The sequence below is a fragment of the Methylophaga nitratireducenticrescens genome, assembly GCF_000260985.4.
GTDB lineage: Bacteria > Pseudomonadota > Gammaproteobacteria > Nitrosococcales > Methylophagaceae > Methylophaga > Methylophaga nitratireducenticrescens.
The window spans coordinates 692,060-1,153,432 of sequence record NC_017857.3 but is presented as its reverse complement, the minus strand read 5'-3'; the positions used below and the strand labels follow the sequence as shown (position 1 = coordinate 1,153,432).

Annotated in this window: 450 protein-coding genes, 4 tRNA genes, 1 other RNA gene, 2 pseudogenes and 2 riboswitches (2 of these 459 only partly in view); of the genes and pseudogenes, 171 read left to right on the top strand and 286 right to left on the bottom strand. The window is 44.5% G+C overall.

The features are described from left to right. The 11 genes from lpxD to rpsB form a co-directional block, all read right to left on the bottom strand. Window positions 1-611: the 5' portion of a UDP-3-O-(3-hydroxymyristoyl)glucosamine N-acyltransferase gene (lpxD, locus tag Q7A_RS05550; protein WP_151903896.1), read on the bottom strand. Its footprint begins 406 nt before the window's first position; the window shows 611 of its 1,017 coding nt (coding positions 1-611); the start codon lies at window positions 609-611; its stop codon lies beyond the left edge, outside the window. A 10-nt stretch (window positions 612-621) separates the two neighbouring features. After that, the gene (locus Q7A_RS05545) at window positions 622-1,122 is read right to left on the bottom strand and encodes an OmpH family outer membrane protein (RefSeq protein ID WP_014706349.1); all 501 of its coding nucleotides are present in this window, start codon (window positions 1,120-1,122) and stop codon (window positions 622-624) included. 20 nt (window positions 1,123-1,142) lie between these two features. Beyond that, window positions 1,143-3,419, bottom strand: a complete 2,277-nt coding sequence (bamA, locus tag Q7A_RS05540; RefSeq protein WP_014706348.1) for an outer membrane protein assembly factor BamA — start codon at window positions 3,417-3,419, stop codon at window positions 1,143-1,145. A gap of 56 nt (window positions 3,420-3,475) precedes the next feature. Then, a complete protein-coding gene (rseP, locus tag Q7A_RS05535) occupies window positions 3,476-4,813 on the bottom strand; it encodes an RIP metalloprotease RseP (protein WP_014706347.1) in 1,338 nt (445 codons plus the stop codon). Beyond that, on the bottom strand, window positions 4,801-5,991 hold the full coding sequence (gene ispC / locus Q7A_RS05530) for a 1-deoxy-D-xylulose-5-phosphate reductoisomerase (RefSeq protein WP_014706346.1): 1,191 nt from the start codon (window positions 5,989-5,991) through the stop codon (window positions 4,801-4,803). Before ispC ends, rseP begins: the two co-directional genes overlap by 13 nt. Continuing rightward, entirely contained in the window at window positions 5,991-6,815 is an 825-nt protein-coding gene (locus Q7A_RS05525) for a phosphatidate cytidylyltransferase (RefSeq protein ID WP_014706345.1), read from the bottom strand. Before Q7A_RS05525 ends, ispC begins: the two co-directional genes overlap by 1 nt. Window position 6,816: 1 nt before the next feature. Further along, the gene (locus Q7A_RS05520) at window positions 6,817-7,551 is read right to left on the bottom strand and encodes an isoprenyl transferase (protein ID WP_041354412.1); all 735 of its coding nucleotides are present in this window, start codon (window positions 7,549-7,551) and stop codon (window positions 6,817-6,819) included. Between the two features lie 23 nt (window positions 7,552-7,574). After that, the gene (frr, locus tag Q7A_RS05515) at window positions 7,575-8,132 is read right to left on the bottom strand and encodes a ribosome recycling factor (RefSeq protein ID WP_014706343.1); all 558 of its coding nucleotides are present in this window, start codon (window positions 8,130-8,132) and stop codon (window positions 7,575-7,577) included. Window positions 8,133-8,140: 8 nt separating this feature from the next. Then, window positions 8,141-8,866, bottom strand: coding sequence for a UMP kinase (pyrH, locus tag Q7A_RS05510; protein WP_014706342.1), 726 nt, complete (start codon window positions 8,864-8,866; stop codon window positions 8,141-8,143). 2 nt (window positions 8,867-8,868) lie between these two features. Beyond that, window positions 8,869-9,750 carry a translation elongation factor Ts gene (gene tsf / locus Q7A_RS05505; RefSeq protein WP_014706341.1) on the bottom strand — a complete coding sequence of 294 codons (882 nt, stop codon included), beginning with the start codon at window positions 9,748-9,750 and terminating at the stop codon, window positions 8,869-8,871. Between the two features lie 104 nt (window positions 9,751-9,854). Then, the gene (rpsB, locus tag Q7A_RS05500; protein WP_014706340.1) at window positions 9,855-10,607 is read right to left on the bottom strand and encodes a 30S ribosomal protein S2; all 753 of its coding nucleotides are present in this window, start codon (window positions 10,605-10,607) and stop codon (window positions 9,855-9,857) included. 261 nt (window positions 10,608-10,868) lie between these two features. Here rpsB and map point away from each other — a divergent pair, with 261 nt between their 5' ends. Together map and glnD are read left to right on the top strand one after the other, a co-directional pair. Next, window positions 10,869-11,636, top strand: a complete 768-nt coding sequence (gene map / locus Q7A_RS05495; protein WP_014706339.1) for a type I methionyl aminopeptidase — start codon at window positions 10,869-10,871, stop codon at window positions 11,634-11,636. A 12-nt stretch (window positions 11,637-11,648) separates the two neighbouring features. Next, window positions 11,649-14,249, top strand: coding sequence for a [protein-PII] uridylyltransferase (gene glnD, locus Q7A_RS05490; RefSeq protein WP_014706338.1), 2,601 nt, complete (start codon window positions 11,649-11,651; stop codon window positions 14,247-14,249). 28 nt (window positions 14,250-14,277) lie between these two features. Here the strand turns inward: glnD and Q7A_RS05485 are convergent, their stop codons facing one another. Next, a complete protein-coding gene (locus tag Q7A_RS05485) occupies window positions 14,278-14,961 on the bottom strand; it encodes a hypothetical protein (RefSeq protein WP_014706337.1) in 684 nt (227 codons plus the stop codon). 1,060 nt (window positions 14,962-16,021) lie between these two features. On the opposite strand from Q7A_RS05485, the gene Q7A_RS05480 reads away from it, so the two are divergent. After that, complete coding sequence (locus Q7A_RS05480; RefSeq protein ID WP_014706336.1) at window positions 16,022-16,453, top strand: hypothetical protein; 432 nt, start codon at window positions 16,022-16,024, stop codon at window positions 16,451-16,453. Window positions 16,454-16,650: 197 nt separating this feature from the next. On the opposite strand, the gene Q7A_RS15375 is transcribed toward Q7A_RS05480, so the two are convergent. Together Q7A_RS15375 and Q7A_RS15370 are read right to left on the bottom strand one after the other, a co-directional pair. Continuing rightward, window positions 16,651-16,884, bottom strand: a complete 234-nt coding sequence (locus Q7A_RS15375) for a TetR family transcriptional regulator C-terminal domain-containing protein (protein ID WP_052501227.1) — start codon at window positions 16,882-16,884, stop codon at window positions 16,651-16,653. After that, complete coding sequence (locus Q7A_RS15370; RefSeq protein ID WP_052501226.1) at window positions 16,881-17,114, bottom strand: hypothetical protein; 234 nt, start codon at window positions 17,112-17,114, stop codon at window positions 16,881-16,883. The genes Q7A_RS15375 and Q7A_RS15370 overlap by 4 nt, the downstream gene beginning before the upstream one ends. A 455-nt stretch (window positions 17,115-17,569) precedes the next feature. Between Q7A_RS15370 and Q7A_RS15175 the strand changes: the two genes are divergently transcribed. The 4 genes from Q7A_RS15175 to tnpC (Q7A_RS05460) all read left to right on the top strand — a co-directional run bounded on the left by Q7A_RS15175 (window position 17,570) and on the right by tnpC (Q7A_RS05460) (window position 20,085). Beyond that, the gene (locus tag Q7A_RS15175; RefSeq protein WP_169712023.1) at window positions 17,570-17,722 is read left to right on the top strand and encodes a hypothetical protein; all 153 of its coding nucleotides are present in this window, start codon (window positions 17,570-17,572) and stop codon (window positions 17,720-17,722) included. Between the two features lie 79 nt (window positions 17,723-17,801). Then, complete coding sequence (gene tnpA, locus Q7A_RS05470; RefSeq protein WP_014706335.1) at window positions 17,802-18,161, top strand: IS66-like element accessory protein TnpA; 360 nt, start codon at window positions 17,802-17,804, stop codon at window positions 18,159-18,161. Beyond that, window positions 18,158-18,502 carry an IS66 family insertion sequence element accessory protein TnpB gene (tnpB, locus tag Q7A_RS05465; protein WP_014705938.1) on the top strand — a complete coding sequence of 115 codons (345 nt, stop codon included), beginning with the start codon at window positions 18,158-18,160 and terminating at the stop codon, window positions 18,500-18,502. Before tnpA (Q7A_RS05470) ends, tnpB (Q7A_RS05465) begins: the two co-directional genes overlap by 4 nt. A 50-nt stretch (window positions 18,503-18,552) precedes the next feature. After that, window positions 18,553-20,085, top strand: a complete 1,533-nt coding sequence (tnpC, locus tag Q7A_RS05460; protein ID WP_014706334.1) for an IS66 family transposase — start codon at window positions 18,553-18,555, stop codon at window positions 20,083-20,085. Window positions 20,086-20,401: 316 nt separating this feature from the next. On the opposite strand, the gene Q7A_RS05455 is transcribed toward tnpC (Q7A_RS05460), so the two are convergent. From Q7A_RS05455 to cysC, 7 genes are all read right to left on the bottom strand, one after another. Then, entirely contained in the window at window positions 20,402-20,731 is a 330-nt protein-coding gene (locus Q7A_RS05455; RefSeq protein ID WP_041354411.1) for a hypothetical protein, read from the bottom strand. A 36-nt stretch (window positions 20,732-20,767) separates the two neighbouring features. Further along, a complete protein-coding gene (locus tag Q7A_RS05450) occupies window positions 20,768-21,115 on the bottom strand; it encodes a hypothetical protein (protein WP_014706333.1) in 348 nt (115 codons plus the stop codon). 57 nt (window positions 21,116-21,172) lie between these two features. Then, complete coding sequence (locus Q7A_RS05445; protein WP_014706332.1) at window positions 21,173-22,261, bottom strand: AAA family ATPase; 1,089 nt, start codon at window positions 22,259-22,261, stop codon at window positions 21,173-21,175. Between the two features lie 59 nt (window positions 22,262-22,320). Next, on the bottom strand, window positions 22,321-22,830 hold the full coding sequence (locus tag Q7A_RS05440; RefSeq protein ID WP_014706331.1) for an LAGLIDADG family homing endonuclease: 510 nt from the start codon (window positions 22,828-22,830) through the stop codon (window positions 22,321-22,323). Window positions 22,831-23,340: 510 nt separating this feature from the next. Beyond that, window positions 23,341-23,607 (bottom strand): ComEA family DNA-binding protein, encoded by a 267-nt coding sequence (locus Q7A_RS05430; RefSeq protein WP_014706330.1) that lies wholly within the window; start codon window positions 23,605-23,607, stop codon window positions 23,341-23,343. A 126-nt stretch (window positions 23,608-23,733) separates the two neighbouring features. Beyond that, window positions 23,734-24,693, bottom strand: coding sequence for a DHH family phosphoesterase (locus tag Q7A_RS05425; protein WP_014706329.1), 960 nt, complete (start codon window positions 24,691-24,693; stop codon window positions 23,734-23,736). Window positions 24,694-24,699: 6 nt separating this feature from the next. After that, window positions 24,700-25,302: an adenylyl-sulfate kinase gene (gene cysC / locus Q7A_RS05420; RefSeq protein ID WP_014706328.1), complete on the bottom strand. Its 603-nt coding sequence runs from the start codon at window positions 25,300-25,302 to the stop codon at window positions 24,700-24,702. Window positions 25,303-25,619: 317 nt separating this feature from the next. Here cysC and Q7A_RS05415 point away from each other — a divergent pair, with 317 nt between their 5' ends. Then, window positions 25,620-27,113 (top strand): tetratricopeptide repeat protein, encoded by a 1,494-nt coding sequence (locus tag Q7A_RS05415; RefSeq protein ID WP_084227444.1) that lies wholly within the window; start codon window positions 25,620-25,622, stop codon window positions 27,111-27,113. Next, window positions 27,110-27,820, top strand: a complete 711-nt coding sequence (locus Q7A_RS05410) for an ABC transporter ATP-binding protein (protein WP_014706325.1) — start codon at window positions 27,110-27,112, stop codon at window positions 27,818-27,820. Before Q7A_RS05415 ends, Q7A_RS05410 begins: the two co-directional genes overlap by 4 nt. Before the next feature lie 23 nt (window positions 27,821-27,843). Here the strand turns inward: Q7A_RS05410 and Q7A_RS05405 are convergent, their stop codons facing one another. The 35 genes from Q7A_RS05405 to Q7A_RS05235 all read right to left on the bottom strand — a co-directional run bounded on the left by Q7A_RS05405 (window position 27,844) and on the right by Q7A_RS05235 (window position 62,470). Continuing rightward, window positions 27,844-28,974 (bottom strand): glycosyltransferase family 4 protein, encoded by a 1,131-nt coding sequence (locus Q7A_RS05405; RefSeq protein WP_089418508.1) that lies wholly within the window; start codon window positions 28,972-28,974, stop codon window positions 27,844-27,846. 2 nt (window positions 28,975-28,976) lie between these two features. Next, a complete protein-coding gene (locus Q7A_RS05400) occupies window positions 28,977-30,110 on the bottom strand; it encodes a glycosyltransferase family 4 protein (RefSeq protein ID WP_014706323.1) in 1,134 nt (377 codons plus the stop codon). A gap of 7 nt (window positions 30,111-30,117) precedes the next feature. Beyond that, a complete protein-coding gene (locus tag Q7A_RS05395) occupies window positions 30,118-30,960 on the bottom strand; it encodes an NAD-dependent epimerase/dehydratase family protein (RefSeq protein WP_014706322.1) in 843 nt (280 codons plus the stop codon). 133 nt (window positions 30,961-31,093) lie between these two features. Then, window positions 31,094-32,131, bottom strand: a complete 1,038-nt coding sequence (gene gmd / locus Q7A_RS05390; protein WP_041354408.1) for a GDP-mannose 4,6-dehydratase — start codon at window positions 32,129-32,131, stop codon at window positions 31,094-31,096. A 27-nt stretch (window positions 32,132-32,158) separates the two neighbouring features. Then, window positions 32,159-33,298 carry an FkbM family methyltransferase gene (locus tag Q7A_RS05385; RefSeq protein ID WP_089418507.1) on the bottom strand — a complete coding sequence of 380 codons (1,140 nt, stop codon included), beginning with the start codon at window positions 33,296-33,298 and terminating at the stop codon, window positions 32,159-32,161. Window positions 33,299-33,306: 8 nt separating this feature from the next. Next, the gene (locus Q7A_RS05380; RefSeq protein ID WP_014706319.1) at window positions 33,307-34,452 is read right to left on the bottom strand and encodes a glycosyltransferase family 4 protein; all 1,146 of its coding nucleotides are present in this window, start codon (window positions 34,450-34,452) and stop codon (window positions 33,307-33,309) included. Beyond that, window positions 34,449-35,114: an HAD family hydrolase gene (locus Q7A_RS05375; RefSeq protein WP_014706318.1), complete on the bottom strand. Its 666-nt coding sequence runs from the start codon at window positions 35,112-35,114 to the stop codon at window positions 34,449-34,451. Before Q7A_RS05375 ends, Q7A_RS05380 begins: the two co-directional genes overlap by 4 nt. Further along, a complete protein-coding gene (locus tag Q7A_RS05370; RefSeq protein WP_014706317.1) occupies window positions 35,111-35,848 on the bottom strand; it encodes a 3-deoxy-manno-octulosonate cytidylyltransferase in 738 nt (245 codons plus the stop codon). Before Q7A_RS05370 ends, Q7A_RS05375 begins: the two co-directional genes overlap by 4 nt. Beyond that, a complete protein-coding gene (locus tag Q7A_RS05365; RefSeq protein ID WP_041354407.1) occupies window positions 35,835-36,284 on the bottom strand; it encodes a hypothetical protein in 450 nt (149 codons plus the stop codon). The genes Q7A_RS05370 and Q7A_RS05365 overlap by 14 nt, the downstream gene beginning before the upstream one ends. A gap of 14 nt (window positions 36,285-36,298) precedes the next feature. Further along, a complete protein-coding gene (locus Q7A_RS05360) occupies window positions 36,299-37,441 on the bottom strand; it encodes a beta/alpha barrel domain-containing protein (protein WP_089418506.1) in 1,143 nt (380 codons plus the stop codon). Continuing rightward, the gene (locus Q7A_RS05355) at window positions 37,438-38,934 is read right to left on the bottom strand and encodes a hypothetical protein (protein ID WP_014706315.1); all 1,497 of its coding nucleotides are present in this window, start codon (window positions 38,932-38,934) and stop codon (window positions 37,438-37,440) included. Before Q7A_RS05355 ends, Q7A_RS05360 begins: the two co-directional genes overlap by 4 nt. Before the next feature lie 208 nt (window positions 38,935-39,142). Next, window positions 39,143-40,174 (bottom strand): mannose-1-phosphate guanylyltransferase, encoded by a 1,032-nt coding sequence (locus tag Q7A_RS05350; protein ID WP_041354934.1) that lies wholly within the window; start codon window positions 40,172-40,174, stop codon window positions 39,143-39,145. A 268-nt stretch (window positions 40,175-40,442) separates the two neighbouring features. After that, on the bottom strand, window positions 40,443-41,003 hold the full coding sequence (locus Q7A_RS05345; protein ID WP_014706313.1) for a sugar transferase: 561 nt from the start codon (window positions 41,001-41,003) through the stop codon (window positions 40,443-40,445). A 12-nt stretch (window positions 41,004-41,015) separates the two neighbouring features. Beyond that, entirely contained in the window at window positions 41,016-41,990 is a 975-nt protein-coding gene (locus Q7A_RS05340; RefSeq protein ID WP_014706312.1) for a UDP-glucose 4-epimerase family protein, read from the bottom strand. Beyond that, window positions 41,990-43,441 (bottom strand): phosphohexomutase domain-containing protein, encoded by a 1,452-nt coding sequence (locus Q7A_RS05335; protein WP_014706311.1) that lies wholly within the window; start codon window positions 43,439-43,441, stop codon window positions 41,990-41,992. The genes Q7A_RS05340 and Q7A_RS05335 overlap by 1 nt, the downstream gene beginning before the upstream one ends. A gap of 173 nt (window positions 43,442-43,614) precedes the next feature. After that, window positions 43,615-44,364, bottom strand: a complete 750-nt coding sequence (locus tag Q7A_RS05330) for a glycosyltransferase family 2 protein (RefSeq protein WP_014706310.1) — start codon at window positions 44,362-44,364, stop codon at window positions 43,615-43,617. Window positions 44,365-44,420: 56 nt separating this feature from the next. Further along, the gene (locus Q7A_RS05325) at window positions 44,421-45,332 is read right to left on the bottom strand and encodes a glycosyltransferase family 2 protein (RefSeq protein WP_014706309.1); all 912 of its coding nucleotides are present in this window, start codon (window positions 45,330-45,332) and stop codon (window positions 44,421-44,423) included. 8 nt (window positions 45,333-45,340) lie between these two features. Continuing rightward, complete coding sequence (locus tag Q7A_RS05320; RefSeq protein WP_089418505.1) at window positions 45,341-46,042, bottom strand: hypothetical protein; 702 nt, start codon at window positions 46,040-46,042, stop codon at window positions 45,341-45,343. A gap of 5 nt (window positions 46,043-46,047) precedes the next feature. Further along, window positions 46,048-46,983: a glycosyltransferase gene (locus Q7A_RS05315; protein WP_014706308.1), complete on the bottom strand. Its 936-nt coding sequence runs from the start codon at window positions 46,981-46,983 to the stop codon at window positions 46,048-46,050. 1 nt (window position 46,984) lies between these two features. Beyond that, window positions 46,985-48,523, bottom strand: coding sequence for a lipopolysaccharide biosynthesis protein (locus Q7A_RS05310; protein WP_014706307.1), 1,539 nt, complete (start codon window positions 48,521-48,523; stop codon window positions 46,985-46,987). Then, on the bottom strand, window positions 48,489-49,112 hold the full coding sequence (locus tag Q7A_RS05305) for a sulfotransferase (protein ID WP_151903895.1): 624 nt from the start codon (window positions 49,110-49,112) through the stop codon (window positions 48,489-48,491). The genes Q7A_RS05310 and Q7A_RS05305 overlap by 35 nt, the downstream gene beginning before the upstream one ends. Window positions 49,113-49,179: 67 nt before the next feature. After that, on the bottom strand, window positions 49,180-50,196 hold the full coding sequence (locus Q7A_RS05300) for a hypothetical protein (RefSeq protein ID WP_014706305.1): 1,017 nt from the start codon (window positions 50,194-50,196) through the stop codon (window positions 49,180-49,182). 6 nt (window positions 50,197-50,202) lie between these two features. Continuing rightward, window positions 50,203-51,174 (bottom strand): NAD-dependent epimerase/dehydratase family protein, encoded by a 972-nt coding sequence (locus Q7A_RS05295; RefSeq protein ID WP_014706304.1) that lies wholly within the window; start codon window positions 51,172-51,174, stop codon window positions 50,203-50,205. A gap of 4 nt (window positions 51,175-51,178) precedes the next feature. Beyond that, a complete protein-coding gene (locus Q7A_RS05290; RefSeq protein WP_041354402.1) occupies window positions 51,179-51,880 on the bottom strand; it encodes a WbqC family protein in 702 nt (233 codons plus the stop codon). Continuing rightward, on the bottom strand, window positions 51,880-53,052 hold the full coding sequence (locus Q7A_RS05285) for a DegT/DnrJ/EryC1/StrS family aminotransferase (RefSeq protein ID WP_014706302.1): 1,173 nt from the start codon (window positions 53,050-53,052) through the stop codon (window positions 51,880-51,882). The genes Q7A_RS05290 and Q7A_RS05285 overlap by 1 nt, the downstream gene beginning before the upstream one ends. 101 nt (window positions 53,053-53,153) lie before the next feature. Then, complete coding sequence (locus tag Q7A_RS05280; protein WP_014706301.1) at window positions 53,154-53,492, bottom strand: MarR family EPS-associated transcriptional regulator; 339 nt, start codon at window positions 53,490-53,492, stop codon at window positions 53,154-53,156. A gap of 83 nt (window positions 53,493-53,575) precedes the next feature. Then, on the bottom strand, window positions 53,576-55,474 hold the full coding sequence (gene glmS, locus Q7A_RS05275; RefSeq protein ID WP_014706300.1) for a glutamine--fructose-6-phosphate transaminase (isomerizing): 1,899 nt from the start codon (window positions 55,472-55,474) through the stop codon (window positions 53,576-53,578). Window positions 55,475-55,588: 114 nt separating this feature from the next. Then, window positions 55,589-56,767, bottom strand: a complete 1,179-nt coding sequence (locus tag Q7A_RS05270; RefSeq protein ID WP_014706299.1) for a nucleotide sugar dehydrogenase — start codon at window positions 56,765-56,767, stop codon at window positions 55,589-55,591. 9 nt (window positions 56,768-56,776) lie between these two features. Then, on the bottom strand, window positions 56,777-58,735 hold the full coding sequence (locus Q7A_RS05265; protein WP_014706298.1) for a polysaccharide biosynthesis protein: 1,959 nt from the start codon (window positions 58,733-58,735) through the stop codon (window positions 56,777-56,779). Window positions 58,736-58,783: 48 nt separating this feature from the next. Beyond that, a complete protein-coding gene (rfbD, locus tag Q7A_RS05260) occupies window positions 58,784-59,656 on the bottom strand; it encodes a dTDP-4-dehydrorhamnose reductase (RefSeq protein WP_014706297.1) in 873 nt (290 codons plus the stop codon). Further along, entirely contained in the window at window positions 59,657-60,202 is a 546-nt protein-coding gene (gene rfbC / locus Q7A_RS05255) for a dTDP-4-dehydrorhamnose 3,5-epimerase (RefSeq protein ID WP_014706296.1), read from the bottom strand. Continuing rightward, complete coding sequence (gene rfbA / locus Q7A_RS05250) at window positions 60,202-61,083, bottom strand: glucose-1-phosphate thymidylyltransferase RfbA (RefSeq protein WP_014706295.1); 882 nt, start codon at window positions 61,081-61,083, stop codon at window positions 60,202-60,204. Before rfbA ends, rfbC begins: the two co-directional genes overlap by 1 nt. Further along, window positions 61,080-62,150 carry a dTDP-glucose 4,6-dehydratase gene (gene rfbB / locus Q7A_RS05245; RefSeq protein ID WP_041354930.1) on the bottom strand — a complete coding sequence of 357 codons (1,071 nt, stop codon included), beginning with the start codon at window positions 62,148-62,150 and terminating at the stop codon, window positions 61,080-61,082. Before rfbB ends, rfbA begins: the two co-directional genes overlap by 4 nt. Before the next feature lie 127 nt (window positions 62,151-62,277). After that, window positions 62,278-62,354 (bottom strand) — tRNA-Arg (locus tag Q7A_RS05240). A 39-nt stretch (window positions 62,355-62,393) separates the two neighbouring features. Then, window positions 62,394-62,470 (bottom strand) — tRNA-Pro (locus Q7A_RS05235). A 457-nt stretch (window positions 62,471-62,927) separates the two neighbouring features. On the opposite strand from Q7A_RS05235, the gene Q7A_RS05230 reads away from it, so the two are divergent. The 9 genes from Q7A_RS05230 to folD all read left to right on the top strand — a co-directional run bounded on the left by Q7A_RS05230 (window position 62,928) and on the right by folD (window position 70,769). After that, complete coding sequence (locus tag Q7A_RS05230) at window positions 62,928-63,416, top strand: Na+/H+ antiporter subunit E (RefSeq protein WP_089418504.1); 489 nt, start codon at window positions 62,928-62,930, stop codon at window positions 63,414-63,416. Next, the gene (locus tag Q7A_RS05225; protein ID WP_014706292.1) at window positions 63,413-63,667 is read left to right on the top strand and encodes a monovalent cation/H+ antiporter complex subunit F; all 255 of its coding nucleotides are present in this window, start codon (window positions 63,413-63,415) and stop codon (window positions 63,665-63,667) included. Before Q7A_RS05230 ends, Q7A_RS05225 begins: the two co-directional genes overlap by 4 nt. Beyond that, complete coding sequence (locus Q7A_RS05220; protein WP_238595953.1) at window positions 63,657-63,956, top strand: cation:proton antiporter; 300 nt, start codon at window positions 63,657-63,659, stop codon at window positions 63,954-63,956. Before Q7A_RS05225 ends, Q7A_RS05220 begins: the two co-directional genes overlap by 11 nt. After that, the gene (locus Q7A_RS05215; protein ID WP_014706290.1) at window positions 63,946-64,845 is read left to right on the top strand and encodes an MnhB domain-containing protein; all 900 of its coding nucleotides are present in this window, start codon (window positions 63,946-63,948) and stop codon (window positions 64,843-64,845) included. Before Q7A_RS05220 ends, Q7A_RS05215 begins: the two co-directional genes overlap by 11 nt. Beyond that, window positions 64,845-65,129, top strand: coding sequence for an NADH-quinone oxidoreductase subunit K (locus Q7A_RS05210; RefSeq protein ID WP_014706289.1), 285 nt, complete (start codon window positions 64,845-64,847; stop codon window positions 65,127-65,129). Before Q7A_RS05215 ends, Q7A_RS05210 begins: the two co-directional genes overlap by 1 nt. Next, window positions 65,126-66,547, top strand: a complete 1,422-nt coding sequence (locus tag Q7A_RS05205; RefSeq protein WP_014706288.1) for a complex I subunit 5 family protein — start codon at window positions 65,126-65,128, stop codon at window positions 66,545-66,547. Before Q7A_RS05210 ends, Q7A_RS05205 begins: the two co-directional genes overlap by 4 nt. Continuing rightward, on the top strand, window positions 66,547-68,064 hold the full coding sequence (locus tag Q7A_RS05200) for a complex I subunit 5 family protein (protein WP_014706287.1): 1,518 nt from the start codon (window positions 66,547-66,549) through the stop codon (window positions 68,062-68,064). The genes Q7A_RS05205 and Q7A_RS05200 overlap by 1 nt, the downstream gene beginning before the upstream one ends. Further along, window positions 68,061-69,707, top strand: a complete 1,647-nt coding sequence (locus tag Q7A_RS05195; protein ID WP_014706286.1) for a complex I subunit 5 family protein — start codon at window positions 68,061-68,063, stop codon at window positions 69,705-69,707. The genes Q7A_RS05200 and Q7A_RS05195 overlap by 4 nt, the downstream gene beginning before the upstream one ends. A 207-nt stretch (window positions 69,708-69,914) precedes the next feature. Beyond that, window positions 69,915-70,769, top strand: coding sequence for a bifunctional methylenetetrahydrofolate dehydrogenase/methenyltetrahydrofolate cyclohydrolase FolD (folD, locus tag Q7A_RS05190; protein ID WP_014706285.1), 855 nt, complete (start codon window positions 69,915-69,917; stop codon window positions 70,767-70,769). A gap of 45 nt (window positions 70,770-70,814) precedes the next feature. On the opposite strand, the gene Q7A_RS05185 is transcribed toward folD, so the two are convergent. The 4 genes from Q7A_RS05185 to Q7A_RS05170 all read right to left on the bottom strand — a co-directional run bounded on the left by Q7A_RS05185 (window position 70,815) and on the right by Q7A_RS05170 (window position 77,616). Then, window positions 70,815-73,196 (bottom strand): phosphoketolase family protein, encoded by a 2,382-nt coding sequence (locus Q7A_RS05185; RefSeq protein WP_014706284.1) that lies wholly within the window; start codon window positions 73,194-73,196, stop codon window positions 70,815-70,817. Between the two features lie 13 nt (window positions 73,197-73,209). Beyond that, complete coding sequence (locus Q7A_RS05180; protein ID WP_014706283.1) at window positions 73,210-74,406, bottom strand: acetate/propionate family kinase; 1,197 nt, start codon at window positions 74,404-74,406, stop codon at window positions 73,210-73,212. Window positions 74,407-74,562: 156 nt separating this feature from the next. Next, window positions 74,563-75,945, bottom strand: coding sequence for a cysteine--tRNA ligase (cysS, locus tag Q7A_RS05175; protein ID WP_041354400.1), 1,383 nt, complete (start codon window positions 75,943-75,945; stop codon window positions 74,563-74,565). 3 nt (window positions 75,946-75,948) lie between these two features. Next, entirely contained in the window at window positions 75,949-77,616 is a 1,668-nt protein-coding gene (locus Q7A_RS05170) for a glutamine--tRNA ligase/YqeY domain fusion protein (RefSeq protein ID WP_014706281.1), read from the bottom strand. Window positions 77,617-77,781: 165 nt separating this feature from the next. On the opposite strand from Q7A_RS05170, the gene Q7A_RS05165 reads away from it, so the two are divergent. Further along, the gene (locus Q7A_RS05165; RefSeq protein ID WP_014706280.1) at window positions 77,782-78,363 is read left to right on the top strand and encodes a peptidylprolyl isomerase; all 582 of its coding nucleotides are present in this window, start codon (window positions 77,782-77,784) and stop codon (window positions 78,361-78,363) included. A 17-nt stretch (window positions 78,364-78,380) separates the two neighbouring features. Then, window positions 78,381-79,133, top strand: coding sequence for a UDP-2,3-diacylglucosamine diphosphatase (locus Q7A_RS05160; protein WP_014706279.1), 753 nt, complete (start codon window positions 78,381-78,383; stop codon window positions 79,131-79,133). Here Q7A_RS05160 and Q7A_RS05155 read toward each other — a convergent pair. The 8 genes from Q7A_RS05155 to ffh form a co-directional block, all read right to left on the bottom strand. After that, window positions 79,130-79,849 carry a thioredoxin fold domain-containing protein gene (locus tag Q7A_RS05155; protein WP_014706278.1) on the bottom strand — a complete coding sequence of 240 codons (720 nt, stop codon included), beginning with the start codon at window positions 79,847-79,849 and terminating at the stop codon, window positions 79,130-79,132. The genes Q7A_RS05160 and Q7A_RS05155 overlap by 4 nt on opposite strands. A gap of 12 nt (window positions 79,850-79,861) precedes the next feature. Further along, the gene (locus Q7A_RS05150; RefSeq protein WP_014706277.1) at window positions 79,862-80,347 is read right to left on the bottom strand and encodes a YajQ family cyclic di-GMP-binding protein; all 486 of its coding nucleotides are present in this window, start codon (window positions 80,345-80,347) and stop codon (window positions 79,862-79,864) included. A gap of 68 nt (window positions 80,348-80,415) precedes the next feature. Continuing rightward, complete coding sequence (xerD, locus tag Q7A_RS05145) at window positions 80,416-81,321, bottom strand: site-specific tyrosine recombinase XerD (RefSeq protein WP_014706276.1); 906 nt, start codon at window positions 81,319-81,321, stop codon at window positions 80,416-80,418. Window positions 81,322-81,436: 115 nt separating this feature from the next. Further along, entirely contained in the window at window positions 81,437-81,781 is a 345-nt protein-coding gene (gene rplS, locus Q7A_RS05140) for a 50S ribosomal protein L19 (RefSeq protein ID WP_014706275.1), read from the bottom strand. 13 nt (window positions 81,782-81,794) lie between these two features. Next, window positions 81,795-82,538, bottom strand: a complete 744-nt coding sequence (gene trmD / locus Q7A_RS05135; protein ID WP_014706274.1) for a tRNA (guanosine(37)-N1)-methyltransferase TrmD — start codon at window positions 82,536-82,538, stop codon at window positions 81,795-81,797. Between the two features lie 9 nt (window positions 82,539-82,547). Then, complete coding sequence (gene rimM / locus Q7A_RS05130; RefSeq protein ID WP_014706273.1) at window positions 82,548-83,069, bottom strand: ribosome maturation factor RimM; 522 nt, start codon at window positions 83,067-83,069, stop codon at window positions 82,548-82,550. Between the two features lie 21 nt (window positions 83,070-83,090). Continuing rightward, window positions 83,091-83,339 (bottom strand): 30S ribosomal protein S16, encoded by a 249-nt coding sequence (rpsP, locus tag Q7A_RS05125; RefSeq protein ID WP_041354399.1) that lies wholly within the window; start codon window positions 83,337-83,339, stop codon window positions 83,091-83,093. Window positions 83,340-83,425: 86 nt separating this feature from the next. Beyond that, window positions 83,426-84,796: a signal recognition particle protein gene (gene ffh / locus Q7A_RS05120; protein ID WP_014706271.1), complete on the bottom strand. Its 1,371-nt coding sequence runs from the start codon at window positions 84,794-84,796 to the stop codon at window positions 83,426-83,428. A 210-nt stretch (window positions 84,797-85,006) separates the two neighbouring features. Here ffh and Q7A_RS05115 point away from each other — a divergent pair, with 210 nt between their 5' ends. The 9 genes from Q7A_RS05115 (at window position 85,007) to Q7A_RS05075 (ending at window position 95,148) form a co-directional block, all read left to right on the top strand. Then, the gene (locus tag Q7A_RS05115; protein ID WP_014706270.1) at window positions 85,007-85,804 is read left to right on the top strand and encodes a cytochrome C assembly family protein; all 798 of its coding nucleotides are present in this window, start codon (window positions 85,007-85,009) and stop codon (window positions 85,802-85,804) included. A 4-nt stretch (window positions 85,805-85,808) separates the two neighbouring features. Then, complete coding sequence (locus tag Q7A_RS05110) at window positions 85,809-87,092, top strand: HlyC/CorC family transporter (RefSeq protein WP_014706269.1); 1,284 nt, start codon at window positions 85,809-85,811, stop codon at window positions 87,090-87,092. A 1-nt stretch (window position 87,093) separates the two neighbouring features. Next, complete coding sequence (locus tag Q7A_RS05105) at window positions 87,094-89,025, top strand: hypothetical protein (protein WP_014706268.1); 1,932 nt, start codon at window positions 87,094-87,096, stop codon at window positions 89,023-89,025. A gap of 59 nt (window positions 89,026-89,084) precedes the next feature. Continuing rightward, on the top strand, window positions 89,085-91,550 hold the full coding sequence (locus Q7A_RS05100; RefSeq protein WP_014706267.1) for an AsmA family protein: 2,466 nt from the start codon (window positions 89,085-89,087) through the stop codon (window positions 91,548-91,550). Between the two features lie 52 nt (window positions 91,551-91,602). After that, window positions 91,603-92,652: an A/G-specific adenine glycosylase gene (gene mutY / locus Q7A_RS05095; protein WP_202971554.1), complete on the top strand. Its 1,050-nt coding sequence runs from the start codon at window positions 91,603-91,605 to the stop codon at window positions 92,650-92,652. Further along, entirely contained in the window at window positions 92,649-92,915 is a 267-nt protein-coding gene (locus Q7A_RS05090) for an oxidative damage protection protein (protein WP_014706265.1), read from the top strand. Before mutY ends, Q7A_RS05090 begins: the two co-directional genes overlap by 4 nt. A 295-nt stretch (window positions 92,916-93,210) precedes the next feature. Beyond that, window positions 93,211-93,420 (top strand): cold-shock protein, encoded by a 210-nt coding sequence (locus Q7A_RS05085; RefSeq protein ID WP_014706264.1) that lies wholly within the window; start codon window positions 93,211-93,213, stop codon window positions 93,418-93,420. 144 nt (window positions 93,421-93,564) lie between these two features. Beyond that, window positions 93,565-94,320, top strand: coding sequence for a DUF4197 domain-containing protein (locus Q7A_RS05080; protein WP_014706263.1), 756 nt, complete (start codon window positions 93,565-93,567; stop codon window positions 94,318-94,320). Window positions 94,321-94,383: 63 nt separating this feature from the next. Next, window positions 94,384-95,148, top strand: a complete 765-nt coding sequence (locus tag Q7A_RS05075) for a hypothetical protein (protein WP_014706262.1) — start codon at window positions 94,384-94,386, stop codon at window positions 95,146-95,148. A gap of 73 nt (window positions 95,149-95,221) precedes the next feature. Here Q7A_RS05075 and uup read toward each other — a convergent pair whose 3' ends face one another. The 3 genes from uup to ung form a co-directional block, all read right to left on the bottom strand. Further along, a complete protein-coding gene (uup, locus tag Q7A_RS05070; protein ID WP_014706261.1) occupies window positions 95,222-97,114 on the bottom strand; it encodes an ATP-binding cassette ATPase Uup in 1,893 nt (630 codons plus the stop codon). A gap of 3 nt (window positions 97,115-97,117) precedes the next feature. After that, complete coding sequence (locus tag Q7A_RS05065) at window positions 97,118-99,013, bottom strand: ATP-binding cassette domain-containing protein (RefSeq protein ID WP_014706260.1); 1,896 nt, start codon at window positions 99,011-99,013, stop codon at window positions 97,118-97,120. A gap of 77 nt (window positions 99,014-99,090) precedes the next feature. After that, entirely contained in the window at window positions 99,091-99,774 is a 684-nt protein-coding gene (gene ung / locus Q7A_RS05060) for a uracil-DNA glycosylase (RefSeq protein WP_014706259.1), read from the bottom strand. A 399-nt stretch (window positions 99,775-100,173) separates the two neighbouring features. Here ung and Q7A_RS05055 point away from each other — a divergent pair, with 399 nt between their 5' ends. The 6 genes from Q7A_RS05055 to Q7A_RS05030 all read left to right on the top strand — a co-directional run bounded on the left by Q7A_RS05055 (window position 100,174) and on the right by Q7A_RS05030 (window position 107,819). Beyond that, entirely contained in the window at window positions 100,174-101,223 is a 1,050-nt protein-coding gene (locus Q7A_RS05055) for a response regulator (protein ID WP_014706258.1), read from the top strand. Next, window positions 101,192-104,722: a transporter substrate-binding domain-containing protein gene (locus Q7A_RS05050; protein WP_044326378.1), complete on the top strand. Its 3,531-nt coding sequence runs from the start codon at window positions 101,192-101,194 to the stop codon at window positions 104,720-104,722. Before Q7A_RS05055 ends, Q7A_RS05050 begins: the two co-directional genes overlap by 32 nt. 107 nt (window positions 104,723-104,829) lie before the next feature. Continuing rightward, on the top strand, window positions 104,830-105,234 hold the full coding sequence (msrB, locus tag Q7A_RS05045) for a peptide-methionine (R)-S-oxide reductase MsrB (RefSeq protein WP_014706256.1): 405 nt from the start codon (window positions 104,830-104,832) through the stop codon (window positions 105,232-105,234). After that, window positions 105,221-105,490, top strand: coding sequence for a GIY-YIG nuclease family protein (locus Q7A_RS05040; RefSeq protein ID WP_014706255.1), 270 nt, complete (start codon window positions 105,221-105,223; stop codon window positions 105,488-105,490). The genes msrB and Q7A_RS05040 overlap by 14 nt, the downstream gene beginning before the upstream one ends. A 54-nt stretch (window positions 105,491-105,544) precedes the next feature. After that, window positions 105,545-107,143 carry an ABC-F family ATPase gene (locus Q7A_RS05035; protein ID WP_014706254.1) on the top strand — a complete coding sequence of 533 codons (1,599 nt, stop codon included), beginning with the start codon at window positions 105,545-105,547 and terminating at the stop codon, window positions 107,141-107,143. A gap of 112 nt (window positions 107,144-107,255) precedes the next feature. Then, a complete protein-coding gene (locus tag Q7A_RS05030) occupies window positions 107,256-107,819 on the top strand; it encodes a BPSL1445 family SYLF domain-containing lipoprotein (RefSeq protein ID WP_014706253.1) in 564 nt (187 codons plus the stop codon). A 12-nt stretch (window positions 107,820-107,831) separates the two neighbouring features. Here Q7A_RS05030 and Q7A_RS05025 read toward each other — a convergent pair whose 3' ends face one another. Both Q7A_RS05025 and Q7A_RS05020 read right to left on the bottom strand, forming a co-directional pair. Then, a complete protein-coding gene (locus Q7A_RS05025; protein ID WP_014706252.1) occupies window positions 107,832-108,041 on the bottom strand; it encodes a dodecin in 210 nt (69 codons plus the stop codon). A 12-nt stretch (window positions 108,042-108,053) separates the two neighbouring features. Then, on the bottom strand, window positions 108,054-108,872 hold the full coding sequence (locus Q7A_RS05020; protein WP_014706251.1) for a formate/nitrite transporter family protein: 819 nt from the start codon (window positions 108,870-108,872) through the stop codon (window positions 108,054-108,056). A gap of 184 nt (window positions 108,873-109,056) precedes the next feature. Between Q7A_RS05020 and Q7A_RS05015 the strand changes: the two genes are divergently transcribed. The 5 genes from Q7A_RS05015 to Q7A_RS04995 all read left to right on the top strand — a co-directional run bounded on the left by Q7A_RS05015 (window position 109,057) and on the right by Q7A_RS04995 (window position 114,068). Next, window positions 109,057-110,865: a DEAD/DEAH box helicase gene (locus Q7A_RS05015; protein WP_014706250.1), complete on the top strand. Its 1,809-nt coding sequence runs from the start codon at window positions 109,057-109,059 to the stop codon at window positions 110,863-110,865. 75 nt (window positions 110,866-110,940) lie between these two features. Beyond that, window positions 110,941-112,170 carry a nucleoside recognition domain-containing protein gene (locus Q7A_RS05010; protein ID WP_014706249.1) on the top strand — a complete coding sequence of 410 codons (1,230 nt, stop codon included), beginning with the start codon at window positions 110,941-110,943 and terminating at the stop codon, window positions 112,168-112,170. 161 nt (window positions 112,171-112,331) lie between these two features. Next, the gene (locus tag Q7A_RS05005; protein ID WP_014706248.1) at window positions 112,332-112,973 is read left to right on the top strand and encodes a 2OG-Fe(II) oxygenase; all 642 of its coding nucleotides are present in this window, start codon (window positions 112,332-112,334) and stop codon (window positions 112,971-112,973) included. Next, entirely contained in the window at window positions 112,970-113,533 is a 564-nt protein-coding gene (def, locus tag Q7A_RS05000; protein ID WP_014706247.1) for a peptide deformylase, read from the top strand. The genes Q7A_RS05005 and def overlap by 4 nt, the downstream gene beginning before the upstream one ends. Beyond that, window positions 113,517-114,068 carry a pyridoxamine 5'-phosphate oxidase family protein gene (locus tag Q7A_RS04995; protein WP_014706246.1) on the top strand — a complete coding sequence of 184 codons (552 nt, stop codon included), beginning with the start codon at window positions 113,517-113,519 and terminating at the stop codon, window positions 114,066-114,068. The genes def and Q7A_RS04995 overlap by 17 nt, the downstream gene beginning before the upstream one ends. A gap of 2 nt (window positions 114,069-114,070) precedes the next feature. Here the strand turns inward: Q7A_RS04995 and Q7A_RS04990 are convergent, their stop codons facing one another. The 4 genes from Q7A_RS04990 to Q7A_RS04975 form a co-directional block, all read right to left on the bottom strand. Further along, window positions 114,071-115,123: a DUF3549 family protein gene (locus tag Q7A_RS04990; RefSeq protein WP_041354396.1), complete on the bottom strand. Its 1,053-nt coding sequence runs from the start codon at window positions 115,121-115,123 to the stop codon at window positions 114,071-114,073. A 13-nt stretch (window positions 115,124-115,136) separates the two neighbouring features. Next, entirely contained in the window at window positions 115,137-116,363 is a 1,227-nt protein-coding gene (gene argJ / locus Q7A_RS04985; protein WP_014706244.1) for a bifunctional glutamate N-acetyltransferase/amino-acid acetyltransferase ArgJ, read from the bottom strand. Beyond that, a complete protein-coding gene (gene secA / locus Q7A_RS04980; RefSeq protein ID WP_014706243.1) occupies window positions 116,363-119,068 on the bottom strand; it encodes a preprotein translocase subunit SecA in 2,706 nt (901 codons plus the stop codon). The genes argJ and secA overlap by 1 nt, the downstream gene beginning before the upstream one ends. Before the next feature lie 136 nt (window positions 119,069-119,204). Beyond that, entirely contained in the window at window positions 119,205-120,002 is a 798-nt protein-coding gene (locus tag Q7A_RS04975; protein WP_014706242.1) for a M23 family metallopeptidase, read from the bottom strand. 148 nt (window positions 120,003-120,150) lie between these two features. On the opposite strand from Q7A_RS04975, the gene Q7A_RS04970 reads away from it, so the two are divergent. Continuing rightward, on the top strand, window positions 120,151-120,603 hold the full coding sequence (locus Q7A_RS04970) for a DUF721 domain-containing protein (protein WP_014706241.1): 453 nt from the start codon (window positions 120,151-120,153) through the stop codon (window positions 120,601-120,603). Here Q7A_RS04970 and lpxC read toward each other — a convergent pair. The 25 genes from lpxC to rsmI all read right to left on the bottom strand — a co-directional run bounded on the left by lpxC (window position 120,600) and on the right by rsmI (window position 148,963). Then, window positions 120,600-121,517: a UDP-3-O-acyl-N-acetylglucosamine deacetylase gene (gene lpxC, locus Q7A_RS04965; RefSeq protein ID WP_014706240.1), complete on the bottom strand. Its 918-nt coding sequence runs from the start codon at window positions 121,515-121,517 to the stop codon at window positions 120,600-120,602. The two genes, Q7A_RS04970 and lpxC, sit on opposite strands and share 4 nt — an antisense overlap. 72 nt (window positions 121,518-121,589) lie before the next feature. Further along, window positions 121,590-122,750, bottom strand: coding sequence for a cell division protein FtsZ (gene ftsZ, locus Q7A_RS04960; protein WP_014706239.1), 1,161 nt, complete (start codon window positions 122,748-122,750; stop codon window positions 121,590-121,592). A 36-nt stretch (window positions 122,751-122,786) separates the two neighbouring features. Beyond that, window positions 122,787-124,037 (bottom strand): cell division protein FtsA, encoded by a 1,251-nt coding sequence (gene ftsA, locus Q7A_RS04955; RefSeq protein ID WP_014706238.1) that lies wholly within the window; start codon window positions 124,035-124,037, stop codon window positions 122,787-122,789. Continuing rightward, window positions 124,037-124,822: a cell division protein FtsQ/DivIB gene (locus tag Q7A_RS04950; RefSeq protein ID WP_014706237.1), complete on the bottom strand. Its 786-nt coding sequence runs from the start codon at window positions 124,820-124,822 to the stop codon at window positions 124,037-124,039. Before Q7A_RS04950 ends, ftsA begins: the two co-directional genes overlap by 1 nt. Further along, window positions 124,822-125,760, bottom strand: coding sequence for a D-alanine--D-alanine ligase (locus Q7A_RS04945; RefSeq protein WP_014706236.1), 939 nt, complete (start codon window positions 125,758-125,760; stop codon window positions 124,822-124,824). Before Q7A_RS04945 ends, Q7A_RS04950 begins: the two co-directional genes overlap by 1 nt. Further along, on the bottom strand, window positions 125,757-126,647 hold the full coding sequence (murB, locus tag Q7A_RS04940) for a UDP-N-acetylmuramate dehydrogenase (protein WP_014706235.1): 891 nt from the start codon (window positions 126,645-126,647) through the stop codon (window positions 125,757-125,759). Before murB ends, Q7A_RS04945 begins: the two co-directional genes overlap by 4 nt. Beyond that, window positions 126,647-128,065 carry a UDP-N-acetylmuramate--L-alanine ligase gene (gene murC, locus Q7A_RS04935; protein WP_014706234.1) on the bottom strand — a complete coding sequence of 473 codons (1,419 nt, stop codon included), beginning with the start codon at window positions 128,063-128,065 and terminating at the stop codon, window positions 126,647-126,649. Before murC ends, murB begins: the two co-directional genes overlap by 1 nt. Further along, on the bottom strand, window positions 128,058-129,137 hold the full coding sequence (gene murG / locus Q7A_RS04930) for an undecaprenyldiphospho-muramoylpentapeptide beta-N-acetylglucosaminyltransferase (protein ID WP_014706233.1): 1,080 nt from the start codon (window positions 129,135-129,137) through the stop codon (window positions 128,058-128,060). The genes murC and murG overlap by 8 nt, the downstream gene beginning before the upstream one ends. Continuing rightward, complete coding sequence (ftsW, locus tag Q7A_RS04925) at window positions 129,134-130,273, bottom strand: putative lipid II flippase FtsW (protein ID WP_014706232.1); 1,140 nt, start codon at window positions 130,271-130,273, stop codon at window positions 129,134-129,136. Before ftsW ends, murG begins: the two co-directional genes overlap by 4 nt. After that, window positions 130,270-131,625 (bottom strand): UDP-N-acetylmuramoyl-L-alanine--D-glutamate ligase, encoded by a 1,356-nt coding sequence (gene murD, locus Q7A_RS04920; RefSeq protein ID WP_014706231.1) that lies wholly within the window; start codon window positions 131,623-131,625, stop codon window positions 130,270-130,272. The genes ftsW and murD overlap by 4 nt, the downstream gene beginning before the upstream one ends. Further along, window positions 131,622-132,704, bottom strand: coding sequence for a phospho-N-acetylmuramoyl-pentapeptide-transferase (mraY, locus tag Q7A_RS04915; RefSeq protein WP_014706230.1), 1,083 nt, complete (start codon window positions 132,702-132,704; stop codon window positions 131,622-131,624). The genes murD and mraY overlap by 4 nt, the downstream gene beginning before the upstream one ends. Continuing rightward, window positions 132,704-134,056, bottom strand: a complete 1,353-nt coding sequence (locus Q7A_RS04910; protein ID WP_014706229.1) for a UDP-N-acetylmuramoyl-tripeptide--D-alanyl-D-alanine ligase — start codon at window positions 134,054-134,056, stop codon at window positions 132,704-132,706. Before Q7A_RS04910 ends, mraY begins: the two co-directional genes overlap by 1 nt. Then, on the bottom strand, window positions 134,053-135,573 hold the full coding sequence (locus tag Q7A_RS04905) for a UDP-N-acetylmuramoyl-L-alanyl-D-glutamate--2,6-diaminopimelate ligase (protein WP_014706228.1): 1,521 nt from the start codon (window positions 135,571-135,573) through the stop codon (window positions 134,053-134,055). Before Q7A_RS04905 ends, Q7A_RS04910 begins: the two co-directional genes overlap by 4 nt. Continuing rightward, entirely contained in the window at window positions 135,570-137,279 is a 1,710-nt protein-coding gene (locus tag Q7A_RS04900; RefSeq protein WP_014706227.1) for a peptidoglycan D,D-transpeptidase FtsI family protein, read from the bottom strand. The genes Q7A_RS04905 and Q7A_RS04900 overlap by 4 nt, the downstream gene beginning before the upstream one ends. Then, entirely contained in the window at window positions 137,276-137,569 is a 294-nt protein-coding gene (gene ftsL / locus Q7A_RS04895) for a cell division protein FtsL (RefSeq protein WP_014706226.1), read from the bottom strand. Before ftsL ends, Q7A_RS04900 begins: the two co-directional genes overlap by 4 nt. Further along, a complete protein-coding gene (rsmH, locus tag Q7A_RS04890) occupies window positions 137,566-138,504 on the bottom strand; it encodes a 16S rRNA (cytosine(1402)-N(4))-methyltransferase RsmH (protein WP_014706225.1) in 939 nt (312 codons plus the stop codon). Before rsmH ends, ftsL begins: the two co-directional genes overlap by 4 nt. 9 nt (window positions 138,505-138,513) lie before the next feature. Continuing rightward, complete coding sequence (mraZ, locus tag Q7A_RS04885; RefSeq protein WP_014706224.1) at window positions 138,514-138,966, bottom strand: division/cell wall cluster transcriptional repressor MraZ; 453 nt, start codon at window positions 138,964-138,966, stop codon at window positions 138,514-138,516. Between the two features lie 307 nt (window positions 138,967-139,273). After that, window positions 139,274-140,575 carry an ISL3 family transposase gene (locus Q7A_RS04880; RefSeq protein ID WP_014706223.1) on the bottom strand — a complete coding sequence of 434 codons (1,302 nt, stop codon included), beginning with the start codon at window positions 140,573-140,575 and terminating at the stop codon, window positions 139,274-139,276. A gap of 48 nt (window positions 140,576-140,623) precedes the next feature. Further along, the gene (locus tag Q7A_RS04875; RefSeq protein WP_014706222.1) at window positions 140,624-141,508 is read right to left on the bottom strand and encodes an IS982 family transposase; all 885 of its coding nucleotides are present in this window, start codon (window positions 141,506-141,508) and stop codon (window positions 140,624-140,626) included. A gap of 217 nt (window positions 141,509-141,725) precedes the next feature. Next, entirely contained in the window at window positions 141,726-142,205 is a 480-nt protein-coding gene (locus Q7A_RS04870) for a cytochrome c (protein WP_014706221.1), read from the bottom strand. Between the two features lie 48 nt (window positions 142,206-142,253). Then, window positions 142,254-145,358: an efflux RND transporter permease subunit gene (locus tag Q7A_RS04865; protein WP_014706220.1), complete on the bottom strand. Its 3,105-nt coding sequence runs from the start codon at window positions 145,356-145,358 to the stop codon at window positions 142,254-142,256. Next, a complete protein-coding gene (locus Q7A_RS04860; RefSeq protein WP_014706219.1) occupies window positions 145,355-146,695 on the bottom strand; it encodes an efflux RND transporter periplasmic adaptor subunit in 1,341 nt (446 codons plus the stop codon). Before Q7A_RS04860 ends, Q7A_RS04865 begins: the two co-directional genes overlap by 4 nt. After that, window positions 146,692-147,309, bottom strand: a complete 618-nt coding sequence (locus Q7A_RS04855) for a TetR/AcrR family transcriptional regulator (protein WP_014706218.1) — start codon at window positions 147,307-147,309, stop codon at window positions 146,692-146,694. The genes Q7A_RS04860 and Q7A_RS04855 overlap by 4 nt, the downstream gene beginning before the upstream one ends. 432 nt (window positions 147,310-147,741) lie before the next feature. Continuing rightward, an RNA gene (gene rnpB, locus Q7A_RS04850) (RNase P RNA component class A) lies at window positions 147,742-148,093 on the bottom strand. A gap of 24 nt (window positions 148,094-148,117) precedes the next feature. Beyond that, window positions 148,118-148,963 carry a 16S rRNA (cytidine(1402)-2'-O)-methyltransferase gene (gene rsmI, locus Q7A_RS04845; RefSeq protein ID WP_014706217.1) on the bottom strand — a complete coding sequence of 282 codons (846 nt, stop codon included), beginning with the start codon at window positions 148,961-148,963 and terminating at the stop codon, window positions 148,118-148,120. A 92-nt stretch (window positions 148,964-149,055) separates the two neighbouring features. On the opposite strand from rsmI, the gene Q7A_RS04840 reads away from it, so the two are divergent. The 3 genes from Q7A_RS04840 to dolP are packed head-to-tail and all read left to right on the top strand — an operon-like array spanning window position 149,056 to window position 151,894. Further along, a complete protein-coding gene (locus Q7A_RS04840; RefSeq protein WP_014706216.1) occupies window positions 149,056-150,921 on the top strand; it encodes a penicillin-binding protein activator in 1,866 nt (621 codons plus the stop codon). A 5-nt stretch (window positions 150,922-150,926) separates the two neighbouring features. Next, complete coding sequence (locus Q7A_RS04835) at window positions 150,927-151,283, top strand: YraN family protein (RefSeq protein WP_014706215.1); 357 nt, start codon at window positions 150,927-150,929, stop codon at window positions 151,281-151,283. Between the two features lie 38 nt (window positions 151,284-151,321). Beyond that, complete coding sequence (dolP, locus tag Q7A_RS04830) at window positions 151,322-151,894, top strand: division/outer membrane stress-associated lipid-binding lipoprotein (protein WP_014706214.1); 573 nt, start codon at window positions 151,322-151,324, stop codon at window positions 151,892-151,894. Between the two features lie 37 nt (window positions 151,895-151,931). On the opposite strand, the gene hemJ is transcribed toward dolP, so the two are convergent. Continuing rightward, window positions 151,932-152,357, bottom strand: a complete 426-nt coding sequence (gene hemJ, locus Q7A_RS04825; protein ID WP_014706213.1) for a protoporphyrinogen oxidase HemJ — start codon at window positions 152,355-152,357, stop codon at window positions 151,932-151,934. A gap of 62 nt (window positions 152,358-152,419) precedes the next feature. Here hemJ and Q7A_RS04820 point away from each other — a divergent pair, with 62 nt between their 5' ends. After that, entirely contained in the window at window positions 152,420-152,797 is a 378-nt protein-coding gene (locus tag Q7A_RS04820) for a PilZ domain-containing protein (RefSeq protein ID WP_014706212.1), read from the top strand. 10 nt (window positions 152,798-152,807) lie between these two features. Here Q7A_RS04820 and radA read toward each other — a convergent pair whose 3' ends face one another. The 9 genes from radA to Q7A_RS04775 all read right to left on the bottom strand — a co-directional run bounded on the left by radA (window position 152,808) and on the right by Q7A_RS04775 (window position 160,469). Beyond that, entirely contained in the window at window positions 152,808-154,196 is a 1,389-nt protein-coding gene (gene radA / locus Q7A_RS04815; RefSeq protein ID WP_014706211.1) for a DNA repair protein RadA, read from the bottom strand. Next, window positions 154,189-155,277 carry an alanine racemase gene (gene alr, locus Q7A_RS04810; RefSeq protein WP_014706210.1) on the bottom strand — a complete coding sequence of 363 codons (1,089 nt, stop codon included), beginning with the start codon at window positions 155,275-155,277 and terminating at the stop codon, window positions 154,189-154,191. Before alr ends, radA begins: the two co-directional genes overlap by 8 nt. After that, complete coding sequence (gene dnaB, locus Q7A_RS04805; protein ID WP_014706209.1) at window positions 155,274-156,686, bottom strand: replicative DNA helicase; 1,413 nt, start codon at window positions 156,684-156,686, stop codon at window positions 155,274-155,276. Before dnaB ends, alr begins: the two co-directional genes overlap by 4 nt. A 105-nt stretch (window positions 156,687-156,791) precedes the next feature. Next, window positions 156,792-157,337, bottom strand: coding sequence for a 50S ribosomal protein L9 (rplI, locus tag Q7A_RS04800; RefSeq protein ID WP_014706208.1), 546 nt, complete (start codon window positions 157,335-157,337; stop codon window positions 156,792-156,794). A gap of 48 nt (window positions 157,338-157,385) precedes the next feature. After that, on the bottom strand, window positions 157,386-158,294 hold the full coding sequence (locus Q7A_RS04795; protein ID WP_014706207.1) for a YybS family protein: 909 nt from the start codon (window positions 158,292-158,294) through the stop codon (window positions 157,386-157,388). 37 nt (window positions 158,295-158,331) lie between these two features. Further along, a complete protein-coding gene (gene rpsR, locus Q7A_RS04790) occupies window positions 158,332-158,559 on the bottom strand; it encodes a 30S ribosomal protein S18 (protein ID WP_014706206.1) in 228 nt (75 codons plus the stop codon). Between the two features lie 15 nt (window positions 158,560-158,574). Continuing rightward, a complete protein-coding gene (gene rpsF / locus Q7A_RS04785; protein WP_014706205.1) occupies window positions 158,575-158,919 on the bottom strand; it encodes a 30S ribosomal protein S6 in 345 nt (114 codons plus the stop codon). Between the two features lie 103 nt (window positions 158,920-159,022). Further along, on the bottom strand, window positions 159,023-159,751 hold the full coding sequence (gene rlmB / locus Q7A_RS04780; protein WP_014706204.1) for a 23S rRNA (guanosine(2251)-2'-O)-methyltransferase RlmB: 729 nt from the start codon (window positions 159,749-159,751) through the stop codon (window positions 159,023-159,025). Window positions 159,752-159,788: 37 nt separating this feature from the next. Next, window positions 159,789-160,469, bottom strand: coding sequence for an OmpA family protein (locus tag Q7A_RS04775; protein ID WP_014706203.1), 681 nt, complete (start codon window positions 160,467-160,469; stop codon window positions 159,789-159,791). A 95-nt stretch (window positions 160,470-160,564) separates the two neighbouring features. On the opposite strand from Q7A_RS04775, the gene moaB reads away from it, so the two are divergent. Genes moaB through Q7A_RS04750 form a run of 5 tightly spaced genes read left to right on the top strand, consistent with a single transcriptional unit; the run spans window position 160,565 to window position 164,397 of the window. Then, complete coding sequence (gene moaB, locus Q7A_RS04770; RefSeq protein WP_014706202.1) at window positions 160,565-161,080, top strand: molybdenum cofactor biosynthesis protein B; 516 nt, start codon at window positions 160,565-160,567, stop codon at window positions 161,078-161,080. Beyond that, on the top strand, window positions 161,077-161,328 hold the full coding sequence (locus Q7A_RS04765; protein WP_014706201.1) for a glutaredoxin family protein: 252 nt from the start codon (window positions 161,077-161,079) through the stop codon (window positions 161,326-161,328). The genes moaB and Q7A_RS04765 overlap by 4 nt, the downstream gene beginning before the upstream one ends. 53 nt (window positions 161,329-161,381) lie before the next feature. After that, window positions 161,382-162,272 (top strand): alpha/beta fold hydrolase, encoded by an 891-nt coding sequence (locus Q7A_RS04760; protein ID WP_014706200.1) that lies wholly within the window; start codon window positions 161,382-161,384, stop codon window positions 162,270-162,272. 36 nt (window positions 162,273-162,308) lie between these two features. After that, on the top strand, window positions 162,309-163,457 hold the full coding sequence (gene rnd / locus Q7A_RS04755) for a ribonuclease D (RefSeq protein ID WP_014706199.1): 1,149 nt from the start codon (window positions 162,309-162,311) through the stop codon (window positions 163,455-163,457). Window positions 163,458-163,461: 4 nt separating this feature from the next. After that, on the top strand, window positions 163,462-164,397 hold the full coding sequence (locus Q7A_RS04750) for a carbohydrate kinase family protein (RefSeq protein WP_014706198.1): 936 nt from the start codon (window positions 163,462-163,464) through the stop codon (window positions 164,395-164,397). 41 nt (window positions 164,398-164,438) lie between these two features. Here Q7A_RS04750 and Q7A_RS04745 read toward each other — a convergent pair whose 3' ends face one another. From Q7A_RS04745 to Q7A_RS04715, 7 genes are all read right to left on the bottom strand, one after another. Then, window positions 164,439-164,927, bottom strand: coding sequence for a phosphatidylglycerophosphatase A family protein (locus tag Q7A_RS04745; protein ID WP_014706197.1), 489 nt, complete (start codon window positions 164,925-164,927; stop codon window positions 164,439-164,441). After that, window positions 164,911-165,885 carry a thiamine-phosphate kinase gene (thiL, locus tag Q7A_RS04740; protein WP_014706196.1) on the bottom strand — a complete coding sequence of 325 codons (975 nt, stop codon included), beginning with the start codon at window positions 165,883-165,885 and terminating at the stop codon, window positions 164,911-164,913. Before thiL ends, Q7A_RS04745 begins: the two co-directional genes overlap by 17 nt. Window positions 165,886-165,932: 47 nt before the next feature. After that, window positions 165,933-166,394 (bottom strand): transcription antitermination factor NusB, encoded by a 462-nt coding sequence (nusB, locus tag Q7A_RS04735; protein WP_014706195.1) that lies wholly within the window; start codon window positions 166,392-166,394, stop codon window positions 165,933-165,935. Then, entirely contained in the window at window positions 166,395-166,877 is a 483-nt protein-coding gene (gene ribH, locus Q7A_RS04730) for a 6,7-dimethyl-8-ribityllumazine synthase (protein ID WP_014706194.1), read from the bottom strand. Between the two features lie 69 nt (window positions 166,878-166,946). Then, window positions 166,947-167,822 carry a symmetrical bis(5'-nucleosyl)-tetraphosphatase gene (locus tag Q7A_RS04725; RefSeq protein ID WP_014706193.1) on the bottom strand — a complete coding sequence of 292 codons (876 nt, stop codon included), beginning with the start codon at window positions 167,820-167,822 and terminating at the stop codon, window positions 166,947-166,949. 12 nt (window positions 167,823-167,834) lie between these two features. Next, window positions 167,835-168,317: a DUF934 domain-containing protein gene (locus Q7A_RS04720; protein WP_014706192.1), complete on the bottom strand. Its 483-nt coding sequence runs from the start codon at window positions 168,315-168,317 to the stop codon at window positions 167,835-167,837. Next, entirely contained in the window at window positions 168,301-169,959 is a 1,659-nt protein-coding gene (locus Q7A_RS04715) for a nitrite/sulfite reductase (RefSeq protein WP_014706191.1), read from the bottom strand. Before Q7A_RS04715 ends, Q7A_RS04720 begins: the two co-directional genes overlap by 17 nt. Window positions 169,960-170,703: 744 nt before the next feature. Here Q7A_RS04715 and Q7A_RS04710 point away from each other — a divergent pair. Together Q7A_RS04710 and Q7A_RS04705 are read left to right on the top strand one after the other, a co-directional pair. Then, the gene (locus tag Q7A_RS04710) at window positions 170,704-171,147 is read left to right on the top strand and encodes a DUF3465 domain-containing protein (protein ID WP_014706189.1); all 444 of its coding nucleotides are present in this window, start codon (window positions 170,704-170,706) and stop codon (window positions 171,145-171,147) included. A 4-nt stretch (window positions 171,148-171,151) separates the two neighbouring features. After that, window positions 171,152-171,706 (top strand): DNA-deoxyinosine glycosylase, encoded by a 555-nt coding sequence (locus Q7A_RS04705; RefSeq protein WP_014706188.1) that lies wholly within the window; start codon window positions 171,152-171,154, stop codon window positions 171,704-171,706. On the opposite strand, the gene Q7A_RS04700 is transcribed toward Q7A_RS04705, so the two are convergent. From Q7A_RS04700 to Q7A_RS04680, 5 genes are all read right to left on the bottom strand, one after another. Then, complete coding sequence (locus tag Q7A_RS04700; protein WP_014706187.1) at window positions 171,686-172,456, bottom strand: EAL domain-containing protein; 771 nt, start codon at window positions 172,454-172,456, stop codon at window positions 171,686-171,688. The two genes, Q7A_RS04705 and Q7A_RS04700, sit on opposite strands and share 21 nt — an antisense overlap. 276 nt (window positions 172,457-172,732) lie before the next feature. After that, a complete protein-coding gene (gene cysN / locus Q7A_RS04695; protein WP_014706185.1) occupies window positions 172,733-174,163 on the bottom strand; it encodes a sulfate adenylyltransferase subunit CysN in 1,431 nt (476 codons plus the stop codon). A gap of 114 nt (window positions 174,164-174,277) precedes the next feature. Then, a complete protein-coding gene (cysD, locus tag Q7A_RS04690; RefSeq protein WP_014706184.1) occupies window positions 174,278-175,180 on the bottom strand; it encodes a sulfate adenylyltransferase subunit CysD in 903 nt (300 codons plus the stop codon). A gap of 12 nt (window positions 175,181-175,192) precedes the next feature. After that, entirely contained in the window at window positions 175,193-175,891 is a 699-nt protein-coding gene (locus Q7A_RS04685) for a phosphoadenylyl-sulfate reductase (protein WP_014706183.1), read from the bottom strand. Window positions 175,892-175,921: 30 nt separating this feature from the next. Next, entirely contained in the window at window positions 175,922-176,722 is an 801-nt protein-coding gene (locus Q7A_RS04680; protein WP_014706182.1) for a sulfite exporter TauE/SafE family protein, read from the bottom strand. 253 nt (window positions 176,723-176,975) lie between these two features. Here Q7A_RS04680 and Q7A_RS04675 point away from each other — a divergent pair, with 253 nt between their 5' ends. The 6 genes from Q7A_RS04675 to pnuC all read left to right on the top strand — a co-directional run bounded on the left by Q7A_RS04675 (window position 176,976) and on the right by pnuC (window position 182,232). Next, window positions 176,976-177,326: a hypothetical protein gene (locus Q7A_RS04675; RefSeq protein ID WP_014706181.1), complete on the top strand. Its 351-nt coding sequence runs from the start codon at window positions 176,976-176,978 to the stop codon at window positions 177,324-177,326. An 81-nt stretch (window positions 177,327-177,407) separates the two neighbouring features. After that, the gene (gene cysB, locus Q7A_RS04670) at window positions 177,408-178,328 is read left to right on the top strand and encodes an HTH-type transcriptional regulator CysB (RefSeq protein ID WP_014706180.1); all 921 of its coding nucleotides are present in this window, start codon (window positions 177,408-177,410) and stop codon (window positions 178,326-178,328) included. An 87-nt stretch (window positions 178,329-178,415) separates the two neighbouring features. Beyond that, window positions 178,416-178,985 (top strand): SRPBCC family protein, encoded by a 570-nt coding sequence (locus Q7A_RS04665; protein ID WP_014706179.1) that lies wholly within the window; start codon window positions 178,416-178,418, stop codon window positions 178,983-178,985. A 111-nt stretch (window positions 178,986-179,096) separates the two neighbouring features. Beyond that, window positions 179,097-179,202, top strand: a riboswitch (TPP riboswitch). A 61-nt stretch (window positions 179,203-179,263) separates the two neighbouring features. Then, window positions 179,264-181,330, top strand: coding sequence for a TonB-dependent receptor (locus Q7A_RS04660; protein WP_014706178.1), 2,067 nt, complete (start codon window positions 179,264-179,266; stop codon window positions 181,328-181,330). A gap of 21 nt (window positions 181,331-181,351) precedes the next feature. Continuing rightward, window positions 181,352-181,609, top strand: coding sequence for a YkoF family thiamine/hydroxymethylpyrimidine-binding protein (locus tag Q7A_RS04655; RefSeq protein ID WP_014706177.1), 258 nt, complete (start codon window positions 181,352-181,354; stop codon window positions 181,607-181,609). Next, window positions 181,609-182,232, top strand: a complete 624-nt coding sequence (gene pnuC / locus Q7A_RS04650; RefSeq protein WP_014706176.1) for a nicotinamide riboside transporter PnuC — start codon at window positions 181,609-181,611, stop codon at window positions 182,230-182,232. The genes Q7A_RS04655 and pnuC overlap by 1 nt, the downstream gene beginning before the upstream one ends. Here the strand turns inward: pnuC and Q7A_RS04645 are convergent. The 3 genes from Q7A_RS04645 to mtnA are packed head-to-tail and all read right to left on the bottom strand — an operon-like array spanning window position 182,229 to window position 184,853. Continuing rightward, entirely contained in the window at window positions 182,229-183,122 is an 894-nt protein-coding gene (locus Q7A_RS04645; protein WP_014706175.1) for a phosphotransferase, read from the bottom strand. The genes pnuC and Q7A_RS04645 overlap by 4 nt on opposite strands. After that, complete coding sequence (locus Q7A_RS04640) at window positions 183,116-183,790, bottom strand: SDR family oxidoreductase (RefSeq protein WP_014706174.1); 675 nt, start codon at window positions 183,788-183,790, stop codon at window positions 183,116-183,118. The genes Q7A_RS04645 and Q7A_RS04640 overlap by 7 nt, the downstream gene beginning before the upstream one ends. Window positions 183,791-183,800: 10 nt before the next feature. Further along, window positions 183,801-184,853, bottom strand: coding sequence for an S-methyl-5-thioribose-1-phosphate isomerase (gene mtnA, locus Q7A_RS04635; RefSeq protein ID WP_014706173.1), 1,053 nt, complete (start codon window positions 184,851-184,853; stop codon window positions 183,801-183,803). 37 nt (window positions 184,854-184,890) lie between these two features. Between mtnA and Q7A_RS04630 the strand changes: the two genes are divergently transcribed. The 6 genes from Q7A_RS04630 to Q7A_RS15170 all read left to right on the top strand — a co-directional run bounded on the left by Q7A_RS04630 (window position 184,891) and on the right by Q7A_RS15170 (window position 190,107). Then, window positions 184,891-186,210, top strand: a complete 1,320-nt coding sequence (locus Q7A_RS04630; RefSeq protein WP_014706172.1) for a TRZ/ATZ family hydrolase — start codon at window positions 184,891-184,893, stop codon at window positions 186,208-186,210. Continuing rightward, window positions 186,207-186,908 (top strand): bifunctional 2-polyprenyl-6-hydroxyphenol methylase/3-demethylubiquinol 3-O-methyltransferase UbiG, encoded by a 702-nt coding sequence (gene ubiG / locus Q7A_RS04625; RefSeq protein ID WP_014706171.1) that lies wholly within the window; start codon window positions 186,207-186,209, stop codon window positions 186,906-186,908. The genes Q7A_RS04630 and ubiG overlap by 4 nt, the downstream gene beginning before the upstream one ends. Beyond that, a complete protein-coding gene (locus tag Q7A_RS04620) occupies window positions 186,908-187,567 on the top strand; it encodes an HAD family hydrolase (protein ID WP_014706170.1) in 660 nt (219 codons plus the stop codon). The genes ubiG and Q7A_RS04620 overlap by 1 nt, the downstream gene beginning before the upstream one ends. Then, window positions 187,558-188,844, top strand: a complete 1,287-nt coding sequence (gene rmuC / locus Q7A_RS04615; RefSeq protein ID WP_014706169.1) for a DNA recombination protein RmuC — start codon at window positions 187,558-187,560, stop codon at window positions 188,842-188,844. Before Q7A_RS04620 ends, rmuC begins: the two co-directional genes overlap by 10 nt. Next, window positions 188,834-189,748 (top strand): squalene synthase HpnC, encoded by a 915-nt coding sequence (gene hpnC / locus Q7A_RS04610; RefSeq protein ID WP_014706168.1) that lies wholly within the window; start codon window positions 188,834-188,836, stop codon window positions 189,746-189,748. Before rmuC ends, hpnC begins: the two co-directional genes overlap by 11 nt. A gap of 197 nt (window positions 189,749-189,945) precedes the next feature. Further along, window positions 189,946-190,107, top strand: coding sequence for a hypothetical protein (locus tag Q7A_RS15170; protein ID WP_169697688.1), 162 nt, complete (start codon window positions 189,946-189,948; stop codon window positions 190,105-190,107). 163 nt (window positions 190,108-190,270) lie between these two features. Here the strand turns inward: Q7A_RS15170 and Q7A_RS04605 are convergent, their stop codons facing one another. Further along, on the bottom strand, window positions 190,271-190,684 hold the full coding sequence (locus tag Q7A_RS04605) for a universal stress protein (RefSeq protein WP_014706166.1): 414 nt from the start codon (window positions 190,682-190,684) through the stop codon (window positions 190,271-190,273). Between the two features lie 539 nt (window positions 190,685-191,223). Here Q7A_RS04605 and Q7A_RS04600 point away from each other — a divergent pair. Both Q7A_RS04600 and Q7A_RS04595 read left to right on the top strand, forming a co-directional pair. Further along, window positions 191,224-192,504 carry a coiled-coil domain-containing protein gene (locus Q7A_RS04600; protein WP_014706165.1) on the top strand — a complete coding sequence of 427 codons (1,281 nt, stop codon included), beginning with the start codon at window positions 191,224-191,226 and terminating at the stop codon, window positions 192,502-192,504. Between the two features lie 97 nt (window positions 192,505-192,601). Further along, entirely contained in the window at window positions 192,602-194,254 is a 1,653-nt protein-coding gene (locus Q7A_RS04595; protein ID WP_014706164.1) for a BCCT family transporter, read from the top strand. 10 nt (window positions 194,255-194,264) lie between these two features. Here Q7A_RS04595 and Q7A_RS04590 read toward each other — a convergent pair whose 3' ends face one another. Both Q7A_RS04590 and Q7A_RS04585 read right to left on the bottom strand, forming a co-directional pair. Continuing rightward, a complete protein-coding gene (locus tag Q7A_RS04590; RefSeq protein ID WP_014706163.1) occupies window positions 194,265-194,987 on the bottom strand; it encodes a 3'-5' exonuclease in 723 nt (240 codons plus the stop codon). Between the two features lie 3 nt (window positions 194,988-194,990). Beyond that, on the bottom strand, window positions 194,991-196,886 hold the full coding sequence (locus Q7A_RS04585) for a DUF294 nucleotidyltransferase-like domain-containing protein (protein WP_014706162.1): 1,896 nt from the start codon (window positions 196,884-196,886) through the stop codon (window positions 194,991-194,993). 720 nt (window positions 196,887-197,606) lie between these two features. Here Q7A_RS04585 and Q7A_RS04580 point away from each other — a divergent pair. Continuing rightward, window positions 197,607-198,584: an endonuclease/exonuclease/phosphatase family protein gene (locus tag Q7A_RS04580; RefSeq protein ID WP_104934415.1), complete on the top strand. Its 978-nt coding sequence runs from the start codon at window positions 197,607-197,609 to the stop codon at window positions 198,582-198,584. Window positions 198,585-198,870: 286 nt separating this feature from the next. Here Q7A_RS04580 and Q7A_RS04575 read toward each other — a convergent pair whose 3' ends face one another. Continuing rightward, entirely contained in the window at window positions 198,871-199,743 is an 873-nt protein-coding gene (locus Q7A_RS04575) for a PA4780 family RIO1-like protein kinase (RefSeq protein WP_014706159.1), read from the bottom strand. 374 nt (window positions 199,744-200,117) lie between these two features. Here Q7A_RS04575 and Q7A_RS04570 point away from each other — a divergent pair, with 374 nt between their 5' ends. After that, window positions 200,118-200,873, top strand: a complete 756-nt coding sequence (locus Q7A_RS04570; RefSeq protein WP_014706158.1) for a protein-L-isoaspartate(D-aspartate) O-methyltransferase — start codon at window positions 200,118-200,120, stop codon at window positions 200,871-200,873. Next, window positions 200,873-203,317: a spermine/spermidine synthase domain-containing protein gene (locus Q7A_RS04565; RefSeq protein WP_041354383.1), complete on the top strand. Its 2,445-nt coding sequence runs from the start codon at window positions 200,873-200,875 to the stop codon at window positions 203,315-203,317. The genes Q7A_RS04570 and Q7A_RS04565 overlap by 1 nt, the downstream gene beginning before the upstream one ends. Window positions 203,318-203,359: 42 nt before the next feature. Here Q7A_RS04565 and Q7A_RS04560 read toward each other — a convergent pair whose 3' ends face one another. After that, entirely contained in the window at window positions 203,360-203,701 is a 342-nt protein-coding gene (locus tag Q7A_RS04560) for a hypothetical protein (protein WP_014706156.1), read from the bottom strand. An 84-nt stretch (window positions 203,702-203,785) separates the two neighbouring features. Here Q7A_RS04560 and Q7A_RS04555 point away from each other — a divergent pair, with 84 nt between their 5' ends. Then, complete coding sequence (locus tag Q7A_RS04555) at window positions 203,786-204,142, top strand: DUF3144 domain-containing protein (protein WP_331231975.1); 357 nt, start codon at window positions 203,786-203,788, stop codon at window positions 204,140-204,142. A gap of 328 nt (window positions 204,143-204,470) precedes the next feature. On the opposite strand, the gene Q7A_RS04545 is transcribed toward Q7A_RS04555, so the two are convergent. The 7 genes from Q7A_RS04545 to Q7A_RS04515 form a co-directional block, all read right to left on the bottom strand. Then, window positions 204,471-204,752, bottom strand: coding sequence for a type II toxin-antitoxin system RelE/ParE family toxin (locus Q7A_RS04545; protein WP_041354379.1), 282 nt, complete (start codon window positions 204,750-204,752; stop codon window positions 204,471-204,473). Beyond that, entirely contained in the window at window positions 204,749-205,021 is a 273-nt protein-coding gene (locus Q7A_RS04540; RefSeq protein ID WP_014706152.1) for a CopG family ribbon-helix-helix protein, read from the bottom strand. The genes Q7A_RS04545 and Q7A_RS04540 overlap by 4 nt, the downstream gene beginning before the upstream one ends. A gap of 116 nt (window positions 205,022-205,137) precedes the next feature. Next, window positions 205,138-205,782 carry a class I SAM-dependent methyltransferase gene (locus Q7A_RS04535; RefSeq protein WP_014706151.1) on the bottom strand — a complete coding sequence of 215 codons (645 nt, stop codon included), beginning with the start codon at window positions 205,780-205,782 and terminating at the stop codon, window positions 205,138-205,140. 26 nt (window positions 205,783-205,808) lie between these two features. Then, window positions 205,809-206,360, bottom strand: a complete 552-nt coding sequence (locus tag Q7A_RS04530) for a hypothetical protein (RefSeq protein WP_014706150.1) — start codon at window positions 206,358-206,360, stop codon at window positions 205,809-205,811. A 99-nt stretch (window positions 206,361-206,459) separates the two neighbouring features. After that, a complete protein-coding gene (locus Q7A_RS04525) occupies window positions 206,460-206,861 on the bottom strand; it encodes a GFA family protein (protein WP_041354377.1) in 402 nt (133 codons plus the stop codon). A 117-nt stretch (window positions 206,862-206,978) separates the two neighbouring features. Continuing rightward, a protein-coding gene (locus tag Q7A_RS04520; protein WP_089418560.1) for an IS5 family transposase occupies window positions 206,979-207,760 on the bottom strand; the annotation gives its coding sequence in 2 pieces (ribosomal slippage) (window positions 206,979-207,370 and window positions 207,370-207,760; 783 coding nt in all). 229 nt (window positions 207,761-207,989) lie between these two features. Then, on the bottom strand, window positions 207,990-208,865 hold the full coding sequence (locus tag Q7A_RS04515) for a helix-turn-helix domain-containing protein (protein WP_014706146.1): 876 nt from the start codon (window positions 208,863-208,865) through the stop codon (window positions 207,990-207,992). A gap of 166 nt (window positions 208,866-209,031) precedes the next feature. Between Q7A_RS04515 and Q7A_RS04510 the strand changes: the two genes are divergently transcribed. Continuing rightward, window positions 209,032-211,104, top strand: a complete 2,073-nt coding sequence (locus tag Q7A_RS04510) for a TonB-dependent receptor (protein WP_014706145.1) — start codon at window positions 209,032-209,034, stop codon at window positions 211,102-211,104. Further along, complete coding sequence (locus Q7A_RS04505; protein ID WP_014706144.1) at window positions 211,104-212,234, top strand: PepSY-associated TM helix domain-containing protein; 1,131 nt, start codon at window positions 211,104-211,106, stop codon at window positions 212,232-212,234. The genes Q7A_RS04510 and Q7A_RS04505 overlap by 1 nt, the downstream gene beginning before the upstream one ends. A 241-nt stretch (window positions 212,235-212,475) precedes the next feature. On the opposite strand, the gene Q7A_RS04500 is transcribed toward Q7A_RS04505, so the two are convergent. Continuing rightward, window positions 212,476-214,323, bottom strand: coding sequence for a lytic transglycosylase domain-containing protein (locus Q7A_RS04500; RefSeq protein ID WP_014706143.1), 1,848 nt, complete (start codon window positions 214,321-214,323; stop codon window positions 212,476-212,478). Between the two features lie 407 nt (window positions 214,324-214,730). Between Q7A_RS04500 and Q7A_RS04495 the strand changes: the two genes are divergently transcribed. Continuing rightward, window positions 214,731-214,982, top strand: coding sequence for a type II toxin-antitoxin system Phd/YefM family antitoxin (locus Q7A_RS04495; protein ID WP_014706142.1), 252 nt, complete (start codon window positions 214,731-214,733; stop codon window positions 214,980-214,982). Then, window positions 214,979-215,233: a Txe/YoeB family addiction module toxin gene (locus Q7A_RS04490; RefSeq protein ID WP_014706141.1), complete on the top strand. Its 255-nt coding sequence runs from the start codon at window positions 214,979-214,981 to the stop codon at window positions 215,231-215,233. The genes Q7A_RS04495 and Q7A_RS04490 overlap by 4 nt, the downstream gene beginning before the upstream one ends. Before the next feature lie 61 nt (window positions 215,234-215,294). Here the strand turns inward: Q7A_RS04490 and Q7A_RS04485 are convergent, their stop codons facing one another. Then, on the bottom strand, window positions 215,295-215,633 hold the full coding sequence (locus Q7A_RS04485; RefSeq protein ID WP_014706140.1) for a thioredoxin family protein: 339 nt from the start codon (window positions 215,631-215,633) through the stop codon (window positions 215,295-215,297). Window positions 215,634-216,035: 402 nt separating this feature from the next. Between Q7A_RS04485 and Q7A_RS04480 the strand changes: the two genes are divergently transcribed. Next, window positions 216,036-216,881, top strand: coding sequence for a DNA ligase (locus tag Q7A_RS04480; RefSeq protein WP_014706139.1), 846 nt, complete (start codon window positions 216,036-216,038; stop codon window positions 216,879-216,881). Between the two features lie 41 nt (window positions 216,882-216,922). On the opposite strand, the gene nadS is transcribed toward Q7A_RS04480, so the two are convergent. From nadS to Q7A_RS04415, 14 genes are all read right to left on the bottom strand, one after another. After that, a complete protein-coding gene (gene nadS, locus Q7A_RS04475) occupies window positions 216,923-217,213 on the bottom strand; it encodes a NadS family protein (RefSeq protein WP_202971553.1) in 291 nt (96 codons plus the stop codon). Beyond that, window positions 217,203-217,427 carry a type II toxin-antitoxin system RelE/ParE family toxin gene (locus tag Q7A_RS04470; protein ID WP_202971552.1) on the bottom strand — a complete coding sequence of 75 codons (225 nt, stop codon included), beginning with the start codon at window positions 217,425-217,427 and terminating at the stop codon, window positions 217,203-217,205. The genes nadS and Q7A_RS04470 overlap by 11 nt, the downstream gene beginning before the upstream one ends. Before the next feature lie 222 nt (window positions 217,428-217,649). Continuing rightward, the gene (locus Q7A_RS04465; RefSeq protein ID WP_014706136.1) at window positions 217,650-217,988 is read right to left on the bottom strand and encodes a thioredoxin family protein; all 339 of its coding nucleotides are present in this window, start codon (window positions 217,986-217,988) and stop codon (window positions 217,650-217,652) included. A gap of 64 nt (window positions 217,989-218,052) precedes the next feature. Then, complete coding sequence (locus Q7A_RS04460; RefSeq protein WP_041354375.1) at window positions 218,053-218,268, bottom strand: TIGR02450 family Trp-rich protein; 216 nt, start codon at window positions 218,266-218,268, stop codon at window positions 218,053-218,055. A gap of 36 nt (window positions 218,269-218,304) precedes the next feature. Then, window positions 218,305-218,571 (bottom strand): type II toxin-antitoxin system RelE family toxin, encoded by a 267-nt coding sequence (locus Q7A_RS04455; RefSeq protein WP_041354373.1) that lies wholly within the window; start codon window positions 218,569-218,571, stop codon window positions 218,305-218,307. After that, entirely contained in the window at window positions 218,558-218,791 is a 234-nt protein-coding gene (locus tag Q7A_RS04450) for a hypothetical protein (protein WP_014706135.1), read from the bottom strand. The genes Q7A_RS04455 and Q7A_RS04450 overlap by 14 nt, the downstream gene beginning before the upstream one ends. A gap of 140 nt (window positions 218,792-218,931) precedes the next feature. Then, the gene (locus Q7A_RS04445; RefSeq protein WP_014706134.1) at window positions 218,932-219,843 is read right to left on the bottom strand and encodes a restriction endonuclease; all 912 of its coding nucleotides are present in this window, start codon (window positions 219,841-219,843) and stop codon (window positions 218,932-218,934) included. Between the two features lie 122 nt (window positions 219,844-219,965). Further along, on the bottom strand, window positions 219,966-220,118 hold the full coding sequence (locus tag Q7A_RS15165) for a hypothetical protein (RefSeq protein WP_014706133.1): 153 nt from the start codon (window positions 220,116-220,118) through the stop codon (window positions 219,966-219,968). Window positions 220,119-220,350: 232 nt separating this feature from the next. Then, entirely contained in the window at window positions 220,351-221,103 is a 753-nt protein-coding gene (locus Q7A_RS04440) for a hypothetical protein (protein ID WP_014706132.1), read from the bottom strand. Window positions 221,104-221,292: 189 nt separating this feature from the next. Further along, a complete protein-coding gene (locus tag Q7A_RS04435; protein WP_041354369.1) occupies window positions 221,293-221,598 on the bottom strand; it encodes a hypothetical protein in 306 nt (101 codons plus the stop codon). Between the two features lie 596 nt (window positions 221,599-222,194). After that, window positions 222,195-222,767 carry a hypothetical protein gene (locus tag Q7A_RS04430; RefSeq protein ID WP_014706131.1) on the bottom strand — a complete coding sequence of 191 codons (573 nt, stop codon included), beginning with the start codon at window positions 222,765-222,767 and terminating at the stop codon, window positions 222,195-222,197. A gap of 110 nt (window positions 222,768-222,877) precedes the next feature. Further along, the gene (locus tag Q7A_RS04425; RefSeq protein ID WP_014706130.1) at window positions 222,878-223,423 is read right to left on the bottom strand and encodes a hypothetical protein; all 546 of its coding nucleotides are present in this window, start codon (window positions 223,421-223,423) and stop codon (window positions 222,878-222,880) included. A 93-nt stretch (window positions 223,424-223,516) separates the two neighbouring features. Beyond that, entirely contained in the window at window positions 223,517-224,467 is a 951-nt protein-coding gene (locus Q7A_RS04420; protein ID WP_014706129.1) for a DUF5655 domain-containing protein, read from the bottom strand. A 38-nt stretch (window positions 224,468-224,505) separates the two neighbouring features. Continuing rightward, window positions 224,506-224,955 (bottom strand): hypothetical protein, encoded by a 450-nt coding sequence (locus tag Q7A_RS04415; RefSeq protein WP_041354367.1) that lies wholly within the window; start codon window positions 224,953-224,955, stop codon window positions 224,506-224,508. Window positions 224,956-225,210: 255 nt separating this feature from the next. Here Q7A_RS04415 and Q7A_RS04405 point away from each other — a divergent pair, with 255 nt between their 5' ends. Continuing rightward, window positions 225,211-226,176 carry an integron integrase gene (locus Q7A_RS04405; RefSeq protein ID WP_014706128.1) on the top strand — a complete coding sequence of 322 codons (966 nt, stop codon included), beginning with the start codon at window positions 225,211-225,213 and terminating at the stop codon, window positions 226,174-226,176. Window positions 226,177-226,185: 9 nt separating this feature from the next. Here the strand turns inward: Q7A_RS04405 and lysS are convergent, their stop codons facing one another. The 19 genes from lysS to parE form a co-directional block, all read right to left on the bottom strand. Then, window positions 226,186-227,685, bottom strand: coding sequence for a lysine--tRNA ligase (lysS, locus tag Q7A_RS04400; protein ID WP_014706127.1), 1,500 nt, complete (start codon window positions 227,683-227,685; stop codon window positions 226,186-226,188). An 11-nt stretch (window positions 227,686-227,696) separates the two neighbouring features. Beyond that, window positions 227,697-228,774 (bottom strand): peptide chain release factor 2 gene (prfB, locus tag Q7A_RS04395; RefSeq protein WP_202971551.1). Its coding sequence is split into 2 segments (ribosomal slippage): window positions 227,697-228,719 and window positions 228,721-228,774, totalling 1,077 coding nucleotides; the frame shifts between segments, so codons are not numbered across the junction. 87 nt (window positions 228,775-228,861) lie between these two features. Next, window positions 228,862-229,692, bottom strand: coding sequence for a peptidoglycan DD-metalloendopeptidase family protein (locus tag Q7A_RS04390; protein ID WP_041354363.1), 831 nt, complete (start codon window positions 229,690-229,692; stop codon window positions 228,862-228,864). 2 nt (window positions 229,693-229,694) lie between these two features. After that, entirely contained in the window at window positions 229,695-230,270 is a 576-nt protein-coding gene (locus Q7A_RS04385; protein WP_014706123.1) for a YqaA family protein, read from the bottom strand. After that, window positions 230,267-230,929 (bottom strand): protein-L-isoaspartate(D-aspartate) O-methyltransferase, encoded by a 663-nt coding sequence (locus Q7A_RS04380; RefSeq protein WP_014706122.1) that lies wholly within the window; start codon window positions 230,927-230,929, stop codon window positions 230,267-230,269. The genes Q7A_RS04385 and Q7A_RS04380 overlap by 4 nt, the downstream gene beginning before the upstream one ends. After that, window positions 230,926-231,678 (bottom strand): 5'/3'-nucleotidase SurE, encoded by a 753-nt coding sequence (gene surE, locus Q7A_RS04375; protein ID WP_041354362.1) that lies wholly within the window; start codon window positions 231,676-231,678, stop codon window positions 230,926-230,928. Before surE ends, Q7A_RS04380 begins: the two co-directional genes overlap by 4 nt. A gap of 163 nt (window positions 231,679-231,841) precedes the next feature. Next, the gene (gene fdhF, locus Q7A_RS04370) at window positions 231,842-234,643 is read right to left on the bottom strand and encodes a formate dehydrogenase subunit alpha (RefSeq protein WP_014706120.1); all 2,802 of its coding nucleotides are present in this window, start codon (window positions 234,641-234,643) and stop codon (window positions 231,842-231,844) included. Beyond that, window positions 234,643-236,340, bottom strand: coding sequence for an NAD(P)H-dependent oxidoreductase subunit E (locus Q7A_RS04365; RefSeq protein WP_014706119.1), 1,698 nt, complete (start codon window positions 236,338-236,340; stop codon window positions 234,643-234,645). The genes fdhF (Q7A_RS04370) and Q7A_RS04365 overlap by 1 nt, the downstream gene beginning before the upstream one ends. Window positions 236,341-236,663: 323 nt before the next feature. Then, entirely contained in the window at window positions 236,664-237,671 is a 1,008-nt protein-coding gene (locus tag Q7A_RS04360; RefSeq protein ID WP_014706118.1) for a formate dehydrogenase subunit gamma, read from the bottom strand. 10 nt (window positions 237,672-237,681) lie between these two features. Next, a complete protein-coding gene (locus Q7A_RS04355) occupies window positions 237,682-237,861 on the bottom strand; it encodes a hypothetical protein (RefSeq protein ID WP_014706117.1) in 180 nt (59 codons plus the stop codon). A gap of 2 nt (window positions 237,862-237,863) precedes the next feature. Then, window positions 237,864-238,448 (bottom strand): formate dehydrogenase FDH3 subunit beta, encoded by a 585-nt coding sequence (gene fdh3B, locus Q7A_RS04350; protein WP_014706116.1) that lies wholly within the window; start codon window positions 238,446-238,448, stop codon window positions 237,864-237,866. Between the two features lie 16 nt (window positions 238,449-238,464). Beyond that, entirely contained in the window at window positions 238,465-241,338 is a 2,874-nt protein-coding gene (locus Q7A_RS04345) for a formate dehydrogenase subunit alpha (RefSeq protein WP_014706115.1), read from the bottom strand. Between the two features lie 12 nt (window positions 241,339-241,350). After that, window positions 241,351-241,560 carry a hypothetical protein gene (locus Q7A_RS04340; RefSeq protein WP_089418502.1) on the bottom strand — a complete coding sequence of 70 codons (210 nt, stop codon included), beginning with the start codon at window positions 241,558-241,560 and terminating at the stop codon, window positions 241,351-241,353. 132 nt (window positions 241,561-241,692) lie between these two features. Further along, complete coding sequence (locus Q7A_RS04335) at window positions 241,693-242,268, bottom strand: TorD/DmsD family molecular chaperone (RefSeq protein ID WP_014706114.1); 576 nt, start codon at window positions 242,266-242,268, stop codon at window positions 241,693-241,695. A 5-nt stretch (window positions 242,269-242,273) separates the two neighbouring features. Further along, on the bottom strand, window positions 242,274-243,809 hold the full coding sequence (locus tag Q7A_RS04330) for a 4Fe-4S binding protein (protein ID WP_238595981.1): 1,536 nt from the start codon (window positions 243,807-243,809) through the stop codon (window positions 242,274-242,276). A 1-nt stretch (window position 243,810) separates the two neighbouring features. After that, window positions 243,811-244,275: a DUF3306 domain-containing protein gene (locus Q7A_RS04325; RefSeq protein ID WP_084227442.1), complete on the bottom strand. Its 465-nt coding sequence runs from the start codon at window positions 244,273-244,275 to the stop codon at window positions 243,811-243,813. Next, a complete protein-coding gene (locus tag Q7A_RS04320; RefSeq protein ID WP_014706111.1) occupies window positions 244,272-244,733 on the bottom strand; it encodes a DUF3305 domain-containing protein in 462 nt (153 codons plus the stop codon). The genes Q7A_RS04325 and Q7A_RS04320 overlap by 4 nt, the downstream gene beginning before the upstream one ends. A gap of 53 nt (window positions 244,734-244,786) precedes the next feature. Next, complete coding sequence (gene parC / locus Q7A_RS04315; protein ID WP_014706110.1) at window positions 244,787-247,027, bottom strand: DNA topoisomerase IV subunit A; 2,241 nt, start codon at window positions 247,025-247,027, stop codon at window positions 244,787-244,789. A 14-nt stretch (window positions 247,028-247,041) separates the two neighbouring features. Then, window positions 247,042-248,940 carry a DNA topoisomerase IV subunit B gene (gene parE, locus Q7A_RS04310; RefSeq protein ID WP_014706109.1) on the bottom strand — a complete coding sequence of 633 codons (1,899 nt, stop codon included), beginning with the start codon at window positions 248,938-248,940 and terminating at the stop codon, window positions 247,042-247,044. Window positions 248,941-249,248: 308 nt separating this feature from the next. Here parE and Q7A_RS04305 point away from each other — a divergent pair, with 308 nt between their 5' ends. Continuing rightward, window positions 249,249-249,821 (top strand): Tll0287-like domain-containing protein, encoded by a 573-nt coding sequence (locus Q7A_RS04305; protein ID WP_014706108.1) that lies wholly within the window; start codon window positions 249,249-249,251, stop codon window positions 249,819-249,821. On the opposite strand, the gene Q7A_RS04300 is transcribed toward Q7A_RS04305, so the two are convergent. From Q7A_RS04300 to Q7A_RS04245, 12 genes are all read right to left on the bottom strand, one after another. Next, a complete protein-coding gene (locus Q7A_RS04300) occupies window positions 249,818-250,021 on the bottom strand; it encodes a winged helix-turn-helix domain-containing protein (RefSeq protein ID WP_014706107.1) in 204 nt (67 codons plus the stop codon). The genes Q7A_RS04305 and Q7A_RS04300 overlap by 4 nt on opposite strands. 91 nt (window positions 250,022-250,112) lie before the next feature. Next, entirely contained in the window at window positions 250,113-251,285 is a 1,173-nt protein-coding gene (locus Q7A_RS04295; RefSeq protein ID WP_014706106.1) for a MalY/PatB family protein, read from the bottom strand. Further along, window positions 251,272-253,419 (bottom strand): 5-histidylcysteine sulfoxide synthase, encoded by a 2,148-nt coding sequence (gene ovoA / locus Q7A_RS04290; RefSeq protein WP_014706105.1) that lies wholly within the window; start codon window positions 253,417-253,419, stop codon window positions 251,272-251,274. Before ovoA ends, Q7A_RS04295 begins: the two co-directional genes overlap by 14 nt. 343 nt (window positions 253,420-253,762) lie before the next feature. After that, window positions 253,763-254,329 (bottom strand): class II aldolase/adducin family protein, encoded by a 567-nt coding sequence (locus tag Q7A_RS04285; RefSeq protein WP_014706104.1) that lies wholly within the window; start codon window positions 254,327-254,329, stop codon window positions 253,763-253,765. After that, window positions 254,322-255,545: a tetratricopeptide repeat protein gene (locus Q7A_RS04280; protein ID WP_014706103.1), complete on the bottom strand. Its 1,224-nt coding sequence runs from the start codon at window positions 255,543-255,545 to the stop codon at window positions 254,322-254,324. The genes Q7A_RS04285 and Q7A_RS04280 overlap by 8 nt, the downstream gene beginning before the upstream one ends. A gap of 2 nt (window positions 255,546-255,547) precedes the next feature. Continuing rightward, window positions 255,548-256,255, bottom strand: coding sequence for an energy transducer TonB (locus Q7A_RS04275; RefSeq protein WP_238595950.1), 708 nt, complete (start codon window positions 256,253-256,255; stop codon window positions 255,548-255,550). Next, window positions 256,227-256,634, bottom strand: a complete 408-nt coding sequence (locus tag Q7A_RS04270) for an ExbD/TolR family protein (protein WP_014706101.1) — start codon at window positions 256,632-256,634, stop codon at window positions 256,227-256,229. Before Q7A_RS04270 ends, Q7A_RS04275 begins: the two co-directional genes overlap by 29 nt. A gap of 8 nt (window positions 256,635-256,642) precedes the next feature. Next, a complete protein-coding gene (locus Q7A_RS04265; protein ID WP_041354359.1) occupies window positions 256,643-257,155 on the bottom strand; it encodes a MotA/TolQ/ExbB proton channel family protein in 513 nt (170 codons plus the stop codon). Next, entirely contained in the window at window positions 257,148-258,509 is a 1,362-nt protein-coding gene (locus Q7A_RS04260; RefSeq protein ID WP_014706099.1) for a MotA/TolQ/ExbB proton channel family protein, read from the bottom strand. Before Q7A_RS04260 ends, Q7A_RS04265 begins: the two co-directional genes overlap by 8 nt. Further along, the gene (locus tag Q7A_RS04255) at window positions 258,506-259,273 is read right to left on the bottom strand and encodes a DUF3450 domain-containing protein (RefSeq protein WP_014706098.1); all 768 of its coding nucleotides are present in this window, start codon (window positions 259,271-259,273) and stop codon (window positions 258,506-258,508) included. Before Q7A_RS04255 ends, Q7A_RS04260 begins: the two co-directional genes overlap by 4 nt. Before the next feature lie 333 nt (window positions 259,274-259,606). After that, entirely contained in the window at window positions 259,607-260,242 is a 636-nt protein-coding gene (locus Q7A_RS04250; RefSeq protein ID WP_014706097.1) for a response regulator, read from the bottom strand. Beyond that, window positions 260,239-261,576 carry a LapD/MoxY N-terminal periplasmic domain-containing protein gene (locus Q7A_RS04245; protein WP_014706096.1) on the bottom strand — a complete coding sequence of 446 codons (1,338 nt, stop codon included), beginning with the start codon at window positions 261,574-261,576 and terminating at the stop codon, window positions 260,239-260,241. Before Q7A_RS04245 ends, Q7A_RS04250 begins: the two co-directional genes overlap by 4 nt. Window positions 261,577-261,722: 146 nt before the next feature. Between Q7A_RS04245 and hemL the strand changes: the two genes are divergently transcribed. The 4 genes from hemL to Q7A_RS04225 all read left to right on the top strand — a co-directional run bounded on the left by hemL (window position 261,723) and on the right by Q7A_RS04225 (window position 266,576). Continuing rightward, window positions 261,723-263,009, top strand: a complete 1,287-nt coding sequence (gene hemL, locus Q7A_RS04240) for a glutamate-1-semialdehyde 2,1-aminomutase (protein ID WP_014706095.1) — start codon at window positions 261,723-261,725, stop codon at window positions 263,007-263,009. After that, window positions 263,010-264,452, top strand: a complete 1,443-nt coding sequence (gene sbcB / locus Q7A_RS04235; protein ID WP_014706094.1) for an exodeoxyribonuclease I — start codon at window positions 263,010-263,012, stop codon at window positions 264,450-264,452. It abuts the gene before it with no gap. Window positions 264,453-264,488: 36 nt separating this feature from the next. Then, the gene (locus tag Q7A_RS04230) at window positions 264,489-266,000 is read left to right on the top strand and encodes a B12-binding domain-containing radical SAM protein (protein ID WP_014706093.1); all 1,512 of its coding nucleotides are present in this window, start codon (window positions 264,489-264,491) and stop codon (window positions 265,998-266,000) included. Window positions 266,001-266,375: 375 nt separating this feature from the next. Next, window positions 266,376-266,576 (top strand): DUF1289 domain-containing protein, encoded by a 201-nt coding sequence (locus tag Q7A_RS04225; RefSeq protein ID WP_014706092.1) that lies wholly within the window; start codon window positions 266,376-266,378, stop codon window positions 266,574-266,576. Here the strand turns inward: Q7A_RS04225 and Q7A_RS04220 are convergent. The 19 genes from Q7A_RS04220 to Q7A_RS04130 all read right to left on the bottom strand — a co-directional run bounded on the left by Q7A_RS04220 (window position 266,573) and on the right by Q7A_RS04130 (window position 283,721). Further along, entirely contained in the window at window positions 266,573-267,124 is a 552-nt protein-coding gene (locus Q7A_RS04220) for a hydrolase (RefSeq protein WP_014706091.1), read from the bottom strand. The two genes, Q7A_RS04225 and Q7A_RS04220, sit on opposite strands and share 4 nt — an antisense overlap. Before the next feature lie 21 nt (window positions 267,125-267,145). Beyond that, window positions 267,146-268,462 (bottom strand): TolC family outer membrane protein, encoded by a 1,317-nt coding sequence (locus Q7A_RS04215; protein ID WP_014706090.1) that lies wholly within the window; start codon window positions 268,460-268,462, stop codon window positions 267,146-267,148. Between the two features lie 9 nt (window positions 268,463-268,471). Continuing rightward, entirely contained in the window at window positions 268,472-268,798 is a 327-nt protein-coding gene (locus tag Q7A_RS04210) for a rhodanese-like domain-containing protein (RefSeq protein WP_014706089.1), read from the bottom strand. Between the two features lie 15 nt (window positions 268,799-268,813). Next, complete coding sequence (locus Q7A_RS04205) at window positions 268,814-269,473, bottom strand: protein-L-isoaspartate O-methyltransferase family protein (RefSeq protein ID WP_238595949.1); 660 nt, start codon at window positions 269,471-269,473, stop codon at window positions 268,814-268,816. 185 nt (window positions 269,474-269,658) lie between these two features. Next, on the bottom strand, window positions 269,659-270,444 hold the full coding sequence (locus Q7A_RS04200; protein WP_014706087.1) for an ABC transporter permease: 786 nt from the start codon (window positions 270,442-270,444) through the stop codon (window positions 269,659-269,661). Further along, on the bottom strand, window positions 270,441-271,373 hold the full coding sequence (locus Q7A_RS04195; protein WP_014706086.1) for an ABC transporter ATP-binding protein: 933 nt from the start codon (window positions 271,371-271,373) through the stop codon (window positions 270,441-270,443). The genes Q7A_RS04200 and Q7A_RS04195 overlap by 4 nt, the downstream gene beginning before the upstream one ends. Beyond that, window positions 271,363-272,556 carry a pyrroloquinoline quinone biosynthesis protein PqqE gene (gene pqqE, locus Q7A_RS04190; RefSeq protein WP_014706085.1) on the bottom strand — a complete coding sequence of 398 codons (1,194 nt, stop codon included), beginning with the start codon at window positions 272,554-272,556 and terminating at the stop codon, window positions 271,363-271,365. Before pqqE ends, Q7A_RS04195 begins: the two co-directional genes overlap by 11 nt. Continuing rightward, on the bottom strand, window positions 272,528-272,812 hold the full coding sequence (gene pqqD, locus Q7A_RS04185) for a pyrroloquinoline quinone biosynthesis peptide chaperone PqqD (protein WP_014706084.1): 285 nt from the start codon (window positions 272,810-272,812) through the stop codon (window positions 272,528-272,530). The genes pqqE and pqqD overlap by 29 nt, the downstream gene beginning before the upstream one ends. Continuing rightward, on the bottom strand, window positions 272,809-273,537 hold the full coding sequence (gene pqqC, locus Q7A_RS04180; RefSeq protein WP_014706083.1) for a pyrroloquinoline-quinone synthase PqqC: 729 nt from the start codon (window positions 273,535-273,537) through the stop codon (window positions 272,809-272,811). Before pqqC ends, pqqD begins: the two co-directional genes overlap by 4 nt. A 22-nt stretch (window positions 273,538-273,559) precedes the next feature. Further along, the gene (pqqB, locus tag Q7A_RS04175) at window positions 273,560-274,474 is read right to left on the bottom strand and encodes a pyrroloquinoline quinone biosynthesis protein PqqB (RefSeq protein ID WP_014706082.1); all 915 of its coding nucleotides are present in this window, start codon (window positions 274,472-274,474) and stop codon (window positions 273,560-273,562) included. A gap of 138 nt (window positions 274,475-274,612) precedes the next feature. After that, complete coding sequence (gene pqqA / locus Q7A_RS04170) at window positions 274,613-274,684, bottom strand: pyrroloquinoline quinone precursor peptide PqqA (protein ID WP_081443609.1); 72 nt, start codon at window positions 274,682-274,684, stop codon at window positions 274,613-274,615. Window positions 274,685-274,972: 288 nt separating this feature from the next. Further along, window positions 274,973-276,751, bottom strand: coding sequence for a methanol/ethanol family PQQ-dependent dehydrogenase (locus Q7A_RS04165; RefSeq protein ID WP_014706081.1), 1,779 nt, complete (start codon window positions 276,749-276,751; stop codon window positions 274,973-274,975). A gap of 187 nt (window positions 276,752-276,938) precedes the next feature. Further along, window positions 276,939-277,583 carry a response regulator gene (locus tag Q7A_RS04160; protein ID WP_014706080.1) on the bottom strand — a complete coding sequence of 215 codons (645 nt, stop codon included), beginning with the start codon at window positions 277,581-277,583 and terminating at the stop codon, window positions 276,939-276,941. After that, window positions 277,573-278,934, bottom strand: a complete 1,362-nt coding sequence (locus tag Q7A_RS04155) for an ATP-binding protein (RefSeq protein WP_048480977.1) — start codon at window positions 278,932-278,934, stop codon at window positions 277,573-277,575. The genes Q7A_RS04160 and Q7A_RS04155 overlap by 11 nt, the downstream gene beginning before the upstream one ends. Window positions 278,935-279,124: 190 nt before the next feature. Beyond that, the gene (locus tag Q7A_RS04150; RefSeq protein ID WP_014706078.1) at window positions 279,125-279,769 is read right to left on the bottom strand and encodes a response regulator; all 645 of its coding nucleotides are present in this window, start codon (window positions 279,767-279,769) and stop codon (window positions 279,125-279,127) included. Then, the gene (locus Q7A_RS04145; RefSeq protein ID WP_014706077.1) at window positions 279,759-281,474 is read right to left on the bottom strand and encodes a histidine kinase; all 1,716 of its coding nucleotides are present in this window, start codon (window positions 281,472-281,474) and stop codon (window positions 279,759-279,761) included. Before Q7A_RS04145 ends, Q7A_RS04150 begins: the two co-directional genes overlap by 11 nt. Further along, window positions 281,471-281,788 (bottom strand): thiosulfate oxidation carrier complex protein SoxZ, encoded by a 318-nt coding sequence (gene soxZ / locus Q7A_RS04140; RefSeq protein ID WP_014706076.1) that lies wholly within the window; start codon window positions 281,786-281,788, stop codon window positions 281,471-281,473. The genes Q7A_RS04145 and soxZ overlap by 4 nt, the downstream gene beginning before the upstream one ends. Further along, a complete protein-coding gene (locus tag Q7A_RS04135; RefSeq protein WP_014706075.1) occupies window positions 281,788-282,276 on the bottom strand; it encodes a thiosulfate oxidation carrier protein SoxY in 489 nt (162 codons plus the stop codon). Before Q7A_RS04135 ends, soxZ begins: the two co-directional genes overlap by 1 nt. Next, entirely contained in the window at window positions 282,273-283,721 is a 1,449-nt protein-coding gene (locus tag Q7A_RS04130) for a beta-barrel assembly-enhancing protease (protein WP_041354354.1), read from the bottom strand. Before Q7A_RS04130 ends, Q7A_RS04135 begins: the two co-directional genes overlap by 4 nt. 96 nt (window positions 283,722-283,817) lie before the next feature. Here Q7A_RS04130 and Q7A_RS04125 point away from each other — a divergent pair, with 96 nt between their 5' ends. The 13 genes from Q7A_RS04125 (at window position 283,818) to Q7A_RS04065 (ending at window position 298,269) form a co-directional block, all read left to right on the top strand. Next, window positions 283,818-284,051 carry a sulfurtransferase TusA family protein gene (locus Q7A_RS04125; RefSeq protein ID WP_014706073.1) on the top strand — a complete coding sequence of 78 codons (234 nt, stop codon included), beginning with the start codon at window positions 283,818-283,820 and terminating at the stop codon, window positions 284,049-284,051. A gap of 4 nt (window positions 284,052-284,055) precedes the next feature. After that, window positions 284,056-284,520: a sulfur carrier protein DsrE2 gene (gene dsrE2 / locus Q7A_RS04120; RefSeq protein ID WP_014706072.1), complete on the top strand. Its 465-nt coding sequence runs from the start codon at window positions 284,056-284,058 to the stop codon at window positions 284,518-284,520. Window positions 284,521-284,554: 34 nt separating this feature from the next. Next, window positions 284,555-285,178, top strand: coding sequence for a DUF502 domain-containing protein (locus Q7A_RS04115; protein ID WP_014706071.1), 624 nt, complete (start codon window positions 284,555-284,557; stop codon window positions 285,176-285,178). A 699-nt stretch (window positions 285,179-285,877) separates the two neighbouring features. After that, entirely contained in the window at window positions 285,878-287,800 is a 1,923-nt protein-coding gene (locus Q7A_RS04110; RefSeq protein ID WP_014706070.1) for a TonB-dependent receptor plug domain-containing protein, read from the top strand. A gap of 54 nt (window positions 287,801-287,854) precedes the next feature. Beyond that, window positions 287,855-291,742: a cobaltochelatase subunit CobN gene (gene cobN, locus Q7A_RS04105; protein ID WP_014706069.1), complete on the top strand. Its 3,888-nt coding sequence runs from the start codon at window positions 287,855-287,857 to the stop codon at window positions 291,740-291,742. 1 nt (window position 291,743) lies between these two features. Then, complete coding sequence (locus Q7A_RS04100) at window positions 291,744-292,262, top strand: MotA/TolQ/ExbB proton channel family protein (protein ID WP_014706068.1); 519 nt, start codon at window positions 291,744-291,746, stop codon at window positions 292,260-292,262. After that, window positions 292,259-292,582, top strand: a complete 324-nt coding sequence (locus Q7A_RS04095; RefSeq protein ID WP_014706067.1) for a DUF2149 domain-containing protein — start codon at window positions 292,259-292,261, stop codon at window positions 292,580-292,582. Before Q7A_RS04100 ends, Q7A_RS04095 begins: the two co-directional genes overlap by 4 nt. A gap of 705 nt (window positions 292,583-293,287) precedes the next feature. Continuing rightward, the gene (locus Q7A_RS04090) at window positions 293,288-293,563 is read left to right on the top strand and encodes a type II toxin-antitoxin system TacA family antitoxin (protein WP_041354352.1); all 276 of its coding nucleotides are present in this window, start codon (window positions 293,288-293,290) and stop codon (window positions 293,561-293,563) included. After that, on the top strand, window positions 293,554-294,045 hold the full coding sequence (locus Q7A_RS04085; RefSeq protein ID WP_014706064.1) for a GNAT family N-acetyltransferase: 492 nt from the start codon (window positions 293,554-293,556) through the stop codon (window positions 294,043-294,045). Before Q7A_RS04090 ends, Q7A_RS04085 begins: the two co-directional genes overlap by 10 nt. A 111-nt stretch (window positions 294,046-294,156) precedes the next feature. Continuing rightward, window positions 294,157-295,041, top strand: coding sequence for a competence protein CoiA family protein (locus Q7A_RS04080; protein WP_014706063.1), 885 nt, complete (start codon window positions 294,157-294,159; stop codon window positions 295,039-295,041). Between the two features lie 210 nt (window positions 295,042-295,251). After that, a complete protein-coding gene (gene istA / locus Q7A_RS04075; protein WP_041354483.1) occupies window positions 295,252-296,787 on the top strand; it encodes an IS21 family transposase in 1,536 nt (511 codons plus the stop codon). A gap of 11 nt (window positions 296,788-296,798) precedes the next feature. Next, window positions 296,799-297,545, top strand: coding sequence for an IS21-like element helper ATPase IstB (gene istB, locus Q7A_RS04070; protein WP_014706061.1), 747 nt, complete (start codon window positions 296,799-296,801; stop codon window positions 297,543-297,545). A gap of 94 nt (window positions 297,546-297,639) precedes the next feature. Then, window positions 297,640-298,269, top strand: coding sequence for a hypothetical protein (locus Q7A_RS04065; protein WP_014706060.1), 630 nt, complete (start codon window positions 297,640-297,642; stop codon window positions 298,267-298,269). Window positions 298,270-298,395: 126 nt separating this feature from the next. On the opposite strand, the gene Q7A_RS04060 is transcribed toward Q7A_RS04065, so the two are convergent. Next, on the bottom strand, window positions 298,396-298,767 hold the full coding sequence (locus tag Q7A_RS04060; protein WP_041354349.1) for a hypothetical protein: 372 nt from the start codon (window positions 298,765-298,767) through the stop codon (window positions 298,396-298,398). A 122-nt stretch (window positions 298,768-298,889) separates the two neighbouring features. On the opposite strand from Q7A_RS04060, the gene Q7A_RS04055 reads away from it, so the two are divergent. Then, window positions 298,890-299,618 carry a PP2C family protein-serine/threonine phosphatase gene (locus Q7A_RS04055; RefSeq protein WP_014706059.1) on the top strand — a complete coding sequence of 243 codons (729 nt, stop codon included), beginning with the start codon at window positions 298,890-298,892 and terminating at the stop codon, window positions 299,616-299,618. 10 nt (window positions 299,619-299,628) lie between these two features. On the opposite strand, the gene Q7A_RS04050 is transcribed toward Q7A_RS04055, so the two are convergent. The 4 genes from Q7A_RS04050 to Q7A_RS15710 are packed head-to-tail and all read right to left on the bottom strand — an operon-like array spanning window position 299,629 to window position 302,853. Beyond that, entirely contained in the window at window positions 299,629-300,819 is a 1,191-nt protein-coding gene (locus Q7A_RS04050) for a hypothetical protein (protein WP_041354347.1), read from the bottom strand. Between the two features lie 2 nt (window positions 300,820-300,821). Further along, the gene (locus Q7A_RS04045; RefSeq protein ID WP_014706057.1) at window positions 300,822-301,679 is read right to left on the bottom strand and encodes a serine/threonine protein kinase; all 858 of its coding nucleotides are present in this window, start codon (window positions 301,677-301,679) and stop codon (window positions 300,822-300,824) included. Beyond that, complete coding sequence (locus Q7A_RS04040; protein WP_169697683.1) at window positions 301,663-302,400, bottom strand: helix-turn-helix transcriptional regulator; 738 nt, start codon at window positions 302,398-302,400, stop codon at window positions 301,663-301,665. Before Q7A_RS04040 ends, Q7A_RS04045 begins: the two co-directional genes overlap by 17 nt. A 48-nt stretch (window positions 302,401-302,448) precedes the next feature. After that, window positions 302,449-302,853, bottom strand: coding sequence for a site-specific integrase (locus Q7A_RS15710; protein WP_084227439.1), 405 nt, complete (start codon window positions 302,851-302,853; stop codon window positions 302,449-302,451). Between the two features lie 36 nt (window positions 302,854-302,889). Between Q7A_RS15710 and Q7A_RS04030 the strand changes: the two genes are divergently transcribed. Continuing rightward, window positions 302,890-303,774 (top strand): IS982 family transposase, encoded by an 885-nt coding sequence (locus Q7A_RS04030; RefSeq protein ID WP_014706222.1) that lies wholly within the window; start codon window positions 302,890-302,892, stop codon window positions 303,772-303,774. 770 nt (window positions 303,775-304,544) lie between these two features. Here Q7A_RS04030 and Q7A_RS04020 read toward each other — a convergent pair. Both Q7A_RS04020 and Q7A_RS04015 read right to left on the bottom strand, forming a co-directional pair. Beyond that, window positions 304,545-304,621 (bottom strand) — tRNA-Arg (locus Q7A_RS04020). Window positions 304,622-304,820: 199 nt separating this feature from the next. Continuing rightward, complete coding sequence (locus Q7A_RS04015) at window positions 304,821-305,828, bottom strand: fatty acid desaturase (protein WP_014706055.1); 1,008 nt, start codon at window positions 305,826-305,828, stop codon at window positions 304,821-304,823. 401 nt (window positions 305,829-306,229) lie between these two features. On the opposite strand from Q7A_RS04015, the gene ilvD reads away from it, so the two are divergent. After that, window positions 306,230-307,903, top strand: a complete 1,674-nt coding sequence (gene ilvD / locus Q7A_RS04010) for a dihydroxy-acid dehydratase (RefSeq protein ID WP_014706054.1) — start codon at window positions 306,230-306,232, stop codon at window positions 307,901-307,903. 105 nt (window positions 307,904-308,008) lie between these two features. Here ilvD and Q7A_RS04005 read toward each other — a convergent pair whose 3' ends face one another. Then, window positions 308,009-308,554, bottom strand: a complete 546-nt coding sequence (locus tag Q7A_RS04005; protein WP_041354345.1) for a hypothetical protein — start codon at window positions 308,552-308,554, stop codon at window positions 308,009-308,011. 18 nt (window positions 308,555-308,572) lie between these two features. Next, a riboswitch (cyclic di-GMP riboswitch) is annotated at window positions 308,573-308,650 on the bottom strand. A gap of 228 nt (window positions 308,651-308,878) precedes the next feature. Here Q7A_RS04005 and pqqA (Q7A_RS15620) point away from each other — a divergent pair. Together pqqA (Q7A_RS15620) and Q7A_RS03995 are read left to right on the top strand one after the other, a co-directional pair. Continuing rightward, the gene (pqqA, locus tag Q7A_RS15620; RefSeq protein WP_081443609.1) at window positions 308,879-308,950 is read left to right on the top strand and encodes a pyrroloquinoline quinone precursor peptide PqqA; all 72 of its coding nucleotides are present in this window, start codon (window positions 308,879-308,881) and stop codon (window positions 308,948-308,950) included. A gap of 188 nt (window positions 308,951-309,138) precedes the next feature. Continuing rightward, a complete protein-coding gene (locus Q7A_RS03995) occupies window positions 309,139-309,357 on the top strand; it encodes a PH domain-containing protein (protein ID WP_014706052.1) in 219 nt (72 codons plus the stop codon). A 50-nt stretch (window positions 309,358-309,407) separates the two neighbouring features. Here the strand turns inward: Q7A_RS03995 and Q7A_RS03990 are convergent, their stop codons facing one another. Continuing rightward, window positions 309,408-309,776 (bottom strand): sirohydrochlorin chelatase, encoded by a 369-nt coding sequence (locus Q7A_RS03990; protein WP_014706051.1) that lies wholly within the window; start codon window positions 309,774-309,776, stop codon window positions 309,408-309,410. A 317-nt stretch (window positions 309,777-310,093) separates the two neighbouring features. On the opposite strand from Q7A_RS03990, the gene Q7A_RS03985 reads away from it, so the two are divergent. Together Q7A_RS03985 and Q7A_RS03980 are read left to right on the top strand one after the other, a co-directional pair. Further along, window positions 310,094-311,209, top strand: coding sequence for an HD domain-containing phosphohydrolase (locus Q7A_RS03985; protein ID WP_014706050.1), 1,116 nt, complete (start codon window positions 310,094-310,096; stop codon window positions 311,207-311,209). Continuing rightward, a complete protein-coding gene (locus tag Q7A_RS03980) occupies window positions 311,199-313,775 on the top strand; it encodes an ATP-binding protein (protein WP_014706049.1) in 2,577 nt (858 codons plus the stop codon). The genes Q7A_RS03985 and Q7A_RS03980 overlap by 11 nt, the downstream gene beginning before the upstream one ends. 205 nt (window positions 313,776-313,980) lie before the next feature. Here the strand turns inward: Q7A_RS03980 and Q7A_RS03975 are convergent, their stop codons facing one another. From Q7A_RS03975 to Q7A_RS03965, 3 genes are all read right to left on the bottom strand, one after another. Beyond that, window positions 313,981-314,871 carry a crotonase/enoyl-CoA hydratase family protein gene (locus tag Q7A_RS03975; RefSeq protein ID WP_238595948.1) on the bottom strand — a complete coding sequence of 297 codons (891 nt, stop codon included), beginning with the start codon at window positions 314,869-314,871 and terminating at the stop codon, window positions 313,981-313,983. A gap of 105 nt (window positions 314,872-314,976) precedes the next feature. Next, window positions 314,977-315,966 carry a histone deacetylase family protein gene (locus Q7A_RS03970; RefSeq protein WP_014706047.1) on the bottom strand — a complete coding sequence of 330 codons (990 nt, stop codon included), beginning with the start codon at window positions 315,964-315,966 and terminating at the stop codon, window positions 314,977-314,979. Between the two features lie 178 nt (window positions 315,967-316,144). Beyond that, a complete protein-coding gene (locus tag Q7A_RS03965; RefSeq protein ID WP_014706046.1) occupies window positions 316,145-317,089 on the bottom strand; it encodes a YbgA family protein in 945 nt (314 codons plus the stop codon). Window positions 317,090-317,200: 111 nt separating this feature from the next. On the opposite strand from Q7A_RS03965, the gene Q7A_RS03960 reads away from it, so the two are divergent. Both Q7A_RS03960 and hemH read left to right on the top strand, forming a co-directional pair. Further along, on the top strand, window positions 317,201-318,115 hold the full coding sequence (locus Q7A_RS03960) for a TIGR01777 family oxidoreductase (RefSeq protein WP_014706045.1): 915 nt from the start codon (window positions 317,201-317,203) through the stop codon (window positions 318,113-318,115). An 8-nt stretch (window positions 318,116-318,123) separates the two neighbouring features. After that, window positions 318,124-319,137, top strand: a complete 1,014-nt coding sequence (hemH, locus tag Q7A_RS03955; protein ID WP_014706044.1) for a ferrochelatase — start codon at window positions 318,124-318,126, stop codon at window positions 319,135-319,137. Between the two features lie 30 nt (window positions 319,138-319,167). Here the strand turns inward: hemH and Q7A_RS03950 are convergent, their stop codons facing one another. The 3 genes from Q7A_RS03950 to flgA all read right to left on the bottom strand — a co-directional run bounded on the left by Q7A_RS03950 (window position 319,168) and on the right by flgA (window position 320,777). Next, window positions 319,168-319,656: a flagella synthesis protein FlgN gene (locus tag Q7A_RS03950; protein ID WP_014706043.1), complete on the bottom strand. Its 489-nt coding sequence runs from the start codon at window positions 319,654-319,656 to the stop codon at window positions 319,168-319,170. Window positions 319,657-319,671: 15 nt separating this feature from the next. Next, window positions 319,672-319,986, bottom strand: coding sequence for a flagellar biosynthesis anti-sigma factor FlgM (gene flgM / locus Q7A_RS03945; protein ID WP_014706042.1), 315 nt, complete (start codon window positions 319,984-319,986; stop codon window positions 319,672-319,674). Window positions 319,987-320,072: 86 nt separating this feature from the next. Continuing rightward, the gene (flgA, locus tag Q7A_RS03940; RefSeq protein WP_014706041.1) at window positions 320,073-320,777 is read right to left on the bottom strand and encodes a flagellar basal body P-ring formation chaperone FlgA; all 705 of its coding nucleotides are present in this window, start codon (window positions 320,775-320,777) and stop codon (window positions 320,073-320,075) included. A gap of 127 nt (window positions 320,778-320,904) precedes the next feature. On the opposite strand from flgA, the gene Q7A_RS03935 reads away from it, so the two are divergent. Then, on the top strand, window positions 320,905-321,858 hold the full coding sequence (locus tag Q7A_RS03935) for a chemotaxis protein CheV (protein ID WP_014706040.1): 954 nt from the start codon (window positions 320,905-320,907) through the stop codon (window positions 321,856-321,858). Window positions 321,859-321,919: 61 nt separating this feature from the next. Here Q7A_RS03935 and Q7A_RS03930 read toward each other — a convergent pair whose 3' ends face one another. The 4 genes from Q7A_RS03930 to Q7A_RS03915 are packed head-to-tail and all read right to left on the bottom strand — an operon-like array spanning window position 321,920 to window position 326,706. Continuing rightward, window positions 321,920-323,032: a DUF4340 domain-containing protein gene (locus Q7A_RS03930; RefSeq protein WP_014706039.1), complete on the bottom strand. Its 1,113-nt coding sequence runs from the start codon at window positions 323,030-323,032 to the stop codon at window positions 321,920-321,922. A 54-nt stretch (window positions 323,033-323,086) separates the two neighbouring features. Next, window positions 323,087-325,000, bottom strand: a complete 1,914-nt coding sequence (locus tag Q7A_RS03925; protein WP_014706038.1) for a Gldg family protein — start codon at window positions 324,998-325,000, stop codon at window positions 323,087-323,089. A gap of 15 nt (window positions 325,001-325,015) precedes the next feature. Beyond that, entirely contained in the window at window positions 325,016-325,756 is a 741-nt protein-coding gene (locus Q7A_RS03920; RefSeq protein WP_014706037.1) for an ABC transporter permease subunit, read from the bottom strand. Next, window positions 325,756-326,706: an ABC transporter ATP-binding protein gene (locus Q7A_RS03915; protein WP_014706036.1), complete on the bottom strand. Its 951-nt coding sequence runs from the start codon at window positions 326,704-326,706 to the stop codon at window positions 325,756-325,758. Before Q7A_RS03915 ends, Q7A_RS03920 begins: the two co-directional genes overlap by 1 nt. 263 nt (window positions 326,707-326,969) lie before the next feature. On the opposite strand from Q7A_RS03915, the gene Q7A_RS03910 reads away from it, so the two are divergent. Both Q7A_RS03910 and Q7A_RS03905 read left to right on the top strand, forming a co-directional pair. Then, entirely contained in the window at window positions 326,970-328,034 is a 1,065-nt protein-coding gene (locus tag Q7A_RS03910) for a DUF2333 family protein (protein WP_014706035.1), read from the top strand. 120 nt (window positions 328,035-328,154) lie between these two features. Then, window positions 328,155-328,961 carry a substrate-binding domain-containing protein gene (locus Q7A_RS03905; RefSeq protein WP_014706034.1) on the top strand — a complete coding sequence of 269 codons (807 nt, stop codon included), beginning with the start codon at window positions 328,155-328,157 and terminating at the stop codon, window positions 328,959-328,961. A gap of 83 nt (window positions 328,962-329,044) precedes the next feature. On the opposite strand, the gene Q7A_RS03900 is transcribed toward Q7A_RS03905, so the two are convergent. From Q7A_RS03900 to moaC, 3 genes are all read right to left on the bottom strand, one after another. Continuing rightward, the gene (locus Q7A_RS03900; RefSeq protein WP_014706033.1) at window positions 329,045-330,379 is read right to left on the bottom strand and encodes an OprO/OprP family phosphate-selective porin; all 1,335 of its coding nucleotides are present in this window, start codon (window positions 330,377-330,379) and stop codon (window positions 329,045-329,047) included. Between the two features lie 296 nt (window positions 330,380-330,675). Continuing rightward, window positions 330,676-332,001: an OprO/OprP family phosphate-selective porin gene (locus tag Q7A_RS03895; RefSeq protein WP_014706032.1), complete on the bottom strand. Its 1,326-nt coding sequence runs from the start codon at window positions 331,999-332,001 to the stop codon at window positions 330,676-330,678. A gap of 143 nt (window positions 332,002-332,144) precedes the next feature. Beyond that, window positions 332,145-332,624 carry a cyclic pyranopterin monophosphate synthase MoaC gene (moaC, locus tag Q7A_RS03890; protein ID WP_014706031.1) on the bottom strand — a complete coding sequence of 160 codons (480 nt, stop codon included), beginning with the start codon at window positions 332,622-332,624 and terminating at the stop codon, window positions 332,145-332,147. 45 nt (window positions 332,625-332,669) lie between these two features. Here moaC and Q7A_RS03885 point away from each other — a divergent pair, with 45 nt between their 5' ends. The 10 genes from Q7A_RS03885 (at window position 332,670) to Q7A_RS03840 (ending at window position 342,926) form a co-directional block, all read left to right on the top strand. Beyond that, complete coding sequence (locus tag Q7A_RS03885) at window positions 332,670-332,897, top strand: MoaD/ThiS family protein (RefSeq protein WP_014706030.1); 228 nt, start codon at window positions 332,670-332,672, stop codon at window positions 332,895-332,897. Between the two features lie 2 nt (window positions 332,898-332,899). Continuing rightward, a complete protein-coding gene (locus tag Q7A_RS03880; RefSeq protein ID WP_014706029.1) occupies window positions 332,900-333,334 on the top strand; it encodes a molybdenum cofactor biosynthesis protein MoaE in 435 nt (144 codons plus the stop codon). Window positions 333,335-333,390: 56 nt separating this feature from the next. Further along, window positions 333,391-334,479, top strand: coding sequence for a substrate-binding domain-containing protein (locus Q7A_RS03875; RefSeq protein ID WP_014706028.1), 1,089 nt, complete (start codon window positions 333,391-333,393; stop codon window positions 334,477-334,479). Window positions 334,480-334,674: 195 nt separating this feature from the next. Continuing rightward, window positions 334,675-335,166 carry a formate dehydrogenase subunit gamma gene (locus Q7A_RS03870; RefSeq protein WP_014706027.1) on the top strand — a complete coding sequence of 164 codons (492 nt, stop codon included), beginning with the start codon at window positions 334,675-334,677 and terminating at the stop codon, window positions 335,164-335,166. After that, the gene (locus tag Q7A_RS03865; protein ID WP_014706026.1) at window positions 335,166-336,713 is read left to right on the top strand and encodes a formate dehydrogenase beta subunit; all 1,548 of its coding nucleotides are present in this window, start codon (window positions 335,166-335,168) and stop codon (window positions 336,711-336,713) included. The genes Q7A_RS03870 and Q7A_RS03865 overlap by 1 nt, the downstream gene beginning before the upstream one ends. Window positions 336,714-336,716: 3 nt before the next feature. Next, a complete protein-coding gene (gene fdhF / locus Q7A_RS03860; RefSeq protein WP_014706025.1) occupies window positions 336,717-339,596 on the top strand; it encodes a formate dehydrogenase subunit alpha in 2,880 nt (959 codons plus the stop codon). After that, window positions 339,593-340,417, top strand: coding sequence for a formate dehydrogenase accessory sulfurtransferase FdhD (fdhD, locus tag Q7A_RS03855; protein WP_014706024.1), 825 nt, complete (start codon window positions 339,593-339,595; stop codon window positions 340,415-340,417). The genes fdhF (Q7A_RS03860) and fdhD overlap by 4 nt, the downstream gene beginning before the upstream one ends. A gap of 11 nt (window positions 340,418-340,428) precedes the next feature. Next, window positions 340,429-340,677 (top strand): formate dehydrogenase subunit delta, encoded by a 249-nt coding sequence (locus Q7A_RS03850; RefSeq protein WP_041354342.1) that lies wholly within the window; start codon window positions 340,429-340,431, stop codon window positions 340,675-340,677. A gap of 68 nt (window positions 340,678-340,745) precedes the next feature. Beyond that, a complete protein-coding gene (locus tag Q7A_RS03845) occupies window positions 340,746-342,494 on the top strand; it encodes an OFA family MFS transporter (protein ID WP_014706022.1) in 1,749 nt (582 codons plus the stop codon). Between the two features lie 60 nt (window positions 342,495-342,554). Next, window positions 342,555-342,926: an MAPEG family protein gene (locus Q7A_RS03840; protein WP_041354340.1), complete on the top strand. Its 372-nt coding sequence runs from the start codon at window positions 342,555-342,557 to the stop codon at window positions 342,924-342,926. Here Q7A_RS03840 and ubiD read toward each other — a convergent pair. Next, complete coding sequence (gene ubiD / locus Q7A_RS03835; RefSeq protein WP_014706020.1) at window positions 342,915-344,399, bottom strand: 4-hydroxy-3-polyprenylbenzoate decarboxylase; 1,485 nt, start codon at window positions 344,397-344,399, stop codon at window positions 342,915-342,917. The two genes, Q7A_RS03840 and ubiD, sit on opposite strands and share 12 nt — an antisense overlap. Before the next feature lie 261 nt (window positions 344,400-344,660). Between ubiD and Q7A_RS03830 the strand changes: the two genes are divergently transcribed. The 5 genes from Q7A_RS03830 to Q7A_RS03805 all read left to right on the top strand — a co-directional run bounded on the left by Q7A_RS03830 (window position 344,661) and on the right by Q7A_RS03805 (window position 347,485). Continuing rightward, window positions 344,661-344,885 carry a hypothetical protein gene (locus tag Q7A_RS03830; RefSeq protein ID WP_041354338.1) on the top strand — a complete coding sequence of 75 codons (225 nt, stop codon included), beginning with the start codon at window positions 344,661-344,663 and terminating at the stop codon, window positions 344,883-344,885. 636 nt (window positions 344,886-345,521) lie between these two features. Beyond that, complete coding sequence (locus tag Q7A_RS03825) at window positions 345,522-345,776, top strand: type II toxin-antitoxin system Phd/YefM family antitoxin (protein WP_014706018.1); 255 nt, start codon at window positions 345,522-345,524, stop codon at window positions 345,774-345,776. After that, window positions 345,769-346,032, top strand: a complete 264-nt coding sequence (locus Q7A_RS03820) for a Txe/YoeB family addiction module toxin (RefSeq protein WP_014706017.1) — start codon at window positions 345,769-345,771, stop codon at window positions 346,030-346,032. The genes Q7A_RS03825 and Q7A_RS03820 overlap by 8 nt, the downstream gene beginning before the upstream one ends. A 510-nt stretch (window positions 346,033-346,542) precedes the next feature. Further along, entirely contained in the window at window positions 346,543-346,809 is a 267-nt protein-coding gene (locus Q7A_RS03810; protein ID WP_014706016.1) for a DksA/TraR family C4-type zinc finger protein, read from the top strand. A gap of 259 nt (window positions 346,810-347,068) precedes the next feature. Beyond that, window positions 347,069-347,485, top strand: a complete 417-nt coding sequence (locus tag Q7A_RS03805; protein WP_014706014.1) for a hypothetical protein — start codon at window positions 347,069-347,071, stop codon at window positions 347,483-347,485. Between the two features lie 88 nt (window positions 347,486-347,573). On the opposite strand, the gene prlC is transcribed toward Q7A_RS03805, so the two are convergent. Further along, window positions 347,574-349,613: an oligopeptidase A gene (prlC, locus tag Q7A_RS03800; RefSeq protein ID WP_041354334.1), complete on the bottom strand. Its 2,040-nt coding sequence runs from the start codon at window positions 349,611-349,613 to the stop codon at window positions 347,574-347,576. A 139-nt stretch (window positions 349,614-349,752) separates the two neighbouring features. Here prlC and Q7A_RS03795 point away from each other — a divergent pair, with 139 nt between their 5' ends. From Q7A_RS03795 to Q7A_RS03750, 10 genes are all read left to right on the top strand, one after another. After that, entirely contained in the window at window positions 349,753-350,547 is a 795-nt protein-coding gene (locus tag Q7A_RS03795) for a UDP-2,3-diacylglucosamine diphosphatase (RefSeq protein WP_014706012.1), read from the top strand. Then, complete coding sequence (locus tag Q7A_RS03790; protein ID WP_014706011.1) at window positions 350,547-351,593, top strand: glycosyltransferase family 4 protein; 1,047 nt, start codon at window positions 350,547-350,549, stop codon at window positions 351,591-351,593. Before Q7A_RS03795 ends, Q7A_RS03790 begins: the two co-directional genes overlap by 1 nt. 128 nt (window positions 351,594-351,721) lie before the next feature. Beyond that, on the top strand, window positions 351,722-352,450 hold the full coding sequence (locus Q7A_RS03785) for an MlaA family lipoprotein (protein WP_014706010.1): 729 nt from the start codon (window positions 351,722-351,724) through the stop codon (window positions 352,448-352,450). A 95-nt stretch (window positions 352,451-352,545) separates the two neighbouring features. Further along, window positions 352,546-353,532 carry a calcium/sodium antiporter gene (locus Q7A_RS03780; RefSeq protein ID WP_014706009.1) on the top strand — a complete coding sequence of 329 codons (987 nt, stop codon included), beginning with the start codon at window positions 352,546-352,548 and terminating at the stop codon, window positions 353,530-353,532. Continuing rightward, window positions 353,529-354,506, top strand: coding sequence for a KpsF/GutQ family sugar-phosphate isomerase (locus tag Q7A_RS03775; RefSeq protein WP_014706008.1), 978 nt, complete (start codon window positions 353,529-353,531; stop codon window positions 354,504-354,506). The genes Q7A_RS03780 and Q7A_RS03775 overlap by 4 nt, the downstream gene beginning before the upstream one ends. A 15-nt stretch (window positions 354,507-354,521) precedes the next feature. After that, window positions 354,522-355,043 carry a 3-deoxy-manno-octulosonate-8-phosphatase KdsC gene (kdsC, locus tag Q7A_RS03770; protein WP_014706007.1) on the top strand — a complete coding sequence of 174 codons (522 nt, stop codon included), beginning with the start codon at window positions 354,522-354,524 and terminating at the stop codon, window positions 355,041-355,043. Continuing rightward, window positions 355,027-355,596 carry an LPS export ABC transporter periplasmic protein LptC gene (lptC, locus tag Q7A_RS03765; protein ID WP_041354332.1) on the top strand — a complete coding sequence of 190 codons (570 nt, stop codon included), beginning with the start codon at window positions 355,027-355,029 and terminating at the stop codon, window positions 355,594-355,596. Before kdsC ends, lptC begins: the two co-directional genes overlap by 17 nt. Then, window positions 355,577-356,386, top strand: coding sequence for a lipopolysaccharide transport periplasmic protein LptA (gene lptA, locus Q7A_RS03760; RefSeq protein WP_014706005.1), 810 nt, complete (start codon window positions 355,577-355,579; stop codon window positions 356,384-356,386). The genes lptC and lptA overlap by 20 nt, the downstream gene beginning before the upstream one ends. A gap of 13 nt (window positions 356,387-356,399) precedes the next feature. Continuing rightward, window positions 356,400-357,125: an LPS export ABC transporter ATP-binding protein gene (gene lptB, locus Q7A_RS03755; RefSeq protein WP_014706004.1), complete on the top strand. Its 726-nt coding sequence runs from the start codon at window positions 356,400-356,402 to the stop codon at window positions 357,123-357,125. 394 nt (window positions 357,126-357,519) lie between these two features. Then, the gene (locus Q7A_RS03750) at window positions 357,520-360,204 is read left to right on the top strand and encodes an ABC transporter substrate-binding protein (protein ID WP_041354330.1); all 2,685 of its coding nucleotides are present in this window, start codon (window positions 357,520-357,522) and stop codon (window positions 360,202-360,204) included. On the opposite strand, the gene Q7A_RS03745 is transcribed toward Q7A_RS03750, so the two are convergent. Both Q7A_RS03745 and xseA read right to left on the bottom strand, forming a co-directional pair. Beyond that, window positions 360,186-361,022 (bottom strand): peptidoglycan DD-metalloendopeptidase family protein, encoded by an 837-nt coding sequence (locus Q7A_RS03745; protein WP_014706002.1) that lies wholly within the window; start codon window positions 361,020-361,022, stop codon window positions 360,186-360,188. The two genes, Q7A_RS03750 and Q7A_RS03745, sit on opposite strands and share 19 nt — an antisense overlap. Further along, entirely contained in the window at window positions 361,019-362,521 is a 1,503-nt protein-coding gene (gene xseA, locus Q7A_RS03740) for an exodeoxyribonuclease VII large subunit (RefSeq protein ID WP_014706001.1), read from the bottom strand. Before xseA ends, Q7A_RS03745 begins: the two co-directional genes overlap by 4 nt. Before the next feature lie 62 nt (window positions 362,522-362,583). Between xseA and guaB the strand changes: the two genes are divergently transcribed. The 4 genes from guaB to Q7A_RS03715 all read left to right on the top strand — a co-directional run bounded on the left by guaB (window position 362,584) and on the right by Q7A_RS03715 (window position 367,561). Continuing rightward, window positions 362,584-364,047 (top strand): IMP dehydrogenase, encoded by a 1,464-nt coding sequence (gene guaB / locus Q7A_RS03735; RefSeq protein WP_014706000.1) that lies wholly within the window; start codon window positions 362,584-362,586, stop codon window positions 364,045-364,047. Window positions 364,048-364,107: 60 nt separating this feature from the next. Next, a complete protein-coding gene (guaA, locus tag Q7A_RS03730; RefSeq protein ID WP_014705999.1) occupies window positions 364,108-365,685 on the top strand; it encodes a glutamine-hydrolyzing GMP synthase in 1,578 nt (525 codons plus the stop codon). Between the two features lie 611 nt (window positions 365,686-366,296). Further along, window positions 366,297-366,935 (top strand): hypothetical protein, encoded by a 639-nt coding sequence (locus Q7A_RS03720; protein WP_014705998.1) that lies wholly within the window; start codon window positions 366,297-366,299, stop codon window positions 366,933-366,935. 11 nt (window positions 366,936-366,946) lie between these two features. Next, window positions 366,947-367,561, top strand: a complete 615-nt coding sequence (locus Q7A_RS03715) for a hypothetical protein (RefSeq protein WP_041354328.1) — start codon at window positions 366,947-366,949, stop codon at window positions 367,559-367,561. A gap of 494 nt (window positions 367,562-368,055) precedes the next feature. Here Q7A_RS03715 and Q7A_RS03710 read toward each other — a convergent pair whose 3' ends face one another. Next, window positions 368,056-368,814, bottom strand: a complete 759-nt coding sequence (locus tag Q7A_RS03710; protein ID WP_014705994.1) for a hypothetical protein — start codon at window positions 368,812-368,814, stop codon at window positions 368,056-368,058. Window positions 368,815-369,200: 386 nt separating this feature from the next. Here Q7A_RS03710 and Q7A_RS03705 point away from each other — a divergent pair, with 386 nt between their 5' ends. The 6 genes from Q7A_RS03705 (at window position 369,201) to Q7A_RS03680 (ending at window position 374,001) form a co-directional block, all read left to right on the top strand. After that, window positions 369,201-370,166 (top strand): hypothetical protein, encoded by a 966-nt coding sequence (locus tag Q7A_RS03705; protein WP_014705993.1) that lies wholly within the window; start codon window positions 369,201-369,203, stop codon window positions 370,164-370,166. A 27-nt stretch (window positions 370,167-370,193) separates the two neighbouring features. Beyond that, window positions 370,194-371,063, top strand: a complete 870-nt coding sequence (locus tag Q7A_RS03700; protein WP_014705992.1) for an HD domain-containing protein — start codon at window positions 370,194-370,196, stop codon at window positions 371,061-371,063. Between the two features lie 67 nt (window positions 371,064-371,130). Further along, complete coding sequence (locus Q7A_RS03695; RefSeq protein ID WP_014705991.1) at window positions 371,131-371,916, top strand: hypothetical protein; 786 nt, start codon at window positions 371,131-371,133, stop codon at window positions 371,914-371,916. A 359-nt stretch (window positions 371,917-372,275) separates the two neighbouring features. Continuing rightward, the gene (locus Q7A_RS03690) at window positions 372,276-372,551 is read left to right on the top strand and encodes an acylphosphatase (RefSeq protein WP_041354326.1); all 276 of its coding nucleotides are present in this window, start codon (window positions 372,276-372,278) and stop codon (window positions 372,549-372,551) included. Window positions 372,552-372,577: 26 nt separating this feature from the next. After that, window positions 372,578-373,009: a DUF6524 family protein gene (locus Q7A_RS03685; RefSeq protein WP_014705989.1), complete on the top strand. Its 432-nt coding sequence runs from the start codon at window positions 372,578-372,580 to the stop codon at window positions 373,007-373,009. A gap of 125 nt (window positions 373,010-373,134) precedes the next feature. Then, entirely contained in the window at window positions 373,135-374,001 is an 867-nt protein-coding gene (locus Q7A_RS03680) for an SdiA-regulated domain-containing protein (RefSeq protein WP_014705988.1), read from the top strand. A gap of 59 nt (window positions 374,002-374,060) precedes the next feature. On the opposite strand, the gene gnd is transcribed toward Q7A_RS03680, so the two are convergent. The 9 genes from gnd to Q7A_RS15615 form a co-directional block, all read right to left on the bottom strand. Next, complete coding sequence (gene gnd / locus Q7A_RS03675; protein ID WP_014705987.1) at window positions 374,061-375,527, bottom strand: decarboxylating NADP(+)-dependent phosphogluconate dehydrogenase; 1,467 nt, start codon at window positions 375,525-375,527, stop codon at window positions 374,061-374,063. Beyond that, window positions 375,524-376,480 (bottom strand): hypothetical protein, encoded by a 957-nt coding sequence (locus Q7A_RS03670; protein WP_014705986.1) that lies wholly within the window; start codon window positions 376,478-376,480, stop codon window positions 375,524-375,526. The genes gnd and Q7A_RS03670 overlap by 4 nt, the downstream gene beginning before the upstream one ends. A gap of 46 nt (window positions 376,481-376,526) precedes the next feature. Next, window positions 376,527-377,234: a hypothetical protein gene (locus Q7A_RS03665; protein ID WP_014705985.1), complete on the bottom strand. Its 708-nt coding sequence runs from the start codon at window positions 377,232-377,234 to the stop codon at window positions 376,527-376,529. Window positions 377,235-377,406: 172 nt separating this feature from the next. Next, window positions 377,407-377,625 carry a hypothetical protein gene (locus tag Q7A_RS03660; RefSeq protein WP_014705984.1) on the bottom strand — a complete coding sequence of 73 codons (219 nt, stop codon included), beginning with the start codon at window positions 377,623-377,625 and terminating at the stop codon, window positions 377,407-377,409. A 30-nt stretch (window positions 377,626-377,655) separates the two neighbouring features. Beyond that, window positions 377,656-377,922 (bottom strand): hypothetical protein, encoded by a 267-nt coding sequence (locus Q7A_RS03655; protein WP_014705983.1) that lies wholly within the window; start codon window positions 377,920-377,922, stop codon window positions 377,656-377,658. Window positions 377,923-377,924: 2 nt separating this feature from the next. Next, window positions 377,925-378,110 carry a hypothetical protein gene (locus Q7A_RS03650; protein WP_014705982.1) on the bottom strand — a complete coding sequence of 62 codons (186 nt, stop codon included), beginning with the start codon at window positions 378,108-378,110 and terminating at the stop codon, window positions 377,925-377,927. Window positions 378,111-378,218: 108 nt separating this feature from the next. Further along, window positions 378,219-378,734: a Slp family lipoprotein gene (locus tag Q7A_RS03645; protein ID WP_014705981.1), complete on the bottom strand. Its 516-nt coding sequence runs from the start codon at window positions 378,732-378,734 to the stop codon at window positions 378,219-378,221. Between the two features lie 83 nt (window positions 378,735-378,817). Continuing rightward, window positions 378,818-379,726, bottom strand: a complete 909-nt coding sequence (gene ylqF / locus Q7A_RS03640; protein ID WP_014705980.1) for a ribosome biogenesis GTPase YlqF — start codon at window positions 379,724-379,726, stop codon at window positions 378,818-378,820. A gap of 51 nt (window positions 379,727-379,777) precedes the next feature. After that, window positions 379,778-379,900 carry a hypothetical protein gene (locus Q7A_RS15615; RefSeq protein WP_014705979.1) on the bottom strand — a complete coding sequence of 41 codons (123 nt, stop codon included), beginning with the start codon at window positions 379,898-379,900 and terminating at the stop codon, window positions 379,778-379,780. Between the two features lie 341 nt (window positions 379,901-380,241). Between Q7A_RS15615 and Q7A_RS03635 the strand changes: the two genes are divergently transcribed. From Q7A_RS03635 to Q7A_RS03625, 3 genes are read left to right on the top strand one after another with little or no spacing between them, the layout of a single operon-like run. Further along, entirely contained in the window at window positions 380,242-380,631 is a 390-nt protein-coding gene (locus Q7A_RS03635; protein WP_014705978.1) for a YbaN family protein, read from the top strand. Further along, on the top strand, window positions 380,621-381,286 hold the full coding sequence (locus Q7A_RS03630; RefSeq protein WP_014705977.1) for a nitroreductase: 666 nt from the start codon (window positions 380,621-380,623) through the stop codon (window positions 381,284-381,286). The genes Q7A_RS03635 and Q7A_RS03630 overlap by 11 nt, the downstream gene beginning before the upstream one ends. Window positions 381,287-381,301: 15 nt before the next feature. Further along, window positions 381,302-381,649 (top strand): HopJ type III effector protein, encoded by a 348-nt coding sequence (locus Q7A_RS03625; RefSeq protein WP_014705976.1) that lies wholly within the window; start codon window positions 381,302-381,304, stop codon window positions 381,647-381,649. Between the two features lie 61 nt (window positions 381,650-381,710). Here the strand turns inward: Q7A_RS03625 and Q7A_RS03620 are convergent, their stop codons facing one another. After that, the gene (locus Q7A_RS03620) at window positions 381,711-385,568 is read right to left on the bottom strand and encodes a DUF3683 domain-containing protein (protein ID WP_041354323.1); all 3,858 of its coding nucleotides are present in this window, start codon (window positions 385,566-385,568) and stop codon (window positions 381,711-381,713) included. Between the two features lie 123 nt (window positions 385,569-385,691). On the opposite strand from Q7A_RS03620, the gene Q7A_RS03615 reads away from it, so the two are divergent. The 4 genes from Q7A_RS03615 to Q7A_RS03600 all read left to right on the top strand — a co-directional run bounded on the left by Q7A_RS03615 (window position 385,692) and on the right by Q7A_RS03600 (window position 388,020). After that, window positions 385,692-386,489 (top strand): undecaprenyl-diphosphate phosphatase, encoded by a 798-nt coding sequence (locus Q7A_RS03615; RefSeq protein WP_014705974.1) that lies wholly within the window; start codon window positions 385,692-385,694, stop codon window positions 386,487-386,489. Between the two features lie 86 nt (window positions 386,490-386,575). Beyond that, window positions 386,576-387,004: a 50S ribosomal protein L13 gene (gene rplM, locus Q7A_RS03610; protein ID WP_014705973.1), complete on the top strand. Its 429-nt coding sequence runs from the start codon at window positions 386,576-386,578 to the stop codon at window positions 387,002-387,004. Between the two features lie 12 nt (window positions 387,005-387,016). After that, window positions 387,017-387,406: a 30S ribosomal protein S9 gene (gene rpsI / locus Q7A_RS03605; protein WP_014705972.1), complete on the top strand. Its 390-nt coding sequence runs from the start codon at window positions 387,017-387,019 to the stop codon at window positions 387,404-387,406. Between the two features lie 125 nt (window positions 387,407-387,531). After that, the gene (locus Q7A_RS03600; protein ID WP_014705971.1) at window positions 387,532-388,020 is read left to right on the top strand and encodes an acyloxyacyl hydrolase; all 489 of its coding nucleotides are present in this window, start codon (window positions 387,532-387,534) and stop codon (window positions 388,018-388,020) included. Here Q7A_RS03600 and lpxL read toward each other — a convergent pair. After that, a complete protein-coding gene (lpxL, locus tag Q7A_RS03595; protein ID WP_238595946.1) occupies window positions 388,017-388,871 on the bottom strand; it encodes an LpxL/LpxP family Kdo(2)-lipid IV(A) lauroyl/palmitoleoyl acyltransferase in 855 nt (284 codons plus the stop codon). The two genes, Q7A_RS03600 and lpxL, sit on opposite strands and share 4 nt — an antisense overlap. Before the next feature lie 150 nt (window positions 388,872-389,021). On the opposite strand from lpxL, the gene waaA reads away from it, so the two are divergent. The 3 genes from waaA (at window position 389,022) to mltF (ending at window position 392,232) form a co-directional block, all read left to right on the top strand. Then, window positions 389,022-390,296: a lipid IV(A) 3-deoxy-D-manno-octulosonic acid transferase gene (waaA, locus tag Q7A_RS03590; RefSeq protein WP_014705969.1), complete on the top strand. Its 1,275-nt coding sequence runs from the start codon at window positions 389,022-389,024 to the stop codon at window positions 390,294-390,296. Beyond that, entirely contained in the window at window positions 390,283-390,732 is a 450-nt protein-coding gene (tadA, locus tag Q7A_RS03585; RefSeq protein WP_014705968.1) for a tRNA adenosine(34) deaminase TadA, read from the top strand. Before waaA ends, tadA begins: the two co-directional genes overlap by 14 nt. 78 nt (window positions 390,733-390,810) lie before the next feature. Beyond that, complete coding sequence (mltF, locus tag Q7A_RS03580) at window positions 390,811-392,232, top strand: membrane-bound lytic murein transglycosylase MltF (RefSeq protein WP_014705967.1); 1,422 nt, start codon at window positions 390,811-390,813, stop codon at window positions 392,230-392,232. Between the two features lie 52 nt (window positions 392,233-392,284). On the opposite strand, the gene Q7A_RS03575 is transcribed toward mltF, so the two are convergent. From Q7A_RS03575 to Q7A_RS03560, 4 genes are all read right to left on the bottom strand, one after another. Beyond that, entirely contained in the window at window positions 392,285-392,926 is a 642-nt protein-coding gene (locus tag Q7A_RS03575; protein ID WP_014705966.1) for a thiol:disulfide interchange protein DsbA/DsbL, read from the bottom strand. A gap of 21 nt (window positions 392,927-392,947) precedes the next feature. Next, window positions 392,948-394,096 carry a c-type cytochrome biogenesis protein CcsB gene (gene ccsB / locus Q7A_RS03570; RefSeq protein ID WP_014705965.1) on the bottom strand — a complete coding sequence of 383 codons (1,149 nt, stop codon included), beginning with the start codon at window positions 394,094-394,096 and terminating at the stop codon, window positions 392,948-392,950. A 40-nt stretch (window positions 394,097-394,136) separates the two neighbouring features. Beyond that, a complete protein-coding gene (locus Q7A_RS03565) occupies window positions 394,137-396,143 on the bottom strand; it encodes a cytochrome c biogenesis protein ResB (RefSeq protein WP_014705964.1) in 2,007 nt (668 codons plus the stop codon). A gap of 75 nt (window positions 396,144-396,218) precedes the next feature. Next, the gene (locus Q7A_RS03560; RefSeq protein WP_014705963.1) at window positions 396,219-396,827 is read right to left on the bottom strand and encodes a c-type cytochrome; all 609 of its coding nucleotides are present in this window, start codon (window positions 396,825-396,827) and stop codon (window positions 396,219-396,221) included. An 85-nt stretch (window positions 396,828-396,912) separates the two neighbouring features. Here Q7A_RS03560 and yihA point away from each other — a divergent pair, with 85 nt between their 5' ends. The 3 genes from yihA to Q7A_RS03545 all read left to right on the top strand — a co-directional run bounded on the left by yihA (window position 396,913) and on the right by Q7A_RS03545 (window position 400,544). Next, window positions 396,913-397,527, top strand: a complete 615-nt coding sequence (gene yihA / locus Q7A_RS03555) for a ribosome biogenesis GTP-binding protein YihA/YsxC (RefSeq protein WP_014705962.1) — start codon at window positions 396,913-396,915, stop codon at window positions 397,525-397,527. Between the two features lie 206 nt (window positions 397,528-397,733). Continuing rightward, entirely contained in the window at window positions 397,734-400,241 is a 2,508-nt protein-coding gene (locus tag Q7A_RS03550; RefSeq protein ID WP_014705961.1) for a glycogen/starch/alpha-glucan phosphorylase, read from the top strand. Between the two features lie 226 nt (window positions 400,242-400,467). Further along, window positions 400,468-400,544, top strand: a tRNA-Arg gene (locus tag Q7A_RS03545). 304 nt (window positions 400,545-400,848) lie between these two features. Here the strand turns inward: Q7A_RS03545 and Q7A_RS03540 are convergent. Genes Q7A_RS03540 through Q7A_RS03510 form a run of 7 tightly spaced genes read right to left on the bottom strand, consistent with a single transcriptional unit; the run spans window position 400,849 to window position 410,802 of the window. Further along, window positions 400,849-402,591, bottom strand: a complete 1,743-nt coding sequence (locus Q7A_RS03540; RefSeq protein WP_014705960.1) for an ATP-binding protein — start codon at window positions 402,589-402,591, stop codon at window positions 400,849-400,851. 1 nt (window position 402,592) lies between these two features. Then, a complete protein-coding gene (locus Q7A_RS03535; RefSeq protein ID WP_014705959.1) occupies window positions 402,593-403,735 on the bottom strand; it encodes an SIR2 family protein in 1,143 nt (380 codons plus the stop codon). A 9-nt stretch (window positions 403,736-403,744) separates the two neighbouring features. Further along, window positions 403,745-404,989, bottom strand: coding sequence for a restriction endonuclease subunit S (locus Q7A_RS03530; protein WP_014705958.1), 1,245 nt, complete (start codon window positions 404,987-404,989; stop codon window positions 403,745-403,747). A gap of 2 nt (window positions 404,990-404,991) precedes the next feature. Then, window positions 404,992-406,470 carry a class I SAM-dependent DNA methyltransferase gene (locus Q7A_RS03525; RefSeq protein WP_014705957.1) on the bottom strand — a complete coding sequence of 493 codons (1,479 nt, stop codon included), beginning with the start codon at window positions 406,468-406,470 and terminating at the stop codon, window positions 404,992-404,994. A gap of 2 nt (window positions 406,471-406,472) precedes the next feature. Continuing rightward, window positions 406,473-408,227 carry an AAA family ATPase gene (locus Q7A_RS03520; RefSeq protein WP_014705956.1) on the bottom strand — a complete coding sequence of 585 codons (1,755 nt, stop codon included), beginning with the start codon at window positions 408,225-408,227 and terminating at the stop codon, window positions 406,473-406,475. A gap of 3 nt (window positions 408,228-408,230) precedes the next feature. Further along, entirely contained in the window at window positions 408,231-410,546 is a 2,316-nt protein-coding gene (gene hsdR, locus Q7A_RS03515; RefSeq protein ID WP_014705955.1) for an EcoAI/FtnUII family type I restriction enzme subunit R, read from the bottom strand. Between the two features lie 49 nt (window positions 410,547-410,595). After that, entirely contained in the window at window positions 410,596-410,802 is a 207-nt protein-coding gene (locus tag Q7A_RS03510; protein ID WP_084227437.1) for a helix-turn-helix domain-containing protein, read from the bottom strand. A 241-nt stretch (window positions 410,803-411,043) separates the two neighbouring features. On the opposite strand from Q7A_RS03510, the gene Q7A_RS03500 reads away from it, so the two are divergent. From Q7A_RS03500 to Q7A_RS03490, 3 genes are all read left to right on the top strand, one after another. Further along, window positions 411,044-412,330 (top strand): Arm DNA-binding domain-containing protein, encoded by a 1,287-nt coding sequence (locus Q7A_RS03500; protein ID WP_202971550.1) that lies wholly within the window; start codon window positions 411,044-411,046, stop codon window positions 412,328-412,330. A gap of 11 nt (window positions 412,331-412,341) precedes the next feature. Further along, entirely contained in the window at window positions 412,342-412,629 is a 288-nt protein-coding gene (locus Q7A_RS03495; RefSeq protein WP_014705953.1) for a hypothetical protein, read from the top strand. A 361-nt stretch (window positions 412,630-412,990) separates the two neighbouring features. Then, complete coding sequence (locus tag Q7A_RS03490; protein ID WP_169712022.1) at window positions 412,991-413,713, top strand: hypothetical protein; 723 nt, start codon at window positions 412,991-412,993, stop codon at window positions 413,711-413,713. Here the strand turns inward: Q7A_RS03490 and Q7A_RS03485 are convergent. From Q7A_RS03485 to Q7A_RS03440, 11 genes are all read right to left on the bottom strand, one after another. Continuing rightward, on the bottom strand, window positions 413,710-418,989 hold the full coding sequence (locus Q7A_RS03485; protein WP_014705951.1) for a site-specific integrase: 5,280 nt from the start codon (window positions 418,987-418,989) through the stop codon (window positions 413,710-413,712). The two genes, Q7A_RS03490 and Q7A_RS03485, sit on opposite strands and share 4 nt — an antisense overlap. A gap of 495 nt (window positions 418,990-419,484) precedes the next feature. Beyond that, window positions 419,485-419,913 (bottom strand): DUF6527 family protein, encoded by a 429-nt coding sequence (locus Q7A_RS15120; protein ID WP_052501225.1) that lies wholly within the window; start codon window positions 419,911-419,913, stop codon window positions 419,485-419,487. Next, the gene (locus tag Q7A_RS03480) at window positions 419,900-421,348 is read right to left on the bottom strand and encodes a HesA/MoeB/ThiF family protein (RefSeq protein ID WP_014705950.1); all 1,449 of its coding nucleotides are present in this window, start codon (window positions 421,346-421,348) and stop codon (window positions 419,900-419,902) included. The genes Q7A_RS15120 and Q7A_RS03480 overlap by 14 nt, the downstream gene beginning before the upstream one ends. Next, window positions 421,345-421,749: an E2/UBC family protein gene (locus Q7A_RS03475; protein WP_041354319.1), complete on the bottom strand. Its 405-nt coding sequence runs from the start codon at window positions 421,747-421,749 to the stop codon at window positions 421,345-421,347. The genes Q7A_RS03480 and Q7A_RS03475 overlap by 4 nt, the downstream gene beginning before the upstream one ends. Before the next feature lie 2 nt (window positions 421,750-421,751). After that, window positions 421,752-422,000 carry a multiubiquitin domain-containing protein gene (locus Q7A_RS03470; protein ID WP_014705949.1) on the bottom strand — a complete coding sequence of 83 codons (249 nt, stop codon included), beginning with the start codon at window positions 421,998-422,000 and terminating at the stop codon, window positions 421,752-421,754. Window positions 422,001-422,312: 312 nt separating this feature from the next. Beyond that, window positions 422,313-422,861: a MarR family transcriptional regulator gene (locus Q7A_RS03465; RefSeq protein ID WP_041354316.1), complete on the bottom strand. Its 549-nt coding sequence runs from the start codon at window positions 422,859-422,861 to the stop codon at window positions 422,313-422,315. A gap of 22 nt (window positions 422,862-422,883) precedes the next feature. Next, entirely contained in the window at window positions 422,884-423,990 is a 1,107-nt protein-coding gene (locus Q7A_RS03460; RefSeq protein ID WP_014705947.1) for an ATP-binding protein, read from the bottom strand. 366 nt (window positions 423,991-424,356) lie between these two features. Then, the gene (locus Q7A_RS03455) at window positions 424,357-424,974 is read right to left on the bottom strand and encodes a condensin complex protein MksE (RefSeq protein WP_014705946.1); all 618 of its coding nucleotides are present in this window, start codon (window positions 424,972-424,974) and stop codon (window positions 424,357-424,359) included. Beyond that, window positions 424,967-426,373 carry a hypothetical protein gene (locus tag Q7A_RS03450; protein WP_014705945.1) on the bottom strand — a complete coding sequence of 469 codons (1,407 nt, stop codon included), beginning with the start codon at window positions 426,371-426,373 and terminating at the stop codon, window positions 424,967-424,969. The genes Q7A_RS03455 and Q7A_RS03450 overlap by 8 nt, the downstream gene beginning before the upstream one ends. Beyond that, window positions 426,366-429,290, bottom strand: a complete 2,925-nt coding sequence (locus Q7A_RS03445) for a coiled-coil domain-containing protein (RefSeq protein ID WP_014705944.1) — start codon at window positions 429,288-429,290, stop codon at window positions 426,366-426,368. Before Q7A_RS03445 ends, Q7A_RS03450 begins: the two co-directional genes overlap by 8 nt. Beyond that, window positions 429,271-430,080, bottom strand: coding sequence for a hypothetical protein (locus Q7A_RS03440; RefSeq protein WP_014705943.1), 810 nt, complete (start codon window positions 430,078-430,080; stop codon window positions 429,271-429,273). The genes Q7A_RS03445 and Q7A_RS03440 overlap by 20 nt, the downstream gene beginning before the upstream one ends. 613 nt (window positions 430,081-430,693) lie before the next feature. Here Q7A_RS03440 and Q7A_RS03435 point away from each other — a divergent pair. Next, window positions 430,694-430,888 (top strand): MbcA/ParS/Xre antitoxin family protein, encoded by a 195-nt coding sequence (locus tag Q7A_RS03435; protein WP_041354314.1) that lies wholly within the window; start codon window positions 430,694-430,696, stop codon window positions 430,886-430,888. Window positions 430,889-430,918: 30 nt separating this feature from the next. On the opposite strand, the gene Q7A_RS03430 is transcribed toward Q7A_RS03435, so the two are convergent. Then, window positions 430,919-432,226, bottom strand: a complete 1,308-nt coding sequence (locus tag Q7A_RS03430; RefSeq protein ID WP_048480976.1) for a hypothetical protein — start codon at window positions 432,224-432,226, stop codon at window positions 430,919-430,921. Between the two features lie 259 nt (window positions 432,227-432,485). Here Q7A_RS03430 and Q7A_RS03425 point away from each other — a divergent pair, with 259 nt between their 5' ends. Both Q7A_RS03425 and Q7A_RS03420 read left to right on the top strand, forming a co-directional pair. Next, entirely contained in the window at window positions 432,486-432,737 is a 252-nt protein-coding gene (locus tag Q7A_RS03425) for a helix-turn-helix domain-containing protein (protein WP_014705941.1), read from the top strand. A gap of 1 nt (window position 432,738) precedes the next feature. Further along, window positions 432,739-433,776 carry a type II toxin-antitoxin system HipA family toxin gene (locus tag Q7A_RS03420; RefSeq protein ID WP_014705940.1) on the top strand — a complete coding sequence of 346 codons (1,038 nt, stop codon included), beginning with the start codon at window positions 432,739-432,741 and terminating at the stop codon, window positions 433,774-433,776. 11 nt (window positions 433,777-433,787) lie between these two features. On the opposite strand, the gene tnpC (Q7A_RS03415) is transcribed toward Q7A_RS03420, so the two are convergent. From tnpC (Q7A_RS03415) to tnpA (Q7A_RS03405), 3 genes are read right to left on the bottom strand one after another with little or no spacing between them, the layout of a single operon-like run. Beyond that, window positions 433,788-435,320, bottom strand: coding sequence for an IS66 family transposase (tnpC, locus tag Q7A_RS03415; RefSeq protein WP_014705939.1), 1,533 nt, complete (start codon window positions 435,318-435,320; stop codon window positions 433,788-433,790). 50 nt (window positions 435,321-435,370) lie between these two features. Next, the gene (tnpB, locus tag Q7A_RS03410) at window positions 435,371-435,715 is read right to left on the bottom strand and encodes an IS66 family insertion sequence element accessory protein TnpB (protein ID WP_014705938.1); all 345 of its coding nucleotides are present in this window, start codon (window positions 435,713-435,715) and stop codon (window positions 435,371-435,373) included. Further along, complete coding sequence (gene tnpA / locus Q7A_RS03405) at window positions 435,712-436,071, bottom strand: IS66-like element accessory protein TnpA (protein WP_014705937.1); 360 nt, start codon at window positions 436,069-436,071, stop codon at window positions 435,712-435,714. Before tnpA (Q7A_RS03405) ends, tnpB (Q7A_RS03410) begins: the two co-directional genes overlap by 4 nt. Between tnpA (Q7A_RS03405) and Q7A_RS03400 the strand changes: the two genes are divergently transcribed. Next, a complete protein-coding gene (locus Q7A_RS03400) occupies window positions 436,060-436,446 on the top strand; it encodes a hypothetical protein (protein WP_174672464.1) in 387 nt (128 codons plus the stop codon). The genes tnpA (Q7A_RS03405) and Q7A_RS03400 overlap by 12 nt on opposite strands. Window positions 436,447-436,948: 502 nt before the next feature. On the opposite strand, the gene Q7A_RS03390 is transcribed toward Q7A_RS03400, so the two are convergent. Continuing rightward, on the bottom strand, window positions 436,949-437,572 hold the full coding sequence (locus Q7A_RS03390) for a hypothetical protein (RefSeq protein ID WP_041354312.1): 624 nt from the start codon (window positions 437,570-437,572) through the stop codon (window positions 436,949-436,951). Between the two features lie 679 nt (window positions 437,573-438,251). Here Q7A_RS03390 and Q7A_RS03380 point away from each other — a divergent pair. From Q7A_RS03380 to Q7A_RS03365, 4 genes are all read left to right on the top strand, one after another. Further along, the gene (locus Q7A_RS03380) at window positions 438,252-438,536 is read left to right on the top strand and encodes a hypothetical protein (protein WP_041354310.1); all 285 of its coding nucleotides are present in this window, start codon (window positions 438,252-438,254) and stop codon (window positions 438,534-438,536) included. A 22-nt stretch (window positions 438,537-438,558) separates the two neighbouring features. Then, the gene (locus Q7A_RS03375; RefSeq protein WP_089418499.1) at window positions 438,559-438,921 is read left to right on the top strand and encodes a TA system antitoxin ParD family protein; all 363 of its coding nucleotides are present in this window, start codon (window positions 438,559-438,561) and stop codon (window positions 438,919-438,921) included. Window positions 438,922-439,030: 109 nt separating this feature from the next. Continuing rightward, window positions 439,031-439,243, top strand: a complete 213-nt coding sequence (locus tag Q7A_RS03370) for a hypothetical protein (RefSeq protein ID WP_014705932.1) — start codon at window positions 439,031-439,033, stop codon at window positions 439,241-439,243. Window positions 439,244-439,523: 280 nt separating this feature from the next. Next, window positions 439,524-440,324, top strand: coding sequence for an undecaprenyl-diphosphate phosphatase (locus tag Q7A_RS03365; RefSeq protein ID WP_041354307.1), 801 nt, complete (start codon window positions 439,524-439,526; stop codon window positions 440,322-440,324). A 68-nt stretch (window positions 440,325-440,392) separates the two neighbouring features. Here Q7A_RS03365 and Q7A_RS03360 read toward each other — a convergent pair whose 3' ends face one another. From Q7A_RS03360 to Q7A_RS03345, 4 genes are read right to left on the bottom strand one after another with little or no spacing between them, the layout of a single operon-like run. Continuing rightward, entirely contained in the window at window positions 440,393-442,366 is a 1,974-nt protein-coding gene (locus tag Q7A_RS03360) for an LTA synthase family protein (RefSeq protein ID WP_238595943.1), read from the bottom strand. 21 nt (window positions 442,367-442,387) lie between these two features. Beyond that, window positions 442,388-442,765 carry a diacylglycerol kinase gene (locus Q7A_RS03355; protein ID WP_041354303.1) on the bottom strand — a complete coding sequence of 126 codons (378 nt, stop codon included), beginning with the start codon at window positions 442,763-442,765 and terminating at the stop codon, window positions 442,388-442,390. A 5-nt stretch (window positions 442,766-442,770) separates the two neighbouring features. Further along, entirely contained in the window at window positions 442,771-444,048 is a 1,278-nt protein-coding gene (locus tag Q7A_RS03350; protein ID WP_014705928.1) for an ATP-binding protein, read from the bottom strand. After that, window positions 444,045-444,752, bottom strand: a complete 708-nt coding sequence (locus tag Q7A_RS03345; protein ID WP_014705927.1) for a response regulator transcription factor — start codon at window positions 444,750-444,752, stop codon at window positions 444,045-444,047. The genes Q7A_RS03350 and Q7A_RS03345 overlap by 4 nt, the downstream gene beginning before the upstream one ends. 430 nt (window positions 444,753-445,182) lie before the next feature. Between Q7A_RS03345 and Q7A_RS03340 the strand changes: the two genes are divergently transcribed. Next, entirely contained in the window at window positions 445,183-447,405 is a 2,223-nt protein-coding gene (locus tag Q7A_RS03340) for a glycosyltransferase (RefSeq protein WP_014705926.1), read from the top strand. 17 nt (window positions 447,406-447,422) lie between these two features. On the opposite strand, the gene Q7A_RS03335 is transcribed toward Q7A_RS03340, so the two are convergent. The 5 genes and pseudogenes from Q7A_RS03335 to Q7A_RS15115 form a co-directional block, all read right to left on the bottom strand. After that, window positions 447,423-448,100 (bottom strand): TVP38/TMEM64 family protein, encoded by a 678-nt coding sequence (locus Q7A_RS03335; RefSeq protein WP_014705925.1) that lies wholly within the window; start codon window positions 448,098-448,100, stop codon window positions 447,423-447,425. Between the two features lie 163 nt (window positions 448,101-448,263). Further along, window positions 448,264-449,307, bottom strand: a pseudogene (locus Q7A_RS03330) (IS3 family transposase). Window positions 449,308-449,713: 406 nt separating this feature from the next. Next, the gene (locus Q7A_RS03325) at window positions 449,714-450,067 is read right to left on the bottom strand and encodes a hypothetical protein (RefSeq protein ID WP_014705922.1); all 354 of its coding nucleotides are present in this window, start codon (window positions 450,065-450,067) and stop codon (window positions 449,714-449,716) included. 547 nt (window positions 450,068-450,614) lie between these two features. Continuing rightward, window positions 450,615-451,004, bottom strand: coding sequence for a hypothetical protein (locus tag Q7A_RS03315; RefSeq protein ID WP_041354298.1), 390 nt, complete (start codon window positions 451,002-451,004; stop codon window positions 450,615-450,617). Between the two features lies 1 nt (window position 451,005). Beyond that, window positions 451,006-451,164: pseudogene (locus tag Q7A_RS15115) on the bottom strand (IS982 family transposase); the annotation flags it as partial. Between the two features lie 244 nt (window positions 451,165-451,408). Here Q7A_RS15115 and Q7A_RS03310 point away from each other — a divergent pair. Then, complete coding sequence (locus Q7A_RS03310) at window positions 451,409-451,660, top strand: helix-turn-helix domain-containing protein (protein WP_014705919.1); 252 nt, start codon at window positions 451,409-451,411, stop codon at window positions 451,658-451,660. 1 nt (window position 451,661) lies between these two features. Then, on the top strand, window positions 451,662-452,975 hold the full coding sequence (locus Q7A_RS03305) for a type II toxin-antitoxin system HipA family toxin (protein WP_014705918.1): 1,314 nt from the start codon (window positions 451,662-451,664) through the stop codon (window positions 452,973-452,975). Window positions 452,976-453,153: 178 nt separating this feature from the next. On the opposite strand, the gene Q7A_RS03300 is transcribed toward Q7A_RS03305, so the two are convergent. The 7 genes from Q7A_RS03300 to Q7A_RS03270 all read right to left on the bottom strand — a co-directional run bounded on the left by Q7A_RS03300 (window position 453,154) and on the right by Q7A_RS03270 (window position 459,652). Continuing rightward, window positions 453,154-454,380, bottom strand: coding sequence for a sigma-54 interaction domain-containing protein (locus tag Q7A_RS03300; protein WP_014705917.1), 1,227 nt, complete (start codon window positions 454,378-454,380; stop codon window positions 453,154-453,156). Between the two features lie 220 nt (window positions 454,381-454,600). Next, the gene (locus Q7A_RS03295) at window positions 454,601-455,062 is read right to left on the bottom strand and encodes a hypothetical protein (protein WP_014705916.1); all 462 of its coding nucleotides are present in this window, start codon (window positions 455,060-455,062) and stop codon (window positions 454,601-454,603) included. Between the two features lie 7 nt (window positions 455,063-455,069). Beyond that, on the bottom strand, window positions 455,070-455,630 hold the full coding sequence (locus tag Q7A_RS03290; RefSeq protein WP_202971549.1) for a BON domain-containing protein: 561 nt from the start codon (window positions 455,628-455,630) through the stop codon (window positions 455,070-455,072). A 215-nt stretch (window positions 455,631-455,845) separates the two neighbouring features. Next, complete coding sequence (locus Q7A_RS03285) at window positions 455,846-456,037, bottom strand: CsbD family protein (RefSeq protein ID WP_014705914.1); 192 nt, start codon at window positions 456,035-456,037, stop codon at window positions 455,846-455,848. A gap of 401 nt (window positions 456,038-456,438) precedes the next feature. Further along, entirely contained in the window at window positions 456,439-457,290 is an 852-nt protein-coding gene (locus tag Q7A_RS03280) for an OmpA family protein (protein WP_014705913.1), read from the bottom strand. Between the two features lie 172 nt (window positions 457,291-457,462). After that, a complete protein-coding gene (locus tag Q7A_RS03275; protein WP_014705912.1) occupies window positions 457,463-458,605 on the bottom strand; it encodes a PilT/PilU family type 4a pilus ATPase in 1,143 nt (380 codons plus the stop codon). 9 nt (window positions 458,606-458,614) lie between these two features. Further along, complete coding sequence (locus Q7A_RS03270) at window positions 458,615-459,652, bottom strand: type IV pilus twitching motility protein PilT (RefSeq protein WP_014705911.1); 1,038 nt, start codon at window positions 459,650-459,652, stop codon at window positions 458,615-458,617. A 91-nt stretch (window positions 459,653-459,743) separates the two neighbouring features. Between Q7A_RS03270 and Q7A_RS03265 the strand changes: the two genes are divergently transcribed. The 3 genes in view from Q7A_RS03265 to Q7A_RS03255 are tightly spaced (at most 48 nt apart) and all read left to right on the top strand, a layout consistent with a single transcriptional unit that may run on beyond the window. Next, window positions 459,744-460,442, top strand: coding sequence for a YggS family pyridoxal phosphate-dependent enzyme (locus Q7A_RS03265; RefSeq protein ID WP_014705910.1), 699 nt, complete (start codon window positions 459,744-459,746; stop codon window positions 460,440-460,442). Window positions 460,443-460,490: 48 nt separating this feature from the next. Next, window positions 460,491-461,324, top strand: a complete 834-nt coding sequence (proC, locus tag Q7A_RS03260; protein ID WP_014705909.1) for a pyrroline-5-carboxylate reductase — start codon at window positions 460,491-460,493, stop codon at window positions 461,322-461,324. Beyond that, window positions 461,317-461,373: the 5' portion of a YggT family protein gene (locus tag Q7A_RS03255; RefSeq protein WP_014705908.1), read on the top strand. Its footprint extends 519 nt past the window's final position; 57 of the gene's 576 nt are visible here — the first part of the coding sequence; the start codon lies at window positions 461,317-461,319; its stop codon lies beyond the right edge, outside the window. Before proC ends, Q7A_RS03255 begins: the two co-directional genes overlap by 8 nt.

Genomic DNA, 461,373 nt, shown 5'->3' with positions numbered 1-461,373 from the left:
TTACCGATGATTACCGAACCCACCTGTGGAATCTTCAGCCAGCGACCATTTTCATTTGCGATTCCAAATCCATCTGCCCCAATAACAGCACCAGGATGAATTTGAACCCGTTCACCGATTTGTACTTTTCGGCATAAAGTGACGTTAGACATCAATCTGCTATCAGCAGCAATGTAAACATCATTTTCGATAATACTGCCAGCACCAATATCAACATTGTCACCGATATGAACATTGTTACCAATAAAAACCTGTGCAGAAATCCGTGCTGAATCAGCTATTTGACAGTTTTCACCAACGACTACACTCGGATGAATACCCAAGGAAGATTGTTGTTCAGGATATAACAATGCAGCAGCTTTTGCATAAGCGACATAAGGATCGTCGATAACCAACGCATTTGTCTGAACTTCAGCTAAATCAGCTGGCGACACGATCACACAGCCTGCTGAAGTAGAGTTAAGGTACTGACGGTATTTGGTATTTGCTAAAAAACTGATGTCAGTATCCGTTGCATTTTGCAGGGTACCGACACCCGTTATAACTTTTTCTGCATTACCAACCAGTTTTGCACCAATCTCAGATGCAATTTTTGCTAAAGTCCACACCACATCCAGATTCTTATTTCGCTTTAAGTTTTTCCAGCACTTTAGAGGTTAAATCTGCCTTCTCACTGGCAAAGATTACACCTTGATAAAGCACCAAATCATAAGATTCTTTTTTGGCAAGTTCGACGATCGTTTCAGCAATCTCTTCTTCTAATTTGCGTAATTCTTCATTACGGCGAATGGACAAATCTTCACTGTATTCGTCCTGCAAACGCTTCAGTTCGCGTTGATCATTAATGATCTTGCGTTCCTGAACCTGGCGCTCTTCGGTACTTAAGATAGCAGCATCACGGTTTAATTTATCCTGAGCGGCACGTAATTCTTTATGTTTGCTCTCAAGTGATTTACTACGAGTTGAAAATTCTTTTTCCAACCGAGCTAAAGCACGTTCTTTTTGCGGTGACTGATCTAAAACCACACTGGCATTAACCACACCGATTTTCATTTCTTCAGCAAATGCTGGACTGACCATTAAACAAGCCAATATAAGGCCAACAATCTTGATGTTTTTCACTCTTAACTCCGATAGTTAAATTAAAATGTCGATCCTAATGAAAACTGGAACACTTCCGTTTCATCATCCGGTTGATCACGCAAAGGAGCAGCAATACTAAACGACATTGCGCCAAATGGTGAAATCCAGATTGCTGATAAACCGGTTGAATACCGTAGTAAATCTGCTTCAAAACTTTGATCGACATCGTATACGTTACCCACATCCACGAAGGTGCTCAAGCGGAAAGAGCGTAACGTTTTTTTCATAAAGGGTAGTGGGAATATAACTTCTGCACCACCGGTAACCATCAGGTTACCACCCAAAGGCTGATCAGCTTCCCTGACACCCAGTGTATTCGCTCTAAAACCTCTTACGCTACGAATACCACCGGCATAAAAATTCTGGAAAAAAGGAAATTCATTACTCTCGCCATAAGCCTTACCGTAGCCAAGGTCGGTTCTTAAAGCAAAAGTGAACGTATCATTTAATGGTGTATACCAGTTATTTCGGTAACGCAGTTTGTAATACTGCAAATCACCGATAGGCGTGGCAACCTCAGCAGAAAGGCTTTGAGATAATCCTCGTGTTGGCAGAATTGCATTATCACGAGTGTCACTGGACCAGCCCAGCGTAACAGGAAATGCATGGAACGAATCACCTTCAGTTTCGATAAAATCATCATAGCGGGTAATATCATTATTGCTAGGCACATCCAGCTGGGTATTCTCATACCCGAATGACAAATTAACCCGGTTGTTTTCCGAAATTGGTATACCAAAATTAATATCGCCACCGAATACGTCCGTGGTGTAGTTGGCAATATTTGCTTCAAAAGCGTCTGTTTCACGGTAGAACAGGTTAAAGCCCTGACTGATACCATCTACTGTCGCAAATGGATTGGTATAACCAAAGCTGTAAACAGTATTAACCCGACTGTTGTTAAAACCGAAACGAATATGTTTGCCACTTCCCATAAAATTCTTTTGGGTCACATTGGCATTAAAGATAATACCGTCAGACTGCGAATAACCAATACCCGCTGACAAACTGCCTGATGCCATTTCCGTTACATTGAAATCCAGATCGACCTGATCAGATGTGCCTGCAACAGGCAGGGTTTCCACGTTAACATCTTCAAAATATCCCAAACGTGAGATTCGTTCTCTAGACCGTTCAACATCACCAGTAGAAATCCACGCAGATTCCTGTTGGCGCATTTCCTGACGCAAAACTTCATCACGGGTTTTACTGTTACCTGAAATATTGATGCGACGAACATAAGCCCTGCGGCCGGGATCAACAAAGAAAGTCAGATTAACTTCGCGTGTTTCACGATCAATCTCCGGAACTGCGTTGACGTTGGCAAAGGCATAACCATCATTACCCAGCCGATCGGTCAGTCTTTCAGAACTTGAGGTAATCGCTTTTCTGGAAAACACTGAGTTTTTGCGGATGGTCACCAAATCGAATAACTCTTCTTCCGGCACAATCAGATTGCCCGCCAGTCTTACTTCATTGATTTTATAACGTTCACCTTCAGCAATATTCACTGTGATGAACATTTGTTTTTTATCATCCGAAATCGTCACCTGGGTTGATTCCACGGTGAAATCCACATAACCCCGATCCAGATAGAATGAACGCAAGGACTCGAGATCGGCTGATAATTTTTGACGTGAATATTGATTGTCTTTGGTCAAAGCGGATAACCAACCACCGGTCGTCGACTCCAATTCATCGAGCAGTTCGTCATCATCATACGAATTATTACCAACAATATTGATTTCCCCAATAGTCGCGACCACACCTTCGGCCATATTAATGCGTACTGCGACACGATTACGCGACAATGGAGTCACTTCAGAGGTAATATTCACACCGTATTTACCACGACTGAAATACTGGCGTTGTAATTCCAGTTCGACCCGTTCAAGCATCGCCTGTTCAAATACCTGTCCTTCAGCAAATCCAATCTGACGTAATGATTTCAACAGTTCATCACTGTCCAGATCTTTGTTGCCAATAAATTCAATGCTGGAAATTGCAGGACGTTCACTGACTGTAATGACTAACACGCCTTCTTCGCGTTCAACCTGTACATCATTAAAGTATTTTGACTTAAACAATGAGCGAATAATGCCTCTTACATCATTTTCGGTCAGTTCATCACCAACTTTAACGGGTAAATAGTTGAAAACGGTGCCTGCCGATATTCTTTGCAATCCCTCCACTCGAATATCTTTAATAATAAATTCCTCAGCCCAAGCTGCAGAGGATAACAAGATAAGCGTCAATGCTGTGATGATTTGTTTCATTGTTGTTTTACAGTCAGTCAGCCGAAGAAATCGTAAGTGTACCTGCAATGTTTCGATTAGCCAATGAGTCGGGCTATGTCATTTGTAAAAGCGAATACCATTAGCAGAAGAATCAGGAATAATCCTATTTTTTGTCCCTGGATTTGTACCGATTCTGGCAAAGGCTTGCCACGAACCCATTCAAAAAAGTACATCAGCAAATGGCCACCATCAAGTACCGGGACTGGAAGTAAATTCAGAATCCCTAAACTGATGCTGATCATTGCCAGAAAACTGATAAAAGCAATAAAGCCCTGCTGCGCAGAATCCCCGGCAAACTGGGCAATAGCAATAGGACCGCCAAGATTGTCACTGGAAACCGTACCCACCAGCATGCCCCATAAACCACTTAAGGTGGTGACACTGAACTGCCAGGTTTGGCTGAACGCCTGGGGAATCGCCGCCAATGGACCATAGCGTAATTCTGATCTTAATTCTGCGGGGATTTCATATCCTTCGGTGTTGACTGCCGCACCTATCCGACCGACATTGTTTTCATCTGCGGCGGGTGTAATATCGAGCTGTTGAACTTGTCCATCACGAAGAATTTCAATACTCATCTCTTCATCAGCACTGCTTTGAATTAAAGCGACCCAAGCCTGCCAACTGGATAATTGTTTTCCATTAGCTGAAATTAATTCATCGCCCGTTTGTAAGCCTGCCCTTTCCGCCGGGCTGTCAGCGACAATTTCACCCAGAATCGGGGGCATATCGGGTTGTACGGTTTTGATACCAATCTTACTAAACAGTGAACCTGCATCGTCCAGCCCAAGTTTAGGCAATGTTAGTTGTTTGGTGGTTTCAATATCAGTACTGCGAGTTGTCAGGGTGACGGTTTCACCGGACTGCGCGAACTTCAACCATTGCTGAAACAAGCTGTTGACTGTCGGGGTTGCTTTGCCATTGACGGCTATAATTTCTTCACCAGGCATGAGCTGCGCCATCGCAGCGGGGGAGTCAGCTGTTACATCATCAATGATCGGCTTTAAACCGGGCACACCGATAACCATAATTACCCAATAGGCAAATACGGCAAATAACAGGTTTGCGATAGGTCCGGCAGAGACAATTGCAACGCGATTTCGTAACGGTTGGCGATTAAAGGCCTGATCAAGTTCTGCTTCTGCTACTGGTGCTTCCCGTTCATCCAGCATTTTGACATAGCCACCTAAGGGTAATGCGGCGATGACAAATTCAGTACCGTTTTTGAGTTGTTTTGACCAGAGTTTTTGTCCAAAGCCGACTGAAAAACGCAATACTTTCACACCGCATTTTCTTGCCACCCAGTAATGTCCAAATTCATGGATGACCACCAGCAAGCTAAGGGCGATAATAAAAAAGATTAATGATTGCATAAAACCTTAGTCTGCTTTTGGGCAGCCTCTCTGGCAAGCTTATCGGCAGACAAAATCTGTTCCAACGAATCAGCGGGGGTAGCTGGTACGCTTTCCAGCACGTTAGCGATGATACGGGCAATATCAGTAAATTTAATTTGCTTTTGAAGGAAAGCTTCTACCGCCACTTCATTTGCCGCGTTAAGAATGGCAGTGCTGGTACCACCGATATTCAATGCCTGATAGGCCAACGCCAGACAGGGGAATCGTCCAAAATCCGCAGCAGCAAAATCAAGCCTCCCTGCTTTCACCAAATCCAAAGGCTCGACGCCTGAATCAATCCGTTCTGGCCAAGCCAGGGTATTGGCAATCGGTGTGCGCATATCGGGATTACCCATTTGCGCCAATACTGACCCGTCCAGATAATCTACCATGGAGTGAATAATACTTTGCCGATGCAGGACAACTTCAATCTTGTCACTTGGCATACCAAACAACCAATGCGCTTCGATGACTTCCAGACCTTTGTTCATCATGGTGGCCGAATCCACAGATATTTTCTGTCCCATCGACCAGTTTGGATGCGCTATCGCCTGTTCGGGTGTTACAGCTTCCAGATCAGCAATATCCCAATCACGAAATGGACCACCTGAAGCCGTCAAAATAATGCGGCGAATTCCTTTATTTTCAAACTGATATTGTTGGGTTTCACCCACCGGCATACATTGCCATATAGCATTGTGCTCGCTATCTACAGGAAGCAGAACAGCATTATTTGCCTGTACTTCTCGCATCAGTAATGCACCACTCATGACCAAGGCTTCTTTGTTTGCCAGCAGGATTCTTTTACCTGCTTTAGCTGCTGCCAGGGTAGGCAGTAATCCAGCAGCGCCCACTATTGCGGCGACCACAATATCCGTTTGTTCAGTGCTGGAAATCCTCTCCAGAGCCTGCATGCCGCTTTGTACTTCAATCATTAAACCAGCTGCGTCAAGTTTGGTTTTTAGTTTTTCAGCAGATTGCGGGCACAACATCACCGCCATTGCAGGATGAAATTGCAGGCACTGTTCAAATAAACCCTCTACTGATTTATTGGCCGCCAGCGCAAAGACTCGGTACTTTTCAGGATGACGCTGCAAAACATCCAGTGTACTGATACCAATGGAACCGGTTGATCCCAGAATAGTAACGTGTTGCATCAAAACTGCCCCGTCAGCCATATCAAAGCGGCAAAGAATGGAACAGCCGCCAGCAGACTATCCACTCGATCCAGCATTCCGCCATGTCCCGGCAGTAAGTTTCCACTATCTTTTATCTGGTAGCTGCGTTTGAACAGACTTTCAAATAAATCACCGCTAACCGAAACCAGTCCGGTTAAGACACTGATAAGCACCCATAAAAACAATGATAAAAACTGAGAAATACCCAGGAAATAGGCAACTGTACTCCACAACGCGACTAAAACCATCCCACCGATAAGCCCTTCAACAGTCTTATTGGGACTGATTGCTTTAGCGAGAGCATGTTTACCCCAGCGCTTACCTGCAAAATAACCACCCGTGTCTGCCAGCCATACACTGATTAATACATATAGAACCAACCATGGACCGTTGCCGGCAATACCATGTAGCCAGACAGCGCTATAAACAAATAACAATGTCACCAGCATGCTGAGCAAATAGGTTATTAATTTAGTATGAACAATGTGAGCGAGATAATTGGGTAAAGATTGATGGGCAAATAACACAATGATGAAACTGATCAGCAACCAAAAGACCAGACCACTTAACAGCATATAATTTATCCCTGCCATCGCCAGTAGTGCCAACAGAGTGGCAATGAACGTCAAACTGGCAAGCACTTTGGACACCGGTTGAATTTGCGCCATGGAAAGCCACTCCCACATGGCGATCAGCGCAACCACAGTAAGCAACCCAATCATTCCGACAGTCGGCAACAGCAGAATGGCCATCACCACTAAGGGGATCAACAAGGCAGCAGTTAATAAACGCTGTTTAAGCATGTTATTGCCCGGTAAGTTGTTCAGAAGTACGACCAAATCGTCGTTCACGACGGGAAAACGAATCAATCGCAAGATCCAGATCCTGAGCGTTAAACTCAGGCCACAGTTTGTCGGTAAAATAGAGTTCGGTATAGGCCAGCTGCCACATCAGGAAGTTACTGATGCGCTGTTCCCCACCCGTACGAATAAACAAATCCGGCTCAGGTAAATCTGCAGTGACCAGATGACTGGCAATAACACATTCATCAACCTGTTCGGGTTGCAACTCACCGGATTTAATTTTAACTGCGATCTTGCGGACGGATTGGCTAATATCCCACCGTCCACCATAATTGGCCGCAATGTTGAGGATCAAACCATTATTTTCAGCCGTTAGAGCGGTAGCATTCCGAATTTTTTGCTGCAATGCATCAGAAAATCGGCTCAAATCGCCAATAATATTGAGACGGATATTATTTTTATGTAGACGTTTAACCTGGTTATCCAATGCATGACTGAATAATTCCATCAATAAATCGACTTCTTTGCCGGGTCGACGCCAGTTTTCACTACTGAAGGCAAACAGACTGAGCACATCCACTCCACTTGCTACACAGTGTTTGACAATGCCTTCTACCGCTCTGACTCCGGCACGGTGCCCCATAAACCTGGGTTGAAACCGTTGTTTTGCCCAGCGTCCATTGCCATCCATAATGATAGCAATGTGTCTGGGAATGGAGCGATTGGAAGACGTCATCAGTTTGGCTAAACCATAATGGCTTAGACCGCCATCAAATCGGATTCTTTTTCAGCCAGTACGTCATCAATCTGTTTGATAGTGCTATCGGTTAACTTTTGAATAGCCTCTTCAGCACCACGTTGCTCATCTTCAGAAATAGCTTTTTCTTTCAACAAGTCTTTCAGGCTGCCGTTTGCATCACGTCGAATATTACGTACCGCAATACGCGCATTTTCAGCTTCAGACTTAGCCACTTTGACCAAATCCTTACGACGTTCTTCAGTTAACGGTGGGATTGGAATACGAATGGTCATGCCAGCGCTGTTTGGGTTCACCCCCAAATCAGATGTCATGATCGCTTTTTCAATCACCGCCACCATGTTTTTTTCCCATGGCGCAACTGTGATCGTTCTTGAATCCTCAATGCCGACACTGGCTACCTGACTTAAGGGAACGTCGGAGCCATAATATGGTACTGAGACATGATCTAATAAACTGGTATGTGCACGCCCTGCACGGATTTTCGCCAGTGCAGTACTCAGAGCGGCAACGCTTTTCTGCATCCGGTCTGCTGCATCTTTTTGAATATCATTAATCATGATTTGTCCTATTTCACCAATGTTCCAACATTTTTACCGTAAAGAATATCTGTCAGATTACCGTATTTATGCACATCGAATACCCGTAATGGCATTTTCTGTTCCTGACACATCACCACTGCTGTAGTGTCCATTACACCGAGTCGATTATTGATCACTTCATCATACGATAACGTGTCATAACGGACGGCATCTGGATTTTTACGCGGGTCTGCGTCATAGACGCCATCAACCTGAGTAGCTTTCAGCATCAGTTCGGCACCAATTTCAACAGCACGTAAACTGGCCGCTGAATCGGTCGTAAAAAATGGATTCCCCGTGCCGGCAGCAAAAATGACTACACGACCTTTTTCCAAATGCCGAATAGCACGACGACGTAAATAATCTTCGCAAACTTCATGAATACGGATGGCAGACATGACACGACAGAATGTTCCATTACGTTCCAGGGCATCCTGCAGTGCCAGTGCATTTAATACTGTCGCTAACATACCCATATGATCGGCGCTAACTCTATCCATACCACTGGCAGCTAAGCCTGCACCGCGGAAAATATTGCCACCACCGATTACAATACCGAGCTGAACCCCTTGGGCATTCAACTCGGTTATTTCTTGGGCAAATCGGGAAATCACTTCAGGTTGAATGCCATACTCAGCATTCCCCATTAAAGCCTCACCACTCAGTTTGAGTAAGACGCGCTTATAAACTGGCTGACTTCCCGATTCTGTCATATTTAGTTTCCCCGTGCCTGGGCCATAACTTCTTCTGCAAAGTTATCGACTTTCTTTTCGATACCTTCACCGACTTCAAAACAGGCAAAACCTTCAACCGTTGCACCAGCTTGTTTAACCAGTTTTTCAACAGTGACATCAGGGTCTTTAACAAATGCTTGTCCGAGCAGGCTGATTTCGTTAACAAACTTGCTCATGCGGCCTTCAATCATTTTTTCAACAATTGCTTCCGGCTTGCCGCTTTCGCGCGCTTGAGTTGCCACGATATCGCGTTCTTTCTGTAACAAATCTTCTGACAGTTCATTAGCTGATACGGCTTGAGGACGGCTGGCAGCAACATGCATTGCCAAATCTCTGGCCAGTTCTTCATTACCACCGTTCAATTGAACCAGAGTACCGATACGATCACCGTGACGGTAAGCACCAATTACACCGTTATCTGTATTCATCAAGGTAAAGCGACGGATTTGGATATTTTCACCAATCTTCGCAACCAATGACTGACGAACGGTATCAACACTTTCACCATTGCTTAAGGTCAGTTGTAATAATGTTTCCAGATCAGCTGGTTGAGCTTCCAGCACTTTGTGGGAAACCGCATTAACAAAGTTGGTAAAATCATCTGCCTTGGCAACAAAGTCGGTTTCAGAATTTACTTCCAACATAACCGCTTGTTTGTTATCGGCACTGGTTTCAATTGCGATAATACCTTCAGCAGCGATGCGGTCAGATTTTTTATCGGCTTTGGCCAGACCAGATTTACGCATCGCTTCAACGGCAGCATCAATATCGCCGTTCGATTCAACCAATGCTTTTTTACATTCCATCATGCCGGAGCCGGTACGCTCACGCAGTTCTTTTACTAAAGCTGCAGTTATAGCCATTTTTTGTAACCCTTAAAATCAATTTTTGTGAACGGCCTGTTTTCAGACCACACATACAACACAGGCCCGCTTTACAGCGAGCCTGCTTAAGTCATTATCAGAGCTTATTCAGCTGCTGCTGGAGCATTGTCTTGCGCAACTTCAACAAACTCTTCTTCGGCATTACCCGTGGTGACCGATGCACGACCTTCCAGAACGGTATCAGCGATGTTTGCTGTGTAAAGACGGATGGCGCGCATTGAATCGTCGTTACCTGGGATGACATAGTCCACACCATCAGGATTACTGTTGGTATCGACAACAGCAATGACAGGAATACCCAGTTTGTTTGCTTCCTGAATCGCGATGCGCTCATGATCAACATCGATAACAAATAAAGCATCGGGCAAGTTACCCATTTTTCTGATACCGCCGATACTTTTTTCCAGTTTTTCCTGTTCACGTGACAGGTTCAGAACTTCTTTCTTTTTCAACCCTTCTGTTTTACCCGATTCAATCATCGCCTGAATGGCTTCAAGACGTTTGATTGATTGGCGAACAGTTTGGTAGTTTGTCAGCATGCCGCCTAACCAGCGACGGTTGACATAAGGCATACCACAACGTTCAGCATCTTCACGGATAGCATCCTGTGCAGCACGTTTGGTGCCGACGAACAGAATACGACCTTTTTTGGAAGCCAGTTTGCTGACGTAGTTTAATGCATCGTTGAACATCGGCAGACTGTGCTCAAGGTTAACGATATGAATATTGTTACGCTTACCAAAGATGAAAGGACCCATTTTTGGGTTCCAGTAACGTGTTTGGTGACCGAAGTGAACGCCTGCTTCAAGCATTTGGCGCATTGTAATTTTAGCCATGATTATACCTATATATATGGGGTTAAACCTCCACGTACCCCAGCTATCGACTGATCTGAATTCCAGACAGCACCCCGAAAACTGTGTCGGCACGTGTGTGATTTTGCCTTTGCTAAGGCGCGCATATTATTCCACAGTTACTCACTAAAACAAAGCACATACCATCGATACACTGGATTAAGTCTGTTTGCTGGCAGTTCACTGGGTTTTGCGGCAAACTATGCGTTCTCTTTTTATTGTTAACAGCAATCAGGATCTGGCATGGGTGTGACCATCAAAACAGCGGAAGAAATCGAAAAAATGCGTGTGGCAGGCAAACTCGCCGCAGACGTTTTGACTATGATCGAACCACATGTGGTTGCGGGAGTCACCACGGACGAATTAAATACGATTTGTCATGATTATATCGTTAATGAACAACAAGCCATCCCTGCCCCATTAAATTATCATGGCTTTCCAAAGTCTATCTGCACATCCGTCAACCATGTCATCTGTCATGGTATCCCCAGTAATAAAAAGCTCAAAGACGGTGATATTATCAATATTGATGTCACTGTTATCAAAGATGGCTATCACGGTGATACCAGCAAAATGTTTCATATCGGTAAAACGTCGATTCTGGCACAACGACTGTCTCGAGTAGCCCGGGAATGCATGCTGATAGGGATAGATATGGTCAAACCCGGCATCAAGCTGGGTGATATTGGTCATGCCATACAGCAGCATGCCGAAAACGAGCACTTTTCCGTTGTCAGAGAATATTGTGGACATGGCATCGGGCAGGTATTTCACGAAGAACCCCAGGTTCTGCATTACGGCATGCCGGATACCGGGATGACATTACAAACCGGCATGACGTTTACCATTGAACCGATGATCAATGCCGGTAAACGACAGGTACGTCAGCTCCCCGATGGCTGGACCGTAGTCACCAAAGATCGTTCTTTATCTGCACAATGGGAACATACTATTCTGGTGACCGATAATGGTCATGAAATTTTAACCCTTCGGGATGAAGAACGCTCATAGGAGCAATCAACCATGGTAATTGCGGCACAATCTGTCTGGGAGTTCGGCCAGGCGGATAATGCAACGGGCTGTCGTGATATTCTCGCCAAAGCCTCACAACATCTGAAAAAATGTTTTTTTGAAGATCAGGCAGATATTGACTGGCTGGTGCATCAGCAAGCACATTTTGTGGATGAGGTACTGCAGCTGCTATGGCAAAAACATCTGGCAACAGAAGCAACGTTAAGCCTGATTGCTGTCGGAGGTTATGGACGAGGTGAATTACATCCCCACTCGGATATTGATTTACTCGTATTACTGAATGACTCGATAGCTGAAACACCACCTCCCGCTCTATCAACTTTTCTGACCCAATTATGGGATATTGGTCTTGAAATTGGTCACAGCGTTCGCACGATTAGCGAATGTCGCCAATTAGCCGAAGACGACATCACTATAGCAACTAACCTGTTGGAAGCTCGTTTTTTATTCGGCAACCAAGCCCTATTTGAACAATTGCAACAACTGACGGTTTCTACCAAAACCTGGGACAACCAGCTTTTCTATGAACGGAAAAAACAGGAACAAATCCAGCGTCATCATAAATATAACGATACTGGAAATAATCTTGAGCCCAATCTAAAAGAATCCCCCGGGGGTCTTCGCGATATACACGTTATCACTTGGGTAGCACAGCAACATTTTGATGTCCGAAATTTGCAGGGCCTTAAATCCAAAGGTTTTCTGGCAGAAAGCGAGTTCGAGATCCTGCAACAGTCCAGGCGATTTTTATGGCGAGTCAGATTTGTTCTACATCATCTGGCGGGCCGTAAACAAGAAAAGATGATGATTGATCATCAACGTGAACTGGCAAAACAGTTGGGTTACGTAGAAACCGACAGCCGCATGGCCGTTGAACACTTCATGAAAGATTATTATCGGACAGTACGTGCTGTGAGTCAGATGAATGCCTTGCTGTTACAACTGTTTGAAGAAAATATTATTCTGGCGGATGAACCGCGTGATATTGAGCCGATTAATCGCCGCTTTCAATCACATAACGGTTATCTGGAAACCATCAACTCGGGTATTTTTGCCTATTATCCTTATGCCTTGCTGGAAGTGTTTTTAATCCTGCAACAACATCCACATATCAAAGGCATACGCGCCTCCACCATACGTCAAATCCACGCTCACCTACATTTAATTGATAGCCGTTTTCGTGCAGACATCAAAAATCGCAGCCTGTTTATGGAAATCATACGACAGCAAAAAGGCATCACCCATGAATTCCGTCGAATGAATCAACTCGGTGTATTAGGTGCCTACCTGCCTGAGTTTGGGCGTATTGTCGGCCAAATGCAGCATGACTTATTTCATGCATACACCGTGGATGAACATACCCTGTTTCTGTTAAGAAATTTAAGACGCTTTTCCTGTCCCGAATTTAATGATGAATTTCCGTTATGTTCAGAAGTCTTCTATCAACTGCCAAAACCTGAATTACTCTACATTGCCGGTATATATCATGATATTGCCAAAGGTCGTGGTGGTGATCACAGTGTGTTGGGCGTTCTGGACGCAGAGCAATTTTGTACCCGACACAATCTGAGTGATTATGACACCAGCATGGTGACCTTCCTGGTTCGGCATCATTTGGCGATGTCGTCTACAGCCCAAAAGAAAGATCTGGAAGATCCGGAAGTCATTCAGGATTTTGCAGCATTGGTGGGCAGTGTGAACAGATTAAATTATCTGTATCTACTGACGGTGGCAGACATTCGGGCAACCAATAATAACCTTTGGAATGGCTGGCGCGATTCACTGCTCAAACAGCTCTATCACAATACACATCAATGGCTAGAACATACTGAAGCTCAGGCAAAAAGCACTCAGGAAAAAAGCCATAAAAAGTATCAGCTCGCTTTAGAAAAACTCACTAAGATGGGATGGCCACCGCAAGACATTACGACTTTATGGCACACCTACGATCTCGATTATTTTCTTCGGCATTCTGTCGAGGAAATCGTCTGGCAAACCAATGGTAGATTGGAAAACCCAGAACAAGAACCGTTGATTTTAGTCCGGCCTCACAGTGATAGACACACTCTGGAATTATTTATTTACGCACAGAATAGACAGGCCTTATTCGCAGCCATGACGGCCAGTCTGGAACAACTGCAACTGAATATTCTTGACGCCAAGATCAATATCAATGGTGATGACAGCGCATTGAATACGTTTATCATTAATGGCGCACAACAGCGATATGAAGACATTATCAATGCTGTGAGTAAACAGTTGGCTAACGAAGAACTGATCTCTGGATATAAACCTCAATTAATTCCCAGAACAACCAAACTTTTCAAAACAGAACCCGTCATAAAATTCACAACTAATATTCAACAAAACCATACCGTGATGGAATTATACACTCATGATCGCCCAGGCTTATTGTCTGCAGTAGCACAAGTTTTCCTGTCTCATCAGATACAAGTTATTAATGCCAAAATGGTCACTCTGGGCGATCAGGTTGAAGATGTCTTTTTTATTACTAATTTACACGATCAATCATTAAATGATAGCGAGCAAAGTAATCTATTAACTGATCTCAAAGAACAACTGTTACTTTAATCACAACATAAAACACAATCTATCTAAACTAATCCTCATCGGGATAATAGTAGTCATTATCATTGAACTTCCAACTCTCTACATTGAAAGCTGAGGCTTTTAATAATTTAAACCCTAACGACTCTTTCTTACGCTTTACCACAGCATCGTTCGGAAAACGTTTCAATAATTTGTCAAGTCTATCGATCTCTTCTTGAATTATTTGTTGGTATCTTGCCCGAATATAGGTCTGTACATTTAATTGATGATTACTTCCATCATGGAAAATGGTAATCCTGGGCTGCCAAGTATATTGAGCATATTTGTTAATACACTCTGCTTTATTAACTAAACTGACCTTCATCTCACAAACCGCATGATAAAGACGGGAATGAAAAAAAATGTGATTTCCTTTTCTGTGATAAAGATTAGGTTCTAACGTATATGTATCTATAAAAGCAGCAATAGAACGGTTTTCATGAGGCACTAATGTTTCTGGCAAATCCTCAGTATTTTTGAATCCACTCCAGCTTTGGGGTAAATAAGACAAATCCCATATTCCATCTTCATATATTTCTTCCGGCATATGGAATTCATCACATCCATCAATTAATGGTGAGACTCTATATTCATGTTTGAAAACTTCTTTATCGGGAATAATTTCATTTACAAGACCAATAAATAAACCATTTGCATAAAAAAATGCATTTCCTGCTGTGTCTAAACTTGTCATAAGCTTCTCCTGGTTAAAAAAACTTAGATTAGCTTATGAAAAATAGATTGCAAGAATATTTTTAATTAACATTTTTTGCATTTATAAGTTTATTTTATTATCACTGTCAATAATGAAAATTTAACACCATAAATCGACATTTTATTGACGATATAAATTGTAAATTTGTAAACGCTAAAGCGACATAATATTTTGTCGCATTAACGTAAGTAGTCTTTTAATATTTAAATAATTAGCATTTACTTATATAGCAGTCTTTAAACAGTTAACGCTTGTAAGTGACTTTTGTGAGTGCAATATGAATAAATGTGTGTTTTTGATTAAATTTTACTCTGAAATTTATTTATTTAAGAGCATGTACTGAAGTGTTTTTGGTAATTTTTGCGCAAAATTTAATTCACAATATTTTAGTAGAGGCTCAAAATCAGAATCGATATGTTTTAGGGGTGTTCGGATAAGGTGCTTCCGTGTAACTCGCCTCATGAAAATAGCGATCTGTATTAAGTGTATGACTCTCTCATCTCATTTAACACATAGCTTACAATTAACTGATTAAAATTCCCGAATGTCCCCCATATAGGGACCAACAAATTAGGTCAAATAATATGCTAAGCGACGTTATGACTTAATGTTCCAGTGATCGTGCAAGCGACATAATATTTTGTCGCATTAACGTAAGTAGTACTTACCTTTGATCACTAAAGAGGTTTTCAAAACTCATGACATGAGACACCATATTTCTGTAGGTAGCTTTTTTAATTTAAAAACTGAGAATTCATTGATGTAGTGTTAATTTGAAGAACACTAATTTGGAGAGCGCTCTGCTTTAATAGCAACTTTTTTGATACGTAAGTCGAGCTTGCTGCGAAGGTAAATTACACGCCCACCTCATCCCAGAAGAATTCCTACCCAACATTACGCTTTGAAGGAAGTAAGAGGGATTACCAACGTTCTTAAGCGAAATTCTTCCGCCATCAGTCAGAATTTGATTATCAACCGCAGCAGACGTGGTTATTATAGTAGTTTACGATAAATCATGAAATCAAATAGGGGATACACCATGAAAAACAAACTCATTACTGTCTTAATCACCTCATGTTTAATGAGTGGTGTGGTTCTGGCAGGCGATAATGCACATAGTAATCATAATAAGGCGATGACTAGTGAACTTAGTCTTAATAATGGTGACCGATGGGAAATGGATGACCATACACGAAAGATGGCATCAAAGATGGAAGAAACCTTTTTGGGCGCTGATCATTCAACCCTCGCCAGCTTGAATGCAGTGGGTGCCCAGCTGGAGGCACAACTCGACGTGCTGATTGAAGGTTGTACTATGGAAGGCAAAGCCCATGAGCAGCTTCATATTTTTCTAACGGACTACATTCCAACTGTTCATAATCTTGCCAAAGCAGAAGATCATGAGACCGCAAAAAACTCTGCTATCAAGATAAAAGGAGAGCTTGAAGCATATAAGAAACATTTCAAATAAGTAACCGTATCAAGGTCTGGGGCCCTAACGCTAGTGGTTAGAGCTTTTAAAGTCCCATGATTAAGCGCTGTTAACTATAAGAGTATGTTCTATTTTTATTTCAATGATTTCATTCATTAAATTCCTGAACAATGCAAGCAGTGGAATGATAACGGCCAAGAGCGTCAAAGTATAATGGTGTAAAGGTAAGTTTTACATTACGAATTTTCTATGCCACAACGATAAATTTTGAATACTCGTGGCGCATCATGACGGATACCTTCCATGTCGCCGGCCAGTAGCGATTGCATGACTAAGCCTTGAATGGTGCCAATGAACAGCGTAACCGTAGCTTGGTTATCTAGGGTGGAGGACAATTCGCCGCTTTTCTTGGCCTTGTCGATAAGTCGATGTAAACGCTCTCTATAATGCTTAATTAAGGTCTGTATCATGCGCTTGGCTGGCGTTGATTCGACACGCTGAAGTTCACCATCATCATTTTGGGGACTCCGGGATGATCGGCCACAAACGCGATATGGCGCATGAATAGCGCCTCCATGGCTGCCAAAGGTGATTCAATTCCCAGTGCAGCTTGGTCGATCCGTGTTAGCAGACGCTCTGCTACCCACTCTATGACGGACAAGCGTGCCAAAGTATGACCTTGTGAAGGTAGTTTCTCCATTACGAATTTATCCAAAACAGACACATTACTTCAGGGGAGCTCATCAAGTCATGAATACCTACACAATAGATAAGGTCACTTGGCGGTTCGCACCGGAAAAGCTGGCCTCCTGATCCGATCAGCAACCATGCTATCATCAGTATACTAGCGGAACTCTAGGTCGATAAGTATACGGATGGTTCGCTGCTGGCCACTGTTTCGTGTTAGATGCTGTGTCGTAAGCGTTTCGGCAAGCACAAAAGCTGTGGCAGTATCCCAAATTGACTCTCGATTGAATGACGCATTGCGATCGACGAATTAAAGTAGCCGGCTCGGTTATTGGGAAGCGGATACCATCATCGGGCAATACAACAAAAAGCCATCGTCAGTTTGGACGAAAGGAAATTGTGTCAACAACACTTGGAAACTGCCCCCCTAAGGTCGAGCGTAAAAATGCTACAGCATTGAGCCGAATCATGACCACGCTACTCTGGGAGTACGTCATCATCTCCGACAACGACAACGACAACGACAACGACAACGACAACGACAACGACAACGAGTCTGCCCGTCACGGGATAATTGCAAAGCCTTTACGTGCTAACTTCTATGACGTTCATCCCTCGTAAGCGTCCACTGAGCACACCCTACCGGAATTGAACGACACTTGTTTAGATCCCCATTTAAATTTAGATGGGGATCTAACACATGAATTATCATGCGAAGTTACCAAGGCGACGTTACACCAATGAGCAGAAGTTAAACATCGTCAAAGCTGCATTATCGGGTGAATATTCCAAAGCCGCGATAGCGCGGGCACACGATATTAATGCCAATCAACTGGCGCGCTGGATAAAGGAATATCGAGACGGTGCCGCCTGGACGGCTCAGACGACGCGACTATTACCGGTCAGTGTTACATCAACCGAGTTTGCTGTTGAGCCTGGCGTTCAGAGTGATGATTGGCTAAACGGTGAGATAGAGGTTTTATTGAGCACCGGCCATACGCTCAGGCTTAACGATCCATCCCGGACATTGTTGTCACATCTTGTGCAGATGTTGACATGAATATTCCGGGTGGTGCGCGAATATGGCTGGTAGCCGGCCATACCGATATGCGAAAAGGCTTTGATGGTCTGGCATCCTTGGTGCAGGTTCAGCTCAAACAAAACCCGTTTTCAGGTCAGGTGTTTATCTTTCGGGGCCGCCGGGGTGACCGGGTCAAAGTGCTGTGGTGGGATGGACAGGGCTTGTCATTGTATTACAAGCGACTGGAACAGGGCCGGTTTATCTGGCCATCGGCAAACGCCGGGAAAATCCACCTCACTTATGCCCAGTTATCGATGCTGCTCGAAGGTATTGACTGGCGCGCACCAAAGCGCACATCAAGGCCCAAGATAATTGCCTGAAAGTGAGTAAAAATGGGGCTTTACGCTGTATTTTGCGGTATAATAACCGTATGAATTTTCAGTCAAAACCGCTGCCCGATGACCCCACTGCATTGAAACAAATGCTGGTTGATTTGCAGGTGCAGCTTGAGACTGAAAAACGCCTGAACCAGACCCTGAGGTTGCGTTTACAAGCACTGCTTCGTCAGCGTTTTGGTCGCTCCTCTGAAAAGCAGCAAGACACGACCCAGCTGGATTTATTGATTGAGGACACGGAAACCGCCATTGCGGCGATAGAACTGCCGGCAACAGAGAAACCGGCTACTCAGGAAGTGCCACGGGCCCGTAAGCCGTTGCCCGCCCATTTGCCCCGCACGGTTCAACAACAGGTACCTGCCAGTTGTGATTGCCCTGATTGTGGCAAGGCGATGAAGGCGGCCGGTGAAGAGGTGTCCGAGCTGCTGGATGTGATGCCCGCCCAATACCGGGTGATTAAAATCGTTCGTCCCAAATACAGTTGCAAGTCTTGCGAGCGTATTGTGCAAGCCCCAGCCCGGGAACGGGTCATTGATAAAGGCATGGCAAGTTCTGCCTTAATCGCCCAGGTCATTGTCGATAAATACGCGGACCACCTGCCATTGTATCGCCAGGCTGAGCGGTTCAAGCGCGAAGGCATTGATCTTGACCGTTCAACGCTCGCAGGTTGGGTGGGCCGGGCCGGTGCTTTACTTAAGCCATTGGTAGGCGCTATCCGAGAGCATGTGATGGCAGGTCATAAACTGCATGCAGATGACACCACGGCGCCGACCTTGAAACCGGGCAATGGCAAAACCCTGACTGGCCGTTATTGGAATTATGTGCGTGATGACCGGCCATTTTCAGGTAAAGCGCCACCGGCGGTGTGGTTCCAGTACAGCACGTCACGCAAAGGTCAGGAACCGTTACAACACCTCAAAGGCTTTAAGGGTGTGATACAGGCTGATGCCTATGCAGGCTATAACCTTGCGGTGCAACGCGGTATCACCCGCGCCGGCTGCTTGGCACATGTGCGGCGCAAGTTTTATGAAATAGCCGAAGCCACCGACAGTCCCGTGGCCAGGGAAGCCATTAAGCGGATAGAAGCCTTGTATCGTATTGAACGCAGCATTAACGGCAGGCCACCGGATGAGCGACTGCAAATCCGGCAACAACAGGCTGCGCCATTAATGGCTGACTTTAAAGCGTGGCTTGATTCAAGGCTGCGGGAATGTGCCAAAGGCTCAGGCCTTGGCAAGGCGATTAATTATGCCCGCAAGCAATGGGAGAGCCTGGTGCTGTACCTTGAAGATGGTTGTGTTGAAATCGACAACAATGCCGCTGAGCGGGCTATCCGGCCGCTGGCGCTCGGTCGTAAAAACCATCTGTTTGCTGGCTCTGAAGAGGGTGGGCATTATGGGGCTGCGTTATACAGTATCCTCGGGACGGCCAAGCTTAACGGCATTGATCCCAAAGCCTACCTCACCGCTGTGCTCAAACGCATCAACAACACGCCCATCAACCAGGTCGAGCAATTGCTGCCCTGGAATATTGACCTTAGCCAACCAGCTGTGAGCGAAGCTGTCTAGGGTGTAACGGGTCAACGCTTACCATACCTCTGCGTCAGTGAGCGGTACCAATGAGAATACCAATGGCCTAATCCGTATTACTTCCCCAAAAGCATGGACTTCAACTTCAACACTATTACACGACAGGCTCCCTACCAGTAGTGGAACGGTTGAACTACCGTTCCAGAAAATGGCATGAATAACAGAAATCTGCTCAGGTTATTCTTCGAGTCAGGCGTTGTACTTCAAATTTGAACTCGCGAGATTCAAAATTGGCGAAGCGGTGAGTTTTTGATAACGTTTATACGTAGGCATCTTTTGGATTGCTCTTTGATGTTTAAGAGTTTTGTTTAAATTCATATCTAAACCTACAGGGCAATAAACCAAACTTTAACTTAACCATCATTCTAATTAAATTTTTTGGATCGCTGGGTAACCCAAGACAATGATATTGTCTGCCTGAACGTGTAACACCTTGGCCTGTGATTTCATCAAACAGCTGAATAGCGGTGCTTTGTCGAAAAGAATAATTTAGAAGAATATCAGCAGTAATATCGTGCTTTTGTATATTATCTCGCTCTGGTCGATGCTGTAACCCAACAAAAATAGCTTGGTTATCTGGTAACTCCAATATGTTCCAGTGAAAAAGTGTAATTTTATTATCCATACATAATATCCCTATCCGTTACCAATTTAAGTGCAACTATTCTGATGATGTATCAACAGGATATTTAAAACGAACAATACCGGATGCTTTTTTGGAGAAAAGCTCTCGTTGAATATGCTCTTTTCCGAACAATTCATCTAAAACGTACATTCCATCTATACAAGGATGGCCTGGAGGACCAATTAAGGTATAAACAGAACCTGATTGCGTTTTACCGAAACAGTTTGTATCGTCATACTCAACTATTGGCGTACTAAAACGGCCTAGTTGATCTTTCAAGCTATAGCCAATAAAAAATTCCCCTGTTTCTCCTGAAGGTAAATTTAAACAAATGATATTCCAATCGACCAGTTGAATATCTGCACGAGGTAAACCAAATAACATTACTTTCTCCTTGTAAATTAATTAATGGCAACGACATTTTTATAATGTAGGTGCCATTTAGATTTCTGCCAGAAACCCCATGCCTTTTGATTTTGGTTTAGTGGAAGAAATCAACACATCTTTGGGGAGAATCACAACAGGCCGCACTTTTGCTTTTGAACGTCGAACTGCATTCGCCATAGCATTTTCAAGTTGGATCCTGGCAATACGTGGTGGTAGCTTTGAAAGTTTCTCAATGACTTTAGTATCGAGTTCAACTGAAAAATGTTTTCCCCACGGGTTTAGCAAAAGCTCTTTGTAAATAGAAGAGATTATGGTTTTTGATTGTTCTGATGTTGGATTAGAGATGGGGATTTCCAGCATCCGAGATCGTATGGGCTGTGGGATACGCTCAGGATAATTGGCTGACGCGATCCATATCACCGAGCTGAGATCAAAAGGAATTTCCAGATACTCATCAACAAACCGCTTAGCCGTATGCTTTTCTAATAAGCTATACATTGGCCCCATAGGATCATGTCGAGAATCAACAGACGCTTTGTCGAGCTCATCAAGCATGATGATGGGATTCGCATAACGACTATTTCTCATGCTGTTACTAACAAAACCCGGTTTGCTTTCACTCCATGAGCTAGCTCCTCCGGCAACCACAAAGCTAGATGAAACCGTAGAGAAATCTAACGAAAAGAAATCTGTGCCGAGTACTGCCGCCAACTCTGAAATAAATCGAGTCTTTCCTACTCCAGGAGGACCTGAAAGTAACAGGGGAGGTATAGAAAACAACTTTGGTGCTTCCAGGCTTCCCAGCCATAATGCGTTTTTACACAGATTGATAACGTCACTGAAATTACCAAATTTTTTGCCCAATTTATCAAGATCATCGATTATTTCATTTTCAAAAGATGCAATCGGTTTATGATTTGGCTCTTCTAATAAATCCCGAAGAATTTTTTTGCGTTTACCGCTAACTTCCTTGTCATACTCACGTGTGACTACTGATTTGTCATAAATGATGTGATGATTTTTTGGTATCACAGCGACTCTTTCACGTTTTGCAGAATACGTTTCTTCCTCAAGCAAGTTCGAAGAATGTGTTTCATTTAATTCTGCTTTTTCGATGAAATTTTCAAAAGTGGATTTAGCCATGACTTTTCTCTTTAAAATGATTGCATGCCCCAACCGCCCGGCAGGGGCATGTGAATAATTCATTTCAAGCGTGATATTTTCTGTGCCCACTTTTCACGAATTTTGTATATTTCCGGTGGCCATCCTTTCGCCCCTGGACGCTTGCCCATGAGACCTTCCTCCCACATGGCAAAGACGGCATCCGCCTCATGACTTTTTCGCTTCAAGAATGGACGGACTTTACGAATGGCATTTAGTGCATGCTGACTATCAAAGACCAACGCATAACTTTGGCGATTCATTTTTTCGGTTCTGACACCCTTTGTGATTGCTCCAGATTCGCCAATTACGTTTTTTAAATGTTCAAGCACTTCGAGATTGTTTTGTGTGATTGCTACTTTCAAACGATGTGTAATCGTGTCATAGCCTTTGCGTGTTTGACGTGCAATTCCAATCCATCCTTCACCATCAATGAAGCCAGCGGCCCAAGCAAGATCGGTCATTTGCTGGATTGAAACATCATTTAAGAAGGGGGCTGTACGTTCAAAACTTAGTAATGCGCCTAATTCTGATTTTTGTAAGAGTGACATAAATTGATCCCAAGTAGTTTACAATGTATACCTATGGTAGCAAAAAAAACTGCCCGATAGGCAGGTAACATTTGAAACTAATGGTATACGATGTATACTTTTTTGTCAAGCACTCTGTAATTAACTTTATATTTTATGCAAAACAATTCTAATAATCCATCGGGGATGGATCGCGCTGTCGGTTTATTTGCATCACGCTCCCAACTAATCCATGTTTGACGTTCTACACGTACTGATTCAGCAGCTTCAGCTTGGGTTAGACCAAGATCTTTGCGTAATTTTTTTAACTGGGGTGGTTCAATGGGCATGTATTTCAAGCTGAAATTAATAAATAAAGAATTATACTCATACTGGGATGAATGTCATTTTGAATAGCAATTTTCAGGGAGACAAAATTCAATTGCTGTAAGGAGATTTTTACATTGTTGCTGACAAAGTGAATTACAATCCACAAGGAGTATAAAAAAGGTGAGGTTGTCAGCCTCACCTTTTCATTAAAGATACGTCAGCCTAGTCAGAGACAGTTACATTCTCTGCAATCTTGGCTACTTTTTTCTCACCGATCCCTTTGATATTTACCAAATCTTCAACTTGTGTGAATGCACCGTTCTGTTCACGATATTGAACAATAGCATTGGCAGTAGAGGGCCCCACGCCATTGAGCAGCTGCAATTCATCTGCTGACGCGGTGTTGATATTTATTTTATCAGCAGCTAACGCAGAAAATGATACGAGTGAAAAAGCCAGTAATAACGAAATGATCCATTTTTTTAACATCTTTCCATACTCCTTGTTTTTAATTAAATTCAGCTCTCCAGAGCTGCAGTCAAAGAGTAAGATAATTTACTGCTTTAGTTCCAGTGAAGCAGTAGGCAATTGAGAAATAGATCACGTAAATTATCGTTAAGCATAGTGTTTTTCCATTGCTTCAATCAGTTTATACAATTGTTGCATTGGTAGGGCATTAATACCTGCGGCGGCTTTACGTCCTCCCCCGGTGGGAAATTGACCGGCAATTTCATCTGCGCCGCTACGATTGGAATTCGGGGCACGCAGACTCACCAGATAATGATCAGCATCTTTTACCGACACAATCGCATGAGCACGATCCGGAAACTGATTGGCCAATTCATTGCCTAACACGCCGCTGACACGACGGGCCCACTTTTCATCTGGCAAGCAGATAACGGCCAGTTTTTCGGTTTGGTATTTAGGAGCGATGGTCAGGCCAGCACGCATATCGTCGTTATAGCCCGTAGAGAGTTTTTCGTAGGCGGCACGGTTTTCATGGATAAAATCAAATGGTGAAGCGTAAGCGACACATTGCTTGAATAGCTCAGCCGGGTGAAATATCAAATCGTCGATATTGGCACCATAGCCGTTGTAATTCAGATAAACCCCCAGCGATTTTACTTCTTCACGTTGCTCGAAAGTCATGCCGGCTTCATCAGCAAGCTGCTCTGCAACGGCAGTCAGATTATCACCATAAGCAGCAGTGATAGCCCACTGATGAAATTGTCCATTAAGGTACTTATCAATGATTAATGAGGTGCAGGTCGTAGCAGCCATATCGATATGGGCAGATAAACCAGCATGTTGTGGGATCTCCCCGGGTTGGTGATGATCGGCGTAAAAGACTTCTGCCCCCGCCTCCAGCAATCGCATTAAATCCGCGGCATTTTTTTCCATCGAGAGGTCCAGTACCGTCAGCTTGTCGCCTACATCAGCCTGCACTTTTTTAAGCAGATTAATATCTCGCTTAATACCCGTGACTAATTCTGAATTTCTCGGTTCGGCCAGTCGTAATTGTACCAGCGCACAGATGCCATCGGCATCGCCATTAAATACATCAATAAATCGCATAAAAACCTAGGTGTGAATAATGTTATGGGTGCGTAAATACTCAATAACCTGTGCGACACATTCAGAAACATCACATTCTGCAGTATTCAATGTGACTTCAGCCGCTTCGGGAGCTTCGTATTCAGAATCAATTCCGGTGAAGTTTTTAATCTCGCCGCGCCGGGCTTTTTGATAGAGACCTTTCGGATCTCGCTGCTCGCACACACTGAGCGGTGTATCCATGTACACTTCGACGAATTCATCAGCTTCCACCAGATCACGCACCAAACGGCGATCAGAACGAAAAGGTGAAATAAAAGCGGTTAAGACAATTAAACCGGCATCAGCAAACAATTTCGCCATTTCACCGATACGACGAATATTTTCAACCCGATCCTCATCCGAAAATCCCAGATCCTTATTCAACCCATGCCTGACGTTATCCCCATCCAGCAAATAGGTATGATGTCCTAACTCAAACAAAGCCTGCTCTACTGCCCCGGCGATAGTGGATTTACCCGAAGCACTTAAACCGGTAAACCATAAAATGGCAGAGCGCTGTTTTTTCTGCTGACTTCGATCCGCTTTGCTGACTTTATGCAAATGCCAGACAATATTCTCCCTTTCCACAGGCGATTCTCCTTAAGCTTCAGTTAGATTTTGATGAGCATTGCAGAAACTACGATGTTTCAAGCTCATCAGGTTTGTTAGTTATCTTTACGAACCCTGTCGCCCGCCCCTTTGCCGATAACTGTTTGAATAACATTAACAAGATAACGTATTGCAATAATCCGCTCAACTATCAAAGCTTTGTTTTCGCCAGAGGCTCGCACTGTTTAAAAGCCACTTAGCAAATACATAATAAGGTGACAAGCAACAAATTAAGGTAACTTTACCATCAAAGCTATGCTCAATTCCGTTATAATCTCGCTTTAATATAACAATCCGTGAGAGTGAATTTGATCACCAGCCCTCCGTCTCCATCATTTTCTTCACCGCTCCCTCCGATTGAAGAGGTTCTTGATTGGCCCAGAGAAGCGTCTAGAAAAGGCGATTGGAGGATGGCAGCCAAACGTTGGGATATATTGCAGCGGGCCTATCCGAATCAAGCTCAGGTTTGGTTTGGTGCAATTGACGCGTGCCTGCAGGCAAAGGATGTGGAAACCGCTGAAAAAATTCACCAACTTGCTAGTGAACGTTTTCCCAATAATCCAAATACTTTATTGCATGGCGCAAGGATTCGTCTCGCCCAAGGCGAAATTCAACTTGCTGCAGAATTATTCGAAACAGCACGAAAGCAACATCCTAAAATACTTGAAATTTGGCTGCAATCCAGTGACTGCGCCCTCAGGAAAGGGCTATATGACGAAGCAGAAGTTTTCAATGCAAAAGCCCGTGAACTTGTGCCAAGCCATCCCAAACCCCACAAACAATATGCTGAAATCGCCATGCAACAGCAGGACTGGCATACGGCGCTGAAACGCTGGGCGGCGTTTCGCAAACTCTTTCCTGAAAACCCGGCAGGCTATATCTTAGCGGCCGAATCGGCAGAAAAGTCTGGTGATTTAAAGCTCGCGCGAAAATTAAAATTAGCCCGCGAATACGGCGAAGAACTGTTAACAGATTCTGAAGAAGTAAATATCTACTCGTTTCACAACCGACGCCATCGTCATGCAACGCTGACGGGATTGATGGAACTAATCTGGACCAAAGCCATCTTTAATCTACGCTCGGAAACACAACGTAACTACCTTAGTTATCTTTGGTGGGTTATTGAGCCTTTATTGCACATGATCATTTATTTTCTGGTCTTCGGTTTTTTATTACAACGTGGAGGAGAAGGATTCATCACTTTTTTACTGACCGGACTAATTCCTTGGATGTGGTTTAGCAAAGCGGTCTCCAATAGTAGTAACAGTATTATTACCGGTCAGGGATTAATGCTACAGATAGCTATTCCATCAATTGTTTTTCCCCTAGTCAGCCTCGTGCAGGCCAGCTTGAAGCAAATTCCCGTTTTTCTCGTATTATTCGCCTTTGTCTGGTTACAAGGATATCCACCCGGGCTCCACTGGCTAACTCTAGTACCAGTTATCTTGCTGCAAACGCTACTAATTGTAATGTTTGGTTGTATACTTGCAGCTTTAGTTCCTTTTGTTCGTGACATCAGTCACATTGTCTCAACCGGTCTTACATTTGTCATGTTCATGTCTGGAATTTTTTACAGTTATGAGAGCATTCCGGAAAAATGGCAAGAGCTGTTTCTTTTGAATCCTATGGCTTTTATCATCAAATGCTACCGAGAAATTTTCATCGAAGGTATATACCCCGACTTTTCTACTATGGGAATTTGGGCAGTCATTTCAATTATAGGCTGTGCATTGACGCTGATATCATACAAAAAATTGCGTTATATTTTCCCAAGGGTAGTTCTTTCATGATGCAAATAGACCCCGTCATTTCGCTTCAAGATGTAGCAGTCCGTTATAAACGTGCAGGAAGCCTTTTCCGTAGAACTCAATATTATGAAGCTTTAAAATCAATTAATCTTGATATATTTCCAGGAGAAACTCTCGGAATTTTAGGAAGAAATGGTGCCGGAAAGTCGACATTACTTAAACTGATCTCAGGCATTATTAAACCGGATACGGGCACCATAACCAACAATAATATATCCGTCTCATTATTAGCACTGCAAGCAGGATTTGATCAGAATCTGAGTGGTAGGGATAACGCTATCATTAGCGGTATGTTGCAAGGCTATAGTCGGAGTGAAGTTGAAACAAAACTTGACGAGATACACGAGTTTTCTGGTCTTGAAGACTTTTTCTTTGAACCTGTACACACCTATTCATCTGGAATGCGTACCAGACTCGGGTTTTCCGTAAGTACAATCATCAGCCCAGATGTGTTGTTAATTGACGAAGTCTTAAGTGTGGGCGATAGAGACTTTAGAGAAAAGGCTGAAAAAGCCATGATTGCCAAAATCCAATCCAATCAAACCGTATTATTAGTTTCGCACGCCCATTCCCAAATTCTCAGGTTATGCGACAGAGCAGTTGTTATTGAATCAGGCAAAACCATTGCTAACGGTACACCTGCTGAAGTAATAAAGATTTATGAAAGACTTCTTAGTAATACTAAATAACTATTATATTTGTCTACACTAAACTAACACGATGATCTCACTAAGCTCTGATACATCATCACATATTTTTTAACCATCTCTTCAGCTGTAAACAGTTCTTCATATCTTTTTTTCGCCCTAACTCCCATTTCCGATGCCTCTTTCGGATGAGCCCACAACCAATTCATGGCTTTACTTAATGCGTTCGGATCAGCTGGAGGCACAACGAGCCCGGTTAGTTGATCAATGTTGATATAAGTAGTACCAGTACCTATCTCACTGGAAATCATTGGCTTACCATACATGGCACCTTCTAAAAGCGAAATACCAAAAGCTTCTGAACGAAGATGTGATGGAAAGACAACACCAAAACACAAATCTAGCAACGCTGATTTATCCATATCTGAAACCGGGCCAACAAAATGTATATTTTTAATTCCACTCTCATGAACTTGTTGCTTAAGCTCTGCTTCAACCGGTCCTGCGCCAACAATAATAATTGGATATTCGGTATCTTCTGCAGCCTCAATTAAAATATGTAAGCCTTTATAATATCGAAGCACACCAATAAACAGAAAAAACTTTTCACCAACTTTGTTGCGCCAGTATTCATACAATTCAGGTTTAGGTTCGGGGTATGCCTGCCTATTCAAACCAATAGGGATTACATCCACTTTATTCCGAAAGCGTTGAAGTGCATAACTTGTTTTTAAATAATTAGGTGAAGTCGCTACTATTCTATCCACCTTACCTAGAAATTTATTTCTAAGGGGTCTGTAGAGATGGAGTAACACTTTTTGGCGCACAATATCAGAATGATAAGTTACTACTGAGGGTTTATTTACGCCTGATAAACAATGTAAAACGTCCATTAGAGGCCATGGGTAATGATAATGAATTACATCAGCCCATTTACTTAATTGCTTAAACTTATCAAAAACCTCAAATGAAAATCCTGTAGAGGCGATATTTAAATACTGTTTACAACGATGAACCCTATGTTTATACACCTCCACTTCAGCAGGCTCAGGATTATCACTTAGTGCCAAGATTTTCGTTTCAATATCAAGCTCATCACACCCTCGTGCGATTTGATAAATTACCTGCTCAACTCCACCAAATGAATCCGGAAAGTATGTTTTGAATACATGTAAAACACGAATTTTTTTTTCCATTATCAAGTCACTTTTTGATATATGGATAAAGTTTCATTCAAGCATTTTTCCCAAGTGAACTCTTTTGCCTGGTTTATTCCTAATACACCATATTCTTCTTGTAAAGATTGGTTTGATAACAATAGTTCCAAGCCAGTTTTGATAGCATCAATGGAATAGGGATTAACTAACATACAAGAATCACCAGCTACTTCAGGGATGGAAGTCGTGTCTGAAGTCAAAACGCACGTACCACAAGCCATAGCCTCAAGGACTGGCAGGCCAAAACCTTCATATAAAGACGGGTAAATAAATACTGATGCCGCTGCATAAAGTTTTGGCAATTCATTCTCCGCGACATACCCCAGTTTTTTTGCGTAACCTGCAATAATCAATTTATCAATTTCTACATGTATATCAGCGCTCAACCATCCTTTGTCCCCTACAATGACAAGTGGATACGAGGCTTTTAAGTAATCTGGTAAAGCAGTAAATGCCTCAATAATTCGTCGGAAATTTTTCCTAGGTTCAATAGTGGAAACGACTAAATTGAATTGTTTATATCTTAAGTCATATTTTTGCAGAATTTCTGAACATTCAGATTCGTCATATGGGTGATACTCTTTTTCGACCCCCAAATGAATACTTGAAACTATGCTTTCATCAACATTTAGCAGCTCACAGATTTCTCGACGCTGAAATTCTGAATCAGTAATGATCTGATCAGCTCGATTCATCACCTTATATATATTTTTTTTCCAAAAAAGTACGCGATCCTCAGGGTGAAACTCAGGGTGCCTCAAAAAAGACAAATCATGAATCGTCACCACCGAATGTCCTTTAAAAGGCAAGAGCATATAGTTTGGTGCATGATATATAAAGTCTGACATAACACGAGAATGTTTTTCAAACCGCTGCGCTATGTAAAATTGTCGGGCAGAACGTACTAATGATTTTAAAGGCAATTTCCGGGCGAGATGTCTCGCAGCGTTAGCAGTTTCTGATGGTTCCAATTCATTTACTATTTTACCTGCCTGTACATATCTCAATTCCTTGATGGCATTAGATGATTGTAGTGCAGAAACCAGATTAAACGTGTATCTTCCTATGCCTGATAATGGCGGTATCAGTGCATCAACATCAATAAGTACTTTCAAAAACCCATTACTCCTTGAGCATCCATTCGAGCGTTTCCTTTAATTTAGGCATTTGCCAATCGGGTAAAAAAGTCTTCAATTTAGTATTGTCACCACACAGCCTTTTTACTTCGCTAGCTCTAACAAACTCGGGGTTAACTGTGACTGACAAATTATGATTGGTGAGTTGCTGACACATTTCAATTATCTCTCGTAATGCATAAAGCTCACCCGAGCAAAGATTAACCGTCTCACCAACAGGTGCTTTTGTCAGTAACTGAACATAAGCATCAGCCACTGATCTGACATCGCCAAAATCTCTCCATACATCAAGGTTGCCGAGTTCTATGTTTTTAGCTTTTTCTTTAAAATGCGAAACAATTTTTGGTATCAGGAAGTTCTCAGTCTGGCCCACGCCCGTATAATTAAATGGCCTTACCAATATTATTGGTAATTTCTTATGCCATAATTGAACCATATATTCCATTGCCAACTTACTCACTGCGTAATCATTCGCAGGAGCAGGAATTGCTGTTTCATCTAATGTTCCCTCTGTGTTTCCATAAACATTAGCACTACTGGCAATAACCACTTTTTTAATATTGGGAGTATGTTGTGCCAACGCAGCAAGCAAGTGACGAGTACCTATGAGATTAACCTGGTAGATTTCATCAACATTCCCATGAGCCACAAATGCAATGGCAGCTAAATGAATGACCGCCTCAGGCTGCTTAGATTTTATTTCGGTGGTTAAGCTGTCAATATCTAGCAAATTTGCTGAGATACCAACGACCTCGTGTTCGGCTTTCAATAAAGCTCTTTCAACATATTGACCGGTAAAACCGCCTAATCCAGTGACTAATACCCGCATCGAGTAACCTTTAATTGATGATTTTAAAATTTTAAAAGTCCGTTTTGTGAAATTCGTAATTAAACAGAGCTATTAAGAGCAATGGCTATTACCCTAAATTAAAAATCCTAGTATGAATACAAGCTCAATGGATTTAGAAAGAGACACCCCGCTTATTACGGCGCAAATCTGCCTCAACCATCATGACACATAGCTCTTCCAAATATGTTTTTGGAGTCCAACCCAATACATGTTTAGCTTTAGCCGCATCACCAATCAACAACTCAACTTCAGCTGGTCGATAAAATTTAGGATTTACTCTAACTAATGTTTTACCCGTTGATTGCTCAATACCAATCTCATCTTCAGCATTACCTTCAAAAAAGAGATTAATACCAACCGCTTTAAATGACATTGCAACAAAATCTCTCACGGTTTCGGTGCGATTGGTTGCAAGCACAAAGGTATCCGGCTCATCAGCTTGCAACATCCGCCACATGCCTTCCACGTATTCTTTAGCAAAACCCCAGTCACGCTTAGCATCAAGATTGCCTAATTCCAGAACTTCTAGTTTACCCAGCTTGATTTTGGCAACACTATCGGTGATTTTTCGCGTAACAAATTCCCGCCCTCTTAAAGGGGACTCGTGGTTAAATAAAATACCGCTACAAGCGAAAATATCGTATGACTCACGATAATTAATCGTCATCCAGTGAGCATACAACTTTGCAACACCATAAGGGCTACGTGGATAAAAGGGCGTCTCTTCAGTTTGTGGAATTGATTGCACTTTACCAAACATTTCTGAAGTAGAAGCTTGATAAAAGCGGATTTTTGGATTAACGATCCGAATTGCTTCAAGCAAATTTACTGCACCTAAACCGGTAATCTCAGCCGTAGTGATAGGCTGGTCAAATGACACACCAACAAAGCTTTGAGCCGCAAGATTATAAATTTCATTCGCACCGGTATTTTCCAATAATCGAATACTGGCCGATAAATCCGTTAGATCATACTCAACCAAATGCAGATTTTTATGCTGTTCAATCCCTAACTCTTCAATACGCCATAGACTCACAGAACTAGTGCGTCGATAAGTACCATAAACTTCATAGCCTTTTTCCAACAGTAACTCTGCCAAATATGCTCCATCCTGACCTGTGATTCCTGTAACAATGGCTATTCTTTTCATAATCAACTTTAAATAAATCCAATAAAATTATAAATGATGCTTATTTTTTAAAAGCAAAAGTTCATCATTCAGATACTTATACTTTTCTCTTAGTTCAAAGTTACTTGAGTTAGACAACTTCAAATCTGTTCTTAACTTAACTAATTTATCTCTTTGAGCAACAACCTCATCTTGTGAACTTTTGTATTTTTCTCTCAACACAGAGTTATCCTTATTGCAAGAATTAATATTTGAAACTAATTTATCAATTTTTTCTCTAAGAGAATCATTTTCATATTTATTTATGTCTAACTTTTTGTGCAATCTTTTTAACTCTGCAAAAAATTGTCCATCTGAAAAATTTAAATTATATTGCTCAATAATTGATTCCATATCATTAATGTTTTTAGAAATTTCTTCAAAACTTTCAATCAAACAATATTTTTCGATTATAGAAAATGCATAATTGAAATTACCATAGGCCATCAAAAGTACACATAGATTACTAAGCTTTTCTCGATCATTTGAAATAAGTTCAGGATCTTTTACGAAAAGTGCATCGCAAAAAACAATCTCACTACCGATATTTGTAGTGCTATTACGCTTCCATCTAATTGGATTTATATCGACAAGTTTATAGCCAAATTCAATAAGATAATTGAAAATTTCAGGAAAAAGTTGCTGACCAGCATAAACTTCACAAAACTCAGTTTCTACTTCCACACAAAGTGAATCGTTTGAAATAACTTGTCTTCCAGAATTTAATACTTGGTATGCAGCTCCTTGAACATCAATTTTCAAAGCATGAATTTTTTTATCTATGATTTTTGAAAAATCATCAATAGTTGTTACTTCAATCGATTGCTCTGAGACTATATTGAATCTATCGGGGTTGGGGAAATTATTTAAAAAGGTAAAGTTAGGACGTAAAATGGATGAACATTCATCTTTAGAAGTAATAAAAAGTAAATTTTTTCCTTTTTTATCACCAATTGCATAATTAAATTTTTTACTATTTAGAGTTTGTAGCTTTTCGTAACTATCTGAATTTGGCTCTGAATAAAAAATTTCAATGTGGTTACTTAAAAGTTCCCATCGTGGGTGAGAGCCACCTGCCCCACCGATATCAAAAAAAACAATCTTTCTATTGTCGAGTAATTTATCAATAATTCCAAATATATCAATCATTATAAAACTCACCTATTATTTAAAATTTTTCTTCTGATAATGTCTAATCTTCTTTCATACTGAAATCCAATTTTTTCAGACGAATAATTAAATAAAATATCATTGCGAGCAGATTTTGAGATTTGCAGTCTGAAATCGTTATCAATAAAAACTTTACGTATCAGATATGAAGCACTTTCAATATCTGCATCAGCCCAAAAAAAATCTCCTACAACATCTTGGTTTGGTAACATTTTTTCATGTGTTGGATCTTTAATTAGGCGATAATCAACTAAACATGAATTAAAGGATGTCATAAATTCCATATTTCCAGAGTACGCAGTTGCAATAACTGGCTTTCCCATTCCCATTGCCTCAGCCATGCCCAAACCTAGTCCCTCAGCACGATGTAGGGAGATATAGGAATCACAACTATTAATAAGGTCGAGAATTTCTTCTCGCTCCATTATATTAGTAATGAAATGTATATCCTCGCGACCTTTTGCATATTCTTTCAATGAAAGAAACTCATTAACTTGACTTGCTACGCCATCTTTTAAACTAACCTTTATAACTAACCCTGTATTAGCAGAAACTTGCTTAAAAGCAGAAATATATGAATCAATCGCTGCATGAGGATTCTTTCTTTCTATCAAAGAACGCATATCAAAAGAAGTTAAATATAAGAAAGCTTTCTCTGGTAAGTTCAGCTTTTTTCTAATTGATTTACGCGGACCAGTGATATTAATTGGAATCGGCATGTGAACTACTGGAACCGTTAGCTTCCTAGATATTACTTTTTGAATAAATGCAGTCGGTGCCCAATACTCATCAATATATGACTCATAATCAGCAAACTGTTCAAGCAACTCGGATAGCTCATAATATCCATAACAAATGTTATATTTATTATTATAAATATTTTTATTTATTCTGGGCAAATGATTAAGATTAAGATTAAGTATATTTATATCAAATGAGTTTAAATTTGAAGACTTACTTTTTAACTTAAAATCATCATTTTTAAAAAACTCGGTACTATTAAAACACTGCTCTAATGTATCTGTCACACTGTAATCAAAATCTGCAGAATCAAAACCCGAAGCCACATTCCTAAAGTGCTCGCCTATACCAGCCTTCAAAAACGGCCATCCTACTAAGTTAACACCTTTCATTTATAGAACTCTAATGTTGATACAAAGTTAAAATCTATATTGTCAAAATCGTCAATAATAGTTACATCCTTAGCTTGCAACACTTCATTCCATTCTATCCAATCAGAAAACCTCTTAACAAAAACAAATTTCATACCATACTGTCTGGCTAATTCATAATCTAATTTTGCATCACCAAAATAGACTCCTTGTCCATTACAATAATTTTTATAAAGCTCATACATACTACTTCTCTTTGGTGTAGGATTTCCATATATTACTGTAAAATACTTGAGTAAATTTTTATTATCAAGATACGATACAATTTCGTCACGATTACCGCCTGAAATTATATATTGTGGAATTTTGTTATCATTCACGCTTTCAACAAAACTATCTACACCATTTATTAGTGACATAGTATGTATGTTCATCTGACAATAATTAGAAAAATCTTTTAAGAAACTATTGTATTTAACATTACTGTCTTCTTTTGAAATAAATGAAAGATAATATTTAAACTTTTCCTGTCTAGTTATACCACCATTATCAATATGGTATTTAATCAATTTTTTAACATAATTGGGTGGTTCATCGCGTAATGCATATTCAAATGCATTAATTTTTAAGTTATTGGTATTTGCAATGACACCATCAAAATCGTATAAAATATAATCCATCATTTGATTATTGACTCAACACGAGCTAAGTCTTCTGGATAATCTACCGCTATAGTTCCACCATCTACTTCGACCATCTTTACTTTATACCCAATCTCTAAAAACCTTAATATTTCAATATCTTCAATAGATTCAAGTTTTGTTTTCGATTTAACTTTAGAAAAATCATCTAAAGCATTTATATGAAAACCATATATACATACTTGTTTATATGCTGAAACTAGCACTTGTTTTTTATTGGAGGGAATAGCGGCTCTTGACATATACATTAGTAAATTAGTTGGCGTAGATACTACTTTAGGAACAGATACAGAATTGAACTCTTCTTCACTATTAATAACTGCCATTGCATTGATAACCGAAAATTCTTGTTTTAATAGTTCGACAAGAACAAGCTCTATATCACTTGCTCTGACCATTGGCTCATCACCTTGAACGTTAATAATGTACTTCAGTTTGAGTTTTTTAGCTGCCTGATACACTCTATCCGTACCAGTTAAACAATCACTACTCGTCATTATGAAGTTGACACCGTATTCCTCACAACAATCAGCAATTCGTTTATCATCTGTTGCAACATAAACATTAATGGAAGCAAAACTCTCCAGACATCTTTCCCATACGCGAATAATCATTGGCTTATTGTGAATCAATGCTAATGGTTTGCCAGGAAAACGAGATGATTCATAGCGGGCTGGTATAATGATTGCCCACTCATCATTATTAATATGATTCATATAACGAACCATTTTTAACTTGATATGTTGTAGGTGTTAGAGCTGTTAAGGGTTGATTGTACTTACCATTTAAAATTCTAATAAACTCGATCATTTGCTGTTGCTTTTCATCACTTGTATTATAACCATCAAATCCGACCATGTAGATATTCTCTGCATTTGCTTGCATAGCAATTGCTACTGCATAGGCGAATGATAGCTGCGAAGGAAGAATACACTTTGTCGCTGAGACAAGAAAATCATTATTGATTATTTCATATTTATAATTACGTGTATTATCTGTATTAATCTTGCCTAGAATAGAGCTAGGCAATACATTAGTGTTTGTATAAAAAATTTTATTTGATGTTTTATAAGAGTATGACTCAATGAGAATCTTATTAAGGTTGATAGCCACAATCCCATCGATCAAATTCTGATTTAATTCTTCATGCATATTTAAAGATAATACTATTGGGTTTTTTTTCTTATGTAGAACTCAATATCTTTTGCATATTTTGCTAGACTCGGACCTGAACCAATTATCAAAACATCCCTACCTTTCCACAATTCGGTTGGATCCCAATACCCATAGCCCACATCAGATTTTGTTTGGTTGTTTACGCTCAACAATAAGTCTGAATTATACTTTTGTGATTCATTTTCAGTCAGATAAGTGAGAGCGCTGTATATTTCATGAGAAGTGTAAGATTCATCTGCAGTTAGATCTTGAATGTAACTTGGATGTATGGAAAACTCAGCTGCATAGTGAAATAGAAAACTATGGCCCCATCCATATTTTTTGTGAAGAGGCTGAAGATATTTATACACAAGGTAGAACATTGATTCACTATTCCAGTTAACAAGCTCTTCCTTATGCCTTTCTAATAATAATATTTCAGTAGGGGCATTCCCAGCACCGCGCCCCATTCCTAATACAGTACTATCCAACCATGTTACATTTGTAGTTGCGGCTGCTGTCAAGGTATTTGATAAAGCATTCCCCTTATTATTATGTGCATGAATGCCAATACTACCATACCAATAATTGCCAATTATTTCGGCAACCCTATAGACTTTGGATTGCGTCATATCACCAAATGAATCAGCGAAATATATAACATCTACATATTCATTAGGAACATTCTGAATTATTTCTCCAAGATATTCTTCACTGACACTAGATACTTGCATAAAATTCAAGGCAACTTTATATCCTTTTTCTTTTAAACAGTTTAATAAAATAGTAATTTTTTTATTTAGTGCTTCTTTAGAATTTACAGCAACCCTTACAAGGGAAACTTTTGATTTTTCTTTTTTAGAAAAAATTCGATCTATATCTTTCTTAATTTCTTCACTTTGGAAAAAATCTGAGGCATTAACCATAACTGCATACATTAAATTATCAGGTAGATCCAATGTAGAAATATATTCATCACTTGTATAAGCATAGGGTCCAAGATACTTATTATATTTCAATGGAGTTCGAAACCCGAGCTCGACATAGTCAACATTTGAATCTGACATCGCTTTCAAATATGCGTTTACCAGATCACGATCAAAGTCCCATTTATTATAGTAACCACCATCACGCAAAGTGCAATCTAAAATCATTTCATTTTCTCAAAGTTAAATCTGCATTTATTCTTAATTATTCTAGCAATTTTCGCCATTTTTAATGAAAGCTTATAAGCTCTAGAGTTTGTTATACCTGCAATTTCTTGCCGTAAGCCTTCATTTTCCATAGAAATATTTTTTATTTTCGCTTTAAGTTTTTCAATATCTCCGGTACCACCTGATGTTATTTTTTTACGACTATTTGGGAACCGCTTTGCAAATGGTTTATCATTTTTCATATAGTATTCAAAAATATTGTCATCGGAGTCAATTTTCTCTAAAAACTCAAAACTTTCTGAAAGACCGTTTTTATGTTTATCTAATAAATTAGAAATATATTTACTAAGCCAATCTCCTCTGTCGAGATAATTTTCTTGTGGTATATAATAATGAGTCATTAGATAATAAATAATATTACTTTTATCTTCATAACAATAACTTTCATAATAATCTGAAATACTCTCTAACTTATCTAAATGTGCGAGAGGTGTTAATTGAGAATTGGATGTCGTAAATAATGATTTACCCCAAAAAAGTGCTTGCTGACCGACAGTTGAGGAGACTGAAACTACCCCATCAACTATGTCAAGTAAATATTGGCTCGTTGAAGGATATTCTGAAAATTCATCTTTATGTATAAAATTAGAGTATCTCGCAGATAAATATTCTAATGTTTTAGGATGTAGAATTTGCTCTGAGATAGGATTAACATGCTCTGTAACTACCACACCAATATCGTTTGGTATCTTTTCTAAACTATCAATTAAAAAATCAAACTGCGATTTATACTCGCATACAGCGTCAAATATAAAATAACCGCTATATTGCAATGGTAAAAGCACTAAAGCTTTATATTTATTTTCTGGATCTAGAAGGCTTCTGTTATATGGTGAAGCCTCCCTTACTATTGAAAAATATTTGTCTCGTATTTTGTTTAGATTATCTAATTGTCTAGATGTTATCTTTACAGCTTCAATTTCTTTCTGATGTTTAACTATGAAAGAGTTACCGAAGGTACCAAGGGGGTCCAAATACCATGAGATAGGATAAGGGTTCCTTCCTAACATCCCTAATTCTTGATATAGCACAAGAGCATTAGGATATAAGCTTTTAAGAAATGGAACTGGTGATACAAAGCTCCATATTATATCTGGAACAAACCCATTAATTTTTTTAGTAATAATGGAGCACATATTATCCAGTTGCTCTTTTGTATATTCATTTCTATACCAAGCAATTTGTGCATCGTTATAATATTGAAAAACAGCTCTTAGCTCTGCCTGGTCAATTACGGAAACATGCTTCACTCCAATATCAAGCAGACTGTCAACATATTGCTTTTGGGCATCACCTATAATGAAATAGCATTCTATTGACTTATTTACACTTAACAGATTCTTGAATATTTGAATAAAAATAGGAATCCAAGCATTTTTCCATTCTGGGTGTCCTTTTTCTATCCATGGTTCGATATAAACTAGTATTTTCACTATCGTCCTTCGATTATAATTTCACTCTAAGTCTATCATCTTACAAATAGTCTGCGGTTTCACATTTATTTGGATATTCAGCACCACTTATAAACATCCTCAAGCCGTATAACGTCATCTTCACCGACGTATTTATTTTCCTGTCAGCACCTCAATAATCACCAATTCGTTATCTGTTACATTGAACCATACTCGTACATTCGCAGACTCAGCTGGAATGTGGTTTAACTTCAATATGTTTAATTTTGAAATGAGGTCTTTCTTCCAACACTGTGTCGCTACCCCATGGCCGATAGACTGTTCGGTGCAGGTTATGCGAGTCATGATCCAGTTGTTTGAGATCCGCATACACCTGTTTTACATCCTTCGCCCGGTTGTCATTTTCATCGGCAGGAGCCAACTCGCCCATGGCAGCCGCCCAGGAACCAATATCGCTCCAGCCCAGATCGCATGGTACGACTGCTATTGCTGACGACTTTTCAAAAACGGCAAAGTCAATTGAATCTTCCCGCACTGCTTTGAATGAATCGGCATCGAGCTCAACTTCTTCAAAACTTTCGCTATGTGCAGTACGAGATTTTTCCATGCACATTTCCACAGCGCTGAGAATATCAGGACAATGTTGTTGCATCTGCTCCAGCATCACACCAGATTTGAAACAAAACATGCCTGAATTCCAGAAATAACGCCCAGATGCAACATAGTCCTTGGGCGTTGGAAGGTCAGGTTTTTCTACTAAGCATTTGACGTCATATTCATCAGTTTCAATGTAACCATAGCCCGTTTCTGGCGCGGTTGGCTGAATACCAAAAGTGACTAATTTATCGGTTTCAGCAAGTTGTACGGCTTTATCAACGGCTGCTGTGAACGCATCAGTATCGTTGATTAGGTGATCTACCGCCAATAACAGCGACAGAGCATCATCATGTTTTCTAATGTTTAATGTGGCTGCGGCGATGGCAGCCGCAGTATTTCTGCCAAACGGCTCGAGAATGAAGGAGGTCGGAATATTTTCCTGATTGATTTCGCGATAGTTGTCTTCTGTTTTAAACAGCAATTCGCGATTGGTAACTGTGAGCATTTCCCGCACATCTTTTTGCTGAGAACCTTTGACAAAGTCTTTTTGAAGCACTCTTTCACCATCATTCAACCGGATGAATGGTTTTGGATGCATAGATCGGGACAGTGGCCACAGTCGTGATCCTGCACCGCAGCAGAGAATAGTAGGTATAAGCATCATGTTTCTTTATATGCATGTAATACATGACCAGTGTAATGAAGCTACACTTTCGTAACAGTGACGAACGTTACGAGTCCTTGTGAGAATATTCCTGGGCTGGCGATAAGATAACAGCTCTTCTGATAAAAATTGTTCGTTAATTCAGATAGTTAAATCAAAACACACTGACACTCACCGAATAACAAGCAGCTATGTTAACAAACTTTTACCGAATATGGTTATTCACAACCAATTTCAGTTTATCTCGATAAGCCTTGCACTGCCTGAGTCACAGTACCCGGTCACCGGCTCCTTTTCCGGTAGCAGTGTGAAAAATATATTTGAAATAGTTCAACAGTGTCAGTTCACGGATCATTTTTGCATCTGTTTCCGCCAGCAATTCGGGGGTGGACATATCAATTTCATTGATTTGAGCAAGCCCTGTGATTCCGGGCTTTACATCAAATACATTTCGGTTCGTCCTTTCAGTTATTAGTTCTATTTGGTTATAAAGACAGGGTCTTGGGCCAACCAGGCTCATATCACCCTTCAGCACATTCCATAATTGCGGTAATTCATCCAGTTTGGTCCGACGCAAAAAACGTCCAAAGCGTGTGATGGATGCCGCACTGGCTAGATGACTGGCGACATGAGCCGTATCTTTTTTCATGGTGCGAAGTTTGACCAATGTAAAAGGCTTTTGATGGCGACCCACCCGTTGCTGACGAAAAATAGGTGAGCCGGTATCGAACCAACCAACAATGGTCAGAATTAATAAAATTGGCAAACCAATCAATAATCCAAAAATAGAAAAAATAATATCCAGTAAACGGATAACAACTTGGGTCATGAAATACTCGTTTTAATGTTTTACAAAGGTTGAATTTCTATCCAACTCAGCCATTTTGTTAAGTTGTTGTTCCATCGATGTGACAGGCTGCCATCCCAGCAACTGGTTAGATTTGTTGATGTTGATTTGCAAATTACCGAATAGACGATCGGTGATATTTTGCTTGCCTGCCAGTTTGGCGAAAAATATCATCCAGGCAATTGGCACGGGAATCAATCTTGGTGGTCGTTGATATGCTTTTGCAATTTTTTTTAATAGGTCTGTAGTGGAAATATCTTTACCATCAGCTATCAGGAAAACCTGATTCGCTGCAGCAGGAGGTGTCATGCAAAGCGTTATAAAATCAACCAGATTATCAATCGCCAACATGGAGCGTTGATTGGAAACCGATCCAAAAGGTAGCGGTAAGCCTTTTTTGATGATTTTGATCATACACGCAAAGTTAGCTTTCACGCCCGGTCCATAGACAAGGGGGGGACGTATTATCACTACCTCCATTGAGGAGCTCTTGGTCAGTTCAAACAGCGCCTGCTCTGCTTCAAATTTTGACTGACCATAATCATCTTCAGGCTTTGGCTCATCCGTCTCAGTGAAAGCTTCACGATTGTTAGTGGATTCACCATTTACTTTAATCGAACTTAAAAAAATGAAGCGTTTCACACCAGCCTTGGCCGCTTGCCCAGCTAACTCAATGGTAGCGTTTACATTCAATTTTCGAAATTCAGTCAGTGGATCGGTGGCATTATCTTGCATGATATGAACACGTGCTGCGGTGTGAGTTACGACATCAATATTTTTCAGCGTATTGATTATCGTGTTCTGTTCGTCCAGCAGGCTTAAATCACCAACCACTATTTGCTCAACCTCTTCAGGCAATTCAGCAGAATGCTTTCGAACTGCTGCAATTACTTCATGACCTTCAGCAACAAGTTGAGCCACTAGAGCCTTACCAACAAATCCAGTTGCTCCGGTGACAAAAATACGCATCAGCTATGAATTAACTGTTCGATTTCAGCTACTTTGGCTTTCATCAAAGACTCATCGGCTCGCGATTCAACATTCAAACGCAAAAGTGGTTCAGTATTAGACGAGCGTAAGTTAAATCGCCATTGTTCAAATTCAAGGCTAATTCCGTCAGTTCTATCAATAACGGGATTTTCAACCGCGAAATGTTTCAGAATTTTATCGAGAATGACACTGACATCTGCTACTCGATAATTAATTTCACCACTGCATGGGTATTTCGCCATCCGTTCATTGACCAGTTCAGACAAGGGTTTGCCAGCAACACTGATTAACTCAGCGACCAGCAACCAAGGGAGCATGCCACTGTCGCAATAGGCGAAGTCCCGGAAATAATGATGAGCACTCATTTCACCGCCATAAACTGCATTTTCAAGACGCATGCGTTCTTTGATAAATGCATGACCCGTTTTGGATTGGATGGGTTTGCCACCGGCCGCTTCAACTTGATCGATTGTATTCCAGGTTAGTCGTGGATCATGAATTATTTTTTCGCCTGGTGACTTGAGTAAAAATGCTTCAGCCAATAAACCAACAATATAATAACCTTCGATAAAGCGGCCATTTTCATCAAACAGAAAGCACCGATCAAAATCCCCATCCCAGGCAATACCCATATCCGCTTTATTGGCAATAACAGCATCAGCTGTTGCTGCACGATTTTCGGGTAATAATGGGTTGGGAATACCATTGGGAAAGCTGCCGTCTGCTTCGTGATGTACCTTGATAAATTCAACCGGCACATTAGCTGATTTGAATTGTTCTTCAATCGCATCTATCACGTGTCCAGCAGCGCCATTACCGGCGTTGACGACTAGTTTCAAGGGTTTGACTTTACCCAAATCGATATAGGTCATTAGATGCTTAACGTAGGGCTCAAGTATCGATTGTTGTTGATATTTATTCGCATGAGTTGTGCCACTGAAAACATTGTTTTTAATAGGTGCCGCATCCGAAGTATTGACCATATCAGCATTCACTGCTTTAGTCGTGTTAAACGGTGATTCAATACGTTCAGCCAAATCACGAATATCATTTAATCCGCTATCACCACTTATCGGCAATGCATCACGACCAACCAGCTTCATGCCATTGTAATCCATGGGATTGTGACTTGCCGTCACTTCAATACCACCATCAACATCGAGATAAAATGACGCAAAATAAATCTCTTCAGTTCCCACCATGCCGATATCAATAACTTCTGCTCCGGCATCCATCAAACCTTGCGCTAAAGCGAGTTTAAGCGGCTCACTGGTATGCCTTATATCTCCCCCCACAGCAACCCGTTTTGCATTGAGATGTTTGGCATAAGCGTTACCAATACGGTAAGCCACATCCGGGTTGAGCTCATCACCCAATTTGCCACGAATGTCGTAGGCTTTAAAACAAGTCAGTGTGTTTACTGTAACCATATTTGTTCCTTGGTTCATTCAATGCTGTGGAGTAAGATGAAGATAAGTAACTATTTAAAAAAAGCAAAACCCTGCGCTGCGTATTAAAGATCTAGAATATTATTTTGCGAATCCACTCGGTAATTTCTTGCAAGTCAACTTTTCTTTCGCAAAATCCATTTGAAAATTTCCTATTACCGATTTGAAATCGTCGGAAAACGGCCTCGATATTTAGCAAAAAACCGTATCATACTGTTGAGATGCCATCGCAAATACTTTAACTTTTTGTGACTCTGTCTTTGCGCCTGGTGGATAACCGATACTTGTGGTGATACCGCTATAGGCAGTCCTTTTTTCCAAAGCCTCACACATATATCAACATCTTCATAATATAAGAAATATTGCTCATCAAAACCATTTACTGCTTGATAGGCTTTCCTATCAAACAGCATAAACATGCCTCCTACCCAGTCTGGGTAAAACAAGCTACTTTTATCGGAAAAAGCATAAGTATCGTGCTCGCCAGTGATAAGACGTTTTATTAGTCGTGTCACTGTTGGAAACTTTCGCACACTGTCTTCGACTTGACCTTTCGCATCAACTATTACTGGAGCAATCATAGCTAAATGAAAAGTCTGTATATTCTCTACCAATGTCTGAAATGGATCATCTTGCAGATGAATATCCGGATTAAGTACACAAAAAAAGTCACCCTTTGATTGTTTGAATGCAGCATTATGGTTTGCAGCAAAACCTTTTTGGGTTGGGTTTGTGAGAAGTCGTAATGACGCGTTTTTAAAAGAGTAATTTATCTTTTCTGGGATATTATGTGTCACTATCACCTCATGAATCACTCCAGCAGAAACAACAACATCCAGATCATTTAACAATTGTTGTACTAATATGGATTGTCCATGACTAACGATAGATAATGTAACCTTCATTGAGATGTCTTGATTATAAATTGCATGAATTAAACGGACGATTAAGCATTTGTCAACTACAACCCAAAACGAGTTTTATAAAGTATAATCATTTTAGTCTTGTACAAATCTAAAAAATTCAAGAGTCCGATTTTAGTTAGTGAGGATATGGCCAGCTTAAATGACTGGAAAACATGCCCTTCCATGTACTTTACGCGGGAAAATGTTGTGAGAGTATAACCAGCACTAGCAGAGTCTGAAAAATAGTGATTTTTCACTTTTATCCATTGCCTACAAAAGTCACTATTGATTCGGCCAGAAATAACTCGATTATGCAAATCATCTGGACGGAAGTAATAATCTGCACATTTTTCCTGCTGAAAAATGAGTTTGATGCCCTTCTTTTGAGCTCGCATCATCAGGTCTGAATCCTGGTGGCGAGACAAAGTTTCGTCAAACAAGACATCTTTTGCTACCCCAACAGGCAAAATGAATGTACTTGTTTGCATATGTTGCCCAGCAGCAAAAACATACTCAGAAACAAGTTCATTCCTACGGATTCCACGAATAGGAAGCAGTGCACCAGTTTTATGTGACCCAATCAATTCAAATTGACCGTAGATGATAAATTGCGCATCAGAAATGTTTTCTATAATTTTAACTGCGGACTCTAATCTGTTTGATGGCCAAGTATCATCAGAATCCAGAAACGCGATATATTCTCCACGAGCCAAATTCATTCCTTTATTACGTGAAAATGCAGCATTCATATTTCTATGATTCTGTACAAACTTAATGCTAATATCCCTAGCATATTGAGCGATAACCTGTTCCAGCTCGGTAAGATCGTCCGATGCATCATCGACAATTACGACTTCAAAATTTTGCTCACTCTGATGTAAGAGCGAGCCTAAAGCACGGCTGATTGTTTTCGAGGAATTGAAGCAAGGTATAATGACGCTGAATTTGATATTACTGTTAATGTCCATCAATACACCTAAACCATTGAATTAATTTTGGCTAACAAGATCTGAACGTTCTTCTCTGGAGACACATTAGCGTCTAACTCTAAGACCTCACACCCACGACCTTTGTATGTTTCTGCAATTGACTCAACCAGATCAATTGCACTTTCTCGGAGAGAATAATAGTTGCTTTTTAAGCCATCTCTATCAGCAACTCTTTCCGCTAGAGACTCAGGCTCTGCTTTCAACAAAATAAGTAAATCCGGTAGAGGACAATTGCCTATGTATGATGCAATCTTGCCCTTGGAAACGTTAGAATATAAAAGTGTAGTTGCTCTTTGAGCAGGCCCTTCCTCCAAAACGACAGCACAATTAAAAACTACATACTCCTTTAATAAGAAGCCTGAAAAAGAATCAGCAAATAACTTTACTCTTTTTACCCTCCATAAAAAGCTTATTTTTACACTTAAAACTTGTCCTACTCCTTCAATTAAGGATTTTAAACTTATCCCTTTTTTTTTATTTTGATCAAAAATTAAAAACAAAAACCAAAACAATCTCAATGACATTTTTTTTGAAAAAAGTGATAAAAAAACAACTAAAAAAGAAAGGTATGTATTATAGCTTTTTAAAGGTTTTTTATAGATTTTATGGGCATCAGCAGCTAGTTCTAGCTCTCTTATGAGTGTGGTTTTTCCAGATCCTGCTGGCCCGATTAATTCAACAAGTATCATTATGATCAAATTATTTTATTAATATATAAAAGCAGCAAAGAAAATTTCCCTACCAATCGTGAAAATACGTTATTTTTATATATACAAGACCTCAAACTAGTCAACGCAATCTGCCTCAGATAATATGTAGACACCTCAATATCTTTTTGTAGATAAAAGTATTTGTAAAGACAAATCCTGGTTCTTAAATAATTTTGCTGCTTCAGACTTTCATCTAAAACCCCTCGGTTTATCCCGCCTGAATGAATTCTAAAAGCTGAAGGTTTTATATTGGATATATACTTTCCTTTACCGAAACAACCAGCAATTGCTTTTATGAACATATCACCACCAAACAATAATGGGTCAATATTTTCGTAGCACTCCTTAACCACTGCATACCTAACCATTACAGCCTGTGTACTAATTTTGAAGCTGGTCTTTAACTCATACTCCGAAGCATCTTTTCTATTATTCTTGCTTAGTTTGTTTTCATGAACTTTTCTTCCAGAACCATCAATGACGATCGCATCGTGATATACAATCGAGTACTGCTCATTATTCTCAAGAAAATTCTTTTGTATACTTAATTTATGCTCATCCCTCCAGTAATCGTCCCCCTCACATAATGAAACATATTTACCTTTCGCACGCTTGTAATTAAATTCAGCATTAATTTTTTTCCCTTTAGAATACTGGTTATCAGTCTGATAAATGGGCTTAATCAAGTTAGGATAATGTGCCTCATACTGCCTGATTATCTCAGTAGTTCTGTCAGTTGAGGCGTCATCATGAATCAGAATTTCAAACGGGAAATCGGTTTCCTGGATGAGGAATCCTTCCAATGCATCCTCAATGTAGGACTCATGGTTATAGGTAATACAGCAAATACTGACAACCGGTTTATCTGGTTCGCCCTTCCATGTCGCCATGATCTCTTCTTGGTTTCTCAGATTTTTCATTTTAACCAGACTTTCCTTTCATTCTTTGCTTCATTAGACTACGGACCATTTCAAGCGCTGGTAACTTGAACAGCCATGCGCACATGAGATAGCTGATAACACCCACACTACCTAAAACAAAGAAGACTATAATCTCAGGCCATACCAGCCAGCTCTTCAGATAATACATACAGCTTCCTATTGATACAGCTAACAATAAACTGGGCATAAAGTCCTCCAGTTGTTCTTTTATCGAATAATCGATCAACTGCTTAGAAAAATAGCTATTCGGTAAATAGGCCAACACCGAAGATATAATCTGTCCGAGCAAGATACCGATAACTCCAAAACGATAGCTTATGAAGAATATCACTATGGCAACCGTTTTTTTGAATAGGCCTAGGTAAAACACCAGATCGGCCCTGTCTTTTATCTTCAAAATATTCAGGTTGGTAGCGTGCAATGGATAGAGTAATGAGGCTATACACATCAGCTGTAGATAAACGGCCGCCGACCACCAGACTTCGGGGACAAGCAGACGGAATATTATTTCGATGAATACTGCGAGAAATATCAGTACTGGAAACATCAAAAACGTCATAACTGCAATAACCTGACGATAGCCGTTTTTAAGCTTTTCGGGTTGATTCTTCAAGCGTGCTAGTGCCGGATAAGTCACCGCCTGAATGGAGGAAACAAGTTGCTGAATCATTAAGTCTCGAATTTTCTCAGCAAAGAAATACAGTCCTGCGATCGGTGCAGTAAAAAGTTTGGCAATCACAATCACGTACATATGCCTGATAGGTACCGTAGTTATTCCATTGAGCATCAAGTATCCACCAAAAGCCGATAACTTTTTAAATTCCGTCCAGCCAAAAAGAAGTTTCGGTCGCCACAGTTTAAGTCGCCAATACAATGCCGTATTAAGGGTTGCCTGTGCTAGTATTTGAACAACAAGTGCCCAGACACCAAACTCAGCATAAGCTAATAAAATCGCTACCGTTCCTGAAACAAGCGCCGCAGGGAAGGATACCTGTAATTGCAACTTAAACTTGAGTTCCCGGCTTAGCACTGCTCGTTGCACAATGGCAAAAGAATTGAAGATGATCGCGAGTCCCGTCACCCTAATCAAAAGTACTAGGTCTGGTTGCTCGTAGAAATCGGCGATGAATGGAGCTCCTATAAATAACAGCCCATACACAATAAACGCCAATATAATATTGGAATAGAAAGCAGTACTGTACTCGCGTTCGGTCACATTCATGCTACGGATCAATGATTGGCTGAAACCAGCGTCTACAAGGACGTTGGAGAGCGAGAGAAACACCGCCATCATTGCAATTAGACCAAACTCCTCAGGAGAGAGAAACCATGCGAGCACGATTGTTATCAGCCCCCCCACTCCACGACGCAATAATAGCTCGGTAAAGTTCCATACAATGCCCGATGCAGTTTCTTGCTTAAGTGAAGTCTTTTGCACGCTCAAATGATACTCCGGCAATGTTTTAATAAGGGCTCTTGTCCGGTCAAGTTTTATTTTCCCAGGGAAATCTTTTTTCAATAGGCGACTTTCCAAGGAACTCACAAAACTTTAAATAAGAATCTTCGTTTGCAACATTGATAATTAGCAAATCCTCAGTTCTATACTTGAAATATTGTTTTACATCATGAATGTAATTGTTGTAAAAGGCTATAAGCTTTTCTTTTTGATAAGGATCTTCCTCCGGCGTACAAAATAATGCTCTGTTAACAATCCATGGTCTGCCTTTTGTTCCGTTTACTGCATTTAATAAATCATTTTTAGTGGGTATCGCACCGTTCGACCACTTTTTGCCGTGGAACCTTGTAATTGAGCTATACCATTGTTCTGCATCATCTCTTATAGTTAATATAAATTTACTGTTTGGAAAAGCTTGATCGAGTGGAATGTAGGTGTAAGGGAAAGAAAAAGGTGAGTCTTGAAATGCTTGGGCGTATTTACAATAGTTTATGATGGGTTGAAAGTCTCTTTTAAGCCAAGGTTTAAGTAAATTTTGGGCTTCTGCCTGATTGCCAACAATAAACCCTAAGTGTTGCATAGCTTTTTTTATAGAGGTTGTACCCGTTTTATTTAAGCCAATACAGAATATTTTTTGGTTATTTCCTATCAATCTAATCCTATTAATGATATTCCTAGTGTTAGGCCTAATACTTTGAATAAAAGATTTCGTGAAATGTTCACTTGGCATTAATTACTTCCCCAGCAATATAGTTATAATCACACAACTTTTTCTGACTAACACCAAACTTATCCGCCTGAAATGAGGGTGAAATACCAGTCATGCTCAATAATTTGCTGCTAAGGATAGGGTCAGCTTTTTTGTGAAAGGTAGCTTTCTGAGCAACTTTAAAATTGGTCAATTGCTGAAGCGGAAGTTTTTCTGATCGATACATGGATTTAAATATACTGTGCACTATTGGTTGCTTACGTGTCACATCGGCAATCCATTTTTTAAGGCCTAGTAATGAAATTACCTGTTGTGAATAAACACCACCTTCCCCCCCTTTTTTTATGTTTTCATGCTGATCCAAAATAATTTTTTCGACTAGGTGCTTATCCGTTTCAAGAGCTAAGGCTACTTGTTGAGCAAAATATTTCGGGTCATGCTTTATGTCCTCGAAAACTAGTATTTTTGTATCAAAATAATTAGAGACTAATTTGATAGTTTCTTCCATGAAAACTGATTCTTGATCTATATTTGATTCTGAGTTCACAAAATAATGAGCATATTTTTCAAAAGTGTCTAACTCTTTTATTTTTCGGTAAAATTCAGCGTGCAGTTGTACATAGAGCGAAAATATATAATCAACCGGCTGCCTAATCGTCATCAAGACTTTGACCTCAAATTCAGACAGTAGATCATTCAAATTCTGGATTTTTTCAGAGAGGGGAAGATTATCCTGTCCAGGATAGAAAACCATTATTCCTTCATCACTGAATACGTTTAACTTATCTTTAACTAGAAGTTCATCTATCTTTTCAGATACATCCCCGTTGTTAATCCTACCTTCACAGGCTTTTCTGATTATCCAGCCTACATTGTTCTTAAAGTAGGCTTTTCCATTTTTATCGTAATCAACGACCTTACCCAGAAAATTAATGTTTCCTTCGTCATGTAATTTTTGAAACAGGTGATGCTGTAGAGTGGTTGTTGCTGTTTTAGGCAGGCCGAGATGTAACAAAATGCGTTTCATTGCTTCTCACTTATCTCCACTTTGCCAGACAAGCGGATCAACATTCTCTCGGATATCTAGAAACATTCTTCTTAGATCATATTCAGGGACAAAACCAAACTCAGCTCTTGTTCTACTCATATCGAAAGTGAAGTTAGGCTGAGAGTTTTTTTCAGGTAAGAATACTTTTTCTATTGAGTTATCTTCTCCAAAAATTTCAATAATTGTATCGACAAGTTGCTCAAGACTTACTGGTGAGCCAGTTCCCGCATTATAAAGGCCTTGAGCTGTTTTGCTTTTCACAGCCAACTCGATCAACCTGGAAAAGTCTTTTACATAGGGCATATCTTTGGCATTTTGGGGATCACCCCAAACTTCTATTCTTTGATACTGCACTACATTTCGGATCATCTGCACATAGGCTTTGGTTCGTTTACTACCATCTACAAAATAGTTCACATTATCATCAGCACAATAAACTGTTGGAATCCTGAAAATCACAGTCTGCAGACCATATTCCTGATGATAATGTTCTATCAAATCACAAGCTGTAGCCTTGGATATTCCATATACAGCATGATCCCCAGTCATTGCCAGTGATCTGGGCTGCTCAGTTGTGATCGGAATGCCACTGTAAAACGAACCAGCTACATCAGAAAATGACATAACAAAGATCATTTTTCTTACCTTTGTTTTTTTGCAAAACTCTAATGTATTCAAAGTACCGGTGATATTAACGTCAATATATTTTTGTGGCTGATAACCGTGCATCGTTGCAGGCATAGCACCAGAAATCAAAACAATACAGTCATACACATGTTCAAGTTTTTCAAAATCAAATTTGTCGGTAACATCAAGTTTTAGATACCGAATATTTGTGATTCTCTCATCATGTTTACTATGACAATAAGTTCCAGTCACTTCATATTGAAGTGATAAATTTTCGGTAACAACTTTGCCAAGACTCCCTGTTGCCCCAATTACCAATATTTTTCTCATTTGTTCAATCGCTTTTCTTAATTAGTTTGTAATCATTAAGCATCGAACCCAGTTTATTCAAATCGTTATTCATTAAAACATCAATAATAGAGAGTGCTGAGGTAAACTCACTATTTTTCTGGTTATATGGTCTAAAACTCGGCTCTATAAATGACAACTTAACATCCAACTGTGCAAAACTAGCTGAGTCATATAACTCCATTCCACCGGGCATATTGATATAGTGACTGGCTTCAAGCTCCTTGCAAATCGCCAATACTTTTTTTTGTCCTCGTAAAGTAACATCCTTTCTCAGCTCTGAAGATAAAACCCACTCTCGCTCAAGTCCAAGATAATCACAGACTTGTCTTAGACCAAAATCGAGAAATAAAGCCAAATTAGTTTGTGGTGAATTCAGAATTGTTTCAATTAATTCAATGACTTCAGCATAATTTGGCGCGTTTGAGTAGCTTTGTTTAATAGTTTTTAAAAGCTTGTGACGATTATTGCCCACCCTAACCTGATTTATTAACCGGTTGGGGCTCGCACCAAGTAATTGTAGAGTGATTAGTACCTTTTCACCTTGAGATAATATGAAATTACGGTTAATCCACCCACCTTTGATATAGTTCACATCATCATAGACAACAAAAGAATCCACTGAATGAATCAGCTGGAAATAGCCAATATATGGGAAAAAGTACGGCTGCATGATGGCAACTTTCATCAACTAAACTCAACTAACTTAATAAGAACTTGGCAAATAAAACTAACTTCATCTGGTGTCACGGAAGTGCCCGTTGGTATGACTACTACTTTTTCCGCCACTCTTTGGGTAATAGGCAATAACAACCCTGCATGGGGATATAACTCACGATATGGCAGCATCTTGTGACATCCTGGCCAAAAGTACTTTCTTGCAAGAATATTCTCTGCATGAAGTGCTTCGATGATCTCATCGCGAGAAACAGGACAATCATCACCAACTTCCAGAACCACATATTGAAAATTGTTTTTTTCGTTTTCATCGAAAGTATAAATGCTTAACCCAGGCAGACCAGTTATTCCCTTTTGATAAGCTCGGTAATTTTCTTCGTTTCTGCGAATGACCTTATCAACGTTATCCAGATTCACAAGCCCCATCGCCGCATGAATCTCAGTCATTTTTCCATTCGTCCCCGGGTGAATAACATTGTCCATGCCAGCAAAACCAAAGTTACGCATCAAGCGCATTTTTTCGGCCAGCTCATCATCGTTAGTCAGGACCGCACCACCCTCGAAGGTATTGAAGAACTTGGTGGCATGAAAACTCAGTACTTCGGCTTGACCGAAATTGCCGATCATTTTGCCTTTGTACGAACAACCGAAAGCATGAGCCGCATCAAACATCAGTTTGAGACCGTGTTCATCAGCAATCTGCTGCAGTTCATTTACCGGCGCGGCGTGACCCCATAAATGCACTCCGATGATGCCGGCGGTTTTAGGCGTGATCATCTTGCGTACCGATGCAGGATCAAGGCAATGCGTAACAGGGTCGATATCAGCAAAAACCGGCGTAATTTCTTGCCAATGCAAGGCATGAGCTGTAGCAATAAATGTGTATGAAGGCAGAATGACTTCGCCAGTGAGATCAAGTGCCCGAATGGCGATTTCAAGGGCTATAGTGCCATTACACATGGCAATGCAATTTTTTGCTTGGTGGTGCTCAGCAATTCTATGTTCCAGCTCTTGAACCAGCGGACCATTATTACTTAGCCAGTGATTCTCAAAAATCTGATCGACATACTTTTGAAAAGCAGCTTTATCTCCCATGTTCGGGCGACCAACATGAAGTTTTTCAATAAACGCAGGAGCCGAACCGTTGATGGCCAAATCTGCTTTCGAATTAATTTTTTTCATTTATTTTCTCTAAATAAAATTTAGAAGTTTGTTAATGTCTACTGTTTTTAAATGGCTTAATGTACCTGCAAAAAGTTTGTAGAGCGCACGATCAGCTTCATTCACTTTCCAGACTCTTTTTGTCGTTTAAGATCATCACGAAGCTCTGCAATTTCAGCTTGGAGCTTTTCGTATTCACGCATCTTAATTTTGAGAAACCGAACTGAAACGCTGGCTTTTTCTTCAATGCCTTTGGGAGTTAAAAAGTAAAGATAGGCCGATTTTTTTTTGCTGTTTTTGAAGTTAGTTGCTTTGAGCAATCCCTTCTCAATAAGCGCTTTGAGACAAAAGTTGGTTTTACCAAGGCTGATATCAAGTTCACGCGCTAGTTCACGCTGACTGATTGAGGGATTTACTTCAATCAATTTAAGGATTTTGTACCTGTATTCATCGGTCAACATATTTTTGAGCCGTAGAGTCTGTTCAGCTAATGAACAGACTCTACTTTATATGCTTATTTCTGTAAATAAATTTCAATAGCAAATTATTCCACAGTAACCGACTTGGCCAGATTACGAGGTTGATCGACATCCGTGCCTTTTATTAATGCTACGTGATAACTGAGCAATTGAAGCAAAATATTGTAGGTTATGGGTGCGGTAATACGACCAACGTTGGTGGTCGCTTTAATAACTTTAAACCCACTCTCAGAACTAATATCCGAACGCTCATCTTCAAACACAATCATCTGACCACCGCGGGCTTTCACTTCATGAAGATTGGATTTGAGCTTTTCCAGCAGATCATCGAGCGGAGCAATAGCAATTACCGGCATATTTTCATCAATCAATGCCAATGGACCATGTTTAAGCTCACCGGCAGGATAAGCTTCTGCATGAATGTAGCTTATTTCTTTAAGTTTTAAAGCACCTTCCAACGCTATTGGATACATCGTGCCACGACCCAAAAATAGTGCATGCTGTTTATCTGCAAAAGCCTGAGCAATGTCTTGGATTTCTTGTTCGTGCATTAAGGCATTTTGAATCAGGTTGGGTAATTTCTGCAGGCCTTGTGTGATATGTTTCTCACGTTCACGAGAGATACGTTTTTTCACTTTGCCAATACAGGTAAGCAATAAGGCTAATGCAACTAACTGAGTGGTAAAAGACTTGGTTGAGGCAACACCAATTTCTGGGCCGGCGTGCGTGAGATAACAAAGATCAGCTTCACGAGTCAGACTGCTTTCTGCCACATTACAGATGGATAAAGTTTGAATATTTTTTAACGCACTCCGTGAATCTGCGGCATAAGCTTTAATTTGTTGTAAAGCAGCCAATGTGTCGGCAGTTTCACCAGACTGGCTGATGGTGACAAAAAGCGTATTATCTTCGATGACTGGATTTCGATAACGAAATTCACTGGCTACTTCGACCTGACATGGCAGTCGAACAATGTCTTCTGCCCAGTATTTCGCCACCATACCTGCATGATAACTGGTACCACAGGCAATAATATGCATCCTTTCTATGCTTTTAAAAATTGATTCTGCACCGGGACCGAAAGTGGAGACTAATACCTGATCTTGTGTTACTCGCCCTTCAAGTGTGTCAATAACGGCCTGAGGCTGCTCGAAGATCTCTTTGTGCATGTAATGACGGTGTTCACCAAGTTCTACCGCCGTGATGTTTAATGAAGATTGTTTAATTGGACGATCAACTTTCTCACCAGTCACAGAGCTATAAATATCAATGCTCTCACGGGTTAGTTTAGCAACATCGCCATCTTCCAAAAAAATGAAGTTCTGGGTAACGGGTAGTAAGGCAGATACATCGGAAGCAATAAAATGTTCACCGATACCAATTCCGATTACTAATGGACTGCCTTTGCGGGCGGCTATCAGCGTATTCGGCTCGTCGGTAGCAATAACACCAAGTGCATAAGCCCCTTCAAAATCATGAATGGCTTCAACCACGGCTTCGAAAAGGGAAAGGTTGGTGCGGCTGGCAGTTGGAGAAGCATCACCGTATAAATATTGATATATGGAATGGGCGACCACTTCTGTATCGGTTTCAGAGGTAAAGCGATAGCCCTGGTGCGTCTGTTGCTGTTTTAGAACCTGATAGTTTTCGATGATTCCATTGTGTACAACAGCAACACGGTGATTACATATATGGGGATGAGCATTATTTTCGGAAGGTATTCCATGCGTGGCCCAGCGGGTATGGGCGATGCCCATCTGACCAGAAAAGCTGCTGTTTTCGCCATCAATCTTGGCTTCAAGCTGCTTAATTTTACCAAGCGAACGAACCCGATGAATATTGGCGTCAGCGTCCATCAGTGCAACACCGGAAGAGTCGTAGCCTCGATATTCCAGCCTGCGTAGCCCTTCCATCAAGATTGGCGCTACATTTCGCTCAGCAATACCACCGACTATTCCACACACTGATTGCTGTCCTCCAAATAAGCAAACAAGGATTATACATCAGCAACCTTATAATTAATGCCCTTCTATCATCAATAAAACGTATTAGCGGTTGAGTATTTCTACTAAAAAGGATTAATCCTGACCAAATAAATCGCGGGTATAAATCTTTTCTTTAACATCCTGAATATCATCCGTTATACGATTGGCAATAATTAATGAGGATTGTTGTTTGAATGCGGCCAAGTCATTGACTACTTTTGAACGGAAAAACTCGGCTTCTTCCAACACCGGTTCATAGACGATAACTTCTATACCCTTGGCCTTAATACGTTTCATAATGCCCTGTATTGCCGAAGCCCTGAAGTTATCTGACCCTTGTTTCATGACCAGTCGATAAATGCCCACAACTTGAGGATTTTTCTTAATAATCTGTTCGGCAATAAAATCTTTGCGGGTGGTATTGGCATCGACAATAGCCCGAATCAGGCTATTCGGCACAGTTTCATAGTTGGCCAACAGTTGTCTGGTATCTTTTGGCAGGCAATAACCACCGTAACCGAACGAAGGATTATTGTAGTGGTCGCCGATACGAGGATCCAAACCAACCCCTTCGATGATTTGCCGACTGTTCAGATTATGCGTTTCAGCGTAGCTATCGAGTTCATTAAAATACGCGACGCGCATCGCCAGATAGGTATTTGAAAACAGCTTGATCGCTTCGGCTTCGGTTGGGTCGGTAAATAACACAGGCACATCTTTCTTCACCGCGCCTTGCAATAGCAAATCAGCAAATAAACGTGCACGATCACTCTGTTCACCTACGACAATGCGTGAAGGATAAAGATTGTCATACAACGCTTTACCTTCACGTAAAAACTCAGGCGAAAAGAAGATTTTATCACTGCCAAATTTGGCTCGAACCGTTTGTGTATAACCCACAGGGATAGTTGATTTTATTACCATAACAGCTGATGGATTTATCGCCAGCACATCCTGAATAACCGCTTCAACTGAATTGGTACTAAAGGTATTAGTTACAGTATCGTAATCGGTTGGCGTAGCAATGATGACAAAATCAGCTTTTTCATAAGCTTTTTGCTTATCCGTTGTGGCATTCAGATTGAGCGGTTTATTGGCCAGAAAATCTTCGATTTCGTTATCGACAATGGGTGATTTTTTAGCGTTAATCAAATCAACTTTTTCAGGGACGATGTCCAGAGCAGTCACATGATGATGCTGAGCCAACAACACGGCCAGTGATAAGCCAACATATCCTGTTCCAGCAACTGCAATATTGAGTGTTTTTTCCATAATACGTCTCTAATGTTGGTTAATAATTACGTTCTGCTTACTTGCAAATCTATGACTCAGCCAGTCTTCAATTGCGCATTGGGGTATAAATCCATCAACATATTTGCTGAGCAGTACCCGGACCTGCTCATAATCTGCAACGCTGACAGCATGCTGTAAATCAGTCAGGATTAACTGTAAATCCTGCCAGGCAATAACCCGCTCTTCGGCTCGCATAATTTTCTGGTGTGCAGTTTGACTGACATTTTCCCCAATCAGCAGCTCTTCAAATAACTTTTCGCCAGGACGCAGTCCAGTGTAGGTAATTTCAATATCCCCATCGGGGTTTTCAGCATTTTTTACTGTAAAACCACTGAGATGGATCATTCGGGTAGCCAGATCAACAATTTTTACCGCAGACCCCATATCCAACACAAAAACATCACCGCCCTGTCCCATTGCTCCTGCCTGAATGACTAGTTCAGCTGCTTCCGGAATGGTCATAAAATAACGGATTATTCTTGCATCGGTCACCGTAACAGGACCACCTCGAGCTATCTGTTCGCGAAATAATGGGACGACTGAACCAGAGGAGCCCAGCACATTACCAAATCTAACCATAGTAAAACGGGTATCTGAGATTTGTGCCAAGGCTTGTAAAACCAACTCGGCCATGCGTTTGCTGGCCCCCATTGTATTAGTTGGTCGAACGGCTTTATCTGTAGAGATCAGCACAAAGGTTTCAACGTTTGCGGCAATGGAGGCCTGGGCACAATGTAAGGTACCGAAAACATTGTTACGGATCCCTTCACCCACATTTTTTTCGACCATTGGCACATGTTTATACGCTGCAGCATGATAAATCGTTTGTACCGAAAAATGTTGACAAATTGATGTCATTCGGACGCGATCAACAACAGAGCCCAACAAAGCGATCACCTCGACACCACTTGGCTGATTACAGAGCTCCTGTTCGATTTGATATAAGGCAAATTCACTGATGTCAAACAATAGCAATCGGCTGGGTTTGAGTTTGATGATTTGCCGTGTCAGTTCGGAGCCAATAGAACCACCGGCACCGGTGACCATGACGCATTTTCCACTGATATTCGCGGTTAATAATTGCGGATCGGGGGCAACGGGTTCCCGGCCAAGTAAATCTGCAATATCCACCTCCTGAATGTCTGATACTTCCAGTTTGCCTTCTGCTATCTCAGTCAGGTCGGGTAAAGTCCGAATATGCACGGGTAAATCTTCGAGTGATCGCAGAATTTCACTACGACGACTTCTGGAGGCTGATGGCATGGCCAACAACACATCACGTACATGAAATTTATCAATCAATTTCACCAAATCGCGGGGACGATAGACATTCAAGCCGTTAATTTGCTGCCGATACAACGTGGGATCATCATCAATAAACGCAACGGGTCTCAATTGACGTCCCATTTTCAATAAGGCTGACAGTTGGGCGCCTGCCCGCCCGGCTCCATAGATTAAAACGGGAGGAATGTAGCGTTGATTATCCAGCTCAGCCAGAGGACTGCGGGTTGTGCTAATAAATAACCAGCGTGCATACAAGCGCAGCCCACCGACGGCCAAAAACAGTAATATCGCATTGATAATGTAAATTGTCCGAGGGACTAATCCTGCATACGGACCGGATAACACAACAACGGTGGCAAAAATCACCGTAAACAAACTGATCGCTTTAAAAATCGTCCACAGTGCATCCAAACCGATATATCGCACAATGGCCCGGTATAACCCCAACTTGATAAAAATCGGTGTCGCAATCAGCGGGGCGAGAAAGAATAACCATAACTGGGAAACCGGAGGTTCATACCAAGTACTGAGACGCAGTGAAAAGGCCATCCATAGCACCAGCATCACCACCACGTAATCAATGAAAATACTCAGTATGCGTTTGGTGGTTCGCGGACGGCTTAAAAACCACTGCATTAATTTGTTATACGTGGTTTGTATCACTTACCTTTTCCTCGATTTTTCGTGCGGGGACACTCTTGAACTGACGGTTTATGACTGTAAAACCCATTGTAAACTTTGCTGCCAATCAGGTAACTGCAATCCAAAATGTTGTTTTAATTTTGAATTATTCATACAGGAATTTAATGGTCGCTTGGCAGGGGTCGGATAGTCTGCCGTCGGTATGCCTGTTACTTTTGGAACACGTCGACCATCCGCTTCTGCTATCTGAAAGATAGCTTCGGCAAACCCCTTCCAACTGGTTTGACCGGCCGCGCTTAAATGATAGATACCACTATTTTGCTTCCAGAAAGCTTCATTATTATGTGTCTGAACCAATGCTTGAGCAGTGACATCAGCAATATGCCGACTCCACGTCGGGGTGCCAATCTGATCTTCTACAATATTCAATTGCTCACGTTCTTCAGCCAGTCTTAACATGGTATTCAAAAAGTTATGACCTCGCCGGTCATATACCCAGCTGGTTCTAAAAATCAGATGATCACATCCGCTGGCGACAATTGCCTGCTCCCCTTCCAGTTTGGTCAGACCATAATGGCTTAATGGACCGGTAGCATCGGTCTCTACCCATGGCGAAGCCTTACTGCCATCAAACACATAATCCGTTGAAAAATACACCAGGGGAATCGCTAACTTTTTGGCTTCTTCAGCCATTACAGCAGGCGCAATAGCATTAATCTTTTGGGCTAATTCAGTTTCCTGTTCGGCTTTGTCTACTGCAGTATAGGCCGCGGCATTAACAATCAGATCCGGCTGAATAGCATTAATCGTCTCACGAATTGCTGTTATATCAGCCAAATCCAGTGATTGTCTTGTCGTCGTATGTAATTCGCCCAGACAGGCGAGACTGCGCTGTAATTGAAAACCAACCTGGCCTTGTCCACCTATCAGTAATATTTTCATTTAAAAGGTCTCAGCCAGTTTAAACGGGGTACCTTGCTGATCTTTAGCAGACAAAACTGGTGTTATGCCCTCTAACGGCCAGTCGATTGCCAGATCGGCATCATCCCAGGCTACCGTTCGTTCATATTTAGGTGCGTAATAATCGGTGGTTTTATAAAGAAAATCGGCACTGTCACTTAACACCAGAAAACCATGGGCAAATCCGGCGGGCACCCAGAACTGTTCCTGACCCTCAGCCGTTAAAACCGCTCCGGTCCATTGACCATACGTTGGTGAATCACGACGCATATCAACGGCTACATCAAATACTTTTCCTGCCGTCACCCGAACCAATTTTCCTTGTGGTTGCTTGATTTGATAATGCAGGCCGCGTAACACGCCTTTGGCTGAGCGAGAGTGATTATCCTGCACAAAATCAATATCCAAGCCGAGCAGATCCTGAAAGGTTTTTTTGTTATAACTTTCCAGGAAAAAACCGCGTTCATCACCAAACTTTTTGGGTGTCAGTAATTTAACGTCAGGAATATTGGTCTCAGTGACTAACATTAGTAAATTGTCTCATTAATGATATTTAACAGATATTTACCATAACCACTTTTTAATAATGGCTGGGCCAATTGTTCCAGTTGTTCAGCATTAATATATCCCATGCGGAAGGCAATCTCTTCAGGACACATCACTTTTAACCCCTGCCGTTGTTCAAGGGTTTGAATGAACATTGAGGCATCAAGAAGGGAGTCATGGGTTCCGGTATCCAGCCAGGCCATACCTCGGCCCATTACCTGCACATTGAGTTGCCCATTATCCAGATAAGCCTGATTTACATCAGTAATTTCAAGTTCGCCACGCGCCGAAGGTTTGAGGTTACGGGCAATATCGACTACCTGATTATCATAGAAATACAGGCCGGTGATCGCATAACGGGATTTAGGTTTTAATGGTTTTTCCTCAATGCTCAGGGCTTTACCATTTTCATCAAACGCCACCACACCATAACGCTCAGGATCGCTGACCGGATAAGCAAAAACGGTCGCACCTTCTTTATTATTATCAGCATCTCGCATCATATCGGCCAAATCATGGCCGTAATAAACATTATCACCCAGCACTAAAGCGCAATCATCATCACCGATAAAATCAGCACCGAGTGTAAACGCCTGAGCGATACCTTCCGGTTTATCCTGAACAATATAGTGCAGATTCAACCCCCACTTGCTGCCATCCCCCAGCAATTGCTCGAGCCGTGGAGTATCTTGAGGAGTAGAAATAATGCAGATGTCCCGCATACCCGCCAGCATCATGGTGGCCAGCGGATAATAAATCATCGGTTTGTCATAAACTGGTAGCAGTTGTTTACAGATGGATTGGGTTACCGGATATAAGCGTGTGCCGCTTCCCCCTGCCAGTACGATTCCCTTACGACTCATTTATTATCTCCCAGTCCAAGTCTTTGTTGCTGATAACTGCCATCCATCACGTTTTCACACCATTTGCGATTATCCAGATACCACTGCACTGTTTTACGTAACCCGGTGGCAAAGGTTTCCTGGGGTTTCCAGCCCAGTTCACGTTCAATTTTGCTGGCATCAATGGCATAACGCGCATCATGACCAGGACGATCAGTCACAAATTCGATTAAATTTTTATGCGGCCGATGCGGTGAGTCAGGCAGTAGTTCATCCAGGATCTGGCAAATCAGTTGTACCACTTCCAGATTAGTATGTTCATTAAAACCACCGACATTATAGCTCTCGCATAATTTGCCTTCCGCCAGCACCAGTCTTAAGGCTCGCGCATGATCATCGACATATAACCAGTCACGTATATTTTCACCTTTACCGTAAATAGGCAGCGGTTTACCAGCAAGCGCATTGTTAATCACTACTGGAATCAATTTTTCGGGGAACTGGTAGGGACCATAGTTATTGGAACAGTTCGTCATTAACACTGGTAAACCATAAGTATGGTGCCAAGCACGAACCAAATGATCACTACCTGCTTTAGTAGCGGAGTATGGTGAATTGGGCTGGTAAGGAGTGGTTTCGGTAAACAGACCGGTTTCGCCTAATGTGCCATAGACTTCATCTGTTGAAATATGATGAAAACGGAATTTTTCGGCATCATCAGCGGATAATGTTTTCCAGTATTTTCTGGCCGCCTCAAGCAAAATATAAGTACCGACCACATTGGTTTGTACAAAATCTGCAGGACCATCAATCGAGCGATCAACATGCGATTCGGCCGCCAGGTGCATCATGGCACTCGGTTGATATTGGGTGAATATTCGATCCATCGCTTCTGCATCACAAATATCAGCTTGTTCAAAATGATAATTGGGCGAAGCATCAATCTCGGACAATGATTCAAGATTACCTGCGTAGGTCAGCTTGTCGATATTGATCACGGTGAAATCAGTTTCGTTAATCAATTGACGGATCAATGCAGAGCCGATAAAACCGGCACCGCCAGTTACGAGCAGGGTATTTTTATTCACGTTGCTGAGTTCACTATTCAATTTGAGAAATTCAGATTTGCCATCCTTGGTTCACGTGAAAGTTAGCACCGACAAGGGCTAAAAATCAACTTGAAAGTTTGTCGCAGATTTTTGAGGCAGAAATAGATGGTACGCCCGGCAGGACTCGAACCTGCTACCCTCGGCTTAGAAGGCCGATGCTCTATCCAGATGAGCTACGGGCGCATTAATAACTAAGTGAGGATAATTAAGCAGTCAATAAAGTGGTCGGGGCAGAGAGATTCGAACTCCCGACCCTCTGGTCCCAAACCAGATGCGCTACCAGACTGCGCTATGCCCCGACTTATCCAAGGACAGACATCCTCGAAGAAGGCGAAATAATACGCTGATGCCGATAGCGAGTCAACAGCACATTTATATTTTTTGTCGCTGCTGAAGAAGCATAGATTCTCGCTGATTTTAAAAGACGGGCATCCACTAATTAACTACATCAATCATCAATAGTTTAGGCAATTTAGCCATACAGAGCTGGTCGTGTTTAGAGGTCTTATTCTGATAATAGTTAATTACCGGCTGTTACTACGGTAGTTCAAATGAATAAATCTGATTACATGTGGTGTCCCGATGATAGAGACCATCTTTAATCCTAACAGCTTGTTTGCCAACAAATCTGTTTATTTAGGCTGTCACTTATACCTTCTTCATAAGAGCTTTGCCTAAATTGACTTAAGCCTTTTCTATGAACAGACTGATGCATAGTCTCATGCGGTTGATAACGAAACAGGAGTTATTCATCAAATGACTACGCTACGATCAGCATTATCAATAAAAAAAGTCTTAGGCTGGTTAATTGTTTATAGCTTGCTTTGGATTGTCCTGACCGAAAGTTCAGGCATCGCGTTTGGCTCATTCGTTATTCTCGCAGCAACTTGTATCAGTCTTTATCTGGCCGTTCCCACCCCTACGCTTAAAATGAGATACATGCCTCCGTTTGTTGTTTTTTTTCTCAAAGAAATGACTATGGGAGGGTGGGATGTCGCCCGCCGGGCTTTATCACCTTCCTTGCCAATAACTCCTCACTGGGTCGTCTATTCATTGCATGATTGTCCTGAAAACATTAAGTTAATCCTGTCCGCCTTGATCGGGTTAATGCCGGGCACACTGGCCTCACATTATAAAAATCAACAACTTCATATTCATGTTCTGGATAGTACCCAGGATTGGCACACCGTCGTATCAGATCTCGAAAAACACCTTACGCAACTCATGGGAGGTACGATGAAATGATGGTTTTGGCCTGTCTTTTATTGGTGTCCATTATGGTGGGGCTATGGCGTGTTATATTGGGCCCCAGCCGAATCGATCGACTGATAGCCATCCAATTATTTGGTACAGCGGGGACAGCAATGCTGTTGTTACTGTCGCAAAGCCAAAGCATGCCTGCATTACTTGATGTCGCTCTGATTTTTGCGTTGTTAGCCGCTTTGCTTTCAGCCGCCTTAGTGCAGTATTTGCGAAGTAACCTGCATGATGATTGAGTTAATTAGTTTAATCATTATTTCTGCTGGTGTTTGTTTCTTTGTGGCCGGCACTGTCGGGTTAATTCGCTTTCCAGATGCATACAGTCGTCTGCATGCTGTGACTAAGGCAGATACGCTCGGGTTGGGATTGGTCATATTTGGGTTGATTCTTCAGTCTGACTCAATACGCAGCGCGATATTGATGCTAGGGATCTGGGTGCTGATGATGGCTTCTGCAGCAACGGCTTGCCCACTACTGGCGCGTTATCAGAAAAGCTCTGACGAGGAAATACCTCGTGCAGACTGAATGGTTGTTTGATGGTGTTTTAGTCAGTTTATTGCTGGCTCTCGCCACAGGAAGCGTTTTCACACGCAGTTTATTTAACAGCATCACACTCTATATAGCGTTTGGTATGTTGCTGGCGCTCACCTGGGCACGATTAGGCGCAGCTGATCTTGCTCTTGCTGAAGCAGCGATTGGAGCAGGCATTACCGGCGCTTTGTTGTTATCGGCATACGCGCAATCCAATTTTGCTAAAGAGCAACATCAAAAACGGCAAAATCACTGGCTGGCATTCGCTTTTTTGTTACTGATTATGATGTGGCTGTTCCAGGCAATTTGGCCACTGGCAGACTTAACCAGTTCTTTAACTGATTTGAGTCAACAGTCTTTGAATAAAAGCGGCGTGGATCACCCAACTACCGCCGTCTTATTGAATTATCGTGCCTGGGACACTTTACTTGAACTCGGCGTGCTATTACTGGCCTTTTTGGGTGCCCGACAATTAGCTATTCGCCCGTATAAATTGCCCACCAGCTGGCCACTAATAACAGCGTGGAGTCGGATATTGGCGCCAATTATTGTTGTTGTCGGTGGCTATATTTTATGGCGTGGTTACAGTGCCCCGGGGGGAGCATTTCAGGCGGGTGCATTATTGGCCGCAGGTGCCACCCTGCTCAGCTTAACGGAAGTACTACCACCCTTAAGATGGCGCTCGCTTTGGTTACGCAGTTTGGTTTTAATGGGCATTAGTCTGTTTATCATAGTTGCTGTCTTAACCGCCTGGCTGGGGAATGCCTGGCTAGAGTATCCACTTGCCTACAACAGTCTGCTTATATTCAGCATTGAAGTTGCTGCAACACTGTCAATAGCCATCACGTTGACCTGGCTTGTCGTGGGCGACAGGGAATCCTGATGACGGCTATTCAACTTTATTTGTGTCTTGGCGTGAGCTTGTGGGGTTTGGGCAGCCTTGGCCTGTTTCTGGCCAACAATTTTATACGTCGCATCATCAATATTAATATTGCGGGCAATGGTGTGTTTATGGTGATGGTGGCGTTAGCCAGCCGGGAAGAAACCATTGACCCCGTATTACAGGCACTGGTTGTCACGGGTCTGGTCGTCGCTGTATGTGCAACGGCGTTTGCTTTAAGGCTCTCCGTGGGGCATGCGCAATCAAAACAAGACCCTGAAAGATGAGTTTTGCTTTACAGAGTATGGCGCTGCCTTTGATAACGGCTTTGTTGTTATTGTTTATACATCGTCGGGCAGGCAGCATAGTGATTATTACCAGCTTACTGAGCTTAGCAGCCGCTCTGGCAGCCATGTATCAGGTGCATCTTTATGGCGTTCAACAGATGACTTTGGGTGGCTGGCAAACACCACTGGGCATTCGTTTTCAGCTCACACCGGTCAATTCACTTTTATTGGTATTTACCGCCCTTGTGCATAGTTTGGTGGCTTTGTATGCAGCCTATAGCCGTCATAGCGCAACCAATACTACCGATTTCTGGCCTTTGGCTTTACTGCTGCACAGCAGTTTAGCGGCTTTATGGCTATCCTCTGATTTATTCAACTGGTATGTCACTTTAGAGTTATTAGGCCTGGCTGCCGTTGCGATGGTCACCTTGTCAGGACCTAAAGCTTATCGTCCGGCATTGCATTATTTACTGCTTTCTCTGGTTGCGTCGTTAAGTTATTTATTAGGAGTGGCATTGATGTATGGTCGATATGGCGTATTGGATATTGCGTTATTGACGGAGGTTACCCAAGTAGATGCCACGACTCAAACCGCTTTAATTCTGATGACACTTGGGTTAATGATCAAAGCCGCTGTCTGGCCGTTCCATCTCTGGCTACCCAGTGCACATGCAAATGCGCCCACAGCCGTCAGTGCGTTGTTATCCGCGGTAGTGGTAAAAGGTCCAATTTATATTTTATGGCTTATCTGGACAGAAGTAGCCCCACCAGAGTTGGCCCAATCAATTGGTTTTTATCTGGCTCTCGTCGGTATTGCAGCACTTATTTGGGGGGGATGGTGTGCCATCAGAACGCCTTATCTTAAAGTATTAGTGGCTTACTCCACTGTGGCACAGTTGGGTTATGCCACGCTGACCTTAGGCCTCTTACTGCACTGGCAGCAAAAACAGTTATTAATCGCCTTATGGCTATTTGTCATTGCACATGGTTTAGCCAAGGTCTCGATGTTTTTGGTTGCTGGTGAAATGCAGGCAACACTGGGAAGCAATCGCGTAACAGCCCTAAAAGGCGCAACACAGACCATGCCTGTCGCAATGTTTGCTTTTGCTGTTGCCGGAGGCAGTATTATTGGCCTTCCCCCCAGTGGCGGCTTTGTCGCTAAATGGACTTTATTGCAGCCTATTCTTGCATCGCCACTTCATTGGCCCTGGGCAATTGGCATTTTACTTGGGACATTCGCAAGCGCTGTTTACGTGTTTCGTGCCGTCGTGCTCAGCTTTAACCGGGCCGATCCGATTGCACCAGATTTCTCACCGGATAGATTTTCACATTGGCTCGCCATGCTACCTGCGCTGATGGCCTGGTTAATGGCAAGTGTCAGCGCTCAGTTAATTCGCTTTTTGGGAGGTGTAGCCTGATGCGAGATTGGCTGACTACCTATTTACCGCTGATATTAGTGCTGAGCTCTGTTATCCCTGGCCTTATTATCTTCAGTTTAAAGGAATCCCGGTTTCTATTACGCACCACACTGAACTTGATCGGTGTCTGCCTGCAATTAGTGTTGGTAGCTTACATGCTGTTTGCCGTTACACAGGGCATTAGATTTCAGTTTAGTCTGCCTTTTTTACCGGCCGGGGATTTGATTTTGCAAGCCGACTCTTTATCCCTGCAATTCATCAGTTTATCGTCAGTATTATGGCTTGCCACCACTGTTTATGCGATTGGTTACCTGAAAGGTTCTGCGCTTAAATCACGTTTCTTCGGTTATTTCAGCTTGTGTGTCAGCGCCACGGTAGGACTTGCGCTGTCAGGTAATTTACTGACTTTTCTCGTGTTTTATGAATTGCTGACGTTGGCAACTTTTCCTCTGGTTGTACATAACGGTACGCCTAAAGCGTTACGTGCTGGGCGGATTTATTTAATTTACACACTTGCCGGGGGAGCAATAACCCTGATCGGGGTCGCTTTATTACACAGTCTGACTGGAAGCCCGCCGTTTGTTCCGGGTGGCTATCTAGCTGAATTGGCCACCGATCATTCCGTCAGCTTAACAACTGCGTTTGTATTATTGATTATTGGCTTAGGGGTCAAAGCCGCATTATTGCCCTTACATGGCTGGTTGCCACAAGCAATGGTTGCACCCGCACCAGTCAGTGCCTTATTACACGCTGTAGCGGTCGTTAAAGCGGGGGCTTTTGGTATTATTCGCGTGTTTTATGATGTGTTTGGTATAGAAACCTCACAGCAACTGCATTTGACGCAGGGATTATTATGGCTGGCTGCAACGACTATTTTGTATGGTTCTATCAAGGCGTTACAGCAACAGGAAATAAAAAAACGCCTGGCGTATTCAACGGTAAGTCAGGTGTCCTATATCACCTTAGGCGTTGCCTTGTTAGGCCCTGTCGCAGCCATTGGTGCGCTGGTGCATTTGGTGCACCAGGGACTGATGAAAATTACATTGTTTTTCTGTGCAGGGAGTTTTGCAGAAACACTGAATGTCCATCGCGTCAATGAAATGAATGGACTGGGACAGCGCATGCCCTTAACCATGGCGGCCTTTACCATCGGCGCGCTTGGCATGATTGGTGTTCCACCGATCGCGGGGTTTATCAGTAAATGGTATTTGGGGCTGGGTGCTTTGGGTGTCGGCCAAGGCTGGGTTGTGTGGATTTTTGTCGGTTCGGGCTTTTTGAATGCCGCGTATTTTCTACCGCTGATATATCGTGGCTGGTTTGCCAGACCACCAAAACACTGGTCTGAGAACACCCATTTTGGTGGAGGAACCGCAGGCTGGAAGGAGACACACTGGATGTTACTGTTTCCAACACTTTTTACGGCAACATTAGCACTGATAGCCGGCATCTTTGCAGGGACTGACTGGAGCCCCCTTACATGGGCACAGTTTATTGTTTCGCAGGAATTTAGCATATGAACTGGCTGTTATGGTCAGCAATTCCGCTGTTGCCTCTGATAGGTTGGGTAGTACTGTGCCGTCTGCCGAAACTGAGCAAAGGGCTTTCACTGGTGACGCTACCGGCACTGATTGCTGTGTTCAACCTGCCAGCGCCATTAGTATTGCCCGGTTTATGGCCTGGTGCACAATGGGGAATAGATTCACTGGTGAATCAGGCCTTTCTCGGCTTTAGTGCGCTTTTATGGGCTGCTGCAACAGTTTATGCCGCCAGCAGTGAACAGGATCATCCTCGGCAAACACGGTTCTGGTTTTTCTGGACTGTGGCGATGAGTGGTAACTTTTTGCTATTGATTTCGCTGGATCCTGCCAGTTTTTATGTGGGCTTCACGTTAATGAGTCTGGCTGCCTATGGGTTAATTGTGCATTACCAAGGGCCGTTACCACGTCAGGCTGGAAGGTTGTATATACAACTGGCGGTGCTTGGTGAGATGCTGGTTTATGCTGGATTGATGATGCGGATTCATGAAACTGGCGACTTGATGTTGTTTGCTGATTGGCAAACAGTGCCGATCCAGACAACCACGGCTTGGTTATTGGTGATTGGCTTTGGCTTAAAATCTGGATTCTGGCCGTTACATATCTGGCTGCCTTTGGCCCATCCTGTTGCGCCGGCAGCGGCCAGTGCAGTGCTTTCAGGTGCGATGCTAAAAGCGGGCATTTTAGGGATCTGGCAATTTATCCCTTTAGACAGTTCATTCAGCCTGCAATATGCCTCGCTACTATTTTATGTTGCCTTATTCAGTGCTTTTTATGGGGTTGCCATCGGTCTGCTACAGCAGAAAACCAAAACGGTTCTGGCTTTTTCATCCGTTAGCCAAATTTCCTATTTACTGATGATCGTGACCCTAGCCTGGCAGGATCCGCAAAATCTCTCCGCTTGGATCACTTTACTGGCTTTTTATGCTGTACATCATGGTCTGGCAAAAGGTGCCTTGTTTTTAGGTGCAGGATTAACCTCAACGTATCAATTATCACGCTGGCAATTTGCATTACTGTTTATTCCTGCACTGGCGTTGGCAGGCATGCCGCTGACCAGCGGTGCAGTGGTTAAAAGTCTGTTAAAAGATAATGTAGGCAGTTCTTTATTCAACGCCTATCTACCCTTATTGACCCTCGCTTCATTGGCCACTGCGTTGTTAGTATTCAGAGCATTAAGCTGCATGTGGCGAGACCAACAACAATCAGGATTACGGCCTGCTAAAAAATCTCAGGTTTACAGCTGTATTTTTATCAGTCTGATGCCTGTACTCATTCCATTCAGCTGGCCACTTATGCAGCAAAGTTTTTTCGACTCGCTGAGTCTTTCAAGTGTCTGGAAATTGCTCTGGCCAATTGGTCTGGCAGCAATAATCGCATTCATCGTGTTTATCAAACCATTGCGACTTCCCAACATGTCTTACGACATCGGCCGCTCTTTAGCATTAAGGCTGAAGTTTTGGCTAAATCATCTGCAAATTCCAGACGGTAAAATCTTTATCAATGCTGCTAAATGGCGACAAATTGAACGAAAATGTAATCATCATTTTAAAGCCAACACGGTTTCGTTCAGTGTCATGACAATGGCCATTAGTCTGGTGCTTTTAAGCCTGTTTTTAAGCTGAATAACTCAGCATTACTCTGGCCGATTAAAATATCTCCCTGATATTCAACAGGCTGCGCTATAGCATGAATTTTTCAAAGCCAGTCCTCTCCAAAAACGCAAAGCAATCCACTGCTTCCACTGATGAGTCAAAAGTATCGTTATATTTTTTGCTGTGACTGACGCAACGTGCGATCATAGCCGCTTTTGAAAGGCCGGAACCCTAAGAATGACTGCTCAAATCATCGACGGAAAAACAATTGCTGCCGAGCTAAAACAGAAAATCAAAGCGGCAACCCAGATGCGTCTCGCTACCGGCAAACGTCGGCCTGGACTTGCTGTAGTTCTGATTGGCGACAACCCGGCGTCCCAAGTCTATGTAGGTAGCAAGCGTCGCAGCTGCGAAGAGGTAGGTTTCAAATCTGAATCATTTGATTTACCTGAAAGCACCAGTGAACAAGAGCTGCTTGAGTTGATTACACAGCTTAATGAAGACGATGAGATTGATGGCATTCTGGTGCAACTGCCTTTGCCGGCCCATTTCAATACTGATGTCATTATTGAACATATTGCACCTCACAAAGATGTGGATGGTTTTCATCCTTATAACATCGGTCGATTGGTGCAACGTAATCCATTATTACGTCCGTGCACACCGAAAGGTGTAATAACCATGATGCAAGCTGTTGGTATTGATCTCAGGGGTAAAGAAGCAGTTGTCGTTGGGGCTTCCAATATTGTGGGCCGTCCAATGGGACTCGAATTGTTACTGGCCGGATGCACCACGACCGTTTGTCATCGCATGACCAAAGATCTGGAATCTCATGTTCGCCGTGCAGAAGTTCTGGTAGTTGCCGTCGGTAAAGCGAATTTTATCCTAGGTGAATGGATCCGCGAAGGTGCTGTAGTGATTGATGTAGGTATTAATCGTCTGGAAAACGGTAAATTAACCGGTGATGTGGAGTTTGATAAAGCCAGTCAAAAAGCATCATGGATTACACCAGTGCCTGGCGGTGTTGGTCCAATGACTGTAGCTACATTACTTGAAAACACTTTGTTTGCTGCTGATCAATTGCATTCATAAAAGTGAAAGCCCCTCCGGTTTTGGAGGGGCTTCCAGAACTTCGGTTTAACTATTCCATTGCCAATCACGAATCTCCGGTAAATCCTGTCCATGTTCCCGAATATACTCATCATGCTCAGCGAGCTTCTGTTGAATAAATAATTCAATTTCAGATACTTTGTCGCTGGGTAGTTCGGGCAGATGTTTGACGGCGTTTTCCATTAGATGAAACCGATCCAAACCATTAATAACCGCCATATCAAACGGTGTGGTGGTGGTTCCCTCCTCCTTGAAACCATGGACATGCAGATTTTTATGATTGGTACGACGGTACGTCAACCGATGAATCAGCATTGGATAACCATGATAGGCAAAAATAACCGGTTTATCTTCGGTGAATAATGCATCAAATTCAGCTTCTTCGAGGCCATGTGGATGTTCACTGGGGGATTGTAATTTCATCAAGTCCACGACATTAATCACCCTTACTTTCAGCTCTGGTAAAAACATATTCAGCAACTTCACTGCGGCCAATGTTTCCATTGTCGGTACATCACCACAACAAGCCATCACCAGATCCGGTTCGTTGCCATTATCATTACTGGCCCATTCCCAGACGCCTACGCCTGCGGTGCAATGTTTTACTGCCGACTCCATATCCAGCCATTGTGGAGAAGATTGTTTACCGGCCACAACCACGTTTACATAGTTTCGGCTGCGAAGGCAGTGATCGGTAACCGATAAAAGCGTATTGGCATCAGCTGGAAGATACACTCGTACCACTTCCGCTTTTTTATTCACCACATGATCAATAAAGCCCGGATCCTGATGCGAAAAGCCATTATGGTCCTGGCGCCAGACATGTGATGACAATAGATAGTTTAATGAGGCAACAGGTTTACGCCATGGGATCTGATTACAGATTTTCAGCCATTTGGCATGCTGATTAAACATTGAATCGATAATATGAATAAATGCTTCATAACAGGAGAAAAAGCCATGTCGTCCAGTTAACAGATAACCTTCCAGCCAGCCCTGACATTGATGTTCACTGAGCATTTCCATTACCCTGCCATCTTTGGACAGCTTGTCATCGCCCGGAATCATCTCGCCCATCCAGGTTCTGCCGGTGACATCAAGCACATCCTGCCAGCGATTGGAGTTATTTTCATCGGGACTGAATAGGCGGAAGTTCTTGGCATCAAGATTCTGTTGCATCACATCGCGCAGGAATTTGCCCATTACCCGGGTCGCTTCGCCTTTGGTACCTCCGGGCTTTTTGACTTCTACAGCATAGTCACGAAAATCGGGTAAGGCTAGATCCTGCAGTAGCTGGCCACCATTTGCATGTGGATTTGCGCCCATCCGTCGATCACCTTCAGGCGCTAAGGCTGCCAGTTCTGCTTTGAGTTTACCGTTATCGTCAAATAGTTCTTCCGGTCGATAACTTTGCATCCATTTGTTAAGGATTTCGATATGCCCTTCCTTATCCATATCGCCCATGGGCACTTGATGAGAACGGAATGTGCCTTCGGTTTTTTTGCCATCGACTTCTTCAGGACCGGTCCAGCCTTTGGGCGAACGAAAAATAATCATTGGCCAGCGGGGACGCAGATGTACACCATGTTCACGTGCATCATTCTGAATATGCCGGATTTGTTCCATGGCTTTATCCAATGTTGCCGCCATCAGTTGATGCATCTGCTTTGGGTCATCGCCTTCGACAAAGTATGGCGTATAACCATAACCATAAAACAAGGCTTCCAGCTCATCATTGGGGATACGTGCCAGCACTGTCGGACTGGCGATTTTATAACCATTAAGATGCAATATCGGTAATACCGCACCATCATGTTCAGGATTTAAAAACTTATTGGAATGCCAACTGGTGGCTAACGCACCCGTTTCCGCTTCACCATCACCCACCACACAGGCCACCACCAAATCAGGATTATCAAATGCTGCGCCGTAGGCATGGGATAAGGCATAACCCAATTCTCCACCTTCATGAATTGAGCCCGGGGTTTCCGGAGCAACATGACTGGGTACGCCACCGGGAAAGGAAAATTGTTTGAACAAACGTTTTAAGCCGGCTTCATCCTCGGATATGTCCGGATATGTTTCACTATAAGTACCTTCCAGATAGGTATTAGCAACCAACGCCGGCCCACCGTGGCCAGGACCGGCTATATAAATCATATTGAGGTCACGTTGTTTGATAACACGGTTTAAATGCACATATATAAAATTGAGACCGGGTGTGGTGCCCCAATGTCCCAACAAACGGGGTTTGATATGTTTTGCCTGAAGCGGTTGTTTTAACAATGGGTTGTCATATAGGTATATTTGTCCCACTGATAAATAATTTGCGGCACGCCAGTAGGCGTGCATTTTATCCAGTAATTCCTGATCCAGCGGTTGTAATGTATTTGATGATTCAAATGTCATTTTGCTTTTCCCCTTAATGATTCAGGTTCAACAGATCGCACATCGACTGTGCAATCATTAATTCTTCGTTGGTCGGGATGACCCAGACAGTAACTCTGCTTTGTGATGTTGAAATGCACAGAGCATTTTGCTGATTTAATTCGTTATCCAGTTCTATGCCGATAAATTCCAGTTGCTGACAAATCTGTGTTCTGATTTCCGCTACGTTTTCCCCAATCCCGCCAGAAAATACCAAGGTATCCAAACCACCTAACGCCGCCGCATAGGCACCAATCTGTTTTCTGACCTGATAGCAAAACACGGCAATTGCATCCTCGGCATTTGGATCTGTCGATCGCTGTTCCAATAACTGCTGCATATCACTGGTAGTGGTTGAAATCCCCAGCAAACCAGATTGCTGATTAATCATTGTTTCAAACTGTTCACCGGTCATGCTTTCACTTCGGTTAAGAACACCGAATAAACCCGGATCAAGATCACCACTGCGAGTCCCCATAACCAGGCCAGCCGCTGGCGTCATCGCCATTGTGGAATCAATAGATTGCCCATTTATGACAGCGGTCATGCTGGCACCATTACCCAAATGCGCCAAAATTATCCTGTCTTGATTAGCTTTTTCAGTATTCTGCTGATGTAACACCTGCATTAAATATCGATATGACAGACCATGAAATCCGTATCGATAAATACCTTTTTCATAATACTCACGGGGAATGGGGAGTAATTTGGCAACTGTTGGCAGATTCTGATGAAATTCAGTATCAAAACAAACCATTTGTTTTAACTGTGGGAAATGCTGGTCAAATGCTTCGATTAATTGAATCTCACCCGGTAAATGCTGTGGATCAAGAGGGGTTATTGCCGACAAATGCTTGAGTAATTGCTTGGTGACCCATTGGGGATCTTTATGCTGATGACCACCGTGAACAATTCGATGTCCGATAGCTTTAACTGAGACGATATCAATATTTTTATAGACCCAATCTATCAATACCTCAACAGCCTGCTGGTAGTTATCAGCTTTGATATCTACAGTGGACTCTTCTGCCTGAATCGAGTTTGTAACACGCAACTTGGCGGCAGGCAGCCCCAGTCCTGTGAGCTTGCCGGATAAAATGGGAGTAAGCGATTCGGTTACGTTATACAACGTAAATTTGATACTGGATGAACCGCCGTTGATAGTCAGTAAATACGTTTTATCTTTGGGCATAATCGATCCATAAGATTAAATTCGATCATGCCCACACTAAAACACTTTGTATAGCCGGGAAGAAGATTAAATGACGCTATTGTTGATTTAGATCAGGAGAAAATTGCCATAAATCAAAGTGTCTCAGCCACCATTAACAGGCAGCTGAGACAAATCTTAAATTTTACGCCAGCTGGTTTTACCAGCAGCATCTTCCAGCACAATTCCCATTGCAGTGAGTTCATCACGTACCTGATCTGCGCGGCTCCAGTCTTTTGCAGCACGGGCAGCATTACGCTCAGCAATTAATTGTTCAATTTTGCCGGCTTCATCTTGTTGGCCACCGGTAAGAAAAGCCTCAGCAGATTGCTGGAACAAACCTAACACTTCACCAAAGGCCAATAACAACCCTGCCAGATAAGCTGATTTTTGCTCGTCGTTTTCTTCACGGGCTATGTTCAGCGCCTGACGTACATCTGCCAAAACCGACAATGCTAATGCTGTATTAAAGTCATCATCCATGGCTTCAGCAAAACGTGATGCAAACTCAGCATCCTCCCGCCAGCTAACGGTTTCAGGTGTGACATCACGCAAGGAATGATAAAAACGGGTTAAGGCTGTTTTGGCCTGTTCCAATTGATCTTCAGCGTAATTTAATGGGCTACGGTAATGGCTCATTAAAATGAAATAACGCACGGCTTCTGCTGGATACTTGGCCAATACTTCTCGCACGGTGAAGAAATTACCCAGCGATTTGGACATTTTCTCGTCATCAATCCGTACAAAGCCATTGTGCATCCAGTAGTTCACACTCTGGCAACCATGTGCGCCTTCAGATTGAGCGATTTCATTTTCATGATGTGGAAACTGCAGATCCTGTCCGCCGCCATGAATATCAAAATGATGGCCCAGGCATTCTGCTGACATCGCTGAACATTCAATATGCCAGCCCGGACGACCCGGCCCCCATGGCGAATCCCATGCTGGTTCTTCAGGTTTTGCGGCTTTCCATAAAACAAAATCCAGCGGATCGGTTTTCGCTTCATTAACTGCAATGCGTTCGCCGGCGCGTAAATCGTCTACCTGTCGACCAGAAAGTTTGCCATAGCCCGAAAACTCACTGACGTCATAATAGACATCTCCATTTTCAGCAACATATGCCAGACCTTTATCGATGAGGGTCTGAATCATATCAAGCATAGGTTGCATGGCTTCGGTGGCGCGAGGCTCACGGTCCGGTCTGAGTACACCTAAAGCATCTGCATCGGCGTGCATTTCCTTGATATAGCGATCAGTCAATGTCTGAATTGTTTCGCCGTTTTCCGCTGCACGTTTAATGATCTTGTCATCTATATCGGTGATATTACGGATATAGGTCACGTCATAACCACTAGCACGCAGGTAACGCGTGACCACATCAAAAACCACCATTACCCGTGCATGACCAACATGACACAAGTCATAGACCGTCATACCGCAGACATACATTTTAACTTTGCCTGGCTCTATCGGTTTAAAGACTTCTTTCTGCTTGGATAGAGTATTGTGAAGTTTTAACATTTTTTATTTATCTACAGTCTCTTTTAAACCAATGGTCAGATTGAAGACTGGCGTCTCGGCGCTGTGATCATACCGATCACTGACAAAATAGCCTTCCCGTTCAAACTGAAAAACAGTTTCAGGTTCACAATTTACAATGGCCGGTTCGGCAATCGCTTTAGTGACCTTTAACGAATCCGGGTTAACGTCATCAAGATAGTTACCCGTTGCTTTTCCCGGTGCTTCCGCCAAAAACAATCTTTCGTATAACCGCAGCTCGACTTCTTTGCCTTCTGTGGCTGAAACCCAGTGAATAACGCCACGAGGTTTCATTTCAGCTGGCGGATTCTGGCCAACGGTATAAGGCACTAACGAGGCAATCACTTCAATAATGTCACCGCTGTCATCCTTGATGACCTCATCAGCCTTAATGACATACGCACCACGTAATCGTACATAATCGCCAATCACCAGACGCTTGAACTTTTTCCGGCTCAGACTGGTGTCTTCGGTAAAGTCGCTGGCATCGATGAAAATTTCTTTGGTGAACGGCAATGCACGCTGGCCCATGGCTTCCTGTTGCGGATGATTCGCGACTTCCAACCATTCAACGCTTTCATCAGCATTGGTGATGGTCACTTTCAAAGGAGTCAACACGCACATGGCACGTGCTGCGTTTTCATTTAAATCTTTACGGATTTCAAATTCCAGCTGGGCAATATCCACAATACCGTCTGTTTTGGCCACAGCCAGGCCGTCACAAAAAGCGCGTAACGCCGCAGCTGTGTAACCGCGCCGTCTCATACCTGAAATCGTTGGCATTCTGGGATCATTCCAACCGGCAACGATTTGCTCATCGACCAGTTGTTTTAAATTGCGCTTACTGGTCACCGTATAGTTCAGATTGAGGCGACCAAACTCATACTGCTTTGGTTGTGAAGGCACGGGCAGATTTGCAATAAACCACTCATACAACGGACGATGGTCCTGAAATTCCAGCGTACAGATACTGTGGGTGACGCCTTCAATCGCATCGCCCTGCCCGTGGGCAAAATCATAACTGGGATAAATACACCATTTGTCACCGGTTTGATGATGCGATTTCTTGCGAATACGATATAGAATCGGATCACGCAAATTCATATTAGGCGATGCCATATCAATTTTCGCGCGCAGAACACAAAAACCTTCGTCAAAATCACCATTTTTCATTTTTTCAAATAAAGAGAGGTTTTCTTCTACGCTGCGACCACGAAATGGCGATTCCTTACCCGGCTTGGTTGCCCAGCCCCGGTATTCACTGGCTTGTTCGGCGGTGAGATCACAAACATAGGCTTTGCCTTGCTTGATCAGATGAACGGCCCAATCGTAAAACTGCTCAAAATAGCTTGATGCATAACGTACGTCGCCTGCCCACTTAAAGCCCAGCCACTGGACATCTTCCATGATGGCTTCAATGTATTCCTGCTCTTCTTTGGCGGGATTAGTATCATCAAAGCGTAAATGACAGTCACCGCCGAATTCCTCAGCCAAACCGAAATTTAGGCAAATAGACTTGGCATGACCTATATGCAGATAGCCATTGGGCTCAGGAGGAAAACGGGTCACCACTTTTCCGGTGAGTCTGCCAGCGGCAATATCTTCCTGAATAATTGTGCGTATGAAATTGTGATGAGCAGCAGATTCCGACATAGTGAGTGTTTACAGTTAAATGTGAATGCGCATTATACGCTGTCAGCAGCGTCGGGTGACAGTGCTGTTTCGGTATCTTGGATCTGAAAAGGGCTTTAATTGTCTTCACCTGAATTGCTTTGATGCTCTATCATGATGGTTTTTGCAATTTTTGGACAAACTACCATGAAATTACTATATCGCCATCTGGCTCCCCTGTTTTTTGCTTCGTTTTCGCTGGCCGCCCAAGCGGAAGGCGGTGGCACACAATCCAAAGTGAAGCTCAGCACTAATCACGGCGATATAGTTATCGCGCTGAATGCTGACAAAGCGCCTGAAACGGTCAAAAACTTTATTCAATATGTTGAATCCGGTTTTTATGATGGGACCATTTTCCATCGCGTCATTGAAAACTTTATGATCCAGGGCGGTGGGTTTGATGAATCCTTCAAACAGAAAAAAACCGAAGCGTCCATCCAAAATGAAGCAGATAACGGCTTAAGTAATAAAAAAGGCACTGTCGCGATGGCCCGCACTGGCGATCCGCATTCTGCAACTGCTCAGTTTTTTATTAATACCAAAGACAATGACTTTCTGAATCACCGCGACAAAACCATGCAGGATTGGGGCTATGCCGTGTTTGGTGAAGTCATCGAAGGCATGGATGTAGTCGATGCAATTCGCAAAGTAAAAACGACTATGCGTGGTGGTCATCAGGATGTTCCTGCAGAAGCTGTAGTCATTGAAAAAGCGATTGTGGTCGAATAATTCATCGTTCCATTCAAATGAAAACCCTGTTTATTTCAGATTTACATCTTAGTCCTGACCAGCCGGAGCTTATCCGGCTGGCCACTGATTTTGTTGCCCAGCAGGTTAATGTCGATGCGTTTTACATAGTTGGAGATATTTTTAATACCTGGTTGGGAGATGATTTAGTCCCGACTGAATTTGATCCGTTTATTCAGGCATTACAAAATCTTCAGCAACAAGGCAGCAAAATTTATCTGATGGTTGGCAATCGGGATTTTATGTTGGGTAAAGATTTTGCGAGACGGGTTGGCGGTACCTTGCTGGAAGATCCGATCATGATTGATGTATACGGACACAAAATATTATTAATGCATGGGGACAGTTTGTGCACTGATGATGTGAGTTATCAGCGTTACCGAAAAGTGGTGCGAAACCGCTTGTTACAAAAACTATTCCTGGCAATGCCTTTAACAGTTCGCCAAGGAATTTCAGATAAAATCAAAGCCAAAAGCAAACAGCAGAAACAAAACAAACCGGCACAGATTATGGATGTGAATCCTGCTGCTGTCAGACAGGTAATGCAGCAATATAATGCCAGTCTATTGCTTCACGGGCACACCCACCGCCCAGCTATTCATACACTGCAATCTTCGCAAAACATTTCAAACTATCGAATCGTATTAGGGGATTGGCAGCCTGATGCGAGTTATATTGAAATTACCCCTGAGAAAATACGCTTAGTCGATAAACGTTTGCCCGAGGGGCAAGCTATACTCTCCCTCAACTAGCCGAGATATTCATCCAGAATTTCGCGCAATTTCTGCGGTGGCACATATCCGGGTAACATCTGACCATCTTCCAGGAAGATTGCCGGCGTACCACGCACTCCCAACTTGCCACCAATTTCAAACTGCTCGGCTACTGGATTATTTTCACAGAGAGATGTTTTTTTCACTTCGCGCTGGGCTTTCGCATCCGTCATGGCTTTCTGCTGATCCTTGGCACACCAGACTTCAATTAATTTATTAGCTGATTCGGATTCTGCACCTGCGCGAGGGTAAGCCATATAGCGAATAGTGATGCCCAAATCGTTGTAGTTTTTTACCTGCCGATGCAACTCACGGCAATAACCACAATCAACATCAGTAAAGACGGTAACAGTGTAGTCCGGTTTTTTGGCGGCAAAAATAATCAGATCATCTTCTTCTATACGATCCAGTAAAGTCTTTTTCACTTCCGTACGACGCGCTTCAGTAATGTTTTCACGCGTTTCCAGCGCCAGTAAATCACCTTGAATCAAAAATTGACCATCTGCCGTGAAGTAGTAAATACGATCATCAATAACAGCTTCATATAAACCACTTTGGCCAACTGGTGCTAATGATTGCAACTGCATATCGGGTAATTGTTTGTTGAGTTCGGCTTTGAGCTCTGACATCTCATCTGCATGCGCCAGGCCCATGCAGAGCAATAACGGCAACCATACCAATCGGCTTAAATTCATTTGTTGTTTCTCTTAATCTCGAAAATTATTGAATTGCAGCGGCATATCAATCGAATCATGACTTTTCAATAGCGCCATAACCTGTTGCAGATCATCGCGTTTTTTGCCGGTCACTCTTACACTATCGCCCTGTACTGCTGCCTGCACTTTAATTTTGCTTTCTTTAATCAGTTTAACGATGGTGCGTGACAGATCTTTTTCGATGCCTTCACGAACCAGCACATCCTGCTTTCGCATCTTGCCATAACCCACAGGATCCTTGAGTTCAAGACAGCTGATATCAATACCGCGTTTCACCAGTTTCATTCTGAGAATATCGAGCAACTGATCTAATTGAAAATCACTGTTGGCAAACATGGTCAGCGTTTTGTCAGACTGCTCGACTTTGGCATCGGTTCCGCGGAAATCAAAGCGGTTATCCAGTTCACGATTTGCCTGATCAACCGCATTGGTCAGTTCATGCTTGTCTACTTCAGAAACAATATCAAATGAGGGCATCTAGCTTCTCCCAATCAAATTAAATTTTAGCCAGGCAGTTTAACATCAGCTGATATGGCAGCGGAAACTCAACCACGTGGATGATGCTGATTATGCATTTGCTGGAGTCTGGCTTTGGCAACATGGGTATAAATTTGGGTGGTGGACAAATCGGCGTGGCCAAGTAAAAGCTGAACCACTCGTAAATCTGCCCCGTGATTCAGCAAATGGGTGGCGAAAGCATGTCGTAACGTGTGTGGTGAAAGCGGCTTATCAATATGCGCCAGTTTGGCGTAACGTTTGATAATGTACCAGAAAGCCTGTCGGGTCATTGAATGTCCCCGCCGGGTCGGAAATAAATCATCCGTCACTTGACCTTGTAATAACTGAGGTCGACTTTCAAGCAAATACAATTGCAACCAGTCCAATGCCGTTTCGCCTAATGGGACCAATCTTTCCTTATTGCCTTTACCAATGCAGCGTATTAAACCCTGACGCATATTGAGTTGTTCAAAGGTTAATGCCACCAGTTCAGATACCCGTAAGCCAGTGGCATAAAGCACTTCCAGCATCGTTCTGTCGCGCATACCCAAGGCCGTTTCAGTATCAGGTTGCGCTAACAGATTGATAACATCCTCTTCTGACAAACTGCCCGGCAATGATTTGCCTAGTCTTGGAGATTCCAGCAAAGCAGTAGGATCTGAATCACGAATACTTTCACGACATAAATAGCGGTAAAAACGGCGAAGACTGGATAACAGGCGTGCATCGCTGCGTACCTTTTTACCCTCTCGCATTCGTTGCTGAAGATAGCGCTGAATATGTTCACGTTCCGCATTGGCCAATGTCACATCAAACGGCTGCAACCAACTGGCAAAAGCCACTAAATCATGTTGATAGGCCATTACGGTATTATCGCTAAGCCCTGATTCAAGCCATAAAGAATCAAGAAAACTCTGTAAATGACCTTCGTGTTTATCAACAGCTTGTTTCATTGAATTGTTTCAGTTTGACTATAGTGCATGTCGATTTAACCGCATAAAAAAAGGACAAAGCTGAAAATCAACTTTGTCCCTTTTTCTGTAATGACGGATCAATCGATCCGCTGAATTACAATTTTTCTTTAATACGTGCCGCTTTACCAGTCAGATCACGCAAGTAGTAAAGTTTCGCACGGCGAACATCACCACGGCGTTTCAATTCAACACTGGCGATGGTTGGGCTGTGAGCCTGGAAAACACGCTCAACACCAACACCGTTAGAGATTTTGCGAACAGTGAAAGCTGAATGCAAACCACGGTTACGTTTAGCGATAACAACGCCTTCAAAAGCCTGTTCACGTTCACGCTCACCTTCTTTGATACGAACCTTGACAACAATTGTGTCACCGGCAGAAAAATCCGGAATATCGGCTCTTAATTGTTCAGCGTTAAGCTGATCGATAATGTTACTCATTGTTTGCTCCCAACTAATCCTGCCCGCGCTCGGCAATAAATTCTTCCAATAAAGCAGCCTGTTCTGTTGATAATGTCATCGATTCCAACAAATCAGGTCGCCGTAACCATGTTCGTCCTAAGGACTGTTTGAGGCGCCACTGACGTATTGCCTCATGATTTCCACCTAACAGTACGGCTGGTACTGTCTGGCCATTTAACTGTTCCGGGCGGGTGTAATGTGGATGGTCCAGCAGACCACTCATAAACGAATCCTGCTCGGCAGATTCGGCATCACCCAACACCCCGGGTAATAAACGGGCAATACCATCAATCATCACCATGGCTGCCAGCTCACCCCCGCTGAGGACATAGTCACCTATCGACCATTCCTCATCAATTTCCTGTTCAACCAGTCGCTCATCAATACCTTCGTAGCGACCAGCCAGCAGAATCATCGATTCACGTTTGGCCATTTCGCCTAACGCATGCTGATTCAGCTTTTGTCCCTGTGGTGATAAATAAATGACTTTCACATCATCACCAAGTTGTTGTTTTGCTGTTTTAATCGCATCCAACAAAGGACTGACTTTCATTACCATCCCGGGACCACCACCATAAGGTCGGTCATCCACGGTCTGATGTTTGTCGGTTGTAAACTCTCGCGGGTTTAAATAATTCAGGCTTAATCTGCCCTGTTTTACCGCCCTGCCGGTTACACCATATTCTGTTATCGCCGCAAACATCTCCGGAAACAATGAGATTACTGACAGCTTCATCTTAATTCATTAAAGATAGTCAGCTTGCCAATCAACCTGAATCTGTTTGTTTTCCAAATCAACCTTTAGTACAGTTCGATCCAGAACAAACGGAATCAGATACTCCGTATCAGGCTCTGTTCCACTTACCACCAGAACATCGTTTGCCCCTGTTTCTAACAGATGATCAACGATTCCCAGTTTTTCATTTTCAGCATTAATAACTGTCAGGCCAACCAGGTCAGCCCAGTAAAACTCATCTTCATCAGTTTCCAGCAATTGCGAACGTTTTATCGCCAGCTCTGAACCAATCAATGTCATGGCCTGATTTCGGTCAGTGACCTTCTCCAGACTCATAACAACCGCCTTACCCTGTAATTGACCACCATTCACTTCGATTGGTATCCAATCCCCATGACGATGCACATATAGCGGTTTATACTCCAGAATGTTGTCGCGGGGGTCAGTAAATGAAAAAACTTTAACCCAACCCTTTACGCCGAAAACTCCTGATATTTTCCCTACCGGGATGTATTCGCTGGCATCAGCCATCACGAGACTCCCGGAGTAAAATTAAGCAGCTTTTTGTGCTTGCTTGATCAGCTGGGCAACACGCTCAGAGGTTTGTGCACCTTGGCTGATCCAATGTTTAACGCGTTCTAAATCAATGCGTAACTCTTCTTCCTGGCCTTTAGCAATCGGGTTAAAGAAACCCAGACGCTCGATGTAACGTCCATCACGTTTGCTACGTGAATCTGTTACGACAATGCCGTAAAAAGGACGCTTTTTTGCGCCGCCGCGTGTCATTCTGATTGTTACCATAAACCTACCCGTTGAAAATCTGGATGGAAAAATAGAGTTATTTTACGCACTTATCTAAGGTTTGCAAAGCTGTAAATGCGATTGTGTTAAAAAGGCATGCCACCGCCGCCCATTGGCAGTTTTCCACCAAGGCCGCGCATCATTTTAGCCATACCGCCTTTCTGTCCCATTTTCTTCATCATTTTCTGCATTTGTGAGAACTGTTTCAGTAGGCGGTTAACATCCTGGATCTGTGTGCCAGAGCCAGCTGCAATACGTTTTTTCCTGGAGCCTTTGATTAATTCAGGACGACGTCGCTCCTTCGGTGTCATTGAATTGATCATCGCTTCCATCCTGACCAGTTCTTTATCATTGGCCTGATTTTTAACGGCATCTGGAATTTGCCCCATGCCGGGCAATTTATCCATCAACGTACCAATGCCGCCCATTTTACTCATTTGCTGTAGTTGATCGCGGAAATCTTCCAGATCAAAACCCTTACCTTTTTTGAGCTTGTTAGCCAGTTTTTCGGCTGAGTCAGTATCAATTTTGCGTTGTGCTTCTTCGACCAGGGAAAGTACATCGCCCATTCCCAAAATTCGCGAAACAATGCGATCCGGATGAAACACTTCCAGCGCAGTGGTCTTTTCACCCACCCCCATAAATTTGATGGGTTTACCGGTGATATGCCGAATCGATAAGGCCGCACCGCCTCGTGCATCACCATCGGTTTTGGTCAGAATCACACCGGTCAGTGGCAATGCTTCATTAAATGCCTTTGCGGTGTTCGCCGCATCCTGACCGGTCATGCTATCAACTGTAAATAAAGTTTCAGTTGGATTAATCGCCGCGTGGATGCGTTTGATTTCGCCCATCATGTCGTCATCAATATGCAGACGACCAGCTGTATCAACAATGACTACATCAACATATTCAAGTTTTGCTTGTGCCACGGCAGCCTGAGCGATTGCTACAGGATCCTGACTAGCATCACTGGGGAAAAACTTGGCTTCAACATCACTTGCCAAGGTTTTAAGCTGCTCAATCGCTGCTGGACGATAAACGTCGGCACTGGCGACCATCACCGATTTTTTTTGTCTTTCTTTCAGAAAACGGGCCAGTTTGGCTACACTGGTTGTTTTACCTGCACCTTGTAAGCCAGCCATCAAAATAACAACCGGCGGCTGACTATTCAGATTGAGACTGTTGTCTTCATCGCCCATGACGGCGACCAGTTCGTCATTAACTATTTTGACGAAAACCTGACCAGGACTGAGGCTGCGCATCACTTCCTGCCCGACTGCCCGCTCTTTTACTCTTTCGATAAATTCGCGTACGACTGGCAGTGCAACGTCAGCTTCGAGCAAAGCCATACGTACTTCACGTAGCGTTTCTTTAATATTGTCTTCGGTGATTCGACCTTGACCACGCAGTTTTTTAAGGCTAACGGCGAGTCTGTCACTTAGGCTGTCAAACATAATGTATCCTGCATCGTTACTGAAAAATCAGTACTGTTTAGACAGAGTCAGTTTATCTTTCCTCACTACCACAATGAGAAGTTATAAAAAAAACAAACAGACTCTAGAAATTGCATTATAACTGATATGATATCCGTTGAAGCAGCTTATCATTTATGTTTAAACAAGCAATTTACTGGATATTTCATTGGAAATTAAGGATCTCCCCTCATGGCCATTGCCAATGCATTAGCCTTCCTACTGTATTTGAGTAGTAGCGTTATTCTGATCCGTGACTTTGTCAAACGGGCGCCAGACACAAACAAACTTGCCCTGCCGATCGGCATTTTGACGACATTAGCGCTATTATTCCACGCTGCAGATATTTATTTCACAATGAAATTTGCACAAGGATGGGATTTGAGTCTGATGAGTACCTTATCCATCGCCGCCTGGCTAATGGCTTTTATTGCCATGCTTTCAGGTGTGCGCTCGCCAGTGGCCCATCCTGGAATTGTAGTTTACCCTTTGGTTGCCTTATGTTTAATGCTCAAGGTAGAAGCTCCGGGCAGCCAGCACGCTCTGAGTGACCCGGCGTTGGAATGGCATATTTTATTATCACTTATTGCCTATGCCCTGCTTGCACTTGCCGCAATACAATCCATCATTCTAGCTATTCAGGAAAAACAATTACGCCATAAACATGCCGGAGGCTGGGTACGCAAACTTCCACCGCTGCAAACAATGGAAAAAGTGTTGTTCCAGTTGATCTATACGGGTTTCACATTATTGACATTAGGGCTAATTACAGGCTTTTTGTTTGTCGAGGATTTTATTGCTCAACATCTGGCTCACAAAACAGTATTTTCAATTATTGCCTGGCTGGTTTTTGCCGGACTACTCTGGGGCCGCAGACAATATGGCTGGCGCAGCCAGACAGCGGTGAAATGGACGTTATCTGGTTTTGGGTTTTTGATACTGGCTTATGTAGGTAGCAAGTTCGTTCTTGAAATTTTAATTCAAAGTTAAACTGATGTTAGAAAACACCTCATTAATCGCGCTGTTTCTCATTTTATTTTTTCTACTGGTGTTATCAGCCTTTTTTTCCAGTTCCGAAACGGCCTTGATGTCACTAAACCGCTATCGTTTAAAACACCTTGCGCAAAAAGGTCATCGTGGCGCAATGATTGCCAGCAACTTGCTGGCAAGACCGGATCGTTTGATTGGGCTGATTCTGTTGGGCAATAATTTTGTAAATATTTTTGCCTCAGCCATTGCGACAGTAATTGGCATTAAATTGCTGGGAGAGAACGGTATTGTCGTAGCAACATTTACCTTAACTCTGGTCATCTTGTTATTCGCTGAGGTCACTCCCAAAACATTGGCAGCCTTACATCCTGAACGTGTGGCTTATCCCGCAAGTTTTGTTTTAAAGCCATTGTTATTCCTGCTTTATCCTTTGGTGTGGTTCACCAGTGCGATCACCAATCGTATGCTCGGTTTATTTGGTGTCTCTCGTGAAGACGCTACTTCAACTGCTATTAATATTGAAGAATTGCGAATTGCGTTAATGGAAGCCGGTAGCATGATCCCCAACCGTCATAAAGATATGTTGATGAGCATCCTGGATTTGGAACAGGTCACCGTTAACGACGCAATGGTACCGCGCAACGAAATTGAAGGCATTGATATCAATCAACCCTTTACCGACATTATCAAACAGCTTTCACATTGTGGTTATACCAGGCTGCCAGTCTACCGGGACAGCATGGACAATATTGTCGGTATCTTGCATGTTCGCAAAGCTTTTAATCTAATGACTCAGGACAACCTGAACCCTCAAACATTTCAAAGCATTGTCAAAGAAGCTTATTACGTTCCGGAAGGCACGCCTCTTAATACCCAGTTAATTCAATTTCAACGTAAATTACGTCGTACCGGACTGGTGGTTGACGAATACGGTGATTTGCTTGGCTTAATTACGTTGGAAGATATTTTCCGGGAAATTGTTGGTGAATTTACGGCCAATACCATCGATGATGAAAAAGAAATTCATCCACAAAGTGATGGCAGTTATCTGATTAATGGTTCAGCCAATATTCGTGAGTTAAACCGTACACTGGATTGGAATTTGCCAACAGATGGACCTAAAACCATAAATGGTCTGGTGTTAGAGTATCTAGAAAGCATTCCGGACCCCGGGGTGAGTCTGCGTATTGATGATTATGTTATTGAAGTTATACAAACCGCTGATAATGCCATAAGAACAGTTCGGATCCGTCAGTTTCAGCCATTAATTGAGGCGGAGCAAAGTTAAATTGGCTAATCTGCGAATACGATGCTTCGGCTTCAATGATGCAGATCATCAACAACTGCAGGTTTTATTGTCTCATTACAATTCATCCTTAAACCACCAGTGGCAAATCAGTCGCCTGGGTCATGCCGTTTTATATTTGTACAACATCGATAATGCTGAGGGCTTAAAAGCCTGGCATCAACGTGATACCAACTTGCTCAATATTTATTGTAGTCGGCGTAAAGACACTCATGAAAAAAACCTGTTGCAAATAAAATTACCGCTCACCAGCAGCAATCTATTTTCCTTGTTTGCTTTTGCTGAAAGGCATTTTGCTCAATCTACGAAATCGTCTGCCAAAAGCTTCCTTTTTCTGCAAGCTCCTGCCCGCCGAGTCCTTAACCCGCGATTATTCAGTATGTGGCTCAGCAGCGCACTGTGGCGTAACCATTCGAAACCGGCCACCGATCTACCCAAACTGAATCTACTCACTTCAGCAGTATCAGGTGAACGTCACGGTGACATTATTACTGACCCTGCTTTATTAAAAACCTGGTTATCCCAACTTACCGATGATTTCTCCCAACGCCTTTCGATCTTGCTGGCAAATCTTCAAGCCATCAAACAACATCATATTTCTGAGAGTCGACAGATAAATCTGTTGGAGGTGTACTACCACGAACTCAAACGTTTATTGTTAAGCCGTGACAGCAAAATTATCGCCTCAGAAATAAGCCTCAAAAGATCGACTCGAAAAAATATGGCTAATTTTGACCAAATCCTGCGTTGCCTTGCCGAGTTATATTTCAACCTTGCTGACAAACATTATCAACGCGGTGAACATCCAGCAGATCAAACTCGCTATCTATTCTGTTTGAATCGCGGCAGTGAATTAATTTCGTTACAGATTTTGCATGCTTATATGTATTATCGAACAGCACCGAAGGATTGTTGGTTGCAACTCAATCAACTTTTAATTTATCTCGAAAAAGCGACTGTTTTAAAGCGTAAACCGGAAATATCCACGTTAGGAAGCTGTGATAGTTTTGAACAACTTTATAAACGTATAGCATTAACGGCGATTGCCGATCCCTATAGCTTGTCAAAATATTCCGTTATCCGACTCTATTCGTTGCTCTCTGGAGTAATTGACAAGGTAATTATTACCGCTATTCCGCCGCAACAGCAGTCCCTGGAAAATACCTTTTTGCTAACAGGCTATTTTTGTATTGAAGTGAAAGAAGATAGCGCTCCAAAAGCATTATCGAAAACACCTCAGTTAATCCGTGTCGCAGCTGATAACCGTATGTTACAAACTCAGGATGCATTAACCATTCTTGGACAAAAACTGATTCAATCCACTAAACGAGAAAATGCTTTGGATTTAAAGTTGATTCGGCAGGTTATGCCTCAATTGGCCGCCAATTACCAACGGCAATCAACTAGAGATAAATTGAGTGATAGTGGCGTTATAGAGCTTTATCACGGGTTCGAAAATATTATAAATGCACTTAATGGGTCATTAACAAACAGCATGCAAGCAAGAGTGTCAAACAACTCTGAGCTTGGCAGCTTACTGCTGATTACAGATTGTAGAGACAATATTGATGTAAACGAATTGGTATTACTGAAACAGCAAGACACTGTGCAATTAGCGACTATTTGCTGGTTTTGTAACGATTGGCAGAACCATGCTCAAGCTGGTTTGCATATACTTGAAGGAATGCCAGAAATCGTGACCTGTCAACCAAATCCCGGCAGTACTTTATATCCGGGCTTGCAGTTAAAAACGCAAACGCCAGCACTTATTATGCAAAAAGGCGTCTTCAGCCCTAAACGTAAACTGACGATATTTAATGTTAGCGGGGATTCCATTGGTGTTGAAACCAAAGATCTGTTTTCAGCAACATTGGACTATGAACGTTTCACCTATATTGTTAAAACCGGTTCATAAACCCCGTCAAATGGCTTATCATCTTTGCCATTGCCCTTCAAAAAGTACAGGATCAAACCATGCGTACCTTTATCAAACTGATTATTGCAATAATCATCATTGCTATCGCTGCTCTTGCAGCCCTACCCTTCGTTATTGATCCGAACGATTACAAAGATGAAATTGCCGCTCAGGTTGAAAAAGCCACAGGCCGTCAATTGACGTTACAGGGTGATATCGAATTATCGGTATTTCCATGGGTAGCATTAGAGCTCGGACCATTATCGCTTAGTAATGCTAATGGTTTTAAATCCGATTCATTTGCCAGTGTTGAAGCCGCCGAAATTCGCATTAAACTGATGCCTCTGCTGAAAAAACAGCTGGAAATGGACACTATCGTGCTGGATGGGTTACTGCTCAATCTGGAAACTAACAAAGAAGGTGTTACCAACTGGGATGATTTAACTAAAGCAAGCGATGAAACAGTTGAAACGACTTCCACCGACTCTAAAAAGGCTTCATCTGAAGCATCAAGTGGCTTGTCTTCAATAAGTATTGCCGGTGTTAAATTAACCAATGCCAATGTATTGTGGTCAGATGCCAGTAAAGATGAGAACTTCCAGTTACGCAATCTCAATCTGGACACGGATCCTCTGGTTCCTGGAGACCCCACATCACTGATCACATCATTTGACTTGATCAGTAGCAAGCCGGAAGTCAAAGCGCATATCGAACTTGAAAGTAAGGTAATCGTCGATATTGAAAACCAGATTTATGCCCTGGAGTCACTAAAGCTCAATACCGTTGCCAGTAGTTCTGCAATGCCACTTCAACAGGCTAATCTGGATCTTAAAGCTAATATTAATGCCAATATGGCCAGTGAGTTGGTGACAATCCAAAACCTAGCCATTGATTTACAGGCGACGGGTACTGAACAAAAGATTAATGCCAATATGACAGGTTCCATCGAAGCCAATCTGGCATCGGAGCAACATAGCATTACAAATCTTGTTATCAGTGCAGATATTGAAGATAAAAATCTACCCGGTGGCAAAAGCAAACTGGATGTCACAACCAACCTTATAGCTAATCTAGCAGATGAAACATTGCAGGTTAATGATCTTGCCGTCAAATTGGCAGATCTGACGATGAATGGACGAATACAGGCGGAAAAGATCCTGTCTGATGATCTGGCATTTAATGGCAATATCCAGGTGAAGCCTTTCAATCTGCGTAAGTTAATCGAAGACTTACAAATTGAACTGCCTGAAATGGCAGATAACAGTTCTTTAGAGCTTGTTCAGCTGAGCAGTGAAATCAGTGGCAGTAAAAATTCGCTTAATGCCAAAGATTTGCAACTGATACTCGATCAGAGTCAGTTGAGCGGTCAATTCGGTATCAGCAATTTCGAAAAACCAGCCTATTCATTTAATCTGACACTGGATCAAATTGATGCAGATCGTTATTTGCCCCCCGTCGAAGTAGATGAGAAAAACACGGCAAATGAAGCGGCTACACCCACTACACCAGCAAAAAATGGCCCCAGTGAATTACCATTGGAAGCCCTGCGAGACATTAATGCCAAAGGCAGTTTAAAAATCGGTAAGCTCAAAGCCAGTGGTATTAATAGTGAAAACATTGTCATTACGATTGATGCTAAAGATGGTCTGATTAAGCTGAGTCCCCTGTCAGCAGAGCTATATCAGGGGAAGTATCAGGGTAATGTCAACCTTGATGCCCGTGGTGACAGCTTGAAACTTGCTGTTGATGAAAACCTGCAGGGAGTTCAGGCAGGACCATTATTGCAAGATCTGACTGGAAATGATCGTATTTCAGGTACAGCAAATGCCAATGTGAGACTGAATGGCAGTGGCAAAGATATTGATGCTATTAAACAAAGTCTGAATGGTAATGGAGCATTTTCGTTTACTGATGGTGCATTGAAAGGCATTAATATTGCCGAAGCCATTCGCCAGGCTAAGGCTGTTTTGTCCGGACAAAAAGCCGCAGAAACGAACGATCCGGTACAAACTGATTTCAGCAGCCTGAAAGGCACATTCACCGCCAATGAAGGCATCGTCAACAATCAGGATCTAGAATTAATGTCTCCGTTATTGCGAGTCACTGGTGCGGGGGATATTGATCTACCCAGAGAAGTCATTGATTATTCAGTTCGCGTTTCAATCGTCGGCACAGCTGAAGGTCAGGGAGGCAAAACTCTTGAGGATCTGAAAGGTATCACCATTCCTGTAAAAATTACCGGCAGTTTTGATAATCCAAGACCCAAAGTGGATTTGGCCTCGGTCTTAAAAGAACAGGCCACTGGTGAAATTAAAGCCAAAGCTGAAGAAAAACTAAAAGAAAATCTGGGTGATGAGCTTGGTGGATTACTGGGCAATAAACTGGGTGGGGGATCAAAATCTTCAACTTCCGATAAAACTGCTGAAGAGCCTGCTACTGATGAGCAATCTTCAGATGAAGCAGACTCTGCAGATGAGTCCTCGGAAGAGGATTTGTTGAAGGAAAAACTGAAAAGTTTATTCTAATAAATAATCAACAAGAGGCCATGTTCATAAAAGAACATGGCCTGATTCTATTTTGACTAGCAGCTTCAGTGAACGTTTATTAGCCTGGTACGACCATCATGGTCGTAAGGATTTGCCATGGCAGCAAAATCCATCGGCTTATCATGTATGGCTTTCTGAAGTGATGCTTCAGCAAACTCAGGTTGCTACCGTTATTCCCTATTACCAGCGTTTTATTGATCGTTTCCCAGGCATTAATGTTCTGGCCGATGCCGACATAGATGATGTTCTTGGTTTATGGTCGGGGCTTGGATATTATGCGCGTGGACGTAATCTGCATAAAGCAGCCGTTCAGATACAACAACTCCATGACGCACAGGTACCGGAGGATTTTCAGTCGCTTTTGGATTTGCCAGGAATTGGTCGTTCTACAGCCGGAGCCATTATGGCGCTGGCCTTTCATCAGCGCTATCCGATTCTGGATGGTAATGTAAAACGCGTTTTGGCCCGATATGATGCCATTAATGTCTGGCCGGGTGAGAAACACGCAGAAGCCACCATGTGGCAGCGTGCCGAGACATTATTGCCTGAACAACGGATTGCTAATTATATTCAGGCGCAAATGGACCTGGGAGCCACCTTATGTACCCGCAGTCGCCCAGCCTGCCAGAAATGTCCTCTTCAAACTGATTGTCAGGCTTTTGCATCGGGTGAACCAACTTTATTCCCGGTACGTAAAGCCAAAAAAATTCAGCCTATCCGTCAAACTAACTGGTTCGTCTATAGAGATCAGCATAACCACATATTATTGGAGCAACGTCCGAAAAATGGTATATGGGGAGGTCTATGGAGTTTTCCTGAGGGGAAAACAGCTGATGCAGCAGATAACATTTTACCGTTAAAAAAAACCTTACTGGAATCATCTTTGCCGGAAATCAAACATGTTTTCAGTCATTTCAAATTAACCATAAAACCTTATCTGTTTACTGCCGAGCCAATCCCTTTTGTGGCTGAGAATAATAGATTTATCTGGGTTAGAATAGAGCAAGCGTTAACGTTGGGCATACCCGCTCCAGTTAAACAGTTAATTAAATTTTTATCATCAACCGAGAGGATGCTATGACACGTACCGTGCATTGTGTAAAACTTGACAAAGAAGCAGAAGCACTTGATTTTCCACCTTATCCTGGGGATTTAGGCAAAAAAATCTATGAAACTGTCTCAAAAGAAGCCTGGCAGATGTGGCTATCGCATCAAACCATGTTGATTAATGAGTATCGTTTATCATTAGCCGATCCCAAATCTCAGGCATTTTTAAAAACGGAATTGGAGAAATTCTTCTTCGGGGATGGTTCCGAAAAACCAGCTGATTTCAAGCCAGTTTAGTCTAAATCGCGCATTTTATTCCGCACTACGGCTAGAAACCCAGTGTTCAATAAAATCATTAAATTCTAATATCCAGAACATTAACATGCTTATAAATCCAGTAAATTCAATGCCTAAGCACTGCATTTATACTTTTACGAGCAATTTTTAATGGTGGAAAAATATTGGTGCGACCAAAATAAATGTGACTTTTTGTTAAATTTTGGGCGTACAATGCGATTAACCCCTTTTTAAGGGGTAGTGTAAGCTGGCTTAGGAGTTAAGTTAGCAGAAGATTTAAGATATTGAGGTTGATATGGCAGAGCAAGTTACAGGCACAGTGAAATGGTTCAATGACGCAAAAGGATTCGGTTTTATTGAACGCGCCGATGGTCCAGATGTCTTTGTACATCATAGCGCAATTAAATCAGATGGTTTCAGAACTCTGAAAGAAGGCCAAGCTGTCACTATGGAAGTGACACAAGGTCAAAAAGGTCCACAAGCGGAAAACGTTGTCCCTAGCTGATAACCAGATCCGATAGATATGAAAACCGGTTAAGCAATTAACCGGTTTTTTTTTGTCCTTTATTCCAAATGATATTAATGGATAGCTTGACGCTTACTGAGACATACAGGCACTATCAAAGCTAAGAAGAATAGGAATTACACCATGAAATTTTCGGTAAAAGTCACCAAGGTACTTCTTCTCTTTACTCTATTGGTAGCATCCTCCAGCCATGCTGATTGGAAAAAATTCCTCGAAGACTTCAGTAAGTCAGGTAGTACAGCGCTTGGCACATCAGAAGGGTCGGTTTTAAGTTCTGACACGATTGCCAACGGCCTAAAAGAAGCCCTAGAAGTCGGTACTAGAAAAGCTGTAGAAAATGTCAGTAAAGAGGGAGGTTATTTTAACAACCCGAAGATTCGTATTCCGTTACCTCCTCGCGTTCAGCAAGCTGCCGGATTAATGCGTCAGCTGGGACTGAATAAAATGGCTGATGATTTTGAGGAAAGTATTAACCGTGCAGCAGAAAAAGCCGCTCCACAAGCAACTTCCATTATGATTGATGCCATTAAAAACATGACGATCGATGACGCCCATAACATTTTAAATGGTCATAATGATGCTGCCACACGTTTCTTTGAAGAACGAACCCGCAACAAACTTGCAGATCTATTTAAACCTATTATTGACAGCTCTCTGAATGAGGTTGGTGCTACCCGCTATTACAACCAGTTAGATGATAAGCTGAGCTCAGTGCCTTTAGTCGGTCAGGAGCTGAACATGGATCTTCAAAGCTATGTCACCGATCAGACTCTGGATGGGTTATTTGTTATGCTGGCGCAGGAAGAACAACAGATCCGCAGTAATCCGGCAGCACGGACGTCGAAGATTTTGCAGCAGGTTTTTGGCAACAAAGAGTGATTTTCGCTACTCAGTAAAAGCGCTCTGTAATAGAATAAACACAATAAAAATAAGGGACACATCATGGCAAAAAATCACAATCTTAATCTCGCCAGTCAAGGCACTTCTCTAAAATCTCTTTTTACCGGTTATCTGGTTGTGGTGGCAGTGGGTTATCTGATGGCAATTGTGCAAATTCAGCTTACCCATGGTTTGGCTGATGGTGAGTACGGCCTTTCAATTGATGATATCGTCTATAGTTATTACGGTAACAGAAGCAATTCTTTGCTAGAAAATAAATTGCACGGATCGATGAAACCAATGGCAACCGAGGATGAACGCAACAAGATCATTAGCTGGGTGTACGCCGGTGCAACGGAAGAAGCCTATGAAAATGATGGCATCAGACAAATCTTTGATAACAAATGCATCATTTGCCATAACGCTGAGGCTGCTGGTGCAGTTCCAGACTATTCTGATTTTAAACAGATAAAAGAACGCGCAGTTATCGATACAGGAGCCAGTTTTACATCACTTGCTCGGGTCTCGCACATTCATTTATTTGGCATAGCCTTTATTTTTATGTTTGTCGGCCTTATTTTCAGTCTTGCATCAGGTGTTCCCACAGTACTGAAAGTATTCGTAATTTCCATGCCATATATATTTCTCTTAATTGATATCAGTTCATGGTGGTTAACTAAGTTGAATCCAAATTTTGCATGGCTTGTTATCATCGCTGGTGCTGCAATGGCAATGTCATTTGCATTTATGTGGGTAGTATCTATGTATGAAATGTGGGTACTGCCTCATCTTCGTGAGGACAATCGTGATGCCTTGCTAGACGAATAAACGTTATTGAAAAGCCACTGTCTTAAGAACAAGGCAGTGGCTTTTTGGTGTCTGACAAAAATACCTTTTAAAATCAGAAGTTTTGTAAAGCTTCCAGCTTTTCCCATTTTTCAAACGCGGACTCAAGACTTTGCTCGAGTTCGGTCATTTGAGTTTGAGTCTGTTTAATATTGGTTGCATCTTGCTGATAAAAATCTGCAGCCGACATTTTTTCGGTTAACGCAGCGATTTGTTGCTCGAGTCGTTCAATCTCTAGAGGCAATGATTTCAGATCGAGTTGCTGCTGATAAGTTAAGCTCGACTTTTTCTTAGCCGATTTTGCAGCAGAAGCAGACTCCAGTTTGGCTGCAGGCTTTTCCTGTTTCGCAGACTGCTGGCGTTGTGCCAGCCAATCATCATAACCACCAACATATTCACGGACCTGTTTATCTTCATCAAATACGATGCAACTGGTCACCACATTATTCAGAAAGCTTCGATCATGGCTGACCAACAGCATAGTGCCGGTAAAGCCCAGCAACAAGTCTTCCAGCAATTCCAGCGTTTCCGCATCCAGATCATTGGTTGGCTCATCCAAAACCAGTAAATTGGCTGGCTGGGTAAATAATTTCGCCAGTAACAGACGGTTACGCTCACCACCTGACAAGGCTTTTACCGGTGTTCTTGCACGATCCGGGGTGAACAGAAAATCTTGCAGATAACCGATCACATGTTTAGGACTGCCATTAATTTCAACAAAGTCTCTACCCTGCCCGACGTTATCGACAACACTGGCCTCTTCATCCAACTGGCTACGTAATTGATCAAAATACGCCACCTGAAGATTGGTACCTAACCTTACTGTTCCGGATTGTGGTTCTGCCCGACCCAGTAGAATCGACAGTAACGTACTTTTACCACAGCCATTGGGTCCGATAATACCAATGCGATCACCGCGCTGAATCACCGTTGAGAAATCTTTGAATAACTGTCGGCCATCAAATGCCTGACTGATATTCTTAACTTCCACCACCAGCTTGCCACTCCGATCGCCTTCCTGGATCTTCATCGACACATTGCCTAACACCTCTCGGCGTTGACCACGTTCCCGGCGCAGCTTCTCCAACGCCCTCACCCGACCTTCATTACGTGTGCGACGTGCTTTAATACCCTGACGAATCCAAACTTCTTCCTGAGCCAGTTTTTTATCAAACTGCGCATTCTGCTCTGCTTCGGCCGACAGTAAAGCTTCACGTTTCTCCAGAAAGCTTTTGTAATCACCCGGGAAGCTCACCAGTTGCCCACGATCCAACTGCACAATACGGGTAGCCAAGGCCTGCAAAAAGCTACGATCATGGGTGATGAACAATAAGGTGCCACCATAACTTTTCAGAAAACCTTCCAGCCAGGTGATAGAACTGATATCCAGATGGTTGGTCGGCTCATCCAGTAATAGAATATCCGGTTGGCGTACCAATGCCTGAGCCAGGAGAACCCGTCTTTTCATCCCCCCGGATAAACTGGAAAACTCAACATCTGCATCCAGCGATAAACGGGAAATAACGGTTTCAACCTGCTGTTCCAGACTCCAGCCATCCACTGCTTCGAGTTTATGCTGGGCTTTTTCCAGCTTGTTAAGGATTTGTTCACTGCTATCGTGTTCCAGTTGCTGAACAATATGATGATATTCCACCAGTAAAGGCCCAACTTCGCCCAGTCCGGCAGCGACAACGTCAAACACACTGCCAGCCGTGCCAGCAGGAACTTCCTGCTCCAGCCGGGCAATTTTCAATTCTTGCAAGCCCACCATATCACCACCATCTGGGGTGATTTCTCCGGCAATGACTTTCATCAAGGTGGATTTACCAGCGCCGTTGCGGCCAACCAGACAAACCCGTTCACCTTTATCGAGCTGAAAGTCGACTTTATCAAGTAAATTGGGGCCACCATAACTGACGGTCAGCTGTTTTAAAGACAATAATGCCACGGATTAAACCTCTGCAGTTTCTGCGTTTTCAAGTATTTCACTGGCTTCAAGCCAGTCCATTTCAGCCTGTTCCAATGCCGCCTTGGTGGCAGCTTGCTGTTGTAACAGGTCTTTGAGTTTTTCTTTATTGGCCGCTTCATACAGCGTTGTATCAGCCAGTTGTAATTCTATTTTGGCAAGTTCAGCGTTCTGTTTATCGAGGACTTGCTCTGCCTTTTTAACCTGGTTACGCAAAGGCTGTAATTTCTGACGCTGTTGTGCTGCCGCCTGTCGATCCAGTTTTTTGCCATTGTTGGCGGCAGGGCTTTTATCAGCAGAAGCATTAACCGTTTCACGGCCTAAACGCAGCTGCCGATAGTCATCAAGGTCACCTTCAAAAGCAGCGGCTTTACCATCAGCTACCAGCCAGAGAGCATCAGTGACATTACGTAGGAAATAGCGATCATGCGATACCACCACTAATGCCCCTTCATATTCCTGCAAAGCCATGGTTAACGCCAGCCGCATTTCCAAATCAAGGTGATTGGTAGGTTCATCCAATAACAATAAAGCCGGGCGCTGATAAACCAGCAGGGCCAGAACCAGCCGGGCTTTTTCGCCACCAGAGAATGGGGCAACCGGTTCCAGACCGGTATCGCCATTAAAGCCAAAACCGCCGAGAAAATTACGGCAATCCTGTTCAGTCGCCATAGGGTCCAGCCGCTGTAAGTGCTTCATTGCACTTTCATCAGGACGTAATTGTTCTAATTGGTGTTGGGCAAAATAACCGATAACAATATCTTTACCTTCCCGGCGTTTACCACTGAGCGGTTCCAGTTCACCGGCAATCAGTTTGATTAATGTCGATTTACCGGCACCGTTAGGGCCTAACAAACCAATACGATCGCCGGGAGCAAGGTGGAGCTTGATATTATCGATTAACGGTGTTTGCTGATAACCAACACTGGCTTTATCCAGCGCTAATATTGGCGTGGTTAAACGTCGCGGCTCAAAAAAGCTGAAATGAAACGGTGAATCGACATGCGCCGGAGCGATCTTTTCCATGCGCTCCAAGGCTTTGATACGGCTTTGAGCCTGCTTGGCTTTGGTCGCTTTGGCCTTGAATCGATTCACAAAATCACGGATGTGGGCGATTTCTGATTGCTGTTTCTGATAAGCGGATTGCTGATTGGCCAGATGCTCGGCACGGGCGATTTCAAAATCCGAATAATTACCAGTATACAGTTTGATGCGCTGTTGTTCGATATGAGCGATATGGGTGACGACTCTATCGAGAAATTCACGATCATGAGAAATCACCAGCAGCGTCCCAGCATAACTGCGGAGCCATTCTTCTAACCAATAGACGGCTTCGAGATCCAAATGATTGGTGGGCTCATCCAGCAGTAATAAGTCACTACGGCACATCAGTGCCTGGGCCAGGTTAAGTCGCATACGCCAGCCACCTGAAAAGGTTCTGACCGGATGTTCCTGCTGCTCAGCAGTAAACCCTAATCCATGCAGTAATTTTGCAGCTCGACTACGGCCGGTATAACCATCAATCAAACCTATTTTGTCATGCAGCTGGGTTTGCAAATGACCATCATTGTTCTGTTCTGCTTGTGCCAATTGTGTGAGCAGCTGACTCAGTTCAGCATCGCCCTGCAACACATAGTCAATGGCAGTTGTATCGACCGCGGGCGTTTCCTGTGCAACATGGGCGATCACCCAGGATTCAGGAAACGTCAGATCACCGCTGTCAGCATGTATTTCATTGCGGATCATCGCAAACAGGCTGGATTTACCAGTGCCATTGGCGCCGGTCAAACCGATACGCTGCCCAGGATGAATCACCAGATTGGCCGCTTCAAACAGTAACCGTGGTCCGCGTCGTAAAGAAAGTTGGCTGAAATTTATCATGGCGCGAATTGTATCAAGCCTGCCCATCGACTGTATTGGAGAAATATCTCCAAGGCAATAAATCTAAACCTTAAACGCTAGACTGATGTTGGTAACTGCCAATCAATAGGTGTTTGTCCATGTTGCTGTAAATAGTCATTAGCCTGGCTGAAATGCTTGCAACCCAGAAAACCGCGGTGAGCTGATAAGGGTGATGGATGTGGTGCTTTTAATACCAGATGTCGTTCATTATCAATAGCAGCACCTTTTTTCTGGGCGTAACTGCCCCATAACATAAACACCACATTTTCACGCTGTTGATTGACCAGATTAATGACCCGATCAGTAAACTGTTCCCACCCTTTTCCCTGATGCGCATTGGCTTGCCCATGTTCCACCGTTAATACAGCATTCAGTAATAAAACACCTTGTTTGGCCCACGCTTCCAGGTAACCATGTTTGGCAGGAGCAATACCCAGGTCATTATTCAGTTCTTTATAGATATTCATTAAAGAAGGTGGAATCGCCACACCGGGTTTGACTGAAAAACATAAGCCATGCGCCTGTCCCGGCTGGTGATAGGGGTCCTGTCCGAGAATGACAACTTTTACGTTAGATAAAGGCGTTGTTTCCAGAGCATGAAACCAGTTGGATGAGTGAGGATATATCACTTTCTGCTGGTTTTTCTGCTGCTGTAAAAATGCTTTTAGCTGCTGCATATAAGGCTGTTCAAATTCATTCTCAAGAACTGCATGCCATTCCGGCGCTTTTTGCAAAGCCATTGTTACGACACCATAGCCAAAAGCACATCATACTTATTTTGATTTCCGCAATCACCCCTGCAACTCAATTAAAAGTAATTAGTCCAATGTTTGGCTTCGTTAATCTTTCATCTCCGTCGCTGTTGTGAACTGCAAAAACGTCAATAACGGTCGAGGAGCACGGTTTTTGAGATACTTTCAGGATAGCTTCACTGCGTGCTTTTCGCCTTATCAGACACAAAAGTAATCGCCGACAGTGATGAAGAGAAAAAATTAATAAGCCATAGGGGCCGTTAACTATCTGATATCACAAAAATTGGCTTACATAGACAAGTTATAAAGTTGCTGTTATTTTCACCCTATACCATTTGCAGACATTTAACGGATTGCCACTTAAGTATCTTTTGACAAGGAATCGCGATGGATAATAATGCCAGTGTTTTAATCGTTGATGATGTACCTGACAATATTCAGGTGGCAATGAACTTCCTTAAGGAGGAGCCTTATAACCTCTCCTTCGCAACGCGTGGGCAGGAAGCTCTGGCATTGATGCGAACGCACGATTATGACCTCATACTACTAGATATCATGATGCCGGAAATGGATGGTTATGAAGTTTGCCGGCGTATTAAAGCAGAACCCCGACTTCAGGATATTCCGATTATTTTTGTTACAGCCAAGGTGGATGTAGACTCGATAAGTCAGGGATTTCATGCTGGCGCAGTCGACTATCTCTGTAAACCATTTCATGCTGAGGAACTGCTGGCCAGAGTCAATACCCATCTTTCTCTATATCGCGCTAAAAAGCTTCTGCAACAAAATAACCTCTCTTTGCAAAACAAATACGAACTAAATCAGCAACGACTGATGACCGAGCTGGAACAGAATCAGCTGGAAATGATTTATGTGCTAACGGAGTTGATGGAATCAACTTCAGATGAAACCGGCAAACATATCCGTCGAGTAGCCGAATGCTGCAGATTACTCGCACTTTATCATGAAAGTCTGACTGATGAAGATGCTGATATTCTGTTTCATGCCGCACCAATGCACGATATTGGTAAAATCACCATTCCGCATTCCATCCTCCACAAACCTGGCAAACTGAGTGAAGATGAATTTGCCATAATGAAAACCCACACCACTCGTGCCTATAAAATCCTCAGTAATTCCAAACGTAAATACACCAAGGCTGCTGCAATAATCGCTCATCAACATCATGAAAAATGGGATGGCTCTGGCTATCCCCAAGGACTGAAAGGTCAGGATATCCACGTTTACGGTCGTATCGTCGGTTTAATCGATGTCTTCGATGCTTTGTCACATAAACGCGTATACAAAGATGCCTGGTCATTGGAAACCACTATTGATTACATCAGGAAACATAGCAGTAGTCAGTTTGATCCCTACCTGGTAAGCCTGCTACTGGAACATATTGATGAATTTGTTGCGATTGCCGAAGAAAACTAATTGGCTTTTATTTGCTGTTCTGCTGCTCATCAGTTGTCGACTGTCGGCGCTGACCTTTACTGAAGAAGAACAGGCATGGATGGCCGAAAATCCAGAAATTCTGTTAGGAGCAGATTTTAGTTGGGCACCTTACGACTTTCTGAATGAAGAGGGTGAACATGACGGTATTGCAGCCGATGTTTTAAAACTAATCAGTGAAAAAAGTGGCCTTAGAATTACGGTCAAACCCGATGTCTGGGCCAATACGATGGAAAAAATGCGTACTGGCAAACTCATGGGGTTAAGCTGTGCGGCTGCTACCGAGCAACGACAGGAATTTTTATTATTTTCCAAGCCTTATGTCAGTCTCTCACTGGGCATTATCGTTCAGCAACATCGTGAAGATATTCAGTCCATGAAGGATTTAATTGGCCTTACCGTTGCTGTCAATGAAGATTCCTACCTGCATACCTGGCTGACCATTAATTACCCTGATTTGGATCTGGTGCTTACAGATTCCAATGATGAGTCACTGGAAGCCGTTTCATTCGCCAAAGCTGATGCCTATATTGGCAATATTGCTGTCGCGACCAATGTCATCAAACAGCGTTATCTTTCCAATCTGCGAGTGGTGGCCAAAGTTCCAGACTTCACCACGGATACTTCAATAGCCATTGATAAACGTTATCCTTTGTTATTCAGTATTATAGAAAAATCCCTGGCAGCTATTACCGCAGCTGAAAAGCAACAGATTATTGATAAATGGTATGCCGTTGTCAGTGACAGCAGTGCTTTTAGCGTTTTTCCTTTTGACCAAAGTCGACTTGATTTAACCGAAGCAGAACAACAATGGATAAAAGCCAATCCTGTGGTCAAGCTGGGTGTCGATCCCTATTGGCCACCTTTTGATTTTATCGATAAAAATGGCGAACATAGTGGCATAAGTGCAGATTATTTAAAGCTGATCAGTCAACAAACCGGTCTGCAGTTTCAGTTGCAGTCTTATGCAGACTGGCAAGCGGTTATTGAGGCTGCTCAAGCTGGAAAGATTGAACTCATCGCCGCACTTTCACGAAACACTTTTCGTGAAACGTTTCTCGATTTATCGATTCCCTATCTCGATTATCCACTGGCCATTGCCACGACCAAATTTGGTCACCTGACCAGTCTGGAGCAGTTCCGTAATAAACCTGTTGGTGTGGTAAAAGGCTATTTTGCCGAATCTATATTATTGGCGTACTACCCGGAAATTGACATTGTCTATGTTCCCACAGTCCGTGAGGGCCTGACGATGTTGGCAGCAGACGAAATTGATGCCTATTTTGATATTATCGCCACCATTACCCACAATGCAAGTCAGTCCGGATTAACACATCTTAATACCAGTGTTGTCCGCGAATATTCTTCAGCCTTGCATATTGGTATAGCCAAAGATCACCCCGAACTGTTATCAATAATCAATAAAGCCCTGGCGGCAATTACAGATGATGAGAAGCGCACAATCGATCAACGCTGGATGTCAGTAAATACTATCGAACGCACCAATTACACACTACTTATTCAAGTTGCTGCTGTATTATTTATTATTCTGCTTGCCAGTATCTACTGGAATCGAAAATTACAAATAGAAGTCAATAAACGCCTTGTATCAGAACAACAACTTCGGGATAGCGAAGCGCAGTTACTGCATCTGATCAATGTGATGCCGATGAGTCTGATGGTGACTTCGGCAGAGGATGGCAGCATTCTGCTGGCCAATGAACATTGTTATGAAGAATTGGGATTTTCAGCTGAATTACAACAAACCATCAAAGTTCAGGAGTTTTATGCAGATATTACTCAACGTAAACAAGTCCTGGCACAGCTTGTTTCGGATGGCGAAATTAATGGGGTGATGCTCAAAATCAAAACTCGAAATGGACAGATCATCCAGGGACTATTTTCAATAATTTCGATTCAATATCAGGGCAAGCCTGCTTTTCTGGGTTTTTTCATGAATATGGATGATCGCATTGCACTTGAAAATTCACTAAAAGAATCCAAGACGCATGCTGAAGCAGCGAATTTGGCTAAATCACAATTTCTCGCCAATATGAGCCATGAGATCCGTACCCCAATGAACGCTATTCTGGGTTTTACCGAGCTGTTGGATGAACAAATCACTGAACCTAGACTCAAATCTTTTATTAAAACTATTCGTAGCGCGGGTAATACGCTGTTGTTATTAATCAACGATATTCTCGATCTATCGAAAATTGAAGCCGGAAAGCTGCAACTCAATAAAACAGCTACCGATCCACATCTGCTGTTTGATGAAATAGCCAATATGTTTGTTCTGCAAATCCGCAATAAGGATTTGGCGTTACATTTAGATATTGATCCCGATTTACCCCATGGACTGTTACTCGATGCCACCCGCCTCAGACAGGTGTTATTCAATTTAATCAGTAATGCCGTCAAATTCACTGATACCGGTCATATACGTATTCACGTTCATGCCGATAATGTCGATGATCATCTCAGTAAACTGGATTTACATATCCGGGTTGAAGACACTGGCATTGGTATTCCCGAAGCTGAGGTTGAACATATATTTGAAATTTTTGCCCAGCAGTCAGGCCAGGATGTTCGCAAATACGGTGGAACCGGTCTTGGCTTGTCAATCACCCGCCGCTTGATTGAGATGATGGGTGGTCATATCCGTCTGCAGAGTAAAAGTGGCGAAGGCTCGGTATTCAGTATTGATTTGCCAGGAATTGATATTGCCGCCATTGCCAGTGACAAAATTCGTCAGCAAGCGTTAGCTTTTGATGCCAGCCAGATACGTTTTGAACCCGCCCATATGCTAATCGTTGATGATGTCGCGCATAACCGGGAACTGATACGTCAGCATTTTATCAACAACCATATTCAAACCAGTGAAGCTGAAAATGGTCAGCTGGCTGTGGATTTTGTTAAACAGAATCCGGTAGACCTCGTGTTGATGGATATTCGTATGCCAGTGATGGACGGTTATGAGGCTGCGAAACAAATCAAAATGATTAAACCGGATCTACCTATGGTTGCACTGACTGCTTCAGTAATGAAAGACGCCTATGAGCAGGATAGATTGGACCATTTTGATGCCTATCTGCGAAAACCTGTTTTGCGCAACGAACTGTTTCACGCGCTGAGTGTGTTTTTACGATATCAGACGGTTGACGTCGACGTTATAAAAGCGCCACAGCAGGATTGGTCAATGCTGGACAAAAAGCAGCTGTTATCAATTTTTAATCATTTTCAAGCCGATATTGATGAAATATGGCGTTTAGCCACCCAAAGTAACAGCATGACCGACATTAAAAACTTTGCCCATGAAATCGCCAGGCTGGCTGGCAATCATCAAATTGACACACTGGATCGATATGCCAGTCAGTTATTGGAACGAATTGATGCGTTTGATATTGAGGGCATGCAGATATTGTTGAAACAATTTCCTTCAATGCGTAGCGCGATCCAACAGGCGATGCGAAGCACCTAAGGCTTATTGAGCACTCAGGCACCTCTGATGTAGCTCCCAAAGATCTAACAACACAGGTATGCTTTGCTTTGCAGTTTTTTATACAATGCCCGACATGTTGTAATGTGATGAGCAAAATGAACTCCGATTTAAAAACGGATGCGCAGTGGCGTCAACAACTTAACAATGAACAATATCGCGTCACCCGGCAGGCGGGCACAGAACCACCTTTTTCCGGAGAATACGTCGATCACGATGAGAATGGTCATTATCACTGTGTTTGTTGTGGCCAGGCGTTATTTACTTCTGATGACAAATTTGATGCCGGTTGCGGTTGGCCCAGTTTTTCTTCACAGCTGGAGCATGGCGTGGTGACTCATCATCCGGATTACAGCCACAACATGGATCGTACCGAAGTCCGCTGTCAGCAATGTGAAGCCCATTTGGGACATGTATTTGATGACGGCCCCGCCCCAACTGGCCTGCGCTATTGTATTAATTCTGTGGCACTTGAATTTAATGACAAAGACTGAATGGACGCTGTATATCATACAAGCCGCTAATGGCCATCTTTATACCGGTATTACCACTGATTTAGAGCGTCGCTTAAAACAACATCAAAACCATACCGGTGGGGCGCGTTTTTTTCATACCAGTGATGCTGAGAAAGTGGTGTATCAGGAACAGCATCCTGATCGCAGCAGTGCCAGTCGTCGGGAAGCGGCAATCAAGAAACTCAGCAGGCAACAAAAACTGAACCTTATCGGTAACCCATCAGACCATGTATAATGGCGGGTTTTTTCAGTTCGTCTGAATTTCTCCTTTAGATACAGGATTTTAACTTTGTTAAGCACTGCTAACATTACCATGCAATTCGGGGCCAAGCCCCTGTTCGAAAACGTCTCGGTCAAATTCGGTGGGGGCAATCGTTACGGCCTGATTGGCGCCAATGGTTGCGGTAAATCGACGTTTATGAAAATTCTGGCCGGCGTGCAGGAACCCACCTCCGGTAATGTGAGTTACGACCCCAATGAATCCTATGCCGTATTAAAACAGGATCAGTTTGCTTACGAGGATCAACGCGTAATTGACGTAGTGATTATGGGGCAACCTGAGTTATGGGATGTGCATCGTGAGCGCGATCGCATTTATAACCTGCCGGAAATGAGTGAAGAAGATGGTCTGAAAGTCGCTGAACTGGAAGGTCAATATGCAGAAATGGACGGTTACACTGCTGAATCCCGCGCTGGCGAATTATTATTAGGCGTCGGTATTCCGGTTGAACAGCATTATGGTCCGATGAGCGAAATCGCTCCCGGTTGGAAACTGCGTATTCTGTTGGCGCAGGTATTGTTTGCTGATCCCGATATCATGTTACTCGATGAGCCGACCAACCATCTGGATATTAATACTATTCGCTGGCTGGAAGAAGTATTAAGCCAACGTAGCAGCACCATGATTATCATTTCGCATGATCGCCATTTCCTCAATCGCATCTGTACGCATATGGCCGATATGGATTACGGCGAATTACGTATTTATCCAGGCAATTATGATGAGTACATGATTGCTTCCACCCAGGCGCGCGAACGTCTGCAGTCAGACAATGCGAAGAAAAAAGCACAGATCAAAGAGCTACAGGAATTCGTCTCAAGATTCTCTGCCAATGCCTCCAAAGCAAAACAGGCAACTTCCCGTCAAAAACAAATGGAAAAAATTCAGCTGGATGATATTAAACCTTCCAGTCGAGTGAATCCGTTTATCCGTTTTAACCAGGAAAAGAAACTGTTCCGGAATGCCTTGGAAGTCAGCAAGCTGGCACAGGGGTACGATAACGAAAAACCGCTGTTTGAAAATTTCAGTTTTATGGCAGAAGTGGGCGAAAAAATCGCTGTCATCGGTCCTAATGGTATCGGTAAAACCACCTTTGTAAAAACACTGGTCGGTGAACTGGTACCAAAATCGGGCAATGTAAAATGGTCCGAAAATGCCAGCATAGGCTATTACGCGCAGGATCATGATCATCTGTTCAAAAACGATATGACACTGTTTGAGTGGATGTCCCAATGGGGCAGCCCGGAAGATGATGAACAGGTTATTCGTGGCACTCTAGGCCGGCTGCTGTTCTCCGGTCATATGATCGATAAAAAAGTTAATGTGCTGTCTGGTGGTGAGAAAGGCCGCATGTTGTTTGGCAAGTTGATTCTGCAAAAACCCAATATTCTGGTGATGGACGAACCGACCAATCATATGGATATGGAATCTATAGAATCACTTAATCTGGCATTGGAAAATTACGAAGGTACATTGATCTTTGTCTCCCATGACCGCGAATTTGTATCGTCATTGGCAACCCGTATTTTTGATATGGAAAATGAAGGTATTACCGACTTTACCGGTACCTATGATGAATATCTAAGAAGTCTCGGCATTAATAATTAGTACGCCCAGCAATTGCTGCCATAGCGCTTTTTAATGCGCTGGTCTTCTGCTTCCATCTCCCCGTTTTACATGCTATGTTGAATCCCCAACTACCCCGTTGAGGATTCACAGCATGTTAAACCAACCGACGATTAAATGGTCTGCGCTATTCGCCTCCATGTTTGCTCTACTCATGTTTACTTTCGCTTCCGCCACATACGCGGCTTCAGCCTCAGAGATTGACATCAAGGTTGATGAAGCCTTGAAACGCTTTCAAACAGAGGTTTCAGGCGGTGACCGTTTTCTTGAAAAAGCTTCTGGAGTGTTAGTTTTTCCTGATGTCATCAAAGCCGGTTTTGGTATTGGTGGTGAATACGGTGAAGGAGCATTACGTATCGGTGGCAGCACAGTAGATTATTACAACACCGCTGGAGCCTCTATTGGTTTTCAGTTAGGAGCCCAACAAAAAACTGTGATCCTGGTATTTATGAATGATCAGGCTTTAAAACAATTTCGTGACAGTGAAGGCTGGAAAGCCGGAGTTGATGGTTCAGTCGCTGTCGTTGAGTGGGGTGTAGGCGAAGACATCAACACGACAGACATACAAGATCCCATTGTTGGATTTGTTTTCAGTAATAAAGGCTTAATGTATAACTTGACGCTCGAAGGCGCCAAGTTTACCAAGCTCACCAAATAAGCTGATGACTATTTAACCTTCAATACGGAAACCGATTTTAATAGTGACCTGCCAGTAACGGACACCGCCATTTTCAATATAACCTCGGGTATCCGTTACTTCAAACCAATGCAGGTTTTTAACGGTTTCCGCTGCTTTGGCAATAGCATTTTCAACTGCTTTGTCGGAGCTTTCTGCTGAGCTGCCTGTAATTTCAATATGTTTATAAACATGTTCAGTCATAATTTTTCCTTGTTACTTACGCAAATAGATAAACCAGTAAAACAGACCTACAAAGATACTGCCCCCCAGCATATTGCCCAATGTCACCGGGATCAAGTTATGCCAGAAAAAACCACCAATTGTTAACTGCTCTGAGATGGCGAGCGAGGTTTCTGTTTGTGTTTGCGCCAGTAATCCAGCCGGAATAAAAAACATATTGGCCACACTGTGTTCAAATCCCAGAGCGACAAAGGCAGTAATAGGAAAAATAACGGCCAATACTTTATCTGTGACACTACGCCCCGCCATACATAACCAGACGGCCAGACACACCAGGATATTGCACAATACACCGCGAGCAAATGCCTCCATCCAGCCTAGGTTCACTTTAGTGTCAGCAATCGCCACCACTTTATTTCCAAGAGACCCATCGCCCTGCCACCATAAACCAGTTAAATACATCAACACTAAAATGCCCAATGCCCCCATGAAATTGCCAATATAAACAATTGCCCAGTTCTGAATCAGTTGCCTAAAACTAATCAGGCCATCGATACAGGCCATCACCAATAAATTATTACCGGTAAATAATTCTGCCCCGGCCACCACCACCAGAATCAACCCCAGGCAAAATGCCAGACCACCAAGTAATCGCATCAAACCTGCTGGCATATTGCCAACGTCATAGGTCACCAGTGTGAAGAATGCCGCTCCCAGCGCGATAAACGCTCCGGCTAATAATGAAAGAGCAAACACTCTTAGTGGATCTACAGTACATTTGCTCATACTGATTTTTTCCAGACGACGCGCAATTTCTGCCGGGGTATAAGCATCAACTGAAAATGGATCCATGATATTTTCTCAATTATGAAAAATAAGTTAGCTGATAATCACATACATGTGCTTACAGCACCATGCCCATCGAAATAAATGAATGATTTTGCTATCTTTTCATAGAGCGGACACGTATAATTGCACGCTCGCAAATGTCACTTTTACAGCTTTGTTTCCAAAGCTGCCCATCACAGGTTATTCAATGTCCACACCAGAAAACGATTCAACACCCTCATTCGCTGAGTTAGGGTTAGCTGCTCCAATTTTACAAGCTGTACAACAAGCCGGTTATGAAACACCTTCGCCAATTCAGGCGCAAAGTATTCCGCCTTTACTGGCTGGTAGAGATTTACTTGGTCAGGCCCAAACCGGTACCGGTAAAACTGCTGCCTTTGCCTTACCGCTGTTAAGCCGTATAGATCTGAAAAACAAAGCCACCCAAATGTTGGTGTTAGCACCGACTCGTGAATTGGCTATTCAGGTTTCAGAAGCGATCCAAAGCTACGCTCGTCACCTGAAAGATTTCCATATTCTGCCGATTTATGGCGGTCAAAGCATGGGCATCCAATTACGCTCATTACAACGTAAACCACAAGTCGTTGTCGGTACCCCGGGTCGTATTCTGGATCACATTCGTCGTGGCACATTGAAGCTGGATAAACTTGAGGCATTAGTGCTTGATGAAGCTGATGAAATGCTGCGTATGGGCTTTATTGATGATGTAGAAACCATCCTTAAAGAAACCCCGGAAAAACGTCAGGTAGCGTTATTTTCCGCTACCATGCCCGGCCCAATTCACCGTGTTGCACAGAAATATCTGAAAGATCCGGTGGATGTACGCATTCAATCCAAAACATCGACTGTCACCACCATTAACCAGCGTTACTGGCAAGTGACCGGTATGCACAAACTGGATGCGTTAACCCGCATTCTGGAAGTCGAAGACTTTGATGGCATGATCATCTTCGTGCGCACCAAAAACGCCACTGTTGAGCTGGCTGAAAAGCTGGAAGCTCGTGGTTATTCCGCTTCGGCGATTAACGGCGATATGAATCAGGCATTGCGTGAAAAAACCATCGAACGTATGAAAAAAGGCAGTATCGATATTCTGATTGCCACCGACGTTGCTGCACGTGGTCTGGATATTGAGCGCATGAGCCATGTAGTCAACTACGATATTCCTTACGATACTGAATCCTATGTGCATCGTATTGGTCGTACAGGTCGTGCTGGTCGTAAAGGTGAGGCCATTTTGTTTGTCTCCCCGCGTGAAACACGCATGTTGAGTGCTATCGAGAAAGCGACGCGCCAGGTGATTACCAAAATGCAATTGCCGAGCAGCGAAGATATTGCTGATCGCCGAGTATTGCAATTTATGGAACAACTCAGTGAAACCATTGAGGCACAGGACCTGGCTTATTTCGAAACCTTAATCAGTCAATATCAACAGGAACATAATGCCGATCCGATTGAAATCGCTGCCGCATTAGCCTTTCTGGTACAGAAAGACCGTCCGTTAAAACCGGTTAAACATGTTACACAACGTCCAGCTCGTGAAGAACGCGAACGCGGACCTCGTCAGGATCGTGGTGAACGTCCGGCCCGGGGCAACCGTGAAGACCGTCCACCAAGAGAAAAACGGGCTCCACGTCCACATCCAAACGAGCCGGACATGGATACTTATCGTGTTGAAGTCGGTCGTGCAGACAAAATTGAACCACGTAATCTGGTAGGCGCAATTGCTAATGAGTCAGGTATCGAAAGTCAATTTATCGGTCGTATTACCATTAATGAGGACCATAGTCTGATTGACCTGCCACAAGGTATGCCAAAAGATATGTTCCAGCAAATACGCAAGGTTTGGGTCAATAACAAACAACTGAATATGAGCCTGGCCACTGATGAAGCTGTTGCGGAAAGTGTGGCAGCCCGGCCCTCACGGCGTAACTTCAGTAAAGATCGTAAAGACGGTCCAAAAAGCAAACCGGCTAAGAAATTCAAGAAAAGCTAAAAAATAACGTTTTTCAACATTTAAAAAGTCACTGCCAGCAGTGACTTTTTTTTTGAGCATGCCACAATAGCGTTCATGCTGAATATCATCTGGGTCGCCTTTTTTCTGATTGCCTTTGCGGTGGCTTTATTTAAGCTGCTGGTGTTAGGCGACACCGAAATTTTCAACCAGATCATGCAGGCAATGTTTGCCCTATCCAAAACGGCTTTTGAAATTGCTATTGGCCTGACCGGTATTCTTGCCCTGTGGCTAGGTATTATGAAAATTGGCGAGCGCAGTGGCTTTGTCGAATTATTGACACGAGGATTATCCCCGCTTTTCACCCGGCTGATGCCAGAGGTACCGAAGAATCACCCGGCGCTGGGAGCGATGGTGATGAATATATCAGCTAATGCGCTTGGGCTGGATAATGCCGCGACCCCATTGGGTATTAAAGCAATGCAGGAACTGCAAAAGCTTAATCCGTTAAAAGATACCGCCAGTAACGCACAGATCCTGTTTCTGGTAATTAACACCTCTGCCGTTACATTATTTCCGGTCACTATTTTTACCTATCGCGCTCAGATGGGTTCTGCCAATCCGACAGATGTCTTTATCCCGTTGTTAATTGCCACCTATTTTTCGACTTTGATTGGTTTAATCACTGTGGCCGCAGTACAGAAAATTAACCTTCTGGACCGGGTAGTGTTGATGTACCTAGGGGGATTCAGTGCCTTTGTATTTGGTCTGTTAACCTATTTTTCCAGTCTGGAACAATCACAGATGTTGGTGCAATCTGCCATTATCAGCAATGTTGTCATTTTTTCACTGGTCATCGCTTTTATCGTCGCGGCGGCATGGCAACGGGTTAATGCTTATGAGGCATTTATTGAAGGGGCCAAAGAAGGTTTCTCGACTGCAGTAATGATTATTCCCTATCTGGTTGCGATGTTGGTTGCAATTGGCGTTTTCCGTGCCAGTGGCGCGCTTGACTTAATTGCGGATGGTATTCGTACTGGTGTGCTGGCGTTGGGAATGGATGATAGGTTTGTCGATGCCTTACCCACCGCGTTAATGAAGCCTTTCAGTGGCAGTGGTGCCCGTGCCATGATGATCGATACCATGGAAGTTCATGGGGCAGATTCGTTTGCCGGGAGACTGGCTTCAATAGTTCAGGGCAGCACTGAAACCACTTTTTATGTGTTGGCGGTATATTTTGGTGCGGTTGGAGTTCAGAAAATTCGTCATGCTGTTGCCTGTGGTCTGGCAGCAGATGTTGCCGGCATCACCGCAGCCATTCTGGTCGCCTACTGGTTCTTCGGTTGAAAGATTATTGCCTGAATACTTTGCTACCAGCAATAACGTCACCAGCACAAAATAATCCTTCAACGAAACTCAAATTCTGCTACATTCTATCGCCCGATCAAGGGCTTAGCTATGTCAATTGACCATAACAAAGTCACTCATTCTTCTGGAGAATCGCTTCTTTGAACGCTCAGTCTGTTGTTGATTATGCCGTATTTGATCTGATTGCTGATGCCCTGACCACCCACGGTTATTGCATTCTGCCACAACTATTGCCTCCCGCTTTAACCCATGATCTATACCGCAGAGTTGCCCGCCTGGATGAGCATAATGACTTAAGTCAGGCCGGGATAGGCCGTGAACAACAATATCAGCTAAATGAGAAAATCCGCACCGATGAAACCCGCTGGCTGGATCCCTCGAACAGTATCGATCAAGCTTATCTTACCCATATGGCCAATTTCCGGCTGGCAATGAATCAACGGTTGTTTCTCGGCTTGTTTGATTATGAATCACACTACGCCCATTACCCTTCAGGTGCCTTCTACAAACGGCATGTCGATGCATTCAAAGGTGAATCCAACCGTGTATTAACTACGGTGATGTATTTAAACCCATTCTGGCAAACCCGAGATGGCGGCCAATTGCAGATTTATGATATTAATAATGATAATCTGATTGTATCTGTTGAACCCGAAATGGGCACATTTGTTGTTTTTTTAAGTGAGCAGTTTCCGCATGAAGTTCTACCCTCGAAACGGGATCGCTACAGTATTGCAGGATGGTTCCGCGTTCAGGCTCCATTGCAGGCACCGATGATATGAACACATCTTTTAACATTCTGGAATTAGGTCAGGCTGATTTACGTCGAATTGCCCGGCCGGTATCCGAGATAAATGACGCTGTATTACAACAACAAATCGATGAACTGATCACCTTTGTTCAACAGCGTGGGGGTATGGGGATTGCCGCCACGCAAGTTGGTATTAACCAACGCTTTTTTATTATGTCGAGTCATCCTAATGAGCGTTATCCCTATGCACCCGAGATGCCGTCAACCTGTGTCATAAATCCTGAAATTGTCTGGCACTCCACGCAGACAGAAAAAGACTGGGAGGGCTGTTTGAGCGTCCCCGGTCTTCGTGCTCTGGTACCACGTTATCAGCACATACAAGTGCGCTACTGGTTACGTGATGGAAGTCAGGTAGAAACCGCATATGAGGGCTTTATGGCACGATTGTTCCAACATGAACTGGATCATCTGGATGGAAAAGTTTTTGTCGATCGGGTGGAATCGTCGATGGAAATGATGACCGAATCCAGTTGGCGTTCAATGCTGGCTGAAAAATCCAAGGGCAGAGACAATAATGGCACAGCAGTTTGATTCGCTCTCTGATCGTCTGATTGAGTTTATTCATCAACAACATCTGTTTTTTGTAGCAACTGCGACGGCTGACAGCCGGGTTAATGTTTCCCCCAAAGGAATGGATTCGCTAAGAATTCTAAACAGTAATCGTTTAGTCTGGCTGAACGTGACCGGTAGCGGAAATGAAACGGCTGCGCATATTGAGGAATCCCCTCGAATGACCATCATGTTTTGTGCATTTGAGGGAAAGCCATTGATTCTACGAGTCTATGGTCAGGCACGTGTAATACATCAAAAAGAGACTGAATGGCAGGGTCTGTATGGCTTATTTGATCCATTACCCGGTGCCAGACAAATCTTTATTCTGGATATTGATCTGGTTCAGACCTCATGTGGTATGGCTGTACCCTATTTTAAATTTGTCGGTGAACGCGAACTACTGAATAACTGGGCTGAACGCAAAGGCGTAACCGGTATTAAAGAATACTGGCGGGAAAAAAATCAGTTCAGCCTGGATGGAATTGAAACAGATATTGTTAAAAAGAATATTTGAGCCTATTGGCCGAACATTTCCCCAACGGCTTTTGCCAGGGTGTCCGAACGTTTTGGATTACGCAAAGCCTGCATAACCGGCTCACGCATTCCCGGTATAAATAACAGATCGGCCAATAACTGGCTGAACCCGGCCTGGCCAGCATCGTTTTGAGCAAGCTGTTCAAGATACAACTCACAGATTGGCTGTTTAGCCAGTTCCAACCAGATCCGCCCACTGATTATTGCCAGTACTTCAATTTCGCGACTGCAACGATGCTTCAGCACCTGAGTCACCATACGCTCCACTAAACCACGAGCAGTACTGTTGGAAGCGGCCCGTAAGCAGGAAATGATTTTGGCCGTATCCGGTTGTTTTTCCTGTAACTGATTATCTACTTGCTGCACCAAGACTTCGATTACTCCCGCAGCAGGGCTTGCATGCTCCAGCAAAACGCATAAATTATGAAATGGCTCCTGAGGCAATTTAGGTAACGTATTAATCAACCCTAACGTACCTTCATTGGTATTCAGACGAATCGCAAAATCGGCTAATCCCTGCATCGCCAATCCAGGCCATTTATCCAGAGGAAGATCGCCAGTGAAATAACGATAGGCGGCATCATAAAATTTGGAAGGAGACTGTTTCAGTGCATGAGTAGCGTGGGCATTAAATGCGGCCATTCGATCCTGACGTGGCTGAAAGGTGAACGGACTGTCCTGCAGAGCTCCCTGAATCTTTTCACCATCGGCGGCAGCCAACATTGCTTCGCCTAGCCTTTCCAATAACATCATCAGAAAAGCATCACGGGCATCTGGAACCAATAAACCCTGCTCATCCAGCGGAAACTGCAGAAACCAGACATAGTGATTTTCTGCCGCATCCGGATGCCAGAAAATAATGCCTATTTGGGCATGACGTTTGAAAGGATAAGGGTAAGGTCTCTGGCAATTATCAAAACTGACAAACTGTTCGGGGGTTAATTTACAAACCCGGCGACCCATATCAAACACCCGGTATTGTGCACCTCTTTGCCTCAGAAACTTGCTAAGTGTGTTGAACTGTCCAATATCCATATCCTGCTCGCTGTTACGTACGGTATTCAGCGTTGATTCTCACGTAATCATAAGAAAAATCACAGGTCCAGACTGTTTTAGCAACTTTTCCTCTACCCAGTTTTACCTGAATGGTAATTTCAGATTGTGACATGACCTGCTGGCCTTTTTCTTCAGTATAGTCAGCAGCAGGCTGGCCTCCATCGACAATACATACGTCATCCAGGTAAATAGCGATTTTCGATAAGTCCAGATTGGGCAAGCCACTTCGGCCTACTGCTGCCAGAATACGTCCCCAGTTCGGGTCAGAGGCAAACAATGCGGTTTTCACCAGTGGTGAATGAGCGATGGTATAGGCGACCTGACGACATTCATCTGCGTCAGTGCCCTGCTGAACATCAATGCTGATAAATTTGGTTGCACCTTCGCCATCGCGAACAATGGCTTGGGCCAGGAAGCGGCTTAAAGTATTTAAAGCCTCGATAAACTGATGTGCCTCCGTGCTATCAATATCATCAATAACTGAGTTACCAGCTTTACCGGTTGCAATAAGAATGCAGGCATCGTTGGTTGAGGTATCGCCATCAACGGTAATACTGTTAAAAGACTGCTCCATCGAAACGTCAAGCATCTTTTGTAATGTGGAGGGACTTATCGCCGCGTCAGTGGCGATATAAGACAACAAGGTCGCCATATCTGGCCGAATCATGCCTGAGCCTTTAGCGATGCCTGTGAGCGTGATTGACTGTCCATTTAACGACAGTTCCACTGAACGCGCTTTGGCTATGGTGTCTGTGGTCATGATGGCGTGTGCTGCAGCAAACCAGTTATCAGCGGCTAGTGTGCTAAATGCCTCCGGTAACGCATTGGTTATTTTCTCAACAGGTAACGGCTGCCCTATTACCCCGGTAGAAAATGGCAACACCGCACTGGTATCACATTGAGCTTGCTGAGCCACCGCCTGACAACATGCTTTTGCTGCCGCCATACCCGCGTCACCGGTTCCAGCATTGGCATTTCCAGAATTAATCAGTAGATAGCGTGTCGATGCTTGTTGCTGATGCTCTCTGGCGAGTAATACCGGCGCTGCACAAAATGCATTACGGGTATAAACCGCTGCGGTATGACTTCCTGGTGCCAGTTCAATTAATACCACATCCTGACGACCCGGCTTTTTAATGCCTGCGCTCGCAGTGGCGAGGCGGACACCTCTTACAGGCTTTAATTCAGCAGCAACCGGTGCAGATAAATTTACTGCCATTATCTAATAGCGCCGTGGCAATTTTTGAATTTTTTACCACTGCCACATGGGCAAGGATCATTACGACCAACTTTTTTTCCATCACGTGTTAGTGGCTGATTGGCAGTAGGATGGTCTGTTTCTGCTTCAGCGGACGAACTTTCATGCTGATATTCCACATCAGCAGATTGACGACGTTGCTCATCGACCGCCGCGACATCTTCCGGCGCACGCACTTTAACACGGGAAATCAGGCTGATAACTTCATGTTTCAAGCTGTCCAGCATGGCAGTAAATAACTGGAAAGCTTCACGTTTATATTCCTGCTTGGGATCTTTTTGAGCATAACCACGCAGATTGATACCCTGACGTAAATAATCCATCTGAGCCAGATGTTCTTTCCACTGTGTATCCAGGGTTTGCAACATGATGGCTTTTTCAAAATGCCGCATCAACTCAGCCCCGACAGTAGCTTCTTTAGCCTGACAGGCCGCTTCTGCTTCTTCGATAATTCGTTCACGCAAGCTTTCTTCGTGCAGATTGTCATCTGCCTCCAACCAGCCGCTAATATCTAATTCCAGAGCGAAATCATCACGTAAAGCCTGTTCCAGTCCACTGACATTCCATTGTTCATCAATGCTGTTTGGTGGAATGTAAAGACTGATAACGTCGTTAATGACGCTGCTACGCATCGAAACAATCGTTTCAGAAACATCATCCGCAGCCATTAATTCATTGCGCTGCTCATAGATTACTTTACGTTGATCGTTGGCAACATCATCAAACTGCAGCAACTGTTTACGTATATCAAAGTTGTGTCCTTCAACTTTACGTTGCGCATTTTCAATGGCTCTGCTGACCCATGGATGCTCAATGGCTTCACCCTCTTCCATACCCAGTTTCTGCATCAATCCGGCCATACGTTCAGAAGCAAAGATCCGCATCAGGTTATCTTCGAGCGACAGATAAAAACGGGTTGAGCCCGGATCGCCCTGACGACCGGAACGACCACGCAGCTGATTGTCGATACGGCGTGATTCATGACGTTCGGTACCGATAATGTGTAAACCTCCCGCTTGCAAAACCAAATCATGACGTTGTTGCCATTCGGCTTTCACTTTAGCTTTTGCAGCTTCATCAGCCTCTTCACCCAGCTTGTCCAGCTCTGTTTCAAGACTGCCGCCGAGAACAATATCTGTACCACGACCCGCCATATTGGTAGCGATTGTTACAGAGCCCGGTTTACCCGCTTCAGCAATGATATGTGCCTCTTTCTCATGAAATTTTGCATTCAAAACTTCATGGGGAATTTTGGCTTTGGAGAGTAATTTATCCAGATACTCTGAGCTTTCAATCGAAGCCGTACCCACCAGCACAGGCTGTTTTCGTTGCACACAGTCCTGAATATCTAGCAAGATCGCATCGAATTTTTCTTTTGCTGTCAAATAAATTCTATCGGCTTCATCTTTACGCTGCATTGGCCGATGTGTCGGAATAACCACAACTTCCAGCCCATAGATTGACTGCAATTCATACGCTTCGGTATCGGCTGTACCGGTCATGCCGGACAGCTTTTTGTAAAGACGGAAATAATTCTGGAAAGTAATGGAAGCGAGGGTCTGGTTTTCGTTTTGAATCTTGACCCCTTCCTTGGCTTCAATGGCCTGGTGCAACCCTTCTGACCAGCGACGCCCGGGCATGGTACGACCGGTAAATTCGTCGACAATGATTATCTGATCATCCTGGACAATGTATTCAACATCCCGATGAAATAATACATGTGCACGAAGTGCTGCAGTTACGTGATGCATCAAACCGATATTGGCCGCATCATACAGGCTGGCATCTTCATCCAGCAGACCGGCTTCGGTTAATAACCGCTCGATTTTTTCATGACCAGCTTCGGTAAAATGCACCTGTTTGTTTTTTTCATCAATGGTGTAATCACCCGGTACAGTGATATCTTCATCTTCACCTTCCTGCCGGGTCAGACTTGGAATCAATTTGTTTATCTGCAGATAACGCTCAGAACTGTCCTCAGCCGGACCGGAGATAATTAGTGGAGTACGGGCTTCGTCAATCAGGATGGAGTCAACTTCGTCGATAACAGCAAAATTTAATGGACGCTGTACTCTATCTTCCAGTCGAAAGGCCATGTTATCGCGCAGATAATCAAAGCCAAATTCGTTATTGGTACCGTAAGTAATATCTGCGGCATAAGCTTCACGGCGTTCATCTCCACTCAGTCCACTGACAATTACACCGGTTGTTAGGCCAAGGAAACCATAAAGCTTGCTCATCCAGGCCGAATCACGTTTGGCAAGGTAATCGTTGACAGTAATAACATGGACGCCTTCACCGCTTAAGGCGTTCAGATATACCGCGAGTGTGGCTACCAGCGTTTTCCCCTCGCCGGTTTTCATTTCGGCAATTTTTCCGTCGTTCAATACCATACCGCCAATCAACTGCACGTCAAAATGACGCATTTCCATAATCCGTTTACCGGCTTCACGAACGACAGCAAATGCTTCTACCAGAATATCATCCAGCGTTTGCCCGTCATCCAGACGTTGTTTGAATTCTATGGTTTTGGATTTTAAAGCGGCATCGTCAAGCTTTTCATATTCGCCTTCCAATTCATTGATGAGGCTGACCTGTTTTTGCAGTTTTTTGATTACACGATCATTACGACTGCCAAAAACCTTACTGAAAAACTTGCCTACCATGACTAAAACTACCTGTTGAATGTGCCGAATTGACGACAGTTTGATTAAACGCGTGATTATAACGCGTACTGTTGGGAAGATCGAAGACTCACCGCATTTTTTTAAGTGGTGTCAGATTTTTCAAATACAAGAGGAATTATTCGATGTAATTAAACGGATTAACGGATTTACCGTCTCTTACCACTTCGAAATGAACATGTGGGCCAGTTGAACGACCGGTTGATCCCATAAGCGCAATAACATCTCCCTTGTTAACACGGTCTCCGGTACTGACATTGAGTGTTTTGTTGTGCGCATAACGAGTTACATAGCCATTTCCATGGTCAATTTCAACCAATCCACCGTAACCTCCACGCATACCTGCCCAACTTACGATACCATCCGCCACCGAAATGACCGAGCTACCGGTTTTTCCGGCAAAATCGAGTCCATCATGGAAAGCCTTTTTCCCATTAAATGGATCAACACGGTATCCATAGAAAGACGATACCCAGCCATCAACCACTGGACGACCACTGGGTATGGCGCCGGCGATATTCTCATTAGTAATCAGAAACTCCTGTAATGCGGTCAAGGTATCCTGTTGATCAGCAAAATCCTGTGAGAGACGAACCAGACTTTCTTCAAATTCGGCGTTTGATAACCAGTCACCAGAATGTTCAATACCGCCCATCCCGGGAGCAAATTCCAAATCAAAATCAGAAAGTTCAAAACCTGCAATTTCAGCTAATCGCTGACTGAGCATTTTCAGACGAATTGCCTCTGCCTGTAATCCTCCTAACTGCTGCGCGTAAAAGCCTTGAATGGCTTCATTGGCGGTTGTGTCATCACTGATAGAGAGGGGATCGGTTTTCGGGGTGAGGAGTCGAGCGGTTGGGAAAAATTTTGAGTCTACTGTATCGTTGATAGCTGTCTTATCTTTTATATAATTCATTGTAGAGACAGTTATCGCAATTGTTATGGATAAAAGAAATGCGACTAGCAGCATCAATTTCGTTCGGCTTAAATGCCAATGCTTGTGGCCGGTATTGTCGGCGGATATTATGATAATCTGCATACTTATCCTCGTCCCGGATTGAGACATGTCAAATAAACCGCTTCATTTCAGCACTGTTTGCCAGGCAAACCAGCAATTACAGCAAATTTCGAAGCGCGCTCAAAAATTAACTCAGCTTAACAGCATTCTGCAAGAAATTTTACCTTCGCAGTTCGCAGGACATTGTCAGCTGGCGAATATGAAAGACAACAAAATCATCATCCATACAGAAAACGCGGCAGTTGCCAGCTTATTACGCTTTCATTCCGCTACCATTTGTAAAACCTTTTCCAGCGAGTTGTCTGCGCAAATTGAACGCGTTGAGGTAAAAGTAAAACCCCAGCACCCAACCGGGAAGCTGGCAAAATCCAATATGATCGATATGTCTAATAACAATGCAGCGCTGATTGCTCAGACCGCCGCCGGGTTAGACGATGGTCAGCTCAAAACAGCGCTGCATAAACTCGCTAAGCGAGGTAAAACTCGTGACAACTCCTAGCTGACGATTGAAGCGGCAGGCCGACTGAACACAATAGGTGCATCAGCATCTTCTTCAAAAGTCACCAGTTCCCAACAATCTTCCTGGGCAATAAGCTTGCGTAACAGGCGATTGTTCACTTCATGACCGGATTTATGTCCGACGAATGCACCGATCAGACTATGCCCCAGCAAATACAAATCACCGATAGCATCAAGTACTTTATGACGGACAAACTCGTCTTCGTAACGAAGACCATCTTCATTTAAGACACGGAAATCGTCTACAACAATAGCATTATCCATACTGCCACCCAGCGCCAAATTCATTTCCCGCAGTTTTTCGATATCTTTCATAAAGCCGAAGGTTCGGGCACGGCTGACTTCACGAACAAATGATGTGGAGGAGAAATCTACATCAACCTGTTGCGGTCTGCCGGTAAAGGCCGGGTGCTCAAAATCAATGGTAAAAGAAACTTTGAATCCTTCAAATGGCTCGAACTTGGCCCATTTGTCACCATCTTCCAGTAATACAGACTTTTTAATACGGATAAATTGCTTGGCAACTGCCTGCTCTTCAATACCGGCAGATTGCACCAGAAATACAAAAGGTCCGGCACTGCCGTCCATAATAGGAACTTCTGCTGCATTGAGATCAATATAAGCATTGTCGATACCCAGCCCGGCAAAGGCTGAAAGTAAATGTTCCACTGTTGAAACCCGTTGGCCATTCTGAATCAATGTGGTTGACAGGGCTGTTTCCCCCACATTTTCAGCTTTGGCTTCGATTTCAACAACCGGATCCAGATCGACTCGTCGGAAAATAATGCCAGTATTAGGGGCAGCCGGACGCAGCGTTAAATAGACCATTTCACCGCTGTGCAATCCCACACCTGTGGCACGAATCACATTTTTCAATGTTCGTTGCTTTATCAAGGTGTTTTACCCCCTTTCTAGTTTAATCATCCGAGAATAATATCATAGGCTTATATTACTTCACCATCTACATTAGTCTGCCTGTCTGCGAAGAAATGCCGGGATGTCCAGATAATCCATGTTGACGTCGCCATTAGCCACTTGTTTATGTTCGTTGTTACGACCATTGCGTAAAACTGTTGGTTCATCATAATCAATGTCAACTGGCTTCTTAACAATTTCAATTTGCGGTGCTGCTGCCGATGTTTCAACCGGTTTTGAAACAGCCGCTCTTGCAACACCCAGTCCGGTTGCCACAACGGTGACCCGTAACTCATCGGTCATATCTGGATCGATAACTGTACCAACAACGACTGTTGCGTCTTCTGACGCAAATTCTTTAATGGTATTACCCACTTCTTCAAATTCACCAATGCTCATATCCAGACCCGCAGTAATGTTTACCAAAACACCACGCGCACCTGCCAAATCAACATCTTCCAGTAACGGGCTTGAAACAGCCAGTCTGGCGGCTTCTGCAGCGCGGTTTTCACCTGAAGCCCGGCCGGTTCCCATCATGGCCATACCCATTTCGGACATCACTGTGCGCACGTCGGCAAAGTCAACGTTAATCATGCCTTCACGGGTAATCAGTTCGGCAATACCCTGAACCGCACCCAGCAGTACATCATTGGCTGATTTAAAAGCATTAAGCAGGCTCATTTCCTTACCCAACACTTTCAACAGTTTTTCATTTGGAATAGTGATCAATGAATCTACATGCTGACTCAACTCTTCAATACCGGCTGTAGCGACTTTCAGTCTTTTGCCACCTTCAAAAGGAAATGGCTTGGTGACGACGGCAACCGTTAAAATACCCATTTCTTTAGCAACCTGAGCCACTACTGGCGCAGCTCCGGTACCTGTACCGCCACCCATACCCGCAGTGATGAAGACCATATCAGCGCCACTAATGACTTCCATAATACGTTCACGATCTTCCAATGCAGCCTGTCGACCCACGTCAGGGTTGGCACCGGCACCCAGCCCTTTAGTGATATCAGTTCCCAATTGTAAATGCGTAGTAGCATTACTTTTTCGTAAAGCCTGTGCATCAGTATTGGCACAAATAAAATCAACACCTTCGATTTTATTGGCCACCATGTGTTCCAATGCGTTACCGCCACCGCCACCTACACCGATGACTTTGATAACGGCATTTGCTGTATATGTATCAATCAATTCAAATGTCATGATTTTCTCCCCTCTTTATTTACTAACAAGGCTTGCTCAGAAATTGCCCTGAAACCAACTTTTCATTCTGGCAAACATTCCTTTAAAACCATCCGACATCACAGACTCACTGTGACCGGTACTCACTTGTTCATTTCCAAACAGTAATAAACCCACACCTGTGGCGTGGATTGGATTACGTACTACATCAACTAAACCACCAACATGCTGTGGCACACCAAGTCTTACCGGCAGATGAAAGACTTCTTCAGCCAGTTCAATTGCGCCTTCCATTTTTGCACTGCCACCGGTCAATACCACCCCGGCAGCTAACATTTCTTCAAAGCCACTGCGACGCAGTTCAGCCTGTACCAGCATTAGTAATTCTTCATAACGTGGCTCAACTACTTCGGCCAATGTCTGTCTCGCCAGTTGACGAGGCGGTCTGTCTCCAACACTTGGCACTTCAATGGTTTCATCTTCCCGTGCCAGTTGAGTCAGGGCACAGGCATATTTGATTTTGATTTCTTCGGCATACTGGGTCGGCGTACGTAACGCCACCGCGATGTCATTTGTAACCTGATCGCCAGCAATCGGAATCACTGCGGTATGACGTATGGCACCATCAATAAACACGGCAATATCAGTTGTACCGCCGCCAATATCGACCAGGCATACTCCCAGTTCTTTTTCATCCTGTTCCAGTACCGAGTAGCTGGAAGCCATTTGTTCCAATATGATTCCATCAACAATCAGTCCACATCGCTCGATACATTTGGTGATGTTTTGGGCAGCACTGACCGCCCCGGTAATCAGATGCACTTTGGCTTCCAGTCGAACCCCTGACATGCCGATAGGTTCACGAATACCTTCCTGGTTATCGATAATGAATTCCTGAGGCAATACATGTAGCAATTGCTGGTCGCCCGGGAAATGCACCGCCCGAGCCGCATCCAGTACCCGATCCAAATCGCCCTGTGTCACTTCCTTATCCCGAATGGCAACGGTGCCATGTGAGTTCAGACTACGAATATGACTTCCGGCAATCCCGGCAAATACAGAGTGGATCTGGCATCCAGCCATCAACTCGGCTTCTTCTACCGCACGCTGAATGGATTGCACTGTAGATTCAATATTGACCACTACCCCTTTTTTCATGCCTCTGGCAGGGTGTGATCCGATGCCGATAATTTCCAGTTTGTTGTCATTGGGACCGGCATCCAGAATCGGGGCTGCCACGATCGCTACCACTTTGGAAGTGCCGATATCCAGTCCGACAATCAGTTCTCTTTCAATTCGTTTCGACATTACACAATTCCATTAAAATCAGGTTGCTTACCGGTTTTCCATACAACTGCCAGTCCGTTGGTATAGCGCATATCTACAATTTTGATTTGATCACGATAACTGGCCAACGGGCCTTTAAAGACTCGAATAAATCTGGCTAATCGCTGTTCACTTGCCGCACGGCCCAGTTGCAGCTGCATATCATCTGTAAATTTCACCTGCCATGAACGGCGCTCATCCATGGTCAGGCTTTTCACTCTTAATCCCAGCGAATCCACAGACTGCTGAATGGTTACCAGTTGCCGAGACATCAACTCACTGTTACCTTCAGGCCCAAATAACTGAATAAGTCCGACAGGCATTTTTCCGCTCTCAGGATAAAATACGTGACCACGGGTATTGACCAGACCATCTTCATTCCACCGTGCAATCGCCTGATGCTCATTGACCATTAAATGCAAGGTATCCGGCCAGACACGTCTTACCTGTATTTGTGAGACCCAGGGAAGTGCTTCACCTGCCGCACGAATTCCTGCCACGTTTACATCGAGGAAGCTACCAGTCACATATGGGGTTACCGCCTCAATCAAGTCCTTTTTATCAGTATTGACTAATTCACCTTCCACCGTAACGTGCTGAATCGGCAGAGTATCTGTGTTGTTTACATAAACGATACCGACAATCAGTATCAACAGCACCAACACAGTACTGACATTTCGCAAGTTACTTTGCCAGTTCATTTGTTCACGTGGTTTCACCACACGGGTGCGCGTTGCTCCTGCTTTTGGACGTTGTCTGATAGCCATCAACGTTTGTCCTCCAGACTGCTCTTTAATATTTGCCCAACCAGATTTTCAAAACTGATTCCAGCCTGACGAGCTGACATGGGCACCAAACTATGGTCGGTCATACCGGGCACGCTATTCGCTTCCAGCAAGTAAAAATCACCTTGCTGATCTGCCATAACATCGATACGTCCCCACCCAGACATGTTGAGCGCATGGAAAGCGGTGATTGCCAATTGCTGACAGCGTTTTTCATCAGCGTCACTCAAACCACACGGACACAAATATTCGGTTGAATTCGCCAGATACTTGGCTTCAAAATCGTAAAATTCTCTGGGTGTTGTTAATCGAATAACCGGCAGCGCTTCTCCGTTTAAAATACTTACCGTGTATTCCGCGCCATGCACCCATTGCTCAGCGATAACTTCATCGTCATAGTCAAACGCAAGACTAATGGCTTGCTGCAGCGCTTCGACTGATGTCACCTTACTCATACCGATGCTTGAACCTTCGTTGACCGGCTTGATGACGAGCGGTAAACCCAATTCTTCAACGATTTGCTGTGGAGTGGACTGTCGATTTAAGCGCACATATTTTGGTGTTGGTAAACCCTGACTTTGCCAAATCTGTTTGCTCAAACGTTTATTCATTGACAGTACCGCACCGGTAATGCCGCTACCGGTATAAGGAATTTGCAATGACTGCAAAACACCCTGAATTTCACCATCCTCACCGCCGCGGCCATGCAGAATAATAAATGCCCGATCAAATTTATCCTGATGTATACGTTCACTGACCGTTTTATCTACATCCAGCCCAACAGCATCGACACCGAGTGACTGTAAAGCAGCCAATACCGCACGGCCACTTTTCAACGAAATCTCACGTTCTGCTGAACGTCCACCCATCAACACGGCAACCCGACCAAAACTTTGTGGAGTCATATTTATTTCACTCATGCGTGCTCTCCGATAATGTGAACTTCGGGGATCAATCGCACTTTTGTCTCTGCTTCTACACGTTGTCTAACTAAATTAATCAAACCCTCAATATCAGCCGCACTGGCAGCTCCGTCATTGACAATAAAGTTGGCATGTTTTGGCGACACACTTGCTCCGCCAACTCGCAAGCCTTTCAAACCGCATTGTTCGATTAAGCGGCCGGCGTAATCGCCTTGTGGATTACGAAATACTGAACCGGCACAAGGTTGATTAGTCGGTTGGCTATCATTGCGTTTTTTCAGGAGCTGTTTGATTAGGGTTGTTTCAGCTTCTGCATCACCTACCTGTAGTTCCAGTGTGGCAGAGACAAACCATTCTTTTTCCGGCAGTTCGACATGACGATAGGCAACGTTAAAGTCAGTGGCAGGACGCTTTTTCAACTCGCCCTGACGCGTAACTGTGGTGGCCTCTTTCACCAGCTGCCAGGTTTCCCAGCCATGCGCACCTGCATTCATCGCCAATGCACCACCAAATGTACCGGGAATACCAGCCAGAAAGGCGGCACCACTTAACCCCTGTTTAGCAGATTGTTTGGCGACTTTGCTGCAGTAAACACCTACTTCTGCAGTAACTCTTTGACCGTCTATATCCAGCGTCTGCATGGTTCCGGCCGTACTGATAACCGTGCCAGAAAAACCACCATCGCGTATTAATAGGTTGCTACCCAATCCTAACCATAATAAGGGTTCATTAGCTGGCAACTGGCGTAAAAAAGTTGCCAGATCATTTTTATCTTTTGGCTGGTAAAAACGCTGTGCTATTCCGCCAACTCGCCATGAAGTATGCTGAGATAACGGCTCATTTATTTTCAATTCGCCTTGCAAATCGGTAAACATCGAGACCATTAGCTCATCTCCTCAAGTTGTTGTTCCAACTCTTTAGCGATGGTTCCGATATCACCCGCTCCAAGGGTAAGCAATAGATCCTGATCCTTTAATAATCCTGGAAGTACAGAAAACAAGGCTTGTTTATCTTCCACAAATACCGGTTCGACCTGTCCACGCAATCTTATGGCACGACATAAACTGCGCGCATCAGCACCTGCAATTTTATTTTCGCCTGCCGGGTAAACTTCCAGTACAACCAAAACATCTATCGTTGACAGCACACGGGCAAAATCTTCGAACAGATCACGTGTTCGGGTATAACGATGCGGCTGGAAAACGACCACTAAACGACGATCCGGCCAGCCACCCCGGCTGGCAGCAACTGTCGCCGCAATTTCTGTAGGATGATGACCGTAATCATCTACCAGTAGTACCTGCCCCTCGCCAATAGCTTTCTCTCCAAGAATATTGAAGCGTCTGCCAACACCATCAAACTTCAATAGCGCGCGTTGGCAAGCGGCCACGTCTACACCTAAATTACGGGCAACGGCTAAAGCAGCGGTCGCATTGAGCGCATTGTGCAGACCGGGCATATTTAATCGAATCTGATAGTGCACGCCGCTTTGAGCTTCACTGACAGTAAACTCACTTTGCCCCTGGTATTGCTGCAGATCACTGATTCGAAAATCGGCACGTTCATCCTGACCATAGGTTGTAATTGGCCGCGTCACTTCAGGCAATATGCTCTGAACCTCTTCATCATCAATGCATAACACTGCAAGACCGTAGAATGGCAAGTGATGCAGAAATTCGATAAAGGTAGCTTTGAGCTTTTCAAAATCCCCTTCGTAGGTCGCCATATGATCGTCATCAATATTGGTCACAATGGCGATCATCGGCTGCAGATATAAAAAGGATGCATCACTTTCATCTGCTTCAGCGACTAAATAACGTCCGGTACCTAATCTCGCATTGGAGCCCGCACTGTTCAATCGACCACCGATCACAAACGTTGGATCCAACTCGCCTTCACTTAACAATGCAGCTGTTAAGCTGGTTGTAGTGGTTTTGCCATGCGTACCCGCCACGGCAATGCCATAGCTGAAACGCATTAATTCAGCCAGCATCTCGGCACGAGGCACCACTGGAATACGTTGTTCACGCGCTGCCATGACTTCAACATTGTCAGCGCTCACTGCGGTTGTTACCACCACCACATCAGCACCTTTCAGGTATGCCGCGTCATGACCAATCATGATGTTGGCCCCAAGCTGACGCAGGTGCTGAATCAAACTGTTCTCATTCAAATCCGAACCACTGACCTGGTAGCCCAGATTGAGCAGTACTTCGGCAATACCGCCCATTCCCACGCCACCAATACCGATGAAATGGATATGTTTGACCCGACTTTGCATTGCTGAGGTTAATTTAGCCATGTGCCCACTCCAGACAGATATCTGCTATCTGAATTGCTGTTCCGGGGTTTGCCAATGTTCTTGCCTGTATTGCCATTTGTTCCAATTGTTTTCGGTTTTCTAGTAATGGCCGTATTACTGCTGCCAGATCTTCTGCGTTAAGTGCTGAGTCGGCTATCAGTAATGCAGCACCTGCGTCTTTTAATGCCTGTGCATTGTGAGTCTGGTGGTCATCTACTGCATACGGATACGGCACCAGAATTGCTGCGATACCTGTTGCCGCGACTTCGGCCACGGTTAGTGCACCTGCCCGGCAAATAATCAAATCTGCCTCGCCATAGGCTTTCGACATATCGTCAATAAACTGGGTGACAGTTCCCGAAACACCTGCCTGTTCATAGGCATGCTGACAGTCAGCCAAATGCTTTTCACCACATTGATGAAGGACGTTAACTATGTGTTCTTTTCCAAGTAGTGCCAGCGTCTGCGGTACAACCTGATTTAAACTTTTTGCTCCCAGGCTGCCTCCTAACACCAACAATTTTAAGGGTTTCTGAGCCCTTGCCTGATAACGAATCTGTGGCTCAGGTAACTGTTCAATTTCTTTTCTTACCGGATTGCCAACCCATCTAGTTTTTTTGCTGCTGACAAAACTGTTTTCAAATCCCTGTAAAACCTGCTTGGCAATTTTTGCCAGTAAGCGATTCGTCATGCCGGCAATAGCATTTTGTTCATGTATCAATAAAGGTTTGCCGGAGAGCCATGCTGCTAGGCCACCTGGGCCTGAAGCAAAACCTCCGAGGCCGATCACCACATCAGGCTGAAACCGTTTAATCACTTTTCTGGATTCGAGTACTGCACGTAAAATTCTGAACGGTGCTACCAGCCAACCGAAAATGCCATTACCACGTAAGCCTTTAATCGGAATTAAATTTAGTTTGAAAGCAGCTGCTGGTACCAACCGAGATTCAATACCACGCTCTGTGCCAATCCACTCAACATCGACCGAACGAGTACGCAATTCTTCGGCCACGGCTAATGCTGGAAAAACATGTCCGCCAGTACCACCTGCCATAATTAATACGCGAGTCATCGTTTGACCCTCGCTGATGCTTTTTCAGGTTGACGGGTTTCCAGATCCACTCGTAATAACAGACCAATCGCGATACAAACGATTACCAGACTACTACCGCCATAACTCATCAATGGCAATGTAAGGCCTTTCGTGGGAAACACACCCATATTGACGCCTATATTGACGCAAGCCTGTAACCCCAGCCACACCGAAATGCCATAGGCGATTTGTGCGCCGAATAATTGACCTGCTTCTTCTGCAGCACGGCCTATCGCCAATGCTCGCCAAATCATGATCAGAAACAAAGCGATGACTGCCACAGCACCTATTAACCCTAGCTCTTCTGCCAGAATCGAGAATAAAAAGTCAGTATGTGCTTCAGGCAGATAAAACAGTTTTTGCATGCTGCTGCCTAAGCCCACTCCAAGCCAATCTCCCCGACCAAATGCAATTAGTGCTTGTGTTAACTGGAAACCGCTACCAAACGGATCGGCCCATGGATCCATAAAACTTTGCAGGCGTTGCAGACGGTAAGGTGCCACCCAGACCATCAGGGTAAACAACCCTGCCAGAATGGCGATCAAGCCAATAAATACGTCTAATCTGGCACCGCCCAGAAACATCATCACCAGCACGGTGGACAAAATGACGACGATGGAGCCCATATCGGGCTGCAACAACAGTAATACAGCTGCTACGCTCAACAGCAGTAATGGAGACAAGACTTTTAGTAACGACGTGTTCAGTTGTCCATGATGGCGTTGCAGATAGTCCGCCACATAAATAATGGCAAACAATTTAATCAGTTCAGCTACCTGAAGATTGACCGGCCCCAAGGGTAACCAGCGTGAACTACCGTTCACTTCTCGGCCGATACCAGGAATCAAAACCAATACCAGTAAACCAACACCAACCATCAACAACATCGGAGCCATTTGCTGCCAATGCGACAATCTTATCGACATCACACACCAGGCAAAAAACAATCCGAGCCCAGCAAACGCCAGTTGCCTGATAAAGAAATATAACGGTTGCCCGGTTTTGTTTTCAGCAATGGTAATGGAAGCTGAACACACCATAATCAGACCAATCAATAGCAAGGCCAATGTGGCCATTAAAAGCTTTGAATCGAAGTAGGTGCTTACACGACTCATGCCGCCAACTCCCTCACAGCTTGCTCAAAGTGGTCGCCACGATCAGCGTAATTAGCAAACTGATCAAAACTTGCGCAGGCAGGCGACAACAGTACTTGCTGACCCGTTTGTGCAGAATTATTTGCCGCCTGAACCGCAGATTTCATATCTGCTGCAAAATGGATCTGAACTGTTTCCGGTACATGTCTGGCTAATTCTTCAGCAGATTGACCAATCAATACGATAGTGCAGACATAGTTATTCAGGATAGGGCTTAACGGCGCAAAATTCTGTCCTTTGCCTACACCACCCGCAATCAAAACAATCTTGCCATTCTCAGCAAGACCCTCTATTGCAGCGATACTGGCGCCAACGTTAGTGGCTTTAGAATCATTAAACCAGCGTACTCCGTGTAATTCGCGTACAAACCGACAGCGATGTGGCAGCCCTTTGAATTCTTTTAAGGCTTTTAACATGGCATCCATCGGCAGGCCCATTACAGAGCCCAGAGCTAATGCTGCCAATGCATTGGCAATATTATGGCTACCGGCAATTTTCATATCGCTGACCAGCATTAACGGCGTATCGCCTTCAGCCAGCCAGAGATGTCCCCTCTGGGTCAGGACACCAAATTCATATCCGGTTGATTCATGCAGACTGAAACCAAGCTGATCCCGTCCAGCTACCGCCATTGCAGAAACAATAGGATCATCTCGATTTATCACCATGACTCCCGTACCGTGATAAACCTTTTGTTTAGCACGTTGGTAATCTTCGATGGAATCATAGCGATCCAGATGATCGGGGCTGACATTGAGTATCACTGAAGCAAATGCATTCATAGAATGCACTGTTTCCATCTGAAAACTGGATAACTCAAGCACATAGAAATCTGGAGCAGGATCAGTCAGCAAGTCCAATGCCGGTGTACCAAGATTACCGCCAACAGCGACTTTTTTATCAGCCCTTTGTGCCATTAAACCGACTAAGGTTGTGACGGTACTTTTGCCATTCGAACCGGTAATGGCAATGATGGGGGCGTTGGCATGACGGGCAAATAACTCAATATCACCAATAATCTCGATACCGGCTTCAGCGGCCTGTCTGATCTGAGGTAAACGCGGATCAACGCCAGGGCTCAAGACAATGCTGTCAGCTCGCATTAACCAATCGGCAGGGATACCACCTGTTTTCACCACAACTTCCGGATAGTCTTTTTGCAGTGCATTCAGACAGGCAGGTTTTTCACTGCTATCAATTACCGCCACAGCATTACCCTGCTGCAATAAAAAACGCGCGCATGACAATCCTGTCTGCCCAAGTCCAATGATCAGGCTGTAATGAGAACTATGTTGCTGTAATTCTGCTGTCATCGTATTTTCAACGTCGCTAAACCGACCAGCACCAGAAATACGGTGATGATCCAAAATCGAACAATAATGCGGGGTTCAGGCCAGCCTTTTAATTCATAGTGATGATGAATTGGTGCCATCAGGAACACTCGCTTGCCACGTAATTTATAGGAAGCCACCTGAATCATTACTGACAGAGTTTCAATGACAAATACCCCGCCCATAATCAGCAATACCAATTCCTGACGAACCAGAACGGCTACGGTCCCCAAAGCGGCACCTAATGCCAGTGCACCGACATCCCCCATAAATACCTGAGCGGGATAGGTGTTAAACCAGAGGAATCCCAATCCGGCACCCACCATTGCGGCACAGAATACGGTTAATTCACCGGCCCCAGGGATATGTGGAATTTGCAGATAATGGGCAAACTCAAAGTGCCCTGCAACATAACTGAATAACCCTAAAGCTGCCGCAACCATTACCGTAGGCATAATCGCTAAACCATCGAGGCCATCTGTCAGATTCACAGCATTACTGCTGCCAACTATGACCAAATAGACCACCAGTAGATACCATGCACCCAGAGGGATAATGATTTCTTTAAAAAATGGCACGATGAGCTGCGTTTCAGCGGGTGTCTGTACAGTCATATACAGAAATATGGCTGCCCCCAAACCGACGACTGATTGCCAGAAATATTTATAACGGCTCAATAGTCCCTTGGGATCCTGACGAACCAGCTTGATGTAATCATCAACAAAACCAATTGTGCCAAACAGCAGCGTGACCAGTAACACAACCCAAACGTAACGATTTGTCAGATCAGCCCACAGTAGGGTACTGACGGCAATTGCAACCAGTATTAAAGATCCGCCCATCGTGGGCGTACCTGTTTTACTGATATGGGATTCAGGTCCGTCATTTCTGACCACCTGGCCAATCTGTCTGAAACTGAGATGCCGAATCATCGTAGGACCAACAATCAAGGCAATTCCCAATGCGGTCATTACCCCTAAAATGGCCCGTAATGTCAGATATTGAAAGACATTAAAGCCGGTGTAATACTGGCTCAGATAGTCACTCAGTATTAACAGCATCAGGCTTCTCCTCCAACGGCCAGTGCATCCGCCAGCTTATCCAGCTTCATAAAGCGTGAGCCTTTAATCAAGCACGCCACATCTTTATTCAGGGCATTTTTCAATTCCGCTTCCAACTCTGACAGCTCATTGAAATGCTGTGCATTATCAGCAAACTCTGCCGAGGCCAGCTGGCTTTGCTGCCCAATGGTAAACAACCGTTTCACACCAGCTGCCAGCGCATCACGACCTAACTGTTGATGAATGGTAGTACTCTCCGGTCCGAGCTCGCCGAAATCACCCAGCACCAGCCAATGTTCCCCTGGGAACTGCATCAAGGTATGCAGGGCCTGACGAAACGATCCGGGATTGGCATTGTAGGTATCATCAATCACTAATGCGTTATTAACCGCTTCGCGTAACTGCAAGCGATGTGGAACAGCTTTGATTGCAGCCAAACCTTTAACAATTGCTTCCGGCTCAATGTTTAGCGCTGAACAAACCGCAATTGCTGCTAAAGCATTACTGACGTTATGGATGCCCGGAAGGGGTAAAACAATAAAATGGCAAACATCATCCAATCTCACCATAAAATGGCACCCGGTAATCGACAGTTGTAGGTCTAATGCAGCAATATCGGCTGGTTGCTGCAGGCCGAAACTGATTCGTTGACGGGCTCCAAGCATATGTTTCCATAAATCACCATAAGGCATATCCGCATTGATCACGCCAATACCATCCGCTTTCAGGCCGGCATAGATTTCACCTTTTGCTTCAGCCACACCCTGCAATGAACCAAAACCTTCCAGATGAGCTGCGCCGACATTATTGATTACAGCCACATCCGGCTCAGCCATGGCAACCAGCGTGGCGATTTCACCTGAATGATTAGCGCCCATTTCGATAACCGCATAATCGTAGCTATCATTAAGGCGTGTCAGGGTCAGCGGAACCCCAAGATTATTATTCAGATTTCCTTTTGTAGCCAAAACATTGCCGCATTGCGCCAGAATGGATGAAATCATTTCCTTAAGCGTGGTTTTACCGTTACTCCCTGTTACCGCGACAACTTTTGCATGACTGTTTTCCCGCCATAGTCTCGCAATAGCTCCATAGGCTTTGGTGACATCCTCAACCACAATCTGAGGCAGTTCATTGGCAATATACCGATTAACTAATGCACCACTTGCACCCGCCAAACGTGCCTGTTCTATAAAATCATGGCCATCCATATTCTCGCCGGACAGGGCAACAAACAAATCACCGTTTTCAATCTGACGGCTATCAATCTTGCTGCCTGTCATCACGGCATCCTCGCCTTGTAACTCGGCGTTCAGTTGCTCAGCAATTTTGCTCAGATGAATAGTGGTCATAAGGTTACCCTTGTTGCTGAGTGACGTTTTTGTATGGCCTGCATCGCTATCTCGTTATCATTAAAAGGTGTTTTTACGCCAGCCACTTCCTGAAATTGTTCATGGCCTTTTCCGGCGATAAGGACCATGTCATCAAGAGCTGAATCGATAATGGCGTATTCGATCGCTAGCTTTCTATCGGCTTCAATATGAATATCTGCTTGCTTGTGGCAACCAGTCAGGATCTGCTCGATGATTTCCATACTTTTCTCACCACGCGGATTGTCATCGGTAACGACCAGTTTGTCGGCCAACTCACTGACGGTTTTCCCCATCAATGGCCGTTTGCCTTTGTCGCGCTCACCGCCACAACCAAATACACACCAGAGTTTTGAACTGCTATCCATATGCTGACGCATGCCCAGCAAGGCTTTTTCCAATGCGTCCGGGGTATGGGCAAAATCAATCACGACTGACGGCTGCAGACTGCTCGCCAACAGTTGCATACGTCCATTTACACTGGTTAATTGATTTAATCCGTCTGCAATTTCACTCGTTGACCAACCAACTAACGCAAGTACACCGGCGGTTGCCAATAGATTTTCGACATTGAATCTGCCCAGTAACCGGGTTTGAATGGCCAATGTTTGCTGTGCATTATGTAAATTGAATTGCAAACCATTCGTTGTCGGCTGAATATCACTGGCAAACAGGCTGGCTTTGGAATTGCGGCAGCTATACTCCACACTGGTAATCTGATTGTTATTGAGTAAAGACAATATCTGCTGACCAAAGTCATCGTCAGCATTTACTACTGCAGCCTCTAGTGACGCAAAATCAAATAAACGTTGTTTTGCCGCCGCGTATTCTTCCATATTCTGGTGATAATCAAGATGATCCCGACTTAAATTGGTCAATACGGCATAGTTAATATCCACAAAATTCAGTCGTCCCTGTTCCAAAGCATGTGAGGATGCTTCAACAGCGACGTACCGAATTCCACTGTCACGCATTTCGGCAAGCATTGCTTGTAAACGGACGGGATCCGGCGTGGTCATGCCGTGATCTTTTATCTCAGTTATTCTTCCACTGCCCAATGTTCCTATCACACCACAAGGTTGACCGGCGTTTTCCAGTGCCTGAGCGATAAACTGGGTGACAGAGGTTTTACCATTGGTACCGGTTACCGCTATCACAGTCATCGTTGCAGAAGGATATTGATAGAATGCCGCGGCCAGGCGAGCGGTTTGCTCCTTTAAATCATCAACAGCAACCATCTCTATTTGCCGTTTTTGCAGATTTTTTCTCTGCTCCGGGTTCAAAGGTGCTTCTGCTGAATAGCAAACAGCTGCAATTTCGGCTGTAGCTGCCTGCTTGATATGTTGGGCTCGGATTTCTAAATCCGTAGCTAAGGCAAAAAACAAATCTCCTGACTTGAGTCGACGGCTATCCAGACTGAGGCCGGTGACCACTGTTGTCGACACCGTGTCACTATCCACAAGCTGCATTAAATCAATAAGACGCATTTGATAGTTCATTGATGCGCCACCTGTAATTGCGTTTGCGGAAGTGCATCAGGTGCAATATTCAGTAATCGCATGGCACCCACCATGACATCAGCAAATACCGGTGCGGCTACTGCACCACCGTAATACTCTTCGCCTGTTGGTTCATCAATCACCACCACCATTGCCAAGCGAGGATTTTTGGCCGGTATCAAACCAGCAAACAGTGATTGATACTCACTCTCGGTATACCCGCCCGCCATAGCTTTTTTAACAGTGCCGGTTTTTGCGGCAACACTATAATTTGGTACTGCCGCCCGCTGGGCTGTCCCACCTGGAAGCACGACCAATTCCATCATGCCGCGAACGGTTTCCATCAAGTCTTTAGAAAATACGCGACGCCCCTTGGGTGTTTTATCCTGCTTGATAAAGGTGACGTCACGCATGATGCCGCCATTGCCAATAATGGTATAGGCTCTGGCAAGTTGTAATGTATTGGTGGCCAGGCCATAACCATAGGCTAACGTGGCACGATCAAGAGTGCGCCATGATCTTGGATCAGGTAAACGTCCCATCGCCTCGCCAGGAAAATAAGCACCACTATCAACGCCCATACCAAAACTGGCAAAATCCTGCCATAGGTCCATAGGGTCTAATTCCAGAGCAATTTTACTGGCCGCGACATTGCTTGATTTTTGAATCGAGGTAGCCAGATCGATGATACCGTAATCACGAAAATCACGAATAGTATGCCCACTCACTCTAAAGGTACCGGGGTGCGTATTGATCATCGTATCGAGATCAAATTTTCCCGATTTCAATCCACTGACAATAGTGAATGGTTTCACCGTTGAACCCGGTTCAAATAAATCGGTGACAGCCCGATTACGTAAATCGTTAGAACTGACACCGTAGCGGTTGTTCGGATTAAACGCAGGTTGGTTCACCATCGCCAGAACTTCACCGGTCTGTACATCAAGAATAACGGCTGATCCTGATTTTGCCCCATTCTTTTCCACAGCATTTTTCAAAGCGTTGTAGCTCAGATACTGCAAACGCAAATCGATACTTAACTGGATGTTTTCGCCAGCTTTTGCCGGGCGAATAGGATCGCCACCACCAACAAAATTACCTTTACTATCCCGCACCATGCGACGCAGTCCGGGTACACCGGTCAGTAAAGGCTCATAAGTGAGTTCCAAACCTTCCTGACCAACGTCATCAATATTGGTAAAGCCCACCACATGAGCTGTAACTTCACCTGTGGGGTAATAGCGTTTGTATTCACGTTGCAGCGAAACGCCACCAAGTTTTAACTGTTTTACCTGATCCGATATTTCCGGTTTGACCCGACGTCTTAAATAAAGAAATTCACGTTCAGGGTTCTGATAAATCCGTTCACGAATATTATTGGCATCGATGCCCAGAATAGAAGCTAATTTGGTCAGCTTAGGATCTTCTGCATCCGTTACCTGTGGGTTTAACCAGACAGAATGAACTGGCGTACTAATCGCCAAAGGTTCGCCATGACGATCCAGAATCATTCCCCGATGGGCCACAATAGGAACATTGCGCAGATGGCGGGCATCGCCCTGATTACGCAGAAAATCCGGATTCAATACCTGAATATCCACCAGTCGCCATAACAGGCCCAGGCCAATCAGAATAAAGGATAGTCTGACCAGATTCAGCCGCCAGCTACCGGTTTGCTGAAAACCGTTTTGCTTGCGCCGACTCATGGTTTGACCACCACGGTTTGTTCATTGCTGGGTACCTGCATATTCAGGCGGGTACGAGACTGTTGTTCAACTCTGGCTGGACTGGCCCATGTGCTCTGTTCCAGTAACAATTTTCCCCAATCTTCATTCAATTGATCACGTCTGTTTTCCAATTGCTGCAGTGCAACAAATTCGCTACGCCCCGCATGCTTGGTATAGACCACTGCAACGGATGAGACCAGCACTAATAAAGTCATGACAAGCACAGGCAAATCAATACGGATATGTTCGAAAAACATTGGCCAGATCATGCCAGTTTCTCCGCCACACGTAATACTGCACTGCGAGAGCGAACATTCACCGATAACTCCGCTGCATCCGCTTTGATGGCCTTGCCGATAATTCTAAGACGAGGATTTAATTGATCCGCTGTCACTGGAAAATGTGCGGGCAAATCATCACCTTTCGCCTGGTCGCGAAAAAAACGTTTGACGATGCGATCTTCCAGCGAGTGAAAACTGATAACGACCAATCTACCGCCCACAGCCAGGACTTCCAGTGCCTGTTCCAGTGCACTGGTTAACTCTTCCAGCTCGCTATTGATAAAAATACGAATGGCCTGGAAAGTACGCGTCGCCGGATGCTTGAATTTATCGCGAGTCGGACTCGCTTTATCCACTAAGTCAGCCAACTGTTTTGTGGTGGTAATAGGAGTGTGTTCACGTGTTTCCACGATAGCGGAAGCAATACGCTTACCGTAGCGTTCTTCACCCAGCGTTTTAATCACAGTAGCAATTTCATTCATTTCCGCACTGGCAAGCCACTCGGCAGCACTCATGCCGAATGTCGGATCCATCCGCATATCCAATGGGCCATCATGTTGAAAACTGAAGCCACGTTCAGCCTCATCAAGCTGTGGTGAAGACACACCGATATCCATCAATATACCGTTTACCTTTCCCTGCCAGAGCCGTGAATGGATAACCGTTGAAAGTTCAGAGAAAGCACAGTGCTCAATCGCAAAGCGGGAATCCGTTTTCGCCAATGCCTGACCAGCTTCCACTGCAGTTGGATCACGATCCAATCCTAACAAACGGCCATTGGCTGAGAGCTGTTGCAGAATGGCGCGAGAGTGACCACCACGACCAAAAGTGGCATCCACATAAATACCGTCAGGCTGAATAAACAGCCCCTCGACGGTCTCTTTAAGAAGGACCGGTTGATGTGTTGGGAGTTGGTTTGTCATGACCCCGCCCTATATCGACAGCGTTTCGAGTTCGGCTGGCAGTATTGCGTCAAAGTCTTCTTGAAGACATGCATCCATCAATGTATTCCAGCTTTGTTCGTCCCACAGCTCAAACTTATTTCCCTGACCAATCATCACGATATTTTTATCTAAACCTGCGAATTCACGAAGCTTTGCTGGCAATAGGATGCGTCCATTGCTATCCATTTCACACTCAGTGGCATATCCCAACAGCATACGTTTGAGTCGACGAACCTGTGGGTTCAAACTTGGTAGCGCAGATAGTTTTTGTTCAACAGCTTCCCATTCTGGCAATGGGTAAAGCTGTAAACAGTGGTCGGAATGGTCAATGGTGATAACTAAACGGCCCTCGCAACAGACATCAAGATGCTTACGGAACTTGGCTGGTATGGCCATCCGTCCTTTTGCATCCAGATTAAAAGTTGCTACGCCTCGAAACACTACCTGTCCTCAAATTTAGAGATCCACAAAGATCCACTTTTCCCCACTTTCCGACACTATAGGAGTGCCACAAAATGAAGTCAAGCATCAAAATTAAGAAAATCCTCTTTTTACGACAAGGACTTAGCGTAATTTCATGAAAGTGGGGAGAAAGCCGATCAATGTAAAAATGAGGACTTATTTCTTATCAAAAAACTGGCATCGGAAGTTAAAGTAGATTCTAGAATAAAGTCAGGATTTGGCTTGATGAAAAATTTTATGGGTATCCGGATTAAGTGGTAGATGCCCCTTCTGAGCCACCAAAACCTTAATCTTCCCAGAAGGTTGATAGATCGACGCCGTAGTTCTTCTCGGACTCGGGGAGACTCATGCTGTAGGTCATGGTGGCCTTGCCCAGGAAGGGGGATTCCTTGGTCTGTGGCGTCTTCTTCTTGTGCTTGGTGGTGTAGAGCATCCGGGCTCGCATCACCTCGAATGAGTAGCCCCGACCATCGCGGTTCTTGTCCTTGGCCAGCTGGTTGATCGACTCCGTGAAGGCATTGGTGACCGGGATGTCAGTCTCGAAGTAGGTTAACATCTCCTCACGCCATCCGCTGACGGCGCTGACAAGTTCCTTCCAGACCTCCTTCTGCCCTTGCGGGATGTCGTCTATCCAGGCAGCCAGCGCCTGCTCAGCATCTCGCCGAGTGGCACAGTCCCAGATGTGGTAGAACCGCTCCTTGTGCTCGTAGGCTGCCAAGAGCTGGGGGAAGGCCCCCATCCAAGTTTCCATGATGAGACGTTCGCGGTCGGAGACATCGTGAGCCCGCTTCAGCAATATCTTCCGGTCACCCTTGAGGGTTCGGCGTTGGTTGGCCGTTAGCTCCTTCCTGAGCCCCTTGCGAACCTTCTCTAGGGCTTCGTTGGCCATATGCACAACATGGAACATATCGACAACGATGCGGGCCTGTGGCAGCACCGCCTGGACGGCACGGCGGTAGGGCTTCCACATATCCATGCTAACAATCTCGACCTTGCCGCGCTCGGTCATGCTCATGAGCCGCTTCGTCACCGCGTCCTGCTGACGACCGGGCAACAGGTCCAACAGGGTGCGCTCTTCTAGGTTGGTAAGGATGCAGCGGTAGCGGCGGTTCAGGTAAAGCTCATCGATGCCCAGGCAACGAGGTGTCTCGAAGCGGTGCCAAGCCGCCAAGAACTCGGCCTTCTTCCTGAATATCTCGCGGATAGTCTTCTCGTTGAGGCCCGTAGTGTCGGCTACGTAGGCATAGGGATGATTGAAGGACTCCTTCTCGACGTGACTGTACAGCCGCCGAGTCATTCGATGGTCGTCCACCATGTCCGGGAGCGAAGGGCGGAATGTCGTGCCGCAAGCTCGACAAGAGTAGCGTCGGCGGATCACCCAGAGGATGACCCGCTTTCCGTGGACCGGGAGGTCGCGGTAAGCGACATCACGCTTGCCGAACCTGACAAACTCATCCTCTGCGCCGCACTCTTCGCAAGCTATGGGGTCGGGAGCAACTATATGAAAGTGCAACCCGTCTTCCATTTCCATGGCATTTAGTATCTGGTACTCAGGGAGGCGCAATACGTTGTCAGGCAAGTGTGACATTTCGGGGCAAAGCTTCCTGTATCAGAATGGTGTATTCAGTAGTTAACCTCAGATCTGCATAAGCGCGCCCTTTTCATTCCTGTTCAACTTGATAGAAGGCTTCTTGGGTTGGAAGGTATAAGCCACCAATCCAGCCATGAGGTGGACCATAAAGCTGACAGGGCTGCGGTGCCGTGAGTGTTCGATTTGAGAAATATTCTTCAATTGGTCAAATATTGTTTCAATCACATAGCGTTTTCTCAACATCAACCGGTCCCATAACGTCATCAGTTGCGGTTTCATATTCTTGCGAATGCCGGTGACCAGCTTAATGCCTTGTTCGGCTAATGACTCTTTAAGTGTTTGAGACAGATAACCTTTATCGCCATACAAGGTGCCCCATAGCTGTTTGACCATGTCCGGTATGGGCTTGCGGTCATCAATATTGGCCGTTGTGATTTTTACTGAAAGTATTTCACCTTGTTCGTTCACTAACAGGTGTAGCTTGAAGCCATAAAACCAGCCCATGGTGCCCTTGCCTCGCTCTGCAACACCGCTAAAGACACGGTTTCGAGGAATGCGAATGTTGTGGCATACCGCCAGTTTGGTTGAATCAACAAAGGCGATGCCGGTTGGTTTGCCGTAACGTTGTGTCATAAAGGCACACAGGGGAACCAGCACACTTTGCAGCAGTTTCAACATGCGGGTATAGCTAACCAGTTGGGGGAAAGCTTGCTTCAAGTGCTTCCGAGCATAGTGTGTATAAAAGGTCTTGAAGTCTCTGAAGCGGAGCTGGTGAAATAAAATCAGAATAGTGATGACTTCACTTTCCGACAACTTGCCAGGCTTGTTCCGGCATTTATCTCCGGCTGCTATCTGCTGGTGTTGCCAGGCCGGGATAAATCTTTGGCAAAAATCATCGACTTCGCAATACATTTTCTCTAAATTGTACATACTTGAGCCCTTTCGTTTCTCGTTTTTGGTCAAACGATTCGATCGTGGCTCAGGCTTTTAGTTCCTCTTTTCTTATGCGCAGCTCAGGTTAGTTAACGAACTTTCACATAGCCAAGGCATGTCGGTCAGCTGTTCCAGCTCTAGAAAAAATCGAGTCGCGCAAAGACTGCATCTGTATGTGTTCCTCTGCATCCTGCTATTCATTCGAACACTCTATTCATTCGCCGTAAAAGTACGCCCTGAACTCTTCTTTGAACTCTTGGTGGCAGGCGAGGCAGTGTTTCTGCACTCGAGAAAAGGCTTCAATCACTGCTTCGCCATCCTCGTGGCGCGCCTTTTCGCCCATTTCCATCGCTGCTTCATGCACCTGCCTGTCATGTCCGCGGAAACGTGCGGCGTCGGTTCCGACAAAGCGCAGTATGCGTGTCTTTTCGGTAAACGGTGGCTCGGCATGATCGGCGATTCGGGACGCGATTTCATTTACCTGTTCCCAGTTTTCTCGGGAGATGGCCCCGACAACCTCGCGCATGTTTTGATCTAGTTCGCGCATGATGGAGCGAAGCACTAGATCCTGACTGGAGCTTTCCTGTTCACTCGCTGTGTGCTGAGCGTTATTGTCTCCCGCCATCAGCCAAGTTGGCAGGACAGTCAGGGTAATCAGTAGGATGGTCTTAACACTACAGCTTTTTAATGTCATGTTTTTCTCTCTCTTGGTGAACAATCAATAAAAGTTCTTCTGGGCTGCTTACTCTTTTGATGGCTTGGGCGCCTGAACCCAGCCCCACTCGTCAAACAGCACGTAGAGTGCAGGGATCACCAGTAGCACCAGCACGGTGGCGCTGAACAGTCCGAACACCACCGAGATTACCAGCGGTTTTATGGCCGCCGCCTGAGTACTGGTTTCGGCCAGAAGCGGGAGCAAACCGGCGATGGTGGTAGTCGACGAGATCAGGATGGCACGCAGCCGGTCGCGGCTGGCTTGGCCGGCGGCCGCCACAGCATCCAGCCCGCTCTCGCGATGAGTCTTGATGAAGTGGATCAGCAGGATGGCATTGTTGACCACGATGCCGGCCAGGGAGGCCGCGCCGATCAGCGAGGGCATAGATAGGTAGTAGCCCATGAGCACATGCCCCCAAATGGCGCCGATGAAGGCCAGCGGGATAGACAGCATGACGATTAGCGGTTCGACGTAGCTGCGGAACTGGAAGGAGAGGATCACGAAGATGCCCACAAGTCCGATGAGCAGGCCGCGGCCGATGGAGCCTCCGGTCTCAGCGGAGCGCGCCACTTGCCCCTCGAAAGTGAGCGCCACCTCGGGATAACGCTCGCGGAACTCGCTGAGCCAGCCGCTGCCGACGAGATCATCGACGATTGCCTGGCCGGTGGCATGCCGCACATCCACGTTGGCCTCCACGGTGACTGTGCGCCGCCCGTCGATACGGGTGATCCGTGCCCACTCGCGCCGCTCCTCGGCGTTGGCCACCACCTCAAGCGGCACCCGGCCTCCTTCCGGCAGGGCGATGGTCAGATCGGCCAGGTCGTCGAGAGAGGTCCTGTCCGCTTCGGCCAGGCGAATCAGCACCTCGATTTCCTGATCGCCGATGCGCAGGGTATCGGCAATCTCCCCCAGCAGCGCCGCACGCAGCTGCCCGGCCACCTCCTCGGCGGAGAGGCCCAAACCATGGGCGCCTTCGGCCATCGAGAAGGTCAATTGAGGCTTGCCCAAGCGCAGGTCGTCGAAAACGTTATAGACGGCTGCATAATTCTCTAGATGGTCGCCCAGCTCTAGCGCCGCCGTCTTCATGGCCTCCAAGTTCTCTCCGGCCAGGCGCACCTCCACGGGCACCCCGGCGGGGCCGAAGCCGGGCTCCTGAATAATCAATCGCTGAAGCCCCTCGATCTCACCGATGGCCTCACGCCAGGCGGCAGTCAGCTCGTCCAGGGTCACCCGGCGACGCTCGGCAGTCAGCAGGTCGACTATGACGGTGGCCACATGGGGACCTGCCTCCCTGGCGCTGGGGTTGTGGTTGAAGCGCACCTGAATCGCCTCGACCAGGGATGCTCCCCCCGGCTGGTCCGGAGAGTAGCGTACATCAAGCTCACGGATTGTCGCCTCGACTCGCTCGGCCACCGCCTCGGTACGTGCCAGGGGGGTACCCTGGGGCATCAGGATACGGGCCTCCAGGACATCGCCATCAATATCCGGCATGGCCTCACTGCCCACATGCCCTCCAGCCATAAAGCCGAAAGAGCCCAGCATAATGGCGAAAATGATTCCCAGCACCGCATGGCGAAATCGTATCGCCCGGTCGGCCAGCCGACCGACCGACTCGCGGAACCTGTCAAAATGTCGTTCGAATGCGACACGGAAGCGCGAGTCGTGCCCACTGGCGAGTCGTCCCACGCTGCCCTTAAGATGATGGGGCAAGATCCAGAATGCTTCGATGAGGCTCGCTGCCAGGGCGGCGATCAGCACCACCGGCAGCACTTCAAGCACCGCGCCAAGCTCACCGGCGAGGAAGGAAAGCGGCGCGAATACCGCGACTGTGGTAAGAAATGATGAAAGTACGCCGGGCAACACCTGGCGGGTACCCGCTACCACAGCTTCCACCGGTGAAGCCCCTTTCAGGGAGTGGACGGCAATGCTGTCGGTGATCACGATGGCATCATCCATGACGATGCCGATAGCCATCAGCAGTGCCACCAAGGTGATCATATTCAATGACAGCCCGGTCAGGGCCATGACGATGAAGGCCCCCATGAAGGCCGCTGGCAGGCCCAGAACGGCCCACAGAGCTAGGCGCGGACGGAAGAAGAGGCTCATTACCAGCACCACCAACACCAGCCCCATCAAGCCGTTATTCACCAGCATCTGCAGACGGTCGCGAACGATACTGGTCGCATCTTGGGTCAGCGTCAGAGAGATACCCCCGTCGAATCGCCGCCGTTCCGCCTCAAGCAGCGTTTCCAAAGACTCCTTGACCGTCAGGGCATCGTCTCGCAGCGCCTTGCTCACCTCCAGCACCAGCGCCGGCTCACCGTTGAAACGGATTCGCTCTTCAGCGTGCTCACCGGTCTCGGTGATGGTGGCCAGGTCGCCCAGGGTCAGCTCGCCGCCCCCGGCATCGGTGACCACTACCAGATCGGCCAGCTCAGCCAGAGAGCGGCGCTGGTCGGTGAAGCGCAGAAGGATATTGCGATCGGCGGTTTCCAGGGTGCTCAGTGGTAGGTCAAGGTTCTGACTGGCCACTCGACGTGCTAGCTCCCGCGCCGAGAGGCCGTGCTGGCCCAGTACCTCGCGGGGCGCTGCGACCTGCCACTGGCGCTGGGACCTCCCGTGGATTGCTACTTCAGCCACGCCAGGCAGCGTCATGATACGCTCCTCCAGACGCAGGGCGTAGTCCTCGAGCTGGTGCATCGGCATGTCGCCAGACACCGCCACTGCCGCCACCATGTCACTGCGGTGAAGCTCCCTCACTACAGGGGGGTCGGCACGGGCTGGCAGCTCGGTGATGGCGCTCACCTCGGTGTCGATCTCATTGAGGAAACGAATGGCATCTCCCCCGGCAGACATGGTTGCCGTGGCACTGGCCAGGTTGTCCTGAGCCACACAGCTGAACTCATCGAGAAATTCCACGCCTTTAACTGCATCGTGCAGGCGCCGACACACGGCGTCCTCCACGTCAGCAGCGCTGGCTCCGCGATAGACCACCTCCACAGACACTTCCACCGGGCGATAATCTGGGAAGGTCTCACGCTTGAGGTGGGGTGCGGCGAACAGCCCGGCGGCCAGCAGCAGTATCAGCAGCAGATTGGCGGCGGTGGGATGAGCGGCAAACCAGCGAATCATTGCCGTTCTCCTGACATTACTACGCCCAGAGCCCGGGCGGTCAGGCGTGCCTCGAGCGCCTCGTCACGCCGCGGCGCCAGCGTCATGCCGGCCAGTGCTGGCTGCAGGTCGTCGACGATGACCCGCTCGCCCGGGGTGAGGCCCGACTCGATCACTGCCAAGTCTCCCTGATTGAAGACTACGGACACCGGGCGCCTGACCAGACGATCGTGCTCGTCAGCAAGGTAGATCTCACCTTGATGGAGGGCCGATGCGGGGACCACGAGTTGTGCTACGGGACTGGGTGCCGAGAGGCGCACTCGGGTGTACATGTCGCGCTGTAGTGGCGGATGGTCAGGTGGCCGGGCATCGCGCCAGAGCTCCTCAACCCTTACGACTACTCGCACGGCGCGGGTGGCCGGGTCGAGGCCGCTGGCTACGCGCACCACCCGACCTTTCCAGCTAACCCCGGGTGCTCCGACCAGTTCCAGCTCAGCATCGATCGAGTCAAGATCGATGCGCTCACTCAGATCCAGGGTGCCGGGCTCGAGCTCGACCGGCGCCACACTGCCCAGGAGGCGTCGTACCATGCTAAAGGGAAGGCGTGCCTCTACCTCGGCGGCCGCCAGGCTATCCGCCTCGAACAGCCGCTGGCCCGCACCCACGAACTGGTGAAGCTCTACGTCCACCTCACCGAGGCGCAGGTCGTAGGGCGCCTCGAAGCGGGTATCCGCCAAGTCACGGCGCGCTTGGGCAAGGCGCACCGATGCCCGCTCGCGCTTGGCTGGCAGCAAGAACAAGGTATTCTCCAGAGTGGCCACCGCCTGGCGCTGCCCCACAGTGCTGCGACGTTGAGCATCACGCTGAGAAGTGGAGACAGCACCGGTGGCCGCCACCCGCTCGATTCGTGAAAGTTCCTGCTCGGCGAGATCGAGTGCCTGGCGTTCCAAATCCAGTAAACGCAGGGTATTGATCTCCTCTACCTCGAGCTGAGCCAACTCCGCCTCGGCCTCGGCGATAGCCAGCTCGTAGCGACTCGGGTCCAGCGTCAGCAGCAGGGTGCCTTCGCGCAGCAGGGTGCCGCTCTCCAGATGCGGGTGGCGCTCCACCACCCGGCCCGAGACGTTGGCGACGGCTTGCCAGGTTTCGGCAGGGCGCGCCACGCCGTGGCCACGTGCCTCAAGGCATAACGCCAGTGGCTGCACCTCGATCACTGCCACCACCTTGGGGGCAGGTGGTGAGTCGCTGTGCTCGGGAGCCTGTCGATTAACCACGAAAAAGACCAGAAGCGCCGCACCGATGGCGAGACCAATAACTACCGCCAAAAAACGCCCTAAGCGTTGGGTCAGGCCTGTCATGGGTATGCCCTTTTTGCTTTCTGGATGCCATGACAGTAGATGTGGAATGCCCCCTGGGCCTGCTTGGTCATATGGTTCATATTGCCGATAATCAGCGACTGCATGACCAGCCCCTGAATGGTACCGATGAACTGCGTGGCAGCCGTCTCAATATCCAGATCTCGACACAGCTCGCCAGCCTCCTGCGCCTCGTTCAATAATCTCTCGATCCGCTCACGGTAGAGAAACAGCAGCGAGCGAACCATACGTCTGGCCGGCGTCGGCCGAGCATGCTGCAGCTGCCCCATCATCAGCCGGGGCACGCCCGGGTGCTCGACGATAAACGTGATATGGGCATGGAACATCGCCTCGAGCGCGGCCAGCGGGCTATTCGCCGATGCAGCGGCTTTATCTAGCCGTTTCATCACACGTTCGGCCACCCTGCCGATGACGGCCTCCCAGATGGCGTCCTTGCTTGGAAAGTGGCGGAACAGCGCACCTTGGGTGACCCGCATGTGTTTGGCGATGCTGCCAGTGGTGATATTGGCTGGATCATCCTGCGCGCTCAGGTCGATGACCGCGTCTACAGTGAGCTCCCGGCGTTCTGCAGCCGTCAAATTACGTTTCTGAGTCATAACAAGCCTATAAGGTAGTAATTGATTACTATCTTATAGCGACCTAGTCTACGACGCAACTAGAGTCTGATTGAGTGCATATTCGATACGTAACTACATTCTGTGTCGATCCGTCAGAGACCTGCACTGCACATATCTAGCTAGCCGCTGATTGAAAAAAGGGCCATTCAAGCTGAAAGATTATCGGCATGACATTCGTCACCGAGGCATTCAAGGATTCGCACGACCTGGCTGAATCGAATTTTTCATCAGCCTTTCGTGAACCCTTCTCGGGATGTGAAGCAGCAGCGGCTTTGAGGCCCCCGCTTCCAACTTTTCCTGCCAACCAGGAAATACGGAGAGAACGAAGCGTGTGCAGGTGTTAGTAAAACACCGGATACGCCACTTAATCCGGATACCCAATTTTATCTGGGGATTAATGAATAGCAAAAAAGTTTGAGATGGCCGATAAGCCGGGTTCTGTCGTGGACAATCATTCATCTGGGACAGATGTTACCATCTGCCTCAAGCAACCTACCCGGGAACCATGCGGGCCGCATGTCATGCCGAAGCATTTGTTCCTCTATTTGGTCTTGCTCCTGGTGGGGTTTACCATGCCACTTCTGTTACCAGAAGCGCGGTGCGCTCTTACCGCACCCTTTCACCCTTACCTGAACTACATTCAGGCGGTTTACTCTCTGTTGCACTGGCCGTGGACTTACGTCCCCCAGGCGTTACCTGGCACCTTACCCTGTGGAGCCCGGACTTTCCTCACTTTTGCAAGCGCGATTGTCTGGCCATCTCAACCAGCTATTTTACCGGAGCAGCATTATTTTTGCTGAAGTTTCAACGCCATTTCATATGCTTTGTTTTTCTTGATACCGAGAATGGAGGCAGTAATGGCCGCAGCCTGTTTTAAAGGCACTTCATCTAACAGGATTTGTAACACTCTGACCTCTTCAGCCTCATCTCTATCGACAACTGTTGACTGCCCCTCAACCAGTAACACAATCTCACCTTTTTGGTGATTTGCATCATTAATAACGACGTCGACTAATTCAGCCAAAGGCAAGGTGACAATAGTTTCAAACATTTTGGTCAGTTCACGTGCCAGACAGGCTTTTCGCTCGCCACCAAACACCGTCAGCATATCCTGCAAACTGGCTACCATCCGTTTAGGACTTTCATAAAAAATCAGTGTACGGGGTTCATTTTCCAGACTTTGTAATGCCTGACGACGTGCGGTCGATTTTGGTGGTAAAAAGCCTTCAAAGGCAAATCGTTCTGCTGATAATCCTGAAGCGGATAATGCAGCAATAACGGCACACGCGCCTGGGATAGGAATTACTTTAATTCCCTGCTCACGTGCCATATTCACTAATCGATAACCAGGATCACTGATTAATGGTGTACCGGCATCCGAAATCAACGCAATTGATTCACCTGCGGCAATGCGTGTTAACAATAATTCACTGCGTTGTTGTTCATTATGTTCATGCAATGAAATAGTGGAGGTTTCAATTCCATGGTGCTGCAACAAATATTTGCTGTGACGGGTATCTTCAGCGGCAATCACATCTACTGAAGACAGAACTTCAATAGCGCGCGCTGAAATATCCGCCAGATTTCCAATTGGGGTGGCAACGATATAAAGAGCGGCTGTAGTGTCTTTCACTGTAAATATCCTGTAAAGAAAGATTGATTCTGGTCGTAATATACGTGAACAGGTAAGATGATGCCTTCTCCGAATTAAATTTGATGTAGCTTATGACGCAACGATTTTCCACCCTGTTTATGTTGTTGGTATTACTGGCTTTAACCGCTTGCCAACCGATATCAATGGATACCAAACCATCAGCCCCAGAGATGACTTCATTAATTTCTGAAGCAGAAAAACGGGGTGATTATGCGGTGGCTGCAGAAGATTATCTTGCCCAGGCGGCGGAATCTGAAGGTGCACTCAAGTCGGCATTTCAATATCGCGCGGCCATGATGCAGTATGAGTTAGGTGAATTGGCTGAAGCAGATGCATTGCTTGCTGAAACCAATCTCGAACAACTTTCCTCACGTGAACAACTTACAGCCAATTTACTGCGTGCAGATATCGCCGTATTGAATCTGGATGGTCAGCGCGCATTAACGCATTTGGATAAGATTGATTTTAACAGTGCCAATCAAGCACAGCAAAAACGTATTCTGGAGCTGAGGATCACCGCTTACGATTTGACTGAAAACATGTTGGAAAAGGCCCTGGCCCATATCAAGTTAGATCCAAAGCTGCCTGAAAGTGAACGGGAAAATAATCATCTCGTATTGTGGCAGACATTACTGAAAATGACACCGCAGGCACTGGATTTATACAATCCTGGCCAACCACCCGCTGAAGATAGTGGCTGGTTTGCTCTGGCGTATGCCTTTAAAGCCTATGAAAATAATCCTGAAGCAATGGAGGTCGCCATTGAAGACTGGCAATACAGCTATCCAAATCACCCAGCTGATATTGAACAATTAAAAAAATCCATAAAAACACCACTTCGGCTGCCTGAAAAACTGGACCTAATTGCTATTCTGTTACCCGATTCAGGCCCAGCAGCCAATGCAGCTCAAGCTATTCGTCAAGGGATTATTGCAGCCCATTTTAACGCCCGCTCTAATGTCCGTCTACAGTTTTATGATGTGCGCACAGACAACACAGCTGATTCAAATAATGTGATCACTCAATATGAAAAAGCCGTTGCTGATGGTGCAAACATTGTTATTGGACCACTGGATAAAACTTCAGTTGAGTTGCTGGCTAAACATGATGAGTTGACGATTCCTGTTTTGGCTCTTAACAGAATCAATGAAAATAAAACTACTGAGCAGCATAACTTTTTCCAATTTGCTCTAGCCCCTGAAGATGATGCACGAAACCAAGCCGAATATGCCAAGAAAAAAGGTTATCAACGAGCAATAGTCTTGAGTCCCCGAAATGAATGGGGTGATCGTGTTGCAGAAGCGTTTACAAATGAATGGCAAAAATCAGATGGCCAGATTGTAACTCGGGCCAAATATGACGAATCTGAAAACGATTATTCACATATCCTGACACCAATTTTAGGCGTGGAAAATAGTAATCAACGTTATCAGAATTTACGCCGTACATTAGGGCTATCTTTGGAATTCGAACCCAGACGACGTCAAGATGTGGATTTTCTGTTTATGGTAGGTCGTCCTTTGAAAGCTCGGCAGCTATTAACCCAACTGCGGTTTTATCGTTCGGGCCAACTACCGATTCTAGCAACATCTCATGCCTATGGAGGTGAACCAAATGCTCGACAGGATATTGACCTTAATGGTCTGATTTTCACTGAGATACCTTGGATGTTTAGCGAGCAATCGGAACAGGATCCTGCCTATGCTGCAATTCGTCGACAGGCCTCTGGCGATGTTGGCACCTTTATCCGTTTGGCAGCACTTGGAGTTGATGCCTATCGCATAATTCCTTTTCTGACAGCAATGAGTCATTCTGAAGATGAAAAATATAATGGTGCGACCGGTGTGTTGACTGTCAACCAACAGGGCCAAATTGAACGAACGATGACCTTTACCACCATACAGAATGGGTTAATTGAACCGTTAAACAATGAATGAGAATTATGGCGGAACATCTCCACTCTGGCAGGCAGGCTGAACAATTAGCCTGTGATTATCTCAAGAAACAAGGTTTAAAACTTATCCAGCGTAATTTTCACTGCCGTCGCGGTGAAATTGATCTGATCATGCAGGATGGGAAAACATTAGTATTCATTGAGGTTCGTTATCGGCGTAATGCCTATCATGGCAGTGCTCTTGAAAGTATTACAGGTAGCAAACAATCACGTATCATCATCACCGCACAACATTATTTGATGCAATCCGGTTGGTCAGATAACTGTCGATTTGATGCCATTGCCATCACGGCGACTCAACCCGATCAAATTTTATGGATTCGTGATGCTTTTCAACTAAACTAACAGCATTTTTCAGCACACATTCACCGAGGGACGTATTCATGTACCAATTCAGACTGGTTTTCCTACTCATACCCATTTTATTATTACAAGCCTGTGCCGCAGCGGTTGTTGGCGGTGCGGCTACCACCGCTGCGGTTGCCTATGACCGTCGGACAGCAGGTGCCATCCTTGACGACCAAAGCATTGAAATAAAAGCCAAATACGCCATTTTTCAGGATAAAGATGTCTATAATCAGAGCAATATTAATGTGACCAGTTATAACGGCTTCGTATTGCTATCAGGTGAAACACCAACCGAAGAACTGAAACAAAAAGCGACTGGCTTAGTAGAAGATATTCCTAAAGTACGCAAAGTCTACAATGAGCTGGCGATTTCAGGCCCTAGCGCTTTAACTTCCCGTAGTAGCGACAGCTGGATCACCACCAAGTTAAAAACAAAAATGACTCAGGACGAAAATGTCGATCCTTTTTATGTAAAAGTTGTGACAGAGAGAGGAACTGTCTACCTGATGGGTAAGGTTACCAAGGCTGAAGCCGATCAGGCTGTCGCCATTGCACGCTCAACCAAGGGTGTGTTGCGTGTGGTTAAAATATTCGAATATATAGATTGATTTCGTTTTATCTGAGCCCCTCTCCGAGGGGCTTTTTTTAAAACGGTTTCACTACCGCCAGAATCATGACAGCAATTAAAATTAGCACTGGCATTTCGTTAAACCAACGATAAAACACGTGGCTACGTTGATTTTTATCGACTGCAAACTGTTTAAGCATTCGCCCACACAGGCCATGGTAAGCAAACAGTAAAAGCAGCAAGGTCAGTTTGGCATGCAACCAGTGCATGGATTTCAATTGCTCCAACGTGTAATAACTCATCAGCCAGATCCCCAGAACCAACGTAGCGATGGCGCTTGGTGTCATGATACCCCGGTAGAGTTTTCGCTCCATAATTTTAAAGCGTTCTCTACCTGCCTGGTCTTCACACATTGCGTGATATACATACAGCCTTGGTAAATAAAACAAAGCGGCAAACCAGGTGACAACCGCCATTAAATGAAACGCTTTTACCCATAACATCCGCTATAACTCCTTATGCTAAATAATGATAGTATCAGTCTTACATAAAAAGGAGATCAATAATGGTCGATGACCGACGAATTTTCAGCCGCATCCCTTTCGTTGCAAACGCCCATGTATTAAACACCGAGGGTGATGTATATCTCAATTGTCGAGTGATTGATGTGTCACTTAATGGCTTACTAATTTCTCGTCCAGATAACTGGTCAGGAAAATTGACCGATAATTTTACCGTTGATCTTTTATTGAATGAAGCACAGATAGTGATCAAAATGCAGGCTGAAGTAGCCCATTTGGATGCTAACAGTATTGGTTTCCATTGCAAACTAATCGACCTTGACAGCATTACCCATTTAAAAAAGCTGGTGGAATTAAATCTTGCTGACGAAGGTTTATTGTATCGCGAACTATCTGCTTTAGTGGATATGCCTGAAAACTGAAACCACTCACTCACAACCAGCCATCTTTAAGTGCGTCAATGGCCTGTTGCAAATGTTGCACGGCAATGACTTTAAGCCCAGTAATTGCTTTTCGTGGGGCATTGGCAGCCGGAACAAGGGCCACTTTGAAGCCATGTTTACCTGCATCACGGATCCGTTCTTCTCCAGCCTGAACTGGTCGAATTTCTCCGGTTAGCCCGACTTCACCAAACACCACCCAGTCCTGCGGTATGGCTTTATTGCGTAAACTTGAAATCACCGCTGTCAGCACCGCCAGATCGGCACCGGTTTCACTTAATTTCACACCACCCACAACATTGATAAATACATCCTGATCATGGCAGGTAATACCACCATGTCGGTGCAAAATTGCCAATAACATAGCCAGACGATTTTGTTCCAGGCCGACTGAAACTCGACGTGGATTGCCCAACGGACTCTCATCAACCAAAGCTTGAACTTCAACCAGCATTGGCCGGCTGCCTTCACGGATCACCGTGATCATACTGCCGGGAACGGCTTTTTCGCCTCTTGATAGAAATATTGCCGAAGGATTACTGACTTCTTTCAGGCCCAGCTCAGTCATGGCAAATACGCCAAGTTCATTAACCGCGCCAAAGCGGTTTTTGACTGCACGTAAAATACGAAACCGTGTTGAACTGTCACCTTCAAAATACAATACGGTATCGACCATATGTTCCAGAACGCGTGGCCCGGCTAAAGCTCCCTGCTTGGTAACATGTCCCACCAGAATCATGGTGATGCCACTGGATTTGGCAAACCTGACCAACTGGGCTGCACTTTCCCGAACCTGAGCCACTGTTCCGGGCGCCGATTGCAACAATTCAGTAAATACCGTTTGAATCGAATCAATAACCATCACCTGCGGTTGACGCTGCTGAGCAATAGCCATCATTTGTTCGGCATGAGTCTCTGCCAGCAAATCAACCGGGGTTTCCTGCAACTGTAAGCGTTCAGCCCGCAAACGAATTTGCTGTAACGATTCTTCACCACTGATATAAAGCGGATTAATACCGCTAAGCTCGGCCATACTGGCCATAGCTTGTAATAGTAAAGTTGACTTACCAATTCCGGGATCGCCACCAATAAGCACGACCGAACCGGTTACCAGCCCACCACCCAGTACCCGATCCAATTCCGGCAATCCGGTAGACCAGCGCACTGCCTGTTCAGAAGTAATGGTTTTTAATGCCTGGACAGTATTTTGTTGCTGGCCGGCATAACCCGTATGTTTATTCATTGTCGTGGATGGTTTGGCGCTAGTCTGCACGGATTCTTCAAGACTGTTCCAGGCACCACAATCTGCACAACGTCCAGCCCATTGTGGGGTCTGTGCGCCACACTCCCGGCAGACATACACTCGCTTGGCTTTAGCCATTCAAATATTCCCTTTGAACTCTCGGTGTCACACAGGTCAATAATTCATAGGGTATGGTTCCAGCTTTATCGGCTAACCATTCCACCGCCAACTCGTCGGCCCCCCAGATAATCACCTCATCATCCTGTTGCGCCTGCGGACAATCATCCAGATTGACACAGACGGTATCCATCGAGACGCGACCAATAATTGGCACTTCTTTGCCACGAATCAAGACTTTGCCGATATTGGATAAATGACGACTATAGCCATCACCATAACCAATACTGACCACACCCATTCGCACAGGTTTATCAGCGGTCCACTGTCCACCATAGCCGACTTCATCCCCAGCTTTTAATTGCTGCGTCGCAATCAATTTGGAGATCAATTGCATGACAGGCTTGAGTCCAACATCAGCCCCTGATTTATTGGCAAATGGTGAAGCGCCATAAAGCATCAAACCCGGCCGTATCCAGTCATAATGCGATTCAGGCAAACTGATTATCGCAGCTGAATTAGCCATACAAACGGGCAATCCAGTTGTTTCAGCCAGCTTTTTCATAACCGTTAACTGTTGGTTATTACGTGCATCATTTAACAAATCCGAGTTGGCAAAATGACTCATCAAACCAAGCTTGCTCACCAGATCTGAACGTTTTTCCAATGCATCAATAATCTGTATTACGTCCTGTTGCGGTAAACCAAGACGGTGCATGCCGGTTTCCAGCATCAACCATATTAACGGTAGCGGCTGACTGGTTTTCGCTTTCAATAACAACTCAAGATGCTGTTGCTGATGTATTACCGGTGTTAAGTCATATTCAGCAGTTAACTGCCATTCTTCAATTGTGCTGACACCTTCGAAAATGGTAATGGGCTGGTCAAATCCATGTTTCCGGAGCGTTAATGCTTCACTAAATCGGGCCACGGCAAATGCATCACTTTGCGTGAGTGCCTGAGCAACCTGAATGACGCCATGCCCATAAGCATCAGCTTTAATGACCGACATCACTTTACTGTTTGGGGCAAAAAGGCGAACTTGTTGCAGATTATGTTTCAGTGCTGCCAGATCGATTCGGGCAAACGGATAGCGACTCACGATTCATTATCACCGTAATCTTGGTAGTACGCAGGAGCAAAGTTTTCAAATCGGGTGTATTTGCCCTGAAAGGTTAACGCCACGGTACCGATAGGACCATTACGTTGTTTGCTGATGATGATTTCGGCTTTGCCTTTTTCTGCAGAATCTTCGTTATAAACTTCATCACGATAGATAAACACAATGATATCGGCGTCCTGCTCAATTGCACCTGATTCACGCAGATCTGACATAACCGGACGTTTATTCGGTCGCTGCTCCAGTGAACGGTTTAACTGGGATAACGCAATTACCGGAACATTGAGCTCTTTGGCCAGTGCCTTTAATGAACGGGAAATTTCTGAAATTTCATTGGTACGATTTTCTGCCTGACGACCGTTGGCACTGCCACTCATTAGCTGCAGGTAATCGACAATGATCAAACTCAGGCCATGCTCACGTTTTAAACGTCTCGCCCGGGCTCTCAGTTCAGAGGGAGTCAAACCACCGGTATCATCAATAAATAGCGGTGCTTCATTCAATAACGCTATGGCTGAAGTTAACCGGGGCCAGTCATCATCATTTAATCGACCAGTACGCAGACGATGCTGATCAATTCTGCCTAATGACGACAACATACGCATCGCCAGCGAGTCGGCAGGCATCTCCATACTGAATACGGCAACGGGTTGTTTGCTGTGAATCGCGGCATTTTCAGCAATATTCATTGCAAAGGTGGTTTTACCCATCGACGGTCGGCCAGCGATAATGACCAAATCAGCGGGTTGCAAACCAGATGTCTGATCATCAAAATCAATAAAGCCGGTTGGCAAACCGGTGATACCGCTATCCTGTTCAAACAGCGTATCAATTTTATCGACTACCTTACTCAGAACATCTTTGACCTGAATAAAACCGCCGCCACGTTTTGCACCTTTTTCTGCAATTTCAAAAACGCGTCGCTCAGCCGTGTCGAGCATTTCTTCGCTATTACGGCCTTCAGGCGTAAATGCCATATTGGCAATATTATTACCAATCTGGATAAGCTGACGCAGAATCGAACGCTCACGCACGATCGAGGCGTAGGCTTTGATGTTGGCTGCACTGGGAGTATTACGCGCCAAGGCACCGAGATAAGCCAATTCACCGACTTTATCCAGTTCACCGCGCTGATTGTGCCATTCCGCTAACGTGATCACGTCTACAGGATTGGCTTGTTCCATTAATTCGGCTATGCCACGGAAAATAAGTTGATGGTCGTGACGATAGAAGTCCTGCTCAACCAGGAGATCAGAAACCTGTTCCCAAGCACTGTTATCAAGCATCAAGCCGCCTAAAACGGACTGTTCAGCTTCAACTGAATGCGGCGGGACCTTCAGGGCCTGAGTTGCGCTGTCTTGATAGCTTTCTGGATAAGTTATCTGTTCCACAGCATTCGTCCAAGCTGGTTAAACAAGCATTTGATTCAAGATTACTGAATCACAAAATTATTGGGGTATGAAAGTTTCCATACCCCAATTTTTTCTAACTGATTTTTATTGCTCTTGCGCTTTGGCAATCGCTTCAGCTTCTTCACGTGAAGCTTCACGAGCTTTACGTGCTTCTTCTGCCGCAGCGATTGCTGCCAGCTCAGCTTCAGAAGTGATATTGACTTTCACACTCACAACAACATCAGCATGCAATTGCACGTCAATGTTGTATTCACCCGTGTGGCGTAAAGGTCCTGTTGGTAAACGGACTTCATTACGGTCTACATCCGCGCCTTTTGCATTGACCGCATCAGCGATTTCAGCAGCGGTAACTGAACCGAACAATTTACCTTCAACACCGGCGTTAGCCATAATGTTGACTTCACCGGCTGCAATCAGCTTTTTCTCGCGTTCCTGAGCTGCAGTAAGTAATTTGGCAGCAGCCGCTTCAAGTTCAGCGCGACGAGCTTCAAATTTCTCTCTGTTGTTTTTGTTGGCAGGCAAAGCCTTACCAGCAGGAACCAGATAGTTGCGACCATAGCCAGCTTTTACACTAACTTCATCACCCAGATTACCCAGCTTTTGAACTTTTTCCAGCAAAATTACTTGCATCGTTCTAACCCTCATTCGCAGTCTCAGACTGCTTATAAAATAACCGCGTTACGCGATTGCGCGTTTGCGAAAATTAAACCATTGTTCCAATATGCCCAGTGTGGCAGTTAAAATCATCATTTGCGGCAGCATTAACACCATCAGCACATACATTACGACTAACCAGGCGACTGACTTTTGTTTCAATCGAACGATTGCATGTGCAACCGCGATACCTTGTAACGCAAAAAGCACTAATAGCACCGGTAAACAATCCACCAGCAGCGTCAGTGAACCCGCCATTCCAGTCAGGGACAGTCCCATTAAAACGGCTGTCACAATCGCCAGTGTTTTACCCAGAGTAATCTGAGTAAACTCATTGCCAAATGCTCCTTCGTTATATAACGAGGCTTGCCATGCACGACCAATCAAAATGCCCAGAATTATATTGACACTTACTGCTGCGGCAATCAGACCGGTCATCATGCTGGCCATTTGTACCAGAAAGTTTTGCGTTTCTGTTGCGTTCATTTGCCAACCGGGTTGTTCAGACAGTAATTGAACAAACGGCGTCAGCATTTCCTGCCACCACAATGCCGGATTAGGCAAAAAGATATGTGATATCAGTACTACCAGAATACCGACTCCGGCCGCAGCCAGAAGCGCCCGTTCCAAAGAACGGCTGTATCCCAGCACCAGAGTCACCAAATACGCCGGTAACCAGCTGGTCAGCAATAACGCTAATGCAATCCAGAGTTGTCCGAATAACAGTCCGGCAACGGCAGCAAACACTACCAATGTTGCGGCCATTACCCGCAGGCCTTCTTGAGGGCCTACACGTAATGTGGCCAGTACAATCACCCCGCTAGCGAGATAATTGAGTGGTGGGAGCAACATTGCAGCAACCGATAGCAAAGCAGCTGCCAAAGCAGCTTGCCAGCGACCTTTCATTGCAAAATCAGCGATTCCCCGCAACATAATATTTTGATCTTAACCTTACAACTGAGAAGCTGAATTACTTGTGCATGTCACAGTAAGGCAGCAATGCCAGAAACCGTGCACGTTTGACACAAGTTGACAGCTGACGCTGGTAACGAGCTTTAGTACCGGTAATACGACTTGGAACGATCTTGCCTGTTTCTGTAACGAAATTCTTAAGCAGGTTTACGTCTTTATAATCAATTTGTTTTACACCTTCAGCGGTGAAACGACAAAATTTTCTACGTCTGAAAAAACGTGCCATCGTGATATCTCCTGATTAGGCTTTTGCAGCGGGTTTTTCGTCGTCTTTGCGCATCATAGGAGAAGCTTCTGTAACAGCTTCGTCCATGCTGACAACAAGGTGACGGATAACGGCATCATTAAAACGGAAAGCAGTTGTGACTTCGTTCAATTGCTCAACATCACATTCAACATTCATCAACACATAATGTGCTTTGTGAACTTTGTTGATTGGATAGGCCAATTGACGGCGGCCCCAGTCTTCCAGACGATGAACCTGACCACCAGCAGCGGTCAAAGTTTGGGTATAGCGCTCGATCATACCGGGCACTTGTTCGCTCTGATCAGGGTGGACCAGAAACACGATTTCGTAATGTCTCAATTTGAGCTCCTCACGGTTTATACAGCTTGCTGAAAAATTTCAGAAAGCAAGGAGTTTTACCTATCAAAGGCAATCTGGCATTTTACTTTATTTTACTGCCTGCTCACAAGCGCCGTTGACGATCCGCTTCAAATAAGCAGACACCTGCAGCAACAGATACATTGAGACTCTCGGCTGCTCCATGCATCGGGATATACATAACCTGATCACAGTGATCTCTGGTCAACCTGCGAATACCCTGCCCTTCAGCTCCCAGAATAATCGCCAGCGGACCCTTGAGATCGGCTTGGTAAAGACTTAACTCGCTTTCCCCAGATGTGCCGACCAGCCAGATCCCTCTTTGCTGCAGATCCCTTAACACCCGCGCAAGATTGGTCACCTGAATAAACGGCAGGCGCTCAGCAGCACCACTGGAAATCTTGATCGCTGTCGGAGTTAAGCCTGAGGCACGATCTTTGGGTGCAATGACTGCATGCGCTCCGGCCGCCTCCGCGGTACGCAGACATGCGCCCAGATTATGAGGATCCTGGACACCATCCAGAATCAACAGAAACGGTGTTTGCTGTAAATTATCCAGTATTACATCGAGATCCGTTTCATCCAATACCGCTAATGGATGACAGCGGGCAACACAGCCCTGATGACGACTTTCCGGCACCATATCATCCAGTTGCTGACGTTGGGTTTTGTGTAAACGAATCCCCTGATCACCGGCCAGCTTGTAAATGGTCTCCACACGTTGATCATGGCGTTCGTCAGCCACCCAGATTTCGGCCACACGTGAAACAGGCGACTCAAGAGCCGCCTGTACCGCATGTAAACCAAAAATCAAATCCTGGGATGGTGTCTGGTTTCTGTCTGATGTGCCTTTACGGCGTTTGGTAGGCTTCAGCTTCCTGTCCCTCAACAATAGGTTTAACAATAATTTCCACACGACGATTCAATTGTCGCCCGGCTTCGGTATCATTTGTGGCTCGCGGCTCAAGTTCACCACGTCCCATTGGTACCAGACGCTCTGTCAGCACACCTCGTGCCGCAAAGTAGTTAGTTACCGATTGCGCTCGGCGCTCAGAAAGTTGCTGATTATAACTTTCTGAACCTTTGCTATCGGTATGTCCAATGACATGAATTATCGTTTTCGGATAACGCTGCAACACATCAGCGACTTTATTCAGCGTCGGTTCAAAGGCAGGTTTGATGGCTGAGCTGTCAAAGTCAAAAGATACTTCATTGGAAATATCGATTTTTAATGATTCATCCTGCAATTGCTGAATTTGTAATTCATTGCGCGCCTGTTCATCGGCTAGCGCCTGATTCATTTCACGCTGCTGATTATCCATATATCGACCAACACCTGCACCTGCCAGAGTACCTACAGCGGCACCGGCAATAACCCCACCCGCACCATCATCAATCGCGTAACCAATTATTGAACCGGCAGCTGCGCCAATGGCAGCGCCACGCTTGGTACGCATATTCGGATCATCTGCAGCGCAACCCGAGAACATGATGGCTGTTGAGATTGCTGAGACTAATAAAACTTTTTTCATTGTTATGACTCCTCACTATTGCATTGCATTCTAGACCCTAGGCTATATGGTGACTATACTTGTTTTCAATTCTTTACATTCGAGTACCAATCCCCATGGATCGTGAATTCATTGCTGTCAAAATTGCCATTTTAACCATCTCCGATTCTCGTACAGAAGTTGATGATGTTTCAGGTAAAACTCTTGAGGACCGGTTGCTCGCCGCAGGACATGAACTGGCTGCTAAACAGATTGTGACAGATGATATATATCAGATACGTTCTGTTATTTCGCAATGGATTTGCGATGAACAGGTGGACGTTATTATCACCACTGGTGGCACAGGACTGACGGGTAGAGATGGCACTCCGGAAGCTGTCAGTGTTTTATTTGATAAAGAAATCACTGGTTTTGGTGAACTGTTCCGACAGATTTCCTATAACATTATTCGCACATCAACTGTGCAATCCAGAGCGATAGCCGGTGTGGCAAATGGCACGTTTATTTTTTGTCTGCCTGGTTCTTCAGGCGCCTGCAAAAACGCCTGGGATGACATTTTACAATACCAGCTGGATGTTCGGCATCGCCCTTGTAACTTCGTCGAGCTCATCCCGCGGCTGCGTGAAAAATGATCACATTACAATTGTTTTCTACCGCTGGCTGTCATTTATGTGAGTCAGCAGAACAGCTCATTTACAGTTTGTCATCAGCTAAAAATATTCAATTGAAAATTATCGAAATTGGTGATGATGATCAGCTGGTAGAGCAGTATGGCATCCGCATTCCCGTGATTAAATTTTCTGACGAAAGTGAATTAAACTGGCCCTTCACGCAACAGGATATTCTGCAGAAAATTACTGTTGCAGATCTGGAACTTTAAGACGACTTTCCGCTCTTAACTTTACTGTAAGTTAATCGCTTCGGAGTCACTTGATGAAAGCGCGATTCTGGCCTTTTTTGGCTTTCTGCTCTGTTTCGGCACCAATTATTGCCGCCGAATTTCCTGATATTCCGGGCCAACGGTTTGATGTTGGCGGTTATCAATTACATATCAACTGTACTGGTTCGGGTAGCCCAACCGTTTTGGTAGATGTAGGGCTTGGCGATGACTCTACTGACTGGCTGCCAATTCAGCAGGCAATTTCAAAAAACGTGCGGATTTGTGTATTTGATCGCGCCGGCTATGGCTGGAGTGATTTTGGTCCGCCTCCCAGAACCAGCAATAGAATTGCGCATGAACTGGAGATATTGTTAGAGGAAGCCGATATACCTGCTCCGTATATACTGGTTGGGCATTCTTTTGGTGGTTACAATATTCGCATCTTTGCCGCCAATAATCCGGAAATGGTTGCCGGAATGGTATTGGTTGATGCGTCGCATGAAGATCAGTACAACCAGTTTAAAATTAAATTACCCAATAATTTTGATCGTCGTGGCACTATCATGATATTACCTAAATCGACTGATAGCATGGCACATGCTAATAAGTCTCCGGTACTACGTGAACGAGCATTTCATGCCGCCCGGGCAGAAATTTCTGCCCTCGAACAAAGCGCTTTACAGGTGCAGCAACATGCTATTCTGCCCGTGGTGCCATTAATTGTCATCAGTCGTGGCAAACCGGAATGGTATGGAGATCTGGTATTGCAGCAACGCGAAAAAACCTGGATTGATCTGCAACAGGATCTCACGCGTTTATCTCCCATCAGCCAACATATGTTTGCCCATCAGAGTGGCCATGCGATTCCACATGAACAACCCGAAATCATCATTGAGGCCATAGAACAGGTTTTGACACAGGCGAACGCCCGCAGCATCTTATAAAACAGTTATACTGACTGCTTTTTTTAGCTGGATAACATGACTGTTCTTTACATTGATTCGGATACGGCGTTAACACAATTTTGCTCGGAAATTCAACACAGCAAATGGCTGGCAATTGACACGGAATTCCTTCGCGAAAAAACCTATTACCCCCAGTTGTGCCTGATCCAGATTGCCAATGACGATATCATTGCCTGTGTTGATCCGATCGCTATAAAAGATCTCACTCCTTTGCTGAATTTACTCTATCAACCGGACATAACACTGGTTTTCCATGCTGCACGACAGGATCTGGAACTGCTATATCTGTTAAAAAATTCCCTTCCGCCAAATTTGTTTGATACCCAGTTAGCTGCAACCATCCTCGGTGACGGTGATCAAATTGGCTATGGCAACCTGGTGAAACAACGTCTTGATGTCAGCCTTGATAAAGCCCATTCCAGAGCCGACTGGACACAGCGACCGTTAAGTCCCGAACAATTGGAATATGCAGCAGATGATGTACGTTATCTGTGTGAGCTTTATCATCAAATGTCTGCTGATCTGGAAAAACAACAGCGTACGGAATGGCTTAAAGAAGATTTTGCCGCCCTGTCCAATGCCGATAATTACGTTGCTGATCCTGAAACCATCTGGCGTAAAATCCGTGGGGCAGGTAAATTAAAAGGTGTGCAACTGGCCGTATTACAGCAACTGGCAGCATGGCGTGAACAGCGCGCGATGGATCGGGATCGTCCAAGGCGTTGGATTCTCAAAGATGAAGTAATGCTGGATCTGGCACGATTTGCCCCGGAAAAACCCGAAAAACTCAGTCAAATCCGCGGGCTTGAGGCGCGGGATATTGAACGCAGTGGTCGGGCCATTATTGACGTTATCAGCAAAGCCAAACAAACGCCGCCCGAACAATGGCCGATATTGCTCAAACCCGAGCCACTGAGTAATCAGCAGGAAGCTCTGATTGATGCGTTGATGGCATTACTACGTAAATTCTGTGATGAGCAATCAATTACTCCTATTGCCGTGGCCAGCCGTAAAGACATTGAAAAGCTGGTACGCGGAGAAAAAGATCTTGCTTTATTACAGGGCTGGCGATATCAAATCGTCGGTCATCACCTGACTGATTTTATCAGTGGTCACCTGTCAGTCACTGCTGATACACAACAGATTCATACAAAAGAGGTATAGCAACATGTCGGTACTTATCTGCGGCTCATTTGCCTACGACAATATTATGGTGTTTCCGGATCAATTTAAAAATCACATTCTGCCTGACAAAGTGCATATGCTGAATGTGGCGTTTCTGGTACCTGAATTACGCCGTGAATTTGGGGGTTGTGCCGGTAATATTGCTTTCAATATGAAACTATTGGGTGATGAGCCGGTGCCGATGGGGACTGTGGGCAGTGACTTCGCTACCTATGCCGCCTGGATGGATAAATATTCAATTATCCGTCGTCATGTACATGTCAAAGACGAGCATTTCACTGCTCAGGCTTATATCACAACCGATATTGACGATAACCAGATCACTGCTTTTCATCCAGGGGCAATGAACCTGGCTCATGAAACCAAAATCAGCGAAGCGCAAAATATCACGCTGGGCATTATTGCTCCGGATGGTCGTGATGGCATGATTCAACATGCTCAGCAATTTGCGGATGCCGGCATTCCGTTTATTTTTGATCCGGGTCAGGGGTTACCGATGTTTGATGGTGAAGATCTGCTGCAATTTGCCAGACAGGCTACTTATATTGCATTGAATGATTATGAAGCACAGTTATTTGAAGACAGAACGGGTCTGCCACCCGGAGAAATAGCCAAACTTGTTGAAGCGTTAATCATTACCCGTGGTGCTCAGGGCTCACACATCTACACTGAAGGTAAACGCATAGATATCCCATGTGCTAAAGCTGAAAAAGTTGTGGACCCTACCGGTTGTGGAGATGCCTATCGTGCAGGATTACTTCATGGTATTTTGCATGGTAAAGATTGGGAAATGACTGGTCGTATCGCATCGCTGTTAGGTGCCATTAAAATTGAACAACATGGCACGCAGAATCATCAATTTACTATTGAAAGCTTTGCAACACGCTTTGAAAAAAGCTTTGGTATGCAGTTAAGCTAGGTTTGATTAAAAGCTCTGAGGCTGTCGCTTTACGGGCAGTTTCAGAGCAAATAATGACAAAGCTGCAATATCACGGCGGCAAAGACTCCCGCTATCACATCATCGAACATTATACCCATACCACCATGTAACTTACGGTCAGCCCATGAGATGGGCCATGGCTTCCAGATATCAAACAATCTGAACAATACAAAGCCCAAAAGCATCCACTGCCAACCTGCGGGAGCGGCAATCATCGTCACCAGATAACCAACAATTTCATCCCATACCACAGCAGAAGGATCGTCCTTTTCAAGCCAATTGACGGCTTGCTGACAAATCCAAATCCCAGCGATAAAAGCAACTACAGTGATGAGTAAATAACTAAACAGCCCGACATCTTGTATCAACCAGTAGATGGGTAAAGCGACTAATGTACCCATGGTGCCCGGCGCTTTGGAGGATAATCCCGAACCAAAGCCGTAGGCCAGCAAACAGGCCGGTCTTTTGAGCAATTGTTGAAAAGTGACCTTATTATGCGAAGTGGTCATAGCCTGCCTTTATTGCTGAGAATGCCTGCCATTCACCATGGGCATTCTGATAATACATACCTTCGTCTTCAGTGATTTCACCAATCACATGAATCATGTCAGAAAACTGATGTTTGAGTCTCGCCACATTGTCCACAGTCGCGGTAAAACATAATTCGTAATCATCACCGCCCGTTAATGCCAGTTGCGTCGCCATTTCTGTGGGCAATTTTTTCAACGCCGCAGAGAATGGTAAAGCGGATACATCCAGCTTTGCCCCTTTGTCACTCGCATTGAGTATATGATTTAAATCCGCCAGTAAGCCATCTGAAACATCAATTGCCGCATGTGCTTTGCCTATCAGTTGCTGACCTATTTGATTACGCGGTGTGGGCATTTCCAACCGTTGTAACAGATATTCAATATCTGTATCGGTTAACAATCCTGTTTCAAGTTGCCCCAATCTAAATTGAAGCCCTGCGGCGGCATCTCCCAGGCATCCGGTCACACAAATCAAGTCAGCTGACTCTGCAGCATTACGCTGCAATATATTGTGCTTGGCTACATGCCCATGAACCTGAATGGTAATGGTTAAGGGACCACGGGTAGTATCCCCGCCCACCAGCTGAATTTGGTGATTTTTGGCGATATATGCCAAGCCAGCTGAAAACTGTTTTAGCCAGTCATCATTGATTTCAGGCAAGGTTAAGGCCAGAGTGAACCAGGCAGGTTGAGCCCCCATTGCGGCCAGATCACTGAGGTTGACGGCCAGAGCTTTGATGCCCAAACGATAGGGATCAACATCGGCAAAAAAATGTATGTCTTGTACCAATGTATCAATTGAGACAGCCGTATAGGTATCCTGCGGATTGTTTAAAACGGCACAATCATCACCGATTCCCACAATCACATCTTCACGACGCGTCGTTAACGCGTGAAAATACTGCTGAATCAGTGAAAATTCGGGAGAAGGTTTCATTCAAAAAAAGCCCCGTCTGGATGGTTTTATCTTTTCGGGGCAGTTAATCAATTCGCTTTTTTCTGAGCACGAGCAGCTTTGGCAGCCTGATATTCTGCCTGGCGTAAACGTGAGCCAATTTTATCGAGAACCCCGTTAACATATTTATGGCCTTGTTCCCCGCCAAATGATTTGGCCAGTTCAACAGCTTCATTCAAGACCACGCGATACGGGATATCCGGACGGTGCATATATTCAAAAACGGCCAGACGTAATACAGAAATCTCAACAGGGTCGACAGTGGCTAAACTTCTGTCTACCGCATGGGTCAGTTCGGCATCAATGGTATCGATTTCTTTGGTAACACCTTCCACCAGAAGTTGAAAATAGTTTTTGTCGATTTTATTAGCGTATTCCGCCATGACAAAATCCATTGTGTCTTTTTCAGGAGCCTGATTATTGACCAAAGATTGATAAAGCGCTTGCACGGCAGCACGTCGAGCCTGAGTCCGGGGCAGTCCACCAGCCATTTACTTGGCAGCTCCGATTTGGCGCAACACGTTCACCATTTCAATCATGCCCATCGCTGCTTCAGCACCTTTATTACCGGCTTTCGTGCCAGCACGTTCAATTGCCTGTTCGATGGTATCAACGGTCAACACACCAAAAGCAATAGGAAGATCCAGTTGCAATGTCAGTTGGCCCAGACCTTTTGAGCATTCACCGGCGACATATTCAAAATGCGGAGTGCCGCCACGAATCACCGCACCTAATGCGATGATGGCATCATATTTACCGGTTTTACCCATACGTTGCACAGCCAGCGGGATTTCAACTGCTCCGGGAACGCGGGCAATTTCAATATCTTTTTCCGCAGCACCATGACGTAATAATGTATCTACTGCACCGGCAATCAGATTATCAACAATAAAATCATTGAAACGGCCTGCCACGATACCTACTCGTATGCCTTTTGCGGAAAAGTCACCTGAAAAGGTTTTGATATTGCTCATATTTCAGAAATGTCCAAAAGAGAAAAAAAGATATTGTACTGTGTTTAAAAATGAATGCCTAACAGTCAGTTACAGCCAGCGTTGTTTTTCAGCAGCCGTTTTATTGTCAGTATGCGGTAATTCATCGGTATCAGCTTCAACAACCGTCCACTGATAAGGCGTTTGATCAATTCGCACAGCCGTTAATTGCTCGCCCCAGACCGCGCCACTATCCAATGAAAATACATTGTCATACTGACCGGTGCCCAGTTGTGACCAATGGCCAAAGACTATTTTGTCATTGACGCTGGCGCGATTGGGCATCATAAACCAGGGTTTTTGATCCACCGGTTTATCCTTAGGTGCACCTTTGAATTTCAGCGCCAGGCTGCCGTCTTCATGGCAATATCGCAGTCGGGTAAAACAATTGGTGATGAAGCGTAATCTATCCCAGCCGGTTAACTCATCAGACCAGCGCTTGGGTTTATTGCCATACATATGTTTAAAGAATTCACGCCAGTCGTCTGATTGAAGCACTAACTCAACTTCAGCGGCTCTCTCTAATGCTTCATCAATGTTCCATTCCGGAGGTAAGCCAGCATGTACCATTGAAAACTGTAATTCTCTATCGTGATAAAACAACGGTTGACGGCGTAACCAGTCAATCAATTCATCACTGTCTTCAGCGGTTAAAACCGGTTCAATGGTATCTAATCGATGATTGAATTCATTATTCCCTGCCGCATGCGCCAGCATATGCAAATCATGATTGCCCAATACGACTTTTGCTGATTGATCACCCAACTGTCGCACAAACCTGAGCGTATCTAACGATTTTGGACCACGATTGACCAGATCACCAGCCAACCATATTTGATCCTGTTGCGGATCAAATCTCACGAGCTCAAGTAATTTGATCAGCTCATCAAAACAGCCCTGAACATCACCAATTGCATAAACAGCCATAGGATAGACGAATTAGCGACGGCGATATAAAGGAACAGGTCTTAGCGCCGTTGCCTGATAACTTTCGCTAAAGTCATCGAATGCTGCCAATGCCTGCGCCAGATGATTAGGATTGGCCAGTTCAAAACTGTTGATACCACACTGCGACATATAAAACAGCTGGTCGTATAGCACATCACCCTGGGCACGAATTTCACCTTTAAACTGGTAGCGATCTCGCAATAACCGTGCATAAGAGTAACACCGACCATCTGTAAACACGGGGAATAACAATACCACCAGTTGAAATCGGCCTAAATCCGGCACGATTTCTTCAAGCGGATCATTTCCGGAAAGCCGGATGCCCAGTCCATCTTCATGATGGCTCAACGTTTCTTGCTGTTCCTGCCAGCGGTTTATTGAAACCGTGATATTACCGACAACCAATTCGGCCTCGTCGTCAAGATGCTGCCAGTGATCATCAACTAATTCACGATCTTTAATGATTTTCTGCATAAACACGCTCCTTGAAGGGATCTACGCCAACACGGCGTACCGTCATGAGAAAGCTTTCATCATCATGTCGCAGATCGATATAAGCATCCAATAAATGTGCAACGGTATCAACAACTTCATTTTTCGGAATCGCTCGCCCCAGACGCTCACCAAGTGATGCATCAGCTTCTGAACTGCCGCCCAACGTAAACTGATACCACTCCTCACCTTTTTTATCGACCCCCAGAATACCGATATGTCCCACACTTTGATGAGCACAGCCATTCATGCAACCAGAGAATTTGATTTTGATATCACCCAGGTCATAAAGATAGTCGAGATCATCAAAACGCTGCGCAATACCTTTAGATAATGGAATTGAAGTCGCATTGGCCAAACCACAATAATCCAAGCCTGGACAGCAGATAATATCTGTCAGGGTATTGATATTCGGTGTGGCCAGGTTTTCTGAGTTAAGACGTAGCCATAGTGCGTACAGATCGGCTTGTTTTACATCAGTGAAAATAAGATTCTGCGTATGGGTGGAACGCACTTCACCAAAACTGAATTCATCGGCGAGATCAGCAACTACTTCCAGTTGTTCGGAAGTGATATCGCCTGGAGCCTGGCCAGGTTTTTTCAATGAAACATAGGCTGCACGATAGCCAGGGATTTTATGATCCACAGTATTTTGTTTGACCCAAAGGGCAAATTCTTTGTCTTGTGCTAGTAAATCAGCATAATGGCTATCAGAATCCGCCGTGTCCATTTCATAAGCCGGTTTGGTGAAATACTGCTTTACCCGTTCAATTTCTTTTGTATCCAGCTTTAACTGTTCGCGAATATGTACCCATTCAGCCTCCACCAGTTCACGAATATGATTAATACCGTGTTCTCGAACAGTGATTTTAATGCGTGCTTTAAACTTGTTATCTCGGCGACCCAATCGATTGTAGACGCGCAAAATAGCTTCAAGGTAAGACAACAAATCCTGTTTTTTCAAAAAGGGTCTAATCTGTTCACCAATAACCGGGGTGCGTCCTAAACCGCCCCCCACCAGCACTTCAAAACCGACTTCATCTTCGTGATTTTTGACCAGATGTAAACCAATATCATGCAATTTAGTTGCCGCGCGATCTTCTTTCGAACCCACCACGGCAATTTTAAATTTGCGTGGTAAATAAGCAAATTCTGGATGAAATGTTGACCATTGACGAATAATTTCAGCCCATGGACGTGGATCTTCAATTTCATTGGCATTAATGCCAGCGAGTTGATCCGACGTAGTGTTACGAATGCAGTTACCGCTACTTTGAATAGAATGTATTTGTACACTGGCCAGTTCTGCCAGAATCTCGGGCACCGCTTCTAATTTAGGCCAGTTCATTTGAAAATTCTGCCGTGTCGTGAAATGCACAAAGCCCTTGTCATAGCGACGTGCAACTTCTGCAATTTTACGAACCTGGCGGGATGACATCATGCCATAAGGAATAGCGACCCGTAACATTGGTGCATGAAGCTGAATGTATAGACCATTCATCAATCGTAGCGGGCGAAACTGTTCTTCTGTCAGTTCACCGGCAAGAAAACGACGGGTCTGATCACGAAATTGTGCTACGCGCTGATCTATCATCGTTTGATCATACTCATCGTATTGATACATTTGTGGTCTCTAAACGGCTTTAATGGATCACACATTATAACGATGACGACTTATAACAGGAAATTTTGACATCCTTCCCCTTCTAAAGTCGGGGGTCCCTTCGGTGCTCCTCCCTGCGTCGAGCCGGAATGAGTCGCTTCGGTGCGTTCCTGCTGCTGGGTTAATTCCATACCAGGCACAACCTGAACAAACGTTGTCACTATAAGAGCATCAGGGTATTCAGCCTACTGAGTTGGTCGTTACGGCTTTTACAGGTGCGAAACAAAGTGATTTGCAGGAGTTGCTGGCAGAGTATAATCAACGTCTGCCATTTTATCCGCCGTATTTTAGCGAAAATACCACGTTGGACGGCAACATTGTGACTGGGTATCCGGCTTCATCAGGCCATTAACTGGCAGCGTCCGTGTTTATGTACTGGCTGCAAAATCATTCATGGCAAAGGTTAGATTATGTAGTTCTGCAGAACACAACGTTGGCGACGGTATCAATAAAGTCTTTATCTGTCCCTTTTGCCTGCAGAATGGTCAACAGTATCCGAAGTGGTGGAAAATATTCTGCAATAAGTTGGCTACACAACGACAGTTGTAAGTAATGCGCAATATTATGTTGCGGGTCGGCAGGCAGTTATTCGCTGTTGCAACCAGATAAAATTGTTACGGTGAATATTGGCTGTCAGCTGCACCCGTACCTCTTAATAGCAGCCAGAAAACCATTGGATTGAGCTATTGGCGGAGCAAATCGATAATGTCTAAACCAAAGCGTATGCAACAACGAGTGTGGATCATATTTGGCTTTGCCATTCTGATCTTTATGGGCAGTTTTTATGAGCCCGCACCACAGAATAATTCTCCCGCACCGACGGGTGGTATTGGCCAGCTAATTGAACAGCGTCAGAGTGATGTTCAAATTGAGGTGTCCGGCACAGTCTCCCGGTTGTTATCCGACGACAACGAAGGTAGCCGACATCAACGTTTTATTATCGAGTTAGCCAGCGGACAAACTCTGTTAATTGTTCACAATATCGATTTGGCACCAAGAATTGACGATATCAGAGAAGGTGACCAAGTCCGTGTTTACGGTGAATATATCTGGAACGATAAAGGCGGCTTAATTCACTGGACACATCATGATCCAGCCAACCGTCATCCACATGGCTGGATAAGACATCAGGATAGGCTCTATCAGTAAGACTATGGAAGACAAACAGATTCCAGAACTTGCCACCAGCTTTCCACCGATTGTTGGCACAACGCCGAAAATCCTTATTCTCGGCTCCATGCCAGGAAAGGAATCATTAAAACAGCAGCGTTATTACGCCCATCCACGCAATGCGTTCTGGCCAATCATTACGTCGTTTTATGGTTATTCGGAGAAGTTAGACTATTCGCAACGCTGTGAGTTATTAAAACAGGATCAGATTGCTGTGTGGGATGTATTGAAGAGTTGTCGTCGGCCGGGAAGTCTGGATCAGCACATTGAAACGGAGTCGATGATTGCTAATGATTTTGTCGCATTTCTGCAAAGTTATCCATCGATAAAACAGATCTTATTTAACGGAGGTAAAGCAGAACAGGTCTTCAATCGCTATGTGGCAAAACAACTGGAAGCTGCGGGGATTTCACCGTTATACCTCAGGCTCCCCTCGACCAGTCCGGCACATGCCGCTATGAACTACGAAACCAAACAACAGCTTTGGCATCAAGCATTATTAGGGTCTGTTATTACTTCAGCGCCACCAATCGGATGAAACAGTTGCCAAAGATTCAAAACGTGGCCTGGCAAAATAAAACCTCTGGAATAACTCGATTCCCATCTCTTGCAAAACCTGCAGTTCATCTGCGGATTCGATGCCTTCAGCTATCACGGTAATATTCAAATCATCACAAACCGCAATGATACCGCGGCTAATGGTCTGCCGAACGCTATCGTTGTGAATATTTCTTACCAAGGCCATATCCAGTTTCACCAAATCAGTCTGCATATTTGACAGCAAATTTAAGCCAGCATAACCGGCACCAAAATCATCGATCGCCGTGATAAATCCCTGCAGCTGATAAGACTGGATAATGTCCTGTAAATGAGCGTGATCATTTATCGGCTCACCTTCGGTAACTTCGAAAATAATGCGTTCGATGGGGAAATTGTATATTTGAACAGCTTCCAGTGTTGTCCTGATACATAATTCAGGTTTATACACCGCATTGGGCATAACGTTGATGCTGAGTTTGCTCTGAATATTGAGCTCTGCTGCAAGCTTAATGGCTTTGACCCGACAGGCTTGATCAAAACGATAGCGATTATCTTTATTTACATTCTCAAAAACGTGGCGGCCTCCTCCCTGTCCTTCCAAGCCTCGAACAAGAGCCTCCTGCGCATAAACTGTTTGACTGGTGGTATTGACTATCGGCTGGAATGCCATCGAAAAATCGAAGCCCAATAAACCACTGTTTAAACACTCACCACAACCTATCTTTCGAAAAGCTGCTTGTTCTTTCATTGTTCACCAATCCCGGTTCCGCAGAATGTAACCTAAATCACAATTCGCTACTCAAACCGGTTCACATTATTCGCAAAAATTTTACAAAGTAACTTTAACAATTTTGAACACGATGGCAAAAACGAAGGAAGGCTTCAATAACATAAAGCAAACCGCATCCATGTAACGGAAAATTTTAACGGGATTTGACTGGTTCAAAAGAAGGATTTTAAAAGATTGTTCCGGAGCAATGGATCATAAAATCAGGCCGCAGGCGCGGCCTGATTTATTTGAATTTTACTTCAGTAGATCACTGATATCTTTGGCATCCCAATGCGGGAAATGCTTACGGATTAAGGCATTCAGTTCAACCTCAAAAGCAGAGATATTAGTTGATGTTACGGTCTCATTGGTCACGCCGAAAATGGCTTCGGTAATCATGCCAGCACCAATCGTGACATTGGTCAGACGATCAATAACGATAAAGGCACCGGTAGTGCGATTGCGTTTGTAGGCATCAAACACAACGGGCTTATTTAATGAAAATTCACATAAACCAATTTCATTGAGTTTCAGCTCAGTCACAGCATTATGGGCCAGCGTATTGACATCAATCTGATGATCAATCTGTGTCATGACGCCTGTACTGTCAGAAACGCCGACCTTGATGTTAAATTGTTTATTTGCCACCAGCGGCTGTTCTGTCATCCACACGACCATGGCTTTAAAACGACTGGAAACATGTGGCTGATGGTCTCGATGCACAATCATATCGCCACGACTGACATCCACTTCATCCTGTAAGGTGACGGTTATCGATTCACCCGGGACAGCATGATCAATCTCACCGTCATAAGTAACCAATGCTTTAACTTTGCTCTCTCTGCCCGATGGTAATACTGTGATTTCATCCCCAGGCTTCAGAATACCAGCAGATAAGGTGCCACAGTAACCACGGAAATTCATATTCGGTCGATTGACATATTGCACCGGGAAACGCGCGTCTTGGGTATTGGCATCTTTGCCAATCTCAATATTTTCCAGCAGTTCCATCATGGTGTTGCCCTGATACCAGGGCATGTTTTCACTTCTGTTCACCACGTTGTCGCCGTTTAAGGCAGACATCGGTACAAAGTGAATATCTTCAATTTCCAGTTCGCGGGCAAATTCGCTATACGCTTTGCGAATATCGTTAAACACCTGTTCGCTGAAATCCATCAAATCCATTTTATTAATGGCAACGATAATGTGTTTAATGCCCAACAATGAGGCAATAAAACTATGCCGACGGGTTTGGGTCTGCATTCCATAACGAGCATCAATCAGAATAACAGCCAACTGACAGGTTGACGCGCCGGTGGCCATATTACGGGTATATTGTTCGTGCCCTGGGGTATCGGCAATGATGAATTTACGTTTGGTGGTGGAAAAATAGCGGTAAGCCACATCAATGGTAATGCCCTGCTCACGTTCTGCCTGCAAACCATCAACCAGCAAAGCCAGATCAACCTGATTCCCTGTTGTTCCGGATTTCACACTGTCGCGTGTCACTGCTTCCAGCTGGTCTTCATAAATCATTTTGGAATCGTGTAAAAGTCGCCCAATCAGCGTACTTTTACCGTCATCCACATTACCGCAGGTCAGAAAACGCAGCAGTTCCTTGTTTTCGTGTTGTTTGAGATAGGCTTCGATATCGGTCGCAATCAGCGCATCAGTTTCATATGTCATGTTGAGTGCCTGGTTTAATTATCTTTACGGGTCAAGATGCCAATCAATTTGAGCATCGTATGTAATTCTATTTATTGGTTAGAAAAGAAATTAATATTCCTTTCCCCTGCAAAATCAGAAATAACCTTCCTGTTTCTTTTTCTCCATCGAACCAGCTTCATCGTGATCAATCGCACGCCCCTGCCGTTCAGATGTGGTCGTCAGCAGCATTTCCTGGATGATTTGAGGCAAGGTATCGGCATCGGATTTCACCGCACCGGTCAATGGATAACAGCCCAGTGTGCGGAAACGGACTTTTTCCATCCGGATTTGTTCACCTTCTGGGATACGCATACGGTCATCATCGACCATAATGGTCAGGCCATTGTAATCGACCACCGGACGCTCGGCAGCGTAATACAACGGTACAATTGGTATCTGTTCCAGATAGATGTATTGCCAGATATCCAGCTCAGTCCAGTTCGACAGAGGGAAAACACGAATACTTTCACCTTTATTGACTCTGCTGTTATAAATATTCCATAGCTCGGGACGTTGTGCTTTGGGATCCCAGCGATGGTTTTTATCGCGAAACGAATATACCCGCTCTTTGGCACGAGACTTTTCTTCATCACGGCGTGCACCACCAAAAGCCGCATCAAAGCCATGTTTACTCAGCGCCTGTTTCAACGCATCCGTTTTCATGATGTCTGTATAGCGAGGATGGTCGAATGGGTTGATGCCCGCTTCAACACCTTCCTGATTAGTATGTACGATAAGGTCCAATCCCAGATCTTTGGCTCGCTGATCACGGAATCTGACCATTTCCTGAAACTTCCAGGTGGTATCAATATGCATCAATGGGAATGGCGGCTTGCCTGGATAAAATGCTTTCATGGCCAGATGCAGCATGACTGCAGAATCTTTACCAATCGAATATAGCATGACCGGATTTTCAAACTCAGCGGCCACTTCACGCATAATATGAATACTTTCGGCTTCGAGTTGTTTTAAGTGTGTCAGTTGTTTTTCAGTCATAATTTTTCTCTGTTACTTAGCCTTTACGTGTAAGCCACATTCTTTGGTTTCAGGATTTTCCCACCACCAGCGACCAGCCCGGACATCTTCACCCGGTGTAATGGCTCTGGTGCAGGGCGCACAGCCAATACTGGCATATCCCTGATTATGTAATTCGTTAAATGGAACATCAAAAGCGCGGATATATTTCCATACTTCTCCATTTGACCAGTCCGTCAGTGGACTGAATTTCTGTAACTCATGGTCTGCATCCCATTCAGATACCGGCAACTCATTACGAGTAACCGATTGCGAGCGACGCATTCCCGTCAGCCAAGCCTTTTTACCAGCCAAAGCACGCTTTAACGGGGCAACCTTGCGTATTCCACAGCATTGTTTTCGCAAATCCACACTGTCATAAAACGCGTTTGGTCCATTATGTGTCACAAACTGTTCAATACTCAGGGTATCGGGGTAATAAACCTCAACCTCAAGCTGATAGTGCTTTTTAGCCTGCTGCATTAAATCATAGGTTTCTTTGGGCAGTCGCCCCGTATCCAAAGTGAAGATGCCGATTTGCGGTACAAATTTGGCAATCAAATCCATTAACACCATATCTTCAGCGCCATAACTGGTCGCCAAGACTGCAGGGCTATAATCCGCCGCAATCTGTTCCAGCAACTGCTTTACAGCATCAATTTTCAGTTGAAGCTTTTCATTAATTTCTGTCATTTTGAATTACTTTTTCATTCGTTTAGTTTGTTAAAGCAAACATTTGATCCCAACCATTAACAAAATGATTGCCAGCAACGGCCGTAAAATCTTATCTGAGATTCTTACCCCCAGATGTGAGCCGATATAAATGCCTGGCAAGGATCCCATCAGTAAATAGGATAAAAGCGACCAATCGACCGTACCCACTGCGGAATGCCCCAACCCGGCTACTGCCGTTAAAGGAACCGCATGTGCTATATCGGTTGCCACAATTTCAACCCCTCGCATCCGCGGATAAAGAAACAGTAAAACGACTGCCCCTAATGCACCGGCTCCTACTGAAGACAAGGTCACCATGATGCCTAATAAACCACCTGTAATAACGGTTGCCGGTGCTTTAATGGTTTCATCCTGTCGTAAACGATACAGATAGTTCACTAAAGGATGACCTTGACGGGCTTTCATAATTCCAGCCAGCCAATTTTTCAGTAATAAAGCGCTGGACGTTAAAATCAATGCAACACCAAGGGCAACAGTAATCAAATCGTTGTGATGTCCTTCATGAACACCGGTTGCACTCAACCCCCATAATGTCAGTAATGTGGCTGGAAGGCTCCCAGCAGCAAGCCGCCAGACCACGCGCCAATGCACCACGCCATGCCGCCAATAAGCCCAGATACCTCCGGCTTTGGTTACCGCTGCAAACAATAAATCTGTCCCTACAGCGATTGCAGGTTGAATACCAAACCCAAAAATCAGAATGGGGGTCATCAACGATCCGCCACCAACGCCTGTCATACCGACCATAATGCCTACGCCCAGGCCTGCCAGCAAATATCCCCATTCCATTAATAAATTGACCTTTACCCTGCTTTATTGGCAGCAAGTTTACCAGCTGGTAATATTCAATCAATGAATATTATTTACTATCTATATAAATTAAACATATAAAGGATTCCATATTAATGGTTACAAAGGAACCACCATTGGCATTGCTTTAACTTCGACTGAATAACTCTGCTGGTTGTTCACATTTCTTTCACGGTGTTTAGACGAACCTCTAATTTTAATTCTGACTCCACTCTTGGATGAGAGGTTGAAAATGACAACTTATCGATTTTTGTTAGTGATTACGGCAGCATGCTCTGCGTTTATAACTGCTACTCTTTTTAAGCCGTTTGATTCAAATCGGCTTGTCGAACCCGCACAGATTATTTTTCCACCGGCTTTAATTGAAGCTCCTGAAACCTCTGGTAATGATGTTATTAGAAACGATGAGTCACTCACTTTGGCTATAAAAGTGTGTTTTCAAAATAAATGCAAATACCTGTCACAGCCTGAGATGCAAACTATTTTAACCCGGGAAGGTGAATCAATGGTTGAAAGAGAACAGTATCAAACAACTGTGCCTTTCCAGCTTCCTCAGCAGGGTGTTCCAATCATTGAAATGTAAAACGTAACACGCCATAACTGGTCTTTTATCACTAAGAACTTATATATTTACCCTTACTAATAATAATTACGGATATAGCGGATGAAGTTGCAACAATTGAAATATGTTCGCGAAGTAGCTCGTCGTGGCCTCAGCATATCTGCAGCGGCTCAGGTACTGCATGCTTCTCAACCAGGGGTAAGCAATCAGATTCAGTTACTGGAAGATGAGTTAGGTTTGCAAATCTTCGAACGACATGGAAAACGCTTATCGGCTATTACCCCGTTGGGTGAATCCGTTATTGCCATGGCTGAACGGGTGCTGCAGGAAGTGGATAATTTGCGTGAGCAAGCGGCTGACAGCCGTCATGAGAAAAAAGGCACACTGTCAATCGGCACCACACATACCCAGGCACGCTATGCTCTGCCGAAAGCTATCAAGGCCTTTTCAGAGCAGTACCCCGATGTGCACTTAAATATAGTGCAGGGTACCCCCCCCGGAGTCGCTGAAATGGTAGCCACTGGCAAAGTAGATTTAGCGATAGCCACTGAAGGCTTATCCAAATTTGATAATCTGGCGATTTTACCTTGCTACGAATGGAATCGTACCGTGATAACACCACCGGGACATCCGCTTTTGAAAGAAAAAAAACTCACTCTTGAGGCTATTTCACGTTATCCAATACTGACCTATGTAATGGGCTTTACCGGTCGTGCGCAACAGGATCAGTCTTTTATTGAACGTGGTCTTAAACCTAACGTTATTTTCACCGCCACAGATGCCGATGTCATTAAAACCTATGTAGAACTGGGACTCGGTATTGGCATTATTGCCAGTATGGCGTTTGATCCTCATAAGGACGCACCTTTACAGGCAATGGATGCCAGTGACTTATTTAAACCAAGTACGACACATATGGGGATTCGCAAAGGCAGTTATCTTCGCGGTTACAGTTACGCTTTTATTGAGCTTTTTGCCCCTCATCTCCAACGCTCAACTATCCAGAAAGCGATCGCATTGTAAAATTTTGACTTTAGCATTTTGGAACGTGATGGTAGTTTAATCGGGCTGAATACTGGCATTACAAATCAAATATAAGAAGGAAACATAATGAAAGCTGTATTAAACGTTCTGGTTACAGGCTTATTCCTGTTACCTGCATTGGTATTTGCTCATGGCGCTTCACGTCTGCAAGTGGAAGAAACCGTGTTGATTAATGCTGATGCTGAAACTGTGTGGAACATGGTTAAAGATTTCGACAGCCTGCATAAATGGCACCCGGCCATTATTTCTACTAAAGCAGAAGGTGGGAATGAACCTGGCGCGACGCGCGTTTTAACCCTTAAAAATGATTCAACCATCACTGAAACGTTGAAAAAGTTTGACGAAGAATCAATGAGCTTTATGTATCAGATTGATGAAATGAGTTCTGTTGGACAGGTTGATATTGAAGGCGAAATGCATGATATCCCTGCGGTACCAGTCAGTAAGTATAAGGCATGGTTAACTGTTGAAGCAGAAGGTGATCAAACCAAAGTCACCTGGTTGGCCAAATTTTTCCGTGGTTACACGGGTAATCACCATGAGCCCAAAGAGTTGAACGATGAAACGGCCACTAACGCTATTAAAGGTATTTTCCGTTCCGGTCTGGACACATTAAAAGGTAAAGCGGAAAAATAAGTTATAGATAACTTATGCATTAAGGCGTCTTCGGACGCCTTTTTTTGTTTCTGTGCAACGATTAAGGGTGGGAAAATGCCACTTTTTTCTGTATATTTCACCTACTTACTAATACAAGCCTCGGGGTGGTCGAAAGGCCTGAGATTCACCAGTTGGTGGAGACCCGATGAACCTGATCCAGATAATACTGGCGTAGGGACAGGCGGCACCCCCTTCTTGCAAGTTCAATGCAAATGGCGTGATCCCCTGTCCTTTTTATGACATTAAAAAGGATAGTTATGAAACCCTCCCTGCTTTCCATCGCAGTCACCAGCGCGCTATTTGCTCCCGGCGCAGTTGCACAAACCGAGACCGATAGCACTGATTTACCATCCATGCTGGTCAGTGCCGATTTCCGGCCCGCTGAGGCTCAAGACATCCCGGGCAGTCTGACAACATTCGATGAGGAAATCATTGAATCGCGTGGTGCTCAACATATTGAAGATGTGCTGAATCTCGCTCCGAATGTAAATATCTCCAGCGGCGCTTCACGTGGTCAGTATTTTCAAATCCGCGGTATTGGTGAACGCAGTCAATTTGCTGCACCTTTAAATCCATCTGTGGGTTTGATTATTGATGGTATCGATTTCAGTCGAACTGGCGGAGCCGCGACATTATTTGATATTGAACAGGTCGAAGTGCTGCGAGGTCCACAGGGAACCCGTTATGGCACCAATGCACTTGCTGGCGTAATCAATATGCAAAGCAAACAGGCCACCAACAAACTGGATATGGATTTTGAATCCACCGTTGGTAATTACAATACCCGTAGCGTTGGTGTTGCGGTTGGTGGGCCATTAATTAAAGACACCTTACTCGGCCGGGTTGCTGTTCATACTTATCAATCAGATGGGTTTATGGATAATGACTTTCTGGGTCGTGACAATACACAAAACCGTGATGAAATTACTGCTCGTAGCCATTTAAAATGGTTAGTGAATAATGATTTAACCATTGATCTGAACCTACTGCATCTGAATATTGATAATGGTTATGATGCTTTCACATTGGATAACAGCCGCAACAGCCTATCTGACGAACCAGGCGAAGATAAACAACGTACCAATGCGTTTGCCCTGAAAGGTGATTGGCGTGCCAGTAGCGCATTACAGCTCCAATCAACGGTGACCTACTCAAAATCTGACTTGCTCTATAGCTACGATGCAGATTGGAGTAATCGTCCAAGGAATGCCGGAATACCCGGCTCATACGATGGTGTAGAAGTTTACGACAGGGGGCGAGAAAACTATTCTTTCGAGCTCCGAGCACTATCCAATGAAGATGGCAGAATTTTCAATAATTCAACTGATTGGACAGTCGGGATATATTATTTAAATCAAGACGAAAAGCTTGATGCCAGCAATACTTTCATTCCTGTAGTTAACCAATATGAAACAGAAAACACAGCGATTTTTGGTCAACTTGATACACGCATCACTGAAAGACTCACACTGATTAATGGTCTACGTGTTGGGCATTTCAAAGCCGAGTATTTGGACAACAATGGATTGGATTTGGATCCTAGTGAAATGCTTTTTGGTGGCAAAATTGGCCTCGAATTTCAATATAACCAGAACCATCTTCTCTACAGCACTCTGTCAAGAGGCTACAAGTCCGGTGGTGTGAATAACGCGACGGGAATAGAGGCTCGTTTCCGCGAGTTTGATACGGAATATATGTGGAACCTGGAACTTGGTGCCAAATCACTCTGGCTTGAGGGTGATTTATTGACCAATGTTGCTCTGTTCTATGGAATTCGAAAAGATGCACAGGTCAAAAATTCCAAACAGGAAGGTGTTTCATTCATCGATTATCAGCAAAATGCGGCTAAAGGCACAAACGCTGGGATCGAATTTGACCTGGATTGGTTGATCAATGATCAGTGGCGTGCACTCGCAAGCTTGGGACTGCTTTACACCAATTTCAATGATTACGATGTTCGAGACAATCTCGATGTCACTGGGCGAGAGCAAGCTCATGCGCCAGCGTATCAATTCAGTTTAGGTGGCGAATATTATCCTGCACCCAACTGGGTGATTCGCGCCAATATTGAAGGTAAAGACGAGTTTTACTTTTCCAATAGCCACAACGCCAAATCCAGCTCTTATGTGATAAGCAATGCAAGTATCGAATATCAGAATCAGGATTGGCGACTCACGCTATGGGGACGCAATCTGTTTGATAAGGACTACGCCACACGTGGATTTTTCATCGAAAATGATCCGTCCATAAATTACGCTAAACGTAAATATATTCAGTATGGCGACCCACGCACCTTCGGCCTGACCGTTTCATACGATTACTAAAGATTATAAGGAAGAGACAAAATGCGAATTTCAGTTGATATCAGCCTTTATCCTCTTACCGAACAATTTGTTGAACCAATTTTGGCATTTATTGCCAAGTTAGAAAACAATCCAAAATTGATCGTGCACCGTAATACATTAAGCACCCAGATTTTTGGTGAATACCGGGATGTGATGGATGCGATGGACAGTGAAATTGAAGCCGTGTTTGCCCAGATGCCACATAGTGTTTTTGTGTTAAAACTGATCGGTAATGATCGTCATCAAGTCAAAGACTGATGTCTGAATCAGCTTGGTGGGATATTACGCTAGCCGGACTGGCGTCGATGAGTGGCTGGGAAGTATTTGCCGCGCTGCTTGGCATCGGTTATATCCTGTTTGCTGCCCGAGAATCACAATGGTGCTGGCCATTAGCGTTTATCAGTACCATTATTTACACCATCCTGTTTTGGGAAAATCAGTTGCCGATGCAGGCTCTGCTCAACCTGTATTACATCGGTATGGCGGTCTATGGCTTTATTCTCTGGCATCGTCATGAAAACCAGACCGCAGTACTGAATATTCACAGCTGGCCATGGCAATATCATCTGATCTTTATTGCCACTGGTGGCTTTCTCAGTTTGGTGTTTGGCTATTACTTATCGGCTCATGCTACGCAATATCCCTATCTGGATGCATTTGTGATGGTGTTTTCGGTAATGAATACTTTATTGATGGCACGTAAAGTGTTGGAAAATTGGTTGTATTGGCAAGTTATCAACAGTTCGGCGATTGTACTTTATGCACTGACGGGGTTTTACGCCACTATTGTCATGTTCAGCATTTATCTGTTTCTCGCCATGGCGGGGTATTTCAAATGGCGTAAGTTATTAGCAGCACAACACCAGACTCGAACTGCTTAACTAAACCGTTCGGGATGGTTGAGCCAGGAGTTCAAATCTGTCTCACCTAAAACATTCATCAAAAATAGTAATAGTCGATAAGGCAGCCGAACATCCGTCAGATCTGGAATAACCTGATAATTCTGATATTCAGCAGCAAACTGTTCTGCCTGTGATTGATCCAGCAAATATTCAAGCAAAACAAATTCTAACGTTCTTGGACCATAAACAATCGCATCCAGATCAACCAATGCAGAAAGCTTCCCTTGCTGCATCAGAAACTGATCCCAACGCAAATCGGGCATGATTGGCACAAACGTGTTTTCAGAAAGTTGTTCGGCTTGTTTCAAAGCCTGTTGTAAAACAGCTTGATCAATTGAATGCGGATGGGATTGTTGTTGTTTTAAAAGCTGCAACGTACTTTGCAGGCGTAGCGGCCAATCTTCTGCTGTGTATTCTGGCTGTTGCAGACTCCCCCATCGTGAATGCTGCTGCTGATGCATCAAACCGATATGGTTAGCCAATGATTTAATCGTTAAAGTTGTTACAGCTGATGACTCCACATCATTACCTGGTAACCACCGAGCCAATACAAACTGCGCTTCCATCGAGGTAATTAGTGACGGAATGGCCAAAGAACTGATCATCGAAATACGGTGATAAACTTCTGCGATAGTTGCCAAAGACGCAGGAAAATTGATGGCAAACAGGCTATTCATTCCTCGCCAGAAAGTCGACTGTTCAATATTGGCATGATCACACAGTTTCAAAACCATCGGGCCATCAACGGTGTCACAAAACCAGAGTTGATGGCTGCTATCGCTAAACTGGGCGGGTATTCTGCTTGCCGGCTTTTGCAGTACCGGCAAGCCGTGTTGCTGCTGTTGTGAAAGCGATGGGTAGTTTACCAAGGCAACACTTCACCGTTCATATGCCAGAAAGTGCCTGTGTTCTCGATAGTTAACTCTGTCATCCGATCCAGCAAACCTTTTGCTGATTCATCCGCATCAATCAAGCCGCCATGACCAGTCATATCCGTTCTGACCCAGCCCGGATGCAAAATAGCCACAGCAATACCTTTGGGTTTCAAATCTATTGAAAGTGACTTGCCTGCAGCATTCACCGCGGCTTTGGACATGCGATATGCATAACTGCCACCGGAGTCATTATCAGCAATAGATCCCATACGGCTGGTAATAATGCCTACCTTGCTACCCTGGGACATATGATCCACTAACGTCTGGGTAGTTAACAAAGGACCAAGACTATTCACTTCAAACATGCTCTTAAAACTATCGATGGCATTGGAATCAATATCATTAAGTCCCAGACCAGCGGCGATACCGGCATTATTAATCAGCCAATCAATTTTACGATCACCCAATTTTTCCGAGAGTGCTTTAAGGCTGATAGGGTCGCTGACTTCAACATCTTCAATAATCTCTACGTCCAGTTCAGCTAAAGCCGGAGAGCGATGGCGACAGGTCGCAATCACATCAAAGCCACGTTCTTTTAATTGCCGGCATAACTCAAGCCCGATACCTCGATTGCTACCGGTGACCAGTGCGGTTTGTGACATATCCTGCTCCTTAATTGTGCTTATGAAGTTTTTTCATTGTAGTCACTGATGGCGACAAAACAACGCCTGCTTCAGTAACAATAGCGTTTATCAGCTCTGCCGGTGTGACATCAAAGGCCGGATTCGATACCTTTACCCCATCCGGCGCAATTTGCTGGTTGGCAATATGAGTCACTTCCCTTGATGGGCGATGCTCGATTTCGATTTGTTTTCCGGTTTCAGTTTGCCAATCAATGGTTGATAAAGGTGCTACAACCATAAATTTTACCTGGTGGTATTTTGCTAATACAGCTAATGAGTAAGTACCGATTTTATTAGCCACATCCCCATTGGCAGCAATTCGATCTGCACCAACAATAACCCAATGGATCTTACCAGAAGCCATTAATGAGGCCGCAGTGACATCTGCCTGCAAAGTCGTGGGAATTTTGCCCTGCAGTAATTCCCAGGCAGTTAAGCGCGCACCTTGCAACCAGGGACGCGTTTCATCGACATAGACATGTTTTATTTTGCCATCTGAATAACCCTGACTTATTACACCTAATGCTGTCCCAACACCGCCAGTCGCCAGTGCACCGGCATTGCAATGGGTTAAGACCATACTGTCTGGATCAATCAAATCCGCTCCCAGTTTTCCCATGGTTTGGTTGGCCGCAATATCCTGCTGATGAATGTGGGTAGCCGCTTCCAATAAAGCCTTTTCTGGAGAATAGGTTTCGGGCAGGTTGACATAAATCGCTGTCATTTGTTCGATTGCCCAAGACAGATTCACCGCTGTAGGACGCGATGCTGCCAGTTTGGCCAAGGGCTCATACATTGCCTGCTTCCAATTCACACCTGCCTTGTTCCAAGCCTCCCGGGCAGCTAAAACCACGGCATAAGCTGCCGTTATGCCAATTGCCGGGGCGCCCCTCACGACCATGTCACGAATAGCATTACTAACCTCACTAGCATGCTCATAATTTAGCCAGAGTTGCTGTGTTGGAAGTAAACGCTGATCCAGCAAATGCAACTGTTGGTCTTGCCATTTGATGGGTTGAATCATATCACTGGTGCTTTGCACTGTGTTCTCCTGCTGATGGCGGTTATAATCGGACGCTATGAAAAACGTCGATCTGATCATTAATGCCCGCTGGTGTCTGCCGATGACGGCAGAACAACTTGTTCTCGAAAATCATTCTATTGTTATCAATGAGGGCAATATTGTAGCGCTATTACCGCAAACTCAGGCGGAACAGCTTTATCAAGCTACTCAGACACAGAATATGGATGAACATTGCGTGATGCCGGGATTAATTAATAATCATGGCCATACCGCTATGACATTATTCCGCGGTTTAGCTGATGATCTGCCTCTGATGACCTGGCTAAATAATCATATCTGGCCCGCTGAGCAACAATTTGTTGGTGACGCTTTTGTAGAAGCCGGTTCTGCTCTGGCTATTGCCGAAATGCTTCGTGGTGGCACCACCTGTTTCAGTGATATGTATTTCTTTCCCGAAGCAACTGCTCGGGTGGTTGATAGTAGCGGTATCCGTGCCAGCCTCGGAATGGTGGTAATTGAGTTTCCCACAAACTGGGCAAAAGATGTAAATGAGTACTTACATAAAGGCCAGGCCCTACATGATAAGTATCGGCACCATCCACGAATAACCACCAACTATGCACCGCATGCCCCGTACACGGTTTCAGACCAAACCCTGCAAGCCATTATCATTAATGCCGAAGAACTGGATTTGCCAATCCAGATGCATATTCATGAAACAGCTGCTGAGGTCAATGACAGTCTGGCCCAGCATGGCAAACGTCCATTGGCGAGGTTTAAGGATTTAGGCCTACTTTCCCCACGTTTGATTGCGGTACATATGACGCAATTAACGGAAGAAGAAATGGACTGGTGCGCCGAAGCGGGTGTTCACATCGCGCATTGTCCGGAGTCTAACTTGAAACTTGCCAGTGGATTTTCTCCCATCGCCGAACTCATCAAGCGTGGTGTCAATGTCAGCATCGGTACTGATGGCGCGGCATCCAATAACGATCTGGATATGTTTGCCGAAATGCGTCAAGCCGCGATGTTAGCAAAAGGTGTAGCAGGTGATCCCAGCGTGGTGCCTGCATATCAGGCATTGCAGATGGCCACCATTAATGCTGCTAAATCATTGGGTATTGATTCCGTCACCGGTTCACTTGAAATAGGCAAAGCCGCTGATATTATCGCTATCGATCTCAGCGACATAGAAACACAACCTTTTTATGATCTACCGTCACAATTGGTTTATGCCACTGGGCGCGATAAAGTTTCTGATGTCTGGGTAGCTGGAAAACAATTATTAAAACAACGCCAGCTCACCACATTAAATGCACAACATGTCTCTGCCCAGGCCCAACAATGGGCAACAAAAATAAGGTCTGTCTCATGAAAAAACATAACGTCGATCCAGCTGAAGTCGCTAAATTCGATGCACTGGCATCAAGCTGGTGGGATCCGGAAGGTCAATCCAAACCGCTGCATGAAATTAATCCGTTGCGGCTCGCGTTTATTAATGAAAGAGCCCAGTTGAAAAATGCCAAGGCAGTAGATGTAGGTTGTGGCGGCGGTATTCTCACTGAAGCCTTGGTCAAAAGCGGTGCAGAAACTGTTGGCATCGATATGGGCGAAATGCCTCTCAATGTCGCCAAACTGCATGCGTTGGAAGCTGGCCTGAAAATCAAATACGAACTGACGACCGCAGAAGCCATGGCGGAAAAACATCCGGATGAATTTGATGTCGTGACCTGCATGGAAATGCTGGAACATGTGCCCGACCCACAGGCGATTATTAACGCCTGTGCGACGATGGCAAAACCGGGCGGAGATGTGTTTTTCTCGACCTTGAATCGCAACCCAAAAGCCTATCTGTTAGCCATTGTCGGTGCCGAATATATTGCTAAAATGCTGCCTAAAGGCACCCACGATTACGCACGTTTTATTCGCCCGGCAGAACTGGCACGTTGCTGTCGCGAGGCAGGTCTGCATGTTTATGATATCACCGGTATCAGCTACAACCCGCTGACCCGTCGTTATAAACTCAACAGAGATGTTGATGTTAATTATCTTGTGCATTGTCGACGGATCTGATGTTTATTTCCCCGTTTAATATCGTGCTGTTTGATTTGGATGGCACATTAGTCGATACGGCACCTGATCTGGGCTATGCGTTAAATACGTTATTGGAACAAGAAGGTCATCAACCATTGGATCATGCACGGATTCGTCCAGTTGCCAGCCATGGCAGTGCCGGTTTGTTAAAACTGGGATTTGGCATTGAAAAAGATGACCCTGTTTATCCGGCTCTGCAACAGCGCTTTTTAAGTGTTTATGCAGAAAATATCGCCCGTGAATCCGCTTTATTTATCGGCATGCAGCAAGTGCTTGATGGTCTTGCCGCCAATGATATTCGTTGGGGAGTTGTCACCAACAAACCTTCCTTTCTGACGATTCCACTCATGGAAGCATTGCGATTAACCGAATCGGCCGCGTGCATTGTTAGCGCCGATACCACACCCTATAGCAAGCCGCATCCAGCGCCAATGTTACATGCCTGTGAACTGCTGGATGCCAAGCCTGTGGACTGTATTTATATCGGTGATGCAGAACGAGACATTCAGGCAGCACATAATGCCAAAATGCGTTCCGTAGTGGCTTTATATGGGTATATTTCCGAAACTGATGACCCGGAATCCTGGCAGGCTGACTGTCTGATTAATCACCCACATGAGATTTTACAATGGATTTAAGTCCCGAGTTTTTTCTGCAACACCAGGACTTATTGATCGTATTGCTGGTTGGCATTTTGCTGGGCATTGTTATCGGTTTGTTTATTCGCAGTGGCAAAATTCGCACACTGGAAAAAAACAATGCTGAGCTGGATCTGACATTGCAGCTGGAGCAAAAAAACAAACGGCAAATGGATGAGCTTCTATCGCAAACCCGTGAGCAATTAGCCAATACCTTTAATCAACTTTCCAATGAAGCATTAACGCGAAATAACACCAGCTTTTTGCGGCTGGCTGAAGAAAATCTGAAACGTTTCCAAAGTGAAGCAAAAGCGGATTTGGGGTCGAAAGAAAAAGCCATTGAGCAAATGCTTAAACCAATCAATGAAGCATTGCAGCAGACCAGCAAGCAGATTCAGGAAATTGAAAAGGATCGCAAAGAGGCTTACGGCAGTCTGAACACCACCATTGCACAAATGAACCTGAGTCAACAGCAGTTGCAGCAAGAGACTCAAAATCTGGTGCAAGCGTTACGCCGCCCTGAAGTTCGCGGCCAATGGGGAGAAATGACCCTAAAACGTTTGGCAGAGCTGAGTGGCATGGTGGCGCATTGTGACTTTTACGAGCAGACACATACGGCCACTGAAACAGGTAGTATCCGCCCCGATATGATTGTTCGCTTACCGGAAAAACGCGAAATTATCGTCGATGCCAAAACACCTCTGGATGCTTATTTATCCGCCATTCAGGCCAAAGATGATACGACCCGCAAACTTGAATTAAAGCGTCATGCTCAAATCATTCGCGGCCGGATTAAGGAATTGTCCCGCAAAAATTACTGGGCTGAATATTCGCAGTCTCCCGAATTTGTCGTGTTATTTATTCCTGGCGAACAATTCCTTTCCGCTGCACTGGAAGTGGATCCGGCCTTATTGGAAGACAGCATGAGCCAGAATATTATTCTGGCCACACCCACCAACTTTATCGCCCTGTTAAGAGCCGTTTCCTATGGCTGGAAACAACAGGCTTTGGCAGAAAATGCTGAAATTATTCGCGAATTAGGAGAAACGCTTTATAAAAGGCTTTCTACCTTCGGCAACCATCTAAGTAAACTCGGAAATAGCCTGGGCAGTAGTGTGAATCACTTCAATAGCGCGGTTGGCTCTCTGGAGCGTCAGGTTTTACCCGGTGCACGAAAATTTACTGAAATGGGCATTAGCAGTAAAAATGAGATAACCGAATTACCTCCCATAGAACAACTGCCCCGGCATATTCAAAACCTTAGCGATGAGGAGTAAATCCGAGCTTGAAAATGCGTATACTTTTTGTCTGAATATAGCGACATCGCATTACGAGAATTTTCCGGTGGCATCGATTTTATTGCCCAAGAAGTTACGTCGCCCAATTGCTACAATTTATGCATTTGCCCGTTCAGCCGATGATTTTGCTGATGAAGGAGACCTGTCACAAGTTGAACGTCTCGCCAGTCTGAATAAATACAGTGTCTTGCTGCGCCAAATTGAAACCGGTGAATATACCGGTCAGGATCCGATTTTTATTGCTCTGCAACATACTGTTCAGTTGTTTTCTTTACCGGTCCAATTACTTGAAGATCTTTTGATTGCCTTTCGACAAGATGTTGTGAAGTCGCGTTATGCCAACTTTGAGGATGTGCTTGATTATTGTCATTATTCTGCCAATCCAGTAGGTCGGTTACTTCTCCATCTTGAGGGCTCTCCCAATCAGTCACAGCTTGAGCAATCGGATGCAATATGCACGGCATTACAATTAATTAATTTTTATCAGGATATTGAGCAGGATTATCTTGAAAAAAACCGTATTTACTTACCGCAAGATTATTTTAAAGCAGCCGGCATTGATGATTCACAACTTCTTGCCGGAGATACGCAAAAATTATCCGTGGTTCTCCGCCCTCTTTATCAATATACGTTGCAATTGATGCAAGAAGGGTATCAGCTTGGTATGACATTAACCGGTCTGCTCGGCTGGGAAATTCGCGCCATGACATTGGGCGGTATAGAAGCGCTATTACTGTTAATCCGGCAATCTGACCATGCACTTCTTAGCCGGCCACGATTAAGCAAATCACAACATCTTATGGTGCTAACAAACGCCTTATCAAAGCATCGATACCATGCCCTTGCGAGCAAATTACTCCAGGAAAAGCATCTTCATCGTTAACAACAGAAACACCCACCAGTTTTAGAATATCATCAAATAAATGCTAGGTCAGATCTTATGCATAGAAAAAAGCCATATCAATCGCAGGCGCATCAGCAGTAACTCAAAGAAGCCGAGCGCGTACTTTCTGACGCTGAAATAGATCGCAAAAGAATCGAACTACGTGCAGAACCGGTAGAAATTTAAGTGACCCATAAATGATGCACCTAAATATATATCCGCTACAAATTTACCCTTTGAAAATTGCTGGCGCGATGGGAGAAAATTACGCTGTTGGTGATTATCCCAAGAGTAATTCCTATGCAGCCACGCGTGCTGTTGAAGATGGTGGCATTTTTGCATTAGCACCTTTCGGATGAATCTTGATTACCAATATGCTAATGATTTATTTACTTTATGAGTCAGGGCTTAGTTGAATGGGGTTATGAAGTTCGTCAACGCTCAAAAGCTAGGTGGGCAAAAACAGGGCTAACATTGTTTCGTCGAAACCTGAGGTGATTCAAGGCGGCAGATAGTAATTATTCAGCGAACGATGAATACCGAAATATGCTCGTGCTCCGCCAGATGGCTGGCATTGGCATGGAACAGATGGTCCATAAAACCCGGAACATGCGATGCCATGACCACCAGGTCAGCACCGACTTCATCACCGACATTTTCCAGCGCCCGATCCAGTTCTGCCACTGGATCATTGCAAGTCACTGCTTTTGACTGCATCGGGTAGCCACATTGTTCAGTTTGTGACTGGGTGAACTGCTCCAGTTTCTGTGCGAACTCCTCCGGATTGTGAGCAACGCTGCTCGGTGCAGAGCTTACTACCCCAACTAATATGACTTTAGATTGGTATAGCTTGCCAATATCCGCAGCAGTTCTGATTGCTTTTTCCAGGGTGATGGCATGTTCCAGATCAACCGGTACCATAATCGTTGAATACATGATTTTATCTCCTGCTCTGTCATTGATAATCAAAGTAAAATTAAATTCCATCTTTAGTTTTTCTTTGGCACCAAACTAAGGTTTAAAAGAGACTTTGTCCAATAAGACATTATCTATTGAGAAATTGATCATGTTCAGAAAGTCCCTTGCTCCAATAATAAACGGGGCAGGCCCGGCATCTGAACCCTAGCAAGAAATGCAACAACGCGATGACTGCCTCAGATTTTGTCCTTCGAATGCCCCCCTTTTCTAACAACGTACATCACGTGATTCCGACAATAAAAAGCTAAAGCGACTCTTTAATTTGGCGCGGATGATGACGCATGAATTATGCTCTTTCAAAGCTACAGCCATTTGCACAGTTCAAGCTCGCTACTGTAGAGTTGAACGCAATACACAGCTGTTTACAAAGTAAGTTTGTGCTCAACCATTAGCCAACAGATAAGATTCGATAAATGACCCTAGTCAATCACCGTAACCTTGTACGACAAGAATTAAATTCACAATCGTCACTAAAAAAATGGGCTCATGTCCCCTTTTTGAGTCTTCTGCTTCTCACATCAGGATCCGCTTTTGCTGCTAGTGAGGCAGAACTCAAAGAGCGTATTCAACAGCTTGAAGCCGAATTAAATTTGGTCAATGCTGAACTTGAAAGCATTCAAACCGAAAATAAAGATTTGGCGGAAACCAATGCGAAGCTCAACGAAGCTGACGCGCCAATTAAGATTGGCAACTGGACAGTAGGCGGTGCTATTCGAGCCATGTACACAGTAGGTGATTACCAAGCAAACGATAGCGGCGCACCGGGTCGGGCCTGGGAAGATGATGGTAATGTTGGTCTGGATACCCTGCGTGTAAACTTAGACTATAACAACGGACCTTACTCAGCGAAAATCGAGTACCGTTGGTACGATGGCTATAATTTCTTACATACTGGTTGGGTGGGTTACAGCCCTGATGACAATAGTCAAATTCAGCTGGGCGTCAATCGCGCACCTTTCGGTCCAGGTGCATATGGTGTCTCACAGGCCTGGTTGTTCGACCAACACTACTACCTTGGCCTGTCGGATGATATGGACTTGGGGATTAAATACAGTACGCAACTTGGTAAATGGGCGTGGGATGTGGCCTATTACTCCAGTGATGAAGGACATTATGCTGGTGCCAGTCGTGATAGCGCCCGCTACTCCTATGATGTCGTTGATGAGTCTGGTGGTGGTTATGAAGAACGCAATCAAATCAATGTTCGGGGTATATATTCATTCAACAGTAGTGATGACAGCTCAACTGACCTAGGTTTCTCGCTTCAAGCAGGTGAACTGAAAAGCCGCGGGGAACAATCCGACGGTGACCACTACGCCGCCTCGGTTCATATGGTTAATCAATGGGGTAACCTTAAGCTAGCTACACAACTAACACGCTACGAATTTGATGTCGATGTTGGCCAGGCACTGGGTACAGATGATCTGGTGCAATTTGGTGCCTATGACTTCCCAAGTACAGCGGCTGCCAAAGGGTGGATACCTGCAGTTTCTCTAAGCTATTACCAACCTACCGATAACATTTCTTGGCTGGACTACGTGCTACCTTATCTGGAATACAGTTCCATCGTGAAAGATAAGGGTGGATTCAATGACAGTGAAATGATCGTTGCCGGTGTGGCTCTAGCTCGAGGTGGTTGGTACATTTACAACGAAGTGGGCTTTTCAAACGGCAATGAGTTTGTCGGTGGTGATGCAGCCTTTGGCGATCGCCTCGGAGCCAATGCCGACGACGAGTGGCAGACCCGTTTCCTGATCAACTTTGGCTATTACTTCTAAGCCCAAACGTCTTAATTCAGCATCGCCAACAGTCAGTGCTGAATTTATATAGTGTGCTTACACTTATACAAAAACTCTTTAATAAAAGGATAGCAACGTGAGTAGTCAAGCTGATAACTCCGCTGAACCTCAATCAGCAGGTGTACGCGCACCCAATGGCGCAACCAATTTAATAGATACCGATTATCAGATTGGACAAGATAACTACCGAGCCAAACACTTCGGAATCACTGTTGATCTTCATGGTGTCGTTTTTATCTTCTCGGCAATTGTTGTGTTGGCTTTTGTCTTCCTATCGCTGGCCTTACCAGTACAATCCACTACGATCTTTGAAGCATGTAAAAACTGGATCAATACCAACATGTCATGGTTTTTCCTTTTGTCTGCGAACATATTCGTAGTCTTATGCCTGGGCTTGATTATTTCACCACTGGGTAGTATTCGCATCGGCGGGGTTGAAGCCAAGCCAGACTTTTCTCGGCTTTCCTGGTTTTCTATGCTGTTTGCAGCTGGTATGGGTATTGGACTAGTGTTCTACGGTGTATCGGAGCCGCTGTCTCACTATAACAGCGCTTTTGGCGGTACCAGCGTGGGCGCTGATGGTCTGAGAACCGATTGGGCGCCACTCGGTGGAGCAGCCGGCGACCCTGAGGCTGCACGGCAGTTGGGCATGGCTGCCACTATTTTTCACTGGGGTCTGCATCCTTGGGCTATTTATGCCATTGTGGCGCTATCACTGGCGATTTTTTCATTCAATAAAGGCTTACCACTCACGGTACGTTCTATCTTCTACCCTATATTGGGAGAGAGAATTTGGGGCTGGCCAGGTCACCTTATCGATATTTTGGCGGTGTTTGCCACACTCTTCGGTCTGGCAACCTCATTGGGGCTTGGCGCGCAACAAGCGGCTTCGGGGTTAGACTATCTGTTTGGCATAGGCGATGGAAACGTAGTGCTGGTTCTACTAATCGCCGCCATCACCGCAGTCGCTATTGTTTCAATTGTGGCCGGTGTCGACAAAGGTGTAAAACGGCTATCAGAAATTAACATGATCCTGGCTTTTGTACTGCTCTTGTTTGTGGTTTTTGTTGGTCCCACCTTGCTTATTTTTTCAAACTTTTTTTCTAACTTAAGCAGCTATTTAACTGAACTTCCTGCATTATCGAATCCCTTTGGTCGCGAAGATGCTAACTTCAGCCAGGGCTGGACGACATTCTACTGGGCATGGTGGATCAGCTGGTCGCCTTTTGTGGGCATGTTTATTGCCCGAGTGAGTCGTGGTCGTACAGTACGTGACTTTTTAACCTCGGTGCTATTGATTCCATCTATCGTCTCGGTCTTCTGGATGACCGCATTCGGCACAAATGCGATCTCACAATTGCAATCTGGCTTTGATGGTGTTGTGTCAGCAGATCTGCCGCTAAAACTTTTTGTGATGCTGGAACAGCTTCCTCTTGCAGAGATCACGTCGTTTATTGGCATAATCCTGGTCATTGTGTTCTTTATCACCTCTTCAGACTCCGGCTCATTGGTTATCGATACCATTACCGCCGGTGGCAAAATCGACGCACCTAAACCACAGCGTGTATTCTGGGGCGTTATCGAAGGCGCTATCGCTGTCGCCTTGCTACTGGGCGGGGGGCTTGCTGCACTGCAAGCGGCAGCCATCTCTGCGGGCCTTCCTTTTACACTCGTGCTACTGGTAGGTTGTTATGCCATTGTTCGCGGCTTAATGACCGAGCCCAGGTAGCCTGACCAATTCACTCCCACAATTGGCCAATGGCCGTTGTGGGAGAGTAATGCCTAGCCACCTGAGCTAAAAACAGCTCAGCCGTGGCCATGGCATCTACCTTGGCATGGTGAGCTGAATATGTTGGCAAACCATACCGTTGGCGGCTATTATCGAGTCGAATCGACACCGGTTGTAAGCCCAACGCTTCTTTCAACTGGTGTTTCCAACCTCTGCGCTCCCAACGCGCTTCGATTGCCATCGTATCAATCAATGGGAATAAACAATGTTCTCCCCAGAATTTATGGCATGCCATGTCCAGAAAAGGTCGCTCTATGTGTTGGTAATGAACAACCACTATACAATCACTCAATCGTTCCAGTAGCTCATCTAACACCTTTTCTAAAGGCGGTGCAGTGGCCACCTGAGAGTGAGTAATACGATGAAAGGCAATAGACTCTTCAGACAAGTTACACTTCGGCTTCACCACCTGATAATAACCATCTGATGGTCGAATACTTCGCAAGGTAAAAGGCACTAGACCGAAGCTGACTATTTCGTTGTATCGTGGGTCTAATCCAGTTGTCTCAAAATCCAGAGCCAGAAACGACACTTCTGACAGTGGCACCTCGGGATCCGTCAACGGCATTTGATAAAAGCGTTGTAGTATAGGATTCCTACAAGCTTTGGCCTGCTGCGCTTGATAACGCTGCCACTCATCAATCACACTCTGTTGCGATCGTTTTTTAAACATTCACTATGCCGAGTATGGGTAACGATAAGGAAGAAAATTCTGTGCATTATTGACCACCTGGAAAGCCTCTTTCAAATTGTGACGCTCTGCTGTGTCAATATTTTCTGGTTCAATAGCATTGTCTATCGCCTGATCATTTCGTAGTTCAAACGCTTGATGACGCATGCGCACTAAAGCAATAAACTCCAGCGCATACTGTAGTTTATCGACCTGGCCAGCAGGTAAAATATTTGCATGCTCAATATCCCGCAAACGTTCAGCGCTGTTCTGAGCTTTCGAACCAACCGCTAACGCATGCACACGAATCACATCCGTTATAGGAGCCAAACCTCGACCCTTGATATTAATCACCTTGTGCTGGCGACCATCGGTTTCCATCACAAAGGTACGAAAGAAACCCAAAGGTGGTCTTCGATTAGAGGCATTACGTGCCATTGCACCCAAAAAACGTGGATTATAACGCGCTTTGGTTGCAATCATGTCTTGCAGGTTTTCCACTAAATATTCTTCGCCATACACAGCATCCAGATCGAAAAAAATACAGCTGTGTAAAAGCCGTTGAGGATCGGGGTCAGCAATCCACTCATCGAAATAGCGGCGCCATTGGGCGAGGGGCTGCCGCCATTGTTCATTGGTGGCCATAATGCCGCCTTTACAGTATTCGTAGCCACAGGCATCCAAACCATCGCTGACTTTTTTCGCCAACATTTTAAAGTATTCATCGTGATGCTGGGGATCGAAACTATCATGCAAAACAAGCGCATTATCCTGATCCGTTATTACCGATTGCTCGTGGCGAGCCAAAGAACCATGCACCATAAAGCAATAAGGTATAGGCGCTGGTCCTAACTCATCTTCAGCCAGTTCGATCAAACGCCGCATCAGGCTACGGCCGATACTGGACATAGCGTCGCCAATCATCTTTGCATTAGAGCCAGCATCTACCAGGCGTATGAAAGCGGCGCGTATTTCTGGAATCAACCGTGACAAATCACGTACAGAGTTCCGGCTAAAAATATTACTGGCCAAATACAGGCTGCTGTTGGTTTCGTAACGAACGATATCAGACAGATGTAAAACCCCAACCGGGCGACGTCGATGCAGCACTGGTAACCGCTGAATATGATTACGCAACATCGTCAACATGGCCTCGTTGACAGATTCATCAGACTGAATAGTAATTAAGCGACCATCACTAAGTTGACCTACCGGCCTATCCGTTTTAACTCCGGCAGCAACAACCTGAGACCTTAAATCTTCATCGGTAACCATGCCTTTCAGCCGCCAGAGTCCCCCCTCATCACCTCTAAAGACGCCATCACTATCTTCCTCATCTGCGGGCTCAATTAAAAGTACTGAAGAAACCACATTTTCAGTCATCAGGCGAGCGGCCTCCTGAATCGATACTGTGATTTCAACCATCAGGGGCAAACGACTGATCAACTTTCGTACCCGCGTGGTCATCAAGTCATTTTCACGCAGGCTCTCGTCTACCGTGCTTTTCAAACGCGAACCAGACAGCTCCACAAAATCAGCAAAGCTATCATTGTCACATAGGCGATCAAAAATAGTCTTGGGGATTTGATAAAGCAAGGTATCCTCTATGGCCTTTACAGGAAATCGGACCTTACCTTGTCGCAAAAGACCAAGTTGACCAAAAATATCTCCTTCTTCCAAACGGTTATAGAGCTCACCATTATAGTGATAGGTCTCGACAGCGCCGCTTCGAATATATGAGAGTGCGTGGATAGGTTGCCCTCGTTCGAGGATTATTGAATCTGCCTTAAAATAGGTAATCTCAATATTGCCCACGACATCATCTAACAACTCATCCAGCAACTTATCAAATGGGGGATTTTGACTCAAGTGATCGCGTATTTCTCGAAGTTCTGCTTCCATGAAAATCTCTAATAAACAGTGGTAATAGTCGGTTACCCAAAGCGACATGTAAACTATGAGTATTGGTCAAGTAAATCAGGTCACCGCTTAGTAGAAAAACCTAGACCTGTACCCGTAGGGTGGGCGATAAACCATCACTATGTTGTTGAGGCCTAAATTGGCTATGATAGACGATCATTTAGCTAATTACTGCATGCTTTGCCTCAACAAAATATTAACAGCAATTTAAAAGTGCCTACTGTGGCTCAGTTTTCGACTATTGTTGACACGAGATAAATGAGCTGTTTACAAAAAAACCGCAGGAGTACTGACAGTCGTCAATAAAGAAAACTTCAGACCAGCCTTTGACTATTATTGGCCTTGACATTAACTACGTAAGTGCCTTTATTTCTCAACTACCGCTTTCGCGAATACCGTTAACACCAGCTGCCTGAATAGCCCGAAAAACATATAGGGAAACTTCATTCCTTAAAGCTTTAGCCTTTTGCCAAATAAAATGAAAAAGTTTATTGATTGTCATTAAGTTCAATACCTTCAATATTTTGACTGTTCGAAAAGCCCTTTTATGCTAACGTCACAAATGCTTACCACACTGACTCTGGAATCCTTTTGAACCCGATATATTTATTTGCACCGCTAGTATTCTTGTTGCTTTGTGTTTCCTTTCTCAGCTTATCAAGCAAAGAGATATGGTGGGTTCGTGTACATGATTTTCCGCGAATGCAATATATTGTATTGGCGATTGTATTGTTGATCGCCGAGGTTCTTTTTCTGGATTATTCAAATCTCAGTTTCTGGCTACTGTTCTTACCAACGTTGTTTGTTATTGCTTATCAACTATGGTGGATAGTGCCTTACACAAGGTTTTATTCCCGAGAAGTGCCTCAAACTTCTAATCTGGACTCTGAAAATAGTATAAAAATCATGACAGCAAATGTGCTGATGTCGAACAGGAAAGCTGAAAAACTTATCGAGCTGGTTAGGGGAAATAATCCAGATATTTTAGTCACGCTGGAAACTGATCAATGGTGGCAAACACAACTCGAACCGATTGAAAAGGACTACCCGTATCGGATGAGTTGCCCTCAGGAAAACCTGTATGGCATGCATGTGTTTTCCCGGTTCCTGTTATCGGAATCTACGACAGAGTTTTTGGTGGAAGACGATATTCCATCCATGCATACATTGTTAACTTTGCCATCAGGAGAGAATATTCGTATTCATTTTCTGCACCCTGCTCCACCAAGCCCTACAGAAAATGAAGAATCCTCTGAACGCGATGCTGAACTCATTATGATTGCCAAAAGCGTAGCCGATGCCGATATTCCGGTGATAGTCACAGGGGATCTTAATGATGTTGCCTGGTCGCCTACCACACGATTATTTCGTAAGGTAAGTAAATTATTAGATCCCCGGATAGGTAGAGGCATGTTTAATACATTTCATGCTGATTATTGGTTTATGCGCTGGCCTCTTGATCATCTATTCCATAGTAAACATTTTAAACTTTATGATATTCGTCGTTTATCCCATTTTGGCTCTGATCATTTTGCTTTATTTACACAGTTGAGCTTAGTCAATTCTGATAGTTTCGAATCACGGTCTGGAATTAAGGCTGATAATGATGATAAAAAATTTGCCAGCGAAAAACTGTCTTCAGAAAATGTCAGTGACGCTGATGTACCTACTCCAAACTGAAATGTCTATTTATGTTTGATAACTTAACTTTAAGGAAATACATTTTGAATTTACCCAAACAACTGTCAACAGGGCTTATTCTGTTTTTTTGATGTTGACTGGATGTGGACACTATAAAGCATGGACATCTGCCACCAGGTCATGATCCGTCCGGCCCTGGAAACAGTGAAAACGCCAGGGCATAATAAAGATAAGAAATATTAAAATGGGAATCTTTCCTAAAAAAAATGCTCTTTTTTATTTGTTTATGTTTATCGACTTTTTTATGATGAATATGTTTTAACTTTTAATCATCCTTATCACGTAACCACAATTGTCTTTGTTGTTCTTCAGCCAGGATCGCTTTGATTTCAAGCATCACCCCATCCACATCAGCGGCTTGCGCGTCTTCTTCAAATTGGCCGGTGAGTTCTGTATCAGGCAGTAATTCGCCATTCTCGAATAGCGACCATATTTCTTTTTCGAAATGCGTGTTGCGTAATTCTGGTGCGAATTGGGCATAGTAACGCGTCATATTTTGTACATCACGAGTTAACATGGCTTGTGCATTATTATTGGCCACCGCATTCACCGCTTGGGGAAGATCGATAATCACGGGACCATGCGCATCGACCAGCACATTAAATTCTGATAAATCGCCATGAACTAAACCTGCGCAGAGCATTTTCTTCACAGAATGCATGACCATTAGATGGTCTTCGATAGCTTGCTCGGCAGACATGGATACATCGTTGAGGCGCGGTGCAACATCGCCATCCTCATCCGTAATCAACTCCATCAATAACACACCATTCAGACAATCATAGGGTTGAGGAACTCGCACACCCGCACTGGCAAGCAAATACAATGCATCGACTTCAGCATTTTGCCAGGTTTCTTCTTGCTGCTGACGACCAAATTTAGATCCTTTTTCCATCGCCCGGCCGCGGCGGCTATTACGTACTTTTCGTCCTTCCTGGTATTGAACGGCTTTTTTAAAGCTACGCTTGATGGCATCTTTATAGACCTTGGCACAGCGTATTTCATCACCACATTTAACGACATAGACATCAGCTTCTTTGCCGCTCATTAAACGACTAATCACCTCGTCCACTAAGCCATCATCAACAAGCGGCTGAATTTGTTTTGGTATTTTCATTATTCGGGTTTTATCGCTCAAACGTATCCAGTAAAAGATACCGTGTAGTATAAACTACAGCCGCTTGTTTAAACTGGTGCATCGTGTGGTCAGTCACTGCCGACCCCCTTGATTTTCCGAATGATGAAGTGTTGCAGATATCCTGAAAGATCCAGTCTAGCTCGTCTGGCCATGTTCATCTCCTTTTGAACGAAGTTGTTTTTACTAAGTAAAAAATCACTGTTAATTAATTTTCAATTGATTCTGACTCTTTTGATTTTAAATGGCTGAAGGGTGTCTGGTAAATTAGTGGCGATTCAGACATCCTTGACTAATAGTGTCTGGTCCTTGATTTCTTCATAGTATCTTGAAAATAAAGAGCTATTTCCCAGCTAAACAGGTTGGAGAGATGAAAGATGAATATGGGATATATATCCAGTACGGCGACTGGTATCTTGTTGTTGATTCTATGGTCTATCGGGCTGAGTCCAAATTTAGTGCTCGCGGCAGACGATTTCCAGCAGCAACGTGAAGGACTGATTGAACAAATTCGGGATGATGTGCGTACCAGCAGTGTCGTCCTGGGCAAATCCCGGCTCGATGACAACGTATTAAAAGCCATGGCAACTGTGCCACGACACGAGTTTGTTCCAGAAAAGCACCGACATCAATCGTACCGTAACAGACCTCTTCCAATAGGTTACGGTCAGACAATTTCCCAGCCAGCCATCGTGGCGATGATGACAGATCTGTTGCAGCTTGAGTCAACAGATAAGGCATTGGAAATTGGCACCGGTTCCGGTTATCAGGCGGCAATACTGGCTGAATTGGTAGAACAGGTATTCAGTATCGAGATCGTACCTGAACTGGCCGAGCGGGCGGCCGTTGATTTAGAGCGTACCGGTTATCTCAATGTCACCACGCGTGAAGGCGATGGCTACTTCGGCTGGGAAGAAGAAGCCCCGTTTGATGCCATCATTGTTACGGCGGCGAGCGATCATATTCCACCCCCGTTACTGAAGCAGCTCAAACCCGGTGGCCGCATGGTGATTCCGGTTGGCAGCCGATTTATGGTGCAGCATCTGGTGCTGGTCACCAAAGACGCTGACGATAATATCGTGACAGAGCAATTGCTGCCGGTACGCTTTGTACCGCTGACCAGCCAGCGCTGATGTTTCGACTTTCCGTAGTCTACCTGCTCGGCATTACCCTGATATCTGCCTCAGCGCTAGCGTATCAAGTGTTGTTACTGCGACTATTTTCGATCATTCAATGGCATCATTTTGCTTTTATGATCATCAGCCTGGCTTTACTTGGTTATGGTGTCAGCGGCGTGTTCCTGGCACTGGCCCGGGACTATGTCAGCCGGCATTTTCCGTCGGTTATCATGATCAACCTGTTGTTGCTGGCCCTGTCCATGCCGCTGTGTTTTATGCTGGCCCAGGAATTGCCGTTTAATCCGTCGGAATTATTGTGGGACCCTTGGCAACTGCTTTACTGGCTGGTCGTTTACCTGGTATTGGCCGTGCCGTTCTTTTTTGCAGCCAATATTATCGGTTTGTCGTTTTATCAGTTCCGGACAGGGATCACGACACTTTATGCTGCTGATTTGCTGGGTGCTGCGCTGGGTAGTATCGGTATTATTGTCTTGCTGTTTGGTTTATTGGTTGAGCAGATTTTAGTAATTTTGCCCTGCCTGGTCTTGTTTGCCGGGTTGTTGCTGGTGTCGCTGGCATGGAAAAACTCCGGGACAAAAAAACTGGCCTGGCAAGCGCTGATAATCGGCGTGGCAGTACTGATACTGGTTCTGGTGCCGGCATCGCTGCAACTGCAAATGTCACCCTATAAAAGCCATAGCCAACTCATGACGATACCCCAGACCGAGATAGTGAAAACCTATTCCAGCCCGCTTGGCGTATTGAATGTAGTAGAAAGCAAGGCGGTACCACTGCGTTATGCGCCCGGTCTCAGTATCAGCAGTGAAGCGAAGTTGCCGGAACAACTGGGGGTCTTCAGTGATGGCGACGCGATGACCGCTATCAACCGTTTTGATGGCAATCCCTTAACATTAGAGTATCTGCGGCAGACTACTTCCGCCTTGCCCTACCAGTTTGATGCGATAGACGATGTGCTGGTTCTGGGCGCAGGTGCAGGCAGCGATGTGTTGCAGGCACTGTTATTTGGTGCAACACGGATAGATGCGGTGGAACAGAATCCACAGATGATACGTTTGCTAAAAAACGATTATGCTGAGTTTGCTGGAGGACTTTATTCCTTGCCACAGGTATCGGTGCATCAGTCCGAGGCCAGGTCTTTTGTTACACGAACCGAAAATCAGTATGACCTGATAACGATGTCGAAGATCGATGGCTCGGGCATGTCTTCCGGTGGTTTGTACTCAATGACGGAAAATTATCTTTATACCGTTGAGGCGATGCAGCAATATCTGCAGCATTTGAAACCGGACGGTTATTTGAGTCTGACGCGCCGAGCCATACTACCGCCGCGTGATATGCCCAAATTAGTGGCGACTCTGAAACAATTACCACAGGTGACAGTATCACAAAGCCTGATCCTGATCCGTAGCTGGCAGACGAGCACCCTGCTGCTCAAGAATGGTGTGGTGACTGATGATGAAATCAGTCGCCTCAAACACTTCAGTCAGCAGAATAATTTTGATCTGGCCTATTATCCGGGTATCACTCCCGGGGAAGTAAATCGGTTTCATAAGCTCAGTCAGCCTTATCTTTACCAGGCGGCATCTGCGTTGGCGGGATCTGAAGGCGATAAATTTATCGAAGATTACAAGTTTAATCTCCGGCCGGCGACAGATGATCAGCCGTATTTTTCCCAGTTTTTCAAATGGCAGACCTTACCGGAGATACTATCCCTGCTCAATCAGGGCAGTGTGTTCCTGTTGGAAAGCGGTTATCTGCTGTTGTTAGCGGCACTGGTGCAGGCGCTGGTGGCCAGTGCCCTGCTGTTGTTATTGCCATTATGGTTATGGCAACGGCGTCAGGGCAGGCGGGCGGCCAACCCACTGCATAAAAAAGTGCTGGGTTATTTTTTTGTACTGGGGCTGGCGTTTTTATTTGTCGAAATCGCCTTTATCCAGAAGTTTATCCTGATCCTGCATCATCCTGTTTATGCCGTCACCACCGTGATAGCCAGTTTTCTGTTGGCAGCAGGTTTGGGAAGTTATGTCTCCGGCAAACTCACTCGTATCGAGCCACAGATGCGGGTGGTTGCCGTGGTTGTCGGTATCGGCCTGTTGAGCCTGGTTTATCTGCTGGCCTTTGGTTCGATATCGGCATTTTTATTACAACAAAACGATGTTCTGCGATATATGCTGGCGGTTGTACTTATACTGCCTATCGGGTTTTGTATGGGAGCACCGTTTCCAACGGGGCTGACAGTCCTGAGCCGGGAGCATGCTGATTTAATTCCCTGGGCCTGGGGCATTAACGGATTTGCTTCGGTGATGAGCCCGATTGTCGCAACTCTGATCGCCATGCAGTTTGGTTTTCGTGTTTTGATCTGTGTCGCCGTGCTTTTATATTTATTGGCGGCCTGGCTGTTTCCCGGAACTGGCAAAATCAACCGCGATTCGAACTAAGCCAATCTATGTGTAATTGAGGGCAGAGTCGATTGATATTGATTATCCCAATCTGAGCGCCCAATTACCATTGTGCTGCTGAAGACAATTCTCTTCAGTATCGTATGAGACGTGGTCAACAATACGTTTGAGTTTGATATCCATCGTCTTAAATTCGGATTGAATAAGTGATATCAACGTTTGGCTGTCATCTGATTGAAGGTAATTGTTCAAATTCTCATTTGTATCAAATACACAAACAACCATTAAGCTATTTGGATAATCATCATAGTTCACCAAGTGCGTTAGCCACTGAAAACCAGCGATATCTTTTAATGCCTGTTCACATACATAGGTCAATTTTAGCCGAAGTTCGTTATCAATTTTTTTATCTGTTTTACGCATAGTTCATATTTTGACTGACTTTGGCAAAGCTAAATGGTTCAGGTTTTTCTATCTGATATTATGTGTTGCGTTCGATAAGTTTATATAGCCAATAGAAACCTCATCAAGACTGCTATTAAATTTCAAATCAATAACATTAATGAGAGAGAAAGAATGAGTGATAATGCACCAACAAAAACATTTCAACAACGTGCCGATGAGTTCATTGCCCTTGCTAATCAGCAAGCAGCAGGTACTAGTGTAGAAGACGTTAATACATCAATTCTATATTCAGCCGCTCGCTTTAATGCCTTCAGCGTCGCCCGTTCTGTTGAAAGTGCAGAGAATCTGCAAGCCGAAAAACAAGCCGCAATTGAATATTTCACCCAACGTTACGCAGAAATGCTTAACCAAAACCTTGAAGAATATATTGCTCGTTTCGACAGCTATACACAGAAATGATTAATCAATAAAATGCTGAACACACAACGCTCTGTTCGCTGTAATCAGAGCTTAGACGATGTTGATCTTTCAGAGCCACAGCTCCTACTACAGCTGCTTGTTTAAAACTGGCAGGGACTGATGGTAACTTGTTTTGACAAGCACAAGTGAAGTTTTCACTTATGCTGTTTGTGAGATTGAGCATGGAAGAAATGTATGGGGCAGTCATTGCCCTTTCCTTTAATCCAAAAATAAATCTGTCCCATTTTGCTTGTCTCTTATCGCATTACTCACAAGAAAATAACGAGCGCCAATGAGTTATTTTCCGACGCAGTAACGTGTTAAATTGCTATCGCTCATTTTCAAGCCCATGCCATATCCGAAGGATAATGATCGTGTTGGTGTGCACTGAATAACGAACAACGTATTTTCCAAAAACCATATCACGGATGACATCAGGTACTGGTGCCAGCTTTACCGGAGAGCCCATTTTTGGAAACTCTGGTAACAGCTCAATTTTGGTAATCAACTCTGCTGCTATTCTACTGGCTGCGGTTGGGTTGTGAACTGCAATAAACTCCCGCAAGCGCTTTAAGTCTCCGATGGCATTGTCGGTATAAACTAACTTCACTTACCAGACCCCGGCGCCCCCGACTCTTCTTCTGTGCCCCAACTGCTTAACCAGTTATGTACTTCACTGGCATCAACAACTTTTCCCTTGGCAGCAGATTCCATAGCATCTAAGGTTTGTTGCCAGCGTTCTTGCTCAAGCTGTTGCTTATCAATGTATTCCGCTAGGGCCTGGTTGATCACCCACCCTTTGCTCCGCTGAAGCCTGCTTGCAATGGCTTCCAACTGATGCTCGACCTCAGCCTGTAAGCGAACTGTTGTAACACTCATGATGAGCTCCTCTCAGCCAATAACAATGTAATACATTGTAGCCAAGAAGAATTCGCAAAGCAATTTAACGCCTGCGCCTGCCATCACGCGATTGTCGCGTGCAGTGCAGGGCATTGTTAGGCATTGCATACGATAATATTAATGACTTTGTTCACATGGGCTCCTGTATTACTCAGCCCACTTTCGTTGTGCTGAAAAGTGTTTATTGTTTGGAAGCCGGAAGAGCGCAGTAGAGCAAGGGCTTCCGTCTCATCATAGAGATTAAAGCCGTACGGCACGAATGGAAGATCCTTCATAAAGGAACGGTCTCCATAGGCAATACAAAATTGACCGCCCGGTTTCATTACCCGCCGAATCTCCATAAGGTGATCACCGGGATTTTCCAAAAAATACAGGGTGTGGACTGCCATCACTTTATCGAATGAATTCGCTTCAAAGAGAATCTGCTCAGAGCTCCCCTGTAGAAAATTCGCACGTTCCTGTTCTACCAAGTGCACATTGAGGCGTTGAGCCTCAGCCACCATCTCAGGAGACCAATCGAGCCCTGTATAGGAGATATTGTCTGCTGCATTAATGATATCGACTACAAACGCTCCATTCCCTGGGCCAATTTCCAACAATGAATCGGATGCCCTTAGTTGCAGAAGGTCAATGCATTTATGGTTGAGAACACGGTTTGCGTCATTCATCCTCTTCGCAACTTCTGGCGCTTCAACACCATTGGGACACCGCAACTGGGATGCAAGTCTTGGTGCTTCCATGTGACCCCCTTGAGCAGCCTAACGCATCAGTCTGTCGTCGATGAAGCAGGTCGGCTGGACTGACTTGTTACATTCGAATATTGTTCTGATATGTATTGATAAAATTCATCTGGATTATCAAGTTTTATTTCTGGAAACACATAAGCATAAACACTATCCAAATAAATCAATATTAACCCAGAAGAGGTGCGTTCTATTTTTTTAACTATCTCCCGGGAATGATAGCCTTTATATCCATTGCCCTCGGAAACTATACCTTCGCTGGAAAATATAAACTTATGACTCCCGCAAAATACGCCACTTTCAAGAGGCTCAAATGCTTTACGTATTTTGAGCATATTGAAGAAGAATAAGGCTGATATTAGAACGAAGAATACGGCAACAGAAATTGCGGTCGGCCAATGAAAATGCTTGATTTGTTGAAACACAACCATAAAGACAATGGCGATAACCATCCAGACCAACAGGTTTACCCAAAAACTGTCCACCCAGGTCTTGTGGTGTTTTGGGAGCTCTTTTTCAATATATGCCTGATAAAGCTTCCAATCTTCTTTTTGTAAATCTATCTCAATTTCCATATATCCTCGAGAGTGAAACACCCTTAGCAAGCGCGGCCAGGAAATGCAGACCAAGCCGCAATGCAGTAGACGTCGCAGTGGCTGACCTTGTTAGCTGTTTTATTTGGGGCGTTCTGCAAATTGAGGTAAATCATCATGAATGTCATCCCATGCTGCTTTACTCGCCACAAAAATATGGCATGCCTTTTCTATTGCGATGTCATCATCCAAAGTCCCCACTCGAAGCCGCAGAATTTTCGGCATAGACATACGCTGACTGTATAGTGGCGAACCACATGTGTCACAAAAAAAACGCTTGGCATCTTCTGAGGATGCATAACTTCGTAAAAGATGCTTCCCTGCCACCAAATTGAAATCAGACGATTTAACTGGAGCATTTAATGCGAAAGCGGATCCATTAGACTTCCGACATTTGCTGCAGTGACAAAACATAGCTGGGCTCTGCTCACCATCAATCTCGTAGCGGATACCACCGCACAAACAACTTCCTTTTAAACTCATAACACCTTCTTTTCTTCTTAATCTTAAACGTCTGGCTGTAGGAAAAACTTTTAGCATCAAAGGGGGAATATTGGCTGATTGTTAGCTTTACCCCAATGTCTTGACTAGATAGTGTCGTCACGAAATATTGAGCCAGAGCACCAAGCATCTGATCTGCACGGCAGCCAAAAAGGACGCCAGATTCTTGGCATAGCGCGTCGCAATGCCGCGCCAACGCTTGAGATGCAGAAAGGCATTTTCAACCAGGTGGCGCTGCCGGTAGAGATGTCTGTCGTATTCACGTTGCGTCTTCCTGTTCTTTCGCGGCGGGATGACCGCTTGCATCCCCCGGTTTTTTGCTTTCTCAACAATGGCATCGCTGTCGTAACCCTTGTCGGCAATCAAGTGCTGTGCCTCAAGGCCATCAATCAATGCGTCAGCTTGAGAGCAATCCGCTCGGGTAGCCTCTGTAGCAATAATTCGGACCGGCATACCATGCGCATCCACGGCCAGGTGTACCTTTGTGTTGAGCCCCCTTTTGTGCGGCTCATCCCCTGATTGCCGCCTCGTGCGCCCGCCGCATGAGGATGAACCTTGCAGTGACTGGCATCAATCATCAGCCACTCATAGTCGGGCTCATCAATTAGGCATTCCAGCAGCACCTCCCATACCCCCCGATCTCGCCAGCGACAGAAGTGCCGGTGGGTGTTCTTCCAATCTCCGTAACTGGCGGGCAGGTCTCGCCAGGGCGCTCCCGTGCGCAGTATCCAGAACACCGCGTCAATGAACTGCCGGTTGTTGTGCGCAATGCCGCCCCATTGGCCGCGCTGTCCCGGGAGGTGCGGCTCCAGCAGTGCCCAGGTTGCATCCGAAATGTCATGTCGTCGCGCGCTCCACCATCGAAAATACCTCGCCCAGATTGATTTGAGAGCAATTATAATAAATCTCGTGACGACAGCATCTAGAATCATTTAACACAAATCGGCAAAGTATTGCCATGTCGTTACATCCTTGTAGCAATAAGATTTTAGTTACCTTATTACAATAGTTTATGGAATCAAACTAAATCAAGTTTGCTGCCCTTAAACTCTTGATTTCAGAATGTGATCAACTAGATGTGGAGAGGTTCTTAATAAAAAATTTCATGTCCTAAATCCCACTCTTGCGCCACTCACTGGGAGTTTTACCGGTGAATTTGCGAAAGGCAGCTGAAAACTTACTGGGATTACTATAACCAACGCTAAAGGCGATCTCAGTAATAGGTATGGCTGTCATCAACAGATCCTGTGCATAGTCCATACGTTTCTGAGTCAAATAGGCATAGGGAGCACAGCCTAAGGCAGCCTTAAATGCGCCGGAAAATGTTCTAACATCCATCCCAACATGGCATGCCAACTCGGCCACACTCACATCACTCGCTAGGCGACTCTCGATTAGATCCAGTGTTGTATGTAAGGCAATACCCGATAACGGATCAGGAGATCGCACCGCCGTGGTTATATAGCTCTGGAATTCAGCAAGTCGCCGTAACACAACGCCGAGACCTTCATCAAAAAAAGCCGAAGACATGCCATGAAATTCGCAATCACGCCACAATGCAGTCAATACAGATGTAAGCAAAGGATCACGATGTATTGTCGATGCAGCAGGAATAAGCCGATCGATTGAGAATGGATCTCCCACTTGATCATGATAGGCTGACAAATCGATAGCCAGTCCCAGCATTTCCGTTTTTGACCAGTACCCCTCGGCCTGAGTGTCAGGTAAGGCGATGGCTACCGACCCCGGTCTCAGCACCCCCTCTAGATTAGGTCCTGTACCACGTCGGCTCATACGACCAACATAAGCGGTGCAGAGATTAATCATTAAATGGGGGGCTGACTGGTATTCACCTTCGCTGGCCTCAAAGCGCGCATGAGCAAGTCTTGCATTGCCATCAGGATGAAAAATGACAAGTTTCGATGTAATTCCTGGCTGAGCTAGTCGCTGATGAAAATCAAGCTCATCCTGTTTTAAATCCCCCATTGCCCCACCTCACCATTCGCATCTTATTGGTACTTTTGGATTAATTAGTCCCGAAATGGAGTAGCAGCCGCCACTTTGGAAATGTATAAACATCGTAATGATAATCAATCTCAATTACGGTAGCAATGCATAACTACTGTTTTAGTCACTCTAAAAAGGAGCTGTAATGCGTAAATTTTGGTATGCGGGGTATTCGTTGCCCATTTTGGTGAATGTCGCTCTATATCCACTGGCTGCTTATAGTGAAGAAATAACTTCAACATCGCCCTCTACGAACGTTACACAACTTGATAAATTTGTGGTGACAACGGAAATGATCGAACGACCGCTAAGCGAATCTGGCCACAGCACGGCCATTTATTCTGAAGATCAGTTGCAGAATCAGGCTGGCTTAGTCACGTTACGAGATGTGCTTGATGTTACTCCGAATGTATCAATGGTGACTGGGACCGGTAAAGCCCCGACGATTCGAGGCATTGACGGCACCGGTCCGGCTGAAAATGCTATCGCCTTTTTTGCCGGAAGCCGTTCACGGTTGAGCTGGCAAATTGATGGCCGTCCTGCCAGTTATAATGAAATCGCCTTTTCTGATATGAGCTTATTCGATGTAGAACGTATCGAGATCTTACGAGGCCCTCAAAGCACACTGGTTGGACGTAACGCGATTGCTGGCACAATGGTGGTTAAAACCAAGGATCCGTTATTTGATGTGAAAGCGGCAGCTCAATACGCTTTTGGCAATGATCATCAACGGCGAAGATCTGCCATGTTGAATATTCCTGTTTTGGACGATGTACTCGCTTTTCGACTGGTCGCTGATGGATATGAACGCGAGAGTGCCGTGAATTATCAGTCCTACCCCGGGGTAAGCGATCCGGGTCAGATGGATGCCCTATCACTAAGAGCAAAAATGTTGTTTCAACCAACAAAAGATCCGGATGCACGCTTATTACTAACGGCATCACATTCCGATTTTGAAGGTCCTAACGGTGAAATTATTGCCAGACCGTTTGATGAGCTCGTATCCAACTTTCCCCAACAACCGGTACATCAACCAAGAACAACAAGTTTCGTGGCTGACATGTCTATGCCATTAAGCGATAATTTTGACCTTGAGTTAATCAGTTCCTATACCGATTTAACCTTTCTTCGCAAGGCCGTTCCCAACACAACAAATGCCCGTATCGAAACAAGCGAATATGTAATTGAACCTCGTTTACGCTACCAAGCTGATAATGGTCTGAAAGGTGTGGTCGGTCTGTATTTTTACCGTGCCCGTCAAGATGAGTTTATTGAACTGGGTAATTCGACTTTCGATGATGAGACAGACACATTCGCGACTTACACTGAAGGCGTGATTCCTTTGAGTGAGAATATCGACTTATCACTCGGTTTTCGTTACGAGAGAGAAGAACGTCAGCGCGTTGGTGGTGATGCCACCGGAATGTTGATACAGGTTGCATCTGATGAAACCTATGAAGCCTTTATGCCCAAATTCGGTATTAATTGGCGACCGACCGACAATACCAGTTTTGGCGCTATGGTATCCAGAGGCTACAACGCTGGTGGTAGCGGTGTCACCTTGGCCGCTTTTCCTGTCGTGAATTTTGACTATGACGCTGAATATGTCTGGACCTATGAACTTTATGGACGCCAGGAATTTTCTGAAGGCCGCATAAGTACTACACAGAACATCTTTTTTTCTGAGTACGATGACATGCAACTGCCTTTTGATCTGACTCCGGATAACTCCCAGGACGAAGCCTTTATTGTTCGCAATGCCGACCGCGTGAAAACCTGGGGGGCCGAACTAGGGCTGAATGTGGCCGTTACCGAAAAGCTAGACTGGTTTGGCAACGTCGGTTTGCTTGAAACAGAAATTACCAAATTTTCTGATTCTGGAGTCGAAGGAAACGACTTACAGACAGCACCTAACGTAACCGCAAACAGTGGTCTGACATGGAAAAATAAAGACTTTAGTGCCAGCACCGTTGCACACTATTCGGATGCTTACTACTCAGATGTTAACAATCGACCACGAGGTAAAACTGATCCCTATGTAGTGGTCGATGCTCAGCTTTCGTGGCAATTTAAACACCTGCGCGTTTTCGGTACCGTCAAAAATATTTTTGATAACGACAAGCCGGTGGCCCGTTCCGCCAACAGCAATCCTGCCCTGGAAACAGAAGTTCAGCTTCAGCCAAGGCTATTTATGGTTGGATTACAACTGGACTATTGATGAATATGCGTAAATTAATTGCCTGGTTACACCGCTGGCTAGGCGCTGTTTCGTCACTGTTTATTTTATTGATCGCTTTATCAGGCACGATGTTGGCATTCATGGGAGAGCTGTTTCTGCTGCAACATGGAGAGATGCTGCGTGCATCTCCACCATCAGCAAAGTCAGAATATGCCACCGCCGAAACCTTGATTGATTCAGCCACAGATGGCTACGGCAGTTCCTTTAAGACTATGGGCGTACTGATGCCACATACTCGAATCGATAAAGTGGAGACAGCCATCGTATTTGGCCTGCCGGCAGGAACTGATTCTGTCGATCAACTGCTTATGCTCAGTGTCGATCCTTGGACAGCGGCATATAAAGGCGATTTTTTGCTTCGACATACTTTTGGTCATGAATTGGTTGAATTTCATCACTCTCTACTGCTGGGAGAGGCCGGTATTCTCTTTGTTTGTGTGATAGCGCTGCTGTTGATTGTCATGTGCCTTTCCGGTCTCTATATCTGGTGGCCCAGACAAGGCAGTGTCTGGCGTAAGGCGTCGACAATATCATTTCGGGGCAACCTGAAACGCATAGTGCTTTCTCTGCATGGACTTGTCGGGGTTTGGCTGTCACTGTTGATTCTATTTTTTTCCATTAGTGGAATTGCAACGGCCAAACCCGGCTGGTTTGAGCCACTGCTTGTAGCACCAACACATGAACCACCGACAACAAGCGAGTTTGAACAGACATGTGATGGCATTATCAATGTGGGTCAAGCCCAGGCCTCTGGTAAACGTGTGTTTCCTGAACGTAATCTGGCTTTTTTCTTCCTACCAAACCGTGAAAACGGGCCATATCTGCTGACCTACAGAGCAATGGGAGATGGTAATAAGCTTGAAGGCGATGGCAGAATTTTTGTCCATGCTTCCTGTAACGACGTCGTGCATGTAGAGGATTTGCATTTGTCCGAAACACCGACACAACTGGCAAATATGATGTTATCCCTGCATGGCGGCTACAGTTTTGGAAAAACGCTCGGTGATATCCTTGTTCTGTTAGGTGGAATCGGACTAATAGGGCTCGCCGGTAGCGGTTTATACCTCTTCTTGACAGGATTCTTTCGCTCTAAACAGCAAAGTAGCTGAATAAGCGACGTCGCTTAATTGATGAGAGCCTAAGACAGCTCCGGTAGCGAACTTTCTATACATTGCGTGAGATCAACGGAGGCTGGTCAGGTAGTACCAATCGGGTAAGCCTTGCCATGTCGTTACATCCTTGTAGCGATAAGACTTTAGTTAGATTATTACATCAGTTTACGGAATCAAACTAAATCAAGTTTGCTGACCCTGACCAGTGTATTTGAACACTATCAAGGCTATCTGATCGTTAACCACCGACAGAATAACAGCTTGAGATATCCGGCCATTTATCGTCTTTGATGGTCGTGTAGTGTTTCCAGAACGCATTGTCGATGGCCTGCAAGCTGGCGGCGGTGTCTTCGCGACGATATCGTGCCAAGTGTCCCGGACCGCCGTTATAAGCGGCGTAGGTTGCCTTTACCAAATTGTCTTCACCGCCGGGCTGCTCGTGCTCGCCTTTCCGGATCGCATAATCCATCATGTAATGGGTCAGAATGTCGATGCCGGCGTTCACATTGTAGTCGACCTCATCAACGAGACGCTCAAGATCGTAGACATTCCGCCAGACCCGTCCATTGATCTGCATCATGCCCACTGCGCCACCAGCTGAACGCAAAACTTGAGGTCCGTCACTTGAACGAACAAGGTGTCGCCAGCACGATTCTTTCCATGCTGTGGCACGAACCAGGGGATCGAGACGCTCTGCCATCATCTCCGGAATGTCATCATTTTTTGCCAGCCAGGCACTGGCCTGTTCTTGCAGTAAGCTGTCGACCAGCTCCAGATAGTCATTAAGATTCTCCTTTCGCGGAAATAAGCCCTTTAATGCCTCAGCTGGTGAGATGCTGTCGGCATGAGCGACCGACAACAGCCAAGCCCCTACCCGGCCAAAACCACTGGAGATTTGTCCCGTCAATTCTGCTGGTGTAAATACGGCTTCGTCTTTGGCATTAAATCCAAACAAATCGCGAAACTCCGGATCGACCTCCAGGGGCAACGGGGTAAAACTCGGCGGCGCTGCTTCGGCCAGCAGCAAGCGGGCAAGCCGGCGCAGCCCGTCACGGGTGATTTCAAAACCATACTCAGGCCCGAGGGCGTCGAGCGCTCGCAACGCGTCACCTCCCGCTATAAACGTAGCAAGCCTGAAATCAGCATCCAGACCCGGGGTCTTCAGACGTTCAAGTTCGCTCATCAATGGCCGCAAGCTATCCCATGTCGACAGGAAAAGCTCTCGAACCGGATCATATTCGGGATCATCGACCGTCAGCGCCTCGGCAATCGCGTGTCGCGCGTCCAGCAACACGGCGAGTAATTCAAGACGTAAGGCACGGGACTCCGTCGAGTAGGCAAGCGCCGATATAATAGTGGTCAGAAAGCCATCTAACTCATCTTCAAGCGTTTGCCATTGAGCTATCTCATTTTCGTCCAAACCTGGCTCAGGCGCTTGATCGTCCGGTTCAGGAGCACGAATCTGGAAAGCCAACCAGGCCCTGACGCCTGTTTCTTCAGTTTGGAGGCGGGTAATATGGGTTCGGCGAATCAGGGATTGCTCATCAATCTGATCACTCCCTTGCTCCATCATCTGCTCGATCAATCCATCAAGGCTGTTCAGTGGTCCAGCCAGATCAATTTGCACGCTCTTCATGCGCGGCAGCACCAGCGTATCAGCAATAAGCTGAACGGGTTTGCTCAAAAGGCTGGGGCTACTATCTGGGCGCGACAATACGATTGAATCAGGCACAAACTCTATGGCCTGTCCCGATGCCAAAACTTGGGGAGTCAGCTTCAATGCAATACGGCCCTGCCACGGTTTCGGCCCCCGGCAGGCACCGAGCACGTAGGCACCGGTCGTGGCAGTCAATGCCATGTCCACAGACAATTGGGCCTCCTCGGTCACTACCACCATATCGGACAACTCAACCCGGTTGCATGGGTCGTTGCTGATTGTGCTCTGGCCATTCTCATCGAATTCAAGGGCTCGACTGATCGCAGTCTGCAGATGAGCGGTTTCAGCCAGCAAAGGGATTTCAACTTCGCCCGCAGACAGCGTGTTCGAACTGTACAAGACTAAAAGCAGCCATCCAATATGTTTCATTCGATGTTCCAATGGTTAAAAGCGAGATGATTTAGGGTCAGGACCCGGCCAGATACTGCACCATAATATTATGCCGCGCTTTTTTGAGAAGTGTTATGAAATACAGCATTCAAGCATATCAGGGCTGATTGCCCTCTCAGGGTAGTGGTAGTCCATCAAATTTGAAACCAAAATCTTCGCAATCTCGCGGCGCTTCAATTCGGGTAATTCACGACTTTTAGAGCAGCATTACGAAAGATGACTTCCATTTCTTTCATGATTCATGAATACCGAAAGACTAACGCCCAGCTTACGCGTCTGTTTGGAGCTGCGAAGAAGCGGAAAACCAGTTGTCGTGCAATTGATTGATAAAACTTTTAAAGTACAGTATTCTGTACATGAACGATATATTGTACAGGATCACTCTTATGGATGCCATCAGCTACACAGCCGCTAGAACCAACCTAGCAAAAACTATGGAACAGGTCTGTGAAGACCATTCACCAGTTATTATCACCCGGAGCAAGTCGCAATCCGTGGTAATGATCTCTCTTGACGATTATGAGGCACTGCAAGAAACTACATATCTGTTGCGCGTACCAAAGAACGCTCGTCGTTTGCTGGAATCCGTTACCGAGCTGGAGCAAGGCGGCGGCCAGGAAAAGGATCTTGTTGAATGAAACTCATCTTCTCAGAAAACGCCTGGGAAGATTATCTGTACTGGCAGAAAACTGACAAAAAAATCTTGAACCGAATCAACAAGCTGATCAAGGAAACGAAAAGACAACCTTTCGACGGCATCGGCAAACCAGAAGCACTCAAACACGGCCTCGCTGGTTACTGGTCCCGCCGAATTAACGACGAGCACCGCATGGTCTACAAGGTCACGGATGATGCATTGCTCCTTGCCCAGCTCCGATACCACTACTGATTTAACACTCAAAGCAGCGGCGAAGTTAATTGCGTCCGTTACCTTAACTTGTTCGCAGCTTTTAGTTGATTTTAGAAAATAATTGGCGGACCTCGTCAGAACGTAATGGCCTCACCAAACGAGCTACTTCATTACCATCGTGCAGCAGTATCAAAGTCGGCCAAAGCTTTACCTTGAACGCACGCCCCAGCCGTTTGCCCTTTCCGTCATAGATTTTAATATGCCGTAGTCCTGGATGTTCAGTGACGACTTCTTTTATCGCCGAACTTGCAGCCTGACAATCTCCACACCAGGGCGCACCAAACTCAAGTAAAACCTCACCGGATAACTCGCTAATTTGTTCAAAGGTAAATGCTTCTTCTGCGTAATCAGAGTTAGAACCAATATCACTGGTTTTCATCTCTTTTATTCTCCACTATAAATTTCAAGAATAATCAAAAGGTTCAGGGGTTGGCCCTTTTAGTTCTAACCGGGTTTATTATGCAGCGTCAACATTAGGACAGTGCTAGGTGACGGCATTTATATCTAATCTCTTCGAGAGCAATCAACAACTTCCCCAAAGCTATCGATTCACCACGAAAAGTCAGGGTTTGCGTCAAGGGATTGTAGAGACGATGAATATTGGTATTGTTGTTTGAAAAATTTGATTGGAGTGGATCGATTCTAGAATCTATATAAACTGCTGATCCACCCTCCTCATAATTTGCGGAATTGAGCACAGTGATCAGGAACAATAAGACCTCTCGACCGATTATCAATCTACAAGTGATAACCACAACAACTGACAAGCAAGGATGCATTTATGTCAAAACTGATTCTTTTATTTTTAGCGGTTTTCTATTTCACCATTCAAGTTTTCGCCGTTGGGGCAGAGACACCACCACAGGTCCAACTGGCAAACGTTTATAACCAAGATAATGTCAGTGACGTTAGCAACTATTTGGTCAGTGAAAAATACGATGGTGTGCGAGCCATATGGACAGGCGAAGAACTGCTCACCAGGCAAGGCAACCCAATATCAGCGCCTGAATGGTTTACTGCTCCCCTTCCTGCGGTTTGGCTTGATGGAGAGCTCTGGACACGACGGCAGGATTTCGACTCTTTAAGCGGTATTGTACGAACCCAAACGCCGGACGATAACCTTTGGCGTGAAGTCAACTATATGGTGTTTGATATGCCCGACGCGGAGCTTCCTTTTGAACAGCGTTATAACAATTATTCACGCCTGATCGAACAGATAAATGCTGACCATATACAGGCCGTCAAACAACAACGTTTTGACTCCAACCATGCATTAAGTGAACACCTGCAAACGCTGGTTGAAAATGGTGCGGAAGGTTTGATGCTGCATTTAGCAACGGCGCCGCATCGCTCCAGCAGAAGCGATGCTTTATTGAAGTTAAAACCCTACTTTGATGACGAAGCTGAGGTCATTGCGCATTTACCCGGTCAAGGCAAATACACTGGCATGCTTGGGGCACTGCGAGTAAAGAATCAACAAGGCATTGAGTTTTCTATAGGCACTGGGTTCACGGATGCTGATCGCGCGAACCCTCCGCCTATCGGCAGTATCATCACTTATAAGTACCATGGTTTCACAAAAAATGACGTGCCCCGTTTTGCCAGTTTTTTGCGAATTAGGGAGTGATGAGAATTAAGGGGCGGCCGGAGTGAATTGCCTTGTCAGCGCTAAGATGCCAAGGCACGAAGCACAAGTTCCGGCTCTTTGGCGACGACATTCAAAAGCACCAGAGCGGGTCCTTGCGGGGTACGATCACCACGTTCCCAGTGGCGGAGAGTACTGACACTTATACCGAACGCCGACGCAAATTCGTTTTGTGACATACCGACTTTAGTCCGAATCTTCTTTACATCCAGCGGGCTAAACTCGTGTACCACGGCTTTACTGGACTTGCCTTTAGAAAACTCTACCGCCTCAGTCAAACCCTGTTTAATACTTGAAAATGCATTAGTCATCATTGCCACCATAGTGCTTACGTAAAAGACTGGTGAATTTTGCAAGTTGATTTCGCTCGGACTTGCTCAGATTCGCTTTTTCACCTTTGCCGAATACAGTTAATAAAAACAGCGGCATCGTGCCATTGTGGTAGAAGTAAATAATGCGAACCCCACCACTTTTACCTTTTCCTTGGGCAGACCATCGTAACTTCCTAATTCCACCCGTGCCCTGCATGAGGTCGCCAGATTTGGGGATGGAAAGCCAAATAATTGATAATGCTTACCTTCTCTTCGTCGCTAAGAAGACCCAATGCACGTTTCAGGAATTCAGGTAGCTCTACGATCGTCTGCATGAAACAAAATGGTAATCCATTGGATTACCCATTGTCAAGACTGCCTAACGTTTTAAGCAGCGGTACAGTTGGCTATGTCCGATGTCTTAACGTGTTAGCCGCCTTTAGTTGAGTTTCAACATTAATTGGCGAACCTCGTCAGAACGTAATGGCCTCACGAGACGAGCCACTTCAGTCCCATCGTGCAGCAGTATCAACGTAGGCCAAAGCTTTACCTTAAACGCACGCCCCAGTCGTTTGCCCTTTCCGTCATAGATTTTGATATGACGCAGTTCTGAATGTTCATTCACGACCTCGTTTATCGCTGAACTTGCAGCCTGACAATGCCCACACCATGGGGCACCAAACTCAAGTAAAACGTCACCGGATAACTTGCTAATCTGTTCAAAGGTAAATGCTTCTTCTGCGTAATCAGAGGTGGAACCACTATCGCTGGTTTTCATCCCTTTTACTCCCCACTAAAATCAAAAGCTTCGGCGCCTGACACTTTTGATTCACTGCCAATCGCTATTTCCAACCCTGAATCCACTTGTCCTGGTTTTTGAGTTCCGTCCAGTCTATTGAATATCGCTTTTTAGAAATAATTGCTTCCAATTTGCATGACGTCACCGAGCCATCCTCGTCAAACTCGATGTCTGATACCAGAAAATGTTTTTCTCGATTTACCGGATTCACCGCCGTCCATTTACTGTTAGGTAGCTTAGCTGGGTTTATTCGATTCATATAAATGCCTGGTGACAAAAATCAAATACTTTGACCCTATTGATTTCGCTTATAAACATGCTTTCGATGGCCAACCTTCACCACCGTTACGACAAGAAGTTCATCTGCCACTTCATATATGATTCGGTACAAGCCCTGTCGGATCCGATAGCGCTCTTGCCCTGAAAGCTTTTCGCTGCCGACTGGGCGGGGATTCTCCTGCAATTGCTCCATGCACTGAAGAATACGGGCAACATCTTTGTTTGGGATTAGCCTAAGATCCTTGGAGACAGACTTCTTAAAGACAAGCTTATAGTTTGCCATGAGCCTTCAAATCGTCCAGCAAAGCCTCATAACTCATTGTTGGTTCGGAAACCCGTTCCTCGAATGCCGCCAAATCTTCCTGATCCTCAGCCAATGCCGCACGAACAGCATCGTTAACGATATCTGATAAGGAACGATGCGTATGTGCGGCCTTCAGACGAAGCGCGGCGTGTAACTGAGGGTCAAAATAAACCGTAGAACGCTTTGATATCTCGCTCATGACATTCTCCAAACAATGAGGCTCTTAGACATCATAGCGTCACAACATCAAAACATCAATCTATGTCCAACTAACGCCCGGCTCACGCGCCGGTTTGGAGCTGCGCAGCGGCGGAAAACCGGTCGCTGTGCAGCCGATTGTTAAGTTCTCTTCGCAAGCAGCCAACCTATCAAACCTGCGTTTATTACTAAATCGGCTACTCTTGAAATATCCCACACAGCAACCCTTGGATCATCTATGTTCAGGTTCTCGAGATTTCCTGAAAAGGTATGAAAGACAAAATACATCTCGTCATACTGATGGTGTTGGTTGAATATTTCGCGGTAGCTTTGGATTTGATTCGCTGTTGTGGTGGACTTTACCTGGACGAACGCGCGCTTCTGCGTAACAGGAGAAAAGACGTCAAGATCGATATCCTTTTCTGTCTTTCCTAGCACTGATATCCGCTGCCAACCGGACTGGGAAAAAATCAAGTCAATGAGTAGTTCAAAGTCATTCCACCACAGCCCTTTGATAAGGTTTTCAATATTAACCTTCAAAGCTGCCAAAGCTTCTTTCGTTGACTGAATTTCAGGCTGAACTTCGCCGTTAATTTTTCTCAGCAGATATTCTGGAAGCTCGACCCCGCAAATAGTGCCACGATACCCCTGAACCTTCGTAATTCTGCCATCGATATTCTCGATGGAAAGGGGGCTTCCTTTCTTATCGTAACAACTCCAGGAGCCTATGACGTTTCTGATTCTACTGCCATCCTCGAGTTCGTGAACTTCTTTATGAGCATGGCACCAGTACAGCCTTCTCTGGTAAAACGTAATCCAGATATCTGATTCTGAAAGCTCATAAAAATCACGAATCTGATTCAAGTCGCGGCTCGCCGCACCTTGATTTCCATTTCTAGCAGAAAGCCAAAAATTGCGAACAGTATCCCATTCACCACTTAACGATTCCTGATGGTGTGGGCTTTCGTACCCGAGTCTAAGCGTCTGCTGTTCTTCGATGCAGTGGCGTTCCCACTTCCCGCCGTCGCCTAGCTTTATGTATCGAATCTTCACGGAACTCCCAAGAACTTAACGCCAACAGCACGCGCGGCTGCGAAATGGAGGCGAAGCCGCAATGTAGTAGACGTCGCCGTGACTGTGATTGTTAGGCTCAATTACCGGTTTTGCGCCGATGATTAATCGACAAAACCGAAATAGTGGCCAACACCCAGAACGGTTTCCACAAATTTCTTGGCTGTAGCACGATCCATAATCACAGATTTGCCATCGACATTCAGATAAATACTATCCTCGTCATAGAATGAAGAGCGGCCAAACTCAATATCCATTTTTTCTTTCCCGCCCTGACATTTTACCGTTTCTTCAAAAACATGGTTGTCGCTATAACTCAAACCCTTCTTGTAAAGTGACGACTTTTGATCGTCAGATATGAACGTTGGGCTTCTGGCCTAACGCCAGCATCAGCCGGCGCGCTATTCGCGCGCGCGGCTGAATGCCATCGTTAGGCGATTGATCGTGTGTTGATTCTTTGCCTGGAAAAATAATTTCAACCAGACCCCTTTAATTCTTTAATTGCAGGGTGCGAAACGCCGCTTCGATGAATAACGCCTGGTTGAGAAACGGATTTTTACTGAATAGGTCGCCGGATGTCACTCGATCAATCAGTGACTGGCGCGGATTGCTAGTGTCTGTATTGGGTAAGTTAGCTGATGATTGGGGAATAAACTTGCCTGCATTCTCACTTGGCTCATGCACTAAATAGATTGTACCTGAAGCAATAGCGGCTTGGCGTCGTCGGTCACTGGCAAGTAACCCGGCTGCCAGTTCAACATCATCAGCATCGAGGTTGTTCTCTACAGCATAATCATACGCAGCTTCCAACGCTTCTCTGTCGCTTTCCGATAAAAAATCAAAGACATTTCCACTATCAGATGAAGGGTTAGGTCTTGGTATCGTTTCACGAATGTTGTGTTCTTGCTGCAAGGCATTTCTCAACGCTTGGCCATCTATACCAATTTCGGTATTGGCTGTTACCATGCTAACGGCTTGGTCAAGCAACGCTTGGCCTCTTGCTATGGGAAGGTAACTGGGCCCAAGTTCTTGGCGTAAAAACTCGTTCGCGCCTTGCACCAATAGGCTTATAGAATGACCTCGGGCGCTAATCTGCAGGGCTGGATTAGTAGTATTGCTGATCCGAGAGCCGGAGCTGCTTGTATTCTCTGAATTCGTTATATCCTTGGAATTAGCAACGGAGGTATCCGACTGCAATGCGCTTTGGGCTGAGCTGTTAATAAATCCAGTGATGATATTCATGCTGCATTTCCTCCTTATGACAAAGGGGGTAATCTGTCATATTGTATTACATCAGTAGCTGTAATCCACTCTTACTGTATCCGCTGTACGGATAGTTGAATACGCTGGATACGCTCCTCCGACTAAAGTAAATCGTAAATGGAAAGTGCCACGGGCGTTAAACCCGTCAAATGCATCTGAATTGTCATTTTACGCAGCTGATATATCGATACAAAGAAAATCAGAGGATGAGTATTGTTTTCGGTAACACAATTCGACTTCTTCAGACGTATGGCCGTTAGGAATGGTATTCCAATCCCAGGAAACGTCTGTAATTTCAGCGTCCCTTCTGGGGACAGAAGACGGCGGGTTAAATGGAGTGGTTGCATAACCTCCAGAAAAATAAATTGTGTAACCTAACCGCGTGTGCTCCCAGAAATCATCCGCCGCATGTACTGCTGATGACAATAAAGCGAATATGACAGCCATTCCAGTAAGTATGCTCTTGATCTTCATAGCAGTTCTCCAATTGTATTGATCTATTCATTAGCTCCCCAATGCGCGGGGCGCAACCACATAAAAACAGTAACTTAAGTCAAGTTACTTGGAAGTCAACTACCGCTGTTCGTTGCGCATTAGGCCTCCAAGATATTGGATGCACAACGCCGAATAAGTGTCAAGCGAAATCAGAAACTGCCTCCTGGCGACATCCGGAATTGACCTCTCAGTTCACACGGGTTGTTTTTTTGATGTCCGCAGTGGCCACGGCCTTGATCAGCCCGGATCGCCGCTTCAAGAATAGGAAGTCCAACCGCCTATGCGAAAATATCCCCCTGATCTGGAGTGCCGTCAAGACTCGGTTTAAGCCCTTCTGACCACCGAAGAGCGATGATGGAGAAGAAATTGGCCGCTGGCAGCCGCATCTTCCCAAAGGCCGATCCCAGGCACTGATTGTCCCAGCAACCCTGCTATCCTTGCGCGTTTTGAGTGATATTGGTGCCAGGCTCGATTTATTTTACGCCTAACGCCCAGCTCACTGGCGGAGCAAGCTGGCGCGTGTTTTTGCGAAAGCAAAAAGCGCGACAGTTTGCGGAGTCCAGTGCAGCTGTTTGTTATGCTTTTATTTCGTCGATTTTCGCTTTTGCCTGCTTGATGAGGTTTTTGACTTTTTCTAAATCTTCGATATTAAAGTAAGTAGCAACACCGCCAATATTTCCGCTCGTTACAGCCGCCATAATTTTATCTCCAGAGCTAAATGTTGATATTTTCAAGTCGCCTCTAGTCGAATAATCCGCTTGAAAGTCTTCAAGCTTAGTTACACTGGCCTTTACTTTGGAAATGTATTCAATGCCCTTTATCAGGGAATCAATCTCATCATAATCTATAAAAGATGTATGCTTTTTGTCGTAACGGCCATCCTCTTTAAAAGATTCAATGGTTATTCCGTATTGTTTTTTGCCATCAGTTACGTTCGTGAACTCTTTGGCTTCAATATTGACTGAGGTGCTGTATAAACCCTGAGCTGATCCTATTTTGTGAAACCCCCGAATAATAACCGCGCCAGTTTTGGCGCTAAACTGTTCCAGTTTTGTTTTGGCCTGTGGCACAGCGTCCTTAAGGTTTTGCGCTAAAGCAGGCATTGAAACCAACACACATAAAGATGCGGCAACTAATAGTTTTCTCATATAATCCTCCTTGAGGGGTTGTTTATGATTGATAGCATAACGCCTACATTTGCGGCCGGTTTGGAGCGCAGCGGAAAATCAGTCCGCCAACATGTACTTGTTAGGCAATTTCATTCACTCCACTTAGCCTTTATATGTTTGCCAGTGCCCTTTCCAAAGCTCTTTCGATCGAGCATTTTTGCCTTAAACTCGAAGTCCTTGCTGATTTTCACGATAAGAAGTTTGCTAAAGTTACCGGCCCTCTTCACTAGCACGCCATTATTGGATTTAAATGGGCTAATTGTTTTTATTTCGACGAAATCGTTTCCCAATTTTCCATCGGAGCCTCGTGTATAAGGCTTATGCCTTTTGATTCCGTATTTAGCTTCACCGTATAGCTCGCCAAGCTCTCCATAAATTGGCAGATGCCGACCTGTGACTTCGAAGTAATTTCGGGCGGTTTCAACCAGTTCATCTAGCAACTTCCAAAGCTCTAGAGTTGTTGGGTTCTTTGGTTCACTATCAGAATCCCAGCCCGCTTCATCGTCAATAAACTCCTCGATGTTATCCCAGTCGCCATGCTCCCAAGGGTTATAGCCACAGGCAGCAGCGTCCGCTATCTGCTCTGGGCTAAAGCCCTCATTATGCATATCGTGCAGAAAGTCCCAGTCGCTCATATGTTCCTCTTGCCTAACGCCCGCAATAAACGGCGCGAGGAACGAGCGTCCGGCGACCGAAGGGAGCGAATTTAATTGCTTTGTTAGAAGCCATTAGCCACCGACCTTGTTATACGCCATGGCGATGAATTCCTTGACTGGTTCAAACTCGGATTCAGATGATACTGTGAATTCAACATCGCCCGTACCATAGTGGCCAATTGCAGTCACATCCCGGTAATTCGGTGTTCCATCTGGAACATCAGACGGCTTCAGCTTGAGAAAAAGTTTGATGTTCTTGCCTTTGACCTCCATACAGGCAATGTTTTGGGAGACTTTATAAGCGACATAAAACTTCTTCGGAACCTCTTCGATAGACTCATCCAAGCCGAGGATGAATTCACGAATCGTTGCCGTTAACTCCCGAATTTCTTCACTCTTGCCTTCAAGCCTTTCATCAAATGTATAGATCGCAGTAGCGCGAGTCAGGGCAGCTTTCTTACCTGCCTCAACCATAACAGGGTTTTTATACCCGTTCTCAGTCGGTATCGCCGTGGCAGATGTAGCCGCTGACTTAGAAGCGTGAAAAACCTCCTCAAGATATATTGAGTCGTTGGAAAACAATCGATATTTCCATAACTCGATATTCGCGCCCATGACTTGCACAGCGTGCAAGTCATATTTCTTATAGTTGGGAGCTATGCAAATTACCCTGACGTCTGACCAATCAACTTTGACATCGCTACCAAGCCGCTTCTGTACGGCGATCTCGAAATCACCTTTGTGGTCTTGAATCCAGTGCAGATAGAAAAGACTTTGGTTGATCAGTTCCGATGATTCGACTTTTTTGTATTCGATGATGACGGGATTATCTTCTTCTGATAGAGCAAGGCTATCAATCCGGCCTGCGTGCTGGGCACCAGTTGAAAATTCACTGGCAACAAATCGGCAATTGAAAACCGTTTCGAGATTCTTCTCGATCAGCATTTGCAAGTCCTTTTCCAAGGAAAAGTTCTTCTGCTCTACGGCAGATAGCTTATCCCCTGAAATATCAAATATCGGCACTTGATGATTACTCCGTAGTTTCTTTGGCTTCTAACGCCTCACTCAGCCGACGCGTTAGCGGTCGGCTGGAGTGAATTGTTAGGCTTTTGTCTGTCTTGCATGTGAATTTCAGCAAACACTGGGGTTGATTCGAAAAAGCTTCTCTTTAGATCACTTTCCTTTGTTGATGATATGAATCGAGCATGAAGGCTGCTACCTTCTGGTAGGCTATAATATTGCTGAGCTAGCATGCCGAATATTTTCTGTACTAATACTTCTTCAGTTACACCATAAAAGTGCAATTCAATTCCTTGCGATATAGGATTAAAGAACACATATTGTTTTTTTGTACAATCATTCACGTCACTACACTTTCCAAAATCAATCAGAATCTTATTTGCAGCGTTAATTGCTTCACGAGAATATTGATCGAAGGAACGATTTTCTCCAGCAAAAGCGTTGAACGAAATAATCGCTGTAATCAATGACGTAATAATTGTCTGCTTCATTGGAAATCTCAGTATCTAGAATTGAAAGCCTAACAGCATGTTAATGAGGCCGTTGGCCTCATAATAATTATTAGCGGGCGGCCTTTTAATTCGGACGCAAGAAAATGTGAACTATATAAACTTTTGAATATATTGATAATTTTATGGGGAATTAAAATGTTACATTTAAAAAAAGGCGCATGGCCCGATAATTCGTGATTAATCGGGCCAGTCAGATAAGTTTGATTTGTCAGTATCAAGGATGAGGCTGCTTCCATGACCCAATCTCCATTTCTTAAATCCATTGCAGATTTTATGATGGTGCGAAATTACAGCCGTCGTACCATCGATTCGTATGTTTACTGGATTAAATATTTCATAGTTTTCAATGGTAAGCAACATCCCTCACAATTAGGTGATGTTGCGATTGAACGTTTTCTGACTCATCTTGCTGTGAATCGCCAAGTTGCACAGTCGACCCAAGCAATAGCACTCAATGCCATTGTTTTTCTGAAAACAAAGTTTCTGAATCAAGAAGTAGGTAATGTTTCAGCTTTTTCCCGTGCTTCACGACAACGAAAATTGCCAGTAGTCTTAACAAAAGACGAAGTCAGTGCACTTTTACAAACTGTTTCGGGCATTCAAAAGCTGATGTTGTCGATACTTTATGGTTCAGGTTTACGCAGGATCGAGCTTGTTCGTTTAAGAGTGAAGGATATTGATTTTGATATGTATCAAATTCAAGTTTGGAATGGCAAAGGTGGCAAACATCGACTAGTTACTTTGGCAATTGAATTACTGGAACCATTGAAAAATCAGGTTAATCGAGTTAATCAATTATTATTGGAGGACAAGCTAGTTAAAGGTTATTCAGGTACATCATTGCCTAATGCTTTGGAAAGGAAGTATCCAAATGCCTCCTTTCAGTTAGGTTGGCAGTATGTTTTTCCTTCAACCAGGCTGGCAATTGATCCATTTTCTGGAAAACTGAAACGCCACCACTTTGATGAAAGTGCGGTGAACAAGCTAGTCAGACAAGCTGCCACAAAAGCTGGAATAAAAAAACAAGTGACAACACATACGCTTCGTCACTCCTTCGCAACACACTTGCTGCAATCCGGTGCCGATATTCGCACGGTTCAACAACAATTAGGACATGCCGATGTGAAAACAACTGAGATTTATACGCATGTACTCAAACAAGGTGCTCATGGAGTAAAAAGCCCATTGAGCACCCTGTAAGCTTGTTAATTATTCCGGCCGCATATGCGGAAACAACAAAACATCTCTGATTGAAGGTGAGTCAGTCAACAACATTACCAGACGATCAATACCAATCCCTTCACCGGCGGTTGGGGGCATACCGTATTCAAGTGCACGGATATAGTCAGCGTCGTAATGCATGGCTTCGATATCACCGGCATCTTTTTCGGCGACCTGGGCTTTGAAGCGTTCGGCCTGGTCTTCGGCGTCGTTTAACTCCGAAAAGCCATTGGCGATTTCTCGGCCACCGACGAAGAATTCAAATCGGTCGGTGACAAATGGGTCGTTATCACTGCGTCTTGCCAATGGGGAGACTTCGGTTGGGTAGGCAGTAATAAAGGTCGGTTGCATCAGTTGATGTTCGACGGTTTTTTCGAAGATTTCGATTTGGACTTTGCCAAGACCGTAGCTGTCTTTTAATGGAATTCCCAGGCCCAGGGCGACTTCTCTGGCGGCTTCGATGCTGTCGAGTTGTTCGGCTTTCAGATCCGGGTTGAAATGCAGGATGGAATCTTTAACGGTCATGCGATCAAACGGCTGGGCAAAATCAATATCCAGACCTTGATAATGTACCTGGCTGCTGCCGAGTACATTCTGGGTCACGGTACGCAGCATATCTTCGGTGAGATCCATTAGATCATTAAAATCGGCATAGGCCTGATAAAACTCGACCATGGTGAATTCAGGATTATGACGAGTGGACAGACCTTCGTTACGGAAATTACGGTTGATTTCAAATACCCGTTCAAAGCCACCGACAATCAGTCGTTTCAGATACAGTTCCGGTGCGATACGCAGGAACAGGTCCATATCCAATGCATTGTGATACGTGGTGAACGGTCTGGCTGTGGCGCCGCCGGGAATGGCTTGCATCATTGGGGTTTCGACTTCGAGGTAGTCTTTGTCCATCAGGTAACGACGTATGCCATCAATCACTTTGGTACGAATCCGGAAAGTTTCGCGGCTGGCTTCGTTCATGATCAGATCGACATAACGCTGGCGGTAGCGGGTTTCCATATCTGACAGACCGTGGAATTTTTCTGGTAATGGACGCAGTGATTTGGTCAGTAATTGCACGCTCTCAACACGTACGGATAATTCATCTTTTTGGGTACGAAATAAAATACCTTCGGCACCCACGATGTCGCCCAAATCCCAGGTTTTAAAGTTGGCATAAAAGCCTTCTGGTAAATTATCGCGTGCTACATAGATCTGTATATCGCCCGACATATCGCGTAGCGTTGCAAAGCTGGCTTTGCCCATGACACGCTGTGTCATCATTCGGCCCGCAATTTTGACACGGCGTGGATTTTCTTTGAGCTTTTCAGCATCCCATTCAGCGTATTCAGCCTGAAGTTCGCCGTTCATCACATTGCGGCGAAAATCGTTCGGAAAAGCATTGCCCTGCGCCCGGATCTCGGTGAGTTTTTCACGGCGCTGGGCTATCAGTCGGTTTTCGTCGAGTTCTATTTCTATTTCGTTGCTCATAGGTTTTCCGTTTATAAGCCTGATTTAAGTGAGGCTTCAATGAATTGATCCAGATCGCCATCCAGAACAGCCTGCGTGTTTCCGGTTTCGACACCGGTACGTAAATCTTTGATGCGTGATTGGTCGAGTACATAGGAGCGGATTTGACTGCCCCAGCCGATATCCGATTTGGATTCTTCAGCGGCTTGTTTGACTTCGTTTTGCTTTTGTAATTCCAGCTCATACAGTTTGGCGCGTAACTGGTTCATCGCCTGGTCACGGTTTTTATGCTGTGAGCGTTCCATCTGACATTGCACCACGGTGTTGGTGGGTACGTGAGTAATACGTACCGCTGAGTCGGTGGTGTTAACGTGCTGACCACCTGCACCACTTGAGCGGTAAGTATCAATACGTAAATCAGACGGGTTGATATCGATTTCAATGGTGTCATCAACTTCCGGATAAACAAACACCGAGGCAAAGGAGGTATGGCGACGGGCACCGGAGTCGAACGGTGATTTACGTACCAGACGATGTACACCGGTTTCGGTGCGCAACATGCCAAAAGCATATTCGCCTTCAAAGCGAACGGTGGCGCTCTTGATACCGGCGACCTCACCTTCGGAGACTTCCATCAGCGTGACTTTGTAACCCTGAGCTTCGCCCCAACGCAGATACATACGCAGAATAATATTGGCCCAGTCTTGTGCTTCAGTACCACCCGAGCCGGATTGGATATCGAGATAGGCGCTGTTGGCGTCAAGTTTGCCGGAGAACATGCGTTGGAATTCGAGTTTTTCCAGACCTTTTTCCAATGCATCCAAATCGGCATTTACGGCATTAAAGGTGTCTTCGTCGTTTTCTTCTACAGCGAGTTCAAGCAGGTCTTTGGCATCATCCAGTACTTCGCTGTGCGAAGACAGCGTTTTGACAATACGCTCGAGACTTGAGCGCTCCTGTCCGAGTTTCTGGGCGTTTTCCGGCTCATTCCAGACATTGGGATCTTCCAGCTCACGGGTGACTTCGACTAAGCGTTCTGCCTTAGTATCGAAGTCAAAGATACCCCCTGAGATCGTCACTGCGATCACGGAGAGTTTTAATTCGTTGCATCGTCGCGCCGAGTTCCACGCTAGTACCTCATTGAAATTAGTTTAAAAGCTGCCGCAGCAAACCCGTTATTGTAACGGATAATGCCGCTTATTGTTTAGGCAGAAAGCGGATTGGATCGACGGGTTTACCGTTACGGCGGATTTCGAAATGCAATTGTTCCACTTGTGTACCGGAACGACCGAGTGTGGCAATCCGCTGACCATTTTTCACCGTATCGCCCTCTTTGACCAGCAACGTATCATTGTGGGCATAGGCGCTCAGATATACATCATTATGCTTGACAATCAGTAGGTTACCGTAACGTGGCAAACCATTCCCGCTGTAAACCACCTTGCCATCAGCTGCCGCTAAAATAGGCTGGCCGGGTTTACCGATAATATTGATGCCTTTGCGACCAGCGGCAGATTCTGAAAAGGTCGAGACCACCCGACCTTCTGTCGGCCAACGCCAGATAAGGCTTTCACTGCCTGAGGTCAGCGCTGGCGAGGATGAAGGTTTAGGCGTAGAGGGTTTCACCTGAGGTGTTTGCGTGGCGGTCGATGGTCGTGACGGTTGGGCGGTGGTTGAGGGTCGTGTGACCGAAGGTGATGAAGGCCTGCTAGTGCTTGGTTTTACGGTTCCTGGACGTGCTGTTGAGGCTGTTATTGGCGCGCCCTTAAATTTGATTTTTTGTCCAACATAAATCGTATACGGTGGTCGGATGTCATTGATACGTGCAACATCACGATAATCCATGCCATAGCGGAAGCTGATTGAATACAGCGTATCGCCTTTTCTGACGGTATAGCTGTTTGGTGCTGGGGCCGGGGCAGGACGTTGCTGATATCTGCCGGCATCTTCTCTGCCAATCGGCGCTAACGCATAGTTACCGCTACAAGCAGTCAACGTAAGCATCAACACCATGAACAGCCGTTTCATCGTCAGACAAATATCAAATAGACCAAAAGCAACAGACCGACTGTTATCCAGCCGAGTCGATCCACCCACAGATGTAATTTTTCTTCAAAAGGCTTACCGCCCCACTTCATTAAACCAGCGACCAGAAAAAACCGCATACCACGGCCAATCAAAGAACCCAGGACAAACGGTAATAACAACATTCCCACCGCGCCGGAAGCAATAGTAAATATCTTGTACGGTATCGGTGTAAAGCCAGCTAAAAAGATTGCCCAGAAACCATAATCGGCAAACCATTGCTGAGCCGTTTCATAGGCTTCAGTATAGCCAAACTGAATAATCCAGGGCTCAACCATCTGTAAAGCAAACACCCCGATAGTGTAGCCCAATAATCCGCCCAATACAGAGGCTATCGTGGTTAAGCCGGCATAAAACCAGGCTTTATCTGGTCTTGCCAACGACATTGGTGCCAGCATCACATCGGGTGGTATCAGGAAAAAGGATGATTCAGTAAAGCTGACTAATGCCAGCCAATAGGTGGCGTGTTTATGCCTGGCCCATTGCATGACTTTTGCGTAAAGCCCTGAAAATAATTTCATCCAATCTGTCCACTTAACAGCGGGACAAAACTGACGGCGTCCCATTCCGTTTCTTCAAATTTACCACCGACCCGATCTATCACTTTCAGGATCTGTCCCTTGCTGCCACCGACGGGTATTACCAATCGTCCACCGGGTGCAAGTTGTTCCAACAAGGTGGGCGGTATGTGTTCTGCACCACAGGTGACGATAATACCGTCATAGGGGCCATTTTCCGGCCAGCCCCAATTGCCATCACTGTGTTTGAGGCGGATATTGTTGAGCTTTAACTGGTAGAAACGTTCTCTGGCCTGTTTCAACAAAGGCGCAATACGCTCAACACTGAACACCCTTGGTACCAACGCTGATAACACGGCAGTCTGATATCCGGACCCCGTACCGACTTCTAAAACCTTGTTTCTGGGGCCAACCTGCAGCAGAATTTCGGTCATTCGTGCCACAATATAGGGTTGCGAAATTGTCTGGCCCAGGCCAATCGGCAGTGCTGTGTCTTCATACGCTCTGCTCGCTAAAGCCTCGTCGACAAATAAATGCCGGGGGCACTGCCGCATTACTGTTAACAGTTGAATATTCTGGATACCTCGCTCCTGCAGACGCTGGATCAGACGATCCCGTGTCCTCTGTGAGGTCATCCCTATTCCACGTGGATCGGCGATCATGGCAAAGTGCTTTCCAACCATCTTGAGACGCCATCAATCGCATCGTATCGCGTTAAATCAATTTGCAACGGTGTCACCGATACTGCACCACGGCGAATCGCATCAAAATCAGTGCCGGGACCAGCATCCTGTTCCGCCCCGGCAGGACCAATCCAATACATTGGTCTGCCACGCGGATCCATTTCTTTAATCACGGGTTCAGCTTTATGCCGATGCCCAAGACGGGTACTTTCAAAGCCAATAATTTCTTCTATCGGCAAATCGGGCACATTTACATTGAGAATAGTATCAGCGGGTAATGCTACAGATTTAAGTCTTTCGACTAACTGTTGGGCCACCCAGCCAGCTGTTTCGTAGTGTTTTCCTTCGAAGCTTGCCAGCGAAATAGCTATTGCTGGTAACCCCAGAAAGCGACCTTCCATCGCGGCAGCCACGGTGCCGGAATACAGCACATCATCACCCAGGTTGGCTCCTGCATTAATGCCTGAAACTACCATATCCGGTTCGTCTTCCAGCAACCCGGTAATCGCCAGATGTACACAGTCCGTGGGTGTACCTTCGACCCGGTAGACACCATCTTCCATGCGATCCAGTCTTAGCGGATTTTCCAATGTCAGCGAGTTGCTGGCACCACTGCGATTACGGTCGGGGGCAACCACTGTGATTTCCCCCAAACCGGCAAGTGAGCGTGCCAGCGTACGGATACCCTTTGCCATGTAGCCGTCATCGTTACTTATGAGGATCTTCATTTATTTTTGACCTGTTGCGTCAAGAGATTATTCGCCGCTATCTTAGCAAGAATGCACGCTTATGACATAAAAAAGGGCATGAAAACATGCCCTTTTTTGATACAAGTTGCTGTTGCTCTTTCATTTCAACACAGGGTGAAGGAACAACAGCCACTAAAAAGAATCACTGCCTAAGTTTGTTAACAGCTTGACCACCACCGTAACTATGAAACTTCAAAGGTTCTCCCCCTGGGGTGACTTTTACCGCGCAGTATTTGAACTCCGGAATTTTTGCTGCTGGATCCAAAGCTGCATTGGAGAGTTTGTTTACCGCCGCCTCGTAATAACAGAAGGCCATAAATATTGCGCCGGTTGGCACTGCTTCATCAACCCGAGCGACCACGGAGACTTCACCGCGACGGGTGGATAATGTCACCATTTCGCCTGGTCGAACATTCATTTCATCAAGCGTAAGCGGATGAATGGTCGCCACAGCTTCAGGTTCCAGCGCATCCAGCACATTGGAACGACGGGTCATTGAACCGGTATGCCAATGTTCCAGCATACGGCCGGTGATCAGGATGTAAGGATATTCTTCGTCAGGACGTTCATCTGGCTCAACAATATCCGCAGGAACAAACAGACCTCGCCCATCTGTGGTCGGGAAACGATCGGTGAAAATAATCGCTTCACCCGGATCACCTTCCTGTTCACAGGGATAAACCACACCGTGTTGACGTTCCAGACGTTCCCAGGTAATACCCCCCATAGATGGTACCGCTTTACGAATTTCGTCAAAGACTTCCTTGGGTCCATCGTAATGCCAGTCCAGCCCCATTCGCTGGGCAATCTGCTGGATGATCCATAAATCCTGGCGGGCATCTCCAGGCATTGGAATTGCTTTTCGCCCCATTTGCACCAGACGATCAGTGTTAGTGAAAGTACCGGTTTTTTCCGGGAAGCCTGACGCAGGCAAAATAACATCCGCCAGGTAGGCGGTTTCTGTCAGGAAGATATCTTGCACCACCAGAATATCGAGCTCTGACAAAGCTTGGCGAGCATGATTGGCATCCGGATCTGACATTGCTGGGTTTTCACCCATAATATACAAACCATTCAAATTACCGGCATGAATCGCATCCATGATTTCAACTACCGTGAGACCCGGGTTGGAATCAATTTCTGCTCCCCATAATTGTTCCAGATTTTGCCGAGCCGAATCGTCTTCTACTTTGAAATAATCCGGCAAGCGCATTGGGATAAGCCCCATATCCGATGCGCCTTGAACATTATTCTGCCCACGCAAAGGATGCAATCCGGTACCCGGGCGGCCAATCTGACCAGTCATTAAAGCCAATGAAATCAGGCAACGGGCATTATCAGTACCGTGGACATGTTGTGATACGCCCATGCCCCACAGAATCATTGACGCATCAGCTTTAGCATAAAGCCGCGCTACCTCTCGCAATGTTTGGGCAGGAATGCCACAAATTGGCTCCATTAATTCCGGAGAGTATTTCTGCAGATGTTTTTTCATCTCTTCAAAGCCTTGTGTACGCTCGGTAACAAAGCTTTGATCGACCAGATTTTCTTCGACAATGACATGCATAATGGCATTCAGCATCGGCACGTCACTGCCAGGCTTAAAGGCTAGATGATGTGTCGCCTGGCGCGATAATTCTGTGGTCCGTGGATCCAGCAAAATCAGTTTGCTCCCAGAACGCAGCGCATTTTTCATCCACGTCGCACCCACCGGATGATTCACCGTCGGATTAGCACCAATTATTACAATCACATCGGCTTTATCGACATCTGCTACAGGATTAGATACTGCGCCTGAGCCCAGACACTCCAGCAAGGCTACAACTGATGAGGCGTGGCAAAGACGGGTACAGTGATCGACATTATTGGTTTTAAATCCGATGCGAATCAGTTTCTGGAATAAGTAGGCTTCTTCATTACTGCCTTTGGCACTACCGAAACCGGCCAATGCATTGGGGCCTTTTTGATCGCGGATCTTCAGGAAACCCTGCGCCGCCATATCCAACGCTTCTTCCCAGGTGGCTTCACGGAAGATTTTGTCGATATCGTTAGGCTCCATCGTAAATTCACCATTTTTTGGTGCATCTTCACGGCGGATAAGGGGTTTGGTCAGACGATGTGGATGATGTACGTAGTCAAACCCGTAGCGGCCTTTCACACACAACCGGCCATGGTTGGCCGGGCCATCACGGCCTTCAACGTACAGAATTTTATCGTCTTTGATGTTGTAGGTAAGCTGACAGCCCACACCACAATACGGACAAACCGATTCAACCTGACGATCCGGTTCAACCATGCCTACTTCATTGGCAGGCATCAATGCACCGGTTGGACAGGCCTGAACACATTCACCACAGGCAACACAGGTGCTTTCACCCATCGGGTCATCAAGATCAAAGACAATTTCGGTATGACTACCGCGCATTGCCAGACCAATTACATCGTTATTCTGTTCATCACGACAGGCACGAACACAACGCGTACATTGAATACAGGCATCCATATTAACGGCAATACCGGGATGCGAAAGATCAGGAGCCACTGGTTTGCGGGGCTGAAATCTTGGTGTACTGATTTCAAGCTTACCTGCCCAGTAATCCAGTTCGGAATGCAGCGTATGCGGCTTTTCGGAAACATCAGATTTGAGCAGTTCCAGTACCATTTTTTGCGAATGCAAAGCACGTTCGCTATTGGTCTGCACTTTTATATCATTGCCGGGATAACGGCAGCATGAAGGCGCTAAAACACGCTCACCTTCAACTTCCACCATGCATGATCGGCAGTTTCCATCCTGTCCTTCACGTTCGGAATAACATAAATGTGGGATTTCAATACCTTCGCGCTCGGCAATTTTTAAAATCGTTTCATCGGCACGGGCACTGATTTTCTGGCCGTTAAGCGTAAATTCGACCATTTCTACGCTGTCTTGTAATTGAGTGGCCATTATTTCAACTCCTCAGGGAAATACTTGACGACGCTACGCAGCGGATTTGGAGCAGCCTGCCCCAGACCACAAATCGATGCATCTACCATTACTTGAGACAACTCTTCGAGCAATGGTTCGTCCCATTTAGACTGTTTCATTAAATTGACCGCTTTGGCGGTACCAACACGACATGGCGTGCATTGGCCACAGGACTCGTCCTCAAAGAAACGCATTGCATTGACAGCCAAATCGCGCGCTTTATCTTTATCAGAAAATACAATCACTGCAGCTGAACCTATAAAACAGCCATATTCCTGCAACGTATCAAAATCTAACGGCACATCACCCAGTGAGGCTGGTAAAATTCCACCTGATGCACCACCGGGGAAATAGCCATAAAACTCATGCCCTTCGAGCATTCCACCACAATATTCATCAATCAATTCACGCATGGTGATACCTGCGGGTGCCAGATGCACGCCCGGATTATTAACACGGCCACTGACAGAAAATGAACGCAGGCCTTTACGACCGTGACGACCATGGTCGGTAAAACACTCTGGACCTTTCTCGAGAATATCGCGAACCCAATAGAGTGATTCCATATTATGTTCCAACGTCGGCCGGCCGAATAAACCCACTTGAGCAACAAATGGTGGGCGCAAGCGAGGCATGCCTCGTTTACCTTCAATGGATTCAATCATGGCGGACTCTTCGCCACAAATATAGGCACCAGCACCCCGTCGTAAGTGAATTTTCGGCAGGTTGGTTACTGGAGGATGTGCACGAAGTTTGTCGAGTTCCTGTTCCAGCATCACTCGGATAGCGGCATATTCATCACGAAGATAAATATAAATTTCATTGATATCCACTGCCCAGGCAGCAATCAGCATGCCTTCAAGAAAACAATGAGGGTCGCGATCCAGATAATATTTGTCTTTAAACGTACCGGGCTCGCCTTCATCGATATTGACGGCCATTAATCTTGGGGCGGGTTGATCACGAACAATTCGCCATTTGCGTCCAACCGGGAACCCCGCACCGCCCAGACCACGTAGTCCTGAATCATCCATCATGTCGAGCACTTTCTCGACATTATGCTGGCCTGCCATACACTGTTGATAGATGGAATAACCACCATTTGCCACATATTGTTCAAACAAAACCGGGGCGATCGTTTCAGGCTCCGTAACACCCTGCTCAACCAGCTCATCAACTTTTTTAACATCAGCAAATTCCACCGGATGCATACCTACAACAGCAACTGGGGCCTTATCACAACGACCGATGCAGGGGACTCTCTGGATACGAACCTTTTCACCCATCGCTTTTTCAAGAGAAGCTATCAGGTCGTCAGCTCCTGCCATTTCGCAACTCATTGAATCACAAACGCGGACTGTTAAGTCGGCGGGAGTTGCATCACCTTCTTTAATAACATCAAAGTGATGATAAAAAGTTGCTACTTCGTAAACTTCAGCTCGTGATAACTTCATTTCATAAGCCAAAGCAACCAAATGGTGAGCTGAAATATATTTGTAAAAATCCTGGATTTTATGCAGATATTCTATCAATAAATCTTTTTGTCTCGATGCATTGCCAAGTAATTTTCGGACTTCTGCCAATGCTTTTGGATCGACCTGTCTGCCTTTGCTAGTAACACGTGCCAACTTGGTTTTTTTTCCAGTCGTTTGAGCATTGATGGGTTGCTCGATCATTAACCGCCTCTCTCTTCGTAGCCTGATATGGCTTTTTCTATAATAAAAATCCTGTCAAAACTATCATGGCTAAGGGCTGATGTGAAGCCTGAAGACGAGCAAAAAGCAATGCGAAATCAGGCTTTTGCCTGACGTAGTGATGTGTAACTTTTGCTAAAAGCTAAATAAGCACGAAATTAATGCTCAAAGCTTGGCAGAACACGTTTATTTTGAAAAGTTTTGGCCAGCTTGAAATAGAAAAAATCTTTTGTGATACGTCAAAAGAGAGAATAGTTGCTCAATATTTACAAGCTCATTGATAACAAGTATCTAATTTGCGCAAATTACTGGTGGCTATTTTTCTGCTGTTGCTCAATTTCTTTTAACCATAAATCATGATGTTGTTCAGCCCAGACGATATCTACTTGACCCGTCGTCATTCCTTCCAACGCGCCTTCGGTGCCAAGGGTACCGATGTAGATATGCCCCAATGCAAAGGCCATCAGCAATATCGCCGTTAGAATATGAATAAGATGAGCACCAATAATAACTTCACGTTCTTGTCCAAAATTGGGAAAATCAAGTACCAGACCTGAAAGACACAGTGCCACTCCGGCTGTCGCCAAAGTCCAGAACCAGGCTTTTTCTCCACCATTGAACTTACCTGCTGATGGATGTTTATTGCCTACCATGCCACCAAAATCTTTGAACCACTGGATATCAACTTTGGTAAATAAATTATTTTTGAACCATTTAATCAAGATGGTAAACAAAGCCACCATAAACACTGGACCAAGTAAATTATGTATCCATTTGGCCGCTATCGCATAAGCCGAAAACCCCGGATAACCAAGTAAAGGGATTAAGGCAAAACGCCCGTACAAAAGGCTAAGCCCAGTGATTGCCAGCAGAATAAATAACGTGGCTGTCGTCCAATGTAATCGGCGTTCGTTCAAAGTCCAGCGCTGCACGGTTTTACCTGTACGGGGATGGGTTAATTTGATCTCGCCTCGCCACAAATAAAATGCAGCAAGAATAACCAGCACACCGCTGAGCAACCATGCACCATACGTAGCAATCGGACCATTGCGCAGCTGACGCCAGTTTTGACCTGCTCCCTGGATCAGTTCATTGGTTTCCTGACCTTTAACAGCGCTATAACCTTTTTGATTTTCACGCACCTGTCGCCAGGTATCAGAACGAGGATTGGTCTGCTCATCTACTGCCGGCTGCTCGGTCATACTGACATACAGATAACCGGTTAACGGCAATATCAGAATTGCCAATACAATGATCAACATCGCCCAAAGCGATGTTTTTTTACGATTATTCATAGCAGCAGTTGCAGACATGCCTTCTCCGTTAGCGATCCGTTTGTACGCTGTTGAAACGCTGCTTCAATATTTCTGCGCGTTCTTCTGCTGATAGAGCATGATTGTCTTCACTACCTTTATACACGCCAGCTTTATGCATGGTTACATCAGTATCTTCATAACAAGCAGTCAGCAGAAAGGCACCAAGCATTAAAACAAGCAGTCTCATGATTAATCCTTGTAGGCTGTTGCCCAACCCCAGTTATCTGGACGGCCACCACGACGAACCACACGACTGCGGAACAAGTCAGCAACAATATCACCATCACCAGCGATCAAAGCTTTGGTCGAACACATTTCGGCACACAACGGTAATTTTCCTTCGGCTAAACGGTTACGTCCATACTTTTCCACTTCCGCAGTAGAATTATCTTCTTCGGGTCCACCAGCACAAAAAGTACATTTATCCATCTTGCCACGCGCGCCAAAAGCACCTTCCTGGGGGTATTGTGGTGCCCCAAATGGACAGGCGTAGAAACAATATCCACAACCGATGCAAATATCCTTGTCATGCAGTACGATGCCATCGGCAGTGGTGTAGAAACAGTCGACAGGACAGACGGCCTGGCATGGGGCATCGCTGCAATGCATACAAGCAACTGAGATAGACTTTTCGCCCGGGATCCCATCATCAATGGTGACGACACGACGTCGGTTAATACCCCAGGGAACTTCATGTTCATTTTTACAGGCAGTGACACAGGCATTGCATTCAATACAACGCTCGGCATCACATAAAAACTTCATTCGAGCCATTGAGCAACCTCCTTAATCAGGCAGCACGGATACGACAAAGAGAAACTTTCGTTTCCTGCATCGCCGTTACGGAGTCATAACCATAAGTGAATACCGTATTACAAGATTCACCTCGAACATGTGGTGCAGTGCCTTCAGGGTAGTTATCAACCAAATCCTTACCTTGAAAATGTCCACCAAAATGGAATGGCATAAACACGACTCCACGCTCAACACGTTCAGTTACCATCGCCATTACTTTGATAGAACCTCCTTCAGGACCATCCACCCATACCTGTTCGCCATTTTTAATACCGGCATTATTGGCATCGACAGGGTTAACCTCAATGAACATATCCTGTTGTAATTCAGCCAGCCATGGATTGGAGCGGGTTTCTTCACCACCTCCTTCGTATTCCACTAATCGACCACTGGTCATAATCAAAGGAAAATCTTTGCTGAAATCAGTAGCCTGAATTGAGCCGTAGCGTGTCGGTAGACGATAGAAGCTACGTCGATCTTCATATGTAGGGTATTTTTCCACCAAATCACGACGGTTTGTATAAAGAGGTTCACGATGTATTGGAACAGGATCCGGAAACTGCCAGACCACCGCACGCGCTTTGGCATTACCATACGGTGCACAGCCGTGTTTGATTGCCACACGCTGAATTCCCCCTGACAAATCGGTTTTCCAATTACGTCCTTCCGCTTCCGCTTTTTCTTCAGCCGTCAGGTCATCCCACCAGCCCAATTCCTTGAGCATCGTATCTGTAAATTCAGGATATCCATCTGTGAGTTCAGCACCAACGGTACTCGAACCCTCGGCTAATAGATTGACACCATTACGTTCCACACCAAAACGAGCACGGAACGGGCTCCCGCCTTCGGCTACGGGCGTAGAATTGTCATACAGAATATGGCTGCCAGGATGCCTAATTTCCGGAGTGCCCCAGCATGGCCAGGGCAAACCATAAAATTCACCATCACAGGGACCACCTTCTGCTCTAAGAGTCGTGGTGTTAAACGTATGCAGATTCTCCGATTGTAATTTCAGTCGCTCAGGTGACTGGCCAGTGTAGCCAATCGCCCACATTCCTTTGTTGTATTCACGGGTAATATCTTCAATTAATGGTTCTTCATCATTCACTGCAATTTGATTACACAATTCTTTTTCAAAGCCAAATTTTTTGGCAAATTTATACATAATCGTGTGATCTGGCAGTGATTCAAATAGTGGCTTAATGACCTGAAAACGCCATTGCACTGAACGATTTGATGACGTTAGCGAACCATAGGTTTCAAACTGAGTTGCAGCAGGTAATAAATAAACCCCATCGGTGCGCTCATTCATGACTGCTGAAACGGTAGGATAAGGATCAACGACGACCAGTAAATCCAGTTTTTCCATGGCTACTTTCATTTCCGGGCCACGCGTTTGACTGTTTGGGGCATGTCCCCAGAACACCATCGCTTTAAGGTTCTCGTTCTGAGCAATATTGTTTTTATCTTCCAATACTCCGTCAATCCAGCGTGAAACGGGAATACCATTAGAGTACATAGGTGACACTGCTGTGCCATTTATTTCTTCATATTTACGTTGATCAAATTTTTGTTTGAGCCAGTCCAGATCTACTTTCCAGACACGGGCCCAATGCTGCCAGGCACCCTCCGCTAGTCCGTAGTAACCTGGAAGGCTATTGGCGACTACACCAAAGTCGGTTGCACCCTGCACATTATCGTGGCCACGGAATATATTGGTGCCACCACCAGAAACCCCCATGTTCCCAAGTGCTAATTGCAGGATGCAGAGGGCTCGGGTATTGCTGTTACCAATAGAGTGCTGAGTAATTCCCATACACCAGATCACAGTGCCAGGTCGATGCTCAGCCATCGTTTTAGCAGCCTGATAAACCTCAGACTCTTTAGCACCAGTGACTTTTTCAACTTCTTCAGGTGACCAGTTAGCAACTTCTTTTCGGATTTCTTCCATTCCGTAAACCCGCTGCTCTATGAAGGTTTTATCTTCCCAACCATTTTCGAAAATATGCCAAAGCATGCCCCAGACTAATGGAATATCCGAACCGCTACGGATACGAATAAATTGATCAGCATGGGCAGCAGTACGACTGAAGCGGGGGTCAACGACAATAACCGGCGCACCACGCTCTTTTCCACGGAAAATATGCTGCAGAGAAACCGGATGGGCCTCAGCAGGATTAGCACCGATAATAAAAATTGCTTTGGAATTATGTATGTCGTTATAGGAGTTGGTCATTGCACCGTATCCCCAGGTATTTGCTACCCCGGCAACTGTAGTGGAATGACAGATCCGCGCCTGGTGATCCACATTATTTGTTCCCCAGAAAGCAGCAAACTTGCGGAACAGATAAGCCTGTTCATTATTGAATTTCGCAGACCCCAGCCAGTAAACTGAGTCTGGGCCGGACGTTTCGCGGATCTTCAACATTTGTGTACCAATTTCGTCGATAGCTTGTTCCCATGACACTCGCTGCCATTTTCCATCGACTTTTTTCATTGGATACTTCAGGCGCTTGTCACCATGGCCATGTTCACGAACAGAGGCACCTTTAGCACAGTGCGAACCAAGATTAAATGGATGGTCAAAGCTTGGTTCCTGCCCAATCCAGACACCATTTTGTATCTCAGCAGTTACCCCACACCCCACACTGCAATGACTGCAAACACTGCGAACCCGTGTGATTTCACCTTCGTTGTATGTTGGTTGTTGCCCTTCAACTGCCTCAGCTTTCTGAATCATTGCACTTGGAAGCAAACTCATAAAGGCTGCACCACCTGCTGCAATACCGGAACCTTTCAGAAAAGAGCGACGATTAACCCCAGAGAGGCCACTGATAATAGCTGCCGGATCACGTTTAGTCAGTTTCATATCAATAATCTTTTAAAAATCAACACGTTGGTAGTAAGCTTCAACATGTTCCGTATGTTGATAGCCTTTGGCAGCAAGAACAGGTTTAGTGGGGGGGGCAATCGTTTTTTGCGGAGCAGCATGCAGCGTATTAGCGGTAAAAGCCAACGTTGCCGTTCCTCCTACTGTGGCAGTCAATTTGTGCAGGAATTCTCTGCGGCTCTTTGAAGGCTTAACAGTCATGGATTTCTCCGAATGAAATTCAGTGCAGTAACAAGCAGGATGCTATCGTCTTTGACAACAAAATTACGCTCAAATTATCGCGCAGACAACCCCTGTGTTCAAGGAAATTTGCCAGTTACGTTGAAGTATCTGTCATTGTTCAAGTCGTTCAAGTTCCATTTCAATAAAATGTTTACCCAACAAAGCGACAGCTTTATAAAAAACTGCACTCTTGGCATGTATCAAATCAGCAAAAAACTTAGCAGCCCAAGGGCGTAAATGCGCGTTGAAAAAGGTTTTGTCATCAATAACAGGGATACCGTTTGCCGTCAGAATCAAACGCATCACATCGCATTCACCAGCAATGTGATCTTCAGGTTCTGCTTTATCCTGTTGTCGTTCCAAGCCAAGTTTACCTAAATCAATACGCAATCTTGCCAGAGGTTTTTCATTTAAAAATCCACTTTGATAATAGGAACCATAAGGAATCACCTCCCCATGAGCCAGTCCGATAAACAATTCCTGATATTCATCGGCAATTTGCTCAGCATTGTTTTGTGTAGCGGCATCAATCAATGCCAGCCACCCCTGACCTAAAGATGTTTCCGGCTCTGTAACCTTTAAATTTACAATATTGTCGAGTAAATCCTGCTGTGGGGGCGCCGCCAGCAAATTAGCTAATAATGCGTAGGTTTGAGCTCGCCACTGGGTTTCTTCAATTTCTTCCACGGTTGTTAACCTTTTTTGAACATGGCTTTGACACGACAATCCTCACACATCTTCAGTTGATTCAGTGCTGCGCCCTGAAACATATGATGATCTTTTAATTTTGCGGTAATCGTGTCGATCATTTTCTGAGTGGCAAATGGTTTTGCACAACTGATGCAATGAAAGATCGCCTCCTCATGCAAAATGCGTTTTTGCCGTGCCTGATCACGCTGATAAAGATACCTCGGTGCCAGCGTGATGGCATTTTCAGGGCAAGCTGTTTCACAAATACCGCATTGCACACATAAATCTTCAATAAAATTCAGTTGCGGTTTGTCGACCCCGTCAACCAATGCGCCGACCGGACAGACTGAAACACATGACATACATAAGGTACAAGCCTGTCTATCGACCAGAACATCACCAAATGGTGCCGGTTTTTCCAGTTTGATTTCTGACTGAGGTGCTGGAGCATGTTCGTATAGATGAGATAAGGCCATGGTGCTGACTCGGCGCTTGTTATCCATACCGGCAAAGCGGCTTGGAGTGGCAACCTCTGTTTTGGGCAACTGCTGGATGTGGGATTTTAAGGCCGTGAAATCATTGCCTTGATGCCAGTGAATGGCGGTCGAATAGCCCATCCCGTTCAATAATTCGTTGGTTAACTTTATTTGCTGCTGCAGTTCCAGCCAATCGTGATCACTGTGGGTCAAAGCATCCCAAACAGTGACACCAGCCGCGCCATAGGCCATCGCAGCCAGCCAGAAAGGCATGCTCAACGCGCCAATTTCTTCAATCGAGAAAGTGATCACATTGTCAGTGAGTTCATGTCCGCGCATTTCCAACAAGGTTTGAGCATTGGATTCATCATGGATCAGAATATGCGGTGGTTTCATTTCGAGTTCAGCATATTGCTGCATCATGGCACGTAAACGTTCCAAACTGACATCTAGTGTTGGCAACGCATAATTCATTGCACCGGAGGGGCAAACCGCCACACAGCTGCCGCAGCCCTGACACAAATGAGGGTCGACTCGGACTTCATCTCCGGCATGGCTGATCGCTTCGGCGGGACAGGCTTCTAGACATTGGTTACAGCCGTTGATACCACGGCGGGAATGGGCACAGATATTCGGTTTATATTGGAAATACCGTGGTTTATCGAAAATACCAATCAGTTCGGGCAATTGCTGTAAGGCTTCGGCCAGGGCTTGTTGATTTTCGCCGGGAGCAAAATAGCCTAACGGTGAAACTTTTTGTTTGAGAATTGGTGAATCACTCAAATCCAGCACCAAATCAAAGCGTAATGTTTGTCCTGCAATGACTGCATCAAACTCACCCAACCAGCCGGTTAAGCTATCCAGTTCACCGGTTAATACCGTTACATCATCAATTTTAACGGTTGCTGTTTCGGTCACCAATGCACTGATAGTTAATGGCTGGCAATGTGCTGTCACGGCAGAAACAGCTTCGGCACTACCAACCATCAGTAAACGACCACGGGATTCAAATTCAATCAATTGCACCGGATGAATTTCAATTTGGCCTGCTTCCAAAACCACGTTATGCAATGGGCTTATCCTCCTCGTCGCGATTATTTCGCGATTGTGTATCGTTATGCTGTTCAGCGCCTTCTGCAGGGACAGTTATCGCTGGCTGTTCAGCTGCGTCAGCTTCTGCCAGCTGACGTTCCAGCATCCGCTTCATTTCATGGGTTACCACAGAGCCCAATCCAGCAAAAGCATGATAGTTATAATCATTTTCGTATTCTTCAAGCCCATCGGTTTGAGTAAAGCCCGGTTTTCGAAATAAATTACGTAATGCCTGTTTTTTGGTTTCCGGATCAACATCCTCACGTTGCCAAAGGGGCAAATCAGCTGGCTCTTTGGCTGGTGCAGGTTCATCTGTCAGGTTTTGTTCGGTAAGCGCTGATTTTTCAGTTGCCGTTTCTTCTGCAATATTGGTTTGCTGCTTACGGCGGGACCAGCGTGATAAAAAACGTTCTGATGGCGATTTTTCATTCATCATTCACCTTTATCTTTTCGTCGTCCACCACGACGTTTTTTGGGTGCCTCCGGTGCATAGTGATAGATAATAAAACGTTCCAGCCAAACACATAACTCATCCGGCAAAGCTGCTTCCAGCACCTGATCGCCTGCTTCCATATAAGAAGCGGCTTCCTCGAAATCCACCGTTAATAAAACCGGTGTTAACAGATCATTTTCCAGACGCCCAATAAAATAAATCTTGGCCTGTTCTGACATCAGGTTGAGGTAATAATTTTCGCAATAATGCCGAAATAAGCGCAGGTGCAGCTCAGGATAATAATGCAGTTCGCCTTGCGTCTGTGCTTTGGAGAATTGTGTTTCGCTAAGACCAGGCATCACCCCAAGAAAAGACCAGGAATAACTGGCCCAGCGATGTTGACTGGATTTTTTCAGCAATACAGCGGTAACGGAAAAATGATCAGAAGGTATATCCAGCATCTCTATCAGGCATGTTGATTTCAGGCTGATAGGATAACAAGTAACTGACTTTTTTACTCGGCTACTTCCACAGAGCTGACTTTTTGTAACCCTCTGGGTAACTTGTGTCCACGTTTGCCCCGCTCGCCCGCATAGTGCTGCAGATCAGCGGTTTTCAACGTTAGATGACGACGTCCGGCGTGCAGCGTCAAACTATGATTTTCCGGCACCAGCGTGACCGATTGCAACCATTCCTGACCACTGGTGAAACGTGCTTGCGGAATATTGATCAAACGGACGCCCTTGCCTTTATTGAGTTCCGGCACTTCACTGATTGGGAAGACTAATAACCTTCCATCTCCTGCAGCAACCGCCAGTTGTTGCGGCATTTTTGTATCGACCACCAAGGGTGGTAATAACGCCGCTTTTTCTGGCAGATTGAATAAAGCTTTTCCGGCTTTGTTTTTAGCCAGTAAGTTATCAAAGCGAGTTACAAAACCATATCCAGCAGTATTGGATAACAACACCATCTGATCATTCTCGGCAGCAATCACCGCAATAAAGCGTACTTCTGGTGCAGATTGCAATCGACCGCTCAGCGGTTCTCCCTGGCCTCTTGCTGATGGCAAGGTATGCGCCGCCAGTGAATAACTACGGCCGCTTTCATCGAGGAACACTACCTGCTGGTTACTTCGGGTTTTCACCGATGCCAGATAGCGATCGCCGGTTCGGTAATTTAATGATCCCGGATCCACATCATGGCCTTTGGCCGCCCGCACCCAGCCACTGGCCGATAACACAATTGTCAGAGGTTCTGTGGGAAGTAATTCGGTTTCACTGAGTGCTTTAGCGGCCTCACGTTGTTTGATTTCACTACGACGGTCATCACCATATTTTTCGGCATCAGCTGTCAGCTCCTTGCGGATCAACGATTTCAAACGGGTTTCTGAGCTCAGTAATAATTCCAGTGATTTACGTTCCTTACTGAGCTCATCCATTTCGCCTTTGAGCTTCATTTCTTCCAGTTTTGCCAAATGACGCAAACGTAATTCGAGAATCGATTCGGCCTGGCGATCACTAAGACTGAATCGGGCCATTAACTCGGCTTTGGGATCATCCTCATAACGGATAATGGCAATGACTTCATCTATATTCAGATAAGCAACCAGCAGGCCTTCCAGCACATGCATGCGATCCAGCACTTTATCCAGACGATACTGCAAGCGGCGGCGTACCGTTTGAATCCGGTAGGTTAACCATTCGCTGAGCATCTGCAGCAGGCTTTTCACCTGCGGCCGACCATCAAGGCCGATCATGTTCATATTGACGCGGTAGCTGCGTTCCAGATCAGTAGTGGCAAACAGATGCGACATCAGACTTTCAATGTCCACCCGATTGGAACGCGGCACAATCACCAGACGCACTGCCTGTTCGTGATCAGATTCATCGCGTAAATCTGCGACCATTGGCAGCTTTTTGTTATTCATCTGTGCGGCGATCTGTTCCAGCACTTTGGCACCGGAAGTCTGATAGGGTAGCGCATGAATCACAACTTCGTTGTCTTCAACTTTATAAGCAGCACGCTGGCGAATCGAACCATGACCGGTTTCGTAAATGCGGCGGATTTCGGCCTGAGGCGAGACGATTTCACCACCAGTCGGGAAATCCGGGCCCTGAATTTCAGTTAACAGATCATCCAGTGTACTTTTCGGTGATTTGAGTAACAGCAGACAGGCGTTAACCACTTCCCGCAAATTGTGCGGCAGGATGTCAGTTGCCATACCCACGGCAATACCGGTGGCACCGTTCAATAATACATTGGGAAGTCGTGCGGGCAGCAGTTGTGGCTCATCCATGGTGCCATCAAAATTGGGCATCCATTCGACCGTGCCCTGCCCCAGCTCAGTTAATAATGTTTGGGCGTAAGGTGCCAGACGTGCTTCGGTATAACGCATGGCGGCAAATGATTTGGGATCATCCATTGACCCCCAGTTACCCTGACCGTCAATCAAGGTGTAACGATAGGAGAATGGCTGAGCCATCAGCACCATGGCTTCGTAACAGGCCGAATCACCATGCGGATGATATTTACCTAATACGTCACCGACGGTACGAGCGGATTTTTTATGTTTGGATAAAGCACTGAGGCCCAACTCGGACATCGCATAAACAATGCGTCGCTGTACCGGTTTAAGACCATCAGCCAGATGCGGTAAGGCACGATCCAGAATGACGTACATGGAATATCCCAGATAGGCCTTTTCGGTAAAATCCCGAAGCGGTTGCTGTTCCAGATCGTCGACTATAGTGCTCATTCAAAATTCTCAGTTCAGATTAAACCATCAGCTAAATCGCCATGCTGTTCCAGCCAGACTTTTCGATCACCCGCCCGTTTCTTGGCCAGCAGTTTATCAAGCGTCATAAACGTATCATCATCGGCGTCAATGGTGAGTCGAATCAGACGGCGTGTATCAGGAGCCATGGTAGTTTCACGTAATTGCAAAGGATTCATCTCGCCCAGACCTTTAAAGCGCTGGGTACTGACTTTGCCTTTAATCTTATCGCGCTCGATACGGTCCAGAATGATTTGCCGCTCTTCATCATCCAGTGCGTAAAACACTTGTTTGCCCACATCGATCCGATATAAAGGTGGCATCGCCACACAGATATGCCCGGATTCGACCAGTGGTCGGAAATGTCGGACAAATAACGCACATAACAGCGTCGCAATATGCGCGCCATCTGAGTCGGCATCAGCAAGAATACAGATTTTGCCGTAGCGCAGACCGGTAAGATCATCCGAGCCGGGATCAACCCCCACTGCAACAGCGATGTCATGGACTTCCTGTGAAGCCAGCACCTGCGAGGCTTCGACTTCCCAGGTATTCAGAATTTTACCGCGTAACGGCATGATGGCCTGAAATACACGATCACGTCCTTGTTTCGCACTGCCACCTGCAGAATCCCCTTCCACCAGAAACAGTTCAGTGCGAGATGGATCCTGAGAAGTACAGTCCGCCAGTTTGCCAGGAAGTGCCGGACCGGATTGCACCCGTTTACGTACAACCTTTTTAGCCTGTTTTAAACGTGATTGGGCATTGTTAATCGCCAGCTCAGCTATTTTTTCACCATCTTCAATATGGTGATTGAGCCATAAACTGAACGAATCTTTTACGGCACCAGCCACAAACCCGGCACATTGTCGGGAAGACAAACGTTCTTTAGTCTGACCGGAAAACTGCGGATCCTGTAATTTGACTGATAATACGTAACTGCAACGTTCCCAAATATCTTCGGCCGATAGTTTTACGCCACGTGGCAGCAGGCTGCGAAATTCACAGAATTCACGCAAAGCATCAAGCAGCCCGGAACGTAATCCATTTACATGAGTGCCTCCCTGTGCCGTTGGAATAAGATTCACATAACTTTCAGCAATGATTTCTGCCGGTTCAAGCTGCCACATAAGGGCCCAGTCGACTTCCTGATCTGCATCGGCAAAATGGCCAACAAATGGTTTGGCCGGTACACAGGGCAGATCCGTCATCGCATTGGCGAGATAACTGTTCAAGCCATCCTCATAACACCAGCGATCATTTTGTTTTTCGGCACCACTTAAATCTTCAAAGGTGACCCCTAAACCGGGGCACAGTACCGCTTTGGCTCGCAAAACATGACGCAAACGCGAGACCAGAAATTTAGGGGCATCAAAAAAGCTGGTGTCCGGCCAGAAACGCACACTGGTGCCGGTATTCTTTTTGCCGACAGTACCGGTTTCAGCTAAGGATTCGACCAATAGCCCATTTTCAAATGCAATGCTGTAACTGACGCCATCACGACGAATATTAACTTCCAGTCGTTTGGATAAGGCATTGACGACAGAGACACCGACGCCATGCAGACCACCGGAAAAACGATAATTTTTATTGGAAAACTTACCCCCGGCATGCAGCCGGGTCAGAATGACTTCAACGCCGGGTACCCCTTCTTCAGGGTGGATATCCACAGGCATTCCCCGTCCATCATCAATGACTTCAAGCGAGTTATCGGGGTGCAGGATGACTTCAATCTTTGTTGCGTGACCGGCAATGGCTTCATCGACACTGTTATCAATGACTTCCTGAGCCAGATGATTCGGTCTTGTGGTATCGGTATACATGCCAGGTCGTTTTCTGACCGGATCCAATCCCGTTAGAACCTCAATTGCCGAAGCGTCGTAGATATTGGTCATCTTCTCTTAGTCAAAAAAATCAAGTTGCCCGAAGGTTAGCAGGATAAAAGCCGGATGTACAAGCATCCTGGCGATTGGGACACAATAACGCAGTCCCCATCACATATAATTAGATGCTAATATTTAACCTTGCTTGTTTTTTTCGACCAACGGCAAATTAAAGTGTGATCATTCCCTATTGCATATTATTTAGCGGCTATGGTTCACTGCCAAAATAGTATTAATTATTTTAAGCAGCGTGAACGAGCTTTTTATCTTCTGGTAATGCCAAGAACAGCATTTATATCGATTCACCGTGGAGCACTAACATGAATATTCGGCCGATTATTTTTATCACAATCTTGTTGTGTACCTTTTCAGTTCAGGCTGAGAGCGCTAAAGAATTTGAAACCCAGGCCAATGCGGCGATAAAAGAATTTGCCGAAACGCTCAAATCAGCATTGATGTTATCCATGCAAACAGATGGTTCAGTGAAAACTATTGCTGTTTGTAAAGATATTGCTCCCAGAGTGGCAGAACAGGTTTCCACCAAATACAATCTTGATGTCAGTCGTACCGCCCTGAAAATCCGTAACCCTGAAAATAAGCCTGATGAATGGGAAAAAACTGTTTTAAGAAGTTTTGAGAAACGCCTGGAAAAAGGCGAAACCATTAAAAAGCTCAGTTTCAGTGAGCAGGTGGAAACAGACGGCGTTAAACAATGGCGCATGATGAAAGCGATTGGTACCGATTTAGTCTGCGTCACCTGCCACGGTGAAAAGATACCGGAGCCTATCCAGGCCAAGTTGAAAAAACACTATCCCGATGATCAGGCCAAGGGATTTAGCGTAGGTAGTGTCCGTGGAGCCTTTACCATAAAGCAAATTGTACCGGCAGATTAACGCTCTTTAAGGTCGATGATTTCGCTACGCCCCTTTTGCGTCAGACTGAGGTTATCTTCTCGGCTCAACCAGCCAATTGCTCGCTGAAGCGACTTATTATCTAATCCACACTCTTTAGCCAATTTGGAAGAGCTTGTGACTCCATTCTTTTTGAGATATTTCCAAATTTCTCCAGCGGCATCACCAATAGTCTGTTGCATATTTAACCTCACATCATTGAAATAAAACCATTGCTCCACCCCACTTTCAAAAATCAACTGGATGGGGTAAGAACGTGTGTGCTTGCATGCTTCATTGCATATTTTCCCAGGCTGAGACAATTTGCTGACAGGCTTGTTCGATCATCGCCCGTGGCGCGGCAATATTCATTCGCATAAAACCACTGCCGGCATCGCCAAACATCACACCGGGATTCATCGCCACACCCGCCTGTTGAACAAAAAAGGTTCTGAGTTGCTTGTCATTAAGCATCAATTCACGGCAATCCAGCCATAATAGATAGGTTGATTGTAAATCCAATATTCGTATCTTCGGTAGCTGTTCAGCAAAAAATTGCTGTACCCAGTGGTAGGTTTGCTGCAGATACAACAACAGTTCATCCAGCCACTGTTCTCCATGCCGGTAGGCGGCTACCGTCGCTTCAATACTAAAAGGATTGGCAGCGCTGACATGCCAGGAGTTAAACACCGATTCAATCGCTTTTTTATGCTGATTATCCGGGACTATCAACATCGACATTCCAAGCCCGGCAATATTAAATGTTTTGCTGGCCGATACAGCGGTCACCATTGGCACATCATCAGCCAGTGTTGCCAACGGAATATGCTTCTGCCCCGATAAGACCAGATCGGCATGAATTTCATCACTGACAATAATCAATTGATATTGTCTGGCAATATCCAGCAGCTGTTGCAGTTCAGACTCGCTCCACACCCGTCCACCCGGATTATGTGGTGAACAGAGTAGCAGCATTTTTGCCCCTGCTGCTGCCTGTTCGGCCAATTCAGCAAAATTAATCTGGTAATAATCGTCCACCAGCTGCAGCGGATTTAATACCAGCTCCCGCTGGGTCTCGGTCACTGCCGAGAAAAATGGGAAATATACCGGTGGCTGGGCTATCACCTGATCATGCTTTTCGGTGAGCGCCATGATGGTGGCATGCAATGATGGCACTACTCCCGGACAAATCAGGATATGTTCAGCTTCAATATGCCATTGATGACGTCGTAAAAACCATTCCTGAGTGGATTGATACAACGCTTCAGGATATTCACTGTAGCCATAAAGTGGATGCTGGGCTCTGGCAGTCAACGCCTTTGTCACTGCCTCCGGGGCAGCAAAATCCATATCTGCCACCCACAATGGAATGGCATCATCCCGGCCAAACAATCGCTGCCGGGCGTCATATTTAAGACTATATGTGCCGCTACGATCTATTGGCTTATCAAAATCAATCTTGCTCATTCCGACGTTCCCAGATAGTCACTTCTGACAGAGTATGCTGGAATTTACGCCGAGTTTCACGTATGACAAATGCTTGCGAAAACGGTCCCTCAACCAATTTAAAGTGCGGTTCCAGTACACTTTTTATCCCGTCCAGAGTGGAAAAGCTTTCCCCATCCTTTTTGAATCCACCCAGCCAGTTGGCTTTGTCCGTGTGTTCTTCCAGCCAGGTATAGGGTGAGGCCAGCACTAACAGGCCACCCACATTAATTCGTTCATGTATGTGTTTTAAAAATAATATCGGGTCATACAAGCGATCCAGTAAATTGGCCGCTAAAATTAAATCATAGCCTTGGTAGACCGCTTTTAAATTACAGGCATCACCCTGCATAAAGTCAACTTTATGCGCGGTATCTTCCAGACCAAAGTTTTCTAGCCGTTGTTCGCGATACAGTAATAAATCACCTTCATCTGCTACGGCATAACGGATCACGCCATCACGCTTCAGCTGCACGCCAAGATTGATCAGCCGTGCCGAGAAATCAATTCCCGTTACCTGATCAAAATGCCTGGCTAATTCGAAACTGGCACGACCCACCGCACACCCCAGATCCAGTGCGTGTCTTGCCGGTTTATTTCCCATCTTCTCAATAGCGATCTGAGCGATGGTTTTTTGAAAGTTGGGCACATCAAAATAACGTTCACCGTAGTGGAATTCGGCATATTCCGACAGCATTTTGTCGGTCTCATAATTTGAATCAAGATTCACCACTGGCGCATCTGATACCACATAACGGAACCCTGCATGCTGAAAAAAGTGACGTCTGAACGCATAACGGGATGATAAACGGCTTTCATTGCCACAGGAAATCCAGCTGCCGCCTTTTATCAGATTATGTTTTCCATCATATGTCGGCGTGGTGAAATCGTCATACAGGCGATGAACCTGTGACCCATCGAATGGATAAATCGGCGTTTCTGTCCATTGCCAGACATTGCCTCTGACATCATAAAAATCGCCCTGCGCAAAATGATTTACCGGACAGGAAGAGGCAAAATGATCTAGATGAATATTGGCGGGTGTCGTGTTCTCGTCCAGTTCTTCGATACCAGCAACATCAACCAGACGATACCATTCATCTTCGGTAGGCAAGCGCACTGTTTCACCAGTTTGTTCAGTCTTCCATGCACAGAATGCCTTGGCTTCATGGTAGTTAACTTCTGCCGGCCAATCCCAGCGCATTGGCACAACCTCAGCCATTAATCGCAACTGCCAGCCTTGATCGGTTTTTAGCCAGAATGTCGGATATTCAGCTTGTGTAAATTCCCGCCATTGGAGTCCTTCCTGCTGCCAGTAATGAGACTGCTGGTATCCGCCAGCTTCAACAAAGGCTAAAAATTCCTGATTACTGACCAGATATTTGGCAGCCTGAAATGCTGGTACTTCTGCCTGATGTTGACCATATTCATTATCCCAGCCGTAATACTCATCATCAAAGGACTTGCCCAGTTTTACCTGACCCGCATCAACTGGCAAAACTGTGTTTTCAGGAGCTGATCCGGAAGTATCGCATGCTGGCCACGCCGAATGCGGCTGTACCCACTGTAATTGCTGCTGACGAATTAATACTGATGACGTTTCCAAATGGATCTGTTCATGTTCAATACCCATCATGATTGCCCACCAGGGGTTTTCCCAGTTAATGGGCAACTGCAGAGGAGCTTTTTGAATAAGCTGATTAACGGCTTTTTTCACTTGTTGCCGATAGGCTTTTACTTCCGCTACTGATGGCCAGTCATAATGATCATCATTAAGATCATCCCAGCTCATTTCATCCACACCAACCGCGAACATGGATTCAAAGCGAGGATTGATGCGCTGGGTCAATAACCCAGCCAATAAAAGCTTATTAACAAAAAAAGTCGCCGTATGGCCGAAGTAAAAAATTAACGGATGTCGAAGCGGAATACTTTTCTGGTAGTAGCCTTCTTCTGATTTCAAATTATCAAACAGCGATTCATAGCGCTCGAAATTTGCATTGAAATAGGCCGCGAGTTCGTTGCGAACAGCTTCCGGCTCTTTTGCATTCAATCGTGGAGTACGTAAATATCTATGTTCTGAGTGGGAAAAAGATACGGCTTTTTCGGCAGTCATTGTTCAAAAATCCCTTTGAGGATACTTATGAGAGTTTAGGGTCTGTTTATCTTCCATCGCCACCACTGCTGGAGACTATTTTTTCGTTCCACAAGACGGAAATGATGCGGTGTAGTTATTCTACATAAATCATTTCCAACGCCGTGGGGCGGAAAAATAGTCCCAGCCCTTTGGGTTGTGGCTGAAAAACCGCCACTCTGCGTTACTCGTCATTTGTTTAGAACGACTAAACTACATTCCTCGCGCCTTGATTGGTGGTTTTTCAGTCACAACAAAGGCGGCGATGGAAGATAAACAGACCCTTTTGACTTATTTTGTACGAATTGGTTTCGTGTAAAGCAGATTATAGCTGAGCAGCAAGCCAGGCCGTTTTGGCAGAGAGCTCGACTGAGCAACTCCACTTGTAGGCCAAATTGATGGTTTCTGCACAGGCATAGACACCATGCCCACGAACAATGACAACTTTATGACGGGCCAGCCCCTGCGCCACTGCCAAAGGTGATTTCTCAATGTACTCGGCATAGTCAATTGAAATAACCGGAATGGTCGAAAAATAATACTGCCCTTCAAAATCCACCGGGATAAAATCTTCACCATTCATCGTCATCGCAATCGCATGCGGCCCATGGCTATGAATAACGGCTCTGGTATTCGGATTATGCTGATAAGTAGCCAGGTGCAGCGGAGCGTCCAGTGAGGCGCCTTCCCCACAGTGGCCGTCAATATCACAGGGCACCAGCATTTCCGATGTCAGGGTATCGGCACAACAGCCTGTAGGGGTCACCCAAATCTGATTATGCCAGCGAAAAGAAGCATTACCACTATGTGAATCATTGCACCCGTATTGACGCAACCAACGATAATGTTGAACCAGTTGGGTTTTAAGTTCCGTCAGTGATGGTTCAGGCATCGTCCTTATCCGGCTGAGTGTTCTGTAAATGTCTAAGCCATTGTGTAGCTTGATTACGCACTTCCGAGTAAGCCAAAGCACGATTCAGATGTTGCTCTGACCGCTCTCTGTTACCTAGATGAAAATTGACCATGCCGGAGAGCATCCAGGCCTGACCACGTTTTGCTTCGGGTAATTTTTCCAGGCTTTGCTGAAGCGGTCCGGCAGCTTCATCCCACTGTTCCATGCTGATAAATACTCTGGCCAGTTTCAGGTCGGTTTCGCCTGAGGAATCCATTGATTGCATTTGGGCTAACACCTGAGTGGCATTTTCATTTTCTCTGGCGGCTAACCAACTGTCCGCCAGTGATTCAAGATTTTTGAAATTACGCTCAATCACCCCATCATCCATCGATTTCTGCAGTAGCTGGGCAGATTTATAGGGAATATTCAGGTAGCGATACATATTCGCCAGGCGCAATACCGTATCTTTATCACCGAGATTCAGCCGCTTTGCCAGCATCTGCACAGCAAGTGAGGTCAGACGTTTTTCCTGTTGGGCATAGAGAGCAGCCAATTGATCCCAATAGGTTTTATTGACCGGAAAACGTTCGATCAGAATTTCCAGTACATTAATGGCTTGATTGTATTGCTGCATTTCCATATGCGCAGACAATTGCAATCGGTACCAGTTTTCTTTGGGCGAATTGTCACGCTGAATAGCAGTACGAATGGCCTCAACGGCATTGGTAAACTGGTTTATCTGGTAATAAGCCGTGGCCAGTAACACATAAGCACTGCTGTTCGCTTGAGGTTCTTTGTCCAACCATTGGGTCAGCAGGTCAATGCCTTTCTGATACGCACCATCGCTGATTAGCAACTGAGCCAGGTTATAACGCAGGTTGTGAGTGACATCCTCAGGCAGGGCGTTAAGTGCGAGGGCATCTTCAAACTGTTGTGCCGCCAGTTTGTACTGCTCTGTTTCAGAGTATAAATACCCCAGAGTTTGCAATACGACTGCCCTTTCGTAACTTCCTGCATCAGTATCACCGACCAGCTTTTTCAGATCCGCTTCAGCCTGACGATATTGCTGCTGCTCCATTTTTTCCTGAGCAGCGTTAAGCGATTTGTAGGTAGCTTCACTGAGCAGGTACTCATCCTCAGCCATTGAGGTTAATGGCAATGCAAGACAGGCAACCAGCGTCATCAAAGCGAATTTTTGCGTAAGTTTCTTCATGTTTACCTGGCCAACTTAAATTCAATTTCCTGAGTTGCACGACGTTCAACCGGCTCACCGTCGACAACTTTAGGCTTGAATTTCCATTTGAGAATAGCCGTCTTCGCTGCATTATCAAATACATTCTCGGGATTGGCCGAAACCACCTGAGGATCCTTTACCCGACCATCACGGGTTATGGTAAAGACGACCGTGACCACGCCTTCGATTCCACGTCGCTGTGCAACACGTGGGTAATTAGGTGGAATACGCACCAATGGCACTACCTCATCATCCATCTGCGGTCCCTGCACCGGCGTAGGAGACGGCGCGGGTGCCGGTTCAGCACTAAAATCACCCAGATAAGGTTGACCAGCAATATTCAGTGGCACATCAATTCTTGGCATATCCATCTGCGGTTGCTGCACATCCGGTTGCGTCATTTTTGGTGCAGTAGTCGGAGTTGGTGGCGGTGGCTCTTCCGGAGGGGGTGGTTTTTTTGGAATTTCACGTTTGATAGTTTCAGGTTGAGTTTCTTCCTGTTTCAAACGCACAAAATCCAGCACCAGAATTTCATTATCATCTCGATAAAGACTGCTATCCGACGTGGTCATTTCTTTCATCAAGGTGAACAGGCCATAATTGACTACGATCGCCAGCAACAACCCAATAAAGATACGCATAGAAGGTGATTCTCCGCGACTAGTCTCGTTCAGCAGCAATTGAGACATTCGCAACTCCCGCCAGACGTGCCTGATCCATGACTTCAATTAACAAGCCTGTTTTGGCTTCTTCATCAGCCAGAATAATGACTGATCCTTCCGGGTTTTCCGCATACATACGCTCTACGTTGGCACGCACAGCACGACGATCTATCTGTCGCTGATCCATCCAGATTTCATCATTTTCACGAATCGAGATCAAAATATTGGCACGCTCTTTCTCCACGGCTGTTTTTGCCGATGGGCGATTCACATCCACCCCGGTTTCCTTTACAAAAGAAGTAGTTACAATAAAAAAGATCAACAGGATAAACACCATATCAATTAATGGTGTCATGTTGATTTCAGCTATGCCGCCACTTTGACGGCGGGAATGTCTGTTTCGCATAAACTTTCCTAATCTCTGCGTAGGGCGTCAGCCACGTTATTAACTTCTCTGGCAACACGCTGTTCCAGCTGAGTAATGAAATAGAGCCCTGATAAAGCGGTCAACAAACCGCCCATCGTGGTTATTAATGCCACTGAAATACCACCTGCCATACCTCGGGTATTACCGGTACCAAAAACTGTCATCACGTCAAATGTCTGAATCATCCCGTCTACTGTGCCGAGTAGACCCAACATCGGTAAGGCCACAGTAAGCGTGCGTATCAAAATCAGAAACCGCTCCAGCATTACCCGGCTTTCAGCAATCATGCCCTGACGGATTTGCTGGGCATACCAACTGGCCAGGTCATCTCGCTGATGCCACTCATCCATCATCTTGCGAACCTCACGAGGATGCAGAAACCAGATAAACACATAGCGCTCGATGATCAGCGTCCACATCAGAATAGACGCCAGCAGAATCAGCCACAGCACGGTGCCGCCGCTTTCCATCAGCAGTTGTATCTGAAAAAGATTATCCATCGCGTTGCAAAGTTTGTGTTTCAGCGTTACGTGCAACGATTGCTGCACTTTCTTCATCAAGGATCTGAATCAAACGATTACTTTTGCTCGATAACGCGCTATGAATTAATAGAATAGGAATCGCAACGGCCAAACCAAGTTCCGTGGTAACCAATGCCTGCGAAATACCGCCGGACATCAGTTTTGGATCGCCGGTACCAAACAGGGTAATTGACTGAAAGGTTTCAATCATGCCGGAAACCGTACCCAATAAACCCAGCATTGGTGCGACCGCTGCCAAAATTGCCAAAGTAATTAAGCCACGCTCGATACTTGGCGTTTCTCTGAGGATAGCTTCATCCAGTTTAAGTGACAGGGTTTCCACATCCTGAGCAATTTTGTCACTGTAAACAGACAAAATTCGACCCAGTGGGTTTTTCATATTCAGTTCTTTTGATTTTTGCTGCTTCTTGACGCCATGTTCCATCCGCATCAACGTTACAAAACGAATCAGCGCGATCAACATACCAATCGCCCCAAGGATCAGAATGATATAACCAATCCAACCACCTTGTTTGATACGTTCTTGCAAATCTGGTGTTTGCACCAGCAATGCCATGATGGCACCACGCGTCGGATCCACTACTACGGGCTTTAAAACACCCGCCTCACTGTTTTCAAAGTCTTCGATTTGATCCCGCAGACGCTGAACCGGCTGTCTGGCTAATTCAACAAGGTTGCGGTTTTCCGACATGTAACGCAGAAATTTACCATCACTGAAAGCGGTAAACACGCCGACCCGTGTTACATCGCGATCTGCGACTTCTCCATTAGCTGTGATGACTTGAGCTGGAAACTGTTCCACTTTGCCGGAATGCGTCATTTCATGTTGTAACACTAACCACAGTTCACGTAATTCATCGATACTTGGCTGTTGTTTGCGTTCACTTAGTTCTGTCAAAAAAGCAATACGTTCAGGATATTGCACACTGGTCATGGAGGATTCAATAACCGCACGACTGTCAGTTGCCATTTGTCGTACCGTACCAAACAGTTCGCCCAATGAGCCGGAACGTTCCTGTAATAAGGCTTCCTGTTCTGCTAATTTGAATTCATTCTCTTCAAACTGGTCATTCAACGTTTCAGTACGACGTTCCTCGGCAGCCAGGTCAGCTTTGGCTTGTGCTAATAATTCAGCCTGGCGATCCCGTGCTTCAAGAAATTCTGTTTCACGGATACGGTTCTGTTCCTGTTCTATCACCCGCTCACGCTTGACTTGTTCCAATAACTGATCGAGATTGGCTGGCTTATCGGCAGCCATGACCATCAACGGCGAGGCCAGTAAAGAAATAATAAAAATAGAAATGCTTCTCATCGGTTTGCCTCTGGCGTTTTGACCGGCAGGGTTAATAAATCGGGTGGCAATTGCTTGCGAGCCACTTTAAGGCCCTGAGCAACAGATTGAATAGCATCACGTGGGAGTTGCTGCCAACTCTTTGTTTCCTGATCCCACATTCCGGCTTCCAGTTGATCCAATGTCAGATAATACAACCCAACGCGCCCTACTCTTAAAAAATCGACTGTTCGATTCTGTTCTTCTGCTTCCAATTCGCCTTGATACGCTTCCAGGGTCCGTCCATATTCTGTCTCCACTTGGTAGGCTTCCAGAATACGGCGGTATTTTTCCGACAGATTGACATCTGCACGATCCATCATTGCTTTCAGTTGGGCGACACGACTATTACGCTCTTCCGGTAAAAATGGCGTGTCCAGCTCAACAAACTGTTCGATGACTTCCACCATTTTTATCATCAGTGGAGTGATATCGCGTTGTGTGGTATCGATATTGGCTAGCTGATCCTCAACTGAAGCCAGCTCGTCCTGTTGAGAAGAAACCAGCTGTTCGAGTTGACTGTTATAAGCCGCCAGACTCTCTTTTTGATTTAGTATACTGCGATACTCCGCTAGCAATTCTCGCGTCTCATCATCAAGACTATCAATTTGTTGCTGTGTTCGCTGTGCAGCAATATCAGTCTGAACCTGCTGATCAACAGCCAGATCCAATGCGCCAGCATAGGTGAATAATGGCACCAACCAAATGCCCAACAGGCAGCATAGTCGGCTAAAATTAAATTGCATAAAATTTTCCTTGTGTTACCGGATGTCGGCGGTGGAAATGAAAGCGACATCTTATCAAGAGAATGCACACAGTGGAAAGCCTAAATGCGATCTCTTATCATTTAGACGAATCAGTTGGGGAAAAGTGTAATTAAAAGGCAAAAAAAAGCCAGACCCTAGGGACTGGCTGAAACCTTCAATAGAAGGAGAGAGAAATATAAGACTATAGAAGCTGAACATTCCTATGGACTTGTTACAAATAATACTTATTGCAAGTCCATTCGCCATGAGTGACTTCTCCTTTTAAAACGGGAACATGTTCCTTTTCAAAAACATAGACGCAAAAACAGGAGGTTAGGATGACAATCCATGGCTGATCGCAAAGCGCATCAACTCGGCGGTTTTGTTGATATCCAGCTTAGCTTTAATCTGGGTCAGATTATTTGCGACAGTTTTATAACTGATACCTAAAACATCAGAAATTTCATTCATGCTTTTTCCTTCTCCAAGCAAGCGTAAAATTTCCAATTCACGTCGGGATAGATCACTTAGCGCACTGGTACCAGCATCGATATTCAACATCGCCAGCTGTTGTGCCATATCCGGACTCAGGTATATTTTGCCTTCAAGCACTTTACTGACGGCCTCAACCAGATGGTCAGCAGCATTATTTTTGGTGATATAACCGCGAGCCCCAGCCTGCATTGCACGTGATGCAAATACCGGATCTTCATGCATGCTAAACATTAACACTTTGGCCGTATCACGGTTGGCTCGAATTCGGCGCAGCACTTCCAGTCCACCGACACCCGGTAATGTGATATCCAATAACACCATATCCGGATACACCTCCTGGAACAGTCGATATCCTTCTTCACCTGTTTCAGCTTCAACCACCTTAGCCGATGGAATTTGCTGAATCAGCTGCCTGCAGCCCGCTCTGACGATTGGATGATCATCTACCACCAGGATTGTGATGTTTTGTTTCATTTTTGATTTTCACTCTTCAAAGGGATCATTACCCGTACTTGCAAACCCTGACCTTCGGCAGTATCAAACGCAATCTTACCACCTAATGCCGAGACCCTTTCGCGCATTCCGATTAAACCAAAACCTTTGACTGCAGAAGTGTCCAGCCCCTTACCATCATCGGTAACCGTTACTTTTATATAGTGTGTTTCACGCTTGACTTCAACCCGCACATGGCTGGCCTCAGCATGGCGGACACAATTGGTAGTACATTCCTGCACTACCCGATAAACCGTTACTTGCAGAGTATCTGCCAGACCGGTGAAATCACCAACAAAATCCCATTCCCAATCAATTTCCGGTTGACGGTCACGCCAGTTATGCAACATATCACGTAAAGCTTCTGCCAGTCCGAGATCATCAAGCGTCATAGGCCGCAAACGGCTGAGCATTTTACGAACCAGAGACTGTATATGACTGGTAATTAATTTGACCGAGCTGACTTTTTCTTCAACATCCGGCATTTTGTTTTCGATAGCAATACGTTCAATTTCAGCAAGATCTACTCTAATACCAAACAAGCATGGGGCCAATTCATCATGTAGTTCACGCGCCAGGTCACGACGTTCAGACTCCTGTAAAGTCAGCATATTACCTGCCAGTGCATGGTTTTCAGCCATTGTCGTTTCCAATACATCGGCCATATGATTAAAACGAATTTGAATTGGTTTTAATTCTTTAGCTCCACCGGTATCAACACGTGCATGAAAATCGCCTTTCTCAAGCCGGCCTAATGCATCTGCTAATTGCCGTAGCGGCTTTAACCCATGTAACAACGCCATATAAATAAGACTGGAAATTACGGTCAGAAAAAACAAGCCTAGTAACATCAAGGTTTCCATGTCCCGCCATACCTCGGTGACCTCATCACTGGGATCGGCTTCAACCACCAGATAACCATACGATTGGCTACCGCGGGTAATAAGTCGCCGAAACGCCACCGCTTCCGGTTCCATTAACCGGATAAACCAGTCCGGCGCATCTGGTCGGTTGGTGAACGGGACCCCTTCTTCATGGCCAATTAACGGTTGACCGTTCATATCTTCAAACCAGGCGCGGATATGTCGAGTATGTCGTACACTGTCGACGATCAGGGTTACCCGCTCACTCAGATCATTGGAAAAACGTAACGTCGGTAAAGCATTGATTAATAGTCCGCGTGCCAACTGTGTACTGGAAGCCATTTCAGCCGCTACAGCCTGACGGGCATTCTGGATCATAAAATAGCCAGCGGCGACAAAGTTGAATACCAGAATCAAGGTTACAATGATCAATAAACGCAGTTTCAGGCTCATGTCGGGTCAGTTATCTCGCTGTGATAGGCTTAAGGGCTGTTGTTCCATCATCGCCACAGCAGGTGACTCTATTTCGACCCAAAAGTTGGCTATGAAAGATCAATAAGCTCTAAAATTATCGCACATATCAAATCAGGACTCTGTAAATGCAAGCACAAAGCAATCAACAACTTTTCCTTCAGGCACAAAAACATATTCCGGGTGGCGTCAATTCACCGGTACGTGCATTCAAAGGTGTCGGCGGTAATCCGGTATTTTTCAGTAGCGCAAAAGGTGCCTGGCTCACCGATGTAGAAGGTAAAAATTACATTGATTATATCGGTTCCTGGGGACCGATGATTGCCGGTCATGCGCATCCGCAAGTCATTGAGGCCGTTCAGAAAATGTGTGTAAATGGTCTGGGATATGGCGCGCCCACCGCGATTGAAACTGAAATGGCGGATTTACTCTGTGAACTCGTTCCCTCGATGGAAATGGTTCGTATGGTGAGCTCAGGTACTGAAGCGACCATGAGCGCCATCCGCCTTGCACGCGGTCATACCGGTCGTGACAAAATAGTGAAGTTTGAAGGCTGTTACCACGGTCATGCAGACTCGTTATTAGTCAAAGCTGGCAGTGGTGCATTAACGCTTGGCGAACCCTCTTCAGCTGGTGTGCCTAAAGCGATTGCTGAACACACGATTACGCTGCGTTACAACGATATTGAATCAGTGAAACAGTGTTTTGCTGAAATGGGTGATCAGGTTGCCTGCATTATTGTTGAACCGGTTGCCGGCAATATGAACTGTATTCCACCCATTCCGGGTTTTCTCGAAGGCTTACGCGGAGTCTGTGATCAATATGGCAGCCTGTTGATTTTTGATGAAGTGATGACCGGCTTTCGGGTGGCCTTGGGCGGTGCACAGGCGTATTATGGTGTCAAACCGGATCTCACTACATTAGGTAAAGTGGTCGGCGGTGGTTTACCGGTCGGCGCTTTTGGTGGTCGCAAAGATGTGATGCATTCTATTGCACCGCTTGGGCCGGTGTATCAGGCAGGTACTTTATCGGGGAACCCAGTGGCAATGGCAGCTGGCCTGGCGACTTTGAAGCTGGTGCAACAACCCGGCTTTCATGATCGACTCAGCCAACAGACCGCCAAACTGGCCAATGGCTTGAAACAAAAAGCCGATGCGGCCGGTATCCCGATGAGCATTAATTATATTGGTGGCATGTTTGGCTTTTTCTTTACTGAAGAAAACAACATTGAGTTTTTTGAACAGGTCACCCAATGTGATCAGGAACGATTTAAGAAGTTCTATCACGGCATGTTGGATCGCGGTGTTTATCTTGCACCCTCTGCATTTGAGGCGGGCTTTGTCTCTGCCGCCCATGGTGATGATGAAATTGAAGCTACTCTGGCAGCAGCAGAACGGGTTTTGGCGAGCTTATAAATGAATACGCTGTACTGGCACGATTATGAGACTACGGGAACCGATCCGCGCTTTGATCGGCCACTGCAATTTGCCGGGGTGCGCACTGATGAAGATCTGAATATCATCGGTGAACCGTTGATGATTTACTGCAAACCGGCAGCCGATGTTTTACCGCATCCAATGGCGAGTCTGATTACTGGCATCACCCCTCAGAAAGCACTACAGGATGGTCTGACTGAAGCTGAATTTATCAAAGTAATTCATCAGGAATTGTCTAAGCCAGGCACCTGTGGTGTGGGCTATAACAGTTTGCGGTTTGATGATGAATTTACCCGCTTCGCTCTGTTTCGTAATTTTTACGACGCCTATGCCCGTGAATGGCAAAACGGTAATTCGCGCTGGGACATTATTGATATGGTGCGACTCACCCGCGCTTTGCGTCCGGAAGGCATCGAATGGCCTAATCGTGAAGATGGTCTGCCCAGCTTCCGGCTCGAAGCACTCACTGCGGCAAACGGCATTGAACATCAGGGCGCGCATGATGCGTTAGTGGATGTGCATGCCACCATCGCGCTGGCAAAACTGATTAAAGATCGTCAGCCAAAACTGTATGACTATATTTATCAGTTACGCCGTAAACAGCAGCTTGCTCCGTTACTGAACCTGCATCATGCGGATCCGGTATTGCATACCTCACGCATGTACCCATCTGAATATTGCAATACGGCATTGGTGATGCCCATTGCCAAAGAACCCAATAACAACAATGGGGTAGTTGTTTATGACCTTCGCCATGATCCCTCGGCGTTACTGGAGCAGGATGCCGATACCATCCGACAATGGTTATTTACACCTACCAGGGATTTGCCTGAAGGTGCTTCCCGTCCAGCATTAAAAACCGTGCATATCAATAAATGTCCGGTCATTGTTCCTGCTGCTACGCTGGATGATGCGGCTGCTGAGCGGCTGCAGATTGATCGGGAATTAAGTCACAAACATCTGCAACTTCTGCGTGAGGCCGGAGAATCATTACAGCAAAAATTGCAGACCGTGTTCAGTCAAAAATCGTTTGATGAAATAGACGATGTCGATGCCAGTTTATATGGCGGCGGTTTTTTTGATGACGGCGATAAAAACAAAATGACCCTGATTCGTGAAGCGGCTCCTGATCAATTGGGCACGTTATCGATTCCTTTTAACGATCCGCGATTACCTGAAATGCTGTTTCGTTACCGGGCACGTAACTGGCCCGAATCGTTAAATGAAAGTGAAGCGGAACAATGGCAGCAATTCTGTCGTAACAAATTAACCGCAACTGTGTCGCCTGGACTTACCTTTGAAAAATTTAACGCCGCATTAGCCGAGTGTCGTCAACAAGAGATCACCGTAGACCAACAGCAAACTTTGGACGACTTGCAACGCTATGTAATGGAGCAACAAACCTCGTTAGGAATGAACTGAACAGATTGATCGGCACGTTTGATTTACAATGTGCGCATGTCGACTACTGCCAACATCCTGCTCACTACGCTTAATGCCCGCTATATGCATTCGGCATTTGGTTTGCGTTATTTATATGCCAATCTCGGTGAGCAGCAATCCGCCGCCGAACTGATCGAATTTACTATTCAGGAACAACCGCTGAGTATTGCTGAAAAATTGCTTAGCTATCAGCCTGAGATTATCGGCTTCAGTGTGTATATCTGGAATGTCAGTGAAATTGAAGCCGTTGTTGCCTTGTTAAAATCGATTAAGCCTGAAATTCGCATTATTCTCGGTGGCCCGGAAGTCAGTCATTCACCTGATTTACCAAAAGTGTGTGAGTTAGCCGACTATGTGATTGCCGGTCCTGGTGAACAGGATTTTCGCGAGCTGTGCGAAAAAATACTGCGCAATGAATGTCCTGAAACTAAATATATTGATGGCCGGGCAACACCACTGGAACAGTTGATTCTGCCCTACCGTTTTTACAACGATGAGGATATTCGCAACCGGTTGATCTACGTTGAAGCATCACGGGGCTGTCCATTCAAGTGTGAGTTCTGTTTATCGTCTTTGGATAAAACCGCGACGACATTTCCACTCGATGCATTTCTCGCTGAAATAGATCAGCTGTGGCAGCGCGGCGTGCGCAATTTCAAATTTATCGACCGTACCTTCAATCTGAAAATAACCACCAGCATTGCCATTCTGGAGTTTTTCCTGGAACGCATGAGCGATAATTTATATCTGCATTTTGAAGTGGTACCGGATAATCTGCCGGATAAATTGAAATCGGTATTACAGAAATTTCCGCCCAACAGCCTGCAGTTTGAAATTGGTATTCAGACCTTTGACAGCGAAATCCAGGAACGTATCAGTCGTAAGCAAAACAACGATAAAAGCAAAGACAATATTCGCTGGCTACGTGAACAGAGCGGCGCACATTTACACACCGATCTGATCTTCGGTTTGCCCGGTGATACCTTGGAGAATTTTGCTGACAGCTTTGATCAATTGATTGCATTGAATCCCCATGAAATTCAGGTCGGCATTCTCAAACGTCTGCGTGGCGCACCATTAAATCGGCATAATGAAGCCAGTGATTTACGCTTTAATCCTCTGCCCCCCTATAACCTGCTCAGTAGCCGTGACATCGACTTTGCTACCATGCAACGGGTTAATCGTTTTGCCCGTTATTGGGATTTGATCGGTAACTCAGGACGGTTTATCAATACCCTGTCGCTGCTGCTTGATGAGCAACCGTTCTGGCATTTCATAACCTTGTCAGATCAGATTTATCAGCGTACCGGTCAAACGGCCAAAATTGCCTTGAAACGCCTGTTTGAACTGATTTATGTGGTGCTGACTGACGATATGCATCACCCGGCGGAATTGGTCAAAGATCATTTGCGACTGGATTATGCCCGTGCCGGACTCAAAGGCCAGCCGGATTATGAAGCGCTGCCAACCTTAAACAAACCCGCCAAAGTCGGTTTGGCCAATAAACGGCAGCGGTTTCATGCTTGAGTTTTCACCATTAAATTTGGCAGTGAATTAAATTAAGATGTTGGGTTTTGTACCTCAATCCAACCTACCAAACTTTTTACAATGAAAGCAGTTTCAAGATCCTCCTAATCCCCCTGTTGTGCTGATGAGTAGCACAGTTTTGTCTGGATCACGGACAAGCCACTGTTTGATTTATGGCATCCATGCCACTCACCCTTCGGGCGCAGCATATGACGTCCAAATTCATTCCTGATGAATTTGTGGGCATGCAAAGAAAATGAACTCGACGTTAAGTCGAAAAAGTCAGCTTTAGGTTATTTATTTGCAAGCTCAACGCCATACAGCAAGCCTCGCAACTCACATTAAACATCATAAAATGAATTAAACTACCGCACTATGAACTCAGATAAATCATTCACTCCCAGCCCTTGCATTGGTAAATGCGGTCTTGATGCACAAGATATCTGTCGAGGCTGTTTTCGGACGATGGATGAGATATTACGCTGGGAAAATATGACTGAAGCGGACAGGCAGGTAACGGTAATGAACTGTAAAAAAAGGCGGCAGCGTCAAGCTAACGCACATCGCAACCGTTAGACAATCAGTTTGGCCAGTGTTTTAAATTCGGCATGGCTGGCATCACCAAGCCATTCAAACAGAATCGATTCCACATTGCTAATTATCACTCCGGCATGGCGCATGCGTTGAATAGCATTGTATTGATTGGACTTTGAGCGGGAACAAACACCATCTTCTGCCACATGAACGTTATAGTTTTCGGCCTTTAATGCTAATGCAGTTTGCAATACACATATATGCGTTTCCATTCCCACCAGAATGACCTGCTGGCGGTGAGTTGCAGCAAGTTGAAAGCGAAAATCTTCAGATTGCAGGCAGGAAAAACAGGTTTTTTCGATCGTTTTGGTTCCCACAGGCAAATTGTTCTGTAAATCAGCTTCTGTAGGCCCGAGCCCCTTGGGGTATTGTTCTGTCACGATAACCGGAATACTCAGCACCTTGGCAGCAGTCAGCAGGATGTTGATCTGTTTGTTGAGTCGTTCATGCACGCCTTGAGGCATAGCCTGAGCCAATTTCTGCTGGACATCAATTATCACTAAAACACTGTTTTCAGAATTTGCCATCATGGCAATAACCACTCCTTAAGTTCAGGGGACCAGCCATTGGTTAATTTGCTCGATATCATTCACGCTGACGATACCGGCGGCTTGTTTGAGTCTTAACGTATTGACGACATATTCATAGCGGGAGCGGGAGTAATCACGTAATGCACTGAATAATTCTCGACGCGCATTCAGAACATCGACTGTTGTCCGTGTTCCGACATCAAAACCTGCTTCAGTCGCCTCCAGTGACTTTTGATTGGAATATACCGCCTGCTGCAGCGCATTGACCCTGCTGACGCCTGACATGACGCTATTATAAGCGGCACGGGTCTGGCGCAAAATTGCCCGGCGCTGTTCTTCTTCATTTTGCATGGCTTCATCCAGTCGAAAACTGGCTTCGCGGGTTCTTGAATTAACAACACCACCTGCATAGATAGGAATATTGACCTGCAAACCCAGGATTTTCTGATGGGTTTTATTGCTACCACTCAAATTGCTGTCACTTTGTGAGGTGTAGCCCTTCTGAGCAACCAAATCCAGCGTCGGATAATGCCCACTGCGTTCAAATTCAATATTTTCCTTGGCAAGTCCTACATTACTACTGGCTGATAGTAATACCGGATTCATTACAATTGCCTGCTCGCTCCATTCATCAATATCCTCTGGTTCAGGCTTTATCAATGGCGTTTCTTCTTTCAATTCAGCCAGTTCTCCGGGATATTGACCTGCTGTTTCCCGTAAAGCTTCGCGAGCATTTGCCAATAAATTTTCAGCTTCAATAACAGCGGCGTTTGCCAAATCATAAGCCGCTCTGGCTTCACTGACATCCGTAATGGTCGCCAATCCAACGTCAAAGCGCTGATTGGCTTGTTCAAGTTGCTTTTCAATGGCTTCGAGTTCCGCCAGAGCAAAACTTAAATCATCCTCAGCACCCAGAACGGCAAAATACCGATCAGCTACTCGGACTATCAAATCCTGTTCGGCAAATTGATAATCGGCGGCAGCACCTTCAATTGCAATTTCTGCCTGACGGGATTGAACAAAGTTGTTACGTCGATAAATTGATTGTACCAGACTCAAGGTATACCCATGATCGTTATATTCACTGGAACCACCAAACCGCTGGGAAGAACTGTCCGTCCAGACTTTACTATTATTAGCGACCATATCTACCTGCGGTAAAAAGGTTGCATTGGCCTGGTCGGCTAACTCACCGGTAGCGCGCTGAGCTGCTGCCTGTGACATTAGTACCGGATCGCTCTGCACAGATAAATTATAAATATCGACCAGATCCTGAACCGCCAATGCTGGCCTGGAGAATACTGCTGCGAAAAAAACTGCAATAAACAGCGTTTTCATTATCTATCCTTAATAAACTCTCATACTTGTGTCGATCTGCGTTGCCCATGCATTCATACCACCCTCAAGATTAATCACATCAGTAAAACCTAGCTGTTCCAGGTATTGACCGACTTGTGCACTGCGCTGACCCGATCGGCAAATCAACACTATCGGACTGTTTTTTACAGACTCAAGTTCTTCAACATGTTCCGGAATACTGTTCATTGGCATGTGTTTAGTCTTTTCCAGCATGCCATTAGCAAGTTCGTGTGCTTCACGCACATCAATCAGAACCGCTTCCTGCCTATTTTGTTGCAAAAACTCATCTAATTGAGTTGCTGACATTTGTTTCATAGAAAGCTCTCTGGATTAAAAGATAAACTCAGGTTTTTTTTCAGCATGCACCATGGGTGCCACCACCGTTTCAAATAAAGTCTCCGTTTGCCATAACCACTCGCCGGTACGAGTAATACGCTGTACCTGCATCGCAGGTGCCTGACCGGTAATAATCACTAAATGCCCCCCTACTTTGAGCGCATGAAGAAAATCTTCCGGAACCTGCTGGCAACTGGCCGTCAAGACGATAACATCAATGCGATCTGTCAGCTTCCAACCATGACTTGCATCACCACACACCAGGTTTACATTTTGTATGTCTGCAGCTTCCAAACGTGAACCAGCCAACGCAGACAGTTCGGCAAAATATTCTATGCTAATGACATTTGATGACAGTCCGGCGATCAATGCTGTAAAAAAACCACTACCGGTACCGACTTCCAGCACCGAATCTGATGGCTTCAATTGTAAAAATTGCAAAATCCGCCCTTCTTCCAGCGGTGTCCACATAAACTGACCACAACCAATCGGCAAACGCGTGTCTGAATACGCCAGCGCTTTATAATCATCAGAGACAAATTGTGCCCGATCAATTTGCTGTAATGCTTTCAGTACTTCTGGATGGGAAACTTCATTAGGTCGAACTTGTTGCCAAACCATATTGGAATGTGCTTGATTCATGGTGAATGTCATGGGTAATTCCTGAGTGTTTGCCGCGTGTTTTTTTATCAATCGGTTAGGATATGACCTTTCAATAAGCGGTGCAACCGCTTCTGCATAGCAGATATCAGCTGATAAACAGCCCCTAGCTGGCAAGCGAAGTTGATGACCGGGAAATGACCATGGCAAGAAGCATTACCACTGCTGGTTAAGCTACATTAGCCGCGCTTGGTTACCCGATGAAATAATGGTTCGTGAACGGATTCACGAGAAAAACGCCAGCATGCAATAACGATCGCAACAACAGAAAACAGCATCAATATCGCCATATCTGTCCAAACCGAAAAATCTGACTGGGTTCCGGGAATGGCATGTTTTAGAAGATCTACACCATAACTGAATGGGTTAACCAGTACCACATACCGCAGAATATCAGGCAACTGGCTGACTGGATAAAGCGCACCGCTGAGAAAAAACACGGGAAATATAAAGAAATTCATGATCACTGCAAAGTTATCCAACGTTTTGGAAAATACCGCAATCAAGCCGCCCATCGACGCACACGCCACTGCTGTTAATAACGCGGGTGGAATTAATAACAAGGCAATCTGTATATCAATCAAACCGATCAGCAAAAGAATAATTAACAATAATAAAGCCTGCACCAATGCGGTAATGGTTGCAGCAATCAGTTTGGATAATACGATCCAGTAATGCGCAACTGGTGCGATCATCATCATTCGCATCACACCAAATTCTTTGTCATAGACCAGTGTTAAGGCCGATAGCAATGCCGCAAATAATAACGTCATGGCCAATACGCCAGGCACCAGAAACTGCAAATAGCCTTCCTGCTGCGCACCACTAAGCATGCTGCCAACACCGGAACCAATGACCAGTAACCAGATCATCGGACGTACCATTGAGCTGAATAAGCGGGCTTTTTGACGAAACAATTTTGTCAGCTCACGACCGACAACGGCTTTAACAGCTAACCAGCTCATGCTGACGGCTCCTGATCGGGGGGACAGACTTTCCACAGATACACGTCATTGAGATTGGGTTTTCGCCAGCGCATCGCCGTAATACTGTCCCCTAAGGATTGTTGCAAAGCATGAAGATCGGTCTTGGCGTCCTTAATTAGAAAGCTTAATTGTTCATCCTCAATAATGGGGTTACCAAACTGCGGTGTCAGTTTTGAGACAACAGGTTCAATATCCACAGTTTCAATTTCCAGCACATAAGCCGCCAACTGACGCATCAAATCAACGGGTTTTCCACCTTTCTGTAATACGCCACGCTGAATGAAATCAACATGATCACAGGCCGCCGCCTCTTCAAGGTAATGGGTTGTTAAAAAGACTGTCATGCCATGATTCCGGCGCAACTGTTCGACAAATCGCCAGATAGAACGTCGATTCGGTAGATCCAGACCAATGGTTGGTTCATCAAGGAATAATACTTGTGGCTGGTGCAATACACCTCGGGCAATATCAACGGCCCGTCGCTGTCCACCTGAAAGTGCCAGCAATTTGGCATTTCGACGTGAACCTAAATTAAAAACGGCTAACAGTTCTTCGATGCGTTCATTGGCCTGTTTTTTAGACATGCCATACAGTGCTGCGGCAAATTGCAGGTTTTCATCCACCGTCATAGTGCGATCCAAAGCAGAATCCTGAAACACTAATCCGACCAAACCACGAATTGCTACCGGATCAGCCGAGATGGACTGATTAGCAATCCATCCTTCACCTGCTGACGGCGACGTCATCGTGGTAAGCATATGAATCGTGGTGCTTTTGCCAGCGCCATTTGGACCTAACAGTCCGTAGCATTGGCCCGCCTTGACCTGTAGATCCAGCCCATTAACGACAACGGCCTGACCATATTGTTTGGTCAGGCCGTTAGTTTTAATCGCGAACTCAGAATCCACTGATTTGTTTCGAGTTTTTCGGATTACGGAACACCAGTGGCTTGGCAATTTCAGTTGATTTTTCAGACTCCCTGCGACCACTTTCAATTGCTTCATCAACCACATGACGATCTGGTGACTTACTACAAACCGGATCAGCCATTGCAGGGTCGCCTGTCAGCATGTAGGCCTGACAACGGCAGCCACCAAAATCTTTTACTTTTTCATCACAGCTGCGGCAAGGCTCTTTCATCCAGTCAAAACCACGGAAACGATTAAAATCGTTTGAATCTTCCCAGATTTCTTTGATACTGATATCGCGTACATTTGGCAGCGTCATGCCCGGCAATTCACGTGCAGCATGACAAGGTAACGCCGTGCCATCCGGTGTTATGGTCAAAAACACATTGCCCCAGCCATTCATGCAGGCTTTAGGGCGATCTTCATAATAATCCGGAACGACATAGTAGATCTTCATATTACCTTTTTGCTGTTCCTGATACTCATGCGCAATTCGTTCAGCTCGAACCAACTGCTCTTTTAAAGGCAATAATTGATCACGATTATGCATGGCCCAGCCATAATATTGCGTTGTGGCCAGCTCGACATAGTCAGCATCCAGATTGATTGCCAAATCCAGAATCTCATCTATCTTATCGATATTCTGGCGGTGCGTAACAAAACACAACACCATCGGATAACCTGCTGCTTTAACCGCTTTCGCCATTTCAATTTTATGTTGAAAAGCATCCGTACCGGCAATCAGATTATTCAAATCTTCAGAACTTGCCTGAAAACTGACCTGAATATGATCCAGACCGGCTTCTTTAAAGGCTTTTGCCTTACTGGCATCAAGTCCAATACCGGAGGTAATCAGGTTCGTGTAAAAACCCAAATCCCGTGCAGCCCGAATCAATTCGATGATATCCGGGCGGGTTAATGGCTCACCGCCTGATAATCCCAGCTGTGTTGCACCCATTGCCCGAGCTTGTTTGAACACATCGATCCATTCCTCGGTGGTCAATTCGCTTTTGATTTTGGCGAAATCCATCGGGTTTGAACAATACGGACATTGCAATGGACAAGCATAGGTCAGCTCGGCCAATAGCCATAAAGGCTGCCGGATAGCGTCACGTACATTCATCCCCAGAGCGCCACCAGTACTACCGGGCGCTTTATTCTGCTCTGATCCAGTCGTTGACATATGCTTCCTCCAAAAACTGATAGACGTCTTCGTCTAAATCGGCGCCATCGAAGGCGACTTTAAGTTCAGCAATTAATTCACCGACCGTTTGTTGTTTCTCGCTGATGCGTTTCAATATTTCACCAGCCGCCGGGTTTAGTTTGACCATACCTTCGGGATATAGCAAAACATAACAATCCTGCATTGGCTCCCATTGAAATCGGTAACCTAATGCTAATAACGGTACACTCTCAGCGTTAAATACGCGCTTGGTCATTTTTCAACATCCATACAATATGGTGGACGATCTTCAATATATGCCATCCACATTGCATCCAGCATGGTCCATAAAATATCCAGTTTAAACTGCAATAAATCCAGTGCTCGCTGTTGTTTTTCGCGCGTATCACAATAATCCAGTGTGATTTGCAGGCCATGCTCTACATCTCTACGCGCTTCACTCAAACGTTTGCGAAAATAGCGATAGCCACGCTCATCAATCCATGGATACAACTCAGGCCAGTTATCCAGTCGTGCCTGATGAATTTTCGGTGCAAACAATTCAGTTAATGAAGACCCAGCAGCTTCCTGCCACGGTGCACGACGGGCAAAATTAACATAGGCATCAATCGCAAAACGTACCCCCGGTAGTACATGCTCATACGAAGTCATTTCCTGACGTGTTAAGCCTACTGCTTCACCCAGTTGAAGCCAGGCTTCAATACCACCTTCCTGACCATCAAAACCATCATGATCCAGAATGCGTTGTACCCAATGCTTACGTACTTCAGCATCTTCACAGTTGGCCATAATCGCCGCATCCTTGATTGGGATAGCGGTTTGGTAATAAAAGCGGTTGGCCACCCAACCCTGAACCTGTTTCTGATTCAACTTACCCGTATGCATCAATTTATGAAATGGATGATTGATGTGATAGAACTGCTCTTTATCACGCAGTTTTTGTTCGAATTGTTCTTTTGACCAAAGAGTGTTGTCAGCCATCGTATATATCCTTCCCAAATTGTTATAGCTCAATATTCATCCCGTCATATGCCAACTCAATTCCAGCATTGTTGAGCACCTGACGTTCTGTCGATTCTTCATTGAGAATCGGATTGGTGTTATTAATATGAATCAAAATCTTGCGTGGTCGTTCCATCGAATTTAAAAAACTGATGGTGCCGCCCTCTTCAGACTGATTAATGTGGCCCATTTCCTGTGCACGTTTGTCACTGATACCTTCTTTGGACATCTCATCATCTGTCCACACTGTGCCATCGACCAAAACCACATCCGCATTACGCATAAATTCCAGTACATGATCTTCAACGACACCAAGTCCCGGCGCATAAAACACATTTTTACCTGTACGGGGATCTTCAACACGAATACCGACATTGTCGCCTGGTACTGTGTTGTGTCGATGGGGAGAATACGGTGGCGCCTCACTTTTTAGCGGAACAGCAGTAAATACCAGCCCTGGAGCTGCTGGAATGGTAAAAGGCTGTAGATCTGTTTTTACTTCATGCCAATTGATACCACGAAAATGCCCCAGAATAGTAAAAATCGGAAAGCCTGAACTCAGATCACTGTGTACGGCTTCTGTGCAATAAACATCCCACGGCTGGGTATGTTCACGTAACGTTAATAAACCCGTTACATGGTCAATCTGTGCATCGGTAATTAAAATTGCTTTAATAGCGGTATCACGGACTTCTCTTGCAGGTTGCAGCGCCGGAAAATCATCCATTTGTTTTTTGATGTCCGGTGAGGCATTAAATAAAATCCAATCCACTCCATCAGAACTGATGGCAATTGAAGATTGAGTACGTCGATTCGCTTTTATTGTTCCTTCGCGTACACCTTTACAATTGATGCAGTTGCAATTCCATTGTGGAAAGCCTCCGCCGGCGCCTGAACCCATGACATGTATGTGCATATTTCTCTTTCCTGTCGACTATTCAGCAAATCACACTGATTTATTAAGGATAGTCATCGTAACGTAAAACAGTCTGATTTGCTGGTCGGTTAAGATGCCCGGGGCATTCACCCCGGACACATATCTGGTCGTTAAATCTTAACGGTTGCAGATGTACATGGTTACTTCAAAACCGAAACGCATGTCTGAATATTCTGGTTTAGTCCACATGATAATTTCCTCTCTATGAGTTATAGGTAAAACCGTCTAAACCTAACTGACGGTATAACCATGTTACGGCGATGAAAAGTAAGTAGCGTCAGCAATTAACGCCTTGAAGTTCAGGATTTTCCTGAATGATGGCCAGCAAAAATAGCCTAATTTTGTTTGAAGGAAGGTACTCTAGATGTTTAAAGCAAAATGACTTTGTTTCAGGCAAAAAAAACCCGACATCAATGATGCCGGGTTCTTAATTTTACTTAACTGTCTATTATTAACTATAGACTTTTTCTAGCTGTATTACAGGCTAAATACGCTCAGAACACCACCCAGGTTAGTCCAGCTAGACAGTGCTTTGTAAGCACCAACTGCGCCCAGACCATCTGTGTCATTTTCCAAACTTGGGATAGCCATACCGATACCAGCCCAACCACCTACACCAGACAGGATAGAAATATACTGTTTGTTGTTGTGTTTGTAGGTATTGACGTTACCGATAATGCCTGATGGTGTTTTGAATCTCCACAGTTCACGGCCTGATTGCGCATCAACTGCTTTCAGGTAACCTTCCAGCGTACCGTAGAACACAACATCCGTCGCTGTAGCCAGAGCACCTGACCAGACTGAGAAGCGCTCTGGGTTGGACCAGACGATTTTACCTTCACGCGCATCCCAGGCAATGAAGTTACCCATGTGCGTGTCACCTTCTGGTGGGTACATGCTCAGTGTCGCACCAACGTAGGGTTGACCGGCTACGTATTCAACTTCGAATGGTTCGTAGTCCATGCAAACATGGTTGGTTGGTACATAGAACAGACCCGTACGTGGTGAGAAGGCAGCAGGCTGCATATCTTTACTACCCAGTGCTGCAGGACAGATACCGGTTGTGTTTACATCTTCACCGTTACGGGCTGTAGAGTATTTCGCTACACGATCCGGTAAACCAGTTTTGAGGTTAACGCCTGTCGCCCAGTTAACTGCCGGGTCAAATTTTTCTGCAACCAGCAATTCACCTGTTTCACGATCCATGGTGTAACCAAAACCATTACGGTCAAAATGCACTAACATTTTACGCATTTTGCCTTTGATTTTTTGATCGACCAGGACATTTTCATTGATACCGTCATAGTCCCATTCATCGTAAGGCGTCATTTGGTAAACCCATTTCGCCATACCGGTGTCTAAATCACGACCGAACAGTGTCATTGTCCATTTGTTGTCACCCGGACGTTGTACCGGATTCCAGGTAGATGGATTTCCAGAGCCATAGTAGAACTGGTTCAGATCTGGATCATACGAATACCAACCCCAAGTGGTACCACCACCAATTTTCCACTGGTCACCCTGCCAGGATTTCAGTGAAGAGTCCTTGCCAACAGGTTTCAACATTGACATGGTTTTGTCTGGATCAACCAGCATTTCGTCATCCGGACCAACGCTGTAGGCTTTATACACGGTGTTACCGTCTAAGTCATAAGCTTGCACATAACCACGAACACCAAATTCACCGCCTGAAATACCGACGATGATTTTGTCATCAAAAACATGTGCCGCCGCAGTACTGGTCGCACCGACTTTTGGATCGTCACGCTTGTCAGACCAAACCACTTCACCGGTTTCCATATCCAACGCCACCAGAGTGGTATCAGCCTGGTTCAGGAAGATTTTGCCATCGCCATAAGACAGGCCACGGTTGACGGTGTCACAGCACATGACTGGTACCGTTTCATCGTAGTTTTGTTTTGGCTCATATTTCCATTTGATGGCGCCATCGTTGTTCAGATCAAGCGCGAAAACGATGTTAGGGAAAGGTGTATGGACATACATCGTGCCGTCCATAACCAAAGCGTTACCTTCGTGACCACGTAATACGCCGGTTGAGAAAGACCAGGCCATGTTCAGATCGTTGACATTGTCTTTGGTGATTTGAGTCAGTTCGCTGTAACGCGTATTTGCATAGTCACCAGCGGGCATAACCCAGTTGTTATCATTTTTTTGCATTTCCAGGAGTTCATCTGCAGCGACCAGTCCTGGTACGGCTAACCCCATCATTGCAATTGATAATGTTTTCAGCTTCATAAAGTTGTCCTCTATAGTTTTTATCGTTCATGACGTCAGCGTGGCTGTTCTTTCATGAGGCTGTGACTTTATTCCGATTTTGCCTGAGAATCACTAGGAACCAATCACTCTGATATCGGGAGTTTTTCCCGAAACAGGAAGAACTTCCCATTATCCCTCAGTTTCATGCCTATAAAGAGCTGAAAATTTAATGACTTTTTATGACGTTATATTTGATTGCAAGACGCACTAACTCTACAGATGAGTGAAAACCGAGTTTTTGTTTAAGCATGGTCTGATAATTAGCGACAGTTTTCTGGCCTAAGTTCAGTGTTTCGGCAATATATTCCAGGGCATACCCTTCCGCTAATAAACGGAAAACTTCGAACTCCCTGACTGTTAAACGCTGTATAGGGTCTTCTGAACCTGACACACTTTGCAGCGCTATACGCTGTGCCATTTCAGAGCTCAGAAAGTTTTTTCCATCCATAACCTGACGAATGGCTTTGACCATATCATCAGAATCACCTGATTTGGAGAGATATGCGGCCGCCCCTGCACTCATTGACTGGACTGCCAATGTTACGTTTTCATGCATAGAAAACATAATTACCTTGGCTTTACTATAACGCACCAAAATACGTCTAAGGGCTTCCAGGCCGCCGATACCAGGCATGCTCACATCCATAATCACTATATCGGGATCAAGTTCCGTGTACATTTGATAGGCCTGCTCGCCGCTTGCTGCTTCACCAACAATATGCATATCCGTATTAGACTCAAGCATTCTTGCCAAACCGGATCGGACCACTTCATGATCATCAGCCAATAAAATCCGGATTTCATTCTTCATTCAGTACACCTTGAGCTGGAAAAGTCGCTGAAAGTACAACACCTTTTCCTATTGTGGTCGAAATATCAATACTTCCTGACAATGCTTCTACCCGATCTCGCATTCCCGATAAGCCATAGCCATTAGTTGCAAGGCAGGAATGATAACCGATTCCATTATCAGTTACGTTTAAACTAACAAGGTTGGTGTTACAACGTATACTGACTTTTACATCCAGAGCTTCCTCTCCAGCGTGTCGACTGACGTTGGTCAAGCATTCCTGAACCAGTCGGTATAACGTTAACTGTCGATATTCATCAAGCTGTTTGAAATCACCTTCTATTGATAAATATGCATGATGCTGAGGATGACGGGAAACCCAATAATTAAATAATTCTGTGATCGCACCTTGCACCCCTAATTCGTCTAATTCAGGTGGCCGCAAACGCTGTAACATTGATCGAAAAATACCTGTCATACGGTTATGAATAGAGCCAATTGCCACCGCACTGATTTTTGCCTCATCCAGTGACGCCGAATTTTTAATCGCGTTTACATCAAATTGGATCGCTGTTAAATGTTGACCAATTTCATCATGTAACTCGGCTGACAACTGCTTTCGTTCTGTTTCCTGAATCATAATCAGCTGCTGATTTAATACATCATTTTTTTTAACAGTGTCCAAATAGCATTGTTTTAACAATTTGAGCTGCCTGTTCACAGTCAATAATTGATTTAACCGCAGAGAGGCAACAGGTGATCGGCTTGACTCTGTTCGTTTATTTTGTCGGGCTAACATTTCAGTGACTGGCGACAAAATTAATGAAGCAATAACAGCTATAAATATACTGCCAATCAAAAAAGTCAGAATTAATGGCATGAATGATCGCTTAATGTATTTCTGAATAACATTCCATTCAGCATTAAGGTTGGGACGGATAACGATAGTGCCGAGAAATTGGCCGGCAAAAATAATCGGCATACTGATAATTTCGGTATGGCCTAGATACGATTTCAAACTATTTTCTAACCAGGAAGGTATTTCTGAAATAGCACTGCTCTGCTGGGAATGATTTGAGTCGAGCAGCTCACCATTATCTGAGATGAGCTCAATATCAACATGAACCAATTCATTAAGATCTTCGAGATGAAAACGTGAGTTCCACTGAGATACCTGAACATTTGGTTGTGATAACTCCATCTCCAACCTTTGTAGTTGTGCATCAATTGCATAGCTCGCAACATCTCTTGAAACATTAAGCTCGTGATCGGCTCTAAGCCGGATATCATCGAAAGCGTTTTTAATACCAAGACCACACATGATCATGAAAATCAACACGATGATAAGGTTTACTTGAAGAACCAGATTCACGGACTAAAATCCTTATGAAAGCACTTTATAAACTGAAAGGAATAAGATTATAGTCTGTGAAGCAACATTCGCAGTATAAAACCATCACCTCATTGCCATCGTGAGCTTATGTAAGCCTTGCCTGATTTTAAATTATGAGCGATTGCAAAGCTCGTATGATTTTTACGGTAGTTGGTTAAGCTCTCTCAGATCAAGCTTCTAGCAATCCACTACGAATTGCTAACCTGGCTAACTCGGCAGAGTTTGAAACATTGAGCTTTTGTTTAATATTGGTGTGGTGCGTACCTACCGTTTTAGGACTTAAATTCAAAATATCGGCAATTTCATTAACCGTTTTACCTTCTGCCAATAAACGAAAAACCTCAAATTCACGTTGGCTGAGGACATCAAGTGGATTCTCGGAACCCGTTAATTTCTGCATGGCCAGTTGCTGAGCAATTTCCGGTGCAATACAGGTTCTTCCCATTGAAACCATTTCCACAGCTTTCAACATGGCTTCCGGCGCACTGCGTTTTGGAATAAAGCCCAATGCACCTGCCTGCATAGCACGTGTAGTAAAGACGCTGTCTTCATGCACACTTAACACCAGAATTTTGGCAGAAGGTTCACGGGCAACAATACGCTCGATTGCTCCGACACCACCAATACCTGGCATGGAAATATCCATCACCACCACATCGGGATGATGTTTAGCAAAATCCTGAACAGCTTGTTCACCCGATCCCGCTTCGGCTACCACCTCAAATTTATCACCATCTTCTAGCAAGCGGCGAAAACCAGCGCGAACCAATTCATGATCATCAACCAATAAAACCGATATTTTATTAAGACTCATGGTGAACATTTACCCCCAATGGTATGGTAATGGTCAGGTTGACTCCTGCGCCTAACTGACTTTGCAAATCAAAACTTCCACCCAGACTTTGCGCTCTTTCACGCATGCCTAGCAAACCAAAATCAACGTCTGAATGAAAATCATGTACTACCATGCCTTTTCCATCATCACGTATATTGATTTTCAATTGTTCATCTATCGCCGTTTGTTCTCTGGTGACGGTGATGAGAATATTGTCAGGCTCCGCATGCCGAACCGCATTGGTCAACGCTTCCTGGACCACTCGAAATACCGTCATATTGGTTGCTTCATCAAAACCGTTTAATTCGCCTTCGGTAATTAAATTAAAATGAATTTCCGGCTGGCGCTGTTGCCACTTGCTGATGCTCTCTTCAAGCGTAGCCATCAGCCCCAGATCATCCAATGGACTGGGTCGCAGCCGGGTGATCATATTATGGACTACATCATATATATGGCTGGCTGTATCGATGATAGCCTGAGCACTTTGATAAATTTTCGTGTCGGTTTTTTCGGATCGGTTACGAATTAATACCGCATCGGTTTTTATTGCCGTCAAACACTGTCCTAATTCATCATGTAATTCACGGGCCAAGTGTCGTCGTTCTGCCTCTTGAACCTGGTCCATGTGTTTGGTTAACAATCGAGTTTCATATAGCTGGGCGCGGGCTTTTTCAGCCTGTTTATGTTCAGTTATGTCCCGCAAAGTACAGATCATCCCTGCAACACACCCATCGTTCTCAGTTAACGGTACGGTTGAAATTAATAATGAAAGCAATTCACCATTACTTCGTTTGAGCGTAGTTTCAAGATTTTCCACTGATTGAAAGCCATTTAACACAGCAATAATACTGTTACGATCTTCATGAAACGGCATGGCAGACAAAGACTCACCTAATAAATTTGGCACATCGGCAAATAGCCGTTCGGCCGCGGCATTGCAAAAGGTGATGTATCCTGCATGATCTAATGACAAAATTGCGTCACCGGATTGTTTAACCAACATTGCTAAACGGCGATTCTCGGTTGTGCTTTGTTCAAGTGCATCCCCCACACGGTTAAAACTCTGACTGATTTGATCCATTTCTTTCAGTGAAAAGCGTGGTAGACGCATGTGCAGATCGCCACGTTCAAATCCGGCCAGAGCATCAAGTAAACGCTGTAATGGCCTGATAACCCAGCCAACCCCCCAATAAATGAACAGAGCCACCACAATAAAGATAATCATACCCAATGCCATGATCGCCCGGATATCCTGCCAACGTTCACTGATTTCCTGCATGGGAGCAGGATAGATCACCATATGACCCGAACCAAAGCGCTTTGAAAGAGGTGAAACATCAGGGAATAATAATTTGACAAACCAGGCGGGGGGTTGGATTGATAATTCTTTTTCCGGTGTTCCCTCAAAAAGAAGTCCCTGCTGATCGAACAATAAAATATGCAGGCTACGGATTTCACTTAGCGCTCGAACTAACTCATGCATATGTTCGCTAACGCTAGTATCTCGGGTCAGCGTTCCGCCAGCCAGTGTGACAGTAATGATATGTGCAGTTGCATCCATAGTTGAAATGACTTCGGCTTCAACAGAACGTTTGGCATTGGTCATCAGAATGGCTGCACTGCCTAGCATTGAAAGCAGTAACAATAAGGCAAAAAACAAATTCGCACGAAGTTTCAGACTCATACAACTTTGGTTTCCGCTGTACCCTTAGCACCAACATTATCAACCCAGCGCAGCCGTATTTTATCTCCGACCTCACCTCCTGTGAGTTGAAATGCAAAATAAGGGTTTCGAGAGGTTGCTGTTCCACATTTAACCACCAGCACTTCTTCTTCATTGCGCCAGCAGCGGATATCCTGAATAAACTCGGCAGGAATCAGTTCATCTTGCTCATTTTTGCCACGACCGGTATGCATTGGATGAGACAATAAAATTCTGACAAATGTATTGCCATCAAGTAATTTAGCGCGAATTCGATCCCTGGAGTTTATTGTCATCAGGCGCATCCACCAATATCAATTTCAACATAGCGACTGGTTCGATAAAGTTTATTGTCAGCTCTGACCATGGCAACGATTTCCGAATCTTCGGCAACTTTAAGCATCGTTTTAAATGGAAAACCAACGGCAGAGGTGGGCTCCACCGCCATAGCTAATGGAAAAGGATTTTTTTCAACTAATAAAGCTACACGTTGGATATTTTTCAGACTGCTACTGATCTCAACCGGCACACTGGCGCCATTTACGGCATAGGTGGGTGGCGAACCAACCGTAAATTGAATCGTCTCATCGTTAACCTCTTCTGCTTCCCCAAGAAACGTTAGAATCGCATCTTCTATTGTTTTTGCATTAAAAGCATCCTGCGGCCAATGCGCTAACAGTACTCGAGGTATTGTCAGTCCACTGGCCGCAACTAAAGCTAACGTTGAGGCCGAGATGGATTGCTTTATTAATTTTCGGCGTTCCTGGTCAAATCTATCATTCATCGAACTTCTTCCATCATCGCGATATCCGTTTCAACTTGTCGTAATCGTGAACTGATTTTGGCTAATTCAAATTCATCACCCCGAGCGTAGTCTGCAGCAATTCTCAATTGATCAGCGGCCTGCATCAACTGCCCAGAACTATGATAATGCTCTGCCAGCCAAACGTGTGATTTACTTTTCTGCCCCAAATCTCCGTATGCCTGCGCTAATAATCTGTATAAAACGGCTGAAGACTCCCCTACATCCAGCTGACGCTGTAAAATCGGGATGGCTTGACGTGCCTGATTAGATCGTAACAGTGCCTGCACTTGCTTAATCGAAAGTGCCCAGTCATCGGGGTATATTCGTTGAAAATCTTCATAAATTGCCAATGCAGCGTCTATTCTTCCCAAAGCAATTTCTATATCCGCTAATGCCAGATGATAGCTGAGCTGATTATCATCTGAATCAATTAACGTATTTATCTCATCACGTGCCTGGGTATAGTTGCTGTTTTTCAATAATGCCAGCGCATAGCCATAGTGAGTAGCAGACTGATCCTCCGAAGACGCTTCTTTTAATGTATCTTCATAGGTTTTGATCAATTCACGCATGTTTTTAGTTGACATGACACGTAATTTTTCACGCATCAAATAAAACTTTTTGGTATCCCTAACCTGTCGCTGAGGTTCAAGGTTGGCTGCTCGTCCACGGGCATCAGCAATACGGGACCCCGTAATAGGGTGTGTTCTCAGAAATTCCGGAATCTGACTTCCGCCATAAAAACGCCCAGCAATTTGTAATCTTTCAAAAAAACGCGGCATCGCATTTGGATCAAATCCGGCATTCACCAGAGTCTGCATTCCCAAATTATCGGCTTCTGATTCATGGGCTCGACTATAGTCCAACTGCATTTGAACGTTTCCTGCCTGTACTGCCATGATAGCAGCTGAACCAGCACTTGGATCGGCCACACCTAGCAAAGCTGCAGCAATCATCGCTGCTGTCATGGGCACACTCATTCGTTTGGAACGCTCAAAACTACGGAGGATGTGGCGTTGAGTTACATGAGCAATCTCATGCGCCAGCACCGATGCCAATTCACTTTCTGATTCACTGGTGAGCATCAGCCCGGTATTAATACCGATAAACCCTCCCGGTGCAGCGAAAGCATTTACCGAGGTATCTGGCACGACAAAAAAAGTAAACGAACGAGTAGGATCATCACTGTTAGTGACTAAACGATACCCAAGTGAGTTTATATAACTGTTCACTTCGGGATCATCAACGAGCGTTACAGATTGTTGCAGACTCCAGTAAAAAGATTGGCCGACCTGATATTCTTCCAATGGTGAGACCAGGGCCCCGGCACTGTCACCCATTTCGGGCAATGCAATATCCAAGTTTGCCTGCGCAAGACTTAGGCTACTCATCAACAAAATAAATGTAGCGATATGAGATTTCATAATGCCTATAGACCTTGGCTTATTAAGACCGGTTCCGCAAAGACAAAAATGCCGGTTGGGTTTATTATGTAAACGGATATTTTAAAGGAAATTACTATGTCAGATTATGATACAGAAATTGATACCTCAGGTTTAAACTGTCCACTTCCAGTGCTTAAAGCACGTAAATCACTCAATGAAATGACGCTTTCTCAGCGACTGCGACTCATCTGTACCGATACTGGCGCATTAAAAGATATTCCAGCGTTTTGTAAAATGACTGGCAATCCATTGGTCAGTAGCGAAGAAGTCGACGGAAAGCTGTATTTCATTATCGAAAAAGGGGCATAACATCATGGCCAAAAAACTCGCCATAATTGCAAGCAAAGGTACGTTGGATGGCGCTTATCCGCCATTTTTACTTGCCACCACCGCGGCAGCATTAGGGTTTGAAGCCAAAATATTTTTTACCTTTTACGGTTTGCAATTACTAAAAAAAGATCTGTCTCTTAAAGTTTCGCCCTTGGGCAACCCCGCCATGCCGATGCCTGTCCCCGTCCCCAGTATCGTGCAGATTATCCCAGGTCTCGAAGCCTTTGCTACCTGGATGATGCAACGTAAATTGAAAAAGAAAGGCGTTGCCAGTGTGACTGAGTTACGCGCTATCTGCCTGGAATCTGAAGTTGAACTGATTGCCTGCCAGATGACGGTAGATTTGTTTGATTTTAAAAATTCGGACTTTATTGATGGAATCAGTCACGGAGGGGCCGCTACTTTTCTGGAATTTGCCAGCGAAGCCGATATCACTTTATATATCTGATCAACTGAATTCGGTTTGGAATAGGAACAGCTTTATGCAATTTGTCTGGAAGACTTTTCTGAAAGGTTTGGCGACGGCATTACCCGTCACCCTGACGCTGTATCTGATTTATTGGCTGGCTGTCACAGCAGAGCTGGCATTACGGCCTATTATGGTTGCCATTTTACCTTATGACTTTTATTGGCCTGGACTGGGACTGTTGGCGGCTATTGGTTTGATTTTTGTTATCGGTATTGCCGTCAACGCATGGCTGGTCAAACGTCTATTTGATATTGGCGAATCTTTTCTGGATCGTATTCCATTAGTGAAATCGATTCATGGTGCTTTACGTGACTTCACCCGTTTTTTTTCCCGCGAAAAACATCAGGACAGTCTCAGTAATGCTGTTGCGGTCACCATTGGTGGCGTTCAATTGATTGGTTTTCTCGTCAAAGACAATGTTAGTCATGTGCTGGGATTGGAAGATGAAGAAAATGATTTGGTCGCGGTTTATCTACCGATGAGTTATCAAGTTGGTGGCTATACAATTTGTGTTTCGCGGGATCAAGTTCGGTCGCTGGAAATGTCGAATGAAGACACAATGCGCTGGATCCTGACAGCAGGTCTTTCTGATAGTGAAACCGAAATCCATCAATCCAAAATCATTCTCGATAAATAAACTCCTCAAAGGTCATTGCTATTTCCGACATGCATCAGGTGTATTACTTCCCCCCGTTATCAATATTTCTTTTATTACGTTGTACAAGCATTTTTCTGTTTTATTCGGGTCTTCTTCATATCTGGAAAAGTCAAAAAATAAAAACGAATCGCAAAAGGGGCTTTTCAGCATCGGAATGTTTTAATCTATGAAATTGTCAATCTTTCATGAATAGATCCATAACTTTTTAATCACACCTCTGCCCAAGCATTATGCTTTTTTCCAACACCTGAACACGCTGCTGTTCAGACGCAACCGTTGAGGATGGCAAGGAACGAGGAACCATAAAAACCGGCACATACCTCTCCATTAGTCCGGTGTATACATAAGTGACATTTTTCAACCACGCTCGTTGAGCTTAGACTTTTTTTGCAGCCGACTGCGTTGCATGAAAGACACCCCTGTATTTCACCGTTGTGCGGCCAGCTAAGCTGTTCAACGTGTTTCCTGCTTTATTTGTCAATAACTTATGTAGACGGCTACACTGTTTGCTTTGTGCCTTGCCAGGCACAAAAATAGCTGTCGGCAGTGGTTGATCTGAAAAATAACTAATTCTAAGCAACACTCTACAATCTTGATCTAGATCTAGATATTAATGCGAATCGTTAGCATTTCCATATAATTCCTGATAATGTTATTGGAACTTTACAGGAGATGCTGATGAATAACCCAAAACTACTAGCCTTATACCCGTTACTGTTTTCCTGCGTCGCCATGGCGACAGATATCAATGAAAACAATATGGATAAAATTGTTGTCACCGCATCCGGTAGCGAACGTAGCACCTTGTTAGCCCCGGCTTCATTATCCGTCATTACCCGTGAAGAATTGGAAAGGGTAAGCGATCAGAAGCTTGTCTCAGCCATCAGAAAAACTGCCGGGGTATCTGTTGCAGGTACTGGCGTAGGCGGGCGCAAGGTTATACAGCTTCGTGGTATGGAATCAAAGCATTCTCTTATTCTGATTGATGGCAAACGGGTTTCGGCAACAGATGATGTAGTGGGGCATTCCGATTTGCAATACGACTGGTTGCCTCTTGATAGTATCGAACGCATAGAAATTATTCGTGGTCCGATGTCATCCCTTTATGGTTCGGAAGCACTGGGTGGGGTTATCAACATTATTACCCGCAACAATAAGGTTGAAGCCCAGCGCAATGTAATGCTTGGCTCGTCAATTTATGACGATGACGATGGCGGTGAGCAGTATTACGGCAATGTCCAGTTCAAGCAACCTCTGAGTGATAACCTGCTTATCACCGGTCATTTCGGTCATCAATATCAGGATGATGTTCTCAGCGACGAGGACTCGCGAATTTCTTCCCTTGAAGGACGCAAAGTTGATTCTGTAAAACTGGGAGCGGATTGGACCGTTAACGAAAATAACCGGTTCCAGCTGGATTATTTTCGAACTGACGAAGAGCGCTGGCAACAGACAAACTATCGGGGATCGGATCCCTATCATCGATCTTGGTATGACCTGGATAGAGAGCAGTTTTCCATTTACTGGCAACCCAAATTGGGTGCCTGGACAGGGAATGTTGGCTATTACCGTTCGAAAATTGATGTTGTTCATAACACCAATGAATCCTCCGTTGATGCCTATACCCCACAGTATTTGCAGGATGATGTTGCTGAAGCGCGTTTTTATCGCGATTTCGGCAGTTCTCGATTGACCATCGGTGGTGAATATCGGGATGAAGAACTCGAACATGAAGCTTTTGTAGGTGGCGGCGATAACGCCATCCATAAATCTGGCTTGCTTCAGTATGAAAAGGATTTGCTGGACAATGTGTTTTTAACGCTAGGGGGCCGCTGGGATCATCATGAGTATTTTGGTGGTGAATTCAGTCCCCGTGCCTATCTGGTGTGGGAAGCGATGCCTGGCCTAGCCATCAAAACAGGCTACGGTCATGGCTTTAAAGCACCAACACTTAAACAGATTTCCCCAAACTATCGCTTTGACGGTCCGCATAGTTTTGTCGGAAACGAAAACCTGAATCCGGAAACCAGTGATACCTGGGAGCTGGGGCTTCGCTATGAAGCTGGGATGAGTGAGTTCAGTGCAACGATTTTCAAAAATGATGTGGAAGACTTGATTACCACCGAATGTATCAACAACTGCGGCATGTTTTTTGGCCGGGAGCACCAATATGTCAATGTTGATGAAGCAGAAATCAAGGGGTTGGAAATGGAAGCCTCTCACCCCTTGACGGATTCACTGACCTTGACTGGCAGCTACACCTATACCAAAGGAGAAGACAAAACCACAGGTGAAAAACTAACGGCACGCCCAAGACATCAAGGTACTCTGGGCATGAATATCGACTGGATTCCGAATACCCTGTCTTCATCAATTGACTGGCAATACATTGGTAAACAGTGGATATCTCTTGATTCAGAATTGGAAGAACTACCCAGCTACAGCCTGGTCAATGCCAATCTGAGCTATCTGCTTGGAAAGCATCGTTTTGTGCTCAGCGCCACTAATATCGGCAACACTGACCTCCTTGAGAAAAGTGAATCGTTTGGTTACGCCGAATATGCTCGTGCAGTAAAACTAAACTGGTACTGGCAGTTTTAAAGCTGCCCCATGATTTTAGATGCGTCAGTCTCTCTCATACCTGAAGGTAGATCCATGATTTTTCTGATACGTAAGTTTGTTAAATACCTGCTCGTCGCGTTGTTCACGACCTTTATCCTGCCTGTATCCGCATCGGAAACAGACATCATCATTGTAACCAACCGCATGATGCTTGATGCCAAGCAGGAGCTGATAAAACAGTCGGCACATCAAGCAGGAGTCAAAGTGCAATTTGTTTCCACCACCGTTGCTGACAAAGCTCTCCTGGAAACGCTACAGCAAAGCAATTTTGTTTTGGTGGACTTACCGCGGGAGATGGATATGCAATCCTTTTCCGGACGATTACAGGATCTGCAGCCCCCCACGTCAACGCCACTCATGTTGATAAGTCGAAATACTTTTCAGGCCAAGAATATTGCGATGGCAGCGTCACAACAGCTTCATGACTATTATCGGAATGGCGGCAGAAAAAATATGGAGGTTTTTTTTACCGCCGTGTCCTCCCTGCTTACGGGTAAATCACTCGTCAATCTGCCAAAACCACAATTATTGCCACAACAGGGCGCTTATCATCCACGCTATTCCGAGGGCTATTCCGCCGATCCTGATGCCGTTTTAGTTGCAGTTGATGCCGATAGAACTCATCCTGTCATCGCCATCGGTTTTCACGTGCGCTACCTGGAATCCGACGCCATGGCTCATATTGATGAGCTTGTAAAAAAGGTAGAGTCCCGCGGTGCAAACGCATTACCGGTATTTTATTCTTTGGGGCCTGATTCACGTTTACCTGAGCTGTTAAAAGACCGTGCAGATGTGTTGATTCATTTGCAGCCGGTTTACCATAATGGTCTGAAAACGCAGCTTGATACCCTTGGTATTCCTGTTATTCAGGGAATTGGTTGGTGGCAGGACAGTATTGAAAGCTGGGAACAGAGCCCTTCAGGGCTTCCTCTTCAGTCCACTCCACTCTATCTGGCATTACCAGAACAGAATGGACTGATTGATCCGATGGTACTCTGGGCAGAACAGGATGACGGACTAAAACTAATTGATTATCAGGTTGATGCCACCATCGACAAAGCTATCCGCCTTGCCCATCTGCAGAACAAACCGCTTGAACAGCAAAAACTGGCCGTGATGGTCTATAACTACCCGCCCGGTCAGGAAAATTTGTCTGCTTCTTTTATGAACGTTCCCAGGAGTCTAGCTGTGTTATCCGAGCAGTGGGTCAGGGAAGGCTATAACACCAATGTACTGACTGAACAGCAACTCATCGATGGTTTGGGCTCCAGTATCAAGGCCACACATCAAGAACATCAGCCGCTGGATAAAACAACTGGTCAAATCCTTTCACTGGAAAGTTATCTGACATGGTTCGAGCAGCTTCCGCAACCGGTTCAAAACCGTATAAATGACTATTGGGGTAAACCTCAAGACTCATCTATGCTGACACAACTGGATGACCAGCCGGTTTTTGTGATTCCCCATGTGGCGGCTGGAAATATTATCTATCTTGGACAGCCACCACGCGGTCTACCAGGCATGGACAACGAAAAATCGCTTTACCACGACATGCGTGTGCCGGTAAACCATTACTACCTGGCAACCTACCTGTGGGTGCAAGAAAACTTTCAGGCTGATGCATTGGTTCATTTTGGTACGCATGGTACTCAGGAGTGGATGCCCGGCAAGGAACGGGGGCTCAGTATCTTTGATGATCCCTACTTGGCACTGGGTAATATTCCCGTCGTTTATCCCTACATCATCGACAATGTGGGAGAGGCGACACAGGCAAAACGTCGTGGGCGGGCAGTCATGATAAGTCATCAAACACCTCCTTTTCGTCCATCAGGATTGCACGGTAAATTGGTTGATATTCACCAGCTGATTCATCAATGGGAAAACCTGGAGCCAGGTGAAGTTCGCGATAACACCGTGGCAAGCCTGCTTGACTTGTCTTTGAGCGATAATCTGACCACAGATTTGGGCTGGGATGTCGAACAAGTCAATCAGACACCCGAACTGTTTATTCAACAATTACATGATTATCTGCATGAACTGGCCGCTCAATCGCAACCCATTGGTCTTCATACCTTTGCTGCTCAGGATATTGAAGAACAAAAGTTAACAACTGTCCTGCAAATGTTGGGGAATGAGTTTATTGATGCCTTTAATCTGGCTGATCAGGAAGAACTGTTCGCAAAGGATTATCAAGCGCTTTCCCAAACGCTTCCCTATCAATGGCTGCAAGCTGTTGTAAGTAAATCCGAGCCCATAAAGCCAGAACTCGCAAAATGGCAGCAAAAGGCTCTCGACTATTACGCCAGTTTGACCGCGGAATATGAGTGGGAAAGTTTCAATTCAGCACTGCAAGGTAATCATATCGAACCGGGTATTGGAGGGGACCCCATTCGAGTACCGGAAAGTCTGCCAAGTGGAAAAAATCTGGTCGGCTTTGATCCGGCCAGGATTCCAACCAAAGAAGCCTGGCTGGCTGGCAAGAAGGCGATTGATGAACTGATTAGCTCACATCAACAGGAAAAAGGTACCTACCCTCGTCGGCTCGCTTTCTCTCTCTGGGCTGTTGAAGCCATGCGTCATGGCGGCATCCTCGAAAGTCAGGCACTTTATGCAATGGGTGTCGAACCGACCTGGGATGATGGCGGACGGGTAAATGGCTTTAACATCATCGAGCAGCAGCAACTCCAGCGTCCTCGTGTTGATGTCGTGCTCTCTGCAACCGGTCTGTATCGCGATCAGTTTCCAAATGTTATGGAAGTTTTGGCTCAGGCTGCAGCAGCAGTTACTGAGCTTGATGAAAAGGATAACCCGGTCTATCAACATACACAGCAGCTGTTGGCGGACCTGCGTGGAAAAGGTATTGCCGAGGATAAGGCAAAAATTATGGCTCAGACCCGCGTTTTTGGCAGTCCTACAGGTGTTTATGGAACTGGCCTGGAAGACGCCTCACTGGCCTCTGACACCTGGGAGTCGGACGACAAACTGGCAAAGTTGTATCTTGATCGCATGAGTCATGCCTTCGGACCTGATTCCAGTCAATGGGGCAAGGAACCAGACTACAGCGAGCTCTATGCTGAAAACTTGAAAACCGTTGATGCCGCATTGCTGGCGAGAACCTCTAATCTGTACGGCATGCTGACGACTGATGATCCTTTTCAATATCTTGGCGGCATTGACCTTGCCGTTCGGCACCTGACCGGCAAAAGTCCTGAATTATATATTTCCAATCAGCGGGAACAGGGAAAAGTCCGGTTTCAGAGTGCTGCGGAGTTTTTGGCCGTAGAAATGGCAACTCGGTCATTTCATCCTGGCTGGATTGAGGCGATGAAGGAAGAAGGTTTTGCCGGAGCACTCAATCTGCAGGATATGACCAACAACCTTTGGGGCTGGCAAACCGTTTCTCCTGACGTGGTGAAGGATCATCAATGGCAGAAAATGCATGATATTTACGTCATGGATTCACTTGATCTGGATCTGAATGAATGGTTTGAAAATTACTCACCCGAAGCCCAGCTCAGGATGATGGAACGTATGCTGGATGCTATCCGTAAAAATTACTGGGACGCATCAGAGCAAACTCGTAAAGAGCTGGTCGCGGCTTATATACAAAGCCTGCAAGAGCACGATCTACAACCTGCACATGCCAAGCTGGCAGACTTTGCTGACAACCAGGCGCGTGGCTTTGGTCTGGCCCCTATTGCAGAAATGCCCCCCGCCCCTGATCAGCAACAATCACCTGAACCTAAACAACCACCGCAAACGGATATGGCTCAGGCACAACAGGTTGAGGGACAAAAACTGGAAAAGACCAGCCAAGAAGGTATTGAGCTTGAAACTCAATGGTGGTGGCTGTCGATGCTGATTATTCCTTTACTTACCGGTGCATTGCGCCAATACAACGTTATTAGAAAGGCCCAATAATATGTTTATAGAATCCATTTTATACCAACTTTCATCATGGTTCCTTATTCCAGTTTTGCTGACAATAATCTTTGCTTTTGTCTATACGCTCTATCAATTGGGGCAGTTTCTGATAGAGGGCTTGTTTCGATTACGTAAAGGAACCGAAGGCTGTGCGTTATGGCAATACCGGCAACAACATCCCACGCTAGACTCGGAGCATATGGAATTATTCATACTGAAAGAATTGGAAGGTTTGAGAATTACTGCCAGAACAGCACCGTTGCTTGGGTTGGTAGCAACCATGATTCCAATGGGACCTGCTCTTGCCGGTGTTGCGGCAGGTGAAATGGCACTCGTCGGAGAGCAGGTAGGTATCGCCTTTGCTGCTGTTATTGTTGCCTTAATCGCCGCGTCGGGATGCTTTATCATGCTCACCATCAAACGCCGATGGCGCGTGACCACACTAAAACACATCGAAGATATTCAATCTGCTTCTTGTACAAATAACCGCCACAACTCCATCAAGGAGGCAGCATGAAGCAACGGCTGCTAGGCACCGAAGACGATGATCCGATCTTGAGTATGGTGAATATCATCGATGTTTTTCTAGTCATCATCGTTATTCTGTTTATTCTGTTACTTAACAACCCATTAAACCCACTCAGTCATGATGACGTCACGGTGATTAAAAATCCCGGTAAGGAAAATATGGAAATCGTAATAAAGAAAGGTGAAAAGCTTGAACATTACAAATCCAGCAGTGAAGCAGGCAGTGGCCAGGGCATTAAGGCTGGAATCACCTATCGTCTTGATGATGGCAGCTTAATTTATGTTCCTGAAGGAGAAAGTACTGACTAATCAGTACATAAATGAACATAACTGCATAGTATTGGATGGATAGCTTGCTGACCTAAAAACTTTTTCTCGAGGGAAACATAAGATTCATCAATTGAAACGCCCTATACGCACCGACATGGTTACAGAGGTATTTTATAACGGATTCACTTCGAAGGTATTATTTCGCAAATGTATGGCGTTGGCGTTTACAGAAGAGCCAGAAATATTTAGCACTTTTCTGCATGCTAAGGCTGATTTATCATCTGAACTGACCATTCAATTATCTGAAGTGCTTGGTATTTCAGTTGAATCCTGGCTTAAGCTGCAGGAAAATTACGCTAGGGCTTAGGGCTTGTTGATCTTTCATATCCACCTCTGTTGTGAGCTGAAAAAGCGTCAATCAAGGCACGAGGAGTGCCTTTTAGTTGTTCTAAATAAGCGACGAGCAACGCAGAGTGGCGCTTTTTCAGTCACAACCCGCAGGGCAGGGGCTATTTTTCCGCCCCTGCATATCTTAATCAATAAAAACATATTTTAAATCAAAAGCTTAATTCAGATATTCATATGAGTATCTGAGTATCTGAGTATCTGAGTAAATAATACTCAAGGACTTCATTAAATTTACCAATGCAGGTTATTAACTAAAAGTTTAATAACTTCATATGCTCGTATAGCAATGAGCTACACACGTATATATAATTGATATACAAAACAGGAGTGATATCCATGCAAGAAACTATAAAAAGACAAGCACCAATTAACTTACGCGCACTGCCAGCTCAGCGCGCTTTAATTGACCGTGCGAGCCAAATTTGTGGGAAGAGTCGTACTGATTTCGTTCTAGAAGCAGCATGTCGCGAAGCAGAGAATATCTTGTTAGACCAGCGATTATTTTTTCTCGATGAGCAAACCTTTAATGCCTTTGAAGAAAGCTTATTAGCACCGGTTAAAGACAACCCTGCCTTACGTAAATTGTTGGCTAGCCCATCCCCATGGGAGTAAGTGCCCCAACCCCATTAAAAGATGACCACGATATATCTCAATTTAATTGTGGAAATCAAACACTTAATAACTGGCTTCAGCACACTGCGTTAAAAAATGAACGTCATGATGGTTCAAGAACATTTGTGGTGTGTGATGATAAGCGTGTTGTTGGTTACTATACGCTCGCAGCAGGAGCTATCCAGCGCCTTGATGCTTCTGGCAAAGTAAGAAGAAACATGCCTGAACCTGTTCCCGTCATTGTTCTAGGTAGATTGGCTGTTGATCTAGCTTACCAGGGTAATAGGGTAGGTCCTGGTCTTCTCAAAGATGCCTTATTACGAGTGATTAGTATCAGCGAGCAAATTGGGATAAAAGCAATGCTTGTTCACGCTATATCTGAAGAGGCTAAAAACTTTTATCTTCATTATGGTTTTACTGAATCACCAACTAATGACATGACATTGATGATTACTATCAAGGATGCCGTGGCACATTTATGACGAATCAGTTATGTGACTTAAGCAATCTCAGTATTAAATCGGTACAAATAAGCTAAAAAAATTAGCTTTAAAATAGATATTGATGAAGAACTCAACAAATGGATTTGAACGATGGCATTAGTGAAAATTGGTTGGGGGAAAACACAAGATGGTAAATTTATTCACGTTAATGAAGCTACACGAGGGAAGAAATGTAACTGTACTTGTCCAGAATGTGGTACTCCATTAATCTCTAGGCAAGGCGAAGTCACAGCATGGCATTTTGCTCATTCACTACCCGTTGAATGTTATGGTGAATCCGTTCTCCATAAAGTCGCCAAGCAAATCATTACTGAAGCTGCTGACAGACAAAAATCATTTCTAATTCCTTCACTCGAAAAGGAACTAACAACAAATGATCTGATCGGTAAAGAGCACCTCACAACCTGGAAATATTCGGAAAGAATTGTACTTCTAGATGATGCAAAAGAAGAAATCAGACTTAGAAATGGGCTGATAACAGATGTTTTAGTAAGTGAAAAAAATCAAGAAACATCGCTTGCAGTTGAAATATTCGTAACCCATAAAAAATCTGAAATAGATATCCAGAAATTTTCAGAAATCAAACAAGATGTCATTGAGATTGATCTTTCAAAAGTTAATCCTCTATCAGATAGAAAAACTTTGGAAGAGCATGTATTGCGAGGCCCCGATAGGTATTGGCTTTTTAATCAAGAAGAGTCAAACCAATTAAGCATTCATCAACAAAATGTAGATAAGGTTAACCAAAATTACATTGATGAAATGATGCAGCTTGTATTACCAACTATCAACTCAGGTCAGCTGAAAAACCTTCGATTTATGTGGCCACAACTTACAAAAAATGTCTCTAAGAAAGGCATATTTACTGATGTTCTTTTTGGTAAGGCCCTCAAAACACCGAAAATTACTGAACTTAATTACCAGAAATCATACTCGTTGACTGGATATGGCTGTGTAACTGCATGTTTCGGCTGAATCCGATCACTGATTTCGGTTCAATCCGATCACCCATTTCGGTTTAATCCGATCGCCTGTTTCGGTTTTATCCGAACACTTTTAGCCTTTTTCCGAAATCACTGTTCGGTTTACCGAAGCAAGTGTTCGGAATGCCGAAATACCGTTCTTTTTCTAACTAAATCAATTGGTAAGCTTTCCTGACGTAACTTTACTGAGGAATGGCTGACCATGGCTAGAAAGAGAACACAAATGAACAAGATAAAAGATATCCTGAGACTACGATTTGACGCAGGTCTCAGCTTAAGAGACGTCAGTAAATGCTGTGCGGTTGGCCCTGCGACCGTCAGTGAAATTCTATCCCGTTTTTCTGCCAGCGGACTCACTTGGCCATTGCCAGAGCAATGCAGTGACACCGAGCTTGAAAATGCCGTCTATAAAGGCAGAAACGTCTCACGCCACAAACGCCAGCCTGATTTTGTCACCATGCACCATGAGCTCAAACGCAAGGGCATGACCAAACTGTTGTTGTGGCAGGAGTATCGAGAGGAAGAACCGGCAACCGCCTATGGTTACACCCAGTTCTGTGAACATTACGGTCGGTGGGTAAGAACACAAAAACGCAGCATGCGACAGCTGCATCTTGCCGGGGACAAGCTGTTCATTGATTATTGCGGACCGACTGTTCCGATAATTGACCCCAACACGGGTGAAGTCCTCTACGAGGCACAAATCTACGTCGCAACGTTGGGTGCATCGAACTATACTTATGTTGAAGCGATGCGCTCGCAACAGCTGCAAGACTGGATCATGGCACATGTCCATGCCTTTACGTTCTTCGATGGCGTGCCTCAGCTTTTAGTCCCCGACAATCTGCGTTCAGCCGTGACCAAAGCCAGTTCATACGCGCCAATACTGAATGAAAACTATGCACGTATGGCCAGGCACTACGGCACGGCCATTATGCCGGCAAGACCCTATAAGCCGAAAGACAAATCCAAAGTTGAGAATGCGGTACTGATTGTGGAACGCTGGATCTTGATGCGTTTGCGCCATGAGCACTTCTATACGTTATCGAGCCTGAATCAGCGGATACAGGAACTGCTGTTTGAACTTAACCACCGTCAACAACGCGTTCATCCAGGCTCACGTTATGAGTTGTATATCCGGCTGGATAAACCGGCATTGATGCCTTTACCAGCTTACGCTTATGAGTATATCGACAGCAAGCAGGCACGCGTTGGACCTGATTATCATGTGCTGTATGCCAAACATGCTTACTCGGTACCACATCACCTTGTTGGTAAAAACGTCACGTTAGAAGCAACAGCACAAATTATCTGTATCTATTACCAGGGCAACGTCATTGCTCAGCATCCAAGAAAACATCAGCCTGGTGGCTTTACCACCGTCAAAGAGCATATGCCAGAAGCCCATGTAAAACAGCGCTGGAGTACCGAGCGATTACTTGGTTGGGCTAACAACATCGGTAGCGGGTGCCGTACGGTGATCACTTCACAGCTTCAACGACGACAACACCCTGAACAGGCCATTAAAAGCTGTCTGGCCATCCTCACGCTTACCAACAAATATGGACAGGAACGACTTGAAGCTGCGTGTCAAAAGGCATTGCTGCTTGAGCAGCCACATTTAAAAGTGATTACGAATCTCTTGGTGAACAACAAAGAACGCGACACCAGCTTTACCGGTGCTGATGAGCAACCGGTTAATCACCACAACATCCGTGGACAACACTACTACCAATAAGGACGCTGACCATGAGTTTATCCTCATTGCATGAACAGTTAAAAGCACTACGGCTGGGCCACTTTTGCCAGGCACTGCAACAGCAACAAGCACAACCCAACACCTACGCCGATATGAACTTCGAAGAGCGGCTTGGGCTTTTGGCAACCCATGAACTGTTGTGTCGCGATAACACAAAAGTCACGCGCCTGGTCCGGCAGGCAAAGCTTCGTTTTGATGCTCGCCCCAGTGGTATCGACTATCGCAGTGACCGGGGGCTTAAGAAAGAAAAAATAGCCACATTACTGAGCGGACAGTACTTACATTACAACCAGAATATTATCATTACCGGTGCCACTGGCTGCGGCAAAACACATCTTGCCTGCGCCCTGGCAACACAGGCTTGCGAGCAACATCACAGTGCCCGTTACTATCGGCTCGGTGAGTTGCTTGATGAGCTGCATGTTGGGAGAGCTGATGGTTCATACCGGCAACAACTCACTGTGCTGGCTAAACGTAAGCTACTTGTCCTTGATGACTGGGGAATGGAAAAGCTGACCGCACGTCAGGCCAACGATTTACTGGATGTGATGGAGCTGCGTTACCAACAATCCAGCACTATCATCGCCAGCCAAATCCCCACCGCAGAATGGTACACACTGATACCCAGTCCAACAATCGCAGATGCATTGCTCGATCGTTTACTGCACAACAGTCACCGTATTGAACTAACTGGAGAATCGATGAGAAAACTAGACCAATCCGATCACTTAGCGTAAAAAAAGCATTATGAAAAAGAACGGCTAACGGGTGATCGGATAACTCCGGAATCGCTGTTCGGAATCACCGAAATACGCAGTAACTGATGCAATCGTGGAGAATAGGACCAAAATCAATGTCTGTTTTATTTTACTAGACACGGAAATACCATCTGTTAATAAAGATAAACCTTTACTGGTTTTTGAATATGACCCAACCTCAAAAGAATTTGTTCTAAGCTGGTTTCAAATACGCAAATGGGAAGAAAAACTGAAAGATTTAGCAGAAAAAGATTTACAAACGAAGCTTGCGGCTGAACAAAACAAATATCATAAACAGATCTTATACGCGGAAAACTTTTCAGCAAAATCCGACAAGGAAAAGATTCAATTCTTAGCCAACGAGCTCTCACTGCCTCCACCCTACAATGCTGGCCAATACTTAGAACATTGGAATACAACTTGGCACGTATGGAAAGCACTGGTCTGGAAGTACAAAGTCCTTAGAAAGCAAGGAATGATTATAGATGTCGAGCATATATCTGATGATAATTGGCTTGAACAACTATTAAGTTGGCCTAAAACTGAGGAAGCTCAAATACAACGGTCAAAAAATATCTGGTATTGGTTTTCAAGGGACCTCGAAAATTCAGCTATTATGGAACACAGGGGAAACATGATATTCAAAGTTTCTTCATCTATACCTGAAAAATTTATTCCTTGGGCAAAAATAGTTGCTCAGTAGTTAGGGGTAATTTTAATTTGTTGCCCATAAAGTCCTGACTGTTCTTTCCTTTTGGGAACTAGAATGTCCTTCAATTTATTGATTGGCTTTCAAAATTAAAAGATCTCAATTTTATTGCAAACGAATTCATGAACTTTTTAGTCTTTCATAGCGTGTATAAGCAGACATTAATGTATTACATACATCTTGAGCAAAAGCGGAAACATACTCTACAGGTAGATTTTTTACGTACCCAGTGCGAGCACCAATGTGCTGAATGGTTTTAGGTACAGTATAAAAATTCAATAGATCTTGTAATTCTGAAATAATAAATTCTTGTTCCTCGAAAAGAAAAGCATCATCCTTAGGATCAACGGTTATATAGTCCCAATCAACATCACCAAATTCACATCTTCTTTCTGTTTTTACCATGGGGATATTCTTAGATGTGCAGATGTGAAACCATTTAGACTCATTATCCTTTGAGCTTTTGAATTGTTCAAGAAAGGATATTTCCATAACTTTCCCCATAAAATCTTATAAGAATGGAATGAATAGCAGTATGACATCAAAGTCACAAAAACTATAACTTCATCTATAATTGCTCTGTATTACCGTCCCATGAATTTGAGTAACTCTATATGTATCATTTTTACGCAAAATCCATTAAAGGTGCACGCAAAAGTAAGAATGATGATTGCTTCTTAGTGAACCAGTTCCTCGGCAGTACCGATAATTACAAATCTCAAACTAAGAAAGATCAGTTTCTTGTTGGAGTAGCGGATGGAGTTGGAGGTGTACCCTTAGGAGGATTCGCAGCAAAATTCCTGATGGAAAATATATCTAATAAAGGCAAGCTTCTTTCTCACGCCTTAATTTTAAATATTATTAATAATTCCCATTCATATCTAAGAAAAGAATTTATGGGTGAAGCCCAAACAGTATTTACTCTGGCTTTTTGTAATCAAGAGATCGTGAGTATTTACCATGTTGGAGATACACGCCTTTATAAGGTCACTGATAGAAACATAGTTCAAATCACTAAGGATGAGACTTATACACAGGAATTAATAGACAAAGGGGTTATTAGTGATGAAATGAAAAATTTTCATCCACACAAAAACATCATTAAGCAATCAATAGGTGGTGATAGAGACATTATTATGAATCACTACAAATGCACTATAGAACCTGGAGAAACACTTTTACTCTCGACGGATGGAATTCATGACTATTTGTTTGATGAAGATATAAAAAATATTTTTAAATCGTCTAAAAATATCCAAAAAAACATTAACACTTTAATCGAGAAATCAGTGGAAATGGGTTCTAATGATGATATTACTGTTATAGCTGTAACAAACAATTAGGATAAGCTAACTACCATTTTCTCTTTAAAAGAGGACCATACTCTTTTTGTAAGACATCTATCGCATCAAGATTATAGTCTGCAACCTCCTCAAAACTTCTGCCACTTTCCCTGATTCCTTGGCTTTTTAACTTATGAATAAATGCCAGTGAACCATTAATCAGTTCTTTATTAAAATTAACCGTTTCATCAAAAGTACTTTTTGTAGCAAGATTACATTGCTTCTTGAGCTCATCTAAATAATGTCTGAATGCTAAAGACTCGTTAAAACCTGAACTTGAAGGTGGGTGTGCGTTAAAAAGCTTATCAATGTAGGCGTTAGTTTTACCATAAGGTTTCAATAAATCTAATCCATTTACCCTCTCTGCTTGATCCAACGCCCTCAACCTGTATTCAGATAAAGCTTGAGGACAGTAATACCAAGTCGCTCTTCTACTTACTGAATCCTCATTCTTGATAAGAAATTTCTTGGGATTAAAACTTCTCACATTAAGAAATGTTCCTGAAGCTATTGCATCTGCTCTGGAGCACGACAGATAAAGCATTTGATGATTAGCATATGCAACAATCACTTTTCTAGATTGTAATTTTAACCCTGCAACCAGAATGGACAAATTGGCTAACCAATTTGTATTTTCCATCAGGTACTCACCTTCAGGAACGATGTAGTAACCATCTACTTTCCAGCTACTTGATGCATCGATTAACCTTTCAATTGCATCCTCATCTTCTAATACATCTTTGTTAAGAGCGATTGTTGCGTATCTTTCCTTATCATTAAATGTTTTATATGCTGCTTCCAAAAATGTATATTGGTAATCAAACCAAATATCATCTACTCCATCACATATTACAGAAGGAATTATGTAAGCATAGGTCTGGGTGATTGTGTTCAATTTTTTAATGGCATCAAACTTTGAGGCCAAGAACTTAGAATCACTCAGAACTGATGTATCGTACTGCTCACTGTCATTAATCCAGTAATCATGTTCAATAAGTTTTTCATGAGTTGCTCTAGGATTGTAATATTGAGGATCTAAAAGAGTTTTACCATCGGACTTTAATAATTTCTTAGAAAAAGTTTCTAACTGTTCTTGCTTTAAATCTCTAGGACTCAATATCACTGTTCCCTCACCCCATTTTTCAATAAGATGTTCACAATGCCCCATCATTCCATGTCCGAATTGTAAAAATAGATCCATTATTACCCTCTTGACTCATAGTTTTTAAGTATAGTATCAAACCATTCTCTAGCTTCCACAGCTGAGCTTGGCCTTCTATTTCTATACTTATTCATACATGCATTTATAAATTCATTAAGCTCATCATGTTCACCGCCATTCACTTCTAAACTAAAACTTCCGCGCTGAATTTTTCTAATGACATGAATAATATTTTCACTACCATCTAAAAAAGGGTTAGTGCCGGTGAGCCCTTCATAAGCAATGACGCCAAGAGAATATATATCTACTCGACTATCTATATGTTTTTTTTCATTATTGATTTGTTCTATCGGAGCATAACCAGCGGAATGTGGTCCAAACCTGCTATTAGTATCTGTCAAAGACTCCATTGAGAGATCACGGGCAATTCCAAAATCTATTAGGTAGTAGGTGCCATCATACGCTCGCATGATGTTCTCAGGTTTGATATCTCTATGGACTAAATTCCTTCCTTCAAGCAACTGAATTGCAGTCAGTATAGAACTCAAAAGCTTATATACTTCACTATGTGTGAGTAATTGATTCTCATTAAGATATTGTCTTAAGTTCACACCATCGATATACGACTCAATGATAAAAAAGAATTTTTCATCTTCGAACTCTATTTCACCGTCATCATAAATTATTGACGTATTGAATCCCTGGCAGCCCTTTACAATTTCAATTTCGCGTTTAATTCGTTCAATATCTTGATCAGGCTTTATTACTTTCAGTATGACAGTCCCATGCTCAGGGTGCTGAGCCGTAAAAACATATTTCTGTCCAGCAGTATGATGCAATTCTATAGCTTTCAGCCCCTGCTCACTAAAACAACGTGCAATTCTATCGGAGGGTCTCATAACGTCCTACCCATTCATTAAACATCCATGAAATATGATTCTTGGGGAGTGCTTGCTTTTCAGCCTTGTGAATTTCGACAATCCCGTTGCCGTTAAGTCTATACAAACCAATTCCGTTAGTTCTAAAACGGTTAAGTGTAGTTTCTTTTGGTTGTTTTACAGCTGAAAGGGCATATGATTCTGATGAAAACCACTTGTTAGCATGAGCTTGGTTCAATAGAGAATCCCACTGATTCAATTTTGCTTCGACTGTAACTATACTTTTAAGAAAATACGTATCTCGCAGTGATTTAGCTACCCACCTTTCACCTTTTCTATCTATTAAGCCAGCATCAAAAAGTTTTTCAATTGCCTGCAAGATAGTTTTGTAGCTGAAGTTAGTTTTATCAACAATCTGATTTGCATTAACTCCACGCAAAGTTCGAATATTTTGAAGAACTTTTAAATCATTAACATTAATATTGTTACGACTTGGCCTCCATTGATCGATAGCTTTTGGGTTATATTCAGCTATTACTATATCTGGATATGCTTGCTCAACTAGTGGCTCAATAAATATTGATACTCTATTTTGTTTATTTTTATATGAGTCAACAAATCGTTCTATGAACTGATGTACCATTTCTAATTCGGGTCCAACAGTTGGTTTTCGAAATTTTAGGCCGATATCCTTCGACGCAGTATCAATTAAAGCTACGTTTGACACTTTTACATTCTCCAATAGTTTCACCTAACATACTCTTTTCATGCTGCCTATAATAGTTACAAATTAGTTTTTTAAATTTTCGGCTAAATCCTCAGCTTTTAGATGAGTATACCGTTTCAACATAGCTAGGTCCTTATGTCCGGTTATAGATGATACTTCCATAAGGTTGAATCCTTTTTCAAAAAAACGGTTGGTTGCTTCATGCCTTAGGTCATGAAATCTAAGACTTTCAATATGTGCTCGACGACAGCAACGATCAAACGCGGTAGTTATTGAATCCGCTTTGATCGAGAAAACTCGCCCATTTATATTACGCGGGATACTTTCCAGGATTTTTAGGGCTACTGGTGAAAGGGGCACCGTCCTATTTTCACCATTTTTTGTGTCCAGAAGCTTAGCTGTTCTTTTTAATCTAACCTGAGCTGCGCATAAGAAAAGAGGAACTAAAAGCCTGAGCCACGATCGAATCGTTTGACCAAAAACGAGAAACGAAAGGGCTCAAGTATGTACAATTTAGAGAAAATGTATTGCGAAGTCGATGATTTTTGCCAAAGATTTATCCCGGCCTGGCAACACCAGCAGATAGCAGCCGGAGATAAATGCCGGAACAAGCCTGGCAAGTTGTCGGAAAGTGAAGTCATCACTATTCTGATTTTATTTCACCAGCTCCGCTTCAGAGACTTCAAGACCTTTTATACACACTATGCTCGGAAGCACTTGAAGCAAGCTTTCCCCCAACTGGTTAGCTATACCCGCATGTTGAAACTGCTGCAAAGTGTGCTGGTTCCCCTGTGTGCCTTTATGACACAACGTTACGGCAAACCAACCGGCATCGCCTTTGTTGATTCAACCAAACTGGCGGTATGCCACAACATTCGCATTCCTCGAAACCGTGTCTTTAGCGGTGTTGCAGAGCGAGGCAAGGGCACCATGGGCTGGTTTTATGGCTTTAAGCTACACCTGTTAGTGAACGAACAAGGTGAAATACTTTCAGTAAAAATCACAACGGCCAATATTGATGACCGCAAGCCCATACCGGACATGGTCAAACAGCTATGGGGCACCTTGTATGGCGATAAAGGTTATCTGTCTCAAACACTTAAAGAGTCATTAGCCGAACAAGGCATTAAGCTGGTCACCGGCATTCGCAAGAATATGAAACCGCAACTGATGACGTTATGGGACCGGTTGATGTTGAGAAAACGCTATGTGATTGAAACAATATTTGACCAATTGAAGAATATTTCTCAAATCGAACACTCACGGCACCGCAGCCCTGTCAGCTTTATGGTCCACCTCATGGCTGGATTGGTGGCTTATACCTTCCAACCCAAGAAGCCTTCTATCAAGTTGAACAGGAATGAAAAGGGCGCGCTTATGCAGATCTGAGGTTAATCTATTAATGTTTTCCCATCTGAGCTCGACAATTTCGCCACGTCGCATTGCTGTTTCAATTGCGAATGAAATAATGGCTGAGAGTTCACCACCATATTCTTTAGCAGCTAATAATAGTCGTTCCTCTTCATTCCCTTCTAAACGCCTCTCTCTGCCTCGTTTGGGTTGAGGGGGTACTGTGATCATGTCAATTGGATTTCCATGGGGGAGATAGATGCCCCACTCCTTGGATGCAACCACAAGAATACGTCTAATACACAGTAGATCTTTTCTGACGGTTTCAGGTTTCACCTTTTTCAATCGTGTATCACGATAGTCAGCCAAGATTTCCGGGGTCAATTGAATAGCCATATAGTCACCAATATGACTACATATGCCTCGGATCATGGAATCCATTTTTATGGATGATTTTTTGGAAGGTAAGACTTCGGAACTGTAGCGATCTGCTATCTGTTGGAATGTCGTGCTCTCAGCACGTGAGCTTGAAATAAAAACCTTGTTGTCCATTTGGACTTCAACTTGAGTTGCCCATCTTTGAACATTTGCTTTATTTCTGAACGTCTTAGTTTGTACTGGATAACCTTTTTTGCGGATCTTCGCTTGCCACTGTCCATCGCCGCGTTTGGTATAAGTCGCCATAATTTATAATCATCCTTTATCATGCGCATATCACATAAGCAGTCCCAAAAGTGTCCCAAATGCATAAAACATGGGTTACACTTTTACATGACAATAATCTAAGTGATTGAATAAATAAAGGATTATGGTGTCCCTGACAGGAGTCGAACCTGTGGCCTTCCCCTTAGGAGGGGGACGCTCTATCCATCTGAGCTACAGGGACATCGGCCGTAATTATAACAGGGGCACTTCCAGTATAAACCTTCGATTTGGCTTTAACGTTTTGGTCAGAGATTTATAGCGATGTTCCGGTGGCAGCAATATGGCAGATGAATATCCAATAAACTCGAAACCCGACCCTTCCTAAATGCAAACTGAAACCTGACAGAACCATCCTTTGCGCATAGCGGATTGCCGTAAGATCAGACCTTTGCCTCTCTGAAGCTGACAAGGCGATGCTTTTCCTCGTCCCACAGAGCCAGACGCACAGAGGCGAAGCTCTGCCATAGGGTGATGTGACCTACTTCACGCAGTTCGGGATAATCGCGCAGGACTTCGGGCAGACGGTAGAAGGGAATGCGACTGCTGAGGTGATGGATATGGTGAATCCCGATGTTGGCAGTGAACCAGCGCAGAATGCGAGGCAAATCGTAGTGCGAACTGCCATGCAGCGCGGCCTCTTGTAGAGTCCAGTTGGATTCGTGCTCCCAGTAAGTGTCTTCGAATTGGTGCTGAACATAGAAAAGCCAGACGCCTATTGTTGCTGCCAGCAGCGTGATTGGCAACTGCACAAGGAGGAAGGGGCCAATACCCACCAGCCACATCATCGCGGCAACAACGACCAGAATTGCCACATTAGTCATCATAGTGCTCAGCCATGGCATCCATCCTGCGCGCATGAACCCTACTGGCAATCGATTGTCGAGCAGAAATAGGTAGGCTGGGCCAAGAGCGAACAGGACCAATGGATGACGGTAGAATCGGTAACGTTGTCTCTTGTTGCGAGGCAAAGCTCGAAATTCCTCAACGGTCAGGGTATCGATGCCGCCGATACGCGGGCGATCGAGATTACCAGAGTGCGCATGATGATGTCTGTGAGTGTGGCGCCAGAAGTCGAAGGGCGTCAGGTTCAATACACCGATTACTCGTCCAACCCATTCATTGGCCCCTTTTGAAGAAAAAAAGGCACCATGGCTGCAGTCATGTTTGATCATGAACAACCGCACAAGAAAGCCTGCGGCAGGAATGGTGATCAGAAGACCAAGCCAGTGTCCGGCACTCAGTGCCGCCCAGGATAGGGTCCAGAGAAGCGCAAAAGGGACCAATGTAACCAGCAGTTCAATAATACTGCGGGCGATACGTGATGTGCGGTAATCTTTCAGGGCCCGCATAATGGTGCGCGGTTCGCTGGAGATGTCGTTGTTTTGCATTGTGGATTTAATTGGCAGGCTCCTGTCTCGTCCGGCTTAACATACCGGGTGCTGCGGCCTCGTTGTGGTGCTTGCTTTGACGTACGAGTCATGACTTAGCATGCTCCTATTCATGGTGAAGTGTCTGTGCGCTTTCGCACACTGACAATGTAATTTATGTTCAATTTCTTATAAATCCTGGCTCATTTCTCTATTTATATCTGCTATGCCTTGGTGCGAAGTTAAATTATGGCTTCATTGTTAAATATGGATAGTTCTAACTGTCTGTTTAGAGCAGGAACTGATAAGGTCTTTAGCTAAGTTGAATCATCTGAAAGTGGATTTCACTTTCCGTAATAGGCACTCGTCATATTTGATTGAAAGTCAGGGTTCCTTAATTAACAGTTTGAAAAGGTTAGGCAATGGCAGATACACGCAAATATTCATCAATAGTGGTAGACGGTACTGGCAAATCTCCTGCCAGAGCGATGTTACGTGCCGTTGGTTTCAATGATGCGGACTTCCAAAAACCACAGATTGGTATCGCCTCCACCTGGAGCATGGTCACGCCCTGCAATATGCATATTAATCAACTGGCTGACTTTGCCTGCCAGGGAGCCGATGAAGCAGGCGGTAAAGGGGTTATATTCAACACCATTACCATTTCTGATGGCATTGCAAATGGCACTATTGGCATGAAATATTCACTGGTATCCCGTGAAGTCATTGCTGATTCGATCGAGGCCGTCGCTGGCTGTCAGGGATTTGATGGACTGATCGCCATTGGCGGTTGCGATAAAAACATGCCTGGCTGTCTGATTGGCCTTGCCCGCCTCAATCGACCAGCAGTATTTATCTATGGTGGTACGATTCAACCTGGTGCAGGTCATACCGACATTGTTTCTGTATTTGAGGCAGTTGGACAGCATGCCCGGGGAGATATGACGTCTGCTGAATTGCAGCAAGTTGAAAAAACGGCCATTCCCGGTGCCGGATCGTGTGGTGGCATGTACACAGCCAACACCATGGCTTCAGCAATTGAAGCATTGGGTATGAGTCTGCCAAACAGTTCGGCACAAGAAGCAGTGTCTCTCTCCAAAACAGAGGATTGCCGCAGAGCAGGCGCTGCAGTGATGTATATGCTCGAACACGACATTAAACCCACCGATATCATGACCCGGCAGGCTTTTGAAAATGCAATTACCACCCTCATTGCGCTGGGAGGTTCGACAAATGCGGTTTTACATATGTTGGCGATGGCCCATGCGGTGGATGTTGAACTCACATTAGATGATTTCGCCCGAATCGGCCGTCAAGTCCCTGTGCTGGCTGACCTGCGTCCCAGCGGCAAATACATGATGTCGGAACTGATTGCTATCGGGGGTATTCAGCCATTGATGAAAGATCTGTTGGATCGTGGCTTGTTACATGGCGATTGCCTGACCGTAACAGGTAAAACCCTGGCGGAAAATCTGGCCGATGTAGCGCCCTATCCTGCCGATCAGGATATTATTCGTCCATTTGACCAGCCCATCAAAAAAGACAGCCATCTGGTCATTCTTAAAGGTAATTTAGCCCCAGAAGGCGCTGTCGCTAAAATCACCGGCAAGGAAGGGTTACGTTTTACCGGTAAAGCCCGGGTGTTCCATTCTGAAGAAGAGGCACAGCAGGACATTTTGAATGGCACTGTGGTGAAAGGTGATGTCATCGTTATCCGTTATGAGGGTCCAAAAGGCGGCCCCGGTATGCGGGAAATGCTTAGTCCTACTTCAGCAGTTATCGGCAAAGGTCTTGGTAACGAAGTTGCGTTAATAACCGATGGTCGTTTCTCAGGTGGAAGTCATGGTTTTGTGGTTGGACACATAACCCCTGAAGCTTTTGATGGCGGCCCGATTGCACTGATTGAAAACGGTGATCAAATTACCATTGATGCGGAAACGGCTGAAATCACCCTTCACCTGAGCGACAGCGATATCGATAAAAGACGCATGGCATGGAAACCTATCCCTCCCCGCTATACGCGCGGGCTTTTAGCGAAATATGCCCATACTGTCTCCTCAGCTTCTGAAGGCGCCGTCACAGACAAAAACTTATGAACAGAAGATCAAGTAAGAAAGATTGTGGAATAGCACAATGCATTTTGTAATAAAAAAGCCGTGATGTTGTTCCACATCACGGCTTTTTACTTAACACGTTAAAAATTATGCGGCTTTATTTTTGGCCCTATAACGAAGCCCAATGAAACCAAATAACGCAGGAGCAAACAAAAATACAGCAGCTGGAATTGGAACAGCAGATGGATTGATGTCTAGCGATACAATAGTATCCGTATTGAATGAAAGCCCTTGCCAGTTTACCCAAATTTCATCTGCAAGCACTGTTATAAGCGACAAATCAAAACCACTCATGTTTGTCGATGGATTGATAGAAACTGAAGTGAAATCAGCAATTAAACCAAATGTGTCGGTGAGTTTAAAACCATTGAAGCCTGAAGAGTTCCAATATGATGATGATGAAAAATCGATAAGTAGATTCGTATCAGAGATGTCTAATGTAGCCATATTATCTGCTACATTATTGACCTCAATGCCAGCACCAACTACGACATCGCCATTGTCAGCATTAGAATAAGGAGAAGACATCGTTGGGAAGTAGTATTGATAAGTAAGGGTCTGGCCCGTTAAAAAAGCAGAATGTGCGTTAAATGACATCAGAAGTAACAAGGGGAGCAAGAGTAATTTTTTCATCGCGTTTTTCCTTTCTAATCATGCAGCCCAGCCCTGTTAAGTTCAACAGCTGAAGCTTTCCGTCCCAGGCTCACGCTAGGTTTGGCAAATTATAAAAAAAGAGTGATCAAATCACAGTTTTTTTATACATGATCGTTAGGGAATGCAATACTGTACTTTGGTACAAATTTGTTTTTTTCTTTCAAACGCCTTCCCAAACAAACACGACCTGCCTAAGGAAAATACTGACACATCCCGAGAAATATCCGCTATTGTTAATAGGGCCCGATGTCTTATCATTTTTAACTGCAGCAAATAGTTTTTCTCTTTTAAGGAATTATGATCATGTGGACTAAACCAGAATATTCAGATATGCGTTTCGGCTTTGAAGTAACAATGTACATTTGTAACCGTTAAGCCAAAAAACCTGAATCTAGAAAGCTTCTTTAAGGTAATATTGATCAGATAAGAAAGCTTGACTGATTTAGCAAAACGATCAAACTCCAGTGAATTCGTATCACTGGAGTTTTTTTATGTATATACAATTATTCCTCGCTATTTGATGCGATTACTTATGTTCATTCAACATATACTGGAGAACCGCTATGTCATCCATTCCACAATGCCGCATTGAAAGAGCGGGTTCTGAAACCGAAACTTTTTTTATCATTCATCAAAATATTGATGGTGAGCAGCAAATGTTAAGTAAGCAGTTTGCCAGTCATCAGCAGGCATTGGACTATATCCTGGTCCAGGGCTGGCAGGTTGAGCGTGAGAGAGCTGAAGATTCGATGATCATTGCTTCCAGATTCTTAAAGCCTTGATTGCAATAGATTGCATTGGCAACTAATTTTCTTCGGCTGTTAATAAACACCTAGACTGCATTTACGGCAGTAGCTTTCAACATATCGATCATGGCTGTTGACGCGCCAATATGTTGAGCAATCTGAATTTCTACATCCGGAAAATTCGGACGAACTGCATCTACATCGTGAGGAATGTCTTCGGTTACATGACGTCCGGAATTTAGAAAATAAGGTAAAACAGTGATTTGACGAGCGCCATCACGCACGCAGTTTTCAATCCCATCCGCAATCAACGTATCGGCAAGTTCCAGAAATGCGGCTTGCACAATATCGTAATGTTCGGCGCATTCCGTTTTTAATTTTTCAGCCAGTGCAATGACTTCATCATTTGAACGCTGGCGTCTGCTGCCATGGGCAATAAGTAATAATGCTTTCATCTATATATAGTCCGGTTTTGAATGTGAATTATGTGTGAATAGTTTTAATGATATTGCCAGAATTAGTTCTCTTTGAGCTTGATTGAGCTCCATTCAAAAGCACTATCCAGTTGCTTTTGAGGAACATCACAAAGTATTCATGACCACTCGAAACGTAAATAGAATGGACAGCTACGAACTCTGTCAGCATAATGCGGAAATAAGAAACGATTGTATTTAAACAAAATAACAGACACGGATTCAAGGATATGACTTCTGTTAATAAAACTGCCAAAGCAGGGATGTGACGGAAGGGCAAGCTTGATGAGGAACGTGTCTTGGCAAACCAATATGGTCGTCCTGACAATTTAAAACCTTATGAATCAGCAAGGAGACTGAGTATTCTTAAGAAGACCAAAGAGGTATTGATCATCGATGATCAATCAACCGGCAGAACTATTTTAGAAAAGATAGTCCAGCAAATTGGTGAAAATATTCACGTCACGGCGTTAAGTAACTCTACTGAGGCACTTCAATGGCTGAGTCAACATGAGGCCGATTTAATTGTAACGGATTATCGTATGCCGGAAATTGATGGCATCGAATTTATTCGTCGTGTGCGCCAGATGCCTGCTTTGCAAAGTGTTCCCATCATGATGATTACTGTCGTCAGCGAAAAAGCCGTGCGTTATGACGCACTGGATGCTGGGGCTACTGCTTTCCTCACCCGCCCCATTGATCAAATTGAATGTCGTACCAGTTGTCGTAATCTTTTACAGATGCACGAGCAACACCTGATCATTGAAGACCGTGCCAATTGGTTGGCACGCCAGGTAGAAATTGCTACTGAGCAGATTATTTTGCGTGAAAAAGAGACCATTATTCGTCTGGCCAAGGCGGGTGAATATCGTGATGAAGGGACCGGAAATCACGTTATTCGAATGGCGAAATACTCCCGTTTTATTGCTGAAGCATTAGGCGTTTTCGATGAACAGCAATGTGAGGATCTTGAATATGCGGCTCCCATGCACGACATCGGCAAAATCGGAATTCCTGATAACATTCTGCTAAAGCCGGGCAAGCTGGATCCGGAAGAATGGGAAATCATGAAAACGCACACTACTATCGGTCATGAAATACTTTCTGATAGTCAATCGAAGTACATGCATATTGGTGCGGTCATCGCGTTGCATCATCACGAACGCTATGATGGAAAAGGCTATCCTTCTCAATTAAAAGGCGAAGAAATTCCACTTATTGCCAGAGTCGTTTCTGTCGCCGATATCTATGATGCATTGGTTTCGGAACGGCCTTATAAAAAAGCCTGGTCAAATGAAGATGCCTGTCGTTACATCGAGCAAAGCGCGGGGACACAACTCGACCCAAGATGTGTTCAGGCGTTTTTTGACCGGATAGATGCCATCCAGCAAATTCAAGCCGAGTATGCTGATTAAATCTCCAGCAATGAATGATCGTTATGCACAGCCCCAGCAAAAAAATCTGCTCAGCCGGTTTTTAGACAAAATACCCAAAACGGGTGACAGCGAACCCGAACAAGCGATCAAAATCCGACTGACTTTGGGTATTGCTTTATTAATTTATTTTTGTCTGCCATGGGGCACTGACAGAACTTTCTCAGAAAATATTGACAGCCTGCCAAGTCTGATTACGTTGGTCTATTACTTACTGGCAGTTGTCATTGCAGTCGCTTTGATTCTCAACCCAAGGCCATCCCCCATCAGAAGGGTCTGTGGTATTTTGCTGGATTTGACTGCACTATCAGTTGTTATGTTGATCGCGGGTGAGCAGAGTGTCTTTTTGTTCGTTTTATATCTATGGGTGATTTTGGGTAATGGTTTCCGTTATGGCGTGAATTACCTATATATCTCGCTGATAGTGGGTATTCTGGGTTTTTCGTATGCCATTATAAATGGGGAATATTGGCAGCACTCTCAGCATGAACCGTTTGGTTACAGTCTGATGTTTTTGTTACTTATCATTCCGCTTTATTCAGCTTTTCTGATCAAAAAACTGCATGTCGCAATTGCTTTGTCAAAGCAGGCAAATGAAGCAAAAAGTCGATTTCTGGCCAATATGTCTCACGAATTACGTACGCCGCTTAATGGGGTAATTGGTATTGCAGATCTGATGGCGGAGACCCAGCTGAATAAGCAACAACATGATTTTGTTAAAATCATGAAAACGTCAGCACATACTTTGCTCAGCCTGATTGAAAATGTTTTAGATATCTCCAAAATCGAAGCTGGCAAGATTTTAATCAGCGATAAAAAATTTGATTTACACCAACTGTTAAACAGCGTGATTGGCATGCAAAAGCCAATGGCAATCAGTAAAGGCTTACACATTAATTGCTATATTGATCCCGCTCTGCCCTTTTCGATAAACGGTGATTTACAACATCTACGGCAAGTTTTAATCAATCTTATCGGTAATAGTATTAAATTTACTGATCAGGGTGCCGTTAAACTCTCAGCTCAACCAATCCAACACAAATCAAATCAAAATTTGTGGATCCGCTTTGAGATAAGTGATACCGGGATAGGCATCCCTCAGGAGGCTCTGCAACGTATCTTTGATGACTTCACGCAGATATCACCTGATACATTGAATAAAGGTGGCACCGGTTTAGGCACCACTATCGCCAAAGAGCTGGTTGAGCTGATGGGAGGTGAAATTGGGGTAACCAGCGAAGTGGGTGAAGGCACCCTGTTCTGGTTTGAAATGCCTTTCACTGCCAATGAACCAAATGAATTAACTTTATCTGAGAGCCCTATGCTGATTTTAAGCACCGATTCACTGCATGACCTTATTAAACCTGTTATCAATGACTGGTCAGTGAATTACCAACATGTAGACACCACCGCCAAAGCATTTTCAGTATTGATTCGAGCAGCAGAGGAGCAATCGCCTTATCAAACCGTTATGATTGATCAGGATTGTATGCATGACATCGATCCGATTCAATTTGCCAATATGATCCATGGTGAACCTTTACTTGCCAATACAGCACTGATTCTGTTGAATCCATCAGATTTCAGTAAACAGGATCCAAGACTGCGCCATCATTTTATTTCCATTGTGCATGATGTTAAGGAAAAACCTGTTCTATTTAATGCCATCCACGCGGCGCAGAGCAATCATGCCATTCAGGATGAAAAAGTCATTACCCTGGCTCAGCACTACGCAGCTCAATCTTACGCTAAATCTTTAAATATTCTTATCGCAGAGGATAACCTGGTCAATCAGCAGGTGTTGGAAGGTATTCTTCGCCATGCAGGACATCAGGTCATTCTGGCCAGTAGTGGCGAACAGGCGCTGGATGTTCTCAGTCAACAAATTGACAGTATTGAAATGCTGATTCTGGATATGAATATGCCGGATTACAGCGGAACCGAAGTTATCCGCGCCATGCGTTATATGGATACTGGGCATGATATTCCGATTATCATACTGACGGCGGATGCGACACCTCAGGCTAAACAACGTTGTCTGGAAGCGGGAGCAAATGAGTTTCTAACCAAACCAATAGATTCCCGTTCATTGCTGGAATCCGTAGCCCGTCTGGCTCTGGAACATCAAATCAATGTAAAACCTGGCAAAGTAAGCGGCCAGTCTAAAGTTTCTTCAGAACAATGGTGTGACCATCAGGTTTTGCTCGAACTTTCCGAGTTAGGGGGCGGTGAAGCCTTTTTACAGCTTTTGCTAAATGGTTATAAAGAAGATGGCACCAAACACCTGCAATTGATTCTGCAATCAGCCCATGATGATTACCTGACCTATCGTGAAAGCCTTCATGCTTTGAAAGGTTCATCTTCTGAATTAGGTGCGAATAAAGTTGCTGAGCTTTGTCGTCAGGGAGAGTCTTTTAAACCTTTCGATATTGGCTCTGCTGAATTACTTCTTTTGACCGAAAAACTGGAACATGCTTTTACACAAACACTGACTGAATTAGAGGTTGCCCTTAAGCTTCAAGGGCAATCGCAAAAAGCGGATCATTAATACCTGTTTTTATCTTTCATCACGACGCTGTGGCTAAAGATAATTCCAGCACTGTGAGTTATGACTGATAATGCCTCACATCACTGAACGTTTTGTGAAGCAAATTCTAAACGAACGAGACATCTCGATGTATCTCGCCAAATTAGTCTATTTAAATATTAATAAATTTATCTCATTTCACAATAGAAGTGGCGGTGAAACCAGATTACGCCTCGCCGTTTGACTTGGCAGTCTGACGATTGACCAGTCGCGTCATCATCCGGATATCCTTGCTGGTAAGGTTTAAAGCAGCATCCGCCCAGATATTGGCTATTGCTACAAGCTCCTCATAGCTCACGGTATTACATAAATCTTTAATACGTGACATCGCTTTATAGCTGTTTGGTGATTTTTTGGCGACTTTAATATGTTTGTATAAAGCCAGTTCGCCTTCACCTTTTTCGGCCAAAATATCGATCGCGCCCATTTCATAAAGCTCTTCTGCGGTATATAAAGCACCCGACAGAATCATTTTTTCAGCATTTGCCGCCCCGACTTTTCGGGATAACAATGTATAAGCTCCCATTCCAGGAAACAGATTAAACAACACTTCCGGCAGGCCTAATTTCACCCCCCGCTCAGCAATAATAATATTGCTCGATAAGGCCGCTTCAAATCCACCCCCCAATGCATCCCCCTGAATCAGACTGACGGTGGTCAGGTCACAATCAAAATGGAACATATTGTCATAGAGGATATCAACGCAATGAATGGCATAGGCCAGCAAGGCTTCACGGTCACGTTTTTCAATCAGTGAGGTAAACAGGTTTAAATCCCCTCCCAGATTAAACACACCATCAACACTGGAACCCACAACCAGAAAATCATATTTTTCATGATTACTCTGTTGCATCTCAGCTTTTACATTTGCCAGATAATCCGAAAGTTCATTCAGTAAGGTAGGAGTAAAACATGGTCTGGGAGCAGCATTCATCATGAACCAGCCAATCTTATAGGTCGGGTCATAATAGGTATTCAGATGTTGATATTGCTTTCCTTGATTCTGGTCTAGACCAGCCTCGTTCTCATCTCTGAGTTTAACAACAGCGTTCATCATTTTCTCCTTAAAAGGGCTTGGGCTGCCAATCAACAAGTGACTGATATTTGTCACTAAAATGTTTCAATTAAGGATTAGCACGAACTGTGCCGTTAATCACAAAAATTATTCGGCGGATGAAACTATCTGCATCAAGGTTTTCAAATGCGACACACTGGCCTTGGCATTACCTGTCAGGTTGTAGCCCCCTTCCAGTACCGAAACCAGTTTGCCATCACAGTGCTGTTTAGCAAGCCGCAGCATGATCTCCGTCAGTTGGATAAAACCTTGATCGGAAACTTTATAACACCCCAGCAAATCCTCTTCCCGGCTATCAAACCCGGCTGATATCAGTATCAAATCGGGTTTAAATTCAGTTACCGCTGGAATCAGTTTCTCTTCAAATGCAGAGATGATTTCTGCATCCCCGGAACCACAAGGTAAATGCACATTTATATTAAAACCTTTACCAGATCCTGTGCCGGTTTTCTCTGGAGACCCCGTACCGGGATAAGCTTCAGCATCATGCGTTGAAAAAAACAGTACCGAAGCATCATGATAAAAAGCCCACTCTGTGCCATTACCGTGATGATAATCCCAATCCACAATCAGAATTCGCTTCAGTCCATATCGTTTCTGGGCATAGCGGGCCGCTATAGCGACATGGTTGTAATAACAAAAGCCTTCCTCTTTGCCTGTATTGGTTGCATGATGCCCTGGTGGTCTTGAAGCACAAAAAGCATTATCCAGCAAACCTTTACAGACTGCGTCAACCGCCACCAGTACGCCTCCTGTGGCCAACATTGCAGCTTGATGCGCGTCTGGATCGTGACGTTTTATTGACGCTACATGATTTGCTGAATGAATAAGCAATAATTCAGATTCGATTTTGCTTTTGGGTTTTAACAATGTGACCTTGGATAGCAACTCACTGACTTCCAGCTCATCCCGCAGACGTTTATATCTGGCAGGGGATTCTGGATGTTGGGGCATAATATGATGGTTGGCAAAACCGGGATCCAACACCAGACCAGTCAATGCCGTTTGGCTTATCGCTGAAGTTTTACTGCTAACGGCACTTAATAAACCGAGCTTTAATAAATCCCTACGCTGCATATCTGATATCCCGAAGCGGCTTTAATCTCAACCATTTTTAGAAAATGATACAACTTCGCTTCACCATAAACTTCGACTGCTGCTTATTTCAAAAACGTTCTTTTTAATTACGGATTTACGACGCTATCGTTGCATGTAATCATTTCCATTTACTGTGATTTTCGTTTTATTAAACAGTTTATATCGCATTTCTCAGACTCAACGCATCAGGATATGGCTGCAGATAGGCCTGTCTGACAATGTAAGCATTTGGATGATTATTGAAATGATGTTTTAACAATGTGATCGGTACTATCAATGGTAACTCTGCCGTACGATAACGATTAATAATGTCGGCAAGTTCCTGCTTTTCTGCGCTTGAGAGCTTTTTCTTTAGATAGCCTTGTAAGTGCATTAATACATTTGTATGTGTTTTTCGGGAGGCTATTTTTGATAAAACCGTCATAAGCTCAGTGAAATAACCTTCTGCCAGAGCTTCAATCTCATGCTTTCCAGCATCCGCCAGCATCCGTCCCAGTTCGGCATAATGTTTGGGTGAATGAGCCATTAAAGAATATTTATATCGTGAATGAAAGTTAATTAATTTATGGTGAGTTAACCCGCCGCGAACCAGCTGTTTCCAATCATAATAGGCGAAAACCCGGGTAATAAAGTTTTCACGTAATAATGGATCATTCAATCTGCCGGACTCTTCCATTGGCATCAATGGATGGGCTTTTTTTAATGCATCAGCATACAATCCTCGTCCTGTTTCAGCTGCTGGATACCCATTTTCCTGATACACCTTGACTCGAAACAACCCACAACTCGGTGAGTTTTTCATAAAAATATAACCACATAAATCACTGTGTTCATGGGCTTTTTGCTGGCCAAAAGCCGTCAGTTTTTCAGTGTAATTCAAATTATAATCATGCACTGCAACTGCCTGTGGTGCATCCACATCACCAACGAGACGAATGGGTTTGCGAGGAATTCCCATACCAATACCCACTTCAGGACATTCAGCAACAAATTCAAAAAAACGCGACAAACTGTCGGTACATAAACGTAAATGTTTATGTCCGCCATCAAATCGCACAGATTCACCCAGTAAACAGCTACTGATTCCAACTTTAATACGCATCAAAGGCCTGTTAAATCATCATTAAATAGGTTTATCTCTACTATAGGTAAACTTTGCCAGCTGTTATGACTCTATACAAGGAATAATCATAACTATTCAAAGGAATTTATCATGGCGGCTTTTTTAATCACCGGTGCAACAGGACTCATCGGCCAGGCGCTGTGTCAAAGACTTTTAAACAATGGTGAGACAGTTTTTGCATTAAGTCGTAATTGTCAGAAAGCAGCAAAAATACTTGGTTCCCAGGTGCAGTGTTTTGAATCCGTCGATTCAATACCGGCAGATCAGCATATCGATGTGGTCATTAATCTGGCCGGCGCACCGATTGTTGATAAACGCTGGAGCGATGCCCGTAAGCAAATATTAGTGAAAAGCCGGGTCGACTATACACGTGAGCTGATAGATAAATTGTCCAAACGCTCCAACCTCCCCCATAGTTTTATCAGTGGCTCAGCAGTAGGCTGGTATGGAAACCAGGAGGATACGATTGTTACAGAAAGTAGTAGCTTCAAACCAGAGTTCAGCCATGAATTATGCGAACAATGGGAACAAGCCGCTTTGTCTGCAGAATCGCTTGGAATCCGGGTCGCTATCGTTCGCACGGGATTAGTAGTGGCCCCGAATGGTGGCTTTCTGAGCAAAATGACGCTGCCCTTCAAAATGGGTTTGGGTGGACCAATAAGTGACGGCCAGCAGTACATGCCATGGATTCATCTCGATGATATCTGTAGGTTATTTTTATTTCTGGCTGAAAATCGCTCGCTTACTGGTGTTTATAATGGCGCAGCTCCTCGTCCGGTAAGCAATCAGCAATTCAGCAAAGCACTTGCCAAAACGCTAAACCGTCCAGCTTTCTTCCGGGTTCCGTCCTGCGTACTGAAAGCATCAATGGGAGAGATGGCTGATTTATTACTGGGTGGGCAACGTGCAATCCCGGAAAAAGCTCAAGCTGCCGGCTTTGAATTTCTCTATACTGATATCCAGAGCGCGCTGAACGACGTGCTTAATTCTTCTGACTCAAAATAATAATTATCATGACGCAACGTGCAGTTTTATTAGTAAATCTTGGTTCACCGGATCAGCCTGATGCCCCTTCCGTTAGGCGTTATTTAAATCAGTTTCTGATGGATCCCTACGTGATCCAACTGCCTTGGCTGCTAAGACGGTTTATTGTCAGTGCCTTTGTTCTGCCTACCCGTCCAAAAGCCTCTGCAGAAGCGTATCGGAGTGTATGGACCGATACCGGCTCACCGCTGATTGTATTATCTGAAAAATTACATAAAGCCGTTCAACAGCAGGTTGATATGCCGGTGGAGCTTGCCATGCGGTATGGAAACCCCAGTATTGAAGCGGGGTTGCTAAAGCTTGCCAGGACTGATGAAGTTAAAGAGGTTTTATTTATTCCGCTGTATCCGCATTTTGCCGACAGTACCGTAACGACCTGTATTGAAATGGCCAAACACGTCATAGCCAAGCATAAACTGGATATTATCTTAACGGTCAAGCCACCTTTCTATCAGGAAGAAGGCTATATCAATGCACTGGTTGAACAAACCCGTCCCTATTTGATGGAAGAGCATGACCATTTGCTGTTCAGCTATCATGGCTTACCTGAGTCCCACATTTTGAAACGCGATCCCAGTGGGCAACATTGTCTTAAACAGGCCGATTGTTGCAATAAGCCACATGTGGCGCATGCCACCTGTTACCGACATCAGGTGATGACCACAACGGCTGCTTTTGCCGAAAAGGCCCAACTTAATCCAGACAATTACTCAGTCGCTTTTCAGTCCCGCCTGGGCCGAGCCAAATGGCTGGGGCCTAACACTGAAGATCGTTTAATTGAACTTGCACAAAACGGTACAAAAAACGTTTTAGTCATGTGTCCTGCATTTGTGACGGACTGCCTGGAAACTCTTGAGGAAATTGCGATTCGAGCTGAGGAAGTGTTTATCGAGGCAGGTGGTCGTTCACTAAAATTGATACCTTGCCTTAACGATGACCCGGTATGGGTAAACCTGTTAGCCCAGTGGTGTGAAGCGCCTTAGGACTTGATAATCTTTCATACCCACCTAGGATCAGACACGTCCTATAAGCGGCTGTCGAACCACAGCACTGGTATATTCACCACCCGGGCCATAAGCACTCGATTCTGGATCCCGCCCCCGAAGAACAGAGATAGCGCGTTGCAGATATTGGCGGTTAATACTGACGATGCCACCATTAACCTGATTTTTTTGCTGGCAGACTTTGGCCACGGCTTTTAGATTTTTTATCAACAACGTTAACGCCAATGCGTCATCTTCAGTTTGGTTATCAATGAACGCTTCGAGACCTTGTTTACCGGTAGGAAAGCCCGTAGAGGTTAATACCGCATCCCGTTGACGGCTATGCTGTTCGAGCTTCATGATTAACGGCTGTTTTTTAGTATTAATATCGGTGATGTTAACGATATCTGATAGAGCAAGAGCTTGACGCTCCGCGACCAGTAACTCAGCTAACTGTTTGGCAATATTGAGTTCAGACTGTAAAACGCTGTGCAACTGCTGTCCGGGTGACATAGCCATGTGAAGGTTCCTTTTTTATAGGTTACCCTCAAAATCAATCATGTTCCGTGCCAACTTTTGACTATCAACCTGATAGCTTCCATCTTCAATAGCTGCACGTAAAGCAGCCACTTTTTGTTCATCCACTACAGGCAAAGCAGCAATTTCCTGTTGCAGGGATTGCAGTTGTGTTGCCGTGGTTGTCAGACTGATCTTGTCCGTTGAGCTATCACCACTGGATTTGACCTGATTTGATGCGGTTTCTATACGTTGTTTATCTTCAACATTGACGATTCGCGTCGAGTTGATACCACCCTGTGTGGGTGGTTTTATATTATTAATATCCGACATAAAAATGTCTCCATATTGGTTCTATACGTTTTATCGGAACGAATTGAAAAAACTTTAATATAATGTGATTCGATCCAGAGTTTTCTTCACATTGTAACGCGTACCACCCCTGGACCATCTACTACGCCTTCGACAACTCTCTCTGAGGAGAGGTTTTTCACACGAACGCGATCTCCCAGGCTGGCATCAGACATCGCTGTACCCTGCATTCTGACCTCCATGGTTCCCGCACTAGCCACCAGCACAATAGACTCACCTCTTTTTACGATATTCAGTGGCCGCAGATGATTTTTCTGGATAACCGTGCCCAAGCCCAGTGAATATTTAACTTGCTGTCCCACCACAGCGGCAATATTTGCCATATAGCCTTGCCGAAGCTTGCCAATATCATGTTGCTCAATCCGCAAATCCTGTTTCGTTAAAACATGATTTGCTGAAACGGGTCGGGCAATCACCACCATGGGCCGCATTACTTTGATTTGTAAAGGAATATAAACTGTCCAGGCCACAGGCTCCTGACAGCGCACACCCACAGTCACATTACCGGCAGTTGCGATATCCCGATTACTGAATGCTTCCAGTCCTTTTTCACAATGCTGCAAGCGTAACCGTTTATCTAATGGTGTGACACTGACCTGAGGATTGTTAAATCGAGTCTGCGCCTGAGCTAAAGTATAGGTGAATGCGGTGTGCTCCACATCAGCCAACGATTGTAAATTGTCAGCCTGCGCAGTAAGTGTCAATAAATTGGCACTTAACACAAAACAAACACTACATAGTAATTTATACATTAATATCCTCCGGCAAAATGCACGGCAAATGAACACACGGTGATAACCTGCAACTTCCATTCCGATATTTACGGTTCAGAAATGAAGGTTACTGCCGTTATACTCTTGCAGTAATCAGGAGAAATTTATGGCAAGCATGATCGATGGTATTGACCAACGCACCCAACTAGCCGGTCAGAACCGGTTAGAGCTCTTATTATTCAAGCTGGGAGGCACCCAGCGTTACGGTATCAATGTATTTAAGGTCCGCGAGGCCATTGCTTGTCCTACGTTAACAAAAATGCCGCATTCACATCCAGTCGTTCGAGGTGCCGCGCGCATCCGCGACAAAACCATCAGTATATTTGATTTATCTCAGGGTATTGGCAAAAGGCCCGTGATAAATCCGCATGAGCATTTTGTCATTATTACTGAATACAACCGCAACGTGCAGGGCTTTCTGGTCAGCGAGGTGGATCGCATCGTTAACGTGAGTTGGAAAGATATCCTGCCTCCTCCCAGTGCTTCAGGTTCATCGCATTACATGACTGCAGTCACCAAAATTGATAATGAACTGATCCAGATAATTGACGTGGAGAAGGTCATGTCAGAAGTATTGGGTATCGATGACACGGTTTCAGCTGATTTGGTGACGCGTTTCGCAGAAGCCAATGCTGAACATAAACATCACATTCTGGTGGCTGATGACTCCAGTGTTGCCCGCAATCAGATACGTCGCACCATGGAGCAGATTGGAGTCAGTTGTACCATTGTCAATGATGGCAAACAGGCATTGGATCAATTAAAAGCATGGGCGGCCGAAGGTATTGATGTCAGCGAGCATATCGCTATGATGATCTCTGATATTGAAATGCCTGAAATGGACGGTTACACCCTCACAACAGCTATCCGTCAGGATCCAAACCTGAAAGATATCCGTATTTTGCTGCACACCTCCATGAGCGGTACATTTAATAATGCGTTAGTCGAAAAAGTTGGTGCCGATAAATTTATTGCCAAATTTGCTCCTGATGACTTGGCGATTACTGTACAAGCTTTATTAGAAGAATGGCGGGATAAGGATAAAGCTACAACGGAATAAGACTGAACAAGCACAAAAAAGCCCCAAAAAGGGGCTTTTTTGTGCTTGTAAAATGACCAGCTTACTGACCAAAACCACCAGCAGGCATCGGAATGACTTTATCCTGCTCAGTTACGATATCAGCCTTTGCCCGCATCAGGTTATTGCCAACAAAACCTCCCAAACGATAGACCCAGGGCTCAACTTTCGCATTAATTTCAGTAACTTCTTCCTGTACTTGTTCTGGTGTTTTCAGTATGTCGAGACTGGCAATGGCTTCCGGTACTTCAGGCGCAGCATCCGGGGCAAATTCAGCTTTGAACGTAGAAAAGTAAAAACCATCATTAAACGATGTTTGAGCAATAATCTTTAATCCATCATAGGTAAGGAATTCAGCTCTAACAACCTCAGCATCGCCACGGGAAAATTCATCAACGGGTTGTACATCTTCAAGACGCATTTGGTATAAGGTGCCTGCTATATCGTAACCAAGCTGTTCATAGCGAAAAACAGTGTCTTCGCGATCTTCCGGCGTACCGAATTTATCTTTCTGTCCCAGATTTATTAAGGTAGCAGTATTACCATTAGGCTGAATAATATCCACTCTGGCAACACGCTCACGTGCAATATCCACAATCAGCCCATCAATCCAGTTGAGCATCATTGGGCTAAACTGAAAGTAACCTTCCGCCAAGTAGCTACGATCCTCATTTATTCGACGTACATAAAATTGTTGTGGCCCTGACGTCTCAGCACTTAAATCACGGGCTTCCCCCAAAATCAAACCAACCATTTCCTGTTGGCCTTTAAATAATTTAATAACGAATGAACTGCCACCCTGTTCTGCACCTTCCACCCCCAGTACGGGGTATAGCTCTGGATCATTCGTTTTAAGTTCCAGAATACGAGCATCAGCCATATCAACCAGCATCCTTCTGACCAAATCATCATCTGCAGGATAATTATGATAATCGGCAATGAACCACTGTTTATCTGCACGACTGAGGGTAAATTCATCCTGTTCACTTTTAAAAGTGACGTTATCCACATCACTTAGCTGTTCAAACAATTCGGGAAACAGTAATGAAAAATCATCACTGGTATCTTCTGCTTTGTATATGGTGATTAACATCCACACCACCATTATTGCAGTGAGTATGGCGAGGATTGAAAGACTATTAAGTTTTTTCAGCATCTGTAGAACCTGTCTGTTCAGTTTGATACAAGCGTCATTTAACGCATGCAGAATTTACGATTGAAAACGACCCCGAGTACGCTTACGCACTCTTAGCCATCCGGTAATCAGTGCCAGTATCGCCACCACAATCGGAATCAAGCCGATATTGATGAACTTGACCAACGTTTCCAACTGATCGATATCTTTACGCAGGTTACCTTTCACCGCCCGTAATTCTAATTCGGTACGATCAGCAATCGCTCTGAATTCAGCAATTTCTTTTTGTTGTTCCGGTGTCATGATTTCAGCACCTGCACCACTTCGTTCCACCTGCATACGCGCAATACGCTGACGAGTTTGTTGTAATTTATTTTCCAGCTCACGCTCTTTCGCCCGATAAAGCCTTTCGGCTTCGCGTTGTAACGCTTCAACTCGCACAAAAGGACGCGTGAACCCCGTGCGGGCACGAACACTGATAAGCCCTTCTGCACCCGTCAATTCTTCGATGGCATTATGGATAAAGTCGATGTTATTAGAGGTATTAAAAGCTAAATCTTCTCCATAAAAATCCTGCATGATCACCCAAAACCTGTCATCCAACAGATCCACATCTGCAATAGCAATGACATCTATACCGCTTTTAGCTTCATCGAGATGATCGGGCATTTTTATTATTGTTCGGTTATCACCTTGTGCACCATCCGGAAAGGCAGTACGAGCCTGGCCCTCAATACGTACCGCTAATGGATAACTGATTGTTCCGCGTTCATACTTGGTCAGCAAGGCCACCGGATCATTGCGGAATTGCACTACACGTTTATCCACCAGCATGGCCTCATCACTAGAACTCAGCAGGGGCGTTATTTCTGTTGTGGCATCATCCAGAATTTTGAAATGCCCAGCGGTAGCTACGTTAATCTTGCGTAACTTTGATGTGATGCGTTGATCGGAATTCATGTTTTCCTGAGTTAACGCATTCCATAATACGTATTCAATAGGCTGGTTATTACTTTGAGCACCAAAATCCACCTGTCTGGCCGTTTTTCGGTCGGCAACCACATCGGAAGGATTACGTTCAACCCCCCAATTACTCAACAACTCTGGCATATTCGAGCTACGGTTTGCGACCATAGCTGCCATCGGATTGTCCGGATCTTTTTCAGGTACGTCTATTTCTGCATATGGATCCACAAAGGTGATTAACTTCCCACCCTGCAATACATACTGATCGATGGCATATAAAGTCTGGTCTGGCAATTCTTTAGGATGTACGACCATTAACAGATCAACTGATGATGGAATTCGACGTATATCTTCCGGTAACACCGAAACATTAAACATTTCACGCAATTTTCCCATTACTGCCCAGGGTTTTGCTCCACCTTCGGTGTCCAACTGCCCTTTTAGTGGATCGTAGTCTTCGCCATCAATTGGCAACGAACTCATTACCGCTACATTTTTACGTTCTACATCTGACAATTGATAAATCAATCGTGTCAGATCATATTCCAGTACATCTTCCATTTCTGGTTGAAAGAAGCGGATACTTTCCAGACCATCCAGAATATTGGTACCTGCTACACCAAAAAACAACGGATCCGCTTCGCCTTCAATCGGTATGGATTGCAGGCCGTATTGTTTGGCCCGCTGCTCATGGTCAGAAAAGGGTTTAGGATTAATAATTTTCACCTGAATCATGCCACCCGAGGCTCGTTGATACTCCATCAACAATTCCTGTACGCGCTGGGCATAAGCTTTCAAAGAAGGCAAAGCCTGTGCAACCTGTTCTGAATAATAAAAACGCAGCGTAATAGGTTGCTGTAACGATGAAAGAATATTTAATGTTCCTTCTGACAAGGTATAGAGTTTATCTTCAGTTAAATCGACCCGGGCCGATTTAAAATTACCGTTAACCACAATAATAAAAGCGATAAACAGAATAACGGCTAAAATCAAACCGGTTTTGGATAATAGTTGTTTATTCATTGCTGATTTGTGCTCCTAATCGGCTTTACGTGCATTCACTATCAGGGCGTTGGCAAACAACCAGATAGCGATAAGTGCTGCGAAATACAATATGTCACGTAAATCAATTACCCCTTTGGAAATCGCATCAAAGTGGGTCAGAAAACTGAATGAGCTGATTGCGTCAACCAGTGGTTGTGGTGCCCAGCTACTAAAGAAATCCAACACAATGCCATAGCCCGCCAGCACAAATATCAGGCTAACAATCAAGCTCAGCACAAACGCAACAACCTGATTTTTGGTGGAGGCTGATACACAGGAACCGATGGCCAGAAAACCACCGGCCATCAGGAAACTGCCTACAAAACCGGTGAAAATCACGCCGTTATCCGGATTTCCAAGATAATTCACCGTGATCCAAAGCGGGAAATTCAGGATGAGCGCAAGGCCAGTAAACGCCCATGCCGCAAAGAATTTACCCAGTACAGCCTCAAATACCGACACTGGCAAAGTCATTAACAACTCAATTGATCCACTTTTACGTTCTTCGGCCCATAAACGCATCGAAATTGCCGGTATCAACAAAATGTATAACCAGGGATGTAACGAAAAGAAAGGATATAAATCGGCTTCACCACGAGCAAAGAAATTGCCCACATAGAACGTTGAAAAACCAGCCAGCAACAAAAAGATAATAATAAAAACATAGGCAACCGGAGTGGCGAAATAACCACCAAATTCACGTTTCATGATGAACCAGATATTCAGCATATTCATCATTTAACTCCTGCAGTTCTAGGCAAAGTAATACTGCGGAAAACCTCATCAAGGCGACCGCTCTCAGCGTAAAGCGAAGCAATTTCCCATCCCTGTTCACGAATTTTTTCTGACAGGGCGATAGTGATATGGGCGCTGTCTTTTGGGAACACCCGGATACCGTTACCCGCCATCAATAATTCAGTTTCTGCAACAAAATCCAATTCGGCGACATACTGCAACAGTTTGGTGTTATCAATTTCATTGACCGACAGCACGACTGCATTGTGATAGCGTGATTTTTGTTCCAATTCGGCAGGCGTTCCATCAAACACGACTTTTCCACTGGCGATCACCACATTCCGGGTACACAGAGCGTTCACTTCTTCAAGAATATGCGTGGAGATAATAATGGCCTTATCTTCTGCCATTTCATTTATCAACGTACGCACTTCGTGCTTTTGATTCGGGTCCAGCCCATCAGTCGGTTCATCCATTATCAATACTGGCGGATTATGCAGAATCGCCTGTGCCAGACCAACCCGACGTTTGTAACCTTTGGATAAGGTTTCTATCGGTTGATACATCACATTCAGGATGCGGGAGCGTTCTGCAGCGGAAGCTACTGCACGCTTTTTATCCGCTCCGGATAATCCACGGATATCAGCAATAAACTTGAGGAAACTGTCCGGCGTCATATCCGCATAAGCAGGCGCGCCTTCAGGTAAATACCCCAGATTCGCTTTTACCGAAATCGGATCCGTTGAAACATCATAACCACAGACTCTGACCGTACCGCGAGTGGGTGCCAGAAAGCCGGTTATCATCTTCATTGTGGTGGATTTACCTGCGCCATTCGGGCCCAGAAATCCAAGTACCTCGCCTTTACTGACCGAGAATGTCACACCATCCACAGCCCGTATCTCGCCAAAATGCTTGGCCAGATCTTCTATCTCAACTCTGAGTGTCATACTTAAAGCGTCCCCCGCTTCATCAAAAGCATCTTCAAACCGGCCATTATTCAGCCCATTAAGCTATTACGTCAAGCTTAATACATTAAAGTTTTCAGGAATTTTTCCCGCGAGATTACAGGAAAGGTCTCCCGACGTATATCAGGGCACGTTTATCTTTGCAAAATAAAAACAACTTTGAAAAATAAACCGGCTCCATGCATTTTTTTGCAATCAAAAATACGCTATGGTGAAATCTGCCAATTAATTTTTCTGGATGTTTTATGCCCACAAATTCTTTTCTTCAGCGCAGTCGTCAGGTGTGGTGGAATATTATTGATTCATTTCGAGATCCTGACAGCCGACGGCAAATATCCAAAGCTTTACTGCTGATAACCAGCATTATCCTGTTCATTTTTATTGTAATCATGCTTTGGTGGGGTAATCCACCCAGTGCTTTTGACCCTGAGGTAAATGCTCGGAAAATCGCCAGCGAAAAACAACATGAGATGGTCACTGGTTACACCTCCACCGCCACCTTGATCACTATTGCCAATACCTTACTTGATAAGCCTGGTGGTTATTTGACCAACGACGTGATGCCCCCATCCGTGTGGATGGACAATATGCCCAATTGGGAGTTCGGCGTGCTGGTGCAGATTCGTGACTACTCACGATCTCTACGTAACGATATCAGCCGATCCCAGTCACAATCAGCAGAAGATAAAGATCTTATCATTGCCGAACCGCAGTTTAATTTCAATTCGGATTCCTGGCTATTCCCACCGACTGAAAGTGAATATAGGGATGGAATTAAAGCATTGGAAAGCTATCTGGCCCGTTTAGCCGATCCGCAACGCGATGAAGCACAGTTTTATGCACGTGCAGATAATCTAGCAGCGTGGTTAGGTATAGCAGAAAAACGTCTGGGCAGCCTTTCTCAACGTCTCAGTGCCAGTGTCGGTAAGATTCAGATTAATACAGCTTTGGCAGGAGATCCTGAGGCCCATCAGTCAACCCTGACGTCACCTGAACGAGTCACCAAAACACCCTGGTTAGAAATAGATGATGTGTTTTATGAAGCCCGCGGTTCAATCTGGGCAATGATTCATTTGCTTAAAGCAGCAGAACATGATTTTGCCGATGTCTTACAAAAGAAAAACGCGCTTATCAGTTTGCGTCAAATAATACGTGAACTTGAAGCCACCCAAGCAACTGTCTGGAGCCCCATTATCCTCAACGGCAGTGGTTTTGGCTTGTTTGCCAATCATTCATTAGTGATGGCCTCTTATGTGTCACGCGCCAATGCCGCAATGATTGATTTAAGACGTTTGCTGGAGCAGGGCTGATCTCTATTCTCTGAATCAATTGTAAAAACTTCCCTGGAATCAACAAGATTGCTGTTTAAGTATTTTTCGATATATCTTTGAAAATATATTGATATTTATTCTCTACCAAAAGGTACTCATATGAAACGTTTATTGTTCCTCTTTTTACTGTCAAACCTTTTGCTGGCCCCGGTAAAAGCAGAATCATTGCTTAAACTATCAACCACAACCAGTACCGATAATACGGGTTTGCTGGGCGTATTGAATCAGGCTTTTACCGAAGCAACAGACATTAACGTTGCAGTGATTGCCGTTGGCACCGGCCAGGCATTAAAGCTTGGCGCAAATGGAGATGTAGATGTGGCACTGGTGCATGCCCCTAAAGCTGAGCTTGAATATGTCGAAGATGGTTATTTCATTGATCGCCGCTATGTCATGTATAACGATTTTGTCTTAGTTGGTCCGGCAGATGATCCCGCTAGAATCGATTCCGCTGAAACCATTATCGAAGCCATGCAAAAAATTGCTCAAGCCGGTAGTCGTTTTGTTTCGCGCGGAGATGATTCAGGTACCCATAAAAAAGAACGCCAACTTTGGGATGCCGCTGATATCACTCCCACAGGAAACTGGTATGTGCAAGCCGGTCAAGGTATGGGGGCAGTATTGAAAATCGCTGATGAAATGTCGGGATATGCTTTAACAGATCGGGGGACGCAGATTGCCTTTCAGAAAAAAATGCAACTAAAACTTCTGTTTGAAGGAGATGGCATGTTATCCAATCCCTACCACATTATGGCGGTGAATCCTGAGAAACATTCCCATACTCAAATCAACATGGCTAAGCAGTACATGGATTTTGTGACGGGTGAATCGGGTAAACGGATTATCGAGAACTTTAAGGTGAATAATCAGCAATTGTTTTTCACCGCACGACCTGAAACCAAATAATTCTTTCCCGATAAAATAGAAAAGCCGCTGTTAATCTGAACTAACAGCGACTTTTTTATACAACTTTTAATTGAATCTCTGAATTAGAATGCCCATTGGCTGCGAACCTGGAATACATCAGGTTCCTGACCATCAAACGTTCCGCCATCGACATCCAGGACATGTACGTAATTTGCTGAGAACCGTAACATCGGCACGGGATACCAGTTCAGCCCCAAGGTCATTGAATCGGCTTCTCCCCCTTCAATTGCACCATCATTCAGATCCAGTGAGCTGTAACGCATAGCAACTTCCCATGCACCGATACCGCCATCACCCACTCTGCGATTAGGTTTTATGCCACCAAAAACGCCGTTTTTATAAGGACGGGATTCACCGGTAAGCAAATAGCTGCTTTGCAGGTACCAGCCATCAAAATCAGCATCGCTAATATTGTCGCGCTCTACTGAAGCACGAATATATTCTGCCTGGGCAGTAAAAGGCCCCATTACTGTGGCGAATTCCAAACCACTTTTCAGCATCGTATCAGCATTTGCCAAATCATCTGTATCGACTATGCGAACACTTGAAACACTTGTTTCAGAGGCTTGACTGAATCGCACCTCATTATTCGGTTGCAGATCTCGATAATTAAAGCCTAAGCCCAGATGAACCACTTTGCCGGCTTCATTAATAGGTGCCAGCGTTCCTCGGGTACTCCAGCCCCAACCTTCATCTTCATCTCTATCATCTGCATCACGGGTGTCATTGACTGTATCGCCCATCAAAGCTGCAGCCAAAGTCCAATGTTTGCTATTACGAGCTCCCATCACCCCAATATGCCGTCCGGCATTAAAAGCAGTGGGCAAGGCACGTTCCATAAACATGGTGTTATTGGCACTGATCATATAATCCAGACTGAAGGGATCTTTGAAATTACCCGCCATGATTTGGTAGTTCTCAAAACCATTATAGGTAATAAAGGCGTCAGTAATACTGTCGTTATCAAATTCGTATTCCAGTTTGTAACCCCAGTCACGATATAAGGTGCCAGCGAGATATAAACGAGCACGACGGATATCCGTGCCATCCCCCATATCCGGTGAGCCGCCATAAGTGGCAGCATCCACTTGCAGACGACCACCCACTTTGGTCGAAAACTGACCGTCACGGGTTTTGAGCGTTAAGCCGCCATTTGTGGATATTTCGACATCAGAAGGTTTGGTCGCATCGGCCAGCTTTTCATCAAGCTCGGCCTTTTGTTGTTCATTGCTTGCTTTGTTTTCTGCCAGTTCGTTCATTAACCGACCATATTGCTCGTCGGTCACCATGCCATTTTCATGCAGCATATTAATCAGTGTTTCTAATTCGGATGCATGTGATGAAAAGCTGAGCGTTAAGCCAATGGCAGCTGTCAGCAGGTGTTTTTTGAATCGCATAAACGTGTTCCTTTTTAATGGCCAATAAATTTCTGTAATATTATCGACACATTTGGAACCAGCATTACTATTTATTATCAAAAAAAATAGTAATCTTTTGCTATTGTGATGAAGTTCTAATTTATCAAAAATCCTGCACACCAATTAACACTTAACCACGTCTTTAAACATTTTCGCCAACTCCTGGCTAGCTATTTTATTAATGGTTAAGCGCGGTGCATTAGAGATATTATTAATTTAATCTCCCGAGAATTATCTAACAACGAAATTCACTTATGATAATTGTAATATTTCAGCTAAAACGCCCATTGGCTGCGAACCAGAAAAATACGCGGTTCTTGACCTGAACTTGGCCCACCATCAACATTCAGAACATTAATGTAATTGGCAGAAAATCGTAGCATTGGCACTGGATACCAGTTCAGCCCAAAAGTGAGGCTGTCTATTTCGCCACCAATAATATCTTCGTCGGTTAGATCCAGTGTGCTGTAACGCGCGACCAGTTCCCAAGCCCCGACACCACCATCACCCACATGGTGATTTGGTTGCGGACTGCCAAAGTCGCCATTTTCATAGTTCAATGAATCATCGGTCAGAAAAAAACCGCTTTGGATATGTCCCCCAGAAAATCCAACATCCTGCCCCACTGTTCGGCGTACATCGGTCACCATGTACTCGGCCTGAGCAGACCAGCGATTTCCTACTGCTGCCCATTCCACTCCACTTCGGGTATAGGTTCGTGCACCAGGAATAATACCGGTATCAACAATTTCAAAGCCGGCCACTCGGGCTTCGGGCTGCTCATCAAATCTCAATGTCGCCTGATCATTTAAATGCCGGTAAAAAGTGGCCAATCCAAAATGTAAAACCATATTGTTGTGATTGATGGGCGCCATGGTGACGCGTGCACCAACCCCCCATCCTTCATCATTTCGTTCGCGCTGTTCATTGGCATCATCACCGAAAATCCCAGCGGTAGCACTCCAATGCTGCCGTTTGGTATCGGCCATCATACCGATATAACGATCCCCACCAAATGCCCCAAGCAGGCTGCGTTCTATCAACTGCGAATTGGCCGAACTGCTGCGATATTGCAATCCCAAGGGAATTTCCATAAGCCCCATTCTTAAACGAGCTTGAGAAAAACCTGTGTAACCAATATACGAATCTTTTAATTCACCACCATCCGTGAAATCGTAATCTAACTTGTATATCCAATCACTGAATATCCGGCCCGACCACGCGAGGCGAGCACGACGAATATTGGTTCCATCGGCAATCTGTGGCGCGCCATCATAATCGGCGGCATCGATCATTAAGCGCCCCCGCAAGCGGGTTTCAAATTGACCATCAGTGGTGCTAACCCGTAACCCACCTTTAGTGGTGACTTCCACTTCAGGCGGCTGAGTGACTAATTCAAGTTGTTCTGTTATTTGCTGTTTTTCTTTTGCAGATTGCTGCTGGTTTTGTTCCAGCTCGGCCAACAAACGGTCATATTGTTCTTCACTGACCATGTCATTTTCATGCAACATATCAATCAATAAACGTAATTCAGAAGCGTGGCTTACTAGTGGTAAACCGAGAACAAAAACAAACAGCAGTTTTGGAACAAAATTCGACATTGAAAACTCAGCATTAGGTTGTGGGGATTGGGAAAAGCATCACCCGAACTCATAGGAAAAAATCCTAATCACAGTTTAAGCAACGGTTGCTGAATTCAAACTTAATTTCGTAAATGAAGCAGTAACTTGAGTCGTTTTTTCCTTTATACAGAGCGTTGCCAGTGTCCTGATTTACCTCCAGCTTTTTCCTGCAAACAGACATCGGTTATTACCATGCCGCGATCCACCGCTTTGCACATGTCATAGATGGTTAGCAGGGTAATCTGGATGGCGGTTAGTGCTTCCATTTCCACACCCGTTTGCCCGGCAGTAGCAACTTCAGCCTGACAATTAACGGCGTTATTAGCTGCATCAATTTCAAACTCGACAGTCACTTTACTTAATGCCAGCGGATGACATAGCGGAATTAAATCCGAGGTGCGCTTGGCCGCCATAATGCCGGCGATGCGGGCAATACCCAAAACATCACCTTTTTTATGATTGCCCTGCTCGATCAGGTTTAGTGTCTCGGGCAACATAATAATCCGTCCCTTGGCAATTGCTCTGCGTTGTGTCACCGCCTTATCGCCGACATCGACCATATGCGCTTCACCAGATTGATTAAAATGCGTCAATTCTGCCATTTTGAATGTTATCCTTATGTTTTAAACTAGGAAACAATCAACCAGATGTCTATTCAAGTCAAATTTTTTGCCAGTCTGCGAGAAAGCCTGAGGCAGAGTGAGACCGCCGTAGAACATGCCTCCACTGTGACCGAGGTATGGAATCAGGCAACCCAGTCTGCCCCCTTGCCCGATAACTTGCTCGTCGCTATCAATCTTGACTATGCCAATATGCAAAGTCAGGTGAAAGATGGGGATGAAGTTGCCTTTTTCCCACCGGTTACCGGAGGTTAATCATGGCCACGCATATTCTTGATAACGATTTTCAACCCTATCAATGGCTCACTGAATTTTCCCAAAAGATGCCAGCGGGCAGAGATGGTGCTTCAGCCAATTTTATCGGAACCATGCGCAATTATAACGATGATGCTTCGGTACGAACCATGACACTGGAGCATTACCCGGCCATGACTCAGCGGTATCTCGAAAAGCTGGAAAAACACGCTAAAACCGAATGGCCTTTAAATGATTGTCTGATCCTGCACCGTGTGGGGAAAGTATTCCCAGGCGAAGCAATTGTGTTAATTGCTTGTTGGTCAGCACATCGCCGTGCGGCATTGGATGCCTGTAACTGGTTAATCGAAGAACTTAAATACAAAGCACCGTTCTGGAAAAAAGAACAGAATCAGCAAGGCGCGCGTTGGGTGGAATCCAATACCGATGGTTTATAAAAAACAAAAGTCAAATTGATAGCGCATTTTCATCGGCTATCAAACCTGTTTACCCATTGAATATTCAAATCAACTTTCTCTGGCAGATTGAACATGAGGGGAAAACCGTTACCGTGGATCCCGTCTTATTTAGCCTGCTGACCAGCCTTGATCAGCTAGGTTCACTGCAACAAGCTGCATTGCAATGCCAGACCTCCTATAGGCATGCCTGGGGCTTGATGGAGAAAGGAGAAAAACTGTTCGGTTCACCTCTGATTATCAAACACCGTGGTCGTGGCGCCAAATTAACTGAAGCTGGCGAAAAGCTATTACAGGCTCAACGACAATTGCAGGCTCGTCATGCACCTCAACTTGCCAATCAAGCTACTGAACTGGCCCACCAGCTATCGAGTATTCAACAAGCACAGAAAAATTATCACCTAAGAATTTATGCCAGTCACGGTTTAGCCGTCAGCGCGTTACGAGATACCTTGAACCAGCTTCAGGATATGCCAGTTGAATTACACTTTCACGGCAGCCTGGAAAGTCTGCGAGCGTTAAAAGAAAATCAATGTGATATTGCCGGCTTTCATGTACCCGAGGGTGAACTTGGCAAACGTGTTTCATCACAGTATTTGCAACATATTTCGCCGGAAAATCATCGTCTAATCTATCTGGTCAGACGATTGCAAGGGTTAATGGTACCTAAAGACAATCCGCTTTCCATACACTCACTCGCTGACTTAAGCAAGGGCGGCTACCACTTTATTAATCGTCAGAAAGATTCCGGAACACGCCTATTACTGGATCAATTACTCGATCTGCAACACATTGATCCGATGACTATTACAGGTTATAAGCAGGAAGAGTTTACGCATATGGCCGTAGCTGCAATGGTGGCCAGTGGCGCAGCTGACTGTGGTTTTGGTATCGCTGCAGCAGCCCAAAAATTCGGTCTCAACTTTGTTCCTATCCAATGGGAACACTATTGTCTTGCTGTCAATCAGCAGCAATTTGAGCATGAAAGTGTGCAAACCTTGTTTGAATGCGTAAATGGACATGCTTTTCAGAATGCGTTAGTCGATCTTGAGGGTTACCAGCTAGATCGCTGCGGTCAGGAAGTCGCGTTTGAGCAGATTTTCGGAAAAGGTTTTTCCGAAAATTAAGCTAATTCTTTGTATAACTTTTCATCCACTTCTCTTTCTGTCTGATGATCTTTCTCTAAACAAGCTATTTCCCCATAGTCTAAATATGCAATTTTTTGCATATTTTTAAGCTTATTTTACTGTGTTATTGTTTTAAAAACAGTAAAACTAAAACTTTATATGCAAATATATTCATATATAAGCGTGAGGGGAGAAATGAAAACACCTGGGCAATGGCAGATGAAAAACGTCCGTGAAATCATCCAGCAGCTAAAAGAAAAGCCCGGTGCTTTATTACCGGTCTTACATGCTATTCAGCAATATATCGGGCATATTCCAGATAATGTGGTTCCTGTTATTGCTGACGAAATGTTACTCACACGTGCCGAAGTGCATGGGGTTATAAGCTTTTACGCACATTTCCATAATCATCCCACTGGGCAAAACATCGTTGAAATCTGCCGTGGCGAAGCTTGCCAATCTGTAGGCTGTCGTCAATTGGAAAAACACGCAAAAAATACGCTTAATATTGATTATCAGCAAACAACCGATTGCGGCAGTATCACGTTGGAACCCGTTTATTGCCTGGGTAATTGTGCCACTGGTCCTTCAATACGTATTAATGATGATATCCATGGCCGTGTCACCCCGGAACGTTTTGATGAATTGATGGAAAACTGTCGTCAGCATTTGCAGGAGGCAGGCTAATGTCGATACGGATTTTTGTTCCCAGTGATACCACCGCTCGTTCCTTGGGCGCAGATCAGATTGCCACCTTGATTCAAGCTGAGGCATTAAGTCGCGGCATTGACATCACCTTAGTTCGAAATGGCTCTCGAGGGCTGCTATGGCTCGAACCGTTAATCGAAATCGAAACCGACAACGGTCGTCTGGGTTTTGGACCAGTTACCTCAAATGATGTACAGACACTTTTCGAACAAAACTTTTATCTGGGTCAAACACAGCACACTCTCTGTGTGGGACTGGTCGAGCAAATCCCTTATCTGAAAAATCAACAGCGTTTAACTTTTTCCCGTGCTGGTATTACCGATCCATTGTCGCTAGATGATTATCTCGAACATGATGGTTACACCGGTCTGGACAATGCCTTGATAATGACTGGACAACAGATTGTCGATGAAGTAAAAACCTCCGGCTTACGTGGCCGTGGCGGTGCGGCTTTTCCCACAGGCATTAAATGGCAAACTGTTCTGGATACGCCGGACGAACAGAAATATATCGTCTGTAATGCCGATGAAGGTGACTCGGGCACCTTTGCTGATCGGCTGGTGATGGAATGTGACCCTTTCATGCTCATCGAAGGTATGACCATCGCAGGTCTCGCCGTAGGAGCCACTCAAGGCTATATTTATTTACGCTCGGAATACCCTATTGCCCATCAAATATTAACCAAAGCGACTGAAACCGCTTATCAACATGGCTATCTGGGTAGCAATATTCGCGGCAGTCAAAAACACTTTAATTTAGAAGTTCGTTTAGGTGCCGGTGCCTATATCTGCGGTGAAGAAACGTCATTACTCGACAGCCTGGAAGGCAAACGCGGATTAGTCCGGGCCAAACCGCCACTTCCTGCGATTGTCGGTTTATTTGGCAAACCGACGGTCGTCAATAACGTTTTATCTTTGGCAGCCATTCCCTACATTCTCAACAAGGGTGGTCAGGCCTATGCCGATTATGGTGTGGGCCGTTCTCGAGGCACCATGCCGATCCAACTCACTGGCAACGTCAAATATGGCGGCTTGGTCGAACTGGCCTTTGGTATTTCACTGAACAAATTGATGAATGATTTTGGCGGTGGTACCCGTAGCGGTCGACCGTTGAAAGCTGTGCAGGTTGGTGGCCCTTTAGGTGCGTATCTGCCGGAAAATCAGTGGGATACTATTATTGATTATGAAGCTTTTTCCTCTGAACAAGCGGTGCTTGGTCACGGTGGTGTGGTGATGTTTGATGACAGTGTTGATATGGGTGACCAGGCCAGATTTGCGATGGAATTCTGCAAAGTCGAATCCTGTGGCAAATGCACTCCCTGTCGTATTGGGTCCACCAGAGGGGTGGAAGTCATTGATCGGATTCGCGCCGGTGAAAGAACCGAGAGCAATTGGCAACTGCTCGAAGATCTATGCGAGACCATGGTCGATGGCTCTTTGTGCGCCATGGGCAGTATGACGCCAATTCCCGTGCAAAGTGTGATGAAGTTTTTTCCCGACGAACTGCGCCATGAGCGTCAGGAGTAAGTTATGAAAGTAGAAAGATTTAATCCCAACAAAGATTACGGCACACCGGCCCGTCTATCAGAAAAGCTGGTGACGCTGGAAATCGACGGTATTGAAATCTCGGTACCGGAAGGCACTTCCGTCATGCGGGCAGCAGCACTGGTTGATATTAATATTCCAAAACTATGTGCCACCGATAATCTGGAATCGTTCGGATCCTGTCGTTTATGTGCCGTGCAAATTGAAGGCAGACGCGGTTATCCCGCTTCATGCACCACCACAGTGGATGCAGGCATGAAAGTTACGACCCAGAACAAAAAACTGGCTGACTTACGCCGTAATATTATGGAACTGTATATTTCCGATCATCCACTGGATTGCCTGACCTGCCCGGCAAATGGTAACTGCGAATTACAAGATATGGCCGGTGCAGTCGGTCTGCGCGATGTCCGTTACGGCTATGCTGGTGAGAATCATCTGCAAAGCGAAAAAGATCATAGCAATCCCTATTTCGATTTTGATCCAAGCAAATGCATTGTTTGCTCACGTTGCGTAAGGGCCTGTGAAGAAGTGCAAGGTACCTTTGCGTTGACCATTGATGGTCGGGGTTTTGCTTCGGTGGTTTCGCCGAGTCAGCATAATGATTTTATGGACTCTGAATGCGTATCCTGCGGTGCCTGTGTGCAGGCTTGTCCAACCTCCACCCTGATGGAAAAAAACATTGTGGAAATGGGTCAGCCAGAACACAGCATCGTCACTACCTGTGCTTATTGTGGTGTCGGTTGTTCTTTCAAAGCTGAAATGAAAGGTAATCAAGTAGTGCGTATGGTGCCTTACAAAGGTGGCGATGCCAATCATGGTCACTCCTGTGTTAAGGGCCGTTTTGCCTTTGGCTATGCAACCCATCAGGATCGTCTGAAGACGCCAATGATTCGTAATAATATCAACGAACCCTGGCAGGAAGCCAGCTGGGAAAAAGCCATACAGTTCGCGGCCGATAAACTCAAAGGTCTCCAGCAAAAATATGGTCGCAACAGTATTGGTGGCATTACCTCATCACGTTGCACCAATGAGGAGACCTATCTGGTACAAAAAATGATCCGGGCAGCCTTCGGTAATAACAATACAGATACCTGCGCACGTGTTTGCCACTCGCCAACCGGTTATGGTCTTAAAGCCACCTTGGGCGAATCAGCCGGTACGCAGGATTTTGACTCGGTAATGAAATCAGATGTAATCATGGTGCTCGGTGCCAACCCCACCGATGCACATCCGGTATTTGGATCAATGATGCGTCGTCGTCTGCGTGAAGGTGCACAGTTGATCGTAGCCGATCCAAGACATATCGACTTATTGAAAACACCACATCTTAAATCAGCAATACATCTGCCGATCAAACCCGGTTCCAATGTCGCGTTGATCAACTCCTTGGCACATGTTGTGATCACCGAAGGGCTTGAAGATCATGCATTTATTGAGTCGCGCTGTGATATGAAAACCTACGACAAATGGCGTGAATTTATTCGTGACGAAAGACATTCTCCGGAATCTGTTGAAGCGATTACCGGCGTCTCTGCAGAGAAAGTACGCCAGGCAGCTCGCAGCTTCGCCCAAGGTAACAACAGTGCAATCTATTATGGACTAGGAGTCACCGAGCATAGCCAGGGCTCAACTATGGTGATAGGTATCGCCAACCTGGCGATGGCTACTGGTAATCTGGGTCGTGAAGGTGTTGGGGTGAACCCGCTACGTGGTCAGAATAACGTGCAGGGTTCGTGTGATATGGGCTCCTTTCCACATGAATTACCGGGTTATCAACATATTTCCGATGATGCACCACGTGCTCATTTTGAAGCCGCCTGGGGAGTGTCTCTGGATAAAGAGCCTGGCTTACGTATTTCGAACATGTTTGATGCCGCAATTGCCGGAGAGTTTAAGGGCCTTTACGTCCAAGGAGAGGATATCGCCCAATCTGATCCAGACACTCAGCATGTAGAAAAGGCACTACGTTCTCTCGAATGCTTGATTGTGCAAGATCTGTTTTTGAATGAAACTGCCAAATTCGCGCATGTGTTATTGCCGGGATCTTCCTTCTTGGAAAAAGATGGTACTTTCACCAACGCTGAACGCCGGATAAATCGCGTTCGAAAAGTAATACCCCCTCTGGCGGGTAAGGAAGACTGGCAAATCACAATGGATTTAGCCAAAGCATTTGGCTATCCGATGCAGTATAACCATCCATCGGAAATAATGGATGAAATAGCACAGCTCACACCAACTTTTACTGGTGTGAGTTTTAGACTGCTTGACAAATTAGGTAGTATTCAATGGCCTTGTAATAACGATCACCCAACTGGCACACCAACCATGCACGTTGATGATTTTCCGATCGGCAAAGGGCGCTTTATTGTTACTGAATATATCGCCACTGAAGAACGAACCAACAGCCGTTTTCCTTTATTGCTCACTACTGGACGGATTCTGTCGCAATACAATGTGGGAGCACAAACTCGTCGAACCGAAAACCAGCTTTGGCATAAAGAAGATCGTCTGGATATTCATCCTCATGATGCGGAAGTCAGAGGAATAAAAGAAGGCGACTGGGTCGGTATTTCCAGCCGGGCCGGACAGACCGTCTTACGTGCTTGCCTTACCGAAAAAGTATTACCTGGCGTGGTCTACACCACTTTCCATCATCCCGGCAGTGGTGCCAACGTTATCACCACCGATAATTCAGATTGGGCCACCAACTGTCCAGAGTATAAAGTCACAGCAGTCCAGATCGAGCGGGTCACTCAGCCATCCGAATGGCAGAAAAACTTTGAGACATTTAAAGCATTTCAACTGCAGCTTTTAAAGACCCAAAACGACTTAACTTCACCAACCGATTTAACAACGTCATGAACTATGTTTATAAAACCTCATTACCGACTTCTGTTTCAATCTATAGCCCAAACTTGAAACAGACCCGCTGGGGTTCTGATGATGTGGCTGTCGAGGTGCCCGTTGCCCTAGTTTATAACTATATATCACATGTAGTAATGATGGCTTCACCAGCAAATCTTGAGGACTTTGCCATAGGCTTCAGTTTGACTGAAGAAATTGTCGAAGCTCGGGATCAGATTCATCATGTTCATGTCACACAAACAAAATCTGGTATTACTATTCGTTTACAAATCGCCGATGATGCTTTTGAAAAGCTCAAATCTAAACGCCGAAATATGACTGGTCGAACCGGTTGTGGTCTGTGTGGTATCGAATCGCTGAAACAGGCCATCAGACCCATCCCCTCCGTTGAAGCTCCACAGATAAGTCATGATGTCATCACTCAGGCTCTTGAAACCATTCGTGCGCATCAACACATCAGCGGCCTGACAGGTGCAACACATGCAGCAGCATGGTGTTCACTCAAAGGAGATATTAAATTAGCCCGTGAAGATGTCGGTCGCCACAATGCGCTTGATAAATTGATTGGGGCAATGTCAAGCACGTCGCTGGATCGCCATAATGGTTTTATTTTGGTCACCAGCAGGGCCAGCTATGAAATGGTACAAAAAACCTGCATGGCAGGCGCGGGTTGTCTGATCGCTATTTCGGCGCCTACCAGTCTCGCCATTGAACAGGCACGCCAGGCGGGATTACTGTTAATTGGATTTGCCAGAGCAGATAAACAGATTATTTATCATGATCCCCATCAACCTGAGCTTTTAAACCACGTCATTTAAAGAGCAACTCAATGAGCCACGATAGTCATTCCCAAACAGCCACCTTAATAAAAATGATCAATCAGATTGCTGCCAATCTCAGCACTTATGAATCTGCTGAAGCAGCTGAACGCATTGAACAGCATCTTATCCGTTTCTGGACGCCCAAGATGCGTCACGACCTGATAGATGCTGCTACAGATGACACCAACCTTTCACCCTTAGCACGTGATGCGATAAACCGGTTACAAAGCGTGCAGGTACAACAACAATCCGCTTAGCACTCACCCCAAAACCAACGATTACTACTGCAATCAACAGAACCATGAGTATTTCAGGATAAAACATCATGCTGGCCCATCTTCATAAAAGGCATATCGTTGCCAAGCCTGGATTTAATCGTTGGTGGATAGCCCCAGCATCCGTTTTTATTCATCTTTGTATCGGTTCTGTCTATGCATGGAGTATGTTTAATCCGTCATTGATTAAGCAGCTCGGGGTAGTGGCCAGTGCTGCCGATGACTGGCATTTTTCATCAGTGATCTGGATCTTCTCAACTGCCATTGTTTTTCTCGGACTCGCCGCTGCCATTGGTGGCAAATGGCTTGAACAGGTGGGCCCAAGAGCCACCGGATTTCTTGCTGCATGTCTATGGGGTGGTGGTTTTTTAATTAGCAGTCTGGGGCTCTATCTGCATGAACTTTGGTTAATCTATCTGGGCTATGGCGTTATTGGTGGTTGTGGTCTGGGTCTCGCGTACGTGACACCGGTCAGCACCTTAATCCGCTGGTTTCCGGATCGACGGGGCATGGCGACCGGGATTGCCATTATGGGTTTTGGCGGAGGTGCGATTATTGGTGCGCCGTTAAAAGGTTATCTGCTAGCGTTGTTCTATGAAGCTCCCACCTATCTCGGCAAAGCCACGGATTTGGCATTAATCACCGAAAATGGCCGGCGTTTTGTTGAAATGGCAGGAGATAAAGTCGAAGTGGTGGTCGCCACTGCCAAAGATATGGCCACTATGCCATTGCTTGGTCCTGAAGGAGTTTATGTCGTCGGTTCGGGCAGTACCGGAGCAGCTTCGGTATTTCTAACATTGGGCATTGTTTATTTTGTGGTGATGGTGATTGCCGCATTTAGTTTTCGGGTGCCACCAGCAGATTGGAAACCGGCAGGCTGGAATCCAGATCCAAACAAAAAAGCGGCTAAATCACTGATTACTCAAAATCATGTACATATTGATCAGGCACTAAAAACACCACAGCTCTATCAACTGTGGATTATGTTGTGTTTTAACGTCACAGCTGGCATCGGCGTGATTGGTGTGGCGAAGACCATGATCACTGATATTTTTGGCCCTAGTTTGCCGTCAATAGTGGATGCAGGATTCGCCGCCACCTATGTGCTTATGATCAGCGTGTTTAATATGGCGGGACGCTTCTTTTGGTCATCCATGTCGGATTATATTGGCCGGCAAACAACTTACACTATTTTCTTTATGCTCGGTGCGTTGTTATATCTGTCGATTCCCTTTATTGCCATGCAAGCCAGCATTAATCCAGCCGTAGTGTGGTTGATTCTATTTTATGGGGTCACCATGCTGATTTTCACCATGTATGGCGGTGGCTTTGCCACTATTCCCGCCTATCTGGCTGATATCTTCGGTACGTTGCATGTCGGTGGTATTCATGGACGTCTGCTGACGGCCTGGAGCGTCGCTGGCATTCTGGGACCGGTATTACTCACCCATTTACGTGAACAATCGATTTATAAAGCTATTCACAACCTGGCAAATACCGTCGACCCGAATGTATTTCTCAGCCGCTTTGGTGCGCCTATTACAGAACTCGATACCTTGATTCAAACCAGTACCGTTTCGATTGCCTCACTGATGGAAATTGTTCCTGCTGGCACCATGGATCCCACACCAAGTCTCTATAACACCACCATGTATGTGATGGCATCATTGCTGATTGTGGCGCTTATCAGCAACCGCATGATGCGGCCGGTACATACCCATCATCATGTGCAAAACAGTCATTCGCATTGGTGGCAAAAACAGAAAGAAAATAAAGCTGGATCAACGACGGCTGAATAAGGCACCCTAAGACTCTCACTACATGCTTGGGACTAGGGTTTATGCACGCCACCATTATATATCCCACTTGCAGCATTTCTGATCGTCGCTTTAGCACGTAATGTCAATGCGCTGCAACGTCTACATAAAGTGGCATTGGCCGATGGTGGGTATAAAGATCTACTCGCAGCGATTAGGGCGCATGCCAATGCAGTTGAATATCTGCCCATTGGTTTGCTATTGTTAATTGTTTTTGAACTTAACCAGGGCCCAATCTGGTTAATCCATGTACTGGGCAGCCTGTTTATCATTGGTCGAGTAATTCATGCCAATGGTGTCAGCAAAGCCATCATTCCCCGACGAATCATTGGTATGCAATTGACCATCTGGTTATTGATCATTATGGCGGTATTGAATCTGTTAGCTTTAGCCGGTATTCAACTACCGGGCTAAGCTATCTTCATCCAAACCCAACTCTGACCAAATCGCATCAACCCGAGCGACAACTGCCGGATCTTTCTCAATCGGTCTGCCCCACTCGCGGTTGGTTTCGCCGGGCAATTTATTGGTGGCATCCATACCCATTTTGGATCCAAGCCCCGACACCGGAGAAGCAAAATCCAGATAATCAATCGGCGTATTTTCAATTAAAACCGTATCCCGAGCCGGATCCATCCGTGTAGTAATCGCCCAGATTACATCCTGCCAATCGCGTACGTTCACATCATCGTCGACGACAATCACGAATTTTGTATACATAAACTGCCGTAAAAAAGACCAGACGCCCATCATCACCCGCTTGGCATGACCGGCATATTGTTTTTTCATGCTGACCACGGCCATCCGATATGAACAGCCCTCTGGCGGCAGATAAAAATCGATAATCTCCGGAAACTGTTTCTGCAAAATCGGCACAAATACTTCGTTTAACGCCACGCCAAGAATCGCCGGCTCATCCGGCGGACGACCAGTGTAAGTGCTGTGGTAAATCGGATTTTTACGCTGTGTAATGCGTTCAATGGTAAATACCGGAAAGCTATCGACTTCATTGTAATAACCGGTGTGATCGCCATACGGACCTTCCGGTGCCATATCATCCGGATAGATAAAACCTTCTAGCACAATCTCAGCATGGGCAGGCACCTGCAAATCACTGCCGATACATTTCACTAATTCGGTTTTGCTACCACGAAGCAGGCCGGCAAAGGCATATTCAGACAGAGTATCTGGTACAGGCGTCACCGCCCCTAAAATCGTCGCAGGATCACACCCTAATACCACAGCGATTGGAAACGGCTCACCAGGATGCGTTTGCTGCCATTCCTTAAAATCCAGTGCACCACCCCGATGCGATAACCAACGCATAATCACTCGGTTTTTACCAATAACCTGCTGACGATAAATACCCAGATTCTGGCGGGTTTTGTGCGGCCCTTTGGTCACTACCAACCCCCAGGTAATTAGCGGTGCAGCATCTTCCGGCCAACAGAGTTGAATCGGATAATCAGCCAAATCAATGGCATCGCCCTCAATCACCTGCTCCTGACAAGGGGCTTTTTTCACCACCTTCGGGCCCATATTCAAAACCTGACGAAAGATCGGTAACTTATCCCAGGCGTCTTTCATGCCCTTAGGTGGTTCAGGCTCTTTCAAAAACGCCAGTAACTTACCGACTTCGCGCAATGCCTCAACCGAATCCTCACCCATGCCCAGAGCTACCCGTTTTGGCGTACCAAACAGATTAGCTAATACCGGAATCTTGCTGCCTTTCGGGTTCTCAAACAGAATCGCCGGACCACCAGCACGCAACACCCGGTCACAAATCTCCGTCATCTCCAGATGGGGATCTACCTCGGTGGTGATGCGTTTTAGCTCGCCCTGTTTTTCCAGGTTGGTGATGAAGTCTCTTAGGTCGGTGTATTTCATTAGAGTATATTTTTTCTTGTTTGGTTAGGAAGTAGCTTAGCAGTTTCGACCTGATTTTTTTGATAAGAGTGCTTCATGAAGTCAGAATTCTTGGCTGATTTTTATAGCTAGACTTTTACACAGTGGGTAGGTTTGGCTGAGGGACGAAGCCCAACTTTTTCGGCATTGCAACACGAATTATAAATACAGACAAACTTGCACAAGTGACTTTTCTTGGTAAGATGAAATCTCAATTAAGGACAGTAACTTTAAAGGATTTTCATGAAAGTCATTACCATCACTTCAACGTTGGCAACAATCTTATTAGTCACTGCCTGTGCAACACCTCAAGCATCATGGAGGAAGACTGATATCAACGCAGAAGACACACATACAGCACTGGCTGACTGCAAGTACCAAGTCCAACTCAATAAAATACCATCTGCTGAACAAGACTCAGTAATCTCCAACTGCATGGAATCAAAAGGGTTTCGCTGGCAACGCTAAGTCGTCTCCCATTCAGGTTTTGGTGGCTCAACGAATTTGATTTTTCTTGTGGACTAAAGCCCACTGTTCATTTTTTGCGTGGCCAAAAAACGAACCAAAAAAAGCCAGCCCATACTCGCCCTGCGGGTTCCCTGCGCTTCTCGATCTGGTCGGGCATGACGGAAACTCCCTTCGGTCAAACAACCGTCATGCTGATCCGACCAGCTCTGTGATGCTCGGCTTCGTATAAGGGCGTTAAGGGAGAATCCCAAAACGTGAGGCTAGGATCCCCCTTTTGTGTTGCCGATAAAAATGGTTATTTCAGGATTAGAAATCGGAATGTCTGAGCGAAGCGAGTTTTTTCGATTTCCCTGAGATAGCCATTTTTATCGGGGAACCGCAGGCCAACACATGGGGTGCCTTTTTCTTTGGTTCGTTTCTTTTGGGCAAGCAAAAGAAATGAACGCCCCGCGGCAGCGTTCCAAATCATAAGGTCAATAAATTGTTGAGATTTCAAACCCCAATTGTTGGGTTTCGCAGGCTCAACCGCAACCTACCAAAAATTAATATCACCACCGATAAAAAACTTGAACAACTTATTGTACAAGTAACCCCATCCAACTATACTTGTACAACTCATTGTACAAAGGTGCCGATATGAAAATCGTCTCATTTTCTGAAGCCAGAAATAGCTTAAAAACCGTTCTTGATGGTGTGGTGAACGATGCAGATACCACCATCATCACCCGCCGTGATGCAGAAGATGCCGTGGTGATGTCGTTGGATTACTTCAACGGCCTGATGGAAACCGTGCATTTACTGCGCTCACCGGAGAACGTAAAACATCTGAATAAATCGATTGAACAATTCAAAGCTGGCAAGGCGAAACCGCGAGAGCTGATGGATGACTAAACGCTTATTGTCATGGACTGACGAGGCTTGGAAAGATTATCTCTACTGGCAAGGTCAGGATAAAAAAACACTACGCCGAATCAACAAATTGATCACCGATGTTCAACGCAGTCCCTTTGAAGGGATCGGCAAACCGGAGGCCTTAAAAGAAAATCTATCCGGTTTCTGGTCGCGACGGATTGATGATACCCATCGCTTGGTTTATGCCGTTGAGGATTCAGCGATTACGATTGTTTCTTGTCGGTATCATTATTAAAACTTGGTAGGTTGCGGCTGAGGAACGAAGCCCAACAATTCGTATTTTTTATAAAAGTATTTTGTTTCGACTTGATGTCGAGTCAGGGGAATGCGTGCCCATTCCCCTAACAACCCCAGGGCACCCCTTGTGTTGGCCTGCGGCTCTACTGCGTTGCGTTTTTTGTCAGGGAGACTCACCAAACTCGCTGCGCTCACAAATTTGTCTGGAACAAATTTGGACGCCGGAGGCGCCCGAAGGGTGAGTGGCAGGGATGCCACGAATCAGACAGGTAAGTCTCTAATCCTGACAAAAAACCGCTACTCGTCAACACAAAAGGGGACGATTGGAGTTCGCCTCACCTGTTGGGTTCTTCATTTACGAAAATGTGATTGTTGGGTTTCACAGGTTCAACCCAACCTATCCTTGAAATACAATCCATCTTTATCATCTTGCGTTTTAACGCATCCACCCCAATATAGGTTTAATATGCTTAAATAAAGCTATGAAGTCAGTCAGTTGGAGGTTGTTATGGCTGGAGGTTGGTCTCGTGATGGTGCGGTGCAGGATCAGATTGATGCCAGTGTTGAAGATGGTATCCAACAGGTCCGTTCTCGTTTACCCAAAGGCGAAAGCCTGACGCATTGTGAAGAGTGCGAAAAGGAAATCCCCCTGGCACGTCGTGAAGCTGTGCCGGGCGTACGTCTTTGTGTGAAATGTCAGGAAATGATCGATAAAGAAAACAAGGCGTTAAATCTATTTAATCGACGTGGTAGTAAGGACAGTCAGTTACGCTAAGATTTGTTTATTTTTCATATCCACCAACGCTAATGATTATTCTTTAATAAATAAACCGTTAGCGCGATTTTGCTTTTCAATGCTTCTGTGTGTAAAGCTGTGTTGTGAATCTAGGCTCTGTTGATCTTTAATATCTGCCTCTATTGAGGCTCTGAAAAATAAACAGGCCCTGATTAACATGAATTTGAAACTGGTCAGTTTAAAGTCAGATAATTAAAGTCCAATGCTTTAACTGACTCCAATTTTTGAGAGAAATAAAATGAAAAAAATATTATTGGCATTGCCTTTTGTTTTTGCAATGCAGCAAGCCCTGGCAATCAATGACCAAGATGAAGAAAACTATAAAACTAATTACATCACGCAATTAAAACCGTTAGTTGTGCAAAAATTGAGTGCTGATAGACCAGAAATGACAGCGCGTGCCGTTGATGCTGAGGCCAGTGCCTATGTTACCAAGATGGCTGGTTGTCAGTTACAGGGACTGAGCCAGTTTCCGGAAACTTATCGTGAAAAAGCAATTAAGCCTGTAGCACAAGGAGCTGATATTGCGCAAACGACTCATGACTTAAACACAGAAATGCTTAAAGATATTGAATCGGGCAAACTTTCAAAAGAACAAGCAACCATAATGGTTCAAAATGCTCAGGAAACAGTTCAGATCTGTCTGAATTCATAAAGTCATCAGCATCAAAATAACAAGAAAGAAGGGTCTACCGAACTTTCATAGACCGTTTAAGCCCCGAAATATCGGGGCTTTTTTTATTTTATGCAGCAATGCCGGTATGTCTTAACAATGCATCAATCTGCGGTTCGCGGCCACGGAACTCAATAAACAGCTCCATCGGTTCGCGAGAACCACCCTGCTCCAGAATGGCTTCAAGAAATTCCAGACCGGTCTGCCGATCAAAGATACCCTTCTCTTCAAACTTGGAAAACGCATCGGCGGACAGCACTTCGGCCCATTTATAGCTGTAATAACCTGCGGCATAACCACCAGCAAAGATATGGGCAAAGCTGTGGGCAAAGCGATTGAATTTGGGAGGCTTCACCACGGTGACTTCGTTACGCACCTGTTCCAGAATCTTGTCGACCTGATTCGGCTCATTCGGGTTAAACTCCAGATGCAACCGGAAGTCAAATAACGAGAATTCCAGCTGACGTAACATCATCATTGCCGATTGGAAGTTACGAGCCGCCAGCATTTTGTCGAACAAATCATCAGGCAGTTTTTCACCGGTTTGATAATGGCCGGAAATTAAATCCAATGCTTCACGCTCCCAGCACCAGTTTTCCATAAACTGACTTGGCAGCTCGACCGCATCCCACGCCACACCATTAATACCCGACACACCGGCATATTCAATTTTTGTCAGCATATGATGCAGACCGTGACCGAATTCATGGAATAAGGTAGTCACTTCATCATGGGTAAACAAAGCCGGTTTATCGCCGACGGGTTCAGAGAAATTACAGGTCAAAAACGCCACTGGAATTTCAATGCCTTCGGCAGTGCGACGGCGAGCCTTGCATTCATCCATCCATGCGCCACCACGTTTGTGCTGACGGGCGTATAAATCCAGATAGAACTGAGCACGTACGTTGCCATTCTCGGCAACAATTTCAAAGAAGCGTACGTCTTTGTGCCAGACATCTACATCCGTGCGTTCCCGAATATCCAGACCGTATAAACGGTTGACTACGGCAAACAGGCCATTCACCACTTTGTTTTCCGGGAAGTACGGTTTTAATTCTTCCTGTGAGATCGAATAACGTTGCTGACGCAGTTTTTCTGCAAAATAGGTGACATCCCAGGCCTCAAGTTGATCCTGATCGGCAGTGGATTTGGCAAAGGCGCGTAATTCGGCATATTCCTGCTCGGCAATCGGTTTGGAGCGCTTGGCTAAATCCTGCAGAAAGTCCAGAACCTGTTGCGGTGATTGCGCCATTTTGGTGGCCAAAGAACGTTCAGCATGATTGGCAAACCCTAGCAGGTTAGCCAACTGATGACGCAGGTTCAGAATATCCAGCATCACTTCAGTGTTATCCCATTTACCGGCATTCGGTCCCTGATCGGAAGCCTTGGTGGCAAACGCGGTATACATTTCCTCTCGCAATTCACGATTATCGGCGTAGGACATGACTGGCATATACGATGGGAAGTCAAGGGTAAACAACCAGCCTTCCTCACCTTCGCGTTTGGCCATTTGCTCAGCCATTTCAATGGTGGATGGCGGTAAACCTGATAATAATGACTCGTCTGTGATCAACTTACGCCAGGCGTGAGTTGCATCCAGTAAATTTTCTTCAAATTTGGCGGTGCGTTCAGTCATTTGTTGTGACAGCTTTTTAAATTCATCACGTTGCTGCTGATCCAGCTCAACACCTGACAAACGAAAATCACGAACGGCGTTATCAATGACTTTCTTCTGCGCCGTATCCAGTTTCTGATATTCAGCGCCTTCAGCAATGGCTTTATAGGCTTGATACAGCATTTCATTCTGGCCCAACTCAGTCGAAAACTCGCTGAGTTTAGGCAAACAGGCGTTGTAGGCCTGACGCAGCTCTTCTGAGTTGACCACCGAATTCATATGGCTGACCGGCGACCAGACACTGTCAATCAATGCATCCATATCTTCCATTGGCTGTACCAATGTGTCCCATGTTGGCTCTGAAAGCGTGCTCAAAATAGTGTCAATTTTATTGCGAGCCGTGCTTAATGCGTGATCAATTGCGGGCTCAACATGCTTTGCTTTAATTGCGGAAAATGGCGGTAGACGGTGGTTTTCCAATAATGGATTGCTCATAATAGTGTCCTGATTAGGTTCGGTATCGCCCGCAGTGTAGCGCGTGAAGTTATTGTCATGGTAACGCAACAAAATAGTCATCACACTGCAATATCTAATAGATAAGGTTTGCTCAGAATTTTAAGTGAATGAGTGCCTTATGCAAACACAACTAAGTCACAAGCAAAAGCTGAAAGTTCGCACCGTGTTCATTTCGGATATCCATCTTGGCTTCCGAGGCTGCAGTGCCGAGCTCCTCCTTAACTTTTTACATAATGTGGAATGCGAATATCTTTATCTGGTCGGCGATATTATCGACGTCTGGGAAATGAAAAAGCGCATGTACTGGCCTCAGGAACACAATAACGTTGTCCGTACCCTGCTCGGCAAAGCCAAGCACAATACCAAGGTCATTTTCGTTCCCGGCAACCATGATGAGATTCTGCGTGATTATGATGGTGCCGTGTTCGGTAATGTGCAGATCCATAACGAAATCATTCATACCACCGCTGATAAACGTAAGTTGTTAATCATTCACGGCGATCAATTCGATAGCGTAGTGAAAATTTCGCCAATGCTGGCCAAAATCGGCAGCCGGCTCTACGAGTTTTTATTGCGTGCCAATCGCTGGGTGAATTACTTCCGCCGTAAGATGGGCTTCTCTTACTGGTCACTGGCAGCGTTTTTGAAACATAAAGTCAAAAATGCAGTGCAGTACATCAGTAATTTTGAAGAAGCTGTGGCACATGAGGCCTCTAAACAAGAGGTAGATGGGGTTGTCTGCGGACATATTCACCGTGCTGAAATCACCCGCATTGAAGACATCGATTACTACAATTGCGGCGATTGGGTAGAGAGTTGTACGGCTTTAGTGGAACACCCTGATGGCCGGATGGAAATCATTCCATGGGCAGCAGTATTTAATCAGCAAACATTGATTGCCAAAGCCGCTTGATGAAACTGGTTATCGTTACAGATGCCTGGGAGCCTCAGGTCAACGGGGTTGTGCGAACTCTGGGGAAAACCCGCGAGCATCTTCAGGAAATGGGCTATGAAGTCATCATGCTCAGTCCACTAGATTTTAAAACCATTCCCTGTCCGAGTTACCCCTCTATTCGGCTGGCCTTGATGCCATATCGAAAACTGGCAATTATGCTCGACAATCTGCAAGCAGACGCCGTACATATTGCTACTGAAGGTCCTTTAGGCATGGCAGCCAGACGTTGGTGCCTGCGGAATAACATTCGCTTTACGACTTCATTTCATACTCAGTTTCCCGAATATTTACGTCTGCGTTTACCGGTACCGCTTAGTTGGAGCTATGCCTGGCTGCGACGTTTTCATCGTCCGGCGGTGAGAACTCTGGTGCCCACCATTTCACAACAACAACGCTTGCAGCAATATGGTTTTCAGGATGTGTACGTGTGGGGACGTGGTGTCGATACCGATATATTCACTACAAATAATGCCAAAAATTATGACTTACCCCGCCCGGTTTTTATCAATATGGGCCGGGTTGCTGTTGAAAAGAACATTGAAGCCTTTCTGGATTTGGATTTACCCGGCAGTAAAGTAGTGATTGGCGATGGGCCTGATTTAGACATGCTGCAAAAACGTTACTCTGATGTGCTGTTTACCGGTGCTAAATTTGCTGAAGAACTCGCGGCCTATCTGGCTGGCGGTGATGTCTTTGTATTTCCAAGTAAGACTGATACTTTTGGCTTGGTGATTCTTGAAGCGATGGCGTGCGGATTGCCAGTTGCCGCTTATCCTGTGACCGGTCCGAAGGATATTATTATTAAAGGTGAAACCGGCGAGCTTGATTGGGATCTACAAAAAGCAGCGTTAAATGCGCTGAATCTGCAAAAAACCGATTGTATTGCTTATGCACACGAAAATAGCTGGCACAAATGTAGCGAAGTATTTTCCGGTTATATGTATAACAACTATCCAGAAACTCAGGTTAAAACTGCGCAAATGCTCGGCCAGAAAAGCGGATGAACGATCTTTTTCATGTTGCAAAGTGACAACACCATCAAACTTTCTTGGTATTAGTACAACAGATCACTTGATTAGCCTGGAACTGCCGTGAGATTATTCTCAGTAAATTTGTTTCAGGGAATGCCGCAATGTTCGATCTAAAAGTTTTTTCCAGGCTCAGCCTGCTCGGTTTAATGGTTCTGTTCACAGGTTGTGCCACCGTGCAAACGCCTGATGAACGTGATCCATATGAAAGCTATAACCGTGCAATGTATCAATTTAACGATACCGTTGATCGCGCAGTGTTAAAGCCTGTTGCCAAGGGTTACGATGCAGTAGTTCCTGATGCGATTAGCTGGGGCGTCAGCAATTTCTTCAGTAACCTGAATGACATTACGGTCGCTATTAACAGCCTGTTGCAAGGTAAATTCAGTCAGGCAGCCGATGATACTGGTCGTTTTCTGTTAAATAGCACCGTCGGGGTGGCAGGTATCTTTGATGTTGCCGGTCATGCTGGCAATAAGAAACGTAACGAAGATTTCGGTCAGACACTGGGAACCTGGGGTGCTGAACCCGGCGCTTACATCGTATTACCGTTTTTTGGTCCCCGCACTGTGCGTGACTCATTTGGTTTAGTTGGCGATATGTTTACTGACCCGGTGATGTATGTTGAAGGTCCGGGTGCACGTAATGCCTTTGCAGGAACACGTTTGGTGGATACCCGTGCCAACCTGCTCAAGTCAGAACGGGTTCTGGATGAAGCCACCGATGACGAATATGCATACGTAAGAAATGCCTATCTGCAACGTCGTCAATATCTGGTTTATGATGGTAATCCACCTGATAATGATGATTTTGATTTGTTCGATGACCAGTAATACATCGCGACATAACATATCTCCACCGTTATAATAAAAAGAGCCGGATTTAGTCCGGCTCTTTTTATTTTTAAGGTTCCATCATCGGTTATTAAATGACTTCTTTTCTATTTATAAGCGCCATTATCAGTGGGTTTACCCTATTGATCTGGGGAGCGGATAAATTTATTGATGGTGCGGCAGGCATTGCATCGAATCTGGGCGTTGCTCCCTTGATTGTGGGGTTGACTATTGTCGGTTTTGGTACCTCTGCCCCAGAAATGATAGTTTCAGCAATCGCCGCATTTGACGGTGCTCCTGCCTTGGGTATTGGCAATGCCATTGGATCCAATATCACCAATGTTGGACTGGTTCTGGGCGTCACGATTCTGGTCGCTCCCCTAGCGGTTCACTCCATTACCTTGAGAAGAGAATTTCCGGTATTGGTCTTCATCATGTTTCTCTCCCTGCTGTTATTACTGTGGGATATGGAACTGAATCGGATTGATGGCCTGGTTCTGTTTACAGGGTTTATATTGACGCTAGGTGGTATGGCCTGGCTGGCCGTTAAAAGTGCTCAGGACGATCCGCTGAAGATTGAATTTACCCAGGAATATCAGCAGCCAAAACGCTCACTGAAAAAATCCATCATCCTTTTTTTGACTGGATTAATTGCCTTACTGGGGGGAGCCAAACTCTTAATCTGGGGGGCAACCGGTGTCGCACAATTGTTGGGCATTAGTGATTTGGTGATTGGTTTAACCGTCGTTGCTATTGGCACCAGCTTGCCGGAGTTAGCTGCCTGTATTTCTTCTGCTTTGAAAAATGAACATGATATTGCGGTTGGCAATATTCTCGGTTCAAATATCTTTAATTTGCTTGCGGTTCTTGCCATGCCGGGTCTGATTTACCCATCAAAAGTGGATTCACTACTGCTAACCCGTGATTTTAGCTTTATGATAGGTCTGACAATCGTGCTTTATCTGTTTGCACGGTTTTGTTTAAAAGGCCGTTTGGGACGTCCGGTTGGTTTATTATTACTGCTGATTTATGCCGGCTATATAAGTTTGCTGGCCTATCAAGGTGTGCATAACGGTATATGAAAATAGATTCGGATAAATTAAAAAAGCTTGCTCTGGCAGTCATCGATACCGAGCTGGAGTCTGTGACTTTGCTTCGCGATAGAGTTGATGATGATTTTGTTCGTGCCTGTGATTATCTGCTGCAGTGTCAGGGTCGTATTGTGGTGATTGGCATGGGAAAATCCGGTCATATCGGCAGTAAAATCGCGGCGACGCTGGCCAGCACCGGCAGCCCGGCATTTTTTGTTCATCCCGGTGAAGCCAGTCATGGTGATTTGGGCATGATCACCGACAAAGATGTTGTTCTGGCTTTATCCAACTCGGGTGAAACTGCGGAGATTCTGACCATATTGCCATTGATTAAACGACTTGGTGTGCCATTAATCACAATGAGTGGTCGGATGGATTCAACACTTTCGTTATGCGCTGACGCGACTATCAACGTCAGTGTTAAAAAAGAAGCCTGCCCATTGGGATTAGCCCCGACATCCAGTACCACCGTCGCACTGATAATGGGTGATGCACTGGCCATTGCGTTATTAGAAACCCGAGGCTTTACTGCTGAAGATTTTGCCTTATCTCATCCGGGCGGCAATCTTGGTCGTCGATTATTATTACGTGTTAGCGACATCATGCATACCGGCGCAGCGATCCCTAAAGTGAATGAACAGGCATTACTGCGTGAGGCACTGATTGAAATGTCTGACAAAAGCCTGGGCATGACAGCCGTGGTGGATAATGATGACAAGCTGGTGGGGATCTTCACCGATGGTGATTTGCGTCGAGTCCTGGCACAGGAAGTGAATATTCTGACAGCCACTCTTAAAGATCATATGACTCAACATTGTAAAACAGGCCAGGCAGAGATGCTGGCCGCAGAAGCATTGCAAATGATGCAACAATACAAAATCAATGGTTTGTTAATTACCGATAACAACCATAAATTAATTGGTGCTTTGAATATGCACGATTTATTGCGTGCTGGCGTAGTCTGATTTTCAGGATAAACAATGCAAGATATAACGGCTCGTGCCAAACAAATTAAGCTGGTGATTTTTGATGTTGATGGTGTGTTGACTGATGGCAGTATCATCATTGGTGATGATGGTGAGGAGTATAAAGCCTTCAACTCTCGTGATGGACATGGCATGAAACTGCTGCAATACACCGGTGTCAATATTGCTATTATCACTGGACGTACTTCCAGAGTAGTTGAACATCGTATGCAAAGCCTTGGAGTTAACCTGGTTTACCAGGGACAAAAAGTAAAACTTCCAGCCTTTGAAGAGCTGTTAAAAACCCTTAAATTGAAGCCGGAGCAATGTGCTTATGTGGGTGATGATTGGGTGGATTTGTCTATCATGAGCAGAGTCGGTTTAGCGATTGCTGTTCAGGATGCTGATGCTGTAGTGAAAAAACATGCACATTGGATCACTCCGTCCATGGGTGGCAGAGGTGCTGCCCGTGATGTATGTGAATTAATCATGGAAGGACAGGGAACCCTGCAGGACCAAATTGAACGCCATTTTTAATTTACCCAACTCTCTCAAGCTCGCTTTGTTGCTGGTTGCAGGGATCAGCTTGTGGCTGTTACTAAACAAGCCCGAAGCAGCTAAAACAGAATCTTTGGTGCAATACAGTATTGATTTTGGGATGACGGATTTCAAAATGACCGTCATGGATATCAATGGCAAACCTTCACGGGTGATTACTGGAGAAACGCTATATCACTATCCGGAGAATGATCGTACCGAAATTTTCACTCCGAACACCCTGTTTATCTCACCGGAAAATAATGATTGGATCATTGAGTCGGATCATGCCGAAACTCAGGGTGAAGGTGAGAACATTCTTCTGACCGGCAATGTTATTATTACCAATAAAGATCGACCGGAAATACAGTTATTAACTGAAGTTCTGAATCTGGATACTGTTAATAACACGGCCTATACCGATCAGCCGGTGACCATGAAATCACCACATGGCAATACTCATTCAGTGGGATTTCATGCCGCGTTACAAGAAGAAACTATTAATCTGCACTCCAGGGTGCGAGGACAATACAATGCGCCACCTGTTAATTAATCTGCTTTGGGGAATCACAATCATCCCATCAATTGCCCTCGCCTTACCGAGTGATCGCGAGCAACCGATAAATATTGAAGCAGATCATGCGCAGCTCGATGATGAGACTGGCGTCACCCAATATAAAGGTGATGCCATACTGACACAGGGCACTTTACGTATCGAAGGTGATGTCATTACTTTTTTTTATGACGAAAACCGCGAACTGGAAAAAGCCATTGCTGAAGGCAACCTTGCCACTTATGAACAAGTTCATAAAGAAGGTGATAAACCGGTCAAAGCGAAAGCCTTGCAGATGGAATACCATGCCAGCAAACAACGTATCTTTCTGGTCGGCCAGGGCTATGTCTGGCAGTCAGGTGATGAATTCCGTGGTAATCATATCGAATACGATATCGACAGAAATATTGTTATTGCCAATTCAAGACCGGTCGAAGTTGATGGACAGCAACAGTCCAGTGGCCGCGTCCACATCACCATCCAGCCGCCCGAACAACGCGAAAAAAAGAACCGTACATCTGCAAAACCAGAGGTTGAAACACCTCCGCCATCAACTGAAGCGCCCGAACAGCAATCCGATTTGAGCTATCCCACCGCAGTGACTCAAACCACACTGAATGTCAGAACCGGCCCAGGTACGCAATATGAACGCCTTGGTGCTTTTGTCGAAAACACCGAAGTAATCGTGCTGACCCGTCAGCCGGAATGGGTACAAGTCAGAGGTATGATTGGCGATAAAGCTATTATTGGTTGGGTTAGCGCACGCTATTTGAAGATGAATCCTGAATAACCACGGAAATTAAATGAGTCAACTTTCTGCAATGTCGCTTGCCAAGCAATTTGGTGATCGACAGGTTGTTAAAAATATCTCCCTTGAAGTAAACAGTGGTGAAATTGTTGGCTTGCTTGGTCCCAATGGCGCCGGGAAAACCACCAGTTTTTATATGATTGTCGGATTGATCCCGGTTGATCATGGCAGTATTTTTCTTAATCAACAGGAACTTACCCATGAGCCCATTCATACCCGCGCCCAATTGGGTATAGGCTACCTGCCTCAAGAAGCTTCTGTTTTTCGTAAATTATCTGTTGAAGACAATCTATACGCCATTATCGAAACCCGAAAAAACCTCAGCCTTATTGCAAAACAGCAATTGCTGGAAAGGTTATTGGAAGAATTCCACATTGGTCATATCCGAAAATCAATGGGTATGGCTTTATCAGGCGGTGAAAGGCGCCGGGTGGAAATTGCCCGTGCTTTAGCCATGGATCCAAAATTTATCCTGCTGGATGAACCGTTTGCCGGTGTTGATCCGATTTCCGTTCTGGATATACAGGGTATTATCAAAGCGCTGGCTGCGAGAGGTATTGGTATTTTAATCACAGACCATAATGTGCGTGAGACACTGAGCGTCTGTGGGCGCGCTTATATTTTTAATGAAGGCGAAGTCATTGCCAAGGGCAGCCCCGACGATATCCTTCAGGATAAGCGTGTTCTTAGCGTTTATCTTGGACGGGACTTTCGCTTATGAATTCACTAGGACTTGTTGATCTTTCATCTCCGCCTCTGTTGTGAGCTGAAAAAGCGTCAATCAAGGCACGAGGAGCGCCTTTTGTGAGATACATCCATGTATCTCACCCCATTGGGGCTTGCGCTCAAAAACGCTCCCGGCGTTTTTGTAGTTGTTCTAATAAGCGACGAGCAACGCGGCCAGCTAAGCTGTTCAAATGCGCTCCAGACTCACTTGTCAATCAATTATGTAGGATGGCTACACTGCGTGCTTTCCGTCTTGTCGGACACAAAAATAGCCGCCAGCAGTGGTGGAGATGAAAGATAAACAAGCCCTCATAATTTCCACACTACGTTTCTGGTAATTCTGCAGATCAATGGAGTACTATAAATTGAACTCTGTTTGAGTACTTTTTATGTGTAGATTGATTGCGCTTGTCCTGTTTTTACTCACTAGCTCAGCTATCGCGGATCAGGCAAGTCAAAACCTGCTCCCTGTCTCAATCAAACTTCATTGGCAGCATCAATTTCAATTTGCTGGTATCTACGCAGCAAAACAACAAGGTTATTATCAAGATGCCGGACTTGCAGTAACTATTCTGACGGGGCAAAAAGCACCTTTCAATGAAGTAGAAAACGGCAATGTTGAATTTGGAATTTCCGGTGCTGGATTGGTGGTAGAAAGACTTAAAGGTCGCCCCTTTGTCGCCCTCGCGGCGATTTTTCAAAGCAGTCCCTATACCTGGTTGGTCAGAGCCGACTCATCCATAACACACCCTACTGATTTTGTCGGTAAAACGGTCACTCGTCAGTCTTACGCTGATGACTTATCCGCAATGCTGTTACGGTTTCAGATACATCCCTCACAGCTCAATATTGTCGATCCCTCGCCTGAAGATATTGATAATTTAATTGACGGCAAAGTAGATGCGCTGACCGCGTATATTTCCAATGAACCCTTCGAGATGATAAGTCACGGCGTGGATTATCGGACATTGTCACCCCATGAATACAACATTAACTTTTACAGCGATATCATCTTTACCTCCGAACAGTATTTAAAACGTCAACCCGGAACTGTAGAAGCATTTCGCAAGGCAACCTTGCGTGGTTGGCAATATGCTCTGGAACATCCGTATGAAATGATTGATCTGATTCTAAAGGAGTACAACACACAACATAAAACTCGTCCACATCTTGAATTTGAAGCAGAAAAGCTCAGTGACCTGAGTTTATATCCTACCGTCTCTCTTGGCCATATGACGTTAGAACGCTGGCAGAAAATTTCTGATCACTATCAGCAATTAGGCTTGATAAATGAAAATCAGCAATTGGATGGTTTTCTCTATGACCCAGCGCCTGATGTATCAATTTGGTTGAAATGGCTAATCTTTTCGCTTGGTGCTTTGGCAGTGGTTACCATAATTGGTTATTTCATTAAACATCATCATGCGAAATTACTGAGTCACAAAATTGCACTACAAACGACAGCATTGGAAACAGAACTGCAAAAAGGTAAAGTTCTGGAAGAGCAAGCCAAACGTGAAAGTGAACGTTTACAAACACTCCTTAATCACACGCTTGAAGGGGTAATTACCATTGATGAAACCGGCATTATTCAAAATTTTAATGCCGCTTCAGTGCAATTATTTGGTTATCAGCCAGAAGAAATTATCGGTCAAAACATTACTCAACTTATGCCGGTCCAACATCGCGAACATCATGAACATGGCATGGCACGGTTTCTGAGCACTGAGCAACCCACCATTATCGGTCAACCTGTTGAATTGGAAGCGTTACACAAAAGCGGACAAATCATTCCTATTGAATTGACCTTGAGTGCCTTTAAATGGGAAGGTCGCTATTTCTTTACCGGCATTGCCCGTGATATTTCCTTACAAAAAGCAGAACATTTAGCTTTAATCGCTGCCAAGGAAGAAGCTGAAAAAGCCAATCAGGCAAAATCGGAATTCCTGTCGGCAATGAGCCATGAATTACGTACTCCCTTGAATGCGATTCTAGGTTTTGCCCAATTACTGCAAAGTGATAAACAAGCCCCCCTCACCGACACCCAGCAAGATAGCTTGAAGTTAATCATTCACAGTGGTGAACATTTGCTTAAGCTTATCAATGACGTGTTGGAACTGGCGAAAATTGAAACAGGTTCTGTAGAAGTTTCGATTGAGCCGGTAGACGTCACTATTGCCATAAAGCACTGCTTACCCATGCTGCAAAATCTGGCCGACCGATATCGGGTAACAATTCACACTGATGAAATACCCCACCAGTTAGTGCTCGCAGATTTAACCAAGCTAAAGCAGGCACTGATTAATCTGATCAGTAATGCCATTAAATATAACCATCCTGAGGGTGAAGTCATTGTCAAAGGAGAAATAATTCATTCCACCAATAGGTTACGCCTCACTATTCAGGATACCGGCATTGGAATTCCTCAGGATAAGCAGGCCTATCTGTTTACAGCATTTGATCGTCTGGGTCAGGAAAACTCAGGTATTGAAGGGACCGGGGTCGGATTGATTGTGACCAAGAGACTGATAAAAGCCATGGATGGCCATATTGGTTTTGAAAGCACCGAAAATCAAGGCACTCGATTCTGGGTGGAGTTACCCATAACAGACGGGAATAACCAGAATGATGAAGTGCATCAGCAGACTGCACCGGTTAAAGCCGAAAATCCATTTAACTCCTCGGCTTCGACGCTCATTCTGCATATCGAAGATAACCCGGCCAATATCAAATTGATGGAAGCATTTTTTGATCGTCTGCCACAATACACGTTGCATATCTGCAAAACAGCTGAGGCAGGACTGGACTGGCTGGAAAGTAACATGCCAGCCGTGATACTGATGGATATTAATCTTCCCGGTATCAGCGGTTTACAGGCTACCGAGCAGATCATGGCTAATCCGACATTCCGCCACATTCCGGTGATCGCGGTTACCGCTGCCGCCATGCCTTATGATTTGCAGCAGGCAGAAGGCCTGTTTACCGCCTATCTCACCAAACCGGTTAATTTTATTCTGCTGACGGAATTATTAAATCAATACAGTAAGCCAGAAGTTCATTCAACTGAAGGATAACCTTCCCGCTCTGGAAAAAATAATAATGGCTCAACACGGGCATTATTCAAACTCACCCCCATATGCAGGTGTGGACCGGTAACACGGCCAGTGGCGCCAACAGTGCCGATAATCTCGCCCTGCTGAATGTTTTGCCCTGCTTTGACATCAATCCTATCCAGATGGCAAAACATGGTCACCAGCCCCTGACCATGGTCAATCATTACCGTATTGCCATTGAAAAAGTAATCGCCGGTATCCGTTACTATACCGTTAGCCGGTGCCATAATTTCAGTACCGGTTGCTGCTGCAATATCAATTCCGCTATGTGGATTACGCTCTTCGCCATTAAATACACGACGACGACCAAATAGACCGCTGACCCGGCCTTCAATGGGCCAGACAAAATTAAACGGCACACTGTCGTTGCTGCGCCAATGACGTAAGGCTTTATTTATTTTGGTTGTTTCGGCTTCAATGCGATCCATATCTTCCGCATAGGGATTGACCTTACGATCGTCAGGAACATTTATCCGTTGAGTAGGATAGGCTTTATCTTTGACCTCAAAGATAAAGCTGCTTAACGCACCCTGATTTTCCACCAGAATTTTGTGATTACCCGGATCGGCTGACAGCGGAATGCCAACCACGGCCTGCCATTGTGAATCCTGTTTTACCACCAGCACCTGTTGTTTTTGATAGGTAACTTCAGGTGCTACATTTCCCTCGATTTCCAAAGGTAAAATGACGATACCACCTGGTACCGGAAAGTGTTGTGGTAAGGCCAAAACAGGAGAGCAGACTAATAGAATCAGCCAATAGCTAAATCTGAACCTCATTTCTTACGACGCACTTCGCAGTCCAATTGACCTTCAAATAAACGAATTTGCAGGGATTGCCCGATTGTTACTTCATCAGAGCGGTAAATAACATTCCCGGTTTGTGCATCACTGGTGATGCTGTAACCGCGCTCCAGTGTATTGAGTGGACTAACCACTGATAAGGTGCGCCTTAACTGGGCCAGCTGTTTTTTATGATCGGTGATCTGTTGTCTGACCAAACGGTTTAATTGTGAAGAAAGTGCTTCAACAAGCTGCTGCTGTTGCTTCAATCGGGAGGCCGGTAACAATCGCTTTAAGCGATCATTCAGGTTCTGGCTTTGCAATCTGAATTGCTGCTGTTGCACCGAAAAGGCTTTTTCAAACCGCTGTGTTAAGTCCTGCAATCGAGTCTGACGCCAGCTGATTCGCAGCTGGGGATGCGGCAGTCTTACTGACAGATAATCCAGTTGCTGCTGTTTGCCTTGTAACTGCCGTTGGATACTGTAATCCAGTTGGGTTTGCAAACGTTTTAACTGTTGCTGCTGGAGTTTGAGTTGTTGCTGCGGACGTGGCAAACGTTGAGACAAATACCGAATATGTCGCTGTTCGTTAGCCAGTTTTTGTTGAATACGACTGCCCAGATTTTGCAACAGACCGCGAAGATTTAAGGCTAATTGACGCGCTTCAGGTACGGCCAGTTCAGCAGCCGCCGAAGGCGTTGGAGCCCTGACATCGGCAACAAAATCAGCGATGGTATAATCAATTTCATGACCTACGGCGCTGATGGTCGGAATCTGACAGGCAAACAACGCTCTGGCGACTAATTCATCATTGAAGCTCCACAGATCTTCCAGAGAACCACCTCCCCGCCCTACTATCAGCAAATCACACTCCTGTCGCTGATCGGCAGTTTGAATAGCGTTAGCAATCTGCCGGGGCGCTGTTTCACCTTGTACAGCAACAGGATAAAGAATCACTTTGATCGCCGGGAAACGACGTTTCAATACATGCAAAATATCATGTACTGCCGCACCATCCGGTGATGACACAATACCGATGGTTTGCGGTAACGCCGGTAACGGTTTTTTATGAGCGGTATCGAATAAACCTTCCTGCCCAAGTCTGGCTTTTAATGCTTCATAAGCGCGTTGCAATGCCCCGCTACCCGCTTCTTCCATATGTTCAACAACCAGCTGAAATTCGCCACGCCCTTCATAAAGTGTGACTTTGACGCGCAGTAAAACCTGCATGCCATTTTCCGGCGTAAAACGTAATTGTTGATTGCGTCCACGAAACATTGCACAGCGTACTTGCGCAGCCGAGTCTTTTAACGTGAAATAAATGTGCCCTGACGCCGGCATTGCCAAATTGGAGATTTCCCCTTCCACCCACAAAAGCGGAAACGAACCATCCAGCATCAGCCGGACTTCTCTGACCAATCGCGAAACCGGATATACATCCTTGACAGCACGGGCAGCGAGTTTTACTTGCGAATCCGATGTCATAAGTGATGCCATAAACCACTAAGTTCCTGATATAATTTATCGATCATATTACAGTAAATTCGGGAACCCGCCTCATGAGAATTGCGCAAGAAGCCCTGACATTTGATGACGTTCTATTAGTCCCCGCCTATTCAAATGTTCTGCCGCGTGATGTCAGTCTGTCAACTCAACTGACACGAGATATCACCATTAATATTCCACTGCTATCTTCTGCCATGGATACCGTCACTGAAAGTCGTCTGGCAATTGCCATGGCGCAGGAAGGTGGTCTGGGTGTTTTGCACAAAAACATGACTATCGAACAACAGGCAGACGAAGTTCGTAAAGTGAAAAAATTTGAAAGCGGAGTGGTTCGCGACCCGATTACCGTCAGCCCGACCACCTCTATTGGTGATGTTGTCGCATTGACCCGCTCTCATAATATTTCCGGTGTACCCGTTGTCGATGGCGACGATTTGGTGGGAATTGTCACCAGCCGTGACTTACGTTTTGAAACTCATTTCGACAATCCGGTCTCATCCATCATGACCGGCAAAGATAAACTGGTCACTGTCGGTGAAGATGCCAGTCGTGAAGAGGTTCTGCATCTGCTGCATTCCAACCGTATTGAAAAAGTGCTGGTGGTTGATGATAAATTTCATCTGCAAGGCATGATTACAGTCAAAGATATTCAAAAACAAACTGATAATCCGCTGGCGTCTAAAGATGCACAGGAACGGTTACGCGTTGGTGCAGCAGTGGGTATTGGTTCAGAAAGTGAAGCCCGGGTGGCTGCACTGGTCGCCGCCGGTGTCGATGTGATTGTTGTGGATACCGCACATGGTCATTCTCAAGGGGTACTGGATCAGGTCCGCTGGATTAAACAACATTATCCACAAGTACAGGTCATTGGTGGCAATATCGCCACAGCCGCTGCAGCCAAAGCATTGGTTGAAGCCGGCGCAGATGCTGTGAAAGTGGGTATCGGTCCGGGCTCAATCTGTACCACACGTATTGTCGCCGGTGTCGGTGTACCGCAAATAAGTGCTATCAGTAATGTCGCGGCAGCGTTGGCTGGAACCGGTGTGCCATTAATCGCTGATGGTGGCGTCCGTTATTCGGGCGATATTGCCAAAGCCATCGTGGCTGGCGCCCATGTCATCATGGTGGGTGGTATGTTTGCCGGTACGGAAGAAGCACCAGGTGAAGTTGAACTATTCCAGGGCCGGGCCTACAAATCCTATCGTGGCATGGGTTCAATGGGCGCAATGCAGCAAAAACAAGGCTCCAGCGATCGCTATTTTCAGGAATCCAGTGAAGCCGACAAACTGGTTCCTGAAGGCATTGAAGGTCGTGTGCCATTCAAAGGCAGCCTCAGCCCGCTGATTCACCAGTTAATGGGCGGCGTTCGTGCTTCCATGGGCTATACCGGTAGCCGCACTATCGAAGAAATGCGTACCAAGCCGGAGTTTGTCCGTGTGACGTCTGCCGGAATGAATGAAAGCCATGTTCATGACGTGACCATTACCAAAGAAGCACCGAATTACCGGGTTAATTAATTTTTAAATACCGGCTCTCTCTGGAAGCCGGTATTTTTTATCTGACTGTAAGAGAGATTCATGAGCAGCCATATTCACGACCATCGCATTCTAATTCTTGATTTCGGGTCACAATACACCCAGCTTATTGCCCGCCGAGTACGCGAAGCCGGTGTGTATTGCGAATTACGCAACCCGGATATCAGCGAAGCAGAAATTCGTGAATTTGCTCCAAAAGGTATCATTCTTTCCGGTGGCCCTGATTCAACGATTGGTGAAGCGGCACCTGTTGCACCACTCTGTGTATTTGAGATGAATGTCCCAGTGCTGGGCATCTGCTACGGCATGCAAACAATGGCTACTCAGTTGGGTGGTCAGGTCGAGTCGTCATCCCACCGGGAATTTGGCTACGCTAAAATTCGTGCTCATGGCCATTCTGCGTTTTTAAAAGATATTGAAGACCATACAACCCCGGAAGGCTTTGGCATGCTGGATGTATGGATGAGTCATGGTGATCGGGTCAGCCAGTTGCCTGATGGATTTAAAATCATTGCCAGCACCGACAGTGCGCCTATTGCCGGTATGGCAGATGAAGAACGACAGTTCTACGGTGTGCAGTTCCATCCTGAAGTCACCCACACCACTCAGGGGCAACGGATGATTTCGCGTTTTATCAGCGAAATCTGTGGCTGTGAAACCTTATGGACCTCCGCCAATATTATTGAAGACAGCATTGAAACCATCCGCCAGCAAGTTGGCAAAGATGAAGTATTGCTGGGTTTATCAGGTGGAGTTGATTCTTCAGTAGTGGCAGCTTTACTGCATCGTGCAATTGGCGATCAGCTGATTTGTGTGTTTGTAAATAATGGCCTGCTGCGTGAAAACGAAGGTGATCAGGTCATGGCGATGTTTGCCAAACATATGGGCATCAGAGTGATTCGCGTCGATGCTGAAGATCGGTTTCTCTCTGCATTGGCCGGTGAAAATGATCCGGAAGCCAAACGTAAAATCATTGGTCGTGAGTTTGTTAAAGTATTTGATGAAGAAGCTTCCAAACTGACAAATGTGCAATGGCTGGCTCAAGGCACCATTTATCCTGATGTAATCGAATCTGCTGCTTCTAAAACCGGTAAAGCCCATGTGATTAAAACTCATCACAATGTCGGCGGGTTACCTGAGCACATGAAACTCAAATTAATTGAGCCTTTACGCGAATTGTTTAAAGATGAAGTACGTAAACTGGGCGTCGAGTTAGGCTTGCCAAGCGATATGGTGTATCGCCATCCATTCCCGGGCCCGGGCCTTGGCGTACGTATCCTGGGCGAAGTTAAAAAAGAATATGCCGACTTATTGCGCAAGGCCGATAACATCTTTATCGAAGAACTGCGCGCTCATGATTTGTATGATAAAACCAGCCAGGCGTTTGCGGTATTTTTACCCGTTAAATCAGTTGGTGTAATGGGCGATGGTCGTCGCTATGACTATGTAGTTGCATTGCGCGCAGTCGAAACCATCGATTTTATGACCGCTCGCTGGGCACACCTGCCTTATGAATTTCTGGATCTGGTGTCACGTCGGATTATTAATGAAATCAATGGTATCTCACGAGTAGTCTACGATATCTCCGGCAAACCACCTGCTACGATCGAGTGGGAATAGTTACATGTCTGGCACTGGCAGGCACCGCCAAGCAAATTTTTTAATGGTATAAATCATGCTGTCGTCGCCCTCTTGATCAAGGCTACGACAAAATACCATGCCATCTAATTCAATGCATTCATAGTATTAAAAATCGTCAAATCCTTGATAAAACATAAGAAGTATCAGAAAAACATGCTATGAAAGATCATGGTATCCCCCCCCCACCACCAGGTCAAACTCTACATGGTGAACGACCGTGACGGGCTCTATGTAGCGGTGACACCAGCGGGAGGTATCACCTTCACTAAAACTACTCGATTAGCGTTCGACACGAGACGTTGACTATAGGCGTAAGCACGGTAGCGAAGCAAGAAGATGATCGCGGCCGGGAAATCACCAGCCAAGGAAAAGGCGGGCGACAAGAAGCGTGTTAAGAATGTTGTGACATTCGGTGCATGGTCCGAAATACGGCGAATCTCGCAGATTTTCCGACCGAACCGGATGTGATTGGCGGGATTTAACTGGGACATGGCCGGGTTGCCAAAGGATGTTCAGGCTAGTTTTTCAGTGAAAAGGGAAGTTATACTTCGTAATACTTCCTAAATAGAGATTTAATAGAGGAGTCCAACATGTCAAAATTATTTTCCCTAAATCTTGCAGCATTTACAATTGCCTTTATAACTACCACTACATTTTCGTTCAGCGCATTTGCCGCCAATCCGCAGTGTTCTAAAAAGATAGAAGGGATTTCACTTGATCAAAGCGTTGGCGACATTACGAATACGCTGCAGCAAATGGGGCTACACGACATTACCTGTAAACAAAGATCAAAAGTGCCTTGTGCCGACAGAAAAAAGCAAATGCTGAGTTATGCCACCAATGTTCAGGGTTCTCTGCACAAGATCGGCGATAAACTGGCGAGACTGACATTTGATAATACGGGAAAGCCAATAAGCTTCGCATACGAATATTACACTGACGGTCCTTCAACGCTTAAGGCACATGATGAAAACAGAAGCTGGGAAGGCTGGACATATAAAGACTTGATCGAATCCCGCATTAATGAATATTGTAAGGACTCAACATCAGAGGGCGTCAGAGTTGGCTGTAAATACGGCAGCGCACTTACAATTAATGTCATATACGGCGAACCACACGATAAAAAAGATTGCACATATAAGTTCAACGTCATGTTTCGTGCAGTGAGAAACAAACCGGAAGCCCCGACAAATCATAAAATTATTGAGACGATAACGCTAAGTAAATAAAGGTCCTAGTGATGCACAATCTTAGAATATTTTTATGCACGTTCTTATTGCTAAGTTCTTTTACCCTTGCCTATGCGGATGCTCTGAGTGAGCAGGATGCGGAGAACTGGCTCCAAGCCAGAACCGACCTATTGCCGTTAGCCGAGGAAATGAAGGAAAATGGTCTGGACTCATTTTTTAAATTCCGCCCCTTAAACATAGTCGATAAAGGCGCGCCCTCTTACGTGAAAAATCTGGAAGAACTGAAAGCAGATCACCCGGATTACTATGCACGTATGAATGACATTGTTGCTGCCTTTGAAAATAAAGAAGAGTATATGCCGTTTTCAAATGCGGAAGAATGGGCAAAGCTGGGCGATCGACTTATGTTAGCGCTTTATGCTAGTAATGATCACAGAAGCACTGCTGCGCTTATTGAGCAACGTCAGGAATTCGAAAATAAATTCTCTCCCACGATGTTGGGGATGATGCCGAAAGAATCGAAAGTGCAGATCGAAGGTGTTATCGAAATGCTGAAATCCATGGAAAACGTTTCAGAAAAAGACCGTCAGATTGCCAAACAATATAAAACACAGCTTGTGTTTAGTTTGGACAATGATGTGAAAGAGGCTCAAGACAGAGAATAATCTTTCTTTGTTGATGCCCCCTTCCCCAAACCTGTCAAAGGTTCTATACCTTATACAGTAAAAATTTATGACTGACATAAGGAAAGTTTACGAACGAAAGAACCCGTCAGAATTCCTTTCAAAGGCACCGCATGACAATTTTGTTACGCCCTGTTATTCCGTAATGCATCTGCTAGCATGTTAGAGCCAGAACAACAGATTCATGGGTGAGCATGACACCTTTTAAGAAGTTACTCACAATAGATTGAATTCGCTTGGCATATCTGACCTGTTTTGTTTTGGTGGTAAAGCAGGTTAATGCCATGAACTCTTTTCCTTGTGAGTTTAGATGATTGTTTGTAAATCAGATTTTCTTAGGGTTGGCCAGTGGCTGATGACTGATGACTGATGGCTGATGGCTGATGGCTGATGGCTGATGGCTGATGGCTGATGGCTGATGGCTGATGGCTGATGGCTGATGGCTGATGGCTGATGGCTGAGCAATTATCTTTAGACTAAAATATAGGAACAACCTCTTCCACCGTGCATTCCCGACCAACAATTTTTAACTTATTCAATTTTGCCTTACCGCCAGATTGTTTTAGATCCTGTCTAATCTCAAGCAACTTCTCTCTTTTCATCAAACGCGTGTATGAAATGGCATTACCGCAATACTGATGTAACTGTTCTGTTGTTATGCCGCCATCCGTCACCCTGGGCGTTAATACGCCGTCTAATTTAAGTGTGACATAAGGCACTTGCACCTCTAAATCGCCTTCAAAATTGAAGCTTTCTCTTTCCTGAACGACTTTTTGTTCTTTTTTCTCGCGCTTCTCGGCCAACTCCTGCCGCGTTGCCAACATTTCAAACTCAGTAAATGTACATTGCAAACGTTTATTCTTTAAATAGACTTGGTGAACATCAATCAACCTGACCTTTGATCCAGAATACTTTTGAGCAAACTGCTTCATCTCATCATATGAATAGTTCTTGTCCAGAAAATAGGTAGGACATAAAGAACTATTCACCCCTGTCAGATTCACTTGCAAGGGCATGTCAGAATTAAAGCCACCCGAATTAGTATAAGCTGCAAGAAACATCCTGTATAAATTTTCGTCAGTCTGGAAGTAGACTTGGCCATCCTTTAAATGTCCATGTGCTGTGCCCAACACACCTTCTACATTCCCAAGGTTTTGTTTACGAATATCGCTACCATTGGCTACACCTAGCGTACATAAAGAAAAAAACATAACTGACAAAAACAGTTTCAACATCTAGTTTCCTTCGAACTTTTAACAAAATAAGAGGGCCTAGGGCTCTCGAATCCATTTGATATGCGTGTTTTATTTACTAAATATGGATGCTGACAAAATGAGTTAGTCACCATCCCCCTCTTAATTATGAATCAAGAAAATAGCATAAAGCCCATTTGCTTTTAAAATTTAACATTTTTGAATTCCAGAGACATTACGATGAATAAAAAATGAAGAGTATTGGCAAGTATCATCAGCACTCAAACACTTTTGCATCTATGCGGCACCCAGTTAATTGCAACCTTCTGATTTCATGAAAATTTACACATTACTTTATTACTATTACAATGAAAATATAGACTTAAACTTGATACAACTCATTAACCAGAGTAAAAAAGGGATTTTTTATGAAGCACAACTGGTCATCTCCTCTAGTCTTCGTGTTTTCAGCTATTTTGATGTGTTGTGGTCAGGTGATGGCTCAGGAAAAAAATCACCCATACTATAACGATTTGAATGAGTTCACTCTGGATGAAGCCGAAGGGTTTAGAACCCTTTCTTCTTTCTACTCATCGGGCAGTCAATGGTGCTCTCACCCCTATGTCAGAGTGGTAGTTGAGTACGAAAACAAAGCGATTAGAAAGTCAGTTTTAACCTCAAACCCCGCTAATTACTTACAGCAAACCATCATTCCTGAGATCAAGAAGATTTGTCCGAAGTTTCCTCATGCAGCCAAGTATCACAAACAGGTCATAGATTTTAGGTTTAGGCCTAAACGAGGTGGCATTGCTGATGAGCGCATTAACCCTGACAAATTAGGTTTCCAAATAGATGATCAAGGTAATGTAAGTCTGATTAAAGATATAGCCTATAGAAATTGGAGTGATACGAATAAAGGTTCGTATGCATTTGAACAAGACCAACATGCCGATAAGGATGATAGGTTATTGATAACCGGTGCAGAAAAGCTTGCGAACATAGTTAATAGTGCTACTCAAAAACTCGAAAAGCTTCTACAAAATGCATTACAACGCCGTGATGACTACAAACTTTTCTTTGCTAAAACAGCAAACCCTAAATTTTTTGAAGCACTCAACTTGAATGAGGATGCGATAGCCAACTTTAAATACGCTCTGATTCAGAATAAAAAGGCACGCTCGTCAGTAAATAATGCCAAATCAATATATAACGACCCATCAGACACTAATGCCAGCTTAGAAAAAGCCAAAACATACATTGATGAGTATCAGCAATACAGAGAACAGGCGAATGCTTTTGAGGAAACGGCTTTGGATAAATTCTTAGAAGGTGATAAAAAGTTTAAAGAAGGCTATCAAGACCATATGAAGCAGAAAGAGCAAAAAATGAAATGATGGTTTTATCGAATCCATAACATATTCATGATTACCATCACTCGAACAGAGTTTGCATTTGCAACCATTGATGCGTCTATCCATGAATGGAATACAATAAAAACAATTGTTCGATACTGTGCTAACAATTATCGAAACACCGAATTACTATATTGCATTCCTGGGCCGGAAGAGCAGCGTCTTGAAAAGCTCCAATCATTAAGTGAAATAATGGATCATGTCTGGGGGCCACCGCCGCTTGAGGATATCTATAGAGATCAGCTTTTCCTGATTACACACTGTATTAAAGAAACAGAAGGTAAGGACCTTCCTAATGTTGACGATGAGTTGCATGCAAATTTAGTTAATCAAGTTTACAACTTGGGAGTTTACGATATTTTCGATGACGACAATGTCAGCGATGAACAATGGGCGTCATGGCAGATTGAGCGATCAATTCATAATACAAAAACATGGATTATCAAGCTCCATGCCAAACAAACAGATAAAGCTGGAAAGCCTTATGTACAACATCCTTTACGCGTACATATGCGATTACAAAAACTGTTTCCAGATGCAGCCGAAGATGTGCGTCACGCAGCCCTGCTACATGATGTGATGGAGGACTGTGGTATCACTTCTCAGGATTTACGGGAGCGAGGTTATTCAGAGAGCACTATTCAGATCGTGGATGCAGTGACAAAACGACCAGATGATGGGCTATCCTATAAGCAACGTATTGAACAGCTAGCATTAACAGGACCTTTAGGTGCAATCCAAGTCAAACTGTGTGACCTGCTCGACAACACAGATCCAGAACGACTTAAAGCCCCGCCCCCAGAAAAAACAAAGTCACTTTCTAAGCGCTATTCAATTGCGATTGAAATATTGCAGTCGCGCTTAGCAAGTTCGGATTAACATCACTTCGTTGAGAACAACAGCTGAATAAATATAGATAGCCCACCTAATATAGAGGCGTATTCGCATGAAACAATCAGTCAAAATAATTTATTTGCTGATGACAGTCATCATACTCAGTTGGGGGCAATCTGGCGTAGCTAAAAAGCATACGACATCACACGAAAATAAATCGCCAGAGTCAACAGGCCTAACATTTGAAGTTGCCCCTGAAGTCATCAAAGCAAAGGCTCGCGAAGGACAGTTCCTTTCAATACCGATGCTAAAAAAACCGCTCGATTACAAGGCTTTTTCGAGAATGTACGTAGAGCATCTTAAAAAGAACAAAGGCGGTATTCATATCGCGATTATTGTTGATGCCATGAACAAAGACTGGCCGGACAAAGAAACCACAAAGCACATTAACAATGTCTACGAGTTTGCTAAACAAGCCATGATTGGTAACAAAGAGGCACAGAAACCAGGCTATGCTGAATTATATGGTGCAAGAATCAATAAAATCATACCCGTTGTGTACGATCCCAAAAACCAAAAATCAGTCTCAAAAAAAATAGCCGATGGCCAATACGAAACCATCAAAATACCTGTTTCACTCAATGACATAATCTTGCTTGTTAATGACCACAACCCTGCCGAAAAAGAAAATGGTGCATTCATTAACACCATTGGTGAATTAAAAACACACCTGAACGCCTTTCTGAAAGATGGTCGTTACAAAATGTCAAAGGCAGAATATTTAGAACATCTACAAGCACAGATTAAACAGTTAGACTCAGAGCTTGACGATTTATATGAGCACAAAAAAGAGTTAAAAGAATTACAGGAAATGTTACCTTACATCAATACACCATAAATGAAAATTAGCTATTGCTTTGTGCCAGAAAGCAAAACCATTCAAAAATTAAAAATTGGCGATATTCTGCTTACACTAAACTCATTAGGGGATTCAACAGTGTTAGGCTATGGTTCTAACATGTACTTTTCTCACTCAGCTCCAATGATAAGTCAAACGAAAACATGGTTTTAGAAGAGTTACCTTGTTTCGATGAGATTCTCTTAGTGCTGCTGACGTTTCCAGAGGTGAGGAAATAAATAGGCGGTTGAGTATAATATCGTTATATTTTTTAAAGCAATTTCTAAGCACGGCATTATCAATCATCGGAAAAATAAATCTATGAAATTAAAAGATAAGATTGGCTTATTTATTATCAGATGGAAATAGCACGGTACCACTTTTTAATTGAAGGTCGCGTGCAAGGTGTCGGCTACCGTATGTCGGCGCAAATCGCAGCGCAGAAAATAGGCGTAACAGGCTGGGTGCGTAACCTGCGCAGTGGACAGGTTGAGATGGTGGCCGAAGGTGAACCTGCTCAACTGGAGCAGTTACTTGAGTGGGCCTGGCAAGGACCGAATTTTGCGCAGATCACTGATATCAGTCTGGAAAAACTAACAGCAACCGGCGAATTTACCCAGTTTGAGATTCGTTAGCCCAATAAATAATTTAGGAGACGGTCATGGCACAACGTTTTAATAGTAAAGGCTTTTTATTACGTTTGCTGTTTGCTGTTTTGCTGGTCTTTATCAGTTATAACCCGAGTGGTTACAGTTATTATCATTGGGCTAATGATGCTCTGTTTGGCAACGCTGGTATGAACATCACGCCTCCATTTGCCATGGCTACCGTTATTATTCTGATTGGCTGGACGGTTTATCTCAGAGCAACATTCCGATCATTAGGGGGATTTGGTCTGATCCTCGCTTTTGCCTTTTTTGCCATTATTATCTGGTGGTTATTTGATTTAGGTATTCTGGAACTCCGTCATCATGCCGCTTTTACCTATATCATTTTATTTCTTATCGCTGCTGTTCTCGCAGTGGGAATGTCATGGTCGCACATACGGCGTCGCTTATCAGGGCAAGCCGATATGGATGATGTCGATGAATAAGCCCTAAAAATAATTCTGATTCAACGCTATTTTTCAGTTTGAGTTAAGCCTCAAGGATTATCGTTCTTCTTAACGTCATATCAATGTCTGGTATTGGTAGATTAACCAAGTTGAAGGATAAACGCATGGCTCTTTTCTCGGATAAAACCCGGTCGAGATTACTACTTATTGTATTATTGCTCAGCACGATTTTAAGTGGCTGTCTTTGGTTCAATACAGTCAGTTCTGCCACAACTAAAACCACTGAAGTATGGGATCTTAATCACTATCTGTTAAGCAAGACGCTGACGATTGATGGTATAGAAGATAATTTATCCGGCATAACTTATCATCCTGATTCTGGACATCTGTATGGAATTGTTAATAATCCTGAGCAGATCGTTGTCATCAGTAAAAATGGTCAACTACTGAGAAAAATTGATTTAATAGGTTTTTCTGATACTGAAAGTATTGATTATGTTGGTGGCGATCGATTTATTGTCAGCGAAGAGCGGCAGCAAACCATTAGTTTTGTTGACATACACGACACCACGACAGAAGTTCACTATTCTGATGTAAAAACCCTCGCCCTGCTTCCTCCTGAAAAAGCGAATAAAGGCATTGAGGGGATTGCCTTTTCATCACAGCATGGCGTGTTTTTTGTGCAAGAGAAGCCTGCCCGGATCATGCATTTCGCACTGGAAAACGATACACAGACCAATCAGTTTGATGTAATGAAAAATCTGCGTCTGGAGGTGGGTGATTTCTCGGGTCTGACCTTGTTGCAGGGGCTGGATGAAAGATTACTGGTGTTAAGTGATGACTCAAACAGCCTGCATGTAATTGATTTGGCAGGGCAGGAAAAATCCCGAATCAGATTAGGCACTGGCCCATATCGTCTTTGGCCAAAAATGGCTCAGCCGGAAGGGGTTACTACCGATGCTGAGGGTAATATCTATATTGTTGGCGAACCTAACCAGTTTATGGTGCTGACAAGAACTAGACCTTTGTAAATTTTGAATATTAAAAAGGGCGGTTACCCCGCCCTCTTCAGTGTTTCAATTTACAGGCTTCACGCTTCATAGGTGGATGCTGAAACATTACCACCTCTGCCAGTCCAGTTGGTATGGAAATATTCACCGCGGGGCTTATCCAGCCGCTCATACGTGTGAGCACCAAAATAATCTCGCTGGGCCTGCAATAAATTGGCCGGTAAGCGTTCACTGCGATAACCATCATAGAAAGATAATGCGCTGCTGAATGCAGGTACAGGAACCCCAAGACTGATGGCACAGCCAACGGCTTTACGCCAACCCGGTAAGGCCTCAGTGATTGCATCAATGAAGAAATCATCCAATAACAGATTTCCCAGTTGGGGGTTACGTTCAAAAGCGTCGCGAATATTGCCCAGAAAGCGACTGCGAATAATACAACCGCCTCGCCACATCAATGCAATACCACCATAATTGAGTTCCCACCCATAGGTTTTGGCTGCTTCACGCATCAACATATAACCCTGGGCATAGGAAATAATTTTCGAGGCGTATAAGGCATCACGAATTGCGTTAACCATTTCAGCTTTATCGCCGGAAAATTCACCTGCCCCTGCAGGCAAAACACTAGAGGCAGTCACCCGTTCATCTTTCAGACCAGATAAACAGCGGGAAAATACGGCTTCTCCAATCAGCGTTAATGGAATACCTAACTCCAGTGCATTAATACCTGTCCATTTACCTGTTCCTTTTTGACCGGCAGTATCCAGAATATGATCAATCAGCAAACTGCCATCCGGCTCTTTAACCGCCAGGATATCGCGGGTAATCTCGATCAGATAGGAGTCCAGAACGCCTTCATTCCATTCAGAAAATACCTGCTGAATTTCATCTCCCGACATACCCAGGCCTTCACGCATCATTTGATAGGCTTCGCAAATCAATTGCATATCACCGTATTCAATGCCGTTATGCACCATTTTTACATAATGGCCTGCACCATCATTACCAACCCAGTCACAACAGGCCTCACCATCAACTTGTGCGGCAATGGCTTGAAAAATGGGTTTAATTGCAGGCCAAGCAGCATTATTACCACCAGGCATCAAAGAAGGTCCGAAACGTGCGCCTTCCTCACCACCTGAAACACCACTGCCGACAAACAGAATGCCTTTTTTATGCAGTTCATGGGTACGTCTGTCACTGTCATTAAACAGCGAGTTACCGCCATCAATAATGATGTCGCCTTTATCCAGATAGGTAACCAGTTGCTCAATAAAGGAATCCACCACGGGGCCCGCTTTCACCATCAACATAACACGACGAGGCATTTGCAGGCTTTCGACAAATTTTTTCAGATCATGGCAACCGATAATATTGGTATCTTTTGCTGGTCCCTCCAGAAACTCATCGACTTTGGAGGTGGTCCGGTTATAAACCGCTACCTTAAAACCTTTGTCATTCATGTTGAGCACCAGGTTCTGCCCCATCACGGCTAAACCTACTACGCCTATATCTGCTTTTGTATTTTGAATCAGTTCGCTCATTTTTGTTCAATCACCTTTATATATTCGCCTCGGGCTTCACGTGTAGAACCGACCACAATTCGGCAGGTCCCGGAAGCATCGCATTCCAATGCACCGCAAACCTCAATGAATTCTCCTTTTTCCACTTGTCCAACGTAGGTATGGGTAAAGGAAATAATTTCAGGTGTCAGTGCATTATCAACTCGGTATCGTGCAGGGAAATCAAATGCACGACTGTCATCGGTCACCCGGCATTGGATGGTTTTAATGCCTTGTTTGAGAAAATGCCGATGCTCTATATCCAATTCTTCTTTAAGACAGACCATTCCAATATCGAATTTACTGCCATCAATCATCGCTTTATTGCATTTCCGGTATTCATGCCAGCTAAACGTATCAAAATCCAGCTCACTATCCCGCCGCTGATAGTTTTCCTGCATTTGAGTTTTATCCAGCTTCTGCAGCAGGTTATCTGCGATTGCTTTTTTAATGGCAGAGCGACATTGATGGAAAGTGTCACGTCCATAAATAACCAGATCAATATCTGACGTCGCTTTTTGCTGATTTACCAGCATTGAACCGGTGAGTCCCAGAGCAGTAATATCCACTGAATATTGCTGCAAAATGGCTATCAATTTATGTAGTTTATGCTGCAGTGGATCGTCGGCTGGTTGTTTCAGTAATTGCTGCAATCGTTGCTCGGGACGGTGATGATGAATAATGCTGTTCACCGGAACCGCATGAAAGGCTGCATCAAACTGGCTGGAATAAAATAAAAATTCTGGATGATGGCGTTCAAGTAAACGGTTAGCCTGTTCAGTATCCACTTTATGCCAACCATGTTGATCCTGCACATAACGTAAAAAGCAGCCCACTTTCTGATCATGTGAGTGATAGCTGACTACGGCAAATATCAATCCATCTTCAGTTTCAATGAAGTCTTTGGGCAGAAACGGAAACCCTGTCTGTCTCAAAAACCTACCTCCCGAAAGTAATTTTTATAATGACATAACCACGCCATTATGACTTGTCTGTTAATCCAAACATGCCGCGTAATGCAAGAACCATTATTAACAGTAATAATGCATCAATCAGCCAACGACCCTTTTCGCCAAAAAATCGTCCGTTACAGATATCTTCAAGTAGCGTTGTCAGCTTGATGTTATGGGCTTCTAGCTGCTGCCTAAGTTCGTGCAGCGATGATTCTGGAACAGGAATCGACTTACTCCATGAAACACCCTGCAATGATATTAATTGCCAATCATCCAATATCGGATTACCTTGCCACATTCCACTACGCGTCTGTAGCACTGGTAGACCGTGATGCAAACCAATATTCTGAATTTCCGCTGGGATTAGCTCTGCAGCTCCTAGCGTACCGATGTACTGGCCTTCTGTATCAAACAGGATCAGATTATCATCCGTAGCCAGTGCAATAATGTCCTCCAGTAAAATTCCCCCTAATAATGGACGGTTAAGTCTCAGCTCAGGTTCAGCATTCACATAAAGTTGTGAGTCAATTTCCAAAAACAGCAGTTCGGCCAATATCCAGCCATGCTCCACCGGCACAACGGTTAGCTGATAATGTTCAAGCAACCAGGGGGTGGTCAGTTTGTATTGGTCCAGCTTGAGATCTCTTGCATGATTCAGCAACAAAGTACAGGTTAGCCAAATGAGCATCAGCAAGCAAATGATCACAATCGCTGTGACTTTTATCCCTTTCAGCATCAGCCTATTCCAAATATTTTTTCAGTGCAGCTACAAGCATAGCTGAAAACAACAACAAAATTTTACCTTGCCATAATTTTCAGACAAAAAAGGGAGCCTGGCTCCCTTTTTTACTGATCATCTAAAGGACGAATTTCAGAATTGATCAAAAGTAATAGTATGAAAGTTCTTTTTACATCATTACCCGCATATCGGCCTGATGTATTTCACGTTGCCGCATATGAAACAAGGCTTTGCTGATATCAATCGCGTACGTTGCAAAATGCTGCTCCGTCATACGGATGGTGATAGCGCCCATATTAACGTGAACCATCTTACAATCAGGACAAAACTGGATATCACAGGTACTGGAAGAAAAGACGTTTTCCGGCTGACAGGAATTTGAAGCCATGGTAAAGATCCTTATTTTAAATTTGACGATTCAGAGACTTTCCAACATATCCGGTAATCCACGCTGTTGGCCTCGATGAAGTTGGTAACTGAGTAACCAGCGCTGCGATAAGGCTCGCCAGTGCTGTTTCTTTAAAGGGTGTTCGTTATGGGTAAGTAATAACCGATAGTTTCTCGAAATCTGCAACGCAATACATGCTGAAGCGTGTTGGCGGTACATTGATTCCAATTGCTCATTGGCGGCCAAAATGACCGCTTCGCACCAGGTTTCTGCTCTCTCTGCTCTGTTTACATTCATGATTAACTCAATCTGTGAGCTGCCGCTGCAAGCAGCATGCTCCACACAGTTCGTTTGGATTTTTTATCCAGACAGTTAAAGTCAGCGGCATGTAGTTTCCCCTGACTGATTAATGCTTCTAGTCGATCAGGACTAAACGCCACATGTATTGCATTTTGTTTCGGAAAATAATTTTTTGATGACTGCATCTCGTATACCTCAGCAATATTGATAAGGTTAAATGCAGTATAAGGACCGATTAATCTAAATGCAAATAATTATTATTTAGATTAATAGAGTGGTACGAGTAGTGGTTTTTATGGAGAGTAAGAGCCAGTTCCATAATAGCCATAGCCTAAAAATGGCGCATCATGCTTTGGATTATAGGGCCGTGAAGACTCAGGATCTTTTTGTGGCCACACGTGACTTTCCTCGAGTGTAATCAACGGTAGCGATAACATTTTTTGGTCGACTTTTTGCAGTTGTAGTGAGTTAACGGTACCAATAAAGGTCGCCAGTTTCTCTGGGGAATAAATCATTGGATCGAGAAAATTTTCACTTCGAACAATAAACCGACCAGCACTTTTTTCACTTGAGATGGGGACACCATAACGCGTTAATGGGAACTGTACGATGGTCAATTCTGAAAAATTCTCATAATTCGCTACATGAGCAATCATTCCACCCCAACGTACCGTTTGCTGCTCATATGATTCAAAATTCTGCAGCACCTCTTCATAAGCGATGTCATTATGGGATTTTGCGTATATCGAGGGTTGTGTCGCCGCACAGCCTGCCAGCATAAATATCAGTAATACCGTTAAAATTCGCATAACATAATTCTCCACAACCGTTACTCAACAGACAGTTTCAGACAGCAGATGTTACAGAAATACATTTATTCTGCTGAAGAGGATCACCGTTTATTTTTACGTGCCGCTTTTTTGGCCGCTTTTTCTTCACGTCTCTGTATTACCTGCAACCACTCCCGTTCTGTCATCTCGGGTGTTTCCAGCGTCAGCTTGCCAAGCTGACCATTGCGTAATTCAGTAAGCAGAATCTTACTTATCCGTTCAATATCGGCCACACCACCGGTTTTAATACAACCACGTTTCTGGGCCATTTTTTCCAGCATCGTTTGCTCATGGTCAGTGATGTCATCGACATGAAATCTACTGAACAAGGCTTGAGGATATTGCTGCATAAGATACTTGACGGCGTATAAGGCAATATCATGATTCTCAAACGCAGTTTCTTTAATAGCATGGGTAATGGCCAAACGATACCCACTGTCATGATTTTCCAGATTGGGCCATAACACACCCGGTGTATCATGTAAGACCACCACATCATCAACGATAATACGTTGTTGAACCTTGGTCACAGCAGGCTCATTACCGGTTTTGGCAATCTGTCGCCCGGCAAGTGCATTTATCAATGTCGATTTACCAACATTGGGAATGCCCATAATCAGTGCCTGAATTTTTTTAACACTGCTGGCTTTATGCGGTACCATTTTTTGGCACATCGCAATTAATTCCTTGCCACGAGAAGTCTCATTGGCAGACAGAACCAGGGTTTTGATCCCCTGTTCCTGCTCAAGATATTGTTGCCAGATTTCAGTCAGTTGCGGATCCGCCAGATCGGCCTTGTTCAACACCTTAAGGCAGGGCTTATCACCTCGAATAGCCGCAAGCATGGGATTGGAACTACTATAAGGAAGTCGGGCATCCAGCACTTCAATAATCAAATCCATCTGCGGCAGGATCTTTTTCATCTCCAGCCCGGCTTTATGCATATGTCCGGGGAACCACTGAATTGCCATTAAAAACTCACTACAAACACCAGAATTGGTTAATCCATTATAACGCCTAAGCTAAATATAACGTTCCTCTTCTCGCAGAAACTTGCTGATATCTACGTCATCAATCTGTTCTGGTGTCATAAAGCTTTCGGTGTAATGCTTGTAAGCTCCACCGGTAAGAACTAACTTAAACATATCTCGAGCCGTTAATTGCTACAGAATAAATTAAGAATGGCACTGAGTGTTTTTTGCTTTTTATTCGGTGCCCAGCTGTCTTTCGTATTTCAAATATATTCACCAGCATTATGGTATGTTCAAGTTCTGATAAATTTTCAGCAATAAATCTATGCGGATAACCATGGGGTCTCCAGCAGAGCAGCAATTCACCCCGACGACTGTGTTGAAAGTGACTTCTGTAGAATAACGACGCCGTATCACTTCCGTATTGTTGGGTGAAATGAGCCTCCTGAATTGATGGTTTTAAAAAATCAACAGACCCTAACCTTAATTTTAGATATTCAAGTCACTATTTTTATATGAAAAAAAGAATCAAACATTTTTTAATTTTCAGCTGTGGCTGGTTATGCGTCATTTTAGGAATAATTGGCGCATTTTTGCCGGTGATGCCAACTACGCCATTTATGATTCTTGCCTTGGGTTGTTTTGCCGAGACCTCACCACGGTTTCACGCTATGTTGTTAAATAACCGGTGGATAGGCGGCCCCCTCAAACAATGGGATCAAACCAAAACCGTACGGCGTCGTACCAAAATCCAGGCACTTATTATGCTGATCATCGCCTTTGGCTTTTCAATCACCTTGTTATGGGGACATATTGAATTGCAATTGATGCTTTTGGTCTTAGCGGCGGTAATGATAGGGTTTGTGCTGAGATTAAAAGAAGCAGAGCCGAAATATGAAGATTGATGAGCTTATCAAACAACGTCATAGCACCCGGGCATTTCTGGATAAAACGGTAAGCGATAAACTTATCCATGAAATCCTCGATATTGCCCGTCATGCTCCTTCCGGCGCCAATACCCAGCCCTGGCAAGTAGCAGTCGTGACCGGCAACACCAAACAACAACTCTCTGAGAGTCTTATTCACGCTTTCAGAGAAGGTCATGCGTCCAGACCAGACTATGTTTATTATCCCGAGACCTGGCAGTCGCCGTATATAGATCGTCGTCGTGCCTGTGGTTTACAGCTTTATCAGAGTTTGCAGATTGACCGGAAAGACAAACACGCCCAACGGAAACAATGGGAAGCCAATTATCGGGCTTTTGACGCACCGGTGATGCTGCTGTTTTTTATGGATGCCGAGATGCAGACCGGATCATTTCTGGATTTGGGTATGTTTATACAGAATTTGATGCTGATAGCACAGGATAAAGGCCTGGCAACCTGTCCGCAGGCCGCTCTGGCGGAATACCCTGAAAATGTTAAAAAAATTCTGGAGTATCCTGCTGACACTATTCTGGTGTGTGGTATGGCAATAGGTTATGAAGATCCTCATGCTGCGGTCAATAAATACCGAACTGCTCGTGAACCAGTGACCGAATTTTCCCGCTTTTTTTATTGATTTTGGAGTTTTACCATGGATTTAGCGACATTTCTCAACACGTTGACTGATAATCCGTCCGCAATTGATTTCGAAGATACCATTGCGGTAATTGATGCCAATTACCAGTTCAACCCAACTGCATTTCATAACGGTGAGCTGCATAATGATGCTGGAGAGAATAATGGATCATGCAAAATTCTGTTTTTTGGCATTTTGCATGAATTGGGGGAATCGCAGACCTTAGCCTGTTTTGGACGTTATTATCGTAGCGATGTTTTGCTGAATCCCAAAGGTGAAGACCATCAGAATATCCGTAACTTTCTGCGTTATGGCTGGGATCGTGTCAGCTTCAATGGCGAGGTATTAACGCCCATGCATTAAAGCTGGCACCGTTGAAAATCCCGAACGCAGAGTTCCTGCGTTCGGGATAACAAGAAACCTGCTAAAGCAGTACCCGCTCAATACCTCCTGCTTTCACGTTATCAATAAACTGTGTATGCCATTGTTCACCTAACACGTGTTTAGCCACTTCCACCACAATATAATCGGTTTCAATACCGGTATCTTCGTTGTAGCGTGACAGACCCTGCTGACAGGCCGGACAGGAAGTCAGCATTTTCACATTACCTTTGACTGCCTTGTCCTGACCGGTCAACTCTTGAATGCCCTTGGTGATCTCTTCTTCCTTGCGGAATCGTACCTGAGTGGCAATGTCCGGACGAGCGACAGCAAACGACCCCGCCTCACCACAGCAACGATCATTCAATGTCACCTGCTGACCCAGTAATGTAGCGGCCACATTGGTAGATTTATAGGTCTTCATTGGTGTGTGGCAAGGCTCATGATAGAGATATTGCACACCATCAACCCCTTCCATCTTGACGCCTTTCTCCATCAGATACTCATGAATATCCAATAAGCGGCAGCCCGGAAAAATTGCTTCAAATTCATATTTGAGCAGTTGGTCCATGCAGGTTCCACAAGACACGATAACGGTCTTGATATCCATATAATTCAGCGTATTGGCCACTCGATGGAATAACACCCGATTACTGGTGGAAATAGCTGTAGCTTTGTCATCATCACCGGTAGCAGCCTGTGGATAACCGCAACATAAATACCCGGGAGGTAACACCGTTTCAGTACCTACTTCATATAACATCGCCAGAGTTGCCAGCCCCACCTGACTGAACAGTCGTTCTGAACCACAGCCAGGGAAATAAAATACCGCATCGGAATCTTCACTGACCTTGTTTGGATCCCGCAGAATCGGTACCATTTTGTCATCTTCCAGTCCCAGCATGCCACGCGTGGTTCGCGTCGGCAGATTACCCGGCATGGGTTTTTTAACAAAATGAACAACCTGTTCACGTAATGGTGTTTTACCTGTAGTGGGTAAGGGAGGCTTTTTCTTTTTGTTAGCCAGAAGTCCCAGATATTTAGCTGCCGAGTGTGCCAGACGTTGAGCTTTGAACCCCATTTGAATCATGGTTTTATGCATAACTTTAACGGTCAAAGGGTCCGTAGCATTCAAATACGCCATTGACGACCATGTTCCCAGATTCAAATGACGTTTGCCCTGTTTCTTCAACACAGCCCGCAACTTCACTGATACATCACCAAAGTCTATATTGACCGGGCATGGGTTTAGACAGCGATGACAAATTGTGCAGTGATCGGCTACATCATTCATTTCTTCAAAATGACGTACTGAAATGCCACGGCGGGTTTGTTCCTCATAGAGGAATGCTTCCATAATCAAACCTGTACCCAGGATCTTGTCGCGGGGTGAATAATACAAATTGGCACGCGGTACATGGGTGGTACATTCTGGCTTACATTTACCACAACGCAGGCAATCCTTGATATCGTTATTAATCTCACCCAAATCGCTGGCTTCAAGAATTAGTGCTTCCTGTTGCAGTAATCTCAAAGAAGGTGTGTAAGCGTTTTCCAGGCCTGAGCCAGCGAGCAGTTTACCGGCATTGAAACGGCCTAGTGGATCCACCTTCTGTTTATATCCAGCAAAAGCATCTATAGTGGCTTTATCCAGATATTGCATTTTGGTCAGACCAATTCCATGCTCACCAGAGATAACGCCTCCTAATTCACCTGCCAGCTTCATTACCCCATCAACGATCAGTTCAGCTTCATGCATCATCTGATAGTCGTTTGAGTTCACCGGAATATTCGTATGCACATTACCGTCACCGGCATGCATATGGGTGGCAACAAACAGTCGGCTTGAACGTAACTCCTTATGAATATCATCCAATTTGTTACGCAACGCCTCCAGAGATTGTCCCTGAAACAGTTCTTTCAGTGGTTTTTCAACCTCTTTACGATAAGAAATACGTAAATCTCGGCGTTGCAATACATTAAATAAAGTATCGGTCTCAGCCAGCAAATTCAGGACTTCATCGGATAACAATTCTTTATGATTCAACGCGACCGAATCTAGGTTATCCAGGACTTCCTGCCAGCGAGCCTGTACCACACGCAAATGGCTGCAGGCAGTATCAATCTTCGATTGCAGAATAGCGTCATTTTCAGCGCTGTCATCGAGTTTTTTGACAGTTTGTTTCAATTCTTTTGGTTGACTGCTTAAGAACTGCAATACCGCTTCTACCATGCGCAATTTATTTTGAGTGGAATGAATAATGTTGATGCGTTCAATTCCATCGTTATATTCGGACAAACGCTCAAGTGGAATAACCACATCTTCATTAATTTTGAAAGCATTGGTATGTTTAGCAATGGCTGCGGTACGCGCCCGATCAGCCCAGAATCGGGCACGGGCTTCAGGACTGACCGCCACAAACCCCTCGCCCTCACGAGCATTCGATAAACGCACTACTTCCGAACTGGCTTCAGCTACAGCGTTTTCATCATCTCCGACGATATCGATCAGTAAGACCATTTTCGGTAATTCTGAACGGGGTGCTTTGGTGCTGTAGTCCACTGCTTTGACGTAACGCTCATCCAAATGCTCCATACCAGCGAGCAATACTTTTTTGTTGTTATCAAGAAAGTTTTTGGTTTCCACAATTGCCGGCACAGCTTTGGTCAAATCGTTACCAAAGAACTCCAGACAAACCGTTCGAATAAACTGTGGCATGCGGTGAAGAACAAACACCGCAGAGGTAATCAAGCCGTCGCAACCTTCTTTCTGAATGCCAGGCAAGCCACCCAGAAACTTGTTGGTTACATCTTTACCCAAGCCCAACTTGCGTAACTGCTGTGCAGGTATGGCAATCTCTTCAGGCGCTTCCAACAATGTTTTGCCATCTGCATGAAAGCGACTGATTCTGAAAGTCGCCATCTCAATATCATGGATTTTGCCCATATTGTGATTTAGCCGTTCCACTTCCATCCAAGTCGCATCGGGCGTCACCATTTTCCAGGAAACCAGATTATCCAGTGCGGTTCCCCACATAACGGCTTTTTTACCACCCGCATTCATCGCCACATTTCCGCCGATAGTCGAGGCATCCTGAGACGTCGGATCCACAGCAAAGACCAAACCATTTTTACCAGCAAGATCAGACAATCGACGGGTTACAACACCGGCCTCAGCACGTACAGTAGCAACTTCATCATCACGTCCGGGAAGCTTGCGGTAAACGACAGCACCTAACCCTTCCAGTTTTTCGGTATTGATAACGACACTATCCGCAGTCAACGGAATCGCACCACCGGTATAGCCGGTACCACCGCCTCGAGGAATGACGGTTAGACCCAACTCGATACTGGCGGCAATAATAGCGGCCATTTCTTCTTCGGTATCCGGTTTGATAACGGCCAGCGGATATTCAACACGCCAGTCTGTGGCGTCTGTTACATGCGACACACGAGATAAGCCATCAAAGCAGATGTTGTGTTTTTTAGTCACACGGCTAAGACGGCGCATAACCACTTTGCGACGATCCGCCGTTGCCAGCAGCTCATGCTCAAACTTCCCTACTGCCTTGCGAGCTGCATGCTCAAGCTCAAGCGCTAATTGATTTTCATTTTCAGTTGCACGTTGACGGATCTGATCCAGACGATGATGCAAAGCATGACGGAGAGAATCCCAACGTTTACGGTTTTCAATCAAATCATCTTGAATGTAAGGATTACGCGATATAACCCACATATCACCCAAAACTTCAAACAACATATTCGCACTGCGTCCAGTTTTGCGTTGTTCACGCAACTGTTGCAGAATTTCCCACATCGGCTCGCCCAGATATCGAATAACGATTTCACGATCTGAGAAAGAAGTGTAGTTATAAGGGATTTCTCTTATACGAGTTGACATAACGGGTCAGCTAATCCTGATTGAAAAGTGATAATTCGATCGCAAATTTTAACACGAAGCCGGATAATATAAGACCCATAAATACTGGGCCTTTTGCCGACTCAGTCCGTAAACGAGAAAAATATGGAAATTGTACAAATCATTGCACTTGCTCTTTTACAAGGTCTGACAGAGTTTCTCCCCATTTCAAGCTCTGCGCATCTAATACTGTTACCCATTATTGCTGGATGGGAAGACCAAGGACTGGCCTTTGATGTCGCAGTGCATGTGGGCACACTGACAGCGGTTATTTTTTATTTTCGAGCGACCATCAGACAACTTATCTTTGATTGGATTCGCTCCTTGCAACAAAGACAAACTGTAGGTGAAAGTAAATTAGCCTGGGCCGTCATTATCGGAACTATCCCGGTCGGACTGGCCGGATTATTTTTGGATGACTTCATCGAGCTATTCCTACGCAGTCCGCTGGTTATTGCCGCAACAACGATTTTATTCGGTCTGTTATTAGGCTGGGCAGACTGGAAAGGCAAGCGAAATCGCCAAGAAGAACAAATGGGCTGGAAAGACATTTTTATTATTGGATTCTCCCAAGCATTGGCTCTCATCCCGGGGACTTCACGTTCAGGTATCACTATGACCGCAGCCTTGATGTTGGGATTAACACGTGAAGCTGCTGCCCGCTTCTCTTTTTTATTATCCATTCCTGTTATTTTTTTGGCAGGGGGCCTGGAAACAGTTAAACTAATCAAAGCTGATCAAGCAACGGACTGGTTCGCCTTAACTGCTGGCGCGGTATTCTCGGCCATCAGCGCTTACATCTGTATCTTTTTGTTTCTTAAACTACTCGAACGGATAGGCATGTGGCCTTTTGTCATTTACCGCTTAGTACTGGGTGGCTTTTTGCTATTCTTATTTAGTTAATTGCAGTTGACAGACTTTGCTTGAATCCGTAACATTCTCCCTCTTTATTTGACCGCATGCGTATATTTTCAGGAGCACCCCGCGGAATGAAAACCTTAAGTGCAAAACCAGCAGAAGTTCGTCGCGACTGGTTCGTAATTGATGCCGATGGCAAAACTCTGGGCCGTATGGCAACAGAAATCGCTCGCCGTCTGCGCGGCAAACACAAAGCTATTTATACTCCTCATGTTGATACCGGCGATTACATCGTTGTTGTTAATGCTGAGAAACTGCGTGTTTCTGGCAACAAAATGAAAGATAAAATTTACTACCATCACACAGGTCACATTGGTGGTATTAAATCTATCTCACTGGAAAAACAATTGGATAAAGCGCCTGAGCGTGTTATTCAAACAGCAGTGAAAGGCATGTTGCCTAAAAATCCTCTGGGCCGTGCAATGTTCAGCAAGCTGAAAGTTTATGCTGGTACTGAACATCCACACGCAGCTCAACAACCTAAAATGCTGGAAATTTAATCGGATATCGTCATGGCAGATTCTTACTACGCTACAGGCCGTCGCAAAAGTTCAACCGCTCGTGTATTCATGAAGCCAGGCAGCGGCAACATCACCATCAACACACGCAGCCTTGAAGATTACTTCGGTCGTGAAACATCTCGCATGGTTGTTCGTCAGCCACTTGAACTGGTTGAAATGCTTGACAAAGTTGACTTAAAAATCACCGTTCGTGGTGGTGGTAACAACGGCCAAGCTGGTGCGATTCGTCATGGTATCAGCCGCGCGCTTGTTGAATATAACAGTGAACTGAAAACTGACCTACGTAGCGCAGGCTTCATCACTCGTGATGCACGTGCTGTTGAACGTAAGAAAATTGGTCTGCATAAAGCACGTAAGAAACCACAGTTCTCAAAACGTTAATACGACGTTTTATCGAACACAAGAAACCACCTTCGGGTGGTTTTTTGTTTTTAAACTTCTCAAATTGCTTGAATCATGTTATCTAATAACCTGATTTTGATAAGTTTAAAAAGGATAATAAAAAAATGAAAAAACAGGGCATTGTCGGAATTTTAGGATTGCTGGCCTGCTTTAGCGTTGAAGCACAATCTCCAGAAGTGGCTATCTCTGCAGGCAGTTTTGAAGTTTTTGAGAGTGATAATTCACTCGAGTTGGGCGTCGAATATCGATTTGCCTCGCAGGACTCATTCTTTAATCTCATTCCAGCCGTTGGGGTGAGTGCCAATTCTGACGGCGGCTACTGGGTACATGCCGGCGCCCGCTACGATATAAACATGGGAGAAAAATGGGTGTTAACACCCCAGTTGGCAGGTGTAGCGTATGAAGATGGTGATGGTCAGGATTTAGGCAGTGGGTTTTTATTTCGCTCAGGCATTGAACTGGGTTATCGAATCAATCCATCTTCACGCATAGCTTTGACCCTCTACCATATGTCTAATGCTGATCTGGCCAAAAATAATCCTGGCTCTGAATCATTAATGTTTAGCTACAGTTTTTCACCATTCTATCGTTAGCCCCTGAGCTTTTTATAGAGTAACCCTTTGCCCTCTGGCTGGGTTTTAAATCGCCGATGTACCCATAAGTACTGTGTCGGCGTTTTTTTTATTTCTGCTTCTACCCAGTCATTTACTCTTTGCGCATCAGCCAGTTCATCACCAATTGGGTAGTTTTCCCAGGCTGGTCCAATATCAATCACATAATTTCCATTGGGCAAGCGTCTTGGTACATATGGTACAACGGCTGCACCACTCATTTTGGCAAGCCGTGCTGTTGCTGGAATAGTGGCGGCATTTACACCGAAAAATTTGGCAAAAACACTGGTTCTCCGGCCAAAATCCTGATCCGGTGCGTACCACACCACATTATTCTTTTTTAATGCCCGTAACATACCCCGCATATCTGCTTGCAGTATTATGCCTTCACTATGACGCTGACGCTGATGCATCATAACAGCATTAAATAGTGGGCTTTTAAGCTCGCGAAACATGACATAACAAGGTTGTTTAAGCATGATTAAGCGGCCACCTAGCTCCATACTGGTAAAGTGTCCTGTCAGTAATAAAACCCCTTTTCCTTTGGCCAACGCATTCTGAATATGTTCAAGTCCATGGTATTCGACTCGTTTATTGAGGCTCTTGTCGCTGGCCCACCAGCTTATAGCCGTCTCAATTGGCATCATGCCCATGGTCAGCATATTTTCATTCAGTAAGTCTTTTCGTGCTTTAAGGCTCATTTCAGGGAAGCATAGTTCAAGGTTTCGCTTGGCGACACGCTCACGATCCTTCATAAATAATCGCATTAGACGACCCAAACTATGACCCGCAAACAATTGCCAGGATTTGGGCAAATAAATAGAGATGCGCATTAACCCCAAGCCAAGCCAATTAGGCCAAAAGCGAGGGTGAAGGAATTTTTTACTGAGAATTTTCATCTGTGCAATAACAATACAAAACAGTGTCTATGCTATCATCCCAAGTCAATTTAAGCTTAAAAAACTGTCTCCCGTGAGTCCAATTTGAAAGTCATTTACTCAATATTATTTTATCTGGCATTGCCGCTCATATTGATGAGATTAATTTGGCGAAGCTTTAAAGCACCTGATTACTTCAAACGTTGGAATGAGCGTTTTGGCTGCATCCCTTCGCGTTCCTCCAAGCAAAATCTAATCTGGGTTCATGCCGTATCTGTAGGTGAAGTCGAGGCTTGTCGTCCTCTTATTAAGGGTTTGCAAGAACGATATCCTGAACATCAAATTCTTATCACCACCATGACACCAACCGGTAGTGCCAGAGTAAAAACTTTGTTTGCTGATGCGATGCTACATGTCTATCTACCTTATGATATGCCATTTGCCATCAAACATTTCCTGGACGCAATGCAGCCGCAGTTCGGCATTATTATGGAAACTGAGCTATGGCCTAATTTGCTGTTGATCTGTGCTGAACGTTCAATCCCAGTTGTAATTGCTAACGCAAGACTGTCTGCCCGCAGTGCTCGTGGATACCAGAAAGTCAGCAACTTTACACGACAGATGCTTGAGAACGTACCGCTTATTGCCGCACAAACGCAGAGCGATCGTGAACGCTTTGTTCAACTTGGTGCGCTTAAGAACAAAGTACATGCTGTTGGTAACCTGAAATATGAAATTAGTTTACCTGCCAGCGTTTTAGAGCGAGCAGAATCAATACGTGCGTTATGGGGAAATCGACCGTCGTTCATTGCTGCCAGCACCCATGATGGTGAAGAAGAATTAATACTGGATGCTGCTCGTACAATCCGTAGCCAGTTTCGTGATTTATTGTTAATCATCGTACCGCGCCATCCTGAACGCTTTGATCGTGTGGCGGCACTGTGCCGGCGAAGTGGATTAAATACACTGCGCAGAAGTGAAGGTAAACCGTGTGGAAACCAGGTTCAGGCTTTGGTAATTGATACCATGGGAGAGTTATCTGTTTTTTATGGAACAGCCGATGTGGCATTTGTTGGCGGAAGTCTTGTTAATCATGGTGGCCATAATATACTAGAACCCGCTGCACTCTCACGTCCCGTTATCACAGGCCCTCATTATTTTAATTTTCTAGAAGTAACCAGACAATTTCTCGAGCATCATGCAGCGATTGAAGTAAAAAATCCTGAACAATTAGCCGATTCTGTTATTGAATTATTAAAAGATCCACAGCGTCGCGCTGAAATGGGAGATGCGGGTAAACTCCTGATTGAACAAAGTAAAGGTGCCAGCCAGCGATTACTCAACCTAATTGATGTTCATATAAGTCATGTTCAACGATAAGTATTGGATGCGTCAGGCATTAATATTGGCGCAACAGGCTGAGCTACATGGTGAAGTACCGGTCGGTGCCCTTATTGTCCTGCAGGATGAACTCATTGGTTCAGGATGGAATCAACCTATCAGCCAACAGGATCCCACGGCTCATGCCGAGATTGTTGCATTACGCGAGGCCTGCGCCCATCAACAGAACTACAGACTTCCCGGTTCCACAATGTATATCACGCTGGAGCCATGTATCATGTGTGCAGGTGCGATTGTTCACGCCAGAATAGAACGAGTGGTTTTCGCTGCTACTGAACCGAAAACCGGTGCGGCGGGTAGTTGTATGAATATTTTTAATACCAGCCAGTTAAATCATCGTGTTCAATATGAAAATGGGGTTTTGGCTGAGGAAAGCAGTAAGCTGCTCAGGGATTTTTTCCGCGCAAAGCGGTAGACATCACACTTTTCAATTCTTCATTGGTAAGTTTTGGGAAATTTGATGTGCAAAGCCTTACTTATGTAGGATAATTTCATGCCCTACTGTCAGAGTGAAGTTTTGAAAAAGCTAATTTTTCTCCTTTGCATGCTCTGCGTACTAAACGCTTGCAACGCCCCTAGTAATCAGCTGGAGCAAATTCTGGAGCGCGGTGAACTTCGTGTAGTCAGTCGTTACGGTTTGACCAGTTATTATAATAATGGTGATGAACTGGCAGGTTTTGAATTCGAACTTGCACAACGCTTTGCCGATTTCCTTGGTGTTAATTTAAAAATATCGGTACCTGACACTCTCAGTAAAACTCTCAATATGATTGATAACGGGCAGGCAGACATTGCTGCTGCAGGATTAACAGTTACCCGTGACAGGCAAAAAAGATTACGCTTTGGACCTATCTATTACGAAGCCACACAACAACTTATTTACCGTCATGGCACTACGAAACCACGTGATATTACGGAGATCAACACCGGCCAATTGGAAATTGTTGCCAATAGTAGCCATGCTGAACAACTAACGACACTTCAACAAGAAATTCCGTTGTTATCCTGGACCGAAAATCAATCAATTGATACCAGCGGTTTACTTGAATTGGTTCAGCTCGAGCTGATTGATTACACCATCGTTGATTCTAACGAAATGGCTGCCAGCCATAGCCTTTACCCTGAATTACGAGTCGCTTTTGATGTGTCGGATCCACAACCATTAGCGTGGGGAATGCGACGCAGTGACGATATGAGTTTACAACTTGCCGTTAATACTTTTTTTGATGAAATCGAAAACTCAGGATACCTTGATCAATTAATCGAAAAATATTTTGGTCATATACGCCGTTTTGATTATGTAGACTCACGTGCAATTCATAGGCGTATTCAAACACATCTGCCGCAATACGAGTCATTCTTTAAAGCGGCTGCATTAGCTTATAACTTTGATTGGCGATTATTGGCGGCTATAGCCTATCAGGAGTCACACTGGAATCCAGAAGCTGTTTCCAGTACTGGTGTGCGTGGTTTGATGATGCTCACTCAGGCAACCGCTAATGAAATGGGGGTAAGTGATCGTAAAGATCCACAGCAAAGTATTTTTGCCGGCACAGCCTATCTGACCATGATGAAAAACCGTTTACCTGAACGTATTGAGGAACCAGACCGAACCTGGCTTGCATTAGCAGCCTATAATATTGGGCTTGGCCATTTGGAAGACGCAAGAGTGCTTACACAAAAAAATGGTGGCAATCCAGACCGTTGGGCAGATGTTCGAGAGAATCTCCCTTTACTTGCAAAGCAGAAGTGGTTCAGCCAAACACGTTATGGTTACGCAAGGGGAGGAGAACCCGTACGCTATGTCGGTAATATTCGACGTTATTACGATATTATGCTGCACCATGATGAAGTCAATCAAAATATTTCTACCCCACCCGCTGAAATTAATGAAACACTTCCGGCGGCATTATAAAAAAGGCCGGTTGCTTTCGCTTACCGGCCTGATTCGTTCTAAAAAATTTACGTTATTTTTCAGCTTCAACTTTTTCAATCAAATGCTCAACCACATTAAGCATTTCAGTCATCCCACCTGCCAGAGGTGCGTCAGTAAAATAACGTCCATCGACGATAATAACTGGAACGCCCTGAACGCCAGATGTCTGGCTGATGATCAATGCTTTTTTTACGTTGGTTTTGACTGTAAACGAATTCATCGTTTCAACGAACTTTTCACGATCAATGCCCTGCTCTTCGACAAAGTCGAGCAAACGATCTTCGGTATCGAGACGACGCTTATCAATATGAATCGCATTAAACAATGCTTTATGCAATTTTTCGGAATCACCGGTCACTTGTGCAGCATAAAACACTCTAGCCAACTGCAACCAGCTGTCACGGAAAATAGCCGGGACCTGAGTAAATTTCACATTTTCAGGCAAGGATTCTTTCCATTGCATGATTTGTGAATCCAAAGTAAAGCAATGGGGGCAGGAATACGAGAACAACTCGATGACTTCAATTTGGTCATTTGAGGTGTTTTTCGCCATACGCTCAGTGGTGGGCTTGTAGTGATCGCCCTCTTTGTAGCTTGCTGAATCAGCTGACACAGAAAATGGCATTAGCAATACCGCTGTGGTTAATAACAAAGCACGAATTGATCTCGTCATTTCAATATCCTTAAATTTTAATTACAAAGTGCCGTATGAATGAAGCCCAGACAGGAACATATTAACGCCTAGAAAAGCAAATAAAGTGACAAACAGTCCAACAATTGACCACCATGCCATAGGTTTACCATTCCAGCCTTTTGTCATTCGCATATGCAACCATGCGGCATAGTTCAACCAGACAATCAATGCCCAGGTCTCTTTAGGATCCCATGACCAGTATCCACCCCAGGCCTCAGCAGCCCACAATGCACCAAGAATCGTCGCGACCGTGAAAAAAGCAAAGCCTAACGCAATGCTTTTGTACATCAAGTCGTCCATCATCGTTAGCGGCGGCAGAGCTTTAACCAAACCACTGTCTGGATCCTTTTCACTCCGCCAGCTGACCAATAGATAGGCAATACCAATCATGGCCGCCATGGCAAACGCACCGTACCCTATAAAATTGGCTGGTACATGAATTTTCATCCAGTAGCTTTGTAATGCCGGGACCAATGGCTGAATTTCGTGGGCATTGCGTTCAAACGCATACCAAAGCTGAAATATCACAGCAGCAGAGATAACCAGTAAGACGAATCCACCCAGACTGCGCACTTGATAACGACGTTCGTAGAATAGATACAGTAGTGCAGTCACCACGGCAAACAGAACAAAAACTTCATAGAGGTTGCTGACAGGAATGTAACCAATATCAGCACCCATCATATGCGTTTCACGCCAGCGAACCATCAATCCTGTCATACCAAAGGTCGTAGCAATCCAGGTAAATGCGCTACCCACTTTTTCAGTATAGTCGGAGCGGAAAATCAACCCACCAAAATAGGTGAATGTGGCGGCGATAAAAAACACACTCATCCACATAATAGCTGACTGGCTGGCCAGCATATATTTGAGCAATCCGTTGGTTTTAGCAGCCTCCAGATTGGTACCGTATAACTGCAAGGCCATTAAACTAAGTATGGCAACAGCAATAGTGTGGCCGCGGAAACTGGGCCATTGATTGCCGACAAAGCCCATACTGAAAGCAGTAAAAATCAGAATTGAGATTTCATAAACATCCAATACTTCATGATAAACCGACAAAATACCAATGGCTGCCAATAATAAAAGTGCATACCACCACCATGTGTGGGCAGCAGGTTTTGTCATGATTTCAGTATTCGTTGTCATAGGTTTCTCATACGCTTTAGCACTTTTACTAAGAACCTGGTTACAGGCTGGAGTTCCCGGTTTTTGTCTTTAAAACGGTTTGTTGCTCGCTGAAAAAAATATCAAAATCGCGTGGATTTCTATTGGTTGATCCCGCAAAAATAATTTCTGTACGATTGTTATTCTGTTCCAACCAAGCCCATAAACGTCTTTGTGGAAGGTAGAACAATAAAAAAACTCCAATTATCAACAGAGCACAGCCGAAATAGACCACATTTTTCCCGGGTGCCTTGGCAATCTGCAGACCAGTCGATTGAACATGCTCAAAATCAGTCAGCTGCAAAAAGACCGGCGAACCGTAACGCGATAAAGTGCCAATTGTATCCACACTATCCTGTAAAAACAGTAACTGATCGTTGGTTACTGTTTGCGGATGAACGCCATCCATGCTGAAATAAATCCGTGCCAGCATTTCCCGTAACATGCCCAGATATGCAGGCGCCAGATTGTCACGTTCGGCGTCAGGAATATTGTTATCAATGAAATCCCTGACCTCATCAAAACCACCTCTGACAAACATGGTGATCAATGTTTCGAGCGTTTGCTGCAAACTGCCTTCAAGGGCTTCATCACGTTCTGGCAACATGGCCAACGCTTCTTTCATCATCGAATTGGCAATATCTGATACCAGCTCTTCATCACGTAATAACGCTGAATAATTCAAGAACTGCTGCAAGCTGCCATCTTCATCTACAGGTAAATAGAGGTAGGCAAAGGATTCTGCAGGACTGTTACGAACACCACTTAAAAAGTATTCACGTCCATCCCGTTCAACAGGGAACATATAGTTTTCATATTCTCTGGCTTCTCCCGTTTCGGTACGTAACTTAAAGGTAAAATTTGGTCCAAAATCACGTACGTTTCGAGAGTCCTCCTCTGTAGGATCTGGGTTGATATTAAAAGGACGAAAACCGATCATTTCCAACTGCATGGTCTCCTGCCCCCAAAGCATTTGTCGAGAATCAAATACTTTGGTTTGAATGGAAACCGGTTCTGTTCCAGCGCGGCTATCCAAGGGCCAGGCATCAAGACTCAATAAAGAACCACCATCGCTAAAGCTGGCTTGATATATGGAATGGCCCCGGTAAACCAATGGATGATTTACCGCAATAGTTGCTTCAAATGGTTCTGCACGTTGGTCATCGTGGATGACCAGATCTGATTCAAAAGATTTCGGCTGACCGTTGGGATAATGTTCGATACGAAAATCTTGTACTTCAATACGAAAAGGTAATGTCTGTAACAAATAACCATCCCGAACCGGTAAAAAAACCACGTTTGCAGCTTTTCCCTCCGGAATACTGACTGTCCCTCTAAACCCCTGTCCACCAGCAGCAAGACGACTTTCTGAAGGTATTTCTCGAATCGAAAGATCACGCGTCTCGATTTTAATTTCACCACGCCATTCAGCAATTTTTAATGGCATATTGCTATCAAATAAACCTCCGATACAAATTACTACAATGGCAATATGCGTAAATAGATAACCAAGACGGTTCATGCCGCCACGCATGGCTGAAATTAATATCGCATTATCCTGCTTAATCGTTTGACGACTACGAAATCCTCTTTCTTTGAACTCCTGTTGCAGATTATCTGCAACTGCCTGCATGGCTGTATTTGATTGCCATTGAACACTGTGGTGCATCGCTTTTAACGATTTTTTTTGAACATTGGTACGCAGTTGCCACATTTCTTTGACCATGGCAGGGAGATGACGGATAACGCAAACTGACGTAGAGAGGACCAATAAAGCAAGAATCGCTATAAACCATATTGCACTATATACATCATAGAGCCCTAGCTGCTCAAACACATCAAACCAGAATGGTCCGAATTTAATAACATAATCAGCATAGGGTTGATTTTGTTGGAGAACAGTACCGATAACAGAAGCGACAGCTAATGTCAGTAATAAAGATATAGCTAATTCCATTGAGCCGATAAACAGAAATAATCGACGAGGGAAACTTTGGCTTGATGGGCCTTTTTTAGTGGAATCAGACATGAAATTGCTCAAACATGAGCCGATTTTTTGCTCCGGTGAAAGATAGAATCATTATCACCGGAGCATTATCAGCAATTAGTGCAAACCAGAAACGTAAGCGGAAACGGCTTTGATCTCTTCCTCTGTCATCTTCGAGGCAATATCTCGCATCATGCCATTAGGATCGTTCTGACGTTCGCCATTTGCAAAAGCGTGTAATTGAGCTTCTGTATAAGCTTGGTACTGGGCAGAGAGTTTCGGCCACTTCGCCGCAGGCATGCCACTACCATTTGGGCCATGGCAAGCCATACAGGCAGGCACACCTGACTCACTGTTACCGCCACGATAAATCTGCTGCCCAAGGTCCAGCGAATCTTCACTTACTGCGCCAGGTGTAGATTCTTTGCTGGCATAATAAGCCGCTAAATTGGCCATATCTTCTTCAGACAATGCGGCAACCATAGGAGACATAATGTCGTTTGCACGTTTACCATTTTTGAATTCAACTAACTGTTTATAAAGATAACTGGCATGCTGTCCAGCCAGTTTTGGGTAGACATCAGCAGGACTATTACCATCAACACCATGACAAGCGGCACAACTAGCCGATATTTCCTTACCTGCAGAAATATCACCTGCAGCTAACACAAGTGGTGAACTCATGATTCCCAACCCCAGCACTACAGCAAAAATAATTTTTTTCATCATCATTCCTAGCGACTAATTTTCGGATACAAAACTTTCGGTATGCTACTCTTGTTGACAATTTTTTGCACCTAGAAAGGCTCAAATGTCAGAGTTATACCGTAACGCACATTATACTGTCAGCGCGACACAATTGTCCCAACTGCCATCAGACTCTGGTTTTGAAGTTGCTTTTGCAGGACGCTCAAATGCCGGAAAATCCAGTGCAATCAACACCATCACAGGTATAAAAGCGCTGGCGCGAATCAGTAAGACGCCAGGAAGAACGCAAATGATAAATTTCTTTCACCTTGATGATGAAAGAGCCTTGGTTGATCTTCCGGGTTACGGTTATGCCAAAGTTCCAGAAAAAATGAAGCTGAAATGGCAAACCACTCTGAGCAAATATCTGGAAACGCGCCAATCGTTGCGCGGATTAATGCTGATGATGGATATTCGCCATCCATTAAAAAACTTTGACTTACAAATGCTGGATTGGGCAAAACAGGCTGAGCTACCGATTCATATTTTACTCACCAAGTCAGATAAGTTGGGACGCGGCGCTGGGGGTAATGCCCTGCAACAGGTTCGTAAAGAATTAAAAGATGTTGGGTTGGAAGCATCAGTACAATTATTCTCTTCTTTGAATCATCAGGGACGTGATGAAGCGATTCAGGTACTCGATAATTGGTTTGAATTGTCGACCGCTGAACAGCAATAGAATATTTTTCTTTCTGATCGCTGAAAATTTGTGCTTCAGGTGATGGCAGATGTCATCACTCTCTGCTAACGTTTACAGCATTGGGACATACAGTATTAACATAAAATTTCCAGTTCAATGCTGAACCTGCCGCTTAATGGCAACGTTGCCAGAGCTGTTCCCCATCCCCGTTTTTTCCATAACGATGCCCATTCAAGGATTCCGCTATGACGCCAAGATATACACCGATTACGACCCCTCTCCCTGAACTTTATCAGACATCAAAACTGGGGATGAATACGCTCGCTTTAACAGAAGATTTTAAACGCTATTTCGGAATTTATCTTGGTCAGGATAAAGGTTGTGCTTCAGGTCATTACCTGTATGCTGCTATGGCCCATACATTGCGTGACCGGCTGTTTGAAAGAATGAAAAATACCAAACATACCTACGCCGAATCGCGGTGCAAACAAGCCTATTATCTGTCCATGGAGTTTTTAATGGGCCGCGCCACCGGCAATGCCGCTTTAAATCTAGGCATTGAAGAGCCGTTAAAAAAAGCGCTGGTCAATCTGGGTCTTGAATACGAAGAACTTGCCGAATTTGAACATGATGCCGGTTTGGGTAATGGTGGTCTTGGTCGTCTGGCTGCGTGTTTTATTGATAGCTGTGCCACCCTGCAATTACCGGTTACCGGATATGGTCTGCGTTATGAATATGGCATGTTTCAACAAAAAATAGTCAATGGCAACCAACAGGAAATGCCGGATCACTGGTTGCGTGATGGGAATCCATGGGAGCTTGAGCGCCCTGAATACACTCAGCGAGTCAAATTTGGCGGACATACCGAGCTACATCGCAACAGCAGTGGCCAAATGGAAATTCAGTGGATTGATACCAATGATGTGCTGGCGGTTCCCTATGACTTGCCTATCCCCGGTTATCAGAATGGTACCGTCAATCGATTGCGCTTGTGGAAAGCAGCAGCTACCGATGAGTTTAACCTGGAAGATTTTAATGCCGGTTCTTATACCGAAGCTGTTGCCGCGAAAAATGAAGCTGAAAATATCAGCATGGTTTTATACCCAAACGATGCCAGTGAAAACGGTAAAGAACTTCGTTTGCGCCAACAGTATTTCCTGGCCTCAGCCAGTCTGCAGGATATTCTGGATTATTGGGTGAACACCCATGATGGCAACTTTGAAAATTTTGCCGATAAAAACGTCTTTCAACTGAACGATACTCATCCTACTGTTGCCGTTGCAGAGCTGATGCGCCTGCTAATGGATGAACATCAACTAGGCTGGGATAAAGCCTGGCAAATCACCACCAAAACTATGGCCTACACCAACCATACTTTGTTACCCGAAGCACTTGAACGTTGGCCGGCTAACCTATTTGGTCGTCTCCTACCCCGAATACTGGAAATCATCTACGAAATTAATGCGCGTTTCTTACGCGAAGTCGCCAACCACTGGCCTGGCGATAGAGAACGACTGTCACGCATGTCAATCATCGAAGAAGGACCTCAACAACAAGTTCGTATGGCTCACCTGGCCATTGTCGGTAGTTTTTCAGTCAATGGAGTAGCGGCTTTACATTCCGAATTATTGAAAAAGGGGCTGTTTCAAGACTTTTACCAGTTGTGGCCGGAAAAGTTCAACAACAAAACCAATGGAGTGACCCAGCGGCGCTGGATGGCTTGGTGTAACCCGGTGTTAAGTCAGCTGATTACAGAAACCATTGGTGATAAATGGATCACTCGACTAAGTGAACTTCAAAACCTTGCTCCGCTTGCGTATGACAAGGATTTTCAAAAATCCTGGCATGATGCCAAATACGAAAATAAAAAACGTCTGGCGGCATTGGTGGAAAAACAATGCGGTGTAAAGTTTAATCCGGAAGCTATGTTTGATATTCAGGTTAAACGTATCCATGAATACAAGCGCCAATTATTGAATGTTTTGCATGTGATTCATCTTTACGATCAGGTCAAACGAGGTCAAACAGAAGGTATGGCCAAACGCTGTGTTTTATTTGGCGGTAAAGCCGCACCAGGTTACCTGATGGCAAAACAGATCATTAAGCTGATTAATAACGTTGCTGATGTAATAAACAATGATCCTGATATTGGCGATTGGCTGAAAGTTGTGTTTTTCCCTAACTACCAGGTCTCTGCCATGGAAATCATCTGTCCGGCAGCAGATTTATCCGAACAGATTTCAACCGCCGGGAAAGAAGCCTCGGGCACAGGTAATATGAAATTTATGATGAATGGTGCTATTACAATTGGCACCCTTGATGGCGCAAATATTGAAATTCGTGAAGAAGTCGGTGATGACAATTTTTTCCTGTTTGGTTTATCAGAAGAGGAGATTGCTGAAAAACGCGGAAATTATAACCCGCAAGCCATCATTGAAAATGATGCTGATCTTAAACGAGTAGTTGGTCTATTATCCGGTGGACATTTCAATCAATTTGAACCTGGATGTTTCGATAACATTGTTCATGCCTTTACCAGCCCCCATGATCCATGGATGACAGTAGCGGATTTTCGTAGCTACATCGATGCACAACATCAGGCCGGACAAGCCTATCAGGACAAAGAACGCTGGACAGCGATGAGCATTATCAACTCGGCTAATAGTGGTAAGTTTTCAACTGACAGAACCATGGAAGAATACAACCAGGGTATATGGAAACTTGAAAAAATAGCACCGCATCCAGATAGCTGATACCGAATATGAAAACCCCACTGTCATTAAACATAAAAGTATATTGGCAGTGGGTTTCTGCTTTTCAAGTAGTTTATGACAAGCAAAGTCCGTATAATTCACGCTGTCAACAATAACACAAAGCGCCCGTAGCTCAGTTGGATAGAGTATCGGTTTCCGAAGCCGCCACTCATCACTATTTAAGGCACGAAGGCTGGGGTTCAAAACAAGTTAAAATTTTTCTCATGCGCCCGTAGCTCAGTTGGATAGAGTATCGGTTTCCGAAACCGAGGGTCACAGGTTCAATTCCTGTCGGGCGCACCATTTTGAGTTTTAGCCTCAATTGTCACAGACTATTAAATTTCTCTCGTGACAAATCTGTGCCATTTTCGTGTCACTCCAATCTCTAATCGGATTTATGTTCATCTCAAAAGGAGTGTTGGCTCAATAAACCAATCATAGTGAATGAGCTTCGATGATAGTAAACCTGCTATTTAGGTTGATAAATCTTTCCATTCAAACACCATGTTCATCTTAAATTATCAGACCATGCAATCAGCACTCAAAATATAACGCTGCTAGATGTTTGATATTTGTCGACTTAATCATAATAAACACCTAATGTAGGTCACTTACTTTGATATCGCCATTTCTTAACCACATCACCAATTTGCTTGATTGTCATCGCCTGTTGCTGCCAACCTTTGTCAAAATCAACATCATTTGAGCGAGGAAGTTGATCAGCTGATAGGCTTCGAATCATCACTCTGGTAGGCAATGTGGCTGCTTGGCCAACAAATATGGCTTCCTGACGCCTTAAACCGGAAAGCATCTTGGTTAAGCCCGACATTGAATCCGGCAGAATACTTCGAACATGCTCGCGGTCGGCATCATTGGTTATTCGAAGCACTATCCATGAATTGCATTGTGACAAAACGGTGGCTTCAACTTCACTCGGTCTCTGCGAAACTAACAATAAGCCAACACCATATTTCCGACCTTCCTTCGCAATTCGGCGAATTGCAGATTGAGCGGCTTCGTACTGCGCTTCACCGCGATTCGGTACATATCGGTGAGCCTCTTCACACACCAAAAGCACAGGGCTATTTTGGCGTTCATCTTCCGTTTGCCAAACTTTAAGTTGAAACACAATTCTAGCGATTGCAGCACTAGCAACACCCGCCACTTCATTAGGAATACCTGAAAGGTCAACAATCTGAACTGTAGTTTTCTGTGTTAAGAATTGACTGACGATTGCTGGTAGAGGATCTTTGCCACCGTCCCAGCTTTGCATCATAAATTTGAGCCGACCATCTTTTAGCAATGAATCAATCTTGCGAATAACCCGGCTAAAATCTTCATGCTGTTTTTTATCTTTGTTTTCAGGTCGTTGTGCGTTAATCGCACCAATTAATCCTTCTTCATAGCGTTCGCCATCTTTTAAACCGAAATGATCTAAGCCTTCTGCACTACCAATAATGTATGGTATCGGCGAATCAACCGTTAATTGGTCCTTGTCAAGCTCAAGCTGTTCAGCCGCCTGTTCTCTGACAGCAATCAACGCATTTTTAACAATGTTTGATTGTGATGTCGCTTCAAACTCCGTTTTACCAATAAACAAACTCAGCGACTCTTCAAGATCGAGTATCCAATAAGGCAGTTTTAATGAACCTTGATCAGTAGATAAACGTTGATGCTTTGGGAAAGCCTTGCCGTATTCATTATGTGGGTCGAGGATAATAATTTGCGGATGCCAATGCTCATGATTGGCTATCTGGCCACGTTCGAGAATACTATGTATAACCGCCGAAACTGTGCCTGATTTACCGGAACCGGTAGAACCAAGAATAGCAGTGTGCTTGCCTAGCAACTCATTAAGCTCTGCGTAACAAGGAGCACCACCAGAACCAACATGCTCACCAAGTTCAATAACAGCCCCTTTGGCATCACCATAAATAAATCTGAGCTCTGATTTTGGTGTCAGGTAAATGGTTTGCTGTGGCAAGGGATAAGTGGCTACACCGCGCTCAAACTCAAGGGCAAACTCACCATCTCCCTTCCTGCGCCACTCGCCCTCACCAAATAAATCCGCCTCAATAATGCGTTCATCGGAAGAAACAACGGGCAAGCCCTTTTCTATATGGTAGTCAGCCTTCATACGTAAACGACTAACTAAACCATATATAGAACGGCGGCCAAAATGTACTTTGATGATTGAGCCAAACTGTCCAATCGGATAGTTCTCACCAGCAAAAACTCGGGAAAGATCTGAAATAGCAGGATCAAGCTCAGCGATAATACGTGAGCCATCGACCTCAATAATTTTCCCGATAGATAAATTCTCAATAGGCTTGATGTATTTGTTATCCATATCAAATACCTCCTTCAAGGATCTGAGTTAGGTTTTCAAATTTCCACCACTCAATGCTTTTAGCGGAGACTGCTTTCTGCTCAGCGTGGAAAAAACCTTTATCGGCAAAAATAAGTACTTGTTCATTGATCGATTGATCTTCATGCCAAGTCTGCAATACACCACTAGGTTCTGAATCGCTGGTAAATGCAATCACGGTCAAATTGCCATTTGAAGCCCTTAAACCACGCTCGATTTCATGGTTGATATGTGAATCACCAAAGCTATAGCCCGTAATCAGCAAAACACGTTGACTACCGCCTTGCGGATTTAAAACCACTCTCGCTCTATTCATTAAATTTGCGTAAGGGTCAATTTGAGTTTCACGATACTTAGTGGAAGCAGGCCAAATCATAATTTTTGCAGCCTGATCGTGACTGCGTTTCAAGTGCGGAGCTATACGTAACGGTTTGGATGAAGAGGAATGTTCAGCCCAATTTATTGAACCATGTAATTTAAATACTCTTGCATCCAGATTACTCTGTTCAAACGTTGAAGGGTTCCACCATCCTGATACACCGCCTTCTAAACCATCAGCATAACGCAATTGTGAAAGCGCTAGCGAGTCTTCAATTAACGTATCGTAGTTCATCACTAGGTAATCTATGGTGCTAGAAAGGCTGTCTTTACCTGGTCGCATTGGTCGATGCAATGCCTGAACAAAACGCTCGTGTACAACGGAGTCCACTTGAACATTAATCACGCCAAAAATCGCGAGTTTTATCTCGTTTATCGCTTGCAATAGTTGATCGTTACTATATTCAGTTCCTCCAACCGCCACCTTGCTAGCGGTTACATTGCGGTTTGCTCGACGAGCTGTGATGGCAAGCCAATCGACTAGCTCACTTAAGTAATCTTCAATGTGCGAAGCAGGATTTGCCCCAACAAAAGAGTTTTGTATGGCAGTCAATATCTGCTTTGAATCAACGGAGAGCTTGTCACTTTTTAAAGCCTCTGCCGTAAGCTGATCTGTTAGCGGTAAATTGGCACATCTACTTGCCCCTGCACCTAACAGAACCGCTTTTGAGTGTGAAAGCAATTCTTCGAGTTTATTGATTGCTTCACTGAACTCTTTTTGTTCAAAAATTGTGGTATCGAATGCCATACTCCCTCCTTAGAGTTCGCCTTTAAAGGCAGAATCGAGAATTGATGCTTTTAGTTGATTCAAAAGCACTACTTTTTCAAGAACTTCGATTTTTGCATTTCTTGCTTTGGTTATTAAAGCATTGCAATCAGAAACGGCTTTAGTAATAGCCTGATCACTAGTTGGGAAAGGAATAGTGAAGTTTTTCAGGTCTGTTATTGATAAATTGGGTTGGTTGAGAGATTTAGATTTCTCCAGTACGTAGTTTTTAGTTCTTGAAGACTGCAAGTACAAATAAATAAAATCTAACCAGAGTTCATTTTTCGACGTTATTGCGGCAACACGCTGATTAATTAGCGCTCCGCTATAACTTTCTGGTACTCGGCATACTTTCAGGCCACCATTGATTATCGGACGAGTTAACGCGATTACAATATCGTTCGTTTTTGCTGTGAACCTCTGAAATTCATTACCATAGTCAGCGGGTAGAAACTCTTCTGCATTTTCAGAAAACTCATTAACACCGACGTTGGTTATTTTGATCGGCTTAATTCCAGTTTCCGAAGAAAAGTCGCCGCTTTTAAATGCATAGCCCGATATGAAGTCAACCAACTTTGATAGTGGCAGCTCGGAATTTGCGTTAGAGAGTTCAGCAAAATAAACATCAAATCCGTTTTGAGAGAATGCATCAGCCAGCTTAACGCTTTCCTGCAAATGCTCGATGGCGGTGTCGGTGCGGGTGAGCAGCGCATCGAGTTTTTCGACAATGCGTTTTTGTTCTAACTGACTCGGAAGAGGAATATCTAATTCTTCAACCATAGTTTTAGTAAGAGCTTGCCGCGTAGCACCGCCCGCACCTTGCCAAAGTAATTGAGCTTTAAATTTAGGGTTAATAATCAAATAGTTGAGAAACTTACTATCAACGTTTTTTTTTGGTCTAATTATCATTACATGCTGATTTACGCGAGCAGGCAAATATTCATCAGGTACGATACAACTTCTAGCAATGGATGCTCCCGTAATATTGAGTAATATATCACCACTCTCAACTGCTACATTTTTGAGGTCATTAGCTTGTTCGTCATCGATAAATGCAAGTTTTGCTTCTTTAAAGAAGCAATCGTGTACATTTAAACTTCTGATTAATGAAGTACCACTTGGTTTGTAAGCTTTTTCTCCACCCTTTGGAGTCGCGCCACTTCCTATCTTGGTTGTGAGACCCTTGAGCTTGTGCCATTCCCACCCATCAGGCAATTGATATAAAACTTGCTCCATACTTATTTCTCTGCCAACAGATTTTCAATTTCATCCAGCAGGCCAGATACCAGCTTTTCTTTGGTACGAATCTGCTTCAAAATATTGCTTGGCGCTAAGTGTTCGGCATCTTTTTGTTTAGCTGGGTTTTTGGCGGATAGGTCATAATCTTCAGCCAGCTTGCTGGCCGCTACCGTCCATGAGCGCTCAGTGGTTTCACGGCTGTTATACAACTCAACAAACTCTTTTAAGTGCTCATCGGTAATCGGTTTGTTTTTGGTGAGCTTTTGCTCTGGCTCGCATTCGTAATACCACACATCGCTAGCACCACCGCTGCGTTCGAAAAATAGCACATTGGTTTTAACGCCTGAATACGGCAAAAATACCCCAGCTGGCAGGCTTAAAATGGTGTGTAGGTTAAAGTTTTCCAACAGCTCTTGTTTGACCTGCTTAAATGCACTGTTGGTTTGAAACAATACGCCTTCTGGTATTACGATTGCTGCCTTGCCGCCAATTTTCAGCGTTTTCATAAAGTGCTGTAAAAACAGCAGTTCAGTTGCGTTACTTTGGATAGGGAAGTTTTGCTGAATTTGCGATTTCTCTTTGCCACCAAACGGCGGGTTAGCCAGAATAATGTCGTAGCGGTCTTTTTCCTGAATATCTCGGATATTCTGGGTTAAGGAATTGCCACGGAACAGGTTAGGTGACTCGATGCCATGCAAAATCATGTTCATCATACCCATCACGTAAGCCAGCGAGGTTTTTTCAAAACCGAAGAAGGTCTCGCGCTGGATAAAGTCCCACTGCTCGGTAGAAAGCGCGCTCTTTTTTTCTTTTAGGTGATCAAAAGCTTGCACTAAAAATCCGCAAGAGCCTGCCGCGGCATCGTAAATGGTTTGTCCGACTTGCGGGTCAATAGCATTGATCATGGCACGTACCACAGGGCGCGGCGTGTAAAACTCGCCCGCATAACCGCCCGCATCACCCATATTTTGCAATAAGCCTTCATATACCATTGACAGTTCAAACATTTCAGCACTAGATTGAAAATTCAAGGTGTCAATAATATCCAGCACTTCACGCAGGGTATGGCCAGAAGCAACCTTGTTATCCAAATACTGGAAGATAGCACCAATTTTATAGGCGAAAGATTTAGGGTCTGAGCCAGTGACGGCGGCATTGGCAAAGCCTTTCAGGTAAGGAAATAGCTGATTATTAACATAATCGGTTAGGTCATCCCCGGTCTTAGCGTTTGCAAGATCAAGCTTGCCTTCAGCCGTTTTAGGGCAAGCCCAGCTTGCCCAGCGGTGTTCTTCATCTAATACTGGCTGGTAGTCTTTACCGGACAAGACGGCTTCGTCTTTTTTTTCGGATTCGCAATCATCAAGAAACTTCAGGAATAATACCCAGGAGGTTTGCTCGGTGTAATGCATGGCGCCGCTAATACCATCGTCGCGGCGAAGGATATCGGTAATGCGGTCAATTTTCTGTTGTAGTGACATGTTTAGAGTTTTTCATTAATAAAGTTGTACATATTGGTGATGTCTTCGCTGATTTCTTCGGGCATCATTTGATTTATATAAAACTCAATTTTGGTCAGATCTTTGCCAACACCTTGAATTTCTATCAATGGATTAACGATATGCTTGACGTCGAGCATCCTTATTCCGTCATTATCCCCAGGGTCTCCATCTCTCAAATGAAAATCCTGAGCCAGTTTACTGTTTATTGCGTCTATCACACCAAAGTGCGTCAAAGCGCTAAAGGAAAGTAAATAGTTTTCAATTTCGCGTCTGCGCCATGCGAGTAGGTAAGTTTGAACACTTCTATTTCCTGGCCAACGAATACTATTAACTACTACTTTGGGTTTCCCCATTAACAACACTCCATTCTCATGCCATCTTGGATATGAATTGTCGCGGTCACAAACAAGGAAAACATTCGTTGTTTCAAATTCCGTTTCAGCTTTGCTTAGCGATTGAGTCCAATCAATTTTGGCTTTTCCAATTAGTTCATTATCATCATTGCGACTTGATGGCTTACCAATGGCGTGAACTTGCGTCAAAAGGGTTACATCTAAACCTTTTCTTGCTGCAAGCAGTGTGAAGATAATCCAGTCGTTGTAATCATCTATCAGAGCTATATTTGGTAGTTTGCCACATACTTCAAATTCAACCGATTTCGCGCGTGACAGTACACTTAGGCGATTGATCAATTGCTTGATTTTGTTGTCTTCGCTGATTCTTCCTTTTTCTACTACCTTCAGGTGCTCGAACCGATTCTCTTTAGCTGAAATAGAGTCGAGTAAGTGTGTGGTGGTGATGACGTGCCCTTTGATGCTGTGAAGGAGCGACCAAAGCTTTTCGACATTTTTGTAGTGAAGGTGCGAGTCTGCCTCATCGAATAAGAACAGAGTATTCTCTGAATCGAACAGGTCTATAAGAGCATACAGAAACAGGAGCTGGTACTCGCCGTCGCTGAGATCATCCAGCTCTAACCCGTGCTCAAACCGTAGTTGGAAGGTCCACTTATTTACAAAGCCCGCATTAACTGCCTGTGTGAGGAAGCTTATGGACGGGTCATCGCCAAAATCCTGCTCATTCACCTCAGCCTCTGGGTCGACCTTTGCGAATTTTACCGCCAATATATCTGAAGCTGTTAATTCGATTCTTACTGCATCTAGTTTATTTTCAAAATTGAAATTAGGGTCAACAATCTGCTCAATAAAACTTTCCAGTGATCTATGGAATGGTCCCTGCCTTAAAGTACCTTTTTCACCAATTTCCTCTCTCCTTAAAGCATCTTGTACCCGCAGCGTGTAGCGATTGTCGACTTTAAACTTGAAAGAAAGCTTTGTGGACACGTCGTCTCGATTAATATCGTTGCTCTCACCGGCATAGCCTCTGTCTTTAAGAAATGCGCGAGTTTTCCCATCTCTCACTAACGCTGTGGCTAAAAAAATAATGGGCTTAGACCATGATTTGTCAAAATAGAATGAGGCCAAGCTCATGGCTCGGCCTTGTCTTCTGTTTTTCTTTACATACTTATTAAAGCTTTTGGAGAAAGATTCGTTTTGTCCAGATGAAAAGCAAATAGTTCGAAATGCTCGGGCATGATTGTCTTTTAAGCCCTCATCAAATATCGATTGAAGAATACTGGATTTTCCACACCCATTTTCACCAATAAGCGTAGCCACCCGGTTTATTATTAGTGACTGCTCATCTGTAAATGAATGCGATAGTGAGAAAGTTACTTTCATTGGTTAGCTCACGTGGTATAGCTGGTGTTGTAGTTGTTTGAAGGCGGCGAGCAATTGCGCAGGTTTGCCACCAAAGGCCATGGAGGCATCTTTGGTGGTGCCGAGACCAGACAGTTCAATCAGGGTTGGCAAACGCTCACGTGCCAGTTCGGTCACACCCGATTGTTCATAGCGATTCAGGACAAAATGCAGGAATTGCCTGGCCTTTTCCTGTTGGTATTGACCGAAGAAAGCATTATTGGCTCGTAATGCTTCCACTCTGGATTTTCGTGTAGCCATGGGTTGTTCGAAGGCTAAAAATGCCAGCAGATCGAAAATGTCACAATCGTCGGCTTCGAACATACGGCGCAGGGTCGAGAGCTGCTCTTCATCAAAGCCCGCCTGCACTAGTTTGGCCAGGAGTTGTTCACGCAGGTCCGGGTCAGACCAGATATCACGAAGCTCATCTACACTTTTGAATAGGCCTGGCAGTTGTTGAATTAACCGTTCAACAAACTCTTGAATAGTGAGGGGCTTACCGTTTTCGTCGATATATCGGGTTTCAATATCAATGACCTTGAGCTCCCGGCCCTTGCCAAGTTTCACCTTCAACCTTGCGCGAGGTTCAGCCGGTTCAAGCATTGGTCCATCGCCATCTTCGATCGGCTTGGGTGTGTAGAGTGGCGAGGTTGGTTCTCGGGTACCGCCTTGCTCCGGCGCTTCGGGCTCGCCATCCCACTCTTCATCATAAAAGTTGTTGGTGGCGCCACGAAAATCCAAAATAGTGAAGTAGTCCTTACCATCAAATACTCGGGTGCCACGACCCACAATCTGTTTGAACTCCACCATCGAGCCAATGGTTCGATCCAGCACCACATTGCGCACATTGCGGGCATCGACACCAGTAGTAAGCATTTGTGATGAAGTAATAATGTTTGGGATGTCTTTGTCGTTATCCTGAAATTTTTCCAGCAGTTCGCGGCCAACTTTGCCCTCGTCACTGGTAACTCGGACACAGTAATACTGGTCTTTTATGGATTTGTATTTGTTGATCATGTCGCGCATAGTCAGCGCATGGTTCTGGTTCTCACAAAAGACGATGGTTTTTTCCAACGGATTGATGTTTTGTAAGATGGCTTTGGCGACCAGCTCTGTGCGCTCATCAACAATGATTTTGCGGTCGTAGTCTTCGACCTGATATAAATCCTGGCCGGACTCACCTTCTACGATGACGTCATCTTTGGTGAGCACTAATTCATCCAGATTAGTTCTAACGCGCTTAACCCGGTAGGGCGTTAAGAAGCCGTCATTGATTCCATCTTTCAGTGAATATACATAAGCAGGTTGGCCAAAATATTCATAGGTGTCCACATTGTCTGCGCGTTTTGGGGTGGCAGTTAAACCCAGATGCACAGCACTGCTGAACTGATCAAGAATGGCTCGCCAGGAGCCCGCTTCATTCGCTGCGCCGCGGTGACATTCATCAATTAACACCAGATCAAAGAAATCCTTGGGATAGGATTTGTAGTAGCCATCGATGTTTTCTCGTTCCGCAATCGCATGATAAATCGCGAAAAAGATATGTGCGTTGGTTGGCACGACACCATTGCGCTTGCGAACCTCCTCCCCATTTATTTTGATCAGGTCTTTTTCATAGGGGTTGAAAGTGTTAATGGCTTGGTCAGCCAGGATATTACGGTCGGCCAGAAACAGAACGCGTGGCCTGCGTGAACCAGGGTTGTCAAGGTTCCAGCGAGCCTGAAATATTTTGTGAACGATTTGAAAGGCAATGAAGGTTTTACCGGTACCCGTTGCCAGAGTAAGCAAAATTCGGGATTTGCCTTGCCCGATAGCATCTGTAGCCGCATGAACTGCCAGCTCTTGATAATAACGTGACTGCATGGCTCCTTCTAAATGGAAAGGGATGTTTCTAAGCTCCTGACTTAAATCTGTGGTTTCTACGGTATAGCGTTTTTCCAACTCAGCAGGCGTTGGGTAAAACTCAATGAAGTTGCCTTTACCTGTTTCCAGATCGAATTCGTAGGTTTGCTTGCCGTTGCTGGAATAGACGAAACGAACGCGAAGCTTGTTTGCATAGTCTATGGCTTGTTGCAAGCCTTTGGTTGGATGCTCAGACTCCTTTTTGGCTTCCACAACAGCAAGGTATCGGTTGTCTTTATGAAGCAGATAGTCTACGAAACAGCGACGTCCCCTGCCGCCTCCTGCTATTTTTCGCCCATCAGTAAAGTAGTGCTCTCTTGTTAAGTTTGAAGGCTGCCAAGAGGCTGCACGCAAAGCAGGATCGATATAGTTAGCTCGAGTATCAGCTTCAGAACTCATTTAGCACTTCCTTCCCTGGCTCATATTGCACTCACAATTTAGATGACATCTAACTTTCATCAACAATCGATAAAAGATCGCTAGGCTCGCAATCGAAGTAACGACACAAATTTTCAAGAGTCTCAAAATCAATTCTAGTAGTGGTTTCGTGGTAAAGCCTTGTCACTGTACTTCGATTAATACCCGTTTCATTAACAACATCTGAGATCTTGAGTTTTCGTGCGCCCATAAGCACTGATAAGTTACATTTTACCATCAATAAGAACCATAATAAGTCTTTAAAGGTGCATTTTAGTGTTGACAAGACACTTAAAGCATCATAATGTATCTCCAGAGCATCATATTATTGCTCTTAGCATCTTGGAGATTATCTATGAGTCAGACTTACCTTACAACTGAAGAACTCGCTAAGCTAATTAAATACACCCCTAGAACAATCCGTGATCAACTAAAAGACTCTGTCTTATTAGAAGGAATTCACTATATCCGTCCATTTGGTGGAAGAAAAACTCTTTATCTATGGGAAGCTGTCGAGAGAGATATCGGAAAAGTATCAAAAGAGAATGGTGCGCTATTACCCATGGCCTCCGGGGGGTATTGCAATGGGTAATATTCGAGCCAGAAAAGATACTGGGAAACTTTTTTTCGACTTTCAATATCAAGGAAAACGCTGCCGGGAACAAACCAAACTCGATGACACATCCGCCAACCGTAAGCGAATGAAAATAGTCCTTAACAAAATTGAGGCCGAAATCACGCTCGGTTCATTTCAGTATTGGAACTACTTTCCCGATAGTACAAGAGCTAAAGAGTTACATGAACTGAAACAGCTTGGTAAAAAATCGTTCACCGACACCCCACAATTTAAAGATTTTGCCGAGGTTTGGGTAAACGAGATGCAAGCTCAATGGCGTCTGTCACATAAGGAAGGCGTTGAACTTAATCTGCGGAAATACATTTATCCCCGTTTTGGTGATAAAGAGGTTGGACGCATTACCAAAGCTGAGATCCTCGCTTTTCGATCAGATCTCACTAAAGTCACAAAAAAACAAAGTGGTAAGCCGCTATCAGCCAGTCGTATAAACCATATTATTTTGCCATTGCGAATGATATTAAATGAAGCGGCCAACCGTTATGACTTTAGTTCACCCTACCACGGAATAAAATCATTAAGAGTTCCTAAAACGGATGTTTTACCTTTTGCTATCGAAGAAGTGCAGAAAATCATTAACACCGTTCGGTCTGATTTTCGAAACTATTACATTGTCCGTTTTTTTACCGGCATGCGTACTAGTGAAATACATGGACTACAGTGGAAGTTTATTGATTTTGAGCGTAGGCAAATCCTAGTGCGACAGGCATTAGTTCGAGGAGGGCTAACTTATACCAAAAATGATGGCTCATTCAGAACGATTGATATGTCTCAAATGGTCTACGACGCACTAAAAGAACAGCATAAAGTGACCAAACAATCCGATTTTGTTTTTTGTACGCGTGAAGGCTCTCCGCTTAACTCGAATAACGTCTGTAACCGCGTTTGGCAGCCGCTCCTCCGACATTTGGACCTTACTGCCCGACGCCCGTATCAGACTCGTCATACAGCAGCAACGCTGTGGTTAGCTGCAGGCGAAGCACCTGAGTGGATAGCCCGTCAAATGGGGCACACTACAACCGAGATGTTATTTAGGGTTTATTCCAGATACGTGCCCAACCTTACCCGTCAAGATGGCAGTGCATTTGAACGCCTACTGAAGAATCATATGCAAATCGCTTCAACCAAATAAGGAGTTTCACCGTGACTGAAGAATTAACTTTCATTCCATTTTCGACTTACAGCCATACCGATAAATTGTGCCAAGCTTCTTATTTACTATGCATTATTTGCCGTATCGAACCCGGCAAAAATCAACTCGTATCTGCTATCGGACATGGTGACGAATACTGTAACCATGAGGCCATAAAAACTTGGCTTGGAAACCGCTTGACAGAAATGAACGAAGAAGATTTATTTATTCGTCAAGTCGAGCGACTGAGCGATAAGCTACTTGATAGATTACGCGAAGTACAAAATATCATTTACTAGTAATTATCACCCCAAGTGCTCAACACGTCGCCCATGAGGCGGCGTGTCTGATTGAGCTTTATAAAGTGTAAATAGAATGAATAGTGTCTCCATAACAACCATACCCTAGCCTTCCAAAATGAAAACATCTTGCAAATAAAAGCCTAAACACCAAAAACTTCGAAGTGCTTGTTCAAAAACCAGAACGAAATCACAGTTTTGGCCTTGCGTGACTGTTTCGAGCTGCTAGATTGGGACCATATATATGGAGGAAACAATGTCCCAACAAACATGGTCGCTAGGTATCAAACTATTTGGTGAGATCACCAACAGTGTTTTGCTCTCTGAACGATTGAAAAACTGCTCCAGTGATTCTGAACGATTGTTATCAGCTATCGGCAAAACATTTAGTCGGCATCTGAACGAACTATTCAGCCATAAACTGATACCTAATACGCTGATACACACTGAGAAATACACAACTTTAGATGATTTGGTCCTCGAACTTGAGTTCGCCCAAAATAATCAGCAACAAAGCTTCGCTTTTGACGATAGCAACGAAAGTATCTCTGACTTTTTTGAAAAAGTACTTGTTGAGGCGGCAAAGGCCATTGATGAAATTCATCAAAAAAATCCGGACTTTCCAGAACTTGTCACTGTAAGCTCAAAACCTTCCCCGAATGGGATTCAAACAAAGAGTGTGTTGTGTGCAGAGTTGGTTAACAAATTGCGACGCACCAATATAAAAATGGAGTCAGTAACCTTTGTTTTACCGAGTGGAAAAATATTAGATATGCATCTCAAACGCATTCAAAATCATAGACTTCAAACCAGTGAAAAACAGCTAACTCTGACCGGACGCATGGTGGATTTTTCAGATAACGAAAAATTATTCAGACTACAAGAAAATGGTATGCGTCTCGTCCATAAAATTACGACCTCATCCCTTTCAATCGAGGCGCGAAATAACCTTCTGGATGCCTTTAAAGCTTTTAATCTCATCAGTGTCACTGTCAGACCTCGCAATAAACTGATTGGTGGCAGTGAAGAGCCAAATGATTATGAATTCATTGATTTCTCGATAGCCCAACAAAAAATTGCTTAGATCGCCGTGTCATAGTTGAAATGCAACCATACGATAAGACAAAACAGTACTCGATTGGCCGTTTGATAAGTTTTGCAATTTGCAGGAAGAGCAACCAATTTAATTAGCGCATCTTTTTTCAGCTGCTTATCAGATGCAATCTCAAACCTCAGAGGATGATTTCGTAGCTTGGCATTTAAGTCATCAGAAAGCGCGAATGCTGTCGGCAACATTAATTTGAATTTTGCATCATTTAGTGGCAGAAATGCCAGCAGTTCTATAAATGCATTCAATGATGACAGGGTCGAAAAACGCCAACTCTTACTATATTGCTTGTCAACATGCCAAGTCGCTAAGTCCTGAGTTGAGAAACCTTTAGCATCTATTGCAGCTACCTCAGTTATTATCTTATCCAACAAAACCAATTGTGTGTTCACTCTTTTTGCTTCAAGAACATTCTCTTGGAATTTACTTCCCACAAACTCATCGCTTCCGATGGCATCAGGATCTTCAAGTCGCACTTGGTAAAAATCAAACCGCGTTTTGGCCTGAATGTTCGCTGCATGGAGTAATACTTTTTCAATAACTTCAGATGAAAAATTATTTGAATGAGATGCACTGACGTTTTGCATTCTGGCATTTTGTACCAAAACTTTGTCAATCATTTGAATAGTTACTGGCTCGCTCATCTGAGTAAAGGTATAACGCCAGGCATCGCCGTCATGGGTGGCTGGTTGAAGCTGAGTCGTTAACAATGGAAAAAAATTTTTGATCGGTTCGCCGGCAAAGTAAGCCTGCATATCGTTTCTGCTTTTATAACGTTCACGACGCTTTTGCAGCGTAGACTCACTCGGCCCTAACATGTAAGCCATGATTTTAGGCGACAAATTCAGTTCAAATTGGTTATGAAGTGCTCGCCCCAAAATCTCTGGAAAATGGAAATAGCTAGACATTGTGGTGCGAATAGAGGCATGTCCCATTACATCCGCAATTGCCTGAAGTTTGATAGTTGCTTCATCATTTGATGACCACAATAATGGCAGATGCTTCGTGCCAAACCGTCCGATCAATCGGCGTGAAATCTGATTCCAAAGCGGATCTTGCAGATTGTAAGCGTATGCCACCAGACGATTGGCAAAACTATGCCTTAGATGATGAAAGCGCGAACTTTTATCGCTACTGACATATTTCAATAGTTTGTTTAAATATCCTCGAGTTTGCTGTTTATCTATCGACGTTCTGACTGATTCGCCATCAAATAATAATAGCGTCTGGTGATCCTGTTGAATCCACCTCTCCGCTTCCAAGGTCACTATCTCCCAGACCTTTTCTTCCTGCTCACTTAACTTTCCAATGAGCGGTATTTGTCTGGTTGCTGAGCGAGTTTTTAGATCGCCATGCACTGACCCTCGAATTTGTAGGATAATTTTATTTTCGTCACGCTGAACATCAACATGTCTAAGCTTTAACACTTCACCAAACCGCAATCCGAATCGGTACCCAAGCATCAGGGTCATTATGTAACGTGCTTTCAACCAAGGCGTTAAACCGACATCATTATTTATAGTCTGAATGGCCTCGTCATATTCTTTGATTGTGAGAATATTTGCATCAATTGAGGATGCAACCGAATTAAGCCCAGTGAATGCAAAAAGCCCTGACCAGCTAATGTTAGGTAACGCGAGATGTATCTGTAAAAAATGATGGAAGTCATACAATCGTCCAAGACGATACTGCCTATCACCACCGCCAAATTCTATACACTCCCAATACAGTTCCTCGAAATCATCTTCATCAAAAGACCGTATATCGCCTTCAACAAGTGTCAGTATTGGATGAAAAATTTCAGAGGCATAGCGCTGAATTGTCGGAAATGACAAGTTCTCTTTCATAAAACCATAATGACAACGAGCCACCAACCAGGCAATCAAGATTTTACCCGTTACACTCACTTCATCCCGCTCAGAGTATTTTTTTAACTGCTTTTCCAGTTTCGCTTTAAGCCCACTATTCCTTTTTTCTGTACCAACAGGCTGAGTTAGTTCAACTTGTTTAAATATGTGCTTGATGTCTCGCCAGCACTGCGTCGCAGTCAGGCATTTTGAATGGGTCTTGCTCAATGCAGGAAGCCAATCTACGGCCTCATCTTCGACAACATTTTCAATTGTGTTCTTAGGGAAATATGACTTATCTTCTAACAATGTATTTAACCGGTGCAGAGGCAAATGTCTGCCCTCGGATTTAGGTATCCAATAATTATGAAATGCACCCGGTAAATGCCAAGTATTCAAGGCCTGAGCCAATTCGGAAAGCCGTCTAAACACATTGTCCCGGGTGCACTTTAAAGCATGCTTTTTAAGGTATAGAATGAGCTGACTTTGTAGCCCTCCAATGCCCTTTAATACTTGCTCTGAGCAATAATGATTTCGAATGTAAATAATACGTGACAGGGTCAACGAGTCAGGAAGCCACCTATGTTCTTTAAATTCGATAATGCCTCCCTTCACACCAATTCGAAACATATCTGTGAATATATGTTCTGGAAGCATTTTTAGAGCTTCTGGTTTAGCCAGACCACCAAAGACAGCAGCTGTAACAACAAGCTCAGCCAGAGACTGCTCAACACTATCTGGCTTCTGCTGGACAGAAAATTCTGATAACAACGAGAGCTGGAGTTTTTTAGAGTTTTGCCGATCTTGGAAAATTTTCTGACTTATAACCGATGATTCCGCAGTTATGGTTCGAGCGGGACGAAAGTCTTCGATTGTCACTCCTCTTCGGCTTTCATTGACCAGCCAGCGTGATGCCAAGTTTGTACCACGCTGAATACTAAGGCCGGCATGATGACAATCTATCTTTATACGATCGAAGAATTGATTGACCTGCTCTTTTTGAAAGTATCTGTTGTTAGCCTTACTGAAAACATCGACTCTGGCGCTGGCCATTATTTGCTTAATATGAATCTCATTTTGTACTCTTATCAAGCGACGTTTTTCGGGCCCAAAAGCTCTTTTTGACTGACTAATAAGCAGTGATTGTTTGAATTTTTTCGGCAGTCGGATCCGATCACGATTTTGCTTGAATGGACTCAAATGTTTCCAGCCCAGAATTTTCATAGCCTGCTCAATCTCTTTGGTGAGGATCGTAAAATCAACTGCTGGCGCATGTCCGGCTCGTGGACCATGTCGATGAGACAAACCATGGATATGTCCAAGATATAGCTCAACGATGCCAGATGGCACCCCATTATCAACAAGAAGTTGGCACATCACAGAACGTCCAGCATTTGTCGGAAGCTCCGAAAATTGTTGCCAATAAGTCTGCAAACTTTTCTGAGTAACAGAAAAGTACTTCACTCCTAATTCATCAATCTCAAAAAATACTGGCAGATTTTTTGAGCTTCCTTCCTGGCAGTGCAGGATTGCCACGCCGAGCTTTTGTCTTTTTAGGGACTTATCTCTGTATAGTCGCGCACCTAATTGCCTTAAATGACGACGGTAAGTTATAAGCTGTGTCTGGACAATTTTGGGGATAACCTGATATCGATATTCATGCCTTAATGACACGACCTTATCGCTGATGAGAACCCCTTCGTAATTGATATCAAGCTCATCCCACCAGCAAAACGGATCACGAACAGGACGGTGACCAGTTGCAAACAGCATCATCGTCAGCGTGAAATACATGATAACGTTGTGTGTTTGAATAATGTTGGCAGGATAACGGTTCAATTTGCTTTTGAGTTTAGCTGTAATGCCATCAACTAGCCCTTTAACATTTTCAGGAAGCTCAGTGCTTGATCCAAAATCGAAACCGAGCAAATCTTCCGGAATATTGAGCAAGGAGTCTGTCGTCTTTTCATAGACTAGACTCAATTCATCACCCTTCAATACACGGTAATACATCAAAACTGGGGGTTCGGTTTTTAGATCACCTGCTAAAGTGGTTATGATCAGTGGATCTCTTGTTTGATAGGTCAATTCTGCTGAGAGTGCAGCGGCCAGTTTGGGTAATTTAAAACGATAACGTCCATGTCGGCGCCAGCGATTCAGCAAACTATGAACTTTGGAAACAAAACCACTTTCGTTTTGATCTGTTGAAGCGAGAAGTGAATCACTGCCAGCTAATTGCAGTGAATGCTGTTTAATCCAAGAACTCACTAAGCTAGGGAGTGGTAGATAACATAAAGAGAGAGCTAAACTCTCTTCTGAACGAAATACTCTGGGTAAATCCGGTAATGACTTTATTAACCTCCCTTGAAGATCAATAAAGCCAACGGCTCCCCATCTCGTGCTGAGAATTTGGCTAAGCTCTAATCCCAATAAGTAGACAAGAGCAATTGCAAAACCAATTACACTCTCACCAAACTGTTTCTTAAGCAGCAGTTTAAGCTGTGAAACAAACTCAGTCCTTTCCAGCTCATTTAGTGCAGTCGTATCAACTCTTGAGAAGGTTTCAGATTTTTGAACCCAACTTTTGGCCTTGCGCACAGCATAATCAAAAATAATGGGATCATGCTCAACTTCTGTATCAGATTCGAATACAGTTGTTTTAATCGGTGGCTCACCAGATTCAGCAGATGACTCATAAACCTGTTTAATATTTCCAGGAAGTTTTATTTCATTCCAAACGCCGTTTTTTTTGGAATTAATAATCGTCGTCGTAAGATCATTTTCTTTTCGAGAGGGCTTTGTTCTTTTTCTTTCAAGGCTTGAGAGGTTTTGCAGAACATAAAATAATTTATGCTGAGCTTTTTTGACGTTTTCATTTTCGATAGTTTGTAGCTTTGCCCGAATTTTGAGGTGATAGTCCTCTGAAGCATTGGTTAGGGGAGGCAGTTTTGATAACAAACGATATCTGGGATTGACTGATCTAGCAGATTGTCTGACTTCATGGGAGGCGTCATCTCTTGCTGAAGGTGAATTTTGTTCTGTGCAATAGAGTATTAATAGAATGCAGATCCCATCATATATTTCCTTGCATTCTATATCAGCAGATTGCATAACAGCTGAGGCTAGTGGCGATTTTCCATATAAGCCAAATGCCGGATTACCCTCACGAACTGAGCCTTGTCGTCCAAGCCCTCTTTGTATGAGATATTGTTGTGCAGTCTGTATCCGTTGTTTGTCTAAAAAGTCAGGTAAATTGGGTAATTTGTCAGCATGCAATTCAGCAAGACTTGCCAGCTCAAACAACCGTTCGAACAAATCGACAATAGGGGGATAACGAATCGTTACAGCAAAGTTTGATGCTATGGATTCAAATATTTCTTCACTTGAAGCAGTGTTCAGGTCCATTGCTCACCTGATTTACTAACCTTTAAATGGCTGCTTAATAAAGTACTTAACTGGAATGGAATTTGATTCAAGCTCTCTCACACCTAAATTGATAAGTGTGTGAAGGCTATCGAAGGGAGGTGGAATAGAGAAGCAATAACCGGATATTGGTAGAAGCTGGTTATAAAAAAAGCCATAAGTCTGGCTGTAGGGTTTTACGTCTAAAATGAAAAGCTCCGCCCTTGCGGACAGCTTATGATCATATCGGTAGATCGAGATGAGTCATTTGTAATTAACTCGACACCTTTCAGTTGGTTAATCTGGCATCAAAACAAAAGTCGATGTAATAGAGTTTTAACTTCCATGTTGATTACCGTGGTAGAACCCATTCATACCCTAGATTATAAATAGTCGTTTGTTTATTCGGTCAATTTGAAGATGATGATGCAAGATCCAAGCTGCATTAGCAGGGTTGTCATCTGAGTAATAACAGAAGGGTTTCTACCCGGATAGCTTTTACGAAAGCCTTCGAGAGTCAGGATGGATTCCTGTATCGGCACACCAAAATATTCGTCCGTCTTTAATCCAAAAATGGCTTAAACATCCTTTGTCTCTCCATACAGAAGGATGGAGTGTCGGACGGCTTGAAGTAGTCTTTGTCAGTCTCCAAAAAGGATTATGAACGGGTTGTAGGGACAAGGTTACTACGCTTCCACAACCACAGGGACAACTGAAGAGCGACCATTTCATTCTTCCAGAAGAGACAACACAATATAAATTGCCTGCCTCTACATTCTCGTTATTTGGTGGTTTCTCGACAACATTGACTGCACGGAAATGGACAGGCGGCAAGGACTTTTCAGACGGGATTACCCCATCTGTGTGTTTTTGGCCTTCCCTGAAAAAACCGGCAATCCAATCAATTATTTTTTTAAACATATTCATCACGCTTTCCTAGCAAAGGACGTCTTAACCGGTATTGCTCTTTCATCAATAGAAAATCGTGCTGCTCACAATAGGGACATTCATTGTCCCGTTTTGTCTGATGACTATTGAGTTCCATTTTTACAAAGTCCACATGAAACATATCCCTTCGTAATTCAAGGGGATAGCGCCTGAAAGGTTTGATCAGATCAAATAAAGTGGCAAGTGCAAAATCTGCCGTAGCACTGGTAAAGGGGCCAATACCGGGAGCCTCTTCACCGCCATCTTCAAGGTATCTTTCCTTTAGCTCTTTTTTTGTTATATCGGGATTTTCTCGCCGCGCAAGCTGAGTTTGAACCCATACATCACGAATGACACCCTGACAAAACAAGCATTGTCCAAACTCAGGCATAATCGTACTGATACGCCCAAAGTGGTAGCGGAGAACAGGCTGTCCAGTTTCATCATCAAGGATGCGGCCCCCTAGGCCAAGATCGATAAAAGTCTGGGCATAAGCGTAGAGAGCGATATTCATCACTTCTCTTCCGACAAAATCATCAGTGCAGCCAAATACCACGTCACAACTGGCCAGTGCATCCAGTGCCAAGGGATCTTCATCAATCTTAGCGTCACAGGCTGCAACTTTGGCCTCCAATCCGATGCTGTCAATATACTCTTTTAACTTGAGGGCTTTCTTATCTCCAACATCTTTTACACCTAGTCCTCTGACACGGTTTAGATTACTTCGATCCAGTTCATCATCGTCAATCAATACCAGTTCACCTATACCGGCCCGAGCCCCCAAAGTAGCAAGAGGACTACCTGTCCCTCCAGTTCCGACAATACCGACACGAAGCGACTTGATTTTGTCTACAAAGGGCTTGCCAAAAGCAGCAGCGCCCCGCGCATGGACTTCAGAGTGCTCGTCACTACTGTCCTGATAGCCGAATATCTGCAATGGCGGAGAAGTTACAAGCGTATGCCTAACCGGTATAGCAGTTTCCTGTTCTGTGCCTGTCCGAATACGGGCTTCCCATCCACCATTCACCCACAACATCGAAACGAAGGTGATATTCTCACCATTGCGATTTTTTAGCGCCGTTAAAAGCGTAAGTTCATTCTCATCATCCTTAGTGGAAAATGTGGTTTTCCCTTGGGGATGATTATGTACGAAACCAAACACAAGACTTTCTTCTTCACAACGTCTGAAAACTTCTCTTAAAGGGGCGAGTTTGAAGTCAAAATGAATTGGGGAACTGCTGTTTATCCATGTAGCATCAAAATAGATGACTTCTTTAGCAAGATAGCGGTCAGAGTCGGTCAACCCCTCAACGCTAATATGCAACCTACGAAACAAAACAATAGCCCCTCTTTCATGGTTATCAGGGTGCGCTTCAAGATACTCTACGAGCGCTTCGTGCTGCGTTCCAAGCAATGTCAATCTAGGCCTATTCATTGGGCATTAGGTCTCCTTAACGCCCAATCTATTCTTCGCAATATAGTAACGATATTATCCTTACCTGGTCGCCAGACAGAGGAACCTTGATTCCAGTGTCTCGACCACCGGCAAAACTCTTTTCCCTGGAAAATCCGGTTGTCCCCGCCGCCAGGCTCATTCGTTTGTGGAATAGCTTTTCCATCTGCCCTTACCAACCGGGGATTTGTCCAGAACATATCGTTTCCGGCTTGAGGATAATTGCTTGGAATAACAATGAGAACATCGCAGCAATCCTGCTTATACACGCTATCAGATAACTTATAGCCCTGTATCACAAAAAACCGCTGTGCCTCCTCTTCGACAAACAAAACACCCCGTTCCTTTAACGCATCGTAATCTTCATCAAGGAACAAGGGCATGATTATGCCCCCGCCTGTGAGCCGACAGATTGTGTCGAAAACCGATCCGGTCCCGGATGTTGGGTCAAGTTGACAACTGTATCATTCTCTACCGGAAAATCAGGATTTCCGGGCTCTTTCCAGTATATTTCAACATCATCAGGCAGCGAACCCAGTTCCCTGAGTTCCGATCCAGTGATGGTATCTTTGTCCCAGTCATACCTTTCATTATCAATAAACAATTCTGGACGATTTGATTTTTCGTTACTCATTACAGACTCCTTATCTCTCTTTGCGAACGCCCTTAAACGGCGTTTTTGATGATGTCTTTACGTCCATGAAACGCCCCGTATCCGCGTTCCGCTTCACGTAATGCCCTGACGGGGTCTTTGTCTGCGAGCGGCCTTTCACCGCCCCGTTACGATGCCCGTCACCCTTCGGTGGATTTGTAGCCATAACCAACCTCCTGACTATTTCTGTTAAATCTAACCTGTTTTAACAGATTTTTTAAAAAAATGGCTATACGCCATTACGATATAGAATATGGCTTATTTCTGGTTAAATCAAGGGGTTTTATCAGATTTTTATTTGATCGCTCGATATACGAATTCAAGTCCACCGGACTCTGCTACAGTCTTACGGCCTAGAATAAGGCCCGTGGCGAATAGCTTCTTCAATTTGGCACTGGCGTTTTGGGCAGAAACGCCAAACTTCTGGACCACTTTTGCGGTTGAGACTTCCCCCTCTTTCATTATGAAGTTAAGGAGTTCTTCGGCGCCTCCTATAGGTTTCGGCCCTATGACTTTATACCCATTATCTTCTTTCAGAATAAGCGGTTGCTCTTTGGCAATAGCCGCATAATGCCAATTATCCAGCAAGTCTTTGGAGAACTGGCCCGTAAGATAGAACCCCTTTTCGCCTTTGTACATCTTGGCAAGAGAGATGACACTCTCCCTGGGGAAAGAGGCATCGGTGGCAATGATCCCCTCCAATGACACTTCGTAAATATCTGCTGAATGCTCGTCGATGTAGTCCGACAGCTTTAATAAGACTTCTCGGCCCTGCTTATTGCCAAAGGGATGGTCATTATCAGTAAAATCGAGAAGGCGCATAAGAATCTTAATCTGTTTCATCTTGTTAATTTAATCAGAATACTCAACGTGTTGCAAGGATGAAGTCAAAACAAATATGACATCCCAACATCTTTGGAAGATCAAGCTCATAGGAGGTCGAGGCTAATCTTCCTACTTTATACGATAGTTTGAGCTCAAAAGTATCTTCCCTCACAGAGATGGTGGCATTGTAGGATGCTGCTACATCTCCGCTCCGTTTCAGGCCAAGCCCATGACCATCATCTTCGACTCGTGAGATTTGCCCTTTTTCTATAACCTCTTTGATCAAGAGCGGTTTTGAGGAAGGATCGCTAAAATCGAATTTCCTGTAAATGTCAGGATATTTTTTCTCCAGGATTGGCATCAAAGTGCCTGTTATGCCCCTACCACTATCGGAGACAATAGTTTGAATATGGGGGGCAACCGGATTACGACCGTCATGCCCTTTGTAACGCTGTAGAGCGATATATCCGGGTATTGGCGAGTCGGAGTGGTCCCTAACATTACCGAACAACTCTGAAAGAACTGTAAAAGCAGGTTGTGAGTATTCCACACCTGCATAATGAACAAAGCTTTCTTTTAGTCTTTTTGGAATATTTTCATCAAGATCGTGGGGATCAATTTCACCAAACTCATAAACAGATTCACTATTCCCGTGATAAATTGAGGCCCGTGACGTGCGTGGTTTGTCAGGCTTAACACTAATCATCGGGTTTAGAAGATCAAAAAATCCCATACGGTCAAAATATGTGAGCGTGCTACTACAGTCACTAAAGTCGATTATTACATCTTTACCGGCTAAAGCAGCCTGGTTGGAAATAGCGAGCAAACGGGCCGCCGCCTCTAACAATATCCTGCAACCTTCGGGCAAAATAAAATGGACTGACTTACAGCCAGGTTCTAACGGTGATCCCACCCTTTTGATTGCATTATCAAAAGAAAGACCATTAACCCAGGTATCGCCATTAAGCTTGATTTGTAACTCAGCACCAGCAACATACCAACAGTGATCTTCGTCTTTTACGAATTCCCCTTTCTGTTTGCTTAGGTACGAATTGACAACTTTTTTGTCTACTCCTAATTTCTTAGCGATTTGCCTGCCACGCAATCCTGGAGTTTCCGTTAAAATTCTTTCAATATCTTCTTGCATTATTTACTAGAAGTCCCTGGTATACATTATCAAGTATTTGATTCAAGCCAATGTGGATAACGATCGTTATAAAATGTCCTTTTTGGCTCATGTAATAAGGATTTTCACTACTTTTTTATTGCTATACTCAAATGTGTTTTGCTCTAACCCTGTTATTCTGGCTTGCAGCTCAATGTTCGCACTTCCCAATTTAGCAAGCTCTGTTCGTAATCTAAAGTTTTCATGTTTAAGTTCCGCAATCTGCTGCAAAGCATCTGCTTGACTAATCAGCAACTCACTTTTTAGTAACTTTGAATCGCCACTAATTTACTAGATACCTTCAGCCATTTAATGGACAGCCCCCAGTATCGTTGACAAATTCCAGCTTCAAATAGACACCTTCTCAAAATCTTCATGTATTTCAACTTGTTGGTTGTAATTGGTAACAAGTCTACTCAAAAAGCTCAATGCAGCGGGATTAAGGATATATCGCTGCTCTCCCAACCGATGAGCAAAACTTCGTTCGAGCAGAAAATCCATCACTTTTATCCAATCAGAGGGCAATCTTGAAGCCTGCAAAATATCTATATATTCCTCTGTATCAGACAAGATACGAAAGTCTGTTTCATCCAATCCCATGTCTGGTCGAATGAGTCCTTCCAGATCTCGTCCCGAACGGGAGTAAAATCTGCCAATTATTAATAGTGCAACTTGGACTCTAAAAGCATTTTCATCAGCCTCTTCTGTCTCACCTTCGTCATAATCTCTGACGTAGAAAAAATCACCATCGGGATCAAATACGAGTTCAAATCCGATATGTTGATAGAGTTTTTTGAAATGTCCAAGATGATTAAAAATAACCGTAAATAACGGGCTTTGTTTTATTTCCGCCTTGAGGTCATCATAGAAATATTTAGAGATTATTTTGCCTGCCGTAAGTGCTTTGTATATCTGTTGACTATCTGATGCTCTCACAGCGTCAAATTCTGTCTGTAACTCATTCATGTTGGATTGTCCTACTCAACATTCTGACACGATAGTAAAAGGCTTTATCATCAAGTTGAAGGTATCGCCTGCGATTAGTTGTATTGATAATTAATTCACTATCTTTTCCCTGAAAGCGTTGGCTGATTCTGATCAGAGATGAAAGCAAGTCATGAATTTCATACTCGCCAAACCCGCTGATTAATCTTTGATGCATCGCTGCCAATAGATCTTGTGTTGGACGAAATCGCATACCATCAATAAATTGAAATAATAGCTTAGCCCTCCTCATCCGCTCATCCGCATTTCCTTCTCTCTGGTAGAGCCCCGATTCTGGCAAAATACTTTTTAATCTGGTCATATCATCTAAACGAAGTTCAATTTCACTGAAGAAATTATCTAGATAGGATTTCGAGTCGCTAAAGCGGTATGTCTGTGGCCGGGGTCTTCTCTTCAGTCCAACGACATAACCTGACTCTTGAGCATAGGACTTGGCGATAAACTTTTTTCGCATATTACTGGTTGTCGTTTCTTCATATTTAGACAGTAATAATTGATAAGAACTTTCCATTGCATTTGATTCCAATATGCCTTGGCGAGTCTTTCTCAAAAAACGCTCGACTTCAGCCGAGATACGGCTCATTGGTTTATATACACTAGTAAAACTCATTGAAAACAAAAAAATCTGATCCGCAATGTTGGGATGATTTCGTCGCTCAAAAAGAGATTGGACTTCGTGCAAAACTTTGAAAAGGTTTGGTCCATCACTTAACCTGGCTTTATCATTTAAGAATGCGAGCACGGGTTTAATATGACGTTCATATACTTGACTGATGTTATTGAACATCTCCTGCCTAAAACGGGCAAAATGTTGTTCGTTGTAACTGGCCTTGGCCGAAATTTTCTCCAATTGTTGATTGAGACTTTCTATGGAAGAAACGTTTTTTCTGAGTACCCCTAGCAGGTCACTAAGTTGTTTGAGCAGATCATCACGTTGCTCAGTGTAGTCAGGATCCAAGTCACTAAAGCTTGCCGACTCAAGTCGGATACACACTGCTCTTAGGCTATCCAGATGACTCTTTAACCTTGAGTCGGTTAATTCCTGATGAAGTGATGCTTCACATAACCGAAAGAGGTTGAGAACTTCATCTTGAAACACCAGAAGCCGCTCTCCATCATGTTTCGCAATATCGGCAATAACTTGATTTCGTAACAGGTTATTCGTCTTAAATGCCACCTGAACGCGTTTACGATCCTCATCAGACAGATTCGTCATGTAGTCTCTAATGCGCCTTATAAAGTCTGTCTCTCTAATAAAGCGACTATTCAGATCATCCATTGTTTGAATGGAGTCAAACATTATGTCTGGGTGAGCCAACATCACCCTAAGTGTTTCAATGGTATTAAAACGTTTAGTCATCTTCTAGCCAGTCTGTCTGCTCAGCTAGTTCCAACCCTGTGAGATAAGAAGCTTCCGCATGTTCAAAACCTTCCTCGCTGTTCCAACATACGATATCGCGGCCTTGGTGGTATGGACGACCAGTCCTGGTACTACCAATTTCAATAAATCGCCCAACTTTATGAATAAGCTCACTGCTCGCACTATATGTAGAAGCAGAAAAAAGGCTGAATCCGTTATCTTCAAGGTGTGGTAATAACCAATCGAACTGATCCAAATTCACATTAGCTATCTCGTCATAAACCAATGGCATCTGCACACGCATCCCATTCACGGTCATTCTATCGAGCAATACCTGAACCAATTGAAAATTGATGAGCTCGGTGGTTGAGGTAGACTGCTCTTTGGCTTGCATGGAAGATTCATTGCGTTTTTGTGTTTTGTAACTCAAAGCTGTGAGAATTTTATCCATCGTGAGGCGTGACTCTTCATCACGAAAAAATTCATCAACAAACACACGTAGCCTGTCGTAAAACTGCTCCGATGGTAATTGTTCACCATGAATATTAAGCTTTACTATTTCTCCAATCAGATTTCTGAATTTGGGATGCACTGAAATGTTGACTTCAACTTTTTCAAGATCATTTATTTGAACGCTCGCAAAGCTGCGATTTAAACTGTTTTCAAAGCGGGCTATATAATCCGAGGTGTCCCGAAGGATTTTGGTATAACTTGCAACAGACTCATTATGCTCATGGATCCGAGCTCTCAGGAAAGCTTCCTGCTCGGGCAGCTCATCGAAAACGCGGGAGAGCTCTTGTACAGCCCTCATGATAATACCGTCATCCGGAGTTTCTAAAATCTCTCTAAAGCTAAAGAGCCTCTCATGATGCATATCCTTTAAAGTCGATAGAACTTCTACTTTTAATTTATCAAATAATTGTAGTTGCTCCTCAAAGACATTCACCAAGTCTATGCTTATCTCTATCAGTTCATTAGGTAGCGCCTCCCCCTCAAGTAGTCGTGGGTAGCGATTTGCTAATGTCTTCAATCTGCCCTTGATTAGAATCAGATTACTACTTTTTGATTTGATTTTTTCGCTGTCTTGTTTGGCATCATTCAGTTTGGAGAGAGCATTATTAAATTCCGTGTTCGCTTTTTCCAGATCTTGCTCAGTCTCTTGTAAAAGCTTTGTGTTTTGCTCAACTCGTTTAGAAACATCGGACATTTGTTTGCGATGAAAGCCAATGTGTTGAACAACTTCGAGATCGGCAATGGTTTTCTCAAGCTGTTTTTGAAGATCTTGAAGCTGCTTTTTCTTAAGCAGAGGATTTTGGTCGTTTTCGACCGTTATAGACTTAAGTGACTTTTCATACGAAACAATTTCTGCTTTTAGTTCTGAAATATCTCTTTGCTCGTCTATATCAACAGCAGCATTTTGCTTTTGGAAATTTCTATCGAAAAATTGATAAGTCTCATTACTTTCAGTGAATAACGAGGAGAACTGGGTAAGTTTGTCAATTTCATCCGTCGTTAAAGCTCTATTAGGATTAGCTAGAATCAATCCTTTATTCACTGCAGCTAATACACTTTGAACCTGAGAATTAATCTGCTCAGAGATGCGAAAAGCACCATTTTCCTTTGAAAGTATCAATCTTTCGTACTGGGCTCGCTTTTCGCTAAGTTTTTTTTCTAAGTGTTGTCGTCGTTGTATATTTTTTTCTGAATTAAGTAGCGCCTCAATATCTTCTGTTTTGTCCTGCTTGTCAGCAATCAAATTATCCAAAATATCTGAATCAGAAATATCATCCGGAAATTCTAGTCGGATCTGCTCATATGTTTTAAGCGCTCTAGTGCTATCTATTTGCAATGCTTTGTCTGCACGCAGAAGCTCTTTTAATCCTGTTCGCTTATCAGCTAATTCTTGCCTGTAAATATCTGCTGACAGTTTAGTTTGTTTGCAACTTTCGTAAACTTTATCATTTGACTGTCTTTCGCTCGCCAGCCTGCTTTCCGCCTCACTTACAGCCTTTTCAAAAGATTGGTATCTCGCTTCGAGATCTTGCAGCTGCATATAGCGGCTATAACTTGCTTTGAGCGATTGAAAGGCTGGCTGGGCATTCTTGATACGAGTAAGTCTAGCCTCTTCTTTTTTCAGTTCATCATGCTTAGTAAAAAAAGCATCGATATTAAAGTCCAGTACATCTTCATCACGCTTCTTACCGGCTTCCATGATATTAGCAATTGCAGTAGTGACTGTTTTGTTGCCGGCATTCATTTCAAAAAGGAGTAAAACAAGCGCCCTTAACGATTCAATACTGGCATCATCAGGTTTAAGCAATGGAAACAATGCATATCTAATGGCTTCTGGATCCAAAAAATCTCCAGTGCCATATATGAGTTTCTTTATTTTAGAAGGATCACTTGCGATTTGCGTATGGGATGACATTTTCTTCAATGTTGCTGTGAGGCTATTTACTGATAAATCGTCTACTGCTCGGCCAATACCCTGATCATCATTGCCAAGCTCCCAGAAAAGGTGGCGAATACGATTAAATTCGAAAGGTGTAAAGATCCGACCATAGCCGAGATTGTTACTTCGGTGGAGAATTTGGCAATGGGTGCCAACGTAGTTTTGCACTTCAATAATTAAGAAACTTCTACTACTCGGAAAATAATGTTGATATGCCTCATCATTCGAGTAATAGGCATCTTTTTTAGGCACTCTGAAACCAAACTTGAGCTGACTTTTGTGAAAATTATTTTCTGGAAGTAAAAACAGCCGGATGGCATTGAGGATGCTCGATTTACCAACGTTACCTTTGCCTAATAATATGGCATGGTGGTCAATTGGTATTTCAACAAAACCAAGCCCTGCCGAATCGACAAGAATAATTTTTCTATAAATGATTGTATCTTCAGTCCGTTGTTGATTCATCTTCATATTCCATTAAAAGAGATTCTTGCTCCATGAAGCGTCGCGTTGACATAAATGTATCTGCCAACTGATCAAATTTCATTTTATGAGCCAAAACAACAGCCTTATTGAGTTGCTTTATATCTTTTGGTTTCATCCTAAATAAAGAGGACAAGGCTTCAAAAGCTTCCGGCATAAAAAACTTCACTTTATTGCCGAGCTTTGTATTCAGAGATTGATACATTTCTAATCCCTTTGCATCATAGTCAAAAGCACACAAAATAGACTCATATTGCGTTAGCCATGATACCAGCAAAGGTGACGAACACCGATTGCCACTTCCGAGACAGATATCGGTATTTTCAATACTGTAGTTATAGTCAGACATTTTATTGAAGACCGTTAGCATGTCCCTCCACCTGAAAAAATTTTCTTCATTTTCAATCAAGATGAGATTGGTTTTTGGAGAGTGTGGCTGAATAAAAGCCTCTGATTCAAAATAGACTACCTCTGGACGGCTGTCTTTTATGCCTTCGTGATATATCAGTACATATCCATAAGAAACAGCTACTTTGTGTGAATCCCCTTTTACGGCTGCGGCAATCCGGTTGGAGGGGATTTCTGCTATTGTTTTGAGCTCATTTATTACAGATTCATCGCACTGAACAATCCACCGCTGTGGTGACACCAGCTCAAAAGAAAAATAAGCCCTGTAGTTATTTTGCAGAGAACTTGGCAGAAGAGATAGTAGCCTTGAAAAATTGATTGGCTCACCTGCTTCTATTTTTTTCAGATATCCATTAATGTTCAACTGATATATTCCATTTAACTATAAACTCAGTATAACAATATTGTAACTCCTTGCATTTTCAGCCCTTATCTCTGAATTAGCAGTTTCAACAGTTGCGAAGCTCTATTAAACAACACCCGAACCACACATCGGAATCAACTAACCGCGGACTCATTACCTCCAACAATTCCGAAGCCGTTCTAGGTCCACATTGATCTTCTAACAATGTTGCTAGTTCTATGATTTTTATTTGAAAGGGTTAACGTCGATTCTTAAGTGATTGTTAACCAGAAAACATTGTTCTAAGTTACAAGCTTTGTTAACACCTGTATTAACAATACCCCTCCCGCTTTCCAGAGAACAGCGCATCGCGAGGGGTTACTCTATTTTCTTTTCTCAAAGTTAGCTTTTCGACTAAACTGATTAGTCCAATGATCCAGATTTAGTTGAGCTATACATCCATTACGAATGTTTGAATTCTTATATCTGATGCATTCCTTTAAATCAGATATTATCAACAAAGATACTTTCTCAATTATTCTTTTAAAGATAGACTTTATTCGACCGGGACAATCAGATTTATCGTTAAAACTCTGCTTGGAACAAATATTAAACGTTGTAGTTAAAGATATTAATGTCAAAAATAGATCAGAAACTACTTGCTAGAGCAGTAGAAGTTCTTGGTAATGAGCGAGATGCATTACACTGGCTTCAAACGCCGAGATCTGCTTTAAATAATCAAATACCGTTAAAGTTCATTGAAACCTATGAGGGACAACAAGAAGTACTCGACTTGCTTGGCCGGATTGAACATGGAGTTTTTTCATAATTACCTTATGAAAGGCATCGACTTCTTTTATTAACCATCATAAAGCCAAGATGAACGAGTTGTTTTTAACTCATCCATCCGCTCTTCAGGCGTTCTCCAGCTTTTTAGTGCATTCAAAGCATTATTCTCACCAATCATCTGGCGGGCTGCATCTATTCGAATCATCAGCTCATTTCTTTGAGTAACATCAAGCCCTGAAACCACGCGCTCAGCCTGATCAAAAAAACCTCTGATACGCTCTACTTCACCCCACTTATCGATAATATCTTTCAGTTGCAATTTGCTATCTTCAATTGCTTTGAGACGAAGGCGTTCACGCTCAGCTTGTTTGTATTCCTGTTGTTTAATCTCCCATTCACGTCTCCGCTTCTCTGCCAGCTCAATTGCTTCCTCGTGTAATGTCGAAATTGTTGGTGCTGATGCAATTGCTTCACTAGTAATATTTTCAATAATCTCCTTGCTTCCTTTTATACCTGGTATATGCCAAAGCTTTTCCCACTTTGTGCCCGGGTATGGCGAATACGCAATTACCGCAAATTTTCCTGTAGGGATTCTTCGGTTTGTCGTCCAAGAAAACCGATATGAGTTTTCCTGATTTTTATGTACTCGAATATATTGATTGATAGATGAATCATAATGGCACTCTACCGATTCACTTTCCTCTATAAGTATTAGGCCAATGGCAACATCATCCACATAAACCAATGTTGATCTATAGGGTGACCAATAGGTTGTATAACCATTTGAAGCTTTGGGTTCGATGTAACTTTCTGAACTTGGTCTTATAAAATTCGAATGTTTTGGCTCAAAGGTGACTTTATGACCTTTTTCTTCAAAAGACCAATACACGTTATTTGCTAGTTTTAGCAGTTTCTCAAGACATTCTGATGATACAAGCAAGTCCGGTAATATTTTTTTATTGGGTTTTAGATAACCATTCTCAGTCTCTCTCCCCTTCAAAAACAGCTCTTTGACGTCCCTAACAAGAGGATGCCATGAGCCTCTTGCACGTCTTATAGTTCTCGGGTACTGAGTTATATCAGGTCTTCTTATCCTGCGATTTGAGCTCGGGGTTATACCCTCACCTTTGCTCCATTCAAGCATATCCTCAGGCCCAGGTTCTGGAAGAGAAGGCTTAGTTACCTTTTTACTTACGGCTAACTTTGCCCAATAACCCCGTTCTGGTCTAGGCACACTCATTTGAGTGCAAACTCTCGCCAAATAACTTGAAGAAACCCCACATTTTTCTGCCAATGCAGTCATTGGCATGGACCAGACGAGATCAAATAAGGTTATTCTGTCTAATGGAAATGAAACATCTGGGCTTTTTGGGTCCATATCATCAGAGCTCCTAATCATGGTGGGTACCTCCCATTATTCTTTTCATAGGCCTTTATGATTATGCTAATTTCCGTAGTCTTTTGACTATACTTTCGGATAATTACCTAAAAACTTTCTTCAGTCGTAATAAGTTTATTATGACCTATAGACCATATATTGGATTTATGATACAAAGACCATAAAAATAAATTATGACTTTTAAGTCATATACGACATTTATGATCTAAAGGTCATATTTACTTGTAATGAGGTTAAGATGAAGATACTGGTCAGATCGCCTAAAGATTTAGGTAATGCCATCAGGCACGCTCGTAAAGCGAAAGCCTTAACTCAAAGTGAGTTAGCCTCAAAAAGCGGTATATGGCAGGAAACAATTTCAAAAATTGAGAATGGTGTCTCGAGCACGAAGCTGGACACTGTTTTTGATTTATTTGCCGCTTTGGATCTGGAAATTCATATACAAGAACGCAGTAAGGGTAATATCAGCCAGCTAGAGGAAATCTTGTAGCATGGGCCGTCGTCAACACTATATCCCGCTTGATGTATGGATAAGTAACCGAATCGTCGGACAGCTTATTCGTGAAAGCACAGGCGCAATATCGTTTATATATGATCAACGTTGGTTAGATTGGGAACATGCTTTTCCTGTTTCTTTATCCTTACCTCTCAGGAAAGATCGCTTCATCGGTGCTCGGGTAATACCCGTCTTCGAGAACCTTTTACCCGATAATGACGGTGTTAGAAAAAGGCTTGCAGAACGTGTTGGTGCAGATGGCACTGATGCTTTCAGTCTGTTGTCAGTGATTGGCAGAGATTGTATTGGAGCATTACAGTTCCTTCCCCAAGGGAGTTCTCAAGAAACAAGTAACCAGCTTGAGGGTACTGTTTTATCAGAGCATGAAATTGAAGTCTTACTGGGCGAGTTAGAAGAGGTACCACTCGGGCTACAAAAAGAAAATGACTTTCGAATATCCATTGCTGGAGCCCAAGAGAAGACCGCTTTGCTCTTTCATAATGGAGAGTGGAGTAAACCCACAGGCACAACTCCAACAACACACATACTCAAGCCACAAATAGGCAAACTGTCGAATGGTATGGATCTCACCCACAGTGTTGAGAATGAATTTCTGTGTTTAAAACTCCTAAAAAACTTTGGTCTAAGAACAGCTAATACAGAGATCATTGCTTTTGGAAGTCGTAGGGCCTTGGTGATTGAACGATTTGATAGGAGGTGGACTGCGGATGGCAGGCTGATCCGATTGCCACAGGAAGATTGTTGCCAAGCACTCTCCATCCCACCCACGAGAAAATATCAAAGTGAAGGAGGTCCAGGTATTGTAGAAATAATGGACTTATTTCGTGGCAGTGATGAGCCAACGCAAGACCGGATGGACTTTTTCATGTCCACAATTTTATTTTGGGCTATTGGTGCCACAGATGGCCATGGTAAAAACTTTAGTTTGTCTTTAATGCCTGGCGGAAGATATAGAATGACACCGCTTTACGATGTCCTAACACTACAGCCATCAGTCGATGGTAAGCGTTGACCCGTTACACCCTAGACAGCTTCGCTCACAGCTGGTTGGCTAAGGTCAATATTCCAGGGCAGCAATTGCTCGACCTGGTTGATGGGCGTGTTGTTGATGCGTTTGAGCACAGCGGTGAGGTAGGCTTTGGGATCAATGCCGTTAAGCTTGGCCGTCCCGAGGATACTGTATAACGCAGCCCCATAATGCCCACCCTCTTCAGAGCCAGCAAACAGATGGTTTTTACGACCGAGCGCCAGCGGCCGGATAGCCCGCTCAGCGGCATTGTTGTCAATTTCAACATGACCGTCTTCAAGGTACAGCACCAGGCTCTCCCATTGCTTACGGGCATAGTTAATCGCCTTGCCAAGCCCTGAGCCTTTGGCACATTCCCGCAGTCTTGAATCAAGCCACGCTTTAAAGTCAGCCATTAAGGGCGCAGCCTGTTGTTGCCGGATATGTCGTCGCTCATCCGGTGGCCTGCCGTTCATGCTGCGTTCAATACGATACAAGGCTTCTATCCGCTTAATGGCTTCCCTGGCCACGGGACTGTCGGTGGCTTCGGCTATTTCATAAAACTTGCGCCGCACATGTGCCCAGCAGCCGGCGCGGGTGATACCGCGTTGCACCGCAAGGTTATAGCCTGCATAGGCATCAGCCTGTATCACACCCTTAAAGCCTTTGAGGTGTTGTAACGGTTCCTGACCTTTGCGTGACGTGCTGTACTGGAACCACACCGCCGGTGGCGCTTTACCTGAAAATGGCCGGTCATCACGCACATAATTCCAATAACGGCCAGTCAGGGTTTTGCCATTGCCCGGTTTCAAGGTCGGCGCCGTGGTGTCATCTGCGTGCAGTTTATGACCTGCCATCACATGCTCTCGGATAGCGCCTACCAATGGCTTAAGTAAAGCACCGGCCCGGCCCACCCAACCTGCGAGCGTTGAACGGTCAAGATCAATGCCTTCGCGCTTGAACCGCTCAGCCTGGCGATACAATGGCAGGTGGTCCGCGTATTTATCGACAATGACCTGGGCGATTAAGGCAGAACTGGCCATGCCTTTATCAATGACCCGTTCCCGGGCTGGGGCTTGCACAATACGCTCGCAAGACTTGCAACTGTATTTGGGACGAACGATTTTAATCACCCGGTATTGGGCGGGCATCACATCCAGCAGCTCGGACACCTCTTCACCGGCCGCCTTCATCGCCTTGCCACAATCAGGGCAATCACAACTGGCAGGTGCCTGTTGTTGAACCGTGCGGGGCAAATGGGCGGGCAACGGCTTACGGGCCCGTGGCACTTCCTGAGTAGCCGGTTTCTCTGTTGCCGGCAGTTCTATCGCCGCAATGGCGGTTTCCGTGTCCTCAATCAATAAATCCAGCTGGGTCGTGTCTTGCTGCTTTTCAGAGGAGCGACCAAAACGCTGACGAAGCAGTGCTTGTAAACGCAACCTCAGGGTCTGGTTCAGGCGTTTTTCAGTCTCAAGCTGCACCTGCAAATCAACCAGCATTTGTTTCAATGCAGTGGGGTCATCGGGCAGCGGTTTTGACTGAAAATTCATACGGTTATTATACCGCAAAATACAGCGTAAAGCCCCATTTTTACTCACTTTCAGGCAATTATCTTGGGCCTTGATGTGCGCTTTGGTGCGCGCCAGTCAATACCTTCGAGCAGCATCGATAACTGGGCATAAGTGAGGTGGATTTTCCCGGCGTTTGCCGATGGCCAGATAAACCGGCCCTGTTCCAGTCGCTTGTAATACAATGACAAGCCCTGTCCATCCCACCACAGCACTTTGACCCGGTCACCCCGGCGGCCCCGAAAGATAAACACCTGACCTGAAAACGGGTTTTGTTTGAGCTGAACCTGCACCAAGGATGCCAGACCATCAAAGCCTTTTCGCATATCGGTATGGCCGGCTACCAGCCATATTCGCGCACCACCCGGAATATTCATGTCAACATCTGCACAAGATGTGACAACAATGTCCGGGATGGATCGTTAAGCCTGAGCGTATGGCCGGTGCTCAATAAAACCTCTATCTCACCGTTTAGCCAATCATCACTCTGAACGCCAGGCTCAACAGCAAACTCGGTTGATGTAACACTGACCGGTAATAGTCGCGTCGTCTGAGCCGTCCAGGCGGCACCGTCTCGATATTCCTTTATCCAGCGCGCCAGTTGATTGGCATTAATATCGTGCGCCCTCGCTATCGCGGCTTTGGAATATTCACCCGATAATGCAGCTTTGACGATGTTTAACTTCTGCTCATTGGTGTAACGTCGCCTTGGTAACTTCGCATGATGATTCATGTGTTAGATCCCCATCTAAATTTAAATGGGGATCTAAACAAGTGTCGTTCAATTCCGGTAGGGTGTGCTCAGTGGACGCTTACAGTCGATGCCAAGCAAGTAGCTCATAAGAATTACAAGCTCAGTATGAGTTTTGGTAAATCCAGACACTACAAAATTAAAGAAATTGCTGTTCGGCATATCATCGAGACTGGCGTTGAAGCAGGGCTTTCACGTCAATCGATTGCTGAAATTTTCGATCAACTTTGTAAAGACAAAGATAAAGCTATCGAACATACACTGCAGGGGCTCCCAAAGGATTTTCCCCAAAACTTATTGGACTCCAATTTTACAACGTTAGAAAAAAATATTTCACTGCTAAATAATGCTCGATAGGCAAAAGTTCGAGAGGGTTTCCCCCTTTTCTTTAGGGAATGTTATAAATACAGAACCTCTTTTATTCAACGTTTAACTAATTGGCTGTATAGCTTTTTGCTGGCTTATTAATTTCTGGATCAATCTTAAGGCGTTTTAGGATATGGAAAACTAAGTATTCGCCAGTCGCCAACATTAGCAATTCAAATCATTATTTATTTGGCTAGTGCCTTAGCCCTTTGTTTCATTCTGGCTCGAACTGCTTCTGACGTTAACCAGATGGCTTTTGGAGAATTGGCCTGAATTAGACCAATAGTTACTTGTTCACGGAACCATAAATCGTGATTGCGAGATTCATCAGCCTGCTCCAACTTATCGATAGAGTATGATGGTTTTTCATTGTTTTCTCGCCTTACCATACAACTTCTTACCTCTTCAATTAGGGTTTTGGTGTGTCATACGTATTCATAAAGGAGAATTAAGCCCCCACCCATACTATATCGGATGGGGACTGATAGAGTGTTTATCGAACCAAGTTGCCATGCTTCCACTTGTCGCTCATTTGAACTAACACAGCAGAGCCAGAAATTATCTCATCTGATTTATTAATAGCCTGTCTCAATCGTAAGTGCTTTTCCTGGAAAAACTCTGAAGTTTTTGCCCAATCAGCAATATCACCAAACTTATATGTATAGGACACCCGAGAAATAACATAGCCCTCACTTTCTGTAGGATTTGTAAAATCAATAACATCCTCTACTTCATTTTGAGCATAACAGAAGCTAACCTTATCACCAGAACTAATACTAGCGTTGCTTTCACCCTCTGGGGTCAGAGTGTATTTCAAAGCTGACACTTGCTTGGGCCCCTCACCAAGTAACAGTGCCTCAAGTGATTCATTCTTGATCTTCGTTTTTTCAACTTTTAAAAACCCAAGTTTTTCAAACTCATCCAATACTGTGGGATTCTTTGACTCAGGTGTTGTAACTGGAAGCTTTCCGATATCTACACACTCTTTCTTTACCTCGTAATAATCATTTATTGCTGCTTTGAAGTTATCTTTATTGGCATCCATTGGGCTTGAACAGGCCGTGGCCGATGATAGGATAATTGCTACTAAAGCACTTTTTTCTAATTTTTTAATCACTCAACCTTCCTTAATTTTTCGTCTTATCAAGCCCACAAATCCATGGACTATCAAGGAATCTTATCTCAGAAAATACATGCTACAAGTAACTGGGTCACAAGTTGGTTTAAATCGAAAAATTTGGAAGCTGTTTTAATAACTAAAATACTAAATCATCTTATAGATTCATGGTTAAAATTATCTTCAAACAGAAAAGTTATCTGAGAAAAGAAATTTTTTATACTCAGCTATTAGTAGCCCTAATAGCCTATTGAATATTAGATACAGCTATCAGCTAAACCTTGAAGATGATCTTTATGTATGAATTATTTATAAATTGGGGCAAAAAGGAACCGCCTAATAGCGGTTCTTTTTCTATTCTCCACATGGGGAGAGAGAGCACTTCGGCTGTCTCATGACATACACTTATATTACCCATCAAATCAACTATTTACTTCAACATAAGACATAAAATCAAATAGTAAGACCCAACTTTGATAAATCAATAACTTGATATCAATAATTTTGCGCAGTCCAAGATGGACTCTCACGTAGACATCAATAAAATCAATCACATAGAAAAAATTCAGATTATCAACTTGCGTGATCTGTGACCCGTGGTATTTTTCAATCACTATTGCTTTGAACAGAGCGACAGCTAATAACAAAGATAGGAAATTACTAATATAGGAAATAAACCATGAGTCTCACAATTATCTCTGGCGCCATATGTTTCGTAGTAGTCATTTTATGTGCTATCGATTACTACCAAAAACAAAAGGGCCTGAACTTTAAGCTAAAAACTGTTCAAGGGTTTGCTCGGAAAGTAGGCTTGATTTCGATTATTGCTATCATCATAGAAGCAGCAGTAATGAACCATCTTTCCGCCATACATTTCATTGCCATTTCAAATGCGATTGTATTATGGATATTCGGCCTCTTAACTACCTCGGATAGTGCAGGACCTAGAACAACCACTCAGTAACCCAGCCTAGAGGTATTTAGAAATGACACTAATGCAATTAATCAACTTCCCTTTTCTTTTTGGAGGCATTTTAATATTGCTGTTTTTTATTTTGCTGGGCAGACATGCTAGTCAAGTGGATGATGAACGCAAAAAAAAGCAACAAATTACTGGAACACTCCATATGAATCGAGACTTTCTTAAAGACGTTCAAACTCGAGCAGAAATAAACAAGCTGAGTCTTGCTGAGCAAATCGAACGCTGGGCCCGTATTGGCAGAATTGCTGAAGATAATCCAGAACTAAATTTTGAGTTCATCAAGGATGCATTGGCTAGCACGACAGAATTAGAGCAAGGCAAGGTAACTAAATATGAACGAAAAACTCACAAGAATAGAAAAACATAAACTCTGAAAGTCATTCACGGCAGAGCTTAATTTTAGAACGAACAATCGATACATGAAATTTTTTAACTATTCACACCCCGCTTGGTTGATGCTTGCTCTAGGAGTTTTTATGGCGATCTTTGTGCCATTAGTACCAAATGTTAAAACGCATTTTGTCTATGGCCTAGCAATGATATGCATCGGATTTGGACTGATGGGATTATATGCTTTTTGGGTCGAGTGGAAAGAACATCAAAAGCGGCGCAACACATACTATATTGAGCCATTCAAAAAACGGCTTGAAAAATATCAAAAGCGTCATCAATTTAATCGCAAAGGCTAAAAGATTTCTGGATATGAATCGACAACAAATTAGTTAGGATATATATATGGATATCAGTAGTTATTCGATATTTTCTGACCTGCCCCTATCATCTAGTCCAATCTCTGCTTAGTAATGTCCTGTTTGGTTCTGTTTTTGTCATGACTGCCGGAAATTTCGATAGGTTTACTGAGATCTATTCCATTAGCTGCATTACAATACGAAACGGCTTTATTAATTCAAAGATTTTCAACTTCATATATTAATAATCTATCTGGCGAAATAATTTTAGGACAGATCTTTGAATACTTTACATACCATCTTGTTAGGCATCATTCAGGGTATAACCGAATTTCTACCTATTTCGAGTTCCGCGCATTTAATATTGGCCCCTATAGTTATGGGATGGTCAGATCAGGGAGTTGCTTTTGATCTTGCAGTCCACCTCGGCACCTTACTAGCAGTAATGCTGTATTTCTACCGAGATATAAAGATGATAGCCCAAGATAGTTTAAACTCAGCCAAACATAGACAGTTTATTGGCCAGGGAAGATTAGGATTATTCTTACTAATAGGAACATTGCCAGCGGCTGTTGCCGGACTTTTGCTTCTGGATCTTATCGATAATCAACTTCGCTCCATTGAGCTTATTTGTTTCACAACATTATTTTTTGGTTTACTTCTGGGGTGGGCTGACTGGCGTCCTAAACGAAATCGTCAGATTGATACTCTGGACTGGAAAGATGCATTATTGATAGGTTTGGCTCAAGCTATTTCATTGATCCCTGGAACTTCACGTTCTGGTGCAACTATAACTGCTGGGTTGCTTCTAGGACTTAATCGCGAAGCAGCTTCTCGCTTTTCATTCTTATTAGCCATCCCAATTACAGCACTTGCTGCTTCAGCAAAGCTTTTGGATGTGGCTATGAGTGACATATCACTCAATTGGCTTTCTTTTGCCATCGGTGCCATTACGGCATTTATCACAGCACTGACCGCTATCCATCTTTTTCTTAAATGGCTCAATTATTTTGGTATGTGGCCTTATGTTATCTACCGCGTATTTCTGGCTGCTGTGATTTACTTTTTACTCATTAAATAGAGAAGACTGTGGTAACGAAGAGATAGGAATCGCTTGGATTTTGATAAAGCTTACCTATTAAGCACCTACTATCTATAAGCCGGGTGACCAAGCGGCATATCGTAACGCTGTTGCCGATAGAGCCATGATGGTAGCAAAACATGTGCTAAAGCTTCGTGTGCATCTTCCTCTTCGGCTGGGCCAAGAATTTCTAGTTGTCGTGTATCGGGTGAATAATGACCTTCTAACGCTTGTTTTTGAGGTCTTAAAATGGTCACTTTTTCTCCCTGCATCAATGCAAAATAATCAGCAAACTGCATAAGAGCTCGTCCCGTGGATTGATGCTCTTCTGGGCGGCTCAAATCACGTCCGATCATCGGCGTTTCAGCTGAAATGCCCATCAGCGACAATAAGGTCGGGGCCATATCAATCTGACTTGCCACTGTCTTAATTCTCTTTGGTTTAATATCGGCTCCTAGGATAAGGCCCGGTATCTGGAATCTTTCAATAGGTACCAAAGCATCACCGTAAACATTAAGATCATGATCAGCAATGACCAGAAACAGTGTGTTTTGCCAATAATCACTTTGCATAGCCTTATCAAAAAACTCGCCTAAAGCGTAATCAGCATATTTAACCGCATTCAAATCCGTTTGCTTTTCCGAACCTTCCAGATCTATTCGCCCATCTGGAAACTCGTAGGGAGAATGGTTACTAGATGTAAATACCAAACTAAAATAAGGCTGTCCTTTTTGATGCATTTCAGAGATGCGATTATGCGCTTTGTTTAATAAATCTTCGTCCGAAACACCCCAACTCCCTTTGAATACTGGATTTTGGTAATTATCTTGATCAATAACCGACTCAAAGCCATTACCGATAAAGAACGACGCCATATTGTCGAAATGCGATTCTCCCCCATAAATAAACTCGGTAAAGTAACCTTTATGATTCAATAAATCGGCGATGGTAAAAAAGTTTTGTTGAGAAAGTGAAAGCTTGACGACACTTCTCGCAGGAGTTGGCAAAAAACCACTTATTGTCGCTTCAATACCGCGTACAGAGCGTGTTCCGGTTGCATAAAGCTGCTCAAACCACCACCCTTTATCTTTTAACTTTTCAAGCTCTGGGGTTACCGCATGTTCACCGCCCAACGATTTAACAAATGTAGCTCCCATACTTTCTTCAAGGATTATCACAAGGTTAAGCGGTTTATCGCGCGTTATCGATGATTCACGTTTATTTAAAGTTGGAAATGGTGCATCCGGATCCGCATTTAACCAAGGATAGTTCTGGTCCATTTCTGCCATGATTTCATCATCGGTCAGCGAACCATACACTTCGCCTGCTTCAGCCTCATGCTGCATGTTGTAGATTGCAAAATACACTGACCAACTGGAGTTGATGATAAGACTGTTCACCATGGCATCGGAGGTTATTGCAAAAATCGCTGGATTTGCAGGTCTGTGCGCCATTGTTGAACGAATCATCACCACCAGAAGCAACACCAACAGTGGCCAAGTTAACCATAATTTCCATACCGGCCAGTCAAGTCGATACTGCGACAACCATTTCTTTAACATCGTGCTGAAGAGAATGCCTGCAATAATGGTCAGTGAAACGCCAAGTATAAGTGGGACTCTAAAGCCTTCCCAAAGCGTGGAAAATACTTCTTTTGGATATTGTAGATACTCCACAAATAATCTATTGGGTCGCAGGTCATACTGCATAATAAAAGCAGGTGTGGCGGTTTCCATAAACACCACTAAAATGACTATAAACGTGCCCCAAACCCAGACTAGTTTTTGCCAAAACCGCCAAGTATATTTATTTACTAATAACGGCATCAGTAATGCTAACGGCGCAATTAACATACCCAACATGATGAGGTCAGCGCGTACACCCTGAATAAAAAATAGCGGTAAATTAACTGCAGATGTGACTCTATCCCATTGCCAAATAGCTAATCCCAAACGGGATAATGACAAAATGGCTAGCCCTACTAATAAAAGTTTCAATAGAATTTGATAAGGTCCAAGCCAAGACATGTAGTTATGTTTCATTGATAATGTCATTTCAGTTGTTTAAGTAAATTTTGGCCATAAAAGCACTAACCAAGTGGCCACAGCGATCAATAGCGTCAACAACACGGCAAGAGAGCCATAGTCTTTAGCGCGTCCAGTCAAGGGATGTAATTCGGTACTGAATCTATCCAGTGTGCATTCTATGGCAGAGTTAAGGGCTTCCACTGCCATCACGGCTACTATCACGCCTATCAATGCCAGACGTTCGATAGCAGTAAAGTCGATAATAAAAACAAAGGGGAGCAGCACTAGAAAAAGCACCAGCTCTTGTCTGAATGCAGACTCGTATCGTGCGCACAAACATAACCCCCTCAGCGAATAGTAGGTCGCAAATAACAACCGTTTCAGGCCTGTATGTTTTTGAATTGCTGCAGTCATAGAAATTAAATACTCGGTGTGAAATGAATCTCAAAGGTTGTGCCGCCTGAATCAGATTGAGCCACGCTTAATTTCATGTTCAGTTTTTCACTGATCATTTGTGCGATTAAAAGGCCAAAGCGGGTTTCTTGAAAAAGTAATTGCTGCCCAACGGAACGATTAGTTATGCGTTGGTGAATATCTATCGGCAAACCACTGCCAAAATCTGTAACGTGGATAACGCAGTCACCTGACTGAATACGTACCTCATCCTGAGTATGTTGAATCGCATTGTGCAAGAGGTTGCGGAGTAGCATTCTCATTAAGGAGTGATTGGTAAGGACAATCTGTTGATCGTAGATTGATGAAACGTAATTTAGCCGCTCTGACGCCATTGGCATTTCATTCTTTATTTCTTCCACGGCATCCTGAATTAGAACACTTAAGGAAATTTTAGAATCCTTTACGGGCTGTTCATTGCGTAGCAAGGCTAATAGCGTATTAACCTCGATCTGCATGTGATTAACAGTTTGTCGAATGCGCCTCATCGTCTGTTTATCAGCTGCTGATAATTGTTGCCGCTTATCAATCACATCAAGAGCACCAGATAAGATTGCTATTGGGGTGCGCAATTCATGGCTAGCAGTTTTGATGAACATATTTTCACGCTGTACAAACTCCTCCATCGCGTCTAAAAAGCGGTTAAACGCATTGGCAATATTGTTGTATTCATGCTCGACATAGTCATTTTCCAGTCGCTGCATGCTTTTGCCAGGTGTCGTTTTCTGTATGGCATGCGTAAGTTTTTGTAGCGGTTTGACCAGTTTTCTTGCACCCAGACGAGATAAAACAAAGCCAATAAAAGTCATTAATAGAACTAAGCCCAGCATGGCAAGCTGGAAAAGAATTTCACGCTCTTCCATGGCTGTAATATCTTGGGAGATAAATAAAGTTCCACTGGGAGAGTCAATCTGTTTTGCCAAAACTAAAAAATGTTGATCTTTGAATTCTATTTCTTCGGATGCGGGAGCTTTGATACCCTGAAAATGTTTTGGTAACTGTGAAGGATTTGGAGCTTTTTCACCGACAAATGCCACTGAAATATTAGCTGTTTGCCAAGTTTGAAAATCGGGGTTATTAATTTTTCGACTATAGAAATCAAACTCATTACTCAATTCAAATTCTAAAATCGTATACTCCATGTCCTCGTATATGAATTCGATAATGACAAGCGAGAGCACGATTGTTAGGAAACTGACCGCAAAAATCGTCCGGTATATGCGCGTTGCTAAAGACAAGCTCACTCGGTGTTACCTGACTCTTCTGGAGTTTGCAGACGATAACCCCGTCCATGCATAGTTTTTACAAAATTAAAGCCAAGTGACTTTTGAAGTATTTGCCTTAAGTTGTATATGTGGGTTCGTAATGTTTGTGTTTCTATATCAGGACTACCCCAAATCTGCTCACACAAAACTTCATGGGATAAATATTTGGGATAAGCGTCAAACAAAGATTCAATGATTTTAGCGGCGATCCCACTCAATTCGACGCTCGCGATGTCACCATAACGCAACATGAGTCGCCCCGGATCAAAGCTGAGACTTCCAACCTTTTTCACAGAATCATTTGCAAACTGCCGCCGGGAAAGCGCTTCAATTCGAAGCTGCAATTCTCTTAGATCAAATGGTTTAACCAGGTAATCGTCAGCACCGACTCCAAACCCTTCTTCTTTATCGGGCAGAGTGCCTTTCGCGGTTACCATAATAATGGGGGTGTTTTTCTTTAAATCTTGACGAACTCGCCGACATATCTCATAGCCGGACAGGCCGGGCAACATGATGTCTAACACAATCACATCATAATCATTAGTTGCTAACAAGTGCAGCGCTGTTAATCCATCAGCTGCAAAATCGAGTTCATAGTGAGTATCCTCAAAAAACTCGAATAGATTCTCAGCAAGTGCAACTTGGTCTTCCACAATTAATATAGCAAGAGAGGGGATATTCATGGCTTAATGATTTTACTGCCAATAATTAGAAAAAAAACGTCATTGTTGCTCGCTCTAGGCGTGTATTTACAGGGAATAAGTCAATGCTCATTTGATAAATTAAGCCAAGATACTTATTTATCTTCCCAGTATGCCTTACTAAAGATAAGTTTTTCATCGAAGAAATATCAAGAAAATATAAACCTGGTCTTCCATTATCTAGTCGTAGCTGCCATGACTTTAATAATTGCTTTTTATCATTCTAGAAATGTCTGCTAAACCGCATTATTAGTGTCGAAAATCGCTATCTGTAGTTCAACGTTTTAGATTCTGAGATTTTGAACGTTAATGGATGCTCAAACAAAATCAATTCAAGGCATTTACATTTCATACTGGTATTCTGTAATCAGATCGCTACGATATTCAAATACCCAAATCCTGACGTAATTAAATGCTTAGAAAAACCAAGCTAAAGATTTTTTATATCTTAAATACTGCTTTGATCGCTTTACTTATCGGCTATCAGGTGTATTTGAACCTTGCTGAAACTCACTATGCTTCCTTGCACTTATCAAAAATTCAGGCCATACAACAAGTCCTAAGAGAGAAAACGGAATTTCAGTTTGTTGTGGTTGGCAATATCAATAACTCTTCCAGTATCTTTCAAAAGCAATTTATACCGAGGTTGAACAATTCTAACGCAGCATTTCTAATTTCAGCGGGTAATGCTGTGAGTGATGGTGCAGAACAGAACTATCGTTCACTTATTAAAATGCTCGAAGAGCTGCATATGCCTTGGTTGCTGACTTATGGTGAAAATGAAGACAGTGATTTTGGTGATTTTCGTTTCTTCGAGCATTTTGGCCCGCCTTTCTTTTCATTTAAGATTAATAACAATCAGTTTATTTTTCTCGACAATACCGGCAGTACGCCCTATGCATGGCAACTAGAGTGGCTAAATCAAGAGCTGACTCAGTCTGCAGCGCACAATCGATTTGTCTTCTTGGGATTACCCATTCATCCAAAACTGGATAACACGCCGGCATTTACCGAAGATAATTATTTTAATGATGAAGAAATAGCACAGAAGCTTCATACATTGCTCCGAAAGCACCATGTGGACTTAGTGTTTTCTGCGAACCTTGCATTGTATGCGAACCAAACTATTGATGGTGTTCGTTATATTACAACTGGCGGTGCTGGGGGTGTCATTGTTGATGACAAAAATAGTTATCATCATTTCGTGGAAGTTAATGTGTCAGCTGATGAAGTCAGCGTAAGCCCAGTAATACCTCGTATTAGTCAGTCTTCTTGGCACCGAACAATAACGAGTATCTGGTCGGCCATCTATACTTTTTTTTATGTCAGCTTCGCACGTTTTTTGGTGGTTATTAGTGTTTTAGTGCTTATCGGGCTTAAGTTAAGAGAGGTCATCTACGAAGATCGTGACTTTTATACCCACTTCACGATTGATGATTCAAACTATAGAGATAAACCTAAACGCATTGCTTTTTTTACCAATAATTTCTTTCCGTTTATCTCTGGCGTCACTATTTCTATCGACCGATTGGCTAACGGATTACGCAATAGAGGGCATAACGTTCATATCATCGCTCCAGACTACACTGGCGAGAAGCAATCGAATTCATCATGCACTCGCGTGAAAACATTGTTTGCTTTTGGCAGCAAGGGTGAATTCAGACTAACCAATCCCTTCCAACAGAAAATCAGAAAAACCTTTAAGCAGCAGCAACCTGATCTGGTGCATGTGCATCACCCTTTCTGGCTTGGCTCAGTGGGTTTATGGTTCGCTAAACGCTATAAGTGTCCAATTATTTACACGTACCATACCAGGCTCGAAATGTATGCGCATTATGTTCCATTACCAGGTGCGTTATTCCGAAATGTTATCTCCCACTTAATCATTCGTCGCTTCTGTAATAAATGTGATGGTGTCGTTGTGCCCACCTATTCCACCGAGGAGTATTTGCGTCTAGTCGGGGTGAAAAGCCGTATTTGTGTGCAACCAAGTGGCGTTGATTTTATGCGCTTTAATAGTCCACATAGGCTGACACCGGTAGCATTAAAAAAACAACTCGGCATTGAACAAAAACAACTGGTGCTTGTAAGCGTTTCACGTCTTGGCAAAGAAAAAAATGTGAAGTTTCTTATTGATGCAATTGCCAGCCTGGATCAACAAACTCAAAATCACGTTGAATTGGTAATTGTTGGGGAAGGCGATGATCGTCACTATCTCGAAAACCGAATTACCGAGACAGGTCTGCAAAAAAGCATCCAGCTTGTTGGCGCTGTTTCACCTGAAAATATCCCTGGCTATTATCAAATGGCAGACATCTTCGTCTTTGCTTCAAAGTCTGAAACACAAGGCATGGTGATTTTAGAGGCTATGTCAGCCGGTCTACCGGTTGTTGCCATTCGTTCAAGTGGAATTGATGATGCAATAGTTGAGGGGCAAACAGGTTTTAAAACGCTAGATGATATTGAACTGTGGAATAGCAAACTTAAATTACTCATCGAAGATAACGTTTTACGAGAAAAACTTTCAAAACAAGCTATCGAATTTGCACGCCAACACGACTGTGACATTTTTGCCCAGAATATTGATAAATTTTATGGTGAAGTCTTAGCAACCTATCATCGATCATCTTCTTGATAGCCGTTTGTTTTTGGTTATCTATTAAAGCGCTTGTGCAAATAAACTAGCAATCCAACCAATACAATAACCAGTGAAATCGCGATTAGGATGGCTGACCAAGGTAATCCGTTTTCATTTGCAACGATCAGCTTGCTCAACTGCCCACCAAATGCAATCACTAATATCAAACCGGGGATAATGCCCACTGCTGAGCCTAGCATGTAGCGGGGAAAATCGAGCCGGAAAGCACCGGCGAGCATGTTGGTCATGGTAAATGGGGCAACGGGCAAGAGATTAATCAATACCATACTATTGAAACTATTTTGCTGGATATACTTTTCTGCTCTACGAACCATTTCGCCACCATGTTTTTCGATGGTTTCACGCCCAACCCAATGTCCAACAATATAGCCTGTTGCTGAAGAGCTTAATGTAGCCAATGTGGCACAGAATATTGCCCATTCCGTACTAAAAAGCATTCCGGTTGTGACCACCAGAATGGTCAGTGGAAACATAATCGCCAGCAATGCCACATACAATAAAGTGATACCAATCAAACTCCACAGGGAATACTCAAACTGTCTTATATATGCGGTGTGGTTCAGCAATGCAGCTTCATTTAAATAGCCAGCATCAGCTAGGAATCGCCAGAGGATTGTCATCCCCAGCAACAACATGAATACCAGCAGGGTTTGTTTTATTGCATGAGGCATTGATAGTCTGTTGTCAGGAAGAAAGTAGTCCATAAGGTAACACAACATATTGTCGATTTTGCTGTTTGGAGATCAAAGGCCTATCACCAATTGCTCACTATAGACTTGTGAGCACCTCCAACACCTAATCCAACTTCAGCTAAGTAATACCCGTGGTTTTCAATCAATTTGGCGAAGGGGCTGTAGCAAACTCCAATGACGTTTGATAGCCAAGTGACGAATGTGGCCGGTTTTCATTGTAGTCAATTCGCCATTGATTGATCAGCTCTCTGGCATGGGCCAGATCACTAAACCAGTGCTTATTTAAACATTCATCCCGAAACTTACCGTTGAAACTCTCGATATAACCATTTTGCATGGCTTTCCTGGTTGTATTAGCTTCAATTCAACACCATTTTCATATGCCCACTGGTCAAGCGCTTTTCCGGTAAATTCTGGTCCCTGATCAGTTATTAATGCCACCGGATAGCCTCTAAAGGCAGCAATAGTGTTCAGTGTTCGTGCGACCTGTTCACCGGATATTCCATGTGCAATCGGTATATCTAGACATTCTTTGCTAAAGTCATCAACGATGGTCAAGCACTTCATGCGCCGACCATGGGCGAGTGAGTCCATCACAAAATCCATCGACCAGGTATGGTTGGGGCTGTCTGGTAGCAATAAAGGCTGACGCCCCACCATGAGACCTTTGCGTCGTTTTCGTTTACGTACCGCCAATCCAGCTTCTCGATACAACCGATAAACTTTCTTGTGGTTCACATGGCGTCCCTCTCGACGTAATAGCTGATACACTCGCCGATAACCTTCAAAGGCAATCGCTTTAATACGTTGTACCAAGTCAGTTTCTTGTGTTGACTGGCTTTGGTATCGCATGGTGGCGCGGTTCAGACCGACTAGGGAACAGGCTCTTCGCTCAGAAATAGCTGTTTGTGACAGCATCGCGCGCACCGCCTCCCGCTTATTCCTGACGGTCAGTACTTTCGGTTCAACGCCACCTTGAGGGCTTCATTGTCCAGCATGGATTCGGCAAGTAATTTTTTGAGCTGGGCGTTTTCTTGTTCAAGGCCTTTGAGACGACGGGCCTCGGAGACTGCCAGACCAGCGTATTTTTTTGCTAGGTGTAGAACGTCGCATCGGAAATAGCGTATTTCCGACATAACTCCTTCACGGAGAGCCCCGCTTCTGCCACTTTCAAAATCTGAATGATTTGCTCTTCTGTAAATCATTTTTTCATGCTCATCTTCCTTTTCAGTGATGAACATTACTAAGTTCTTTATGGATTAGAAAGTGGGGAGCAGATCATTTCTACTCCGACTACCTCCCGAGTTCAGAAGAAATATTTTTCAATTAACTAAATCTTGAATATCTCGGAGAACGACATCATTCGAACATTTAACCATTTTGCATATTGAGAGGTATTCATATGAACAGATTAACTTTCTTCTCTTCGACATAAACACTCCTTTTGCCCATTATCAGGCTTCTTTGAAGTGTCCCCAAAATCGGGGTAGAACCCGTCTTCGATCGCGCAAGTCAAACACCAAGTTTCGTTCTGGTGCTGGCCTGTAAAGTTGTTGGAGTAGAGTTAGGCTTCCATATTTGGAATACACAAACTAGAGCTGTTTGCTTTTTCGCATTGTCTGGAGGCGTTTATACATCGAACGGTAAGGACGCTTTTCTTGTTTCCTGTCCTGTATATCGTCATAAATAACAGCGAATGAGAATAGAAAGCTGAAGCCGCAGCCCAATGTAAACATCAAGAGTCCTGATCTGTGCAGCTCAAAGGACGGCCAGAATGGAGCGGTTAACATGATAGCTGCCCCGGCCAATACAAATCCAGCGAGACCAATCGAGGCGGGATCGGTGATAGCGCTTTTAAGCAAAGTCTGACCACTATTGCGAGCATGGATCTTGATTGGCCAATACAAAGCTAAACCAACTAACAAAATCATCAAAGCAATCAGCATTTTTCACCTCCTTATGAGACATCAGTATGCAAGTATTCAAACTAACTCATACTGATTATAACTCCTTTAACTTTGGTCTGCTTCCGATCCAATATCCAAAAACAAGATTGAAGGTTTTCGCAAACACCCTAGTGGAAAAGGTTGAAAAAATACTTAGACATTTTTGGGAAATCCATATAAATCTGACATTGCAAAAGTTGGCTAAAGGTCGTTATTTTGAAAATAGAGCGTGACAAACTTTCCGACATTCATGGATTTCGTTGAATCAATAGCTGTTAGACCTAACCATTAAATGGTCTTATTTGTCGTAAAATGGTAGATTTAAAACTAATTTAAAAACATATACTTACATACATTTAATATCTATAGCTGTATTTCAATGTCATTTTTTGTTGAAATATCTGGAGGTATTTTTTTGCATTCCGAAGCCGAGGGTCACAGGTTCAATTCCTGTCGGGCGCGCCACTTCATAATTAGGGGTAGATAATTCCCCTAAAAGCCTGAATGGCAGCGAGGTTTGAGGGGTTCGAAAACCTTCGTTTCTCACCTATGCCAGCTTACCGGAAAAAGCAAGCTTCAACACTGCCCGCTTTTCTTCGAAACGCCCGTTTTTCCATAGATTAGAGACATTTTCAAAGAACTCAACAGTAGTTCGAAGTATGTCATCCAGCTCTCGTTTTGGTGCACTGTTTTTTTGTATGTTCTCCATGATTTCAACCTTATTTTCTTCAAGCTTTTTTATGTGCTGTTCATAGTTCTTCACAACTGATGGCGCGTCTGATTCCATAAGGCGATTCATATATTGCTCAATTTTCATATCCAACTGAGCTAGCTGCCCTTGTAATGTTTTACGGTTTTTAATGTGCTGTTCGTAGTTTTTCACAACCGTTGGTACGTCTGATTCAATAAGGCGATTCATATATTGCTCAATTTTCATGGTGAAACAAAATCAGTAGTGTGATGACTTCACTTTCTGATAACTGGCCTGGCTTATTTCGACACTTGTCTTCGTTTTCTAACAATTCCTGCTGCCAGGCGGGAATAAATCTTTGGCAACAATCATCGGCTTCACAAAACATTTGTTCTAGATTATCCATTACGGAGCCCTTTCGAGCCCTCGTTGTTGGTCAAACGATTCGATCATGGCTCAGGCTTTTAATCGCTCCTTATCTTATGCGCAGCTCTGGTTAATAAAACTTTCTTCAATCGTAATAAGTTTATTATGACCTATAGACCATATATTGGATTTATGATACAAAGACCATAAAAACAGATTATGATTTTCAAGTCATATACGAAATTTATGGCCTACAGGTCATATTTACTTGTAATGAGGTTAAGATGAAGATACTGGTCAGATCGCCTAAAGATTTAGGTAATGCCATCAGGCACGCTCGTAAAGCGAAAGCCTTAACTCAAAGTGAGTTAGCCTCAAAAAGCGGTATATGGCAGGAAACGATTTCAAAAATTGAAAATGGTGTCTCGAGCACGAAGCTGGATACTGTTTTTGATTTATTTGCCGCTTTGGATTTGGAAATTCATGTACAAGAGCGCAGTAAGGGTAATATCAGCCAGCTAGAGGAAATCTTGTAGCATGGGCCGTCGTCAACACTATATCCCGCTTGATGTATGGATAAGTAACCGAATCGTCGGACAGCTTATTCGTGAAAGCACAGGCGCTATATCGTTTATATATGATCAACGTTGGTTAGATTGGGAGCATGCTTTTCCTGTTTCTTTATCCTTACCTCTCAGGAAAGATCGCTTCATCGGTGCTCGGGTAATATCCGTCTTCGAGAACCTTTTACCCGATAATGACGGTGTTAGAAAAAGGCTTGCAGAACGAGTAGGTGCATATGGCACTGATGCTTTCAGTCTGTTGTCAGTGATTGGCAGAGATTGTATTGGAGCATTACAGTTCCTTCCCCAGGGGAGTTTTCAAGAAACAAGTAACCAGCTTGAGGGTACTGTTTTATCAGAGCATGAAATTGAAGTCTTACTGGGCGAGTTAGATGAGGTACCACTCGGGCTACAAAAAGAAAATGACTTTCGAATATCCATTGCTGGAGCCCAAGGGAAGACCGCTTTGCTCTTTCATAATGGAGAGTGGATTAAACCCACAGGCACAACTCCAACAACACATATACTCAAGCCACAAATAGGCAAACTGTCGAATGGTATGGATCTCACCCACAGTGTTGAGAATGAATTTCTGTGTTTAAAACTCCTAAAAAACTTTGGTCTAAGAACAGCTAACACAGAGATCATTGATTTTGGAAGTCGTAGGGCCTTGGTGATTGAACGATTTGATAGGAGGTGGACTGCGGATGGCAGGCTGATCCGATTGCCACAGGAAGATTGTTGCCAAGCACTCTCCATCCCACCCACGAGAAAATATCAAAGTGAAGGAGGTCCAGGTATTGTAGAAATAATGGACTTATTTCGTGGCAGTGATGAGCCAACGCAGGACCGGATGGACTTTTTCATGTCCACAATTTTATTTTGGGCTATTGGTGCCACAGATGGCCATGGTAAAAACTTTAGCTTGTCTTTAATGCCTGGCGGAAGATATAGAATGACGCCGCTATACGATGTCCTAACCCTACAGCCATCAGTCGATGCCAAACAAGTAGCTCATAAGAATTACAAGCTCAGTATGAGTTTTGGTAAATCCAGACACTACAAAATTAAAGAAATTGCTGTTCGGTATATCATCGAGACTGGCGTTGAAGCAGGGCTTTCACGTCAATCAATCGCTGAAATTTTCGAGCAACTTTGTAAAGACAAAGAATCCGTCATCGAAAATACGCTAAAAGAGCTTCCTGAAGAATTTCCCAAAAAATTACTGGAATCCACTTTTACAGCATTTGATAAAAATATTTCACTATTACTAAGTAACTCTCGATAGCCAAAAGTTTGAATTGTACTAGCTGTAACAATTTTTCACTTTTTAGAATTTGGCGGAGATGAAAGATATACAAGCCCTAATCTTTTGCTTCATTTTGATAAATGAACATTCCGACGTTAATAATATTTATGGGAAAAATTGCCTGAATTAGAAAAAAGGTTATCTATTCATGGAACCACTACAGATGGTCTAATTGGACATATTGATCGAGTTTGTTATATAAAGTCTTAACAGTGATACCAAGCTGCTTAGCTGCTTGGGTTTTATTCTGTTTACAAGCTTCCAAGGTCGAAAAAATCAATGTTTTTTCAGCGTCTTTGATTGATGTTCCTGGTTTAATACCATTTTCATTAATAAGCGAATTACTGCCAAAATCAGGTAAATCTGTAACAGTAATGACCTCTTCCGCCAGAATATGTGCCCGTTCAACACAATGTTTAAGCTCTCTGACATTTCCTGGCCAGTTGTATTGAGCAAAAATCTCCAACACTTCATCGGAAAAGACCTTCCCTGAACCAGTGGCTTCATTACGATAAGCTAGGAAATGTTTGGCCAGTTCAATTACATCATTTCCCCGCTGCCTTAACGGAGGAAGTTTGATTGGAAAATGTGCCAGACGAAAGTAAAGATCCTCACGTAGAAAACCGGCTTCAATGGCTTCTTCGGGGTCGCGATTGGTCGCCGCAATAATTCTTACTTTGGACTGTCTTACAATATCGCTACCCACTCTGCGGAATTCACCACTTTCCAACACCCTGAGCAGTTTGCCTTGTAAAGGCAACGGCATTTCCGTAATTTCATCCAGTAATAAGATACCATTACCACCTTGTTCAAAAAATCCGATATGTTGATTTACCGCTCCGGTAAAAGCACCTTTTTCATGACCAAATAACTCGCTTTCAACTAGATCGGCTGAAAGAGCAGCACAATTGACACAAACCATGGGTTCGTTAGCGCGCTCGCTCTGTTCATGGATGGTCTTGGCAGCAACTTCTTTCCCACATCCACTTTCGCCAATCAGAAATACATTCGCATCGGTTTGGCTGACACGTCGTATCAAACGATAAAGCTTATGCATAACAGCAGATGAGCCCAGAAGCGAGCCATATTGATCTAGTGTGGAGGTAAGTGTGGCAGTGTGGCGGTTTTTTTTCAGCTGTTTGAATTCTGTGGCAAATTCCTGGGCGACTTCAATGAGGGGGGTAAAGTCGCTCATCTGTCGAAAATGATAAGCCACCCCTTTACTCATCATTAAGTCCAGCCATTTATTTGGCAAACCGTCACTTAATAAAATCCAGTCGGCTGTATTTTGCAAAGGATGGGTTTCGAATAACTTATAGTCAGACTCAGTGGCTTTTTGGGGGGCGAAGATAACCAAATCTGCTTCATAGTCTTGCTCGGTCATATCTGCAACTTGAATTAGACTAAAGTTACATGCAGAGAGCAGTTTGCTCAATTTCGCTGATAAGATTTCATCAGTCGTGATTAACAGTAATTTTGGCATAAGACCCGTTTTTAAGTAGTAATTAAATTCGAGTCTAACATGCGGATTTTATAGATTTCTTAACATAGATAAAGAGGTTGAAACTAAATGTTTCAACCTCTTTTATGGAATAGCTGATGAGTCAATCAATACGGCGATGATGTCGTTGATCACTTTTTAACCTTAGCAAACGATCCTGACTTAATTGCATATTCGCCAAGTGGCCTGCAAGATAAGATGACATTCGCCGGTCATGCATTCTTCTTACATAGATTTTAAAAATTTCTAATGAATGCATTTCCATTGATTCCAAATCAACAAGACAATCTTTATCAATTACATCCTCACATGTTCCATATGCAACTTTGTAGATTGCCCGCATTGTTAACGCTAACTCGCTATTGGAAGGCTGAGTATTCCTGAGCCCGGCAAAACGCTTGTTAATATCGTCAACAATTTCAGCTCGTACCAGAGCCATTTCACGCAACAGCATTCTTATTTCACTACTGACCGCCTTCCTTGCAGTCATATCGTAGAAGTTGCGTCCATCAGCACAGATACTCTTCAACTCCTGAATAAGTTGCTGATCTCTGTTATTCAACATGTGACATTCAGTTTGTTACAACGAGTTCATCGTTGACTTCAACAACCTTGTCATAGCCTTTTGCCATTTCGACCGCCAGATCTTTTTCGGCCTCATTTTTCACGTTACCTTTCAATGTAACAACGCCATTGTCGGTTGAGACATCAATAGCAGTGGCTTCAAGCTCATCATGCGCAGCAAGCTCCATTTTAAGTCCGGCAGTAACAGTCATATCATGCCATGTACGGCTAAAAGAGTTATCATCGTCATTATCTTCATTACGGTAGTTTTCATCTACCGTCAGGTTATTTTTAACCTCAGAGATACCTTCAATATTTTGTGCAATTTCACCAGCCAGCTCCTTTTGCGTCTGGTTGTTCACTTCACCACTTAAAACTGCAACCCCACTTTCAATATCCGTGTCAATTTTAAAATTATTCAGTTCGGTGTTGAGCAATAATGATGTTTCTAATTTGCCATCCAGCCAGGCATCATTAGCTTCACCTTGCCAGTCATTTGCTAACACAGGGGTAGTAACTAATGTAGCTGCGGTCAAAATTGCTAAATGGTTCACTTTAAATTTCATCATTTATCTCCTAATTGATTTAATGTCACTCTTAGACAGCTGCTATTACCATGCCAAGAATATAAACCAAATAATTTCATTGGGTTATTCAACTCTCCCACTTTAAATACCTTAGTCATCATGAATAAATTACAAGCTTTATCAGGAAAATATTCACGTTGAACTAAAAAGACGCCTTTCGGCGTCTTTGGAGCTAGTTTAATCCAGCAAAAAGCATTCTATTTGGTAAGCGCTTCAACTTCCTTTTCTGCCTGATCATTTGCCAGGCCATATCGCTCCTGCAGTAGACCAACCAATTGCTGGCTATTGCCCTTTGTTTGTTCAATTTCATCATCGGTTAAGTCACCCCAGCTTTCACGGAGTTTACCTTTAACTTGAGTCCATTTACCTTCTGCAATATCTGTACTCATTTTTTTCTCCTTATTGCTCTAAAAAACTGATACCTAGGGCTTGTCGCTCTTTATTTATTACCAAAGGCTCTTGCTGAAATAAACTTTAAATAATTGCAATAAAGCTCAATGCAGATTCAGCAAAAATATCAGTCACAAGGAATATTACAGAAATCATGCCAATACGATATCTATCTGTTTTCGTTATTAAATCTGAGGAATTTAAAATAGATGCACTAAACCGTGGTAGGAATAACGGTGAAATGTAAAATTTTCAACGCTTCAAAGCGTTTTATAACTCATCATTTGGTAGCAACTCAACTTAACCCCATAGAATTTTTTCTGATCTACGGCTTCACTCAAAAACAGCAGGCACAAAAAAGGCCCGGTTAAGGGCCTTTTCTTATAATGCATTGTGAGTTTTATTGAGAATTTACAACAAAATCTACACGACGGTTAAGGGCACGACCAGCATCAGTTGCGTTATTTGCAACTGGTGAAGTTTCCCCCATACCAACTGGAATCAGGTTGTTTCCATTAACACCATTTGAAACCAGGTAATCAACTACTGATTGAGCACGTTCTTGAGACAATTGTTTGTTGTACTCTTCTGAACCGATACTATCAGTGTGACCTTCAACACGAACTTCAACAACTTCGTCAGTATTCAACAGAGCTTCAACAGCTTCGTCCAGAGTATCCTGAGCTTCTGATGTCAGTGTTGATTTATCAAACTCAAAGTTAACACCTGTTAATGACAGAATAGTCTGACCAGCAATTGGGCAACCATCTTCATCAACAATCACGCCTTCTGGCGTATTAGGGCAAAGATCTTTGTAATCTGCTACACCATCTCTGTCTGAATCAATTGGGCAACCAACATCATCAACTGTTACACCAGCTGGAGTATTGGCACACATATCAATACCATCAAGAACATTGTCGTTATCTGAATCCATTGCACAACCTTTGGCATCAAGCAATGCTCCCGGAACTGGCTCATGCTCACACATGGTATTTTCAGATGCTGCTGTTTCTGCTGCTTGAGCTTCATCAGTAGGACAAAGCAATAAAGCCAACATTGCGCCAACTGCAGCTCCGCCTGCTGCACCAGAGCCTCCACTAGCCGCTGCACCGATAGCAGCACCACCTACCGCACCACCAAGGGCAGAACATAAAGTGTAATCTTGATACGCACGCTGGTTTGGACCTGCACAACCAGCCAGCAAACCAATCGTCAGCAATGCCGCCGTTAATTTAACTGTAATATTCATAGTTTTAGTTCCTTTAGATTTATTGCTTAGTTGGTAATCGTTTGTTGATATCTTGGCTGACACGCTGGTTAATCCATGTGTTCAGACTCAAACATCATAATAATACGATTTACATTTGAAGTGTAACATATTAAAAAAAAGGCATATTTAACCTTTATGATGTCCCTGAAAATTAAAACCGGCTATCCATAGGATCGTTTTCCATTTCTAGGGATAAAGCTTGGGCACCAGCGTCCACAGGGAGTTCTCCAGTTTCAGATCCTAATTTGATCATCAACCTTACTTCATTACTGGAATCAGCATTTCGCAATGCGTCTTCGTATGAGATTTCTCCAGCTTTATACAAATCATATAAAGATTGATCGAACGTTTGCATCCCTAATTCCCGTGAACGCTTCATCACATCCTTGATTTCGGCAACCTTACCCTTTTCGAGCAAATCTCCAATTAGTGGTGTATTGAGCAGAACTTCCACTGCAACCGCCCGCCCGGAACCATCTTTTTTTGGAATCAGCCGTTGTGCCACAACAGCTTTAAGGTTTAGAGACAAATCAAGAAATAATTGCTGATGCCGGTCTTCCGGGAAAAAGTTAATCACCCGTTCCATTGCCTGGTTAGCATTATTGGCGTGAAGGGTTGATAAACAAAGGTGACCGGTTTCAGCAAATGAAATACCGTAATCCATTGTGTCGCGGCTACGAATTTCACCAATCATAATGACGTCCGGTGCCTGTCGTAATGAATTTTTCAATGCGACTTCGTAGGAGTCGGTATCCACCCCCACTTCTCGCTGTGTGACAACACATCCTGCATGTTTATGATCAAATTCAATCGGGTCTTCAATCGTTAAAATGTGTCCGGTGCTGTTCTGATTACGATAACCAATCATTGCCGCCAGCGTGGTTGACTTACCACTTCCGGTGGCCCCCACAAACATCACCAAACCACGCTTGGTCATAGCAAGCTCTTTGATGATTTCAGGAACATGCAGCTCTTCAATGGTCGGGATTTCCCCTTTTACCAAACGTAATACCATGGCGATTCGACTGCGTTGATACAGCGCACTAACCCTAAAACGGCCGGCACCTTTGGTATCAATAGCGTAATTACATTCCTTATCACGTTCAAAAGTACGTTTTTGTTCGTCGTTCATGGTGCTCAATACCAATTCACGCGCTTCTTCTTCAGTTAAAGGTTCCTGCGAAAGCGTTGCCATACGGCCATTCACTTTCAAGGTGGCTGGCCGGCCTGAAGTAATAAAAATATCAGAGGCTTCGTGTTTTACCGCAGCCTTAAGAATAGTGACTATTTCCATCATGATCTCCTAACGGAACAGATCCTTGTTCACGGCACGGGGTAATGCTTCATGCTTGGTGATTTGCTGACGACGTACCAAATCCTGTAAACACTGATCCAATGTCTGCATTCCTAAGGCACCACCTGTTTGAATTGAAGAATACATTTGCGGGACTTTATCTTCACGAATCAGATTACGGATAGCCGGCGTACCAATCATGATTTCATGTGCCGCAATCCGCCCACCCCCGACTTTCTTCAATAGCGTCTGGGAAATGACCGCACGTAAAGATTCTGACAACATCGAACGTACCATATCTTTTTCAGCCGCCGGAAACACATCGATAATACGGTCTATGGTTTTTGCCGCTGAGGAGGTATGCAGAGTACCAAATACCAAGTGACCGGTTTCCGCGGCAGTCAGTGCCAGACGAATGGTTTCCAGATCCCGTAATTCACCGACCAGAACTATGTCAGGATCTTCCCGCAAAGCACTGCGTAACGCCTCACTGAAGCCATGGGTATCACGATGCACTTCACGCTGATTGATCAGACATTTCTTACTGCGGTGTACAAATTCGATCGGGTCTTCAATGGTCAGAATATGTTCGTTATCTTTTTCATTACGATAATTGATCATTGCAGCCAACGTGGTTGACTTACCGGAACCAGTCGGACCGGTTACCAGCACAATACCGCGATTATTATCGGAAATCTGTTTGAAAATTTCGGGGGCACCCAATTCTTCCAGTGTCAGCACCGTTGAAGGAATGGTTCGGAAAACGGCGGCTGCCCCCCGGTTCTGATTAAACACATTGACCCGGAAACGCGCCAGGTTGGGAATCTCAAACGAAAAGTCTGCCTCCAGAAATTCTTCAAAATCCTTACGCTGACGGTCGTTCATGATGTCATATATCATGGCATGCACTTCTTTGTGCTCCATGGCGGGCAAATTGATGCGTTTTATATCGCCATCAACCCGAATCATTGGCGGCTCACCAGAGGAGATGTGCAAATCGGATGCATTGTTTTTTGCACTAAAGGTCAGCAATTCAGTAATATCCATGCACATTCCTTAATTCGATAATGATGGCTACATGTCGATGACAACATAGCGAATACTGTTAAAGGTAGCGCGCTCCAGACTGGCTTGCAACATGACAAATTCAAAAACACGTCTGCAATCTGTGATGAACTTCATCAAACTGGCAGAACAACAGGCTAATCGCCCCCCAGGCTTAGTGAAATTGCTTGCTGTCAGCAAAACCTGGCCAGCATCCCGGCTACGTGAACTAGCTGAAGCAGGACAAACACGCTTTGGTGAAAACTATTTGCAGGAAGCCTTACAAAAAATCGCGGAATTAGCAGATTTAAATCTGGAATGGCATTTTATCGGGCCTGTCCAATCCAACAAAACACGGGATATTGCTGCCAACTTTGATTGGGTTGAAAGTGTGGACAGGCTTAAAATTGCGCAACGGTTGTCTGACCAGCGACCCACTGAAAAACCGCCTTTGAATATCTGCCTGCAAGTCAACATTGATGATGAAGCCAGCAAGGCAGGTGTTCATCCCGACGGTTTAATGGAACTCGCTGCTGCGGTAAGTCAGCTGAAAAATGTTCGGTTGCGAGGTTTAATGATCATTCCGGCCATTGCAGAAACGGTTGAACAACAGCTCGATGCCTTTGGCCGGGCGCAGCAACTTTATTCTCAACTCAAAACCGCCCACTCTAGCGTTGATACTTTATCAATGGGGATGTCAGCTGATATGCAGGCCGCTATTTCGCAAGGCAGCAGCATGGTCCGGATTGGGACGGCGCTGTTTGGTGAGAGACATACACCCAATAAACAATAACCAGTACACTACAGCGTTGAAGAGTCCGTCCCAATGGAGAAAGTTTAAATGATACCTTGCAAGCTCGCCTTTATCGGCGGTGGAAATATGGCACGCAGTTTAATTGGTGGCTTAATCGCCAATGGCATGCCAGCTGAAGATATCCATGTTGCCGATAAACATGCCGCAACACTTGAGTCACTTAACCGTCAATATCCTGTGCAGACGTTTACCAGCAACCAACATGCTATCGAAGGTGCTGATGTCATTATTATTGCTGTTAAACCTCAACAACTGCAGGAGGTTGTTAAAGCGCTTCATTCTTCCTGGCAAGAAAAACAATTACTGATTTCAATTGCCGCCGGCATCCGTATTGAAGATATCAGCCGCTGGCTGAACAAACCGCAAACCGCTATCGTGCGTGCAATGCCCAATACACCGGCGCTGGTTGAAGCCGGGGCCACCGCACTATTTGCAAATGAGTATGTTAACCATCAGCAGCACGAGCTGGCGGAATCCATTTTGCGTGCCTGTGGTCTGGCAATCTGGCTGAATGAAGAAAAACACATGGATGCCGTTACCGCTGTATCGGGCAGCGGCCCTGCCTATTTCTTTCTGGTGATGGAAGCGATGGAAAATGCGGCTATTGAACTAGGTTTACCGCCGGAGACCGCACGATTATTATGTTTGGAAACCGCATTCGGAGCCGCTAAAATGGCCCTTGAAAGTGGCGAATCCGCCAGCACTTTGCGTAAACAGGTCACCTCTCCCGGTGGCACGACTGAAAGAGCTATCCATGAACTGGAAGATGGTGGTTTACATGGCTTATTTGAAAACGCATTAGTGGCCGCGGCATTACGCGCAAGAGAGCTGGCCAATGAACTGGGACAAGACCATGCCTAACAGCTATTTTTCAAACCCGCTGATGTTTCTGATTGAAACACTTTTCCAG

Coding starts and splice junctions, on each gene's coding strand:
- bamA (WP_014706348.1), bottom strand. CDS start 3,419: ATGAAACAAATCATCACAGCATTGACGCTTATCTTGTTATCCTCTGCA.
- rseP (WP_014706347.1), bottom strand. CDS start 4,813: ATGCAATCATTAATCTTTTTTATTATCGCCCTTAGCTTGCTGGTGGTC.
- ispC (WP_014706346.1), bottom strand. CDS start 5,991: ATGCAACACGTTACTATTCTGGGATCAACCGGTTCCATTGGTATCAGT.
- Q7A_RS05525 (WP_014706345.1), bottom strand. CDS start 6,815: ATGCTTAAACAGCGTTTATTAACTGCTGCCTTGTTGATCCCCTTAGTG.
- Q7A_RS05520 (WP_041354412.1), bottom strand. CDS start 7,551: ATGACGTCTTCCAATCGCTCCATTCCCAGACACATTGCTATCATTATG.
- frr (WP_014706343.1), bottom strand. CDS start 8,132: ATGATTAATGATATTCAAAAAGATGCAGCAGACCGGATGCAGAAAAGC.
- pyrH (WP_014706342.1), bottom strand. CDS start 8,866: ATGACAGAATCGGGAAGTCAGCCAGTTTATAAGCGCGTCTTACTCAAA.
- tsf (WP_014706341.1), bottom strand. CDS start 9,750: ATGGCTATAACTGCAGCTTTAGTAAAAGAACTGCGTGAGCGTACCGGC.
- rpsB (WP_014706340.1), bottom strand. CDS start 10,607: ATGGCTAAAATTACAATGCGCCAAATGCTTGAAGCAGGCGTTCACTTC.
- map (WP_014706339.1), top strand. CDS start 10,869: ATGGGTGTGACCATCAAAACAGCGGAAGAAATCGAAAAAATGCGTGTG.
- glnD (WP_014706338.1), top strand. CDS start 11,649: ATGGTAATTGCGGCACAATCTGTCTGGGAGTTCGGCCAGGCGGATAAT.
- Q7A_RS05485 (WP_014706337.1), bottom strand. CDS start 14,961: ATGACAAGTTTAGACACAGCAGGAAATGCATTTTTTTATGCAAATGGT.
- Q7A_RS05480 (WP_014706336.1), top strand. CDS start 16,022: ATGAAAAACAAACTCATTACTGTCTTAATCACCTCATGTTTAATGAGT.
- Q7A_RS15375 (WP_052501227.1), bottom strand. CDS start 16,884: ATGATACAGACCTTAATTAAGCATTATAGAGAGCGTTTACATCGACTT.
- Q7A_RS15370 (WP_052501226.1), bottom strand. CDS start 17,114: ATGGAGAAACTACCTTCACAAGGTCATACTTTGGCACGCTTGTCCGTC.
- Q7A_RS15175 (WP_169712023.1), top strand. CDS start 17,570: ATGACCACGCTACTCTGGGAGTACGTCATCATCTCCGACAACGACAAC.
- tnpA (WP_014706335.1), top strand. CDS start 17,802: ATGAATTATCATGCGAAGTTACCAAGGCGACGTTACACCAATGAGCAG.
- tnpB (WP_014705938.1), top strand. CDS start 18,158: ATGAATATTCCGGGTGGTGCGCGAATATGGCTGGTAGCCGGCCATACC.
- tnpC (WP_014706334.1), top strand. CDS start 18,553: ATGAATTTTCAGTCAAAACCGCTGCCCGATGACCCCACTGCATTGAAA.
- Q7A_RS05455 (WP_041354411.1), bottom strand. CDS start 20,731: ATGGATAATAAAATTACACTTTTTCACTGGAACATATTGGAGTTACCA.
- Q7A_RS05450 (WP_014706333.1), bottom strand. CDS start 21,115: ATGTTATTTGGTTTACCTCGTGCAGATATTCAACTGGTCGATTGGAAT.
- Q7A_RS05445 (WP_014706332.1), bottom strand. CDS start 22,261: ATGGCTAAATCCACTTTTGAAAATTTCATCGAAAAAGCAGAATTAAAT.
- Q7A_RS05440 (WP_014706331.1), bottom strand. CDS start 22,830: ATGTCACTCTTACAAAAATCAGAATTAGGCGCATTACTAAGTTTTGAA.
- Q7A_RS05430 (WP_014706330.1), bottom strand. CDS start 23,607: ATGTTAAAAAAATGGATCATTTCGTTATTACTGGCTTTTTCACTCGTA.
- Q7A_RS05425 (WP_014706329.1), bottom strand. CDS start 24,693: ATGCGATTTATTGATGTATTTAATGGCGATGCCGATGGCATCTGTGCG.
- Q7A_RS05410 (WP_014706325.1), top strand. CDS start 27,110: ATGATGCAAATAGACCCCGTCATTTCGCTTCAAGATGTAGCAGTCCGT.
- Q7A_RS05405 (WP_089418508.1), bottom strand. CDS start 28,974: ATGGAAAAAAAAATTCGTGTTTTACATGTATTCAAAACATACTTTCCG.
- Q7A_RS05395 (WP_014706322.1), bottom strand. CDS start 30,960: ATGCGGGTATTAGTCACTGGATTAGGCGGTTTTACCGGTCAATATGTT.
- gmd (WP_041354408.1), bottom strand. CDS start 32,131: ATGAAAAGAATAGCCATTGTTACAGGAATCACAGGTCAGGATGGAGCA.
- Q7A_RS05385 (WP_089418507.1), bottom strand. CDS start 33,298: ATGATTGATATATTTGGAATTATTGATAAATTACTCGACAATAGAAAG.
- Q7A_RS05380 (WP_014706319.1), bottom strand. CDS start 34,452: ATGAAAGGTGTTAACTTAGTAGGATGGCCGTTTTTGAAGGCTGGTATA.
- Q7A_RS05375 (WP_014706318.1), bottom strand. CDS start 35,114: ATGATGGATTATATTTTATACGATTTTGATGGTGTCATTGCAAATACC.
- Q7A_RS05370 (WP_014706317.1), bottom strand. CDS start 35,848: ATGAATCATATTAATAATGATGAGTGGGCAATCATTATACCAGCCCGC.
- Q7A_RS05365 (WP_041354407.1), bottom strand. CDS start 36,284: ATGCATGAAGAATTAAATCAGAATTTGATCGATGGGATTGTGGCTATC.
- Q7A_RS05360 (WP_089418506.1), bottom strand. CDS start 37,441: ATGATTTTAGATTGCACTTTGCGTGATGGTGGTTACTATAATAAATGG.
- Q7A_RS05350 (WP_041354934.1), bottom strand. CDS start 40,174: ATGATGCTTATACCTACTATTCTCTGCTGCGGTGCAGGATCACGACTG.
- Q7A_RS05345 (WP_014706313.1), bottom strand. CDS start 41,003: ATGACCCAAGTTGTTATCCGTTTACTGGATATTATTTTTTCTATTTTT.
- Q7A_RS05340 (WP_014706312.1), bottom strand. CDS start 41,990: ATGCGTATTTTTGTCACCGGAGCAACTGGATTTGTTGGTAAGGCTCTA.
- Q7A_RS05335 (WP_014706311.1), bottom strand. CDS start 43,441: ATGGTTACAGTAAACACACTGACTTGTTTTAAAGCCTACGACATTCGT.
- Q7A_RS05330 (WP_014706310.1), bottom strand. CDS start 44,364: ATGAAGGTTACATTATCTATCGTTAGTCATGGACAATCCATATTAGTA.
- Q7A_RS05325 (WP_014706309.1), bottom strand. CDS start 45,332: ATGGACATTAACAGTAATATCAAATTCAGCGTCATTATACCTTGCTTC.
- Q7A_RS05320 (WP_089418505.1), bottom strand. CDS start 46,042: ATGATACTTGTTGAATTAATCGGGCCAGCAGGATCTGGAAAAACCACA.
- Q7A_RS05315 (WP_014706308.1), bottom strand. CDS start 46,983: ATGAAAAATCTGAGAAACCAAGAAGAGATCATGGCGACATGGAAGGGC.
- Q7A_RS05300 (WP_014706305.1), bottom strand. CDS start 50,196: ATGAAACGCATTTTGTTACATCTCGGCCTGCCTAAAACAGCAACAACC.
- Q7A_RS05295 (WP_014706304.1), bottom strand. CDS start 51,174: ATGAGAAAAATATTGGTAATTGGGGCAACAGGGAGTCTTGGCAAAGTT.
- Q7A_RS05290 (WP_041354402.1), bottom strand. CDS start 51,880: ATGAAAGTTGCCATCATGCAGCCGTACTTTTTCCCATATATTGGCTAT.
- Q7A_RS05285 (WP_014706302.1), bottom strand. CDS start 53,052: ATGAAAAAAATTAATTCGAAAGCAGATTTGGCCATCAACGGTTCGGCT.
- Q7A_RS05280 (WP_014706301.1), bottom strand. CDS start 53,492: ATGTTGACCGATGAATACAGGTACAAAATCCTTAAATTGATTGAAGTA.
- Q7A_RS05270 (WP_014706299.1), bottom strand. CDS start 56,767: ATGGAAAAAACACTCAATATTGCAGTTGCTGGAACAGGATATGTTGGC.
- rfbD (WP_014706297.1), bottom strand. CDS start 59,656: ATGAAAATATTACTGATAGGTGGACAAGGCCAGGTTGGTTTTCAATTA.
- rfbC (WP_014706296.1), bottom strand. CDS start 60,202: ATGTTAGTCACTGAGACCAATATTCCTGACGTTAAATTACTGACACCC.
- rfbA (WP_014706295.1), bottom strand. CDS start 61,083: ATGAGTCGTAAGGGAATCGTACTGGCAGGGGGAAGCGGCACACGCTTA.
- Q7A_RS05230 (WP_089418504.1), top strand. CDS start 62,928: ATGACTACGCTACGATCAGCATTATCAATAAAAAAAGTCTTAGGCTGG.
- Q7A_RS05225 (WP_014706292.1), top strand. CDS start 63,413: ATGATGGTTTTGGCCTGTCTTTTATTGGTGTCCATTATGGTGGGGCTA.
- Q7A_RS05220 (WP_238595953.1), top strand. CDS start 63,657: ATGATGATTGAGTTAATTAGTTTAATCATTATTTCTGCTGGTGTTTGT.
- Q7A_RS05210 (WP_014706289.1), top strand. CDS start 64,845: ATGACGGCTATTCAACTTTATTTGTGTCTTGGCGTGAGCTTGTGGGGT.
- Q7A_RS05205 (WP_014706288.1), top strand. CDS start 65,126: ATGAGTTTTGCTTTACAGAGTATGGCGCTGCCTTTGATAACGGCTTTG.
- Q7A_RS05200 (WP_014706287.1), top strand. CDS start 66,547: ATGCGAGATTGGCTGACTACCTATTTACCGCTGATATTAGTGCTGAGC.
- Q7A_RS05195 (WP_014706286.1), top strand. CDS start 68,061: ATGAACTGGCTGTTATGGTCAGCAATTCCGCTGTTGCCTCTGATAGGT.
- folD (WP_014706285.1), top strand. CDS start 69,915: ATGACTGCTCAAATCATCGACGGAAAAACAATTGCTGCCGAGCTAAAA.
- Q7A_RS05185 (WP_014706284.1), bottom strand. CDS start 73,196: ATGACATTTGAATCATCAAATACATTACAACCGCTGGATCAGGAATTA.
- Q7A_RS05180 (WP_014706283.1), bottom strand. CDS start 74,406: ATGCCCAAAGATAAAACGTATTTACTGACTATCAACGGCGGTTCATCC.
- cysS (WP_041354400.1), bottom strand. CDS start 75,945: ATGTTAAAACTTCACAATACTCTATCCAAGCAGAAAGAAGTCTTTAAA.
- Q7A_RS05170 (WP_014706281.1), bottom strand. CDS start 77,616: ATGTCGGAATCTGCTGCTCATCACAATTTCATACGCACAATTATTCAG.
- Q7A_RS05165 (WP_014706280.1), top strand. CDS start 77,782: ATGAAATTACTATATCGCCATCTGGCTCCCCTGTTTTTTGCTTCGTTT.
- Q7A_RS05160 (WP_014706279.1), top strand. CDS start 78,381: ATGAAAACCCTGTTTATTTCAGATTTACATCTTAGTCCTGACCAGCCG.
- Q7A_RS05155 (WP_014706278.1), bottom strand. CDS start 79,849: ATGAATTTAAGCCGATTGGTATGGTTGCCGTTATTGCTCTGCATGGGC.
- Q7A_RS05150 (WP_014706277.1), bottom strand. CDS start 80,347: ATGCCCTCATTTGATATTGTTTCTGAAGTAGACAAGCATGAACTGACC.
- xerD (WP_014706276.1), bottom strand. CDS start 81,321: ATGAAACAAGCTGTTGATAAACACGAAGGTCATTTACAGAGTTTTCTT.
- rplS (WP_014706275.1), bottom strand. CDS start 81,781: ATGAGTAACATTATCGATCAGCTTAACGCTGAACAATTAAGAGCCGAT.
- trmD (WP_014706274.1), bottom strand. CDS start 82,538: ATGAAGCTGTCAGTAATCTCATTGTTTCCGGAGATGTTTGCGGCGATA.
- rimM (WP_014706273.1), bottom strand. CDS start 83,069: ATGGCTGATGCCAGCGAATACATCCCGGTAGGGAAAATATCAGGAGTT.
- rpsP (WP_041354399.1), bottom strand. CDS start 83,339: ATGGTAACAATCAGAATGACACGCGGCGGCGCAAAAAAGCGTCCTTTT.
- ffh (WP_014706271.1), bottom strand. CDS start 84,796: ATGTTTGACAGCCTAAGTGACAGACTCGCCGTTAGCCTTAAAAAACTG.
- Q7A_RS05115 (WP_014706270.1), top strand. CDS start 85,007: ATGGCCATTGCCAATGCATTAGCCTTCCTACTGTATTTGAGTAGTAGC.
- Q7A_RS05110 (WP_014706269.1), top strand. CDS start 85,809: ATGTTAGAAAACACCTCATTAATCGCGCTGTTTCTCATTTTATTTTTT.
- Q7A_RS05100 (WP_014706267.1), top strand. CDS start 89,085: ATGCGTACCTTTATCAAACTGATTATTGCAATAATCATCATTGCTATC.
- Q7A_RS05090 (WP_014706265.1), top strand. CDS start 92,649: ATGACACGTACCGTGCATTGTGTAAAACTTGACAAAGAAGCAGAAGCA.
- Q7A_RS05085 (WP_014706264.1), top strand. CDS start 93,211: ATGGCAGAGCAAGTTACAGGCACAGTGAAATGGTTCAATGACGCAAAA.
- Q7A_RS05080 (WP_014706263.1), top strand. CDS start 93,565: ATGAAATTTTCGGTAAAAGTCACCAAGGTACTTCTTCTCTTTACTCTA.
- Q7A_RS05075 (WP_014706262.1), top strand. CDS start 94,384: ATGGCAAAAAATCACAATCTTAATCTCGCCAGTCAAGGCACTTCTCTA.
- Q7A_RS05065 (WP_014706260.1), bottom strand. CDS start 99,013: ATGATAAATTTCAGCCAACTTTCTTTACGACGCGGACCACGGTTACTG.
- ung (WP_014706259.1), bottom strand. CDS start 99,774: ATGGCTTTGCAAAAAGCGCCGGAATGGCATGCAGTTCTTGAGAATGAA.
- Q7A_RS05055 (WP_014706258.1), top strand. CDS start 100,174: ATGGATAATAATGCCAGTGTTTTAATCGTTGATGATGTACCTGACAAT.
- Q7A_RS05050 (WP_044326378.1), top strand. CDS start 101,192: ATGAATTTGTTGCGATTGCCGAAGAAAACTAATTGGCTTTTATTTGCT.
- msrB (WP_014706256.1), top strand. CDS start 104,830: ATGAGCAAAATGAACTCCGATTTAAAAACGGATGCGCAGTGGCGTCAA.
- Q7A_RS05040 (WP_014706255.1), top strand. CDS start 105,221: ATGACAAAGACTGAATGGACGCTGTATATCATACAAGCCGCTAATGGC.
- Q7A_RS05030 (WP_014706253.1), top strand. CDS start 107,256: ATGTTAAACCAACCGACGATTAAATGGTCTGCGCTATTCGCCTCCATG.
- Q7A_RS05025 (WP_014706252.1), bottom strand. CDS start 108,041: ATGACTGAACATGTTTATAAACATATTGAAATTACAGGCAGCTCAGCA.
- Q7A_RS05020 (WP_014706251.1), bottom strand. CDS start 108,872: ATGGATCCATTTTCAGTTGATGCTTATACCCCGGCAGAAATTGCGCGT.
- Q7A_RS05015 (WP_014706250.1), top strand. CDS start 109,057: ATGTCCACACCAGAAAACGATTCAACACCCTCATTCGCTGAGTTAGGG.
- Q7A_RS05010 (WP_014706249.1), top strand. CDS start 110,941: ATGCTGAATATCATCTGGGTCGCCTTTTTTCTGATTGCCTTTGCGGTG.
- def (WP_014706247.1), top strand. CDS start 112,970: ATGAACACATCTTTTAACATTCTGGAATTAGGTCAGGCTGATTTACGT.
- Q7A_RS04995 (WP_014706246.1), top strand. CDS start 113,517: ATGGCACAGCAGTTTGATTCGCTCTCTGATCGTCTGATTGAGTTTATT.
- Q7A_RS04990 (WP_041354396.1), bottom strand. CDS start 115,123: ATGGATATTGGACAGTTCAACACACTTAGCAAGTTTCTGAGGCAAAGA.
- argJ (WP_014706244.1), bottom strand. CDS start 116,363: ATGGCAGTAAATTTATCTGCACCGGTTGCTGCTGAATTAAAGCCTGTA.
- secA (WP_014706243.1), bottom strand. CDS start 119,068: ATGGTAGGCAAGTTTTTCAGTAAGGTTTTTGGCAGTCGTAATGATCGT.
- Q7A_RS04975 (WP_014706242.1), bottom strand. CDS start 120,002: ATGAATTATATAAAAGATAAGACAGCTATCAACGATACAGTAGACTCA.
- Q7A_RS04970 (WP_014706241.1), top strand. CDS start 120,151: ATGTCAAATAAACCGCTTCATTTCAGCACTGTTTGCCAGGCAAACCAG.
- ftsZ (WP_014706239.1), bottom strand. CDS start 122,750: ATGACATTTGAATTGATTGATACATATACAGCAAATGCCGTTATCAAA.
- ftsA (WP_014706238.1), bottom strand. CDS start 124,037: ATGTCGAAACGAATTGAAAGAGAACTGATTGTCGGACTGGATATCGGC.
- Q7A_RS04950 (WP_014706237.1), bottom strand. CDS start 124,822: ATGGCTATCAGACAACGTCCAAAAGCAGGAGCAACGCGCACCCGTGTG.
- Q7A_RS04945 (WP_014706236.1), bottom strand. CDS start 125,760: ATGAGTGAAATAAATATGACTCCACAAAGTTTTGGTCGGGTTGCCGTG.
- murB (WP_014706235.1), bottom strand. CDS start 126,647: ATGGTCTCGATGTTTACCGATTTGCAAGGCGAATTGAAAATAAATGAG.
- murC (WP_014706234.1), bottom strand. CDS start 128,065: ATGGCTAAATTAACCTCAGCAATGCAAAGTCGGGTCAAACATATCCAT.
- murG (WP_014706233.1), bottom strand. CDS start 129,137: ATGACTCGCGTATTAATTATGGCAGGTGGTACTGGCGGACATGTTTTT.
- ftsW (WP_014706232.1), bottom strand. CDS start 130,273: ATGAGTCGTGTAAGCACCTACTTCGATTCAAAGCTTTTAATGGCCACA.
- murD (WP_014706231.1), bottom strand. CDS start 131,625: ATGACAGCAGAATTACAGCAACATAGTTCTCATTACAGCCTGATCATT.
- mraY (WP_014706230.1), bottom strand. CDS start 132,704: ATGCTGTTAATACTGAGTGACTATCTGAGCCAGTATTACACCGGCTTT.
- Q7A_RS04910 (WP_014706229.1), bottom strand. CDS start 134,056: ATGACCACTATTCATCTGAGCAAAATTGCTGAGCAACTGAACGCCGAG.
- Q7A_RS04905 (WP_014706228.1), bottom strand. CDS start 135,573: ATGAACTATCAAATGCGTCTTATTGATTTAATGCAGCTTGTGGATAGT.
- Q7A_RS04900 (WP_014706227.1), bottom strand. CDS start 137,279: ATGAGTCGGCGCAAGCAAAACGGTTTTCAGCAAACCGGTAGCTGGCGG.
- ftsL (WP_014706226.1), bottom strand. CDS start 137,569: ATGATCTGGCCAATGTTTTTCGAACATATCCGTATTGATTTGCCTGTG.
- rsmH (WP_014706225.1), bottom strand. CDS start 138,504: ATGACAAACCAACTCCCAACACATCAACCGGTCCTTCTTAAAGAGACC.
- Q7A_RS04880 (WP_014706223.1), bottom strand. CDS start 140,575: ATGTCACACTTGCCTGACAACGTATTGCGCCTCCCTGAGTACCAGATA.
- Q7A_RS04875 (WP_014706222.1), bottom strand. CDS start 141,508: ATGTACAATTTAGAGAAAATGTATTGCGAAGTCGATGATTTTTGCCAA.
- Q7A_RS04870 (WP_014706221.1), bottom strand. CDS start 142,205: ATGACATTAAAAAGCTGTAGTGTTAAGACCATCCTACTGATTACCCTG.
- Q7A_RS04865 (WP_014706220.1), bottom strand. CDS start 145,358: ATGATTCGCTGGTTTGCCGCTCATCCCACCGCCGCCAATCTGCTGCTG.
- Q7A_RS04860 (WP_014706219.1), bottom strand. CDS start 146,695: ATGACAGGCCTGACCCAACGCTTAGGGCGTTTTTTGGCGGTAGTTATT.
- Q7A_RS04855 (WP_014706218.1), bottom strand. CDS start 147,309: ATGACTCAGAAACGTAATTTGACGGCTGCAGAACGCCGGGAGCTCACT.
- Q7A_RS04840 (WP_014706216.1), top strand. CDS start 149,056: ATGACGCAACGATTTTCCACCCTGTTTATGTTGTTGGTATTACTGGCT.
- Q7A_RS04835 (WP_014706215.1), top strand. CDS start 150,927: ATGGCGGAACATCTCCACTCTGGCAGGCAGGCTGAACAATTAGCCTGT.
- dolP (WP_014706214.1), top strand. CDS start 151,322: ATGTACCAATTCAGACTGGTTTTCCTACTCATACCCATTTTATTATTA.
- hemJ (WP_014706213.1), bottom strand. CDS start 152,357: ATGTTATGGGTAAAAGCGTTTCATTTAATGGCGGTTGTCACCTGGTTT.
- Q7A_RS04820 (WP_014706212.1), top strand. CDS start 152,420: ATGGTCGATGACCGACGAATTTTCAGCCGCATCCCTTTCGTTGCAAAC.
- radA (WP_014706211.1), bottom strand. CDS start 154,196: ATGGCTAAAGCCAAGCGAGTGTATGTCTGCCGGGAGTGTGGCGCACAG.
- rplI (WP_014706208.1), bottom strand. CDS start 157,337: ATGCAAGTAATTTTGCTGGAAAAAGTTCAAAAGCTGGGTAATCTGGGT.
- Q7A_RS04795 (WP_014706207.1), bottom strand. CDS start 158,294: ATGTTGCGGGGAATCGCTGATTTTGCAATGAAAGGTCGCTGGCAAGCT.
- rpsR (WP_014706206.1), bottom strand. CDS start 158,559: ATGGCACGTTTTTTCAGACGTAGAAAATTTTGTCGTTTCACCGCTGAA.
- Q7A_RS04775 (WP_014706203.1), bottom strand. CDS start 160,469: ATGAAAAAAGTTTTATTAGTCTCAGCAATCTCAACAGCCATCATGTTC.
- moaB (WP_014706202.1), top strand. CDS start 160,565: ATGGATCGTGAATTCATTGCTGTCAAAATTGCCATTTTAACCATCTCC.
- Q7A_RS04765 (WP_014706201.1), top strand. CDS start 161,077: ATGATCACATTACAATTGTTTTCTACCGCTGGCTGTCATTTATGTGAG.
- Q7A_RS04760 (WP_014706200.1), top strand. CDS start 161,382: ATGAAAGCGCGATTCTGGCCTTTTTTGGCTTTCTGCTCTGTTTCGGCA.
- rnd (WP_014706199.1), top strand. CDS start 162,309: ATGACTGTTCTTTACATTGATTCGGATACGGCGTTAACACAATTTTGC.
- Q7A_RS04750 (WP_014706198.1), top strand. CDS start 163,462: ATGTCGGTACTTATCTGCGGCTCATTTGCCTACGACAATATTATGGTG.
- Q7A_RS04745 (WP_014706197.1), bottom strand. CDS start 164,927: ATGACCACTTCGCATAATAAGGTCACTTTTCAACAATTGCTCAAAAGA.
- thiL (WP_014706196.1), bottom strand. CDS start 165,885: ATGAAACCTTCTCCCGAATTTTCACTGATTCAGCAGTATTTTCACGCG.
- nusB (WP_014706195.1), bottom strand. CDS start 166,394: ATGGCTGGTGGACTGCCCCGGACTCAGGCTCGACGTGCTGCCGTGCAA.
- ribH (WP_014706194.1), bottom strand. CDS start 166,877: ATGAGCAATATCAAAACCTTTTCAGGTGACTTTTCCGCAAAAGGCATA.
- Q7A_RS04725 (WP_014706193.1), bottom strand. CDS start 167,822: ATGGCTGTTTATGCAATTGGTGATGTTCAGGGCTGTTTTGATGAGCTG.
- Q7A_RS04720 (WP_014706192.1), bottom strand. CDS start 168,317: ATGCAGAAAATCATTAAAGATCGTGAATTAGTTGATGATCACTGGCAG.
- Q7A_RS04715 (WP_014706191.1), bottom strand. CDS start 169,959: ATGTATCAATACGATGAGTATGATCAAACGATGATAGATCAGCGCGTA.
- Q7A_RS04710 (WP_014706189.1), top strand. CDS start 170,704: ATGTCTAAACCAAAGCGTATGCAACAACGAGTGTGGATCATATTTGGC.
- Q7A_RS04705 (WP_014706188.1), top strand. CDS start 171,152: ATGGAAGACAAACAGATTCCAGAACTTGCCACCAGCTTTCCACCGATT.
- Q7A_RS04700 (WP_014706187.1), bottom strand. CDS start 172,456: ATGAAAGAACAAGCAGCTTTTCGAAAGATAGGTTGTGGTGAGTGTTTA.
- cysN (WP_014706185.1), bottom strand. CDS start 174,163: ATGACATATGAAACTGATGCGCTGATTGCGACCGATATCGAAGCCTAT.
- cysD (WP_014706184.1), bottom strand. CDS start 175,180: ATGACTGAAAAACAACTGACACACTTAAAACAACTCGAAGCCGAAAGT.
- Q7A_RS04685 (WP_014706183.1), bottom strand. CDS start 175,891: ATGACAGAAATTAATGAAAAGCTTCAACTGAAAATTGATGCTGTAAAG.
- Q7A_RS04680 (WP_014706182.1), bottom strand. CDS start 176,722: ATGGAATGGGGATATTTGCTGGCAGGCCTGGGCGTAGGCATTATGGTC.
- Q7A_RS04675 (WP_014706181.1), top strand. CDS start 176,976: ATGACAACTTATCGATTTTTGTTAGTGATTACGGCAGCATGCTCTGCG.
- cysB (WP_014706180.1), top strand. CDS start 177,408: ATGAAGTTGCAACAATTGAAATATGTTCGCGAAGTAGCTCGTCGTGGC.
- Q7A_RS04665 (WP_014706179.1), top strand. CDS start 178,416: ATGAAAGCTGTATTAAACGTTCTGGTTACAGGCTTATTCCTGTTACCT.
- Q7A_RS04660 (WP_014706178.1), top strand. CDS start 179,264: ATGAAACCCTCCCTGCTTTCCATCGCAGTCACCAGCGCGCTATTTGCT.
- Q7A_RS04655 (WP_014706177.1), top strand. CDS start 181,352: ATGCGAATTTCAGTTGATATCAGCCTTTATCCTCTTACCGAACAATTT.
- pnuC (WP_014706176.1), top strand. CDS start 181,609: ATGTCTGAATCAGCTTGGTGGGATATTACGCTAGCCGGACTGGCGTCG.
- Q7A_RS04640 (WP_014706174.1), bottom strand. CDS start 183,790: ATGTCACAAACCGCACTGGTCACCGGTAGCAATCGAGGTATCGGGCTT.
- Q7A_RS04630 (WP_014706172.1), top strand. CDS start 184,891: ATGAAAAACGTCGATCTGATCATTAATGCCCGCTGGTGTCTGCCGATG.
- ubiG (WP_014706171.1), top strand. CDS start 186,207: ATGAAAAAACATAACGTCGATCCAGCTGAAGTCGCTAAATTCGATGCA.
- Q7A_RS04620 (WP_014706170.1), top strand. CDS start 186,908: ATGTTTATTTCCCCGTTTAATATCGTGCTGTTTGATTTGGATGGCACA.
- rmuC (WP_014706169.1), top strand. CDS start 187,558: ATGGATTTAAGTCCCGAGTTTTTTCTGCAACACCAGGACTTATTGATC.
- hpnC (WP_014706168.1), top strand. CDS start 188,834: ATGAGGAGTAAATCCGAGCTTGAAAATGCGTATACTTTTTGTCTGAAT.
- Q7A_RS15170 (WP_169697688.1), top strand. CDS start 189,946: ATGATGCACCTAAATATATATCCGCTACAAATTTACCCTTTGAAAATT.
- Q7A_RS04605 (WP_014706166.1), bottom strand. CDS start 190,684: ATGTATTCAACGATTATGGTACCGGTTGATCTGGAACATGCCATCACC.
- Q7A_RS04590 (WP_014706163.1), bottom strand. CDS start 194,987: ATGTTTAAAAAACGATCGCAACAGAGTGTGATTGATGAGTGGCAGCGT.
- Q7A_RS04585 (WP_014706162.1), bottom strand. CDS start 196,886: ATGGAAGCAGAACTTCGAGAAATACGCGATCACTTGAGTCAAAATCCC.
- Q7A_RS04580 (WP_104934415.1), top strand. CDS start 197,607: ATGCAATATATTGTATTGGCGATTGTATTGTTGATCGCCGAGGTTCTT.
- Q7A_RS04570 (WP_014706158.1), top strand. CDS start 200,118: ATGAATATGGGATATATATCCAGTACGGCGACTGGTATCTTGTTGTTG.
- Q7A_RS04565 (WP_041354383.1), top strand. CDS start 200,873: ATGTTTCGACTTTCCGTAGTCTACCTGCTCGGCATTACCCTGATATCT.
- Q7A_RS04560 (WP_014706156.1), bottom strand. CDS start 203,701: ATGCGTAAAACAGATAAAAAAATTGATAACGAACTTCGGCTAAAATTG.
- Q7A_RS04540 (WP_014706152.1), bottom strand. CDS start 205,021: ATGAGTGTTACAACAGTTCGCTTACAGGCTGAGGTCGAGCATCAGTTG.
- Q7A_RS04535 (WP_014706151.1), bottom strand. CDS start 205,782: ATGGAAGCACCAAGACTTGCATCCCAGTTGCGGTGTCCCAATGGTGTT.
- Q7A_RS04530 (WP_014706150.1), bottom strand. CDS start 206,360: ATGGAAATTGAGATAGATTTACAAAAAGAAGATTGGAAGCTTTATCAG.
- Q7A_RS04525 (WP_041354377.1), bottom strand. CDS start 206,861: ATGAGTTTAAAAGGAAGTTGTTTGTGCGGTGGTATCCGCTACGAGATT.
- Q7A_RS04515 (WP_014706146.1), bottom strand. CDS start 208,865: ATGGGGGATTTAAAACAGGATGAGCTTGATTTTCATCAGCGACTAGCT.
- Q7A_RS04510 (WP_014706145.1), top strand. CDS start 209,032: ATGCGTAAATTTTGGTATGCGGGGTATTCGTTGCCCATTTTGGTGAAT.
- Q7A_RS04505 (WP_014706144.1), top strand. CDS start 211,104: ATGAATATGCGTAAATTAATTGCCTGGTTACACCGCTGGCTAGGCGCT.
- Q7A_RS04500 (WP_014706143.1), bottom strand. CDS start 214,323: ATGAAACATATTGGATGGCTGCTTTTAGTCTTGTACAGTTCGAACACG.
- Q7A_RS04495 (WP_014706142.1), top strand. CDS start 214,731: ATGGATGCCATCAGCTACACAGCCGCTAGAACCAACCTAGCAAAAACT.
- Q7A_RS04490 (WP_014706141.1), top strand. CDS start 214,979: ATGAAACTCATCTTCTCAGAAAACGCCTGGGAAGATTATCTGTACTGG.
- Q7A_RS04485 (WP_014706140.1), bottom strand. CDS start 215,633: ATGAAAACCAGTGATATTGGTTCTAACTCTGATTACGCAGAAGAAGCA.
- Q7A_RS04480 (WP_014706139.1), top strand. CDS start 216,036: ATGTCAAAACTGATTCTTTTATTTTTAGCGGTTTTCTATTTCACCATT.
- nadS (WP_202971553.1), bottom strand. CDS start 217,213: ATGATGACTAATGCATTTTCAAGTATTAAACAGGGTTTGACTGAGGCG.
- Q7A_RS04470 (WP_202971552.1), bottom strand. CDS start 217,427: ATGCAGGGCACGGGTGGAATTAGGAAGTTACGATGGTCTGCCCAAGGA.
- Q7A_RS04465 (WP_014706136.1), bottom strand. CDS start 217,988: ATGAAAACCAGCGATAGTGGTTCCACCTCTGATTACGCAGAAGAAGCA.
- Q7A_RS04460 (WP_041354375.1), bottom strand. CDS start 218,268: ATGAATCGAATAAACCCAGCTAAGCTACCTAACAGTAAATGGACGGCG.
- Q7A_RS04455 (WP_041354373.1), bottom strand. CDS start 218,571: ATGGCAAACTATAAGCTTGTCTTTAAGAAGTCTGTCTCCAAGGATCTT.
- Q7A_RS04450 (WP_014706135.1), bottom strand. CDS start 218,791: ATGAGCGAGATATCAAAGCGTTCTACGGTTTATTTTGACCCTCAGTTA.
- Q7A_RS15165 (WP_014706133.1), bottom strand. CDS start 220,118: ATGGATATTGAGTTTGGCCGCTCTTCATTCTATGACGAGGATAGTATT.
- Q7A_RS04440 (WP_014706132.1), bottom strand. CDS start 221,103: ATGAATATCATCACTGGATTTATTAACAGCTCAGCCCAAAGCGCATTG.
- Q7A_RS04435 (WP_041354369.1), bottom strand. CDS start 221,598: ATGAAGATCAAGAGCATACTTACTGGAATGGCTGTCATATTCGCTTTA.
- Q7A_RS04430 (WP_014706131.1), bottom strand. CDS start 222,767: ATGAGAAAACTATTAGTTGCCGCATCTTTATGTGTGTTGGTTTCAATG.
- Q7A_RS04425 (WP_014706130.1), bottom strand. CDS start 223,423: ATGAGCGACTGGGACTTTCTGCACGATATGCATAATGAGGGCTTTAGC.
- Q7A_RS04415 (WP_041354367.1), bottom strand. CDS start 224,955: ATGAAGCAGACAATTATTACGTCATTGATTACAGCGATTATTTCGTTC.
- Q7A_RS04405 (WP_014706128.1), top strand. CDS start 225,211: ATGACCCAATCTCCATTTCTTAAATCCATTGCAGATTTTATGATGGTG.
- lysS (WP_014706127.1), bottom strand. CDS start 227,685: ATGAGCAACGAAATAGAAATAGAACTCGACGAAAACCGACTGATAGCC.
- Q7A_RS04390 (WP_041354363.1), bottom strand. CDS start 229,692: ATGAAACGGCTGTTCATGGTGTTGATGCTTACGTTGACTGCTTGTAGC.
- Q7A_RS04385 (WP_014706123.1), bottom strand. CDS start 230,270: ATGAAATTATTTTCAGGGCTTTACGCAAAAGTCATGCAATGGGCCAGG.
- Q7A_RS04380 (WP_014706122.1), bottom strand. CDS start 230,929: ATGATCGCCGATCCACGTGGAATAGGGATGACCTCACAGAGGACACGG.
- surE (WP_041354362.1), bottom strand. CDS start 231,678: ATGAAGATCCTCATAAGTAACGATGACGGCTACATGGCAAAGGGTATC.
- fdhF (WP_014706120.1), bottom strand. CDS start 234,643: ATGGCCACTCAATTACAAGACAGCGTAGAAATGGTCGAATTTACGCTT.
- Q7A_RS04365 (WP_014706119.1), bottom strand. CDS start 236,340: ATGATCGAGCAACCCATCAATGCTCAAACGACTGGAAAAAAAACCAAG.
- Q7A_RS04360 (WP_014706118.1), bottom strand. CDS start 237,671: ATGTCTGCAACTGCTGCTATGAATAATCGTAAAAAAACATCGCTTTGG.
- Q7A_RS04355 (WP_014706117.1), bottom strand. CDS start 237,861: ATGAGACTGCTTGTTTTAATGCTTGGTGCCTTTCTGCTGACTGCTTGT.
- fdh3B (WP_014706116.1), bottom strand. CDS start 238,448: ATGGCTCGAATGAAGTTTTTATGTGATGCCGAGCGTTGTATTGAATGC.
- Q7A_RS04345 (WP_014706115.1), bottom strand. CDS start 241,338: ATGAAACTGACTAAACGTGATCCGGCAGCTATTATCAGTGGCCTCTCT.
- Q7A_RS04340 (WP_089418502.1), bottom strand. CDS start 241,560: ATGACTGTTAAGCCTTCAAAGAGCCGCAGAGAATTCCTGCACAAATTG.
- Q7A_RS04325 (WP_084227442.1), bottom strand. CDS start 244,275: ATGATGAATGAAAAATCGCCATCAGAACGTTTTTTATCACGCTGGTCC.
- Q7A_RS04320 (WP_014706111.1), bottom strand. CDS start 244,733: ATGCTGGATATACCTTCTGATCATTTTTCCGTTACCGCTGTATTGCTG.
- parC (WP_014706110.1), bottom strand. CDS start 247,027: ATGAGCACTATAGTCGACGATCTGGAACAGCAACCGCTTCGGGATTTT.
- parE (WP_014706109.1), bottom strand. CDS start 248,940: ATGACCAATATCTACGACGCTTCGGCAATTGAGGTTCTAACGGGATTG.
- Q7A_RS04305 (WP_014706108.1), top strand. CDS start 249,249: ATGAATATTCGGCCGATTATTTTTATCACAATCTTGTTGTGTACCTTT.
- Q7A_RS04300 (WP_014706107.1), bottom strand. CDS start 250,021: ATGCAACAGACTATTGGTGATGCCGCTGGAGAAATTTGGAAATATCTC.
- Q7A_RS04295 (WP_014706106.1), bottom strand. CDS start 251,285: ATGAGCAAGATTGATTTTGATAAGCCAATAGATCGTAGCGGCACATAT.
- ovoA (WP_014706105.1), bottom strand. CDS start 253,419: ATGACTGCCGAAAAAGCCGTATCTTTTTCCCACTCAGAACATAGATAT.
- Q7A_RS04285 (WP_014706104.1), bottom strand. CDS start 254,329: ATGCCTGAACCATCACTGACGGAACTTAAAACCCAACTGGTTCAACAT.
- Q7A_RS04280 (WP_014706103.1), bottom strand. CDS start 255,545: ATGAAGAAACTTACGCAAAAATTCGCTTTGATGACGCTGGTTGCCTGT.
- Q7A_RS04275 (WP_238595950.1), bottom strand. CDS start 256,255: ATGTCTCAATTGCTGCTGAACGAGACTAGTCGCGGAGAATCACCTTCT.
- Q7A_RS04270 (WP_014706101.1), bottom strand. CDS start 256,634: ATGCGAAACAGACATTCCCGCCGTCAAAGTGGCGGCATAGCTGAAATC.
- Q7A_RS04265 (WP_041354359.1), bottom strand. CDS start 257,155: ATGGATAATCTTTTTCAGATACAACTGCTGATGGAAAGCGGCGGCACC.
- Q7A_RS04260 (WP_014706099.1), bottom strand. CDS start 258,509: ATGAGAAGCATTTCTATTTTTATTATTTCTTTACTGGCCTCGCCGTTG.
- Q7A_RS04255 (WP_014706098.1), bottom strand. CDS start 259,273: ATGCAATTTAATTTTAGCCGACTATGCTGCCTGTTGGGCATTTGGTTG.
- Q7A_RS04250 (WP_014706097.1), bottom strand. CDS start 260,242: ATGAAACAAAACATCACAATCCTGGTGGTAGATGATCATCCAATCGTC.
- Q7A_RS04245 (WP_014706096.1), bottom strand. CDS start 261,576: ATGAGCCTGAAACTGCGTTTATTGATCATTGTAACCTTGATTCTGGTA.
- hemL (WP_014706095.1), top strand. CDS start 261,723: ATGCAAGCACAAAGCAATCAACAACTTTTCCTTCAGGCACAAAAACAT.
- sbcB (WP_014706094.1), top strand. CDS start 263,010: ATGAATACGCTGTACTGGCACGATTATGAGACTACGGGAACCGATCCG.
- Q7A_RS04230 (WP_014706093.1), top strand. CDS start 264,489: ATGTCGACTACTGCCAACATCCTGCTCACTACGCTTAATGCCCGCTAT.
- Q7A_RS04225 (WP_014706092.1), top strand. CDS start 266,376: ATGAACTCAGATAAATCATTCACTCCCAGCCCTTGCATTGGTAAATGC.
- Q7A_RS04220 (WP_014706091.1), bottom strand. CDS start 267,124: ATGATGGCAAATTCTGAAAACAGTGTTTTAGTGATAATTGATGTCCAG.
- Q7A_RS04215 (WP_014706090.1), bottom strand. CDS start 268,462: ATGAAAACGCTGTTTATTGCAGTTTTTTTCGCAGCAGTATTCTCCAGG.
- Q7A_RS04210 (WP_014706089.1), bottom strand. CDS start 268,798: ATGAAACAAATGTCAGCAACTCAATTAGATGAGTTTTTGCAACAAAAT.
- Q7A_RS04205 (WP_238595949.1), bottom strand. CDS start 269,473: ATGACATTCACCATGAATCAAGCACATTCCAATATGGTTTGGCAACAA.
- Q7A_RS04200 (WP_014706087.1), bottom strand. CDS start 270,444: ATGAGCTGGTTAGCTGTTAAAGCCGTTGTCGGTCGTGAGCTGACAAAA.
- pqqE (WP_014706085.1), bottom strand. CDS start 272,556: ATGTCAACGACTGGATCAGAGCAGAATAAAGCGCCCGGTAGTACTGGT.
- pqqD (WP_014706084.1), bottom strand. CDS start 272,812: ATGACCAAGCGCGTATTTAACGCTGAGAGTGTACCGTTATTAGCATTA.
- pqqC (WP_014706083.1), bottom strand. CDS start 273,537: ATGGCTGACAACACTCTTTGGTCAAAAGAACAATTCGAACAAAAACTG.
- pqqB (WP_014706082.1), bottom strand. CDS start 274,474: ATGCACATACATGTCATGGGTTCAGGCGCCGGCGGAGGCTTTCCACAA.
- Q7A_RS04165 (WP_014706081.1), bottom strand. CDS start 276,751: ATGAAGCTGAAAACATTATCAATTGCAATGATGGGGTTAGCCGTACCA.
- Q7A_RS04160 (WP_014706080.1), bottom strand. CDS start 277,583: ATGAAGAATGAAATCCGGATTTTATTGGCTGATGATCATGAAGTGGTC.
- Q7A_RS04150 (WP_014706078.1), bottom strand. CDS start 279,769: ATGAGTCTTAATAAAATATCGGTTTTATTGGTTGATGATCATGAATTG.
- Q7A_RS04145 (WP_014706077.1), bottom strand. CDS start 281,474: ATGAGTCTGAAACTTCGTGCGAATTTGTTTTTTGCCTTATTGTTACTG.
- soxZ (WP_014706076.1), bottom strand. CDS start 281,788: ATGACAATAAACTCCAGGGATCGAATTCGCGCTAAATTACTTGATGGC.
- Q7A_RS04135 (WP_014706075.1), bottom strand. CDS start 282,276: ATGAATGATAGATTTGACCAGGAACGCCGAAAATTAATAAAGCAATCC.
- Q7A_RS04130 (WP_041354354.1), bottom strand. CDS start 283,721: ATGAAATCTCATATCGCTACATTTATTTTGTTGATGAGTAGCCTAAGT.
- Q7A_RS04125 (WP_014706073.1), top strand. CDS start 283,818: ATGTCAGATTATGATACAGAAATTGATACCTCAGGTTTAAACTGTCCA.
- dsrE2 (WP_014706072.1), top strand. CDS start 284,056: ATGGCCAAAAAACTCGCCATAATTGCAAGCAAAGGTACGTTGGATGGC.
- Q7A_RS04115 (WP_014706071.1), top strand. CDS start 284,555: ATGCAATTTGTCTGGAAGACTTTTCTGAAAGGTTTGGCGACGGCATTA.
- Q7A_RS04110 (WP_014706070.1), top strand. CDS start 285,878: ATGAATAACCCAAAACTACTAGCCTTATACCCGTTACTGTTTTCCTGC.
- cobN (WP_014706069.1), top strand. CDS start 287,855: ATGATTTTTCTGATACGTAAGTTTGTTAAATACCTGCTCGTCGCGTTG.
- Q7A_RS04100 (WP_014706068.1), top strand. CDS start 291,744: ATGTTTATAGAATCCATTTTATACCAACTTTCATCATGGTTCCTTATT.
- Q7A_RS04095 (WP_014706067.1), top strand. CDS start 292,259: ATGAAGCAACGGCTGCTAGGCACCGAAGACGATGATCCGATCTTGAGT.
- Q7A_RS04090 (WP_041354352.1), top strand. CDS start 293,288: ATGCAAGAAACTATAAAAAGACAAGCACCAATTAACTTACGCGCACTG.
- Q7A_RS04085 (WP_014706064.1), top strand. CDS start 293,554: ATGGGAGTAAGTGCCCCAACCCCATTAAAAGATGACCACGATATATCT.
- Q7A_RS04080 (WP_014706063.1), top strand. CDS start 294,157: ATGGCATTAGTGAAAATTGGTTGGGGGAAAACACAAGATGGTAAATTT.
- istA (WP_041354483.1), top strand. CDS start 295,252: ATGGCTAGAAAGAGAACACAAATGAACAAGATAAAAGATATCCTGAGA.
- istB (WP_014706061.1), top strand. CDS start 296,799: ATGAGTTTATCCTCATTGCATGAACAGTTAAAAGCACTACGGCTGGGC.
- Q7A_RS04060 (WP_041354349.1), bottom strand. CDS start 298,767: ATGGAAATATCCTTTCTTGAACAATTCAAAAGCTCAAAGGATAATGAG.
- Q7A_RS04055 (WP_014706059.1), top strand. CDS start 298,890: ATGTATCATTTTTACGCAAAATCCATTAAAGGTGCACGCAAAAGTAAG.
- Q7A_RS04050 (WP_041354347.1), bottom strand. CDS start 300,819: ATGGATCTATTTTTACAATTCGGACATGGAATGATGGGGCATTGTGAA.
- Q7A_RS04045 (WP_014706057.1), bottom strand. CDS start 301,679: ATGAGACCCTCCGATAGAATTGCACGTTGTTTTAGTGAGCAGGGGCTG.
- Q7A_RS04030 (WP_014706222.1), top strand. CDS start 302,890: ATGTACAATTTAGAGAAAATGTATTGCGAAGTCGATGATTTTTGCCAA.
- Q7A_RS04015 (WP_014706055.1), bottom strand. CDS start 305,828: ATGCAAAACAACGACATCTCCAGCGAACCGCGCACCATTATGCGGGCC.
- ilvD (WP_014706054.1), top strand. CDS start 306,230: ATGGCAGATACACGCAAATATTCATCAATAGTGGTAGACGGTACTGGC.
- Q7A_RS04005 (WP_041354345.1), bottom strand. CDS start 308,554: ATGAAAAAATTACTCTTGCTCCCCTTGTTACTTCTGATGTCATTTAAC.
- Q7A_RS03995 (WP_014706052.1), top strand. CDS start 309,139: ATGTCATCCATTCCACAATGCCGCATTGAAAGAGCGGGTTCTGAAACC.
- Q7A_RS03990 (WP_014706051.1), bottom strand. CDS start 309,776: ATGAAAGCATTATTACTTATTGCCCATGGCAGCAGACGCCAGCGTTCA.
- Q7A_RS03980 (WP_014706049.1), top strand. CDS start 311,199: ATGCTGATTAAATCTCCAGCAATGAATGATCGTTATGCACAGCCCCAG.
- Q7A_RS03975 (WP_238595948.1), bottom strand. CDS start 314,871: ATGATGAACGCTGTTGTTAAACTCAGAGATGAGAACGAGGCTGGTCTA.
- Q7A_RS03970 (WP_014706047.1), bottom strand. CDS start 315,966: ATGCAGCGTAGGGATTTATTAAAGCTCGGTTTATTAAGTGCCGTTAGC.
- Q7A_RS03965 (WP_014706046.1), bottom strand. CDS start 317,089: ATGCGTATTAAAGTTGGAATCAGTAGCTGTTTACTGGGTGAATCTGTG.
- Q7A_RS03960 (WP_014706045.1), top strand. CDS start 317,201: ATGGCGGCTTTTTTAATCACCGGTGCAACAGGACTCATCGGCCAGGCG.
- hemH (WP_014706044.1), top strand. CDS start 318,124: ATGACGCAACGTGCAGTTTTATTAGTAAATCTTGGTTCACCGGATCAG.
- Q7A_RS03950 (WP_014706043.1), bottom strand. CDS start 319,656: ATGGCTATGTCACCCGGACAGCAGTTGCACAGCGTTTTACAGTCTGAA.
- flgM (WP_014706042.1), bottom strand. CDS start 319,986: ATGTCGGATATTAATAATATAAAACCACCCACACAGGGTGGTATCAAC.
- flgA (WP_014706041.1), bottom strand. CDS start 320,777: ATGTATAAATTACTATGTAGTGTTTGTTTTGTGTTAAGTGCCAATTTA.
- Q7A_RS03935 (WP_014706040.1), top strand. CDS start 320,905: ATGGCAAGCATGATCGATGGTATTGACCAACGCACCCAACTAGCCGGT.
- Q7A_RS03930 (WP_014706039.1), bottom strand. CDS start 323,032: ATGCTGAAAAAACTTAATAGTCTTTCAATCCTCGCCATACTCACTGCA.
- Q7A_RS03925 (WP_014706038.1), bottom strand. CDS start 325,000: ATGAATAAACAACTATTATCCAAAACCGGTTTGATTTTAGCCGTTATT.
- Q7A_RS03920 (WP_014706037.1), bottom strand. CDS start 325,756: ATGAATATGCTGAATATCTGGTTCATCATGAAACGTGAATTTGGTGGT.
- Q7A_RS03915 (WP_014706036.1), bottom strand. CDS start 326,706: ATGACACTCAGAGTTGAGATAGAAGATCTGGCCAAGCATTTTGGCGAG.
- Q7A_RS03910 (WP_014706035.1), top strand. CDS start 326,970: ATGCCCACAAATTCTTTTCTTCAGCGCAGTCGTCAGGTGTGGTGGAAT.
- Q7A_RS03905 (WP_014706034.1), top strand. CDS start 328,155: ATGAAACGTTTATTGTTCCTCTTTTTACTGTCAAACCTTTTGCTGGCC.
- Q7A_RS03900 (WP_014706033.1), bottom strand. CDS start 330,379: ATGCGATTCAAAAAACACCTGCTGACAGCTGCCATTGGCTTAACGCTC.
- Q7A_RS03895 (WP_014706032.1), bottom strand. CDS start 332,001: ATGTCGAATTTTGTTCCAAAACTGCTGTTTGTTTTTGTTCTCGGTTTA.
- moaC (WP_014706031.1), bottom strand. CDS start 332,624: ATGGCAGAATTGACGCATTTTAATCAATCTGGTGAAGCGCATATGGTC.
- Q7A_RS03885 (WP_014706030.1), top strand. CDS start 332,670: ATGTCTATTCAAGTCAAATTTTTTGCCAGTCTGCGAGAAAGCCTGAGG.
- Q7A_RS03880 (WP_014706029.1), top strand. CDS start 332,900: ATGGCCACGCATATTCTTGATAACGATTTTCAACCCTATCAATGGCTC.
- Q7A_RS03870 (WP_014706027.1), top strand. CDS start 334,675: ATGAAAACACCTGGGCAATGGCAGATGAAAAACGTCCGTGAAATCATC.
- Q7A_RS03865 (WP_014706026.1), top strand. CDS start 335,166: ATGTCGATACGGATTTTTGTTCCCAGTGATACCACCGCTCGTTCCTTG.
- fdhF (WP_014706025.1), top strand. CDS start 336,717: ATGAAAGTAGAAAGATTTAATCCCAACAAAGATTACGGCACACCGGCC.
- fdhD (WP_014706024.1), top strand. CDS start 339,593: ATGAACTATGTTTATAAAACCTCATTACCGACTTCTGTTTCAATCTAT.
- Q7A_RS03850 (WP_041354342.1), top strand. CDS start 340,429: ATGAGCCACGATAGTCATTCCCAAACAGCCACCTTAATAAAAATGATC.
- Q7A_RS03845 (WP_014706022.1), top strand. CDS start 340,746: ATGCTGGCCCATCTTCATAAAAGGCATATCGTTGCCAAGCCTGGATTT.
- ubiD (WP_014706020.1), bottom strand. CDS start 344,399: ATGAAATACACCGACCTAAGAGACTTCATCACCAACCTGGAAAAACAG.
- Q7A_RS03830 (WP_041354338.1), top strand. CDS start 344,661: ATGAAAGTCATTACCATCACTTCAACGTTGGCAACAATCTTATTAGTC.
- Q7A_RS03825 (WP_014706018.1), top strand. CDS start 345,522: ATGAAAATCGTCTCATTTTCTGAAGCCAGAAATAGCTTAAAAACCGTT.
- Q7A_RS03820 (WP_014706017.1), top strand. CDS start 345,769: ATGACTAAACGCTTATTGTCATGGACTGACGAGGCTTGGAAAGATTAT.
- Q7A_RS03810 (WP_014706016.1), top strand. CDS start 346,543: ATGGCTGGAGGTTGGTCTCGTGATGGTGCGGTGCAGGATCAGATTGAT.
- Q7A_RS03805 (WP_014706014.1), top strand. CDS start 347,069: ATGAAAAAAATATTATTGGCATTGCCTTTTGTTTTTGCAATGCAGCAA.
- prlC (WP_041354334.1), bottom strand. CDS start 349,613: ATGAGCAATCCATTATTGGAAAACCACCGTCTACCGCCATTTTCCGCA.
- Q7A_RS03795 (WP_014706012.1), top strand. CDS start 349,753: ATGCAAACACAACTAAGTCACAAGCAAAAGCTGAAAGTTCGCACCGTG.
- Q7A_RS03790 (WP_014706011.1), top strand. CDS start 350,547: ATGAAACTGGTTATCGTTACAGATGCCTGGGAGCCTCAGGTCAACGGG.
- Q7A_RS03785 (WP_014706010.1), top strand. CDS start 351,722: ATGTTCGATCTAAAAGTTTTTTCCAGGCTCAGCCTGCTCGGTTTAATG.
- Q7A_RS03780 (WP_014706009.1), top strand. CDS start 352,546: ATGACTTCTTTTCTATTTATAAGCGCCATTATCAGTGGGTTTACCCTA.
- Q7A_RS03775 (WP_014706008.1), top strand. CDS start 353,529: ATGAAAATAGATTCGGATAAATTAAAAAAGCTTGCTCTGGCAGTCATC.
- kdsC (WP_014706007.1), top strand. CDS start 354,522: ATGCAAGATATAACGGCTCGTGCCAAACAAATTAAGCTGGTGATTTTT.
- lptA (WP_014706005.1), top strand. CDS start 355,577: ATGCGCCACCTGTTAATTAATCTGCTTTGGGGAATCACAATCATCCCA.
- lptB (WP_014706004.1), top strand. CDS start 356,400: ATGAGTCAACTTTCTGCAATGTCGCTTGCCAAGCAATTTGGTGATCGA.
- Q7A_RS03750 (WP_041354330.1), top strand. CDS start 357,520: ATGTGTAGATTGATTGCGCTTGTCCTGTTTTTACTCACTAGCTCAGCT.
- Q7A_RS03745 (WP_014706002.1), bottom strand. CDS start 361,022: ATGAGGTTCAGATTTAGCTATTGGCTGATTCTATTAGTCTGCTCTCCT.
- xseA (WP_014706001.1), bottom strand. CDS start 362,521: ATGGCATCACTTATGACATCGGATTCGCAAGTAAAACTCGCTGCCCGT.
- guaB (WP_014706000.1), top strand. CDS start 362,584: ATGAGAATTGCGCAAGAAGCCCTGACATTTGATGACGTTCTATTAGTC.
- guaA (WP_014705999.1), top strand. CDS start 364,108: ATGAGCAGCCATATTCACGACCATCGCATTCTAATTCTTGATTTCGGG.
- Q7A_RS03720 (WP_014705998.1), top strand. CDS start 366,297: ATGTCAAAATTATTTTCCCTAAATCTTGCAGCATTTACAATTGCCTTT.
- Q7A_RS03715 (WP_041354328.1), top strand. CDS start 366,947: ATGCACAATCTTAGAATATTTTTATGCACGTTCTTATTGCTAAGTTCT.
- Q7A_RS03710 (WP_014705994.1), bottom strand. CDS start 368,814: ATGTTGAAACTGTTTTTGTCAGTTATGTTTTTTTCTTTATGTACGCTA.
- Q7A_RS03705 (WP_014705993.1), top strand. CDS start 369,201: ATGAAGCACAACTGGTCATCTCCTCTAGTCTTCGTGTTTTCAGCTATT.
- Q7A_RS03700 (WP_014705992.1), top strand. CDS start 370,194: ATGATTACCATCACTCGAACAGAGTTTGCATTTGCAACCATTGATGCG.
- Q7A_RS03695 (WP_014705991.1), top strand. CDS start 371,131: ATGAAACAATCAGTCAAAATAATTTATTTGCTGATGACAGTCATCATA.
- Q7A_RS03690 (WP_041354326.1), top strand. CDS start 372,276: ATGGAAATAGCACGGTACCACTTTTTAATTGAAGGTCGCGTGCAAGGT.
- Q7A_RS03685 (WP_014705989.1), top strand. CDS start 372,578: ATGGCACAACGTTTTAATAGTAAAGGCTTTTTATTACGTTTGCTGTTT.
- Q7A_RS03680 (WP_014705988.1), top strand. CDS start 373,135: ATGGCTCTTTTCTCGGATAAAACCCGGTCGAGATTACTACTTATTGTA.
- gnd (WP_014705987.1), bottom strand. CDS start 375,527: ATGAGCGAACTGATTCAAAATACAAAAGCAGATATAGGCGTAGTAGGT.
- Q7A_RS03665 (WP_014705985.1), bottom strand. CDS start 377,234: ATGCTGAAAGGGATAAAAGTCACAGCGATTGTGATCATTTGCTTGCTG.
- Q7A_RS03660 (WP_014705984.1), bottom strand. CDS start 377,625: ATGGCTTCAAATTCCTGTCAGCCGGAAAACGTCTTTTCTTCCAGTACC.
- Q7A_RS03655 (WP_014705983.1), bottom strand. CDS start 377,922: ATGAATGTAAACAGAGCAGAGAGAGCAGAAACCTGGTGCGAAGCGGTC.
- Q7A_RS03650 (WP_014705982.1), bottom strand. CDS start 378,110: ATGCAGTCATCAAAAAATTATTTTCCGAAACAAAATGCAATACATGTG.
- Q7A_RS03645 (WP_014705981.1), bottom strand. CDS start 378,734: ATGCGAATTTTAACGGTATTACTGATATTTATGCTGGCAGGCTGTGCG.
- ylqF (WP_014705980.1), bottom strand. CDS start 379,726: ATGGCAATTCAGTGGTTCCCCGGACATATGCATAAAGCCGGGCTGGAG.
- Q7A_RS15615 (WP_014705979.1), bottom strand. CDS start 379,900: ATGTTTAAGTTAGTTCTTACCGGTGGAGCTTACAAGCATTACACCGAA.
- Q7A_RS03635 (WP_014705978.1), top strand. CDS start 380,242: ATGAAAAAAAGAATCAAACATTTTTTAATTTTCAGCTGTGGCTGGTTA.
- Q7A_RS03630 (WP_014705977.1), top strand. CDS start 380,621: ATGAAGATTGATGAGCTTATCAAACAACGTCATAGCACCCGGGCATTT.
- Q7A_RS03625 (WP_014705976.1), top strand. CDS start 381,302: ATGGATTTAGCGACATTTCTCAACACGTTGACTGATAATCCGTCCGCA.
- Q7A_RS03620 (WP_041354323.1), bottom strand. CDS start 385,568: ATGTCAACTCGTATAAGAGAAATCCCTTATAACTACACTTCTTTCTCA.
- Q7A_RS03615 (WP_014705974.1), top strand. CDS start 385,692: ATGGAAATTGTACAAATCATTGCACTTGCTCTTTTACAAGGTCTGACA.
- rplM (WP_014705973.1), top strand. CDS start 386,576: ATGAAAACCTTAAGTGCAAAACCAGCAGAAGTTCGTCGCGACTGGTTC.
- rpsI (WP_014705972.1), top strand. CDS start 387,017: ATGGCAGATTCTTACTACGCTACAGGCCGTCGCAAAAGTTCAACCGCT.
- Q7A_RS03600 (WP_014705971.1), top strand. CDS start 387,532: ATGAAAAAACAGGGCATTGTCGGAATTTTAGGATTGCTGGCCTGCTTT.
- lpxL (WP_238595946.1), bottom strand. CDS start 388,871: ATGCGCATCTCTATTTATTTGCCCAAATCCTGGCAATTGTTTGCGGGT.
- tadA (WP_014705968.1), top strand. CDS start 390,283: ATGTTCAACGATAAGTATTGGATGCGTCAGGCATTAATATTGGCGCAA.
- mltF (WP_014705967.1), top strand. CDS start 390,811: ATGCCCTACTGTCAGAGTGAAGTTTTGAAAAAGCTAATTTTTCTCCTT.
- Q7A_RS03575 (WP_014705966.1), bottom strand. CDS start 392,926: ATGACGAGATCAATTCGTGCTTTGTTATTAACCACAGCGGTATTGCTA.
- ccsB (WP_014705965.1), bottom strand. CDS start 394,096: ATGACAACGAATACTGAAATCATGACAAAACCTGCTGCCCACACATGG.
- Q7A_RS03565 (WP_014705964.1), bottom strand. CDS start 396,143: ATGTCTGATTCCACTAAAAAAGGCCCATCAAGCCAAAGTTTCCCTCGT.
- Q7A_RS03560 (WP_014705963.1), bottom strand. CDS start 396,827: ATGAAAAAAATTATTTTTGCTGTAGTGCTGGGGTTGGGAATCATGAGT.
- yihA (WP_014705962.1), top strand. CDS start 396,913: ATGTCAGAGTTATACCGTAACGCACATTATACTGTCAGCGCGACACAA.
- Q7A_RS03550 (WP_014705961.1), top strand. CDS start 397,734: ATGACGCCAAGATATACACCGATTACGACCCCTCTCCCTGAACTTTAT.
- Q7A_RS03540 (WP_014705960.1), bottom strand. CDS start 402,591: ATGGATAACAAATACATCAAGCCTATTGAGAATTTATCTATCGGGAAA.
- Q7A_RS03535 (WP_014705959.1), bottom strand. CDS start 403,735: ATGGCATTCGATACCACAATTTTTGAACAAAAAGAGTTCAGTGAAGCA.
- Q7A_RS03530 (WP_014705958.1), bottom strand. CDS start 404,989: ATGGAGCAAGTTTTATATCAATTGCCTGATGGGTGGGAATGGCACAAG.
- Q7A_RS03525 (WP_014705957.1), bottom strand. CDS start 406,470: ATGTCACTACAACAGAAAATTGACCGCATTACCGATATCCTTCGCCGC.
- Q7A_RS03520 (WP_014705956.1), bottom strand. CDS start 408,227: ATGAAAGTAACTTTCTCACTATCGCATTCATTTACAGATGAGCAGTCA.
- hsdR (WP_014705955.1), bottom strand. CDS start 410,546: ATGAGTTCTGAAGCTGATACTCGAGCTAACTATATCGATCCTGCTTTG.
- Q7A_RS03510 (WP_084227437.1), bottom strand. CDS start 410,802: ATGGTAAAATGTAACTTATCAGTGCTTATGGGCGCACGAAAACTCAAG.
- Q7A_RS03485 (WP_014705951.1), bottom strand. CDS start 418,989: ATGGACCTGAACACTGCTTCAAGTGAAGAAATATTTGAATCCATAGCA.
- Q7A_RS15120 (WP_052501225.1), bottom strand. CDS start 419,913: ATGAATATGTTTAAAAAAATAATTGATTGGATTGCCGGTTTTTTCAGG.
- Q7A_RS03480 (WP_014705950.1), bottom strand. CDS start 421,348: ATGAATAGGCCTAGATTGACATTGCTTGGAACGCAGCACGAAGCGCTC.
- Q7A_RS03475 (WP_041354319.1), bottom strand. CDS start 421,749: ATGCCCTTGTTCCTTGATGAAGATTACGATGCGTTAAAGGAACGGGGT.
- Q7A_RS03470 (WP_014705949.1), bottom strand. CDS start 422,000: ATGAGTAACGAAAAATCAAATCGTCCAGAATTGTTTATTGATAATGAA.
- Q7A_RS03465 (WP_041354316.1), bottom strand. CDS start 422,861: ATGAAACAGATTAAGATTCTTATGCGCCTTCTCGATTTTACTGATAAT.
- Q7A_RS03460 (WP_014705947.1), bottom strand. CDS start 423,990: ATGCAAGAAGATATTGAAAGAATTTTAACGGAAACTCCAGGATTGCGT.
- Q7A_RS03455 (WP_014705946.1), bottom strand. CDS start 424,974: ATGAATGAGTTACAGACAGAATTTGACGCTGTGAGAGCATCAGATAGT.
- Q7A_RS03450 (WP_014705945.1), bottom strand. CDS start 426,373: ATGACTAAACGTTTTAATACCATTGAAACACTTAGGGTGATGTTGGCT.
- Q7A_RS03445 (WP_014705944.1), bottom strand. CDS start 429,290: ATGAATCAACAACGGACTGAAGATACAATCATTTATAGAAAAATTATT.
- Q7A_RS03435 (WP_041354314.1), top strand. CDS start 430,694: ATGTCAAAAATAGATCAGAAACTACTTGCTAGAGCAGTAGAAGTTCTT.
- Q7A_RS03430 (WP_048480976.1), bottom strand. CDS start 432,226: ATGGACCCAAAAAGCCCAGATGTTTCATTTCCATTAGACAGAATAACC.
- Q7A_RS03425 (WP_014705941.1), top strand. CDS start 432,486: ATGAAGATACTGGTCAGATCGCCTAAAGATTTAGGTAATGCCATCAGG.
- Q7A_RS03420 (WP_014705940.1), top strand. CDS start 432,739: ATGGGCCGTCGTCAACACTATATCCCGCTTGATGTATGGATAAGTAAC.
- tnpC (WP_014705939.1), bottom strand. CDS start 435,320: ATGAATTTTCAGTCAAAACCGCTGCCCGATGACCCCACTGCATTGAAA.
- tnpB (WP_014705938.1), bottom strand. CDS start 435,715: ATGAATATTCCGGGTGGTGCGCGAATATGGCTGGTAGCCGGCCATACC.
- Q7A_RS03400 (WP_174672464.1), top strand. CDS start 436,060: ATGATGATTCATGTGTTAGATCCCCATCTAAATTTAAATGGGGATCTA.
- tnpA (WP_014705937.1), bottom strand. CDS start 436,071: ATGAATCATCATGCGAAGTTACCAAGGCGACGTTACACCAATGAGCAG.
- Q7A_RS03380 (WP_041354310.1), top strand. CDS start 438,252: ATGAGTCTCACAATTATCTCTGGCGCCATATGTTTCGTAGTAGTCATT.
- Q7A_RS03375 (WP_089418499.1), top strand. CDS start 438,559: ATGACACTAATGCAATTAATCAACTTCCCTTTTCTTTTTGGAGGCATT.
- Q7A_RS03370 (WP_014705932.1), top strand. CDS start 439,031: ATGGCGATCTTTGTGCCATTAGTACCAAATGTTAAAACGCATTTTGTC.
- Q7A_RS03360 (WP_238595943.1), bottom strand. CDS start 442,366: ATGAAACATAACTACATGTCTTGGCTTGGACCTTATCAAATTCTATTG.
- Q7A_RS03355 (WP_041354303.1), bottom strand. CDS start 442,765: ATGACTGCAGCAATTCAAAAACATACAGGCCTGAAACGGTTGTTATTT.
- Q7A_RS03345 (WP_014705927.1), bottom strand. CDS start 444,752: ATGAATATCCCCTCTCTTGCTATATTAATTGTGGAAGACCAAGTTGCA.
- Q7A_RS03340 (WP_014705926.1), top strand. CDS start 445,183: ATGCTTAGAAAAACCAAGCTAAAGATTTTTTATATCTTAAATACTGCT.
- Q7A_RS03335 (WP_014705925.1), bottom strand. CDS start 448,100: ATGCCTCATGCAATAAAACAAACCCTGCTGGTATTCATGTTGTTGCTG.
- Q7A_RS03325 (WP_014705922.1), bottom strand. CDS start 450,067: ATGCTGATTGCTTTGATGATTTTGTTAGTTGGTTTAGCTTTGTATTGG.
- Q7A_RS03315 (WP_041354298.1), bottom strand. CDS start 451,004: ATGAAAATTGAGCAATATATGAATCGCCTTATTGAATCAGACGTACCA.
- Q7A_RS03310 (WP_014705919.1), top strand. CDS start 451,409: ATGAAGATACTGGTCAGATCGCCTAAAGATTTAGGTAATGCCATCAGG.
- Q7A_RS03305 (WP_014705918.1), top strand. CDS start 451,662: ATGGGCCGTCGTCAACACTATATCCCGCTTGATGTATGGATAAGTAAC.
- Q7A_RS03300 (WP_014705917.1), bottom strand. CDS start 454,380: ATGACCGAGCAAGACTATGAAGCAGATTTGGTTATCTTCGCCCCCCAA.
- Q7A_RS03295 (WP_014705916.1), bottom strand. CDS start 455,062: ATGTTGAATAACAGAGATCAGCAACTTATTCAGGAGTTGAAGAGTATC.
- Q7A_RS03290 (WP_202971549.1), bottom strand. CDS start 455,630: ATGATGAAATTTAAAGTGAACCATTTAGCAATTTTGACCGCAGCTACA.
- Q7A_RS03285 (WP_014705914.1), bottom strand. CDS start 456,037: ATGAGTACAGATATTGCAGAAGGTAAATGGACTCAAGTTAAAGGTAAA.
- Q7A_RS03280 (WP_014705913.1), bottom strand. CDS start 457,290: ATGAATATTACAGTTAAATTAACGGCGGCATTGCTGACGATTGGTTTG.
- Q7A_RS03275 (WP_014705912.1), bottom strand. CDS start 458,605: ATGGAAATAGTCACTATTCTTAAGGCTGCGGTAAAACACGAAGCCTCT.
- Q7A_RS03270 (WP_014705911.1), bottom strand. CDS start 459,652: ATGGATATTACTGAATTGCTGACCTTTAGTGCAAAAAACAATGCATCC.
- Q7A_RS03265 (WP_014705910.1), top strand. CDS start 459,744: ATGACAAATTCAAAAACACGTCTGCAATCTGTGATGAACTTCATCAAA.
- proC (WP_014705909.1), top strand. CDS start 460,491: ATGATACCTTGCAAGCTCGCCTTTATCGGCGGTGGAAATATGGCACGC.